This is a genomic window from Bifidobacterium asteroides (assembly GCF_019469425.1).
In the GTDB taxonomy this organism is placed as follows: Bacteria; Actinomycetota; Actinomycetes; order Actinomycetales; family Bifidobacteriaceae; genus Bombiscardovia; species Bombiscardovia asteroides_I.
Map to the genome: position 1 here is coordinate 1,266,797 of NZ_CP048272.1, position 461,373 is coordinate 1,728,169.

A 461,373-nucleotide genomic window follows, 5' to 3' on the forward strand; every position below is an offset into this window, starting at 1 on the left:
GGAAAATGCAGCAACCCGGCCTTCAAAGTCGACCTTTTGATATGTAGGGACACGCTAATGCCTTTTAAAACGATCAAAAGCACCGACATGACATCCGGAAACAAGAAGTGCCTTTGGCAATTATCATTACAGAGGAAACAGGACAGAGGACATGATTGCTGTCTGCACGCGAGCAAGGCCGGCCCGCAGCCGATGGCCTGTCCGCTCAGGGCGCGGCCTGTCAGCTTGATCACCCGTCGATCGGCTGAATCCGGCTGCATCGGCCTTCCGGTCAAGGGCAGTCAACGACCATATCAACAGAAAGAGCCAAGGAAATGAATGATTCATCCCCGCAGCAATCCAGCCAAAATCAATCCACCTGGGCATCCATCGCTACCTGGCGGATGGCCTATGAAGGTATGGTCAAGTCCAGTTCCGGTCTTGAAGAGGGTGGCCAGGCAGGCGACGCTGTCGAGACGTTGATTCAAGAGGTCGAAGCCAACCCCGATTACACTTCCGTCGGTTATGGCGCCTTGCCCAACCGGGAAGGCGAGATGGAGATGGATGCCGCTTTCATGGATGGAAACGACATGGCTCTGGGCGCTGTAGCTGGCATCCAGTATGCACTGCACCCCATATCAGTGGCCAGACGGTTGAGTCGACGCCATACCAGCAGCTTTCTAGTCGGACAAGGCGCTACTCGCTACGCCCTGATCAGCGGGTTCGAGATGCGCAACATGCTGACGGACAGGGCCAGAAGACGTTGGGAGTTGGAATCCGCAAAGGCCACAAGACCAGAGTCTGCCGGCCCCTATCGAGGCCACGATACGGTCGGGGCCATCTGCTTGGACTTGCAGGGGTCGATGGCTGCTGGCACATCAACATCGGGGCTCTTTATGAAGGAACCAGGCAGAGTAGGCGATTCACCCCTGCCCGGCTCGGGCTTCTACGTGGACAGCGCTGTCGGAGGGGCGGCCGCCACCGGACTGGGAGAAGACATCATGAAAGGATGCCTCTCCTATCGGATCGTCGCCCTGATGGGAAGAGGATTGACCCCGCAGGAAGCCTGCGACTCTGCAGTCTACGAATTTGACAGCCTCCTGAGGAAACGCTACGGCAAGGTCGGCGAGATCTCCCTGATCGCTCTCAACACAAGAGGGAAATGGGGGGTCGCCACCAACGTGGAATTCACCTTCTGCACAGCCAGGAAAGGCGAGCAGACACGCATACTCATGGCTAATCCGGACGGCAAGAGCGGAACACGAATCGAGCCAGTCGCCAAGGACTAGTTGCAGTAATATGAGCATCCGCTGAGGATGCCCGTTAAATGACCGCTTATCATTCTTGACTACTCAGTCAATTAATGGTATCTTGGCGGGCATGGGTCGTAAGAGAAATTTCAATGATGATGAGATCCTTGCCCGTGCAGGAGAAGTTTTCCTGGAACATGGCTATGAGGGTACGTCGATTGATGCGCTCGTTAAGGAAACGGGTCTGCTACGAGGCAGCCTCTACGGTGCGTTTGGCAGCAAGCGTGGCATGTTCGTGGCTGCGCTACGTGACGCAACGGATTCGGAGTCGCGCGATTCAGGAGTGCTCGATCTGGTATTGGTAGCACTCATGGAGTTGTCAGATCATGATCTCGAGGTTCGTGGGCTGGTCAGGGACTACCTTGTGAAGCTGTCCCGTTCGAGATCGTGCCATGCCAATGCTGCGAGCGTTGATGTCGCCAAGCTCCTTGGCGAGACGCTGCTGCAGCGTGCACATGTTCGGTTGCAGTCTGATGATGAAAGAGGCAAATCATGAACAACAAGGTGGCAATTGTCGGGCGGACCCTGGAGATTGAGCCGCAGGGTTTGGATAAGATGTGGTCGTTCAGGGGGAAACTGGTGGTGCCGCTCGAGCATGTTCTGGGCGCGAGCGAGGATCCGGGCATTCTTGACGATGCCAAAGGTCTGCGTGCACCCGGCCTGCATGTTCCCGGTAAATGGGCCGGTACATTTATTGAGCAAGGGGAGAAAACATTCTGGAATGTCACTAGACCGGAAAGCCCCATCGTCATCCAACTCAAGGGGGAGCACTATGACCGACTGGTGCTAGGGGTAGAGCATCCCCGCGAGCTGGTCAACCGGATCAACGCGGCCATCACAAAGCAGCAAACAATGAATTCCAACACCTGAGCTCTTCTATCGGCATCAAGTGGTGAAAGGTCAACCGAATGGGCCGGACAAGTCATATGACATATCGCCGTATGACTTGTCCGGCCCAGATACTTACTCCCACTCGATGGTTGCCGGAGGCTTCGAGGTGCAGTCCAGGACCACACGATTGATTCCCGGGCACTCGTTGGTAATGCGTGTGGAGATGGTGGCCAGCACGTCGTAGGGCAGACGTGTCCAGTCAGCAGTCATGGCGTCCTCGGAGGAGACCGGACGCAGCACAATCGGCGAACCATAGGTACGCTCGTCGCCCTGCACCCCTACTGAATGCACATTGGCCAGAAGCACCACCGGGCACTGCCAGATCTGTCGATCCAGCCCAGCCTTGGACAGCTCCTCGCGGACGATGGCGTCGGCCTCGCGCAGGGTCTCCAAGCGTTCCTGGGTAATCTCCCCGATGATGCGGATGCCTAGACCAGGGCCCGGGAAGGGCTGGCGCCAAACGATCTGATCGGGCAGGCCCAGTTCGGTGCCGATGGCCCGGACCTCGTCCTTGAAGAGGGTGCGCAGGGGCTCGATCAGCTGGAACTTGACATCTTTGGGCAGACCACCCACGTTGTGATGGGACTTGATATTGGCCGCTCCATCTCCACCGCCAGACTCGACAACGTCGGGGTAGAGCGTGCCCTGCACCAGGAACTTGACTTCCTTGCCGGTCTTGCCCGCCTCTTTAATCACCTGCCGCTGGGCCCTTTCAAAGGTGCGGATGAACTTCTCCCCGATGATCTTGCGCTTGCGCTCGGGTTCGGAAACGCCCTTGAGGGCGGTCAGGAAGTCCTGTGAAGCATCCACAGCGATTAGCTTGATGCCAGTGGCGGCTACGAAATCATGCCTGACCTGCTCGGCCTCCCCCTTGCGCAGCAGACCATGATCCACAAAGACGCAAGTCAGCTGGTCGCCGACGGCCCTGTGGACCAGAGCGGCCGCCACGGCTGAATCGACTCCGCCTGACAGGCCGCAGATAACCTGGTCGTCACCCACTGTGCGACGAATCTTCTCCACCTGCTGCTCGATGATGCCCGAAGCGTTCCAGTCCGACGGGAGTCCGGCGCACTGATGCAGGAAGCGGTCGATCAAGTCCTGCCCCAGAGGAGTGTTGGTCACCTCGGGATGCCACTGGACCCCGTACAGCCCCCGGGATGGATCCTGCATGGCCGCCACAGGAGCACCCTCGGTATGCGCCAGAACCTCAAAGCCTTCAGGCGCACGGTTGACGGCGACGCCATGGCTCATCCACACATCCTGCCGTGCGGGTGAATCCTGCAGTATTCCCCTGGCGCTGTCGATGAAGGCCTCGGTCTTGCCGTACTCCCCCAGGGCCGCCTTGTCCACTTCACCGCCCAGCTCATGTGCCATGACCTGGAAGCCGTAGCAGATGCCCAGCACAGGCACCCCTGCCTCGAAAATCCTCTTATTTATGGTAGGCGCCCCGTCCACGTAGACGGAGGCAGGCCCACCGGAGAGGATGACCGCCTTGGGATCCTTGGCCAGCATCTGGTCCAGGCTCATCGAATGGGGCACCAGCTCGGAGTAGACCCCCGCCTCCCTGACTCGACGAGCGATCAGCTGGGCGTACTGCGCACCAAAATCGACCACCAGGACGGGACCCTGTGCCATAAGACTCCTTATATATATGTATGCTGTATCTGCCATGGATGTCCGGGAGCGACGAGTTAACGCCCGCGGGCAAGTCCAGTATGGTTGCAGTTTTCGACAATGCTACCGCCATTGAGCCCTGATCGGCACCCCCGGCGAAAACTCCTGTCTGCAAGCAGACAATTCCCTCGCATTTTCTCACAAGAGCGAACACACACTGCAAGAAAACGTTCAGAAAAGTCTGCTCGTTCACGTACCATGTAGGCATTGGGTACGAACCCGACGGATGCCTGAAATGACACCGCACGAGCCCGTAACCGAAGTAAATAAACAATCGCACTAAAGTGCAGGAGTACACATGACGAATCCTGTTATCGGCACCCCTTGGGCGAAGCTGGAGACCCCAATCGCCGAGGAGACCCTCGAGGCCGTCGACAAGTATTGGCGAGCGGCCAACTATCTTTCCATCGGACAGATTTATCTTCGCAGCAACCCCCTGATGAAGGAGCCCTTCACTCGGGAGGACGTCAAGCATCGTCTGGTCGGCCACTGGGGCACCACCCCCGGCCTGAACTTCCTGCTGGGCCATATCAACCGTCTGATCGCCGACCATCAGCAGAACACCGTTATCATCATGGGCCCCGGCCACGGCGGCCCTGCCGGCACCTCGCAGTCCTACCTGGATGGCACTTACAGCGAGTACTACCCCAAGATCACCAACGATGAGGCTGGCCTGCAGAAGTTCTTCCGCCAGTTCTCCTACCCGGGCGGCATCCCCTCCCACTTCGCGCCTGAAACCCCCGGATCCATTCACGAGGGTGGCGAGTTGGGCTATGCACTCTCCCACGCCTACGGCGCAATCATGAACAACCCCAGCCTCTTCGTGCCCTGCATCGTGGGCGACGGCGAGGCCGAGACCGGCCCCCTGGCCACCGGCTGGCAGTCCAACAAGCTGGTCAACCCCCGCACTGACGGCATCGTCCTGCCTATCCTGCACCTGAACGGCTACAAGATCGCCAACCCGACCATCCTCTCGCGCATCTCCGACGAGGAGCTGCATGAGTACTTCCACGGCTTGGGTTATGAGCCCTTCGAGTTCGTCGCAGGCTTCGACGACGAGGATCATCTGTCCATCCACCGTCGCTTCGCCGACATGCTGGAGACCGTCTTCGACAAGATCTGCGACATCAAGGCCCGGGCCGAAACCGACGACATGACCCGTCCCTTCTACCCCATGATTATCTTCCGCACGCCTAAGGGCTGGACCTGCCCCAAGTTCATCGACGGCAAGAAGACCGAGGGATCCTGGCGTGCCCACCAGGTGCCGCTGACCTCCGCCCGCGACACCGATGCCCACTTCCAGGTCCTCAAGAACTGGCTGGCTTCCTACAAGCCCAAGGAGCTCTTCGACGAGAAGGGTGCCCTGCGCCCCGAGGTCACCAGCTTCATGCCCAAGGGCGACCTGCGCATCGGCGAGAACCCCAACGCCAATGGCGGGCGTCTGCTCAAGCCGCTGGAGCTGCCTGACATCCACGACTACGAGATCGACGTCAAGAAGCACGGACATGGCTGGGGCGCCACCGAGGCCACCCGTGTCCTGGGCTACTACACCCGCGACGTGCTAGCCAAGAACCCCACCGACTTCCGCATCTTCGGGCCCGATGAGACGGCTTCCAACCGTCTGGCTGCCGCTTATGAGGTGACCAATAAGCAGTGGGATGCCGACTACCTTTCGGAGCTGACCGACGAGCACATGGCCCACACCGGCCAGGTCATCGAGCAGCTCTCCGAGCACCAGATGGAAGGCTTCCTGGAGGGCTACCTGCTGACCGGACGCCATGGCATCTGGAGCTCCTACGAGTCCTTCGTGCACGTCATCGACTCCATGATCAACCAGCATGCCAAGTGGCTGGAGGCCACAGTCCGCGAGATTCCGTGGCGCAAGCCCATCGCCGGCCTGAACCTCCTGGTCACTTCGCACGTCTGGCGTCAGGACCACAACGGGTTCTCACACCAGGATCCCGGCTTCGTCGACATCCTGCTGAACAAGAACTTCAACAACGATCATGTAGTCAACATCTACTTCCCCGCTGATGCCAACATGCTGCTGAATGTGGGCGAGCGTTGCTACAAGTCGACCAACTGCATCAACGCCATCTTCGCCGGCAAGCAGCCCGCCGCCACCTACCAGAGCGTGGACGAGGCCGCCGCCGAGCTGGAGAAGGGGGCCGCCCGCTGGGATTGGGCTTCCAACGCCGAGGATGCCGAGGATGCTGATGTCGTCATCGCCACTGCGGGCGACATCCCCACCCAGGAGGCCCTGGCCGCCGACGATATGCTGCAGAAGCTGGGCCTCAAGGTCCAGTTCGTCAACGTGGTCGACCTGCTGAAGATCCAGGATGCCGAAGAGAACGATCAGGCCCTGTCCGACGAGGAGTTCACCGAGCTCTTCAGCAAGGACAAGCCGGTCCTATTCGCCTTCCACGCCTACCCCGGCTCCATCTACCGCCTGATCCACGGACGCCCCAACCACGACAACTTCTCCGTGCACGGTTACGAGGAGCAGGGCTCCACCACCACGCCGTTCGACATGGTGCGTGTCAACAACATGGACCGCTGGTGCCTGGCCGCCTCCGCCCTAAAGCTGGTGGATGCCGGCAAGTATGCCGACCAGATCGACAAGTGGACCAAGTTCCGCGATGAGGCCTTCCAGTTCGCCGTGGACAAGGGTTACGACCACCCCGATTACACCGACTGGGTCTGGCCCGATGCCAACCGCGCCGGCCAGGAGACCATCTCCGCCACCGCCGCGACCGCCGGAGACAACGAGTGATACTGCCGACCAGTTCTGTGGGCTGATCCTTCGATCCGGCCGTCGACAGGAATTCGAAATCCCCACCACTTTCATGTGGTGGGGATTTTTTCATATGCTGAACCTGTCCACATGGTCAATCGAGAGCAGCGCTCATCATCTGAGTCGATGGACACCCCATGGGAATTGACGGCTTCTCTGCCTGCGAGCCGGTGAAAACCATTCCATGGAAATCATAAAGCCCCCCTCCTGGAAAATTCTGGCAAGCCCGTCTACCCTGCCCCTCTTCTGCCAAGAATAGGAATTGATTGCCGTGGTCGTTCGGCACCAGGCATGCCGCTGGACGGAACGTGATCCTCGGCAATCGACTATCGCGAAGCGATTCCAAGCAATGACGCCAGGGAGGGCATTCATGAAAGCAAGCACCAAACTCATAGGCATGGACAACCATGGTGATTATCTGGATCTGATCACCAACGGGGCCAGATTCAGAATCTACCTGCTGGACCAGAACATCATCCGCATACGAAGCACCTTTGACGACGAGTTCAGACCCGAGCTCTCTTATGCCCTGGTCAAGACCGCCTGGGAGGACGGCACCGACCAGCTTATGGCCGATGAGCGCCAGCGCGTCGAACCCATCCGAATAAAGGTGATGGACGGGCCGGGCGCAGTCAAGACAATCACCAATGGTCGATACACCCTGACCATCACCGCAGAGCCCTTTGCCTTCACCATCAGAGACTGGAAAGGCAGGGTCCTCCACCAAGACCTGCCAGGCAGGGCCTTCGTCGAAGACAGCACAGGCCGCCCGATCCATTATTCCAGCATGGGCGACCATGACCACTTCTACGGGTTCGGCGAAAAATCCGGCGACCTCGACAAGCGCCGCCGCCGAATGCGGATGCATAACACGGATTCCCTGGGGTGGGATGCCACCCGGAGCGACCCCCTCTACAAGATGATCCCCTTCTACATCGACTTCAACGAGGATACCGGCCTGGCCTACGGCCTCTTCTACAACAACAGCGCCGACTCGGTCTTCGACATGGATGCCGAGCATAGCAATTACTGGCTTCGATACAGCTACTTCCAGGCGGAAGCCGGCGATATCGACCTCTTCTTCATCGGAGGACCCACTATTGCAGATGTCGTTCATCATTACACGGACCTGACTGGGAAGACCGCGATGATGCCCCTATCTTCCCTGGGATACATGGGATCGACCATGTTCTACACCGAACTCGACAAGGATTGTGACAAGGCCGTCGAAGATTTCATCGACACTTGCCGTCAGAACGATATACCCTGCGACGGGTTCTTCCTCTCCTCTGGATATACGAGCGGATCAGAGGGAAAGCGCTACGTCTTCACCTGGAACAAAAACCGCTTCCCCGACCCCAAGGGATTCGTAGATCATCTGAAGGAAAAGGGCGCACTCCTGGCACCCAATATCAAGCCCGGCATGCTGACCACACACCCATACACCGAGCGGATGGAGCAGGAGGAAGCCTTTGTCAAAACGCCTGACGGCGGAGGTTGGCAGGAAGACCGCTTCTGGGGCGGACCGGCCCACTTCGTTGACTTCACCAGCCCTGCCGGACGCCAAGCCTGGGTCAAGGAGATGCAAGAGCATCTGCTCACCCTGGGAATAACCAGCATCTGGAACGACAACAACGAGTATGAAATCAACGAGGACCAGGCCATGGTCGATGCCGAAGGCCAGCACCTTCCCATCAGCATGGTAAAGCCGATCATGTCGACCATGATGGCCAAGACGGCCCAGGAGGCCGTCAAGAGGTACGCCCCAGGAGCCCGACCCTACGTAATCAACCGAGCCGGTTTCGCAGGCATCCAGCGCTATGCCCAGACTTGGGCGGGAGACAACGGTACATCCTGGACCAATCTCAAGTACAACGTGCCGACCATCCTGGGCATGGGCCTGTCCGGAGTGGCCAATCAGGGATGCGACATCGGCGGCTTCGATGGCCCGGCCCCAGATCCCGAACTCTTTGTACGATGGGTTCAGAACGGCATCTTCCAACCCCGCTTCTCGATCCACTCCTGCAACACGGACAACACGGTCACCGAGCCCTGGATGTATCCTGCCTACACCAAGTACATCAGCAAGGCCATACAGCTCAGGTACAGCCTCGTCCCATATTTCTATGCCCTCCTTCACCAGGCTTCAGTGGACGGATCGCCCATCATGAGACCGCTGGTATACGAGTTCCAAAACGATCCCCGAACCTGCCAGGAGAGCTTCGAGTTCATGTTGGGGCCCTCCCTCCTGGTAGCCAACGTCCTGGACAGGGGCGTGGACCGCATCCAGGTCTATCTGCCCAAGGGTGCCGAATGGTTCGACCTGACTGCCAACCGATACATTCCGGGTGGCAGCGAAATCACAGTCCCCGTCGACCTAGGCAGCATTCCGCTCTTCCTGCGCGTCGGAAGCATCATACCCACCTGTCAAGGTCTGGCCAACCTCCACCTGGACCCCATCAACCATCTGGAGATCCTCATCGAACCCAATCGGAAAGCTTGCTTCGACCTCTATGAGGATGACGGGCTTTCCATGGATTACCTCAAGGGTGCCTACCGCCAGACCAGGATCAGCGCTCGCCCCGACGAACAGGGCGTGACCCTGGATCTGGAGAGCACCGGCGACTTCACAACCAGGGTCGAACGGATGACCCTGGCCGTGCTCTCCAGGACCATGGCCCCACTTGAGGTCGAGCTGGATGGCAGACCCCTGGATCGATATCTGAACATGGATCGCTTCCGCCGCGCCGCCAGCGGCTGGTTCTTTGACGGCCAGACCCGTCGTGCCTTGGTCAGGTTCCCCAACCCTGAAGGCGACCACCACCAGGTCAGGCTGGGTTTCACGGCCAAGGACCTTATCTCCATCTGAGCATGGCAACCGAGATTAGAGGAAAATATATGGATTCACACAAGACAGAGTCATCGGAGCAGGCCCTTAAAGCCTATGATGGCGAAATCAACGTCAAGAGTTTCAACCTGGCCCGCTGGGTCATCGGCTACCTGGCCTTCTGGATCATCATGTCCATTGGCTTCGCCATGGTCAGCCAGGTTCTGCTCCCGCAGCGCATCAAGGACATGGGAGCCTCAAACCCTACTGCCGTTCTAGGAACGATGACCTCAATCGGCTCCATCGTGGCTCTGGTGGCCAACATCGTCGTCGGCGCCCTGTCCGACTTGACCAAGTCCAGGTTCGGACGCCGTTCGCCCTGGCTCTTCTGGGGGGCCTGGTTCACCCTGGCCTTCTACCTGCTGATGGGCAATATCGGCATCATCACCGGCCTGGTGATCACGCTCTGGCTGTCCAAGCTCAGCTTCAACATGATGAACTCCCCCATCTACTCAACCGTTTCCGACAGGGTCCCCAAACGGTATCGGGGAACGATCTCATCCGCCATCGGCTTCGGCAACACCCTAGGCCTGGCCATCGGCGCCTGGGCAGGAGCCAGATTCATCGAGAGCGTGCGGCTGGGCTTCACCATCGCCGCCATCTGCATGTTCATCTCAGCCATGCTTTTCCTGATCATCATCCCCAAGGAACCCAGCAACAAGCAGGAAGAGACCGTTAACACCGGGCAGAGCGCCTGGAAACACATCGTCTACTCCTTCACCCCGCCCATGCACGCTCCTGATTTCTGGAAAGCCTTCTGCTGCCGGACCCTGCTCCTCCTGGCTATCCAGATGCTCTCAGGCTACTGGCTCTATATTTGTCAGGACTACATCGGTTTGCCCAAGGCATCAGCCGCTAAGGTCGTTTCCACCATCGCCATCTTCCAGATGGTGGCTTCCATCGTAGCCATGTTTGTCGGGCCCTTATCCGACCGCATCCACCGCCGCAAGCCCATGGTGGTTTTGTCGGCCATGCTGGCAATCATCGGATTCGTGTTCCCCCTGGCCTTGCACAACATCACCGGCATCTACATCGCCTCCGTCTTCGTGGCACTGGGACAGGGGATCTTCATGGCCATCGACCAGGCCCTGAATGTGGATGTCCTGCCCAGCAAGGAGAACGCCGGAAAGGATCTGGGCTTCATCAACGCGGCGACGACAGCTGGCCAGTCCGCCGGCATGGCCTTGACGTCCATCATTGTGTCGACGACAGGGACCTATACGTATATCTTCCCGATCGCCATCGTGATGTCCATCCTCTCCGTTCTCTTCGTACTCTCGATCCGCTCGGTCAAGTGAGCCAGGAGGCGAGCGGCAGGGTCTAGGCCTTGATATGGCTGGGGGCCCTGCTTGTGCTCGCCCGTTCTATCAATACGGTGGAGACGCTGCTTGCCGTCGAGCAATGATCTGCAAGGTGAAGAATCTCGTTGATGAGCATTTGGGCAGCCTGATAGCCCATTTCGGCATGAGGGATCTGAATGGTGGTCAGGGATGGTGCCATGAACCGACCGATCGGATTATCGTCAATGCCCACCACCGAAACCTTGCCAGGCACCGCAATTCCGCGTTCATGCAGAAACCGTATAAAACTAATGGCGATGTCGTCATTGAAAGCCAGTACGGCATCCGTCGGGCGTGTCATGAACGAATCATAAACTCCGGCTCTGTTTTCGTCACAGGGGTATGCGCATGGAAGCACTTTAAATTCAAGGCCTTGCCCTCGGGCGGATTTAGCAGCGGCACGCAGCCTGACGACATTCTGCCAGGAGTTCTCAGGGCCCTGCATATAGGATAAGGAACGGCATCCATTCATTCGCAGGCTTCTTACCGCCTGATCGATGCTGGCCGACTCGTCCACCCAGATCGAAGCGATCCCCGGCACCACTCTGTTGAGCGCGACAATTGGCTTATAGGCCGCGAAGTGGCGGATCTGGGCATCCGAAAGCCTGGAGGAACCAAGGATGAGTCCATCTACATGGCCGAGAGCGCCTCTGATGGTACCGGCTTCCTGCGCTACGCTTTCCTGTGTATCTAGTACAAACAGACCGAACTTGTGCAAATGGCAGGATGCCTCTATTCCCCTGGCAATCCTGGCCGAGACGATGTTCTCCAGATCAGTCACCACCGCAGCCAAGAACCCCTGGAGGCGGCTGACAGCCGGGGCATCCACAATCTGCTGATTGTAGCCCAGCCGTTTTGCTGTTTCCACCACATGGTTTCTGGTCTTCAGCGCAACCCTGCCAGGCCGGGAGAAGACCCTGGATGCGGTTGACAGGGAAACGCCTGCCGACTGGGCAACCTGTGTCAAGGTCACATCGGTCAACTCTTCCCTCGTTCCCTCCTTTGGAAGAGTCCCAGTACCGATGCGACGCATATACCAAATATAGGAATTCCACCTCATGTCCTCTTGGGCATTTCACTCAGTTGCATCGATCCTTGCAAACGCATGATTGCTGACTTCCAGACCCTGGTCTGGCTGCGCAGGCATCGCAGGTGTTGCATCAGACACCTATACTGGTAAAGGTTGTGAACGAAGCAGTCACACGAGACATATGAACAGGAGAGGCACAGTGAGCCCTGCAAGCATCACCATCATCAGTCCGGAGGCGGCCAAGGGCCGCAATGTCGTGGCCTACGGTCTGACCAAGGCCCTTTCATCCCGAATGAAGACAGCCATCCTACGTCCAGTGGCCTGCCGCAAGGAGATGCTGACTGATACCCTTATCGCTGCCAGCAGCTCCCCTGAGCTGAGCGCTGAGATCTGCCGCGGCACCTGCCCGTGCAAGGCCACCCAGGACGCGAGCCAAACCCGCGCGGATGCCCTGGTCATCCATGATCGAGTTGTCGCCCAGACCAGACCCGATATGCTCCTGGTCGTGGGCAGCGACCACTCAAAGGTCTTCGACCCGGAAATCATGGGCCTGAACGCTGACATCGCTGCCGATCTGCGCTCCCCCGTCCTCCTTGTAGTGTGCACCATCGGCCGTGAGCCCAGGCAGGTCATGAAGACCGTCCAGGCCTGCCGCAGGACCGTCGAGGCCAGTGGCACCGCCCTTGCCGGTGTGTTCGTCTCCGGTTGCGAAGACGGCCAGAAAGGGCCCTTGCAGGAAGCCTTTGGGAATTACGATCGCCCTGTATGGACAGTTTCCAAGATTGACTTCGATGCCGACCCCGCTGCCAAGCAGGTTCATGAAGAGGCCTACCGGGCCTTCATCAAGGATGTCGACTTGGACCAGGTGCTCAAGGCTGTAGAGGAGTCGAAGCCCCAAGTGACCACCCCGGCGGCCTTCCAGAACGACCTTCTGGCACGCGCCAAGAGCAGCAAGAAGACCATCGTTCTGCCCGAAGGCGGCGAGGACCGCATCATCAAGGCTGCCGACTATCTCTTGGCACGCGACATTGTCGACCTGATCATCGTAGGCGACAAGCAGGCCATCCTGGCACGAGGCCAGGAACTGGGACTGAACAACCTCGGCAAGGCCGCCTTCCAAGCCATGGACGATGAGAATGTCCTGAAGCCGATGACCGAACGACTCTGCGAACTTAGAGCCAAGAAAGGCATGACCCACGCCCAGGCCCGCAAGCAGCTAACTGATGCCTCCTACTTCGGGACCATGCTGGTCGTCTTGGGCAAGGCTGACGGTCTGGTCTCCGGCTCCATCAACTCTACGGCCAACACAGTGCGTCCGGCCCTCCAGGTCATCAAGACCAGGCCCGATGCCTCCTTGGTTTCCGGAGCCTTCCTGATGTGTTTCCACGACCATGTGGCAGTCTTCGCCGACTGCGCCATCAACCTGAACCCCAATGCGGAACAGCTTGCCGACATCGCCATCCAGTCGGCCCAGACGGCAAAGTCCTTCGGAATCGACCCCAAGGTGGGCATGCTCTCTTATTCCACGCTAGGTTCTGGCAAGGGCCCTGATGTGGACTTGGTCGAGGAGGCCACTCGCCTGGCCAAGAAGAAGGCCCCTGACCTGCCCATAGTCGGTTCCATCCAGTTTGACGCAGCCTGGTCGCCCACCGTGGCGGCCGCCAAGGCCAAGGACGATCCGGTTGCAGGAAAAGTCAATGTTTTCGTCTTCCCCGACCTGAGCGCAGGCAACATTTGTTACAAGGCCGTCCAGCGCACTTCGGGCGCCCTGGCGATCGGGCCGGTACTGCAGGGGCTGAACCGGCCCGTCAACGACCTGTCCCGCGGTGCCTTGGTGGCGGACATCATCAACACAGTGGCGCTGACTGCCATCGAAGCTCAGCAGAACTGATCCATAGCCGATCCGTCACCAAGGTCGTAGGGCCATGCATGAGAGGGCGCAATCCCCTGTGGATTGGGCCCTCTCATGCTGCTGCAGACGATCTGGTCCATCCGTAGGAAAAGCGCGGTTCCAAGCCTTTTGTAAGGGCCGATGAGTAATCTTGAAGACTGATTGAGGAGCGCAGGCTCTATACAAGCACATCAGGAGGATGCCCTAATGGCGAAAACCGTCCTAGTCATCAATTCGGGTTCAAGCTCGATCAAGTACCAGCTGGTCGATCTGGAGACCAGCCAGAGCCTGGCCTCGGGTCTGGTCGAGAAGATCGGCGAGCCCACCGACGGCCATTACAAGCACGAGGTCAACGGCGAGAAGCATGAGCTCGAAGAGCCCATCCACGACCATGAGACCGGACTCAAGCGAGTCCTGGGCTTCTTCAAGGAGTATGGTCCCGATCTGGACAAGGCGGGGATCATCGCCGTCGGCCACAGGGTCGTCCAGGGCGGAGCCATTTTCCCCAAGCCCGCGCTGCTGACCACGAAGACCCTGAGCCAGGTCAAGGATCTGGCCGTGCTGGCCCCCCTGCACAACGGCCCCGAGGCAGAGGGCGCCGAGGTCATGAGCCGACTGATGCCGCAGACCCCGCAGGTCTTCGTCTTCGACTCCTCCTTCTTCTTCGAACTGCCCAAGAAGGCCTCCACCTACGCCCTCAACAAGGACATCGCCAAGCAGTACCACATCCGTCGCTATGGCGCTCACGGAACCAGCCATCATTATGTGGGCCAGCTGGTTCCCGGCCTGCTGGGCAAGCCTGCGGAAGGCCTGCGCCAGATCGTCCTGCACATCGGCAACGGGGCCTCCGCTTCGGCGCAGGTCTCCGGGCATCCTGTCGAGACCTCCATGGGCCTGACTCCCCTGGAGGGCCTGGTCATGGGCGGTCGCACTGGCGACATCGACCCCGCCGTTGTCTTCCACCTGATCCGCAATGCCCACATGAGCGTGGACGAACTGGACACTCTCTTCAATAAGCGCTCCGGCATGACCGGCCTGACCGGTTACGGCGACATGCGCGAGGTCCACCGGCTGATTGCCGAGGGCGACGAGGATGCCAAACTGGCCCTGGACATCTACATCCACCGCATTGTCGGCTACATCGGCAACTACACGGCCCAGATGGGTGGCCTGGATGCCATCACCTTCACAGCTGGCGTGGGCGAAAACGATGAAATCGTGCGCCGCCGGGTTATCGAGCAGCTGGAGCCCTTCGGCGTGAAGCTGGACCAGGAGAAGAACGACCAGCGTTCCAAGGAGGCGCGGATCATTTCGACCCCCGACAGCACGGTCGCCGTCTGCGTCATCCCCACCAACGAGGAGCTCTCCATCGCCCGCCAGGCCGAGGTCGTCGCCAGCCAGGGCGATGCCTACGGCAACAAGTTTCAGGCCTGACCGCTGACCTGACCTGTCCTCTCAATCTGATTCTTGGTCGGTCAAATGATGGATGATTGAGATCCGGGTTTTGCCTTAAGAACCAAGAAGGCCGGTGACCACAACAATGTGCATGTGGTCACCGGCCTTCTTGTATATGTCAGTCGCCCAGAGCCTCCAGGGCCTCCTTGTGCAGAAGACCGTTGCTGGCAAGGCCATTGCCACCCCAGGGACCCGGGTTGCCTGCCAAGTCAGTGAAGCTGCCACCTGCTTCGGTCACGATGGGAACCAGCGCGCCCATGTCATAGAGGTCCAGTTCCGGCTCGGCCGCCAGGTCGATGGCACCCTGGGCCAATAGCATATACTGCCAGAAATCGCCGAATCCACGCAGCCGCCAAATCCGGTCAGTCAGGTCGAGAAGCCGCTCCTGGCGGCCTATGGCCTTCCAGCCGGTCAGTGATGACAAGGACATGGAGGCGTCTTCCATCCGGTCCACTTTTGATACGTGGATGACCTCGGGAGATCCACCCTGACGTGCCATATAGGCTCCCTGCCCCTGTGCGGCGTACCAGCGGGTGCCCAACATGGGGGCCGATACTGCACCGACCATCATCTGATGGTCTGCCTCCAAGCCGATCAGGGTCGCCCATACCGGGACCCCGCGCACATAGTTCTTGGTCCCGTCAATCGGATCGATGATCCACCGTCTGCCGTTGGATTTCTGCTTTCCCAGCTCCTCGGCATAAATGGTATCGTTCGGCCTGGCCAGGGCTAAAACGCGACGAATCACCGCCTCCGCCTCTTTGTCAGCCTGAGTGACCGGGGTGTTGTCCGCCTTGCGTTCCACCTGGAGATCCGGCGACTTGAAGTAGCCCATGGTGACCTGATCCGCCTGGTCGGCCATGGCGATGGCCAGATCCAAATCCTCCTGCCAGGTCTGCCTTTCAGCCTCAGCATTCATAACACGGCTCCTTTCGCTCGAATCGCTGCGGCTCAACCTTGGCCCTCGCCCTCCAGCATCCGCTTCCACATACCCGGGAAGTCGGGCATGGTCTTGGCTGTGGTGCCGATGTCGCGCACTCGGATGCCGGGTATCTTGAGCCCAATCATGGCGGCAAACGTGGCCATGCGATGGTCAGCATAGGTCTCCATGACAGCCCCGTGCATACGCTGAACAGGCACGGGCTCAATGGCCAGGCCATCGACAAGTTCGCTGGCTTGTCCGCCTATTCTGGTGATTTCCGTGGCTAGTGCCTTCAGCCGGTTGGTCTCATGACCGCGCAGGTGACCGATGCCGTGCAGGCGGCTAGGCCCATCGGCAAAAACCAGGATAGCCGCAAGAGAGGGCACTATCTCGCCCGCCAGGGAAAGGTCGAAGTCACCGAGTCCATGAATCGCTTCCTCGCCCATCACCTTGCAGGTGGTACTGTCCTGCCCGCCGGGAGCCATCTCTACCTGCGCGCCCATAGTCTCCAGATATCCGGGAAGCAACCCACCTGGCTGGGTGGTATGGTCTGGCCAGTTGGGCACACTGACTTGCCCGCCTCCTATCAGAGCCGCTCCCAGGAAGGGGGCCGCATTCGACAGATCAGGCTCCACCTGTACCTGATCGGGCAGCTGTGTCCCAGCAGATCCTCTGCCTTCAACGCTCCACCTGCAACTGTCAGGGTTGGCCTGGACCTGGACTCCGGCTTGACGCAGGTCCTCAACGGTCATAGCAATGTGTGGAAGACTGGGAAGATGCTGGCCGGAGTGGACGATGGTCATGGTGCCATCAGCCCTGGCAGCCAGAAGCAGGAGACCGGAAATAAACTGCGAGGACGCCGAAGAGTCTATGGCCACTTCCATGCCCGCCAAGCGATCCGGCGGCGTGAGCACAAAGGGCAGGTAGCCCTCATGGCCCAGGTACTCGATCCTGGCTCCCAGCTGGGTTAGCCCGTCCAGCAGGGGCCTCATGGGGCGGCGATACGCCTGTTTGTCCCCGTCAAAGCGGGTGGGACCATCAGCCAGCATGGCCAGGCCCGGCACGAACCTCATGACAGTTCCTGCCAGCCCGCAGTCCACCCGAGCGCCACCGCGGAAACATCCGCCTGCCGGTGGAACGACCGTCACATTCGTAGGGTCGTCCGAATCAACCCGACAGTCCACACCGAGGGCCTCCAGGGCCCGAATCATCAGGTTCGTATCACGCGACCTGAGCAGACCGGTCAGTCTGACGGTGCGGCTTCCCAGGGCTGCCAGAATCAGATATCTGTTCGAGAGGGACTTGCTTCCCGGTATGGTCACCGTTGCGTCCAAGGGGCCACCCGTCTGCGGCGCCGCCCATGTCTCTTCCACTGTCATAGTCACCATGGTAACCGCAGGCGCAGAGCTGTTCCCTTCCCCTGCTCACCCCTGCAGGATCGGCTGGGACCCGACCCTGTGCTATATTGATACATTGTGCCCGTACAGTGATATCTATGGGCGCCGGGCTATAGCGCAGCTTGGTAGCGCGCCTGCTTTGGGTGCAGGATGTCGCCGGTTCAAATCCGGCTAGCCCGACTTTGCATTTGTCCATGACGGGAGTAGGGTCCCTGGCGTTCATGCACAGCAATCCCACAAGGAAAATCACGAGAGCCAGAAAATCTGTCAGACTCGCATAAATGGACATGGTGATGGCGATGCCGACCAGATTGCCCAGCGTCAGAAATATCATCTGCCCCAGAGGCGCCCCGATCATCATGAGCACCACTCCCATAGTCGCGACCAGGTGGGCCTCATTCACCGCACTGATGAGCATGGTCATAAACGGCGGGTTGATTGTGCCGAGGAGATCGTTGATGGCCAGGAGCGGAATAAAGGGCAGGGCAGGAATGCGTAACCAGACTAGGTTGACCCCTACCACGGAAGCTGCGGCCATGACGCCGGTCAGCAGGTGGGCCAAGGGCAGCCGCCGGGGTTCAAGCGAACCCACAGGGCAGTCGACCAGCAACATGACAGCGAGGGTCATGGCCGCTCGGCCGCTCGTGCGGCCAATGGCCAGGAACAGGCCTCTCAGCGCCAAAGCTGAGGCCGCCTCCGCCAGCCCTCCGAGGATGCAGGGTCATAGCCTGCTCTTTTTTAGTTCCAGTTTCAGCAGCTTCTTCATATAGTCGCTCGGTGGCCTCCTGGCCCTTATTAACGAGCTCGGCACGCTGGCCTGCAGGCTGACCCTGCCGTCCGCAACGACCATCAAACGGTTAGCAGTGCGCAGCACCTCGTAGAGGAAGCGGCTTGAGCAGCCAGGCTTCACAGGCTGTCTCGCAGCTTTCCGATGGCTGCAGGGTCCAGTCCGTTGAGAGGTTCGTCCAGCAGGTAAAGGGTCATCATGTATCTGGCCAAGATCAGCCCCTGCCTCATGCCTATGGAATAATTGCGATGCTCTTCTGGATCCTTCGGCGTGCCCATGCGGTGCTTCTCTCCCCATCGGTGCATCAATGCCTGATAAGAGGCTATCTTGCCACTGGTATGTTTTGCCTATCTGCTCATAGCTCTTGCCGACTTGACCTCAACCTTCTGCAAACGACGGATAGCCTCATGCTGGATGGCCACCACAGCCTTGGCATCGGCGATTCCAGCCGCACAGAGCTCCTGCCAGGAGACCCAGGCCGACTGGATATGCTCGCCTGGGTCAAAGTCGGTGGATCCCTGATGCCAGCGACGCAGATGTAGGATCATGATGTGTCCGAGCTCGTCGCTCATGCCCAAGGATGAGTAGACATCGGGAGCGGCATCGATCCAGCCGTCCTCCGGATCCAAGTGGCTTTCAGAGCCCTGAGCACCCTCGGACCCGGGCACCAGACCAGTCTCCTCGCGAAGCTCGCGCAGGACGGCCTTGACCGGGCTCTCCCCTGGGTCGATGAAGCCGGCTGGCAGGCCGAATACGTAGCCCTGGGCGCCCACCCGGTACTCGCGGGTCAACAGATAGGCATCGGCAGCGCAGTCGTGCACCAGCATGACCACGCAGGGGGCGTGGCGGATGAGCTGTCTGTCGATGGTCTCCTTGGAACCGTCACGCCGGAACATGGCCACCTGCTGCTGGTCAATAACGAATATCGGGCCGCGGAAGACCTCCCTGTCATCCATCAGCTCGGGGGCGCGGGTCATATCAATGCCCTTGGGCCCCTGTCCATCCCGGTCCGCCAGTCTGGCAGCCAAACGTGCCTGCAGGGCCTGTGCTTTATCGCTCATGCAATCACTCTTCCTCAACCGTCAACCCTCAGCAGTCAGCGCACCACCATGGTCCAGGGATCGGTGACCTTGGATGAGACCTCCACCTGCGGACGAACACCGGTAGCCGTCTCCAGGGCCCTGGCAATGTCTCCCCTGGCGTAGCGGAACCAGAGGCTCTCGATGGCCGAGTGCGGGGTGTTGATCAGCATGGGCCTGGGCTGATTGGGCCGATCGGCCAGCCGAGCCTCATAAAGGGCCTGCTGGTAGGCGTCCGTGGCAGGATGATGGCGCAGATCGCTGGTGATATATACATCGGCTCCCGTGGACCGAACCAGGTCGAATTCGGAATCCCCCGAGCCGGGCAGCAAGGCGACCGTTGAGACCACGGCCTCGGACAGACCGACCGCCTGAAGACCCAGAGCCGTCCTGGGCAAGACGTCTGCCACTGCATGGACCAAATCCTCAAATGGCGTGGGCCCCGGAAGTCGGCCCCAACGACCCAGGCCCACCTGGATCCCCAGATCGGCGTGCAGATCACGTTTTGAGACCGGCTGAGGGGCCAGCGGTCTCGCCTCCTGCAGATCCAGGGCATCGGCAGCCGCATGTGCCACGCCACGGTAGGCGGCATCGGCATTGGTATGCCCCACCCAAAGCCCGCAACGGCCCTCAATAAGTCTGGTTACCATATCCCCGCGGAAGTCCAGGCCGGAAACCTGGTGAACCGACCTGAAGAAGAGCGGATGGTGGGTGATCAGCAGGTCGGCTCTGTGGTCCAGAGCCTCCTGTATCACATCGAGCCGAGGGTCCACAGCGCACCAGATCCGTCTGACTGGCCAGGACGGGTCCCCCGCCACCAAACCTGGATGGTCCCAGTCCTCCGCGTAGTCCAGAGGATAGAGCCTCTCCAGCAGATCCACCACCTTGCCCAGAGGCACCGAAGGCCTCTGAACCTCATCCTGTTCATCAGGCATGTCGATCCCTCCTCGGATCCTACCAGGCCCAGGCCACCCCATATCAGGTTAGTGAGCAGCCAGTTCCCAGTCCTGGCCGATGCCCGTGGACACGTCCAGAGGCACGGCCAATTCAACGGCATGTTCCATGGAATCCTTGACCAGCTTGGTGGCCTTGCCGGTCTCGCCGGGAGCTATCTCCACCAGCAGCTCATCGTGGATCTGCAGCGAGATGCGGCTCTTGAGCCCCTGGTCGGACAAAGCACGGCTGGCCTTGATCATGGCAATCTTCATGATGTCGGCGGCCGACCCCTGGATAGGCGCGTTCAGGGCAGCTCTTTCAGCGGCTTCTCGAATGGGACGCCGCTTGGATCGCAGCCCAGGGAAGTAGCGCCGCCGCCCGAACATGGTCTCGGTATAGCCCTTCTCCCGGGCATCGGCCACCAGGGATTCCAGGTACTCATGCACCTTGCCGAAAGTGGCGAAGTACTTGGCGCGCAACACGTCGGCAGCGGCCGGGCTGATCTTGAGCTGTTGGGCCAGGCCGTAGGTGCTCAGTCCATAGGCCAGGCCGTAGCTCATGGCCTTCACATGGGAGCGCTGGTCCCCGGTAACCTCCTCCATGGGGATGTCGTAGACCAGACTGGCCACATACCGGTGGAAGTCGGCACCCGACTTGAAAGCGTCAATCAGCGCCTTGTCACCGGAAAGATGGGCCATGATCCGCAGCTCCACCTGGGAGTAGTCCGAGGAGAGCAGCGCCTCATACCCGCTGCCGGGCACGAAGGCCGAGCGGATCTCGCGGCCCCGGGCATCCCGGTTGGGAATGTTCTGCAGGTTGGGATCGACCGAGCTCAGCCGGCCAGTGGCAGCCACGGTCTGCTCGTAGGTGGTGTGCAGCCGCCCATCCCGGGGATTGACCGCCTCGCGCAGAGTCTGCACAATCTGCTTGAGCTTATTGGTCTCTCTGTGCTTGAGCAGCGCACCCAGGAAGTCATTGGCCCGCTCATTGTTGACCGACTTGATGTACAGGTCCTGCAGGACCGAAACATTGGTCGAATAGGAGCCGGTCTTGGTCCTGTGGGTGGGCACCAGTCCCATGTCGTCAAAAAGCACCTTGCTCAGCTGTTTGGGGCTTTGCAGGTTGACACGGCTGCCAGCCTTATCCCAGGCGATTTCCTGAGCCTGGCGGGCCTCTGCGGCGAACCGGTCGTGCATCTCCTTCAGACGGGCATCGTCCACCTTAGCGCCCTCGGTCTCCATCTGCGCAAGGACTGCGGAGGTGGGCAGCTCTATGGTGCGCAGCAGGCCGTACTGATGGCGCTCGTCCATCAGCCCCTGCAGACGCTCGGAGACCATCATGACATACTGTGCCTGGCGAAGAATCCGAGTCCCCCGCCTACGCTCATCCTCATCCTCTCGCCCGTCCAGGGCCAGGGCCCCCTGTGTGGCTTGAGGCTCCTCCTCTACGGGGATGGCCAGGAAATGGGCGACAGCCTGTTCCAGATTGTCGGCATGGAAATCAGGCTCAGCCAGATAGCCTGCCAGCTTAGTGTCGAACAAGGGCAAGGACATGTGCAGCCCCTGGCTCTCCAAGAAGTGCAGATGCTCCTTGTAACCATGGACCACGCAGGTGCCGATCCGCTGGTCAATCAGCTCCTGTATAGCGGCACGCATGCCTTCGTCAATGTCTTTCGCCATGAGGACCAGACCGTGGCCGTCCATGGAGAGAATGACCAGCTCTTCCAGGCCGTAGTCGCCGTGCTTGGCCCAGCCGATGGCGTGAAGAACCCAGTGCTCCTTCATGGCCTCGCTGCAACGCATGGCATCCTGATCGGAGTCGCCGATGTCCTTGACATTGTCCAAGGAATCAGCCATGGCCTTGACATGGTCCGCCGAGCGTCGGCAAAGGGCCTTATTCGGCAGATGCTTCTCGCACCATTCCCGCAGCTGGTCGGCGGACTCCGCCTTATCGCGCTTGGGCTGGGAGAACTCCTCCTGCTTGTCGCTGACATCGACCAGTGCCGAGGCCGGAGAGTAATCATAATCAGCAACCGTATTGAATCCGCGCAGGATCTTCTTGCGGGTCTGCGGGCCGAACTGCAGCTGCTCGAAGATGGGCAGGACCTGATCCGTATGGATGGTGCCGAAACGCAGGTCCTCCACTTTCACGCCCAGATCCAAGTCGCGCACCAGGGCGTTGACCTTCCGGTTGAGCCGCACCTGGTCTGCGTTCTCCGCCAGGGCCTGGCCCTTCTTGCCACCGATTTCGTCAGCGTGGTCCAGAATGGAATCCAGCGATCCGTACTTGTTGATCCACTTGGCGGCATAACCGTCGCCGACGCCCGGTACGCCGGGGATGTTGTCGGCTCCCTCGCCGCGCATGGCGGCCAAATCCGGGTACTGCTCCGGGGTCACCTTGTAGCGGTCCATGATGGCCTGAGGCGTCATGTGCTTGAGGTTCTTGAAGTGGTGGCCCGGGTAGAGCACGGTGATGTCGTCGTCCACCAGCTGGAAGGCATCCCTGTCCCCGGACAGGACCAAGGTCTTGAATCCGGCCTGCTCCCCCATGGTGGCCAGCGTGCCGATGATGTCGTCGCCCTCATAGCCGGGCTTCTCGATATAGGTGATGCCCAGGCCTTTGAGCAGGTCCTGGATCAGGGGCAGCTGGCTCAGCAGCTCCTTGGGTGCGGCCTCACGGGTGCCTTTGTACTGGGGCAGCATCGCATTGCGGAAAGTACCCCCCTTGACGTCAAAGGCAACGCCCATATGAGTGGGCTTCTCCTTGGCCATGACATCCGCCAGCATGGTGGCAAATCCCCACACCGCGTTGGTGGGCTGTCCAGTCGAAGTGGTGAAACTCTCGACCGGAAGGGCATAGAAGGCCCGGAAGGCCAGCGAATGTCCATCGACGACCAGCAGAGTGCGGCCGTCCTTGTCCTGCTTCTTCGTCTGGTCTTCCATAAGAGGGCTAACGGTCGTTCTGGTTGGCCACGTTGTTGATGACCACGTCGGCCACCTCCTGCATGGTCAGCCTGCGGTCCATGGAGGTCTTCTGAATCCAGCGGAAGGCTTCAGACTCGGTCATCCCCATGCTCTCCATCAGCAGACCCTTGGCCCGGTCCACCCGCTTGCGGGCCTCAAAGCGGGCCTTCATGTCGGTGACCTCGTCCTTCAGGGCGTTTATCTGGTCAAAGCGGGAGATGGCCACCTCAAGGGCCGGCAGCAGCTTCTCAGGAGCGAAGGGCTTGACCACGTAGGCCATGGCTCCAGCATCAGCCGCCTTTTCGACCAGGCTCTGCTGGGAGAACGCCGTCAGCATAACCACCGGAGCCAGATTCTCCTTGCCGATCTCAGTGGCGGCGGTAATGCCGTCAGTGCCGGGCATCTTCACATCCATAACCACTACGTCGGGCCTCAGCTCACGGGTCAGATCAATGGCCTCCTGGCCGCTGGCCGCCTGGCCGACCACGTCATAGCCGGCATCCTCGAGAGCTTCGACGGTATCGAGCCTGATCAAAGCCTCATCCTCCGCCACAACCACGGTCCGCACTTCGGGGGAATCGCTGCGGTTCTTACTCTCTGAAGCCACTTTCAACCTCGTTTCCTGAAAGTCCACCCGAACTTCACCGTAAACCGATGAGGGACGGATGGGGTTCGCTTTATCGTGCCCCCGGTGAGACTCGAACTCACACTGCACGGATTTTGAGGCCGTTTCCTCTACCAATTGGGATACGGGGGCTTTTCATTACCACAGAGAATGTACCATACTTTGACGACGACGCAAGGCTATTCGTGTTGAATCTGCCTTAGAATGAAGACAGTTATGTACACAGGCACATCAGCAGTCGAAGGAGAGCATGATGACCACTCAAATCTATCGACGGTTCGATCCTTGGCGCACCTCCCCTGTCCAGGAGAAGGCCCGCAAGCAAATTATGGACAGCCACTATTTCAGCGTCGACAGGGTCACCTTTGAATCCAGCGACAATCAGATTTTCGATCGCAGCATCGTCAGCGAGAAGCATGGAGACACCATCGCCGTCCTGGCCATCACCGACGACGGAAGGATGCCACTGGTTGAGCAGTACCGTCTGCCCATCCACCGCTGGACTCTTGAGCTGCCAGCGGGACATCCGCTCAACGACAAGGAAGCTCCCATCGATGTAGCCACTAGACGACTGCGTGAGGAGGCCGGGTACAAGGCTGCCTCCCTTAACCAGTTCGCCAGGTTCATCAACACCCCCAGCTTCTCCACGCAGCACACCACCCTCTTCTATGCCCAGGGCCTGACCCCGGTCCAGCCGACTAGCCTGGCACCGGAGACCCCCCATCAGAATGTGCGACTCTTCACTGTTGATGAGGCCTACGACATGGTGATTGCAGGGACCATACTGGACGCCAAGACCACCATCGCCATCCTGCGGGCGAAGATCGGACTGTCCGATTTGCACTGAGGCAGGAACCACCGCATAGCGAACCGGCGGCCTCTCCCCTACCTGACGAGCGGGGGAAAGATCACCGGTTACTTGTTCTATCAGTGCCGAGTGAACCTGGCTGCCGCCTGCCTAGCCTGTTCAGTCGGCAGCCAGGCGGCGGGCCGGAGAATCATTCGTTGGCACCTACCGTGTGCACGTAGATGCAGTCGGTGTTTCCTGGCTCATACTCGCCCTGAGCGCTGCTGAGCACCACCAGGCAATCGCCGTCGGAGACCTTGCCCTCCTTCTTCAGGGTGGCATCCACGAAGGCCATGAGGCCTGCACGGTTGAAGTCGTGGTAGTCCTGTTCGCACATGAAGGCCTCGGTGCCCCAGCTCAGGGCCAGCCAATGATAGGTGTGCTCATTGGTGGTCAGCGCGTAGATGGGGGCAGCCGGACGCTCACGGGAGACGCGGTGCACGGTGTTGCCGGTCTGAGTGAAGGCCACGATGGCCTTGGCGTTGATCTTGTCAGCCAGGTCCACGGCAGCGGAGGAGACTGCACCGGAGTTGGACATATCCAGGTTGTGCATGGCCGGGATGCGGTCGAACCCATGGGTGGTGGCGTACTCGGAGATCCGGGCCATGGTGGAGACCGTAGTGTCAGGATAGTCACCCACGGCGGTCTCGTTGGAGGTCATGGTGGCGTCGGCGCCGTCCAGGACGGCGTTGGCGCAGTCTGAGGCCTCGGCGCGGCTGGGAATGGGCGAATGAACCATGGAGCCCAGGACCTCAGTGGCGACGATGACCGGCTTGGCATACTGACGGGCCAGCTCGATGCAACGCTTGGTCACCAGGGGGACCTGCTCGAAAGGCATCTCCACAGCCATATCGCCGCGGGCCACCATGATGCCGTCGAAGGCCTTCACGATCTCCTCCAGGTTCTCGACTGCCTGGGGCTTCTCGATCTTGGCCACGATGGGGATGCGACGACCCTCCTCATCCATAATTTCGTGAGCGCGGTCGATGTCGGTGGCGAAGCGGACGAATGACATGGCGATGATGTCGGCACCGGTGCGGATGCCCCAGCGCAGGTCCTCCTCATCCTTGGGGGTCAGTGCCGGCAGGCTCACGGCCACGCCGGGCAGATTGATGCCCTTGTGGGAAGAGACCGGACCAGCTACGACCACCTTGGTATGAACCTGGTTGCCCTCAACCTTGGTGACCTCCAGACGGACCTTGCCGTCATCGATCAGGATGGGATCGCCGGGATGGCAATCCCCGGGCAGCCCCTTGAAGGTGGTGGAGGTCATGTGCTCGTCACCCTCGACATCGTCGGTGGTGATGGTGAACTCCTGGCCCTCCTTCAGGATGACCTTGTCTTCACCCTGCTCGTTCTTCTTGAACCAGCCGCAACGAATCTTGGGGCCCTGCAGATCGACCAAGGCCGCAACGTTGCGTCCAGTCTCCTTGCTGGCCTGACGCACGTTGTTGTAAACCTTCAGATGATCTTCCGGGGTGCCGTGGGACCGGTTGAGCCTGGCCACATCCATGCCGGCCTTGACCAGCTTGGTGATGTTTTCCAGCGACTCCGAAGCCGGCCCGATGGTATCGACGATCTTGGCTTTGCGCATATGCTACCTGCCTGTTCTTTTTCTTGTTTACCGTTCTATTGTACAGACTCAGGCTGATAGGGACCAATAATTTCCGTTAGCGTTAACAACCCTTGTGGCTCAAGGCTTTACTTATTATTTCTCTCCCTGCGAGACTGCTTGAGAAGACTGATGGCGGCTTTTGAGCACTGAAGCCAAGGCCGCGATGCCTACGGCCAGGACGATGATCAGCAGGGATACCCAGGTAGGTATGTCCGGTACTGCTTCCAAGGGCTGCCCACCATTGATGAAAGGCAGCGTGTTGCCGTGTAGAGCCTCCATAATCAGCTTGACACCGATGAAAGCCAGGACCACAGCCAGCCCCAGGGGCAGATACTCCAGCTTGTCCAGCAGGGATCCCAACAGGAAGTAGAGCTGCTGAAGGCCCAGCAGGGCGAAGACATTGGAAGTGAAGACGATGAAGGGGTCCTTGGTCAGTCCAAAGATGGCCGGAATGGAGTCAAAGGCGAACATGACATCGGTGGTGCCGATGGCCAGGAAGACCACCAGCATGGGCGTGAAGCAGCGTTTGCCCTCAAAGGTGGTCCGCAGATGCTCACCGTCGTAATGACTGGTGATGGGAATGACCCGACGCAGGACCCTGATCAGCCCGTTCTCGTGGTACTCCTCCTGTTTGCCCCGGCTGGAGACCATGTTCCAGGCGGTATAGAGCAGGAAGAAGCCGAAGATGAAGAAGACCCAGGTAAAGCGGGTGATCAGCGCTGTCCCGGCCAGGATGAAGACGCCGCGCAGCAGCAGGGCGATGGCGATGCCGACGCTGAGCACATAGCGCTGAAGACGTAAAGGCACGGCGAAATTGCTCATAATAATGACGAAGACGAAAAGGTTGTCGATGCTGAGCGAGTACTCGGTCAGCCAGCCCGAGTAGAACTCGATAGCCGGCTTGGAACCGGCAACCTTCCAAATCAACGCCCCGAAAATCAGGGCCATGACCACGAAGAAGCCGATATGCCGCACGCATTCGCCAGTCGAAGGCACATGCGGCCGCCGCCCGATCACCAAAAGATCAACCACGAAGAAGATGGCCAGCACAACCAGGCTCACAACCATAAACGGCAGAGGTGTTTCGGACATATCACCAGACTCTAGCGGCAAGATACGACGTGCTCATCTCCCCCGCCCGTATGTCAGAACTCCTCACAGACGGCAGTCTGCAATCAGGGCTTGTGATGTCTTGTCCCACATCACAGTCCCACGACACAGTCGTGTAGGGACCACTGGCCGAAAGGCCAAACTTACTTTTTCGCCTCGGTCATCTGCCGCAGCTCTTTCTTCAGATCCTTGATCTCATCGCGCAGACGGGCTGCAAGCTCGAACTGCAGCTGTTGCGCAGCCGTGTGCATCTGGTCGCTCAGCTGACGGATCAGGTCGGCAAGGTCCTGAGCCGGCAGACCAGCCTGGAGAATCTCCTGATGCCGCTTGTCGGCCTCCTCCTTGTCGTAGAGGGGCACACCCAAATGGGAGTTGCCAGCCTTGTTGGCATTCCGGTAGCCACCCGCCAGCAGGGTCTGGGTGTCCACATCCTCCTTCGCCAGCATGTCATTGACGTCGCTGATCTTCTTGATCAGCGGCTTGGGGTCCACGCCGTGCTCCTTGTTGTAGGCAATCTGCTTGGCCCGGCGACGGTTGGTCTCGCTGATGGCCTTGTCCATGGAGTCGGTGACCTCGTCGGCATACATGATGACCTTGCCGGACACATTCCTGGCCGCACGGCCGATGGTCTGGATCAGTGAACGGTAGGAGCGAAGGAAGCCCTCCTTGTCCGCATCCAGAATAGCCACCAGGGAGACCTCGGGCAGGTCCAGCCCCTCACGCAGGAGGTTGATGCCCACAATGACGTCGATCTTGCCTTCGCGCAGCTCCCGCAGGAGCTCCACCCGCCGCAGGGTGTCCACGTCTGAGTGCAGGTACTCCACCTTGATGTCTCGCTCCAGCAGGTAGTCGGTCAGGTCCTCGGCCATCTTCTTGGTCAGCGTGGTCACCAGGACCCGCTCGTGACGGGCCACTCGGGCCTTGATCTCGTCCAGGAGGTCGTCCACCTGGCCCTTGACAGGCCTCACCTCCACCTCGGGATCCAGCAGACCGGTGGGCCGGATGACCTGCTCCACCACCCCGTCGGACAGACCCATCTCATAGTCGCCCGGCGTTGCCGACAAATAGACGGTCTGGCCAACCTTGTCCAGAAACTCAGGCCACTTCAGCGGACGGTTGTCCATGGCCGAAGGCAGCCGGAAGCCATGCTCGACCAGGGTCCGCTTGCGGCTGGCATCCCCCTCGTACATGGCTCCGATCTGGGGAACGGTCACATGGGATTCGTCGATGACCAGCAGGAAGTCATCAGGGAAGAAGTCCAGCAGAGTGTGGGGCGGCGTCCCGGGTTCGCGCCCGTCGAAGTGGCGGGAGTAGTTCTCGACCCCGGAACAGGTGCCGATCTGGGTGAGCATCTCCAGGTCGTAGGTGGTGCGCATGGTCAACCTCTGGGCCTCCAGCTCCTTGCCCTGCTTGCGCAGCTGGCCCACACGCCAGTCCAGCTCCTCCTTGATGGTCTTCAAGGCGCGCTCCATCCGCTCGGGACCTGCCACATAGTGGGAGGCGGGGAAGATATGCACGGAGGTCTCGTGGGCAATCTCGTCGCCGGTCAGCGGGTGCAGGGTGGAGATGCGGTCGATCTCGTCGCCGAAGAACTCGATGCGGACGGCCAGCTCCTCATAGACGGGGATGATCTCGACCGTGTCGCCGCGCACGCGGAAGGTGCCTCGGGTGAAGGCGATGTCGTTGCGCTTGTACTGCATGTCCACGAACTTGCGCAACAGGTCGTCCCGGTTGATCCTGTCCCCCTCGTGCAGGAAGAGCATGCGCCCGGCGTACTCCTCGGGCGTGCCCAAGCCGTAGATGCAGGAGACGGTGGCCACCACCACGCAGTCGCGCCTGGTCAGCAGGTTGGCCGTGGCGGCGTGCCGGAGCCGCTCCACGTCGTCGTTGATGTTGGAGTCCTTCTCGATATAGGTATCCGTCTGAGGGATGTAGGCCTCAGGCTGGTAGTAGTCGTAGTAGGAGACGAAGTAGGAGACCGCATTGTCGGGCATCAGCTCGCGGAACTCGGCGCAGAGCTGGGCGGCCAGGGTCTTGTTGGGTTCCAGAATCAGGGTAGGCCGCTGCAGACGCTCAATCAGCCAGGCCGTGGTCGCGGTCTTGCCGGTGCCGGTGGCGCCCATGAGCACCACGTCGTTCTCGCCGTTCTCGATCCGCGTGGCCAGTTCCTCGATGGCCTCTGGCTGGTCGCCGGAGGGCTTATAGGGAGACTTGACCACGAAGGGCTTGTCGGTCCGCTCAATATTGAACCCCATGAAACTCCCTTCCAGGATGCGTCATCCGCCTAAGGCCCCTCAGTCGCTGTGCGAGGACTCCTGGGCCAGGACCTGTAGCTCTTTATATATTCTATCAACAAACTCGAACATTTGTTCGATAGGCTGGGACCCGTCAACAAGCAGATCGGCCTGAGCGCGTCGCGAACTGCTGCTGCTCTGGGAACCGATGCGCTCAACAGCCTGGCTTGGCGTCATATGCCGCTGATTCACCATACGCGCAATCCTCACCTGGCTTGGAGCCTCCACCACCAAGACTCTGTCGAAATGAAAGGGAATGGTCGAGCCCACTTCTGTCAGCAGGGGCACCTCATGGACCACCACCTCGGAGCCGTCCAGCCAGGGCTGCTCGGCCTTGGCGGCCAAGTCATAGACCAGCGGATGGATGATGTCGTCCAAGTCCCGGCGATCCTGGTCGGCTGTCGGACCGCCGAAGACCCGTGCCGCCAAAGCCGACCTGTCCACTCCACCATGGCCGTCCCCGCATCCTAAACCGAACCTCTCCAGCACCGGCCTTACGCCGGGTCCGCCCGGAGCGATGACCTCGTGGGAGAGCCGATCGTAATCGATGACCCTGGCCCCGTCCTGAGCCAGCCGAGCCGCCACCGTGCTCTTGCCGGCCGCAATCCCGCCAGTCAATCCTACACGTATCATCACGACCTCCCGCTTATACCTTATGGCAGCACATACAAATGGAGGGGCCCGACCGAGGCCGGACCCCTCCATTTACCGCTTAACGCTCACTTCTTTTCCTTGAGCAGCTGCTCGCGCAGGGCGGCCAGCTGGTCGTCGGAGGCCAAAGTGCCCTCGGAGCTGGACTCCGAGCTGTAGTTGGTGGTCTCCTCGGAGTTCTGACGGCGGGAGCGGGAACCGGCGGCAGGCGTCTGGGAGGACCGGCTGTCCTCAGCAGCCGAAGCCTCGGCGTTCTCCAGCTCCTTGGCCACGAAGGCCTTGTGCTGCTCCCAGAGGTCGTGGGCGGCCGCATACTGGGACTCCCACTCCTCCCGCTGCTTCTCGTAGCCGGCGATCCACTCGTTGCTCTCGGGGTCGAAGCCCTCGGGGTACTTGTAGTTGCCGTCCTCGTCGTACTCGGCAGGCATGCCATAGATGGCCGGGTCGAAGTCCTCGGAGGTCGGGTCGACAGAGTCGTCGGCCTGCTTGAGGGACAGGGAGATGCGGCGGCGATCCAAGTCGACGTCGATGACCTTGACGAAGATCTCCTCGCCCTGCTTGACCACGGTCTCGGGGTTCTCCACGTGGCGGTTGGCCAGCTCGGAGATGTGGACCAGGCCCTCAATGCCGTCCTCGACGGAGACGAAGACACCGAACTGCACGATCTTGGTGACCTTGCCCTTGACGATCTGCCCGGGCACGTGGGTTCGTGCGAAGCGCTGCCAAGGATCTTCCTGGGTGGCCTTAAGGGACAGCGAGATGCGCTCGCGGTCCATATCGACATCCAGCACCTCGACGGTGACCTTGTCGCCCACCTTGACGACCTCGCTGGGGTGGTCGATGTGCTTCCAAGAGAGCTCGGAGACGTGGATCAGGCCGTCCACGCCGCCCAGGTCGACGAAGGCGCCGAAGTTGACGATGGAGCTGACCGTACCCTCGCGGATCTGGCCCTTCTTGAGCTGGGCCATGAAGGTCTCGCGCACCTCGGACTGAGTCTCCTCCAGGTACTGGCGGCGGGAGAGGACCACGTTGTTGCGGTTCTTGTCCAGCTCCAGGATCTTGGCCTTGATCTTCTGCCCGATGTAGGGGGACAGGTCGCGCACGCGGCGCATCTCGACCAGGGATGCGGGCAGGAAGCCACGCAGGCCGATGTCGACGATGAGCCCGCCCTTGACGGCCTCGATGACGGTGCCCTCAACGACGCCGTCAGCCTCCTTGATCTTCTCGATGTCGCCCCAGGCGCGCTCGTACTGGGCACGCTTCTTGGACAGGATCAGGCGGCCTTCCTTGTCCTCCTTGGTGACGACCAAAGCCTCGATGGTGTCACCGACCTGGACCACATCGTCGGGATCGACATCCTTCTTGATGGAAAGCTCGCGGGAGGGAATCACGCCCTCGGTCTTGTAACCGATGTCTAGCAGAACCTCGTCATGGTCGATCTTAACGACCGTCCCCTCGACCAGATCCCCATCGTCGAAGTTCTTGATGGTGGAATCGACTGCCTTGATGAAGTCTTCCTCGGACCCGATGTCATTGACCGCGACCTGGGGGACTTCCTTCTTGTTCTCTGCCATTAATTAAATTGTTTCTTGTATAGTTGGTGGATATTTTTCCGTATTGAGTTATGTGTTCCCGCCGGCAGGCGCGAACATTTTCCATGATAGGAGACACCACGGTCATTGTCGCCGGGAGACCTCGGGCGTGTCGCAGGCAGGGATCCCGGCGGCCCGCTCAGCGGATTCGACCACATTGGCCAGAAGCATGGCCCGGGTCATGGGCCCCACCCCGCCGGGATTGGGCGTGTAGGCGGCTGCAGGCAGCCTGGCTGCCGGATCGATGTCGCCCCTGACCCGCCAGCGCCCCTCCTGCTGATCCCAGATCCGGGAGACGCCTACATCCACCAGGACGGCACCCTGGCGAACCTGGTCGGGACCAACTAGCCCGGCTTGTCCTACGGCTGCGATGATCACGTCAGCCCTGCGCAGATGGGCGTCAATATCCCCGGTGCGGGTATGGCAGAGGGTCACGGTGGCATCAACCCCGCGGTTGGTCAGGAGCAGCCCGATAGTGCGGCCCACGGTCAATCCTCGGCCCAACACGCAGACCTCCTTGCCGGCCATGTCAATCCCGTAATGGTCCAGCAGATACAGGATCCCCCGCGGGGTGCAGGGCAGGGGGGTCCTCACCCGGCCGTCGGTATGCAGGACCAGCTGGCCCAAGTTGTATGGATGCATGCCGTCGGCGTCCTTGACTGGATCGATGCGATCGATGATTTCAGCGGGATCCACGCCCTTGGGCAGTGGCAGCTGGACGATGTAGCCGGTGCAGTCAGGATCCTGGTTGAGCTGATCCACCGCAGCAAGAATCCGCTCCTTGCCGGCCTCAGCGGGCAGATCAATCCTGATCGACCTGATGCCCACCTGATTGCAGTCCCGGTGCTTGCCCTCCACGTATTTAAGCGAGCCAGGGTCCTCCCCCACCAGGATGGTCCCCAGGCCGGGAGTGCGTCCCATGGCCGTCAACTTCGCCACGCGAGCGCGCAGGTCCTGCTTGAGTTCCGCAGCCGCCGCCTTTCCGTCCAGTTTCACTGCAGTCAAAACATCTCCATCATCCAAGCGGGCGCAAACCCTTGTCGAAATCGTATGAGCCAGCCTAGCGCAGATTCTTCCCCGACCGGAACCGCCGTCCAAGAGCCGGTTCGGAAAAACTCGACTACTGAAGTTGCGCGCTGTCCCCTCCCCAACGATAATGAGAATCATACTCAATAAGAGCAGAACCACTGACTGAAACCACTGCCGAGAGGGATGCCATGGATAAGGACAGGGATGGAACATCCACGCAGGCCTGCATCATCTTCGACCATGCTGCCATCCGGCGATCCGGACGGCTGATCTGGTCGGAGGGGACCTTCGCCATACCCTCGGGAACAGTGACCGCCATCGTGGGCACCAACGGCACCGGCAAGACCAGTATGATGCAGGCCGAGCTTGGTCTGCTCCCCCTGGATGCAGGCAGTCTGCAAGTCCTGGGGCAGACAGCCGGACAAGCCAACAACCGCATTGGCTACGTGCCTCAGAGCTACACCTCTGATATCGACTCCAACCTGACGGCCGAGCAGTCCGTCCTGCTGGGGCTGACCGGCACCCGCTTCGGCATTCACCCCGTTACCCGGCAGGACCGCGAGCGCGCCAGAAAGGCCATGCGCTTCGTCGGCGTGGAGGACCGGGCCCACCTACGCCTGTCCCAGCTCTCCGGCGGCCTGCGCCAGCGGGTGGCCATCGCCCAGGCCCTGGTCTGCGATCCTGATCTGCTCATGCTGGACGAGCCCCTGGCCAATCTGGACCTGGCCGGGCAGCGCGCCACCGTCCACCTGCTGGCACAGCTCAACAGCCGTCTGGGCATGACCATCCAGGTGGTGGCCCATGACCTGAACATGCTGCTTCCTGTGCTGACCGGGGCGGTCTACCTGCTGGACGGGCACCCCCACTACGCCCGCATGGACGACGTACTGGACTCGGACCTGCTTACCCACCTCTACGGCACCAAGGTGGAGGTGGTCACCACTCCCCAGGGGGACATGTTCGTGGCCCCCGATATGGACGAGCCGATCGGACCCGTCCACAATCGCTATCAACCCAGCCAGGTGGCCCGCCTGCACGGGGCTGACCGGGAAAGGACCTCATGACCACACCAGTCTTCGACCCCCATTGGATGGAGATCCTCGCCGCCCCCTTCATGCGCGACGCCATGGTGGCTGGCCTGTGCATCGCCGTAGCCGCCGGAGCCATGGGTTACTTCACCATCGCCAGACACTCCACCTTCGCCGCCCATGCCCTGGCCCACATCGGCCTGCCCGGCGCCACGGGGGCCGTCCTGCTGGGGCTGCCGGTCTCTGCCGGAATGGGCCTGTTCGCCCTGGGCGGGGCACTGGTCATCGGCGCCCTGGGCAAGCGGGCCTCCCAGCGGGAGATCGCCACGGGCACGGTTTTGGCCTTCGCCACCGGCCTAGGGCTCTTTTTCGCCAGGATGTCCAGCTCGGCCTCCCAGCAGATGCAGGCCATCCTCTTCGGATCCATCCTGACCATCACCCGAGGGCAGGTCGTCGGCTTCATAATCTTCGACGCAATCCTGCTGATCCTTCTGGCCCTGATCTACCGGCCCTTGCTTTTCAGCTCCCTGGATGAGCAGGTGGCCCAGGCCCGCGGCGTGCCCATCGGGCTGATGAACCTGACCTTCATGGCCATCATGGCCGGGGTCATCACCATCGCCGTACCTGCAGTGGGGACCCTGCTCATCTTCGCCCTGGTCGTCACCCCGGCGGCCACGGCCAACATTCTGGTAGCCTCTCCCCTGCGGGCCATGCTCCTGTCAGGATTGATCTGCCTGGCTTCCATCTGGGGAGGCCTGGTTATTTCGGCCATGGTGCCTGCTCCACCCAGCTTCATCATCGTGACCCTGTCCACCCTCTTCTGGGCTCTGGCCAAGGGATGGGCGGCCTTGCGCGCCTGATGCCGGTCAGTCCACCAGAGCGGTGGCCATGACGGCGATACCCTCGTCGTGACCGGTAAAGCCCATGCCATCAGTGGTGGTGGCGGTCAGCCGAACCGGAGCCCCGACAGCCTGACTCATGGCCTGCTGGGCCAGGCGACGACGGGAGGCAATTCTTGGGCGCTGGCCGACTATGACCAGGGAGGCGTTGAGCAGCCTGCGATCGTGTCCATGCAGGCAGCCCATGGTCTTCTCCAGCATGGCTGCCCCATGCATGCCCACACCAGGGGACTGCGATCCCAGGCCGAACAGGGTGCCGATGTCGCCCAGATCGGCGGCTGACAAGATGGCATCAATCAGGGCATGGGCGGCCGCATCGCCGTCAGAATCGCCCAGCAGGCCAGGGGTTCCGTCATTCCAGGACAGGCAGGCCAGCCAGAGGGGACGCCCGCCAGTCGGGTCGAAGCGGTGGGCATCAAAGCCCAGTCCAACGCTTGGATGGCCCATGACCGGATCCGGCCTCAGCGCTTGCCCTTGGTCTTGGTCTTGCCCTTGGTCTTGGCGGCCTCCTGAGCCACCCGTGCCAGGGTCTTGGAAGCCGGCTCCTTGGGGGACTTGGTATGGTGCTTGTCGTCGCCGGGCATGGGCTCCGCATAGCCCAGGTTGACATCCAGCAGACGCTGGGCCTCGTCCTCGCCCAGTTTCTCGGACAAGGCGATCTCGGAGGTCAGGATCTTCCGGGCCTTGATCAGCATCCGCTTCTCGCCCGCCGACAGCCCGTGCTCGTCCACGTCGCGCTGGGAGAGGTCGCGCACCACCTCGGCGATCTTGTTAACCTCGCCGGTGGCGATCTTCTCCACATTCAGCTTGTAGCGGCGGGACCAGTTCATCTCCTTCTCCTCGACCACTGGAGTGCGCAGGATCTCGAAGACCTTAGCCACCGCCTTGGCGTCGACGATGTCCCTGACGCCCACCTTGGCCGCGTTCTCGACGGGGACGTTGATGACCAGCCCGTCAGAGGAGAGCACGGACAACTGCAGGTACTTGCGGGTGACGCCCTTGACAGTCCGTTCGGTGATGGCATCCACCCTGGCGGCCCCATGACGCGGATAGACGACCATGTCACCGACCTTGTAACCCATATATCCTCCAGAACGAGTCGATAAAATACCATATAATAATGTCATTGCGCATGGACTTGCCGACGGGGCTCAAATACGACGCGGTTCTCTGCGAGCACACTTCCCCTGGAGGCTCTGAAGACTATTCTGGAAGAAATGACGGTGGTGGAACGAATGCCGGCAAGGCTCCACCCCGCATGACGAGCATCGTTTTGCGGATCAGTGATCGAAGACAGAGGTAGGCATGATCAAAAACAAAAGCCGCTACACTACACCCAGCACCATCCTGGTGGTTGAGGACGAACCCACCCTGGCCACCGCCATCGCCCAGCGCATCACCGCCGAAGGGTGGACGGCCCGGGTGGCCTCGGATGGCGCCAGCGCCGTGCAGGCCGCATCCCAGATCAAACCCGACCTGGTCATCATGGACATCATGTTGCCCGTCATGGACGGACTGGAGGCCACCAAGCGGATCGTGGCCGAGCGGCCGGTGCCGGTGCTGATTCTGACCGCCAGGGACGACGAGGCCGACAAGGTGACCGGTCTAGGCGCCGGGGCTGACGACTACATGACCAAGCCCTTCTCCATGCGCGAGCTGATCGCCCGTTGCAAGGCCCTTCTGCGCCGGGTGGAACGGGCCAAGGTCATCGCCAAGAACTCCGAGAACGAGAAGGTGCTGGACTTCGGATCCCTGGTCATCGACCCAGCCCAGCGCATCGTGACCCTGCGCGGAGAACAAATCCACCTGACCCCCACCGAATTCGACCTGCTGGCCACGCTGGCCCGTCGACCCAAGTCCGTGCTCACCCGCGAGAAGCTGCTGGAGGAGGTCTGGGACTGGGTGGATGCCTCGGGCACCAGAACGGTGGACTCCCACGTCAAGGCTCTGCGCCACAAACTGGGTTCGCAGATGATCCGCACCGTGCACGGTGTGGGCTACGCCTTCGAGCCGCCCGAGGATCAGGAACAGGGACAGCGGTAGCGGCCGCGGATGCACGCCATGAGCAAGGACGGCAGAAGCCGGCGCAAGGGGCCCAGTCTGAGTGCGCGGGTGGACCGCGAACGGCCCATCGGAACCTTCGCCTCACTGAAGGTGGAGCTGAGCGTCCTGATCATCATCTCCACAGCCATCGCCTTCGTCATGGCCTGGTTCCTGCTGAAGATGGGCTGGAGCGGCTGGATTGCCATGCCGCTGACCTTGGTTGTGGCCCTGGGGATCACCTACTTCTTCTCTCGGGGGCTCACCGCTCCCCTGCGGCAGATGCGGGATGCGGCCGAGGCCATGGCCGACGGGGACTATACGGTCCGGGTCCATGCCACGACGACCAGCCATGACGAGGTGGGGCTCCTGGCCCAGTCCTTCAACGAGATGGCCGAGGAGCTCCAGCATGCCGACCAGATGCGCCGGGACATGGTGGCCAATGTCAGCCACGAGCTGCGCACCCCCGTCTCGGCCCTGCAGGCCATGGTGGAAAACATGGCGGACGGGGTGACCGAGCCCACGCCAGCCAACCTGGAGGGGATACTGGAGCAGACCCACCGGCTGTCCGACCTGATCGCCTTCCTGCTGGACCTGTCGAGGATGGAGGCCGGGGCGGCCAGCCTGCAGATCGAGGACTTCGACTTCGGCGACTTCATCGACGAGACCCTCCAACCTCTGGCCGTAGCAGACGCCGGGCACGCCCACGACATCCAAGTTGATCTGGAGAAGGGCCTGAGGATGGAGGGCGACCAGGACCGGCTGCGCCAGCTCTTCACCAATGTCATCAGCAATGCCCTGAAGCACTCGGCCGATGGCACCACGGTGCTGATCCAGGCCCACGAGGACCGGCAGCAGGAGGCCATAGTCACCAATGTGGTCAACTTCGGCTCGCAGATACCCCCTGAGGCCCGCACCGATATCTTCCGGCGCTTCGTCAAGGGCAAGGCCGGGCCTGGCACGGAGTCTGGCGGCACCGGGCTGGGGCTGTCCATCGCCCGCTGGGCGGCCCAGCTGCATGGGGGTCAGGTGCAGGTGGTGGACGATCCGCGCGGGGCGGACTTCGAGATCACCCTGCCCAAATATCACCGCGACCCAGACGAGGACGAGGGGGCCGGGAACCGCTCCGGCGGGCCCGACGCGCCGCATTGACGAGGAGGCCCACCTCGGCTCATAATGAAATCGAACATTTGTTCGAATGCCATCGAGTTCGAGGTGTGCCATGGTCGCTACCATTCATGGGTCGCCAGATGCGGCCCTTGCTTCCCTGCGGGAGTGCCGGGTCGATGCCCTGAGCCTCTTCCGGGAACACCCCAGCCCTGTCCCCCAGGCCTTGGAGGCTGTCCACGCCGGCTTCCCCTCAGTAGCCCAGGACTACTTCAGCGGCGACTTCAGCTTCGACCAGAACGTCATCGTTCACCCCGACTCCACCTTCATCATCCATGTGGCCGGCGATTCCATGACCGGCGCCGGCATCTTCGATGGGGACCTGCTGGTGGTCGACCGGTCCCTGGAGCCGCGCGAGGGGGACATTGTCATCGCCATCCTGGACGACGAGCTGCTGGTCAAGCGGCTGGCCAGGCGCAGGGGACGGACCATGCTGCGGGCCGAAAACCCCGCCTACCCCGACTTCATACCCCAGGAGGGCGAGGAGCTGGTCATCTGGGGGGTGGTCATTGGCAACTACCACTGGCAGCGGGTGGACGCCAGGGGCGAGTCACGGAACGGCTCTCCCCTGCCTCAGGTCACCTATCCCGGACATACTCCGCACGGACCCGGACGCACGGGAAGTCGAGACCGGAAGCCCGTCTATCCCTCCACGGGCTGGGGGTCGGCATGAGCGCACAGAGACCGGCCGATCCTGCACCCGGGACGGCTCTGACCAGTCAGGTGGTCCTGGCCGACGCCAACTCTTTCTTTGCCTCCTGCGAGGCCGTCTTCGACCCCTCCCTGGCTGACCGCCCTGTGGTCGTGCTGTCCAACAACGACGGCTGCGTGGTGGCCCGCAACCGCCCGGCCAAGGCCCTAGGCATCACCAACGGCACACCCTGGTTCACCATTCGTGAACGGGCCCTGCAGGACGGGGTGGTGGCCCGCAGCTCCAACTATGAGCTCTACGCCAGCCTTTCCAGGCGCATGATGGCCATCATGACCCATTTTCTGCCCAACCAGGAGGTCTACTCCATCGACGAATGCTTCATGGACAGCATCTGGAGTGACAAGCGCACCGTCGAAATCTGCCGGGAGCTGCGCGCCGCGGTCCTGCGGTCGACCGGCATTCCCGTCAGCGTGGGTGTGGCGCCCACCAAGACCTTGGCCAAGGTAGCCAACCACTGGGCCAAGGACCGTCCCTCGACCGAGGGAATCACCCTCTGGAGCCAGGTGGAGGCCCAGTATGGCGACCAGGCCCTGGCATCGGTGCCCGTCGACCAGGTCTGGGGGGTGGGCCGACGTCTGACCGGCAGGCTCATGGGCATGGGCATCACCACTGCCCTGGATCTGCGCGATGCCGATCCCTCGCTGATCCGTCACCGGTTCTCCGTCATGCTGCAGCGCACCGTGCTGGAATTGAGGGGACGGCCCTGCATCGAACCCGAGGCGGATGCCGCCAGGGGCGTGCGCACCGATCAGATTCTGTGCTCGCGCATGTTCTCCCACCCCGTCGAGGGCTACGCCACCCTGGCCCAGGCGGTGAGCATCTACGCCCAAAAGGCCTGCCGCCGTCTGCGTCGGCAGCACGGCCTGTGCGGCAGGGTGCGGGTCTTCTGCTCCACCAGCCCCTATGCGCCCCAGCAGTTCTGCGCAGCCAGCCGGACCGTCGTCCTGGAGGACCCCAGCGACGATCCCCTGGTCATCGCCGGCGCAGCCAGCCGGGCGCTCAAGGGCCGGGTGGATCCGCACGCCCGCTGGATCCGCGCCGGGGTAGTTCTGCTGGACCTGACCGATGCCGGCCACTTCCACACTCTGGAAGGCTTGGAAGCAGCCCGGGACACCCATGGTCTGGGGGATGTCCTGGAAGATGCCACCCGTCGTTTCGGCCCCTTCCGGATAGGCATAGGCTACGGAGGCATCCGCGGCCAGGGCCGGGGCGACGAGGACACAGGGGCCGACTGGGCCATGAACCGGGGCATGCTCTCCCCTCGGTCCACCACCCGCTGGGACGAGATGGCCGTGGCCCAAGCCCGCTAGACATCCTCATGGCCTGGTGGGACGGCCGCCAGAGCCAAGGCAGCCAGGGGCAGAGCGCCTGCGGTCTCCAGGGCACGAGCGCACTGGCGGATTGTGGATCCCGTGGTGATGATGTCGTCCACCACCAGAACAGGATGACCGGCCAGCCGCGAGGGATCCGCAACCGCGATCCGGCCCGTCAGCCGACGTGAACGGTTCCGGCGGCCGCCCGCCTGGACAGACCTGGTTTTTACGGAGTTCATGATCAGCGCCGGTTCCACCCGGACGTCCAGGCCCTGCCGCTGCAGGGCCTGGACCAGAGACAAAAGGATCGGCTGCAGATGAGCCCTCCCCCGTCTTCGCAAGGAGGCGGCCGAGGAGGGGGCGGAAACCACCAGGATCGCCTTCGCAGGCTTGGACCGAAGCAGAGGATCGATCAGCCTGGACAGGGCCGGAGCAAGATCGGCCAGAGCCTGGCCCAAGGGTCCATCCAAGGGTCGGTTGTCATGGTCCTTCCAGGCCAGAATGATCCGCCGTACGGGTCCACGATATGGAGCGCAGGCTAGGGCCTGGCCTAGGGCATAGGCGGGCGCAGGCACCGACAGGGGTCGGAAGAGCAGGGATCTGCAAGTGGGGCAGAGCGAGAGATCAGGGCGGTCACAGCCGGCGCAGGCTCGAGGAGCCAGCAGGCCCATGGCCGAGCCCGCCAAGGCCGAGGCTACAGCACAAACGGCCTGTCGGAGTCGGCCGGATGGCAATGAATGGTTGCGCATATCGTCTAGCCAACCCTCAGACATTGAGAATAGGCAAGCAGAAGAAAGCCATGTGCATGAACAGGCTATCTGTTCACAGAATCACTGTTCACAGACTCGTCAGCGGACAGGTTCAGCAGGTTCAAGCCAGGTCAGCCTCCAGAACCCGGATCAAGTCCAGGGCATCGGCAGGATTGTGCACACGCAGAGCCATGGCCCCGGCCAGAGCCGCCGGATAGTCGTTGCCGTCCGGATCCATCCGGTCACCCACGAAGGCGATCTGGCCGACATCCATGCCCAGTATCTTGGCCAGGGAGGTCATGGCATAGGCCTTGTCGATGCCCTTGGCTGAGATGTCCACGCTGGTAGAGCCGCCGGAGCGCACCTGCAGGTGGGGCAGGTCGGCGGCCACGGCCCGGGCCAGGGCATCCTTGCGGCTGTTGTCCGGATCCCAGGCCTCCTTGGCTGCCACGGGGGCCTGCTGACCCAGGGCCGAGAAGGTTATCTGACTGCCACGATCCTCGATGCGCGGCCCCCAGACCTGCTCCTCCCAGTCGCCCAGCTGCTTGGCCCTTCGCTCCAGACTGGCCCCGGCGGCCTGCCGGTCCTGGGCGCTCAGGTCGTGGGTGTAGATGCAATTCCAGCTTCCGTCCTGCCAGCGGTAGTAGCGGGTGCCGCTGGTGGGCATCAGATGCAGCTGGTCGAAACGGGTGTCGTCGGGCAGGGCATCCAGCACTTGGTCGCGAAACTGGCTGAACCGTCCGCCCGAGACGATGGCCACGGGCCGGAGCTGGGTCAGGGCGGCGAAATGGACGGCCATGGTCTGGTCCATGCGGGTCTTGGACAGCGCCAGGGTATTGTCCAGATCAAAGGCCAGCACCCGGGCCCGTGCGCAGATGGAACTTATGTCTTGGCTGCCCCACCAGGCCACGCTCACCGCACCGTCCTCCGCCATGATTGCTCCCATCCGCTTGTCGATCATCGCTCCATGCTACAAGACACCCTGAATCGAAACCGCCACCGAGTTGAGGGGCTATGGTGAGTGTCATGATCAACGATCAGCCGCCTTGGTCCCGCAGCGTCTATCGGGACAGTCATGGCCGGGGGACTCGTCGACCCACCTTCGGCACCCGTCTGCCCCGCTATCGCACCAGATGCGGTATCTTCGACGATCTGACCGCAGCCCAGATCCGGCGGCTGGGCGCCGGCTGGCCCCAGCTGGTCAAGCCTGTCCAATTCGCCGTCGAGGATGTGCCGCCCTCCGACCCCACCCCCTGGGAGGACAGGTCGGACCTGTTCTCACGCAGTTTCCCGGCGGGCCGCGGCATTCCCGCCAGGATCGTCCTGTACCGGATGCCCATCCAGAACAAAACCCGAGACCGCACCGAGCTGGAACTGATCATCCGCGATGAGCTGGTCTTGCAGCTGGCTGACCTTTACGGGCGCGACCCCGAGGAGATCGACCCCATGTGGGGACGCTGAAGGCCTAATCTCAGGGCAGGGCAGTTGGGTCGGGGCCGGAACGGATCACGGTGGTGGTGGGCATGAGCCCGTCAGGAGCCATGACCGCCAGGCCGGCCAGACCAGCCTGGTTGACTGCGTCCACACTCAGGCGGGCGTTCCAGATCAGCCGGGATGAGCCATGCCCAGAGTCCTCGTTCATCCGCACAGCGGCCACCTGGTCGCCCAGATCATGGATTGAAAGCTCATTGGCCCGACCCGCTTCTACAGTCAGCGAGCGCCCTCCCAATTTGTTGCCCTTCTCGTCGAATCCAACCAGTTCAGCCTTGATCGGATTCGCCGATGGGTTGACCAAGGTCAGCACGGCCTGGGCTGGCTGGGATATGGCCAGCGCCGAGGAGGCGGCAGCAGTCCCTGCAGGAATCAGAGCCAGATCCGACTGCGACTGGTCCTGACTGCCCTGGTCGGTCACCTGCAGGACCGCGCGAACAGGCCGGTCGGCATGCACCTGCAGAGCCAGCTTGCCATCGGGCACGCCACCCAGGTCCACCGCCGTGGCCTGAGAGCCCTGCAGATCCACCCGCCGCAGGGATTGCTGACCGCCTTCATCCACCCAGGACAGTTCCACCGCCGTGGCATGGGAACCTTGCAGCAGCAGGGTGGCCTGGTCTGCACCTCGCAGGCCGGGAATGACCAGATCACGGCCGGGAGCCGCCAGGGCAGTCACCTGATCCGAGCCGCGCGGATCGAGTCCAGACATGACATTGACGGAGACCGACATGGCCACCGGGGCCTGGGAGCTGCGGGCCCGGACATAGATGGCCTGCTGGCCAGGAGCCGCCGCAGACAGGTCATATGAAGCATGGCCGCCAGGTGCCACGGTAATGGTTTTTCCTGTTTCAAGTGACAGATGGCCCGAGGAGTGCGAACCCTGGACCTCAAGGCTGATTACCGTGGCCTTGGATGACGGGTTGTAGGCCACCAGCCGCTGGGTGATCCCTCTGCTGGTGGCGGGCAGCAGGAAGTCCGCATTCATGGCGGCCCGTGGGCAGGCCAGCGCCTGGATCCCCCGCAGATCGCCCTTGGTGGCCCAAGAGACCATGCCGACAGCAGCCCCCGTGCCCGGCTGGGACTTGAGCATCCGAGAGTCGAAAGCAGTAGCCGAAGCGCCAGGGTCTAGCGAGGCGGCCATGGCCTTCTGCCCGTCCAAGAGATCGGGATCAGTCACCATGGTGCGTTGCCCGCCCCCCATTGGAGTCAGGCTGGAACTACCGATGGACCCGAAAGCTGCAGCTGTGACACGGGAGCTCAGATCGCCCTCCGATGCCTTGAACTGGTCATCGCCTACCTTGTCCTCGTCCTCTACCGCCATGCGAGCCGGGCAGTAGGCCGCCACCTCCCGCTGGCTGACCCGGCTGGCCATGACTGTCGAGCCTCTGGCTCCATCGGCCAAGGAGGCCGGAGGCGTCCAGATCAACAGAGCGGCAATCAGGACCGCCACCGAGGGCGCCGTGACCAGAGCGGCCACCAGGGATCCTTTGCTTCGTGCACTCATAGTTGCTCCCTTCCGAAGCAGCTCGGACGCGGCAGAGCCACCAGGCAGTATCCCAGCAGGATCAAGCACAGGGCCCACAGCCAGACCCTCCTCCAGGTGCTGGCCTCTGCCCGACGGACCCCGGTCATATCAACGCCCGTGTCCTCGCCGGACTGTGAACTCAAACGGAAATAGGTTCCCTGGGCGTTGGCCACAACCTGCTGGGCGCCGTCACTGGCCGTGATGTTGGAAACCAGGTCATCGTTGGGCGTGGACCCCAAGCCCGCTGCCCCGGAACGGTCGACAGGCACATAGATCCCCCCGAAGCCCAGGTCGGTCACAGCGGCTACCGCCTTGGAGTCAGCATTGGCCATCAGAGCCGCCACCGAATGCGAGAGGACGTCCTCGCCGGTCATCTGCCCGCCGTCCACCCGCTGGGCACGCAGAGCAGGCGAGGCATCGATCAGCTCTCCGCGTGAGGTGTGCAGACCGCTGTAGGCCACGCGGCCATGGGAGGGCGAGGTCAGCACCAGCACCCGATGGGATGGATCCTTGTCCAGGTAGTCCACCGCCACAGCCGGAAGCTGCCGGCCGTCAGCGGACAGGGGCCCGCCGACAGGCGCCGCCAAACCGGCCACTGCCACGCCCGCAGTTACCAAGCCCAGGACCAGGCCCAGCAGGAGCCTCAAAACCCGTCCGCCATCATCGACCGAAACTGTTGATGTTGGGAAGGACTGCGCAGGAGGCAAGGGCGGGCGATCCGCATTGCCGTCAGAGGCCTGATCATGCCCAGGAGCCAGGGGCGAGAAAGGACGGACTGCCCTGCCAGCCAGAAGGCCCAGACAGGTCAGCAGCCCCATAAAGGCCATCATCATGCCAGGCAGGACCGAACCAGCCACTGGGCCGGTCTGGTCCAGACCAGTGCAAACCGCCTGCGAAACCAGCGCCAGAACCAGGCCCAGCAGGACCGTGATCCAAAGAATCCTGGCCGCCTTGAGCGCCCGAGGCACAACCAGGGCAATAAAAGCCAGTAGGGCCACCGTCAGCAAACAGCAGGCCAGCGCGGCCGGACGCCAGAGTTCAGGTCGCCACCTGATGGGCCATAGGGCTGAAACATCCAGGCCCAGCAGGCGGGTCAGCAGTTCCCCCAAGCTTCCGGTTCTGGGTCGGCCGGTCAGGTCAGCCGAAGGAATCATCAGGTCAGAGAACAACTGCCTCCAAAGCCCTTGACTGGCATGATGCAGGGAGTTGACCAAGGTGGGCGCCAGGGCCAGCACCGAAGGCAGGGGCATCAGCAGCAGCATGATCCGGTGGGAGGACACCAGGCAGATCGCCACAATGAAGAGCGGAATCATGGCCAGCATGAGCTGGGGTTCGGCTGCCAGGACCGGCAGGAAGCAGATGGAGGCCAGAGCCGCCTGCTGCACCGAGGCCTTGGGGCGCACGGGGGCCTCGGTCTGATACAGCCCCACAGCCTTGGAAACGAAGGCAAAGGCGGCAGGCATAAAGGCCATGACCGTCAGCATGGGCAGCTGCAGACCATCGACCATGCCCAGGGCGAATGCCAGGCAATCCCAGAGCAGCCCCAGCAGGACGCGGATTGGATTGGATCTGGTGACCACGCCGGCCAGGGCCCAGAAGGACAGAGCGGCCAGTCCCGTCTCCGTCAAGAGCATAAGGGCCATGGCCTGAGCCATATGACCGCCGGTCAGCAGAGCGAAAGGCAGGAGGACCAGAAGGAAGGGGGCAGGAACTGCGGGCTGCCCCACACCCCCCGCCCAGGACCATGAGGTGGTGGCTGCCGCCAGCAGACTGGACCAGTCGGCTCCTGACGAAGGCAGAGAGGGCGCGTGGACGGCCCCTCCCGAAAAGATGGCACGACAGAGGGGCCAGTGGGTGGCCACCAGGGCCACCAAGACCGCTATGGTCATCCCTGAAGCCCAGGCTAGGCGACGTAGGAACTGCTTGCGCAGATGAGCCAATGCCAGATGGCTGAGCATGGGATGCTCCTGCTGGTCGTGGAAGGCCTGCCTGCGCTGCCGCCACTGCCGGATCTGCTGACCGCTGGCCTGAAGAACATCCAATCGACGGGGACTGCCATGGCAGGCGGAAGTCAGGCGGCGACGCATGGTCAGCAACGCTGCAGGACGGGCCAGGATCCGCCAGGGTGCGCACAGACGGCAGAGGGCCCTGTAGGGCCGCTTGCCGATAAGATCCAGGGCCATGAACCACAGTGCCGCCAAGATCCGCCAGAGCCAGACCAACAGCCACCAAGGCAGGGCAAAATCGGTCAGCAGGTAACGCTCCCGAGCCAGCATGGGGCCCATAGAGGCATCCAAGCGGTGGTCGGGCTGCACCGGCCGTCCACTCCTATCGCGCAATCCGCTCACCCGGGCGCTGGCATGGGCCATCCGAGCACTGGGCACCACCACCACCCGTCCTCCTGACAGGCAGATGCGGCGGCAGAGATCGTCGGCTTGGCCGAAAGTGCCAGCCCAGGAGCCTGGTCCGCCCAGGTCCTTGATAGTCTGCATGGGCACCAGGACGCCGGCCAGGCTCACCGCAAAGACATCCTGGCGCGCGTCATACTGCTCCTGGTCGGGCTCACTGTCCACTACCAGGCTCACTGTTCGGTGATGGTAGGCATACCGACCCACGTCCCGCAGTCCCTCGCCCTGCCAGTCATACTGCTTGGCGCCCAGCAGGGAGGCAGTGGGATTGCTGTGCCAGGTGTCCACCAGCTTGTCCAGGCAATGATCATCCAGGGGACGGCAGTCGTCATGCAGAAGCCAAAGAGCGCGGATCCGACCAGGCAGACGGGCATAGCCAAGCGCCTTGTTCACGGCATCGCCGAATGAGGAGGCGCCTCGGGCGCGAACCACCTGCACCTCCACCCGCGCTGGCCCGTCCACCGGGAACTGCGCATAGAGAGGCTCCACAGTGGATCCCGAACAGTCCGCGATGATCAGAAGGCGTGGCAAGAGGCTCTGTCGCAAGAGGGCGCGCAGGGTGTCAGGCAAGTAGGTCAGGTCATGCTCGACAGTGATCACCGCCGCCACTGCATCCTCTACTTGAGGGCTGGCGGCGGACGAACATTCGTTCATGACTGCAGAGAGGACCTGCCGAACATCCTGGGCTTGAGGCGCGACGAAACTCATGCGTTCCAGTCTACGCAATCCAGGTCACCGGGTGCCTCGCTCGGGCAACTGGGCGATTCAGGCCTGACGCTGCGCGCGCATCCTCTTCTTGTAGCGGCGGCGCTCCCGTTCGCTCATGCCGCCCCAGATGCCAAAGCGCTCGTCGTGCTCGACCGCCCAGTCCAGGCACTGCTTTCGGACGGTGCAGTCGGCGCAGACCCGTTTGGCCTCCTGGGTGGAGCCTCCCTTGCCCGGGAAGAATGCTTCCGGGTCGGTCTGTGCACAAAGCGCCTCGCTTCGCCAGGATGGTCCGATGTTGACCTCGAACCATTGCATCAACGGCGTCAGCCTGTTTTTAGTTGTACTGCTGTATCGAGTGTCTACAAAACCACTCATAGCGACCCCCCAGTCCCTAGTGTGTTTACACACTTTTATTACAGCTGCTGCTGGGGTCTTTTGTCAACCCCCAGATGACTGCAAGCGCAACTGAGCAACACTTTGAGGGATTTGTATCGCCCAAGAGGAGCTGCGGATGGGGGTCAGACTATACTGTGATTGGTTCAAGCACGCGTCACCGCCATCCTGGTTCTTTCCGCCGGAATGGCCCCTATAGCGACAGCCGATGAGGAAGGCATACCATTGACGTCCCCAACCAGAAAGATGGGTCTGCCCAACATCAAGGCGGGCAGGAACGGCAAGCCCCAGCACAGCGACGGGTTCCGCAGCAGCCACTCCCTGCGCACGGGCATCTGTCTGGCCCTCACCTTCGTTCTTTGCTTCCTGGCCTCGACGGTGGCCGCCTTCTGGACAGACATCAACGGGCACATGCACGTGCTCGAGCCCATCAACCTGACCCAAGCCCACAAGGCCCCGGAAGACATCTATAAGGGCAAAACCCTGAATGTCCTGGTGCTGGGCCAGGACACCCGTGACGGTAAGGGCAATTCGGACGTTGGCGGCAGCGGGGACGGCCTGGAGGAAAACCACCAGTCTGACACGGCCATGGTGGTCCAGATCGCCGCCGATCGCTCCTATGTGAACGTGGTCTCCATCCCCAGGGACTCCATCGTGAACGCCCCGGCCTGCGTCACCAGCAAAGGCGAAACCATCCCGGCCCGCCGCCAGGTCATGTTCAACTCCATCTTCGCTGAGGGCTACAACCAAGGCGGCGATGCGAATTCGGCCGCCAGCTGCACCCTGGCTGCGGTCCGCTCCTTGACCGGCCTGGACATCCAGCAGTTCGTGGTGGCCGACTTCAATGGATTCAAATCCATCATCGATGCCCTGGGCGGGGTCGACGTATGCATCCCCAAGGACACCAAGGACAGCTACACAGGCATTGACCTAAAGCGCGGTCTGCACCATCTGGACGGGACCCAGGCAACCGAGTACGCCCGCATGCGCCATGGCACCGGTGCCGACGGATCGGACATCATGCGCACCACCCGCCAGCAGTACCTGATCAAGAGCCTGGTCAACGAGGCCAAGACCGTCGATATTTATTCAGACCTGCCCAAGGCCTACCGTCTGGCCACCACTTCCATGTCTACCCTGCAGCTGAGCGAGGGTCTGGGCAGCTTCCAGACCCTGCTGGGCCTGGGTAATTCGCTCAAACACATAGACGCCACGCACATCTACGCTCGGACTATACCGGTCAAGGAATGGTCCCAGGACCGGTACCGTGTTGTATGGACCGAGCAGGCCGAAACCATTTGGCACCTGCTGCGCCAGGACAAGCCATTGACCCAGGCCAATGAAGAAGCCGAGGCGGCTTCCTTGTCGAGCGCCTCCTCGTCGGATACATCCTCGTCGGAAAATCAGATCCAAGGCATCCAAAGGGCGCAGGGCAAGGCTGAAACCCGGAGCAGGAGCTCTGAAACAGAGTCCTCCACCCAGACTCCCTCTGCATCTGCCAATACTCTGCCCGATCCGGATCCGCGTACGGGACTGATTACCATGCCCGATAAGACCCTGATTGATCCGAGCACAGGCGGGATCGTCGACCCGAATGACGGGACCATTAAGGACGCGAACACCGGACAGTACATCGGCATGGCTGACCGCTACCTGTTCGCCACAGTCTGTGCGGTTCCAGCACAGAGATAGCCGATTAACTCACGTGGGTCGTTCAGGCATGCTATTGCTTGCCTAGTCGGTCTAAGTTATGGAGGTTGAAGGCATGCGGACTGGTTCAGGCCAAGGCGGACAAGAGCAGGAGCCACCAAGCTTCATGCCCTCCAGGCCTCGTCGTCTTGAAACTGCTCCTAGCGCTCCCGCCACCTCAGCCAGGCACAGCCGCAGACAGCAGGAACCTCCCAGCTTCTCGCCCTCCTCCTGGACCAACACGCCCCGAACAGTCAGACGCACCAGCGGCTCTTCACGAACCACGCCCAGGCCAGCGGCCCAGGCAGCTCCCAGCGGAAACAGCTGGGGCAACGGCGGCGGTCGAGGCAATCGGGGCATGCGGTCCAGCACTGCTCTGGCACATAAGCATCCAGTACGCAAGTTCGTAGGCACACTGCTCCTGGTCATCCTGCTGGCCCTGGTCCTACTGGCGGGCGGCGGATGGTTTTGGATCAATGCCAGGCTCAACCGCGAGCAAATGCTGACGGACGCCCCAGGCTCTGGAGCCACTACCTGGCTGCTGCTGGGGTCGGACCAGCGTGACGGCTCCCCAGGGGCCGGCCAGGACACCAGCATCACCGGTTTCCGGACCGACACCATCCTGGTGCTGACCAAGCCCCGGCACGGAGCTGCTTCCCTGATTTCCGTCCCCCGTGACTCCCTGGCCAAAGACGACGGGAGGTACATGAAGATCAACGCCGTGGCCTACACCTCGGGCTACCGATCCCTGACCAGTCAGATTGAGGGCATCACCGGCCATAAGGTCGACCATGTGGCCCTGATCCGCTTCGGAGGCCTCAGCAAGGTAGTCGATGCCATGGGGGGCGTCAATCTCTGCTATGACGCCGATGTCAACGACCCCAGATCAGGCATGGTCTGGTCCAAGGGCTGTCATCAGGCCGATGGCGGCATGGCCCTGGCCTTCACCCGAATGCGCTACTCGGATCCCAGGGGTGACTTCGGACGTGCCGAGCGGCAGCGTCAAGCCATCTCAGCCATCACATCCAAGGCTCTGCAGCCTGCAGTCCTGCTCAATCCAGTCACGGCCGGCAAGGTCCTTTCGGCGGGCCTGGATTCCCTGGTGGTGGATGAGCAAGCCAACGCCATAGACCTGGTGCGCATGATCCTGGCCTTCCGCAGCGCCAGCGGCCCAAAGGGAGTCACCGGAAGTCTGTATTGGACCAATCCCAACTACTTCCTCAACAGGCGAGTCGGCTCCACCGTTCTGCTGGATCAGGCCCGCAACACCGAACTGTTCGACCAGCTGGTCCAGGGCAGTCACGACCCGGGCACCGTCGGCGGCAACTGACGGCACCATCCGGCAGGCGCCGTCCACATTCGACCACATGCCAGGTTCGCCCTGGCATTCAGGCACCGGTCCTTTCATGCTGGAGGCATGACCAAGGCCCACTCGTTAGCATCTGCGCTCCATTCACCGGCGGCCGGCCAAGAGACCTCTAACGAGGTCGAGAGCGACCATCCGCGCTCTGCTAGCAAGAGCAGAGTCCAGCTCATTCTGACCCTAATTGCCCAAACGGCTCCGGCCCTGGCCCAGGCGGGCATGATCTGGTATGTGGTCGGCCAGGGCCGCTGGATGCTGCTCCTCCTTTTGCTGCCCAGCCTGACCGGCACCCTGGCCATGGTGCTTTTGAGCCTGCTGCGAGCATATCGTCAGCCACCGCTTGCTCCCCGTGGCCGCGCGCAACTGGAGTACGGCACAGCATCGGAACGTGCATCACCGTCGGGAACGGCAGAGAACCAGATCCGGCAAGACCTGGCTCAACTGGTTTCCGGCCCGGGCCCTCAGCTGGAGTCCCGACTGTTAGGATCAAGGACTCCGGGAGCACATTGTCTGCTCTGGCAGAGCATCGTCCATGCCTGGCTCGCCGCATCAGGTCCTACAGCGCCGGCAGTCATCGGCATCCGCCCTGATTGCCGTCCGCTGGTCATCGACCTGCCGCGTGACGGACCTCACGCCCTGGTGGCAGGCACCACCGGATCAGGCAAATCGGTCTTTCTGCAGACCTGGTGTCTGGCCCTGGCCGTCAGCCAGCCGCCGGACCGGCTCAACCTGGTCCTGCTGGACTTCAAGGGCGGTGCCGGGTTCGGCCTGCTGGCCCGACTGCCGCACACCGTGGGCTGCGTGACCAATCTGGATCTGGACCGGGCCGTGCGCGCACTGAACGGCCTTCAGCGGGAGCTGGAACGCCGCCAGCGCCTGGTTGCCGGAGCCGGGGTCGAGGACACTGCCCTTATGTCCGATCCGCCGGCGCGCCTAGTGGTGGTCATCGACGAGTTCCAGGCCCTGCGCCAACTCCTGCCTAACTATCTGGACAAGCTGACCTCTCTGGCCTCCCAGGGCAGGTCCCTGGGCATGAACCTGGTGACCTGCACCCAGCAGACCATGGGGCAGGTCAGCGCCCAGATGCGAGCCAACATGAACCTGGGCATCTGCCTGCGAGTGCGGGACCCCCTGCAGTCCAGGGAGCTGCTGGGCTCCTCCTGCGCGACGGCGATCGACCCTGCCCATCCTAGTCTGGGTTTTCTGGAGCAGGGTCGGGGCCCGCAAGCCTTCCGCACCTGCCCAGCGTCTGATCCGCAGGCCCTGGTGGAACAGGTCATCAAGGCCGGCCGCTTCTGCGGCAGCCGACCGCCAGCGCCGCTCTTCTCCCCTCCCCTGCCAGAGCATGATCCGGCCTGCGGAAAGATCATCTGGCAGTCGGAACGGCCTCTGATACCCTTGGGGCGCACCGACGACGGGGTCCTGCTCCATCTCTATCGCCTGCCGCTCAAAGGCCATACGGCTCTGATCGGAACCCGAGGCCGTGGCAAGAGCACCCTGCTGGTCCTGCTGGCTCGTTCCCTACTCGCCCTGATGCAGCCGGGAGCTCGACCAGAACCCAACTTCGACCTGCGCATCACGCGCCGGACAGGCCACGACTACAGCAGCCGGGACTTCCCAGGCCCGGTGCCAACACCGCCTAGAGGTCGTCGTCACAATGGCAGCCGAGGATTGGTCTGGATCCTTGACGATGCCCAGGACCTGCTGGATCCGCTCTGTCAGGATCCTCTGGCCACTCTCCTGCAGGAGGCTCTGGAGCAGGAGGGAACCACACTGGTTCTGGCCGTGGAGACGGCCAGCGCCCTGCGCAGACCTGAGCGTTTCAGCCGTCGTCTGGTGTTCCCCTGTGGCGAACGAGGGGCCGACCTGGCTGCTGGCATCCCCGCCGATCAGCTGGCCACCCTATCCTCCCGGGCCAGCGCCATTCCTGGACGGTGCCTGGTCCTGGAGGCAGGTCTCGCCATTCCGCTACAGGTGTTCTCTTTAGCCGTAAAACAAACGGACCCTTGAAAAAAGTCACCCATCGTGCTTATCTTGCATAAGGTAATGATAAAACATTGATAAAAACTTCTTGGAGGCTTAGGTAGATGAGTAATGCGTTTGATTGGCGCGCTAAGGCTGCTTGCCGTGACAAGGACCCTGAGCTGTTCTTCCCCGTCGGCAACACAGGTGCAGCCTATCAGCAGATCGAGGAGGCCAAGGCCGTGTGCCGGACCTGCAAGGTCATTGACGCCTGTCTGAAGTGCGCGTTGGACACGAATCAGGATTACGGCGTCTGGGGCGGACTGAGCGAGGACGAACGCAGGGCTCTGAAGCGCCGGGCCATGCGTGCGCGCAGGTCCCAGGCCATGCAGATGCAGTCCTGAATCCTTCCCGATTGCGCCAAACAGCAGAGGGGCGATGGCTTGACGCCATCGCCCCTTTCTTTTTCTGAAAAGCACCCTTCGTTAGCAGGTCTCCGGGCTTACAAGGTGCTCGTCTCACACGTCCTGGGCCACGCGCAGCTTGATGTTGATGACCACTCGGGTGCCGCCATCCCGACGGGGCTCCCACTTGACCGTGCCGCCGAAGTCGTTGGTGACAAAGGTGTTGATGATCTGCGTGCCCAGACCGGACCCGGTGGAACGAGCCCGGCCCTGATCCGATTCGGTGCTGTAGCCGTTGCCGTCATCCTCGACCACCACATTGAGGTTGTTGCCGCCCCGGCCCACCGATATGGTGATGTGCCCCTCGTCACGGCCCTCGAAACCATGCTCGACCGCGTTGTTGACCAGCTCTGTCAGCACCAGGGACAGGGGCGTGGCATCCTGGGCAGGCATCATCCCGAACTTGCCCACGTAGGAGATGGTGATGTGCTGGTCGCTGGTGGTGGCCAGGTCCACGCTCATCTTCAGCAGGTTGGCGATCACCTTGTCGAAGTCGACAATCTCGTCAGCAGTCTGGCTGAGGCCCTCGTGGACCACGGCGATGGTCTGGACGCGGCGCTGGGCCTCCTCCAGCTCTTTGCGGACCTCATCGGACTTGGTGCGTCGGGCCTGCAGCCGCAGCAGGGCCGACACAGCCTGGAGGTTGTTCTTGACCCGGTGGTGAATCTCGGAGATGGTGGCATCCTTGGTCTGCAGCTCCTTCTCCCTACGGCGCAGCTCGGTCACGTCCCGGCAGAGCACGATAGCGCCCGTCCTGCCCTGCTTGCCGTACAGCGGCAGGGAACGCATGGAGACGGCCGATCCGTTGGCGTCCAGCTCCGAATCCACGGCCGCCTTGCCTGACAGGACCAGCGGCAGGGAGTCGGGCAGGGGATCGTTCTCCTTGAGCAGGGAGGTGCCGATCTCGCTCAGGTACTGGCCGATCATGGTCTCCACCGATCCCAGCCTGCGGAAGCAGCTGATGGCGTTGGGCGATGCGTAACGCACCACGCCGCTTGGCGTCAGCACAAAGAAGCCGTCGGCCACCCTGGCGTTGTGCCGCTGGTTGAGCACCGAATCCGCGTAGGGGAACTCGCCTCGGGTGATCATCTCGAAGAGCTCCTTGCCTGCGTTGATGCTCTCGCTCTCGTAGCGGCCGTTGGACTCGCGGGTGGCCATGTTGGTCTCACGCACCACCAGGCCCAGGGTTTTGCCCTGGTGACGGATAGGAGCGTAAACGTCGCATACTGTGGCGCGGCCGATGGTGCGCAGCTTGGTGGACCGCAGCACCCCCTTGGACCGCATGGCGGCCTCCAGCTCCTCACGTTGGTCCGACGGGAAGGGTTCCCCCACCACATCCTCGGTGCGCAGGGACATGACCGTAGAGGGCCGGCACTGCTCGGCCACGGTGAACTCCTCCTCGCCCGTGCGCAGCAGGAGCAGCAGGTCGGCAAAGCTCAGATCGGCGATGACCTGCCAGTCGGCCACCAGGTGGTGGAGCCACTCGCGGTCCTCCTCATTGCAGTCGTCGCATGATGCCAGAATCTCGGAAAAATCAGCCATGCACTCCATCATACAAAGGGCCCTCGGAAGCAGACAGGCGGGTCATGCCAAGGGCGATGGTGACATGCGCGTCCAATGCATAGGTCTGAGGTAGGGTGGTTCACGGATGTTTCGCCCCGGCAACCGGACACGACAGGCCCGGACCAGTCAAGGGGCCGAGGGAGGGCCATGGCAACCAGGACCAACGAGGACGACAGACCGCCCGAGGATCAGGGGGTCGATCCCGAACTCGAACGCCGCCGCCAGCAGCGCCGCCAGGAGCTGACCTACCTGCGCCGGGATGCGGAAGTGGCTCACGAGGCCCATCTGCAGGCCAGGGCAGACGCAGTGCGCGCCAAGGCCAAGGCCAAGGCTGCGAGGATCATGGCAAAAGCCGAGATCAAGGCCTCACGGATCGAGGGAATCCCCGACATGGAGATCGAGCGCAAGGTCCGTCTGGATGTGCACGGTCGCCCCAAGCCCCTGCTGCGCGGCTGGATCCACGCTGTGGCCGCCCCCCTGGCCCTGGCCGCCGGCATCGTACTGATCTGCCTGGCCCACGGCACTGGCCTCAAGCTGGCATGTGCAGTCTTCATGGTCGCCTCGCTGGCCCTCTTCGGCAACTCGGCTCTCTACCATCTGGGTGACTGGACCCCTGGGACCACGGACGTGCTGCGCCGCCTGGACCACGTCAACATCTTCCTGCTCATCGCCGGCACCTACACGCCTATTTCCTTCGCACTGGAACCCTTCTGGCGGCGGGTCATCATCCTGGGCATGTGGGGGGCCAGCCTGGTGGCCATGATTGTCCACGTCTTCTGGATCGATGCTCCCCGCTGGCTCTACACCCTGGTCTACGTGGTTTTCGGAGTCTCGGGGGTGGGCTTCCTGAAGCTCTTCTGGGACTCCCCCATGGCCGGTCCGCCTGTCGTTTGGCTGATTGTGGCGGGTGGCTTGGCCTACATTCTGGGTGCGATTGTCTACGGCCTGCGCCGGCCGGACCCTTGGCCCCGGGTATTCGGCTTCCATGAGATCTTCCACTGCGGCACGGTCATCGGCTACGCCTGCCACATCGTGGCCATCTACCTGGTGGTCTGCAACCTGCGCTGAGCAAGCTCGCCAGTCCGACTGCCTTACGAATCAAGCAGCTGCTTATAGATGAAGCCGCCCCCGTCGATCGTGGCGGGGAGCGGCTTCATTCAAGCCGGGCTGGGACGGTGAGGGGTTGTCCCGCTACTTGAGGGGCTGGGCATCCTTGACGGTGACCGAAATGTCCTTGCCATTGGGAGCCTCGTAGGTCACAGTCTGCCCCTTCTTGGCGCCCATCAGGGCCGCGCCGATGGGCGACTCGGGGCTGATGACGTCATATTCGGTGGCCACGGTCAGATCCCTGGAGCCCAGCACATAGACCATTTCGTTGCCGGCCATGGTCAGGGTCACCAGGGAGCCGTTGCCCACCGTGCCCGCCTTGGGGGCCTTGAGGATCTTGGCGTTGCGAAGCTTGACGATCAGCTCGTTGATCCGCCCCTCGTTCTTGCCCTGCTCCTCGCGGGCAGCCTGATAGCCGCCGTTCTCGCTCAGATCGCCCTCGGCCCGAGCCGCCGCAATGCGTTCGGTGATCTCGTCGCGGTACTCGCCCTGACGATGGTCAAGCTCCTCCTTCAACTTGTCGTAAGCGGCCTGTGTCAGCAGAATCGTCTTTTCCTCAGCCATGTGATTCCTCCTTATTTGATGCACTTGTCTCGTGGCCCGACCTGGACTGCAAAGTCAAGAGTATGAAAAAGGCGCCGGCCCTCACCGGCGCCTGGAGACCCTTGTCTACCGTGTCGATATGATGTCGATCACGAAGACCAGAGTATCGTTGCCGCCGATGCCCGCCTGGGGCATCCCCTGACGACCATATCCGTACTCCGGCGGAATGGAGACCACCAACCTGGACCCCACGTTATGACCGGGCACCGTCTGGTCCCAGCCACGAATGACCTGCCCGACGCCGATGCCGAAGCTGGCCGGCTGATGACGCTGAAAGCTCGAGTCGAAGACCTGGTCCGAACCCCAAACGACGCCGTGATAGTTGACGGTGACAGTATCGCCCTTGTGGACGACAGGCCCATCCCCCTCGACCAGTTCCACGGCGCGTAGCCCGCTGGGCGCAGGACCATGGAAGGTTATGGTCGGCGTGGCGCCGAATTCGGCGTTCACCTCGGGCATGGATCGGTCACTCATGACAACTCCTTTGGTTTTCTTGCGTACCAGAGTATCGGTTCGTCGGCCGGGTGACAAGTTGCAACACTGCCGTCCAAGCCGACGAGGCCTTGGTGCCCCGGGTGGGAATCGAACCCACAAGCCGGTGAAGGCGGCGGATTTTAAGTCCGATGCGTATACCATTTCGCCACCGGGGCCGTAACCCATAGCGCCTTATTATATCATTCGCGCAGGAGGGTCCGACCGTAGTCCAGGACCAGGCCATCCAAGAGGCCATGCTCGCTGGCCACATAGGTTCCAGAAGCCAGTGCACTCGGGCTGGCCTCGCCTAGTCGCTCCAGCAGACGGCTCCAGATCAGGGCGCCGCCGCCGATCACATCCACACGCCCGGGATGGATGGCTTTGAGCTCCCGACGCTCCTGACGGCTCATGTCCAGCACCTGGTTGTCAACCCTGCGGGCCGCATCGACCGAAATGGACTGGCCATCGACGGCATGGCGATCGTATACCGGGCATCCCAGGGCCAGGGCGCTCATGGTGGTGACCGTGCCGGAGACCCCGATCACACTGCCTACCCTGGCTACAGGGACCTGGCCGAAGGCCCGGTCGATCCAGCAGTCGACATCCTCAAGCGCCTGGTTGATCTGCTCCTGGGTGGGCGGATCGTCCAGCAGATGGCGCTCGGTCATCCGAACGGATCCGATGTTCATGGAGTAGGAGGCTCTGACTTGGTCAACAGGCAGATCTCTCCCGTCCCCGCCCAGGACCAGCTCGGTGGAGCCACCACCCAGATCGACCACCAAGTAGGGTGCAGGAGGCATGTCGGCGCTGACCCGCTGCTCCAGAACGCTGACCGCGCCCAGAAAACTTAGCGAGGCCTCCTGGGGGCCGCTGATAACCTCGGGCATAACTCCCAATATGGAACGCACCCCTTCCTCGAAACTATCGCGGTTATCGACATCCCTGGTGGCTGAAGTGGCCACAAAGCGCAGGCCATCCACCGGGTGCTCCTGCAGCTGCTGGGCGAAGATCCGACATGCCTCAAAGGTGCGCTCCAGGGCCTGGTCAGCGAAACGGCGGTTACGGTCCACGCCCTCCCCCAACCGGATGACCCGCATCAGCCTGGGAGCCACCGGATGGAGCCCCTGGCGGTCCACCTGGGCTATCAGCAGACGTATAGAGTTGGTGCCGCAGTCCACGCCCGCCACTGTCACCTGATCCATGGAAGCCCCTTTCATTGGTTTCCCTGCCAGTTCTCTTGCCCGGATGTCTCAGTCCAAGGCTGGGCACACCGGCAGACCTGCGGGTCGAATGCCTGACGCACCAGCCCCAGGACCCGGTCGCCCAGGGGATTGACCCCCGAACCCATAACCAGAGACTGGGCGGTCAGAGCATGCAGACACTTGACCCGCTTGGGCATGCCACCGGCCGAGACTCCGGCGATGTGCCCCTCGTCGTCGCCCAGCAGCTTGGCCAATGCAGAGCGGAAGACCAGATAGAGCTCGTGGGCCCTATGGTAGGCGCTGGCCAGATCCGGATCCGAACCCAGCTCGGCATTCCAGTCGGCCATGACGCCGTCAGCCTCCAGCCGGGAGACGGCCTTGACGGCCTCGGGGCTGGTCAGATAGCAGGTGGTCGGAAAGGGTGTGCCATCTTCCAGCTGGGGCCGAGTGACCACAGCCAGCGGATTCCCACAGACGCAACGGGCACCCACAGCCACCATGCCCCGCGGGTAGCGGCCGAGCTGGCTGTTCACGACGGCTATCTGATCCGGTGTGGCCGGGGTCGCCAGAAGCTCCTGGACGCGATTGCTGACCGCCACCAGGTCCCGGTCAGTAACCAGGTTGGAGAGTCTAGGCTCGGTCCGGAGCTTGACTGCGGCTCGAGATTCCACTGCTGCCTGGGGCCTTTCCTGGGCCTTGATCACGCTGTCCTCATCTTTCCTGATTGTTCCCTGCTGCTGAGTTCATTAACAGTTGGCACGACGAAATCCCAACCTTCGAAGTTCACTGCCCTCCCCCGTCCTCGGATGAGGAGGATCCCTCAGAGCCACCTGGACTGCTTGAACCAGACGGACTAGCAGATTCGTTCGGGCTGGTTCCGTCGCCATGTTGCTGGCCTGTGCTCCCCTTGCTCCCATTAGCAGCCGAGTTCTGGTCGGCCTTGGCAAAGGAGTACGCCATCTCCTGATACCAGGGCAGAGAATTCTTCCTCGGGGCCCGAACTCCCCTGCTTCCGGCCTGGTCCTTGTCCTTGCCTCCAGTGACTGCCTCCGGGTGCAGGACCCGGATAGCCTCCTCGTCGGGAAAGACGAATCCCAGACGGTCACGGGCCTGGGCAGTCACATAGGCCTTGTCGTCCCAGCGCCGGATTTGGTTCTCCAGGTCACGCTTGTGCTCGACAAGCTGGGCCTGCTGGTTGCGCAGGCCGTTGAGCTCGGAAAGATTGATGGCATAGGCATGGAAGGTGGAGACCAGCTGGATCAGTCCCAGGGCCACGATGATGATCGCCACAAAGAAGGTGATGGGTCCCGACGACCGCCTGCTCGTCCGCCGGTCGCCGCCGCCACGTTTGTTCTTGGCCATACCCATAAAAATACCCGCGGCAGCCGACGCGGACCGCCACGGGTGAAAGACTCTACAGTCGCGTCAAAACCTGCAAGAGGTCCGGCCCGACTGGCAAGGCCTTACTTAGTGTACTTCTTGCAGGCCTTGAAGGCGCTGTATCCGGCGTACTCAGCGGTGGAACCAAGCTCCTCCTCGATCTCCAGCAGCCGGTTGTACTTGGCGATGCGCTCGCCACGGGCCGGAGCACCGGTCTTGATCTGGCGGGTGTTCTTGGCCACAGCCAGGTCTGCAATGGTGGTGTCAGAGGTCTCGCCGGAACGGTGGGAAACCATGGAGGTGAACCCGTTTGCAGTGGCCAGCTCGATGGCGTCCAGGGTCTCGGTCACGGTGCCGATCTGGTTGAGCTTGACCAGCAGGGAGTTGGCGGCCTTCAGGTCGATGCCCTTCTGCAGCCTCTTAGGGTTGGTCACCAGCAGATCATCGCCCACGAACTGTAGGCGGTCGCCCATGGCGGCGGTGATCTTCTGCCAGGCGCCCCAGTCCTCCTCAGCGAAGGGATCCTCGATGGAGACCAGCGGGTACTTCTCGACCAGACCCTGGTAGTAGTCCAGCATGTAGTCGGCGTCGCGGTCCTCGCCGTCGAAGTGGTACTTGTCAGTGTCCTTGTTGTAGAACTCCGAGGAGGCCACGTCCAGGCAGAGGCCGATCTGCTTGCCGGGCTCGTAGCCGGCAGCCTGAATGGCGTCGACAATGTACTTCAAGGAGTCCTCGTTGGACTTCATCTTGGGGGCAAAGCCGCCCTCGTCGCCCAGGCCGGTCTCGTGTCCGTCCTTCTTCAGGATGCCTTTAAGGGTGTGGTAGACCTCGACGCCGGCGCGCAGGGCCTCCCGGTAGGATTCGAAGCCGTAGGGGGAGATCATGTACTCCTGGATGTCCGTGGCGAAGTCAGCGTGGGCGCCGCCGTTCATGATGTTCATGTTGGGCACAGGCAGAATATGGCCGTTGGTGCCGCCCAAGTAACGATAAAGAGGCAGCTCGGCGGACTCGGCAGCCGCATAAAGCGCAGCCAATGAGACGCCCAGAATGGCGTTGGCGCCCAGCTTGCCCTTGTTAGGGGTGCCGTCCAGATCAATCATGGTCTCGTCCAGAGCGCGCTGATCGGTGGCGTCCATACCGATGACATTGGGAGCGATGGTCTCATTGACCGCCTTGACGGCATCCAGGACACCTTTGCCCTGATAACGCTTCTTGTCGCCGTCCCGACGCTCCCAGGCCTCGGCCTCTCCGGTGGAAGCGCCGGAGGGAACCAGACCGCGCCCCTCGGCGCCGTCCTCGGTCTGCAGAACGACCTCGACGGTCGGGTTGCCACGGGAATCAAGAATTTCGCGCGCGAACACGCTTTCAATTGCTGCCACAACTGCTCCTTCAATAAGTTGTTGTGATGTCTCTTACAGGATACTAGTTTTGTTGGACCGGTGCGTTGCCCGTCGGCGTTCCCTGATCCGAGGACTTGGGCAGCCCCCAGGCCAGGTCGTCCAGAAGGGTGTCCACCCAGGCGGTCATGGCCGCCGAATCCATGGGGCCCGAACCCAGCGACCCCGCAAATGGCGCGGGAACCATCAGTGTCTGCGTCACCGGTCGATACTGGCTGCCCTTGTAGATGCGGGCAATCCTGGCCTGGAGGGAGTCGGGCATGGCCACAGGCCTGATCCGCACTCTGGAGCCCTGGGAGGCGATCTCCGCTATGCCCGTCGAACGAGCCTTGGCCCGAAGCCGGGCCACAGCGAAAAGGGTGTCGAACTGGGCCGGCGGACGCCCATACCGATCGGTCAGTTCCTCGTGCAGGTCGCGCAGATCCTGCTCGTTGCGGGCCGAGGCCAGCTTGCGGTAGGCCTCAAGACGCAACTTGTCCGAGTCTATGTAGTCCACTGGAATGGAGGCCTCCAGGGGCAGGTCGATGCTGACGGTGACAGGTTCGGTCCGTCCGGGTTCCTTGTACTCCTCCACCGCCTCGGAGACCATACGCACGTAAAGGTCGAAGCCGACCCCTTCGATGTGGCCGGACTGCTCGTCTCCCAGCAGGTTGCCGGTGCCGCGCAGCTCCAGGTCCTTCATGGCCACGTCGTAGCCAGAACCCAGCGCCGTGTTCTGGGCGATGGTGGCTAGCCGGTCGTGGGCGGTCTGGGTCATGGGCCTGCTGGGGTCATAGAGGAAGTAGGCGTAAGCCCGTTCCCGACCTCGTCCCACCCGGCCCCGCAGCTGGTGAAGCTGGGAGAGCCCGAAACGGTCGGCCCGGTCCACGATCAGCGTGTTGGCGTTGGGAATATCCAGGCCGGTCTCGACGATGGTGGTGCAGACCAGCACATCGATGTCCCGATGCCAGAAGTCGCGGATGACCCCGTCCAGCTGCTTCTCCCCCATCTTGCCGTGGGCCACGCCCACCTTGGCCTCGGGGACCAGGGTCTGCACCTTGGCCGAGACCTTGCCGATGTCCTCGACCCGGTTGTGTATGTAGAAGATCTGTCCCCCGCGCAGGAGTTCGCGGCGAATGGCCGCGGTCACCTGGGCGTCCTCGTAGGCACCCACATAGGTAAGCACCGGCAGACGGTCCTCGGGGGGCGTAGCAAGGGTGGACATCTCCCGGATGCCGGTCACCGCCATCTCCAGGGTGCGAGGGATTGGCGTAGCCGACAGGGACAGGACGTCCACATTGGTCCGCATAGCCTTGAGGGTCTCCTTGGCCTCCACGCCGAAGCGCTGCTCCTCGTCCACGATCATCAGACCCAGATCCTTGAAGCGGATGCGGGGGTTGAGCAGCTTGTGGGTGCCGATGACCACGTCCACGGCCCCACTGGCCAGGCCCTCCATGGTGGCCTGGTTCTCCTTGGCGGTCTGGAAGCGGCTCATGGCGGCCACGTCCACCGGGAAGCCCTCGAAGCGCTCGGTGAAGGTCTGGTAGTGCTGCTGAACCAGCAGGGTCGTGGGCACCAGAACCACCACCTGCTTGCCATCCTGAACAGCCTTGAAGGCGGCACGAATGGCTACCTCGGTCTTGCCGAAGCCCACATCCCCGCAGATCAGGCGGTCCATGGGCACTGGCTTCTCCATGTCAGCCTTGACATCGTCGATAGCGGTCAGCTGGTCGGGCGTCTCCTGGTAGGGGAAGGCATCCTCCAGCTCCTTCTGCCAGGGGGTGTCAGGACTGAAGGCGAAGCCCTTGGTGCGCTGCCGGGCCGAGTAGAGCTTGACCAGGCCTTGGGCGATCTTGTGAACATGCTTGCGGGCCTTGGCCTTGGTGGCCGACCAGTCGGATCCGCCCAGCTTGTTGAGCCTGGGAATTTCGGCGCCGATGTAGCGGCTGACCTGATCCAACTGGTCGGCCGGCACGAAGAGCTTGTCTGGCGGGGCGTTGCGCTTGGAGGGTGCGTACTCCAGGACCAGATACTCCCGGCTGCCCTTGCTGGGGCCTACGCCCACGCTGCGCTGGCGCATGCCCAGGAAGCGGCCGATGCCGTGCTGATCGTGGACCACGTAGTCGCCGGGCTTGAGCTCATCTAGGTCGATGGCCTTGCGCCGGCGGTTGGAGGTCTTGCTGCCGGCGGCCACACTGGTGCGCCCCGTCAGGTCGCGCTCGGTCAGCAGGGCCAGATGGGCGGACTGGTCCACGAAACCGTCCACAGCCAGGGAGCGGTGGTACTCCAAGCCGGTGATGCCTGTGGTCTGCACGGCCCGACGCAGACGACTCAGCGTCCCCTGGGCCGGAGCGGTGACCACGACCCGGTCGCCTCGTTCCAACAGGGAGGCGATGCCTGAGGCGGCCCGATCCTCGTCTCCGCGGTACTGGTCCGGTGCCAGGGCATCCAGACGCTCAGCCCCTTCCTGGTCCGGATCCACCGACAGGTCGGTCAGCTTCCAGACCTCCCCCTTGCGGTATTCCAGGGATGAGATGACCTCGTCGTAGTCCAGGAAGCTGGCACTGTCGAAGCTGATGGGCGCGCCCGAGCCCTGCCCGGAGGCTGCCACATGCCAGCTGGCGGCCAGGAACTCGTTGGCGGTCTTGACCAGGTCCTGGGCGGAGCGGGCCAGCAGCTGTGGTTCCGACAGCAGAACCAGAGCGCCCTCGGGCAGCATGGACCCTACCGGCACCAGATCGTCGACCAGGGCAGGCAGGAGGGATTCCATGCCCTCTACCGGAATGGCCTGGGCGATCGACTCCAGCATGTCGTCGGCGTTGGGGATGCTCCCGATCAGGGAGCGGGCACGGGTTCGGACCTGGTCAGTCAGCTGCAGCTCGCGGCAGGGCGGCGCCCAGATCCGGTCCAGCTCTGGGCCGTAGGTGCGCTGGTCGGAGGCGTGGAAGCTGCGGATAGTGTCCACCTCGTCTCCGAAGAACTCGATGCGCACCGGATGGGCCATAGTGGGGACGAAAACATCCAGAATGCCGCCTCGGACGGCGAACTGGCCGCGCTCCATGACCAGATCCACACGGGTGTAAGCGTTGCGGACCAAAGCTTCGACTGCCTGGTCCAAAGGCATGTCCTGGCCGCGCAGGAAGACCAGGGGCTCGACATCCTGCAGACCCTTGACCACCGGCTGCAGGAGGGAGCGCACAGGCATGACCAGGATGCGGATGGGGCCGAAATCAGGGTCATCCTCTACCGGGTGGACCAGCCGCCTGAAGACGGCCATCCGCGAGGCCACGGTGTCTGCCCGGGGTGAGAGCCGCTCGTGAGGCAGGGTCTCCCAGGAGCGCAGCAGGGCCACATCACGCGGGTCGCCCTCATACCAGGAGCGGATGGCGCCGGTCATCTCCTGGGCGTCACGCTCGGAGGGGACCACCAGGACGACCGGGCCACGTCCGGCCGCTGCGGCGACCAGGGCTGGTCTGATCCCCTGGGGAGCCTGGACCATGAGGGAGGTGTCGGTGTCAGCCGCAGGCTGGGAGTCTCCATGGACCAATCTATTGAAGGCAGCATCCGCCTGCAGGGCGTCCAGGAGGGGACGCAGGGACCCGTTCAGCGATTCCTGGGGCTCCGCATTCTTGCTGGCCCCCTGCCCTGTCTGGGTATGCTCATCGACCATTGAACTGCTCCTGAGCCTGGCTGAGGCCCTTGACGATCACGGTTTCCGCGGCATCCGCGCCGTCGGCCAGGAACTCGGGCAGACGCTTGCGCTGATCGCCGACAAAGGTGCCCAGAACCCAGTCCACAGTGCGGCGGTGGGCATCGGGACCTCTCCGGGCATGCCCTACGCCCATGCGGACCCGGGCGTAGGCATTGCTGCCCAGGGAGCGGTCTATGGAACGGATGCCGTTGTGCCCGCCAGAGGACCCGCCAGTCTTGACCTTGATCCGGCCGAATTCCAAGTCCATATCGTCATGGATGACCACGACCCGGCCAACTGGTATGTGGTAATAAGAGCAAATAGAGGCCAGGGCATCGCCGGAGTCGTTCATGAAGGTCAATGGCTTGGCCAGAAAGAAGGGTATGCGCCGTCCGTCAAGATCCAGGGTGCCCCTGCCCAGCTGGGCCAGACCCTTGTGGTCGCGCAGGTTGACCGACCATCGTTCAGCCAGCAGATCAGCGCACATGAAGCCCATGTTGTGCCTGGTGCCCTTATACTCGTCACCCGGGTTGCCCAGTCCGGCTATCAGCCAGAAATCGGATGCCATGTAGGTGATACCTCCTGCTCTCAAACGGGACGGTGAGATTCTACACAGTCTCCCCGACCCCGTTTCGCTCAAGGGACAGGCTCCAGTAGGAGACGTCATGCAGGACGAACCGGTCCCAGGCTGCCTGGGGCAGGAGGCCGAAGCAACTGAACCCAAACCGGTGCAGCAGGGCCTTGGAGGCCGAATTGTCATCGAAAATGATGGCCACAGCCAGACGCATGCCCTCCTGCTGGGCGCGCTCCAGCAGGGAATGGACCATCAGAGCTCCCAGGCCCCGTCCACGGCTGTCGCGATCCACGTAGTAGCTCAGCTCACAGGTCTCCTGGTAGCCGGGCCGATCGTAATAGGCTGACAGGGAGCCGAAAGCCAGCACCTTATCCTCCTGCTCCAGGACCAAGGCAGGATGGCCGTGGTCTGGATCATGGGCCAGTAACCATTCCAGACGCTGGTCCAGGTTGACCGGGGCCGTATCCGCAGTGGAGCCGCCATCCATGACCGCCTGGTTATAGATGGCGGTGACCGCCTCCAGGTCCCCGCGACGGCAGAACCGGATGCGCGGGGTGACGCTCACTTGTTGCCGCCCTCCTGGTCGGAGGCCTCCTTGAGGGCTTCGCGCAGACGGTTCTGCGCCTCGCCGTAGGCACTGAAGTCACCCTTCTTTAGGGCGGCATCGCCGTCGCTCATGGCCTGGTTGGCCTTGTCCAAGGCCTGTTTTAGGGCCTGTCCTGCTGTGGCCGATGCCCCGCCAGACCCGGCGGTCTTGTCCGGGGCCTTGCCGGATTGCTCGCTCTGGTCAGCATCGGAATTGGTCCGTCCCGTGTTGTCGGCATCACCGGCCGATGCACCCGAGTTGCCCTGGAAGGTCTTGTCGAGGGCCGCATCCAAGGTCGCTGAGGAAGAGACCTTGTCTCCGAATGCTACCAAAACCCGCTTGAGCAGGGGGAAGCTGGTGGCGCCACTGGACTGGACGTAGACCGGCTGGATGTAGATCAGCCCGCCGCCTATGGGCAGGGTCAGCAAGTTGCCGCGTTTGACCTTGGTAGATCCGGACTGGAGCAGGTTGAGCTCAGTCGAGACCGCAGCATCCGAGTTGAAGTTGTTCTGGGCCTGCCCAGGGCCTGGCACATTGGAATTCTTGGGCAGCTCCATCAGCCGGATGGTCCCGTAGTCCGGGCCTATCACCCCCTTGGTCGACCCGGCGTCGGAGTCCACAGACAGAAATCCAGTCAGGATCTCCCTGGTGGAGGTGCCGGCGGGAATGAAGGTGGAGGTCAGCGAGAAGGCGGGCTTGTCAGTCCCCGGGGTCTGCAGGGTCAGATAGTAGGGAGGCTGCTTGATCCCGGCCTTCTGCTCCTTGCTGGTGCCGGTCGGATCCACGGGGGTCTGCCAGAAGTCTTCGCCAGAGAAGAACTGGCTGGCTGAGTTGACGTGGTACTGGGACAGGAGCTGGCGCTGCACCTTGAACAGACTCTCTGGGTAGCGCATGTGACTCATCAGGTCACCCGAGATGGACGAGAGCGGCTTGAATTGGCCGGGGAAGACCTTCTGCCAGGCCTTGAGCACCGGATCCTTGGCATCCCAGGCATACAGATCCACCGAGCCGTCGTAGGCATCGACCGTAGCCTTGACGGAGTTGCGGATATAGTTGGCCTTCTGGGAGCCTAGGCCCTTGACGGCCTCGGAGCTCAGGGTGGTCGTGTCCTGGGTGATGGGACCCAGGTCCACCTTTTGGGAATAGGGGTATGCGTCAGAGGTGGTATAGCCGTCAACGATCCACTTGACCCTGCCATCTACCACAGCCGGATATACGCGTCCATCAAGAGTCAGATAGGGGGCGATCTGGGCCACGCGCTCCTTGGGTGAGCGGTTGTAGAGGATCTGCGAGTCGGGGGTGACGCGGTCCGAGAAGAGGATCTGGTCGGATCCGAAGCGGATGGCGTAGAGGACCCGGGCCAGGAAGTTGCCCACCGAGGGGCCGCCGTTGCCCTTGAAGGTGTTGGTGGCTCCCTTGGAACCGGTGGGATAGTCGAACTCCCAGCCCGATGAACCCTGTGGCGCGCCGACGATGGAGTACTCGGGCGCGTTGGGCGAGAAGTAGATTCGCGGCTCGTAGTGCTGGCTGTCGGTCAGCTTGCCCTTGGTGGGGATGTCCTGCTCGAAGAACTCGGGCTGCCCGTCAGGGGTGACCTTGTTGCCATAGGCGGCCACGATGCCGTAGCCGTGGGTGAAGACCGTGTGGTCATTGACCCAGTTGCGGTTGTCGTTGCCCTCCAGGTCCAGCTCGCGAGCGCCGATGACCGTATCCTGGCTGACTCCGTCGATGTCGTACTTGTCGACGGCCAGGGTGTCCTCGAAGGTGTAGTACTGCTTGGACTGCTGCAGCTGGCGGAAGGTGGGGGAAACCACCTGGGGGTCCAGCAGACGAATCTGTGCGGTGGTCTCCGCATCACGGGAGAGGGCGCCCGACTGGACCTCGGTGGTGGCGTCATAGGCCTCGGTCTTGAGCTTGTCCAGCCCATAGGCCTTGGTGGTGGCCGCAATGTTGCGCTGGATGTAGGCGGACTCCATCTCCTGGGCGTTGGGGTTGACCCGGAAGCGCTGGACCAGTGCCGGCCAGAAGACGGTCAGCAGCAGGGACAGGACGATGGTGACGGCCACAGCCATGACGGGCACCCGCCACTGCTTGACGGCCGAACCCAGCGACCCTGCATGGACACGGCCTGGTTCAAGGGTGTGTGAGCACAGAATCCATACGGCCAGGATGATGCCCAGCAGGGCCATGACCACGGACATGATCAGGGTGACGGGGATGGCCGCCTTGACCGAGGTGTAGGAGGCGCCGGTGATCCGATCGCCCTCCTCGGTCAGCCTGCCGAAGACGCCCAGGGCGGTGTCGCCGGCCCAGACCAGCATGAACAGGACCAGCCAGACGGCCACCTGGCGACGGGCGGGACGGGTCATCTCCAGAATGCCGCGTCCATGCACGGGCATGGTCAGCCGAATGCCACCCATGAGGAAGTTGGTGACCAGACTGAAGACCGTGGCCGCCAGCAGCATCATCAGCAGGGAGGAGACCAGCAGCTGCAGGCCGGGCAGGATAAAGACGTAGAAGCCGTTGTCCAGACCGAACTGGGGGTCACGCACCCCGAAGGACTGGGCGTTGAAGAGCAGGAGCACCTGCTTCCAGTCGGCGTTGAACTGGAAGCCGAAGAAGACACCGACGACCAGGGAGACCACCACGGCCACCTTGAGCGCCCTGCTTGAGGAGACCCCCTTGCCGACCTCAATCAGATCACCCTTGACCCTGATGGTGGACCCGTCGGGCGAATCGGGACGGCTACGGATGGCCAGTACGGCCGAGAGCAGGGTCACCGCGGCCAGCAGCAGGGCGTAGGCCAGCCATAGACCCACCTTGATGCCCAGCTGGGTCCAGACGATCTGCGCGGCTCCCAGCTGGGAGAACCACATGACATCGGTGATGAAACGGCTGAGCGCGAACAGGAGCAGCAAGACGACCAGGACGACGGCCACAACCACCGCCAGGATCCGCGAGCCCCGGGAAGGCCCGTCACTGCCCTTCCTGCGGGAAGTCAGCCGGGGATCACCTGGTCCGGGAAAGCGGAAACGAGGCGTACCGCCGCCCTCCTGGCCGGGACCCTCCCCATCGGTTTGCACGTGCAGGATGACCGGGTCGTCTTCATTGCGACGCCGGCCTGGTCCTCCTGGACCGCCCTCAGGGTCGAACATGGAACCGAAGAAATCGAAGAATGACATGTACCTAGCCTACATGAGACGGCGGTCTTGAATGGCTTGCCGGTAGACCTCCTCCACCTGATCGGCCACGGTGGTCACGTCGTAGCGGTCCAGGAGCGCAAGCTGGTCATGGCGCACGTTCCGCCTCCAGGAAGCGTCCCCCAGAGCCTGGGCAACTCGCCGGGACAGCAGTTCGGGGGTGTTGGGCGAGTCGACGGGCACCAGAGCCCGCTCATCGCCCATCAGGGTGGACCGGTAGCCGGGATTGTCCCCGGCCAGCACCGGAGCCGTGCCCGAGGCGATGGCCTCCAGCAGGACGATGCCGAAGGACTCACCCCCGGTGGAGGGAAAGACGGTCAGGTCTGAGGAGGCCAGCAGGGCGGGCTTGTCCTTCTCATCCACAAAGCCGGGGAAAGCCACCGGGGTGCGCAGGACAGCGGCCTTCCGACGGCAGTCCTCCAGCAGCGGCCCCTTGCCGGCCATGGTCACATGCAGGCCCTCAGGCAGAATGCCGTCCCGCTCCCCCGCCTGGAGGGCCGAAAGCAGGATCCCAGCCCCTTTGCGGGCCACGAACCGTCCCAGAAAGACCAGATGCGGCCCCTGGCCGTGCAGACGCGCCACCTCCTGGTCTCCGGCGGCCTGTCGGGCCCGGCGCAGGGCAGCCACATCCACGGGATTGGCCACCACCCTGCTGGGCACACCGGCAGTCCGCCGGGCATAGCCGGCCGCCACAGGCGAGACCGCGATGACCCTGTCGATGCGCCTATGGGTCCTGCGGTTGATCATCCCCAGCAACCGGCCGCCCAAGAGCTGCAGGTTTCCCGTGGGGGCGATGTGGTAGGTGGCCACCAGGGCCGTTGCCGGATCTGCGGCCCGGATGACACGCCCGGCCAGGAAGGGGCTGTAGGGTGCCTGAACATGCAGCAGGTCGAAGTGCCCGGCCTCCAGGACCCGGCGGATGGGCGCCTTGGGCGCAGGCAGCGGTATGCGCATCCTGTTGCCGTTGAAGGAGACCATGACGTTACGGGATAGGGAGTGAACCCCGTCAACCGGCGGATGGGCGGTCTGCCCGACCAGGTACTGGACCCTATGGCCCCGCCTGCCCAGCTCCCGTCCCAGGGTCAGAATGTGCTGCTGAACCCCGTCAAACACATCCAGGGTGTCATCGAAGACGAACCCGATGTTGAGCGTCACTGAGCGTCCTGGCCTGCTCCGGGCTCGGTCCCTGCAGCCAGCTGACGACCCTTCAAGGCCAAGGCCACCAGGTGCCGGTCGGCGGCCTCCCGCGCCTGCTGCTCGTCGTTGCCCGAGTCCAGCTTGTCCACATAGATGGTCTCCACCTGGGCGACCTGGCAGTACTTGAGGAAGGTCTGCCTGCGCAGCTGGTTGTCCAGGGCCTCACCGACGCCGCTGGACTGGTACCATTCCTTTTCCCCGCCGGTCAGCATGATCAGCTCCACCCGGCGCCCGGCCAGGGCCCCCGGGGTTCCATCAGCGTGGTAGGCGAAGCCCCGGCAGATGACCCGGTCGATGAAGCCCTTCATGATGGCCGGCATGCTGTACCAGTAGACGGGGAAGACCAGGGCCAGCACGTCCGCATCCTTGATGCGCTCCTGCATGGCCTGGGCATCCTCGGGCATGGGTCCCTGGCCCAGGTAGTGGGTCCTGTCCTCCATGCCGAAGACGGGATTGAACCCCTCGGCGCAAAGGTCGATCAACTCGGTGCGAGCCCCGCCCTCGGCCGCCCCGTCCAGCAGGGCATTGCCCGCCGCATCGGTCAGGCTCTTGGGTTCGGGGTTGGCCGTGACTGCCACGATCTTCATGGGGATTCGCTCCTTACATTCCATTTCACGCCTGCACCGACTGCGTGCAGACCCTTGTCATTGTCAGCCCTGGCAAGGACGGCAACACTGGTTCGGCAAATGCTTGACACTGCTCCTGGGCCCATCTATGTTATTGGGTGGTCGGTAGGTGAAGCTACCGCATGGACAAGGCATGCTGCCGCAAAGTGGTGGAGACACCCCGCGCAGGTCAACAGTCCCCGTCGGATCAAGGCAGGGACTAATGCAGGGCCAAATACCATGCGAAGCCGAAGCTTGAACGATGACAATGGTCGGCTCATGGCCGATCGCCACGCCGTCTTCGAGGCTGCCGACAGGGATGTTCCGCACCTTGGAGGGAGGCCATCGTGAATACTGTCGCACTGCCAGGAATGCTCCGTTCGCCACTGAACGACGACCGCAGCCAGGCATCGCGCTCCACCCGCATATGGACGGGTCTGGCCGTAGCCATAGGCGCCCTGGTCCTGCTGGGGGCCCTGGCCTATCTGCTGCCGGCCCTGGGCGCGCCCATCGGCCCGGCCGGGGTACCCTCGCACGTCTCCACCGACCCGGCCAACCTGCCCTACTACGCGCTGCGCTCCCTCTTCCGCATGTTCACGGCCCTGATTATCTCCCTGGTCTTCGCCTTCCTCTACGGGCTGGCCGCCGCGCGCTCCCGCCGCCTGGGCGCCGTGCTCATCCCCCTGCTGGACATTCTGCAGTCGGTGCCCGTCCTGGGCTTCCTGTCGGCCACCATCTCCATCTGGCTGGTCCTTTTCCCCGGGTCGATCATGGGCGTGGAGGCGGCCTCCATCTTCGCCATCTTCACCAGCCAGGCCTGGAACATGGCCTTCTCCTTCTATAACTCCCTGACCAGTGAGCCCGCCGACCTGGACGAGGCGGTGAGACTGATGCGCCTGACCCGCTGGCAGCGCTTCTGGAAGCTGGACGTGCCCAACTCCATGATCCCCCTGCTCTGGAACTGCATGATGAGCATGGGCGGCGGCTGGTTCTTCCTGACCGCCTCCGAGATGATCTCGGTCAACAACAGGACCCTGGCCCTGCCCGGCATCGGCTCCTTCGTGGAGGAGGCCACCGCCGAGCAGGACCTGGGCAAGGTGGGCCTGGCCATCCTGACCATGATTGTGGTGGTCCTATTGATTGACTTCCTGCTCTGGAAGCCGCTGACCGCCTGGGCCGAGAAGTTCCGCTACACCAGCAGCCAGTCCACCGAGCCCCGACGCAGCCTGGTGCTGACGGTCATCCGCCTGTCCGGGGTCAAGGACCTCTTGGGCCTGGTGGGCCACCCCCTGGCCGACCTGCTGGACCGGATCACCCGCCCCCTGGGCCGCACCGGGGCACGCTGGAGCCGTGGCGAAGTACACAGGAGGACAGGCGACCTGGTCTGGTGGGCCTGCCTGGCCCTGATCGGCCTGTGGGGACTCTGGCAGCTGGACCGTCTGGTCATCCGCCCGCTGGGTCTGGGCGAGGTCGGCCACGTCTTCCAGCTGGGCCTGCTGACCTTCCTGCGGGTGCTGATCCTGATGGTGGTCTGCACCATCGTCTGGGTGCCCATCGGCGCCCTAATCGGCATGAATCCGCGCATCTCCCGCTACCTGCAGCCCCTGGTGCAGATCCTGGCCTCCTTCCCGGCCAACTTCATCTTCCCCTTCGTCACCATGGTCTTCATCATCTGGCGGATCGACATCAACTGGGGCAGCATCCTGCTCATGGCCCTGGGCACCCAGTGGTACATCCTCTTCAACGTCATCGCCGGGGCCTCGGCCATCCCCGACGACCTGCTGGAGATGTCGCGCAGCCTCGGCCAGAACCGCTGGCAGCGATGGAAGACCCTGATCCTGCCGGCCCTGTTCGGCTCCTGGTGCACCGGCGGCATCACAGCGGCCGGCGGGGCCTGGAACGCCTCCATCGTCTCCGAGGTGGTCTCCTACGGCAAGACGGAGCTGACGGCCAAGGGCCTGGGTGCCTACATCGCCCAGGTGACCGCCACCGGAGACACCCCCCGCATCATCCTGGGGGTGGCCGTCATGAGCATCTTCGTGGTCCTGGCCGACCGGTTCTTCTGGTCTCCCCTGCAATCACTGGCACAACGGCGCTATTCCCTGACATGAGAAGTCTGAGAGGTTCGACAATGACCAAGATCAATTCCAACGGGATCATCACGGCCAAGCACGTGACCAAGACCTACCAGTCCGACAAGGGCGCGGAGCTGACCGTCCTGGACAGCATCGACTTCACCCTGCACGAGGGCGAGGTGGTGGCCATCCTGGGCCGCTCCGGCGCCGGCAAGTCCACCCTGCTGCGCATCCTGGCCGGCCTGGTCCCGGCCAGCAAGGGCAGCGTCGAATACCGGGGCAAGCAGCTGGACGGACCCAACCCCGGCGTGGCCCTGGTCTTCCAGAGCTTCGCCCTGATGCCCTGGCTGACCGTCAAGGACAACGTCGAGCTGGGTCTGCAGGCCCGGGGCGTGCCCAAGAAGGAGCGTGAGAAACTCTCCCTGGCCGCCATCGACGCCATCGGCCTTGACGGCTTCGAAAGCGCCTACCCCAAGGAGCTCTCCGGCGGCATGCGCCAGCGCGTGGGCATCGCCCGGGCCTTGGTCCTCAAGCCGGACGCCCTCTTCATGGACGAGCCCTTCTCGGCACTGGACGTGTTGACTGCCGAGAACCTTCGCCAGGAGGTCCTCAAGGTCTGGTCCGAGGAGGCGGGCAGCGTCAAGTCGGTCCTGATCGTCACCCACAACATCGAGGAGGCCGTGGAGATGGCCGACCGGGTCCTGGTCCTGGACTCGCATCCCGGCCGGGTCATCGCCGACGTGCCCATCAACCTGGACAGGCCTCGGGACAAGCAGTCCGACCTCTTCCAGTCCTGCGTGGACTACCTCTACTCCATCCTGACCGGCCAGCGTGACAGCGAGGACATCCGCCGCCGTCTGCAGACCAAGGTGCGCAACCGTCAGGCTGTGCGGGACTCGGTCCGGGACGAGGAGACCGCCGAGCGCAACCTGCCCGACGCCACCCCCGGCGGCCTGGCCGGTCTGGCCGATGTCATGGTCAACCAACCCAACGGCATGGACCTGGCCGACCTGGCCGCCAAGCTCTCCTTCGAGGTGGACGACCTCTTCCCCCTGATCGACGCCGGGCTCATGCTGGGCATCTTCCAGGCGGACAACGGGCACGTCAGGCTGACCGACCAGGGCCGGGCCTGGCATGACGCGGACATCCTGGAGAGCAAGGAGATGTTCTCACGCATGCTGATGGATCACGTTCCCCTGATCCGCATCATCGACCGGGCCCTGAAGAACAGCGACGACAAGAGCCTGCACGGCTCCCTGATCCTGGACCTGCTGCGGGCCCACCACTCGGACAAGGAGGCCGTCCAGCAGTTCGACACCGCCATCACCTGGGGCCGCTACGGCGAGCTCTTCGACTACGACGCCGACGACGACCGGCTGACCCTGGACCCGGAGAACCACACCGAGTGAGCAGCCACGACAGCTGTGGCAGCTGCGGTCCCCTTGCACTCCTAACATGAGCCTCGGGCGATGGAACCCGCCCGGGGCTTGAGCCCCGAACCGCAAACCGCTGACAGTCCCTGCACCATGATTCGACGACCCGTCTGCGGGCCGGGTGCAGGCGATGCCATCCAGCCCGACCCCGTGGACGCTGGTCCGTCGGGAACCGAGGCCTCCAATGACCAAACCCCCTACCGGACCTGACATGGCCACAGCCCTGGCGGTGATGCTGGGCGGAGCCCTGGGCACAGGCTGCCGGTACGCCCTGAGCCTGCTGCCGGGCCAGAGCGGTCCGCTGCATCCGGGAACCCTCCTGGCCAACCTGATCGCCTGCGCAGGCTACGCCCTGCTGACCGCCTTCCTGGCCGGGCTGCCCAAAAGCGCACACGCGCGCCGAAGGCAGCTGACCAACAAGGGCCTGGGCATGGGCCTGTGCGGAGGGCTGTCGACCATGTCCACGCTCTCGCTGGAACTGGTCCAAGAACTGTCGGGCGGTCAAGTCCGGGCAACCCTTGCCTACCTGCTGATCTCCTTTGCCGGAGGCCTGATGGTCTCCTGGTCCATGGCCGCGCTGGGAGCACGTCTGGCCGCACACATCCAGGCGGGTGTGCGATGACCATTGCATTTACATTGCTGATCTGCCTGTGCGGCGGCCTGGGTGCCGGACTGCGCTACCTGCTGGATGCCCTGGTCAAGGCCCGCTGGCAGGTGGACCTGCCCCTGTCGACCATGATCATCAACCTGCTGGCCGGCTTTGCTGCAGGACTGGTGGCCGCCCTGGCCGCCTTCCACGGACTGCCCGCCTGGGGACGGCTGCTGCTGGCCACAGGACTGCTGGGCGGCTTCTCCACCTTCTCGACAGCGGTCAACGAGGTGCTGGCCCTGACCCGGCAGAGACGGCATCTGGCGGCTCTTGGCTATCTGGCAGCCTCAATGCTCCTGCCGCCCCTGCTGACGGCCCTGGGCTTCCTGCTGGCCGGACCGGGCCTGTAGCAGATCCAGCCAGCAATCAAGGAGCTGCGGAACCTAGGCGCGAGCCGGCTCAGGACGACCCTGGGCGGAGTCTGCGGCAATCCCGAGCCGGTCGTCATGCCGACGCCACCAGGCGGACAGCACCGAGCCGGAGATGTTGTGCCAGACGCTGAAGAAGGTTGAGGGGATGGCCACAATCGGGTCGGCGGCGAATGCCTGCAGGGCCAGGGTCGCGCCCAGTCCGGAATCCTGCATGCCCACCTCGAAGGTGATGGCCTTCTGCTGGGCGTAGCGGAACCCCTTGGGATAGAGGCGGTACATGAGCCGGCTGAAGAGGAAGCCCAGCCCGTACCCGCACAGGTTGTGGAGCATGACCACCGGCAGGACCAGGGCGGTGGCGGCGGTGAAGAGCTTGGCATGGTTGACGGAAACGACCACACCGATGATGACCAGGATGGCGATCTGCGAGACGGCCGGCAGGGCCACGGTCACCTTCTGCACCTTCTCCTTGAAGATGGCGTGGACGGCCAGGCCCAGGGCGATGGGGATCAGCACCACCTCAAGGGCGGTCAGGAAGAGCTGCTTGGTGGGGATGGCCACATACTGGCTGGCCAGCAGGTTCATCAGCATGGGGATCATGAAGGGCGCACACAAGGTGGAAAGCAGTCCTATTGATACGTCCAGGGCCACATCGCCGCGCGACAGGTAGGACATGACGTTGGAGGAGGTCCCCGAGGGGCAGCAGCCCACCAGGATGACGCCCACAGCGATCATGCCGTCCAGCCGGAAGATGCGGCAGAGCAGCACGGCCAGCAGGGGCATGATCAGGTAATGGGCTATGGTGCCGACAATGACCATGAGCGGCATTTTGACGATTCGCTTGAAATCATCCAGGCTTAGGGTCAGTCCCATGCCGAAGAGAATAATGCTCAGGAAGTAGTTGGTGTAGCTGCGGGCCCAAATGCTAATCTGCGGGACAAAGAAGTTGATGGCGGCCCAAACCAGGACCACCAGGATGAACCACTTAGTCAACCAGTCACTGAACCGCTGCACCTTTTGCATGATTCCCGACCACTTCCTCTCGATAGTTCTCTTTGTGGTAGGGGCAAAGATAGGAAACCCAAGGCGGGCACGCAGGTGAATGGCCACATTTTGGACGCGGCTATCCCGGCTTACGAGAGGAATTCACTTGACCAGGACGGGCGTGCCGGTGGGCACGGACTGCATGATCCACCGAGCGTCGGGCACCGTCAGTCGGATGCAGCCGTGGGAGCCAGGGCGGATGCCCAGCATATCGGCCTCCTCCTTGATGTAGCTGTCCTTGGAATCTGTGGGGACCGAGTGGCAATAAGCCAATACTCTGGATTCCTTTTATACTTGATATAAGTTCCATATCCGTTGTTTTGGTGAGTACTCAGTCCCCCGTTTGACACAGGCTACAACCGGGAGAATTATCTAAAGCGGCGCAAACAAACTAATCATTAATAAACTAATCATTAATGTTAAGGACCTCGCTTGGGTCCGCTATTGTCTCATATTCAGGGAAACACAAATAATCTGCATTTTGCATATGAAACTGAGGAACATTCAAACCAAAGATCCTTGAAACAATAAGGTATGCAAGCAACTAGGGAAATCAAGTAACTACGGACATAGACAAGCTCACATAGGCTGCTTCTTTCGAACCACAGGAGCAATATTCAGTTCTACATTCATGCTGGCGAGTTCCTGGTCGTGTCTGACTAGATTTATTTTGGTGAATGTGAAAAGCGTACCGGCAGTTATCGGCCTATCATCCTTCGCTATAACAATAACGACACGACGAGGTTTCGTCTCATATTTCTGAAGGTCAACACCGCTTGGTGCGATTTCTTTAATCTTCTCTTGGAGAAGCTTCTGTGCTTCCTCGTTGGTTCGCAGTATTTCCGTTGAAACAAGAGCTTGAGCCAGAAGATGACTTGCCGGGGCAGAAGACGATACATTTTTAACATGGATGAAGACGCCATGAGGCATTAACACATCACAGGCTTCGATCCCTGAACCATGGTTTTCCGGTCGGATTAGCTGCTGGTCAAGACAAAGTCCTCCGAGTCTATTTGAGAGCTGCTTGTTGTAATTTAATTCAGCGTTTGCCTTCCTTTGAGCATTCCCATCTTCCGGTATTTCATATATAGGCCAATCGGGAAGGTTCTTAAAGTATGGCCCACGACCAAAGATTGTATTTACCTGTTTTTGAAGATTCGCAATGTAATCGCTGTCCATGACATACCAGCGATTGTTTTGCAAAAAATACCTCTTGTCGCCGATAGTCTTCTGGAATGTAAACCATTTTTTTAGAGGAATTTTTGGACTGCTAACATCTGAGTCGTCGGGACCCTTAAAAAGGACAATATATATCTTTTGAAGTCTGTTTAATCGCTCCTTCTCATCTACTTCTTGAAGCGGTATAAGAATATTGTTTAATGTAGGCAGATAATCATAATGCTGTCTATCTCCAGTACCAAAGATTCTGAAACTTTCGACTTGTCCGAAATCATCAATGATTTCATAGGGATATGAGAGGGCCACTTGGTCGCTCTTCTCTCCGATAGCTTTAATAAGACAACGATCGAGTTCGTTTTTCATCGCCTTGTTTTTAACCAATGAAAGATGCTCTAATGCAGCGAGTTCAGAACTCGCGGGTTTTCGGTCAAGCACCGCCTTGATCTGCTCCAAGTTCATTAATAATTTTTCCGGTGACTTGGAGAGAGGAATGCTTAACGAGTCTGCCCCTCTGAGTTTTATCGGTTTCTTAGAGTCACCAATGCCGTCTATGTGTGCTTCAGCGACGAGTTTTGTTGAAAAATCACCGAGTTCCTCAAATCCGAAACTTCTGAGTTCCGCACCCGCAGGTATCGTTGAACGAATCATTTCAGGTCTCTCATCGAGAGTTGTCTTGCTAAGAACATTTAAACCAGCAGGTTTTGCACACCTAATTGCTACACGTAACCCAAACCTAGGATCTACGTATTGCGGTTCAAGCATCTGAAAACCCATTCCAAAGGTTATTGCCCAAGCAGAAAAAGAAGTTGTTTTCTTACCGGTCTTAGCCGAATCATTGTCGTTGCTTGATTCAGTGCCCGATACCAACTCAGCTCCTGATACAGACTGAGTACTATCTGCATCTGGAATAATGAGAACTGCTGAGGCTGTAGCATTCCCCACTCTCAGTTCTTTTTTAGTAAGCCCTTTTACGGTATCAGTCCAATTAGCCTGATCATGATTAACGGTGCTCCAGTATAGATAAGCCTCTGTTTCCGCAACATGGACAACTTCTTCACTATTGTCATATTCATCATCATCTGACTGCTGATATCTAGCGCGTATCGCGGCATCATATGAGGGCAAGCCTATGAGGCGGTACAACGTCATACGAGTTTCTGTGCTGGGCTTCCTTGCCAATCTGTGTTCCCCCTTCAGTATCACCAAAGATTTGCTCTTAATTTATTAGGGCAGACAATTAAGTGAAAATTATCATGCTGCACCTACTATAAGGCTTAATTAGTAAATTTTGGTAACTAGGGAGACGGTAGATAGTCAGAATTAGTTTTAAAACAAGCTTCGCACTTATACGAGAATACGCGGCTATCCGGAAAACAAGAGTTACAAATACTGATATAGTAACTTATGGTGTTCACAATGACGGTAAATGTCGTGAACATAAAACATTCAACATCATCTAAACATAAAAAAGACGATATTTCAGAGAATAGGCAACGAAACAAGTTAAGCTCTAGTCGACTCTGATGTGAATTTGCTAAAAGTGACAAACGGTTGGTCAATAAAATGACATTGCAGGACGTATACTTGCTAGTCATTTTCTATTGTTCTCTTTTGGCAAATGCAAAATCAGAAACCCAAGGCACATGCGTCAGCACATAATCCCGTGTTGTTGCTGCGGACTGCACAGAGGGCTATGGAATTCACTTGATCAAGACGGGTGTGCCGGTGGGCACGGACTGCATGATCCACAGGGAATCGGGCACGGTCAGCCGGATGCAACCATGGGAGCTGGGACGGATGCCCAACAGGTCAGCTTCTTCCTTGATGTAGCTGCCGCTGGAATCAGTGGGGACCGAGTGGAAGAGGAAGACCCCGTGATTCAGAAAGCTAGTGTAGTAGCGGGCGCCCATCCCCTCCCTGGGGTTGTAGAAGCGGTCGCCGCGCTCAGACTGGATACGGAAGCTGCCTCTGGGCGTGGAGTCATCCATGCCCGTCGAGGCATACATGGTGTAGAGCAGTTGAGACCCGTCGCGCACATAGACCCGCTGATCCTGAAGGCTGACCTCCAGGGAGAGGCCAGGATGAGCCGCAGGATCCGGGTAATCGACCTGCTGCGAAGGCTTGAGCCAATCGACAGGCTGAGTGGAGGAGCTAGCAGAGTCTGCCTTCTTAGCCTTTGTCTGTTGCTTTTTCTGCCCCTTCGTCGCTGATGAAGAGGAGGAGGCGGATTTACTGTGATGATGCGCCTTGGGAAATTGCCTCGCTGAAACAGTGGCCGTGCTGGAGGCGCTTGCATCTGTCGATCGTTCCGCACGGGCCGCATCCACCGGCTGGATCAGGTTGACGATCAGGACTGTCAACAGCAGCGTCAGCAGAGCGGTTGTCACTACCACAGGCGTGCGGCGGACAGGGTCCAGCAGCCAACGGAGCATGGCAAGCACACGCCGCTTGAGGCGTGTGCTATCCAATCCCCAGACAGCCATGTCCTTCCCCTTCGTCGCCATCGAACGAACTTGTATGCACAGTTCATTTTAGCGGCAGAAGGAAACAGGGCGGACTCAGCCTTTCAGCACCTGCCTGGCCCAGTCCTCCAGCAGGTCGCAGACCAGGGCGGTCTGCTCGATCTGCACATTGTGGCCGGCCCGGTCCAGCACCGAGTAGGAGGCCCGGGGGAAGCGGCAGGCCAGGTCGAACTGGTCCAGGTAGCCAACACGGTCGTCCTGGCGGCCGCAGACGAAGAGCACAGGGGCTATGAACCCGTTCCAGGCTCGGTCGAAGTCCATATCCAGCTGGTAGTGGCCCTCCATTCGCGCCACCGTATCGGCGTCGGCCGAACGAACGCCGGGCATGATGGTGCGCTGGTAGGCCTCAAGATGCTCCCGGGACTCCACCACTGCCATCTGCCGGTAGGCATGCCTGGTGAACTCGTCCACCTCGGCCAATCCCTGGTCGTCCCGGACCAGCACCTGACGCGGAGGCAGGCGCCTGTGGGCGGTCACCGGGTCGACCACCGAGGAGAGCAGAGCCATCCCCCGGCAGCGGTCCAGTCGACCGGCGGCAGCATGGCGGCTGAGCAGCCCACCCAGGGAGTTGCCCACCAGGGCGAAGGGGCCGCCACCGCTGAAAATGTCCACCTGGTCATCCAGCCACCGGGCCAGACCGTCCAGGTCGAGGATGGACGGGTCGGGCGGCGTGCGGCCGAAGCCGGGCTGATCCAGGTAGATCCGTTCGAAGCCGCCCACCCGCTCGAAGGCGGGGTCCAGATCGTCGAAGATGTGGTGGTCCACACCTGACCCATGCACGAAGATCAGCGGCAGCCCATGACCCCGGCGAATGGCGAACCCGGGACGGGCGCTCACTTCTTGGAGCCGGAGGGGATGCCGGTCTTGAACTCCACGATGTCGCCGTCCTGCATGACGTAGTCCTTGCCCTCAAGGCGCATCTTGCCCTCCTCACGCACCTTGGCGTAGGACCCGTCGGCGGCCACGAAGTCGTCGTAGGAGACCACCTCGGCCTTGATGAAGCCCTTCTCGAAGTCGGTGTGGATGACCCCGGCGGCCTGGGGTGCGGTCCAGCCCTTGTGGATCTGCCAGGCGCGCACCTCCTTGACCCCGGCGGTCAGGAAGGTCTGCAGGCCGAGGATGTCGAAGCCCACCCGGGCCAGCTGGTCCAGGCCGGACTCCTTGAGCCCGGCATCGGTCAGCATCTCGCGGGCGTCGGCCTCGTCCAGCTCGGTCAGCTCGGACTCGAACTGGGCGTTGAGGAAGATGGCGGGCGCGGGAGCCACGGAGTCGGCCAGCTGCTTCTTCATGTCCTCGTTCTGCAGCTCGTCGTCGTCCACGTTGAAGACGTATATGAAGGGCTTGGCGGTCATCAGATGCAGGTCGTAGAGCTCGTCCTTGTCGATGTCCCCGGCCTGGGCCGCCTGGTCGATGGTCCGCCCCTGGCCCAGAATCTCCTTGGCCTTGCGGACGGTGTCCAGGTAGGCGGGCTTGATCTTGCCCCCGCGCTGGTCCTTCTCCAGCTTGGGCAGGGCCTTGTCGATGGTCTGCATGTCGGCCAGGATCAGCTCGGTGTTGATGGTGTCGATGTCGTCGGCCGGATCCACCTTGCCGTTGACGTGGACGATGTCGTCGTCATTGAAGGCGCGGACCACCTCGCAGATGGCGTCGGCCTCGCGGATGTTGGCCAGGAACTGGTTGCCCAGCCCCTCCCCCTCCGAGGCCCCCTTGACAATGCCGGCGATGTCCACAAAGGTGACCGTGGCGGGCACGATCTTGTCCGTGTGGACCAGCTTGGCCAGAACGGGCAGCCGGTCGTCGGGCAGGGGCACGATGCCGGTGTTGGGCTCGATGGTGGCGAAGGGGTAGTTCTCCGCCAGAACGTTGTTGCGGGTGAGGGCGTTGAAGAGTGTGGACTTGCCGACGTTGGGCAGCCCGACGATTCCTATGGTTAACGACATATCCACCAGTCTATTGCCCGGACTGCCCCGGCGTGGCTTCCCCTAGTCGCCGCGCTCCACCGCATCGATGGCCTCGATGACCGCTCCACGGAAGCCGTGCTTCTCCAGGGAGGCGACCCCCTTGATGGTGGTTCCGCCCGGCGAGCAGACCGCGTCCTTCATGGCCCCGGGGTTGGTGCCGGTGGCCAGGTAGAGGGCTCCGGTCCCCTGAACCATGCGCGCCGCCAGCCGGTAGGCCGCCTGCCTGGGCAGCCCGTGCTCCACCCCGGCGTCGGCCAGGGCCTCCATGTACATGGCCGTGTAGGCGGGCGCGCATCCGGCGATGGTCGTGCCCACCGAGACCAACTCCCGGGGCAGCCGTTCGATCATGGCCACCGGGTCGAAGACCTGGATGAAGAGCTCCCGCTGCTGGTCGGTCAGGGTGTCGTCCTCCTGGGTGACCAGAATGCCCTGCCCTACTGAAATGGGGGTGTTGGGGATGGCGCAGATCAGGTGGGTGCCCTCCTCCAGGATGTCGGCATAGTCCTCAAGGGTCATGCCGCCCACCACTGAGAGGACCATGCGGTCCGGGTCAGCCAGCTCATGGCGGATGGGCTCGCAGACCTGGGCCACCTGCCCAGGCTTGACGGCCAGAATCACCAGGTCGGCGGCCGCAGCCACCTCGGTGCCGGAGTGCATGGGACGCACCCCCAGATGGGCCGCCCGCTCCACCAGCCGGTCATAGTGGGCTGCGCAGGCCACAATCCGGCCGCCGGGCAGCACGCCCGCATCGACAAGCCCCTGGGCCATGGCCTGGGCCATGTTGCCGTATCCGATGAATCCGAGAGTCAATGAGTCCGTGTTCATGCCCTCAAGTCTAGCCGCGCGCCGGGAAGAGCCCCTCCAGATCGCCGCGCTCCAGGGCCAGCCGGTAGAGATGGGCGAAGACCCTGTCCCCGTGCAGGCCGTCGTGCTCGAACTCGTTGGTCACCCAGGCATGGGCGTGGCCCACGCGCGAGAGGGTGTCCAGCTGAAGCTCGGAGGGCACGTAGAGGTCGTCGGCATAGACTGCGGCCTGCAGGGGTACCTGATTGTCGGCCAGACGCTCGGGATCGTACAGGTGGCCCCAGGAGCCCTCCTCCATGAGCAGGCTGACCGCAGGGCCGAAGGGGCGCAGGGCCGCCTCCTGCTGGAACATCCAAGGGAAGATCGCCTCACCGGTGAACATGAGCGGACGGGCAGCAGTATCGAATTCAGGACGGGCATCGCGCACCCGCTGTGCAGCCCAGCGCAGGGGTTCGCAGTCTCCGTCGGCGTAGATGAACTCCTGCAGGGGCCAGTAGAGCGGTGTGACGGCAGTGGCCGACCGCACCCCCTCCAGAAAGGCCTGCGAGAGGGTGGCCCGGGAGCTGCTGGCACCGGAAGCGGGCAGGCTGCCATCCCCATCCAGGAAGGCTGTGTCCAGCAGCCAATGGAGACGCTCGAACCCGCCGCTCTTGCCCAGGTCGGCACCCAGGGTCTGCAGCCGCTCCACGCTCAGGGGGTCGCCGCCGGGCAGGACCACATCGCCCTGTGACAACCGGTCGGCAATGGCTGCCACACGGTCTTGGTCCCCTGGGTAGCGCTGGTAGAAGGCCTGGGACCGCTGGGCCATTTTGGCGAAGGTATGGGAGTAGAGCTCATAGGCATCAGCGGGGATGTGGGGCACGCCCCCGGTGGTAAAAGCCGCAGCCAGCCCCTGGGGGAAGTTCGACAGGTAGGCCATGGTCAGGAAGCCGCCGAAACTCTGCCCAAGGGTCACCCAGGGACGGCCGGCGAAGACCGTGCGACGCAGGTGCTCGAAGTCCCGGATGATGGAGTCGGCCAGAAAATGCTTCAGATAGTCGGCCTGGGCCCGGGGCTCTCCCAGGGAGGCCATGGTGGAGCCGTCGATGGCGTTGGACCGGCCCGTACCCCGCTGGTCGGGCAGGACAATGCGGAAGTGGCGCAAGGCCTCGGCCATCCACCCGTCGGCAGTGGCGTTCAATGGCCGTGGGGCGCCCGATCCTGGTCCGCCCTGCAGGTAGACCAGCAGCGGCAGGTCGTCGTGGATGTGCTCGGGAGCGCAGACCACGCGGTAGAAACAGCGGATAACCGCCTGGTCCGAATGATCTTCGGCTCGCCAGACGCCAGGTTCACTGCCCGCCCAGTCCAAGGGAACGGGGATGGACCCCTCCCGAACGTAGAGTCCCGGCAGATAGTATCCCTGGTTGGTCATACGCTGGCTCCTTTCTTCTAGGTCAGTCGGGTTCATTGTCGCCGGGCGGTTGGACCTGGCTTGTGTGCTGTTTTTCGGATAGCACGGTAGATGCAGTGATGTTGTGAAACTGAGCGGGTTCCGTTCCGACCTGTTTGGCTGTCGAAGCCAGCTCAGGCGGATGCTCCCGCGCTGACCTCCCCCAGGGGGATTCGACGCGCTCCTCGCGCCCACCGCACTTTTGCAAGTAGCCGCTTTCTGCTAAGTATTTAGCCTCGCTCACCTTCACTCACAGCCAAGCCTCGACGGGCCATGCTGTGAAAGTTGCGGTATCGTTACCGCACTGATATAACTGAAGGCTGTCAGAACCGTTCGCCTGCCCATGGCGGCGGTCAGGCAACCGCCGAGGTCGGCAGTCCGGCCCGGCGGCCGACCACTTCGACGAAAGGCCATGATGGCGTACGCGACGATCAGGGATGTGGCCCAACGGGCCGGTGTCTCCGTATCGACGGTCTCCCGAGCCCTCAACGACTCCGGGCGCATCTCCCCCGCCACACGACAGCGCATCAACCAGGTCATCCACGACCTGCACTATGTGCCGGACTCCCGGGCCCGGTCCATGCACTCCGCCCACTCGCGCACCATCGGCCTGCTCATCCCCGACATCCGCAACTCCTACTTCGCGGACCTGGCCTACCTGATCCAGGGCCAGCTGCTCAACCACGGCTTCCAGACCCTGATCTGCACCTCCACCCAGGGCGACCCCGGCGAGGACCGGGCCCAGGTGCGCAATCTGCTGGGCCAGCACATCGACGGAGCCATCATCGTGCCCGGGCCGCGTTCCTCGCACACCCTGGAGGAACTGACCCGACGCGGACTGCCCCTGGTCTGCGTGGACCGTGCCGCCGAGGGTGCCGCTGGACGCGACGGGCGGGCCATCCCCTGCGTGGACGCCGACCCCGAGCCCGGCCTGAGGCAGGCCCTTGAGGATCTGCACGCCCAGGGCCACCGACACATCACCCTGGTGCCCGGGCCCCTCAAGGAATCGGCCACCTTCCGGGAACGCCTGGACGTCTACCGGGACCTGCTGGCAGGCATCGAGGGCATGGACGACCCCCTGGCCGACCAGGTAGAGCCCGGCACCTTCGACCCCGACATGATCAACCTCTGGGCCCGGCAGGGCATCACCGGCGTGCTCTTCGGATCCTCCCTGGATGCCATACGCGCCATCAAAACGGCACAGTCCCGAGGAATCGGCATCGGCGAGGACCTGTCCATGATCACCTTCGACGACCTGCCCGTCTTCCGCATCCTGACCCCGGCCGTGTCGACCATCTCCCAGCAGATCGACACCATGGGAACCCGCTGCGTGGACATGCTCCTGGCTCTGATGGCAGGCTCGCCCGTGCGGTCGGTCCGGCTGCAGACCAGCTACCGCCACTGCGCCTCGGTGGGTCGCCCGCCCGCGCACACCGGCCAGGATCCCTGAACCTGTCACAGCGTGATCATCAAGGCGGACAAGCTCATCAAGGAACGGAGAAACATGATTCAAGATATGGCGGCAGAACCCGACCAGGTGCTCAAGGGACTGAATACCATCACGGGGTCCATCTCGGTGGTCGGGTCCATGAATGCGGACTACACCGTCAACACCGACCGGCTGCCCAAGCCCGGCGAGACCATCAACGGGGGTCCCCTGCAGGTGCTGCCCGGGGGCAAGTCGGCCAACCAGGCGGCGACCGCGGCCCGCATCGGCGCCCAGGTCAGGCTCTTCGGAGCCGTGGGATCCGATTCCAACGCCGACTTCCTGCTGGGACAGCTGGGCAACGCCGGGGTGGACGTCTCCCATGTGATGACCGTGCCGGGAGCCAGCGGAACCACAGTCATCACCGTGGACGCGCGCGGCGAGAACACCATCGTCTACTCCCCCGGCTCCAACGGCAAGGTGGACGTGGACTACGCCCACCGCTCCCGCCAAGCCCTGACCTCGGCCAAGGTGCTGGGACTGTGCCTGGAGAGCCCCATCGAGACGGTCACCGAGGCCGCGCGCATGGGCCACGAGGCCGGCATGACCGTGCTGCTCAACGACTCCCCCTTCCGCGCCGACCTGCCCGCCGACCTGATCGCCAACTCGGACCTGATCCTGGTCAACGAGCATGAGATGGCTCAGCTGCTGGGCATCGACGAGCCCGAGGACGGCGACTGGCTGGGGGCCGACTGGGACCGGATCAACCAGACCATGCAGGACTTCGGCTTCCACCGGGCCATCGTCACCTTGGGCGGCGAGGGATCCATGGTGCTGGACCAGGGCCAGACCTACCGGATTCACGCCGTGCATGTGGATGCCGTGGACACCACCGGCTGCGGGGACGCCTTCATGGGCACCGTGCTGGCCGGCCTGGCCTCCGACATGACCCTTGTGCAGGCCGCCCAGCTGGCCTCCTACGTCTCCGCCTACGCCGCCACCGGGCAAGGGGCGCAGGCCTCCTACGGCACGGCCGAGCAGATTAGGCTGCGTTTCTCCTGAGTTTGGACGTTCGGGACCGGAGCCATCAAGGTCGAGCCATCGGAATCCTGACCACCGGGATCTTGTAACCAGGGTCCGCTGGTCAGGGTCCACCGATTATACAAGTAGAGCGCTGCTGACCCCCTCCCTGCGTTGTCAGGCCGATGAACCGTTGCGGAATGCACCACGATTCGTCGGCCTGACTGGTATCTGTGCAATAGAGGCTGGATGGATGAATATAAGATGCATACTTGTTACCAGTTGAGTGCAAATGTGGAATTTATACTCATTTACCAACTGAGGGCAAGTCCGAAATCCGCTTTTATTGCCGTCTAAATCCAAGCACTGAATCTGTTCTTATCGCCAGTGTTAAATACATCTAAGGGTCGCGACGTGCATTGGAGAGTACGCGCGTGTCTTGGCCGTGCATGCTATGCAGAGAGCCATTCGATGCGAGAATGCGTAAACAGCACCACGGCAAGAAGTGGCAACAAGTCTCTCCAAGTGTTAGACAGCTAATTACCAATCGTCATATGCAAGGCCGCCATCTTTTGACTCACCACTAAGCGCCCATTCCCGATTACAACTACTCTGGCTCATCCACCTTGCGACAGCCTGGGACCGCGTTTGACCTCATCATCCCTCGGACTGATGGCACCTCCCGCTGTCCCCGAATATTGTTGATTCCATGAACACAGTCAGTCAAACAGCGCAGCGACCAATCACCAGGTCCAATAATCGAATGCTACTGACTGACGCTCTCTTCGCCATCCTTCTGTTTCTGCTGGTGAGCGGCTCCAGCGCCAATCTACGAGATGGGGCCCTGATCCCCTTGCAGGAAAACCTGATCCTGATGTGGACTGTCCTGCTCATAGCCCCTGTGGTTATCCGTCGCCGATTCCCGGATTTAGCAGCCGGGCTCTTCGTCGCTGTGGCTCTGGCTCAGCTCCTGTTGGGGCCTGCCATCATGCTCACCGATGCAGTCTGCCTGGTGATGGTCTATTCCTGTCTGCTCTACGGACGTCCATCCTGGCGCCGACTCTATCTGACTGTGGCTTGGGTCATGACGCCCCTATCCTGCCTTATCTTTACATTGGTCGATCTGGGGTTTCTGCCTCCGGGCAAGACGTGGCCGGACCACATCTCAATGTTGCCGACCTCATTCAAAGATCTGGCAGTCACCTTCCTATCGAATTTGCTGATCGAGGGGCTTCTGCTGCTCATAGCCATCGTTGCAGCCTACTGGACGCGGACCAGAAGGGATGCCATTGATGAGGCCCGGCGACGCAACCACGCCTTGGCCCTGCAGGCAGAACAAAGCGCGGCCCTGTCTGCCAGCGCTGAGCGGGCCCGCATAGCACGTGACATGCACGATGTCGTCGCCCACACTCTGTCCATCGTCATCGTGCAGGCAGATGCCGGCAGATACGCAGCCACAGCCGATACGAACCTTGCTCTCAAGATCATGCGCACCATTGATCAAGAGAGCCGCCGCGCCCTACGTGAGCTGAGCTCGCTTTTCGGCAAACTCAAGACTCCAACCAACCCGGCACCCGAAACCAGCCAAAAGACAGCGGATTCTCCTCCAGGCCAACACTCTTCTTCCCCACCACCAACGGACCCAGCCCATATCCAGCCGCTTGACCAATCTCAAACAACTGCCCAAACGAATTCCGCTAGTCAATCCGGGAACGCTCATAATCTGAATCCAGCCGGAACAGATTGCACTCAGCCGAGCCAAGCCAGCGGCCATCTTCACATAATCAAAGAGAGTCCAGCCACCAACACTGCCAAGGCCAACGTTGATACGGCCGACAATGCGCGTATCTGGCCTTCGGTTGCCACCTCTTCAAACAATCCGCCGACCAGCTATAAATCATGGTCAGACCTGATAGATGCCGCCCGACTTGCTCAGCCAGAATCCCAATTCAGCCGACGCATTGAAGGCCGACCCTGCCCAGAAAAGCTGGATCGCAGCCGCACCATAACTGCTTACCGGGTGCTGCAAGAAGCATTGACCAATGTTCGCAAGCATGCCGCTCCGGCTTCGGCTGTGCTAGTTGAAGAACAGTGGCTCACGGACGGTTTGTGTCTAACCATTGACGACCGCCCATTTGACCATGCCTCTACCAATTCAGATTCTCCGCCACAGATGGACCGACCTACGCATTCAGGTTTCGGTCTTATAGGGATGCGCGAACGACTGACTTCTCTTGGAGGCAACCTTCAAACTGGTCCCGAAACAGAAGGCGGGTACCACCTCCAAGCGTGGATTCCTTTTGCCACTCCGCCAAAGTCCGACCCTGAAGCGGGGATACGTGCCAATCGACAAGCTCAATGGTCCCTGCGCTCGATTGTCTCCACGCTCTTCGTCTGGTTTCAACGCCATCCATTGACGGCCGACCTGGGTTTGGTAATCGGACTCGTATTGGTAGAGAATCCAGGTCACGCTCTTGCTATAGCACCTGTCATGCGACAATATGATCCGGGCCGACCAGTAAAGGTCATCGCCACGCTAGGTATCGCTTTGCCTCTGATTGTGCGCAGGGTCCGTCCCGGCATTTGCGCCGCCATAGTGTCTGCAGTTGCCGCCCTGCTGCTGCTCTTCTCGCCCTGGCTGCCAGAAGCTGCAGTCTTATCCCCAGTCGCTGTATATTCAGCAATGGTTTACGGTAAATACACCACCCGACGGTGGGTTCCGTTGGCGGTCATCACGGATACGGTTTTATGGGCTGTCAGATGTGTAGCCAATAACCAAGGGTGTCCAACCATTCTGGCCTACATGACAGAAGGCCCGGCAAAATCATCTTTCTCTGTATCCCATTTAACACTTTTCATAGTGATGGCCGCACCGGCCTTGATCTGTCTGCTGACCATTCTGATTGCCTCACGCCGACGTACTCGTGGTTCGGTCCTGCTCCTCCAGCAGGAACGCGAGCGCGCGCTAAACCAGACCCTGCAGGAAAGCCAGGCTCTGGCAGCCAATCAAGAGCGCGAACTCATTGGCTCTACCATGCAGGTAGAAGTGGCTGCAACCCTGAATACAGTCATTGCATCCACTACCAAAGCCATCTCCGAGTTGAACCATTATCAAGTCAAGGGGGTGAACCCTTCCCCAGAGCAGGTAGCGCAAGCCTTCGGCGACATTGCAACTCAAGGACGCCAGGCCCTAGCTCGCATGCGACAACTGCTCACTATCCTGCGTCACAGTTCCAGCACCGATTTGCGTTCAAACATTGACACCGCCGATTCCCAAGACACGAGCCTCGATTCATGCAGGAACCAGATGGTCGAACCCACACACAAGACCATACCTTTGCCGGCTCTTCATCCAGCCAAACCCCTGCCAGTAGATCTCGATGATCAGCTCGACAACCATTCGCAACAATCACAACAGGATAAGGAGCCAGAGCATGCCCAATCGGACCAATCAGAGCAATCGAACTCCTGACATAGGCGTTCCTGATGAGGAGCACCTCCTAAGACGAACATACAGAAAAATGAGCACTCTATAAGTCATACACCCGAAGATTAGCCCACTACAGGCAACGATAGCTGACGAGCGCCACTCCACTATTTAACAGTCGCTCCGACGACAGTTGTTCAGTCAACATTTCAGTCAACATTTACTCAGTCAACAATCAACCAGGCAGCGATTACATTGATTAGAAATTGAAACCGGTCGTAATTCCCAGTCATAATTCCCAGCAACACTCAACTCAGATAAAATCGGATGGTGGCGCTGGCCATCATCTAGCGGAAAGAAGCAGGCTCTCATGGAACGGACCGAACCCATCAGCGTTGCCGTCGTGGACGACCAGGATCTGGTCCGAGCCGGTTTTGCCATGGTCATCGGCTCCCAGGATGACATGACCGTGGTTGGCCAAGGCGCGGACGGCGAGCAAGCAGTGGATCTGGCCTCACGCCTGCGTCCTGACGTGATCCTCATGGATGTCCGCATGCCCGGCATGGATGGTTTGACAGCCACCCGCCTGATCACTGCTTTGTCACCCGACGGTCCGGAGCCCAGGGTCATTGTGCTGACCACCTTTGATCTTGACGAATACGTCATGGCTGCCATAAAAGCCGGTGCATCAGGATTTCTGCTCAAGGATACCGAGCCTGAAACCCTCCTGTCCTCCATCCGTACAGTTCACCGGGGCAACGCGATCATCGCTCCTTCGGCTACAAAACGCCTGATCGAACACATGGCCCATGACGTGCCTGCGGCCGGGTCCATGCCATCGGGATCGACCTACCGCGATCCCGAAGTGGACCTGCTCACTGATCGCGAGCTGCAGGTCCTGATTCACATAGCCCAGGGCCTGAGCAACCAGGAGATAGCCGACAATCTGGGGATCTCACTGCCCACAGTGAAAACTCATGTCACTCACATTCTCCAGAAGATCAATGCCCGGGACCGCGTCCAGGCGGTGGTCTTCGCTTACGAAAACCATCTGGTATGAACCTGGACGTCATGCAGCATCAATCGTCACTAAGAGCCTCAATGGGTGAAACCTTGACTGCCTCCCTGGCTGGCAGCACACTGGCTGCCACCGCAGCCAGCAAGGCCACTGGCAGTATCAGCGCAAAAGTCGACCATGGCACGGTGAAGGTCACGGATCCTAAGGGCACAAAGACCTGGTAGGCTCCTATCCATCCGAAGAGCGTTCCTAGAACGATTCCAGCCAGACTGGCTCCCAGGGCTATCATGCAGGCCTCGACTCCCAAGGATCGACGAACCTGGACGCTGCTCATGCCGATTGCCCTGAGCGTGGCAGTCTCACGACGGCGTTCCAGCACCGACATCATCAAAGTGTTGGAAACCCCTATCAGGGCGATAATCACAGCAACGCCCAGCAATGCCACCATGATTGCCAACAAGGAATCGATTGTTTCGCTCCATGTCCTCATTTGCGTCAGCCCTCCGCTCATAGCCATGTCGTCATGCTCTCCTACAGCCTGACGTATGTCATCCAAGAGCAGTGCAGCATCGCGATCTCCCTGCGTCCTAATCCAGATTTCATGCGTCTTGGTGTCAATCCCAGCGACATTCCGGGAGTCCGTGATTGCATAGACGCCACTGTTATTCAGCCCTCCGAATCCGGCGAAGACCCCGGTCAATGTTCTTCTTGCATCTGCCTCCTTTTCACGTTCGTCGTCCGCCTGAGGATCAGCTATCGACAACTTCAGCTGACTTCCATCCCGGTAACCGGAATGCTTGGAAATCGTTCTGGTCGACACCAGTAGCGCATCCGACCTTTGCATACCTGGACCCAGATCGGCATGAAGCACTCGCCTGATCCGTGAAGCATCCAAGGCATAGACAGTCATGGAAGCTTGTGAGGGGCCTCCTGACTCGACCTTGGCATTAAATCGCTGCACCAGCTCTGCATCTGCAACACCTTCGACACGCTCAATGGCCCGCACATTTCTCTTGTTCAGCCCCTGACCAGATATTTCAATATCCACGGAATAACGCTGATCAATATCCTTGAACAAAGTACGTTTAGCGGTTACCGCACCCGTAGCCAAAGTGGAGACCAGAGTTACGCCAATCAGCAGAGCAACACCTGTGGCAGCGACTCGTGAGGGATTTCGAGCGATATTCGCCACTCCGACCCTGCAAGATGGTCCAATTTTGGACACAAGTCTACCCAGGCAACGCAGCAGAGCCGGAATCCATCGACGAGCCCCTATCAACGCACTCAGAAAAATCAGCAAAACACCCAATACTGCGAGACCTAGCAAGAGTTCCTGCTGATTACTGGTCTGGACTGTGTCGCCAGAGTTTGTCCGGACTAACTCCCCTACGCGCCAAGATGACCAGGTCACCAACGCCAGACCAATGACAGCCAGCAGGATACTGATTCGTAAACCGGTCCGATTCCTGCTGCCCTGCTCCTGATAATCCACTGGCTGCAGGGCTTCAAGCGGTCTGACTCTGATAGCCCTATGACTAGACCCAAAGGCAGCCACCAGGGTTGCCAAAACACCGAGCACAAACGGAACCAGGAGGGAGGCGGGTGTAAGCAGGAGTTCAAACTTCATGGTGCCCGAATGCAAACCAAGGCAACCGGCAAGGCCCATCAAGCCCATGGCCAGCAGGATGCCGATCAGGGACGATATGACGCCAAGAAGCAGGGCCTGCTGCAGCACGCCTACCCTGATTTGCCGTCGATCAGCACCAATAATCCTCAGCAGGGCCAGATACCTGCGCTGTCTGGCCACCATGATCTGGAAGGTGTTGGCAATCACCAAGGCAGCCACCACCATGGCCAGCAAACCAAAAGTCATGAGGAAAAGAGTTGTGATGTCCACACCATCGCCGGTCTGCTCTCTGAGCAGCCTGTCCTCCATGGTACGACGATCCTCCAGCTGGTATCCCTTGGGAACGTATCGCCTGATATTTTGCAGAGCCTTCTGAAGCTCCTTGCCTTGGCCATCAACCTGCAGATAGACATTATTCACAGGAAGGGACTCCGGTCCAACCATTCCCGCCATACTCAGCAGACGCTCAATCCGAGAATCCGTCAGCACCACAGCTCCACCGAAGTCATCGTACTGTCGACCACGGCTCTTGCTGATGCCTGAGACGGTCAAGTCCACGGTTCCTTGGTCAACAAGACGTTCTTTGCTTGAAGAATCCTGAGCACTATCGCTATCACTACCTGGCAGCGTCAAGGTGGACAGATGGAGGCGCACCTTATCACCCAGGCCCGCCTGGAGCCTGTCGGAGACGGGCTGCGGCAGCACAACCTGATCATCTGAATCCGGCCATTGCCCCCGAACCAGATCGATAGGCATAAGCTCCTGCCTGGCACCTACTATGGCCAGGATCTCCTTGCTGGACTGACCGTTTGCTTCTGCATCCACCAAGAGGCTGACATCAGGACGCAGACCACGAACCCCCTGCAAGTTCGACAGTCCTTTGCTGTCAAACTCGTCGAACAGGATTGGCTTGTCCTGATCCTCTCTGGAGGCCACAACATAGTTGGCTTGACCAGCATCCACGCTCATCTCGCGACGCATGGAGGCATTCGCCACGTTGCCAAAAAGGAGCGTCAGGCACATAAAGAGGGTGCCGATAACAATGGCCAGACCAGCCGGCATCATCATACGTGCATCGCGCTTCATCATCGTACGGGTTATCCGCCACACAGTGCACCCCCTAGTCCTGTACCTGGGAATCGCCAGCAGTGCCAGCCGAGACTTGTTCAGCCAGAAGGTCATTCATGGCTTTCACTGTCGGATTCTGTCGGTCCGCAACTATCCGTCCGTCGGCAAAGACCAGCGCACGGTCGGCATAGGATGCGGCATAGGCATCATGAGTGACCATGATGACGGTCTGCCCCAGCTCGCGGACCGAATCCCGAAGGAAGCTGAGCACCTCGGTCGAGGAAACCGTGTCCAGGTTTCCCGTAGGCTCGTCCGCAAAGACGATTGAAGGCTTGGTGATGAGGGCCCTGGCAATGGCCACACGCTGCTGCTGGCCACCCGAGAGCTCGCTGGGCCGATGGTCCAACCTCTCCGACAATCCCAGAGTCTCTACCAGCTGCTCCATCCACGAGGTGTCGGGCCGAACGTCGTCCAGTACCAGCGGCATGAGGATGTTCTGTTTGGCAGTGAACATTGGCAATAGGTTGAAGCTCTGGAAGATGAATCCCAGATGCCGCCTCCTGATCAGGGTCAGCTGACGGTCGTCCATTCTTGTCAGGTCGACTCGGCCGGCCTGGTCAATCGATGGATGGTGACGATCTCCGCTCTTCGGATGCAGAAGATCAGCGGCCATATAGACATGGCCTGAGGTGACAGTATCCAGACCAGCCAGAACGTGCATGAGCGTTGACTTGCCCGAACCTGAAGGTCCCATGATGGCCGTGAACCGGCCACGCTCGAAATTCACGTCGATTCCACGCAGGGCATGGACGGCGTTCGATCCTTGCCCATAATCCTTGGTCAGCTGTCTGGCACTGACAGCCGGCGGTCCCGCGACGCCTGGACCTGCTCTGTCGATCAACCCTTGTGAAGACGAAGTATCCGCTTTGTTCTGCATGGTGCTCCTTATCCGCGAGGAAACCTTTCTCCCGTCAGCTTCCGACCCTATGTGGCTATTAGCTGCCGCGATATGCTCCCTGGGAGCGATGAAGATAATCATCCTTACGGATGAGTGCGATGAAGAACTCCTCCTGTTAGGCTAACACCATCCAAACCAACGCGGGGCGGCGGGGATGGACATCTGCGGAGATGAGGAACATCTTGTTCAGCACAAAAGACACGAGTCACAAGACATGCAACCATCGGACCAAGGGATTGAAACAGTTGCCTGGATCCCCGTGATTGACTACAGGAACACCCGAGTAGCATCGAGGAAACCATCAACCGGCAGAATGAGTCATTCATTCCCGGCTTCAACCAAGATGCGCCTGGGTGAAGGCTGGCTTGTCGTCATTCCTCTGCTAGAGCCACGACCGGTGGAGTCCGGTTGACGCGTCTTGCAGGCAGGGCGCTTGCCAAGATCGCGGCTACGAGCGCCACCAGCAGAATCACTATGCCTATGGTCCAAGGAATGGGGAAAGCCACCGTACCCAGAGAGGAGAAAATCTCATAGGCTGCAGCCCAGCCGAAGAGCAGGCCCAGGATCATGCCAGACAAGGACGACACCAGAGCTATCAGCCCTGACTCCACAGCCAGGGACCGCCTGATCTGTTTCCGGGTCATCCCGATAGCCCGCAGGGTGGCGGACTCCCGTCGGCGTTCCAGCACCGAGAGGGAAAGCGTGTTGGCTACGCCAATCAGGGCGATGGCGACCGCCACCGCCAAGAGAGCCAGGATGATCATGAGCAGGCTGTCGATGGTCCGATCCCACTGCTGCTTTTCAGCCAACCCACCCTTGACGGCAACAGCCGAATAACCAGAAAGCGCGTCTTTCACCTTGTCGATGAATGCCGGGACTGTTGGTGAACCATCGACCTTGGCCCAGATCTGCACGGTCTGAGGCTGAACGCCATTTAGCGAGGATGAGTCAGTCAGACCATAGAAATTACTGGCATCAATCCCCTGGAAGGGCGCATAGACACTGGTCACGAAGAGTCTTTGAGCCACCGATGCGGATCCGCCATGAGCATCGCCTTGAATCGGGTTGAGAATATTGAGCCCCAGATTCCCGCCGTCGTGAAAATCCTTCTGTTTGTCCATGAGGCTTTCCGGGAGCAAAAGGGCATCCTGTCCGGAAAGATCCTTGCCGACCTTGGCGTTCAGGAGACGATCGATCTTGTGTGAATCCAGGGCGAAAATAGTCATTCCCGCACCGTTCTCACCGCCTGATTTGACCATGGCAGCATATTGGGGCACCAGCTCGGCCTGCGCGACCCCGTCGATTCGACGAATGGCATTCAGAGCCTTTTCATCCAGACCATCGGCGCTGATCTGCAGATCGACGGAGTAGTGCTCGTCCAGCATGTCGGCCATGGTCTGCTTGGCACTGGCGGCGCCCGTGGCCAGGGTGGCGACCAGTGTCACACCAATCAAGAGGGCGGTACCCGTAGCCGCCACACGGGAATGGTTCCGTGCGATGTTGGCCACGGCGATTGTGGACGAGGGCCCGATCCGAGAAACCAGGGACCCGACTTCCTTGAGGATGGAAGGAATCCAACGATTGGCACTGAACAGAATGCCCACGAAGGCAAGGACAATGCCGATGACAGCCATGGCAGCAACAATGTTCGGCCCGTCTCCGGATGTCTTGCTGGCCTTGTCTGCCGTGACACTGAGCCTGACCTGCCAGAGGGACCAGACCGTCATGGTGATGCCCAGCAGAATCATGACCACGCTGACAAACAGACGCATCCTGCTCGTCCGCTTGTTCTCCAGAAGATCGGCAGGCCTCAGCGCCTCCAAAGGACTGACCCTGGTGGCGGCCCATGAGGAGCCCAGGGAGGCCAGGACCGTAACAATGATGCCGAAAACAAGAGGCACCAGGAAGACTGCCGGAGTCAGCTTCAATTGGAAGTAGAGGGAACTCGTATGTGCCTTGGCTGCACCCAGAACAGCCATGATGCCGATGGCGACGCCAACCCCGATCAGGGATGCCACAGCGCCCAGGATGATTGAACGCATCAGAACACTGGCCCTGACCTGGCTCTTATTGGCGCCTATCGTCCTCAGGAGGGCCAAATAGCGACGTTGCCGAGCGACCATGACCTGGAAGGTGTTGGCGATGACGGTGGCAGCCACGAACATGGCCAGTGTGCCAAAGACCAGAAGGAAGGTGGTCACGGGGTTTTGGGAACCGCCTAGCGCGGTCTTGACCAGTCGGTCCTCCATGGTGTGACGGTCCTCTAGGGAATAGCCGGAAGGCATGAGCTTGCGCAGAGAGGCCAGAGTCCCATCGAGGTCGCTGCCCTGCCCGCCAACATTCAGGTAAACGTTCTGGGCATACAGGTTACCCATGTCGCCAAGGCCTGCTGTAGCCATAAAGGCATCTATGGTCTTGGGGGTCAGCACGATTGCACCGCCCGACTCGCCAAACTCGCCGCCTTCGTTGCCCCGGTTCGAACTGACGCCCGACAAGGTCAGGGGCTTCGATATGAACCTGCCCGCCACCTGGTCGGCACTGGCCTGATTTTTAGACCCATGGTCCTCGGATATGTACAGCATGTTAGGCGACAGGTTCAGATTCACCTTGTCGCCCAGAGAGAGCCTGAGCCTGGACACAGTCGGTCCTGGTAGGACCACTTGGTCATCGGCGCTGGGCCAGGATCCCTTGGCAAGACCGACCGGCATCAGCGATGAATCCGCCATAGGAATGGCGATTACACCCTCGCTCTTAATCTTGCCGGCGCGGACATCCGCCATGAGCTGGGTGTCTGATCTGACTGCGTGAACTCCTGGGACTTTTGCCAGCTCCTCGGTTTTGAAGTCCTTCACTCTCTTCTGATCGGGATGGCTGCCCTCCGCGGGGATGATGGCGTAGTTGGCCTGGGCAGCATCGGATGAGACCATCCGCCGCATGGAAACGTCCATGGTGTTGCCGAAGAGGAAGGTCATGGCAATAAACAGTGTTCCGACGACAATGGCGATGCCCGCGGGAACCATCATGCCCAGGTCATGCCGCATCATTTTTCTGGCGACGAACCACATGAGCATTCCCCTCAGCGATGAGCAGCTGAGCCAGCTGTAGCTGCGGAGGCCATGACTTCCTCGGAGAGCAGGGAGTTCATGGAATCCACAGTGGGTCTGTCCTGGTCTGCCACGATCCGCCCATCCGCAAATACCAGGGCACGGTCGGCAAATGAGGCCGCAAAGACATCATGAGTGACCATGATGATGGTCTGCCCCAGCTCGCGGACCGAATCCCGCAGGAAGCTGAGCACTTCGGTCGATGAGGCCGTGTCCAGGTTTCCCGTAGGCTCGTCCGCAAAGACGATTGAAGGCTTGGTGATGAGGGCCCTGGCGATGGCCACACGCTGCTGCTGACCGCCCGAAAGCTCGCTGGGCCGGTGGCTCAGCCTGTCCTCCAGGCCCAGGGTCTTGGCCAAAACCTCCAGCCAGGCTGTGTCTGGCTTGGCACCATCCAGAATCAGAGGCATGAGGATATTCTGCTTGGCCGTAAACATGGGCAGGAGGTTGAAGCTCTGGAAAATGAAGCCCAGGCTCTGGCGCCTCAAGAGGGTCAGCTGATTGTCATTGAGCTTGGTCAGGTCGACCACGCCCCTCCGCCCTCCTTGACGGTGGGCCCGCCTGCCCTTCACCCCGACGGCATCGGTCCCGTTCAGGTAGACATGTCCGGAGGTGACGGTGTCCAAGCCGGCCAAGGTATGCATGAGGGTGGACTTGCCCGACCCGGAGGGACCCATGATGACCGTAAACCTGCCCCGTTCGAATTCGACATCCACACCCCGCAGGGCATGGACCAGGTTCTCCCCACTCCCATAGTCCTTGGTCAGTCCCCGGGCCTTGATGGCCACCTGGGCAATCTGTCTCGGTTTCCCCGCACCGGACGAAGAATCGGAAGACGACCTCGTCTTTGCTCCATGTTTCATGCCCCCATCTTACCCACCGCAATATTTCCGCCTGACGGGTCAGGTGCTGTCTGCGACTGGAAAGGGGTGACGAGAGGACATATACAAAGGTGCCCGTCGAAACGTAATGAGGTTTCGACAGGCACCCTGTGCTTCTTCGCCTTATTGGTTATATATCACGCATATACGGGACCAGGAAGGAAGTATGATTGCCGGCTACTTGGCCAGACCGGACTCCTTCAATGCCTGGAAGGCACCCTTGAGGTCATCCAGAATGTCCTCGATGTTCTCCGTGCCGATGGAGAGCCTGATCGTACCTGGATGGATGGCCTGATCCTCCAGCTCCTCCGGCGTCTCCTGGGAGTGGGTGGTCGATGCCGGATGGATGGCCAGGGACTTCACATCAGCCACATTGGCCAGGAGGGAGAAGAGATGCAGGTTGTTGATGAAGACCCTGGCCGCATCCTTGCCGCCCTTCAGATCGAAGGTGAAGATGGAGCCGGCGCCGTTGGGGAAGTAGCGCTTGTAGAGTTCGTGGTCGGGGCGGCCCTCGATGGCCGGATGGCTGACCGACTCCACCTCCGGCACGGTCTGCAGGTAGTCCACCACCTTCAGGGCGTTCTCGACATGACGCTCAACCCTCAGCGAGAGCGTCTCGGTCCCCTGCAGGAGGAGGAAGGCTGCAAAGGGCGAGATGACGGCACCGGTGTCACGCAGGAGGATGGCGCGGATACGGGTGACGAAGGCCGCAGCCCCCAGATCCTGGTAGAAGCGCAGACCATGGTAGCTGGGGTCGGGTTCGGTCAAGGTGGGGAACTTGCCGGGCACTGCCGCCCAGTCGAACTTGCCGCCTTCCACGACGACCCCGCCCAAGGTGGTGCCATGGCCGCCGATGAACTTGGTGGCCGATTCCACGACAATGTCAGCACCGTGCTCCAGCGGACGGAACAGGTAAGGAGTGGCGAAGGTGTTGTCGACGATCACCGGCAGGTTGTGGTCATGGGCGATCTTGGAGATGGCCTCGAAGTCGGGCAGGTCCGCATTGGGGTTGCCGAAGGTCTCGAAGAAGACCAGCTTGGTGTTCTCCTGGATGGCCGCCTCGAAGTTGGACGGATCCGAAGGATCCACGAAGGTGGTCTCGACACCATCACGGGGCAGGGTGTGCTTGAGGAGGTTGAAGGTTCCTCCGTAGATGTTCTTGGATGACACGATATGGTCCCCGGTCTGGGTGATGTTCCGGAAGGCATACTCCACGGCTGCGGCTCCCGAGGCCACGGCCAAACCGGCGGTGCCGTTCTCCAGGGCGGCGATCCTGTCCTCGAAAACCCCCTGGGTGGAGTTGGTCAGACGTCCGTAGATGTTGCCAGGGTCCTTCAAGGCGAACCGGGCCTCGGCGTGGTCGAAGTCGTGGAAGACGTAGCTGGTGGTGGCGTAGATGGGCACGGCCCGGGAATCAGTGGCGGGGTCTGCCTGCTCCTGACCCACGTGGAGCTGAAGCGTCTCGAAATGGTACTTGTGCGGGTTCTGGTCGGTCATGTCGATTCCTATCTGTTGGTGACGTGCGTCCTCTTCCAAGTTCTTGAATGTGACCATAAGCGGCACAAGCCCCTCTGTTCAAGCCAGAATGGACTTTTCGGTATCGTCCTTTTTTATAACAGCTTCCAGAAGGTTGGAAGCAGGCCTTTTCCGTCTCGACATTGCACACGCGGAGGTACCCGTTTAACCCCTTCGCTGTAGAGTCGGGTAAGCAACGGAGAAGGCTCCGCTGCGAACAGCCTCAGCAGGCATGAAGGAGTTCAAAAGATGGCCGGACAGACGGACGATCAGAACAGGCTCTACCAGCGCGACAGCAAGTACATCCCCCGAGTCGCCGCTGTGCATGACATGTGCGGGTATGGCAAGTGCTCGCTGACGGCCGCCATCCCCATCCTTTCGGCTACCGGATGCGACGTTTGCCCGGTGCCCACGGCCCTGTTCAGCGCACACACCATGTTCAAGGAATACACCTTCCACGACACCACCGAGATGCTGCCGGGATACCTGGATGCCTGGCAGAAGGAGGGCGTCGAGCTGGACGGGATCTACAGCGGGTTCCTGGGCAGCGCCGAACAGGTCGACATCATTCAGCGCATGTATCGGGAATACCCCAAGGCCCTGCGGCTGGTCGACCCGGTCATGGGCGACGGCGGATCCATGTACCCCACCTACACCGAGGAGATGTGCCGGGCCGTGACCAACCTGGTCGATGGCGCCGACCTGCTCATGCCCAACCTGACCGAGGTCAGTCTGCTGACCGGCATCGACTACGAAGGCCAGGACCTCGACGACGCCCAGGTTGGCCAGCGTCTGGGCCGCCTGCTGGACATGGGCGCGAAAAACGTCATCATCAAAGGCATCGACCGGAAGGACGGCAAGCTGCGCAACTTCGTGGCCTCGGCAGATCATGGTGGAGTCGGCGAGCGCACCGAGCTGGTCCACGACAAGCTGCCCTTCATGATCCACGGAACCGGCGATGCCTTTGCATCCAGCCTCTGCGGGGCGCTCTTTGCGGGGCGAGGCCTGGCCGATGCCGCCCGGATCGCCGGCGAATTCGTCCGCTCCGCCATGCAGCACACACGCAATCAGCCCGACTATCAGCAGCGCGGGGTCAGCTTCGAGCTGGATCTGGGGCAGATGACCGCCCTGATGCAGGGGCAGTGAGCCCAAGGCCGGTGAAAGCGGTCTAGGAGTCAGGGAATTTGTCAAGAGGGGAGGACCAAGGTGGATGAGTGGAACCCAAACCACCTCAATGGCCGCATTCTTGCCGATCGGATACGCGTCTACAAGGTGATAAATCCGTCATAGAGCTATGCGGACCCAGCAGACCGGAGGGCGTTGCCAGCGAATTCGCCGGCGGTACCTTCCGGTCTCTGTTATCTCGTTGTTTCTGGTTCATTTAGCTGCTTGCTGTCTTGCTCCCCTTCGCTTATTTGCTTTACTTGGTGCCACTCGTTTCTGTTTCCTTGGTTTCTGTTTCCTTGGGTCAGCTTTGCTTGGTTTCCGTTTTCTTTCGTTTCTGTTTCAGCCCTTCTTGCCTCAGCCGCCTCTGCCTGATGCAGAGATGAGTGCAATCGATACAGCGTCAGCATCGTCAATCCACCCGTTCATCCACTTTCGTGCGTGCGCAGGTTCATTCGACCACATGCCTGGTTCGACTGGTCGCCGACTTCCTTCCAGTGGTCTCCTAGAAACATGGACACACAAGCACTGACTAGACCAACCAATCTCCGCACTGTTCTCAACGATAAGGATGACAGAACCGATGCCGACGCTATGTTCGCAGACCCATCGGTCACACAGCCCATAATCGCTCTCCCCGATTCCACAAGGTCCACCGACAATCCAGAAACCACGCGACCTTGGAGAACAAGGTTGGGCACAAGCAACGATGAGTCCATTGACACGAAGCTGGCAGATATTGAACGACAGATCAGAGTCAGTGGCATAAACAGCCGAGAGCTGGGACGATTGGGCGAAGATTACGCCTGCCAGTGGCTGCGAGAACGAAACTGGAGAATCCTGGCCCGGAATTGGAGAAGCAGGTTCGGCGAGCTGGACATCATCGCCCTGGATCCCGAGGCGACTTTGGTCTTCGTAGAGGTCAAGACCAGGCGCACCGGTCGGTTCGGATTCCCAGAACAGGCTGTCGGCCCGCGCAAGCAGACCCACCTGCGGCGCGCAGCAGTCCAATGGCTGATCAGCCACGACAGAGATCCCGGTGCACGACATCGCGGCACCCGTTTCGATGTCATCAGTCTGTCAGTCAAGTCCGACCCTGGCAGCAGCATGCATTCCGAGGGCGCTTATCCCCTGGCTTCCTATCAGACTTCCAGCAAGGCCGTCAGTAGTTCCAACCGTTCGGGCAGGGGCGGATGGAATCCGGGATCGGTCTTCCTCAGACACACCAGGGAGGCCTTCTGATGCGTCTTGGATCCGCTGAGTCCGTGGGACTGATGGGCCTCAAGGCCTTTCTCATCCACGTGCAGTCCTTCATCTCCCCAGGGCTGCCCTACTTCTCCATCATCGGTCTGCCGGATGCCTCCTTGTCGGAGTCACGGGAACGGGTCAAATCCGCCTGCTCGGCCTGCGGATTCCGGTGGCCGCAAACCAGGGTCACCGTCAACATGTCCCCTGCTTCAAAACCCAAACATGGCTCCTCGCATGATCTGGCCATAGCGACCAGCGTTCTGGAAGCTGGAGGAGCACTGCCGACGGAAGGCCTGGAGCATACGGTCATCCTGGGCGAGCTCAACCTGGACGGCACGATTCTACCCATCAACGGTCTGCTGCCCATTCTGACCCAGGCCAGAGCTCAGGGAATCACTCGAGCTTTCGTCCCGGCAGACAACCTTGCCGAGGCCCGTCTGGTTCCCGATATCGAGGTCGTGGGACTGCGCCACCTGGGCCAGCTCATCCAAGCCTTGGGCGGGCGAAGCAGAGTCGCCATCCCCGAAGCAGACACTCGCCAGACTTCTGACAAGCCGGCCACCATAGTGCGTGCACATCCCAGAACCGGCCAGCATGAAGACAACTCCCCCGCCAATGTCGATCCAACTCCACCCAAGCCGGACATGGCTGACGTGATCGGCCAGGAGGAGACCAAGTGGGCGATGATGGTGGCTGCAGCCGGCGGCCATCACATGCTCATGGTCGGTCCCCCGGGAGCCGGCAAGAGTATGCTTGCGGAACGGCTTCCCAGCATCATGCCCGCCCTGGATGCTGTCCAACAGCTGGAGGTGGCTTCCATCCGATCCCTGTGTGGCACGCTGAGCCAGTATGGGATCACCGATGTGCCGCCTTTCGAGGCTCCTCATCATACGATCTCCATGGCGGCCATGGTCGGGGGCGGCGCAGGACTGGCCACGCCTGGCGCCATCACCCGTGCCCATCGCGGAGTCCTCTTCATGGATGAAGCCCCGGAATTCTCACCAAGGGTGATCCAATCCCTGCGCGAGCCCCTGGAGATCGGGCGAATCTTCCTGTCCCGCGCCAAGGGCAGCACCACCTTCCCGGCTCGTTTCCAACTGGTCATGGCTGCCAACCCATGCCCCTGTGGATACGGATACGGCACAGGCGAGCGCTGCACCTGCACGCCCCGCGAGCGCCTCCGCTACTGGAACAGGCTGTCAGGACCCATCATGGACCGCATCGACATCCAGACCACAGTCCCCCCGGTGACCGACCCGGGATTCGACGACCACCGTCCACGCCAGCACAGCGCCCAGATCCGCAAGCGTGTGACCCGCGCCCGTCAGACAGCAAAAGAACGCTTCCGCAAGCAGGGCTGGACCTGCAATGCCCAGATCAGCGGCGAATGGCTGCGCCAGAACACATCAGCCAAGGCACGTTCGGTTGTGGACCAGGCCCTGCGCAAACAACGGATCAGTCTGCGAGGAGCCGACCGAACCATGCGCCTGGCATGGACTCTGGCGGACCTGGATGGACGGACCAGCCCCGATGCCGACGATGTGACCACCGGCATCCTGCTCAGAACGAGGGCTGTCTGAGATGTCCCGACCCTTGATGAAGACCATACCCGACAACCAACCGCGACCAATGACCACGGTTGAAAGCGACTGGCTTGCCAGAGCTGTCCTGACCATGGCTGCAGATGGCCCCGATGCCTTCATGATTGCCTGCCTGCTGGGCTCGGACCAGGCGGCCGACCTGTGCCGAAACCTGATCGAGTTGGGAGCGCCGAACCAGTCGGATGGCAACGACCCTCATGAAGCAGCACGCTCCAAACTGGACGAACGCTTTCTTAAGGGGACGGCTCGGTGGGGACGGCAAACGAGCCCTGAAGACCTCACCCGGTTCCACAAGACCAGCGACACCTGGCGAAGACGCCTGACTCCCTTGCTGGCCATGGACTCTGGCCAAGTACGGACCATGATGACTGGTGGAGGCCAATTCTGGGTGATGACCCCAGGCGACCCCTGCTGGCCAGGTCAGGTGGACGACCTGGCACGCCGCTCCGACTGGGCCCCTCCCCTCTGTCTGTGGGGACGAGGCAATCCTGAAGCATTGATCTGCTGTGACCACCCCTTGGCCGTTGTCGGATCCAGAGCCTGTGACGAGTATGGCCGGTCCATCGCCCATCAAATAGCCAGACAGGCTGCCGGCCAAGGCCACCTGCTCGTCTCCGGCGGGGCCATGGGCACGGATGCCGCCGCCCACTGGGGAGCCTTGGCCGCTGGCGGCGGACGCACGGTCGCCGTTTTTGCTGGAGGCCTGCTGCATATGGGTCCCAAACGCAACAGCCGTCTGTTCGAGAACATCGAGGCAGATGGCGGCGCGCTGATCAGTGAACTGCCGCCTGGCACCATCCCTGAGGCGCGTCGGTTCCTGCTGCGTAACCGAATCATCGCCGCCCTGGCCTCCGACATCGTGGTGGCACAGGCCCGTCACCGATCCGGCGCCCTGAACACCGCCAACTGGGGTGTGGAATTGGGCCGTCGCGTGCTGGCTGCCCCCGGCAGAATCGACCAGCCGGAAAACACCGGCTGCAACCGCCTCATCCATGAGGGCAAGGCGGAGTTGCTCCTGTCGGCATCCGACATCCAAGACATCTGCCATCCCGCCCATGCACCTATCCACCCTGGAAGGTCTGTTCAACAAGGAACCAGCGGCTTAGTCAAAACCACCGAAGATCATGAGCATCAAGGAAGTATGCAGCCCACGCAGCGCATAAGACCGCTTGACTCCGATCATCCGATCCAAACCACTCACGGCAATCAGCCGCTCCAGATCACACTCAAACAATCCGGCACTAATGGAGGTAGGCTTCCGACCCACTCTCAGCACAAAGAGCATCCTTCAACCCCGCCATCGAATCCAGGTAGGGACTGTGAATGTGAAAAAACTGACGACTTGCCTTTAACCAAGGAAGAGGCAACCGTGCTGGCGGCTATCCGTACCTGCCAGTGCCGGGGCGGTCCGCCCATGATGGGACAGCTTCGCGCTGAGCTGGCCAATCAGGGACATGAGCTCTCAGTCAGGCATCTGATGCAGCTGCTGGGTTCCCTGGAGATTTGTGGTCTGATCAGCCTGCAGAATGGATGCGTGGTAGCTGAAGACCAGAAGAATCAAGCCTTCCAGCGACAGCGATCCAAATCCACCACCCAGCCGTCCGCACCAGCCGATTCATCGCTGCGGGGAGGAACAAAATGAACGCCTTCATCCTCCAGCAGCTGACGCTGACGTTCAGGCCCACCAAAAGCGAATCCCGGGGCCAGAGAACCATCGCGGAAGACCACGCGATGACAGGGAATCACCCCAGGTTCAGGATTGTCATGAAGCGCATAACCCACGAACCTGGCGTTGCGCGGATGGCCAGTCAGAGAGGCGACCTGCCCGTAGGTGGCCACCTTCCCGCGAGGGATCCGCCTGACGACCTGATACACCTGCTGGGAGAAGGAAAGTTTGGTCATGAGACCCATTCTGCCCGCGCAAGCAGACATGGGCTGGAGGAGCCGCCGCTATCAATAGGTCGTGACAGTATCAATGGTATGAATCCGCAGAAGGTCAGAAACCGCTATGATGCCGTCATCGTCGGAGCCGGAGCGGCCGGGTTGTCGACGGCTCTGGGACTCTACAGAGCTCTGGAGAGCGACGGAAACAGGAACGGCTCGTCGCCAAAGGTCCTGGTCGTCTCCAAGCTGCAGCCCCTGCGATCCCACACCGGCTCAGCAGAGGGCGGCATTGCGGCCAGTCTGGGCAACCAGGAGAAGGACGACTGGCATTGGCACTACTACGACACCATCAAGGGCAGCGACTGGCTGGCTGACCAGGATGCCGTGCGGATTCTGGCCGAGCAGGCCCCGGGCATCGTCATCCAGCTGGAGCATGACGGAGTGGCCTTCTCAAGAACTGAAGACGGGCACATCGCCCAGCGGAAGTTCGGCGGCCATACCGCTGATTATGGCGGCCACCCAGTCAGGAGAGCAGCCTATGCAGCCGACCGTATCGGCCATCAGATCCTCCACGCCCTTTGGCAGCAGTGCCTGCGTCAGGGAGTCGAGTTCGCCGAGGAGTGGTATGTGACCGATTTGGTCGTCGACCCGCCTGCTAATGAGAAAACCGGCGGCCATGCCCGAGGACTGATCGTCCTGGACACCCATGCCGGCAAGCTGCAGGCCATCCAAGCCGACAATATCGTCCTGTGCACGGGCGGGGCCGGCCGGCTCTTCCATACGACCTCCAACTCCTGGGATCTGACCGGTGATGGCATGGCGCTCGCCCTGCAGGCCGGCCTGCAGCTGGAGGATATAGAGTTCATCCAATTCCATCCCACCGGCCTGGGCCATACCGGCATCCTTCTTTCAGAAGCCTCCCGCGCAGAAGGCGGCGTGCTCAGGAACAGTCAGGGCAAGGCTTTCATGCAGGACTACGCGCCGGGACACGGCGACCTGGCCGCCAGGGATGTGGTCAGCCGTTCCATTATGGCAGAGATTGATGCAGGTCGCGGAGTGGCCGATCCATCGGACCCTGACGGGCCTCATGATTGCGTCTGGCTGGACATGACCGGCATTGACGGCCAGCGCATGACCGCCCTGCTCCCCCAGGTCACCGAGACCATCCATCGCTACGCCCACCTGGATCCCACTGTGGACTTGGTTCCGGTCAAACCCACCGCCCACTACACCATGGGAGGCATCCCCATCACCGATCGCGGCCGCGTCTATCGTTGGCAGGATGGCCGCCGTCGAATAGTCGACGGACTGTTCGCCGCCGGGGAATGCTCCTGTGTCAGCGTTCATGGGGCCAACCGACTGGGCGGCAACTCCCTGCTGGATGCCTGCCTCTTCGGTACCCGAACAGGACGCACCATCGCCACCGCCATGTCCAATGCCGACAAGCCAAACGATATGACCGACACATCTCCGCTCACACAAGCCTTGCAAAAGCGTCAGGCCTTCATGGAAGAGTTGCTTTCTGGCGCAAGTAAAGCCAACACCTCGGAACCAGCATTGGCCGACAACGAAGATGACGAATCCGACCCCGATGACGATGCCAGCCTGAACAACCCATACGCACTGATGAATCGACTGGGACGGCTGATGGAGGAGGCCGTTGCCGTCCGATGCGATCAAAGCAGCATTGAAAAGGGTTTACGCGGCCTGGATCACCTGGATGCTGATGCGAGACAGCTACGGGCACACAGTGGTACGGCAGTGCTCAACCAGGAGGTGACTGCCATCATGGAGGTGGACAACCTGCTGACCCTGGCTCGGGCCGTCCTGAACGCCAGCCTGCAGCGTCGGGAGTCCCGCGGCGCCCTGTGCCGGAGCGATTATCCGCAGCGCGATGACGAACACTACCTGGCTCACACCATGATCGATGCCAAGGAAAACGTCTCCTGGCAGCCCGTTCATATCGTCGACATGCCTCCCAAGGGTCGCAACTACTGATGGACCCTGATGATGGACTCTGGGACCAATCTGTTCAGTCAGGTACCTGTTCGACACCTTCCCAGGTCAGGCAGGGATTAGGATGGAGTCCGCGCATATCAGTGGGCATCGGGCCGTTTCCCGAACAAGGACAGGAGCAACCGTGACATCACAGTCCACGGAATCAGACGGATTCAAGGCATCCGCATCGGACCGCGATCCCCGCCCGGTGACCTTCCGAATAGCCCGGTTTACCCCACGACCTCAATCAGAGCGTCCGGCGCGAACCAACCCATTCGCCAAAAGCAATCCTTTCGCCACGGCCGGTAACCGACGGGCCCGCGGCCGTCGTTGGACGCAGGAGTACACGATTCGTATCGCCCCACAGCGCACCGTTCTGGATGCCCTTCTGCAGATCAAGCGTGAGGTGGATCCCACACTGAACTTCCGGTACTCCTGTGGCCATGGCATGTGCGGATCGGATGCCGTGCTTATCAACGGCCGTCCGAATCTGCTCTGCACAGCCACCATCGCCGACTGCCTGTCTGTATCCAAGACCATACCGAACGCATACGCCTCCCCCGGTGTAGCCACTGGGAATCCGCGGGCTCAACAGCCTGCAGCCTTCCGTCGCACCGGCACAGCGACCCCCAAAAGGGCCGTATCCCCGTCGTCATCGCATTCGGATTCGGTCTCAGACTCAACCGCCACAAACTTCTCGGCCATAGTTCCTACGGAAACTGCAACCGCTGCAAAAGCTACAGGGCTCACAGACATCCCAAACCCTACAGAAACATCAGTCCATGTGGAATCTTCCGCAATAGAGATTCGCCCGCTTCCCGGCTTCACCCCTCTCAGAGACCTGATAGTGGAGACCGATGCCATGTTTGACCAGATTCGACGCTTCAAGCCTTATCTGCTCCGTAATGATCCCTCTGCTGATAGCAGCCAAGCGGGCCAGGCAAAGGCAGCCAACGCAGAACCAGTGTCAGAATACCGGCAAACTCCAGAAGAGCTGGCCCGGTATGAACTGCTCAGCACCTGCATCGCCTGCGGACTCTGCCAGGGTGCCTGTCCTATTTATGCGGGCGGTGAGGCATTTGCCGGCCCGGCGGCCATGATAGCAGCGGCTCGATTCATCAACGATTCCCGCGACAGTCATCGGCAGGAACGTCTTGAGGCCATTGACCAGGTGGACGGTATCCAGGCATGCCAGTCCATACGTGCCTGCACCCGACCCTGCCCCAGAGGGATTGACGTAGGCGAAGAGATGTGGAAGCTGGTCGAAGCCGTCAAGGAGTAGTCAGACTCATGCACACACAGGCCAGCGTGAGCATGCGACAGGCTTGTGCCCTCTAGTCGTTACCATGGTTAGCATGGACAAAACCTCGTACAACAACATCGCCAGAGGATGGGAATTCGCCGAGGCAAGCGCTCTGAACGTCGAATCCGACAAGTTGCAGGCCTTGCGAGACAAGGCTTCGGAGGCCGGATTCGCCCAGTGTTCCCGGTCTCAAGGCGCCTTTCTGCAGTTCTTGGCCGGCCGGAACGCTCCGGCATCCATCATTCTGGTGGGCAACGGCTCCGTGGTCGAAGCCCTGCGCCTGATGACGGGCCTGCACGGTCATGGTCAGTTCACTGCTGTTGACTCCACAGCCCAAGGCACCTCTCTAGTCAAAAAAATATTCGCGGGCATGGAGAAAGCCCATCCAGGCATGAGGCTGCGGGCGGTCAACGCGGCTGCCAGAACCTACTTCCCCAGGCTCAACCCCAGCGACTACGACCTTATCGTCGTCTCGGGCAATGGGGACAACTACCAACAGGTCATGGACCAGGCCCCGCGCCTGCTCAAGGACCGGGGACAGCTGATCTTTACGGATGCTTTCGATCTGCTGGAGGACCCGGATAAGGGCGGCGTGCTGAACCCGGCCAACAGAACCACCAAAACGACCACCTTACGGACCATCATGGATGCCATAAGCAAAGACAATGCCTGGGAATCCTGCCTACTGCCCATCGGTACGGGCATGATCATGGCCACCCGCGCCCGCTGACTACCATTCGCCTATTATTCAGGCACGGTGACGCAGGATGGTTTCGACAGCCTCATCAGGATCATCAGTGCGGATGACCAGATCGGGGTCCAGCTCAGAAATCATGCCCCGCTGCCTCACCGTGTCTGAGATCCAATCGAAGAGCCCCTGCCAGTAGGCCCTGTCGAAGAGGACGATGGGCATGCTGGGTGCCTTATGGGTTTGGACCAGGGTCAGCACCTCGAACATCTCATCCAGGGTGCCGAACCCACCAGGGCAGACGATGATGCCCGAGGAGTATTTCATGAACATCATCTTGCGCACGAAGAAGTAGCGGAAGGTGATGCCCAGATTCACCCAGCGGTTGAGTCCCTGCTCCATGGGCAATTCGATGCCCAGACCGACGGACTTGCCACCGACCTCAGCAGCGCCCTTGTTGGCCGCCTCCATGATGCCAGGCCCTCCCCCCGTGATGACCGCCATACCGGCCTTGGCCAGGTCGCCGCCCATCTTGCGCGCAGCCGCATAGGTGGAATCATCCCTGCCGGTCCGGGCTGACCCAAAGATAGCGGCTGCGGGCCCCAGCTCCGCCAATGCACCGAACCCGTCGACGAACTCGGCCTGGATGCGCAGCACCCGCCAGGGGTCCATATGCAGCCAGTCCGTGTCACCGCCCGACGAGAGCAACCCAGCATTGGCATCCGCCTCGGGAATCATGGGCCCGCGCATGATGACCGGACCGCTGTGGTAGGTCCGGCCCAGGTCCGGGCCTTCGTCGTCATTGTGATTGTCAACCATATCCGCCATGTATGCATTCCTTCATCGGGCCCCGATCAGAAGGACCCGCTCGATCCTGTTCCGGCTCTCATGATAGCGGCCCCCGCCGCCTGGCTGATGGCAAGATGGCATGGGAAAGCGACAGTGGGCGCAACAAACGATCTGTCTAGCACGGTCAAGACGAATGGCAAAGCCTTACAAACCCAATGAATATGCCTATAATCGCCCCTGTTGCTTTGATATCGCTCGACAAGGCAATCTCGAAATACGCGATTGCTTCCGAAAACGATTATTGGGCCTCACGATAGCCTATTGACTTTGTCGCCGTTTGCATTCTCAAAAGGCAACGATCAACGTTCCAGGGATATTTATTTGCCGATCTCCGCTCTCTGAGTTCAAATCAATAGCACCTCCCAGCTGAATTGAATCCAACCGACCTGCTTCATTGCCATTGGACTCAACGAGTAGCGAAAGACCTCCCTCTCCTTGAGGGACTATGAGCAAATCGCCGCGTCCTCCAGCGAATATCGTTCCTAGCAAACCGCCCAAAACCAATCGGCCCAGATTGGTGTGCTCCCCGAATGCAGTCACCTGCAGGCCCTGACCCTGTGCGGACTATCGTTGATCCGCATTGCTAAGCTTGCGCTAGAGCTGACTGAGGAACCTGTAGCCAGAGGCAGCTGCAGGGCGGGCAGGTTACAGGCAGCCGCTGGTCTTCGAAAATTGCCTAACCTGTACTCTTTCGAAGCGTCTTCAGATTCTGCGTGCGTAAATTCCAATCTGTAATGGGTTCGCCTACCAGTAGTTCAATGGTTCCAGTTGGCTCACCCAAGGTCTGCCCTGTTCTGATAGTCAACCGATTTGTTGCCCGTAGTGGCCCTAACCAAAGCGTCGACTCATAAGGGGTGATTGTTCCTATCTCACAGTCATTAAGTTCAACTTCGCACTTGCATTGGCAACCCTTGAAGTGCAAAGCCTCGACTGGCAACAAGCTCTCTTCATTCAGCCTTGGATCCAAAGATAAATTCTTAATTCTCGACTGAGACCTTGTACCAGCCTCTGCAAGATATAAAACCGACTAGCCTAGCAGGAATCGGGTATATGTCAATACACTGGGCCAATAAGACCCCGACCATCCCCCAGAGCCCATTCGAGGAACAGGATTTCGCCCGGAAGGACCACATCGGCCTTTTCATCTGGCGACGACCAGCGTTTAATCTCAGTTACCTGCTATCCTGAATTCAGAAGCAAGATGTTACGCACCGCCAGGACGCCAGATAAAACCCCGCCCGGCAGATAACCGAAGGGCTTGCAATCTCGCGTCATCGAAATTAGAGTGCACCCAAATGCCCCCCCCTTATGGACAAGAGCGGATTCCCATCATCAGTTCGCTGGATAGCTGAGCCGTCCAATGGCATCCAATAACCACCATCACCAGTTGCTACCCAAGGCATCACCAGATGCCCCAATTGCAGGTCAACCACATCAGCTGCCTGCCGTAGAACCATCCCATGAATTCCGTCGGGACTGCAACGCGTACTATGCAGACCGCTACCAGACCACAGCCCTCGCTCTTCCAACATAGGCAGCCTGCTGCCTGGAATCGATACAGACAGGGAAGACCATGCCTGGCCACATTAAGCCTTGCCAACTGATTCTAACCGAACGATGGGTGCATGCGGGGCCTGTATCCTCGTAACAGGCTGACCCAACTTCGCAGTGATTCATTTCCGGCCTTCTGGAGTAATCATCATTTGATAAAGGCAAACTCAACATTAACTAACGATATATATCCTCCCCCCGATTTTCGAGTCCTCAGTTGGCGCCAAAGGATATAATGCTGGTTACTGTTTTAGATTACTACCTGATATCACTGTAATCAAGACTGACACAGAAAACAGACCAACCCAAAAATCTCTCTAACTTAGAGGATGAGGTATTTTTTTGATATTTGCTGTACCTTCATTACCGATGTTGTTATAATACTCAAATGGTCGAGTCATATTTAAGATTCTTTGATTTGACCAGCCAAAATCCAATGGAGCAAGTCCTGGTGCAATAACTACCGATGATACCAGGTCTAATGCTCTTAACCAGTAAGGTGTAGTTTCACATACAACTACACTAACATTACGACTCTTCAGCGATTCTAACAAATTTTGAATATCTTCATCTAAAGAAAGCATTGAGATTTCATCATACTTACGAAAATCACAATAAGGCATATTCCAACCTAATATTTTACTCAAGCGATCTGTCCATTCAGGCAAGTGAAGCATTGCTGAATGGTCTTCAAGTGTTTTAATGCTCTCATAATTTTGAAGCTCTTTCCAGCGCTGATTATTTCTGCCGTTTTCAACACGGTCCGGGTAAAAAGCGACAGCTTCCTTCGCTGCTGCCAAAGAGGCATCCTCTATCGAAAAACGAGCAGAAGCACCGATAGAGACCCATTCGCGTCCCCTCACCGATGCTACAACGACATAAATGGGAAAATCCGTCGGAATAAGCGATAATGACAGTTCAGCCCGGCAAGCTAAAACCCTCGGCAACAACGCACACACTTTTTGCATAGAGGTATAGTCAATTTTGTAAGTATTCTGATCAGTGTACCAACAGCAAAGGAAAGCGTCTCGTTCAAGTACCTCCAACAAACCTGACAAACTTGCAGAACCTAGAGTTCTACCCACAGCACCACCAGATGATGAATTTCTTGACCAAACATGTTTTCCGCTTTCTCCAAAAAATACTAACTCTTCCGGTACCCAGCATTCTTTAAAATCTATGATGTCTATGGCTTTTATCCAATCTATTTCCTCTTGATTCTCAAAAGGCACAAACTGATAGGCAGAAGGAGAAAGATGGAACTTGCCAGCATCGTCAGGTCTTAGACAATCCTTATGGTTCTGAGCAGCAAAGTGAGCTATCTGTAGTTCGTTTGAAGGGATACAATTAGAATAACGTTCTAGTCCCTCGAGGATGCCTTTACGTTTGACCATATCTCTCGATAATTCTTGCCCTGACCATGAAACTTCAAAAGATCTGGTATTAGTTGAAATGTATGTGCTACCTAATAGCATTGGTAGTGAGGAATATTCTGGTTTTTCGTACCAATAATCAGTGAGTAGCCCTGTGGTCGGATTAATTAGAATATCATCCGGTAATCTTAAAGATTTAATAGGCAAATTGGTATCTGATAAATCTATTCTCTTCGAGATTTCCTGCTGCTTTTTGCTTTCACGGATAAATAAACCCTGGCTTATATTTCCAGAGAGCAAATCTACACTCCAAGCCCAACATGAATCGTTTTTGATAACTTCTCTAGCAGCGTGCTGTAATGCATCGCACAATCCAGCCCAGAGGAATGTATCATCTTCCATGTCAGAGACTGATTCCCATTGACTGAATGCAGGACCATCAACACGAAAGCGCGATCCTCGTTGGACCTTAGTGTATAATGCAGCTTCACTATCCGTTAATTGTACGCCCGCGATAACGAGAAGATTCAGAGCTCTACTATACGTCTTAGTGACAATAGAATAATCAGTGTCCATTTTGTGCCTGCAAGTAAAGTAACCGGTATTCAAAGAAAACACAGGTGTCCTGCTATTCAGGTTTGAATCAGCAGAACACCTGCAGACAAATAAATTCTTACTTATCTATGCTCTAACTGTTCACGAAGAAGATGATGAGCAGCAGGATGACGAACAGGACGATGTTGAAGAACACATGTTAAAGGTGAAATTCGCTACATCGTCATTAGGATCTATGAAATCCTCAACCTCAAAGCTTGACGCTTGAATATCGCGAAGGGCTTTTAAGGCCTGTCCTGATTGTTCTTGTAAACTTAACATAATTTACCTCACATATAGGGCTGTTTATACATATGGTTCAATAGTTTTTCACTTATCTAAGTCAAGTGCTCTAGGAAGAAGAAGACTTAGTGGAGTGAACCAACATACAATAACTAATCCTCCTTTCAAAAAAGTATTGGCATCTCCAATACCAAAAGTTAGATACTGCACACTGTCAACAAGAGCACGGAAAGGAGTATAAGGAGCAACCGAGTTAACCCAGGCAGGGAGGAAGGATGACGGAAAAAAAGTGCCAGAACAATACACGAACAATACAACAACAATACTTGAAATGGCGATTGCAGCAGGGATTGAGTGCACCCATATAGGAATAATAGAACCGAGTTCAAAGAATATTGAAACACCAAAACATATGGGCAGCAAGGTGAATATCCACGGACCTGCAGGTTTTATACTTACTACAGGAGTATATAAGACAGCAATTATTAAAAGATATTGTACAATCGATAGCAATAAAGATACACACAAAGCGGACAAAACTACTGACAAGCTCGATATAGGCGAATTCCTTAAAACTCGCATCATCCCATTTTCACGCCAAATAGTAAAATTCATCGTGGAATTGAACGCCCCGATAAAACAAGTGCTAAAGCAAATAACTACTGAAAACAATGAAGTTCGTATTATACCCTGGTTAGCCGAGTTAGGCACTTGGTGATCTAGAACTAATAACAGAACAAGTGGCAGAAACACGGAGATACATAGATTTATCCTATCTCGATAAAACGCCCTAAATAATGCTGGCGTAAGCGCTCGAAATGAGTTCATAAGTTCTCTCCAGATTTGGAATTCGATATTTTCACAAATGCATCTTGTAGTTCGGCAGGATGTGATACTAACCCAGTCAAATCGACTCCGTAAGAAGCGAGCTCTTGCAATGTTGCTCCTTCATTAACTGTGTATATCAACGCAAAACCGTTTTGCCGTGAAACTGTCTCGACGCTTTTACACTTGGTTATAAAGGCAAAGTCTGTTTCCCTATATGGTAATGACAATACTGTCTGACTTCTCGTTATTTCTATTAACTCCTTAGGTGTGCCTTCAAAGACAGTCGAACCATTTTGAATGATATTCACCATATTGCAAAGGTTTTGCGCTTCCTCTAGATAATGTGTCGTATATACGATAGTGGTATTCTCTTCTTGTAGCGATCGCAATTGCTGCAAAAAATCTATGCGCGCTTCGACATCAAGTGCAGCTGTGGGCTCATCTAAAAACAGAATTTTAGGATGATTAAGGACTGCCGCTGCTAAAGCAATTTTCTGCTGCTGACCACCCGAGAGCAAACGTGCCCTTTGATCTTGAACGTCTTTCAACCCCATACGATTAATTAGCATGTCTACGCGCTTTAAATCACAATTATAGATTCTTGCCAGAGTTTCCAAGTGCTCTCTAGCAGTAGCTCTGTATATGAAAGCGCCTCTTTGCTCTTGAATACCGATTTCCGCGAGTAACTTGCGGTTACGTGGAAAAGGTGACATGCCTAAAACTGATATTTTTCCTTTATCTGGTTTTAATGCGCCATATAGGCATTCAATCAAAGTGGTTTTACCAGCTCCATTTTTGCCTAGAATACCATAGAAATCACCTTTCTTAATAGAAAAAGACAAATCGGTCAAAACCGTCTTCGATTTATAACCTTTAGACAGAGATTTTACTCTGATTACTGTATCCTCTTCCATATTCTATATTATAAACCATTTTGTGCCAAATACTATTAACATCATCAATAATGTGTAATAACAAATGTTGAGACAATAAATAAGGGGATAAAGCCAAATAATTTTTTGCATTCTTTTTGAACCCCTAGCCCGAAGTAGTATCCTCAGCCTCTTCTGAGTCAAAATTGAAGGTATATTTTTAGTATCTGTATAGATTTCTATTATGCGCAAAGCATCAGATCCCTTACAGGGAATCGTATTCCACATCGATACATATATAGATGTAACTACACATATGGATATAAACCACTGCGGTGTGCTATTCAAAAAAAATCCCAAAATAATAAGAATGTCGTTCATACAGTAAAGACTCAATGGTCCTGCAGCATAAATCATGATTTGTTCTCCACGATCCAGCATTTTGATTGCTGGTAGCAGTGAATAAGGCTTAGGAAAAATGCTGATATGCCCTTCTACGTGCCTAAAGGATCGGACGCGAACAAAGAAATTATAAATAGTCAGATGCATACATTCATGTACAAGAAGTGTCAATAACAGCCATAAAAGGCAGAAGCCTGCTGTTATTGCAAGCTTAAGTCTAGTTAGCTTATTATAATACAGATTTATGTTTCGAGCCCAAAACAAAATCAATAATAACGAAAAAAAGACCATGCCAATCATTGCTGAGGCCAATACAATATAAGAAAATGGGTGTGTATTGTATTCAATCTTTTTACCAAACGACTTATTAGTGACCTTCGATATATCACTTCTTGATGAACTCTGAACAGTTGTAACAAGTCCCTTCTTTGCCAGACTCTGTATTATGATTCTTGACTGGCTCACCGGTTTTCCAAGGTACTTGGATATATCTTCGATCGATAATCCTTGTTTATTAAGCAATTCTAAAATTTTGTACTCAATCTCTGACACTCCGAGAAAAAAATTATCACATTGAATTTGATATATGAAACCGTCAGAAGAAAACAACTTATGTACGGTTTGATTCCTTTTGCAGAACCACTTTGTCCCCTCAGTCAAACTCATCATTTTATTGCTTCATACAAAACAAAGGACAAATATGCTTCTTCACGTATATCGACAAGCATACGATTATTTGTCATATGGAGATACGACCTTGCCAAAGTGGCAACAGCATTAACCCTTGATGATGGTAGCACGAGAGAACCATTCACCAAAAAACTCAAGCTTCCTCTATCTTGCAGCTGATAAATCTGCTCTTTAAGACCTTGACACTTAACAGCCAATTTTGATAGAAATCCTGGTAATTCATTTATTTCATTCTCAAGGCAAGCATCAACGTAAGGAACAATTTGATTTTTTACTTGTTCAACTGTTGGTTTTATACTCAGCCTCCCTGAACCAGATACGTACCCTGGCGTTAATTGAAACGAATGAACCCAGTGATTGTGATAGCTAAGCAGAAAATTAAGTACTTCTTGAAAGGATTCAAATAAACAAGACACGGTTACGGCCATAATCTGTGCACTAAGCCCTAGCCTTATAGATCTGGTCCCTAAATTACCAGTTTCGATTAATGATCTCACAAGACATGAGGAGTCATGAAAATGTTGCTCGGACATAGTCATACCTTCGATGCCACCATAACGTCCATATTCAGGTTCATAAGTATATTTGAATATAGAATTATCGGGACGAAATCGAGGTTTACCATTTTCATCAGTCCATTTGGCATACTCCTCAGGAGGATACTCATTGTTGAAGGCTTTTCGATAATATGCTGGATCGGCAAGTTCAGGAGTCGGGTGAAGAGAAGGATGTTGCTTCATAAAATTCGATATCTCACGAATTAGAAAATCGTGTATTTGATCGTCAAACTCCGGGTTTCTTGATTTCACCCTTAGTCTTACATGTGCACCTTCCAGCCAATAATTAATAAAAAACCAAGAAGAAATCATTTTTTTCTTGACTAAATCATCAATTAAATGGAACACACATTCTTTGAGAATATATCGAGCATCCATTCCATAAAAAATATGATATGCTAGCCACTCATTATTTTGTCTTATATTCATCTCAGACCTTTCTAAAAGTATGACTTATCCCAAAGATGAATTCTTCGATTCTAGAGTAATTTTGTTTACCAACATTCATTGAAAGAGACGGATATATTTCTTGCAATATCAAATATTCTGAGTCAGACTGCAGCGAACGCATCAAATAATCAACGGTATAAATACTATGCATCGTAACATAAATCGGCTTACCTGCCTCTCCTTGATGATTAACTACCTTAATAAAGAACGAGTCAGGTAATCCGTGTTTTGTCAGAAACTTAAATAAGGCAGAATAAGTACCCGTAAGATCGTCTTCTTCAAGAAAGTCATTAAAATAGATAAGCCAAGATTTTCTTGACAACGCGACATCTCCTATTGTTATACGTGGGATTTTTACTGCTTTTCCATGAACTGGTTTTAAATTCAAATATTGTATAAAATCCGTCTGAGCTGTATGAGGAGGTGCTATAAGATCAAGAATTCTTGTTGTTTCAGGACAGGCGGATAAAATCAAATACCCAGTGTAGCATGGGTACAATTCTTCATCCGAAGGTGTGACGAGAGAAATATGATTTTGCTCATGACTCCAACAAACTGATAGGGAACGCAAGTCTAATTGTCTGCCAACAGTGGATTCGTGCCCTTTTTCCCCCGGAAGGTAGATTCTATCAGGAAATATAGGGGAGTGAATGTTCAAGTTTGATACATTCGAACCTGAGGATAGCTCCACTAATGTAACATCATTTTTTTTAGCTAATTCGTACAATTGTTGTTTTTCTTCCATTAGATCGTGCTCAAAAAGGTGATCAAATCGGGACAGATCAAAACCAGGTGCGCCATAAATTCTATTAATTAGTAATCCTCGATCTTCACAATTGACCTTCTGCGCAAAAAATGATAAGTGAGAAAAACGATAGGTGGGTGGCTTATGACTTTCGTTAAATCTTTGCAGCAACAAAGCTATGTCTAGAACATCTCTATTTGAGCTGTTCAGAGATGCCTCTTTTACTTGATCGCAAAAACGTCTGGAATCTTTGACTCGCTGCCAAGCAGATCCAGGTTGTAACCACTGAGACTGAGCAAGTTGATTATCAGATATTGATCTAATATTAACTCGCAAAAATGGGTCATAATATTCAGTTTGAAAATCATGTATGAAGCTTGCTGCATTGACTAAGTTATCATTAGACATTTCTTTTAATACACCACCCATCACATCTCTTACGGGCTGAGTCGTATCCATAATGCGAACGAACTTTTCCAACAATTGACATTGATGTGAGCTTAATTTGGGAAGTGTTTTTTGAATCGAATGACCTTCACTGAATACTGCAACATCTTCATGCACAACAGAACGGGGCAGTTTGGCACCATGACACGCAGAAGTATATAGTTGCTCTACTTTTGAGGCAATTTCTTTCATACTCTTAAGCCTTTGTTGACCATGAACTTTGCTAAATTGATTCGCAATCTGCATATACTCGTTGAGCTGTTGGCCAAGCATTCGTGCGTTCTTCTGTGAGCTACACATTAAATATCTGATGGCCGGTAATCTGCCATATCCGTCAAAATTGCTGTAAACCATACCATCTAGCTCTAGCAAACCTAGGTGTAGGCAACGCAATAGGACATCCCTAGCAGTCTTGGAGTCCATCTGTGAGGATAATTTGTTCAAGAGCTCATGGACAGTCATCGATTGATCGTTTAGAATTAAATAAATTTGTCTCCTCATGGCAGAAAGCGGAAATTGCAATAAGGATTCTTCATTCAAAACTGAGTCGACTCGTTTTAACGAGTCAAAAAATCTCCAGCGAGATCTCCAAATCTGTAAATAACTACCCTCTGTAATATTAACACCATCAGCTAATCTAACAGGGAATGCATCGATAAAGTCCAGATTCTCCTTAATTGAGTCTAGAACACGAGCACATACGTACATATTTGGTTCGGAAATAGAACGATAGGTTTTTTTGAATCATTGCTCTTACCTTCATAAAACTCAACGAAACCGACGGGTGTAAGCCAAGAAAATGGGCTTGTTTTAGTAGCCGCCCTAACCAGATACTTGATTAAGTCACTGGATGCTCTTCTGTCCCTAGCTTTAAATTCAATACCGTTCACCATCTTTTGCTTTAGTCTTTCTACACCGTAATAAAGCGTAGGCGACGACATAATCACTGCATCGTATATGCTGGGGTATTTATCAAGTAATTTTATGGCCACTCTTTCTTCACGATGAGCTTCAGTATCAAACGCTGAGACAGCATTTTTTTCTTGATCTTTTGAAGCATTTATAGCTTCTAACAAGCTAACAACTTTTATTTGAGTAGATTTATTCAGAATACCAAGATTCTCAGTGAGTAGCTCTGTATGCTGGTGTCCGATGCCTTTATTGACTTGTCTTTTTAATTTTATTAATTGCTTTCGATGGTCACCTTTTGCAACTGAGATTTCTGCCTGTAAAGAGCATACGAGTTCTTCAGAAGCCTGTGAGACACGCTCATCCAGCTTAAGTTGCCTGTTCGATAGTAACGTTAGCTGGTCGCTTGACAGTTCATCAACAATGCTTATAGGTAAACCTCCGATGCGGATTTGGCCATTTTTTTCATAAATGAAGGACATATCATTCACCCATTCCTGTAAAATTAATGGCAGTAAATCTTCCCGTTTCCGCATCATGGCCCAACAGTATAATTATTATCGGTTCTTTGCCATCGTCAAGAGCTAAAATCGTTTTCAACTTTACTGCATTAAATCCTAGCAACGTTCCTGCTGAAATTCCTAAGTCTGTCGCCTTTGTATGGATAATTTGACTAAGCGCTGCGCATTGAATTGCTATCTCTCTAAAACCTTGAACTCCGTGATGCTTAGAATAATTTATGAGTGAGCTTGAGATTGTAATCATAGAATCAATCCGCTCCAAGTCATAATTCTGCCCCAGAAGTATATTAGACAGCTCATGATGGGAAATAGTACTGATTTCTGTGCAGTTAAATCGAGAATCTAATCGATACACACCTTTATCTAGACCATTAATATTCACTGATAAAATATGCATTTCCACAGGATTGGAGAAACCCATTTTTAATAATTTTTCCTGTCCGCGTACTGCTGAGGTCAATATTCCAATTAAGTCGTCATATTTCATACTTTCACCAGTAAAACGGCCGAAAGAAGTCTCGCGTTTTTTTAAAATCGCGGTTAGCTTGTTAGCCGAAAAATCAGAAATCCATGAAATCCCTGAAAACTCCAACGACTGTGTTAGTTTTTGTGTCTGCTTTTCTTCACAGACAGCTGCACGCTGCATCGCTTTTATTGTGTTAAATAGAACAGTCTTTTGGCCCCTTTGCCATGACTCAATTCGACACCAATTGGTCGGACAAAGCTTAGATTTTGAATCACTCTCCAAACCTATTCCAATTAGAGCATAGATGCCTTCTTCTAAAGGGTTAAGATGCAAAAGCTGAGCAATAGACCACTCGCTAACATTAAAAGCAATATGAAAAGGGCATCTTACAGCGTCCATGGAGTCGACAAAACTCGCGAGAAAAGTTCCGACATCCATGGTTGAAACGAGATAGCTAAAATCCACATACTTATACGAGGAAATCCAATAATTGATGGCAACGACCAATACATCATCGAATATTGGAAGTTTGTCTTCAATTTCTTGCATAATTACGAAGGAATAATCTCCCATGCCTAAACAACCCCAAGTATCCTGTCGAGGAAGGTATATATACAAACCGGCTGGAAGTTGCTTACTCCCGCGTGTGGCGCGATAGATTGTCAGGGGATATCTTCCCCCACCGGAGGCCATTCCACGTTCGTCAAGATATTGTGAAGCATATCTTAGATTATCCTTTGAACGGTATGGCACAATATCCAAATGGAACCCTTGAATTCCGATCGTGTTGTGTAAACTGTAATCTATACAGATTTCAGGATCTACACATCCAGATATATTGGTTAAATGATCTGTAGGCTGCAGGGGATATTGTTTGCACCCGATATAGTTCTTTTGATTTAATGGCGCGAGTAAACCCGATGGCATACTATACCCATTCTTGGGCATAGTTATCTCTGCGCGATGATATATTAATTTACTGTATTCCTCAGCTACCCTTTCATTTGGTAGTTCATCCCATTCGTGTGCCGTCAGTTGTTTAAACACCTTAATCACATTCTCTCTTCTGTCAACGGTGCTATAGCACAGGCTTTAATCCCAACCTTATTTAAGGAATATAAATTCAAATCAGCAGACATGAATACATTGCTAAGAGTATTATTAACTTTATTTTTTTGTATTTGAGTAGAAGCCTTACAATCACGTGGGATTACACCAGAATTGTATGCAATATAACGCTCTAGGCAATCTTCTAACGATTCGATTTTAGTTTGCCCTACACCGACAATTGTGTTGTTTATATTTAACAGTGAGCACCAAACTTGAGGCACCACTTCCTGCATATAGACTCTTTGAATTGATTTTTTATGCATTTTACAGTATTGTTCAAATACTGCTTTAAAGGGCTCCTCAAGTTCTATATTCATCGGAGCAAATTTAAAATCACTCATCTTAATAAGAGAACGAAAATACCTATAAAGAGCATCGCGAAAGGCATCTTTCTCAGTGTAACCCAGTCCGATTGTTAACTGTCTTTGGTTACTAGGAAACACGCCCCCAGAACGATAATGACCATCTACATCCCGACGACACATCGTATGTTGGTACGTTTCTTCATAAGGCTTCTCATGCAGTTTTAAGCTTAAAGCATTAAACGCAGCATTGGCTCTCGCCTCGGCTAGAGATTCTACACTCCACCCATATGCATAAGTGATTTGACCGTTTAACCGATATTTAACTTTGCTGATTTGTAAATAAGTCTGGTTTATATCGTCGTCGGAGAAAGATTGCAGCAGCCCGGAGAACGGATCCACAATACCAGTCACTCTTACGCTAAGTTCTTTCGCACGGTAGTGCAGTTGATCACTATCTTGCGTGCTGCGTATTAATAATTTTCCTTTTTCAGCATCATTCCCAGCGTGCGGGTCACAAATCCAAGCAATTTTGTGTCCAATAGCTTCACCAGTACTTGCATCTACCACAATAATACCGTCATTGGTTTCCGAAAGAGTGGGATCAACAAAGAGTTTGAATAAATCAAATGAGGCCACTATTCCAGCTATGTGCCATATTCCAGGCGGGATAGATTCGTCTTTATCTTCACGACTGGAGTCATTTATATATCTTGAAATCTCAGTGTTTTCTGTATTGTTGGCAACGCTGAGTATCGCATCTTTAAGGTGACATGAAGTTGAAGACCGCATTATAGGACCGATAATTATCTTGTCAATCAAAGTGAGTATTGGTATAACTAGAATCGTTTCGGGCAGTGCGTCTATAAACTCAGAAACCAAGCAAAGATTCTCTATCTTATATTGAAAAATATAAATACTAGTGTCTGAATCACCCTGACCTATGCAAGTCCTATCTGCGGGATTGCTTATACGCTTTACATACCCCAAAGATCCTATCCCATTTTGCACTAGCGACTTAGACACAAATTGTGCAAAAGGTGATTCACTATCTACTACAATACGCTGTCGTGTCAAGTTGTTAAAAACTCTATATGGCGTATCGCAAAAATGTGCTGCAAGCCGAATTTGATTTGCATAATTCTGACGAATACGCGATGGGATACTCTTTGTATTAAAATCCTTTATAAGAACGATGCAATCACGTTCTATAAGTGATGTCAGTAGTCGTAGAACTATACTTTGATTTTTTTGTTTACAAAACTAAGAATTGTGGAAATGTTATTATTTCCTCTCAAGAATGGCACTAAGGCGCGAAAAAGTTGGTATTGACCAATGCCTCTAATTTCAAACTTGGCTCGATTTTGACCAAGAACAAAGAGTACCCCTTTTTCAGTGCGAGAAAACATAACATCATCACGCAGCAGCAGTGTGTCTGATTGTGAAATTACCATGTAAAGTCCAATTCTTTTATACATCGAGTATCAACAAAACAGAACCCTTCCTGAATATAATAGCATAGTAAAAACAATAGTTGCATTTTCTCCCGTAAAGGTTGACGTGCAATTTTGATTTGTCAGATTCAGTCTCATACACAATCCAATGACAAAGCGTGAAAGACTCTGCACGTGGTAACAAGCAGTCTATCAGCAAGTTGTATTTCGATAATATTTAAATTATTAAAATTCTCCCTAGATGGGAGAAATGGGATCGACTTAGCCCTATATTGAACAGTTCATATGCTCTACTTAAGGTTTGTAAATGCCCAGCGAGCTGTAGCGCGATACAACAATTATACGGATTATTAGGTGCAATATGAGAATCTCTTCAACCACAATCGCTCCACTGGCACAGAGCAGATTAGTCAGACTTTAGACATACCAAAAAGAAAGACCTGGCTAGTCAGGAATAATAGACTGCCAAAATAGGAAAAGATGTACTTGCTATTTACATTCCTGAAGTGTAAGAGCATGAGCCGCTCATGCACGCTATCTTATGTCAATGACCTGAACCGCTATACCAGCCACTCACACTATATTTTAAAATAATAACATATATTGTTTTACGTTCATCTGATGTTCGACGGAGCATTAGATTCGTATTCATTGCATGCGACGAGTGCAAAAACCTTTGGGCAAAAAAATAGTTCTTGCAGCGTACTGATTGAGTATTTAGATAATTTCATGAAACGAGGGCGAAAGAGTAGGGAATTTGCAAGCAGTGTCACACGGACCTTAGCTACTTACGCAATCTACAGTTTTAGGCAGTTGCTCAGTGGACGCAGTCCGTGCTGATACCATTTGAGCCGTCCACATGATGCTTAGCTTGGCATTTGCCGTCTGCCCTGTCCATAACTCTGGCTCTAATCCGCTGCCAGTCGCGCAGCAATCGCTTGTGCTTGCCGGAACTCTGCAATTCTGCTGCATTCACTTGAATTGGCACTCAAAGGCAGATGTGGACGCGTGGCCTGACTCGTGTCTAAATGTTGAGCTTGTGATGCAGCCAGGCTGGGTTGAAAATACAACCAGGCTCAAATTATCTGCAAAGAACCTTTCAAGTCAATATATTATTTTTGCTTTGTTCGATCAGCGCACAATCAGTTTTGCGCTTATCTTAACAAAATTATCTTGCTCGTTGAGCAATGGGATAACATCGTTGATTCTCGCATGTGCTGGATACAAATTTCGCAATGCCATCAAAATACTTACAGCCACATGTACGCTTAAAAGCACGATTACAACGCTTCCAACTCGATGAATCCATGGCGATAGGTATGGTGACCCTGGCAGCTGAACAACCATTACTATCAGAGTTATTACTGAAACAAGAACAGCGCTATATGCCCCCGCGAGAATATGTGCTATAGAAGAATCAAACAACCACCTCTCAGTTGAAGTTCTCAATCCCTTATCCGCTTTAAAGATTTGTCTCCAGTTTGCAAGCTGACTGAACGTAGTGATCAGTGCACCTGCCAAAATCCCCATCACAGCAATCAAGGTATCGCAAAAATCAAAATGGAGTCTTAACAGATGCGCAGCTATTCCTGCCGACAGCGGCACTATATAGACAACAAATATCTTCAAAATAGAACGTCGTACCTTTATGGGCAAGTGTATTCTCTTCAGAATCGACTAACTTTCTTTAGGATCGGGAGTATAGAAATGTAGCGATTTCCACTGTCTGCGGTTTATCGACATTGGAACCATTGAAATTTCCATGGAACTCCTTCCTCAACGGAGCTATTTAATAACAACTTATTAGCGATAGACTTGTGTCGTAGAAAGATTACAATCGACATTAAAGGCAGGAAGATTATACTTGCCATCGTCGGCAGCAATCAACCTCGGGTTATTCCCGGCATCCTTTTATAAGTCTTTTTAGCCGACCCATCTGACATGGGATAAGTGAACAGCTAATCTACGGTTTCTGCAGTCACCGTCTTGATTTTGCCATTTTCCTCGTAAGTAATTCCACCGTTATTTATCATCTTCTTAGACAATTACAAGCTGTCCATAGGTATCATCGCAGCCACATCCTGAACGCCTTGCAGCCGACTGAGACTCAATTTTTTTGCACGGCTTTAATCCACTTTTGAGCACTTTATTGATTCATATTCGCCATGCTGCACTAACGCTAGACACGGTCAGCGTTAACTTCTAATTCTCTCGTGAGCCGAAACCAGACAACGAATGCATTCCAAGCTCGATTTTCTGAGGCTTAGCAGATGCCGAAATGCTATCGGACCTATTCCGATAAATAACCGGAGTGGTAGAAAATCTATACCATTCCCCGTTCGCTACTGTTTCAGAATGATCGTCTTTCGAAACTTTCGATATTGATAGGTGATATTTGTACGAGATATATTGTAAAAGGTTTTCACCCTGCGCAGATCTACCATTCACCGTGCAAGCCATGTAGCAAACATTTTTATCGGGCTCATTTTGTTTGGGTTCAGGGAAAGACATACGTACTTCATATAGACTCGACGCGGCTTTCTTACTTATATTTTCTGGCTCGCCGAATCTGTCGCGTATAACCAGTCCTTGTCGCCATAATGACCAAAAGTGATGCTGGCGACAAGTACCTTACCGATTTTCTGGCAAGCTTATACGCAAAAACAAGGAGTCCCTTTTAAATCCTCCTCGTCAGTTATCAGCTGCAAGTCTTCCGGGTTAATAAAAGCAGATGCTCTTCCCATTACTGTGTCATCAACTCAATTATCTATGCATATATGAAATCTTCCAGCTCTGTCCAGCAAGTTGACCTGTACACATGACCTTACCATTTTCCAGTCTCGACCTTATAAAGACAGTATAAAAGCAAATCACTCATGCGATAGGCTTCCTTCCTATCTAATTTGTGTCAACAAAGATTGACACCAACAAGAGCAATCACTGGCTCCAAGAATTTAGAATGGCCGGACATCTTTGCCGACTCCTAGACTAAAACTAACTGTATTCATAATACATGACCTAAGACCAGTAGGGGGGGGGGGGTCATGCCTACGAAATATGCAACATCGACTGTCAAATCTGCCCTAAAACTACATCTTTCGCAACTCAGTCATATATTGCTCTCGCTGCACCCGAAATTCAGTAACCTCTCGATTAGCTATACAGCTCTAGAATAGCTGGTAGCCGACCGATAATCACCAAAGACTCCTGAGAATAGAGACACAGGGGACCAATATGCTACACAGACAATACCGCGGTACACGAATAGACGTTGTCAGTCAAAGCGAACAAAGCGCGCTTCACAGTAAATCAGCATTAGCTCGGAAGACTGCCAACCCTGTGGTGAATGATCAGTATTCTAGGTCGAAAATTCACATTCCACTGGAATGTCTGCACGCTGCAAGATATCAGTCCAGGCGGTCTGGATGGTATATCGCCCTAAGCGTGCAACTCGCAGACGAATCCCTATCTAATAATGCCAAACTCTCGGAAAATAACCCCATACCCACCCTACAAAGCGTTTCGTCGAAACTTTCCATGCCTTGCTTTCCAGAACCCGAATCCTCTGCCCGAGCCGTCAAAAGTTGCACACCGTAAAAGCCGGAATTATGGATGAATTAAAAACTGATGAGGTTATCCCATAATCTCAGGCAAGGGCAGGACCTGGCTGGTGCTGTACGGCGGTCGAATAAACGACGAGGCCGTTGATAGACTGTTGTGTGGCGTTTACGCCTCTTTTCACGGTGCAGATAAGTCTAGGGGGGGGGGGGGGAGAGAGATGAACGCAACTCGTACCATGGCAGTGGAGGCTTACGTTGACGGCTAAGAAAATTGAGCCAGGCAATCATTCCGTTATCGTCGATGGCCTCGACTTCCAATGGTCTGTGCAGATAGACAATGCCTCTGTTTCAACATCAAGCAAATTTGTTACTGCAATCAACTCCATTGCCCGCCAGCATGTGGCTATGCATCCCAGGTTCCAGAGACTCAGGAGAGTGACGACACAGCTATATCATCAGTATTCGACCAGTTTGCCCATCTTGCAAGCCTCCACGAGTCAGGCGCCCTGGATGACGAAGAATACACAGATACAAAACACCGACTGCTAAACATCTGAGGAACCAGTCGTAGGGCCCCGGTTCAGCAGAGCTTTGCCCTGTGAATACCTTTGTCACTCAAATGAGACACAAAATCTTGCCTCAAGCAATTCCCAAAACTATAAAAACGCAGCAATTGCGGCTGTAAGGCTTTCGTGTGGTGCGCCAGACAGGATTCGAACCTGCAACCTGCTGATGTACTGAGAGCAAATACCCCATACTGTGCCGAACTACCTAAAGCTATATAGCAGAAGGGAAATTGAGCCGATCAATACAGATAAAGCTAGGCTGAAATTGGGAGAAAAACGACGTTCATCGTGTCTGAATCGTGTCTGGATGTTTCTTTCCTTGTCCCTGTGGGGTATGGCCGGCTTACGTCATCGACCTAAATTGAATCTAGGGGGTTGACCCTACCTCTGGGTTAGGGTCGGTGGATGGCTTATGGCTGTGGGCTGCGTTCTGCTGCCGTTGGGTTCTTTGCGTCGGGTTCACTTTTGCTTAGGCACTTATGCGCTTGATTACCTCGAAGAGGAAAGTAAGATCCGCGAGCCTGGCCGGGCTGTTTCGCCAGGCGTGGCCCGTGTAGGTCATGTACCGGCCTTGCGAGTAGGCTTCCGTGTCCATCAGGCCGCGCACCTTGACGCCCTTGCGTTCGGCGCACCTGCCCCAGATGTGCAGGCCCTGTCCGGAGGGGCTGATCTCGACCCAGGTCCTGCCGGCCACGGGCGCGAGCAGCATCTTGGCCCAGTCGGCCAGGTGCCCCCGGGAGTCGTAGCAGTGATCCAGATCGATGCAAGCGAACCCGCCGCCCAGGGCGAAGCCCAGGCCGTCCCCCGCCGTGGACTGTTCGGCCATGGGCAGGCTGGTCCAGGTTGCCGGGTCGGTGCTGGATGCCGGGGCTCCGTCGAAGCGGATCGGCCTCTTGCTGGTTCCGTCGCCTCTGTGGACCAGTTGCCAGCGCAGCCACCGGTCGGCCATGGCCATATCCGGGGACACCGGCATCGTCCTGCCCGCCCGGTGGGCCCGCTGACGGCAGGCGTCCGAGCAGAACCTGCGCCGGCGACCCCTCCCCACATGCTCAGGCAGGGGCTTGCCGCAGAACTCGCATCGTGTCATGCTTTAATTATATCGTGACATTACTCTGAAAACAAGAAAACTAAGCAATATCAGGCATTCAAGTTATTACGTGACAACGGTAAAAACATGGTTCCTGTCACGGAATGCAGAGCCTGGCACATTCCCAGGATGCCCCGCAAGCCACAGAAACAGGCCACAAAACGACGAACGCCAGATACTCGGAAGTCAGGAATTCTGGCGAAAAACGAACGGAAGGACGCACGCATAATCGGAGGTGCTATCCGGCAGTTAATCCACGGTTTCCGGGGAGGTACCCCCCACCTCGGGAGGGACCAATCCCGAATTTTTTTCGACGGGATGAAGACTGGTTTCACGATACTATGAATTGCGCGCCGCTGTCTCTCTTGCTGTCTTGGCTTTGTGGCAAGCGTTCGAAAGCCATTGCAAATTGTCCAGTCTGTTATCGTCGCCCGGGATGATGTGGTCGCAGTCGGTTCCGATGCCGTTGCAGCCTCTGGCATGATGCGTGGCTTGGCATCTGCCGTTCGCTCGGGCTTTGACTTCGGCTCTGATCAGCTGCCAGTCATGGGGCAGCCGGTCATGCCTGCGTGAGGTCTGCCATCTGCTGCGCTTGGTTGGCATGGCTGCTCCTTGGTGGGTAGGTTGGGTCGTATGAAGGGAGGTGATTATATGAACAAGGTCAAGGTGTCGCTGAATCAGCACAGCATAGACCAGATCGGCCAGGTCGCCACACAGGCTTACTCGAGTCAGCTTGGCGATCATTGTGTATTCTGCGGCAAGCCGGTCAAGCACAACCCTGATACCCCTGTCGGGTCGGCACCGGTATGCGCGGAGTGCGCTAAGGAGCACGGGCTTACACCTGATAAGTAGACGCAGGAAGGGCCTTGCCTGGCTCGCATCCAAAGGTTGGGATTGTGGCGTGGCCAGGCAAGGATGATGCCCGCAGTCGGGAAGAAAGGGGAAAACCTGCGGGCAAGTGCTATATCTTGTGCCATGAACATTAACTGGGATGCATGCAGCGCCATAGCCACTGCGGTTGCTACAGCGGTGGCTTTATTCTTGGCTGTTTACAATATCCGCCAAGGCGTAATAAATGAACGCAAGGCCATAGTCGACAAGGCTTTTGGAATCGCTTTACGGCTTGTGGATGTGGCCGGCGATTTCTACATGCCCAGCAACAACTTCTCTCCGTCCCTGGTTGCAATTAAGGGCCGATATCTGATCAGGCTACTTACCATATACGGGTATTCATGCGATGAAGACAAGGTTTTTAATTATGACCTGGAGGAATCTTTTAAGGAACTGGATCGACTCTTTGAACAAATCAAATACAAACAATAAAGGACCGGGCATCTCTGCCTGGCCCTTACTGTAAACCACTGTGTTACGGTGGCATTTGCCGCCTGCATTGGCTCTGACCTGTGCCCGGGGTTTGGGCGTGGTTGCTTGCTGATTCTTCTGTTTGGTGTGTTGTTTTACTGTTTGGCTGGTGTCTTGTTGACGGTGAGTCGGGCGAGCCGGTTGGGGCGGAGGACGCCGAATCCTAGGCGCATGGTGACGCGGATGGCCATGGAGTCGTTGGCGACGTATGCCTGATCGCTGGTGGCGACGGCGGCTTGGCTGGCGGCGCTGAGGACCCGGCTGCTGTCGTTGAGCAGGATGGTGTCTGCTGAGGTCTGCATGTTCAGGATGATGAGGATCCCGTAGATGGCTGGCGTGGGGCTGTTGGCCATGTCGGTGGCGATGAGGGGCCGGTCGTTCCTGTCGGTGAGCTTGAGCAGGCTGGCCCAGGTGCTGTAGCCCATGATGATGCCGGTGGGGCTGCCTCCGTTGTCGCCGACCTTGCCGATGGCGTTCAGGAGGGGGTTGAGCCCTGTGGCGGCGTTGATGTCTCCCGCGTCGATCATGTCGGGGGTCAGGGCCAGGCCTTTGATGCCGGCTTCGTCGCCCTGCAGGAGGAGCCTGTCAGCCTTGTCGGTGATGGCCTTGACCATGCCGGCCTGGATGAGGCTGGTGGTCTGCGTGTAGTCGGCGGCTTCGTTGCTGATGGGGTGAGGATGGCGATCTTGTGGGTGTGCACGTACATTTCGCTCAGGTCGGGGTCGGTTTCCGTGATCCTGGTGCCTTCGGCGACGATGGCCGCGTCCAGCCCGTCCTTGATGTAGGGGATGCGGGCCACGGGCCCGTCGCCGCTGATGGTGCCGCCGACGCTGGTCTGGCTGAAGATGAGCGCGTCGGGCGCGATGGTCTTGGCCGGGTAGAAGGTGGAGCCGGGCCACAGGCCTTCCTTGCCGGTGCCGGTGGTGATGATGTTGGCGTTGTCCGTCATGGTGGTGTTCCTGTTCCGCATGGCGCGTCGGGAACCTGTCCGGGTATGCGGCGGCCATGCTCATGCTGGTTGATGAGTCGATGTTCATGTTCCCGCGCCGGTCTCCCTGGACCCTGGCGCGGCTGGCATGGCCTGCACGCCGCTGAAATTATGTATAAGGTGAGGCATCCGCATGGCCTGCACACAGACACCTCGCCTTATACTCCTCGCGGCCGGCATGGCGCGGGCGCGTTCCACGAGTATGTGGTCGTAGACCATGGGCCGGCCGGGGTGCAGGCTGGTCACGCATTACTTTGCCGCGGTCTTCCTTGAACTCAGCCAAGCACCGGGCCAAGCGCAAACGTGCCGGAACGGTGGCGAACAAGCTTCTATGACAGGTGCCTCAGGTAGAAGGTCAATTAAGTACTCCCCCGACTCAAGCGGAACCAATATCAGTCGCAGCAAAGCATTCCTCAAGCTGGATATGACGGAATCATACAGAGATGCAGCCGGGCGGCGGGGGAAGGGGATCTTAGAGGCAGTAAGTACATACCGGACGCACTTAGACAACAGATTTTAGAGAGGTAGTTGAGGACTGCCAGAGTTTGAAATATGGGCTGAAAACATCAAGTATCAATTGATACCGTTCCGAACTAAAGACATATGTGCTTCCACGATGAGGCGACGTGCAACTGAACGCAATAACGGAGACGGACATAAATACCTGGAACGATGATTCCGACAAAGGCGAAGTACCTTGCAAGTTCAGGACAAACCGCAAATCCAAGCCACTGTCCTCTAGCATTCACAACATAGTGTAAGTTACTTTTGGTAGCTTGTTCCAATATGAGAGGTGGCTACTAAACACCTGTGGCTTACTATCGACCCACTGTCGGGAATCAAACTCCCACGCAAACAGATCACAGATGAAACGGTGTATCTGACATATGTAGAAGCTGAAGACCTGGCAGAGGAAGCAGACAAGATCGATCTACCTATGTCGGATACCTTGGTTCGATTCCTCGCATACGTAAGTCTGTGGATCTGCGAAGCAACAGCACTGAAAGACTCAGATCTAGACTTCAAGAAGCGGCGGGTCAGCGTTCTATGAACCTGAGTGGAAGACAACAAAGGCAGACAGGTCCTAGGATTCCAAAACATGGGGACGCAGGCGGGTAGCGATTCCCTTTTTCCTTGTTCAGGGCAGCCCCCGAAGCCTTCGTTTTCCGAACCAAACACGAAGAACACATCAACATAAAGAACTGGTATAACCGCATCTGGGTGAAAGCGGTGGCCGGGAGCGGACTTGAGATACCTGGGCTCACAATACATAGTCTCCGCCACACTTTCGCATCTCTATCCATCGCTGCAGGGGCAGACGTGAAAACGGTCCAGAACGCCTTGGGTCATGCGGACGCCAGCATAACCCTGAATGTGTATACGTCGCTCTGGCCTGACCATCTGGATGAAGTGGCCGAGATCATGGAACAGCAGCGAGACAGGCAACTGAACTAAAGCATTTTCGCCCGTCGTGTCTAATCGTGTCTGAAAGGGAGTGATCCTGATATTAAATAACCCTTGGAAGCTAATGTTTCCAAGGGTTTCTTGTGCGCCAGACAGGATTCGAACCTGCAACCTGCTGATCCGTAGTCAGCTGCTCTAATCCGTTGGGCTACTGGCGCAAGTCATCTTGACGAGGAACTCGTTTTTGACAACTCATTTATATTACCGCAGTTGTGGATTCTGTCCAGTCTGGTGTGTCGCGTGGAAAGCGGGAAGCCACAGCCTTCAGACCGACTGTGACCAAGACAGCCAGAGCAGATATTCCACATTGCCATGGGCTCCCGTTATGGGAGATGGCATGGTAGCACGGACAGCAAATCCATGCTCACGTGCACAGGCCAAGACCCGCTCCAACGCCTCCTGCCTGCGGTCCTCGTCAGTCACAATGCCATGATGGCCCAGCAGGCTGCGTCCCACCTCGAACTGGGGCTTGACCAGCAGCAGACAGTTGGCAGCAGGTGCCAGCAAGGCAGGTAGGACGGGAATGACATAGGTCAGCGAGATGAAAGACACATCCGAAACCACATATTCCGGATGATACGGCAGATCTCCCGGCTGGACTTCGCGTATGTTGACACCGCTCCTGTCAATCACCCTAGGATCAGCGGCAATCCGTTCCAGCAACTGTCCGTGGCCCACATCAAGGGCGATAACTCGCCTTGCCCCGTGCCTGAGCAGAACGTCAGTGAAACCGCCCGTGGAAGCCCCGATATCGAGACAGAGCCTGTCCTGCGGACCGGGCATCCCCTGCGCCGCAAAAGTCGTCAGGGCGCCCTCCAGTTTCAGCGCTCCCCGGGAGGCATAGTCATCGCCCGGATCCAGAAGAATCACATCGCCTGGCTGGACGCTCTGAGCAGGCTTTGATGCCAGATGATCGTTGACCGTAACCCGGCCCTGCCGAATCAACACCTGGGCTCTGGCACGTGAATCCGTCAGCCCCTGTGCAGACAGGATACGGTCAAGCCGGTCGCGGGTGTGAGCCACAGTCCTTCGACGACCGTCCGCAGCGCTGACGACCGTGTCCTCAACGTTCACTTGCCCTCCCGGTTCAGGTCGTGCTGGAGCCCGGCCAGCACCTTGCCGAGCAGCTCGACCTGTTGGGCATCGTCCAGATCGTCCAATTGAGCCAAATCAGGGAAACGCTCCAAAAGAGGTGCCATGGCCTGCTTATCCATGGGCTCTTCGGGTGCTGAGGCAGTCGTATCCTCATCATCCGCCTGAGAGGACCGTCCAGAACGCCCAGACTCTACAGGCTGCCCGGTCTGGCCAGACTGGGCAGGTGGCCCGTAGTGATTGGACTCCTGGGATGGTCCACTCGCTCCCGGCTGTCCGGAGTCGACCTCTTCCGACATGGCCGCTATGCCCCGACGACGAAGGCGGGCAGATCCAGCGCGTCCATGTCTCCGCCACGATCCTGGTACTCCCAGAGCGCACAGGCGCAGGCCCGCACAGCATCCAGATCGGACAGGGGGTCGCCGCCACCATCAAGAGCATGCAGAGTCACATGCCCGTCATCATCCACCTTTGCGGTTTGGCCGCCGCAGTGCCAGGTCTGGTCGGCCTCCTTACTGGGCTGGGGTTGTGGTGCAGTCAGGCCGCGCAGGTCTTCAGCCAGATAGGTAGGCCGCAACTTGGCCGGTGCAGTCAGAATGGCAGGTGTTCGGGCCACACCCGTCAGGACGAGCATTGAGTCGTACCCGCCCCGGTTGGCTGCCTCGATGTCGGTGTCCAGACGATCGCCCACAGGCAGGCACCGGCCGATGTCCAAGCTCTTCTCCTGGCTGTCGGTCAACAGCTGCCGTGCCTCGTCGTACATGGCCGATTCCGGCTTGCCGGCCGAGTCCTCCGGCTGCTTGCCAGTAGCCAGAATCACCGGTTGGAGCATAGCCCCATTCCCGGGCGCCATGCCACCTTCGCGGGGCAGGGTCTGATCCTTGTTGGTAGTGAAGTAGCGTGCACCGTTTTCGATGGCAAAGGCGGCCTGGGCCAGGTCCTGCCAGCTCAGCTCGGGATACCAGGCCTGAATGACGGCCTCTGGCTTATCTGCGGCCTTGTTTACCGGCACCATTCCGTTAAGGCGGATCTGATCACGTAGATGATCGGATCCAATGACGAGCACCCTGGCTCCCTCCTGCAGGTGTCGGCGTAGCATTCGTGCGGCGACTACGGCCGAGGTGATGACCTGGCCATCGTCCAGGGTCAGACCGAACCCGCGCAGCTGATCGGCCACTACATGGGGAAACCGGGATGCATTGTTGGTGGTGTAGGCCATGCGCATGCCGAGCGTCTGAGCGCGGTCGATGCCCTCGGCCGCATGCTCAACAGGGTCAGCACCCCGGTAGACCACCCCATCCAGGTCAAGCAGTGCCAGATGATAGGTCTTTGCCGGAGCGTCGCCAGTTCCTTTGAGGAATACGGTCACTATTCAGTCCTAGCTTCATCAGACGTATCGGACTCATTGACCTGCTCATCCTTGGCCTGTTCAGTTTCATGATCGATAGTGCCTGCCTCGGATCCTGCAGCCTGGACAGTCGCGTCACCGTTGTCAGCAGCAGATTTATCGGCGACAGCCACGTCAGCTTCGCTACCGTTCTGGTCACTTTGAGACCCATCGTCCGAAGTTTCTGCATCAAGGCGAGAGGACTCCCCCCCGGGTTGCTTCACAGTATCTGACGATTCCGGCACTTCAGATTCCGACACTTCAGATGAAGCAGTTGAGTCGGACGAACCAGTCGAATCAACCGCGTCGGATGTATCAGTCGAATCAGATGTATCAGTCGAATCGGATGAGTCACCAGTGTCAGTTGAGTCCGCTGAATCGTCCGAAGCAACTGATTCTGGAGATTCCTCAACCAGGCTGTCATCGGCACCCTGATCGGATGCATCAGTGACATCAGACTCAGCGGCCTCAGTCTCAACTTCAGCCTCATCCGAGTCATCCTCGCCGCCATCCGGGTCAATGGAGAGATCCTCCATCATGGCCGGATCCAGGTGCTCCAGGTCGTAGTCAATCAGGATTTCCTCGGACTGTCCGCCATTCTGGCCGTCCTCGTCCTCATCCTCGTCGGCATACTCCGCTTCCAGCCGATCCAGCAGGGGTTCCAGCTCCAGGGCCTCCTGGCTGCGTCCAGCCTGTTCGAGGAAGTTCTGCTCGGCCTGCACAGCGCGCATCCGATAATCGCCGCTGAGCCCACGGGCCTTGACCAGGGCCTGAACAGTCTCGATGGCCTTGTCCCACAGGCCCAAATCGCCCAAAGCTCCGGCATAGACCAGGAACATCTCCGCCTTGGACTCGCCCTGCAGCTGACTGCCCTCCTCGGAGGTGGCCTCCTCAATGGCCTTGCGGGGATTGCCCAGACCCCGCTCGCAGTCGGCGATGAAGGGCAGGTAATCAGAATAGCCGTTCATGCGGTGTGCGGTGCGGAACTCCTTCAAGGCCAGCTTGTAGTCGCCCTGACGGTAAGCCACCAGGGCCAGCGTCTCACGAGCAAGATCGATCCGCGAGGCCTGCCGGGCAGCCCACTTGGCATGAGCCAGAGCCCCCTGGGGATCGGTCTCCTCCAGCGCGTAGGCGGCCAGAATGTGCAGGCCGATGTTCTCCGCGTGCTCCTTGCTCAGTCCGCGCAGGCGCAGACGGTCATCCTTGGAGAGCATGGACCATTCCAGGCCCTTGGGCATCTTGGGCTCGCCAGGCCGACGATCCGTGTAGGGGTTCTGCGAGGGGTAGGAGATGGTGCCGTCTGAGTTGCGGCGACCGCGGTCATAGCCATTCTGACGGTCACGCTGATAGACTCCGCGGCGATCATCACGACGACGGTCATCGTGACCATGCTGGCCCTGGTACCTGTCGCCATGGGAACGGTCGCCCCGATAGCCGCCTTGACGATGGTCGTCACGGGAACGGTCGCCATAGGAGCGATTGCCATAGGAACGATTCCCACGCGAACGGTCCTGACGTGGACGGTCATCCCGGGAGCGGTTGTTCCATGGACGATCCCCGCCGGACCGCTCATCCTGTCGACGACCAAACCTACGGTCGTCACCCTGACGGCGGTCACCGTGGAAGCCCTGACCACGATCACGGTCACGGTCATGCCGCTGGTAGCCACGTCCGGAACGACGTTCGCCATATCCCGACCGACCGCGGTCGTTGTCATGATCACGATGCCCGTATCCGCCATGCCCATTGGCATGGAAGTCACGACGTGGACGGTCTCCATCCTGCCGACGGCCATGGCGATCCCGGTCGGAATCCCTGCGGAAGCCGCCGTGACCATCCTGACGGTCATGCCTGTATCCGCGATTGTCACGGTCGAACCGGTCGTGCCCTCGCCCGCGGAAGGGCCTCTGGCCATTCCTGTTCTCGGAACGACGCTCCTCGCCGCCTTCGCCGTCATGGTTGTGGAAGTTGCCGGAACGGTGACCTCCTGAACGATATCCTCCGGAGCGGTACCCGCCCGAGTGAGAACCGCCCTTGTGGAAGCCCGAAGAGCGATGGCCGCCCGACCGGAAGCCGCCTGGGCGCGAACCGCCCCGGCCCCGTCCGCGATCGCCCCGGGAATGATTGTGTTCTTCTGCCATCAGTATCCTTAATTCCTACGTTCCTACTTGCCGGCCCGGCGCTCAAGTGCGCCCAGGGCCTTCTTTCCTCTGCGAACCAGGGCGAAGCGCCCATGCAGAAAGTCCTTGTTCTCCAAAACCTGATCCGGATCCTCGACCCGCTGGTTATTCAGGTAGAAACCGCCCGAGGCCACAGTCTTACGAGCCTCGGAGACCGAACGGAAGAGCCCGGCCGCGACTCCGGCCTCAACCAGACGTTGACCCTCGCTGGCTGTAGGCAGGGCTCGTCCGCCTTGACCATCATCGACCTTGAGACCGTCCAGCGCGGAATCCATCACATCCTCGTCCAGCTCCTCCAGGGTCTTGCCACGACCGAAGAGGGCACCCGAGGCATCAATGGCCCCCTGGGCGGCATGCTCGCCGTGCACATAGGAGGTCACCTGCCAGGCCAGGACCTTCTGGGCCTCGCGAGCGCCAGGATCCTGGGCGGTCCGCTCCTCAAGACGCTCGATCTCGGCCTTGGGCAGGAAGGTGAAGGTCTTCAGCAACTTGACCACCTGGTCGTCAGGCTGGTTGAACCAGAACTGGTAGAAGCGGTAGGGGCTGAACATGGTGGGATCCAGCCAGACCGCGTTGCCCTCGGACTTGCCGAACTTCTTGCCCTGGGAGTCCGTGATCAACGGGCTGGTCATAACGTTGACAGAGGCATTGCGCACCTTGCGGATCAGGTCCAGACCGCTGGTCAGGTTCCCCCACTGGTCGCTGCCGCCCAGCTGCAGACTGCATCCGTAGCGGTCGAAGAGCTCCAGGAAGTCGTTGCCCTGGAGCACCTGGTAGCTGAACTCGGTAAAGGAGATGCCCTCGTCGGAATTCAGACGGCGGGCCACCGTGTCCTTGGCCAGCATGGTGCCCATGCGGAAGTTCTTGCCCACATCGCGCAGGAAGTCGATGGTGCTCATGGACCCGGTCCACTCATAATTATTGACGAACCGGACGGGGTTGTCCCCCTCGGTGTCCAGGAAGCGTCCGATCTGTCCACGCAGGCGCTCGGTCCATTCGGCCACGGTCTGCTTGGGATTCAGGGTGCGCTCACCCGACTGCCGAGGGTCGCCGATAAGCCCCGTGGCCCCGCCCACAACGGCGATGGGATGCAGACCGGCCGCCTGCAGGTGGCGCATGTTGAGCAACTGGACCAGATTGCCCACGTGCAGAGAGGGAGCTGTGGGGTCGAATCCGCAATAATAGGTCACCGAGGGGTCGGACAGCACCTTCCTGAGCTCGGACTCGTCCGTGCACTGGGCAATGAGACCGCGCCACTTGAGTTCGTCGAAAAGCGAGTCGAAACCCGCCTGCCTGAAATCGGTGACCTGCGACATGAGAGGCTACTCCCTATCGAATACTTGATGAATGTATGCTAAACCCTACTATTCTTGCAACAGATACCGACACGGCAGAGCCCCGGACCGCCGCAGACAAGGCCTCACCAAGCAGGAATCCCCAGGGGGCGAAACCGGATAATCACTGTGAATCGACCACTGCGGATTGGTGATTAACCGCTGGCCGCTTTTGCCAAGACGGGGCGGCCGGCTGAATCCTCTCAGCAAAACCACCGCGTCTAAGTCAGGAACGCGCAGACACAGACAACTGATTGATCAGGTCTTGAGGGATGTGGTCGACCACGCAGGCGGCCATGCGCCGGTAACCTTCAACCCCCGGATGAAAGTGATCGATGCCCCAGAAGTCGGGTCGATCGGTGCCGACATCGTCGCGGGTGGCATCCACGAAGGGCACCGAGGCATCTTGACAGACCTGACGACTGGTCTGAGTCTGGCGGGCTATCCTACGCTCCACCTCGGCCCTGAGTGCCCGGCCCAGGGCAGGATCCCGATAAAGTTGACCGGAGCTCAGGACCAGCACCTGGCGACCCTTGTTTTTGGCCAGCTCAATGCTGGCAGCTAGGTCATCCCGCCACTGCTCATCGGTGCGATTGGCCATGATGTCGTTGGATCCTGCACACAGGACCAGCAGATCGGGATGGTCCTGCAGGGCGGGCAGGAACCGGTAGCGCACCCTGCGGATGGTGGCCCCCAGCCGACCCTGGGTCGACCAGGATACCGGACGCCCCAGCCGGGTGGCCAGGCAGGCGGCTATGTCAGGAACAAAGCCCTGGCTCTGGTCCTTCACCCCGCAGCCGACCGCCATGGAGTCGCCCACCACCAGCATGGTCAGCGGCTCTAGGTCGCGGCCTTGGTCCGGAGGCGAGCACAGCCCCTGGCGGGAACCGGGGGGCTCCTTGGCCAGAGTGATGTGCTGTTTGGCCCACCAAGCCTGGACCAGTGCCACCGGATTCATGATCGCCGCCGCCTTTCGCTGTTTGCCGTTCACCTTGAGGGATTGCCGTTGGGCATTCTAGCGCGGCCATCGGTCCGACGCAGACCAGAAAGATCACCTGGGAGGACGGTAGGCAGGCCCATCAGACTGCGAGTCGGCGAAGGTCTTCAGTTCTTCCAGCGCACGTGCAGCCTGGTCCATCTGCTCCTTGACCCTCTCCGGTGCAGTGCCTCCCTGGCCCCGGCGAGCGCGCACGGCTCCCCCGGCGGTCAGGACCGAGCGAACCTCTGGAGCCCGATCTGCGGGCACCCAGTCAGCGAAGACCTTGACGAAATCGTCGTCATCCAGGTCAGCCAGCTCACAACCACGACCCTCGGCCAGCTTGACGCAGGCCCCGGAGAGTTCGTGGGCATGCCGGAAGGGCACACCCTGCCTGACCAGCCACTCGGCCAGGTCGGTGGCCAGGGCGAATCCTGTGGGGGCCTGCTCCTCCAGGCGGTCCTTGTTGAAGGTCAAGGTGGCGACCATGCCGGCAAAGGCGGGAAGCAGGACTTCCAGGGTGTCCACCTGGTCGAAGACCACCTCCTTGTCCTCCTGCAGATCGCGCGCATAGGCCGTCGGCAACCCCTTGAGGGTGGTCAGCAGGCCAGCCAGATCACCGACCAACCGACCGGCCTTGCCACGAGCCAGCTCAGCCACGTCCGGATTCTTCTTCTGAGGCATGATGGAGGAACCGGTCGAATAGCCGTCGTGCAGGCGAACGAAGGCGAACTCCTGGGTGTTCCAGATGATGATCTCCTCAGCCAGCCTGGACAGGTCCACGCCGATCATGGCAGCGACGAAGGCGAACTCGGCCACCACATCCCTGGCGGCGGTCCCGTCGATGGAGTTGGCGCAGACCCGGCTGAAGCCCAGATCCCGGGCCACCGGCAGGGGGTCCAGACCCAGGGTGGTGCCGGCGAGCGCGCCAGATCCATATGGGCTGGCATCGACACGCTTATCCCAGTCCCTCAGGCGTTCCAGGTCACGGACAAGAGGCCAGACATGGGCCATGAGTTGGTGGGCCAGCAGGACGGGTTGGGCGTGCTGCATATGGGTGCGGCCGGGCATGACCGTAGTTCCCGCAGCCTGAGCCTGATCCATCAGAGCCTGGGCCGTGCTCAGCAGGTCCTTGGCCAGCACCCGGGCGTGGCGACGAAGCCAGATCCGAATGAGGGTGGCGATCTGATCGTTGCGCGAGCGCCCGGCCCGCAGCTTGCCGCCCAGCTGGTCCCCCGCTATGTCAATGAGGCCGCGCTCCAGGGCCGTGGCCTCATCCTCGTCGCCAGGCTCAGGGGCGAAAGCGCCGGAGTCCACCTGGTCCTGGAGTTCATCCAGAGCCTGCTCCATACGTGCCAGCTCGCCATCATCCAGCAGTCCAGCACGGTTGAGGGCCCGTGCGTGGGCTCGGGAACCAGCCAGGTCGTCGTCGGCCAGCCGCCAGTCGAACTGGGTGGATCGGCTGAGCTCGACCAGGGCCGGCGAGGGCCCACTGCTGAAACGCCCGCCCCAGAGGGCCATGGGCTTGTCGCCGCTGCTCACTGCTCTTGTCCGTCCTGTTCTTGTCCGTCCTGTGCGATGCCGTTGCCGAAGCGCATGTCACGGGCGGCGGCCACCTTGTCTGCCAGGCCGTAGATGGCGATGAACCCGTTTGAGGCGTTCTGGTCGAAGCTGTCGCCGGACTCATAGGTGGCCAGGCTGTAGTCGTAGAGGGAACTGTCGGAGTGCCGGCCGGTGACCACGGCCCGTCCCCCGTGCATGACCATGCGGATGCGACCGGAGACATAGCGTTGGGTCTCTTCAATGAAGGCGTTCAGTGAACGGACGGCAGGCGAGTACCACTGGGCGTCGTAGACCAGCTCGCCCCAGCGCTTGTCGATGTCGCGCTTGATCCGGTGCTGTTCGCGCTCCAGGCAGCAATTCTCCAGCTCCTGGTGGGCGGTGATCAGAGCCACGGCCCCAGGTGCCTCATAGAGCTCGCGGGACTTGATGCCCACCAGCCTGTCCTCGATCAGATCCACACGTCCGATCCCCTGGGCCCCGGCCCGGCGGTTCATCTCCTCGATGGCCTCCAGAGGGGTGACGGCCCTGCCGTCGATGCGCACGGGGATGCCCTGTTCGAAGTCGATGGTCACCTCGTCCTCGACCGGTGGGAAGGCCGGATCATCGGTGTAGGAGTAGACATCCTTGGTGGGTCCATTCCAGGGATCCTCCAGGTACCCGGTCTCGATGGCCCGTCCCCAGACATTCTGGTCGATGGAATAGGGGCTCTCCTCGGTCTGTTCGATGGGCAGGTGGTGCTCCTTGGCGTAGGCGATCTCCACATCGCGCATCAATCCCAGGTCGCGGATGGGGCTGATGGCCTTCAGCGAGGGGTCGATGGACATGATGGAGACCTCGAAACGGACCTGGTCGTTGCCCTTGCCGGTGCAGCCGTGGGCTATGGTATCGGCACCGTACTGGTGGGCCGCCTGGACCAGATGCTTGGTGATCAGCGGCCTGGAGATGGCCGAGACCAGCGGGTAGACGCCCTCGTACATGGCATTGGCCTTGAGCGCCAGCATGCAATAATCCCTGGCGAACTCGTCCCGGGCATCCACCACGACGGACTCGACGGCCCCGCAGTCCAGGGCCCGCTGGCGGATGGTCTGCAGACGCTCGCCGCCCTGGCCCACATCCAGGGAGACGGCCACCACATCCTTGCCGGTGCGCTCCTTGAGGTAGGGAATGGACACCGAGGTGTCCAGGCCGCCCGAGTAGGCCAGCACGATGCGATTGTTTTCGGTCATGGCGATCCTCTTTCCTTCTAATTTCACATTTGCAGATATTCAGTTCGTGCCTTCTGCGATCATCGGGCCCTGGCATCCTCCTGGCCGGAGACGATGGTCATGAGCCAGTCGGCCCGGGATGATGCCGCCTCATCGTCGGCTGCGATGATCAGAATCGTGTCGTCCCCGGCTATGGTGCCCAGGATGCCCTTGATGGGCTGGCGGTCCAGGGCGGAAGCCGCATACTGGGCGGCGCCGGCCGGGGTTCTGACCACCAGCAGGTTGCGGGCACGGGCCACCGAGGTGATCAGCCCGGTCAGGATCTTGGCCAGGTAGGCATCGGTCTTGTTCTCCCCCTCGACCTCAGGCCCCTCGGCTGCAGCGGCCTCCATGGCCTGCTGATCGGTGGTGGCGGGAATCCAATAGGCCATGCTCCCGTCTGCATAACGCAGCTTGGTGGCGTGCAGGTCGTCCAGGTCCCGGCTCAGTGTGGCCTGGGTCACCTCGATGCCCTGCTCGGCCAAGAGGGACGACAGCTGCTGCTGGGAGTTGACCCGATGTCGGTTCAGGGCCTGGCGGATGGCGTCCAGCCGGGCCACCTTGGTCGTCGGCCGCATCAGCACACCCCCTGCAGGAGGGATTCGTCGCCCCGGGAGCGGGCCACCAGCCAGGTCATCAGTGCCTTCTGGGCATGCAACCGGTTTTCAGCCTCGTCCCAGACCACGGACTGGGGGCCATCGATGACCTCGGCCGTCACCTCCCGGCCCCTGTAGGCGGGCAGGCAGTGCTGGAAGAGGGCATCCGGGCGGGCATGGGCCATAAGTCGGGCGTTGACCTGATAGGGCAGGAAGGGACGGGAGCGGATGGCATACTGGTCCTCTTCGCCCATGGAGACCCAGGTGTCGGTGAAGACGCATTCAGCATCCTCCACGGCCTGGACCGGATCCGTGGTTACCAGAATGGATCCTCCGTTTTCAGCGGCCAGTGTCCGCGCCTGTTCCACCAGGCTCGGATCTGGCAGGAAGCCGTGGGGGCCGGCAATCCGCACGTTCATGCCGGCCACCGCCCCGCCCAGCAGATAGGAGTTGGCCATGTTGTTGGCTGCGTCGCCCAAATACGCGATGGTCATGCCAGCCAGGGCGTCGACCCCGCCACGGTGCTGGGCCAGGGTCAGGAAGTCGGCCAGGACCTGGCAGGGGTGGAAGGAGTCTGTCAGCGCGTTGATGACGGGCACATTGGCATGGGCGGCCATGGTCTCCACCCGATCCTGTCCGAAGGTGCGCCAGACTATGGCGGATGTCATCCGCGTCAGCACCTTGGCGGTGTCCGCCACGGGCTCGCCACGGCCCAGCTGCGAACCAGGACTGTCGATGACCATGGGGTAGCCGCCCAGCTGGGCCACGCCTACGCAGAAACTGGTTCTGGTGCGCGTGCTGGGCTTGTCGAAGATGATCGCCACGGCTTGAGGACCCTGGAACGGCCTGGACAAATAGGGATTGGCCCTGAAGGCCATGCCCAGCCGAAGCACCTCCAGCTGCTCCTCGTGGTTGAGGTCGTCGTCACGAAGCATGTGCCGCAAACCGCTGTTCATCTCTGCCTCCCTTACCGTGTCATCACGATTGTCTCTGAATGCTGCAAATCACCGATTACTCTGCGACGGATCCATGTCCCCGAGACGGATCGGGATCTTGGAGAGAATGTCGACAGCCAGATCGATCTGATCGGCCTGGATGATCAGCGGCGGCGCCAGGCGCAGGGCATCAGGGGCCACGGGATTGACTATCAGCCCATGGTCCAGGCACCAGGCAGCCACCTTGCTGGCACAGGGGGAGCTCAGCTGGACGGCATCCAGCAGACCCCTGCCTCTGACCGAAGTGAAGAGGGGGTTGCCGCAGGCGGCTATGCCATCGCGCAGCCTCTTGCCCATCTGCTCCGCCCGTTCCAACAGGCCCTCCTGCTGGATGGTCTCCAGGGTGGTCAGCGCCAGGGCCGATCCCAGGGGATTGCCGCCGAAGGTGGAACCGTGCGTGCCAGGGGTCAGCAGACCAGAGGGCCCGGAACCGAAGGTGATCATCCCGCCCATGGGAAAGCCGCCGGCCACCCCCTTGGCAAAGGTGAGCACATCAGGGCAGGCACCGCCGGACAGGCTCTGATCCTGGAAGGCGAACCAGTAGCCGGTTCTGCCCATGCCGGTCTGCACCTCGTCAAGAATCATCAATGCACCATGCCGGCTGCAGAGCTCACGCACCTTTTGCACATAGTCGGGCTCCAGCGGCAGCACGCCAGCCTCACCCTGGATGAGTTCCAGTATGACAGCGGCCACCGGCTGGTCGGAAGCCTCTTCTCCGGAGAAGGCCTCCTCCAGGGCTTCGGGGTCGCCGGAGGGCAGGAAGCCCATACCCGGCACCAGAGGCTGGAAGGGCTCGCGGATGGCAGGCTTCCAGGTCAGGCTCAGGGAGCCCATGCTGCGACCGTGAAAACTGTGGGTCAGGGCCAGGATCCGCCCGGGATGGCCGCCCATGCGAGTGCCATGCAGCCGGGCCAGCTTGATGGCCGCCTCATTGGCCTCGGTTCCGGAGTTGCAGAAGAAGACGCGTGAACCATCCGGGGCCTGGGCCAGCCCCAGCAGCCGCTCGGCCAGTTCAATCTGAGGCCGGGAGGCGAAGAAGTTGCTGATATGGGCCATCTTGCCGGCCTGCTGGGCCAGGGTCTTGTTCCAGGCCGGATGGGCATAGCCCAGGGCGTTGACCGCGATCCCTGCCAACATGTCCAGATAGCGGTTGCCGTCGATGTCCCATATCCATGCGCCTTGGCCGTGGTCCATGACCCTGCCCGGCCTTCCGAAGACCTGCATGTGGACATGGTCATAGCGATCGGCCCATTGGCGACTCCGGGGACCCTCTACCGTTTCGGCTGGCTCCGCGACGTTGGCGCAATGTTGATCAGCCTTGTTCATGGCTCCTCCTCATGACCATTTCATGACCCGGCACAACCACGGTGCCGATCCCGTTTTGGGTGAAGATTTCGGTGAGCATGGAGTGCGGCTGTCGCCCGTCAATGATGTGGGCCTGGCTGACTCCGGCACGCACAGCCTGCAGGCAGGCCTCCATCTTGGGACGCATCCCCGCCTTCATGTCTCCGAGCAGACCATCCAAACGATCCACGCCAATGCTGGAAACCAGGGAATCGGTCTGAGGCCAGTTGGCATAGAGTCCCTCGACATCGGTAAGAATGACCAGTTTTCTGGCGCCCAAGGCCGCAGCCAGGGCAGAGGCGGCGGCGTCGGCATTCACGTTGAGCACCTGGGTGGCGTCCTGCTCGTCCGGGGCCACAGAGGAGACCACAGGAATCCGCCCAGCATCAATCAGATCCTCCACGGCCGAAGCATCCACAGCCACGACTTCGCCCACCAGGCCCAAGTCCACCGGGTGACCATCCACCATAGCGGTACGACGGGCAGCGCTGAACAGACCGGCATCTTCTCCAGACAGACCGACGGCCATGGGACCATGGGCATTGATGGCACCGACCAAATCCCTGCCCACCTGACCGGTCAGGACCATGCGGACCACCTTCATGATTTCCGGCGTGGTCACCCGAAGACCACCGCGGAACACCGAGGGGATACCCAGGGCCTGAAGCATGTCAGAGATCTGGGGGCCTCCCCCATGGACAACCACCGGGTGCATGCCAACCTGCCGCAGGAAGACCATGTCCTGAGCAAAGCACTGGCGCAGGTGGTCATCAACCATGGCATGGCCGCCGTATTTGACCACGATCCGCTGACCTGCAAACTCCTCCAGCCAGGGCAGGGCCTCGATCAGCACTTGGGCTTTGCTGACATCGTCCAAGAACCGTTCTGCTTCTGCCTCCTGCTCGCCGTCTGCCATCCTTTTCCCTTTCCTCATTGCCGCTTCTGCCTCCGGTGCCTCACGCTCGTGCGCACATGCCGGATCAGGTGTGGTAGTCGGCGTTGATGGTCACATATTCGTGGGTCAAATCATCAGTCCAAACCGCGGCCTGGCGATCGCCTTGGCCAAGATCAATATCGATATGGACCTCAGAAACATGCAGGTCGACCAGGGAGGGGTCCTGGCCGGGACTGCCTCCTTGGCAGACTTTGACTCCATTGAAGCTGACATCCACACGGTCCGGGTCATAGGCCGCCGTCGAAGCCGGCACAGTGCCCAGGGATGCCACCACGCGACCCCAGTTGGGATCCTCGCCAGCCACGGCACACTTGAGCAGAGTGGAGCTGGAGACAGCCCGTGCACAGGCCAGGGCCGCGTCCTCGCTCTCGGCGCCGTCCACCTGGATGCGGATACGGTGGCGGCTGCCCTCGCCGTCGGCCACAATGCGGCGGGACAGCTCACCGCAGGCTTGGCTGAGCAACTCTTGGAACTGATTGGGATCAGGCCGAACGCCAGATGCGCCTGAGGCCATGAGCAGGACCGTGTCATTGGTGGACATGCAACCGTCCACATCAATCCGGTTGAAGCTGAGCCGGCAGGCTTCAGACAAAGCGCGGAGGGCCTGTTCAGGCTCCACAATGGCATCTGTGGTGATCAGACAGATCATGGTGGCCAGCTGCGGGGCGATCATCCCTGAGCCCTTGACCATGCCGCCCAGCCGCCAGCCGGACCCGTCCAAGGCCACGGTCTTGGTACAGGTGTCGGTGGTCAATATGGCCTTGGCTGCCGCTTCGCCAGCCTCCTGGCTGGTCGACAGCTCCTGGGCCGCCTGGTCGATGCCGGCCAGTATGGGATCCAGGTGCAGCAGGTGGCCGATAATCCCTGTGGAACAGACGGCAACCTGTTCGGCTGGCAGGCCCAGATTCTCGCCTGTTCGCTCAGCCATGGCCTTGGCCTGGTCCAGGCCCTCGGAACCCGTGCAGGCGTTGGCATTGCCCGAGTTGATGACCACGGCTCCTGCCCGACCCTCTTCCAAAATCTTGCTGGTCCAGATGACCGGAGCGGCCCGGAAACGGTTGGGGGTGAAGACGCCTACAGCAGTGTCCATGGGCCCCTTGTTGACAACCAAGGCCAAGTTGCGGCGGCGTGAGCCTCCCGGACGATGGGCGATGGCGGTGCCTGTCTGGAAGCCCGCAGCGTAGGTGATGCTCATGGTGCCACTCCTATGGTTGTCAGACCGGTTTCCTCGGGCAGCCCCAAGGCCAGGTTGACGGCCTGAAGGGACTGGCCGGCGGTGCCCCGGGTCAGGTTGTCGATGGCTGCGAAAGCATAGAGACGGTCGGCGCGCTCATCTGTGAGAACCTGGATCTGGGCCAGGTTCGAACCGTACACGTCAGCCGTGGAGGGGAGCCTGCCTTGGGGCAGCAGATCAACGAACGGCTCCTTGGCGTAGATCTTTTCCCAGACGGCACGAATGCCCTCCGTGCCTAAGGCACGTCCACGCGCATTCAGCTTGGCCGAAACCACGGCAAGGATCCCGCGTGACATGGGAACCAGGATGGGGGTCAGCCCCAAGCGAATCGGTTGATGATCTCCAACCAGATCCGGATTGGAAGCTTCTGCCTTGCGCAGGTTCTGCAGGATCTCGGGGATGTGCCTGTGGGTGCCGCCGACCGAATAGGGATGGGCTGAGTTGATGGCCTGGGCTGCGAGCAGGTCCAACCTGCCGCTGGAGCGACCGGCACCCGAGTAGGCCACAGCAAGGTCGGCCACCAGGTCATCGGTCTGCACCAATCCGGCGGCCAGGGCCGGCTGGAAAGCCAGGGTGACTGCGGTTACGTTGCAACCCGGACCAGCTATGCGGCGGGCATGCTTGAGCAGTTCACGCTGACGAACGCCTTCAGCCGTCAGCAGCTCCGGCATTCCGTAGGTCCAGGGAGAGAAAAAGTGTCCGCCGTAGTAGTCCTGCCAGTCGGCTGGATCGTCCAGCCGATGGTCGGCACCTAGATCGACCAGCATGGATTTCGGATCCAGCTGCTCTGCCAGAGGACCAGAGGCGCCATGGGGCAGAGCCAGCACCACCAGATCATGACCAGCCAGGGTCTTGGGATCCGTGGCCTGGATTTTTAGCGAGGCCAGCGAATTCGGAAGATTGGGCGAGAACTCCCCCAGCAGTCGACCCGCTGAACCGCGCCCAGTGACCGTGCATACCCGGAAGGCGGGGTGAGCGACCATGAGTCGGATCATTTCCGAACCGGCATACCCGGAGGCTCCCACCACGGCCACTGTATATTGGTGCATGAACGCTCCTTCCACCGGGTACCATCATAAATAGTCATGCGATAAAATGCATAATTATGCAATCCGGCGTGTCGTTATGCTTTCCTCCGCGCAAAGGGGTCGTAACCGGACTCACGGTTGCGGATGTATTCCATCTGGGTGCTGACCTTGTCCGCGGCCTCGGGCCCGCAAGTGTCTTCAACATAGTCCAAGGCCATATCGATGCCAGCCGAGATGCCCGAAGAGGTGCGGAACTTTCCATCGACCACCCAACGGGCCTCTTTGATCCAATCCACTCTCTCACCCGTGCCGACTACCCAGTCAAAAGCCAGATCGTTGGAGGTAGCCCGCCGACCATCCAGAGCACCGGCAGCAGCCAGCAGAGCCGAACCCGTGCAGACCGTCAGCACCTGTGAAGACTGCGCAACCAGCCTCCGCAGACTGCTTAGCCAGCGGCCATCCCCAACCAGGGCGCGCGTACCGGATCCGCCGGGTATAAGCAGAACCCCCTTGGGATCGATCTCCTCTGGCCCCAGGGCCTCGACCCTGGCGCCGCCCTCGCTGACTGTCGCGCCAGGGCCATCCAGGGAAAATATCCGCACGCCGACAGCATCTGTATGGGTGAAAACATCAAAGGGCCCGAAGACATCCAGTGGTTCGAATCCATCGAATACGACAATATTGACATCCCGTACCATTCGAATGAATCTCTCCCCACTGGCAGGCATGAATACTCATTGACGCCAATGCTTACTTCCAAGAAGTGGCATCACCACTTCAACCAATGGTACCGCCAGGCCTATAACCACCAGGTCCTTCCTGGCGCTCTTTCACAGCTTCTTGCTCATAGCCCGCAGGTCATGAACCTGCACAAGTGCCGAAACATCTGCTGACACTGGCGACACCCGCACCTTGAGAGTTCAGGCGCTGACGCCGTCTCCGCCAGAGCCGCCGCCACCCGTTGAGGGCGACGGCATCATCTGCTGGTAGAAGTCATTCAGGGAAATGCCGTTGGCCAACAGCCAGATCCAGGCCAGGGTGAAGAGCAGATTGATGATCAGGGCAGCCATGGCCAGCCCATAGCCCTTCATATGCAGGCGACGCGTCCGATACATGGAAATGCCGCCGAGCAGAGCTGGAATCACAGGCATGGGGAGGAACAGCGCCATGAAGAAGGCAATGATGGCGCAGGGATCCCAGTGGCCGTAGACCGGATTTTGGGAGGGATCGTTCAAATCGGGCATACCCTGGGCAGGCCATCCTGGCGTGCCGGGACGGGCCTGAGAACTCCCAGGATTCCTGCTGCGTCCGGGGGCCTGCTGCCCTACCATAGGTCTGTTGGCGGGGTTGCCTCGGAACGAATCTGATTCCTTGGCCTTGGGCTCAGGGTCTGGGCGACCGTATATATACGGATTCCATCCTGGATAACGATCGGCGCGCGCGCCGTACAAGGGCTGGTCGCCCCCTTCATGATCCTGGCGTTCAGGTCCACCGGCTGTGTCCTGTCCTTGAGAATCCGTCATATCCCTCGGTCCCCTTGATGCCGGGTCAGGCGCGCAGTACGGCGCCCAGACCCGCAGTCTTGTCAACGATGGCCTGGCGCAGGGATTCGCTGTCCTCGGACGTCAAAGTACGGTCCGGGGCGCGGAAAGTGACTGCGAAAGCCAGCGATTTTGCATGCTCACCGATCTGATCTCCAGTGAAAACGTCGAACAGCTCGATGGATTCAAGACTAGACCCAGCCGCTTCTCTGATGGCGGAAGTCAGGTCGGCGGCCGAGACCGTGTCCGGCACGGTGAAAGCCAGATCCTGACGGACCGGCGGGAAGGTCGAGACCGGCTTGGCCTGCAGGGGAGTGTAATCCAGATGGTCCAGCACCATGTCCAGACTCAGCTCGAAGGCGGCCGAGTGGACAGGGAAGCCCAGAGCCTGATCGACCCGAGGATGCAGCTCACCCACCATGCCAACAAGCGAGCCGTCGTTAAGGACCAGCCTGGCGGTACGTCCCGGATGCCACTGGTCGGGTACCTGCCCGGCCGGGGGCTGATCCAGCCGATAATGTGCCCCCAGCCTGTCCAGGACCCGACGAGCCGATTCGACTGCATCTGTCCAGTCCACATCCCTGCTGTCCTTGAGCCAGCCGTCCTCCTGGGCACGGCCGGTCAGCAGGGCCGCCACATGCAACCGCTGTTCCGGCAGACCCTGGTCCAGGCGGGCCAGATCCTCGTCGCTGGGCCGAACGCCGCCCGGAAGGGTGGGCACCGCAGGAGCCTCGGGGTCGCGGCGGAAGACATAGCCGATCTCGAAGAGGCGCACATCCGTGTTGCCGCGTCGCAGGTTGCGCTCCACGGTGTTGGCCAGCGGCAGCAGCAGGCTCTGCCTTAGATAGGGCCTGTCAGCGGCCATGGGGTTGGCCAGCTCCACGCTGTTGACATGGGCCCCGTCAAGGTCCATGCCGAAGGCCTTGAAATCATTGTCGCCGACGAACGGGTAGTCCAGAACCTCGGTCAGCCCATATTCGGCCAGGGTGTCGGCCACCCAACGGCGACGCTGCTGGCGATCGGTCAGGCCAACCGCCCCGGACACCTTGGGTGATGGCACGGTGACAGGGATGCGGTCGTAGCCCACCAAGCGGGCGACTTCCTCGACCAGATCGCAGCTCTCGCCCAGGTCGGGCCTCCAGGTTGGCGGAGTCACCGACAGCCGGTCTTGAGGATCGCCCTGGACCGTGCAGCCAATGTCGCGCAGAATGGCCACGATGCGTTGGGGCTCCACCTCCAGACCGGTCAGACGAGCCACCTCGCTGACGGCAAAGTCGATGACCGGCATGGGCTTGGTCTGGTCCATATCCAGCGGAGCATCCAGATCCCGGCCACCGGCAAGGCGATGCAACAGGTCGGCAGCCATGGCTGCAGCGGCCGGCTGCATCTGCGGATCAACCCCGCGCTCAAAGCGCTTGGAGGCCTCCGAAGGCAGCTTGTGGCGACGGGCGGTTCGGGCAATGGTCACTTGGTCGAAGTGGGCGGACTCGATCAGGATGTTCCGTGTCTTATCCGTCACCTCCCCATATAGACCGCCCATGACTCCGGCCAATCCCAGGATGCGGGATCCTTCTTGTCCCTCGGGCGAGTCGGTGATGAGCAGATCTTCGATGCTGAGCTCGCGGTCCTTGCCATCCAGAGTGGTCAGGTGCTCACCCTGCCTGGCCCTGCGGACGACGATGGGCCCACTGAGCTTATCCAGGTCGTAGGCGTGCAGAGGCTGGCCCAGATCCAACATGACGTAGTTGGTGATGTCCACCGGCAAGCTGATGGAACGCATGCCGGCTCGAACCAGCCGACGGCGCATCCAACTGGGAGTCGCCGCCTTGGGGTCGCATCCGGTCAGGGCCCGCAGATAATACCGGTCGCAACCGGGCTGACCATGAATGGGGTTGTCATCCTCAATATGCACGGCCAGTGGAGCCTGATCCTCCTGGGCTGCGGGGGCCGGCACGGTCTTGTTAAGCTCGATCACCGGATCCGTGTACTCAGCGCCCGTAGAGTGGTGGTATTCCCGGGCAACTCCCCGGTAGGAGAAGGCGTAGCCCCGGTCGGGGGTGATATTAATTTCCAGGACAGGCCTGTTCATATGCAATAGGGCCATGGCATCGTCCCCTGGCTTGAGCTGCTCGTACTGCTCGGGGGTGAACCCGTAGTTTCGCAGCAGGATGATGCCCTGATGGTCCGAACCCAGCCCCAGCTCGCGCTCTGAAGCGCACATGCCGTCAGAGATATGGCCATAGGTCTTGCGCGGTTCGATGTGGAAGTCTCCAGGCAGGACAGCCCCCGGCAGGGTCACCACCACCTTCTCGCCCGCAGCCATGTTGGGTGCCCCGCAGACGATGCCCCGGGGCACCTTGCGACCATGTTCATCCACGGCGTTGTACTGCTCGCCTACATCCACATGGCACCAGTTGATGGTCTTGCCGTTCTTCTGAGGCTCAGGCTCGGCATCCACCACATAGCCGACCACGATGGGGCCGGTCACCGTAGACTGGTGGATGTCCTCTTCCTCCAGACCGACCCGGACCAGGTCCTTGGCCAGCTGTTCATAGGTCAGATCCTCAGGGACCTGCACATGCTCCTTGAGCCAGTCGATATCTACCATTGGCATCTGACGGTCACTCCCCCATCTCGAACTGCTGGCTGAACCGCACGTCGCCTTCGACCAGGTCGTGCATGTCATTGATGTCGTGACGCAGGAGCAGGGTACGCTCCATGCCCACACCGAAGGCGAAGCCTGAGTAGCGCTGCGGGTCCAAGCCGGCCGACCTCAGAACGTTGGGGTTGACCATGCCGCAGCCTCCCCATTCGATCCATCCGGGGCCACCCTTCTTGTCTGGGAACCAGAGGTCCATCTCGGCGCTGGGCTCGGTGAAGGGGAAGTATGAGGGCCGCAGTCTGGTCCGGGCCTCGGGACCGAACATGGCCACAGCGAGCTTGTCCAGGGTCCCCTTGAGGTCGGCCATGGTCAAATGCTCGTCGACGGCGATGGCCTCACACTGGTGGAAAACCGGGGTGTGGGTGGCATCCAGATCGTCGGTGCGAAAGACCCTGCCCGTGCAGGCCACGTAGAGCGGCACACCACGGGTTATCAAAGAGCGGGCCTGATCGGGTGAGGTATGGGTGCGCATGACCATGTTGGACCCGACGAAACCGGCGGCATCCCTGGCCTGGCTGCCCTGGACGTAGAAGGTGTCCTGCATCTGACGGGCAGGATGGTCCGGGCCGAAGTTGAGGGCATCGAAGTTGTACCACTCGGCTTCCAGCTCGGGACCCTGGGCGATGCTCCAACCCATGGAGACGAAGAAATCCTCTACATCCTCCATGAGCTTGGACAGTGGATGCCGAGCGCCCTGGGGACGGCGGTTGACCGGCAGGGTCATATCCACCTGCTCGGCAGCCAGGCGGCGGGACTCCTCCTCCTGGCGCAGCTGCCTCTCCTTGAGCCCGTAGGCACGGCCGAAATCAGCCTTGAGCTTGCCCACCAGGCGGCCAGCGGTTTTCTTCTGACCTGCCGGCAGGGATCCGATGAGCCGGCCGGCCCCGGCCAGGGCTGAACCTGTCCCCGCATACCTGGCCTTAATCGCCTGAAGCCCCTCCAGATCGGAGGCCTCGCGAATCCTGCCGATGCCCTCGTTGACCTCGTCGGTCATCGCCGCGGGGTCGAATTCTACCTGTGCCACCATGGACCTTTCCACTGTTGCCAATGCCGTGTCCGGGCCGCAAATCAGCGGAAATCCCGGTCGTTGACGCCTTCACATTCTTTCAATACGACTCGACATGGCCATGGCATAGAGCAGCACCGCCGCCGAGGTAGCCAGATTGAGCGATTCAGCCCGCCCATATATAGGGATGCGGACGATCTGATCCATGGCCTGCAGCAGCTCATTGGGCAACCCGCGCGCCTCATTCCCGAAGAGCAGGGCCATGGGCTGACCCGCCGAGTCTGACTTGGCCATGGTGCCGCCCGCCATCAATTCAGTGAGGGAGCGGACAGGTTTGTCCGGTGTGCCATAGACATCGGCCGCCACCATGGCCCGGCCCTGCCGTCTGCACAGGGCCAGGAAGTCATCGGTGCCCATGGTCATCAGGGGTATGTGAAAGGCCGATCCGGCTGTGGATCGAATGACCTTGGGATTGGTAGTTTCTACGCACTGGTCCACAAGGATGACCGCCCTGCAACCGGCAGCATCGGCGGTGCGGATGACGGTTCCAGCGTTGCCTGGATCACGAATCTGCCAGAAGGCTGCCACCAGGTCGGGCCCCTCCCCCGTCCGGCTCAGGGAATTGTCAAGGTCCGTCGGCTGGACCAGAAATCCGTCCGTGCGCGCCTGGGCCAGAATTCCCTGGGTATTGCCGCTAATGGCACGCATGACCCGAGCGGAGACGAAGTGTCCGTAGCAGTCGGGCAGCTCCCTGGCCTGCTCCAGGATGGCGCCTACGGTCTCGTTGAGCGGCCGCGGATGACCGCCCTGAGCTGCAGAGGACTCATCCGCCTGAATATAGAGATCAGTCAGCAGGTCGGGACGCCAGCGGATCGCCTCGCGCACGCTCTGCGGCCCCTCTATCAGGAAGCGGCTATGACGCTGCCGGGCACGTCGATCCTGCAGTTCAGCCAAGCGGCGAATTCGTTGGGTACGGGGATTGTCAAGAAAGGAGTCATCAAAGGGCATGGGCACAACTCTAGCCCTGGCCAGTCGAAAGCACGGCAGTCGGAGCCTGATGGGCCTATGTCTGTGGGAAAGTTCACTGAAAGAAAAGCCCTTACCCCTTGTGCTCGCCGGACAAGGGGCTAGGGTGAAAGAACCGGTCCGGTCGGCCGCGTCCGTCGTTGGTATGGCGCAGACCGACCATCGCCCATCTGGCTTGGCCAGAATCATTGTGAGGAGACGATATGCCCGTATACACACTTCCCGATCTGCCCTACGACTACTCGGCGCTGGAGCCGTACGTGTCCGGCAAGATCATGGAGCTGCACCATGACAAGCACCATCAGGCTTATGTGAACGGTGCCAACAAGGCCCTGGAGCAGATCCACGACGCGGCCGAGTCCGGCGACGTTGCTCAGTCCAACCTGCTGGAGAAGAACCTGGCCTTCAACCTGGCCGGACACAAGAACCACTCCATCTTCTGGAAGAACATGGCCCCGGCAGATGGCCAGGAGCCCACTGGCGAGCTCAAGGCCGCCATCGAGGACCAGTTCGGGTCCTTCCAGGGCTTCCAGACCTACTTCGAGTCCATGTGCGCAGGCATCCAGGGCTCCGGCTGGGCCGTCCTGGCCTGGGATACCCTGGGCGAGCGCCTGGTCACCCTGCAGATGTACGACCACCAGGGCAACCTGCCCGTCACCATCTTCCCGTTGGTCCTGCTGGACCTCTGGGAGCACGCCTACTATTTGGAGTACCTGAACGACCGGGCCAGCTACGTCAAGGCTTGGTGGCACATCGTCAATTGGGAGGACGCCTCCAAGCGCTTCGACGAGGTGCGCAACATCAACACAACACTGGCCAGGTAAGAGGCCAGCGCTTCCAACCACAGGCGGACCCCGTTCCTTTCCTCTCTGCGGGAGGTGGAAGGACCCGGGGTCCCTCCATATCTGGGTCTGCTGCGTAAAAACCCTGATGGTCAGTTGCCGAAGAAGGCAATGGAGCCGGTCAGCGCAGCCACGGTCAAGGAAATGGCAGGCACAGCCAAGCAGATGAGCAGGAAGCCCACATCACATGGTCTGACCTGGGAGACCCGGGCATGGGTGCGTGGTGTGCTGCCGCCGAAGCCCCTGGCCTCCATGGCCGTGGCCAAGGTCGTCGAACGCCTGATGGACAGGACCAGCAGTGCGAAGGCTTGTGGCATAAAGGCCTTGAAGCGGTTCTCATCGCCCAGTCCACGGCTGCGGCGCGAGGCGGTCAGAGCCGACCAATCATCTTTGAGAACAGTGAAGAGCCGCATGCCGGCCAGCCCCCCGTAGACGAAGCGATCGGGCAAGTGGAGCACCTGGCTAAAGGCATCTGCCAGGTCGGTGGCGTCTATTCCCAGTACGGTGATGATGGCGGGGATCCCGATGGCCAGGATTCGCAGAGCAGTGGCCAGGGCCAAGTCAAGCGAGCGCTGGGTAATGTGGATCATCCCCCACTGCCAGAAGGTGGCGCCGCCGCTCTTGCCATAGAGGATGATCGCCAGGGCCGAACCTGGCGCCCCCAGGAAGATGGGCCAGGTGGATCTGACCACACGCAGGGGCGTGAAGCCTGCAGTACCCAGCAGCAGGAACTCCAGGATCAGGGCCGTCGTGGCCGAGACCGGGTCCAAGCTGATCAGCAGGGGCAGAGCCGCCAGAAAGGCCCCCATCAGACGGAAGGCAGGATTGATGGAGGCTATGTATGGCGACCGGCTGGCCGGCTTGACCGGTTCGTCCCGATGATCCATGGGCGTGACGGTCAACTTGGCTGCAATGGTCTTCTGATAAGTCTGCGATGACCCCACTGCAGGCCAGACGGCCTTCTGGGCTCCCGGAGGCATCATCTCCACAAGGCGGGCATCCAGGGCCTGAACCAGTTCCCGGTCGTGGGTGACTAGGATGATGCAGGCTCCCTGGTCGCGCATGTCTGCAATCAGCTGAGCCATGCTGACCCAGGTGTTCCTGTCCTGACCGAAGGTGGGCTCGTCAAGAATCAGCACCTGGGGTGCAGCGGCAAGGGCTGAGGCCACAGTGAGCCGCCGCTTTTCGCCGCCCGAGAGCGTGTAAGGGTTGGCACGCGCGTACTGCCTCAGCCTGAATCGGCCCAACAGTTCCTGGGCGCGGGCCTTGGCCCCGTCCTCGCTCATGCCGGTGCGGAGGGGGGCCAGTTTGACCTCATCCAGTACCGTGCCCCGGGCGAACTGATGTTCGGGATTCTGAAAAACATAGGCGATACGCGCCGCCAGCTGGGATGAGGTCCATCGAATGGGCTCGGGCTCAGCAGGCATCTGCCCCTGGGGTCCCCGAAGCAGGCGATCCTGGGCAAGGACCGAACCGGCCGCCGGCTTCAGCAGGCCAGCCAGGGTCATGGCCAGCGTGGACTTGCCGGCCCCGTTGGCCCCGACCAGAGCGGTGATCTGTCCGGCCCTGAATTCCAGATCGATATGCTCGGCCACTGCCTTCCCCTGACGGCCCACCGCCAGATCCTGGGCGGTCAGTAGGACGGGATGGCCATCCTGGCCGGGGCCAGATTGCCCTGACCGGGTCCGGGCCCGTCCAAGTTCGGGGAGCGAATCCCTGGCGCTCCTGTGGGCTTTGGGAACCCAGATGCCCAGGGAGGCCAGGTCCAGCGCAGGATCAGTGAAGACCTCCTGGGGGCTGCCGTCTGCCATGATCACAGTCTTGCGATAGACCGCAGCACCCGATCCGACGGTATTGTCTTCAACTTCGCCCAGCCCAAGCACGATGATCCGGTCGATCATATCCATCCAAGGCCCTGCCCGGTGCTCGACCAGAACCATGGTGGAGCCTTGCCGGTCCAGGACCCTCCTGACGGCATCGACAATCTGCTCGACACCGACCGGATCCAGGTTGGCCGTGGGCTCGTCTAACAGGAGCAGCCCAGGCTGCATGGCCAGAGCACCCGCCAGGGCCAGACGCTGCATCTGCCCTCCGCTCAGATGCATGGTGGACCGGGTCAGCTGCATGTCAGCCAAACCCACCTCGGCCATGGCCTTTCGCACCCGTGGCCAAATCTCCTCGCGGGGCAGCCCCATGTTCTCAGGTCCGAAGGCCACATTGTCGCCCAGCCGCTGAAAGATGGCCTGAGCATCCGGATCCTGCAGGACCAGGCCCACACGCCCCCGGCTGGAGACAGCGGGATTGCCGTCAATCAGGACCTGGCCCTGGGTCACTCCGCCCTCATCGTCCTCAACCTGGTCCTGGCCGCTCTGCGGGACATGATCGCCCAGCAACCCGGCCACACCCTCGAGGATGGTCGATTTGCCAATGCCGGAAGCTCCCAGCAGCAGCACGCGCTGACCTGCAGGAATGCTCAGGGACAGATCCCTGACGGCGAAGTGGTTCCGGTAGGCATGCCGATAACCCCAGCCGCGCAGTTCCAAAGCTGCTGGTCGGTAGGGATTGTCCTGGATGCTCTGGTCCACGCCCGGACCTCTACTTCCCGGCCGTGCGGATATCGCGGCCGGAGGCGAAGCGGTCCAGGGCCCCGGTTGCGGCGATGGCCTTGTAGAGGTACCAGACCAGCACTCCGGCGATCAGCGCGCCGGAAATCAGGGTGGCTATCAGATAAATCACCCCATAGGGGCCGGTCAGGTTGATGGCCTGCAGGTGCGTGCAGAAGGAGTACAGCCAGCAGCCGAAACCAGCGGCAGCGCCCGACAGTGCCACCGTGGACATGTTCCAACGCCGGTAACGCAGCAGCATGAAGACCAGCTCAGCCATGAAGCCCTGAAGCAGACCGATCAGTATGGTCTCCACAGGCACCCAAAGGCTGCCCAGCAGCGACTCCAGGATGGCGGCGACCAGCTCGGCATAGACGGCTGCACCTGGCTTGCGTACGATGACCGATGCCAAGGGCCCGGCGAATAGGTAGAGGCCGTTGAGAATACCGCCCAGACCAGGCACAACCCCGTCCAGGAAGGACCAGGGAATGGTAGTCACCATGGCGACCACCCAGTAGATGACGGCGGAAGCCACCCCGATGACCGAGGCAACAGCGATATCCACCACCCTCCACCGTCTGGAGGGGATCCTGACTTGGGAGGGAGTCCTGTCAGACTCCGGCTCCGGTCCGGAAACAGTATTGTTCATGAAATGACCATCAGTCATGATCTTGTGCCTTTCCTCGGGGCGCCCCCTATGAGCGCCATCCCGTTCAGGCACGGGTCCAGTGACATCCGTGCGCCGGCATTACCCGGTAAACGTTCGTCCGGTTGAGGCTGAGCCTCCTCTCAGCCGCACGCCCTTGAGCATACGGCCCCCGTGTCACTTGGCATTCTAGAACATACGATGGTCAAGGGAATCCAGCAGGAGGGCCTCGGTGATGATGTTGTCGACCAGCCCCTGCAGGGAAATGGACTCGTTCGGACTGTGCGCGTTGGACTGGGGATCCTCAGGGCCGGTCACCAGGACCTGGGCCTCAGGGAAGAGCCGCTTGAGCTCGGGGATGAAGGGGATGGATCCGCCCTCGCCCTTGTTGACCGGGTCACGCCCGAAGGCCTGCCGCATGGACTCCTCAGCCTGCCGAACCACCGGGCTGTCGGCATCCATGGCCCATCCCATGCCCATGTCGCTGGGGGCGACCTCTACCCTGGCCCCATGAGGGGCATGAGCAATCAAAAAATCGGCCAGGGCCTGCGCGGCCTGCTCAGGCCGCTGGGTGGGCGCGGTACGCAGCGAAATGCGGAAGCGGGTCTTGTCGGCCAACACGTTGAAGGAGCCTTTTACTGGATGGGCATCGAAGCCGATCACCGCCGCCGCCGGCTTGGTCCAGAGCCTGGAGGCCAGGGAGTCGGTTCCGGCCAGTCGGTAGGAGTCCACAACACCGGCATCCGCACGCAGCTGGGCCTGGTCCAGGTCACGCTGCAGACCGCCGATGGGCTGTCCGCCCTCCAGGCCGGGCACCGCCAGCTGACCCTGGTCGTCATACATGGAGGCAATCAGCATGGCAGCCAGGGTATTGGCATCTAGGATAGGCCCGCCGAACTGCCCGGAGTGGACTGGATGCTCCAGAACTGTGACCGTGACATCCAGGTCTGCATTCCCCCGCAGAGATGTGGTCAGGCTTGGAGTGTCTGCCGACCAGTTGCCCGAATCGGCCACGATGATCAGATCCGAGGCGAAGTCATCCCGATGAGCCTGGAGGAACGGAATAAAGCTGCGCGAGCCCATCTCCTCCTCCCCCTCGATGAAGACCTTGACATTGACGCGCAGGTCCTTGTCCAAGGCATGCAGAGCACCCGAGTGGATGGCAATGCCACCGCCGTCGTCGGCTGATCCGCGTCCGTAGAGCCGCCCCTCCTTTTCCACGCCGGTAAAGGGGTCAGTGGACCACTGGGAGGAATCGGGCACCGGCTGCACATCATGATGGGCGTAGAGCAGGACGGTCGGAGCCTTATCGTCCACCTGCCGGGATCCGATGACCTCAAAGGCGCCCGGAGTCCCGTCAGGGTTGGTGGCCTGAACTACGCGGGCATCCACACCCACCTGCCTAAGCTGTCCGGCCACATAGTCGGCCGAGCGCCGCATGTGATCCCCGGTGATTCCCTTGGCCGAAACCGAAGCCAAAGCGATCTTGCCCTTGAGCAGATCGACGATCCGGCTCCTATCGTCTTGCACACGGGTACGGATCGTCTCCAGGCCCAGTTCCGCCATCATTACCTCCTATAATTGCTTGTGAATCAGTGCTTGCGAGTCTAGGCGTCACCGTAACCTGTTCGCATGACATGGAACCCCTTCTCACGCAAGGATCGACGGGACAAAGAGGCGGAGGTGGACCAGACGGCCTCCGCTGAAGAGGTACGGGGCAAGGGACGCCCTACACCCAAGCGCAAGCAGGCCGAGGCCAGGAACCTGCGCCCGCTGGTCCCCAAGGACCGCAAGGCCTCGCGCAAGGCTGCCAAGGCCCGGATCCGAGCCCGTGAGGATGCTCAGTACGAGGCCATGAGGACCGGCGATATCAACCACATGCCCAAATCGGAGCGCCTGCCTTGGAGAATCTACATCCGCGACTATGTGGATGCCCGCTTCAATCTGCTGGAATGGATCTTCCCGGCCATCATTCTTATGTTCGTGGCCACCCTGATGGGCATGTTCGTGGGTCCGCAGCATTATGCTGCCTTCACCATGGTGGTGACCGTCCTTCTCTATGGCTACCTGATCGTGGCCCTGATCGACACCTGGCTGATGTGGCGCAAGCTCAAGGGCCTGCTGATCGGCAAGTTCGGCGAACGCTCGGTGGCCAAGGGTTCACGATCGGCCTCCTACGCCTGGCAACGGGCCATGATGGTCCGGCGCTGGCGGGTTCCCAAGCCTAAACAGAGCAAGCGGGGGCACTGGCCCGACTGACGAGCAATCGTCCTTGCACGCCGGCCGGCGGGTCGGTTAACCCGCCCGGTGCCCCTAGGGTTCCGGGCGGTCTCCGTATTCACTCCGCATTATGCCAATCGTCTTCATTCTCCCAGCCGGTACGGCTAGCATGTATTGTTATGCAGCAATCGATCAACCAACCCGCTACAAAGTCTCTTGACCCATGGGATGCCGACAGCCGCCAGTACGACACCATCATCATCGGATCCGGCCCAGGCGGCTATGCCACGGCCCTTCGCACGGCAGAGCTGGGCGGACGTGTGGCCTTGGTTGAGCAGGACCCTGTCGTTGGCGGCGTCTGCCTGAACCGCGGATGCATCCCTACCAAGGCCCTGCTGACAGCCACCCAGGTTCTGGAACAGGCTAGCCTTGGGGCAGCCATGGGGATCAATATCGAGTCGGCCAACATCGATTATCAGAAGCTTCAGGACTATCAGGACCGGATGGTCGATGCCATGACCGGCGGTCTGTCAAACCTGCTCAAGCAGCGTGGCATCACCGTGGTGCACGGCCACGGCACCATTGTCGGTGACGGCCTGGTGGAGGTGGCCGCTGCTGACGGCAATCGAACCCGCCTGACTACCTGCGACACGATCCTGGCCACTGGGTCTCATGCCAGAGCCCTGGAAGAACTCCCCTTCGATGATCTTGTCATCGACACCGACCGGGCTCTAGCACTCAAGCCCTTCCCCCACCGGGCGCTGATTATCGGTTCAGGTGCGGTGGCCCTGGAATTCGCCACTATCTGGAACCAAGCCGGCTGCCAGGTGACCCTGATGATCAGACATGACCGGGTGCTCTCCCACTGGGGTCGGCGAACAGGCCAGATCATGACCCGGGAGCTGGAGCGTCAGGGGATTCAGATCATCACCCATGCCCGCTGCTCGGGAGGGCACCGTCTGCCCGCAGACGGGGGCATTCAGGTCGACTACCAGCCGTCCGACGACAAGGGCCATGCGGGAGCGATCGAGACCGATCTGGTACTGGTGGCCATCGGCAGAGATCCCAATACCAGCCCCAAGCATATGAAAGAGCTGGGCATCGACCTGGACGAGCATGGCCAGGTTCTGACTGACTCCCAGGGGCGCACCAGCCGTGACCGTGTCTGGGCCCTGGGTGACATCACCCCAGGTCACCATCTGGCCCACAGGGCCTTCCAGCAGGGCATAACCCTGGCCGATGCCGCCTCTGGCCTGGATCCTGAACCCGTCAACGAGGCCACCATTCCCCGCGTGGTCTTCTCCTCCCCCCAGGCAGCAGCTGTGGGCTTCAGCCGCCAGGAGGCCGAGGAGGATCCATCGCTGAACCAGGTCAAGGAGACCATCTACCCCATGATGGCCAACTCGCGCATGCGCATGAGCGGCCTGCAGGGCACCCTCAGCCTGATCACGGCCTGCCAAGCCACTGATCTGGAGAAGCAGATGGTGGTCGGTCTGGAGGTGGTCTCCCCCCAGGCATCCGAGAACATCGCTGAAGCCCAGCAGCTGGTGGGCAACCAGATCCCCTTGCACCGGGCGGCCGGGCTTATTCACCCACATCCCACGTTCTCCGAAGCCATTGGAGAGGCCCTGCTTAAGGCTGATGGCAGACCTCTGAATATGCTGTAGGCATGCGGTAGACTGGTCAACCAGCGAACGTTTCCAAGTGAGGATGGCATGGCTACAGAGGACACCAAGGGCAAAAAAGCAAAAAAGAAGACCAGCACGATCAGCCAGATCGTCAAGATCTACCGATTCACTTACGAAGAGGACAAGGCCCTTCCCTGGCTGCTGGCCGCGGCCATTCTGGTGCCCACACTGATAGCAGTGGTGATCTGTCTGCTGGTTCACTTTGGCTGGCTGTCCTGGATTCTTACCGTGCTCCTGGGCATCATGGTCGGCCTGCTTCTGGCCACCATGACCCTGACAAGGCGCTCTGACCGGGTAGGCTACGCTAAGATGGAGGGCCGTCCTGGCGCTGCCGCCGCCGTGCTGAGCAGCATCTCCAAGGCAGGCTTCTCCTTCCCCCAGGAACCCGTCTGGATTGATGCCAAGACCAAGGATGCCGTCTGGAGGGGCACCGGCCGCACCGGGGTCTATCTGATAGCCGAGGGCGACTACAACCGCGTCAACAAGGCCATGAACCGCGAGGAGGAGAAGATCCGCCGCATCACCCGCGGGTCCGCCATCCCGATCTACCGGATCAGCGTGGGTCACGGCCCCGACCAGGTTCCGCTGAACAAGCTCCAGCGCACCGTGGTCAAAAAGAAGATCAAGCTGACCGCCACCGAGCTGGAGACCCTGAACGACAGGCTGGTCACCCTGCAAAAGCGGCAGAATGCACTGGGGATGCCCAAGGGCATCGATCCGACCAAGATACGCGTCAGCCGCAAGGCCATGCGTGGGCGCTGACTGTTGCGAAGGTCCCGGCATCTCCTCCAAGGAGGCGCTGGGACCTTCGCATGAAACACCCCTGTAACCTCAACGGCGCATTGCCGAAAAACCGGTCCCCTAGACTGGATGTTATGGTTTTCAGGAAAGGAGCAGTTCAGTGAAAGAACTGAAATCAAAGGCCGATTGCGAAGCTCTGATCAACCAGGAGGGCGTGGAATATGTCTCAGTCAGGTTCACGGACCTGATCGGGGTACAACAGCACTTCACCGTGCCCGCCAGTGAATTCCTGAAAGACGCTTTCACTGACGGCATGGCCTTCGACGGCTCCTCCGTCCAAGGATTCCAAGCCATCAACGAATCCGATATGAAGCTGATTCCAGACCCTGAAACAGCCTATCTGGATCCATTCCGCCGCCACCGCACTTTGAACGTGGCTTTCTCCATCGTGGACCCGGTGACCGACGAACCATACTCGCGCGACCCCCGGCAGATCGCCTCCAAGGCTGAGGCCTATCTTCGCTCCACCGGCATCGCCGACACGGCATCCTTTGCTCCTGAGGCTGAGTTCTTCATCTTCGACAAGGTCCGCTTCGAGAACAGCATGCAGCGCTCCTTCTACGAGGTCGACTCCATCGAGGCCCCTTGGAACTCGGGCGTGGATGTCGAGGAAGACGGCTCCGACAACATCGGTTTCAAGAACCGGGTCAAGAGGGGCTACTTCCCCGTGCCACCCATCGATCACTACCAGGACCTGCGCGACGACATGGTGGCCAACCTGCAGAAGGTGGGCCTGATCCTGGAGCGCTCCCATCACGAGGTGGGCGGCGCCGGCCAGCAGGAGATCAACTATCGCTTCAACACCCTGCTGCACGCTGGCGACGACCTGATGAAGTACAAGTACGTGGTTCACGAAACCGCTGCCCTGGCCGGCAAGGCGGCCACCTTCATGCCCAAGCCCATCGCCGGTGACAACGGGACTGGCATGCACTGCCATCAGTCCCTCTGGAAGGATGGCAAGCCCCTCTTCTATGACGAGAATGGCTATGGCGGACTCTCCGACATCGCCCGCTGGTACGTGGGCGGCCTGATCGAGCATGCCTCGTCCGTTCTGGCCTTCACCAACCCCTCCACCAACTCCTACAAGCGGCTGGTGCCCGGCTACGAGGCCCCGGTCAACCTGGTCTACTCGGCGCGGAACCGTTCGGCGGCCATCCGCATCCCTCTGGCCGGCACCTCGCCGGCTGCCAAGCGGATCGAGTTCCGCGCCCCCGACCCCTCCTGCAACCCCTTCCTGGCCTTCTCGGCCCAGTTGATGGCAGGACTGGACGGCATCCTCAACCACACCGAGCCTCCGGCCCCGATCGACAAGGACCTCTATGAGCTGCCTCCGGAGGAGCACGCCCAGATCAAGCAGGTGCCCGGCTCCCTGGAGGAGGCGCTGAATGCCTTGGAGGAGGACCATGACTTCCTCAGCGAGGGCGATGTCTTCACCGACGACCTTATCCAGACCTGGCTGGACTTGAAGCGCGGCGAGTTGGACCAGACCCGTCTGGCCCCCACCCCTCTGGAGTACGAGCTCTACTTCCACATCTGAGTTCTCATGCCGACTAAGGCTGGCTGACCAGCCAGGTCGCATAGGGCCTGATCCTTCCTGCTGAAAGGCCAGGCCTGTTTGTATTATCACGACCATCGGCATCCGCCAATCGATGGCAACACGCCAGCCCCGGCCTTCCGGCAGCGGTCAGGCCAGAATGAAAGGCAGGTATGAAAAACGGATCCGATGGAGGTGTAGACCGATGCGCTGGCTGCGTGAGTTCATGGAGTTGCCCGTATATCTGCGAGCCATGCTCATCGTGGACCTCATGTGCAACTTCGGCATCGGCCTGGTCATGCCCATCGAGCTGCTCTTTGCCACCCATTCCTTGGGCGCCACCATGAGCGAGGCCGCCCTCCTGGTAACTATCAGCTCGGTGGGATCCCTTATTTCCAATCCCATCATCGGATGGGTCTCTGATCGCCGCTCCTCCTGGCTGGCCATGCATACGGCCATGATCTTTTCGGTCATCGGCCCCCTGATCTTCACCGTGGCCCACAACTACCGGGCAGCAGTGGCGGGAGCCTTCGTCTCGGGCCTGGGGATGGGTATGCAGACCTCCTGGGCAAGCATTCTGACGCAGATCTCCACCCGGGAGCAACACCGGATCGTCTACGGAATAAACCAGGCCGAGCTCAACCTGGGCATCGGCCTTGGAGCGGCCGTGGGCGGACTGCTGGCCGCCGGCGGCCAGGACTTCCTTTACCGCATTGGCTTCGGCGGCAGGGCTCTGGGATTCGTCCTGCTCAGCCTGTCCCTGCTGGTCATCGAACGCCACTGGCGGCTGCGTCGGCTGACGGCTGAACTCAAGGCCAAGGCAGAGCGGGAGGCCGTCCAGGAATCCGCAGGGGCCACGGGCGCTCTGCAGGCTAAGCAGCCGGACAACAAAGAAAGCATGGCCATCAACGGCACCTTCGGAGGGCGAACTAGCTCACTGACCAGGGTGCTGGCCTCCATGGCCCTGCTGACCCTAGGCACCTTCTTCATGGACCTTTTCGGCTACTCTCAGTTTGACGCCGGTCTGGTCACCACCCTGATTTCGGATCCGCACATCCCCCGCTGGTCCCTTTCAGTGGTGGACGTGGTCAACACTTTCTCAGTGGTCATCATGAATATCGTGCTGCTGCCCCGGCTCAAGAACGCCAACCACGTGCGCCTGCTGCGCACCGTGCCGGTCTTCTGGGCTGCAGCCTGGGTGATCATCGTCCTTGGCCTGCGCCTGGATTCCACCCCCGGCGCCCTGAGCATAGCCTCCCTGGGCATCACCATTTTCGGACTGGGCGAGGTCATGATGGGCATCTCCCAGCCGGTGGTGGCCGCCGAGCTAGCCGGACCATCATTTAGCGGACGCATGTTCGGCCTGCTCAACACAGCTGCCTCCCTGGGCTACATCGTAGGACCCATGTTCGCCTCCTACATCCTGGCCGGACATGAGGTCATCCCCTTCCTGGCCATGTGTGCCATTGGCCTGGTCGTGCTGGCAGTGCCCTGGTTCCTGGCCATCCCATCGCGGCAGATCACCAGCCAGAAGAGCCCGGCCGCCATCTAATCTCAGGCAAGGCACGACGCCGGGCAAAACTTCGAAAGGGGCAGATTCGAAAGGCGTCCAAGAAGGCAGATCCGCAGTTGCCAGTCCTCATTTAAAGTCAGTCTTCGCCGGCAGCCCGACGGGCATCGCCAGGCTCCGAACCCGCCATCAAGGTCTTGGCCAGGTCCACAAACCGTTTGGTCAGCGGAGAGTCATCCAGGGATCCATCCGGTCTGAGTACAGCCGGTCGACCGGACTCTCCAGACTCGCGCAGGTCGGTCTGCAGGGGCAGCTGCTCCAGCAGGGGCACCTGATATCCCAGGTCACGGGTCAGCTGGTCGGCCACACGCTGGCCGCCTCCCTGACCGAAGATGCGAAGCCGTTCGCCATTGTGCTCGTACCAGGACATGTTTTCGATCACACCCTGGACTTTAGTGGGCAGCTGCAGGGCCACCAGACCTGAGCGAACAGCCACCTGCGAGGCCGATGGCTGGGGGGTGGTGACCACGATCAGCCGGCTGTTGGGCAGGGCCTGGGCCACGGACAGGGCCATGTCTCCGGTGCCTGGGGCTAGATCCAGCAGAAGCACATCGGGGTCGCCCCACCAGACATCAGAGAGGAACTGTTCCAGCGAGCGCTGCAGGCGCGGACCCCTCCAGAGGATGGCCCGGTCCGACCCGGCGAACATGCCGATGGAGATCAGCTTGACCCCCCAGGCGGTGACCGGCATCAACATGCCATGCAGATTGGTAGGCCGATTGCGCACGCCGAAGAGCCCAGGCAGGGAGAATCCGTAGATGTCCGCGTCAATAGCGGCCGTGTCATAGCCCAGGGCAGCCAAGGTGGCAGCAAGATTGACGGTCACCGAGGACTTGCCCACGCCGCCCTTGCCCGAGGCGATGGCAAAGATGCGGGTGCCCACGCCAGGCTTGGAAAAGGGATTGCTGCGCCGGGCCGCCTTGAGGTCGGCTACCAGGTTGCCCAGCTTCTCCCGGCTCATCGAGGAGACATCGATATGCGGGCGCAGCCGGGCTCGCGGATATGAGGTCACGGTTCCATTGATCTGGTTGGTAATAGTGGTCGACAACGGGCATCCCTTGATGGTCAGCTCCACCCGCACGGTCACCTCGTAGTCGGCTTGGGCATCCCTGGCTGGCTCGACAATGATGTCGGTGATCATGCCCAGATCAGTAATGGATCGGCCCAGTTCCGGATCGATGACCCGACTGAGCCGCTCATAGACCTCCCCCTTGATTCTTCGAGGCAGTTCCTCTAGATTCTGGGTCCCTTCCTTGCCATGCTCTGCTTGTTCCATGCCGTCACCATATCGCGCCCAGCCATCCGCTGCCAGGGCGCGGCTGGTCGGATATTGCGAATGTCACAATCAGCCTTGTGCTGGGTTGGGATCGCCGGTATCAAGCAAGCGATGGAAGCCCGCCTCGTCCAGGATCGGCAGGCCCAGACTCTCAGCCTTGTCAGCCTTGGAGCCCGGGTTGGCACCCACAACCACATAGGTGGTCCTTTTACTGACGGATCCGGAGGCCTTGCCGCCGCGCTCCACGATGGCCTCCTTGGCAGAGTCCCTGGAGAAGTCCTCCAGGCTGCCGGTGACCACCACGGTCATGCCTTTCAGGGTCTGCGGCTTGGTGCTGCGTTCGACGTGAGCACCCACCCCGGCGGCCTGCCAGGAATCCAGGATGCGCCCGCGCCAGTCGTTGGGCTGTCGGGCGCCCTGGAACCAGTCGTGGATGGAGTGCGCGATCTCGGGGCCCACGCCGTCCAGCTCGGACAAGTCCTCCACGCTGGCCTCCTCCACCGCCTCGAGAGACGGGAAGCGGGTGGCTATGGCCCGGGCCGAGGTCGGTCCCAGGTGCCGGATGGATAGGGCCACCAGAACCCTCCACAGGTCGGCATGCCTGGCCTTGTCGATCTCTTCGAGCATCTGCAGGGTGTTCCTGGAGGGTTGGGCATCAGCACTGCCCAGTGCAGCCTCCTGAGCCTGGGTCTCATGGCTGTTCATGGCCCGTTCGCCGTGGCCTGCCTGATCGCCTTTGGGCAGGTTGTAGAAGGCAGGCACACGGTACCACAGGCCGCTGCCGCCAGTCCGGCGCTTGATCGCAGCTCGTCCCTGCCGACCTTCGACTTCCGCCTGCTCCATCAGGGGGACCTCGCGCCAGACATAAACCTGGCGCAGATCCTCCGCCTTCAGGTCGAAGAGGCCTGCCTCGCTGGTCAGGACAGGATCCTGCCGAGGCGGAAGCTTCAGATCCGGATCCGGCTGGTAGGGGGCTGCCTGGCCGCCTTGGTCAACCAGAACCGCACGCAGGCCAGGAGCATAGACCTCAACGGAATCGGGCCGGTTCTCATCGGGATTGGTCAAGGCTATGGCGCTCTGCTCCCCCAGATGTTCGATATCCAGGGCTTTGCGCGAAGCCATGTGGATGATCCGCTCAGTCAGCTGGGCCGGGCAGGACTCCACATTGGGGCAGCGGATGTCCACATCGCCCTCCTTGGCCGGAGCCAGACGGGCGCCACAGCTGGGGCAGATCTCGGGCATGACGAAGGGTCTCAGGTCCTTCTCGCGCCCCTTCCTGGCCTCGACGACCGGTCCGACCAGCTCGGGAATCACATCGCCCGCCTTGCGGACCACGACCGTGTCCCCGATCAGAATGCCCTTGCGCTTGACCTCGGAAGCGTTGTGGAGGGTGGTCCTGGAGACCGTGGAACCGGCCACGGTGACCGGGGTGAGAACCGCCACCGGGGTAATCCGCCCGGTTCGGCCCACCTGGACGGTGATGTCCAGAAGCCGGGTATTGACCTCCTCCGGAGGGTACTTGTAGGCCACGGCCCAGCGGGGGGCACGGGAGGTGGCGCCCAGCCTGCGCTGAAGATCCCGGTCCTGCAGCTTGACCACGATGCCGTCCAAGGCGTGCTCGATGTCGTTGCGGTGCTGGCCGTAATAGTCGATCATGTCCAGGATCTGGTCGAAGGACGTGACGACCCGGTTGTGGGGGGAGACCGGAATCCCCCACTGCTTATAGAGGTCGTAGGCCTGGGACTGGTCGATGACCTCGTCATGAGTCCCCTTGGGATGGGCTGGCCCCCACCTCAGAGAGCCAAGGCCATGGGCGTAGAAGCTCAGACGGCGGCTGGCAGTGATGCGCGGATCCTTCTGCCTCAGGGATCCGGCGGCGGCGTTGCGGGGGTTGGCGAAGGGCGCCTTGCCCTCCTGCTCCTGTTGCTCGTTCAAGGCGTTGAAGTCGTCGAACCGCATGAAGACCTCGCCGCGGACCTCCACGAATTCGGGGATGTCGCGGGCCGGCCCGGACAGGTTCTGCGGAATGCTCGAAATAGTCCTGACGTTGAGGGTAATGTCCTCACCGGTCACCCCGTCCCCCCTGGTCAGGCCCTGCTCCAGGACCCCGTTGCGGTAGAGGAGGTTGAGGGCCAGGCCGTCGATCTTGACCTCGCTGGTCATGGGCAGGGCCTTGTCCTGCGGCCAGTCGAGCTCGCTGCGCAGCCCGTCATACCACTGGCGCAGCTCGGCGACGCTGAAGACGTCATCCAGGCTGAGCATCTGGGAGGGGTGGCGGACGGAGGCGAAGTCGTTGGAGAAAGTCCCTCCGACCCGGTGCGTCGGCGACTGGGGAGTGTCCAGGCTGGGGAAGCGGGACTCCAGCTCCTGCAGGCAGCGCATCCTGGCGTCATAGGCCGCGTCGGAGGAGACCGGCGCATTGTCTATATAGTAGGCGACCTGGTCGGACTCCACCCAGGCGGCCAGCCTAGACCAGAGGCGCTGGGCCTGCTGGGCTCCCAAGGATTCAAAGTCCAGCTCCCCCAGTCGCATGGCATCAGCATCGTCTGGTTGAAGAGAGGCTATCCATCGGTCAGTGCCCGGCCTGGGCCTGGAATCGGCATTCCCGCCCTCGTCACTGGATTGCTGGATATCTTCCCGAGCTGTTTTGTCATGCATTGAGCGACCTCATGAACTGTGCCTGTACCACATCAACACCTTCATTATCGTCGTCGTTCATCCTTGCGGCCGCCATTGACAATGTTCGGGCCGGGACGAAGAGCCCGCCGTCCACACAGATGCGTGCTGCCTGGCGAACTATCGAAGCCACCTCGGTGTGAGGCCAGACCGGCAGACCGTGTTCAGCCAGCACCCGGCGTGCCTGCCTGTGATCTTCGGGCAGGACCACGCATTGGGAGCGGGCCCTGGCCTGCAGCTCAGACAGTTCGTTCTTGAGGGCTGGTATCCGGTCGGGACTGATGTGCTCGCTCATCAGGTAGGCCGCTGCAGCTACGTCGAATTCGTCGCGCATCCATGAGGCATAAGCCAGGCGGTAGTAGGCGAAGGAGGCATCGTCCCGGTCCAGGGCCACCCGCAAGGCGTTCAGGGTGGCAGCCCGGGCCGAATCCCAGTCCTCGCGGTTGGCCAGCATGACCGCCAGCTTCAGGTGGGAGAGCGGGTAGGCGGGCGCATAGGCCACCATGGCGTTCAGATGCTTGAGGGCTGCCTGGTCCTCCTTGAGCTGTGCCAGCAAGTCGGCTATTTCCAGGTGGGCGTAGAAGAGGTTGTCAGGGATGAGCAGGGTCCGCTCCCCCGGTGTAGCGAAGAGGCGGTTATAGACCACCCGCTCGGCATAGGAATTGAAGTAGCGGGGCACCTGGTCCTCGGCCGCAAAGACGGCATCCAGATGGGCGATAGCGTCTTGCTCAACCTGTATGCCCTGGGCTGCGCCGCCGGAGAAGAGCAGATCGCGGGCCCTGACGCGCACCTTGTCCAGCTGGGAGGACAAGGAGAAGTCAAAGTCGGGAACAGGGGTGCCGTCGATCATGGCGCTGGCGACCTGTGGGGCCAGCTGTTCCAGCTCCGGGTCGCCAATACTCTGGATGATGCTTGTAGCCTCCTGGGCCTTGGCTGCTGATGTCATGGTCCGGTTTGAAGCCAGCTGGTGGAAGCCGCCTACAGCCCTCTGCAGCAGGTCGGCCCGTTGGATTGAAAGGTCCACGGCCTTATGCGCGCCCAGGGCTTTGGCGGACTTGTCGGCAAAGGTCACCTCGGAAAACTCGGGCTCCTCCTGGCTGCCATGCGGGCTGAAGCGGTCATCGCGCATGTCGAAGACAGCCTCAGTGGGCTTGAGCCCGCCTTGAGAATCCACCTGCATGGCCGCATCGAAGAAGCGGTAGATGGCACATGGATCCTTCAGACCCTGCGAACGGATGCGGGAGAGGAAGAGTTCCCTGCTGAAGACCACCGAGACCAGGTTTCGAATGGTCGGATTGCTCTGCAAGGCGCTGAGCGGATTCTGGGATCCGTCGTCAGTCTGATCAGCAGAGGCGTCTTCGCCCGAGACATCGTCGTTCGTTGTATCATCGGCGGTCGACTCATCCGAATCGGACCCATTGGTTGATGACGGCGCTGCAAAGGCGGCAGAGTCAAGGTCCACGCCCTGCATAAGATCCTTGAACTCTCGGTCTACGGATTCCTTTTCGCCCTGATCCTCGGCCTTGTCCTCTTCACTTCCCTCTTGTTGCTCAGGAGCCATCCGGGAGGCAATGGGCTTGGCGGGATCGCCATGCACATCGCCATCCTTGGGATCAGCCTTGGACCCAGTGGGGGCTACCTCGCCGGAACGCATGCGCTCAAAAGCCTCCAGGGCCTGTCCCATCATGGTCCTGATGGCCGAGTTTTGCTGGTCGACTGCCTCTTCCAGACCGATGGAGTCAATCTGAAGGCTGACCTCGCGCACGGACGGATCCACCCCAAAGGCCAGGGCAGCCATCATCAGCCCGACGCGCAGGTTGTAGTCAGCACTCATGGCGGAACGCTCACCGTCGTTCAGATCCCGCCAGGCCCTTGACTGGTCTTCATAACGGCTGGAGGGCATCATGGTGCGTCCTGCCGCGGTGAAGGCCAGGGCCACCTGTCCTTGGGCGAGGTTTGACCTGAACTCTACATCGAAACGGAAGGGCAGTCGGAGGGATCGCACCAGCATGGACAGCGTCTGCCGGTAAACCCACTCGGATCGCACCGGCTCCTGGCCCTGGCCGTCCGCTCGCACCGGCAGAGCCTGGGGAGCTTGTTGTCGGACCATGACGGCGGTGGCCGCAGCCTTATCAACCATGGCGTTGATAGCAGTCCGCCCGTCGTCCTCCAGGGGGTCGAAACGAATCGGATAGTCCCCCGGGCGCATCAGGGCGACAATGGCAGGATCATCCAAAAGGGCCTGGTCCAGCCGGGTTGCCTGGACACGGTTGACCGAGTCCTCAGTGGGCAGCGTTCCCAGCCGGGCATTGCGCTCCAGCCAGGCGCTGACAGCGGCAAACCTGTTGAGATTGCCCTCGATGCGCAGGGCCGCCAGAGCGGCAGTGAACTCCAGTCCGTTGTCCCAGCTCAGGAAGTAAGCCCCTGAATAAGAGGAGGCATACAGATGCAGGGGCTCGGCCCCATGAACGGCCTCAAGACCCGAGACGGGCGAGAGTGCCCCAGCCTCACGCATCAGGTCGGCGAACAGATCCTCCAGGCCGGAGACCCGCTGCCCGTGGGAGCGCGCCTGGATCATGTCGCCCACGCTGCGTCGGATGGCTCCCATGGGCGCCTCCCGGTTGAGCCGGTAGAAGATGTTACCCGAGCCGAACCCAGTGAAGGTTCCCTGGATGCGCGGCAGCAGGCAGGCGGCGAAGAAGGCAATGGCTACGGCATCCCGGTACTCCAGGTCCTGGCGCATCTCAGGAGGCAGGAGTGGACGCAGCTGCTCGAGTGAATAGCGGCCATCGGCTCGCAGCCAGGAGGCCAGCCAACGCATGTGGCCAGCATCGTCTCTGCCTGCTACAGCACCCTGCAGGGCGCGGACCGGCCCCGAATCCTGACCTAGATCACGGCCCAGCCGACGACCGTCGGCCAGGGTCACCTCCTCTTCCCGGCCCAGCAAGAAGGCAGGCTCCATGTTCTGCAAGTCCATCCGGCTCTGCTCGCCGATGAAAACCCGGCCATGATCGTCGGCCAGAGCGATCTGAGCAAAGTGACGACGATCGGTGAAGACTCCCAGCGCGAAGCCGCGGCCGGGCGCATCTGGCCACTGGACCCAGCCCAGCGTCAGTCCCTCGGGCACGCCCTGTAAGCGGGGGAAGAGCCGACGCTTGACAGCGACACCTAAAATACGGCTGTGGGAGGCCAGAAAAGCGCGCATCTGACGATCATCAGGATGACGCCCCGTCCGGTTGATCAGATTGATCATGTCGGCCGCCGAAGAATTCAGGGGATGATCTCCGCGACCCCCTGTGGTCGGCCGAGAGGAGCCTGCCAGTCCCTCCAGTGCGGAAAGAATGGAACGGCCCAGGCCGGACAGATCCCCGAACCCCCGGGACTTCTTCGCGTTCTTGGACATACTTTCGATTGTCCCAATCCAGCCCGACATGTCGCCGTTAGAATAAAACCGTGATGATTCTGCCAGTCCTGCGACGCCCCACCCCGGCCAGGGGCACGACCATCCGCCTCCTGGCAGCACTTGTCGTTGTGCTTGTCCTCGAACTGGGGGTATTCAATCTGGCTCATTGGCAGTCGCTGGCGGCTTCCTCCTCAAACTCTTCGGCAAGGACTACGGACAGCACTCAGTCCCGACCGGACCGGCTGGGACCAGGGCTGTCCACACTGCCGGGCGGAAGACTAAAGGTCACCGATCCATCCAGGGCCTGGATGGATGTCCCTGTCGCCGATGGACAGGCATCCTTCGTTCAGGCCCATCTGGCAGAAGACATCAAGGGTCCATCCCTGTCGCAGATCCATGTACGTCTTGACCTGCGCCTGGCCGGCGACAGGGGTTGGATCCAGGGCACCCGAGGGCTGATCTGCCCCGGTCAGACCCGCAGCCACTATCTGCGCGTCAGAGGGAATCCCAACGGCGCCCGGATCCAGGCCATGCGCCTATGGATACAGGAGCCCATCGGGTCCAGGCTGCAGCTGAGCGGAATGACCCCGGCAAAGGTGGTCCCCCTGGACCTCAACCCGGCGCGGATACTGATGCTGGCCTGTTTTGCGGCGCTGATCCTGGGCTACCTGCCCGGCTCGGTCCTCTGGCGGACCCGGCTGGATACAAGCTCAGCGAGTCAGCATCTGGCCCTGGCCATGATTCTGGCTCCGCTGGCAGCCTGGTCCTGCTGGAACATCCAGCACGATCTGTCCACCTTCACTCCCATGGCCTATCACCAGCCGAACGCCTACGTATACGACTTCAACCAGTACGACCACGTAGCTCAGGCCCTGCTGCATGGATGCCCCTGGCTGGATCTGGGCCAGGCGCCGGGTCTGGCCAAGGCAGCCAACCCCTTCGACATAGCCACCCGTAACGCGCTGCTGGCCCAGGACCAGCAACCCATATATTGGGACTACGTCTACCGGGGCGGCCACTGGTATTCCTACTTCGGTGTCCTGCCGGTGCTGCTGCTCTTCCTGCCCTACCGAGTGATAACCAGCCTGGTGCATCCGGGCGGCTATGCCCTGCCCACCAGTTCGGCTGCGGCCCTGCTGGTCGCGACGGCCACCGTCATGACGGCCCTAGCTACCATCCGCCTGCTGGCCCGCTGGTTCCCACGAGTCAATCTGGCCGTGGTCGGCATGGCCCTTATAACCATGCTGGGAGGATCCGGCATGGTCTACCTCTGGTGCCGCCGCAACTTCTATACGATCCCTTTCGATGCCTCCCTGCTGGCGGTCATGACCGGGCTCTGGCTCTGGATGGGGGCCAGACGGGTTCAGCGACAGGCTGCAAACGCCGGTGAGCGTTCGGGGCGTGGATCAACACGGATGTGGACCGTGGAGGACGGGGACCAACCCTGGCATCTGTCCAAATCTCGGCTCTTTCTGGGATCGCTGTCAGTGGCCGCCACCCTGGGCTGTCGGCCCACCTTCTTCGCTGCCGGCCTGCTGGCGCTGCCCCTGTTTGTCAAGGAGATAAGGACTGTCGTCAAGGCCCTGTTCACGCGTGGACGCCATCCGGCTGGCATGTCCCGGAGGCGGGCACTGTCCCTGCTGGCCTGCTGCCTCTTGCCGGTCCTCCTGGTCGCCGCCCCTCTGCTCTGGTACAACCGTTGGCGCTTCGGGTCCCTGCTGGATTTCGGCAACCGGTATCAGATGACCGTCCTGGACCTGACCAACTACCATCCCGGCATCCAGGGCCTGCTTCAGATCTTTGGCTACTACCTGCTGCAACCTTTGACCACCCTGCCGGTCTTCCCCTACTTGCAATTCTCCCCCGCTCCCATGCGGGTCTGGCACTTCACCGAGCCTGGCCTGGGCGGGCTCCTGGTCACCACCCCGTCACTCGCGCTGGCCCTTGCTCTTCTTGCTCTGCCCCGGGTGCGAAAAGAGCTACAGCGTCGGGGATGGATGCCCGCCTTGGTCTTGGCCCTGGCTCTGGCAGCCCTGGTCATGGCTGCAGACTCCTATCTGGGTGGATTTTCGGTGCGCTACACCATTGATTTCGCCTGGTTGGTCTGCCTGGTCGCCGTTGTGGCCATGGCCGCCGCATCCTCGACATATGAAGACGGCCGCCCCGCAGCGGAAGCGGCCGTCATGAGCCTGCTGACACTGGGGTGCCTGGCTGGTCTGGTCCTGGCCTTGGTCAACGCCATAGTCCTGCTGGAGCACTTCGACCCCAGTCAGGCCATGAACGTAGCCGTCTGGTTCCTAGCACCCTGAGCCCAGCCGACTACGGTATCAGGAGTCCAGACCCTGCTGCTTGAGGGCCTGGTGATACCGGTCGACCATGTCGGCCACGATGCCATTGCCATCACCGCCCGACAGGGTGATCACCGAGGCCAGGGGCATGGTGTCAAAGAGCTGGGCTGTATTGGGATCGTCGGGCAGAGGTATGCCATCCTGCTCGATACGATCGCGCAGGATGGGCCCGCCGATCGAATTCTCGCGCCACTCCGCCATGGTCGATTCAGCGTTCAACGGAATAAAGCGGCCGTCGCCATCCACCTGCAGGTCCTGCTCCGCAACCAGATCGCGACTGGAGGTGCCCACTTGGATGCGGTAAGTGCCCGCCTCCACATGCCAGCCATCCATGACCGTTGACCAGTAGGCGAAGTCGCGCTCAGTCAGGTCCATGCTCACTCGGCTGGACTGTCCGGCTTTCAGGAAGACCTTGGTGAAGGCCTTGAGCTCATGGCTGGGCCGATTCACCCGGCTGGAGCAGGGGGCCACATAGACCTGCACGGTCTGAGCGCCATCCGCCTGCGAGGTGTTGGTCACGGTCACCTCCACCCGAGCCGAGTTGGCTCCGGTCTTGGTCACCGCAATCTGTTTAAGTGCAAAGTCGGCATAGGACAGCCCGAATCCGAAGGGGAAGGCCACTGGTCGCTGGAAAGTATCGTAGTAGCGGTACCCCACGTAGACGCCCTCGCCATAGCGGGAGTGACCCTCCTCGCCAGGGAAGGAGGTAATGGTGGGGTTGTCCTCCAGCCGGACCGGAATGGTTTCAGGCAGATGACCCGAGGGGTTAGCGGCACCGGTCAGCACATCCACCACGGCGCGTCCGCCCTCCTGGCCCAGCAACCAGGTTTCCAGCAGACCCTTGGTATTGTCCATCCAATCGGCAACCGTCACCACTGCTCCGTTGGAAAGGACGGCAACCACCCGGTCGTTGACCTCGGACACGGCCCTGAGCAGAGCCACTTGCTTGTCGGGAAGATCCATACTGGTGCGGTCGAAGCCCTCGGACTCGGCGTATTCAGGCAATCCCAGGAAGAGCACCACGGTGTCGGCTCCGCGCGCTACCTCAAGCGCCTGCTGGGTCAGAGCAGGATCCTGTTCCTTCTCGTCCAACGTGAACCCGGGAGCAAAGTCCACATTTATGCCAGCCTCTTTGAAGCCACCCAGGACCGAGGAGACCTCGGTGGGTGTGATGTGCGAGGAGCCTCCGCCCTGGTAGCGCGGAGTCCGGGCGAACTCACCGATGACGGCGATCTTCTCCTTCGGGTCAAGGGGCAGGATCCGGTCCTCGTTGCGCAAGAGGACGATGGACTCCTGGGCCGCTCGACGAGCCATGTTGTTGTGTTCCTGGACGTCGTAGCGATAATCCTGTCGGGACATGGCCGGACGGGCCTTTTCGATCAGGTCCAGGACCCCCTGGGCCATGCGGTCCAGCTGTTCCTTGTCCAGCTTGCCAACCTGTACGGCCTGGACTACCTGGTCGTCAGTGCGGGAAGGCGGCATCTCCAGGTTGAGCCCGGCCTGCAAGGCATTGACCCTGTTGTGGACGGCACCCCAGTCGGACATGACCATGCCCTGGTAGCCCCACTCACCGCGCAGAACGTCCGTCAGCAGCCAGCGGTTCTCTGAGCTGAAGACCCCGTTGAGCTTGTTGTAGGCGCACATGATGGTCCATGGCTTGGCATTCCTGACCACATATTCGAAGGCCGGCAGATAGATCTCGCGCAGGGTGCGCATGTCCACGTCAGAGCTGACCCTGAGCCGGTCTGTTTCCTGGTTGTTGGCTGCAAAGTGCTTCAGAGAGGTTCCCACCCCCTTGGACTGGACCCCTTCGACCAAACCTGCGGCTTCATGCCCGGCCAGCACAGGATCCTCCGAGTAAAACTCGAAATTACGACCGCCCAGCGGGCTGCGCTTGATATTGATACCGGGTCCCAGGATTACGGCCACCTTCTCCTGGACGCACTCCTCGCCCATGGCCTGGCCCACCTGGTAGGTCAGATCAGGGTTCCAGGAGGAGGCCAGTCCCGCTGTCGGGGGGAAGCAGGTGGCCGGGACCGATCCGTAGACGTCGGAGCCAGTGGCCTTGCGCAGGCCATAGGGACCGTCGGTGATCATATAGCCTTCATAGCCCTTGTCGGTCAGTCCCTGCAGGTGCCAGGAGTCGGATCCCGAGGTCAGCGAGGCCTCCTCTTGCAGTTCCAAATCCTTGGCTTTGGTACGCGATTCTTCTGTCATGTCTTTTTTCCTTTCGGGTTTGGTTGGCCGGGCCGCTGCTCAGCACAGGTCCGGATTACAGGTTTTCAGACTCACTTGACCTTGCGAATCATCATGATGAATACGGTTCCCACCAGCAGGCAGGCGATGGCGACCGGGAAGATCATCCTGTAGCCGTCGAAGAGTCCAATGACCAGCGTGGTGCACCCGGGAGCGATCACCTGACCGATCGTATTGGCCAGGTTGAGGATGCCCAGATCCTTGCCTGCCTCCTTGGCGTTCGGCAGCACATCGACGTTCAGCGCCTGATCGACTGACATGTAGCAGCCATTGCCGATTCCAGCCAGGGCGGCATAAATGTACATACCCGTTGCAGTTGGCATCAGGAATGGGAAGAGTATGCCGATAGCGAGAATCAGACAGCTAGTGGCTACAATCACCTTTCTCCTGTGCAGAAAGTCCGAAAGCGGGCCCGAAACCACGGAGGCCAGGATGGTGGTCACCACTGAGATCAGGGCCATGATCTTGAGTGTGGATGCGGCCTGGGCATCGCTCAGGTGACAGTACTTTTGCAGTATGTAGAGCTGGTAGCCCTGGATCATGAAGCATCCGACGACGAAAGTGAACCTGCCCAGAAGCGCCAGGTAGAAGTCGCGGCAATTTTTGGTGGGCGGTATGAAGGACCGGCCGACATCTGCCCAGGTTCGTTCCACGACCGTGTTGGCAGCCGACTTCTCCCGGGGCCAGATCAACACAGTGAGGATACCAGAGAAGAGGAAGATGATCATGGCGACTACAAGGCCTGTATGGATGCTGGCTATGAAGGAGCTGCCGATGATGGTTCCCAGCTGCTGGCCGATGACCTGGCTGGCGCCATAGAGTGCCGAATAGGTTCCCCTGGTCGACTCAGGAATCCTGTCTGAAAGGACTGCCACGGCCGGGGCTATCAGGCAGTTGATGCCCACCTGCACAATGCACCAGCCGAGGATGATCATGGCAAGTGTATGGGACTGGATAACCAGCAGAAAACCAAGGGCGCCGATAATTCCGCCCAACACGATCCAAGGGGTGCGCTTGCCGACTCGGAACCTCGACATGTCTGAGAGAGCACCGAAAACAACGTTGGCCACTAAGGCGAACACGCAGCCGATCGAATTCATTGTCCCCAGAGCCGCTTCAGCGCTGACCCCATGCAGGGAATTGAAAATCTGCGGCAGGAGGACCCCGGATCCCATGGTAAAGGGCGCAGCCCAGAGCAGGGATACCAGGACGAAGCCAATGGCAAAGCGGACCTTCTCCGCATTGTTGAGCCTTCTGCCCGTGTCCGGAGCCAGGCTCGCGTCAATGCCCCGGTCCGCTGCGGCGCCTCCGGTCTCATCTGCGGAGGCCATGGCCTTGATGTCTTCCCCGACTCGAGCGCCAACCCCCTCAGCTGGATTTCTCCTTTGACCCTTATTTCCGTTCCCCATTATCGTCTTTCCTTCCTGTGCAACCCTGCAGTCAGTGGCTCATCATTGAGCCTAACCAATCTCCCCCTTCCATGATGAATGGTCACTTAGAACTTATTATCGGAGCAAACCAGCCAGCAAACGGGCCACAGTCACAATTGTTTTTCAATCGCTGACACGACTGAGTCAGCATTCCGCTGGAATTCCGAGGGTTCAGGCAGGAGCGACAGGGCCAGATACCCATTCCCTGGCATGTCGAAAAAGTATCCGGGCTGGCCAGTCAGCCCGTAGGACCCGATCAAGCGAAGGATCAGCTCCTCCTCGTCGATGACCTGAGGGAAGCGAAGAAGAACGTTCCAGCCAGCCTCAGGCCTGAGCAGAGAGAGGCAGGACTCCTTTAGAACCAGTGTCTGTCTCAGGATTTCGAAATTGCCCCTGACACGTTCACCCACTCGGCTGGTCTGGCCAGGAATATCCGAGAGCATGGCCTCCATATCCCTGGTGATCAGAAGACTCATGGGCAGGTAATCATCCGCAATCAGATCAAGATGGCGCTTGGCCTCGGCAACCTGGTCGGCCGGCCCGGAAACCTGGATCCAGCCCACCTTGGCATGGGGAGCTGCCAGGCTCTTCGAGAATCCGTCCAAGGCGAAGGTCAGCACCCGATCCTCACCAGCCAGCCGGGCACGACCCGGCAAGGGGTCCAGCGGGTAATCGAAGAAGACCTCATCCGCTATGATAGCCACCCCCTGCCGCTGGCAGAGTTCCAGCAGCGACCGGCGTTCTTCCGGGTGAATGTAGGAACCCGTGGGATTGTTGGGGTTGATAAGGACCAAAGCGCGGATACAATCGCCCTCAGGTCCTTCCAGAGCCTGTCTGACCGTGGCCAGGTCAAGGACCCATGATCCGTCGTAGGCCAGGCGGTATGGAATTGTCCGGACACATTCCAGACCGGCGATGGATTCGATCAGGGGATATCCAGGCCTGGGCTCCAGAATGGCATCACCCGGATCGCAGAGAAGCTTCATCAGCCAGGAATAAGCCTGGGATGTCGAGGAGAGCAGGTAGAGGTCATCAGGATCGACCGCCGCACCGTCCACGCTCTGATTCGCTTCCTGACGCCTGGTCAGAAACTCAGCCAGGGCCTGGCGGGCCACACGAGGTCCTCTCGGTTCGGCCTCATAGACTTGGGGCAGGAACGAGGGGGCCAGTCCGAAGCGGGTGGGGTTGGAATCATTCAGCCTGCCCAGCTTGAGCCCTTGGGAGCGTGCTCCTGACTCGGCCAGAGCAATGCGATTGAGGCGGTCAGACCCTGTACGGTGAGAAAAATGCACGATTCTTCAGCTCCTCATGCGATCCAGCAGTGGCCGGAACGTCCCAAACAAGTTGGTCGCAGAAAAGCCCTGCTTCACCCCAGACGCTTTTGCCGAAGGTCAGCCAGATAGGCGGCGCCGACAATGCCGGCCTGATTGCGCAGCTTGGCAGCCACGATGGGAGTCTTGATGTCAATGTGAGGCAGGAACTTCTCGCTCATCCGACTGACACCGCCGCCGACGACGAAGAAATCGGGATTGAAGTAGTGCTCAAGCAGTCGGTAGTATTTGGTCAGACGGTTGGCCCACTTCTTATAGCTCAGCTTCTTGCGGTCGCGCACCGAAGAGGCCGCGTACTTCTCTGCGTCCTTGCCGTCCAGCGTCAGGTGGCCCAACTCACTGTTGGGGATCAGAACACCGTTGTAGATCAGAGCCGTGCCGATGCCGGTACCCAGCGTAGTGGCGATGACCAGACCCCTCTGTCCCTTGGCCGCCCCGTACTGTACCTCGGCAAGGCCGGCCGCATCTGCGTCGTTGACAACGCTGACGGGCCTGCCGCAGGCCTTGGAAAGGACCTCCTGAACATTGGTTCCCACCCAGGCTTGATCCAGGTTGGCCATGAAATCAAGCGGCTTGTCAGGCTTAACAGGTGCCGGAAAAGCGATGCCCACAGGTACGTCCGAGGAAACTTCGAAGCGGTCCAGGAGCTCTTTGACCACGACTCCTACAGCCTCCGGCGTCGAGTGCTCCGGGGTCAGAATTTTCTTGCGCGGCTCTGCAAAATCGCCGATCGTCAGGTCAACAGGGGCAGCCTTGATGCCGGATCCACCAATATCCACTCCAAAAGCCTGCGCTGTTTCAATCATTGCTGCTCCTTAGCTGATCAAAGATGAGGGTCCGAACCGGCACGGTAGCGATTGTACCCCAAGCCATGTCTCTGCAACCCTCGGCAGCGGCACAAGCCGGACCAAGCGCAGACCATTCCGCCGGCCTTGTGCAACTACATGCAGTGAAAAGAATTGGGTGGAATAATGAGGTTATGACCGAACATACACAGCTTATTGACGCAGTCAACGTGCGAATCACCACCAGAGAATACGATCCCAAGCCCATCGATCCCGAACTAGCCAGGCAGCTGGGCAGCACTCTGAACGCTCTGAACACGCTGAGCGGCCTGGACATGCAGCTGGTTCTGGGCAAACCCGACGCCTTCGCGGCCGACAACGCTTCCGGCCACCTGGCCAATGCGGCCAACTACCTTGCCCTAGTCGGACCCAAAGATGATCAGAAGAGCCTGGAAAAAGCCGGCTTTTATGGCGAGCGCATAGTTCTTGCCGCCACCTTATACGGACTGGGGACAGGATGGGTGTCGGGCAGCTGGGACCGCCAGGCGGCCGAGCGCCACTGCCGGATCACCCCCGGCCAGTCGCTCTATCTAGTGGTCACCATCGGCTATCCGGCCGACCAGGTCGGCTACGGCAACCAGGACTTCGACAAGCTTTGCCGACGTCAGAGCGAGCATCGAACCTCCAAGAGCTACGAGGAGCTGACTTCATCCATGAGCGCGCAGGATCGCCAAGATGCTCCGGAATGGTTCAAGGCCGGCGTGGCTGCCGCCGCCAAGGCTCCTTCAGCCATGAATGGGCAGCCAGTGCTATTCGCTTGGGACAAGGGCTCAGGCGATGCGATCGCCACATTGGACCCCTCGGTCGCCTATGGTTCCGCCGTTGATCTGGGCATAGCCAAAATGAACTTTCAGATCGGAGCCGGAGGCGGCACATGGACCTGGGGCGACAAAGGCCGCTTTATCAGGTCCTGACCATGGCTGTACCCCGTGATCAGGCAAGGGGGCCGTGTAGGGTGATGACCTATGGACAATGGAGCATCATCACAGTCAGCCACTGAACCGAGCACTGAAGCAGGTTCGACCACCCTTTACCTGACCCGACACGGCAGAACAACGGCCAATGTCATGCACCTGATGCAGGGGTGGTCCGATTTCCCCCTGACCAGGCTAGGCCGCGAGGACGTGCGCCAGTTCGGCCGGGGTCTGCGGCCCATTCGTTTCCGGGCAGCCTGGAGCGGCAATCTGAGCAGACAATATGAAACGGCCCGTCTGGCCCTCGACATGTCCGGCAATGGGGACCTGCGCGTGGGCGTTGACCCTGACCTGCGCGAGGATAATTTCGGCAGTTTCGAGGGTCGGGACGAGCGTACCACTCTGGACCAGGTCTGCGCCGCCATGGGTTTCAAGGACTTCGCTACGGCCAAGGCGGCCTACGGCAGGAACATCTCCGTCCATATGCAGGACACCTTCCACCGGCTGGATGCCCAGGACGTCCTGTCTGCCGGACTGGAGGAACAGGATCGGGCTGAGGCCACGGCCCAGGTCCGCAGCAGGATGATCGCGGTGCTGACACGCATCGCCCAGTCCGCAATCGAAGAGGGCGGCGGACCTGTCCTGGTGGTCTCCTCGGGCATGTGCCTGCAACAGTTCCTGGTGGCCATCGACGACCACTGCCCCATTCCCGGCATGGACAACACGGCAGTCACCAAGGTGATTTATGGGCATGACGGATTCCGCCTGGCGGGCCCGGTCGGCTCCATGGAGTACTTCCGAGCAGGAAGTCAGGACGAGTAGCAGGCAGAACTGTCAGGCGCATTGCACTTCTCTGACTGTTAGATTTTTAGCGGCTCTATTTCCTTCCTGACGTGTCTTAAAAATGCACCAGCGGCGAGAGGGAATTGACCATTCCAAAGAGCACAGCTATATTGAAATCATCAGTTTCAGGGAAGGTGAAAGTCCTTACTGGCGGTATCCGGCTGAATACCGGGAGCCCGCGACCCGCGCAAGCGGTGGATATCGGTCGAAGTCCGAAGCCAACGGTTACAGTCCGGATGGAAGAAACGAGGCCCTCTATGCGCATGCCCAATTCTCATACACACACCGTTGCAAACAAGGACACGCGCTTCAATGATGTCCACTCCACAGGAGCGGGCGGTTCAGGACGCTGGTCTACCAAGCGGATCGCAGTCTACGCGCTCTTCGTAGCCCTGGCCATGGTTCTAAGCTTCTTCTCCTTCCCGATCTTTCCTGCGGCCCCCTGGCTCAAATACGACCCCTCGGGCATCGTCGTCCTGGTGTGTGGCTTCGCCTTCGGACCAGCGGCTGCCGCCATCATCTCCATCCTGGGATTCGTTCCTCACCTGTTCACCAACCCCTTCGGCGCTCTGATCTCGATGATCGTGGCCTTGGCCCTGAGCGTGCCGGCAGCCTTGATCTACCGCAGGTTGCACAGCCGTAAGGGAGCGGTCATCGGGATCGTCTCCGGCGCTATTCTGGGCGTGATCGCAGCCATCCTGTGCAACGTGGTAATCACACCCTTCTACGCACACATGTCCATGGCCAAGGTGGTCGCCATGATCGTGCCGATCCTCCTGCCCTTCAACCTGATGAAGTTCGCCATCCACGGCGTGGTCACCTTCCTGCTCTACAAGCCCATCTCCACACTGATCAACAAGTAGGCCACGGCGGTTCGGAACGTCATGGCGGCATCCATGGACCAATCCCCAGTCCCGGATTCAGCGGATTCGAAGGCGACCGTCGCCCGGCTCAGCCAGGTCTCTTTCTCCTATGACGGAGGCCGGACCTGGGCCTTGGACCACCTGTCCATGGAAGTGCGTGCAGGCGAACATCTGTGCATCCTGGGAGCAAATGGTTCCGGCAAATCCACTCTGGGAAGCATCCTCTCGGGTGCGACGGCACCTGACCACGGCCAGGTCGAGCTTATGGGCCGATCCGTCTGCTCCGATACGCCGGGTCAGGGCCGACATATCGATACTGAGGCCTACCGACAGGCACGGCGGAGCATCGGCATGGTCTTTCAGAACCCTGAAGACCAGATCGTAACCACCGTTGCCCAGGACGATGTGGCTTTTGGACCCGAAAATCTGGGCATGCCCCGCCAAAAGATGCTTTCCTGTGTCCCAGCGGCCCTGAAGCAGGTAGATCTGCAGACGCGGATGAATGATAATCCCACCCGCATGTCTGGCGGGCAGCAGCAACGACTGGCCCTGGCCGGCAGCCTGGCCATGAATCCAAACATGATGGTGCTGGACGAACCTGGCGCCATGCTCGACGCGGCCGGTCGACAGGAGATCCAATCAATTCTGCGTCGGCTGACGGCCCAGGGCACAGCTGTCGTCCACATCACCCACCTGCTCGAGCAGGCCAGGCATGCTGATCGGGTCCTCGTGCTTGACCATGGGCACATCCTGGCTTCAGGAAACCCGGTCCGGATTCTGGACGGACAAAACCTGCCTGTCCTTGCCCGCGAAGATGCCCAGCAGGCAGGCAGCGAACCGGATCGGAATAGATCAAGCCAGAGCGCGACGATACATGCGGATACGAAATCTACGGTCGGCGATCGGGCTGATACTATGGTCAAACTCTCGGGCGTCTCCTACAGCTTTCCCGATGCCGACGGCCAAGCGCTCAGCCATGTGAGTCTGGAGTTGGCGGCAGGACAGACCCTGGCCATCATCGGGCGTAACGGATCCGGCAAGTCCACACTGGCCAGGCTCATCTGCGCCCTGGCCACTCCCGACAGCGGGTCCATCCAGGTGGCCGGCCTGCCCCTGGCCGGACCCGACCGGCCCAAGGCCAGGCATCTGCGGCGCCAGAATCTGAAGCTGCTGCGCCAACGGGTCGGCTATGTCATGCAATACCCCGAACATCAGCTTTTTGCGGATTCTGTTGCCCAGGACATCGCCTATGGTCCACACAACCTGGGCTACGGGCCCGAACAGGTGCAGCATCGGGTGGATGAAGTCATGAAGCTCTTGGGCATCAGTGATCTGGCCGACCGCTCCCCCTTCGACCTCTCGGGGGGCCAGCGGCGCCTGGTGGCCATCGCCGGAGTCGTGGCCTGCAGCCCGCAACTGCTGGTTTTGGACGAGGCCACTGCCAGTCTCGACCCCCAGGCCTGCGCACGCATCATGACACTGCTTCGAGTGCTCCATCGGCGCGGTGTCACCATCGTCATGAGCACGCACGCCGATCGTGAGGCCCTGGGCCTGGCCGACCAGACCCTGCTCCTGGAGCATGGAGAAACACTGGCCTATGGGCCTGCTGCTGAAGTCGTGAAGCGCTACCATCAACTGCTGGCAACAGAAGCAGCGGAGAAGGAAACCAATCGCACTCAGACCGACCAGAAACCCCTGTCCTTGCTGGCAAGACTTGACCCGCGAGCCAAGCTGGCAACCTTCCTCCTAGCCATGTTCACCGCCTTCGCTATCTCCACGCCAAGGCAGCTTGTTCTGGCGCTGGTGGTCACTGTGGGTCTCTTTGCCGCCGCCCGGGCCCCACTGCGTTCCATCATGAACTCGGTCAAAGGCTTTCTGGCCCTCATGCTTCTGCTGGCCCTGTTCAATCTTTTGGTCACGCAAACCGGCCGGAAATTGGCTGCCTGGGGCCCATTCGTGCTGACCACTGGCGGCATCTGGGTGGCCGTACTCTATGCCTGCCGCTTTATGCTGATTATCTTTCTGGGAGCGCTCCTAGTGGAGACCACCACGCCGACGCAGATGACCGATGCCTGTGAATCCCTGCTGAGCCCACTGTCAAAGCTGGGCATACACACCAATGAGATTGCTCTGGTCCTTTCATTGGCCCTGCGTTTCATCCCCACCTTGGGACGTGAAGTTCAGGCCATCGTTGAGGCCCAGGCCGCCCGCGGCGGATCCATCGAGTCCGGCTCGCTCTCGCAACGCCTGCATGCAGCCATAGCCATCACAGTCCCCGTCTTCGCCGGAGCCCTGCGCCACGCTGATAACCTGAGCCGGGCATTGGACGCCCGGTGCTATGAGGGCAGCCGTCAAGAACGCACCCACTACCGATTGCTGCGACTGGGCAGGATGGACATCCTGTTCATCGCTCTCATGTCCCTCTACCTTCTGGCCCTGCTGCTACATCCCCTGTTCTGAGCAGTCAGGGCCGCGTCAAGCACTTAGTCCATGCCTGGCTTAAGTGCTCCATCCCGCAACCATCTGAGTCCTTGACTACTTAAGCAAACGAGCCGTTGTGAATGGAAGGCTGACCTGGGAACGCTGGGGTCAGTCGCTGTCAACTTCATCGCTGCCTCGAAGCTGATATAAGAAAACGATCGAGCCCTTCGACGGACTCGTAAGGCAAGGCGAATGCGGAGCTCACTCTGCCAACAGACACTATATATTTCAAGCGATGCTTCACGAACGATATTGCAGAGATCAGCACCGATCCTCGGCAGCATCAAATAAGCGGGGCTGGAGCACTATCCAAGTGCTCCAGCCCCACTTCAGTCAGCCGCGTCAGGCATTAACCATGTATCTCAGTCACCAGCAGGCGAACTCTGGCCAGACTGCTCAGGACCCTGGCCATCCTGGCTCTGGCCGTCAGCCTCGCCTACTGGCGGAACATCAGCCTCGGAAGAACCGACCGAAGCTCCAACCAGTTCGGGCTTCTGGTCCTGTCCATCAGCGGAGCTGGCCGCATGCCTGGGTCCCTCAAAGGGCTTGCCGGTGAAGGTGAACTCGCCCAGGATGCCCTCGCCTTCGGCATCAACCTGAACGGACTCATTGTCTGTAAGCTCACCCATGAGGATCTTCTCGGAGACGGCATCCTCAATGTCCCGCTGTATGACGCGGCGCAGAGGCCGGGCACCCAGAAGCGGATCGAAGCCCTTTTCAGCCAACAGGTCCTTGGCCTTGTCGGTCAGGTCCAGGGACATGTGACGCTCGAAGAGACGATCGTTGAGCTGGGTGATGTCCAGATCGACGATCTGACGAACCTGGGGTTCAGTCAGCTGCTGGAAGACGATGATGTCATCCAGGCGGTTCAGGAACTCGGGCCTGAACTGCTGCTTGAGCTCGCTGGTCACCTGGTCCTTCATCCGCTGATAGGAGGTCTCGGTGTTGCCGCTCACGTTGAAGCCGGTGTTGGCCGCCTTGGCGATGTCGCGGGTTCCCAGGTTGGTGGTCAGGATAATGATGGTGTTCTTGAAGTCCACCATACGACCCTGTCCATCAGTCAGATGACCGTCGTCCAGCACCTGCAGAAGGGTGTTGAAGATGTCCGGATGAGCCTTCTCGATCTCGTCGAAAAGGACCACGGAGAACGGCTTGCGCCTGACCTTCTCGGTCAGCTCGCCACCCTCTTCGTATCCCACGTACCCTGGAGGTGCGCCGAAGAGACGAGAAGTGGAGTATTTCTCCGAGAACTCGGACATATCCACCCGGATCAGGGCATCCTCATCATCAAAGAGGAACTGGGCCAGCGCCTTGGCCAGCTCGGTCTTGCCCACGCCGGTGGGGCCAGCGAAGATGAAGGAACCTGCGGGACGCTTGGGATCCTTGAGACCCACTCGGGTGCGACGGATGGAGCGGGACAGGGCGGAGACAGCCTCATCCTGGCCGATAATCCGCTTGTGCAGCTCCTTCTCCATACCCAGGAGCTTCTTGGACTCGGCCTGAGTCAGCTTGAAGACCGGGATGCCGGTGGTTGAGGAGACCACCTCAGCGATTACATCCTCGTCGACAACCATCTTGACGTCGGACTCGCCCTCGTGCCAGGCCTGCTCCTTCTCCTTGCGCTCGGCCTCCAGCTTCTCCTGGCTGTCGCGCAGCTGAGCGGCCTTCTCGAAGTCTTGGTCCTTGATGGCCTGGTCCTTCTGAGCGGAGATACGATCCACCTTGGCGTCCAGCTCCTTGAGCTCCGGCGGTGCAGTCAGCCGCTTGATGCGCAGACGAGCGCCGGCCTCATCGATCAGGTCAATAGCCTTGTCAGGCAGGTTCCTGTCCTGAATATAGCGCGCAGAGAGCTCGGCCGCCGACTGCAGAGCCTTGTCAGTGATAGTGACGTGGTGATGATGCTCATAGCGGCCGCGCAGGCCCTTGAGGATCTCGATGGTCTGGGCGATAGTGGGCTCAGAAACCTGGATCGGCTGGAAACGCCGCTCCAGGGCTGCATCCTTTTCGATGTACTTGCGGTACTCGTCGGTAGTGGTTGCTCCGATTGTCTGCAGTTCGCCGCGGGCCAGCAGAGGCTTGAGCATGTCAGAGGCTCCCAGAGCCCCGTCAGCCGAACCTGCGCCGACGATGGTATGGATCTCATCGATGAAGAGAATGATGTCGCCCCGGGTCTTGATCTCCTTGAGCACCTTCTTCAGGCGCTCCTCGAAGTCGCCCCGGTAGCGTGAACCGGCCACCATGGAGCCCAGATCCAGCGAGTAGACCTGCTTGCCCTTGAGTGTCTCGGGCACATCGCCTTCGTGGATCTTCTGCGCCAGACCCTCGACCACGGCGGTCTTACCTACACCGGGCTCTCCGATCAGCACAGGGTTGTTCTTGGTCCTCCTGGACAGAACGACCATGACCCGCTCAATCTCGTTGGCTCGGCCGATGACCGGGTCCAGCTTGCCTTCAGCGGCTTCCTGGGTCAGGTTCCTGCCGAACTGGTCCAGGATGGCTGAACCGGTCTGTCCGCTCTTGTTGGAAACGCCACCGGCGTTGGCCAGATCGCCCTTGCCGGCATCGCCCCCCTCGTGGCTGCCGCGAATCATGTCAATAGTGGCGGTCCGCAGATCGCCCAGGTCCACGCCCATCTTGATCAGCACCTGGGTGCCGACACCTTCACCCTCGCGGATGAGTCCTAGCAGAATGTGCTCAGTGCCAATGTAAGAGTGTCCCAGCTGAAGCGCCTCACGCAACGACAGCTCCAGGACCTGACGGGCGTGCGGCGTAAATGGGATGTGCCCATTGGGAACCGCATTGCCCTTACCGATCATCTCCTCTACCTGTTTGCGGGTGGCATCCAGTTCCACGCCCTTGGAGGCCAGGGCCTTGGCGGCGACACCGTCACCTTCCCTGATCAGGCCCAGGAGGAGGTGCTCGGTGCCGATGTAATTGTGCTGCAGAGTGCGGGCCTCTTCCTGCGCCAGCACAATCACCCGCCGCGCACGGTCGGTAAACCGTTCGAACATACTTGTCCTTCCCTTTGATCCGTAATTCACTCTACAGATTTACGGTGACGTTTATTCTCGGCCCACCGGGGATTGCGCTCTGAACGCAACGAGGCCTTGGAATCACTCCTCTGAGCCGTCTTCCGACTGCATCTGCTCCATGAGTTCCACCTCAGGGCGCTCCTCGCGAGGCTTCTGCCTGACCACATCAATATGAAGATCGTCATAGGCCGGCTGGGACTGGACCCAGAGATGGGACTCCTCCTGGGGCTCGATCTCGGAATGCTCCCCGCAGCCATGATCCAGGGAGACCACACGCCCATCGTCCGGGCTCCAACGATTGGCACAGACGCCGAACATGGACCCCAGATCACCTGCCAGGGGAATCATGAAGCCGCAGGTCTCGCAGGCCTTGCCCTTGGCCGTTCGGGTCGACAGGGACTTGGGACCGTGCTGCCCCTCGTACCAGCGCTTGGCTGTGGCGGACCTGGCCTCGGCGGTCATCAAGTGCCGACGAGTCAGAGCGAAGCGGTCGACGGCCTCATCCAGGTCGTCGGAAGATGTCTGTGCACCGAAGGAAACCTGACCATCCGGTTCCTGCTCGCGAACGTCTTTTTCGTCACCTGAGCGGTCTGCCAGGCGGAAGACCGCACCGTCAGCATCAACCGGGGCAGATGCTTTCTGACCCTCTTCATTGTCCTCTGAGGTCGGCTGCACTTCAGAATTCTGAGGCCTAGCCTGCGCAGGCTTGTAGCCGGCCGTCAGTCTGGGGTCGGCGGGGTCGGTTCCCATGGCATCGGTCACGCTCAGATCCGAGGGCAGCAGGCGATCCTTCCAGGGAACCCAAGCCGGGGGCTGCAGGGCCGCATCGGTGGGCACCAGAGACGATTCATCCACAGTCCAGGTACCGGCATCCTCATCACGGTAAAGGGTGACCGACCACTGCCAGCCCTCGTAGCCCTTGATAGCCGAGGCGAACCGGTAGTCCCAGACTCCATCCCCGATCAGGGTGCGGTCGACCAGCCCACCAACCTCATCGCTGTCGGCAGCCACGCTTAGAGCTACCCGCCTGGCCAGTTCCTCAGGATCCAAGTCCTCTTGAACCATCTATCACACCTTCATCATCAGTGGGACCGGATCAACCGATCCTTGTCGGATTCTTCTCGCCGTCCACTCAGTCCGGCACGTCAAAGTCATCGGCCACAGCCCTCAGGAGGGTAGCCAGCTTGGCGGATTCGGCCCGACCTGGATAGTGGTGCCGACGCAGGCCATTGCCAGCCGAATCCAGCAGCTTGATCAGATCCTCCACGATGGCAGCCATATCGTCCGGATCAGGTCGCTTGGCACGCAGAATGGAGGGGGTCGGCCCCACCAGCTTCAGATCCAGGGCCTGGGGGCCCTTGCGTCCCTCAGCCACCGAGAACTCCACCCTGGATCCTTTGCGTATGGTGGATACCCCAGCAGGCAGGGCTGATGATGGCAGGAAGACATCCCCACCCTGTTCATCCGTGATGAACCCGAACCCCCGCTTGGCGTCATACCACCGTACTCTCCCGCTGGGCATGCTCTGCCACTTCCTTACGTTGCTTCTTGAACAGGTATATACGGAATCAGTCTACCTGACCTGGACAGTCAGGACGACCCATCTTGTCATAGGCGTACGGGACGGTTGGCGGCAGGATTAGCCTGATCCTCAACGCCTCCCTGATCCCGCCTGACGCCCTGGGGTATGACGATGGTGAAGGTCAAGCCGCCCCCCGGGGTCTGCGAGGCGCAGATGAACCCCTGATGGGCCTTGACAATGGATTGCACAATGGCCAGACCCAGCCCCGTGCCGCCCTTCTCCCGAGCCCTGGATGGGTCGGCAGTATAGAAGCGCTCGAAGAGCCTGGACCTGGATTCCTCCGGGACGCCCGGCCCGTGGTCGACCACGCGAATGACGGCATAGTCGGTGCCCACATGGCTGTTCTCTGCCACCTGGATCGCCTCAGTCAATCGTCCCAGAGAGGATTCAGCGGCCTCCAACCTTGTCAGATCCGCTGGAGCGATGGTCGCCTTGACCAGGCCCAATCCCACTCGAACCGGCGAATCAGATGGGGTGTAGCGGTGGATATTGCCCACGATATTGGTAATCACCTGACGCAGACGACTAGGATCGCCAGTCACCTGCACCGGGGGCAAGGGGCCCTCCTGAATGTCCAGGCTGACAGATGGACCCAGGTGCCCGCCCACGGTGATTTTCTCCTTGCTGCGCCCTTTGAGGCCTGGCAGACCCTTGTTGGCTGCGACCGGGACCTCCTGGGGGGCTGGCTGATCCTCGGTATGCAGGCATACCTTTCCTGTAGCCATTTGCCTGCCGGGGTCCAGTGCATGCAGGTCGTCCACCCCGTCTCGCACCAGTCCAGTCAAATCGACCGCCAGGGTCGGGTCGATTCCCCTGCCCTCATCCAGGCGGGCAAGCGAAAGCAGATCCGTGACCAGGACCGTCATCCTGGTGGAAGAGTCCTCGATGTGCTGAATGGACTTGTCAGCCCGCTCCAAAGCCCCTGGACAGTCGCGCTGCATCCTGTAAAGCTCTGCGTAGCCGTGGATGGCGGCCAGTGGGGTGCGCAGCTCATGGCTGGCATCTGAAACGAACTGTTTCATCTTCTCAGTGGTCTGGCGCTGCTCGTCGAAGGAATGCTCGATTCGCGTCAGCATGGCATTCAGGGATGCTGCCAGGGAACCCACCTCGGTATTCTCCGGGAAGCTGGGAATGCGTTGGGAAAGGTCGCCAGCCGCTATTTTTGCAGCACTCTTCTCGATGCGCTTGAGGGGAACCAGGGTGGACTGGATCAGCAGGACCGAGATGACGCCGCCCAGAAGGACCACCACGACGGAGATGATCATGCAGAAAGCCGTCAGATCATGCACAGCTTCGTCCTGGTCGCTCATGGACAGGCCGATGAAGAGCACGCCGCTGATTTCAGAATCGTCCAGTTCGTTATGCAGCTTCCACTGCATGGCCACCACCCGCCAAGGGGCCCGCGCTCGCTTCATGGTGTCCCGGTCGGGCGAGGCCTGCTGAGGGACGCGCACATAGGCCGGCACCGTGGTCGGCTGGCCCATGGGTATCGAGCCCATGCCGCCGTCGGCTGGCAGCCGTGGGCGGGAGATGACCCCGTTGACCTGCATGGGATTCAGATCGTCCGAAATGATGTGCAGATCGTTGTCTCGTATCTGCAGGAAGTAATCGGTTGGGCCCAGGCCGTTCTTGCTCAGATCCTCCTGGCGGAGAAGCGTGGCGTTGCGAATGCCCAGGTTGGCCTGGCGGATCAATTGCGAGTCTGTGCGTTTCATCAGATAGTCGTCGGCCATCTGGCAGATGGCTACAGAAACGCCCACCGTGCCCACGATGAGCAGGATGAGCATGCTGGCCACAAGTTTGGTGCTTAGGGGGATAGCAGCCAGAGGCGACCTAGGCATGGAGCGACCCCTCGGTTTGCTGGAGCCGGATGCCTTGCCAGAGCCCGAACCCATGAAGACCTTGGACCTGTCAGCCGCCCTCGGGTCGGGAGCGGCCGATGGTTCTGCCTTGAGGGTCGGATCCTGGGGACTAGTCGCCATCGCCGCCATCCGATGCATTCTGCCTGGGTGCCCGAATCATGTAGCCGATGCCCCGCTTGGTCTCGATCAGCGGAGTGACCTTGCGCTCACCACCGTGTCCGTCACCGACGGTGATGCCATCCACCTTCTTGCGCAGGTAGGAGATGTAGGATTCAACAATGGCCGCATCGCCGCCCCAGTCGTACTGCCAGACATGGTCCAGGATCTGGGCCTTGCTGAGCACACGACCCTCGTTGTCCATCAGGTAGCGCAGCAGCTTGTATTCGGTCGGGCTCAGGTCGATGGGTCGGCCGGCCCTGGTGACGTCGTGGGAATCCTCGTTGATCTCCAGATCGCCCACGCGAATGATCGGATCGTCCTCCTGGTGCTCGCGGGTCCTGCGCAGTATGGCCTTGATCCTGGCCACAACCTCCTCCAGGCTAAAAGGCTTGGTCACGTAATCGTCGCCGCCCACAGTCAGCCCCATGACCTTGTCCTGAGTGTCATCCCTGGCGGTCAGGAAGAGCACCGGCGCATCGATTCCCTCCTGACGGATGCGTGAGGTGACCGTGAACCCATCGATGTCAGGCAGCATGACATCCAGGACAATCAGATCTGGCTGGATGCGCTCAATGACCTGAATGGCCTCGGAGCCGGATGCCGCGGTCTCGACAGCAAATCCCGCGAAGTGCAGGGATGCCACCAGCAGATCCCTGATGGACGGTTCGTCGTCAACCACGACCAGTTGTGCTTGCGTCGGTTTGCTCATAGCTTCAGCTTGCCGCCTCATTCTGGGTATTGTCTGAAAGTTCCCTGACCGTCTTTGCCGGTTTTGGTCCTTTCTTCGCTGAGCCGGACTTGCGATGATGAGCCCCGGTTCGGCTGCTGCGACGCCACCAGATCGCCACGGCCACGACCAGAATGACCAGGACCACAGCCGTCACCGAAAGAGCGACGATCATGATTCGGTGATGCCGTTGGTTTTGCTTCAGGGTCTCTACCTGAGTCATCATAGCCTTGGCCGAGCCTACCCAGTCAGGATTCCGGCCCTTGGTGACCGGCTCCAGAGCAGCCTGCGAGAGCTGATCCACACTGGATTGATCCCTGAGCCAGGCCTGCGAGTTGCTGGAGACCGCCACGACCAATTTGCCGTCCTGAGAGGCCACGGCCAGCATAACGGTGTCGTGGGCGGGCTTCATCGATTCGAGCACTCGGGATGCCCATGTCTCCGGCTTAACGCCCGCATAGAAATGCGGCAGGTAGAGCAGTCGGACCGATACTCCAGTTTGCTGTGAAGTCTCCTCGATTGCATCCTTGACGGAGCCTACATCAGAACCCAGCAGATTCTGCGGATCGGTGATGGTGTCGGTCATGGTCCCGGCCCCTGTCTGAGGTTCATCGGCAAAAGCCCTGGTCGGTCCAAGGATTCCGACCGTCAAAACCATCAAGAGCAGGAGGGCCAGAACCCGCTTCACGGCCGGGAGACTGAACGGACCCGCCTTGTGGAGGGGAGCTCGTTCGACCACATGGGTCTGCGCGCGGGGCGACTGCATGAACACTGTCATAGTGTCCACAGTAGCGGTTGACGGCGTCGGACTCCCCCACCATCACCGCCATTCACGGAAAGGACAACCATGACACGGTTCCAAGTTGATTCGGATCAGATACAGACAGCCTCCGGCGCAGTCAGCGGCTCGATAGGGGCCATCAGAGATGCCGTGGCGGGAATGTACACCAATCTGGACAATCTCCAAAGCGTCTGGCAGGGCTCGGCAGCCAGCCAATTCGCCACGGTGGCCCAGCAGTGGCGCGCCTCGCAGGCCCAGATGGAGCAGGCGCTTGAAGGAATCCAGGCAGCCCTGACCCAGGCCTCGGCGCTCTACGCGGACACTGAGGCCCAGGCCACCCGCCTCTTCGCCGGAGCCTGAATGCCTGGCTAAGATACATGCAGGCAGCTCGATGCTGTTCGACCAAGGCATATTCATTGCTTACCGAGTCCAGAGCCGACAATCATATGGAAAGGCCGAATATGACAGAGACAGGGGCCTGCGCACCATTGTCCGGTGCGCAGGCCCCTGTCCTTGGCGATCACCCGGTTCAGCCGAAAGTCCGGCCGAACCTCAAGGGATCAGTAGCCCATATCACCCTGAGGCTGAGCGGCAGCAGGTGCCGGAGGCTCAGGCTTGTTGGCCACGACAGCCTCGGTGGTCAGGAAGAGCCCAGCGATGGAGGCAGCGTTCTGCAGGGCAGAACGGGTGACCTTGACGGGATCGGCCACGCCGGCCTCCAGCAGGTCCTGGTACTCGTTGTTGGCTGCGTTGAAGCCCTGGCCTGTAGGCAGTGAACGAACCTTGTTGATGACCACGTCACCGGAGACGCCACTGTTCTCGGCAATCTGCTTGATGGGGGCCTCAATGGCGCGGAAGACAATGGAGGCGCCGGTGGATTCGTCGCCGTCCAGCTTGACATCCTTCTCGGCCTTGGCAGCAGCCTGAACCAGGGCCACGCCGCCTCCAGGCAGCAGACCCTCTTCGATGGCGGCCTTAGCGTTACGGACAGCATCCTCGATGCGGTGCTTGCGCTCCTTTGCCTCGACCTCGGTGGCTGCGCCGACCTTGATGACGGCCACGCCGCCGGCCAGCTTGGCCAGCCGCTCCTGCAGCTTCTCACGGTCGTAGTCAGAATCGGTGTTCTCAATCTCGGTACGAATCTGGCCCACGCGGGCGGATACCTCGTCCTTGGAACCGCCACCGGAGACGATGGTGGTCTCATCCTTGGAGACGATGACCTTCTTGGCAGTGCCCAGCACGCTCATGTCGATGGAGTCCAGCTTGAGGCCGAGCTCATCGGAGACAACCTGTGCGCCGGTCAGAATGGCCATATCCTGCAGCATGGCCTTGCGGCGATCGCCGAAACCGGGAGCCTTGACGGCGCAGGAGTTGAAGGTGCCGCGGATCTTGTTGAGGATCAGAGTGGGCAGCGCCTCGCCGTCCACATCCTCGGCCACGATCAGCAGGGGCTTGCCGGTCTTCATGACCAGCTCGGCGATGTGGACCACGTCCTGCTGGCTGGAGACCTTGCCCGAGGTCAGCAGAATGTAAGGATCATCCAGAACAGCGGTCTGGTCATCATTGTTGGTGACGAAGTAGGGAGCGATGTAGCCCTTGTCGAAACGCATGCCTTCGGTGAACTCCAGGTCCAGTCCGAAGCGGTTGTTGTCCTCGACGGTGACCACGCCGTCCTGGCCGACCTTGTCCAGAGCCTCGGCGATCTCATTGCCGATCTCGGGGTCGCCTGCAGAGATGGTGGCGGTGGCGGCAATCTGGTCCTTGGTCTCGACTTCCTTGGACTGAGCCACGAGCTCCTTGACGATGGCGTCGGCAGCCTTCTCGATGCCGCGGCGCAGGGCGATGGGGTTGGACCCGGCAGCCACGTTCTTCAGACCCTCATGCACCAGGGCCTGGGCCAGCACGGTGGCGGTGGTGGTGCCGTCTCCGGCGACGTCATCAGTCTTCTTGGCGACTTCCTTGACCAGCTCGGCGCCGATGCGTTCGTAAGGATCCTCCAGATCGATCTCCTTGGCGATGGAGACGCCATCATTGGTGATGGTCGGCGCGCCATAGGACTTGTCCAGCACGACATTGCGGCCCTTGGGGCCCAGCGTGACCTTAACTGTGTCGGCCAGCTTGTCCAAGCCGGCAAGCATGCCCTGACGAGCTTCCTCGTCATACTCGATAATTTTTGCCATTGTTGCTTCCTCCGTCATGGCTTGAGGTTTCATGACCCACCGTCAGCGTGGAACGGAACCCGACCGTCAGCTGTCGCGTTATCACTCCCACACCTCGAGTGCTAATTCAGCAGATTAGCACTCGATGGGGCCGAGTGCCAACCCACGGGGAAAATACGCTGCAGGCTGTACGTCATATTTGCCCTGGCATATCGGTTGCGCCGACAGATAATCCACACCCTGCACGGTCCTGGCTCAGTATCTGGGTATAGGCGACGTGCCAAAAAAGCCATAAAAAAGGACCCCGAAATGACCGGGGTCCACCATGACGAATACAGAAGACGACAATCAGAGTTTGGTGACCTTGGTTGCCTGCAGACCCTTGGGGCCCTGCTCCACCTGATATTCGACCTTATCTCCCTCATCAAGGGTCTTAAAGCCATCGGACTGAATGGCCGAGTAGTGCACGAACACGTCCTCGCCGCCATCGTCGGGATTGATGAATCCGTAACCCTTGCCAGCGCTGAAGAATTTCACAGTGCCTTGTGCCATAACTAACTTCCTTAACATAGGTGCCGCGTCACAACAGATACGAGACTGACCGCATCTGCCTGGTCGGCAAGGTCAGTTTAGGCCTACTTATGGGGCAATTGCAAAACGCCGAGCCAAAATTCGCGATGTTTTGCCGTCATATTGCTTCCGCTGCCCGGTTGCCGAACCTCACTGCATGAGGATGGCTTCCACCGGAGTGGAGGCCACAGAGGACTGCTCCACCTGGGTGATGCCCATCAGCCTGGCAACCTCCTGAGCGGTGGCCTTGTCGGCCTCGTCACGGTAACGGACCATGCTTACGCCAGGCAGGGAACCCTGGGGGTTGGACGCTGTGACCGCAGTATAACCGGCATTGACCAAAACTTGGCGCTTCTTGCCGGCATAGCCGGTGACCCTGGTTCCATTGATGACGGTGACCCGCGTGCCCCGGTTGACCACAGGAGCCGGGCTGCTGCTGGAAGCGCTTGCTGAAGGCGACTGGGAGGAAGGCTCGGAAGTTTGTTCCTGTGAGGCTTGATCGGTAGCGGTAGTGTTGCTTGAAGCCGAAGAGGAGGCTGAACGCTTCGGCAGATGGCTGCTGATGACCCTGGAGGCTTCAGTGTGCGTCTGCTGCCAGGGCAGGGAGCCGCTGACCGCAGCCCATACACCTAGACCGCACAGCACTGCCAAGACAACTACCAGCAGGTAGGGCAGAGCCCTGACCGACAGGGAACGAGGCCCGCGATGCACGCCGACCGGCCCCTTGGGAGGGTTGTCGAACGCATCATGAACCTGAGGGCGCGCCTGCGTCCCATTGTCGCGCGTGCTAGCCATGAACTCTCCTCTGCTCCACAGGATCCTGAACCATTATAAGTAATGCGTCGCCGGGTCAACAATCAACTGACCATTCGACGTCCTCCGCCAACCTGGAATAACCAAGGCAGTCCTGACCAGCCCATATTGCCAAGCGATATAGTGACCTTATGAACAGCAGCCAGCCAATTGCCACAACCTCCCCTGAGCCGACGAACCGAACCGGTACCAACCCTCCGACCATAGCAGGAGGCCAGGGCCGAACCCAGCGCAAACCTTTGAGCGCTCTGGTGGACCCCGGCTGGGCCCGTGCTCTGGCACCCGTCGAGCCCAACATTCACCGAATGGGCGACTTCCTCAGATCCGAGCTGGCCCAGGGTCACCGCTATCTGCCTGCCAGCAAGAACATTCTGCGCGCCTTCACCATCCCCTTCGACTCCATCAAGGTCCTGATCGTGGGCCAGGATCCCTATCCGACTCCCGGCCATCCGGTGGGCCTGAGCTTCTGCGTGGACCCTGCAGTCAGCCCCATCCCCGGCTCCCTGCGCAATATCTACGCCGAGCTGAGCACCGACCTGGGCCTTCCCACGCCCTCCAACGGTGATCTGACACCTTGGACCAGGCGAGGGGTCATGCTGCTCAACCGCTGCCTGACTGTGCGGGTAGGCAAGCCGGCCAGCCACCGGAACAAGGGCTGGGAGGAGATAACCGACGCCGCCATACGAGCTCTGAACGACAGACGCGACCAGGAGGGCAAGGTTCGGCCCCTGGTGGCTATTCTTTGGGGAAGACAGGCGCAGAGCCTCGAGCCCCTGTTGACCAACGCTGCCATCATCAAATCCCCGCATCCCAGCCCCTTGTCGGCCCGGTACGGCTTCTTCGGCTCCCGTCCATTCTCCAAGGCCAACCAAGCGCTGGAGGCTATGGGCGCCGAGCCGGTGGACTGGTCGCTGACCTGAGCCCTGCTGGCTGAATCGTCAGGAAATGCCGTTACCATGTCTGCTATGGCATTATTCCCACCTCGACCCAGTCAGTCCCCATCTGTTCAACCCAGTCAGGATCGGCAGGTTCCTCCAATCAGCCAGGACGACCTGCAACGTTGCCGTCAGTTGGCCGACCGGATCCGGACCCGCTTTTCAAGGACTCTGGTAGGCCAGGAGAAACTGCGCGAGGCCCTGATCCTGACGCTGGTGGCCTCGGGACACATCCTGATCGAATCTGTGCCCGGCCTGGCCAAGACCACTGCCGCCCAGACCCTGGCCACCTCGGTCTCCGGCAGCTTCAAGCGGATCCAGTGCACGCCCGATCTGATGCCCTCGGATCTGGTAGGCACCCAGGTCTACGACTTCTCCACACAGCGCTTTTCAACACAGCTGGGCCCCATCCACGCCAACTTCGTCCTCCTGGACGAGATCAACCGCTCCAACGCTAAGACGCAGTCAGCCATGCTGGAGGCCATGGCCGAGGGTGCCACCACAATCGGCGGCGAGCGCATAGCCCTGCCCCGGCCCTTCATGGTGATCGCCACCCAGAACCCCATTGAGGAAGAGGGCACATACAACCTGCCCGAGGCCCAGATGGACCGGTTCATGCTCAAGGCCGTCATGACCTATCCTGATGCCGACCAGGAGACACGAATGCTGCAGATGCTGACCAGCCGCGGCACCGATATGCCCGGCAAGGACGATCGTGATGCGCTGACCATCCCCGATGTGGACTTCCTGAGGCAGAAGGCCCGGCAGGTTCACGTGGCGCAGCCCATCATGCGATATGCGGTCGATCTGGCAGCCACCAGCAGGGGGGCTGGATCGCGACCCATCCAAGGGCTGGCAGAGCAGGTCAGGCTGGGAGCCAGTCCGCGCGCCTCCATCGCCCTGGTGCGCATCGGCCAGGCCAGAGCCCTGCTGACAGGCAGGGATTACGTCATTCCCGAGGATTTGAAGGCTTGGGCCCATTCGGTGCTCCGCCATCGGATCCTGCTGACTTTCGAGGCCCAGGCCGACGGCGTCAGCAGCGACGACATCATTGACCAGATCGTCGATACGGTGCCGGTGCCATGAGCCGTCGACGCTCGGATCAAGACCCAGTCCGCAGGCGGATCGAGTCCTTGGACACCAGCCTGCGGCTTCCCACGGTGCGCAGGGCCCTGGGTCTGCTGGAGGGCGAGCACTCCTCTGGCCGTCGCGGCGGCGGGGACGAGCGAGCCGACCTACGCGCCTACGAGTTCGGCGACGAAACCCGCATGATCGACTGGCACGCCAGCGCTCGGATGGGCCGCCCCATGGTGGTGGAGCGCGAGCGGCTGGCCACCAGCAGGGTCTGGCTGCTGCTGGATGTCGGCCGCGAGATGTCGGGAACATGCCCTGACGGAGAGCGGGCCATCCAGGTGGCGGCCAACGCCCTGTGCATGTTCGCCTCCCTCTGCCTGCGCCGCAGCGATGAAGTGGATCTGGTCCTGGTCGATTCTTCCGCCATCCGCCGCATACCCTGCCAGGGCGGCTTCGCCCGATTCGAGCAGACCCTGGACCAGGCTCTGGAGTCACCGCTGGATCAGCCGCGCAACCTTGAAGCCCTGCTGGGCTACGCCGCCGGCATACGGGACCGGCAGGCCATGCTGGTCATCGCCACCGACCAGTCGGCATTAAACGTTGACCTGATGCCGACCATCCGACGGTTGGCCGCCACCCACCCCTTGAACCTCATCGGAGTGGAGACCATGAATCCCCTGCGCCAGAAGCCGGCTATGGGCTCGGTAACTGATGCGCCCAGCGGACGGAAGGTCCCGGCCTTCCTGCGCACTGTGAACGGAACGCGGGCTGTGGACCTGCACAGACGCTACCAAATCGAGGCCTTCAGCCGGGAACTGTCCAGAGTCGGAGCCTCGCTGATCCGGGCCGACTCCAGCACAGCCATGTTCAACAGGTTCATCCACCTGCTTTCAGCCGGACGACCAGGCATCCCCATGCGACGGACGGTGATGGCGGCATGAGTGCTGTCGTCCTGATTCGCCTTGCATTCGGCCATAGTCGGATCAAGGTCATGCCCGCCATGACCCAGCCCACCTGGCTGCTGGCCCTGACGACGACTGCCATCATACTGACCCTGGCCCTGGCTGCTGCGGCCCTTCTCCTGCCCAAGTTCCGCCGTCAGCAGGAAGAGCGCCCAGCCCAAGCGGGCTCCGACTCCCGCGAAGTATGGCTTCAGCAAATCGATCGGGTGGTGGCCCAGCACGACAACGGCCATCTGGACCGCGACCAGGCCATGACGGCACTGGCCGCCATCGCTCGTGGATTTGCCTCTCGCTCTTGGAACAGCGACATGAAGTCCAAGACTTTGGCCGAAATCCAGGCCCAGCCCCGTACGCCGAATACACGGAAGGGCCTGGACCTGCTTCGACAGACCATAGACGCCCTCTATCCGCCTGAATTCGCCCTTCCCCGGGACAGCGCGGGAACCGACGCCACGGTGGCTCAGGCAGCTGACTGGGTACGGGATTTGATTGGACGGTGGCCGCGATGAGCATAGGCAATCTGTCCTGGAGGTGGCCCTGGCTGCCGGTTCTGGCGCTGGTTCTGGCCCTGGCATTCGGCCTGCTGGCCTACCGTAAGACCCGTCATGGCAAGTCGGATCATGAACCGGCAGCCCTGGTCTGGACCTTGAACAGCGACTTGGACACCGAGGAGGGCCATGAGGCCCTGCGACGCTGGCGGCGATTGAACCGTTGCGCCGCAATTCTGCTCTCTCTGGCTCTGCTGTTGGCTCTGAGCCTGGCCGCAAGGCCTGCCCGTGTCGATCGGACATTGGAGCAAGGGCATAACCGCGATATTGTCCTATGTCTGGATGTATCCGGTTCTACCCTGCCATACGATCGGCAGGTAATTGCCTCCTACCTTGACTTGGTTCGCAACTTCCGGGGCGAGCGCATGGCCCTGAGCATCTTTAACTCCACCTCGCGTACCGTCTTCCCCCTGACCGACGACTACGACATGATCACCGCAGAACTGAGCAAGGCGCGGCGGATCCTGGACGGGGTGCAGTCCCAGGACCGCATCGATGCCATGAGCGGACGGCAGTACCAGGACATCAGCGACTGGCTGGAGGGCACGCAGAACCGCCGGGACACCACTTCACTCATCGGCGACGGGCTGGTGGGCTGCGCCGCGCTCCTTCCGCAATTCGCTCCCAAGGACCAGAGCGGACGGGCGATGGTCGGCCAACGGTCCAGCTCACTAGTCCTGGCCACCGATAACGTGGTCTCCGGCAAACCCACGTACACCTTGGAGGAGGCGCTTAAGCTCACTTCGGCCGCAGGCATCGCAGTGGACGGGCTCTATTCGGGACCGGACCAGGGCACCGAGGATGAGAGCACCCGGCAGATGCATCGGCTGATCGAAGCCCATGGCGGTATCTTCCTGCGACGTCAGGATGGGAATTCCATCAATGCACTGGTCCGCCGGATAGAGCATCGCCACGGAGCCGACCCCCACCAGCAGGAGCAGTCCAGCCTGGTGGATGCACCCGGCTGGTGGACCCTGGCCCTGGCTCTAGCGCTGTCGGGATATCTGCTCCTGGCCTGGAGGCTGAAGCGATGAACATAATCAAGCCCCTGACCTTTGAGCCTGCCCTGGGCTGGGTTGTCGGCGGCCTTCTGGCCGGTCTGCTGCTGCTCCTGGCCCTTGCGCTGGTCATCCATGGACTGCGCAAGGACCAGGATACGGATGCCGATCACTGGGCCCTGACACGACGCACTGCCATGGTCCTGATCCTGGCCCTCATGGTCCTGACCCCCAGCACGGTTAGCAAGACCACCAACAAAGCGGTCAACGCCACTGATGTCTTCATTGCGGTTGACGTGACCGGATCCATGGCGGTCAAGGATGCCGGATATGGCGATCAGGAAGGAATGAGCCGGCTGGAAGTGGCTCGGGCGGCCGTCCACGACCTGACTCGCATCTATCCCGATGCCTCCTTCTCGGCCTTGAGCTTCGGCGCCTCGACCAGCGTCGATCTGCCCCTGACACCCGACGTGCGGGCTGTGGATAGCTGGGCCAGGGGGCTGGCTGCAGAGCCCACATCCCGATCCTCCGGCTCCAGCCTGGATGCTCCGCTGGATCGCCTGAGCCTGGTTTTGAAGCAGACCAGGGATCGGCATCCCGATGACCGAATTCTGCTCTACCTGATCAGCGACGGCGAACAGACCGGACCTGATGAACGGCGATCCTTCAGCGTTCTCAGGGAGGGATTGGACGATGCCTTTGTGCTGGGAACCGGCTCAGCCAAGGGCGGCATGGTGCCTGTGAGCTCCGATGCAGGCGGAAGCGATACCGACGGCTGGGTGACGGACCCCAAGACCGGGCAGCCGGGCATCTCCGCCATGGACCCGAAAACCCTCAAGGCCATGGCGGACGAGATGAGCGGCCACTACCAGGCCCTGGCCAAGGGAGCCACGGTACGCGAAGGGGCTGCTGCTGCGGCTTCCAAGCGCTACCGAGTGACCAAGGTCGACCAGGTCCGCCAGCATGTCACCCCGCTGGTCTGGCCGCTGGCTCTGGTGGAGCTGGTCCTGATCCTGATTGAAACGGGGCTCTGGATCCGCACTTCGAGGAGGCTGCTATGAGAAGGAAGTTCCAGCAGGGAGCAAGAAGCGGACGTGACTTGCGAGTGCGTTTGATCTTGGCTGGCTTAGCCTTGGTTGCAGCCTTGGCAGGAGCTTGGGGCCTGATCAACGTCAGGGCCATCGCCATCTACAACGAGGGCACGCACACGTTGAGCGCCAACGTCCGACAGGCTCAAAACCCCCAGGCCGATCCGGCATCCATCAAGGCTTTGCAGGACCAGGCCGAGCATCTCTTCGCCCAGGTCGAACGACCGGGGCTTCTGATTCTGCCACAGACCAGGCAGGCTGCCCAGGCCAACCGCGCCGCCAACGCTGCGCTGACCAGCAGCACGGAGCGTCTGTTCAAGAAGCAGAAGGCCGATAAGGCCCGGGACGGGCAGAACGGATCAGGCAAGGGCTCCTCCTCAGGGCTGACTGAGCGGCAGGAGGCCGAGGTGGAGGATCTGCTCAAACGCAGCCAGCAGCAGAGCGAACCGTCCGCCTCACCCACGCCAACGGGCAAGGCGAGCGACAACAAGGGTCAGGGGCAGAACGTCAAACCCTGGTGACCAGCCGCACAGCCTTTCGTATGAGTCATCCAAACGAATTGTTTTCCAGCAGATCAATTCCCGCGCAGACGAGCGTCTCCCGGCTATCAGACCGGCAGAATTAGCGGCAGATCAGTCCACAGCAGGATGAATCGGACCTCATTCGACCACATGGCCCTTTGGGGGTCATTTCAGGATGATTACCATGTTGTAGTAGAGACATGTCTAGGTCATCCTCATCACTGCCCGCCCTGAGTCCTTTCCTGGACCAGCCATCCTATCTGGCTGATCCAGAGGCGGCCCAAACCTGCCCCTGTCATGGACGGGCAGCCTGCTGTCGTGCCATGCTGTCCGACATGGCACGACAGTCGCGAACCACTCTGGTCCATCTGAGTGAATTAGCCGACCAGGCTCTGAGGATCGACTGGCAAGGGCGGGCCGCTGAAGCCTATCGGGCCCAGGTGCGGGCCATGGATGCCCTCTGCCAGGATCAGCGTATCCAGGCAGGGCGCACCCTGAATCTGATCGATCAAGAGAGCCGACCATGAAGCGGACGATCACCGCTGCTCCCGATGCCAATGGCTATACGCGCACCGAGCTGGACCATCTGCTCGGCATGGCGGACCGGCTCAACCAGGCAGGTGGCGCTCTGGCCACCATGCAGTCCCAATGGGTTTTGACCAATCAGGCTATCCGCAGAACCATGCCGGGAATGCCGGCCCTTCCTTGCGCCCGGGCTGCCGTGCCGCCGCCGGGCCACGCCCATCTGCCCCTGGATCTGATGGTGTCCTTCTGCAGTGACCAGGCCCAGGCCTGCGAAGACCTACGCACCCGCCTTCAGTCCGTAGCCGACAGGCTGACCAAGGCCTACGGGCTGTACTCGCAGGCTGAATCATTTATGGACCGGCTGATGAACTCCCTGATGTCCAAGGCCTTGACCGTCTTTCAGCGCATTGCCCCGTTCATGCTGGGATCCATCGGTTTGGGCCTGGGAATAGCCAAATTGACCGACCACCTGGACGCATCGCAATTCCAGGAATTGCTGGAAACCACTGCCAGCATCCAACAGCCCCTGCTGACCGCGGTCGCATCCAGCCTGTCCTCGGACCATCGCGATCCCATTGGCGGATTGGTCACCGGCCCCGGCCTGCTGATGCCTTTGATACTCGCTCATTTCCAGGGAGACCGAATCGCGATGGAACCTGTTCATCCGCAGAGCAAAGGACTGGGCGAGGCCCATGACATCGCCGGTGCTCTACACAACCTGGAGACTTTGGGATCCTGCCGGGACGGCATTCCATACGCCACAGTTGCCGTACAGCGTTATCGAAAGGCCGGCGGCAAAGACCACTGGCTGGTCTACATACCCGGCACCAGCTCCCATCTGGACTCCCCCATCGGATGGGCCCAGAACATCCAGCTCATGAGCGACAAGGCTTCAGTGCGCGACAGGGCGGCTTCTCTGCGCTTAGTTGACCAAGCCATGCGGGATGCGGGAGTGCGTCCGGACGATCCGGTCAGCCTGGTGGGCCATTCCCAGGGTGGCATCGTGGCCGCCACCATGGCTTCGGATCTTTCGGACCACTACAGTTTCGATCACATCGTGACCGTCGGCTCGCCCATCGCCCATCGCAAAATAGAGCCTGACACCTGGGTCACCAGCGTGGAGATGCGCGAAGAGCTGGTCTCCAGCCTTGATGGAGCCGACAATCCCTCCCGACCCAATCAGCTGACAGTCAGGGGAAAAGCGGGTGGACCTCCCCCTCCAGACGGGACACAGACCGGCCGGACAGTGACCACCGCTGGACCCGGCAAGGAATCCACCCACGGTATGGCCTACCAGCAGGCGGCCTGGGCTGATGCCCGAGATCAGAACTCACCAGCAGTACGACGACAGGACGACCACTTCACCCATGCCATCGAGGGCGATCTGCAGGAGACCCTCTACTATCGCGGCAGGCTACGGCGATGAGCGGGACACGCGGGCCCCCAGGAGCGCCCATGCCGGTTCCCGCTGGTTGACCCGGTCGTCTAGGCTGGAGGCATGAACCTGAGCCGAATCACCCCAGTCATCCCCCTTAATCCCTTGGACGGACGTTACCGCAGACAGACCGTCGATCTGGTGGACTATCTGAGCGAACCTGCCTTGAACCGCGAGCGCATGCGGGTCGAGGTCGAATGGATGATCATGCTGGCAAACGGCTACCAGGGCAACGGCCAGCACCCGGTCTTGCCAGGCGTAGAACCTCTGACCGAGGTGGAACAGGCCTATCTACGAGCCATACCCGAGGATTTCGATGCCGACGGCATCACCGAACTGGCAGGCATCGAAGCGCAGACCCACCACGATGTCAAAGCCGTGGAATACTACATCGACCGCCGTCTGGAGACTGCAGCCACAGCACTTGGCTCCGAGTCCCAACTTCCAAGGCTGATGCCCATGGTCCACTTCGCCTGCACCAGCGAGGACATCAACAACCTAGCCTATGCCCGCTGCATCCGAGGCGGGGTCGAGCAGGTCTGGCTCCCCAAGGCCACCCGGATCGAGGAGCATCTGGCAACCATGGCGGAGCATTACCGGGATCTGCCCATGCTCGCCCTGACCCACGGCCAGCCGGCCACACCCACAACCCTGGGCAAGGAGATGGCGGTCTACGTCCACCGATTGCACCGGCAGCTGGACCGGATCCACAATCAGGACTACATGGGCAAGATGAATGGCGCCACTGGAACCTTTGGCGCCCATCTGGCCGCCCTGCCGCAGGTGGACTGGATTGATCTGACCCGGACCTTCGTCGTGCAGCGGATGGGTCTGGTCTGGAACCCACTGACGATCCAGATCGAGTCACACGACTGGCAGGCCGAGCTCTTCAGCAACATCGCCCACCTAGGCCGGATCCTGCACAACCTGGCCGTGGATATTTGGATGTACATCTCCCGCGGCGTCTTCGCCCAGGAGCCCGTCAAAGGCGCGACAGGGTCCAGCACCATGCCCCACAAGGTCAACCCCATACGATTCGAGAACGCCGAAGCCAATCTGGAGATCTCAGGAGCCCTGCTGGACACCCTGGCCACCACCCTGACCGAAACCCGCTGGCAGCGAGACCTGACTGACTCCACCACCCAGCGCAACATTGGTTCGGCTCTGGGCTACAGCCTGCTGGCTCTGGACAACCTGGACGGCGGTCTGCAGACCATCCACCCCGACAAGGCACTGATGGCCCGCGAGCTGGACAGCAACTGGGAGGTCCTGGGCGAGCCCATACAAACGGCCATGCGGACCGCTGGACTGGCTGGACGCTCAGGCATGGATCATCCCTATGAGCAGGTCAAGGAGCTGATGCGGGGCAAGAGGATCGGCCGGGAGGATGTCGGACACTTCATCGATGGCCTCGACCTGGACCAGGACACGGCCAGTCGGCTCAAGGCCTTGACGCCGGCGACCTACACCGGCGCAGCCGAAACCTTGGTGGACTTCGATCGCGACTGACCATGACCCCGTCCCAGTCGACCATTACCCCCGAGGACACTGATTCCGCCGATCCCGTTAAGCCAGATCAGGTCGTCATCAGGGATACCCCGCCACAACGAGTCCACGACGCCGAGGACCTGCTTCGAGCCCTGGCGGCTCTGATCCTAGGGATCCTGGTCACCCTGGCAGCTGTCTATCTGAAGGGCATAGCAGCCGGGGTCGAGTCGGACATGCGTCAGGCCGGAAATGCCATGGACTGGCTCATGGACGTACCTACCGCCTTCCTTCAGCAGGCAGTGACCGTGACCGTGGTCCTGGCCGTGATTGTCCACCTGCTAATCAACAGAGAATGGATCCAGGCCATCACCGCCCCCCTAGCCATGTTCTTAGGGTTCGGGTTGGTCATGCTGACCTCCAACCTGATTCTGAAGGCGGGCAACCCGACCTTGATTGCCTCATTCAGCTCCCAGAACGCCATAGGGTCGCCCGTCCTTCTGCCTGACTTCTATGCCGGTCTGGCTGCCTTCCTGAGCGCAGCAGGACCCCGTCGCTTGCGCAGCTCGGTTAAATGGGGATGGAACGCTCTCTACATTGTGGCCGTCATCATGGTCGCCATATCCTCCAATTCGGCCAGCGGGGTTCTGGTCTCGCTGATCCTGGGACGGATCATGGGCATGGTTGTCCGATACCTGGCGGGCACGCAGAACAAGGGCGCCTGGGGACAGGGAGTGGTACAGGCCATAGCCTCCATCGGCATCCACGCCGCCAGCCTGGAACGTCAGGATCCGACTCTGGACGCCGATGGCCAGCCCCTGCCCGCCCTCGCCGACGACCTCATCGAAGCATCCCGCATCTACAGGGCCCGCGACAGGGATGGCCACACTTACACGGTGTCAGTCATGGACGGCCAGTTGCACACTGTGGGCTATCTGATGCAGCTCTGGCAGTGGATCAAACTGTCCGGAGTGTCCATGCGCAGAGACAGGTCAGTCAGAAACTCCATGCAACATCACATGGCCATGTTGGCTGAATTGCGGGATCTCGGGCTGACTGCCCTGCACCCCTATGGCTTGGCGGAGAGCGCGGAATCCTCAATTCTGGTCTTGGAGGATGACGTCCACCTTCGGTCCCTGGAACCTGGGAGTCTGAACACGGACAGGGCCAAGCAGCTGATGGACTACCTTCGCCAGGCCAACGAGCGCGGCTTCACGCATCGCCGCATCCGCCCGGAGACCCTAGCCGTAGACCAGTCAGGCTCCCTGGTCATCGCCGGTTGGGAGAATGGCGACAGCGCCAGTTCCCAGGCCAACATCGCCCTGGACCGAATCCAGCTTCTCGCCCTTATTGCCACGATGATTGGTGTAGATCAAGCCATCGAGGCCGCCCGTGCCTCCTGGGGTGTCCAGACCCTGGCTGGACTGTCGCCCTTCTGCCAGATGGTAGCCATTCCCTCACAAACCCAGGCCCTGGCTGGTTGGGATCGGCAGATTCTAACCGACTTGCGCAAACAGCTGCGGGCCATGGCTCCACCTGAGTCGGTGGCAGAGACTGGCCAGGTGACCCTTTCCCGATTCAGTCTGCGCAGCTTCATGGCCCTTGCCCTTTTGGTGGTGGCTGTGGCGGTCATCATCACCCAGTTCAACCTGCCCCAGGTCATCAGCGCCGTCCGCAACGCCAACCCTTGGATGGCCGGACTCTCCTTCCTGCTGGGGTCGCTGTCCTGGGTGGGCTGCGCCATCACCCTGGGGGTCTTCATCGACCCGTCCAAGCGCAACTTCAAGGGCATTTTCCTATCCCAGGTCGCATCCTCGTTCACCTCGGTCTCTATGCCCGCCGGGGTGGGGCCGGCCTTCGTCAACCTGCAGTTCCTACGGCGGGACGGTTATGACAACACCATGGCCACGGCCATCATGAGCGCCGTTGTTGCCGTCCAGTTCGCGACCACTTTCTGCCTGCTGATCGTCATTGGCCTGTTCACTGGACGCAACACCCTATCCGGGATGATCCCCACCAACACCCTGGTCATCGTCATCGGAACGGTGGCCATTGTCGCAGCCCTGATCATGGCCGTGCCTTACACACGGCGACTGGTTATGGAACGGCTAATGCCCATCGTGACCTCCTACGCGCGCCACCTTGTAGAGATTCTGACCCAGCCCAGGCAACTGGTGGTGGCCGTGCTTGGGGCCGTGCTGCAGTCAGCCGCCCTGGGCATGAGTTTCTGGGCCGCCCTGATGGCCTTCGGTTGTCGAACCAACGTCTTCGAGACCACCTTCGTCTTCCTCCTGGCCAACACTCTAGGCTCTGCTGTCCCCACCCCCGGTGGCCTGGGGGCCATAGAGGCGGTACTTTTCTCTGCCTTCCGCCTGGCTGGCGTTCCCTCGGGCGTGGCCATCTCAGCGACTCTGGTCTTCCGGGTGGCCACCTACTGGCTGCGCATTCCTCTGGGAGCCCTGGCAATGCACTGGCTGAGCAACCACAACCGCATCTGAAGAGCCCTTTGGGCAGCCCCAATCCCGAGAACCTCAAAAAACGCTTGATGAAATGTCGGAAACCCCCGGAAAATGCGGTGTTTGAGCCAAATCTGCGGTAATATCATTCATTGACCGTTGGGTTTTCCCAAAATCAAGCAATGGGAGGCCCCCGAAAGAAGGATGTTCTATGGCATACAACAAGTCTGATCTCGTTTCGAAGATTGCGCAGAAGTCCAACCTGACCAAGGCTCAGGCGGAAGCTGCCGTCAACGCCTTCCAGGATGTCTTCGTCGAGGCCATGAAGTCCGGTGAGGGTCTGAAGCTGACCGGTCTGTTCTCGGCCGAGCGTGTCAAGCGTGCCGCCCGCACCGGACGCAACCCCCGCACCGGTGAGACTATCAAGATCCCGGCCAGCTATGGCGTGCGCATCTCAGCCGGCTCGCTGCTGAAGAAGGCCGTCACCAACAAGAAGTGAAACCAGCCTTTTACAAGGGCCCCTGCATCCATCTACGGATGCCGGGGCTCTTTTTTTATAGTGAGATCTTACGGATGATCAGCAGTGCAAACCGGTCTTAGGCACTTGGCTTTGTGACACCACTCAGAAAGTCCATCAGAGATTGGTATCGGGGTGAGCCCAAATGGTCGAAGGGGTCAGGCAGGGTCACCTCGACCCGGTGAGAACCGCCCAGGACCAGATGGCTCCAGTCGCATAACCATGTGCGCGTTCCCCGGTCCGCCACACGGACAAAGTCGCCACGCAGACGGGCCCTGGTATCCTCTGGAGCTTGGTCCATAGCGCGCTGCACCTCGGAGTCGTCGACCGGCGAGCGCATGAGCCCATGCCTGACCAGACCGGGGAAGGATCTCCCCGCGCTCAGGTCGTGATAGTCCAGGTCCAGCGCCTCTTCCAGATCCCGTCCGGCGCCTCGTCGGCTCAGGCCCTGGAGAAGGCGCAGCTTGGCAGCCCAGTCCACCCAGTCAGCCAGATCCTGCCAACGCCCAGCATCCAGGGCATCCAAGGCCGCCCTCCAAAGCTGCAGGACACGCAAAGCCTGTGACCGGTCGATGCCTATATCCTCCTGCTGGTCGATTAAGGCCTCGCATGCCAGCCAATAGGCATTTTGCAGGCCCAGAGCGCTGATGCCGCCAGCCTTCATGGAATCCTGCAGTTCCAGGGTGACCCGGCCGGTCCGATCTCGGCTGACGGCTCGGACGGCTGCACCGGGATCAGCCAGGGCCCAGTCAGCCAGGTCTGGCCGTCGGCCCTGGCGGCAGGCTTGCTCAATCAGGTTCAGGACCAGGTGGGTGCTGGTCATCTTGAACCAAGTGGCCAGCGGCGACCGGTTGGTATCGCCTACAATTACATGCAGACGCCGCCATCGTTCGGGATCGGCCAGAGGCTCGTCACGGGTGTTGACCATGGGACGGGCACGGGTGGTGGCCGAGGAGACCGCCTCATCCAGAAAATCGGCCCGCTGGCTGAGCTGGAACCCATCGGGACTCAGACGACCTGCCCCGGTGATCAGCTGCCGGGTGACCAAGAAGGGGACCAGGCAGGCGCCAACCATGTCCAAGGGGACTCGCCGGTCAAGCAGATAGTTTTCATGACAGCCGAAGGCATGCCCCTGGGCATCCACATTGTTGGCAAAGACGTGAACCTTCACGGGCCTGTCCAGATTCCCCGCCAAGAACCTCCCGGCGCGATCCGCAAGGGCGATCATGATCTGCTCCCCGGCCAGCACCTGTGTCAGGGCTGTCAGCGGGTCACGGGCTTCCGCAGTGGCATACTCCGGGTGGGAGCCCACATCCAGGTAGAGTCGGGCGCCATTGGACAGATAGATGTTGGTTGACCCATGCCTCTCAATGAGAGGGCGGAACATAGCCATGGCCACCCTGCCGGCGGCGTAGGGGGCACTGGCGCCGGTCAGGCTCAGTCCATACTCGGTCTCGATGCCGAATATTCTGTGAAAGTCCGAGTCAGCCCCCTGCCCTTCCGCCATGGATCACTGGCCGCCCTTCTGGACGAAGCCCCGCACATACTCCTTGGCGTTGGTCTCCAAGGTGGTCTCGATGTCATCCAGGACGGCATCCAGATCGGACCCTGCCATCTGGTTCTGCTCTCGTGCCCCAGTCTGCGGCAGATCCTCTTCCTGCTCCTGCTGCCGCCCAGCTGCCACGCGCCGTCCCTGCTGGTGGGATGCCTCAGCCATCTTCGCTCTCCTTCCCGGCGCGGATCAGCGCCCGCTCAGATACGTGTTCAAATCCTTGGCGATGAGTCCGTTGGTGGCCACCACGTCGTTGCTGCCCTCCCAGCGCACGTGTCCGCCGTCCCAGCGCCAGAGGGTGCCCTTGGCCTCCCGGACCACGACAGCCGCCGCAGAGACGGCAGGGATGTCCCAGGAGTGCAGGGCCGGTTCGAAGTAGGCGTCGTAGCTGCCGTCCGCCACCCGGCACAGGTCCAGCGAGACCGGACCGACGCGCTTGATGTCGGCAGGCTTGCCAGCCATGCGCGAGACGATCTGCAGGACCTTTTCGGACTCGTTGGGGAAGTAAGACATGCCGAAGCTGATCACTGATCCGGTCAGGGTGGCCATCGTGGAAGGTATGATCTTCTCTCGCTTGTCACCCACGATGGTCCGTCGGATCCTGATGGCACCCTGGCCTTTGGCGGCAAGATAGGTCAGGCCCAGGACCGGGGCATGCACGATGCCCAGGACAGGTGAAGCGTGGCCCTTCTCGTCCACGGCGAACAAGGAGATGGTCAGCGTCCATTCGGCCATGTTGCGCACATAGTTGACCGGACCGTCAATGTGGCCCAGGCACCAGTAGCGGCCGCCCGGACGACGGTTGCCGGCCTCCTCCTCCCAGAAGCCATCCATGGGGTCCAAGGCAGCGATCTTGGTCCGGCAGTAGCGGATCAGGCGCGTGTCAATGCCCGGCGAGAACTGGGTACCCTGGCCGATGGTTGAGGTGGAGCGGGGATCGTGGGGATTGATCTGGTCCTGAAGGGCATGACGGCCGGCCTCCACAGCAATGGTGGCGACCTGCATGGCCAAATCGCGCAATTCCATACTTCTCTTCTCTTTTCAAACGGGTGGTCAAGGCATTGCGACCGTGGCCCACCGGTGGTCATTTGGTCGGATACCGGACTGTTTCTGCGCTATCAGCAGTATATGCCGCGGCCATCCCGGCAGGAAGACCGTGTGTGACTCAGCGGATCGGACAGATCCACAACTTTGGTCTCGGACTCTCCCTCCGGCCCCTGCCCCTCAAGAATGACACGACTCCAGGAAACAGCCCTGACCGCATCAGGACAACGGTGAAGCAGCTGGGAACGGCACCAGGCCCGAGTCTGCTCCGGCCCTTGGTCCATAGCCCTGACAACCTGGTCCGAGTTGGCCAGCCGCAGAACGGATCCACTGAGTCGCCAGAGCAGGTCGCGGCCAGGATCCACCCGTGCCCAGGCCAGATCCAGGGCCGCCAGACGGGGATCCGACCAGTCGGATATGAACCGTCGACGGCGCAGACGCTCCAAGAGCTGCCACTTGAGAAGCCATTCCAACCTGCCTGCCTGGTCATGCATGGCCAGACGGGCATCGTTGTCGCCCGAACGCACCAGAGCCAGATCCTCGAGCACCTGATCCCAGAGGTTTAGAACCCGGTCGTCGGCACAACCTGGCCGGTCGGCATCCCGTCTGGCCTGTCTGGTCGCATCCAGCAGTGCCTTTTGAATGGTCAGTGCATCGGCAAATCCTCCGTTTGCCAGGGCCAGAGGCTTGGTCAGAGTTACATCACGGGAAACCGTGTGCAGGGCCGACACTGGATCATCCAGCGTCCAGCGATCCAGCAGTTCATCGACCAGACTGGTCGAATCGCCCTCGGACTCCAAGAGCGTCAGCAGCAGATCGGTCGACCCCAGTTTGAGGACCAAGGGCGTATCCAACCGGTTGGCATCGCCCACAATCACATGGAGGCGGCGGCTGCCTGGCCCAGCATGGGACTCGTCCCGGGTATTGATAATAGGCCGCCCGAAGGTGGTCTGCAGTCCGATCCGGCTGGTCAGATAGTCAGCGCGCTGGCTGAGCTGGAAGCCGGCCTGCTCGCTCCTAGGCCCCAGACCCACTCTGCCCGAACCGGTATAGATCTGCCGGGTGACGAAATGAATGGTCATCAGGGCCGCCACCCTGGCGAAGGGCACCGCCCTGTCCATCAGATAGTTCTCATGGGATCCCCAGGCGGCACCCTTGCCATCCACATTGTTTTTATAGAGAGCCAGGCCTCCGGCCCTTTCTGCGGCCTGGGCCATCATCCGATCGCCCGCGCGATCCTGGACCAGTGCATCGAAGGCATTCGCCGTTTCCGCCGAGGCATACTCAGGATGGGCATGATCCACATAAATCCGAGCGCCATTGGGAGCTGCAACATCGATCAGTCGGGCGCCAGGCGCATCAGTGAGCATGCTCGGAACGGCAGCGGAACGCGGCAGCCGACCTCCCCTTGCATCATTGACCGGGTCCTCACCCCCGTAGTCCCAGCGGATGTGCGCCAAGTCCGGCCGGGCAGCGGCCCTTACCAGGCGCAGGGCCAAAGTACGTGGATCAGCGCCGGGATCCTGTGGATCGGCAACGGCGTACTCCGTCTCGGTGCCCATAACCCGCCCGGCACTCATGACCGCTTCCTTGGCCCGTCTACAGGGTAAACCTCCTGGACCTGCCCTGGGCGGAGTCCGGCCAGATCGGCCCAGCGGTCCGGATCCTGGCCGCGGAGCTCCTCTAGAGTGTCCTCATACTGCCCACGGACGGCCCTCATGCAGAGCCCGCGGCCAAGCCCCACCTGTCGACCCTGTTCGATGGAGGCCTTGACCGCCATGGTCTTGACCCGATCAACCAGGTTATGCAGCATGGCGCCAGAGACTACAGACTCCAGGTAGAGGGGCTGCCAGCGGCCCGTGGCATCCACGATCTTGCCCAGCAGGTGGTCATCATCCCGAGCGAAGAGTCCGTCGACCAGTATCTGAATCAGCTTCTCCGGCCCGGCGTCCTCCTCCATGGGCATGTCGGAGCCCAGATACTTGCCCAGGATGGCGGCCGACCTGATCCTGTCGGGCCGGTCGATGCGGATCTTGACATCCAGCCGACCAGGACGCAGAACCGCCGGGTCGATCATGTCAATGCGGTTGGAGGCACCGATAACCATGACCTGGTCCAGGGACTCGACACCGTCCAGCTCGGTCAGGAACTGAGGGACGATGGTGGTTTCAACATCTGACGAGATGCCCGATCCTCGGGTTCGCAACAGGGAATCCATCTCGTCGATGAAGACCACCACCGGTCCACCCTGGCCTGCCAGGCTGCGGGCCCTGGCGAACAGGCGGCGGACCAGCCGCTCCGACTCGCCCACGAACTTGTTGAGTACCTCGGGGCCCTTGACCGACAGGAAGACCCCGTGGCCGTCACTCTCCTGGGCCAGGGCACGGGCCAGGGCCTTGGCGATCATGGTCTTGCCATTGCCGGGCGGCCCGTAGAGCAGGACGCCCTTGGGGGCTTGAAGCCCGTAGCGGCGCATCAGATCAGCATGCTGGAAGGGCAGCTGGACTGCATCCCGGATGCGCTCGATCTGCCTGTCTAAACCGCCAATATCCGAGAAGTCCACATCAGGAGTTTCTTCCAAGAGCATGTCGGCCTGGTCCGACTCAGGCAGGACAGCCAGGGCCATTGAACAGCTTTCGTCCATGAGCAAGGCGCTGCCCGCCTCGATGGGCTGGTCCTGCAGAGAACCCGCACGAGCAGCGACGCTGGTCTGTCCGGAGGGGTCTTCCACCAGCAGGGCACCGGATCCCAAGGTCTCCCGCAGCGTACGGACCTGTCCGGTCACCGGCTGATCGCCCACACGCACCACCACCATGTCGGCGTTGAGCAGAACCTCCTGGCCGGCCCGGATCCGCTCAGCGTGGATGTCTGGCGCCAGAGGCACCACCATCCGCCTGGAACCGTTCAGAATCAGCAGACGAGCCTGCTGCACCCCCTGGCTGTCATAGGCGACGGAATCCACGCCCAAGGCCAGAGCGACGGTCAAGGGCGGTTGACCCAGCTGAGCCAACTGGCTCTTGGCCTTGGATAGTTCCTTGGCAGCCCTGGTCAGCGCCGCAGCCAAGGCCCGGTTGCGCCGATCCCCGGCCCGGTCCTGGTCATTTGCATCGTCAGATTGCTCAACATCATCGAACTGCATGGCTCCCTTTTCCCTCCTTCGTTCACCTCCAGAATCCGCGCATGGCCTGGACAGCCAGCGGGCGGAGGGCTCAGCTGCAGCGGGCGCCGTCTTGCAACCGAGCGCCACGGGCCCAGTCCATAGCCTTCATGGCGCGCTTGCCAGCAGCCTTGACCATCTGCAGTTCCAAAGGCAGGGTCTTGGTGCCTACCCAGAGGTGACGACGGTCCATGGCCAGCCGACCCGGCTCCAGATGCGGGGGAAGACCGGGCTCATCTCCTCGGGCTGGCGCCGCCCTGAGCACGGTCAGCCCTGTCTGCTTGTCCTGCTGATCATCGCCCTGCCGATACAGACACCAAGCTCCCGGTTCCGGACTGCAGGCCCGGACCTGTCGGTCCAAGGCAAAAACGGGCACATCGAAACGCATGTGGGCATCCTGGTGGGTGATCTTGGCGGCCACCTGGTAAGCGCCCTGCATCTGCTCCTTGGGTCGAATCCGACCTTCCGCAAGGGCCTCCAGACTGGCAGCCAACAGGCGGGATCCATCCTCAGCCAGGCGATCCAGCAGCTCGCCCGAGGTTTCGTGCGGCCCGATCTCGACCGTGGACTGGGCCAGGATAGGGCCTTCATCCATGCCGGCCGTCAGCCGGAAGACCGTGGCGCCGGTAATGGTATCCCCGGCCCAGATGGCTCGTTGCACTGGAGCCGCACCCCGCCACTGCGGCAGCAGGGAAAAGTGCAGGTTGTACCAGCCACCCTCAAAGGCGTCCAGGACCGGCTGACGCAGAATCCGCCCGTAGGCCACCACAGCTGCGCAGCTGGCTCCTGTATCCTGCAGCCGCGCTGGAAAATCCGGATCGGATGGGTTGTTCTCAAGAACGGGAATCCCCAGCTTCAGAGCCTCAGCCTTGACTGGACTGGGCTGCAGATGCCTTCCGCGCCCCTGGGGAGCGTCGGGTCTGGTGAGCACGGCAGCAACCCGGAAATGCTCCTGATCGGCCATCAGCAATCTCAGAGATGGCAGGGCGACCTGAGGCGTGCCCGCAAACAGCAATGTCATGACCATATCGGCAATCTCCTTTTCATCTGACGGCTGTGGACCTCTGCACTTTCACTGCACCTGAGGGATGTTCACCCCTGCATTGATCAGGGCGGTGCGCAGTCCGTAGGGGTCGCTGAATCGCAGGCTGCGGATGCCAGCCTTGTTGGCGCCGACTACATTCATACCTTTGTCATCCACAAAGAGGGTCCTGCCAGCCCGGATTCCGAACCGATCCAGGGCATAACGGTAAATGGCCGGGTCTGGCTTGCGCATATGGACGGGTCCGGAAACCACCACTCCGTCCAACCTATGCAGGAAGGAGTCGCCGTCCCAGGCGTGATGGAAGAGCTCAGCACCCCAGTTGGTCAACCCCCAGACGCCTAAGCCTGCCGCCTTCAGGTCCTCCACCAGCATGCGGGCACCAGGTACCGGGCCGGTCAGCGAATCGACAAAGTGGTCACAGTAATAGGCGAACATAGCGTCCCAAGGGGACCCGCAGTTGTCGGCTACCCAGTCACGGGCCTGGGCGCAGGTGGCTCCACCGTCCATCATGTTGTTGGCCCGGTAGAAGCCGGAACGGCTGTCATCCAGCATGGCCTCAATGCTCCTGCGTCCGTATCGGGCCACCATGGCCATCTCGGGCTTCCAGCCGATCAGGACGTTGCCGAAGTCGAAGATGACCTGCTCGATGGGCTGACCCTGAACCTGTGCCGCCGCTTGCTCGGCCTGGATCACATCTGCCTCAACCCGGATCTCCCCTGGCCATCCCTTCATGACTCTCCGCCTTTCCTGAATCCGTCCATATGCGTCTCTGCCTGCGCCCCCTCATGAAACCACGCTGCATAGACCCCGTGCATAGACAGCAGAGCGGCAATCAGGTCAGGTCCTTGGGATCCATCCGGAAACGCAGCTCTCCTCGCCCGCGACCGGCCACGTACCTGGCCTGAGCCTGCTTGAGATCGTCAGCCAGCTTGTCCCGCTGGCTGGTGGGCACCCGAACCAAGGCTCGGACTCTATCCTGGGTTCCCTCCAGATAGCCACCCTTTAATGTGGAGGGCGCGGGTATGGGCACAGGCCCAAGCAGGGCAGGAACAGGCTCGGTACCAGCATCTGTCGCAGCTTCCTGGCCCGGCGTAATTCCGACGGCGTCCAGCATCCAAGTGATAGCCTCCCTTTCGCCCCAGATTGCAGCCATGCCGACCGCAGGTGGCATGGCTGTCAGCCGACGGTCCTGCAGATCGGCGGCGGCCAGCACCGGCCCCTGCCAGGTCATCAGCGCCTGGGCCAGCTGGGGATCGCACTCCCCCAGCAAGAGCACCTGACCTCCCTGGGCCCGGGAGCGACAGAAGGAGGCCACACGCATCCAGGCTCCCAGGGTGTCCATGCGCGCATCGACACCAGGGGCATACAGACTGGTCCAGGCGTCCAGAATGGCCACGGCACGGTATCCTCGCGACAGCCGGGGCAGATCCGAATCGCTGGTGTCCTTATTGTCGTCATCCACGCTCGAAGCGACCACCCTGGGCTCGGCACCTGGGGTGGCGATGACAAGACTGGGACGATCCTGTACACGCTCGACCACACCTCGGGGCTGGCTGGGCGAAGAGATGACGATGGGCACATTTCTGAAGAGCATGCGCAGCTCCTGGGCCGTCCCAGCGGCGCCTACCCTGACCACCTGAAGCCGTGAACCCCCACAATCCGGGCAAGACCAGTCCGTAGCTGCAGCCCCGCACCAGGCGCATCGTGGCGCGCCAGGCCGCCTTGCCCGCAGGGGCCCGGTGCAGCGCGGGCAACGAGCCTGATGGTGGCAACGAGCGCAACTCAGACTTTCGAAGATGCCGTCCTGCGGGATGGACAGCAGAACCGGACCACGCTCCAAGGCTTTGTTTATAACAGCGACGGCGGTATGAGGAACCCGAGCTCCCATGGTCGGGTCGGCCAGATGGCTCAGCTCCTCCCGGTTCAGCCAGCGGATCCAGGGCAGCAGGGCCGTCACCGCAGACCGGCCTATCGTCAAGGCGGTGCCTGGACCAGTCACACCAGAATCCGCCTCGGTGGACTCGGGCAGACTCTCCCAGTGGGAACGCACGCTTCTGGCACGGGCCATGGCCAGGAAGACGCCGCCGTGGGCACGCGCCCGCAACCTCAGCACTCCGCGGGCGTTGGCATAGGGCATCATCCCGTCGGCATACTGATAGCTGGCATCGTCCATCAGGGCGAAGAGGGCAGGACCTTCCACCGGGGCGTACATGGCAGCCCGCAGCCCGATGGCGCAGCGGACCTGACCAGAGGCCAGCGCAAGGTAGGCTCTGTAGCGCTCGGCAGGAGCCATGCCGCTGTCCAGAATGGCGAAATCACCAGACCAGCCGCGGGCCTCCTGTTGGCCAGGACCTGCAACCACAGAAGGGCCAAAAGGATGCAACCCCAACTGCTGGAGGACTGCCGACAGGTGCGCCACCTGACGGGCGCCCGGCAGCACCATAACCGCCGCCCGTCCGGCCAGCAGGGCTCCTATCAGCACCCTGGCAGCCAGCAGTGCGGCCTGGTCCATACCGGGCAGAATGTCAGTCAGATAGGCAGCGAAAGCATCCTCTTCCAGCGACTGATCCAGTTTCTCCAACCCCTGGTAACCCGGATCAAGCCCCTGCTTCAGCTTCTGCTGCCGCTGGGCCAGCCTAGCCACCCAGGCGGGGTCAGACGCCAAACGAGGCTGACCGGGAACCAGTTGCTGCTCCTTGTCGATGCGGGCTACGCGAGGGGGCAGGGCCAGCCGCAGAATGTTGGCCTCAGTGCCCCCATAGGCTCTGGCGATAGCAGTGATGTCCGCGCGCAGGGAAGATGAAATCAGGCTATGATCCAGCACCACCCGTTCCAGGTAGCGCAAGGAGGCACGGGGAACCTGGCTGTCTGCCACGCGCTCCCAGATGATGCCGTTGACCCTGCGCGCCCCGAACCGGACGCGAACCAGACATCCCAGCTGTGCATGATCGTCCTGGTCGGCATCCACCAAGTAATCGAAGGTCCCGCCCAGGTGAGTCGCCTGCACGTCCAGCACCACCCGTGCCACAGGGAGTTCATCGGCCGGTCGGCGCGGAGGTTTCTTCCGACTGCTGCCCGACCGACGGCGCGGAGCAAGACCGTCCAGGGCGGGCTGACTGACGTCCTGCGAATCCATGGCTCCTCCCCTCGTTTTCACCATTGAGAGAGCCACGGCGGATTCCCCAGTCAATGACCCGGGAAACCCGCCGTGGCTCTTGATGAACAGCTACTACCTGGTCATGCCGATGGCGGCCTTGAGCTCGCCAACCTTGTCCACCTGCTCCCAAGTGAAATCGGGATCCTCCCGACCGAAGTGCCCATAGGCCGCGGTCTTGGCGTAAATGGGCCTCAACAGATCCAGCTCATCGATGATAGCTGCAGGCCGCAGATCGAAGACCACGCGCACAGCCTCCTGGATCTGCTCCCGGCTGACCCCCTGCTCGGTGCCGTAGGTCTCCACGTTGACGCTGACCGGTTCGGCCACGCCAATGGCGTAAGCCACCTGGACCTCGACCTTGTGTGCCAGTCCGGCGGCCACGATGTTCTTGGCTACCCAGCGCGCAGCGTAAGCCGCGGACCGGTCGACCTTGCTGGGATCCTTGCCAGAGAAAGCACCGCCTCCATGATGTGCCGCACCTCCGTAGGTGTCCACAATGATCTTGCGACCGGTCAGTCCTGCGTCAGCCGCAGGACCGCCAAGGACAAAGGAACCGGTCGGATTGACCAGCACACGGTAGCCCTGGTGCTCCACAGCCTGACCGCAGACACGATCCAGCACGGGCGTGATGACATGCTCCGTCAACTGCTCCTGCAGCCAGTCATGCCCAACCTCTGGATCGTGCTGGGTGGAGATGAGGACCGTATCCACCCGGCGGGGCCGGTCATCTTGATCGTATTCGATGGTGACCTGGGTCTTCCCATCGGGCCGCAGGTGGGGGATGATCCCCTCCTTGCGCACCTGAGCCAGCCGGAAGGCCAGCTGGTGGGCCAGATAAATGGGCAGGGGCATGAGTGAATCGGTCTCATCGCAGGCGTACCCGAACATGACCCCCTGGTCGCCGGCCCCCTGGGACTGGTAACGCTCCTCGCGGGTGGCGGCGCTCTCCTGGCTGGCCGACAGCCGTTCCACACCCTGGTTGATTTCCTTGCTCTGCTCGCTCAGGGCCACGGTCACGCCGCAAGAATCCGCGTCCAGTCCAATTTCAGACGATGTGTAGCCGATCCTCCGCAGCACCGACCGGACCTGGGACTGGATGTCCGTGTAGCCCTGGGACGACACCTCTCCGAAAACGAAGAAGAGTCCAGTGGCCGCCGAGGTCTCCACAGCCACATGCGAGTGCGGATCCTGGGCGATCAGATCGTCCAGGATGGCATCGGAAATCTGGTCGCAAACCTTGTCTGGATGCCCCTCGGTCACCGATTCAGCCGAAATCAGCCGTCGCTCTGTCATTTCATTCACCTTTGTCTAGAAACCGTCACCGCTCGGGGACCTTGCACCGGGAGTCGAAGACTCAGTTGCCTTCGCTCAGATCGTCCTCGCCCAGGGTCTCCTCAAGCAGGCCCTCGTTGATTTCACGGAAGGCTATGGACAGAGGCTTCTCCTGGTTCTGGTACTCGACCAGCGGGCCGACGTTCTGCAACAGACCCTCATTGAGTTGCGTGAAATAGGAATTGATCTGACGGGCCCGCTTGGCTGCGAATATAGAGAGCGCATACTTCGAATCGGCGTGCTTCATGAGGTCGTCGATGGGAGGATTCGCAAATCCCTGCGGATGGGGCTCGGTACCGAATGCCATAAGATGTTTCTCCAATTCAACTGGATGAACCATTCATTCAATCTGTATAATTTTACCGCCCGGGCTCGATTTTATCCTGGGATGCTTCTCTGCCGGGAAAAGCAGTGCAAACAAGCCGGAAATTCCAACATGTGGTCATGTTCAAACCGTTGATGCCCGTGATCACTTGAATAAAACTATGCAGATGCGATCAGCCAAGTTGATGAAGGAACGAGAGTTCGCAGGCGCCCGTGCTCTCTATCGTGCCGCCGGCGTCAAGGGCGAAGACTTCGGTAAGCCCATCGTGGCCATCGCCAATTCCTTCTCTGAATTCGTACCCGGCCACGTCCATCTGAATAAGGTGGGGCGCCTGGTCTCCAAGGCTGTCAAGGAAGCGGGCGGCATCCCCCGCGAGTTCAACACCATCGCCGTAGACGACGGCATCGCCATGGGCCATACGGGCATGCTCTATTCCCTGCCCAGCCGTGACCTGATAGCGGACGCTGTGGAGTACTCGGTCAACGCCCACTGCGCTGATGCCCTGATCTGCATTTCCAACTGTGACAAGATCACCCCCGGCATGCTCATGGCAGCCCTGCGTCTGAACATTCCCACGGTCTTCGTCTCCGGCGGCCCCATGGAGGCTGGGCGTACAGTCATGCCCGATGGAACAGTCCATGAAAGCACCGATCTGATCGACGTCATGTATGCTTCGGCGGACGACAACATCGACGATGCAAGTCTGCTGGCACTGGAGAAGACGGTCTGCCCCACCTGCGGATCCTGCGCCGGCATGTTCACCGCCAACTCCATGAACTGCCTGACTGAGGCCATGGGGCTGGCCCTGCCCGGCAACGGCACCACCCTGGCCTCGCACACAGCTCGAAAGATGCTCTTCGAGCGAGCCGGCAAGCTGGTCGTCGAGATTGCCAACCGGTACTACCGGGATGACGACGACTCGGTCCTGCCACGGTCCATCGCCACCAAGAAGGCCTTCGAAAACGCCATGACCATGGATGTGGCCATGGGCGGGTCAACCAACACCGTCCTGCATATCCTTGCTGCCGCGCAGTCGGCGGATGTGGGTTTCACCCTGGACGACATCGAGCGCATCTCCCACACGGTTCCCTGCATCTGCAAGGCCTCTCCCTCCGGAGACTGGGAGATATCCGACGTCCACCGGGCCGGTGGCATCTGCGGCATCCTGGGCGAGCTGGACCGCGGCGGGGTCCTTCACCAGGATACGCATTCCATCGATTACCCGGACCTTGAGTCCAAGCTCAACGACTGGGACATCATGCGTCCCACCTGCTTGGACCAGGCCAAGGAGCTCTACCACGCAGCGCCCGGGCGCATCACCTCCCCCGAGCCCTTCAACCAGTCCAAGGAGTGGGAGGACCTGGACACCGACCGTGTCAACGGCGCCATCCACGACCTGGATCATCCTGCTGTCTCCGAAGGCGGCCTGGCCATACTTCGCGGCAATCTGGCCCCCGATGGCTGCGTTGTCAAGACCGCAGGCGTGCCCAAGGAAATCTGGAACTTCCGCGGACCGGCCCTGGTGGTCGAATCGCAGGAGCAGGCCGTGGAGGTCATCCTCAACGGCACTCTGCACAAGGGTCAGGCCCTGGTCATCCGTTACGAGGGACCCAAGGGTGGCCCTGGCATGCAGGAGATGCTCTACCCTACTTCATTCGTCAAGGGCAAGGGCATCGGCAAGGACGTGGCCCTGCTGACCGACGGCCGCTATTCAGGCGGCTCATCGGGCCTGGCAATCGGCCATATCGCTCCTGAAGCAGCCAACAAGGGCCCCATCGCTCTGATACGCAACGGCGACATGATCTGCATCGACATCCCCAACCGGCGTGTAGACGTTGAACTGAGCGATCAGGAACTCGCCCGGCGACGCGCAGAACTGGAGGCCGGCGAGGGATACATGGCTCACAGGGACCGCAAGGTCTCTCTGGCGCTGAAGGCCTACGCCGCCTTCGCCCGCTCGGCAGACAAGGGCGCCACCCGCGACCCGGATCTAATCAACCGACTGTCGGGTCTGGACCGATAGAGGCTGAGCCCAGCAGCAAGACTGACCATAATGCCCGGTCATCGAATCACCAATCGATGCCCGGGCATTCATTATAAAGAGATGCATCACTCAGACGAGTACGGTCGTCTTGGCAGGCACAGTTTCCGAAACTTCGGATGAAGACGGTTCCGCCTCCACAGTTTCTTCTAGATTGTCGACTCGGAATTTAAGCACCATAGTCAGGAGGAAGGCCACGAGCATACCTGCCAGGCAGGCGCCCAAGTAGACAACGAACCCATGACCGAAGAATATGGGCAAGGCAGCCAGACTGGGAAAGGCGAAAGCCGTGGCCTGTACGCCGGAAAGTCCTGCGATGACGCCGCCTATGCCCCCGCCGACGCAGACGGCCAAGAGTGGCCTCTTTCTGGGCAGATTGACTCCAAACATAGACGGTTCCGTGATACCGAATAGGGCCGAAACCGTAGCTGACAGACAGGTTGATTTGAATGCCTTGTCATGGCTCTTGAACATCACGGCCAGCGCAGCTCCTGCCTGCGCGAAGACCGCCGGACCCATCATGGCTAGAACGGTATCATGACCGCTGACGGCAATGTTGTTCATGGCTATGAGAATCAGACTCCAGTGGAATCCGAAAATGACCATGGGCTGGACAGTGGCCCCCAGCAAAAGTCCAGCAATGACCGGTGAGAGTGCGTACACCCATTCATAGCCAGCTGCCAGTCCGTCACCAATGATCTTGCCTATGGGACCAAAGGCAAAGAGGGTGAGGAGCCCTATGACCAAGATGCAGACCAGAGGCGTCAGGAATCCCCTAATCACTTCGGGCAACACCCTATCCAGCCATCGTTCCAAATAGACCAAGACGCCAACGGCCAGAATGATGGGTATCACGCTGGAGGCATACTTGACACCCAGGATCGGAATGCCGAGAAACCTGATGGTCTTGCCGACCTCCTGTACCGCAACCAGATTGGGATAGAGCAGCATGCCGGCGATAACCACAGCGATGAATGGATCAGCACCGAACTTCTTGGCTGACGTGTAGGCCAAGAGCATGGGCAGGAAGGTAAACAAACTGGAGGCCATGGCATCCAGCACAAGATAGGTCTGGTCGCTGGTGCTCAGCACATGGGTCGTCGTCAGAATGACGAGGACACCTTTCATGATGCCGACGGTCGACAGCAGATTGACTATTGGAAGAAAGATGCCCGATATTCCATCAATGACGATATCAAAAAGTTCTTTGGCGGACCGCCCTTTCATAATACGCCGCCGAAATCGTTGACCAGAGCCGGCTCAGTGCTCTCCATCACTTCTCCGTTGGCACTCATCTGGGGATTCTTTCCGAAGTACTCCACTTCGTCGGCATCCTCCAGATAGCATTGGAGCGCTCCTACCAGATTCGCATCATTCTGGAATTTGCAGGCTGCCACCTCGGCACGTGAGACGTGATAGGGACAGGTGGCATAGAGTCGGTCCAGATTGCTTCGGATGGCTTCTATTAGAGCCGGCTGGGCCGATATACCACCGCCAATGGCAAAACGTTGAGGATCGCAAATGTTCTGAATGTTGTATATCTGTACCGCCACATCGTGCGCATAGGAATCAAGGCATTCCAAGGCCGTCTGGTCTTGCTCGTCGACCGCCTTGAAGAAGGCGACACCGTCTACATCCGAAAGATCAAGGTTCTTGCGCTCGGCATAGGTCTTGCACAAACCGGTGGCACTGCATTGGTTTCCCCACACGCCATCCTGGGTCGGTGGATCCTGGGAAGAAGTCATAATATAGCTGACCTCCCCGGCGGAAAAATGGCGTCCGGGGTAGAGCTGGTGATTGACGATGAAGCCACCACCGATCATTGTGCCGAGAATAATGACGAAGCCATCCTGCACATCCTGCAGGCTGCCGACTCGGGATTCGGCCATGGCTGCGCATTTGGCATCGTTCTGAATGACGATGCGCACAGGACAATTGCGGAAGAGAGCGTGCCTTATATAGAAGTCGTCGTTGTATCTCAAGGCACCGCCCATGGCGCAGTAGCCTTTTTTGCTGTCGATAATTCCGGGCATGGATATGGCGATCCCCTGCACACCCGGCTCTTGTTCGAACAACTGGGTCAGAGCCCCAATCAGTTCGTCACGCCCACGCTGAGGCGTAGGCATGGAGTTACGAGAAACGATTGAGGTGTCTTCCAGCATGTAGGCATATTTGATGGTGGTGCCACCAATGTCTACGGTAAGAATTTTCATGATGCATCCTTGCATAACGAACTTCGCATATCAGACAAGTACTTCGTATCATCCTCGCCCCGGTTATCCAACCATTCAGGAGGAGAATACGCAGACGGGGGCATGAATACCGCTAATGCCATGCCCCAGAAGAAAATGACCGCTCCACTCGGTCATCGCTAGCAGTCGGCCATGGTCCTTCCGGCACCAACCAAGCCTTGGAAGTCAGCGTTGAAGACTTCTACTGCAGCTGAGATCGCTTGGTTCTTCACGAGGCCATCGATTATGGACGAGCTAAGCGTAGCCGCTCCGATGCCGTACTGGGCCAGCTCCAGAACCTGCTGCGAATTCTTGAAGCTGGCGGCTAGGACCTCACAGTCAAGATCATTAGTACGGAAAATGTCATGAATGGTCTTGGCGGCCTGAACGCCGTTGTAGCCCATGTTGTCAATCCTGTTGATGTATGGGGCTGCATAGGAGGCTCCGGCCTTGGCGGCCAGAAAACCTTGCAGAGGCGTGTAAATAGCCGTCGCAGTCACCTTCACACCTTCGGCTACAAGGGTCTTCATAGCTTTGAATCCCTGGGGTACGCTGGGAACCTTGGGGAAGGTGTTGGGCCCGAGCTCTTCGACGATCCTGTGCGCATCAGCCACCATGCCGGCACTGTCGGTAGCGACCACCTGTGCATGCAGTTCCAAATCCGAACCAATGATGGAGCGTATCTCTTTCAGAACCTCGAAGGGAAGTCTGCCCGCTTTGGCCAGAATGCTGGGATTGGTGGTGACCCCGTCAATAGGGTAGATGTCAATCAGCCTTCTGATGGCTTGCGTATCGGCATCATCGATGATCAGTTTCATACTAGTGTCCTTCACTTATCTAGATGGACTTTGTTTATGTAGGGCCTGCCGGGAATGACTTCCCGGCAGGCTAAATGGTGTTCAGAACGTCTGCTCAGTCCGCTCGATGATGTCGTCCTGTGTAGCCTTGGATAGCACCGTAAAGAAGGCGCTGTATCCGGCTACCCTGACAATCAAGTCCCTGTGCTTGTCAGGGTGAGCCTGAGCATCCAGCAGGGTGTCGCGGGAGACCACGTTGTACTGCACGTGGTAACCGTGCAACTGGTCGAAGAAGGCGCGGGTGACCTGGGAGAGCTTTACCCGGTTCTCCGGCTTGGCCAGCACCTGCGGCGTCATCTTCTGGTTGAGCAGGACCCCGCCAGTAATGTCCTCAGTCGGCAGCTTGGACACTGATTTAAAGACAGCCGTAGGACCATGCTTGTCTGCCAAGTGAGAGGGACTGCAGCCTTCGGCCAATGGCTCGCCGTTCTTGCGGCCATCGGGGGTGGCCAGAGTCCCTGCACCCTGGGGAACGTTGGCTGAGATGGAGCTTGTGCCGGCGCTGTAGGTGCCGCCGATGGGACCACGGCCGTACCGTGTGTTGTGGTACTTCTTCATTTCGTCGATATACACGTCGTAGGCCTTGCGGATCAGGCTGTCGACGTAGTCGTCGTCGTTGCCGTACTTGGGAGCCCTCTGCATGAGTCGGCGAATACGCTCATTCTCCTCGCCTTCCCAGTTCTCCTGCATGGCCTGCCAAAGCCTGGCAGGTGTGACCTTGTGCTCCTCGAAGACCATCTTCTTCACGGCAGCCAAGGAATCGGCCAGGTTGGCTATACCCACCTGCAGGTCGGAGATGAAGTCATAGTGCGCTCCGCCCTCCTTCATATTCAGTCCACGCTCGATGCAATCATCGGTCAACGCGGAGCAGAGAATATCAGCGGTGTCATGTTCGAGAACCATGTCGCATGTGGCGTCAATGATGACACACTGCCTGCACATCTCGCGAATGACCTTGTCCCAGCAGGCTTCGACCTGATCGAAACTGGTGAAGTTTGTAAAGTGACCGACCCCTTCGACTAGCTTGGTACCGCTAGCCGGGTCCACGCCGTCATTCATGGCGATCAGCAGAGCCTTGGGGAAGTTGAGGAAGCTCATACCCGTGCATCGGTATCCCCACTTACCAGGAACAGCGGTCTCTACGCATCCTATGGCCGAATACTCGTAAGCATCCTCGCGGCTAACACCCTTGTCGATGAAGCTAGGGATGATGATCTCATCATCGTTGAAGGCCGGCATGCCGAAACCGCAACGAACCACCTCAATGCACTCTGACATGAAGTCATCGGGCAGGTTCTCGTGATAACGAACCGTGAGGTTGGGCTGTGTCAGATGGCTCTGAGCAACGGACTTGAGAATGAGCCAGCTCATGGGATTGGTGGCATCCTGGGGCTGACCGTTCACCAGCTTCTGGCCGCCCACTGTTACATTCTGATACAGGGGTGAACCAGCAGAGAATTGCGTGTGGCTCCATGGACGGATCTTGTTGATGGTGTAGGTCTTCAGCCAAAGGTTGGTCATCAGTTCGACAGCCTGGGGCTCATCAATGAGCCCGGCCTTCAGATCCTTCTCATAGAAGGGATCCAGGTATTGATCCATGCGCCCATAGGAGAGCGAGTGACCGTTGGATTCGATCTGCAGGGCCAGATGCACCAGCCAGACCGACTGAACGGCTTCACGCAGATTCCTGGCGGGCTCATAGGGCACGTGCTCCAAGGCTTCCGCCATTCCACGCAGCTCCTCGGCACGCTTGTCATTGCCCTCGTCAGCTGCCTGCCTGGCCTGCTTCAGCGCCAGCTCAGCGTAGCGGTGAGCAAAAGTCTTCATGGCGTCAATCACGATGATGATGGCCCTGTAGAAGTAGCTCTTGTGAATGTTCCGGTAATCGGTCAGATCGAGCTCATCCAGCTTTTCCTGAGCCCGACGGCTGAAGTCCTTGAGGCCATGGCTGAGAACGACAGCGTAGTTGACGGCGCAGTGTGCATCGCCAGAGGTGATGTTGCCCTCAGACTTGATGATTCCCAAATCATAAAAGAGCTTGGAGTGAGGAGGGAAGGCTGCCAGTCCACGATCCTGAAGCGTGTTATGCTCCCAGAAGGGTGCAATGGAACGCAGCCTCTCCTTGTTTTCTTCGGTGATGGTGAAGACGTCGCCGTCACGCTTGTCGAATTGGTCCAGCTCATCAATGACCCAGCCCATAGCATATTCGGGATAGATGGGTGCAGCTCGGTTGGCCGAGGCCTGATTGCCAACAATGAGAGTTTCCGGCTCGATGTAAATAGACATCGATTCCAAAACCCGCTTGAGCATGATGGCTCTCTTTATGGCCAGCGGCTGATCCTGACATTTTTTATATACCTCAGTGGTGATCATCGCACGCTCGACGTCGACCTTCGGGGTCACCGAGAGGAGCTGATCACGGAAGGACTCCATCCGGGGTGTCAGCTTGCCGAAATGTTCTTCGTTCATTTTTCTTCCTTCCAGAACACCGCGATTCGGGTCTTTCTGTAAACCGCTAGATCCACACCACAGTGTGCTCCAAATCACATTTCACTAGAAAACTATCATACGTTAGCAATAAATGCAATTTTGAAACGTATATTTCTTTTATTCGTAAGAGACAAATAGATCATATGATACACAGGTATGGTTTGCACATTGATAATGGACACTGATGAATCTCATTCGGTCTTCGCTGCGCGACTCACAGCGAAGACCGTCAATCAGCCACTCGCGCAGGAAAGAAAGAAAAAGGCGAGCGGTGCAGTAGATGCCCAAGAAGGGCACTCAATACATGGTTTATACCGTCTCAGTAGATTCTCGTGTCAGACTGTCTCCAGATCGATGCCATGATCCAACAGCTGTTTCGATGCTTCTGCGGTAATGTTGTTATCGGTGATAACCATGGTGCTTTTTTGAGGAAGATTCAGCGAGACCGTGCTGCCATGGCCAAACTTCTCGCTCTCCGTAAGAATCACAATGCGCATGGCGTGCATGGCCATGTCACGGACAGCCTGAGCCCGCATCTGATCACGGTTGGCGAACCCGGTATCAGGGTCAAACCCATCAGCCCCGATGAACATCACATCCACCTGTATGCCAGTAAGACACAAGGGAACCATGGGACCCACCAGAACTTGGGCGCTGTGCTGATAGATACCGCCAATCAGAATAATCTGGCAGTTGCCGGCATCACCGGTATAGTGAGCCACGAAGGCACTGTTAGTGATGATGGTCAGGTCCTTTTTGGTACGCGCCAGCTCAACCGCCAGCAGAGCGCAGCAGCTGCCATTCTCCACGATGACCGTGCCGCCGTCAGGCACACAGGCGACAGCCCTACGCGCAATCCTCAGCTTCTGCTCATAGTGACGAGCCAAGCGACCTTCGACATTGTCTGTGCTTTTGATGGCAGCATACCCATGCTCTCTGGTGATGAGACCACGACTCTCCAGCTCGTTCAAATATTTACGTACGGTCACCTGAGAGACGCCCATACCCTTGGCGATCTCGCTGACCTCCATTCGCTCTCTGTCGATGAGCATCTCAAGGATGCCGTTGGCACGATTGTCCACCTGAACCCGTCCTTAGTCGAGAGGTCACCCGCCCCGTCATGAACATTCTAGAATGCCGAAAGCCGTCGTGAAAGTCAAGCGAGCTTCAGAAGAAGGCGTGCACACCTTCCTGCTCATAGACCTGTCGGTAGTCTTCCAGATCTTCCTGATGAGTGTTGGGTACATTACTGTACTTGTAATCGTCGCGCTGCAGAAGATCATATTTGGACTCACCGAAATTATGGAAAGGCAGAAGCTGAACCCTATCCGCGCCCAGCTTCAGCAGGCGCAACGCCATCTGCCGGGCATCATTCATCTTATCGTTATAGTCAGGAATCACCGGGGTTCGAACCAGGACATCCTTGCCGCTATGCAGGGCGTAACTGGTGTTGCGCTCAATCAGACTCAGACCAACCCCAGTCCCCTCCTTATGAACCTGTTCGTCCCAATGTTTCATATCGATGAAGACGTGATCCAGGTGATCCAGGGCGCTTCTGAAGACTGATTCCGGTACATGTCCTGTGGTTTCGATGTTGGTGTCAATGCCCCGATCCTGCAAGGCCGACAGCAGGGCCACACAGAAGTGCCCCCACACCAAGGGTTCGCCGCCTGAAAGCGTTACCCCTCCACCGCTCTGACGATAGAAAGGCAGATCTTTCATACACTGATCGACAACTTCATCCAGATCGCGCGTCCTCCCAACCAGACTCAGTCCCTTGCACTCGCGTGTGGCCTCCAGAGCAGCGGAATCGTCATATCGCAGTGCATGCACGTCCACAGCTCTGCTCCGGTCGGTCTTGACGAATCCCGGGGACGCAGGCAGAGCATTGCAAGCAAAACACCCCGAACACGATTTGGGATCCCACTCGAATTGAGGCGTGCGGATCTGGCTCTCCGGGTTGGAGCACCAGCCGCACCTCATAGGACAACCCTTGAGGAAGACCACCGTACGGATGCCGGGCCCGTCATTCAAACTAAACTGCTGGATGTTAAATACAGTGGCGGATACCATGGTCGCCTCCATTGCGCAAGACCCGAACAACTATTCTTTCTTCTGAAGCAATCATACATTACATATGAAAGCAATACAAGTCATATTGATTCGCGGAAGAGACCTAATATTTAAAATTCGTATTCCTTGGCGATTACCTCCCAGAGCGCCTGGGCTGCTTTATCCACGCTGTCGTTGACTATGACCTGGTCGAACTGATCCTCGGAGGCCAGCTCCACCTTGGCGGTCTCCAGCCTGCGGGCACGCTGCTCTTCATTTTCGGTTCCCCTCATGTTCAGCCTGGTGACCAGGTCATGAAATGAGGGCGGCGCCAAGAAGACGTAGAACACTTCCAGGCCCAGCTCCCCCGCCCGTTGGCGGACACGGTGCGCCCCCTGCAGGTCGATCTCCAGAATCGTGGGCACCCCTGCTGCCAGATGGTCCAGGACCGGCTGCAACGGGGTGCCATAGTGGGACATGCCATGGACCAGGGCGGTTTCCAGAAAGTCCCCGGCGGCCTCCCTGCGGGCAAATTCCTGCTCATCCATGAACCAGTAAGTGACGCCGTCCTTCTCGCCCGGACGCGGCGCCCGGGTGGTGGCCGAGACGGAGACCCAGACCTCTGGGTGGGCATGACGCAGGGCCGCCTCCACAGTGCCCTTGCCTACGGCCGTGGGCCCTGTGAGCACGATCAGCCGGCCGCCAGTCTTCCCCGCCCCTCCGGTCTGCGCTTCCGAAGAGTCCTGTATCGACATGTCGGCACCGTTGATTGCTGACACGGCCACTTCCTTTCCTAAAGATCATCCTCCGGCATATCTGGACCGGAACATGGGTTAATCATATAGCCAGTACCTACCTGGCCTTCTCCAGCTCCAGCAGTCGGGCCGCGTGCTCCTGAATGCTCATGACCTCGTAGTCGTCTTTTTTGACCACGTCAATTGCCATCAGGGCGGCTGAGAATTCGGTGATGGTGGTGAACTGCGGCAGATCGGCAGCTATGGCGGCCACCCGGATCAGATAGCCGTCAGAACGGGAACCCCTGGAGCTGGGCGTGTTGAGAATCATGTCGATGGCCCCATCCTCAATAAGCTGAACAGGATTCCGGCCCATGTGCCTGACCCCATCCGAATCCGTGAAAGCCCGACCCTGCTCTTCGCCATCGCTAATCTTGTCGACAACGGCCACGTCGAAGCCGTACCGACGCAGGACGGAGGCTGTGCCACGAGTGGCACAGATGCTGAAGCCCTGCTCCAGCAGACGGGCCGCCAGCATGGGCAGCTGGCGCTTGTCCTCGTCATTGACCGACAGGAAGGCGACCCCACCGGTGGGCAATCCTCCTTGGTAGGCGGCCAGCTGGCTCTTGGCAAAAGCGTGGGGGAAGTCCCGATCGAAGCCCATGACCTCTCCGGTGGAACGCATCTCCGGGCCCAGCAGAATGTCCACAGTCCGGCCCACCGGAGTGCGGAAGCGCTTAAAGGGCAGGACGGACTCCTTGACCGCCACGGGCTGTCCGACACGGACCATGCCGCCGTCACCGACAGGCAGCAGCAGACCACTGGCCCGTTGTTGATCGATGGATTCCCCCACCATGATCCGCGCTGCAGCCTTGGCCAGTGCCGTACCCGTGGCCTTGGAGGCAAAGGGAACAGTCCGGGAGGCGCGGGGATTGGCCTCGATCACGTAGAGGGTGTTGGACATGAAGGCATATTGAACGTTGATCAGCCCCTGGACCCTGCAACCCTGGGCTATGGCCAGGGTGGCCTGGCGCAACCGATGGATCTGGTCGTCAGAGAGCGTGGAGGGCGGCAGGGTGCAGGCGGCATCGCCGGAGTGGACCCCGGCCTCCTCCACATGCTCCATGATCCCGCCGACGTAAAGCTCCTGCCCGTCATAGAGGGCATCCACGTCGATCTCTATGGCATCCTGAAGGAACTTGTCAATCAGCAGAGGCGAGGGCAGCCGTCCAGAGACCACCGTATCGGCCTTGGCCTCCTCCAGGGCCCGGTCCACGTAGGTGCCCAGCTGGTCATCGTCATAGACGATCTCCATGCCTCGGCCGCCCAGCACGTAGGAGGGCCTGACCAGAACCGGGTAGCCGATGGCATGGGCTGCCTCCTTGGCCTCATCGAGGGAAAGAGCGGTGCCGTACCGCGGTGCGTTCAAATGCTCCTTGGCGAGCACCTGGCCGAAGAGTTCACGGTTCTCGGCCAGGTCGATGGACTCGGGACTGGTTCCCAGGATGGGCACCCCGGCCGCCTTGAGCCTGGCCGCCAGGGACAGGGGCGTCTGACCGCCCAGCTGAACAATGACACCCTTGACCGGCCCCATGGCCTTCTCGGCCCGGTAGATCTCCAGAACGTCCTCGAAGGTCAGCGGTTCGAAATAGAGCCTGTCCGACATGTCGTAATCGGTGGAGACCGTCTCAGGGTTGCAGTTGACCATGATGGTGTCATAGTCCTTGCCCAGCTCCTGGACGGCATGCACGCAGGTGTAGTCGAACTCGACACCCTGGCCGATCCGGTTGGGTCCCGAGCCCAGGATGATGACCGCCTCGCGTTGACGGGGGCGCAGCTCGGACTCATCGGCGTAGCAGGAGTAGTAGTAGGGGGTGGCCGCATCGAACTCGGCTGCGCAAGTATCCACAGTCTTATAGACCGGGTGAAGACCGAAGGCCCAGCGCAGTTCTCTGACGACCGCCTCACCCTGGTCGCCCATGCCGCGCAGGTGGGCGATTTGCAGGTCGCTTAGTCCTGATTGCTTGGCTCGGCGCAGCAGGTCCTCGTCCAGGACCTCGGACTGGCGCACCTGAAAGGCCAGCCCGTTGATCATGCTGATCTGCTCCAGGAACCAGGGGTCGATCCTGGTAGCCTGGTGGACCTGCTCCACGGTGGCTCCGGCCCAGAAAGCCCGTTGGATCTGCAGGTAGCGGTGCTCGGTGGGAGTGCGCATGGCCTTCAGCAGCTGGTCGGCCTCGGCCTGGTCGGGCCGGGGACCATCCCAGGAGAAGGTCATGTGCCGCTTGTCGACGGAGCGCATAGCCTTGCCCAGGGATTCGCGGAAGTTGCCGGCCAGGGCCATGGCCTCGCCCACGGACTTCATCGAGGTGGTCAGGGTCGTGTCCGCCCCGGGGAACTTCTCGAAGGTGAAGCGCGGAATCTTGGTGACCACGTAGTCGATGGTCGGTTCGAAGGATGCGGGGGTTGAGCGGGTGATGTCGTTCTCGATTTCATCCAAGGTGTATCCCAGGGCCAGCTTGACCGCAATCTTGGCGATGGGAAAGCCTGTGGCCTTGGAAGCCAGAGCCGAGGACCGCGAAACACGCGGATTCATTTCGATGACGATGATCCGGCCGTTCTCGGGGTTGACGGCGAACTGGATATTGCAACCGCCCGTGTCCACCCCCACGCCGCGGATGATGGCGATGCCGATGTCGCGCATGCGCTGATACTCCCGGTCGGTCAGGGTGAAGACCGGAGCCACGGTGATGGAGTCGCCGGTGTGCACGCCGACCGGGTCCACATTCTCGATAGGGCAGACCACAACCACATTGTCCAAGCGGTCGCGCATGAGCTCCAGCTCATACTCCTTCCAACCCTCGATGCCCTCCTCCAGAAGAATCTCGTCGGTGGGCGAATAGTGGATGCCAGCACCGGCGATCCGCCGCAGCTCCTCGCGATCATGGGCGATGCCCGAGCCCAAGCCACCCATGGTGAAAGAAGGACGAACCACTAGGGGGTAGCCCAGTTCGGCAGCTACTGCCTCGGCCTCATCCAGGCTGTGAGCGATGCGGGACTTGGCCGACTCAGCGCCAGCCTGGTCCACTACCTGCTTGAAGAGCTCGCGGTCCTCTCCCCTGTCGATAGCCTCCAGCGAAGCGCCGATGAGCTCCACCCCGTAGCGCTCCAGCACGCCAGCCTTGCCCAGCTCCACGGCAGCGTTCAGAGCGGTCTGGCCGCCCAGGGTGGGCAATAGAGCATCCGGCCGCTCTTTGGCAATGATCCGCTCCAGGAAAGGCAGAGCGATGGGCTCGATGTAGGTGGCATCGGCCATCTCCGGGTCCGTCATGATGGTGGCGGGATTGGAGTTGACCAGGATGACGCGAATCCCCTCTTCGCGCAGCACCCGGCAGGCCTGGGTCCCCGAATAGTCGAATTCAGCCGCCTGTCCGATGACAATAGGCCCCGAGCCGATGACCATGACCGAATGGATGTCCTGTCGCTTAGGCATGTGCCTTCCCCTCCTTGGCGTCCTGCATCAAAGTGACGAACCTGTCAAACAGATAGGAGGCATCGTGCGGACCAGCCGCCGCCTCCGGATGGTATTGAACGGAGAAGGCCGGAATATCCAGACACTCCAGACCCTCGACCACTTCGTCGTTGAGATCGACATGAGAGACCCGGACACGACCATATCGGCCCTCACCATAGGGCGAGGGCACAGGGTCCCCCTTGGGAGCCTTGACTGCGAATCCGTGATTGTGGGCGGTGATCTCAACCTTGCCAGTGCTTAAATCCATTACCGGCTGATTGATGCCACGATGGCCGAATTTGAGTTTGTAGGTTTCGAAGCCCAGGGCACGGCCCAGAAGCTGGTTGCCCAGGCAGATGCCAAAGAAGGGCAGCCTTGCATCAAGCACCTGGCGCAGGAGGGCCACCTCCTGGTCGGCCGTAGAGGGGTCGCCGGGACCGTTGGAGAAAAAAACACCATCTGGATTGAGCAAGCGAATAGACTCCAAAGTGGTGCCCACGGGCAGCAGGTGGACCCGGCATCCGCGCTCGGCCAGCCGATGAGGAGTCATGGCCTTGATGCCCAAATCGACAGCAGCCACCGTGCAAAGCGGCTCTCTATCCAGGTATTTGCCACAGGGCTCCACCGTGTAAGCATGGTTGGTGCTAACCTCGCCGGTCAGGTGGGAGCCACCCATGGTCGGCGCCTGTCTGACTTGATCCAAGAGACCTTGAATGCTGGCATCGTCCAGGGCCGATCCAGAAAAAACACCGGCCCGCATGACGCCCGCTGAACGCAGGTGCCGCACGAGCCGGCGAGTGTCTATGCCGCTGATCCCGACGATGCCTTGATCTATCATCTCCCCTTGGAGACCGCCTGTAGCCCGCCAATTGCTAAAAGCAGGACTGGGTTCCCGGACCACATATCCGGACACCCATATGCGTGACGACTCGCCGTCCTCCCCGTTGACACCGGTATTGCCGATGTGCGGAAATGTCTGGACCACAATCTGTCTATCATAGCTGGGATCGGTCAGGGTCTCCTGGTATCCGGTCATCCCTGTGGCGAATACGACCTCACCGATAGTGCTGCCCAGTGCCCCGAAGGCCTTTCCCTCATACACCTGGCCGTCCTCCAGCAGAAGGATGGCGGAATCGGAGAAACGACGATTGGAGATGGTGGCGTTGGTGTCCTTCAGGTTCACCGAACCCCCTTGTTTGCTGTGAATATTCGCACCCATATTAATGACCCCCATGGATCATGCCGAACGGATTGTTCAGAGAATGGTTGAGCAAAGCTTGCCGCAAGCCCAGCTGATCTCCCGGCTTGAATATGGCAAAAGGCCGACCCGATGCCCTTACAGCCAGCTGACATCGTTCGGCCTTTATCCGGATCATTGCTCAGTCGCCTGACGGGCGATCCGCATCCGGTGTCAGTTCTTCTGGCAGGGTCAGTTTGAGCTGGTCCAAGCTGGGGGCCGACTGGCCGACCGCATGGTCAAGAACCTGGTTGGAATCCCCTCTTTCCGGTGTAGCTGTTGCCGATTCCGACTCGTTGTCAGCATGGTCATCCTCAGAGGAGACCGGCTCGGTGGATGCGACCCCTGCTTTTGCCTTACCAGATTCATCATCCGAAAAATCCGCATCAGCCTCGGCATCTGCCAGGGCAGCGATCCGATCGGCTTGATCACGACGAGACTGATGCTCATCCTTCTCCTGCTCCAGGGCGCTCAGAAGCCCATGGATGAAGGAAGGGGCGTCAGCATCCGAGAGGGTCTTGGCCAGGGACAGGGCCTCATCGATGGCCACCTTGTCGGGAACGTCAGGGTTGTAGAGTATCTCCCAGGCGGCAATACGCAGAATGTTGCGGTCGATGGCGTGCATGCGGCTCAGCGGCCACCGGGTGGAATGGGTTTGCAGGGCCTCATCAATATCCCGACGATGCCCTGCCACACCCTCAACGAGGGTCACAGCATAGGCAGGCAGAGGTGTCTGCGCCCCCGGCCGAACCTTGCGCTCCTCCAGCAGGGAGAGGAAATCCTGGCTCTTCTCATCGGCCTCATACAGAGTGTTCAAGGCCCGCTTGCGGGCTGTGGAACGTGCCATGGATACGTGGTTTCCAGACTTGCTCAGTTCTCGCGGCCCAGGTAGGAACCGTCGCGGGTGTCCACCTTGACCTTCTCGCCCTCACCCACGAAGAGGGGCACCTGAATCTCTGCTCCGGTCTCCACAGTGGCGGGCTTGGTGCCGGCGTTGGAGCGGTTGCCCTGGACGCCAGGCTCAGTTGCGGTCACAGTCAGCACCACGGATGCAGGCAGTTCTACGGACAGCGGGTTGCCGTCATGGAAGCTGATGATGCAGTCGGTGCCCTCAAGCAGGAAGCGCTCCTGATCGCCGACCAGGGTTTCGGGGATGTTGACCTGTTCGTAGGTGTTCATATCCATGAAGACGAATGAGTCGCCATCCCGGTAGGAGTACTGCATGGTCCTATTGTCGACGGTCTCGAAGTCCATCTTCATGCCCGCGTTGAAGGTGCGGTCCACGATCTTGCCCGAAAGGACGTCCTTGATGGTCGTGCGCACAAAGGCCGGCCCTTTGCCTGGCTTGACATGCTGGAACTTGATGACGGTCCAAAGCTTGCCGTCCAGGTTGATGACCGATCCGTTCTTGATGTCGTTGGAAGTCTGTGCCATCTTGATACCACCTCATTCTTATGAACGTTCCTTCGGAGGGCTCCTGGCCATCTGCCGAAAGCACCGGGCCACACAGGATCCAGCCCGCTCACGATAAATCCTCGCCTATTATGCCACGGCGCATGAACACCGGGGCTGGCCCGACGGCGAGGCCTGCCGGATATGGGCGGGGCCCGGAATCACAGAAAGGATTCCGGGCCCCGTCATCGGATTGTGTCGATAAGCGACAGGCAATCCTACTCGATGACCTTGGTGACTCGGCCTGAGCCAACCGTGTGGCCGCCTTCACGAACAGCGAAGGTCAGGCCCTCTTCCATGGCGACGGGCTGGATCAGTTCGACAGAGAAGGTGGCGTGATCGCCGGGCTGAACCATCTCCACGCCTTCGGGCAGGGTGATGACGCCGGTGACGTCGGTGGTCCGGAAGTAGAACTGCGGACGGTAGTTGGAGAAGAACGGCGAGTGGCGTCCACCCTCGTCCTTGGTCAGCACGTAGACCTCGCCCTCGAACTTGTGGTGAGGGGTGACGGTGCCGGGAGCAGCCACAACCTGGCCGCGCTCAACGTCCTCACGGCCGATGCCGCGCAGCAGCAGGCCGGTGTTGTCGCCAGCCTCAGCCTCGTCCATCTGCTTGTGGAAGGTCTCAATGGAGGTGACGGTGGTGGACTGGGTCTCACGCAGACCGACGATCTCCACGTTGGTGTTCACGGGCAGCTTGCCACGCTCGACACGGCCGGTCACCACGGTGCCACGGCCGGAGATGGTGAAGACATCCTCGATGGGCATCAGGAAGGGCTTGTCCAGGTCGTGGACCGGAGTGGGGATGTAGTCGTCGACGGCATCCATGAGGTCCTTGATGGTCTGAACCCACTTGTCGTGGTCAGGGGCATCGTCATGCAGGGCGCCATAGGCGGAGGTGCGGATGACAGGGCAGTCGCGATCGAAGCCGTTCTCGTCCAGCAGATCGCGGACTTCTTCCTCGACCAGCTCGATCAGCTCTTCGTCGTCGACCATGTCGCACTTGTTCAGGGCGACCAGGATCTTCGGCACGCCGACCTGGCGGGCCAGCAGCACGTGCTCGCGAGTCTGGGCCATGGGGCCGTCAGTGGCGGCGACCACCAGGATGGCGCCATCCATCTGAGCAGCGCCGGTGATCATGTTCTTGACGAAGTCGGCGTGTCCGGGGCAGTCCACGTGGGCGTAATGGCGCTTGGCAGTCTGGTACTCGATGTGTGCGATGTTGATGGTGATGCCGCGCTCCTTCTCCTCAGGAGCAGCATCAATCTGAGCGAAATCGTACTCGGGGTTGACGTCCGGGTACTCCTCGTGCAGCACCTTGGAGATGGCCGCGGTCAGGGTGGTCTTGCCGTGATCGACGTGGCCGATGGTGCCAATGTTAACGTGCGGCTTGTTCCGCTCGTACTTTTCCTTTGCCATTGTGTTTTGTCCTCCTGGACGTCTCGTAGGTTGCCTGCACGAACCACGCACAGAGCACTCGCTACATATTACTGGGTTATCGGGTTCTTTGCCACTTTTGCCCTCCGCCCAGTCAGCGCTACAAGAGTGTAGCGCCGACTTGTGACAGAAGAGCCTTTTTGCGGCGGCCCGCAGTAGCGGCGGACCGGACCGGCATTACTCGCCCCGCTGGGCCTTGATGATCTCGTCGCTGACGGCCTTGGGGACCTCAGCGTAGGAGTCCATCTGCATGGTGAACATGGCGCGCCCCTGGGTCTTGGACCTGAGGTCGCCAATATAGCCGAACATCTCCGACAGGGGCACCTTGGCGTCGATGACCTTGACACCGGTGGCGTCGGTCATGGACTGGATGGAGCCACGCCGGGAGTTGATGTCGCCCATGACGTCGCCCATGTACTCCTCGGGAGTACGGACCTCCACAGCCATAATAGGCTCGAGGATGACGGGCTTGGCCTTGGGAGCAGCCTCCTTGAAGCACATGGAGCCTGCAATCTTGAAGGCCATCTCCGAAGAGTCGACCTCGTGGATCTGGCCGTCGGTCAGGGTCGCCTTAACGCCCACGACCGGGAAGCCTGCCAGCACGCCGGACTCCATGGCCTCCTGCACACCAGCATCGACCGAGGGGATGAACTCCTTGGTGATGTGGCCGCCGGTGACCTTGTTCTCGAAGATGTAGGATTCGCCCTCAGAAGTATCCAAGGGCTCGAAGTTCATGAGCACCTTGGCGAACTGGCCGGAACCGCCGGTCTGCTTCTTGTGGGTGTATTCCTGGTTCATGACGGGCTTGCGGATGGTCTCGCGGTAGGCCACCTGGGGCTTGCCCACGTTGCACTCCACATGGAACTCGCGACGCATGCGGTCCACCAGGATGTCCAGCTGGAGCTCGCCCATGCCGGAGATCAGGGTCTGGCCGGACTCTTCGTCGGTCTTGACCTGGAAGGTGGGATCCTCCTCGGAGAGCTTCTGCAGGGCGATGCCCATCTTCTCCTGGTCGGCCTTGGTCTTAGGCTCCACGGCCACCTCGATCACAGGATCGGGGAAGGTCATGGATTCCAGCACCAGCGGCGCCTTTTCGTCGCACAGGGTATCACCAGTGGTGACGTTCTTGAGCCCGACGAAAGCGTAGATGTTGCCGGCGATGGCCTCATCGACCGGATTCTCCTTGTTGGAGTGCATCTGGAAGAGCTTGCCGACGCGCTCCTTCTTGTCCTTGGTGGAGTCCAGGACCGTTTCGCCCTGAGCCACCTTGCCGGAGTAGACGCGCACGTAGATCAGCTTGCCGTAGAAGGGGTGGGTGGCCACCTTGAATGCAAGGGCTGAGAAAGGTTCGTCCACGGTGGGCTTGCGATCGATCTCGACGGACTCGTCGCCGATCTTGTAGCCCTTGATGGCCGGCACGTCCTCGGGGCTGGGCAGGTAGTCCACGACCGCGTCCAACATGGGCTGCACGCCCTTGTCCTTGAAAGCGGATCCGCAGAAGACCGGGAAGGCTGACTGCTCGATGGTCATCTTGCGCACAGCGGTGCGGATCTCCTGCTGGGAGATCTCTTCGCCGCCCAGGTACTTCTCAAGCAGGTCCTCGTCCGACTCGGCCACGGCCTCGAGCAGCTCGGTGTGGTACTGCTCGGCCTTGTCCTTGAGATCATCGGGGATGTCGATGGTCTCATACTTGGCGCCTAGGTCGGCCTCGTCCTTCCAGTAGTAGGCCACCATGCGAACCAGGTCGACCACGCCGTGGAAGTCGCTCTCAGCGCCGATGGGCAGCTGCATGACCAGCGGCTTGACGCCCAACTTGTCCTTGATGGTGTCCACCGAGTAGTAGAAGTCGGCGCCCAGCTTGTCCATCTTGTTGATGAAGCAGATGCGGGGCACGCCATACTTGTCAGCCTGACGCCAGACGGTCTCGGACTGGGGTTCCACGCCCTCCTTGCCGTCGAACACCGCCACAGCTCCATCGAGCACGCGCAGGGAGCGCTCCACCTCGGCGGTGAAGTCCACGTGGCCGGGAGTGTCGATGATGTTGATCTGGTAGCGGTCCTCAGGATCGTGAGACTGACGGTTCCAGAAGGCCGTGATGGCGGCGGAGGTAATCGTGATGCCACGTTCCTTCTCCTGATCCATCCAGTCCATAGTGGAGGCGCCATCGTGGGTCTCGCCGATCTTGTAATTGACGCCGGTGTAGTAGAGGATACGCTCGGTCGTCGTTGTCTTGCCGGCATCAATGTGGGCCATGATGCCGATGTTGCGGACCTTGGTCAGGTCCGTGAGCACGTCTTGTGCCATAATTCCTTGTTCTCGCTCTCTTGGGATTACCAGCGATAGTGGGCGAACGCCTTGTTGGCCTCGGCCATCTTGTGGGTGTCCTCGCGGCGCTTGACCGCAGCACCCAGGCCGTTGGAGGCATCAAGAATCTCGTTGGCCAGCCGCTCCGACATGGTCTTCTCACGACGGGCGCGGCTGTAATCGGTCAGCCACCGCAACGAGAGCGTATTGGCGCGGTTCGGCTTGACCTCGACGGGGACCTGGTAGGTGGCGCCGCCGACACGACGGCTGCGGACCTCCAGGCTGGGACGAATGTTGTCCAAGGCGCGCTTGAGCACGGCCACAGGCTCCTGGTCGGTCTTCTCCTTGACCTGCTCCAGAGCGGTGTAGACGATGTTCTCGGCGATGGACTTTTTGCCGTCCAGCAGGATCTTGTTGATCAGCTGGGCCACCACGGTGGAACCGTAGATGGGATCGGGCAGGAGCTGGTGCTTTTTAGCTGGTCCTTTGCGTGACATGTGTTACTTGGCCTTCTTTGCTCCGTACAGGGAACGGCCCTGCTTGCGATCCTTGACTCCCTGGGTATCCAACGCACCGCGCACGATGTGGTAGCGCACGCCGGGCAGATCCTTGACACGTCCGCCGCGCACCAACACGATGGAGTGCTCCTGCAGGTTGTGGCCCTCGCCGGGGATGTAGGCGGAAACCTCAATGCCGGAGCTCAGACGGACACGGGCAACCTTCCGCAGAGCCGAATTCGGCTTCTTGGGGGTGGTGGTGTAAACACGGGTGCATACGCCGCGACGCAACGGGCTGCCCTTAAGCGCCAAAGTCTTCGACTTGCGAGGCTTGGCCTTACGCCCTTTGCGGACGAGCTGTTCAATTGTTGGCAACTGACTCTCTCCGATTCCTTCGATGAACTTGTCTTCGTTTGCACTGCGAGACCGCCGCACCGCAGCCGCAGTCGCTCCCAAAAGGAGAGATCAGCCACTGTCCACCGGCCCGATGGCCCCTGATCCTCCTGCTGGGCATTGCTGTCCGCACTCTTCGGATCCGGGGATACCCCGACGAGCCCACCTGTAACATAAGGCATGCTGTCGGCACACACGTTGAAAAGTATATCATCGGGGCAGACATGTCCATGTCTCGCACTTGGAAGTATGCTCTAGGCTGTGCTCGCTGCAATGCCGCACTGAAACCGTTAATGGGAGATCCTTGCACATGCCTTATATTTACAGATACCTATAATGAGGTACCCGTCTATGGCAGATTCCTACTATACACATATATAGGTATCCATATATAGGTATCGGAAAAACATATCTGGATCGGTAAATATAGTCACCAGAAACATCAATGCCAGCGTCTGGAAATGCTCTGACATTTGTGAATGGTCAGCGTCTACTTATCTTCCTTGTCAAGAGCCTGGCGGACGTAGTCACGCAGGATCAGGGCATGGTTGACGGCTGGGTCCTTGGCTGCATAAACCAGTGTTGTCCGATCATGTTCACGCGCGATGCTCAGCAGATCCTCTAGGGCGGGATTGTCATCCAGCTCAATGCAGTAGCGGCGTGCAAAGTCCTCGAAGCGGTCCGGATCATGGTGCCACCAGCGCCGCAGATCCGGACTGGGCGCAACATCCTTGAGCCAGCCGGACAGGGCTGCCCGCTCCTTGCTGACGCCGCGCGGCCAGAGCCTGTCGACCAGGATGCGGACCCCGTCCTCGTCAGCGGCCTGCTCGTATATGCGTTTAATATCCACCTGACCCATCATCCGCCTCCTGAAACCAGGGACCCGTATGATCCCCATGACTCCTTCGACCATGATATTGACTGAGTCTGCATTACGGAAGAGGCGGCGACAGCCATACCGGGGCGTAGGCTGATGAGTATGCTTACAGACGCAGAAAGGGTCAAGGCAGCCGGATCAAACGGCAGCAGACCGAGCCCTCGAGCCTGCAAATCAGCAAAACCGACCGGATCAGGGTCCAAGGGTCGACAGTGGCGTCGTTTATGGATACCCGACCAGATAGGCGGCTGGGCCATGGCCTTGATGCCGGGCCTGGCTGGGCTGCTGGTCGGAGGCCCAACCTGGAGGAGCCTGCTGCTCATGGTCGCTTGGGCTTTCTGCTACTGCTTTGAGTTCACGGGCTCGCGGTGGATGGTTTCGCACCGAGCTGCCAGATTCGCGCCACCGGCTTTGGGATACGCTCTGCTCACGGCTGTGACCGGGCTGATCCTGTTGGTCGGCACCCCTGGGCTCCTGCGATGGGCCCCGCTCTACCTGGTGCTGGGCGTGCTGAACTTTGCCGCCGCCTGGATGCGCACGGAGCGCTCTTGGTGGAACGATGCCGTAGCCGTGATTGCAGCCTGCATGCTCTGTCTGATCGTCGTTTCCTTAGGGTCACGATTCCAGAAGCCGGAATCGGGTCTGACAGGTGCCAACGCCGGCTACTCTGGATGCCAACCGAATCCTGCAGTGGACTGCTTTGCCAGCGGATTCCTGCCAAGCGCCTCCCTGCCATCGATCGGAGTGGTCAGTGCAGCGGTCTTCGCTGTGACCCAGTTCGGGTCGGTCATCTTCGTCAAAACCATGATCCGCGAGCGCGGCAAGACCTGGTGCTACCTGCTTTCGCTGACTTGGAACCTGTTCCTCTGCCTGATCGGGGTCGCCATGGTGCACACCGCAGGATGGTGGCCTCTGCTGACCGGCCTGGTTTTGCTGGTGCGTGCGGCCCTGCTGCCTGCCATCTCCCGTCGGCGCCGCATTCCCATCTTGTATGTGGGCCTGGTTGAATGTGCAGCCAGTCTGCTGGTCTTCATTCTGGTGGTCGCTCAGGCTGATGTGATGACCGCGTCTCTGACTAGTCTGCTCGGCGCATGACCGCAGGTTCATCCACACATGTCACCCACGTCACCCACGGGTTCGGGCCTGTCTGGAATGACCAGTCCCGTGTGCTGATCCTTGGATCCATACCCAGCCCAAGTTCTCGCGAGGCTGGCTTCTACTACATGTTTCCGCGCAACCGCTTCTGGCCTGTACTGGCCGCACTCTTCGACCAGCCTGTTCCGGAGCCCGATCCAGCTGTCCGCGCTCGGTTCGCCCTCAATCACCGCATAGCGCTCTGGGATGTCGTTCAGGAATGCGACATCTGCGGCGCCTCCGATGCCTCCATCACCGGGGTGGTGCCGACCGACATCGCCGATCTGCTGGATGGTGCGCCGATCGGCACCATTTTCACTACAGGACGCAAGGCCGGTCAGCTTTACCGTCGCTACTGCCTGCCGGATCTGGAAGAGAAAGGGCATCGACCGACGATGATCAATCTGCCGTCCACCAGCCCTGCCAACGCCGCTATGAGTCTGGCTGATCTGATCAAGGCCTACCAGCCCGTAAGAAAAGCGCTCGACAACGAAGAGCCTAAAAGGCAAGACAATCGCATCGACTATGTCAAATAAACAAGTACCGACTATAGAAGCCCAAGATGTTAGGAATCTACCCAAGGATGAATTCGTCTTCCCTGGTCCAGAACGTGACCGCCTGGTGGAGGCTATTCTGGACGGGCGCAAAACTGCTACGACCAGTCTTATGGCAGAGTTCATCCATGATCATGAACCACTTCCCTCCTCCGGCCGACGAACAGTTTTAGTGGACTCAGATGAGCAACCGGTTGCCGTCCTCAGATATGCCTCGGTGAGCGTGACCCGACTGGGCGTGGTCGCGCTGCAGCATGTTCTGAACGAAGGAGAAGGCCATAAAAGTCTGGCGGAGTGGCGAGAGTCTCATGAGTCCTTCTGGACCTCAGAGAACATGCGACAGGCACTGGATGATCCCGACTTCGCCGCCGACGACAAGACCCTGGTGGTGCTGGAAACTGTTTATGTAGAGGCCGTGGTCGTGAATTGAGCATGCATGCAATATACCAAGACAAAACCTGGCTTTTATCGCATGGGTCACACCTCACCGGCGTGCCATGTCGCGCCATCGTGTATAGTTTCATCTGTTGCATTGATCCGCATCGCGGGTCGATTCACCATGGTGGCTATAGCTCAGTTGGTAGAGCACCTGATTGTGGTTCAGGAGGTCGCGCGTTCGAGCCGCGTTAGCCACCCCACCACAAACCATTACTCCCAGTTAGCAAATCACAGGTTTTATACACTCTCAGAATTCATTCCGAAACCAAATGTGTGACCCATAATTGGCAAAAACAAGAATCAGCGGCGAGTCTTATATCTGCGCTCCAGGTCCCTTACTGTCTTCTCTGTGGCTCCATACCTGATGGCGGCCATGTCGGTCCTGATCTGCTGATGGAGTCCTGCGAGCCTCTGTTTCTCCTGCGGGCTGATGCCCGGCTGCTGCTCCTGGTCGATGACCTGGTCGAGCCTCTTATGCACGAGGATGGTGAGGCGCTCACGACGGTCTTCCGGTACGGGGATGTAGCTCGGGTGGTTGTCGGGTATCTGGCTGATGTCATCGGGGATATAGGGCATAAGTGGGTGATAGGACACTCTATACCGGTTATCCGGCCGTGAAACATCATATGCCCTATGTCGTGTACCAAAAGTAAACAAACAGATTGTACGCTGATTCCCATGAACAATCTACGCAAATATAAAATACTAATAACAAACAAAGGGATAAGCCTGAACATCATAGAGATTGTATGTATCTCTGCCCTCTTAGGTGCCATAGCATGGGGTGGATGCTGGGTCTTATTTTGTTTGTTTCAATCGATAAATGACCGTGCGTTTGTCTTTCCTCGTATACCTGGTTGGACTATAATTTTCTTTATTATTTTTGGTGGAGTTTATTTTGCATGGTTTGCTCTTGCACTTAGTGAGCCCCATAAGCTGAAATCTAAAACTGATGTCTTGTCGGCCTCTCTTGCAGCAGTACCAAATTCTATGTACCTTATCCTTGCTCTTATCGCTGTTTTCGGGATAAAAGGGAAACTAGATTACTATGCTTTCCCACTATGGTTAATGATAATTGCGACTGCTATCGTCATTATAGTTTCCTTTTATGATACTGCTAACGGACGTGATCTCCATTGGTTTGTGCGTACTAGTCTGTACTCAATAACCGGTTCTGTCTTCATGGCTTTTTTGTTGCGAAATGGATTTGCTATAGATGAACTCCCCAAAAATCCTGTTCTGGATTCCTTCATTACGAGTCTATTTTCTTTGTTAACCTATGAATACATGAAGCAAGTCATCAACGAGAGGATCTGCCCGGCAACACCTACAACTTTGAATGAAGAACAAGTTCCCGATAAGCAATAGATGGGTTATGGTTTTTATTCAATATAGAACCAGATGTTGCTAGAAATCTACACGCGCCTCCCAACTACATGGGTATCCTAAATCGGACTCAAATCAAGAGGCTCCGCCGAGAGGGCTTCCATGAAGTTAATATCTTATCATTTTTAAGCGCAAAAAATCGCCCCCATCCCGGTCTCCCGGAACAGGGGCGAAATGATATACAGCTTACTTTCTTAACTATCGTACTGGGTTACAGACAACTCCGAAGCCAACGGCGAAGAACACAACTGACGGGGTCCCTCGTGCCGCCCTGTCAGGAGTCAACAGGGCGGCACGAGGGACAGAAGCACACACCGGACCTACAGATGCGAATGGCACTACCCCGACGACTGATTACGCTGGGAGGTGTCATGCCGTGTCAGATCAGTCCGGCAGGAAACGAGGCTTAAAACTTATCGACCTGTTAGACGGCACAAGTCTGGTGCGCATATGCGTATCTTTCAAATGTCGACTGCACCTTGTACAAGCTCATTTTCTGGTTGTGGGTGGATTTGCTGCAACGTCCGCTTCGTGCTCAACACATCTCCCATGTCATTGGTCTTTTCCTCTTTTGAAACAGATAATCTGAATTTTGTCTGCCCGTCAACTGCATAAGTCGATACCGTCTGTATCAGAGATTCTTCAGTGACTTTAATCGCGAGAGAATTCCTTGATTTGATTGACTTTCTTATATACAACATTCTATCTGAACGTCGATATCCATCAATAAAACCGGTTATCACCTCATGCTCAACTGGCTCCGGCTCTGATTTTAGTGTGCCCCCTAGCAGAATCGCACCCTTGTTTGAGAGTCTGATCTTTTTTTTACCACCAGTAAACGTAGAAACATCACCGTATATATCCCAATTTGCCTTATCTGCCGTTTCAGCAATCCCCTTCAGGGCTCTCTTGACACCAATCGGCATTTTCCCAAGTTCCGCTTTCACCTGCTCCCCATCCCCTCCAGAAGCAACGGTCCATATGCTGACAACATCATTCAACGCAGAGAGGTCGGCTGACTCGACAATTCGCATACCTTGTAAAGTCTCATCCTGTTTATCACTCTTGTCCAACTGAGCAGGAAGCTCGAAAACCACGTCAAGGGATCCCGGTTGGATTGCTGTAACCAACAATCTCGAAGATCTCCTCTGGTTATTCGACAATGCTCTTGCTTGTGATTTGACCGCTTCCGCGAACCGCTCAATGAACTCAGCAAGAAACAAGGCGTCAGCCGTATGACTACGAAATGCGGATTGCTCTGCGATATGGACATGTGCAGTCGCTTCGGCAGGAGATGTCACCTGGACAAAAATCTGCTCCATCTCTTGATCGCCCTGTGCAGACATTTGCAATGAGACTAAAAGCGCTTCTCGTATATCGGCATTTTCCTCTTTCATAGCTGATTGTATGGCAGCGATATAAGAAGCTCTTAACTCGTTATCAATCCCGCTCATTGCCATTTCACCTCCAGATAGCGCTTCTTATGGATGCTTTCAGACACATACTGCTTTTTTGTGTTCACGCTCGACCAAAAGTTGTCCCAATACTCTAACAACTCAAGGCTATCCTCTGTCACCATGTATGCGTCCACCAACCCGTCACAAGGTCTATAAAAGCCTCCAGGAACTTTATGGCCGAAAAGCGGCTGAATCGCGTCGGCCGCCGTACATCTTGCTTGCTCATAGACATCTGGTGCCACAACCACTACGACATCAATGTCGTGAGGATTCTCCTTGGCAGTGATGAAACTACCATCAAGCCAGAATCTAACAGGGTGCAATTGGCTAGTTACTGCAGACCGCCAAGTCAAGTAACTCTCCCATATAATCCTGCGCCGTTGCGAGAACAGGAAGACACTCTCAATCTCCTGCTCTGTACAAACTAAAGGATTCCTCTTACCAGCATACTGCAGAACTTCCTGTTCTTTGAGTTCCTTCGTTGTCAGTAGACTCATAGCAATGAGTTTACACAAGATTAGAGAAAGACGCCCCCGCTCCGGTCTCCCGGAACAGGGGCGAAATGCTACATGTGAATGCTGTCTACTTGCCTGCCAGTCGTACGGGGTTGTAGGCGACGCCGAACCCGGCTGTGACGGCTCCCGCAGCCGTACTGATGAACCCGCCGATCCCGGGACGGCCGAAGCACATGAAACCCAGCCCCACCACCGAGGCAAGAAGGCCAAGCACATAGACGGCCGTGCGCACCGCGTCAGAAAAGACCGGCGTGTAGCCAGGCCGGCCCGACGCATGCTCCGGCATAGGATCGCTGCCTGTCATGGTCGTCTCCTTTCAGAAGGTCCTTGGTTGAGCCGGGCCTGAAGGGCCCTGACGGTCGCAGGGCCGAAACTGCCGTCCTGCGCCACCCCCAGATGCGCCTGGATGGCACGGATGGTGGCAGGCCCGAGCAGCCCGTCCCGGGCCAGCCCCAGCCTGGCCTGCACCGCCTTGATGAGCAGACTGCCGCCCTTGCCGTAGCTGCAGGACTTGAGCACAGGCCTCGCATAGGACTTGCCGTCAGGCATGACCCGCCCCGAGACCACCCCATCCACCCGGGTGCCCATGACCTGCTGCCACCACCTGACCGTCGCCGGCCGCAGGAGCCGTCCACCGTTATCTGGGGGACCGCGGGCTTCACGTCATGCGCAGGCCTGCCGGCAGGCAGACCCTTGGCTATGCGGTCGATGCGGGCCAGGTCGTACGTGCCCGGACAGGCGGTGTTGAACCAGTGCTTGTGCGGGTAGAGGGGCAGATCGCCGTAAACCGCGCGCAGATTACTGACCAGCTCCGCGACCGTCTGATAGTCGCCGTCACTCTGACGGGGGTTGCACTCGATCGAGATTGACTTGTCGTTGCCGCCTTCGCCCTCGCCCCCGGATACTGCACCCCCCTCACACCCGTCCAGCTCGCACCGGACAAGCCAGGCAGCACAGACATTGAAAGCAAGGCCGCCGACAGCCAGCACCAGACGCGGGCATCCTACACCGTAACCTTTAAAAGTGACGGCAAAACAATCTTCAGCCAACAAACCCTCACCATACGGATCAACTCCCGCCTGATGCGGGAATCCCTGGGGCATGAGGACGACGGCATCCTGGTCCGGGACGAATACGCTGCCTTGCGCTCAGGCCACATAAACAACCCTAACGAGCAAGCATTCGTCTAAGGTTGTGACCGTCTAGTATGGCACTTTCCTATGTATTGATACAGCAGCAACAATCCCTGATATTAAGACAAGGGCGCTCACACTGGAGTCTTCAGGTGCAGGCGCCCTTGCCGTATCGGCTCAGCGGACCTCAGTCACTGTGTATAAGATTTCCCATGCAAACGTGTGGCCTCCTCAGGCGTATCCACATCAAGAATGAGCGGCCCTCCCATATCCATGGCCCTGATGTCATGCATATCGTCATCATCAAGACTGAAATCTGCAATATTGTGGTTCTCGCGAATCCGTTCCTCATGCACGGACTTCGGGATGGCGCATATCCCCTGCTGGGTCAGCCAGCGCAATACCACCTGGGCCGGGGTCTTGCCATAACGCTGGCCAATACGCCTGAGGACAGGATTGTCGAAAATGTCCTGACGGCCTTCAGCCAGAGGCGCCCAGGCCATTGGGGCAACCCCTTGCTCAGCCATGACCTTTCGGAGTGCAATCTGCTGGGTGAAAGGATGCAGCTCAATCTGGTTGACCATGGGCGCAATTCGGCTGGAAAGAATCAAATCAATCAGCCGGTCAGGCAGGAAATTGCAGACCCCGATGGCACGGACCCGGCCTTGCTCGTACAGGTCTTCCATAGCCCTCCAAGACCCCTGATAATCGCCATAGGGCATATGGATGAGGACAGATCCAGGTAGTCGGTCTGCATCAACGTCTTTTCAAAGGACTGCATCGTCCCCTCGTAACCATTTTGCTGAATCCAGACCTTTGAGGAGAGGCTCACTTCCTCTCGAGGAATGGCTGCTTCACTCAGAGCATCCCCTACTGCTCTCCCGTTGCCATAGCAAGCGGCAGTATCGATAAGGCGGTAGCCGTCATCGAGGGCCGACGCCACCCCACGTTTGCATTCACTCAAATCATCTATCTGGTAGACTCCGTATCCTAATATGGGCAGTTCGAAGCCATTGCTCAACTGCAGTTTTGCATACTCTATCCCCTCCATGGTGATGTCCTCCTGCAATCTAACAAAGCATGGGAAGACAGTACAATACCTGCTGCATATGGCTACCGATTCATCTTCTGCATGAGTAGCGCACCAAACCTTCAGCCCCCCTGCCAGTGGTGCTACAGTATCTTGCGGAAGCTTCCCTTCCCCGGACGAGACGCGCCGTACCCGGATTGACGACGACGCTCATCAGGTCACTCGCGGAAGGATGTGGTTGGTTTGCTCACACTGGTTCAACTTATTGGATTTTTGCTGCTACTCATGGCCTTTGCTTCGAGGCAACTGCTAAGCCTGTCCAGCAGCAGTCGAGTCAACCTTGCTCTAAACCTTGTCGGCGCAAGCTTGCTGGCCGTCGATGCCCTGGCTAACCGGCAGTGGGCCTTTTTTGCCCTCGAATGCGGATGGGCCCTGGTTGCGCTATACGCCATCATTCGTTCCCACTTAAAAAGCAAGTCACTCACAACCAAGGATTGCAGCTCAGCGACAAGGCAGGGGCGGGGCATCTGCATCCAGCCCATAGAGGCGAACCTGGCCGTTTGCAAGGTTGCTGATTATACAGAGGTAGATCTGAACTCACCTTACGTTTTTACAGGACGAACCGACCAAGAGGCTTCATTGGTCTGTCCAGCCGAGATGGTTCACAGCCAGACTCTGGAACGCAGCGACGGATGGCGGGCCTTACGCATTCAAGGCATTCTTGATTTTTCGCTAATCGGCATCCTGGCGCCGATTGCCACCATCCTGGCAGACAGGGGCATAGGCATTTCGCTGTCTCGACCTACAACACGGACTATGTCCTTACCAAGGCCGAGGACTTCCCTGCCGCCCTGGATGCCCTTGACAAGTCAGGATATACAATCATCTGACTGATCACAGCAATAGCAGCGCTGTCCAAGAGTCAAAAGTTCAGATCATGACCGCCGATGCAGACCATGAATAAACAAACACCCTCCGTCGTTGAATATATTGCAACGAATTCAGCGCTTTTGCAGGCCCCCTTCGTCTAACTCTCTGTGCTTCACCTGCACTTGGTCAATATCGAAATGATGCCGATCTAGCGCCGGTCAATGTCACTTTTACGAGAAAAGGACACATACACTGGCCTCAACGGAGGTTGCTTCCTGAAAATAGGTAGGCTGCCAGATGACCTGCCACAAGTGACGCGGAAGCACAAGCCTGGAGGATCAGATGAGCAACAATCGAAACGAACATGCAAATAAGAACCAAGGCAGGTATGAGGGCAAATCCTCACGGAGCGACAGCACACGTGAAAGTTCTCAGCAAACATCCATGAACGACAAGAACCGCATGCCAAAACCATTGGAAACTGCTAATGCCGGAAAAGAAAGCCAAACAGCAAATGCACCCGAGGCGAAGCATGCATCAGAGCAAACAGGCGAGAAGGAAGGCAGGAATCCGTCCAACAAGGATTCTGATCATGGCGGACCTAAAGCACTAAATAAGCAGGAACGGGCCCTAGCCCCCGAGCGCGCACAGTCCGGACACGTAGACAGAGAGCATGATGGCCCCTCTCATGACAACGAGCCGAGCCAAACCAATAAGACTGCCGAGAAGCCATCTCAGCTGACTAAGGAAAGCAAGCCAGCCAAACCGCCCAAGGCGAAAAACCATGATTCCTTCTATCTAGGCCTGGCCTCGGCAGTCTTGGTCGCAGCTCTGGGCCTCAGCCTGAGCACCATGCCGATCTTCTTCTCGTTGCCTCTTGCTGCCGTCTTATTCGGAATCGGCATCTGGCTCCTCTCCTATGCCAGCTTCAAGTCTCCCGGCAAGCCAGAGGAAGAGGGAACGGAGGCTGACAGGCATACCAGGACGGTCGTTGTGGCGACGGTCCTTCTGGTTCTACAAACCTTCATCATGGATGTGTTCATCTTCACCCGCATGGGAACGATCAACAAGCATCAGAACGCCATCGTCATAGCTTGGATCATCGCCAGCATGATTGAAACTCTGGCTGCCTTCGCCCTTATCTACCATCACGATCCATTGCATTCCAAATCCAAGGAACCGATTGCCGATGGGAACCACGACAAAGGGGCATGAGACAATAACGGAATTACTACAGTATCCACCTGAGTCCTATCCTCAACTTGGATACTGTGAACAATCGAAATGTGAGAGAATCTCAGAACAAGAGCCTATAAAGAAAACTGTCCGATAAAGGCAATCGAATCAAATCAGATCAACCATTCTAAAGAAGGGAATATCAGCCTTGGAGCAGGGCGCAGAACGAGACTGCTCCGCGGCTGATGTTCCCGCAGTCTGCTCCCTGATACGCCTAATTTCAGCATATGATGTCAAAGGTGACAAGATGGCCGGTTGTAGGCTCCAGTCGGGCAATCTGCCATATTCGATCGTCTGGAAATCGACTAGAATAAAGACGGATAGTTGTCCAAAAGTAACGGACGAAACCTATATTCTATATCGAAATTATTCACACATCGTTGTGGAAGAAAAGGAAGGGTATGAGCGGACCAGAACAATCTCAGATAACTTTCGGGGTCCTGAATGAAACCAGCCATGATGAGTCGCGCGTGGCCTTGACGCCAGACATCGTGACCCGTCTGGCGAGGCAGGGCATCACCTGTCTGATGGAGTCATGCGCTGGAATCCGAGCCGGCTTCAGGGACGAGGATTATCAGCGAGCAGGAGCTGCAGTCACCGACAGGAATACAGTCCTGTCCAAATCCCAAGTCCTGGGATTTGTCAATAGGCCAGACACATCCTTGCTGAGCCGGATACAAAACAAGACCTGGATCATCGGCATGCTGGGATCTTTCTCAGATCAGGATTACATCAAAGCCCTGGACGAGGCCGGACTGACGGGTATCGCCATGGAACGACTCCCCCGTCAGCTCAGCTCTGCTCAGTCCATGGATGAAATGACCTCGCAGAACTCAGTCATGGGATACAAGGCAGCTCTGGTGGCTGCCGATGCCTACGGATCCTTCTTCCCCATGATGACCACTGCCGCAGGAACCATCCGGCCAGCCAAGGTTCTGGTTCTGGGCGCCGGCATTGCAGGACTGCAAGCCATCGGAACCGCCAAACGTCTGGGAGCCGTAGTCACCGCCTACGATGTCAGACCCGCCTCCAGGCAGGAGGTGGAATCCCTGGGAGCCAAGTTCCTTGACCTGGGACTGGATTTCTCCAAAGGTCAGGGCGAGGGCGGCTATGCGCGCCAGCTGAACAGCCAGGAGCAGGCTCAGCAGCAGGCAGCGGTGGATGCCAAGGCGGCAGGTTTCGATGTGGTCATCACCACAGCCAAGGTCCCAGGAGGGAAGCCGCCCAGGCTCCTGAGTGCCAAGGGAGTGGCCAATCTACACCCCGGAGCCGTGGTGGTGGACTGCGCAGCCAGCGATCTTGGCGGCAACGTTGAGGGGTCGCAGGTAGGAACCACGACCACGCATGAGGGAGTCATCATGATAGGTGCGCCATACTTGGCCAGCGGTGTGGCCACGACGGCCTCCAGCCTGCTGGCCAGGAATGTGGCGGACGTGTTGGTTCATTTTGTCCGCAATGGAGCGCTGAGCATCAAGGCAGATGATGGAATAGATCAGGCGCTGGTCGTAACAGGAACAGCAGAGTCTGGCGCGCGCGGAAGCACAGACGCGGCAAGCAGTGAGAAGAAAGGCCACCAGCAATGAATTCCTTGGTCATAGCAATTACACTCTTTATCTTGGCTCTGCTGATCGGCGTTGAAGTGATCGGCAAGGTTCCGGCCACCCTTCATACGCCTCTGATGTCCGGAGCAAACTCAATCCATGGCATTGTGATCGTCGGCGTGGTCATCATTGCAGCGGAGGCGCACTCCCCGCTTTCCTACGTCCTCATTTTCCTGGCGGCCATACTTGGTGCCATGAATGTGGTGGGCGGCTATGTAGTGACGGACAGAATGCTGGAGATGTTCAAATCATCGAAATCCGGCAGGAAAAAGAACAAAGACGACCAGAACCACCAGGCTTCGGCCGTCCCGGTAGCGAATGCTGAGGACGGGGGAGCCGACAAGTGAACACCCTCGACATCATCACCTGGTTCGTCTACCTCCTCTCCTCGGTCATGTTCGTCATGGGTCTGCACTGCATGAACTCCCCCAAAACGGCCCGCACAGGCAATAGGATTTCTGCAGCAGGCATGATCATCGCCGTAGCCATGGCCTTCATCCACCTGTTCGCCACCGGTTTCGCCTCCTCCCTGGCCATCGTTCTGCTCGTGCTCGGCATCCTGATCGGATCCGCAGCAGGGGTCTACTCGGCCAGGAAGGTCAAAATGACGGACATGCCTCAGCTGGTTTCCGTCTTCAACACGGTCGGCGGCGGCGCAGCAGCCCTGGTCGCCTTGAATGACATACTCACTTCCGAAGGTACCCCGACTCTGGTGGTGCTGATCACCGCCGGGCTCGGTGTGGTCATCGGTTCCGTCACCTTCACCGGTTCCCTGATAGCTGCCGGCAAGCTTCAGGGCGTCAGCCTGATCAAAAACCTGAAGCTGCCGGCCAAGGCTGTCTGGAATCTGCTCTTCGCCCTGCTGACGGTGCTCTGCCTGGTCATGCTCTGCCTGAATCCAGACACTCGGACCCCATGGGCCCTCCTCACGGCCATATTCGCCCTAGGCTACGGACTGGTCTTCGTCATCCCCATCGGCGGCGCTGACATGCCCGTGGTCATTTCTGTTCTGAACGCCTGCACTGGCACAGCTGTGGCCATGAACGGCCTGGCCATCGACAACGTCGCCTTGATCGTGGCTGGCGCACTGGTCGGTGCCGCTGGAGCGACCCTGTCCGTCCTGATGGCACAGGCCATGAACAGGCCTCTCCTGAGCGTTCTAGCTGGAGGGTTTGGCGGTTCCTCTGTCAGCGCCAGCCAGGATCAGGGTGCCCAGGGGACTATGAAGGAGACCACACCCGACGATGTGGCTGTCCAGCTGGTCTACGCAGACAAGGTCATCTTTGTCCCCGGCTTTGGTCTGGCTCAGGCTCAAGCCCAGCGCGAACTGGCCGACTTGGGCGAGCTGCTCAAGGGTCGTGGCGTTGAGGTCTCTTACGCCATCCATCCGGTGGCTGGCCGCATGCCCGGACATATGAATGTCCTCTTGGCCGAGGCCAACGTCCCCTATGAGGAATTGATCGACCTCGACGACATCAATCCCCAGTTCCCATCAGCCAACGTCGCCTTGGTGGTTGGCGCCAATGACGTGACCAACCCCGCGGCCCGCCGACCAGGGACCGCAGTATCCGGCATGCCCATCCTGGACGTTGACAAGGCCCAGCATGTTGTCGTTCTCAAACGAGGTCGCGGCAAGGGCTATGCAGGCATCGAAAACGAGCTCTACTTCAATCCGAATACGCAGATGCTCTTCAACGATGCCAAGGTCAGCCTTCAGGCGATCATTGCATCGGTCAAGGAACTTATCGCCTGAGCATCTGCTGGACGACCTGTCGCATATGCTGTAGTCAGAACCATGGCTCCAGATCGGTTTGGCTGATCCGGGGCCGATTATCGTCGAACAGGAAGGACCCGCATGCTGTCATTCGTCAACGACTATTCCGAGGGCGCCCACCCCGCAGTCCTGCAACGGCTAATCGACACCAACATGGAGCACCTTCCCGGCTACGGCAAGGATCGGTACAGCTTTTCCGCCGCACAGAAGATCGCTCAAGCCTGTGACTGTCCCCAGGCCCAGGTTTATTTCATGGCCGGAGGGACTCAGACCAATCAGGTCGTCACCTCCTGCCTGCTGAAGTCCTACCAGGGGGTGGTCGCTGCGGATACTGGCCATGTCAACGTCCACGAGGCCGGTGCCATTGAAGCCATAGGCCACAAAGTCCTCACCATCCCCAGCAAATAGGGCAAAATTCGCGCAGGAGATCTTAACGCCTTCCTTGATGGCTTCTACGCCGACGGAAACCATGAGCAGATGGTCTTCCCCGGCATGGTTTACATCTCCCATCCCACCGAGTATGGGACCCTCTACAGCCGCCAGGAGCTGGAAGATCTCTCGCAGACCTGTCGGAAATACAAGATCCCGCTCTACCTGGACGGGGCCAGGCTGGGATATGGACTAGTGGCCCCAGGAATCGATGTCGATCTGGCGGACATAGCCCGTCTCTGCGATATCTTCTACATCGGAGGAACCAAGGTGGGCGCGCTCTGCGGCGAAGCGGTGATCTTCCCCAGGGGGAATGCTCCCGAACATTTCAGCACCATGATCAAAAGAAGGGGGGCCCTTCTGGCCAAGGGAAGGCTCTTGGGAGTGCAGTTCGACGCTCTTTTCACCGATGACCTCTACCTGCGCATCAGTCGAAGCGCCATCCAGACAGCAGCGATGATCAAAGAGGCCCTGCGTGAGAAGGGGTATCAGATTGTTATGGATTCCCCAACCAACCAAACCTTCATCTGTCTGGACAATGAGCGCATGGAGGAGCTGTCCAAGCAGGTCGCCTTCGACTTCTGGGAACGCAGCGATGCAACCCACACCGTGATCCGACTGGCCACCTCCTGGGCGACGACAGTCGAGGACACCCAGGCTCTGACCAATCTGCTGTAAAAGCCGCTCAAGCTAAATCAGAGCAAACCAAGGCCATCCCGCCACCCCTTCCCTGCCGGTCATCCTCAGGGGAGGGATACTCATATATACGTGAACTTTTTCATCCGCTCTGTAGACACGAACAATCCCACATTGTTGGACATATCACACTCTTTCGGGATGAGTGAAAGCTGGCGTTCAGCAGGATTTTTATTGCAACGATGCTGATGCGCACACTCCCCGCCCTGAGCATAGGAACGGAAATGCTTCAATGATGAAAGGGAGCTTATGAAAGCCATTGTTTTCGAACAATTCAACACCTTCCCCACCCGCAAGGAAGTGCCGGAGCCGACCCCTGGGAGCGGCGGGGTTCTGCTCAAGGTTGCTGGGGCAGGTTGCTGCCATTCCGATGTATCCGTCGTCCAGGACTGCACGCCGGAAACCTGGAGCCGCACCAAACCGCCGATTATTCTGTGGCATGAGACCACCGGCTGGGTCGAAAAGGCGGTCCCCCGATGTCACGGGCTTTAAGAAGGGTGATCCGGATGCGGCCACTACCCTGACTGCTTGGCCGGCCAAGAGAGCTAATGCTCCAGCTCCGTAACCAATAAATCCCAGGCCTTGGGTCTGGGTCGCGACGGCGGCATGGCAGAATACATGACCGTCCTGGCCCGCAACCTGGCGCCGCTGGGCAATACGGATCTAATTGGCCCCCCCTCCTAGCTGACGCTGCCCTGACCCCCTACCACGATCCGGGCTGCCATGCCTCATCTGAACGACGGCGGAAAGCACGCTCTGGTCATTGGCCTGGGCGGACCGGTCCAGAGCGCCATTCAGATTCTTCACGCCCTGCCAACATGTATCGCAACAGCCAGATCGAGGCTGAGATCGAAACCTATGCGCTGGACAACGCCCTCAATGCCCGCCACAAGCTGGTCGACAACAAGCTCTCTGCCAGGGCTGTTGTAGTCCCGCACACCAACACCTGATCTTCCCTAGCGCGTAGGTGAGAAAGCGGATCGCCTGTCGGTCGGATTCAAGCATGGTCAGATTTGTGTCCTGACACCATTTTCCGCCTGCCTGCACTTGATGGCCTGTCATGGTCTTTTCACAAGGACCGTAACAGGGCATAGCATCCAACCGAGGGGATCAAACCCGCATTGTTTACAGTTCGTTCGATTGCGAAGCATCACTCAACAGCAAGTGGATCGAGAAAATACCGTTGGCGGATTCCAGCCTTATTGAACCGCCGAGCGAATCCACCAGGGAATCAACGATGCTCAGACCCAGACCTGTGCTTCTGATCTTGGTCCGTGATTGGTCCTCGGTCTGGAACCGTTCCATCAGCCTGTCTACATCGACGGCTCCGTCCCTGGTTTTGTTGCCGAAGTCCAGATGAACCCGCCCATCTTCGCCCTGGTGCAGGTCCACCCAGGCTGATTCCTCCGCATACTTGAGCCAGTTGCCAATCAGATTCTGGATTACCCGACTCATCATGGTCTGGTCCGTCGTTATTTCCACACCAGCTTGGATCCTGAGCTCCACCGTGACCGACTGTGCGGTCAAAGAATCGAAGGCGTTGAAGAGCTCCTGCTGAACCAGGGCCGACAGGTTCACCCTACTCAAATCCAGACTCACGCTCTTCTCTTGAATCAGATTGAAATCCATCAGGTAATGCAGATAGTGATCCACTGACTGCAGGTTGTTGAGAATCTTGTCCAGCTGCTCCTGGTCGTCCGATTCCTCTTTGAGCAGTTGGGCGTATCCCCTAGCCACGATCAGAGGGGTCTTGATGTCATGGGTCAGATTGGTCAGCATCTGTCGGACCTGTTTATTCTGCTCAGCCTGGGTGATCTGCAGCCGCTTGTTTTTGTTCAGAATGGCGTTGATCCTATTCGCCAGAGTGCGGATGAGTCCGATATTGGCCCCAGTTGTTACTAGGGCATTGGAGTCCGCATGGTTGATGAAATCCAGATCACTGCTGATTCGTTTGAGGTCGACAATCAGCAGTATCAGTTTAATCGCCAATGCTAGGGCGACAAGACCCAGAACAAGTGCAACCACCTTCACGGATTCACCTCCGATGACCCCTTATTCGTCGTCATTCATCGTCCTGATTTCCACCCGAATTCAGACCAGGTGAACGCCGATACCCCAGACCGACACGATGTAGCGCTGGCTTCCAGCATATTTGTTAAGACTGGTCCGCAAGGTGCTCAGGTGCACATTGAGAGTATTCTCGGCATTGATGTATGGCTGGTTCCAAACCTGCCTGTAGAGGTCCTCCTTCTCGAAAACCCGATGCGGATGGTCCATCAGAAGCTCAAGGATGGCGAATTCTTTGCGAGCCAGATCGACCCTGTGCCCATCAACGCTGACCGTGTGCTCCATCCGGTCCAGCTCGATCCCCTCGAAACAAATCCTGGCGTCAGATTCACCTGCTGTATCCGCATCCGCTTTCAGTGCCACGGATTGGCGCAGCTGAACCCGGACGCGAGCGCGAAGCTCGTCGATGTCGAAAGGCTTGGTCACATAATCATTGGCGCCCTGCTCCAAGAGGCTGACGGTCCTGGTCTTATCCTGGATGGCCGTAAGGATGATGAACGGCACCGAAGACATGCGTCGAATGGCCTTGAGGACGCTGTCCCCGGTGATTACAGGAAGCATCATATCCAGAAGGATCAGGTCGGGTTCCTCCTGCTGGAAGCGAGCAAAGCCTCGCCGCCTGTGGTCACCTGGATGATCCGATAGATCTCGCCCAGCACATCCTTGAGCAGGGACTGGATGTCCTCCTGATCCTCCACGACCAGAACCGTAGGCATGCTTTCTTCCTTTCACGGGTCACACTCATGTTACTGAAGCCGTCTCACAATGCCAGTCTCGTCCAATCGGATTTATGTAATTCTTAATGATTTCTTTGCCAAGCACTTAAGAAAGGCATTTTAGATTCTCTAATAGCGACACAAGAAAGGAACTCCATGGACGATACCATTCTGGATATTAGCCATGTCAGCAAACGGTTCGGCCGCTTCCAGGCACTAGAGGATCTCAGCCTTTCCATAAACAGGGGTGAGATCTACGGGTTGATCGGCGAGAACGGTGCTGGCAAAACCACCCTGATGCGTCTGATAACTGGACTCTCCCCCATGCAGAAGGGAACCATAAGGCTGATGGGGCGCACAATTGGCAAGAACAGGCGCATTCTGAGCAGAATAGGCTCAATCATTGAGGCTCCGGCCGCCTTCAAAAAACTGACCGTCAGCCAGAACAAGAAACTGACAGCCATCCAGCACGGGCTGGCCGACGACAAGGCCATCTCCCAGGCCATCGACTTCGTTGGTCTGGGCGAGAAGGCCAAGACTCGGGCCGCTCACCTCTCTCTTGGTCAGCGTCAGCGCCTTGGGTTGGCCATGGCCATCCCCACCCGGCCCGATTTCCTGATCCTGGACGAGCCCATCAACGGCCTGGACCCGGCAGGAATCATCGAATTCAGGACACTTCTGGGAAAGCTCAATAAGGAGCGCCAGACGACCATTCTCATCTCCAGCCACATTCTGAGCGAACTCTACCTGGTCTCCTCCCGGTTCGGGTTCATCAGCCACGGCCGCCTGATCAAGGAGGCAGACAAGGACGAACTGGATCGGATCAATCAGAATGGACTGTTGATCGACGTGGACCAGAGCTCCAAAACCGCCACGATCATGGATCGCCAGGGAATCGGCTCCCTTCAAGTCCTTGATGACCATCAGATTCTGATCAGGCAAGGGAATCTGGAACCGGGCCCCATCAACAGTCTTCTGGTTCAGAAAGGCATCCTGGTCAATCAAATCAGCCAGCAGAAGGGATCGTTAGAGGGATATTTCGCAGATCTGCTGAATAAGGACCCTCAAGAGTCGAGGAGGCAACAATGATTAACCAGATCAGGGCCGACTTTTATAGGCAGCGACACTCCATCGGCATGCTGCTTCTGCTGATTGCCACTGTGGCCCTCGGCATCGGGACCACCTGGAGCAAGAACACTGTGGGCATCAGCACGGGCGGGGAAGAATACGCTCATAAACTTTCGGAAATCCAAGGCCAGAGCTGGACCATCAGGACAGGCCTGCAAGCTGGTGTCGCCTCCGCCACGTCCCTGATCTACTTTTATATCGCAGTCTTCGTTATCGTCATTGGTTCGGAGTACAGCCAGCACACCCTGAAGAACACATTGACCTCGGGCATCTCGCGCATGCAATTCATCTTAGGCAAGTACACGACCATCCTGATTGACATCATCCTGCTGACCGGACTGGCCCTTGGAAGGAAGCCCGGAGTCGGCTGGGGCATCTTGTACAAGGATGTGGCCGTCATGACCCTATCGGTCAGCTTCTGCATCTCCGTCATCATCAGCCTGGGCATCGTCCTGTTCATCCTTACCCAATCCATAGTCATTCCAGCGGTGGTGATCGTGATATGGCCCGTGCTAATCGGCCTCATAGAGTTCACGGCGAAATGGAAATGGCTGCGATACTTCGACTTCGTCGGGTTCGGCCAACAGATTGTTCTGGACACTCTGAAGGCAGATCAGGTTTGGATCTATGTCGGCGTATCCGTGGGCGTGGTCCTGGTGGCCATCATCGGGTCGGCTCTGATCATATCCAAGAAGGAGATCTAAGCCAGATCAGGCTTGGCGACCTGCATGACCATCTTGGCAAAGGCTCTGACGGAAGCATCCAGGGAATAATGCTCCTTGGCATGTTCGGCGTAGCGTCTGGACCAGACCGCAAGTGCATCAGGATGGTCTATCCACCAGTCAACTTGCGCAGCCAGTGCCTGGGCCTTGCCGACCGGGAAGAGCGAGTGCTCAACCAGAGCGAAATGGCCGGCGGCGCTCAGGTCGGATTGTGCTATTACCGGGACTGCGCCGCAGGCCATCCCCTCTAGGACGCTGACCGATTCCAGGTCCGCGATGGAGGGATGGACCAGTAGATCGGCCTGTCTGAGCAGATCAGGCATGGTCGTGTTGTGATGGAATCCAATCGAGACCTGCGTGCCGTTCAGCTGCCTGGCGGCCTCCGCCTTCAGGCGGCGCTCCATGGGACCTGTGCCAGCTATGGTCAGGCTGATTCTGCGTCTGTTCCTGCACAGGGCCAGAGCACGGATCAGAGTCAGATGGTCCTTTTCCCGGGCCAGCCTGCCAGAGGCCACGACTTGGATCAGCCGGTCGGGTCGCTGCCGCTCGTATCGGCCCCGCTCATATCGGTCACCGGGGTTGAACCTGGGCTGGTAGCCGTTGGATATGACATGCAGGTGGGCCTTGTACCCATGCGAGCGCAAGAGGTCAGCCGTCAGCTGGGTAGGAACGTGGATGTGCCTGACGTGATCGTAGAGCCAGAATCGAAAGAGCCGGTAGATGGCCGCATCCACCCCGGGCAGGTAGCGCAATGGACCAGCTGAATAGGTGATGTTCTCAGGCTGAATGTGAAACCCGGCAGTCACCGGTATGCCCATGGACCTGGCCTGTGCCAGGGCGGCACGGCCGAAGGCGAAGGGTTCGTAAATATGGACCAGATCCACACCGGCAAAGGCCCTTCGGAAAAGTGCCGGATCAGCACGAGCGAAGCTCATCTGCTGTCTGGCCGCCACATGAGAGACTAGAGGAATTCGATGCACCCGCGCCGGATAGTCGGTCGAGCCTACCCCCACCAGACGGACCTGGTGCCCCAGCGCTTCCAGACCCTGGGCGTATTGGATGGCGGAGTTGGAGGTCCCATTGCCCCTGTTGCCGAAGGAATCCAGGACCAGGGCCAGCGTCAGGCGATCATGATCCCTCATCAACGTTCCCTCCGCTGTTCAACTGTTGCAGACTTGGGTCGAACCAGGACAGGGCGACCACCCGATTGCACCCACTATTAGTAGGAGAAGGCCGGGACGGCCGCCCCACGGTAGTAGCGGTTGATGGCATCAGCCACATAGCGACTATGGTAGGCGGAGACCAGAGCCTTGTAGTCGGGGTCATTTTTGTCAGCCTGTCTGGCCACGATGATGTTGACATAGGGATGATTGGCTGGCGATTTGAGATCGCCGGGCACCTGGTAGATGGCATCCTGGATCTTCATGCCAGCATCCAGGATGAAATTGGTGTTGGTGATTCCAGCCGCATAGTCGGGCAGGACCTTGACGATCCCCGGTGGATCGACCTGATCCAGGACCAGCCCACGCGGGTTGTCTACGATATCTTCGGGAACCGGCGTGGTGGCCTTGGGGTCTCGCAGACCGATCAGCCCGGCGCTGGCAAGCACCTTCAGGGAGCGGCCCAAGTCGATAGGATCGCTGGGTATTGCCAAACGGTCACCATAGCCTATCTGGTCAACGCTCCGGTACTTCTTTGAGTAGAGGTTGAGGGGTGAGATGTAGGTGTCGCCAATGGCTGCGAACCGGTACCCGTGCTGCTTGGACTCCTGCTCCAGAAAGGCATAGTGCTGGAAGGCATTCAGGTCAATCTCCCCGTTGGACAGTGCCTGATTGGCGTAACGCCCATATTGGAAGGAGCGGAGCTTGATTTTTATGCCGACCCGGCGCTGGTCCAGTTGGTGCTGAACGGCCTTCCAGATCTCCTCATCAGCATCGCCCACCAGGCCGATGCTGATCTCCCGCTGGCCGCGATCGGGCTGGTTGACCCTGACATAGGCCACTCCCATCAGGACGGCGACCACCAGGATGACGACCGAGACAGCTGCCAGCTCTCGCTTGGCCCTGGTTCTTCTGGTGCTCATATCCGTCCTCCTTCATTTGTTGAACCTATCGCATCAGGAAACCTTGAAAGCCGGCAGGCAGGCGCCCTTGTAGACATGGACGATGGTGTCGGCCACGGGCTTGGAATGGTAGGCTCGCACCACTGCGGCGTAGGTGGGGTTATTCCGCTGATCCTTGGTGGTGACGATGATGTTGACGTAAGGCTTGTTGGCCGGGTTCTGGAGATCGTAGGGAACCTCGTGGATGGCATCATGCACACTGCGACCTGCATCGACCACGAAGTTGGCGTTGGTGACCCCGCCCGCATAGTCGGGCAGCAGGTTGAGGATGCCAGCCGGATCCACCTGCTCGATGCGTAGATGCTTGGGGTTGTCCACTACGTCCTCGGGCAACGGGTTGGTGGCCTTGGGGTCGCGCAGACCGATCAGCTTGGCGTCGGCCAGGACCTTCAAGGCCCGGCCCATATTGGTGGCGTTGTTGGGAATGGCCACCCGGTCGCCGTCTTGGAACTGCGAAGGCTTGGCATAGCGCTGCGAGTAGAGGTTCATGGGCGAGATGTAGGTATTGCCAAGCACAGCCAGCTGGTAGTGGTTGGTTTTCACATCGTCCTCCAGGTAGGCGTAATGCTGGGCGGCGTTGAAGTCCACCTCGCGGTTGGCTGTGGCCTGGTTGACATAGATGGCGTCCTGGAAAGGCTTGAGCTCGATCCTGATGCGTTCACCCCGCCGATCCAGCTCTGCCTGGACAGCCTTCCAAATCTGATCGTCCGAACTGCCAATGACGCCGACCTTGACGACCTTGACATCGGCACCCACCTGGTTCAGACGGACATCGGTACCGACCACCAGCGCTAGCAGGAGGACGATGACCAGGCTGAGCGCCGCCAGCTGGACCTTGGCTCGGTTCTTTTTGCCGACGCGATTACGACCGACCACAATAATCTGACCTTTCCCGGGTTGCTCAGTGTTCGACGACCTCGGCCAGAAGCCGGCCGAACAGTTCGATCAGGGCGATGAAGATGACCAGCACAATGATGGTGGCGATGGTCACGTCGTTCATGGACCGCTGGTAGCCCAGACGGATGGCGAAGTCGCCCAACCCGCCACCACCCACAATGCCCACGGTGGCGGTCTCGCCCACCAGGCTGACGATGGTAATGGTGGTCACCCGGATGATGGAGGGGATGCCCTCACGCAGGTAGACGTGCCAGATGATCTGCCAGGTGGTCATGCCCATGGACTCCGCCGCCTCGACATACCCAGGGTCCAAACCGGCCAGGGCCGACTCGATCTGCCGGGAGAAGAAAGGCGTGATGCCCACGACCAGCGGGAAAATTGCCCCTTTAGGCCCGATGGCCGTACCCATGAGCATTCTGGTCACCGGCACCAGAGCGGCCGCCAGAATAATGAAGGGAATGGAGCGGAAGAGGTCAATCAGCTTGTCCAGAATGGTGAACACCAGGCCGTTGTGACGGATGCCATCACGTCGGCTGATGATCAGCCCCACCCCGATGACCAGAGCCAGCAGGAAGGAGATCACCCCTGAGACGCCGACCATGACCAAGGTCTGAACCATGCTGCTGAAGAACTCAGGCAATCGGCTCATGACGTTGGGGAACCAGGTGGTGAGCAGGGACGTCATGATTTGAGGACCTCGATTCCGATGTTGCGCGAGCGCAGGTATCCCATGGCCCGACGGATATTTTCCGGTTCGCCGCCCATCCTGACCACCAGACCCCCCAGGGGTGCTCCCTCCACCACATCGATGTCGCCGAAGATGATGTTGACGTCCAGGTTGTAGCGACGGCTGATGGTGGAGACCAAAGCCTCGGAGACCTCCTTGGAGACATAGGACATGCGCATGAGGATCTGCCCGGGCTCCAGGGCCACCAGGGGCGAATCGGCGGCCATCAGATCCTTGACCTTTTCCAGGTTGGATGTGGTGGCCACGAAAGACTTGGTCAGCTGGGCCTTGGGATCTGCAAAGACGTCGAAGACCCGGCCCTGCTCCACAATGACGCCCTGATCGATGACTGCCACCCGGTTGCAGATCTGCCGGATAACCGACATCTCGTGGGTGATCATGACCACGGTGATGCCCAGCTGGTCGTGCAGATCACGGAGCAGCTGAAGAATGGAGCGCGTGGTGGTCGGATCCAGTGCGCTGGTGGCCTCATCGCTGAGCAGGATATCCGGCTCGTTGGCCAGTGCTCGGGCGATGGCCACGCGCTGCTGCTGGCCACCGGAGAGTTCGGCGGGATAGTGGTCGGCCAGCTCAGTCAGCCCTACCAATTCCAGAAGCTCGGATACCCGGGCCCGTCGAGATGCACGGTCGCGGCTGCTCCCCCGCAGAGGAAGGCCCACATTATCGGCCACCGTCCTGGATGGCATCAGGTTGAAGTGCTGGAAGATCATGCCCGTACGACGCCTCAAGTCCCTGAGCTCGGCCGGAGCCAGATACTTGACCTCGCGACCCCGGACCTTGACGCTGCCCGAGTCATAATCCTCCAGCCCGTTGATGCAGCGGACCAGGGTGGACTTGCCAGCCCCGCTCAGTCCGATGATGCCAAAAATATCTCCAGTCTCGACAGTCAGATCGATGTCGGCCAGTGCCGTCTTGTCTTCGTCGTCGTCGCTGTGATAGGTCTTGGTCAGGTGCTCCATCCGCACCGCCGGTATCCGCTCGCTCACGTTCCCGCCTTCCCTGGTCGACTGCCTGACATGGTAATCGTCCCGGCGGCCAGTGGACAAGAAGGCCTCTATAGATGTCGTTTATAGGCATGTATCGATAGTCGGTGACAGAATATGAGTATGCGCGCATCCGGTCAGCAACGGATTATCAACACTATCGATCCAGGGAAGCGGTCGTTCGGCTCTCCTCTGGGGCCAAGACCCACACGAGTCCTTCTCCTAGGGGCCGGCGAACTCGGCCGCGAGATCGCCATGAGCCTGATGCGACTGGGGGCCTGGGTAGGTGCGGCGGACTCCTACCCTGGCGCACCGGCCACCCAGGTGGCCCATGTCGGCTACCAGGTGAGGATGAGTGACCCCCAGGCTCTTGAGGACCTGATCGAAATGGTCAAGCCCGATCTGATCGTGCCAGAAGTCGAGGCCATCGCCACTGACCGTCTGGCCGGCGCCGCAGCCCGGGGCATCCAGGTAGTGCCTGCCGCACCCCTGGCGGCCATGTGCATGGACCGCAGGGCCCTGCGCGTCTTCGCCCACGAGCAGGTAGGTCTGCCCACTACCCCCTATCAGTTCGCCAGCTCCCCCGAAGAGCTGGCCAGGGCGGCGGACCAAGTGGGCTACCCCTGCATGGTCAAACCTCTGATGAGCTCCTCCGGACACGGACAGACCCTGGTGCGAAGCAGGGAAGGTTTGTCTCAAGCCTGGAATTCGGCACTGACCCAGGGCCGGGCAGCCATCAGGCATCAGGGCGAGGCCGAGATCATTGTGGAGGCTCTGGCCCCCCTAGCGCATGAGCTGACCGTTCTGACCGTGGCTTCCTCCGCCGGCGTGGCCACCTGCACGCCCATCGGCCAGCGGCAGGAGAACGGCGACTACCGGCTCTCCTGGCAACCGGCGGAGCTGAATCCTGACATCTTGCAGCAGGCCCGGAGCATGGCCACCAGGCTGGTTCATGCCATGACCTCCCTGGCATGTCAAAGCGGGGAGACCGGGTGGGGGGTCTACGGAGTGGAGATTTTCGTTCTGCGCGATGGCTCGCTGCTCTTCAACGAGGTGGCCCCGCGCCCCCATGACACCGGCATGGTGACTATGATCTCCCAACGCCTGACCGAGTTCGACCTTCACGCCCGGGCCATCCTGGGCATTCCCGTCCATCAGGAGGATCTGGCCCTGAGTCTGCAGGAGGGCGCCTACGCGGTCAGCCGACCCATCCTGGTCAGGGGCCAGGGACCTGTCAGTTTCCAAGGTCTGCCGCAGGCCCTGGACCACCCAGGCACCGATCTGCGCATCTTCTCCAAACCAGAAGTGCTTGGTCTGCGCCGCATGGGCGTGGCCCTGGCCCAGGGTCCTGACCTGCAGACTGCCCAAGAACGGGCCGAAGCCGTGGCCGGCGATCTGAAACCTCAGGTGGGCTCGGAGATGTAACTCGGGCTTGCTATGGTGGTCATGTCCCAAGAAGTGCAGATGTTTCCAATTCGCAACAAACTCGAGGAAGGCGAACCGTGGAAAAGTTGGGGATGCGCTATCAAGGCAAGGCCAAAAAACTGTACGAAACGGATGATCCGAACATGCTCTGGGTTGAGTACACCGATCAGGCCACGGCGGGGAACGGAGCCAAGAAGGCCAATATCGAAGGCAAGGCCAGACTGAACAACAGGATCACCACGGTGATATTCTCCCTGCTGGCACGCCGGGGCATCCCCAGCCACTTCGTACGCAGCATCTCGGATACCGAACAACTCAATCGCCGGCTGGACATGTTCCCCTTGGAGGTCGTCATGCGCAACCGGGCCGCAGGCTCTTTCGCCCAGCGGTACGGGGTTGCGGAAGGCACCGCCTTGAAGCAGCCGGTGCTGGAGTTCTTCTACAAGTCCGATCCCCTGGATGATCCATTTATCAACCGGGATGACATTCTGGCCCTGGGGCTGGCTACCGAGCAGGACCTGGACATCGTCGCCGCAAAGACCAGGGAGATCAACGGGGCGCTGACCGACATCTTCCACGCCATCAACGTAGAGCTGGTGGATTTCAAGATCGAAATGGGCAAGACCGAATCGGGCATCATCCTTCTCGGCGACGAGATCACCCCCGACACCTGTCGGCTCTGGGCAATCGGCAATAATCAGAACGGCCAGGTCACCCACCTGGACAAGGACATCTTCCGCAGGGACCTGGGCAGCATCATTCCTGCTTATCAAACCATTTTGGATGGGCTGACCGAATTGGAGGAGCGCGAAAGCCAATCGAACGGCTGAATCGATCGACCCGGAAGCGAGCTTATCGCCTCCGGGTTTTTCATTGGTCCCTAACCAATCCATCACGAAAGGATCCATCGTGCTCTTCCGTGTCTATACCGAGAAAAAACGGGGCTTCGACCAGGCCGCCGAGAGGCTTGCCGAACAGCTTCGCACCCTGCCGGGCGTGCAAGGGCTAACCGGCCTGCGCGTGATCAACCGTTACGATCTGGAGGGAATTGACGAAGACCTCTTCAAGCGCTGCCTGCCCACGGTCTTCGCCCAGCCCCAGACCGATCTGGTGACCACCCGGCTGAAGCAGGCCCTGCGCATGAAGGGCTACGCGGACATGCCGCCGCTGGACTCCCCTATGCTCTTTGCCGTGGCTCCCCTGCCCGGTCAGTTCGATCAGCGAGCCGACTCTGCAGCCCAGTGTGTTCAGCTGGTCGGCCAGGGCGCCCGCCCCCTGGTGGCCACGGCCACCGTCTACCTGCTCCAGGGCGATTTGAATGCCGAGCAGATCGAGGCCATCCGCAATTACCTGGTCAACCCGGTCGACTCACGGTTGGTAAGTCTGGAGCAGCCCAAGACCCTGGCCATGCCGGATGAGGATCCGGATCCAGTGCCCGCATTGGACGGGTTCCGCGATCTGGATGATCCTGAACTTGAAGCGCTGATTGACAAGCTGGACCTGGCCATGGATCTGCCGGACGCCCGTTTCTGCCGGGACCACTACCGCCAAGAAAAGCGCGACCCCACCCTGACCGAGCTCAAGGTGATAGACACCTACTGGTCGGACCACTGCCGGCACACCACCTTCAATACCAGGCTGGAGCGGATCGAGGCGGACAACCCACGAGTACGGACCACGCTGGAACGATATCGGATAATGCGAGGAGAGCTGGGCCGTCAGAACCGACCTGAATGCCTGATGGACATGGCCACCATCGGAGCCAAGTACCTGCAGAAGCATGGCATCCTGAGCGACGTGGACCAGTCCGAAGAGGTCAACGCCTGCACTATCCGGACCAAGGTCGACGTGGATGGCCAGGATCAAGATTGGCTCTTCCTCTTCAAAAACGAAACCCATAACCATCCCACCGAGATCGAGCCCTTCGGCGGTGCCGCCACCTGCATCGGCGGAGCCATCCGTGATCCCCTGTCCGCAAGAGGCTACGTCTATCAGGCCATGAGAGTCAGTGGGGCGGCGGATCCTCGTCAGCCCCTGAATCAAACCCTGCCGGGCAAGCTGCCTCAGAGCCGGATCGTCCGTCAGGCTGCCGATGGTTACTCCTCCTATGGCAACCAGATAGGGCTGGCCACCGGGCAGGTTCGAGAAATCTATCACCCAGGCTATGCGGCCAAGCGGATGGAGGTGGGCGCTGTGGTGGCCGCCACCCCGGCCGACCACGTGATCCGTCGTCGGCCCGCACCCGGTGATCTGATCATTCTGGTGGGCGGCAGGACCGGCCGTGATGGGATCGGCGGCGCCACCGGAGCTTCCAAGTCCCAGAATGAAGAGAGCCTGGAACGTTGCGGAGCCGAGGTGCAGAAGGGAGATGCACCTGAGGAACGCAAACTCCAGCGCCTTTTCCGCCGCCCGGAGGCAGCCAGGCTGATTGAGCGCTGCAACGACTTTGGAGCCGGCGGTGTAGCCGTGGCCGTGGGCGAGCTGGCGGACGGGCTGAATGTGGACCTGGACCGGGTGCCGCTCAAGTACCAGGGGTTGGACGGGACCGAAATCGCCATTTCCGAGAGCCAGGAGCGCATGGCCGTGGCCCTGGCTGCAGAAGACGCGCCCGCCTTCATCAACTGCGCCCGGCAGGAGGACCTCGAGGCCACTGTCATCGCCGAAGTCACCGAGGAACCCCGGCTGCGGATGACCTGGCGATCAGAGACCATCGTGGACATCCCCCGGTCCTTCCTGGCCTCCAACGGCGCCCCTCATACGGCCGATGCCCAGGTAGCGGTTCCAGCTCCCTACCATGCCCCCTTTGAGGTCCAGGGCAGCCTGGACGCGCGCATGAGGTCCCTCCTTGCTGACATCAATGTCTGCTCCCAGCAGGGTTTGGCCGAGCAGTTCGACTCCACAATCGGCGCAGGCACCGTTCTCATGCCCTTCGGCGGAGCCCGACAGCTGACACCGGCCCAGGCCATGGTGGCCAAGCTGCCGGTGGATGGGCACACCACCACCGTCTCGGCCATGGCCTGGGGATTCAACCCCTGGATCAGCAGCCAGGACCCTTACACCGGTGCCTACCTGGCCGTGGTCGAGAGCCTGGGCAAGCTGGTGGCCTCTGGCTTCAGCCGTTCCCGGTCCCACCTGAGCCTGCAGGAGTACTACCCCAAGCCCGGCGACGACCCCCGGCGCTGGGGTCTGCCGGCAGCCGGCGTCCTGGGAGCTCTCCAGGCCCAGCTGGATCTTTCCGTGGGTGCCATAGGCGGCAAGGACTCCATGTCCGGCAGCTTCGAGGGCCTGGATGTGCCGCCCACCCTGATCAGCTTTGCTGTAGCCCTGGGACGAGCCAAGGATGCGGTCTCCCCCGAATTCAAGGCAACGGACCGTCAGGTCTATCTCTTGGCGCCCGACTACCAGGAGGACGGATTGCTGCCCGATCCGGAGAGCCTGCGGACCGTCATGGACCAGGCGGAGGCGCTGATCAGCCAGGACCTGGTGGATGCCGCAGCCACTCCGGGCTACGGATGCATCGCCCAGTCCCTGATGGAGATGTGCCTAGGCAACAGAATCGGGCTGGACCTGGCGTCAGGCACTGCTTTATCGGCGCTCTTCCGCCCCGCCTATGGAAGCTTCATTCTGGAGGCCTCTGGTCCGGAGCCCCTGTTCATTCAGAATTCCCGCCTGCATTTGCACCTGCTAGGGCACACCTGCGAGGACTATCGCCTTCGCTGCGGCAGCGAGGATCTGGACCTGTCCAAGCTTGAGGAGATCCGTGCCGAAGGTTTGGAAACCATCTTCCCATACCGCGGCCAAGGCGATCCGGTGCCAACCATCGGCCGCACCGACCGTGAGCCCGGCAGGCCTGCAGCGCGCAGGACCAAGGGAACTTCCAAGACCGCCCGACCCAGGGTGGTCATGCCCGTCTTCCCCGGCACCAACTGCGAGTTCGACTCTGCGCGGGCCTTCCGGGATGCTGGAGCCCAGGTGGATACCGTGGTCATCCGCAACCTGAACGCCGAGGACGTAGCCGAGAGCTCCCGCCGCCTGGCCCAGGCCATCCGCAACAGCCAGATACTGATGCTGCCCGGAGGCTTCTCCGGCGGCGACGAACCCGACGGTTCGGCCAAACTGGTGGCATGCTTCCTGCGCTCGAACCAGGTTGCCGATGCCCTCCAGGAGCTTTTGCAGGACCGGGACGGGCTGATTCTGGGCGTCTGCAACGGATTCCAGGCGCTGATCAAGCTGGGCATGGTCCCCTATGGAAAAATCGTCACCGGCTCGCCTGAGGATCCCACCCTGGCTGTCAACGCCATCGGCCGTCATCAGAGCCGTCTGGTCCACACCCGGATCAGCTCCACACGCTCCCCCTGGCTGAGCGCCTGCCGGGTGGGCGATATCCACACCATGCCCGTCAGCCACGGCGAAGGGCGATTCGTAGCCGAGCCTGGCCTCCTGCGCGCCCTGATCGACCGAGGACAGGTGGCCGCCCAGTATGTAGATGAGCAGGGCCGCCCCTCCATGGATCCGCTGGTCAACCCCAATGGATCCGACATGGCCGTCGAGGCCATCACCAGTCCGGACGGCCGGGTGCTAGGCAAGATGGGCCACACGGAACGCAGCGGCCCCGACCTGTATCTCAACGTGCCCGAAAACCGCACGCAGCCACTCTTCCAGTCGGGAGTGGACTACTTTGCCGCCTAGGGGAAAGGACATGGACCATGTCGTTGGAGCTTGAAGGCATCCACGAGGAGTGCGGGATTTTCGGGGTCTGGGGACAACCCGATGCCGCCCGGCTGACCTACTTCGGCCTGCACGCCCTGCAGCACCGCGGCCAGGAGGGTGCCGGCATCGTTTCCAACGACCAGGGGCACCTGATCGGAAGACGGGGCCTGGGCCTGCTCACTCAGATATTCCCGGACGACTCCAGCCTGACGCCGCTGACCGGGGACAGGGCCATCGGCCATGTCCGCTACGCCACGACTGGTTCAGGGTCCATCGAGAACATCCAGCCCTTCGTCTTCCGCTTCCATGACGGGGATATAGCACTGGCTCACAACGGCAACCTGACCAACTGCAACAGCCTCAAGGCGCAACTAGAGGATCAGGGGGCCATCTTCCACTCCAACTCCGACACCGAGGTGCTCATGCACCTGATCCGCCGCAGCCCCGAAAAGGACTTCATGGCGGCGCTCAAGCAGGCTCTGCGCCAAGTCCATGGCGGCTTCGCCTACCTGCTCATGACCGAGGACGCCATGATCGGAGCCATGGATCCCAACGGCTTCCGCCCCCTCTCCCTGGGCCGGCTGCCGGGAGGGGCCTACGTCCTGGCCTCCGAGACCTGCGCCCTGGACCTGGTCGGCGCCAGGCTGGTGCGGGACATCGGCCCCGGCGAAATTGTCCGTGTGGATGGTTCGGGCTACAGCATCGAACGCTATACCGATCAGACCTGCCTGTCCATCTGCTCCATGGAGTTCATCTACTTCGCCAGACCTGACTCCAATATTTATGGGGTCAACGTCCACTCGGCCCGCAAGAGGATGGGGGCCAGACTGGCCCGCGAGGCCCCGGTGGACGCCGACATGGTCATCGGGGTGCCCAACTCCTCCCTGTCCGCAGCCTCCGGCTATGCCGAGGCGGCCGGACTGCCCAACGAGATGGGGCTGATCAAGAACCAGTATGTGGCACGCACCTTCATCCAGCCCAGCCAGACCATGCGCGAACAGGGTGTCAGAATGAAGCTGGCCGCTGTGCGCGGCGTCGTAGCCGGCAAGCGGGTGGTGGTCATCGACGATTCCATCGTCCGGGGCACAACCTCGCGCAGAATCGTCCGCCTGCTCCGGGAGGCCGGGGCGAGCGAGGTGCATATGCGCATCGCCTCCCCGCCCCTGCGCTACCCCTGCTACTACGGCATTGACATCCAACGGACGTCCGAACTGATCGCCGCCAAGAAGTCCGTGGAGCAAATCAGGGAAGCCATTGAGGCCGATTCCCTGGCCTACCTGAGTCTGGACGGTCTGGTGGATTCCATCGGCCTGGGGCGTGATGCACCCTACCAGGGGCTCTGCGTGGCCTACTTCAACGGAGACTATCCCACCCGGCTTGACGACTACGAGCAGGGCTTCCTGGCCTCGTTGACCCAGGAGGACCGGGCCCGGCTGGAAGCGTCTAAGGGATCCTACGGGCTCGACATGCCCGCAAGGTCTAGGCAGGAAGCCAACCAATGAACACCAGCGAAGAGCAGGACAGACCGAGCAGAGAAAGGGGCATGCATGCCGAAGGCATATGAGCAGGCTGGAGTATCGGTAGAGGCCGGATACCAGCTGATTGACAGAATCCGCTCGCACACGGCCAGGACCCATAGGCCGGGCGCCGGTGACATTGGCGGCTTCGGCGGCGACTTCGACCTGTCTGCGCTCAATTACCGCCACCCGGTCCTGGTCTCAGGCACTGACGGCGTAGGCACCAAGCTGATGGTGGCCCGGGAAGCCGGCCGCCATGACACCATCGGCCAGGACTGCGTGGCCATGTGCGTCAATGACATCATCGCCCAGGGGGCCGAGCCTCTGATCTTCCTAGATTACATCGCCTGCGGACACAATGACCCGGCTCTGCTGGAGCAGGTGGTCAAGGGCGTGGCCGACGGCTGCGTCCAAGCCGGGGCCGCCCTGGTAGGCGGGGAGACCGCTGAGATGCCCGACATGTACCAGCCTGACGAGTACGACCTGGCCGGATTCACCGTGGGTGTGGTCGAACGGGAGTCCCTGGTTGACGGTTCGACCATCAAAGAGGGCGACCAGCTGATCGGCCTGCCCTCCTCGGGCGTCCACTCCAACGGATTCTCCCTGATTCGTCAGGTCTTACTGGACCAGGGGGGCATGAAGCTGGAGGATCGTCCCTATCAGCTTGGCGGACGGTCCCTGGGAGAGGAACTGCTGACGCCCACCCGCATCTATGTCAAGGCCCTACGCCCGCTCTTCGCCTCCGGCCTGCTCAGAGGCGCGGCACACATCACCGGAGGCGGCTTCGTGGAGAAGGTGCCCCGGATTTTGCCAGAGGGTCTGGCTGCCAGCTTCAACCTTGAGGCCTGGAAGGTGCCGCCCATCTTCACGATGATTGAAGAAATGGGCAGGGTCGACCATTTGGAGATGTACAACATCTTCAACATGGGCATTGGGATGGTTCTGGTCGTTTCCCCTGATCAGCTGGACCAGGCACGCACAATCTTGGACGAGGAGCAGGAGCCCTGCACCCTGATCGGACAGGTGACGGGCGCTCAAGACGGCCAGCAGGTCATCCTTAACGAAAACGGCCGTCAGCAATAGCGAGAGGAGCCCATCATGGCGGACAAGGTACTGGTCATCGGGTCAGGAGCCAGGGAACACGTTATCGCCACCACCCTGTTGTCCGGGGCAGGAGTGGATCGGGTCTGGTGCGCCCCGGGCAATCCGGGCATGGAGCCGGACGGCATCAGCCTGTTGCAAGAGGATTCCTCGCAACCTGAAAAACTGGTCGCTGCTATACACGAGCTGGGAATCGACTGGGTCTTCATTGGACCCGAGGCTCCTCTGACGGCTGGATTGGTTGACGAACTGCAGGCTGCCGGCATCCCCGCCTTTGGACCCGGCAAGGCTGCGGCCCGAATCGAAGGATCCAAGGGCTTTGCCAAGGACCTGATGCGCAGGCATGGAATCCCGACCGCTGATTATGCAGTCTTCCATGACCTTGAGTCGGCCAGGACCTATGTGCGCTCGCACGGCGCACCAGTGGTCATCAAGGCTGACGGGCTGGCATCCGGCAAGGGGGTGACGGTGGCGGCCGATCTTGACCAGGCCATGCAGGCCCTGGATGCCATCTTCATCGATCATAAGTTCGGGCAGGCCGGAGCCCAGGTGGTCATCGAGAATCAGCTGGTGGGTCAGGAGTGCTCGCTCATGTGTTTCGTCCGGGGTGATCAGTTCTGGCCCATGCCACTGTCTCAGGACCACAAGCCCGCATATGACGGGGATCGGGGTCCCAACACCGGCGGCATGGGGGCCTACTCCCCTCTTCCGCAGTTCGGCCCGGAACTGACCCAAAAGGCCCTGGATACCATCGTCGCGCCCACCGTCCGTGCACTGGCGCAGGAAGGCAGTCCATTCACCGGTGTTCTGTACACGGGATTGATGGTCACTGACAAGGGCCCTGAAGTCATCGAATTCAATGCGCGACTGGGGGACCCGGAAACCGAAGTAGTGCTGCCTGCCTTGACCAGCGACCTGGGCACAGCCATCCGCACACTGCTGGAGGGCGGGGAGCCGCAATTCACCTGGGATGACTCCCACAGCCGCTTAGGGGTGGTCCTGGCAGCACAGGGCTATCCCGGCAATCCCAAGACCGGGGTGCCCGTGCCCTTGATCGCTCCGGAGCAGAACCTCAGAGCCTACTACGCCGGAGTGTCCGGCTCGGCTTCAACCGGTCTGACATCCTCCTCGGGAAGGGCCGCCTTGGTCGTGGCCCAAGGCGACGACTTGGCCCAGGCAACCCGTCGGGTCTATGAACGTCTGGACGGATTGTCGATGCCAGGCCTCTTCTATCGGCACGACATCGGCCACCGCGGCCTGGAAGCCTAATTGGCCGAGCTGGTAGAGTTCTCGCTGTCCTTATCCTGGCTTTGCTCCTTGGCCTGCTTGGCCTGACGCTCCATTTCAGCCTTCTGCCGGGCGGCATCCGAACGGCGGGTGGGAGTGGCGTTGAAGCCGGTTCCCTGCAGGTAGCGTTTGCCTGCCATGATGTCGTACTGGATCAGTTTGTAGTCATTCAGGAGCTGCCGGGTGGCCCGGTCGAAGTCACGGGCGTTCATGGGCTGGCCCTGGGCATCCAGATAGTTGGTCTGCCCCGCAGGGATCCTGTTCCAGTCCTGGATCTGGTTGGCCACCGGAGGCTCAATGGCGCTGATCTTTTCGTGGAGCTCGGTCAGGAAGGCCGTGAAGGGCGAGACCTTGGCGCCCATGTGCTCGGCCGCCTGGGCCTGGAAGAAGTTGGGCGAAGAATAGGCGCTGTTGCTGACCTGCGATCCCGAGGAGTCCGAGGCCTTGTTGGACCAGATGAAGTAGTCGGTCAGATGCAGGGCCAGGGAGTTGCGCTCGTCCCAGCTGGCCGTGCCATAGATGCCGGGCAGGTGGTCCCCGTAGAAGACCACGGTTACCGGCTTGCTCTGGGAATCCAGGCTGTTCAGGTAATCAGCAGTGGCCTGATCGGTCAGACTGACCCCCTTGGCATAGGTGCGAATGGATTGCATCTCATCGTCGCCAAGAGGCATGTTGGGGTTGGAGGAGCTGACCGAGAAGCTGTTGTCGTCATACCAGTCGTTGTAGGGCATATGGTTCTGCATGGTGATGACCTCGACGAACTGGTTGCCCTTCTCGTCGCCCATCTGCTCTAGGGCGGAGTCGTAAGCGGAGCGATCACTCACATACTGGCTGCGGTCGATGCGGTCCTGGTGGGCTATCTGATCTGGGCCTGTCAGCGAGTAGAAGTGCGAGAAGCCGAACTTCTTGTAGTTCTCGGCCCTGGAGTACATGGAGGACTCATAGGGGTGGAAGGCCAGGGACTTGGATGGCGACCCCCAGGCCTGATTGACCGTGGGTATCCAATTCAGATGAGGGATGACCTGCTGGTAGGGGGAGGTCAGCGAGGGATCAAAGTTGGCCATGGACAGACCGGTCATGGCCTGGAACTCCAGATTGGCCGTACCCCCGCCGTAGCCGGAGGAGAGCATGAGCCCGCTGGTGGTACCCTCCTTGATGGATCTGATATGGGGCATGGGATCCTGGTTGAGCGCGACGCCCGGCACCCGCGTGGGATCCGAGAATGACTCGGAGAGGATGTAGACCAGGCTCGACTCATTCATATAGGATTTGCGGTCACGGTTGATGCGGTCCGCCGAAAGCTGGTAACGGTGTGCCAGAGACTGCATGGTGGCACGGCTGTAGCCAGCTGGCTGGTCCATGACCTTGGGTCGCAGCTGCCGGGAAAAGGACACGAAGACTCCGTTGCGCTGGGCATCATAGACCGAGTCCCACATGGAGGGCTTGTCGCCCATGAACTGCGAGAAGCGGTAGGCGAGGCTGCCGTAAGTGCCCACAGTGGACATGAAGAGCGCCACCACTAGGACGGGGACCAGGACACCTGCCGTACGCAGTCCAGCGCCTAGAGGCTTGTTGCCTGTGGCTATCGGGCGGCCACGACGGGCATCCATCCGTGTCGCCACCCAGCAGATCAATCCGAGAACAATCAAGGCAACAACCCCCAGCCCGATCATGATCAGGGACCGGGCCGGCAGGAAGGAGACTAGGTTGGCCGCATCGGCATGAAGGAAATCCAGATCAGAGGGCAGGACGGCCTCGTAGCGGGCGCGCACCTTGAAACGCTCGATGGTCGCAATGACCGCGCAGATGGCCAGGATCAACCCTGATGCCACCCAGAAGCGATTGGTCAAATAAGCCAGAGCCAGGTAGACCAGGCCTACAGCCAGCATATTGAGCAACAGGACGAACCGACGCTGGGTCCACATGGCCGAGATGAAGCCCCAGAAGCCGATCAGCGGGTTGGACAGCTCTACGCGGGAGCTGTTCAGGGAGACCCCCCACTGCAGGATGCCCACTGACAGGAAGTCAATCAGGATGAAGGCGAGGAGGTAGACCCACCCACGCACCTGAAGACGTCCGGTCATGTTCTGCATCCAGAATGTCCACCGGCCGGGCTGACGCTTACGATCCTTCACCGCTTGCTCCTGACTTTGGCGACTGGGCCCTGTGGGCCTTTACCGATACCTGTGCCATTGTTCCCATCAAGGACGACAAGGCCCGTGAAAACACCCCTTAGCGAACATGAAGAGCGAGCAGGCCATCAGGCCTTGGCGCCCGGCACCTGCTGGACCAGAGCGCTGATCCAGTCCTCCAGGTTCCCGTACTTCTCGGGGCGCTGCTCACTGACCTCGAAGACCGGCACATGCGCCTTCCGGGCCTCAGCGGCCAGCTCCTTGGAGGTTCGATTGACTTCCTGAACGTTGAGCACCAGCATGTCCAACTGCCCGGATGTCAGCAGATGGCGAAAGGCCACCAAGTCCTCGGGCGAGGGCTCGCTCTCGTTGGCGGCCGCCCGCAGGTACCCCTCGGGTGTCAGATCCTCCATGCCCAGATCATGACAGAGATAGTAGGCAGCCGATTCCGTGGCCGCATAGTGACGACCTTGGGTCTGCTTGCGCGCATCCGCAATCAGATCGTCCAGCCGGGTCTGCCGACCCTGCCAGTCCTGGTAGGCCTTGTCAAAATTGGCTTCGCGACCTGGGCGTAACTGCCGGTATGCCTCATGCACGGCCTTGGCGGCTGCTCTCCTGCCCTGGGAGGAGAACCAGAGGTGGGGGTTGTCGCCAGTCTTGCGCCCCGATGCCTCGGATACGTCGACCAACTTGGCCCGTCCGGTTTCAGCGGCCTTGGCCGCCCAGTCATCGATGCCGGCCCCGTTGACTATGACCAGATCGGCACGGCTGATTCGGGCGATGTCGGCCGTTGTCGGCTCATAGTCATGGGCATCAGTAGAGGTGTTGCTCAGAATGGTGTCCACCCGGGCCTGGTCGCCACCCAGATCCTCGGCCAGGGACTGCCACTGATTGATGCTGGCCACCACCTGCAGAGGGCCGGATCCAGAAGCGGATGGGGTCGGTTCGCTTCTTCCGCAGCCTGTAAGACTGGTCAGCAGGGTCAGTCCGGCCAGGAGGGCGACGACCAGGGTGCGGGTCCGGCGAAGGCGTGGGCTGCTGGCATGCATGGATGAGGGTTCCTTCCTGGCGACGGTCTGCGGCCTCTTAACGACCCTAGAACCGTTACTGAGATTGATTATCAATAAATCTACCATAGAACAACCAATGGCCAGAAAGGTCGCCTATACAAATGGCAGCCACCCGCCTGGACAATCCCTATACTGAACTGCGGATACGTTTTATCTGGAAGGAATTGCATGGGTACATGGCTGGCAAAGATCCATCTGACCCAAGGATGGTTGCCCGTGACGCTGTTCACCCTGGCGGCCCTGGCCCTGGTTCTGCTGGTGTTGACCGGACTGACCCATGGACGCTGGCGGACCCTGTTGAAACAGATCGCCATAGCAGTTGGCATAGGAGCCCTGGGATTGCTGGCCACATGGCTGGTCTCCGACGTCTTCATGCTCTTCGGAGTTTCCCTGGGCTGGATGGTCATCATCACCGTAGCCTTGGGCTTCCTAGCTGTGGGGTTCGCCGTATGCATCCTCATTACTGCACATGGATGGCGACGGCTTTTGGCAGCCCTGAGCGTCCTGCTCTGTCTGCTGTCCACCGGGTTGCGGGTGGATATCATCTATGGGGAGTTCACCACACTGGGATCCCTGTTCAGCGTCACCCTTTATCCTGACTATGGGAGCCACCAGGCAGCCAGACCGGCCATGAGTGTGGCCCAGTGGCGCGCCCGGGCCTCCCGGGGCGATCTGCCGGCCTATCCCCGCACCGGCCGCTCCTACAGCGTGCACATTCCCAATGACAGCTCCCGCTTCCTGGCCCGACCGGCCGATATTTACCTGCCGCCCGCTGCGTTGAGCAAAAAGCCTCCGGCCCTGCCTGTCTTCGTCCTACTGGCCGGCCAGCCTGGCAGCCCCGACCGGCTCTTCACCGCCGGATCCATCCCTGCCATGATGGATGCTTACGCCGCCAAACATGATGGACTGGCTCCAGTGGTGGTCTCTCCGGACCAGAACGGTTCCTCCTTCCACAACAGCCTGTGCGTAGATTCACCTGTCTATGGAAAGGCTGAAACCTATTTGAGCCGTGACGTGCCCGCCTGGATCCGGGCCAACCTGCCGGTCGACAGCAAACCCCAGCTCTGGGCCATCGGAGGATTTTCCCAGGGCGGAACCTGTTCCACTCAGCTGGGAGCCCGGCATCCCAACATCTACGGGAACATGCTCCCAGCCGACGGGGAGCTGGAGCCGACCCAGGGTCGACAGGACCAGATGATCCACGACTACTTCGGCGGCGACCGAAAACGCTTCCTGGCACAGGTTCCTGCCAAAGCCATCATGGAGCGGGCGCCATCGAACCAGCGGCTATTCACTGCCGCTGGTTCCAACGACAAGGAGTCCCAACACAATATGATGGTCATCGCCAAGGCCGCCGACCAGGCAGGCATGAGTGTGGAGGCCGTCGTAACCCAAGGGTCGGGCCATGACTGGCACACGGTCAAGACCGCCTGGAAGCCCGGACTGGAATGGCTGGGCGAATCCATGGGTCTTGGACCAATGTCCCAACCAGTCCAGGACTTTCCGGATATTGTTGAGATGAACATCAGCTGAAGCGCCGATACAGCAGATCAATAAAGATCATCAGCAGAAAGAGCCGCCGCAATCATGCAGACAACGAATAAGGGATCCAGACTGATGGAACCTTCAGCCAAGAGCGTCTTGCTGACAGACTTGGCACGATGGGCCAGACGCCACGCCCTTGCGCTGGCCTTCAGCTTCGGACTGATCCTGCTCAATCTGATCAGCTGGCTGCTGATCTGGCTGCTGCACATCCCTGGCAGAAACCGTCTAGGCATGCCTCTGTCCGATCTGATCATCCAAGAAGCGCACCGGCCCTTCCATGGACATGGCCAATTCTCTCTCCTGGTCCAGTTCGCACGCCTGTTGGTATCCCTTGTCATCACTCCTGGTCCTCTGGAACTCGTGATAGATGTGGCCTTGGTCCTGGTCATGCTGTGCATCGCCGAGACCCGGCTGGGACGCAGACGCACCGTGTTGGCCGCAGTCATCAGCGCCATAGGCGGCACGACGATCGGGTTGATTATCTGCACACTGATCAATGCTCTCCAGGATCATTGGACCTGGTTCATCCGTGTGCCCATGTCGCTCAGCCCCATCATCCTGGTGGTCGGTGCCCTGATGGCCTCCATACCCTTCAGCGACTTTCTCTGGCGCCGCAGGATTGCCACCATCGGTTACACCGCCCTGATCCTGGTCGTGCTCTACACCGGCAACCCTGGCTACTACTGCGCCCTGGCGGCAGCCCTGATCGGGCACTTGACCGGACACCTCTGGCACGGACCGGTCAAGGATGCCAATCCGCATGGCCACAGCGGCTCCTACGAGACCCGCCACTTGCTGGGAGCCGTCTCCACAGTCCTGGCACTTGGCCCCCTGGTCACAGTCTCCTCTCGAATCCGCGCAGGCTTCTTCACCCCCTTAGGCACGTTCCTGGGCTCAAACAGAGGTGGAAGCGCCACACTGTCCCGTTGCCTTGCTGAAAACAACCAGGCCAGCTGCTATGCCCAGTACGGTCTGGTGGCCGGCCATGGCCCCAGTGGCGTCTCGTCCCTGATCATGCCCACCCTGGTCCTGCTGGTAGTGGCCTGGGGAATCTATCACGGCCGCCGAGTCGCAGCGGTCACCGGTCTGGTCTTGAATGCCCTGACCATCGTCCTGGCCCTGCTCTATTTCCTGGTTTTCCCACTGACAATCAGCGAAGGCCTGCCCCAGGCCATCCGTCACGGCGCCCTGCCCTCACTGCTGATCATCACCCTGCCGCCGCTTATTTTCAGCTGGTTCCTGGTGCGCAACCTGGACATCTTCCTGGTGCGGACCAAGACTTCCCGTCTGCAACTGGGCTGGGCGGCCATCGTTCTGGCCTTCCTGGCCACCGCCATGGGTTATATGGCTTTCACCGCCATCAGTCCCGGCTCCTTCAGCCCCTGGCCCACCACGGGCAGAGCACTCTCCCAGCTGCCTGAGCTCTACCTGCCCAATGGAGTAGCTTCACGCTTCCTTCCGACCCTAGTGCCGCGCACCCCCACAGGCAGAATAGTCAGCCACGGGATAGGACTGATCTTCTGGCTGGTGGTCCTGGTGGTTCTGCTCTCCTGGATGCGCAGCTCGGTCATCCAGAACGGCAGCGAACGCCAGGAGGCTGACAGGCTGGTCGAGTACGGCGGCGAAAGCATGTCCTTCATGACCACCTGGGAGGGCAACAGCTACTGGTTCTCCCCTAGCGGCCGCTCTGGCATCGCCTACCGGCTTTTGCACGGCATAGCCCTGACCACCACTGGCCCATTCGGAGACCCTGACGAGTATGCGGATGATCTGGACGAATTCACACATTTCTGCAACACCCACTCCTGGTCACCGGTCTTCTACAGCGTTCACAAGCCACAGCGCGATCTGCTTGTCTCCCGCGGCTGGTCCACCCTGACAGTCGGCTCGGAGATGGTGGTCACGCCCAGCCTTTGGCAGACCAAGGGCAGGAAGTGGCAGGATATTCGCACAGCCATCAACAAGGCCAGGCGCGACAAGATCACCGATGTGCTGACCACATTCAACGATGCCTCCTGGGATGTCCAGTCGCAGATCGTGGACATCTCCGAACAGTGGGCTGAACTCAAGGCGCTGCCTGAGATGAAGTTCACCCTAGGTGGCCTGGATGAGCTGAGGGACCCGCGCATGGCCGTCCTCTACGCCGTGGACGGCCAGGGCAAGGTGTTGGCCGTGACCAGCTGGATGCCCACCTACCGCCAGGGCCAGGTGATCGGCTGGACCCTGGACTTCATGCGGCACCGGACCGATAGCCCCAATGGAATCATGGAGTTCCTGATAGCGCGAATGGCTGAACGTCTGCGCGACCAAGGCACGGCGGAATTCATGAGCCTATCGGCCGCTCCCCTGGCCGGCATGGACAGCAGCGAAGACGATGATCAGGGCGAAGATCGGACCGCTTTCCTGCAGCACGCACTTCATCTGGTGGCCGACCTGATGGAACCAGCCTATGGCTTCCGCTCGCTCTTCTTCTTCAAGAAGAAATTCCAGCCCAGCGAGCACCCGGTCTATATCTGCTATCCCGATCCGGCTCAGCTCGCTCAGATCGGTCTGGCTGTAGTTCAGGCCTATCTGCCCAATCTCAAGGCTTCACAGGCCTGGGATGCCATCAAGTCCATTATGCCCAAGGGCCGGGAGGATCACTGACGTCTGTCTGACCGGAACGGCCCCGACAGCTGCTGCACAGCCCGTAGACCTCCAGGGTGTGCGAGGAGACTGTAAAGCCGTATTCAGCCGCCATGGCCTTCAACCAGCCATCGTCGGGCGGGCTGATTTCGACGGTCCTGCCGCAGCGTTCACAGACCAAATGGTGATGGTGCTTCCGCTGGGCCAAGCAGACTCGGTAGAGGCGGATGCCTCCATGCTCAATGCAGTCCAGGCTGCCGGACATATGCAGGAAACCCAGCTGACGATAGACCGTGGCCAAGCCGATTCGCTGGCCTGAATCGTGCAGAAGCCTGTGCAGCTCCTTGGCTGAGACGAAGTCGTTCTGGGCCTGAAGAACCTTCCAGATGGCGTTCTTCTGCCGCGTCCGGCGACCGACGGATGAGCCAGCGTTCATGATGAGACACACTCCTTGGGCTCCACCAAGCCTACATCCGGATTGCCAGGACAGATGTGAGGATTCGGTTCATTCCAGGTCGGACCAGCAGCCTGTGGCCTCCAGGCCGTGGGCTGTCTGCTCCGGATCGTCGGTCAGCACCGTCAGGTGCCCCATCTTGCGGTCAGTGCGCACTTCGGCCTTGCCGTAATCATGCAGGAACCATTCGGGGTGCTCACCCAGCAGCCCCCTTACTGGAGCCACATGCTGACCCAGAACGTTGACCATGACAGCCGGGCTGAGCAGGCGAGGATTGGGCAGGGGCCATCCGGCGATGCCCCGGACGTGGGCATCGAACTGGTCCATGGAGCATGCCTCAATGGTGTAATGACCGGAGTTATGGGGCCGTGGGGCCAACTCGTTGACCACCAGACCGCCGTCGGGCATCACGAAGAGTTCAAGGGCCAAAGTCCCCGATAGCTCGAAGCCGTCGGCGAGAGTCAAGGCCATGTCACGCGCCCGATTGGCCACCTCAGGCTCGACCTGGGCCGGCGCCAGAGTCATGTGCAGGATGTTGTGACGGTGCTCGTTACGCACCATGGGGAAGGTCACGTAATCCTTTCCGTTGCCTGAGACCAGTATGGAGGCCTCGAAGGCGAAGTCCACGAACCCCTCCAGCACAGAAGGCGGAAAATCTCGGCCCTTCATCCGCGCTTTCAGGGCCTGCAGATCCTCCTTTGTCTGCAGAACTGCCTGGCCATGGCCGTCATACCCACCAGTGCGAGTCTTGAGCACAGCGGGCATTCCCAGTTCTTTCAAAGCCGCGTCCAGCTGGTCAAGACTGTCAATCTGCCTCCAAGGGGCTGTATCGATACCATGGCGGTTGATGAAGGTCTTCTCGTGGACGCGGTCCTGGGTGACCCTGAGCAGATCGGTCCCCTGGGGAATGGCCACATGGTCCCTCACCTGATCCAGTGCGTCAGCATCCACATTCTCGAATTCGTAGGTGAGTACATCGCTGCGTTCGGCAAGCCGCTTGAGGGCATCAAGGTCGCCATAGTCGGCCGTCTCCTGAAAGTCGGCCACTTGGGCCGCTGGAGCATCGGGCGTGGGATCCAGCACACCGATGCGGAATCCATGGTAGCGGGCGCTCAGGGCCATCATCCGTCCCAGCTGGCCGCCGCCCACGATTCCGATGACGGACCCCGGCTCCAAATGATCGATTTTCCCCCTGGTCTCCTCAGACAAGCTTGGCATTGGATGCCTCCACGGATCGGGCCAGCTCGGCACGGTAGTCGTCCAGGGCCTGAGCCAGTTCGGAATCGTTGATGGAGAGGATCGAAGCCGCCAGCAGGCCGGCATTGGTAGCCCCGGATGCCCCTATGGCCGTGGTCGCTACAGGAATTCCGGCAGGCATCTGCACGATGGACAGGAGTGAATCAACCCCGCTCAGTGCATGGGACTTTACTGGCACCCCGATGACCGGCAGCGTGGTCTGGGCCGCCACCATCCCAGGCAGATGGGCTGCTCCTCCGGCCCCGGCGATGATGACCCTTAAGCCCTGGCTCCGGGCCTGATGCGCGAACTCCGCCATGCGCCCAGGTGTGCGATGGGCGGAGATAACCTCCTTGGTATAGACGATAGCGAACCGGTCAAGCACCTGACAGGCTTCCTTCATCGTCTCCCAGTCGCTTGATGATCCCATGATCACCGCCACGCATGCCCCTTCATGTATATTGTCAGCCATCGGCCCTCCAATGTTCATGCACATTCGATACTACGCAAGGCCGGAGAGAAGCCGGCCAATCGTGACGGTCCTATGGATGTAAAGGCCGGGCCTGGTGAACATCGAGTTCTCAGAGGCTTCGGGCAGCCGACTTAGACCTAGAATCATCTGATTATTACCGAAACAGACAGGAGGGCTATGGGCAAGCTTCTGGACAGCATCGACTCCCCAAAGGATCTGAAGGTCCTCTCCCTGGAAGAGCTGAATCGTCTAGCCGATGAAATCCGTCAGCTGCTGATCCGCTACTGTCGGCGCCATGGCGGCCACCTGGGTTCCAACCTGGCCACCATCGAGCCCATCATCGCCCTGCACTACGTCTTCAATATGCCTCATGATCATCTGATCTTTGACGTCTCTCACCAGGCCTACACCCACAAGATTCTGACCGGTCGGCGCCAGGCCTACACGAACCCCGAGCATCAGAAGGATTTGTCCGGATTCACCTCGCCCAAGGAGAGCCCCTACGACGACTTCATGCTGGGGCACACCGGCACCTCTATAGGCCTGGCCTGCGGGATGGCCGCCCAGCGGGATGCGACCGGCGGCAGGGCCAACATCATCGCTTTCATCGGCGACGGCTCCCTGAGCAGCGGGCCAGCCTTCGAAGGGCTGGACTGGGCGGCTGAGCAGGGCGGCAACCTGATTATTGTGGTCAATGACAATGAGATGTCCATCGCCGAAAACCATGGGGGACTCTACAAGAGCCTGGCGGCCCTGCGTGCCAGCGGTGGGCGGAGCTCGGACAATCCCTTCCGAGCCCTGGGGCTGGACTACCGCTACATTAAGGAAGGCAACCGGATCAAGGACCTGATCGAGGTGTTCCGCCAGGTCAAGGATGCCGATCATCCGGTGGTGGTCCATATCCACACCCGCAAAGGCCTTGGGCTGGGGCAGGGCAGCCAAGGGCAGATCGGCCTGGCTTCCATGAATGAGAGCATTGGCGAAAAAGCCCACATGACTCCCCTGCCTGATTTGCCTGCCGAGGGACCGGTCGAGGCCAACCATTGGCAGGATGGCTTGGACTCCCTGGGCCGTCTGCCCAACTCACGAAAAACCTATGGAAGAATGGCCATGCAGGCTTTGGAGGCCAGGTTCCCGAAGGAGCCGGGCCTGGTGGTCATCTCACCTGCAACGCCGCTGTCCAACGGCATCGATCCCGACTTCCGCCAGCGTGCCGGAAACCATTACCGGGACGTGGGCATAGCCGAATCACACGCGGTGGCCTATGCCGCCGGCATCGCCAAGGCCGGAGGTACGCCTGTCGTCGCCACCTCGGCCACTTTCTTCCAGAGGGCCTACGACCAGATCGAACAGGAGATGGCCTTGAATGGCAGCGCGGTGACACTGCTGGTTTTCTCCACCGGTGTGGCTAGAACCGATGCCACGCATTCAGGCGTGACCGACATGGTCATGATGCGAGGCATCCCAGGACTGACCTGTCTGGCTCCGACCAGCGGGGCCGAGTTCCTGAACATGCTGGCCTGGGCCACTGGCCCGGCTCGACAGCCGGCGGTCATCAGGGTGCCCGGCGAGCGCACGCTGGCAACGGAACGGGCAGGCAAGCCAATAGCGGCGGCAACCTTCGATCCCACGACCGGAGACCAGCCATGGGATCGCTATCGTATCCTGCGGCAAGGCAGGACAGTGGCCCTGCTGGCTCTCGGCGACGCCCTGCCCCTGGCTCGTGACCTGGCTGATTCTTTGGAAGAATCCCTAGGGCTGCAGCCCACACTGGTGGACCCACATCGCTATGACCGCTTGGATGAGCAGACCCTGGATGTCCTGTCCGACACCCACTCCCTGGTGGTCACCATTGAGGACGGTCAGCTGGACGGCGGCTGGGGCCAAGCTGTCGCTGCCTACTACGGGCCTAGTCAGGTTCGTACCCTGGCCTTCGGAGCGGCTAAGGAATTCAACGACCGGGTTCCCAAGGCCACCCTGTTGGAAAGGTATGGCATGACCGTTCCTGCAATGGCTCAAGCCATATCGGATGCCCTTGTCGACCAGGCTTCATAGATCTGACCCGCCGGCGGATTCAGACAGTTATAATGAAAGAGTTTGGCCCCGTAGCTCAGCTGGATAGAGCAACTGACTTCTAATCTGTAGGTCGAGAGTTCGAATCTCTCCGGGGTCACCAGGCAAAAGCCCTACTCCTTATTGAGGAGTAGGGCTATTCTATTAACTTGATTCAGCAGCAGAAAACCCTCATGTGTGACCCATGTGTGACCCATAATTGGCAAAAACAAAAATCAGCGGCGAGTCTTATATCTGCGCTCCAGGTCCCCGACTGTCTTCTCTGTGGCTCCATAACGGATAGCGGCCATGTCGGTCCTGATCTGCTGGTGGAGACCTTTGAATCTCCGCCCCTCCTGCCTGCTGATGCCTGGCTGCCTCTCCTGGTCGATGATCTGGTCGAGCCGCTGGTGCAGGAGGATGGTCAAGCGCATTCGGCGATCCTCCGGGGCCGGCACATAGCCGGGGTGGTTGTCGGGCATCTGGCTGGCATCATCGGGAATGCACATGCCTTCGGATGACAGAGGCCTGCGCGCCTCCAGGAGGGATCCCCCCGCCGCCGTGTCCCACGGCTGCCAGAAGCACGCGCACACCAATCACACCCGCACCACGGCCGGCCCCAACCCCCAAGAACCGCTCATGCGGACACGCCGCTCAGGGGGGGGGGGGAGCCCCGAACACAAAGGGACCAGGGAATCAGGCATCCCTCATATCCCACTGGTAGACCGTCGCCTCGGGGCGCGGGCCCATGTCCATCAGCTGCTGCGAAGTGTACATCGAACCCTTCGCGGACCCATTCAACGCCACCCACCGGGAGGAAGCCACAACCTGCGACGACCCCGGCACAAGGCTGCCCGCAACCGGCACATCCGGCAGACCGGAATTCGCCATCCAGTGGTAGGCATCACGCGGCAGCACCAGCGTATGAAGCGACGTTGTCCCCGCGAACATGTCCTCAGAATGGACATGCGTGTAAGGAGGATTCTCCTCCGGGGAGGCGCTGCTTAATGCCGAAAGGTCAAGAAAGGACAGGGATGAAGCCCCGTCGAACATATGCTCCAACCTCGTCTCATGCTCATCCCCAGCTGGCGTGAATCTCACACTTATGCAAGAACCGCGGAAATTGACGTCGGTCAGGGATCTATCCCCCGCGAACATGTAATCCGCACGCGTGACTTCCCCAATGCTGGTATGGCTCATATTCACCGATACCAGGGCGGGATCATTGGCGAACATGTGCCCGATATACTTCACGGCGGAATACTCACTATAGCTCATGTCCACGCTCACCAGCGAGGGGTCATCGGCGAACATGTACACCATGGAGTCAAAACCGCCGTTGTAGGCGGCGATGTGATCGAGGTTGATGTATTTCAGTCTCCCGCAATCCCTGAACATATAGGCCGTCTCCTGATTGCTCAACAGGCTCCAGCCGCTTGTGTCCAGGTTATCCAGCATGGCATCATGCTCGAACATATGAGCGGTGTAGGAGAGGGTCTTCGTGTTCCAATCCCTGACATCCAGATACTGCAACGAGGTGTCGCCCCTGAACATCCCGGCCGCGTCAACCAGTTTTCCCACATCCCACCGGCCGACGTCCAGGAAGGTCAGCATCGAATCGTTCTCGAACATCCCCTGCGTTTCATGCATCGGGTCAGCCTCGTTGTACTGGACATCGCCACGGTCATACTGGTCCTCACCGCCCCATCCCGTCTGAGAGACTTTGCTCGTATTCCAGTTGCCCACGTCCAGGCTCCTGAGCGACCGACAGTTCTTGAACATCGCTGCCGCGTTAGTCACGTTGCTCATGTCCCAGCCGCCCACGTCGACGCTCTGCAAAGCCACGTCATCCTCGAACATCCGATACGTCGACGTGACCTTGCTGACATCAAGGTTCCCGCCGCCCTCGATCCTCAACAGCGAGGGAAGCCCAGCGAACAGGTGTTCACCATATGCGGCTGCCACGCCGGGGTCGATGCGGATCACGGACAGGCCCGACCCCTTGTCCGGCAGCATGTCAGCAACCGAATCCCCGGAGTACCAATCGCCCGGGGAATAAGTCTTGCCTATGGTTCCGGCATGCAGGGTCAGCACCCGTTGACCGTTCTCCACCCGGTACTCCCAGGGGCTGGACCCCCACATGCCCGACCCCACCAGCCCGTCAGGCTCCGCCGACCGAGCGGCCGCAGGCGCCACAGGCTCCACCACCGGCCTGGCCGCCTTCGCAGCCGCAGCCAGCCGGGCCGGATCCTTCCTCGCCTTGGCCTCACGGACAGCACGGGCAGCCGCAGGCGGCAACGAGCCGCCGCCCCCGTCCGCACGAGCCGGCGCCACCGGACCCAACGCCGCCAGCATCCCCACACAAGCCACAGCACCCACAGCAAGAGCCGGGAGCCTTGTCAACAATCCCCTTCGAACACCAGACATATCCACCCCCACTAACAATCGACCCGCAGACACCGCGGCATCACATCGTTTTCACAATACCACCACAAGCCAGCCATACACGGACCCCACCCCGGGAATAATAAAAACGCCCTCGCTCCGGTCTCCCGAAACAAGGGCGTCTTGTTGCATGTGAATGGTGCCTACTTGTCTGCCAGTCGTACGGGGTTGTAGGCGACGCCGAACCCGGCTGTGACGGCTCCCGCGGCCGTCGAGATGAACCCGCCGATCCCGGGGCGGCCGAAGCACATGAAACCCAGCCCCACCACCGAGGCAAGAAGGCCAAGCACATAGACGGCCGTGCGCACCGCGTCAGAAAAGACCGGCGTGTAGCCAGGCCGGCCCGACGCATGCTCCGGCATAGGATCGCTGCCTGTCACGGCTGTCCTCCTTTCAGAAGGTCCTTGGTTGAGCCGAGCCTGGAGGGCCCTGACGGTCGCAGGGCCGAAACTGCCGTCCCGGGCCAACCCCAGCCTGGCCTGCACCGCACGGACCAGCTGGCTCCCATACCCCCCATACGTGCAGGAGACAAGGCTCGGCCAGGCATAAGCGCGCCCGTCAGGCTTCACCTGGCCGGAAACCACCCCGTCCACCGGAGTGCCCATAACCTGCTGCCACCGTCTGACCGTGGCCGGCCCGCAGGAGCCGTCCACCGCAATCCGAGGCACAACAGGATCCGGAGCCAGCCCAGGCTTGCCCGCAGGCAAGACGCGCGCCAAACGATCGATGCGCGCCAGGTCATACGCGCCCGGACAAGCCGTGTCACATTGGGTTACACCCTGATATGCCAACAGCAGCGGCCAATGGCTACCCTAACGCGGATCGGTCTTGGCAAACTTCAAACGCCTCAGGAGGACCACAGAATCTCTGCGACCAAACCGCGTATGCACCTCCAATCCAACGGCGCCAGCGGACCGGCCCAAATTCACCCTTGGCAACTTCTGGCCCAGTATGTCAGCAGGCCGGGCATGTCTAACAAATCGAAGTCACGGCGGCCATCCTGACTTCTTCCTAGGCGGCTTCGGCATACACAACTGTCATCTGGGCAAGAAACGGGCGTGGGGTTGCGCAACTGCTGATCACCATCTTCGTTCTCTTCATCGGCCCTCTCACCTCTTCAATCTGGGCCATCGTTGAAGGTGCGCAGATTCTTGGCTCACATCCAGGCTCGCCTTGCCGCATGGACCGCAAAGGACTCCAGCTGCAGGATTGAAAACGACAGACAATCAGCAGAGCACGGCACAGATGTCGCTTGATTACATCATGACACCCGCAGGATGCCATGCGCGCCTTTTTCGGCCAGACTCATGACGTGGTTGACTATGGAGTAGTCGCCGGGCTGATCGACCTTGAGCTCTACAAAGCCGCCTTGAGCAGGCAGCAGGGGCAGGACCTGCGCTCCGGCCGATGAAGGACCGGCGGAATTCGCACCTGCGCTTCCGCCAATCAGGTAGCGGCCCTCAGTCCAGACCGTATCGAACTGGGTTCCCACGATATGGAAGGACAGCGGCTGGTTGGGGCCGGCATCCAGAACCCAGATGCGGACCCTTTGCCCCTTCTCCAGCTTGAGAGGGTGGGCGTCATATTGAAAGGCCCGACCGTTGAAAGTCATGATATCCGGGTTCATGGCCGCAACCTTTTCAGCATCGGCAGTCCCTCCATCGGACCCCAGATAGATCTCGGACTGGACCAGAACATATTCAGCAGCCACTGGCGGCAGGGTGCCGTCATCCACGACCAGGACCCCGTACATGCCGTTGGCTATATGGTTTGACATGGGGTCGCTGTTGCAGTGATACATCCAGATGCCAGCCCGACCAGCAGTGAAGGTGTACAGGAGCTCCTTGCCTGGCTCTATGTTGCGCATCATGGTCTGGGGGACGGCCGGGCCGGCATGAAAGTCAATGGAATGGCTCATGCTTCCCTTGTTTCTGATGGTTACTTCAAAGGTGTCTCCCACCCGGCCTCTGAGCACTGGACCTTGAGCCAGGGGCCGCGAACCCTTATCGCGTGGATCACTCGCATCGTCGAAGCTCCAGACCGTCCGCTCAATCCCTGCTGCCACCGGCTCCTTGCGCTCCTTGACGTCCAGCGTGTACTTTCTGATTCCAGCCTTCCCCTGATTGTCCAGCGGCGGAAGGGCGGCGTGGGCAGGGTCGCTCTTCTCTGCCTGCGACTTGAGCTTGGCGGCTGATGGGACATGGCTTAGGGCTGCCTTCCCTGCGGAGGACTGACCTTGCTCGGCAACAGCTCCACCTTTTGTTCTGATCTTGAGTTCCATGCCCATCTGGCGGTGTCCTGCCAACGAGCACCAGCCCAGTGTGTCGCCCCCCAGGACCCCCACGTCGACCGAGGCGCTCTGGCCTACCGGAACTGACCCTGTGCTCTTGCCATTGGCAAAAACCAAGTCGTGCCGCTGATCTCCGGTGTTTTGAAAATCCACAACCAGCCGGTCGCCTGCCTTGACGGTGATGACATCCGGCACAAAAGCCATCCCCTTTACCTTGATTGAGGCTCTGCTGGTGTGACCCGTCGGCGGGACGCTCTTTGACGATGCCCCCTGGACGCCTACGGCGCTAGGTGCTGCCTCGACCGAGACGGCCAGCGTCGGCCGCAGGGCCATCAAAGCCACGGCGGCCACGAGGATCAGCACAGTAGCCGAGGTGGCAATCAGGTCCATCCTCAGTGCCAGGGTCCCCATCCGTTCGTTTTGCGAGCCCTCGGGCTGGCGCCGACGGTAGCGCTTGGATGCCAGGACCTGCTTGCCACGGGCAGCCAGGTACACCACAATCAGCATCATGGAGAGGATTCCCAGCACATTCAGCAGGTTCCCGGCCTTCCATAAGGGCGTGTAGAGCCGGATGGCTCCGAGGAGCCTGATCAGCAAACCAACCTGCATAAGCGCCCAGGCACCCCAAAGGAGCGGATGGAAGGGCAGAGGCCTGCGGATGACCGAGGGAACGATCATGCAGACATGGGCGATGACCATGGTCATGATGAATCCCACAGCCAGCGCGTGCAGTGCCATGTCGCCCCAGTAAGTGCCGGAATCCACGGGTGCCGCCATCCAGATGAGGGCAGCCAGAAGTCCCCAGGCGTAAGCCGACAGCATGCAGGTGCCCATGAATCCTGGCAGGCCGCCGTGACGGAAGGTGCCCTTGGCCACATCATGACTGGCCATGATCAGGAGGAGCAGGCCCAGCGACAGCCCCAGAAGCGGATAGCCGACCGAAGGCGCCATGGCTTGAACCGGCAGGACCAGGACGGTTAACAAACTTAGACCCAGAATCCCCGATTCAAGACGGATATCCGAAAAGACCGCCCTGGCCAGCTCCACCCGCTCACCGACGATGGTCAGAACCAGAAAGAAGAGCCAGGTTGGAGCCAGAACCGAGGCGTCCAATCCTGCAACCCATCCAAAAGCTCCGACCAGCCCCACCAGGGATCCGAGAACCTGTATGAGCACCTCTGCGGAAGGCTGTCGATGCCAGATGGCCAAGTACATGGCTGTCATAATCAACATGGATAAAGTCCACGGAATGCCGCCAAAAAGCTCCACCCTGACCCATGCCGGGGCAGCAGCGCGGCTTGATACTGTCAGCGACAGCAGGCAGAGCAGAGACCCCAGCAAGCCCAAGGCGGGAGCAAGAAATCCCCAGGAGGGCTTCTTGGATCCACCGCTGCGATAGGCCACCGCCCTCTCCAGACCAATGGCAGCGCCCAAAAACCCATAGACCATGAGCCCGCCATGCAGATCTGCCAGGGGCACCCTGTCTGAGGGATGGATCAGATCCGCGCGGATCAGCGCTGCAACAAGGCCAAGCAGTGCAGCCAGGCCAGCGCCGATAAGGAGGACCATCCTGGATCTGGGCAAGGCCGTTCCGCCACCGGACTTGCGCATCTTCTGGTCGTTCTGCATTGGTCTGTCCGCCTTGTCCCAGGTTGATAATTAATTTGATAGTTATACAATTTAATCTATGAGTCAGGAAATTCAAGCCCGTAAACAATGGGACCAAGCCGGCAAGCGCAGAACCGGAGAGAAGATCCGCTCTGCAATCTTGGATTACCTGCATACGGCTGTCGAACATACTGGTACAGGTCTAACTGCACACCAGATCGGAGAAGCCTTCGGCATCCATCCGACGACCGCTCGTTTCCATCTTGAACATCTGGTCGAACAGGGCGAGGCGGTCCGCCAAAGAAACGGCAATGATGGTCAACCAGCCAGTCGAGGCAGACCAGCTGTCATCTACTCCCCCACATCCACCAACCACGCCCAGGAGGGTATGATCTCTTCGCTCTGCACGGCTCTGGAAACCACCTGCCCCGATATTGGCAGCAGGGGCAGGGCTGCACTGAAAGCAGGTCAGGTCTGGGGCCGTACTCTGGTCAGACGAAGCAGGGGAAATACAGAAAAGGGCGTGTCATCAAGCATGACTCAGGCCCTGTCGAGCACTCTGGCCACCCTGGGTTTTGCTCCGGTTACGGCAGAACCGGATTCAGCCAGCCTATATCTGACCTCATGCCCCTTCTTGGACAGCGTCAACGCCCACCCCATTATCTGCACAATCCATCTGGGCATGGTCCAAGGAATCATGGAGGGCAGCTGCAAGGCGGCCAAGGTTAAAAAAGCCAGTGTGTCGCTGAAACCTCTGTCCTCGCCAAAGGGATGCTTCCTGAAAGTAGCGAAAGCGGACAGCCAATCAAAAAGGAGAGCAAAGCAATGACCTACGTAATCGCCCAGCCCTGCGTGGACGTCAAAGACAAGGCCTGCGTGGATGAGTGCCCGGTGGATTGCATCTACGAGGGCCCTAGGAATCTATACATCAATCCCAACGAATGCATCGACTGCGGTGCCTGTGAGCCAGTCTGCCCTGTGGAAGCGATCTTCTACGAAGAAGACCTGCCGGAGGAATGGACTTGGTTCAAGGATGCCTCTGAAGACTTCTTTGCCCAGGTCGGCGATGCAGGCGGCGCCCAGGCCCAGGGACCCTACGATCACGACCATCCAAAGGTCGCCGCGCTGCCACACCAGGATAATTTCGTCTGCATTCAGCCGGAATCACGCAGCCAGCGCGCGGTCTGGGTCCGCAAGGACCAAACGGAATGAAGGCCCGTTCAAGCCAAGACGATCACCTGGTCTTCCCTGACTTTTTGGACCGCCCTGTGGAGGAGGCAGCCCGGATGCTTCTGGGCTGCTTTATCATTCGCGATTATGAGTCGGAAGGTGAGCAGGCCAGGGTTCGGATCGTGGAAACCGAAGCCTACGATCAAAATGATCCGGCCAGCCACGCCTACCAAGGGCGAACGGCCCGCAACGCTGCCCTCTTCGGCCCCAGCGGGCATATGTATGTCTACTTCACTTATGGAATGCACTATTGCATGAATATCTCCTGCCAGGAGGACGGGTTCGGCGCTGGGGTGCTGATTCGAGCCTGTCAGCCAACGCAGGGTCTGGACCTTCTGCGCAGCCATAGGCACGGCCGTCACTCGGACCGGGATTTGGCCAACGGGCCCGCCAAGCTCTGCCAGGCCTTGGACATCGACAAGCGCAACTATGGCCATGATCTCAGAAAACCACCCATCCGCCTGGCAATGGCGGGACTGGACCAGGACGAGACCATCACGGCAACACCGCGGATAGGCATATCGCACGCCAAAAAGACTCTACGGAGATTCGTCATCACCGGCAATCCCTGCCTGTCGCGATGAGCGGGCGAAAACCTGCGCTTCTGGCTTATACAGCCTAGAGGATAACTTATCGCTTGATGAAGCGGGACTCGACACAGCTCTGGAAGCGAACAAGCGAGAGCATGACAGCAGCCAACAGAGCAATGATCAGCATGCCTATGAAACTGCCTGTCACCGGATCCAGTCCAAACATTTTCGAGAAAGTCTTGAAGGCCCAGGTAGATGCCGTAAAACCGAGGCTGGTGGTGGCCGAAAAGACCCCCATAACCAGCGGATAGCGTCTGTCCGGAGTGAGGTTGGACAGGAGGAAAGGGCAGGTGGCCATATTGATTGCACTGCCTGACCCAATCAGAAATGCTGATAGACAGACTATCGGGAAGGAGCGGGTGGTCAGGAAGAGCAGGGCCCCCAGGGCCATCAGAAGGAAGGCGAATGGAATGGTCCATTGTCGGCAAACCCGTTTGATGCCGTTGATGCTAAGACCAATCACGACCGAGGAACCCGTGTTGAACATCAGGGCCACCCCGGCTGCACTGGTGCCGCCCAAACTGTACTTGGCTATGTAGACCGCGAGTTTGTTGTACAGGACCGCGACCAGGAAAATGCTCAGAAAACCGATAAGAATGCAGGAAAGAGTGGCCCACCAGCATTGCACGCCCTTTTGTGAGGACGATGCCTCAGATCCTACCGCCTGTGAATCCTCCTCGACGGCACCGACCCCGGGAACCATGAAGATGACCAAGACCAGGGCAGGCAGGGCTAGGAAATAGAGCCAATAGTTGTGCAGCCACCCTCCCTTGGCCAGAACACCGCCCAGGGCAAGGACCAGCATGGAAGAGCCATCCTGAACAGCCAAGACCAGCCCCATCAGCGCCGCCAACCGCTTCCCGCGGAAGAACCTAGCCGACAGGCTGGGCAGGACTGTGGTGGCGATGCCCACGCCGAACCCGACGACCAAAGCGAACAAGAGCAGCTGGCCTACACTGCTGTGCACAAAAAGGGGCATCAAGCCGCCCAGCGCGACACACAGACAGCTGATGCAGCCAGCGGTTCTGAAACTCATTCTGGTCAAGAGGTGACCGAATAAAAGGGCGGAAACTATAGCAGCCGAAGAGCCGATGGAAACCACAGACTCAACGGTTGAAGGATCAGTGCGAGGAAAGGATGCCTGTATGGCCGCCACGGAGGGAGAAATGATGGAGTCAAACCGCGACATGATGGCCAAGGCCATGATTCCAACCAGAATTCCAAGATTCTGCCTGGACAATATCCCTGTGTCATTGGACTTAGACGCGCACGGGTCCGGTTCCACCGTCGCTGCCTCCCTCTCAATGTCAGCGGCACCATTCCTGGTTGATGGGGGTAGTCTACTCCAGCAGCAGGGCCATGCCAAGCAACACGACGAGGAAGAGCAGATTAAAAACGGTGTAGATTTTCAGGTACTCGCCTTTCTTGCCCGGATACTGCTTGACTACGGCCTTGTAGGAAATCAGCGAGGCCATCGAAGCGACCAAGGTTCCGAGCCCGCCCAGGTTGGTGCCAAGAATGATCGGGTGCCAGGCTGTCGAAAAACCTGAGACTAGAAGGGCTGTGGGCACATTGCTGATGACCTGGCTGCACAGGACCGAGGTAATCAGAGGATGGATATTGACCAGGCCGCTGACCAGGTTATAAAACTGGGGAATCCTCCTCGCATTGCCGATGAAAACGAAGAAAGCCACGAAGGTCAGCAGGAGTCCCCAATCTACATGCAGAAAGACCCCCCTATCGCAGATCAAGAAGGTCACCGCTACCACCAGGACCATAACCCATTGGGATATCAGTTTGGCCACGCCCAGCAGGCAGACAAGAAAGAGAAGGAGGTAGATGGCGATGCGCCAGCCGCTGGACTGCTGCATCTCTTTCACCTGAGGCTGTATCTCATCCTCCCTGGGCGCTAGTACGCTGCGGCGAATCTCCTGCGGATCCATGCCCTCGAACTTGTTAAGATGCCGATTCCTGAAAGCAAACCAGCAGCACAGGAAGAGCATCAGGGCAGCGACCAGGGCATAAGGCACCATAAGGAAGAGGAACTCACCAGTAGGCATCTCGGAGCGAGCCTTGAGATATAAGTTGTGGGCGTTGCCGATGGGCGTTAGCATGCTGCCCACATTGGCGCCCAACGTCATCAGGGTGACGATCAGCAGAGCATGGCTTTCCAAACCAGCCATGATGAGAACAGCAATGGCGAAGGGCACAAAGGTAACCAGGGCTACATCGTTCGTGATGAACATGCTGGAGAAGAAAGGCAGGGAAACCAGGACCAAAGCCAGGCCCCGCACCGAGCGGACACGACTCAGCAGGCCGGCGCCAATGGCATGGAAGACCCCGATGCGCTGGAAGCCGCAGACCACCATCATCAGAGAACCCAGCTGGGTGAGGGTATTGACGTGGATGTAGCCCAGATACTGCCTGTCGGGAGGAATGAGGATGCAGGATATGAGAGCGATGACTGCCGCGACGACCAGAACGGTCTCGTTTTTCAGCAGCCCGATCACCCGATGTTGCATGGTCACCTCCGGCGAACGAATTCCTCACTTAGTTTACGCGCCTGACAGAGGCTTACAGGACCCCTCATGGCGCTATTTTCCGCTGCTGTGCCCACGGTCGGAAGACTCGCGAGCTACTGGCCGCTAGCCTGTCTGGCCCCGACTTTTGACCTTTGTCGGATAGGCATAGAGTCAGATGCTCATGAAACATGAATAGGGGTCCCGCGAATAGGTTGCATTCGCAGAACCCCTATCAGATGGCAATATTACTAGTCATCCATTCGTTCCGGATCGGGAATCAGGTAGGACAGGGCCAGGGCAATCAGCACCAGCACGCCGCCGCCGACCATGGCGGCAACATATCCATTGCGGGCTCCCCCGGACGCCGCCAGACCGTTCATGAATGCGTAAAGGACTGCATAGCTCAGGCCTGAGCCCAGGTTGAAAGCTCCGGCGTTGAGTCCCGGCAAATACCCGGTATTGTCCGCAGGAGACAGGACCACGCCCAACCCGTTGAGCATGATGTTGGCCGTCCCCGCATAGGAGACACCCAGGATTAGGGAAAGCACCACCAGACTCCAGATGCTGGGGACCAGACAGACGTAAATGCCGAAGACCAGTCCCAGCACGCTGACCAACTGACCCACCCTCAGAACCCTGAGGTAGCCGAAGCGCGATGCCAGCATCCCGGCGACCGGGCCAAAGACCAGACCGACCAGGGCATAGGGGGTCAGCGTCGCGAAGGAGACGATGCTGGCCTTCAAACCGACGCCGACCTCCCCATCCTGAGCCAGGGCCGGAACGATCCCGTTCATAATGGCGAAGACACCGACCATGGTGGTGAGAGTCGTCAGCAGAAGGCCCCAGGTGCGCCGTTGCCTCAAATAGGTGGTGGTGACCATGGGTGCCGACGTGGTGCTCTCAACTTTCCAGAAGATCATGAAGAAGACCGCAGCAACCAGAATCTCGACAACCACTAGGATCCAGCGCGCCTGGGCCAGCTTCTCGACCTCATTGATAGCCAGATATGCGGCCAGGAAGGCAATGCACAGGAAGACCACGCCGGTCCAGTCCATGCGGGGACGATTTTCTGCATAGCTCTCGCGGGCGAATAGGGTCACCAGGAGTACGGCGATCACGGCAATGGCCACCATAAACCAGAAGACCGATCGGAAGCCGAAAGTGCCAGCCAGCCAACCGCCTAGGATGGCATCCACGCCGCCGATGCCGCCATTGACCGCCGTGAGAACAGCCATGAGTTTGGCGTAGCGGGCTTCATCGGTCACCTCGGCGTGCAACATGATCAGGGTCATGGGCACGACCGGACCGGCCACTCCCTGAATGACACGACCAATCATGAGCACCGTCACATTGGGCGCCAGAGCGGAGACCACGCATCCCAGCGCCGTCAGGCTCAACATGCCCAGCAGCACCTTCTTGCGGCCGGCCAGATCGCCCAACCGAGGCAGGAAGAGTGAGAAGACCGCACAGGAGGTGAAGAACACCGTCTGGGTCAGACCGATGCTGGAGCTGCTGGCGTTGAGCTCGGTCCCCATGGTTGTCAGGGCCGGCGAGAGCATGGAGGCGTTGAGCTGGAAAGCGAAGACAGCGGCCATAAGGGCCGTCATCAGAGCGACGATCGAAGAACCTGAGCCGCCAGCGGTCGTGGCAGCAGGCTTGTCGGTCTGGGATGCAGCTGTGTTCGAAGTCTTCATCGATCTCATCCAATCGCAGTGATGGCCTTGACCACCAGGTCCCAGAATCCCTGGAAGTCCAGCTTGACAGCCACCTGGGTGTGGCAGTCTTCGGCAGAGGGCTCCGGACCGCGCAGGTCGGCCACGGTCATCCCGCAAGTCAGATCCCCGCGCAGCTCCACATCAACCGGGCAACGACGGGTGCTCACAATAGAGGGGTCGATCAGATAGGCCACAGTGCAGGGATCATGCACCGGCGGATCCACGAAGTCCTGATTGTCCTGGTAGGACTTGCGGAAGAAGTCCATCAGCCCGCTGACGAAGTGGGCCAGATTGGTGCCGATGCCCTCGATGCGCTGCTGAACTTCCGGGGTGCACAAGGCCTGATGGGTCAGATCCAGCCCTACCATGGTGACAGGCCAAGGCTCGTTGAAGACGATATGAGCGGCCTCGGGATCCACCTTGATGTTGAATTCAGCGACAGCGCTCCAATTGCCCACATGGCAGCCGCCGCCCATGAGCACAACCTCTTGGACGCGATCGACGATGCGGGGTTCCTTGCGGACAGCCATGGCGATGTTGGTCAGGGGTCCAGTGGGAACCAGAGTCACTGTGCCCGGCTCCTCGCGCATGATAGTCTCAATGATCCAATCGACTGCATGGCCAGGATCCAGGGGCCGGGCAGGTTCAGGCAGCTCGACGCCGTCCAGACCGGTCTGGCCATGGATGGAGGCGGCCACCTCCTGAGGACGCACCAACGGCCTATCGCATCCGGCATGGACCGGCACCTGGCGCGCATGAGCCTTTTCCAGCACAGCCCTCGCATTGTAGGTAACCTTGTCCAGACTCTGGTTGCCGCCAACCGTAGTCACTCCGATCAGATCGATCCGCGGATCGCCTACTGCCAGAAGGATAGCCACCGCATCGTCATGACCGGGATCACAGTCCAGGATGATCTTGCGCGTCGTCATATACTCGCCTGCACCTTTCTCATAAATATGCCCTGGGCCATAGCCCAAAACATAATACCGCTGATTGGCATTCAATCGATGCAGGCGCGTTAAGCTGGTCAGCCCCGGACCTGGGCGAACCCACCCACTGCCCAGGCCAGTCGATCCCGAAGCTCGGAATCCACTGCGAATAGCCCCAATCCGTGCACCCCTCGTTTGAGCAACACATTGAACTCATGCCGAAGATTGTCCACAGGATCCATATCCGGCTCCGACCGCTGATTAGTCGCCAATGTGTTGCAACTAAGCTTCGGTTCGAATTTGACCTTTCCATTCCTGTAGGTGACCGAGGGTCCGAGGATGACCCCCGCGTAGTTGAGGTCAAAACCCTGAATGGTAAATATGGAGCCCACCTCATCGATGGTGAAGGGCAACTCGGCCCATGCAATCCGATGATTTGCAGCAGAGTTTCCCTGAGCCTCATATAGTTCGTAATTCCAAGGCATTGCGAATTCGCCATCCCCGTCTTGACCGTCTTCGGCCCACACCCACTGGCCTGAGTCCTCTTGGCGTAATACAACCTGCCAGTGACGAGAGGAATCCTGTGGATCCGGGTGTTTCTTGCTGCTATAAGGCCAGTCATAGGTGGATAAGAGTCGGCAAAGGCCCAAAGAGCCCTTAACTCTTTGTTCCTGGTCCTTTTGACGAATGAACTTCCTCAAATCCTTTGGCGAATCAAAAACCTTGATCTCGTAAGGATGCTCCCAAGGATCCGGATGCAGTGGACCAATCACGCCATCCTTGGCTGTCATCCGATCCAACCATGCGCATGTTGCAGGGTCAGCCTGAATGCGCATCTGTCGACCCAAATGTACATGACTGACCTGGAAGGTATCCTCGCGTACATACTGACCATCCCGTGACTTTTCACGGATGAGCACGGGCCGGGAGAATGACTTGTCCTGTTCAGAACCCGTCAATCCCAGAAGCCGACTTTCCTGAGCATCGACGAACTGGGACCCACGCAACACTTGTTCCGGGTCGAAGACCACGATGGCTACTTTTGCCCGCCGCAAAATGTCGTAGAGCTGGTTGCTTCCGGAGTAGCTCTGCGATCCTTGTGTCAACAATAGGTGCGCCTCGTCAATCAGCACCACATCTGCCTGGGCGTCGACGCTATTCATGGGGTTCGCTGCCCTGCCTGTGGACCGGCCATTTCGATTGGTGTGCTTGCTGAACCGATTGATGAACTGGACAGCACCAACCACGCACTGGCCGCGTTTCTTTTGCAGTCCCAGCTTCAGAGCCATTTGGTTGTAGACATTAGCCTGTTCGGTCTGGTTGACAATGATGTAGGAACGCTGCCTGGCATTTGCCGAACGAGTATCGCCCTTTCCGCCCAAGTCACCATAGATGCCATAACTGGCACATATTTGATAAAAGAGATGGCTGAGCAAAACGGTCTTCCCTGTCCCTGACATGCCCTGAACGACAATAACTTGGGTATGGCCTTCATTGTTGATCTGAACCGGGCCTATCGATTCTGTCATCGAGTGGAAGCCCTCGTTACGGTTTTGAATAATGACCGACTCCAATACATGCAGAACAGCCTCTTCTGCTCGCCGTTGTTCGTCGGTGAGTTTGCGGAAAGGCGAAGCCTTAAACAGGGCAGAGTCCAGAATCGCCTTTTCTTCCGGGAACAGATCGGGCTCCATTTCATGCAGAGTCCGCCAAGCCTTGGAAAAGATGCTGTCGAATTCATCGCTGGTGTAATACCTGTCCTGAGCGTTAGTTCTACGGTTCATAACCAGCTTGACCGCGTCGACGCTCTGCATATACCCCATCAGCCGATTTTCCATATCCAGGGTCAGAGACTTATTAAAGTGGCGATCACCAATGATGTACTGGCAGACCCTGTCCTGATGATCGTGCATGAATCGCACTAAGCGTTCCCAATCCGTCCGAGTCCGTGGATCCAGCTCAATATGCTGCCTAGTTCGAGAACGGATGTCGTTGGTTTCTCCGACGTAAACCACATAAGGGGGCCCACCGCCTTGCTTTTTGCTGCTATCTCTTTCGTCGGCAGAGACGATATACACAGTGGGATAGCGTAGGAACAGCTCCTCAAGCAGCTTCCCCTCCAAATTACTGCCCTGACTGCCAACAGCTTTCGCCTGCTTGTACTCTGCAATGGCCTTGGAAAAATCCTCATCTCTATAATTGCCATAGGGCAGAGTCAACACCACAGGCTTCGGCGCACTTAACGAATCCATGGTTTTCACTATGTCACAAACCCACACCAATATGATGGCAGGATAGCCGGCTGATAGGCTCGAAATCATGATCAGCAAGGAAACAGAAACAGCAGTGATGGATTTTGTGCACGAGCGCGACTGGGATCAATTTCACACGCCTGCAAACCTAGCCAAATCCATCTGCATCGAAGCTGCCGAGCTCCTGGAATGCTATCAATGGGGGGATGATCCCAGGGACGGAGATGAAGGCCACGTGACCGACGAACTGGCTGACGTGCTCACCTATTGCATCCAGCTGGCGGATCGACTGGATCTGGACATGGACCGAATCATCATGGACAAACTGCAAAGGACTGCCGACAGATATCCGGTGGCCACTTCGCGCGGTTCCAGCCGAAAATACCGGCCCCTGCAGTAGGCGGATCGATTCAGCAAGTCTGCGTAGCCGGCGACCCCGATCGTCCGAGTCGCTCGACAATCAGAGCAGACAAATCATCCAAGGTTACTCCAACATATCTATTCAAGGAAGCGAACTGGGGGCCTGATGAGGTGTCGACCGGGTTGGTGCCGGTATAAGCCACAGTAGTAGCTCCTGAGGCCACAGCCGAGGTGATGCCGGTCAGGGTATCCTCGAAAGCCAGGCAGAAGGCCATCAAATCAGGGCTGTTGATGCCCACCAGACTGGCCGCATGCAGATAGGGAGCAGGATCGGGCTTCTGCGCCAGCCCATCATCCCCGCAGACATAGTCGGCAAAAGCTCCCTCGGGTGCCTTAGCGACCACAGCCTGAGCCATGCGGCGTGGCGAAGTAGTGACCAGAATCGAGGGGACGCCAACCTCAACAAGGTCTGTCAGGATGGCACGAACCCCTTCAATCCATGGCATGTGACGCTCCTCCATGGCGATTACTCCATCAATCAGCAGATCTGGGATCTGATCCTCAGGAAGGTCAAGACCACGCTCCCGCATCACCCTTGCCACTTTGGTCAGAGGCTTGCCGGAAACCTGCCACCCCAAGTCGGCATTCCAGTCTCCTCCATGCTCACGCACTAGATCGACCTCCGCCTGATGCCAGTAAGGCTCTGAATCGATCAGGGTTCCGTCCATGTCCCAGAAGACTGCAAGCGGCCGGCGTCCCACAGCAGACCGGGCTTTATTATCCTTTTGATGCTCCATGTTCATGCATTCACCCTATCGGCAGGGCCTGTCTTGAGAATGGCGCTGCTGCACATTACTTAGCATGAAGATCCGGCCATGGATCAGGCAGCAGCTCATCCAGACTCACATTGAGCACTTGAGCAACTGCCATTATGTTGATCAAACTGGGATTGGCTGGACTCCCGGGTCGCGACTGACCATGCTCCAACTGCTGATATGCGAACCGGGAAAGGTTGGCATTATAGGCGACGAACTCTTGACTGTAGCGCAAAGCCGTCCTTCTGCGTTGTATGTTCATGCCCATTATTACGGCGTATTCCGCCCATCCACTCGGTACTTGAGAATGTGCCACAGAGCCAAAATAGGTACAAGAAACAGGTTGTCATGCCTTACCGGTAATACTATATCAGTAAGGCATCACCGGTTATCTAACGGGGATCGATTACTGTGCTCTGTCTTGCACCAAACTAGGTCACTCGTAGGCGTTGCTGGTTTCAGCACCTACATACGCGATGAACAACGAGGATCATCAATGCAAGCAACAATCCTGGAAGACTACGCGAACAGCACAAAAAGGACGAATCCATGAAAAAAACCGCACTCATTCACAATTCAGCCATCGGCCTGACCATTTCCCTCATTCTCTGTCTGACGTGTGGACTTATGTCCAATCTGGCTCAAACCGATGGGGGACACGTTACCAAGGAGACGCTGCAAATTGAATCGCCGTCAGGCCACCGATTGAGCATGGACATGCTCCAGCCGAAAACAGCTTCCCCCAAGCACCCGGCACCTGCCATTGTCTTTGCTCACGGAGGCAACACCAACAAGGAGAAAAGCGATGACTTCCAGATTGAGTGGGCCCGCAGAGGTTTCGTCGTGGTATCTTTCGACCTCTATGGCCATGGCGAATCTGAAATCCTCAATGACCAGGAATGGCTGGTGAACGGGCGCGGACTGTATGACACAGTGGAGTACCTCACCTCTCTCCCCTTTGTCGACGCTGATCGGATAGGGGTTTCAGGGCATTCAAGAGGCGGGAACACCATACACGAATCCATCCTGATCGATAACAAGCGCCGGCATCCACTGATCAAGACCGTGCTCTATGTCAGCCGAGACCCGGTCTATAGGGACAACGAGACGGCTGCTTTCGGATATGTACCCGGCAAGACCAACGTCGTCGAAGCAGCCAGGAAGAACACCAACGGCAAGTATTTCAACTACTACCGTGAGCGCACCGTAGGAGTACTCGCCGGCAAATACGACGACTATTCTTTCAAGGAAAAAGATACGTCAACTGGCAAAATCAAGCCCAACCCACAGTACCTCAAATCAAATAACGCACGATCCTTCCTCAACTTCGGCATCACACCCACCGATCAGACCCCTGCAGGAATCAGCGGCCGGTGGTACCACAAGCAGATCAATGGCCATCAAGCTTCGCACGTCATATACATGGAGAATGGGACGCATGGAACGGTGCTCTTCCTATCCCGACCCTGCACTGACGCTGTTCAATTCATGGTGCAGGCTTTCAACTTGAAAACAGGCCTTGCCGACGGCGACCATATCTATCCTGTTAAAATGATCGGAGGGCTTCTTGGACTGATTGGCCTCATGCTCTTCATGGTCTATGGAACACTCTGTCTAGTCAGAACCAACCTCTTCAAAAAGGCCGGATCAGAGGAACCGGCACGCATGCGTCAAGCTGATGCCAATAAGGGAGGTTCAGTATGGCTTTGGGTCTGCCTGCTGTCAGCCACTGCCTTCTCAGTTGCCAGTGCCTTGACATTGTTCGGGCTGAAAGTCGACAAGCATATCGGCAACTTCTTTCGACAAGGCATGCCCTTGTTCTACGGTGTTTGGGGCTGTCTGAATGCCGTATTCATGATTGGACTGACGATTCTGTGGTACCGCATGTATGCGCGAAAGAGGGGCATTAAAGTCTCGGATCTTGATCTGCCCATCAGTGGGGGAAGACTTTGGCAGACAATAAAGCTTGCACTGACAGTGAGTCTTCTGGCTATATTGCTGATCTTCACCTGCAAGTTCCTCTTCAACTCCGATTTCCGGTTCTGGTACTGGGCCGCCAGACCATTCACCGCCGACAAGATTCCTGAGATGCTCAAGCTACTGCCCTTCTTCCTTGTAGCCTACGGAACCACATCGGTCTTCATCAATAGCCTGAATTACTCCACCTCATTCGGGAGGAGCCCAGCAGCCAACATAGGTCTGCTGGCATTCTTCGACATGCTGCCGGCCCTGCTTATAGCAGTAGCTGGATATGGGTATTTCTTCGCCACTGGAGTCAACGGTCTTTTTGGCAACAGCACACAGATACCGGACTGGATGCTGACACCCTTGGTTCCACTGGCCGTCATGCCTCTGGTGACCCGGGCGATCTACCGTCACACCCGAAATCCCTATCTGGGCGGCATCATTACCGCAATCATCGTCACGATAATGACCTGCATCAACTCGCAGATATCCTTCCCCGCCTGACAGGGAACCATTTAGCCCAAATCCTCCCCGTCCCTGTCCGGGAAAATCGACAAGGACGGGAAGATAGATTTAGCCGGCCGCCGGTTCACTCGGCGTTGCCGAAGACCTGGTTGCGCAATTCGTTGCGCTGGGTCTCGTACTGGGTGAGCTGACCAAGAAGGTTGAACTTCTCCTGACCGTCGGGCAACTGATTCATCCGGTGCCTGGCCGAAGCGATCAAACGCATGTAGGTGGCGTCCAACAGTCTTGCCAGCAGCTCGGAGGCGTACTGACGCTCCTCCGGGCTAGGCTGCTTCAGCTGGACATCCGTGTCCGCATCTTCGGAGCCCGCGCCCTGATCGTCCCCCTCATTGCCTTTCTCGGAACCTGGGCCTGAGCCTCGCTGCTTATCCTCCTGCTTATCCAAATTCAGCGGCAAGGGCATGACGGCTAGCTCATTGATGGCCGACTCCAGCATGGGCCCGCCCGCCTTGGTTAGATTATGCATCCACAGTCCCTGTGGCGTCTTCCTGTCGGGCAGCCCTCCGGCGGCCTGCACAGCCCGATAGAGCGAGCGGAAAATCGGAACCTCGAAACTGTCCGGACTGAGCTGGCCGAAGGCATCCGACCCAACCGCCCTGGGAATCTGAATGAGCACGCCCATGAACTGCTGCTCGCAGATGAAGACAGAATCATCGATGTGGTGGTAGCCCTGTCGAAGGGCATCCTCGCGCTGTATACTGCGGCGTCGCATGGCATCGTCACTGCCATGGCCCGCACGACCCTCCGATTCACCTGCACCACGGTGAGAAGTGCGGACCGCATAGGCATCCTGGTCCTTCACATGCAGCTTGCGACGTGCCCTGTTGACCTCCTGACGCAGCAGATCCAGATCCACGCCGATTCTTCTGGCGGTCTTGCGGGTATAGGCCCCCACCAGAGAGCGATCCCTGATCTGGGCCAGAATGGGCGCTACGGCCTTGACCGCCCCCATCTGCCCGGTGGTGTACTGGGTGTCGAACATGGCCACGGCAGTGTCGATGACAAAGTCGTACAGCGGTCGGGCATGCTCAACCAAGGATCGCACAGCCTCATCGCCGTACTGGATGCGCAGATCGCATGGATCCAGATTCTCCCGAGCCACCGCCACGAAGGTCTGCGTCAGAAAGCTCCCGTCAAGGCCGAAGGCATGCAGGGCGGCCTTCTGCCCGGCCGCATCCCCATCGAAGGTGAAGACCACTCGGGATCCCTGGACCGGCCCCACCAGCTGGATGGCCCCCAGGGCATCGTCGGAGATGAGCCGGCGGACGATCTTGGCATGGTCCTCGCCGAAGGCAGTGCCGCAGGTGGCTACAGCCGTATCGACGCCGGCAAGGTGGCAGGCCATGACGTCGGTGTAGCCTTCCACAATGACCACCTGCCGCTTTTTGACAATGGCGTCCTTGGCCAGATCGATGCCGTAGAGCACCTGGTTCTTGCGGTAGAGCTGGGTGTCCGGCGTGTTGATGTACTTGGCGCTGATGCCGTCGTCCTCGTAGAGCTTGCGAGCGCCGAAGCCCAAGGTGCGTCCTGTGGAATCCCTGATGGGCCAGGTGACCCTGCCCCGGAAGTAGTCGTAAACCCCACGTTGCCCCTGTCTGGCCAGCCCGGCGTCCAGCATCTCCTGCTGGGTGAAACCCTTGGTGGACAGATGGCGAACCAGGTTGTCCCATCCGCGTGGGGCGTACCCGCAGCCGAAGCGTGCGCTGTCAGCCTGGGAAAAGGTCCTGCCCGCCAAGAGCTTGCGCCCCGCCAGCGCCTCCTTGCTCATGATCTGCGAGACGAAGAAACGCTGAGCCTCCTCGTTGGCCTCCAGCAACCGGGAACGTTTGGACCCGCGACGCGTGTCCTGGCGGGAGTTTTCGTAATGCAGCTCGATCTGGTACTTGTCTGCCAGGATTTCGACGGCATCGCCGAACTCGACGTTCTCCTCCTGTTCCACGTAGGTGAAGACATCGCCGCCCAGGCCGCAGCCGAAGCAGTGCCAGACCCCCATGGAGGGACGCACTGAAAAGGAGGGGGACTTCTCGTCGTGGAAGGGGCACAAGCCCATGTAGGTGCCGGAACCGGAAGGCTTCAGGGTCACACTTTCAGATACGATCTCATACAGATCGGCCTTGGCCCTGACCTTCTCAATGTCTTCCTTCTTGATCATTCCGGACATGACATCCAGCCTACCGGCCCAGGGGGATGTGTCGCGCCTGGCATAAATGCCGCAGGCCTATGGGCAGACCAGGGAATGCAGGGCCAGCGCCGAACCGTCGGTCAGGGAGGCCACCTGGTCGATGGCCACCCGCAGACGCTCCGCATCCGAACCTGCCTGGCGCCAATCCTCCAGGAAGACATCCTCCAAGGCATCAGAGGGGGCTGGCGAATCGGCCATCATCACCTCAACCAGGTCGGTCACGATTTTCAGCTGCTCTGCGTGGAAGGGCTCCTTCTCGCGGGGAGCCATGACGAAGTAGACGGCAATCCCTTTCAAGGCCACAATCTCATAGGAGGTCCGGGAAGGAATGACCAGTCCCGCCGAGTACCTGGTCAGCGGACCATGGCCGTGGCGGCTTCGAGTGGCCGCCTCCACGGAGTCGGCAAAGCGGCCGATCAGATAGCTGGTGGTGTTCTTTAAAGTAGCCAGGGCCCGGCGTGAACCATCGAAGCCTGTCGGCAGCATGCCACGGACGGTCTCCAGGGCTCGGACCAACTGGTCGGCATCCCAGCGGTCGCCATACCAGGATTGGGCGGCCTGAACCACGCCATCGATGATTCGAGGCTCAGCCAGTCGTTCAGGTAGGAAGGAACCAACCACGATGGCATCCTCCACGTCGTGGACGCTGTAAGCGATGTCATCAGCCAGATCCATGACCTGGCATTCCATAGGCGTGCTGGCCCGCGGCGCCCCTTGCTTGAGCCAATGGAAGACCTCCTGATCGTCCGGATAGACGCAGAACTTGGCGGTCCTCTCCCCCTTAGGATGAGCCGAGGCCTCAGCCAGGGTCCAGGGGTATTTGACCGCAGCATCCAGAGCAGCCCTGGTCAGGTTAACCCCTGCTGAACGTCCGTCCGAGTGGAAGACCTTGGGCTCCAGTCTGGTCAGCAGACGGAGGGTCTGCGCATTGCCCTCAAATCCCCCTATATCCGAGGCCAGCGAGGACAGGGCGCGTTCGCCGTTGTGGCCGAAGGGCGGATGACCCAGGTCATGGGCCAGACAGGCACAGTCCACCACGTCGGGGTCACAGCCCAGCATGGTCCCAATCTGCCGTCCGATCTGAGCCACCTCCAGGGTGTGGGTCAACCGCGTGCGGGCAAAGTCATCAGTGCCAGCGACCAGGATCTGCGTCTTGGCCCCCAACCGACGCAACGCCGAAGAATGGACCAGGCGCGCCCGATCACGTTCGAAGGGAGTCCTGCCGCTGGTCTTTGGAGGCTCTGGAGCCCACCGTTCCTGATCCCGGGCGGAGTAGCCCTCGGCCAGCAGGCGGGATCCGCCCTCCTCGTCAGTGCCCATCAGGCGCGTCCGCTCAGTTCAGTCCAGATCGTCCACGACCACCACTTCAGTGGGCACATTGCCCGCCGTGGCCTTGGAATAGGGGCAAAGCTCCTGGGTGCGCTCCACCAGGCGGGTGGCCAGATCACGATCGACGCCGGGCAGGCAAACCTCGATCAGAGCCTTGATGCCAAAGGACTCGCCCTGGTCACCGAGGGAGATATGGGTGCGCACCCTGCTTTGGGCAAGCTTGGTGGCCGACACGCGCAACTCCTTGCCGGCCAGTCCCATGGCTCCCTGGAAGCAGGCGCCCCAGCCGATGGCGAAGAGCTGCTCGGGGTTGGTGCCCTGGCCCTTGCCCCCCATGGCCTTGGGCGTGTCCAGGTCCAAGGAGAGATCGGGCTCGTGGCTGTCCGCATGGCCCTCGCGGCCACCGGTGATGCCAGCTACAGCTGTGTACGATATATTGCTTGGTTCATTTCCTGTATATGTAGCCATAACCTCATCTCACCACTAATAATGCCCCTTGACAAGGCTCCAAGCCTATGTTCGACCTGTGATTGTGGTCTCAAATTACAGATTCAGGGGCAATCAGGTGCAGGTCGGCAGGGTCGACCACCTCATGCACACCCAGATAGAGCCGCGGAATCCGGCTACGCAGGCAGGTGAAAATCTCATAGCTGATGGTGTCGGCGGCCCGGGCCCAGTCATCAGCGGTTGGCTCAGCCCGATCCTCCCCCCGACCTGGCCCGAAGAGAACAACGGTATCGCCCTCGTTCACTCCCAATTCGGAAGCCATGCCCTTGAGATCAAGAACGCACTGGTCCATACAGACCCTGCCAGCGACGCGAACCAACTTGGGTCCTTGACGAGTCATCAAACGGACGGGGCCGCCCAAGCGCTCCCGGCCCATAGCGCCCTCACGGTCGAAGCCCGAGGCAGACCGGTGAATCCCGTCGCCGTATCCCAGAGGCAAGATGGCCGTGCTTGTCGGCTTCTCCGTCAAATAAGTGCGTCCGTAGGAGACGCCGTGGCCGGCCGGCATATCCTTGACGGTGCCCAGCTGAGCCTGGAGGGTCATTGCCGGGCGTAGGCCATAATCAGTCGAAACCCCCATGGAGGGATCCGGCTCGTATCCGTACAGGCCGATGCCAGGACGGGTCAGGTCATAACGTATCCCAGGACGGGTGAGTGTGGCGGCGGTGTTGGCCAGATGCCGGATTGCGGGCTTCATGCCGGCGGCCGCCATCCTGTCAGAGAACTCCTCGAAGAGGGCGATCTGCTCGCCAGTGGACGACACGAACTCGTCCACGCCAGGCATGTCGGCCACTGCCAGATGGCTGAAAAGCCCCACAGGCTCCAACAGACCCTGGGCGGCCAGGGTGGAGAGCTCGTGCAGGGCATCCCCGAAGGCTTCAGGAGTAAAGCCGTTGCGTCCGAAGCCGGTGTCCACCTTGATGTGGACACGGGCAGGCCTGCCAACCTGATCTGCAGCCTTAGCCACCATGTCCATGGTCTTCAGGGAACCGACGCCCAGGTCGATGTCAGCCTGAATCAGCTGACCGAAGGGGGCGCAGTCCCCGTTGAACATCCAGGACAGAATCCGGCAACGGTCGGAGCCTATGCCTGCACGACGCAGACGCAGGGCCTCGCTGGGCTGGGCCGTGCCCAGCCAGGTGGCCCCGCCGGCCAAGGCCGCCAGGGCGGCGGGGATGAGCCCATGGCCGTAGGCATCGGCCTTGACCACGCCCATGACTGCAGCACCGGGGTTCGTGGAATGAACCAGTTTCACCAGGGTGACCATATTGGCCTTCAAGGTCCGCAAGTCCACGATGATCTGCCCAGGATAGGCCCGAAGAGCTTCCTCGTAATGTCTCTGGCCCTCGGGCCCGGAGAACCGCCATGCCGGTGCTGCATTCAAAGTCATGGCTCCATTGTGCGACGGCGCTGCGACGGTCTCAGACAGTGACCAAGCGCTTGGCCTCCCTTTCGCGCTCAGCCAGGTCAAGGGGACGGCCGTGCCACTGATAGGCCACTCGCACGTTCTCGATCTCCTTGTTCTCAGGCATGATGATGTTGCCGCAGCGGGTGAAACCATGGGTCTCCAGGATGTGCTGCATGGCATAGTTCTTCAGTCCCGTATCAGCGCGGATGTTCTCGTATCGGCGCATGCTCCAGTCAAGCAGGTCCCCGGCCGCGTGGCGCCCCAGTCCTGAGGCGGCCACCCGATGGATGGTGGTATAGGGGCGGTCGTCCAGCCAACTGCCATCGATGACCCGATAATCCGGCTCCGGATCATGGAAGAGGGCAAAGACGCCGACGATGCGCTCGTGGCTGCCCTTGTGCTCGTCCAGCTCAGGTTCAGGGTAGACGGGATCCTCAGGCATCTGATCCATGCCAGCTGCATCGTCAACCAAGAGCATGGTGTGGCCCCCGGCGATATCTTCGCGGATGCGTTCGGGCAGGGGGTACTTGTCCCCCCACTGACGGGGGTTGCCGGTCTCGGCCATCCGCTTCCTGGCGTAGGCGTAGACAGGCATGATCGCCTCAAAGTCGTCCATGGTGGCATGACGGATCCAACGTGCAGTTTCCATCGCGTACCTGCTCACTGTGGCTACCTCTTTCTCGACCGATGCGGGAGGGGCCAGGCCCGCCCCCGCGATTGCCGAAGTACGAGTGTATCCATCAGGAAGCTGCTACGAAGTGAGTACGCATTGAGCGAATCAGGGAATAGTTTGGGCTATTGCGCGGCCTCTTGATTCCGACTTTTCGAGCGCAAACGACGGACACGGGTCAGGTTGACCACACTGTGTCGGCTGACCAGACGGGTTGGCATGACCACATGTCGCTGGAACTCCTTGCCCTGGCGTGCATCGAGGATCATTCCCACCGCCATCCTGGCCATCAGATCAAATGGCTGGTCCACCGTGGTAAGGGATGGCATCAAATACGAGGATGGATAGACGTTGTCGAATCCGACAACAGACAAGTCCTGCCCGGGCTCCAGTCCACGTTCGCGCGCCGCTCTATAGATATTGACGGCTGTCAAGTCGTTGCAGGCCAGGATAGCAGTCGGACGATGAGCACGGTCCAGCAGATCACAAGCAGCCTGGTACCCTCTGTCAGGCAAATAGTCTCCCTGCTGAACCATAGTCGAGGGCAGGCTGGCACCGATGGCTGCCAATGCTGCCCGGTATCCAGCCAGTCTGGCTTGCGCGGATTGCACATTCGCCGGTCCGGCGATAACTCCAATACACCGGTGGCCGGCGTCCAAAAGGCATTTGGCCGCCTGGTACCCTCCAGTCCAATTATCAAGCGTTATGCTCATGTCCTCATCGCTGACCAAGTCCACTGGATCGACCGCAACCAAGGGAATGCCCCGTGCTTTGAGCACATTCTTGCCCTCCTGGTCTATGGAGGACATTTGGGTGATCACACCCAGCGGGTTGCGATCAATGATCCCCCTCAGACATTCCTCGGCGCGCCGCTGGTGGTCAGTCTGTGTCACCGTCAGAGCCAGACCGGCATCCAAAGCCCATTTTGAGGCATAACGTATCATCTCGATGGTGCCATTGTTGGCAATATAATCCACCACCAGCTCAATGGTTTGGGCGATCTTGGTACTGACAAGCGGATGCGCATAGCCCTGGTCAGCCAGAGCCTTTTCGACCCTGCGACGGGTTTTTGCCGCCACGCCCGGTCGACCGTTGATCACCTTGGATACGGTCGAAGCCGAGATGCCGAGCTGCTCGGCTATTGCGCCCACGTGCGGATTGCCGGGTTCCTGTCTGGCCATGTGCATCCTTTCCATTACCCAACAATCGTAACCAATGAAGAAGCGATAGCATCCATGTCGGGTTTAGAATTTTTACATTTCCGATTTTCAAATTTCTATTCATACGCCTATACTGAGGTATACGTTCACAAGATTGGCAAAGGAGCCACGATGAGTACTATCACTGCAGTGAAAACGTATGACTTTCGTTTTCCCACTTCTCTGACCCTCTCAGGGTCGGATGCCATGAACAAAGACCCCGACTATTCGGCCGCCTATGTGGAAATACACACCTCGGCTGAGGACGGCATCAAGGGCTGCGGACTGGTCTTCACCATCGGACGAGGCAACGATGTTGTATGCAGAGCCATAGATTCCATAGGAGATACTCTGCGTGGCCTGGAGGTTGAACGTCTGCTGGACAGCATGGGTTTAGCCTGGGACCTATTGGTCCATGACTCACAGTTACGCTGGCTGGGACCCGAAAAGGGGGTTGAGCACATGGCCATTGGCGCGCTGCTGAGCGCCCTTTGGGACATGAAAGCCAAAAAAGCAAGAAAACCTTTGTGGCTGCTGCTGGCTGAAATGGATCCCGAAGACCTGGTCAGCACCTTGGACTTTCGATATCTGTCCGATGCCCTGCGCCCCGAGGAGGCCATAGACATCCTCAAGGATGGGCAATCTGGTAAGCAGGAGCGCATTGAGGACATTCGCCAACACGGATATCCTGGCTATTCGACAGCACCCGGCTGGCTTGGCTACAGCGACGAAAAAATGGTGGAGATCGCCAAACGGGAGACCCGGGAAAAGGGCTTCAAACAAATCAAGCTCAAGGTTGGCCAGAACCTTGATGATGACATACGCCGCCTGGGACTGGCCAGGGATGCCATCGGCCCCGACATCCGCCTGGCCGTCGACGCCAATCAGGTTTGGGACGTCCCACAAGCCATTGACTGGATCAACCATTTCCATGACTTCGACCTGGCCTGGGTCGAAGAGCCTACCAGCCCCGACGACATTATCGGCCACGCAACCATTGCCAGAGCCATCAATCCCATCCCAGTGGCAACCGGCGAACAGATGCAGAACCGCATTATGTTCAAGCAGTTCCTGCAGGCCAACGCCTTCGGCATCATGCAGGTCGACGCCACAAGAGTGGCGGGCCCCCAAGAGATAGTTCTGGAATACCTATTGGCTCGCAAGTTCCACAAAATAGTCTGCCCACACGCCGGCGGGGTCGGACTGTGCGAGATGGTCTGCCACTTCGCCATGTTCGATTATGCAGCCGTCTCCTGCACCACGCAGGGTCGAATGATCGAATATGTGGACAACCAGCACGAATACTTTGTGAACCCCGTGCGTATCAGCCAAGGCATGTATCAAGCACAGACAAATCCCGGCAATGGGGCTGAAATGACCCTGGAGACTGCAAAGCGCTACCTCCACCAAGAGTGACTTCGAGCCACCTCAATCACAATTCGGTCCAACCCTGGACCCTTAACGAATCATCAATCCATACAGACAAAGGAGTTCTCATGGATCTGCATCTCAAGAACAAGGTATTCATCATCACCGGTGGCTTCAAGGGCATCGGCAGGGGCATCACCCTGCAACTGGCCCAGGAGGGCGCCATAACAGCAGTCATAGACCGTGACGAGTCAGCCAAGAGCCAATTCTGCAAAGACATCGAAGCCTATACCGATACCTATCGGACCTTCATTTTGAATCTGAATGACACCGACGGCATAGCCCCCATTGTGGAGCAGGTACACAAGGAATTCGGCCATATTGATGGCATAGTCAACAACGCTGGGGTCAACGACAACAAGGACTTGGAAACCACCGACTGGCGGGAGTTCGAACATTCCGTGCACGGTAATCTCACTCACTACTACGAACTCATGCATGCCTCTTGTGCCTATCTCAAGGAAAGCCACGGATCCGTCATAAATATCACCTCCAAAACAGCCGTGACCGGTCAAGGCAAGACCAGCGCCTATGCGGCGGCTAAGGGCGGAATTCTGGGCCTGACCAGAGAATGGGCTGCGGCCTTGGTGCACGATGAGGTACGAGTGAACGCCATCGTGGTCTCGGAATGCTGGACCCCGCTCTATGCCGACTGGATTAAGACCTTTGGCGATGAAAAGGCCCAGCAGGCCCGTCTGTCGGTCATCACAGACAAGATTCCTCTGGAGCATCGCATGACCACACCCGAGGAGATCGGGAACACCGCCACTTTCCTGCTCTCCGATCGCGCATCGCACACCACCGGCCAATGGGTATTCGTCGATGGCGGATACGTCCACCTGGACCGGGCACTGAATTGAGCTCTGCCATGGAAAATACAAATACACGAAACAAAGGCGGGTCCAAGGCCACCATCGCCATAGCCCTGGTCATCGGCCTCTTCTTCATCTGGGGATTGACCATGAACCTGGTCAACGCTCTCAACAGCCCGTTCAGCAACTATATGGAGCTGAATAGCACCCAGGCATCACTGCTGCAGGTGGCCTACTATGGAGCCTACTTCGTTATGGCCATCCCAGCCGGAATCATCTCCAAGCGCTTCGGCTACAAGGGCGGTGTCATTTCCGGACTGATACTGTTCGCGGCTGGAGCATTCATCGTGGTGCCAGCCACAAATATGGCCAGCTACGGACTCTTCCTATTCGCCATGTTCGTGATAGCGCTGGGAGCCTCCTCACTGGAGACCAATTGCAACCCTTACGTGACCAAGCTGGGCGACGAAAAAGGCGAATCCTTCAGACTCAATCTGGCACAGAGCTTCAACGGAGTCGGCAACGTAGTGGGGCCTCTGATTTTGGGTGCAGTCCTGTCCAAAACCCTGACCCCAAAACAGCCAGGTTTTGAGCAAGCCAAGGTCAAGTTCCTGTCTGATACCAGGATGATCTATATTGTCATCGGCATCGTCCTGCTGCTGGTGTTGGCTGTCTTCATCGTCTTCAAACTGCCAACACCACCTGGCGATGACGAGCAGGAAGGGAAAACCGGCACCGGCTCTGGCATTTCAAGCCTGCCAAAACGCCCCTACTTCGTATTGGGCGTGATAGCCGAGTTCATCTTTATCGGCTTGCAGGTGGCAGGCATGGCCATGTTCTCCGCTTATGCTCTCCGACACTGGGGCGACGGCATAACCGCCGGTCTGGCTGCCACACTGTTGGCATTGCTGTCAGTGCTGTTCACCCTTGGCCGGTTTCTGACCACTCCGTTGATGACCAAATTCGATGCCAGCAAGATACTGGGCATCTACATGTGCATCACAGCCATGTTGATGATTCTGGTATCCCTGGGTATGGGACGATTCTCGGTCATCTGCTTCCTGATCGCCTATCTGTTCATATCGATCGGCTACCCCACGATCTTCTCGCTGACGCTCAAAGGCATCAGGGGCAACGACGCCAAGACCGGCTCTTCGGCGCTGGTCATGAGTATCGTCGGAGCGGCCCTGATCCCACTGCTGCTGGGCGCCATCCAGGACGCCATGGGCATCGAAATCGCAATGCTGGTGACTGTGCCCGGATTCCTCTACATCGCCTGGTACGCCTTCCGTGGGTGTCGCATAGGTCTTGAGCAGGGAGCCTGACATGACACAACAACTGCAGGTCATCGATGCCCACTTCCATATGTGGAATCTTGAGCGGCAACATCTGCCTTGGCTGGACGGGATTCCCTCACTGAACCGGAGTTTTTCCCTTCATGAATTGGAAAGCGAGTACGAGCAGCTAGGAGTGGAGTTTCTGGGCGGAGTCTATGTGGAAGTAGACTCGGACGACCCCCTATTAGAGGACCGCTTGGTCTATGAGAGCAATAACCCCAAAATTCTTGCCCGAATGCTCCGAGCCCAAGTAGGGCCCTATATGAGGGTGCCCATCAATGCTACGGGCATCAGAGAGCCGCTGCATACTGACTCTGCCCCTCGCGGCCGTTGCATGGAACCCTCCTTCATCGCTGGGCTCCGCGCCATGGCCGATAAGGGCCTGCCCTTTGAGCTATGCAACAGGGGGGCGGAACTGCCGGATATGGCTCAGACATTCTCTCAGGTTCCTTCCCTGACTGTCATCATGGACCACCTGGGCAATATGCCTGACTTGTCGCCGGCCTGTAAAAAAGCCGTACAGACCATGGCAGCCCTGCCGCACTGCTATATCAAGGTGTCAGGCGACCTGCCGGTCGATCACGACATCGTCGCCTTTGTCAGGGACACATTTGCCCCGGACAGGATTCTCTATGCCTCCAACTGGCCGGTAGTCACCGTCCACTCCTCATTACGGGAACACTGGCAACTGATGCTGGACATCTTTGGCCCGGATGAGGACTTCTTCAGGCACAATGCCATGAGGGCCTATGGAATTGATGCCGATATACATGCTGTGAAAGGGTGAATATGCGCACATCATCAGCCAAATTCGAGGGAATATTCTGCCCGTCAATAACCGTCAGCGACGATCAAGGAGTCATAGACACCGCCCTTTGGGGACGACATCTGGACCATCTGATTCAGGCTGGCATCAACGGAGTGCTCCTGTTCGGAAGCATCGGCGAGTTTTATGCATATGATCTCCAAGAGAAGCGCTCAGCCCTGCAATTCGCCATCGACCATATACGAGGACGCGTGAAGGTATTCGTCGGGATAGGCGATACGAACATGGACCGGGTGATGGATCTGACCGCATTTGCCGGACAAATCGGCGCCGATGCCGTGGTTGCTGTCAGCCCCTATTATTTTGGTCCTTCGGAACCGACTGCTTACAGATATTTCAGCAGCATCGCCCATGCCTCGGTTGTACCGGTGATTCTCTATAACTTCCCGGCTCGTACAGGCAACGACTGCTCCCCCGAGTTGGTCGCGAGACTGGCCCGGAAATGTCCGAATATCGTGGGCATCAAAGACACTGTAGACACGATCAGCCACACACGTCGGATCGTATCCGCAGTCAGGGGTGTCAGCAGTGAGTTCTCGGTGTTCTCAGGGTTCGACGAATACTATTTGGCCAACCGTATCTGCGGAGGCAACGGCGTTTTGTCAGGTCTGACGAACGTGGAGCCAGAGACCTTCGTTGCCATGCATCAGGCCTATCAAAAGGGCGATTACCAAACCGCGCTAGACAAGGCCCGACGCATTAACCATTTGATGGCGATTTACGACACTGCGGATTTGTTCGTGTCGGCCATTAAGGGAGCTGTGCGACTGCAGGGTCTGCCCATCAGCACACGCATCCGCGAACCGGCTACGCAGATTGATGACTACCAGATGCGACAGATCGAGACCATACTGCGTAGTTGAGCTTTCATCTATTGCATCGAACAGGGCCTGAGAAAAACCTACCTTTCCTCAGGCCCTGTTGTTCGTCTGTCAGCGTTCAGACCAGCTTGCGCTCGTAAGGATCGGAGCTGATGCCAGCGGCCACAATGTCGCGGCTCCACTGCTTGGCCGAGAAGAGCGAATGGTCGCGGTAGTTGCCGCAGGAGGTGATCTCGGTGCCGGGCACGTCATCCCAGGTGGCCTTTCCGGCGATGAACTCCAACGACTCCTTCAGAGCCTTGGCCACATCCTCGGTCGAATGACGGCCCCAGGCAAGCAGATGGAAGCCCGTCCGGCAACCGAAGGGCGAGCAGTCGATGTAGCCGGGAATGCGCTCGCGCAGGAGCACGGCGATGGTGTGCTCAATGGTGTGCAGCCCAGCAGTTGGAATGGCGTTCTGGTTGGGCTGGACCAGGCGCAGATCATAGTTAGAGATGATGCCCTTGTGCTCGTCCAGCTCAGGTTCAGGGTAGACGGGATCCTCAGGCATCTGATCCATGCCAGCTGCATCGTCAACCAAGAGCATGGTGTGGCCCCCGGCGATATCTTCGCGGATGCGTTCGGGCAGGGGGTACTTGTCCCCCCACTGACGGGGGTTGCCGGTCTCGGCCATCCGCTTCCTGGCGTAGGCGTAGACAGGCATGATCGCCTCAAAGTCGTCCATGGTGGCATGACGGATCCAACGTGCAGTTTCCATCGCGTACCTGCTCACTGTGGCTACCTCTTTCTCGACCGATGCGGGAGGGGCCAGGCCCGCCCCCGCGATTGCCGAAGTACGAGTGTATCCATCAGGAAGCTGCTACGAAGTGAGTACGCATTGAGCGAATCAGGGAATAGTTTGGGCTATTGCGCGCCTCTCATAAAAGTCGGAACCTTTCTTTATCAGCTCCTTAACCAGACTTTCATGCTTCCCGTCTCCCGATTGGCCCAAGCATAGTAAGGAACCAACTTCATGTTTACAGATCGCTCATGCTTATCCGACAGGGGGATATAGAGAGGATCATCAGGGCTATCCTCGGAATCAAGCATGGCTGGTACGGTCAGCATGTCGACGCCGCCAAGCAGATCCTGGTGGAATTCAGATGTCACTTTCTGAGGATCAACAAGGACCCGGTACTGCCAAAGCTTCCCCGGGTTATCAGTCGACTCTGCGCAATAGACCAGAGGGCCCCGCATAAGCGCAACAGATCCGGCATCCGACGAAACCCGCGAGTTGGCTCTCATGAGCTTAACGGCCATATCCATTTCCAGGTGAACATGGCTCTTTTGGCCTGGAGCCAGATCCACATAAATGAATCCGCGCTCAAGCTCCGTCGATTCTTCGAATCCGTCATGGGTCATCTTGTACGAATCTGCCGTCCAACTGGGCACTCTGATGCCGAAACGAACTGGTCCGGAAGCATCCGCAGACAGTTCCAAGTCGTAGTCGACAAGTCCACTCCATGGGTAATTCGTTGACTCCACAACTTCAAGGCCATTGTCAAAGCCGGCCTGATTGGCGATGAACTGATGGCTGAGCACCGTGAAGTCATCAGGCCTTGCATAAATATATCTATCCACGGAGGCGATCAGTCTGGCGATGTTGGCGGGACAGCAGGCGCAGCCAAACCAGTCCACTCTATGTGCCAGAACGTGATGACGATCCGGATTGTCTATACCCTCGGGATCGACTTGGAGGGGATTGACATAGAAGTACTGACGTCCATCCAGACTGATGCCTGCCAAGGCACCGTTGAAAAGCTCACGCTCGAGTATGTCGCCATATTCGCCATCGGCATCCAGCGCAAGCATTCTCTCGGCCAGCATGGTAGCTCCGACCGACGCACAAGTTTCCCCGTACATAGTGTCATTAGGCAGATCGTAATCGTAGGTGAGGGACTCACCGACGTGAGTGGATCCGACATTCCCGGTGATATACATGCGTTTGTCGACCAAGTTGCGCCACAGTCGGCGTACCGTGCGTTCCAAGTCTGCATCTTGGGTAATGGCAGCCAGGTGAGCCATGCCCGTACATAGATACATCAACCTCACTGCATGGCCATGAGCTGTTTGTTGCTGACGAACCGGGCGATCAGCCTGAAAGTACTCCAGAGGATAATCGGCCATATCCGGCGCAATTTGCTCACCTGGCGCGCTCTCTTGTTGCTTGGCGTAGAAACGTGGATCCTGCCCACGAATATTGATGAGATAGGCAGCCAATTGCTTATACCGCTCTTCACCAGTAGCCTCAAAGAGCTTGCAGAGAGCAAGCTCGATTTCAGGATGACCATCGGCTCCGTGGATTTTCCCCTCTTCGGGTCCAATATGCGAATCAATGCAATCAGCCATCCGACGAGCTATATCCAAGGCCTGCCTATTGCCGGTGACTTGGTAATACGCCAGTCCCGCTTCTATGTAGTGACCCATGCTGTAGGTTTCATGGGATTGCTGCAACTGCGAGAAGGGCCTGCGATCCGCCCAAGGACCCGTCCCGATCTGAAATGGTGTGACCAGGTACCCGTCTGGAGTCTGAGCCCTGGAAATAAGGTCCACGGTTCTGTCACAGACCGCTTGCAGGTGGGAATTTGGATGATACTCCAGCACATAGGCGGCTTCCTCCAGCCACTTGTAGAGATCGGAATCCTGAAAGACCATACCTTTGAATTCTCCAGCCTGCTCACCAGCGGCAATGCGCAGATTGCTGACAGCATGACTAAGTGGGTCAGAACCCTGGTTGCCGGCTGGATCATCAGGCACATTTACATTGGCTTGATCATTGAGAACCTGCCACTGATAGGGCAAAACCACACGTGCAATCTGCTCCCGCCGATGTTGCCAAAAAGTTGATGTAATCCTAACTTGTGGTTCACTAGGCAGTGGCTTCCAGCGCAACTGTGTTTTTCTCATTCGTTCTCCTTCTGTCCACAATCGTCAACGCGGACCGTCAGCCCTTGACTGCGCCTGCCATGAATCCCTTGACGTAATACTTCTGAAGCGTCAGGAAGAGGATCGCTGCAGGCAGAAGCAAAACAACCACGCCGGCCTCTGTAGCTCCATAATCAATAACGCCCATGGTCTGCTGACGCATGTTGACCAAGGCCAAAGGCAGGGGGGCGTGCGAGGACCCGACAAGGTAGAGGGGAATCATGAAATTATTCCATGCTTCAAGGAAGGCCAGCAGCCCCACGGTCACCATGGAAGGTTTGACTACGGGCATCAGGATCTTGACCAGTGCCTGCAGGCTATTGCATCCGTCTACCATGGCGGCCTCCTCCATATCCTTGGGAATGGCATCAAAAGCTATCCGCATAATGAAGGTGCTCATGGGAAGTTGGAAAAGAGTCAGGACAAGGCCGACGCCAACCAGGGAATCGTTCAGACCGATGTCCTTGCACCAAACCATAAGCGGTATCAGCAGGGATGCATACGGCACCATGAGAATGGACAGCGTTACCATAAATCCCAGATCATGCCCTGGATATTCAAATCTGGAGAAGGAGTACCCAGCCATAGTGCAGACAATTACGGAAAGCACCACCGTAACCAGAGTGATTACCACCGAATTGGCCAAGTAGGTAGGCAACCCGTCCTGGTAGTGCAACAAGGTCAGATAATTGCCCGGTCCCCAGCCGTCCGTCTGGGCAGATCCTGTCTGCGGACTGAAGGAGCAGATGACCACCCATATCAGGGGAGCAATGAAGACCAGGGCCAACAGGGCCTGAAGAATCCTGCTTATGCAGCGTTTCCACAAGGGCGTAGTCATGATTCCCCTCACTTGGTATTGTCGCGCAGACCGCGCATTTGAATGGAATTGATGACGACCAGGGCCAGCAGCACAATCAGGGAGAGCGCTGCAGCCATGCCCAGGTCCTTCTTGGAGTCGAAGGCAAAGTTGTAAATGAGCTCGACTACGGTCATGGTCGCGTTGTTCGGCCCACCCTTGGTCAGAATGAAGAACTGATCGAAAGCGAGAATGGACCCGGTTACACTATAGACCAAGCACATAATGATGGTCGGCCGCATCAAAGGAAGGGTGATTGACTTGAAAATCCGCCAAGTACCCGCCCCATCCATGCGCGCAGCTTCGTAAAGATCACCCGGAATGGATTGCAGACCTATCATCATGAGCAGCATGTAGTACCCCGAGAACCGCCAGACAATGACAATAATGGTGGCCCAAAGGGCACTCTGCCCGGTGGCCAGCACAGAACCATTGGCATGCATGAGTCCCAGATGAGCCAGGATTTCCGTGACCGGTCCCACCTGAGGCGAATACAGGGCATAGAAGAGCAACGATGCTGAAGCCAGTCCAGTGGCGCTAGGCAGCAGGAAGCAGGTCCTAAGCACGTTGTTCCATGCACTGGACTCTTGCACAAGCAAGGCCAATCCCAGTCCGAGGACCAGGAGAATAACGGTTACTATGACGGTGTACTCCAACGTGAACCCGATGGCATGGCCAAGCAGCTCATTGTGCAGAACCTTGATGAAATTCGTCGGAAAATTCCAACCCCGGTTACCGCCCATCAAGGTCCAGCGAGAACCTGCCATGACGATCAGCAGGACGATGGGAACGACGAAAAGGACGATAATGAACAGCCAATCCGGGAGAGCATAAATCATCCCTCGGCGCATTCTTCTTCCGCCTACCATGCTTCGTCTTCGTGTTACTGCTTGCCCACTGCTACCTGACATATTGCACCCCTTCGTTGGTCATACCGATCGTCGGCGATCGTCAGAGAGGCTCCTCCGCAACCTTTCTGACGAAACCGATGGATCCTTATTTACGGCCATTCACTCCTTGGACAGGACCTTGCTGACCGCCTGATTGTCGGCTTGCAAATTACCCTTGCCCCAGACGGCATTCTGTATCAGTAACTGCCAGGGCGACCCGGCGGCATTGAAGGCCTCGTTGAAGGCCGGAGACTTTGGGGTCTGACCATGGCCGTCGACAATGACAGAATTGATGGTCTGTACCCGCGGATCAGCATCGGTATAAGCGGTCTTCAGGGTACGGATGTTCGATGCGGTGTCACCCTTGTCAGCAAACACCTGCTTCTGGCTATCCGCTTGCATCAGCCAGGAAAGGAAGTTCCAAGCCTGAGCGACATGCTTGCTGTCCTTGGAGATTCCCATGGCATCCCCGCCAAGGAAAGTGGCGGTCTTGCCCTCCTCAGTGCCGGGTATAGGAGCCACGCCAACCTTGAATCCGCCCTTCTTCTCCGCTTCAATGACTGCGGTCACCGAAGTGTTGGGGTAGGGCATCACACCGACCTTTCCATTGGCGAATGGGGCTGTCCAAGTAGCGCCCGTCTCCTCCTTGGAGCCTGCTCCTAGGCCATTGGAGGTCTCAGCAAGCTGATGGTAAGCGTCCAGAGTGGCCTTCATAGAGGGGTTGTCCAGAGAAGCCTTGCTACCGTCGTCGTTCATCACTTCATGACCATCAGCCCACGAGGACGGGAAAAGATCAAATGCCAGCGCCCCGCCTGACTGACCAGCCAGATATGATCCTGAGACCCCGTCCTTGTTCAAACCGGCAATCTTCTTGGCCTGACTTGCGAATTCCTCTATGCTGGCTGGGCCTTTCTCCGGGTCCAGACCGGCCTGCTGGTAAAGGTCTTTGTTCCAGACCATGATCGAAACATCGGTGATGAAGGGCAGCGTGTATTTCTTGCCATCCACTGTTCCAGCCTTGATATGGCCCTGTTGAAGATCAGCTTTATTCGACAGGGCATCGATCTGCTTGGTGATGTCCTTGAAGATGCCCTCAGAAGCCCAATAGGGAATGCGGACTACATCACCCGCCAGAATATCCGGCAGCGAACCAGTCTGGGAGGCTCCGCCTACCTTGCCTTCCATATCGTCGTTGGGGATAATCTCCAACTTGACCTTGTTCTTGTGGGACTTGTTGTACACAGCGACCACGTTTTTTGCCTGCCGCTCCAGTGGCGATCTGGTCCACAGGGTGATTTGCTCCCCATCGTCCGTCCCCTTGGCCGGTATCTTGTCGGAAACCGCGCCGGGCTGCGATCCTCCTCCACATGCGGCCAATGGCAGGAGCATGGCGACAGCGGCTATGGCTGTCGTCGTACGTACGATGCTCTTCATCGAGATCATATCTGCTTCTTTCTCTACGTTCCCGCTCATCGTTGAGAGCTGGCTGCGGAAACTCCGCTTAGCATTCGACGAGTCTCATTTGAATCCAACCGAATGATCCACGCCAAAAGCCCTTTCATCATATGTGATATCAGCGAAAATGCAAAATCGCTTTCTCACAGTGTTGCAAATCTATTGATTATTCATAGATGAAGTATTTTCCTCTACTTTTTTGTCGTCTATGCGAAAATGAAGGTTTTGAGTTTTCGCAACTGCCGAAATCCTCGCAAGACCGCACTAGCATATGGATTAACACACGATGCAATCAACTGCTCGGAAAATTCACGAACTGGAGTCGGACATGGAGAAGACAACACGGACTGTCAGGCTGTCGGATGTGGCACGAATGGCCCAGGTGTCGCTATCGACGGCTTCTAAAGCGCTTCATGACCAGCCCAGGGTGAGTCCAGCGACCAGAAAAAAGGTTCGGGCAGCGGCAGAACGTCTGCACTACAGTCCAAACAAGATGGCTCAATCGCTGGCCAGCGGCAAGAGCGGCATCATCGGTCTGGTCACCTCAGACCTGACCGGCCGTTTTTCAACCCCTATCCTAATTGGGGCCGAAAACGAGTTGCGCGCTGGCTCCGTATCTGTTTTGCTGGCGAACGCCCGAGGTGATGAAGCCTTGGAACGCAGCCATGTTGAAAAACTACTCTCGTTGAATGTGGACGGCCTGCTCATCGTGCAGAGGGAAACCAATCCCCGTTCCAGCCTGGGAAACGTAGGTGTCCCTTTGGTCTATGCATATGGACCGTCAACCAATCCCAATGATGCTTCTGTCACCTGCGACAATGTCGATGCCGGACGAATCGCAGTCAATTCGCTCATCTCCTGCGGACGCAACAAAATAGCCATCATTGGAGGCGACGAAACTTTTACAGCAGCCACAGATCGGACCAAGGGATCACTTGAGGCGCTGGCAGAATTCGGCCTTGAACCTGCTGGGCCAATCCGATACGGCCGTTGGAATGAGAATTGGGGACGCGCAGCTACCAGACTATTGCTTGACCAAGGCGTCGATTTTGATGCAGTCGTCTGTCAAAGTGACCAACTGGCAAGGGGCTGCATCGATGCACTGAAGCAACAGGGGCTGTCGATTCCTGATGACGTGGCGGTGGTAGGCCACGACAACTGGGATGTGCTGGTCAACGCCTCCAGGCCTTCATTGACTAGCATCGACAACAACACCGAGCTGATTGGCCGCATTGCCGCTCGGCAGCTCATGGATGCCATCAAAGGACAGCCGCACCATGGGATTGACTATGTACCCTGCCGTCTGATTCAACGCGAGTCAACGGTACCCATGGATTAAAGCAAGATAGAGGCCCAGGCTGAGCTTTCATCTTCAGCCTGGGCCTCTTAGTCAGCGTTCAGACCAGCTTGCGCTCGTAAGGATCGGAGCTGATGCCAGCGGCCACAATGTCGCGGCTCCACTGCTTGGCCGAGAAGAGCGAATGGTCGCGGTAGTTGCCGCAGGAGGTGATCTCGGTGCCGGGCACGTCATCCCAGGTGGCCTTTTCGGCGATGAACTCCAACGACTCCTTCAGAGCCTTGGCCACATCCTCGGTCGAATGACGGCCCCAGGCAAGCAGATGGAAGCCCGTCCGGCAACCGAAGGGCGAGCAGTCGATGTAGCCGGGAATGCGTTCGCGCAGGAGCACGGCGATGGTGTGCTCAATGGTGTGCAGCCCAGCAGTTGGAATGGCGTTCTGGTTGGGCTGGACCAGGCGCAGATCATAGTTAGAGATGATGTCTCCCTGCGGGCCCTTCTCTTCGTCGATCAGACGAACGTAGGGCGCCTTGACCTTGGTGTGGTCCAGTTGGAAGCTCTCTACGATAGGTTTGTCAGCCATTGTAATTTCCTTTCCTGTCGGGCGCCCATACGAAAGGCAGCCGCGGTGAAGTCATGCATACCTCATGGTAGGCCGACCCGCCTATCAGACCCTGCCGTGCCCATGGCCATATTCACCCTCTTCCGGCCGAGAACTCGGAAATGACCCCCATGAACTGGGGCCCATATTGCTCCAGTTTGTGCTGTCCCACCCCGTTGACGGTCAGGAAGGTCGCATCGTCGACGGGCCGAAGGCGGCACATATCGCGCAGCGCCTTGTCGGAGAAGACGATGTAGGGAGGCTTGCCGATCTCGCGGGCTATGCTGGTCCGCAGATCGCGCAGCTTCTGGAAGAGTTCCTCATCCTCTGGGCTGGCATCGCTTGCGCCGGCCTGATCGAGACCGTCATCGCCGACTGTCGAAGAAGACCCGCCGCCGAAGACCTTGCCTGAAATACTCGGGCGTTCCGTCCGCTTGATTTCGTAATGGAAGTCCGGTCTGACCGTCTGTACAGCCTTGGGTCCGAAGTGGACCATGGGCAGCCGCCCTTCGGTGATATGCAGATACCCGTCCGAGGCCATCTGGTTAAGCACGTCGCGAATTCGCGCCTCTGGAACCTGGGCCAGAGCGCCATAGCTGGGGCACCGATCCAGCCTTCGCTGAAGAAGGTCCTGCGAGCGCGAACCCCGGAGGATCTGAGCGATCTTGCCGGAGCCGAATCGCTGGTTCACATCATGCACGCACCTGCTGATGGCACGGGCCACATCGCTGACGTCGATAGTCGTGAAGGTGCTCAGACAGTTGGAACAGTTCTGGCAGCCGACGCTGCCCGTGTCGGGATGCCCTGCTGTGACGGATTTGCCCTTGTCGGCCTCGGCGGGCGAAAGACCTGCAGCAGCCTGGTCCACCTCCTCGCCGAAGTACCGCAACATGTACTGGTGAAGGCAGCCAGTGGTTCGACAGTAGCCGATCATGACATTGAGCAGACGCCGGTGTTCGGCCCTGACCGCTTCAGTCTGTTCACCGGTCAGTCTGTCGTTGCCATTGTCCATGTCCAAGAGCCGCCTGCGGGTGACGATGTCGCTCTCGTTCCACAGCAGCGAGCATCGGGCGGGCTCGCCGTCGCGTCCCGCCCTGCCGGCCTCCTGGTAGTAGGCCTCGATACTCTCAGGCATATTGTGATGAACGACATAGCGCACGTTGGACTTGTCGATGCCCATGCCGAAAGCATTGGTGGCCACGACCACCTGCACCTTGTCGTCAACGAAGTCCCGTTGTGCCTGCACCCTGTCCTGGGTATCCATGCCAGCGTGGTAGCTGACAGCGCTGACACCAGCCTTGGTCAGATCATCGGCAAGGGCTTCGGTCTCCTTGCGGGTGGCGCAGTAGACGATGCCCGAATCGTCCTGATGCTTCAGGGCGTACTGGACCACCCAGCGATTCTTGTATTTACTCTCCAGCTTGATCACGTCGAAGAAGAGGTTTGGCCTGTCGAATCCTGTCACCGCTACATAGGGGTCGTTCAAGCCCAGCATGTATACGATGTCGCGCCGAACCTTCTCGGTCGCCGTAGCAGTGAAGGCTGCCACCGTGGGCCGGTTAGGCAGGGATCTGATGAAATCGCCGATGCCCAGGTAGGCAGGGCGAAAGTCCTGACCCCACTGGGATACGCAGTGGGCCTCATCCACAGCCAGCAGGGAGATCCTCGTACGCTGGGCGAATTCCCTGAATCTGGGGGCATCCAGCCGCTCGGGAGCCACATAGAGGATCTTGCTGCGTCCCTGGGCAGCTTCCGCCAGGGCCAAAGACTGCTCATCCATAGCTTGGGTGGAATTGACGAACGAGGCCTGGATGCCGGCATCCTCCAGCCCGTCCACCTGGTCCTTCATCAGGGAAACCAAGGGGGAGATGACGATGGTCAACCCGTCCAGCAGGGTGGCAGGAATCTGATAGCAGATGGACTTGCCAGCCCCGGTCGGCATCACACCCAGGCAGTCCTGCCCACCCAGAATCGCCTTGACCAGATCTTCCTGACCCGGGCGAAAAGACTCATATCCGAAATACCGCTTCAGCGCCTGCCCTGCATCCTGGATGTCCACCATGATTCCCCAGTCTATTGCCACGGCAGGAGTCAAGCAGTGGGCGAACGACCATGTGGTCAATCGTGGGACATAGACGGAAACCTACAGGGTCGCGGCTGCCAGCAACTGTCTGGTATAGGACTGCTTGGGATGATTGAGGATTGCTTCCACCGGCCCCTCCTCCACCGCCTTTCCCTGGCTGAGCACCATGACCCTGTCTGCGATGTGCTGGACCACGCCCAGATCATGGGAGATGATGATCATGGACATGCCATTTGACGGATCACTCTGCTGTTTGGACTGGGCCATGATGGATTGAAGGGTATGGAGAATCCCGACGCGTGCTGAGACATCGATGGCGCTCATGGGCTCATCGGCCAGGAGTATCCGGGGCTTCACGATCAGAGCCCGGGCTATGGCCGCCCGCTGGGCCTGGCCTCCGGACAGATCCGAAGGATAAGCCGTCATGATCCTGCCGGGGTCAAGCTGAACCTCCGACAAGACCTTGGCCACCTGATCAGCAGGGCCCGTCCTGTTCTGACGACGATGCCATAGGTGTCCACCCCCCCTGCGCCTGGCAGCCAGAAGAGGTTCGGCGACCGATCGGCCGATGGTCCACCGGGGGTCGAGAGAGGCGAAGGGATTCTGAAAGACCAGAGCAGAGTCTCGCGCAAGCGACTTGGCGGCCGGGGAACCGTGGAGAACCGATCTGCCCAAATATGCCACCTGCCCGGCATCAGCCCTCAACTGACCCAGGAGCAGACGGGAAAGCGTGGTTTTCCCTGAACCTGACTCCCCTATGATCGCCAGGCACTCCCCCGGCAGGAGGGAGACATCGATTCCGTCAACCGCAGCCTTTCGAACCATGCCGCTGCCATTGGAGGCATAGGCCTTGGTCAGGCCCCTCCCGATCAGGATCGGATCGGCATGTGCACCGTCAGTCGCCATCATGCTTGTCTCCATCTGCGCTCAGCGTCAACTCTCTGGCCGCTCTCACCAAGGTCCTGCCCTGTGGACTGGATGGGCTGCGCAGAATGCTGCGAGTCTGCCCGCTTTCCACCACTCGGCCTGCGTCAAGGATGTAGCAGTAATCAGCAACCCGAGCCAGTACGGAGAAGTCATGGGTGATGAACAGCAAGGAGGCCCCGCTTTGGTCAACCAAGGAGACCAACAGATCCACGACCTGCCGCTGGGTGATGGCATCCAGGGCCGTGGTCGGCTCGTCCGCCAAGATCAGTCTGGGCTTGGTGACTAGGGCTGCAGCTATAGCCGCCCGCTGCTGCTGGCCTCCGGACAGCTCATGCGGATAGGAGCCAGCCAGTCCCACATCCAACCCGACCTGTTCCAATATTTCCATGACCCGTCTACGCCTTTCCTGGGCGCTCAGGCGGTAGTGGCGGCGAAGAGGGAGCTCCACCTGGCTGTAGACCTTCTTGACAGGGTTCAGGGCCATGGAAGGATTCTGAAAGATCATGCCCATCCGGGAACCGCGCAGGTCCGCCAGAGACTGGTCATCAGAACCGAGAATCTGGAGCCCGTCCACCAGAATGGATCCAGACAGGGAGGCCATCAGTGGTGCTGTGCCCAGAACGCTGCGGGCGATCATCGACTTTCCGGAGCCTGAGGAGCCGATCAGGCCGACCCGTTGGCCGTCCCCCACCTTGAGGTCCACCTGGTCGAGAATGGTGCGGCCATTGATGGACAGACTCAGGCCGTCAATACTCAGCGACATGGCTGACCTCCCTCGCCGGCATGGATCTCACTTTCGATATGATGATCGGAGTCATCTGATTGCGCAGACGTTTCCTGGCGCTTCTCAGACCGGAGAGCGGACCAACCCGCGGTAGCCACGGCGGCCCTGAGACAGGGGTTGGAAACCGGATCAATGGCATCGCGCAGGGCATCACCGAACAGGTTCAGCGCCACCACCACCATGGTGACCACCAAGCCGGGCCAGAGCACGGTCAGCGGAAAGACATTAATGAACTTGACCGAGGTGGTCAGCGAATGACCCCAGGAGGGCAGGCCAGAGGGAACACCCACCCCCAGATAGGTCAACCCTGCCTCAGCTAGAACGGAGGTCCCCGCCGACATGGAGAGCTGCACACACAGGACCGGAATGATATTGGGCACCAGGTGGGTACAGAAGATTCTGAAGGACCCAACTCCACTGTGCCGGGCGGATTGCACGTAGTCCGACTCTTCCGCCAGGAGCGCCTGGGGCCGCACGATCCGGGCCAGGTTGAGTCCGTAGCCGAAACCACAGGCCACGACAACCACGGCAATGCTGGGTCCCAGGGGGACGGCCAGGACCAGAGCCAGCAGGACTGTGGGCAAGGAAATCAGGGCATCGATCAGCACCACGACCGTCTGCGATACTGCAGAACGTCGGGAGACCATGGCCATGACCAGAAGGAGCCCCAATACGCCTGACAGGATGACCGTCAGAAGGCAGATGGCCAGGTTGGTGGCCGACCCCGCCATCAGCCAGGAGAGAATGTCTGCTCCGGTGCCGTCCGTTCCCAACAGATGGTCGCGGCTGGGAGCCTGCCAGATCCGGTACCCGTCAGTGTCCCAAATAGGAACCGGGGTCCAGAACCTGGAGACCAGGGAGACCAGGATCCAAATGGCCAGAACAATCAGCGAGTATCGCCCAGAGGGCTTGCGCCACATGCTGGCCAGCACCAAACGCGTCCGCCCGAAAAATCCCAGTCGGCCGGGGAAAGCGGCCCTCGATCCCAGGCGGGGCCTGTCTGTATGCCCCCAGCCCATCAGTCAGCCACCTCCTTCCTGACTGCACCTCGAAAACGCGGATCGATCAGTCTATGGATAACGTCCACCAGCAGTCCCAGGAAGAGGAAGAAGGCCGCCAGAAGAAGCAGCTCGGACTGAACGGCCGGAAGATCCCGGTTGCCCACATCGGTGATCAGCATGGAGCCAAGCCCCGGCAGGGCGAACAGGTTCTCGCTGACCATGACCCCGGTGATCATCTCGGCCATGGTCAGCCCCACCACCGAAACCAACTGGGGAGAAGCCAGCCGCAGACCGATGCGCAGGGCGGCCTGGGTTCGGGTCATCCCGCAGGCCATGCCCATGTCCACATACCCCGAAGAGAGCATGTCGCCCAGAAGGGAACGAGTGTACCGCATGATGCCGGCGCCCACGATGATGCCGGTGGACAGGGCAGGCAGAATCAATGACGACAGGGCCTGCCCCGGACGAGCCCAGCCGAGAGCAGGAAAGCCCTGGGAGGGCAGCAGACCGATCAGGCCACTTCCCCTGGCGAAGAGCATGATCAACAGCAGTCCTGACCAGAGGGCCGGTACGGATCCGCCCACGATGGCTGCCATGTGGCTGAAAGACTGCATCCGTGGCGAGCGAGCCAGAGCGGCGGCGCAACCCAGGGGGACGCCCAGCAGCAGGGCCACGCCCAGCCCCAAAAGAATCAGAGGGAAGGTGATCTGGGCTCGTATGCCCACCTGGGAGGCAATGGAACGGTTGGTCAGAGTGGACTTGCCTAGGTCCCCTTTCAGAAAGTCGCTGATCCAATCCAGATACTGCCGTGAGTAGGAGCGGTCCAGGCCCATCTGCCGACGCAGCCTGTCGACACGCTCAGGTGGGGCATCCAGTCCGGCCATGACCGCGGCCACGTCACCGGGCAGGATGCGTAGGGCCAGGAAGATCAGCAGGGAGATGCCCATCAGCGCCAAGACGAAGAGCACCAGGCGCCGCATCAGGAATCTGACCATGGTCATCCCCGCCTATAAATCACGTCGGACAGGGGCATGAGGGACTGGTTCAGATCGACCGGGAAGCCCTCCAACCCCGTCCTCCAGGCCGTGGTCACCCGGTAGTTGAAGAGCCAGTCCGCCGCCGCATCGCTGCTGACAATCCGGGCGGCCTGGGCCAAGAGTCTGTCGGAGTCATCGGCGGAGGTCGTGGCCATGGCCTTCTGGTAGAGCTCCTGGACCTGACGATTGTCGTAGTTGTAGTAGTAGCCGGGGTTGGCCCACTGATGGAAGTCGTGGCTCTCGCCATGATCCACCAGGGACAGGTCGTAGTCCTTGTTGGCATGCACGTCCTGCAGCCAAACTGAAAACTCCACCACCCGCACATCCAGGTCGATGCCCACCTGACGCAGTTGCGAGCGCAGCTGATCGCCCAATTCGCTGCCGTAGGTGTTGGCATATGTCAGCCGCAGCTTAAGCGGGTGGTCGGGACCATACCCGGTCTGGGCCAGAAGCCTCCGCGCCTGCTCCGGATCGTGGGGGTAGAGCCCGGTCAGATCCCGATAGCCTGGATCCAGGGAGGGTATTGGACCGCCCAAGACCCTGTCCGATCCGCCCCGGGATGCGATCAGCTGCCGATGATCAATGGCATGGCGGATGGCCTGACGCACCCGTGGATCGGATGTGGCGGCACCCTTGCCGTTCATGGCCAGGACGTACTTGTCGGTGTCGTCGCCCGCCTTGACCTGGAAGTCGGGATTGTTGCGGAATGGGCTGGCCAGGTTCTCGGTGACTGGAGCCAGCACCTGCACATCCCCGCTGCGCAGGGCGTTGACGGCGGCGTTGTCATCATTGAGGTAGCGGATAACGATGGTTGGCGTCTTAGGCTTGTCGCTGCCCCAGTAATGCGGATCGGCCTTGAGGGTGACCGAATCGTTTGGACGGAAGCTCTCCAGGAGGTATGGACCGGAGCCCACGGCCTGGGTCTTCATGTCGTAATGGGCTCGCCGGTCAAAGACCAGACCAGCCCTGCCACTCAGCTGCCAGAGTAGATCCTGGTAGGGTCTGGACAGCGTCAGACGGACAGTCAGCGGATTTGCGGCATCAACGCTCTGGAAACCCTCCAGCATCTCGCTGCCCTGATAATGACCTGTCATGAGCCCGCGTATGGAGTCGACCACGTCTTGGGCCCGAAGAGCATGGCCATTGGAGAAGCGGATGCCCTCATGCAGATGGAAGGTGTAGACCAGCCCGCTTTCAGAGACATTCCAGGTCCTGGCCAGACCCGGGCGCACCCGGTTCCGGGAATCCCGTGACACCAGGCCCTGATAGACGTTGCCGATCAGAAGCTGATCCAGCGCCGTGCCCGACTGGCTGCGAATGTCCAGATTGGTGGGGGCCAGCTTGAGTCCAACCGTGACCGTTTCCGCCACGGTTCCGCCCTCGGCCTGACCAGCGGCTCCACGATGCCCGGTCCACAGGGAGAGGGCCAAGGCCAGGGCCAGCAGGAGACTGAGCAACTTCCAAGGCAGGCTGTTGCCACCTGACCTCATGGGCCTGATCCTGGCATTGAGTTCGGGATCAGTGCTGGGGCCTGACTCCTGTACCGCGCCTGTATCTGTTGCGGTCACACTGCTATGGGCATGCGCGCCGTCTCGATCTGCATTCATTGACGAATCCTTATGCTGCGGTTGACCGCCATTCTGGTCGATCACCGCCCACCAGCATACTCCCCGAAGCCACCACCCAGGCTTATGCGCTTAGGATGGGCTCGGAAAGCGCCACGCGCCCGGACGACGGCAGGGAGGAAAAGACATGCTGCTGGCCATCGACATCGGCAACACCAACATCGAGGTCGGATTCATGGAGGGCGGCCAGGTCGCCGCCTCCTACAGGCTGACCACAAGAATTGACCACACAGCCGATGAGTTCGGGCTTCTGCTGGGGCAGCTCATGGCCTTGGCCGGCTACAAGACTGCGGATGTGCAGGACGCCATTATTTCTTCAGTGGCTCCTGCGGTCATGCATGCCGTCAGATCCTGCCTGATCCGCTTCTTTTCCATTGACCCAATGGTGGTGGGCCCCGGGGTGAAGACGGGCATGAACATCCGTCTGGACGACCCGCGTTCCCTGGGCGCCGACTGCCTGGCTGACTGTGTGGGCGCCTTCCACCGCTACGGAGGGCCGGTATTGGTCATCGACTTCGGCACGGCCACCACCTTCAACTATGTGGATGAAAGGGGCGCCATTCGCTCGGGCCTGATCGTACCGGGCATCCGTTCCGGGGCCCAGGCCCTTGCCGGTCAGACCGCCCAGCTGCCCCAGGTGGAGATCACCCGCCCTCAGACCATCATGGCCACGGACACCAGGACGGCCATGCAGGCCGGGCTCTACTACAACTTCCTTGGCGGTCTGGAGCGGATCATCCGCCAGTACCGCAGCGAGATAGGCCGGGACTTCCATGTGGTGGCCACGGGCGGCATGGGTCGTACCTTCTCAGAGGACACTGACCTGATCGAGGTCTACGATCCCGAGCTGATCTTCGCCGGCATGTACAGGATTCACCAGCTCAATGCCGATGGCCGACTACACGCTGCACAAGCGCGCCATTGACCTGCAGACTGGCCTGCTTGCCATCCCCGGCGATGCTGGTCAGCGAGCCCACTAGAACCTGGCCTTCCAGCTGAACCCGCACCGGATGCCTGGTCCGATTGAACAGAAAGACGAAGCGCGTCCGATCATCCCTGCTGACTCGCTCAATTCTCAACAGATCGGCATCGCCTTGGGCTGACCTCATGTCAGCGACATCCAAGGCCTTCAACAGGGCAGGAAGGACCTTGGCCAGATTCTGGGCGTCCAGACGGCAGCCCAGGTAGGCGGCCTTGCCATGACCCCAGTCATGGACGGTCATGGCCGGCATGCCATCCAACCCCGTCCAGGGATCTGCCCGGTAGCTTGCCAGGACCTTGGTGCCCTTGTCCAGGCTGCCGATGACATCGGCCCAGTCGTATGCGGTAACCCCGTCGGTCAGGTCCAGACGGTCCATCAGACCTGACGTGCCGGGAGCCATGGGCGCGAATTCCTCGACCGACAGACCCAACAGGTCCCGAAGCGGCCCCGGGTACCCGCCGGTCCAGACGCGGTCCTGCCCATCAGCGATACCGCTGCCCCATGTAACGATCAGCCGCCCTCCACTACGTACGTACTTGTGCAGCCGTTTGGAAAGATCGGCGTCAATCAGATAGAGGGCTGGCAGGACCACGAGCGGATACTCCTCCCAGGTGGCCCTGACCGGCAGGACATCAGGCCGGATGGCGTTGTCCAGGAACGCCCTGTACCAGACCGGAGGCTCCTGGCCATGCTCGACCCGGTCGCTGGGGGATGCCGCATGGGAGCTGGCCCATTGGCTTGCGTAGTCGAAGACCAGGGCCACCGGGGCCTTGACCAGCCTGCTGCCGACCAGACCGGCCTGCGAGAGCCCCTGCAGATCCCCTCCCAGCTGGCAGACGTCGCGGAAGACAGCCGTGCCCTCGCCTGCATGAGGCAACATGGCCGAGTGGAACTTTTCCGCACCGACCCGGGACTGCCTCCACTGGAAGTAGCAGATGGCATCAGCACCGAGTGCCAGGTGAGCCAAGGAGTCACGCTCCAGTTGTCCGGGCTCCTTGCGGGGGTTGACCGGCCGCCAGTTGACCGCCGATGTGGACTGCTCCATAAGCCACCAGGGACGTCGGCGGGCGATGGCATCCACCAGGCTGGAGGAGTAGGCCAGCTCCTCCAGATGATCCCTGCCCGGCATCGCATAGTGATCGTTGGACACAAAGTCCACCTGGCCGCCCCAGTCATCGTAGTCCAGAGCGAATCCGCCGGCGCTGACCATGAAGTTGGTAGTCAGAGGAATGTCCGGGGTGATCTCAGCCAAGGTGTCACGCTCGGCCATGTAGAAATCCTTGAGAGCATCGGAGCTGAAGCGCTCGAAGTCCAGCATGCGTCCCGGATTCTGGAAATTCCCCTGGCCGATGAAACGCGGCGGCAGAATCTGCGAGAAGTCGCTCAGCCTCTGTGACCAGAAATCCGTGCCCCAGGCGCGGTTGACGGCCTCAATGTCCTTGTAACGGCTACGGCACCAACGCTGGAAGGCCCGCATGGCATCGTCGGAATAGTCGAAGCGATTATGGCAGCCATACTCATTGCCCACATGCCAGGCCACCAGAAAGGGGTTGTCCCGATAGTGCTCGGCCATGGCTCGGCAGAGTTTCAAGGCGTAGGAACGGAAGACCGGCGAGGTAGGCCGCCAGTGCTGCCGAGCTCCAGGCCAAACCGTGTCGCCACGCTCGTCCCTGAGCAGAACCTCAGGATGGGCCTGGGTCAGCCACAGCGGCGGCGAAGCCGTGGCCGAGGCCAAGTTGACTCCGATGCCGGCCCGACCAAGCTTGTCAATGATCCGGTCCAGCCAGTCAAAGTCGAACACACCCTGGGTGGGCTCTATACGCGACCAGGAGAAGACCGCCAAGGCCACCACGTTGACCCCTGCCTTGGTCATCAGCCTAATGTCCTCATCCCATATATCCTCGGGCCACTGGTCGGGGTTGTAGTCGCATCCGTACCAGAGGGACTGCTGACCCTTGAGATGCTTGGGCCATCGATAGGCCCGCCTTGTCGGTTTGCTCATGGGTAGAACCTCCTGGTCCGTCTCGATTCTCGGACGGGGATGCCTGCCGCGTCCACGTCGTCCCGCGGCTCCGGGATCCCCTGACCATTATGTCCCACTAGGCTGACTGTTCTGACTCCTCATCAAGCATCCAAAGGAATAGAAGAGTTGAAAGCGCGATTAACCCCGGTGAAGGGGTCCGTGAATTCCAGGCGACGGGCCACCAATTGCAATGGTCTGGAGAAGTCGTCATAGGCCCGGGTCTGGATTCTGGGGTAGAGATCGTCACCCACTATAGGCAGCCCCAGAGCATTCATGTGCACACGAAGCTGGTGGGTCTTGCCGGTTTCCGGGTAGAGGGTGTAGGTGGCCAAACATCCATGGCCCGCTGTCAGCTCGACCCGAGTAACGGCATTGACAGGCCCGCGCTCCTCCCAGGCCTGGAGAACCCCACGGCGCTTGATCACCCTGGAGCGGCGCTCTAGCGGAAAAATACAGGGTGGATTCAGGTATCGCACGGTACCAGTCTGCGGACGCGCTATAGGTCGTACCTGTGCCAGGCACTGGTAGACCTTGTGCACGCGATGCTTCTGGAAGAGCATCTGATAGGCCCGCCTGGCAGCAGGATCGCGTACCAGGACCAGCACGCCCGCAGTGGCCCTATCAAGCCTGTGGGCAGGGATGATGTCGGGCTCCCCGTAGAGTCGTCGCACTTTGATCAACACGGTGCCGGCATACCACATCCCCCTGGGCATGGTAGCCAGAAAGTGAGGCTTGTCGACCACGATGATGCGCCGGTCTTCATAGATGACTCTGGGTTCGAAGGGGATCTGCGGCTCCTCCAAGACCATCCTGTGCCCCCGCTGCCCGGACCCGACGACCACGGACAGCCTCTATTCCACCGTGACTGACTTGGCTAGATTGCGGGGCTTATCCACATCCAGACCCTTGAGTCGGGCCATGTCCAGGGCGAACAGTTGCAGGGGGACCACATCCACCAGGGGGCTGAGCAGGGTCGGACAGGGCGGCCGCCAAAAGACCACGTCAGCATAGCGGTCGGCATCCGGATCGCCCTCTTCGGCCACAACGATGGTGAAGGCACCCCGTGCCTTGACCTCCTCGATGGCCGAGATGACCTTGTCATGCAGCACATTGCGACCCCGGGCGCTGGGGACGATGACCACCACCGGCTCACCCGGCTCCACCAGGGCGATAGGCCCGTGCTTAAGCTCGCCGGCGGCAAACCCCTCGGTGAAGATGTAGGCGATTTCCTTGAGCTTGAGCGCCCCCTCCAGGGCCACCGGATAGCCCACATGCCGTCCCAAAAAGAGGAAGGAGCGAGCCTTGGACATGCGCTGAGCCGTCTGCCTGATGACCTCGGCCTGTCCGTCCAGCACTTTCTGGATCTTGGCTGGCATGGCCTTAAGATTGTCGATGGTCTGGTGAATCTCGTCTCGATACATGGTTCCCTTGACCTGGGCCAAGTAGAGCCCCAGCAAGTAGGCCGCCACGATCTGGGCCAGGAAGGCCTTGGTGGAGGCCACAGCCACTTCGGGGCCAGCGTGCGTGTAGAGCACGGCATCGGACTCCCTGGGGATGGTGGACCCCTGGGTGTTGCAAATGGCCAGAACCCGTGAACCCTGCTCCCGTGCATGCCGAAGCGCCATCAGCGTGTCCATGGTCTCCCCGGACTGTGAAATGGCCACGACCAGGGTGCGCGGGGTCAGAATGGGATCACGGTAGCGGAACTCATGGGCCAGCTCTACCTCCACCGGAATGCGGACCCAGTGCTCGATGGCATACTTGGCCACCAGTCCAGCATAGGAGGCCGTCCCGCAGGCCACGACGATGATCTTGTCGATCTGGCGGAAAACCTCCTCATCGATGTGGACCTCGTCCAAATCCAGGCCGCCCGACTCGTCGTACCGGCCCAGCAGAGTGTTGGAGACCGCTGCAGGGTCCTCGTGGATCTCCTTGTCCATGAAGGAATCCCATCCGCCCTTTTCGGCGGCTGAGGCATCCCAGTCGATGGTGTAACGGCGGGGATGCTCCACCGGGTGCCCTTGGAAGTCGGTGACCTTGACCTGGTCGGCGCTGATGCAGACGGCCTGATCCTGACCCAGCTCCATGGCCTGGCGGGTATAGGCCACAAAGGCGGCCACATCGGAGCCCAGGTAATTCTCTCCGTCTCCCAGACCGACCACCAGCGGCGAATCGTGCCGGATGCCCACCACCAGATCGGGCTGCCTTGAATCCACTGCCAAAATGGTGAAGGCTCCCTTGAGCATGCGGGCCAGCCGCCTGATGGCCTCGAAGATATCGGGCTGGCCGGTGGCATCGATAATCTCCTGGGCAATCTTGCCCAGGAGCTTGGCCGCTACCTCGGTGTCCGTGGAGGATACGAAGGTGTATCCCTCGGTCTCCAGGTCCAGCCGCAGCCTTGAGGCGTTCTCGATGATCCCGTTGTGAATCAGCGCGACCTTGCCGTCACGGCTGATGTGGGGATGGGCGTTGACATCGGTAGGTTCGCCATTGGTGGCCCAACGGGTGTGGCCGATGCCCACAGTGGCCTCAGGCATGGGCTTGGCCTTCAAATCGGCGACCAGATTACCCAAGCGCCCGGCCTTCTTGCGCACGGCTACCTGCGTCATCCGCGGGGCAGCCAGGGCTACTCCGGCCGAGTCATAACCTCGGTACTCCAAGCGTTCCAGACCCTTGAGACAGACCTCCAAGGGCCTGCCGCAGGCCGTCCGTACTGATCCCGCATAACCGACGATTCCACACATGGGCCCCAGTCTAGCCACGGGAGTTCAGCCGCCGCGCGCCCGGAAAGCTTCTTGCCGGAATTTCTACAACCCGGCAGAGCCCGAGCCTAAAGCACGGTATGCAGGAATTCGGCGAACCTCTCCGTGCGTGGATGGTCGATGATGTCAGGGCCTCCCTGCTCCACCACGACTCCCTGGTCCATGAAGACGATCTGCTCGGCGACCTCGCGGGCGAAGCCCATCTCATGGGTGACCACCACCATGGTCATGCCCTGTTGGGCAACCTGCCTCATGACTCCTAAAACATCTCCCACCAGCTCCGGATCCAGGGCTGAGGTGGGCTCGTCGAAGAGCATGATGTCAGGATGCATGGCCAGGGCTCTCGCGATGGCCACACGCTGCTGCTGGCCACCGGAGAGCTGGGCGGGATAGTAGTCCATCCTGTCCTCAAGCCCTACACGTTCCAGCTGGGCCTGAGCCTCTTGGCGGGCATTGGCCTTGGGAACCCGGCCCACATGGACCGGCGCCTCCATGACGTTCTCCAAGGCTGTCATATGGGGAAAGAGATTGAAGCGCTGAAAGACCATGCCAATCTTGGAACGCTGTCTGGCAATGGCCTTGTCATCCAAGGTCTGCAGCACAGGGCCCTTGCCGGTATCGATCTTCCGGTATCCAGTCAGCTCGCCGTCCACATAGATTTCTCCAGCTGTGCGGGTCTCCAGCTGGTTGATCAGCCGCAGCAGTGTTGACTTGCCTGAGCCGGAAGGCCCCAGGACGGCCGTTACCGTGCCGGGCATGACCTCCAGGTTGATTCCCCGCAGCACATGCTGATCGCCGAATACCTTGTGCACATTCCTGATGACGATGGCCGGATCCTCGCCGCCTTGACCATCTTTCTTGGTCTGCCTGTCCTCGCCCATGATTCTCCTCCTGCACTCAGGCGTTCAGCCCGGCCATCATGACCTTGTTGACCTTGTCAGTCTCCTGACGGGTCTGAAGGTCCTTGCCATCCTTGCCGTCCTTGGTCCCCGACCCGGCCAGGGGCCGCGAATCGAAGCCCTTGCCGTAGTGCTTCTCCAGCTGGGCCTGGATGACCATCAGGACGGAGGTGATGACCAGGTACCAGATGCAGGCCACGATCAGGAGCGGGATGGTCTTGTAGATGCGGTTGGCGATGGCGTTGGTGGCGAACTGGAGCTCCAAGGTGAAAGGCACGGCAAGAGCCAGAGATGTTGTCTTGAGCATGCCGATAGTCTCATTGCCGGTAGGCGGCACGATGATGCGCATGGCCTGAGGCAGCACGATCCGCCGCATGATCATGGAGGGTGGCATGCCCAGGGCCTTGGCGGCCTCCTCCTGGCCTGGGTCCACAGCCTCGATGCCGGCACGGACGATTTCAGAAAGGTAGGCAGCCTCGTTAAGTCCCAGGCCCAGAACCGTGGCCACGGTGGCATTGAGCACAGTCTTGGTGTCGACGCTCCAGAACTCGGGCCCGAAGGGGATGCCGATGGCCAGCTTTGGTATCAGCACGGAAAGCAGGCCCCAGAAGACCAGCTGTGTATATACAGGAGTGCCGCGGAAGAACCAGATGAAGAACCAGCTGACCCACCGCAGGACCGGATTTGAAGACTTGCGCATGACAGCCAGGATGATGGCCAGGATTGTGGCCAGGACCATGGCGTAGACGGTCAGCAAGAGGGTCCACTTGATGCCGTCCAGGACGTGCTCATTGAAGAGGTACTTCCAGACAGTGGGCCAATCAAAGTTGGGGTTGGTCACCATGCCGTGAATCAGCATGGCCACGAAGATGGCCACGATGACGGCAGCCACAATCGGCCCCGGCTTGCGCACCGGCCTGGCATGTATTCTGCCGGGGATCTGAATCTGGTCCGTCCCCTTCTTGGTATGCATCTCCTGCTTCCTTCCACAACGCTGTACTGTTCAGGCCTGATCTATTGGCCGAACCGCCCGCTTAGGCGCGGGTCGCCCGATATGACACGACCCGCGCCCGGCCTTGCTCAGTCAGAGACCGCAGGGTTGATCTCAGCCTTTTCGACCGCACCGCTCTGGACGCCCCAGTTCTTGAGAATCTTGGCGTAGACGCCGTCGTCAATCAGCTTCTGAAGAGCCGCCTGCGTGGCCTCGGCCATGCCGCTGCCCTTCTTGAGAGCGGCACCTTGCAGGACGATATCAGCATCCTTGCCGAGCTTCTCCAGCCGTCCATCGGTCTGCTTTATGGCATACCCGGTCACTTGGGAGTCTGCGTAGAGGACGTCGATCTTGCCGTTGACCACTGCCGTGGCAGCGTCGGTCTGCTGCTTGTAGGACTGCACATCCACCGGCTTCTTGCCCTTGGCCTTGCACTCGGCCGAGATCTTGTCGGCTGCCTGCTGCTCTTCGATGGTCCCGGTCTGCACGCCGACCTTGACGCCGCAGATGTCGTCAGGATTGATCCTGGAGGGGTTGCCCTTCTTGACGGCAAAGGCCGTGCCCGCCTTGAAAGTGGTGACGAAGTCTACCGACTGCATCCGCTCTTTGGTGATGGTGAAGCTGGAGATGCCCGCGTCATACTTGTTGCCGATGGCCGGAATGATGGCGTCGAAGGAGGCGCTGACCATCTCCCCATCGAGCCCCATGACCTTGGCAATCGCGTTCGACAGGTCCACATCATAGCCAATGGGAGTCTTTCCATCCTCATTCATGAACTCGCCAGGCGCATATGAGGTCTCCATACCCACGGTCAGCTTGCCGTCCTTGGAAACCGACTCGGGCACCTTGGCCGCGATGGCCGGATCCTTCTTGATTCCGCTGACGTCAAAAGCCGCTGGATGGGAGCTGGTGGTGGCCTTGCCCGAAGCGCTGCTGGTGTCCGCCTCGTCGGTGGTTCCACAGGCTCCGATGGAGGCCAGCAGGGTGATACTCAGAGCCGCCGCCAACACCGCCTTGATCTTGCCCATGTCTTCTCCTCTTCCGGACCGCCCCGAAGCGACCCCTCATTGCTCCTGATTGACATGCACTATTATGCACACATTTGTATTTTTATGCATGCAGATGAAGGTTAAAGGTAGCCTACAGACTGCTTACCCGGGTATTTTTTGGCTCAATAGCAGGCCAAAGGCGCTATTGAACACTGCTGATTGCCCTCAGCTCCGGGCGTGTCGATCCTGCATAGAGCATGAAGACTTCAACAGGCGGTTGTCGGCTTGTAGGAGAATTAGAAACATATCTGAGAGTTCAGCCACGCCGGTTGCGGTAGCGCATAGCCCTTTGGGCCTCGCGGCGGTCCTGCTCCTCCCGTAGAGACTGGCGCTTGTCATACTCGCGCTTTCCTCGGGCCACAGCAATCTCGACCTTGACCTTGCCGTCCTTGAAATAAAGACTCAAAGGAACGATGGTATAGCCCTTGGCCTGAATCCGCCGCTCCAAGCGAAGGATCTGCTGGGCGTGGAGGAGCAGCTTGCGCTTACGCTTGGGGGCATGGTTGTTCCAGGTGCCATTGAGGTATTCAGGGATATTGGCGTTCTCCAGCCAGACCTCGTGCCGCCGGTCAATGCTGACGAATGACTCCGCTAGGGAGGCACGCCCCTCGCGCAGAGACTTGACCTCAGTCCCGGTCAGCGCGATGCCGGCCTCGTACCGATCCTCAATCTGGTAATCATGACGGGCCCTGCGGTTCTGGGCGATCATCGACGTGCCGGTTTCCTTAGCCATATTATCCTCCTCCTGATCGCGCCAAGGAGGCTATCTGGCACTCCGGACAGCGATAATACCGTTCCAAGCGGCGAACCCGGCCCACACAAGCATCAGTAATGGATGTATTGGTAGTTGCCGGCCCCATAGACCGTTTCATAGGTAGGGAAGGAGGCGAAGCCGGTGCCCCCTTCGGAGATGAGCACCGATCCATCCGAATTGACCCGCTCGACCACAGCCACGTGGCCATAGCTCCAGTTGGCGTTCCAATGAGTGACCCGCTGGCCACGGGCGAAGACCATGACCGCACCGACATGAGGGGTGTTGTTGACTAAATAGCCCAGGCTACGTGCCGTGCCTGCCCAATCAGCACCATTGCCCATATAAGAGCCCACAGGCAGAGCCAGCTGCGAACGGCGTATATAGGCCCAAAGCGTGCACTGCCGCGCAGGGTAAGCGCTGCCGCCCACTGAGTTGCCAGTCTTATGGCCATAGCAGAATCCAGAACCTGAGGGGCAACTGCCTGGTACTGCATAATTCATGCCGGAGGCGCCGCCACCTCCGTTGCCTCTACCATTATTACCACCGCCGCCATTGTTGCTGGGCGGGGTGGGCCGTGGAGCCGGTGACGGCCGGAAGCCACCACCGCCATTGCTGATCTGCTGGGCTCCTCCGGCATGCGGGTCGGCGCTGCCGCCCGGATTGCCTTTGTTCAGAGAGTCGATCATGGATTCGGTAGCCACGATATCTGCGGCTTCACGGGCCGACTGTGTGGTCAGGGCAGCCTTTTGACTTTCCAGCTGCTTGCGGGCTGCGGTCCCCTGGTCACGCAGGGCCTGCAGGTGGTCCTGCTTGGCCTGAGCCGCCGCTACAGCCTGCTGGGCTACCGCCTGCTGCTGATCAGCCTTGGCCTTCAGCGTGCTGATCTGCTCCTCGATGGCCTCCAGACGCTGCTTCCGGTTCATGGAGGAGTTGAGGGTGTTGGCTGCATCGTTGGCCGTATTTGCTTCGGACCTGGTTACAGCCGCATCGGACTGCATCTTGTCCACGAAGTCCTGAGTGCTTGAAGACTTGGTCACCACGTCCATGATCTGAGAAGTCTCAGACCCGTGAAAGCTCTTTCTGGCCATCTGAGCCACGCCAGCCTTGGCATCGTCATAATCGAGGCCGGTCTGACGTATCTTGGCCTCCAGGTCGGCACGATCCATGCGGGCAGCCTCCAGGCGGTCATTGGTGGCCTGTACCAGGCCATCGGCCTGCTCGGCCTGCTCCTGGGCATCGATGGCACTCTGCTGTGCAGCCGGAATCTGATTGGAAGTCAGATCATCCAGGCTCAATATCTGGTTGGCAAGCTGTGCACTGACACCAGCCAGCTTGCTCTTCAGGGCCGCGTGGCTCTGGACTTTCTGTTGGTAGCTGCTCCAGTCGGCACGCGCCGGTTCAGGCGCTACGGACAGTCCGAGGATTCCGCCGCCCAGCATCATGGCCAACGATCCGACGAGGCCGCAGATGGCCTCCCACCGTTTGGTACGATTCATGGTCAAATCCCTCACTATCAATATCCATGCTAGTCATCATTATGACAGAGATTGCGCCCCCGATCGGTTAGCCAGTCGCTGCAAATCAGGTCCGCAAATAACGCCGCAGGGAGATGGAAGACGCCAGCGCGGACAAGAGCATGGCCCCCAGAATCAAGGCTGGAGCCATGAGCAGAACCGTGGACTGGTCCACGTAGGGCATCCACTGGACCGTGCGAGCCAGCCAGTCGGTAATGAAGAGTTTGACGATAGCGCTCAGGGCTCCGACAGCCAGAAGCGAACCCAGCAGGGAGGCCACCACGCCCTCCAGAATGAACGGCAGCCGAATGGTCCAATTAGAGGCTCCCACCAGTCTCATGATCTCCGTCTCGTTTCGACGGGAAGCGGCGCTCATTCTGATGGTGGTGCCGGTCAGCAGAATGGCCACAATGACCATGACCACGGCCAGGACCAGAGTGACCGCCGTGGCTCTGTTGAGGATCTTGAAGACCGGGTCGAATATCTGACGCTGGTCGGAGACCTCCTCCACCCCATCACGCCCGGACAGCACCTCTGAGACCACCTGGTACTTGGTGGGATCCTTGAGCTTGAGCCGCAGGGAAGCCTGCATGTCCGCTGCGGTCATGGTCCTTCCCTCGTAGGTGCCGTCAGGGTACTGCTTGAGGAAGGTGTTCTTGAAGAAGTCTTCGCGGCTCTGGTAGGTGATCTTGGCCACGGAGTCATGCAGCTCGGTGTTAATAGTGTTCTCCAGCTTGACGATTTCGTCATTGGTGGGCGCCTTGCCGGTAGCGCATGAGGCCGCCTGACTAGTGCCGTCCGGGCAGAGCCAGACCACCACCTCCACCTGGTCGTACCAGTCCCCCTTGGCCTTGCTGATCTGAGCCTGCATGAGGCCCGAGGCGCCTATGAACAGGAAGGAGATGAAGGTGACCAGCATGACCGAGAGGATCATGGACCCATTGCGGCGCAGATTGTCCCAAGTGCTGGAAAGGATGAACCGCAGTCTCATCGTGCCGCCTTCTTCTCGTCATCATGCTCATCCCGAGCCTGTGTGTCGTTCTTTCCTTGCGACTTCCTGGTCGTCTTGGGCGCTTCCGGTGGAGCAGGAGGGGCCGGCGGAGCCCCCATAGACTCGCCATCGCGATGGTTGTCGCTCATTGAGACCTTTTCATTGGCCCTGGAGTTGTCGGAGAACTGCTTTGAGGATTGCGCGACGTCCCGCTTCTTCTGGCCTGCAGACCGACTGGCTTCGCCGGTCGGTTCTCCTGGGCTGGAGTCATCGGACCCCGAAGGCTGATCGGACCCCTTGAGGCGCTGTTCAGGGTCAGAAGCCTTTGCTGAGGAGTTCTTCATCGATCGGCGGTCTTTGGCCTTGCCACCTTTCTTGGGCGCTTTTTGACCACGATCACGATTGCGATCCTCATGCGCATGACCCTTGCGGTCACTGCCAGGTTTCCTGTCCTGCCTTCGACTGCCTGAATCTTCAGCTTGCCGATCCTGGGACCTGCTTTCAGCAGTTGCTTTGGGCCGAGCAGCATTCGAACCGGGGGTGGCCTCCCGAGATTTTCGGGAGGCTGTACGTTCTGCCAGGCCGTGGTCGGCGGATTCATCGCGATCAGTTCCTGCCTTGTCGCGGTCTCTGTCGCTGGAACCGGTACTCGGCTGACCTGATCGATCCTGGCTGCCCTGAGCCACAGGCCTGCGGAACCGCTCGTCCGGGTCAGAGTCAGTCTTCCGATCGGACTGCCCTGCAGCCGCGTCTTCGTGCTGATTGGAATCTTCCTGTGCGGACTCAAGGCTGCCCAGACCCTTGCCCCAGGTCAGGGTCTCCTCCACTGGGGTGAAGACCTGTCCATAACGTCCGGTTCTCCCCGAATGCATGGACTTGGCCAGCCGTGCGATTCCCTCATCGCCGTACTGGCCCTGGTTGACGGCCTGTGCAACCGCCTGGACCACCTGCTTGGCCCCCTTGGTTCCATCCGCGATGGGCTCGGTAACCGAACCGCTCCCATCCTGCACGACAACCTGAACCGGTCGGCGCCCACCAACTCCAGACTCGTGTGCACGGTCCAGAGCATCGCCGTCATTGGGATCCCCGATGGCGTGATGAGAACGCGCCGCAACCTCGGCGTCCGGGAAGAAGCGTGAAGAATCATAGGAGCCGTGGGCCTCGTCACGCATGATCCGACCTGTATGCAGCTCCACCACCCGCTTGCGCATGGAGTTGACAATCTCCTCGTTGTGGGTGGCCATGACCACTGTGGTGCCAGTCCTGTTGATGGCATCCAGGACCTCCATGATGCCCAGGGAGGTGGTGGGGTCAAGATTGCCTGTGGGCTCATCTGCCAGCAGAATTTCCGGATTGTTGACGTAGGCCCGGGCCAGAGCCACACGCTGGGCCTCGCCGCCGGAAAGCTCGTGGGGGTAGTTGTGCTCCTTGCCGGTCAGCCCCACAGTCTTGAGCACCTGAGGCACCAGGGTCTTGATGGTGGACCGACGCGCGCCGATGACCTCCAGCGTGAAGGCCACGTTCTGCCATACGGTCTTGTTGTTAAGTAGTTTGTAATCCTGGAATACGAAACCAATGGAACGCCTATATCCGGGGATCTCGCGGTTGCGCAGACGTCGCAGGTCGTTGCCGGCCACCCGGATCTCCCCCTCGGTGGCCTCCTCTTCGCGCAAGAGCAGGCGCAGCAGAGTGGTCTTGCCCGACCCGCTGGCGCCCACCAGAAAGACGAAATCCCCGCGATTGACGTCCAGGCTGATGTTATCCAAGGCTGGGCGGGACCCCTTGGGGTAAATCTTGGTCACGCCCTTGAGCGAAATCAACGCCATTTACACTCCGTTCCTCGGTATTCCCATACAGAGGCTATCAAGAAGACCGACACTACTCACTCATGAAACACCGACCAAGCCGCGGCCGGACGAAGCTCTACTTGCTGGCTTCCTCCTCGCGGGCCTGGACCCGCTGCTGATGCCGCCAGCGAATGCCAGCCTCGATGAAGGCATCAATGTCGCCGTCGAAGACCCCCTGCGTATCAGAGGTCTCGTATCCGGTGCGCAGATCCTTGACCATCTGGTAGGGATGCAGCACGTAGGAACGCATCTGATCCCCCCAGCTGGCCTTGATGTCGCCGGCAAGCTCCTTTTTCTTCTTGGCCTCCTCTTCATGCCGCAGAACCAACAGCCGGGACTGCAGAACAGCCATGGCAGCCGCACGGTTCTGAATCTGGCTGCGCTCATCCTGCATGGTGACCACGATGTTTGTCGGCAGATGGGTAATGCGCACGGCCGAATAGGTGGTGTTGACACCCTGGCCGCCGGGGCCTGAGGAGCAGTAAGTGTCCACTCGGATGTCCGAGTCGGGGATGTCAATGTGGTCGGTTGGTTCCACTAGGGGAATGACTTCGACGGCAGCGAAAGAAGTCTGCCGCCTGCCCTGATTGTCAAAGGGCGAGATCCGCACCAGACGATGGGTGCCGCCCTCCACCGACAGACGGCCGTAAGCGTAGGGGGCGTCCACCTGGAAGGTGGCCGACTTGATGCCAGCCTCCTCCGCATAGGAGGTGTCCATGACCTTGGTTGAGAAGCCGTGCCGCTCAGCCCAACGCATGTACATGCGCAGTAGCATCTGCGCCCAGTCGGCCGCGTCCACACCGCCGGCGCCCGAGCGAATGGTGACCACGGCAGGGCGCTCGTCATACTCCCCGTCCAACAGGGTCTGAATCTCCATGTCAGCCAGGTCGGACCTCAAAGAGTCGATCTCCTTGCGGGCTTCCACCAGGGTGTCCTGATCATGCTCCTCCTGACCCAGCTCCTCCAGTGCCTGGACATCGTCCAGCCGGGAGGATGCGGACTCCAGATGCTTGAGCTGGGATTGCAGGGCCGAGAGCCTGCTGGTCACCTTCTGGGCGTTCTCCTGGTCATCCCAGAGTCCGGGCGCGCTGGCCTGACGCTCCAGATCAGCAATGCGCGAGCGCAAACCCTCCGGATCCAGCGCCTTGGAAATCATCTCGTACTTGGCCTTGGCCTGCTCCAATGCTTGAGCAAAATCCATCTCTGCCATACCGTCTCACCGCTTTCCAGACCGGCTCCACCGAGTCGGCCGCCGTCTTCATTCCCATTTGTCTCTTGCCTGTGGCGGCCGGATTCCCGCCGACCGGACGGACCGGGTCAAAGGCCGCTGAAGATGGCAGGGATGACAAGACTGGCCAGCAAAGCCACGGCAATGACCAGGCAGACCGCCCTGGCTGTATTGCGGCGCCGGCGCTCCCGACGCTCACGCTCATGACTGTAGGCACTCATAGTTGATAATTTTACCTATCGGTTGGGACCTGGCTGGCGACCGTCCAGACCTGGCTAGCGGACGGACCGCCTGTGTTTGAGCATCGACCGGTTTATCCTGTAAGACAGCTTGATGTCGACAGGACTGCACCATCTGAAGGAGGAACGATGAGCACAGCACGCACCGCATGGGGTTGGGGCCTGGCCAGCCTGGATGAGCAGGGCCGGACCCTGGATGTCTGGTACCCCAAGGCCGAGATCTCGACGCCGCCGACCCCGGCGAACCGCCCCAGCCACGACTTCGGTGACCAGGTCCACATCCAGCCCGACGTCCGTGGCATCCGAAGGGTGCCTATCTTCACCGTGGCCGATCTGAACGGCCCGGTAGCCGATGCCGCCGACGCCTATCTGCGACTCCATCTGCTCAGCATGCGTCTGACTCCGCCTAACAGCATGAACCTTGATGGAATCTTCGAACAACTGACCACAGTGGTCTGGACCAACTACGGACCCTTCGCTGTGGAGGACTTCGCCCTGCGCAGATCAGATGTCATGACTGCAGTCAGCCGGTCCATGCCGGGTATCCCGGTGACGCAGGTAACGGTGCTGAGCGTGGACAAGTTCCCCCGCATGGTGGACTACGTGGTTCCCCATGGAGTCCGCATCGGCAACGCCGACCGGATTCGGCTCGGAGCCCACCTTGCACCAGGAACGACGGTCATGCATGAAGGTTTCGTCAACTTCAACGCCGGAACCCTGGGCCATTCCATGGTCGAAGGCCGGATCTCCCAGGGTGTCGTGGTCGGCGACGGTTCGGACATCGGCGGCGGTGCCTCCATCATGGGCACCCTGTCAGGCGGAGGCCGCCATCGGGTCTCCATCGGCCAGCACTCATTGCTTGGAGCCAACGCCGGCATCGGCATCTCCCTGGGCGACGACTGCGTGGTCGAAGCCGGCCTCTATGTCACTGCCGGAACCAAGATCAGCCTGGGCGACCAGGTGGTCAAGGGGGCGGAGCTCAACGGACGGGATCATCTGCTCTTCATCCGCGATTCCCGCACCGGCCAGGTCAGGGCCCTGCCCCGCAAGAAGGGGATCGAGCTGAACGAACGGCTGCACGCCAACTGAGCCCAGGCGGCCATCGGGCTCAGCGCTGTTCCATGGGCAGGTAATCACGCGGGCCCTGACCGGTATAGACCTGCCTGGGACGACCGATTTTCGTGTCAGGATCGTCCATCATCTCGCGGTACTGGGCCATCCATCCGGGGATGCGCCCTAATGCGAAGAGTGTGGTGAACATCTCCGGGTCGAAGCCGATGGCACGGTAGATGAGCCCGGTGTAGAAGTCCACGTTGGGATAGAGGTGGCGCTCGACGAAGTAATCATCGTGCAGTGCCAGGTCCTCCAGCTCCAAGGCCACGTCGAAGAGTCCCGTATCCTCAGCATTTTCATCCTGATCGGGTTCATCCATGAGCTTGTAGAGCCACTGCTTGGCTATGGCCGCGCGCGGATCATAAGATTTATAGACCCGATGGCCCAGACCCGCGATTTTCCGACCCTCGCTCTTTGCCTGGTCCACATACCCCCGCACGCTCAGACCGGAATCCCGTATGCTCTTCAACTGGCGCAGCACCGCCTCGTTGGCCCCGCCGTGCAGGGGGCCTGACAGGGTATTGATGCCGGCGGCTACTGCCGAATACAGGTTGGCCTGGGCTGATCCGGCAATCCGGACCACCGAGGTGGAACAGTTCTGCTCATGGTCGGCATGGATGATCAGAAGCTTGTCCAGGGCCTGTACCTTGAGAGGGTCGGCCTGATAGGGCTGGTAGGGCACGGCGAAGCTCATCCGCAGGAAGTCCTCCACGTAGCCCCAGGTCCTGTCCGGGTAGAGCAGAGGCTGGTCGCGACGACGACGGTGGATCAGGGAGACGATGGTGCGCACCTTGGCCATGATGATGGCGCTGGCCTCATCCAGTTGGTCGGGATCGTCAACATCACAGGTATCCGGGTGGAAGCCAGCCAGAGCATTGACCGCCGCAGCCAGCACACTCATGGGATGAGCCTGGCGCGGGAAGGACGAGAACAGATGGCGGAAGTCCTCCCCTACGACCGTGTACCCCAGGACGTGGCTGCGGAACCGCTGGTACTGTTCGGCATCAGGCAATTCACCGTGGGACAGCAGCCAGGCCACTTCGAGGAAATTGGACTGGGCACATAGGTCCTCTATGGCATAGCCCCTGTAGCGCAATATGGACCGTTTGCCGTCAATGAAAGTGATTCCCGAGACGCACTGGGCTGTGGTCTGGAAGCCGGGATCCAGCGTGACCCAGCCGTCGTTGCGCAGGGAGGAGACCAGAATGCCGTCGGGCCCTTCAGTGGCGCGAACCAGGGGAAGATCAACCTGTTCGGAATCGATGGACAACCGTGCTGTAGACACCACGCACCTCCTGTCAATCAACCAGTGAGGTGCCAGTAGGGAGTCGACGGCCATGCCGGATCAGGCTACCGGCACCTGTACCGGCGTAGAATTGCCGACATGCTAGCAGAAACAACCATGACTTCGATTACCGGCTTGTAACCACAAGCGTGAATTGTCACCCCCCCCAGCCACAACGCGCAGGTCCAAGCCGGTGCCGTCTTCGCTCTAGCACCAGCTTGCGGGCACAAGGCCAGGAAAGGAAGGGCCGACATCAAACAGGACCGGTATCAAAGAGGGGCCCAGGAACATCCACATTGTGGACATTCCTGGGTCCCTTATAGCCCTAATTCGGCCTCGTGCAGTCCTCGACTCAGTCCCTGGTCGTCAGGATGACAGGCCCCTGCTCGGTGATGGCAATGGTGTGCTCGCTGTGGGCGCCGCGCGATCCGTCTGCAGAACGCAGGGTCCACCCGTCCTTGGGATCCTGGTAAATCTGATCAGTGGTCGCCAGGAACCAGGGCTCAATGGCGATGACCAGGCCCGGGCGCAGCTTGTAACCGTGATGAGGCGTACCGTCGTTGGGCACATGGGGATCGCCGTGCATAATCCGTCCTACGCCGTGTCCGCCGAACTCCAGGTTGACGCTGTATCCGTTTTCATGGGCAACCTGACCGACTGCGGCGGAGATGTCACCCAGGCGGTTGCCGGGCTGAGCCTGGGCGATGCCCGCCTTCAGGGCCTCTTCGGTGGTCCGAATCAGCCGCAGATCCTCTGGATCGGCATGCTCACCCACTACGAAGCTGATGGCCGAGTCGCCCACCCAGCCGTCGACGTTGATGGCCAGATCCAGGGAGAGCAGGTCGCCGTCCTTGAGGTTGTAATCATACGGCACCCCGTGCAGGACGGCATCGTTGACAGATAGGCAGATGTAGTGGGCGAAGGGGCCTGTGCCAAAATCAGGCGCGTAGTCCACATAGCAGGAGGTGGCTCCCCTGCGGGAGTTGATCCTGTCCTTGACGTAGTCGTCCAGCTCCAGCAGGTTAACCCCAGGTTTGCTCCTGGCTTTGAGCTCCTTGAGGATGCTGCCGACGAACCTGCCTGCCGGCTTCATCTGTTCGATCTCCTGCTTGGTTTTGAGCTCGATCATCCTCTGCGTCCTTTCAGAATTGGTGCCTGCGGGTGCCACCCCTCAGGGTCCTGCCCAAGTACTACCTCTCAGTATTATCGGGTCAGTCGGACGAGTCCGGCTCTCAGCTCCGGCCGAAAGTGAATGCCCTGATGATGGAGACGACTCCCAGCACCAGAAGAGCGCACCCGCTGAAAATAACCAGGAAGATGACGGAGCTCAGCGGGTAGATCATGACGATGATTCCGGCGATGATGGAGACGATGCCCGAGAAGATGGCCCATCCTGAATGCGGGAGTCCCCAGGAGGCGGCCAGACTCATCACGCCCTCCATGATCCAGCTGATGCCCACAATGATAGTGACCAGCAAAGTCAACGCTGAAGCGGACAAGGCCGTGTTCCTGACGATGACAATGCCGCCGACAGCGATTAGAGCGCCAAAGAGGACGCCTAGCACACGCCAACCGCCGGGAAGTCCCTTGGTCACGATGGAGGTGGCCAGACGGACCACGCCGGAGATGATGAAGTAGATGCCCAACACCACGGTCACGGCAATCAGGGTCTTGTCCGGCCTGAGCAGCAGGGCCAGGCCCAGGATGACGCCAATAACACCCATGACGCCCATTATGATGCGAATGGCCCGCAGGGTTCTGAATCCCAGATCCTCAGCGATCATGGAAAATGGATCCATCCGTGGCGAGCGCCCCTGGTAGCCGGGGTATTGCCCATACTGACCATAGTTATTCTGGTATTGGCCGTTATTCTGCGAAGAATCCTGACCACCGTACTGGTTGGGCTGACCGCCCTGCATGGGATCCGTCATACCGTCCTCTTTCACTCGCTCAGGGCGACCGAGCGGCCGTCCTGTTACCGTCTTCCAAGTTTAAATCACCAAGGGGGCAATCGCGGCTTTTCCTTCGACGGATGATTCACCAGTCCGCTGATTCCCCGCTACCTCAGGGCATGGCATGTCACCAAAGATGGCTAGGCTTGTGGCATGGCACAATCTACAGAACCCACGACCTCCTCCGGACTCGATCCGGCCTCTTTCTCTTCGGTCATTCGCCCCCAGGACGACCTGTTCCGCTTCGTCAACGGCCCCTGGATCGACACCTACAGCCTGCCCGAGGACCGCTCCCGGTTTGGCTCCTTCGACAAGCTTGCTGAGGATGCCGAGGCGCAGATCCATGAAATTCTTGAAGACCCTGAATCCCCGGCTGTCAAGTCAGCCCTGCTCTATCGCAGTTTCCTGGACACCGAGTCCATCGAAGCCGCGGGAATGGAACCCATCCGCCCCGACCTGCAGGCCATTGATGCCGTGCCTGACAAGAAGGCACTGACCAGCCTGCTGGGACGACTCAATCCCACTGGTGGCCCCGATCTTTTCGGCATTGCCATCTATGGTGATCCAGGCAAGGCCGGCATCAACGTGGCCCATATGGAGCAGGCTGGGCTAGGGCTTCCGGACGAGGCCTACTACCGGGAGAAGAGCTATGCCTCAGTCCGCCAGGCCTACACCGACATGGTCGCCTCCCTGCTCAGACTCTCCGGCTACGCCGACGACCAGGAGGATGCCCACAGGCAGGCGGAGTCCTTCCTCGAGATCGAGACGCGCATAGCGGCACGCCACTGGGACAACGTGTCCACCAGAGATGAGGATCGTACATATAACCCCACCACCTTGGCCGATCTGGAGTCAACACTCGCCGATTTCGATCTGCACACCTGGATCGAGTCCTGGCAGAAAGCATATGCAGCCAGCCCTGTCGCCAGTCTGCAACCAGTCGATCTGAGCACAGCTCTGTCCAGGACCATCGTGCACGAGCCCTCCTTCCTGCAGGGCTTGAATGAGCTCTGGAAGACCAGCGACCTGAAGGATCTCAAGCTCTGGGCCCGCGTGCACACTCTGATAGAGTGGGCAGGCCTGCTTAGCAGCGACTTCGATCAGGCCAGGTTCGACTTCTATGGCAAGGTCCTTTCAGGCACGACCAAGATGCGTGACCGCTGGAAGCGAGCCGTTTCCCTGGTCAACGGCATTTGCGGCGAGGAGGTCGGACGCGAATATGTGCGCCGGCACTTCCCTGCCTCCAGCAAAGCCCGCATGGAGGCACTGGTCTCGGACCTGATCGACGCCTACCGGGTCTCCATCACCTCCAGCGACTGGCTGGGCGAACAGACCAAGGTCAAGGCTCTGGCCAAGCTGGACAAATTCTCGCCCAAGATCGGCTACACCGAGCACTGGCGCGACTATACGGCGCTGGCAGTGGACGAAAAGCTGGGTCTGGTCGACAACGTGCGACGGGCCAACCTCTACGAGTCCGGCTACCAATTTGACAAGGCCGGTCAGCCTGTGGACAAAGAAGAGTGGCTGATGAACCCTCAGACGGTCAACGCCTACTACGAGCCCACCCTGAACGTGATCGTCTTCCCAGCAGCCATCCTGCAGCCGCCCTTCTTCGATCCTGAAGCCGATGACGCCGTCAACTACGGAGGCATCGGATCGGTCATCGGCCACGAGATCGGCCACGGATTCGACGACCAGGGCTCTAAGTACGACGGCGACGGACGTCTGCAAGACTGGTGGACCCCGCAGGACCGCGAAAACTTCGAGCAGCGGACCAAGGCACTCATTGAGCAGTACAACGGGTTTGTCCCCCAACAACTTGCCGAGAAGTACGCCGACAAGCCCGAGCAAGCACCTCATGTCAATGGAGCGCTGACCATTGGCGAGAACATCGGGGATCTGGGAGGCGTCAACATCGCCATCAAGGCCTATGCCCTCTCCTTGCAGAAAAAAGAGGAGGGCGCAGCCGGGACAGACGATACAGCCATGGACCAGGCACTGGCCTCGGCTCCAGTCATGGACGGCTACACTGGCCTGCAGCGGTTCTTTCTGTCCTATGCCTCCATCTGGAGGACCAAGAACAGAGATCAGCTGGCCGAACAGTATCTGCGGATCGATCCCCACTCTCCTGCTGAATTCCGCACCAACGGCATCGTCAGGAATGTAGATCGCTTCTATCAGGCCTTCGAGGTCACAGCCGACGACGGCATGTGGCTGGAACCCGAAGCACGGGTCAAGATCTGGTAAACCGGTTCGTTTGAGATCGTTGGTTGCCGGTTTTAATGAGCCTGCTGATTAAGGTGGGAGGGCGACGGGAATCAGTCGGCCTTCCACCGTCGTCTTGTTCTGCCGAAGCAACCGTTGCTCATGCATTGGAATCCTTCACCGATGTCCGCTCAGCCGCGGATGACGCAGATGGTGCAGAGGCGGATGCCGTTTCGGACGGTGAAGATGATAGCGGCGTGTTCCAAGGATCCGGACCGTCCGCCCCCTCATCAACAGGCACAGCACCCGATCGGATTCTGGTGAAGGTATCCTGTCCACGGGCCAGGTCGTGGCCGATGCCATCCGCCACCAAGACCAGGCTGCTATGTTGCTGACCTTCACTGGTCCACTCCTCCGTCACCAAGGATCCCGTCACCATGACCGGATCGCCCTTGTGCAGACAGGCCAGGGCATTGATCGCCAAAGTCCTGAAGGCCTTGACCGTCAGCCAGGTGGTGGATTTTCGTTTCCATACCCCGGCTGCTGCGTCGTAATAGGCCGGCGTAGAGCCCAGTCTGAAAGAACAGACCGGTGCGGTCCCCGGCTGTCCCAGACGCGCTGGCCGGGTCCCCATGAAGCCGAAGACGGTCGTTTTTATTTCGTTGATGGACATACCGGCACCTTTCTGTAGATGTTATGAGTACGACTCTGCAAATCTGCCGGCCGATTCCTGTTCGTGCGGCAGTGAGGCCGTTCGACGGAGGATCCCTGACCAGAGCGCGGATAATCGGAGCGGGGGAAGGTACTGGCCCTGGCCAGGAACCCTCCATCGAACGGTGAATCCATCCTGCCTCCACCCATGTCTGCGCACCTGACCCGCAGACCATTGTGGCCGAACAGGCTCGGCTCACTCACATTGTGGACAAACAATCTTTCTTCAGTAAGAAACATGAAATAGGTCTTTTGCTACGTAGACCTATTCATTCGGTAAAGCGAAGTGGATTTACCCATAATTATGAAAAGTCGAGAACAGAGGGAAAATATGATGACGAAAATTGGATGGCTTGGATGCTGGTAAACGTCAATGGCGATAATGCTTCAATGACTCATAATCGGGAATTATTCAAGCAGAGAGGTGGGCACAACGTAATTGTAGAAGCGATTGCAGGCGTAGTGTCGATAGCGGGATGCGCAGCAGGGATAGCGACAGCCGACATACTGGTTACATTGTTGAGCCGATACTTCAGGAAGAACAGAACACAGCATACATAAATCCAGACAATGGCTCATGGGCGGCCCTTGCTTTTAATTCCTATGGCTTAATCACCGATGATGGGTGGCGGCCTGCGCTATAGGACAAGCCGCCACCAATTATGTTGATCCGATTACCTCATGAACACTTCATATGGACAGCCGTAACCAGTCGCTATCCGTCAGAAAACATACGGCTGCGCAAGACACAGGCAACTCCTTTCCGAACTGGAGAAGGTCGCAGCATCCTCGAACAGTCGCTGAGCGTGAATCATTCTGGTAGAGGCTAATGCGTTGACGTGAAAGCAAGACCGCAAGATCGACGAGAGAAACCAGGTGAGCAGCATTCGAAGATGGCATTCACTCGGCGTATCTCGATGGAGGCCTGATTTACCGATGTCTCCTGTGCAAATGCCAAAATACATCAACCAAACCCATAACCGGATTCGGAATGTCCCCTTCACTGCCTAGGGCCATCGAGCATTGGTCCTGGGCTAAACTGTGAGAGCAGATACATCGGCACGGTTTGGAAGGACCCGCAGTCATGGTTCACACGCTGGTCAGTTGGAATATCGATTCACTCAACGCCGCCCTGCTGGGCAAGAGCAGCCGCAGCGCCCTCTCCCTGAAAGTGGTGGAAACCATCCGGGACCTGGACCCCGATGTCGTAGCCATCCAGGAGACCAAACTCAACGGTGACCAGAAGAAATCCGCGGGCATCCTTAAGGCGCTCATGCGCTACTTCCCCGATTACCATGAGGCGGACCGTCGCTCCGAGGCTCCGGCCCGCACAGGCTACGCAGGCACGCTCATGCTCTACCGCAAGAGCCTGCCAGAACCTACCGTGACCCGCCCCCGCATCGGAGCTCCAGACACCATGGACGACGAGGGCCGCATGCTCACCCTGGAGTTCCCGGACTGCTTCGTCACCACGGTCTACACTCCCAATTCCGGATCGGGACTGGTCAGGCTCAAGCCGCGCGGCATCTGGGACGATTGCTATCGTCGCTACCTGAAGGAACTGGATGCCCGCAAGCCGGTCCTGGCCTGTGGCGACTTCAATGTGGCCCACGAGGAGATCGACATCGCCAACCCGGCCTCCAACCACCATTCCGCCGGCTTCACCGACCAGGAGCGCGAGAAGTTCGGCCTTCTGCTGGATGCAGGCTTCACCGACACCTTCCGTAAGATTCATGGCGATGCCGCAGGCTTCTACAACGACCACCGCAGCGTCTACACCTGGTTCGCCCAGCGGGCCCCGAAGAGCAAGATCAATAACTCCGGCTGGCGCATCGACTACTGGCTGACCTCCAACCGGATCGCTGACCAGGTCAGTACCAGCGAACCCGTGGACACCGGCGAGCGCCAGGATCACCTGCCCATTCTGCTCCGCATCTGACCGGATAGATTCCTGACCCCAAAGCAATACAACCAAGAGGTGGAGCCTTGGTCACATCATGGTGTGACCAAGGCTCCACCTCTCTATAGTGCACTATGAGTGCGGCATGCATACCCTACTGCAGGGCTGCAATCCGATCCACGATCGTCTGAGCGGCATCATCAGCAGGAACAGCTTGCGCATCCGAGCCGTCGCGGTTGCGGATCTCAATAGTGCCGTTGGCGATGGTGTCGCGACCGGCAATAGCGACCAAGGGCACCCCAATCAGCTCTGCATCCTTGAACTTGACCCCCGGAGACACCTTGGGCCGGTCATCGTAGAGAACTTCAACGCCACGGTCCTCCAGGCCGGCAACCAGCTTCTCAGCAGCATCGAAGGCCTCCTGCTTCTTGCCGGTGGCCACCACATGAACCGCGGCAGGAGCCACAGCCTTGGGCCAGGCCAGACCTTTATCGTCGTGATGCATCTCGGCGATGCAGGCCAGCACGCGGGAGATGCCGATGCCGTAGCAGCCCATCCAGACCGGCACCGCTTTGCCGTTGCGGTCCAGGACCTTCAACCCCAGCGCGTCAGAGTATTTCAGTCCGAGCTGGAAGACCTGGCCTATCTCCACGCCACGCTCGAAGCTGAGCGGCCCTGATCCGTCAGGGCTCATGTCCCCGTGACGGACCTCGGCTGCCTCCACCACTCCGTCAGCTCGGAAGTCGCGCCCATAGACCGCATTGGCCAGATGCACGCCTTGGGCATCAGCCCCGGTCACCCAGGCTGAGCCAGGGGCCACATGGGCGTCGAGGAAGTAGCGGATATGGGCTGCGGACTCGGTGTCCGAACGCTGAGGGCCCAGAACACGGGGACCAATGTATCCCTTGACCAGCTCGTGGTGAGCAGCCAGGTCAGCCTCACTGGCTTCCTCGATCTCGGCCGGGGCGAACTGGGCCTCCAGCCGCTTCATATCCACCTGACGGTCGCCCGGCAGGCCAACGGCCACCAGCTCCCGCCAGCCATCGGGATGGTCATCATCCGCAGGGTGATTGACGGCCACAATCAGGTTCTTCAGAGTATCGGCAGCGGTCCAGTCACGGCCGTCCTCACGAGGATGCAGCTGGTTGAACCGCTCCACCAGAGTGTCGATAGTAGTCGAGTCGGGAGTTTCCAGCTCCTGCATAACCGGGGTCTCAGCGTAGTCGACGGAATCGGGACGCGGTGTGGTCAGCGCCTCCACGTTCCATGCCTTCCCCGAGGGCGCCAGAGCAAAGGTGTCCTCGCCTATGGGCAGCGGAGCCAGGAATTCCTCGGACTCGGATCCCCCCATGGGCCCGGAAACCGCGTGAACGATCACGTAATTGACTCCCAGACGCTTGAAAATTCGCTCATAGGCGCCGCGCTCATCCTGGTAGGCCTTCTTCAGCCCCTCCTCGTCCACGGTGAAGGAATAAGCGTCCTTCATGATGAACTCGCGACCCCTGATCAGCCCGGCGCGGGGACGGAACTCGTCGCGGTACTTGGTCTGGATCTGGTAGAGAACAACCGGTAGGTCCTTGTATGAGGAGTACATGTCCTTGACCAAAAGGGTGAACATTTCCTCGTGGGTGGGAGCCAGCAAATAATCAGCGCCGTGCCTGTCCTGGAGGCGGAAGAGATTCTCACCGTACTCCTCCCAGCGGTGGGTGGCCTCGTAGGGCTCGCGAGGCAGCAGGGCCGGGAAGTGGACTTCCTGGGCGCCAATGCCATTAATCTCCTCCCGGACCACAGCCTGGACCTTGTCAAGGACCTTCAGACCCAAGGGCAGCCAGGTGAAAATGCCAGGGGCCACCTTGCGGACGTATCCGGCCCGCTGCAGGAGTTTGGCCGAGTCCACATCGGCATCAGCCGGATCCTCCCTGAGGGTCCGCAGAAAGAGGGTTGACATGCGCATGGCTTTGGTTCTCATACCTCCCAAAGATATGCGCGCAAAGGGACAAGCAGCCATTGAGGATGGCCTATAATTATTCTCTTAAAGCGAGCCCAGAACCCTGCGGTTATGGGCGCTCTCACAGAGACGCACGCTATCGTTGCATACGACTACCCAACGATGTTGAGAGAAAATCATCCCCAAAAAACAATGCTTGCCCAGACGCAATCGTAAAGATGAAGCCATGAAATACGCAGCATTGACCGATTGCGGATAGGACTCGTTGGAATCGGTATTATCAATCACGCCAATTACACATAGCCATGGTGGCCACAGCCCAGAGGACGATCGGGGCCGATCATGACACCCGCGGATCTGGGAAGGCGCGCAGCGAAAGCCGGATTTGACTCGTATAATAATTTATTTTAAACTCAATTATTAAGAGAATTCTCTCTTGGAGAATGGGCTCAATAGGAAGGAACAATGAAGTTCTTCAAAACAATGAGACAACTTCTCGCTGCTGTTGCTGCGCTTGGTATGTTTGCAGCAGTTCCAGCAGTAGTATATGCTGATGAGGCGGTGACGTTTTCGGGGATGAGGGTATCTGTCCCGTGCCGAGCTGCTCGACATAACAACCAAGCCAAAAATACTTGTAAGAACTCGCCTCGATATGCCAGGGCAAAGATTGCCTGTAGATTATGGCCCGATCAATACACCGGTTGGATCAAGAACGGCACCAGCTATTCGGGTGGGTGTCCATTAGGTGTTAACGATGTTCCAAGCGGTAACCCTGTGAGTTTGGAGGTAGGAAACCCGTAAGACTACTCGGTTGGTTAAGCGGTTCTTTGCAGAAGAAGGACCGCTTCTCTTTTTTTACAGTTTGGTTCAATAGTGACTTATAAAGTGTGCGTTTCCCTGTCGCATGTTTGTTTCTCATACGGACATAGACAGGTGCTATCCGATGTATCGTTGAGCTTCAACAATGGCGTATACGGCCTGCTGGGTCCGAACGGTGCCGGCAAGACGACCCTTCTGAATATTGTAACCACCTTATCGCGACCTTCGACGGGCGATGTGAAGATTGCCGGGGCGCATGTGCTGACCAGCTCTGGACGACGTCGGGCCAGGAGCCGGATTGGCTATTTGCCGCAATCCTTCGAGCTGATGGATGCCTCCAGCCTCATGCGCAACGTGCGGTATGCCGCATGGGCGCGTGGTTTGTCCTGGAGTGCTTCCTGCGATGCAGCAGTGTGGGCCATGGAGCAGGTGGGATTGTCCGGGGAATCCCACCGCCCAGTGCGCAGCCTGTCCGGCGGCATGCGTCAACGGGTGGGCATCGCTTGTGCGATTGTTGCCCGTCCCGACGTGCTCGTCTTGGATGAGCCGACCGTTGGCCTCGACCCGGTGCAGCGCATTGAGGTACGTAGATTCCTCGACGCCTATGCGGACAGTCACACGGTGCTGGTAAGTACGCATTTGGTTGAGGATCTGGCCGCAATTGCCGACCGTGTGCTGGTGCTCAATCATGGGCATCTGCTCCTGGACGGACACATGGATGATCTCGCAGCCTTGGCCAGTCCTGAGGACTCAATGGCATCGCCTTGGGAGTCTGGTTATCGACAGCTTCTGACGGGGACTGGACACCTGCCATCCGACCAGGAAGGGGTCTCATGATGGTCCGGCTACTCAATCCCCTATCGCCGATAAGCTCGCTGGTGTTCTTTCTGTCAATGATGGCATATCCGGCTGCATTATCGGTGCGCAACTACGGCGTCGGCCGACCAGACGCGTCCCTGCGGGTGTTGCCAAACGCCGCCTTGCAGCTTGACCTGACCTGGATGCATCTAGTGACGGATGTGATTGCCTGCATGTTTGGTGCGTGGAGTGCCTGGAAAGCATGCTCCCCGCGGTCCATGATTGCGCCGCCCTGGATCGGGGGGTCGGCCGTCCGCAGATACAGCGCACCTGTCCTCAAGGGCGCTGCATTGTGCTCCCTGGCCTATGTGGCGGGCTGTCTTCCCGCCATTGTCCAGACTCTGCAATCCACGGGCGGATCAGTTCCCTTGGGGGCCTTGCTCATGGGCATGGCAGTGCCGGCGGCAATGTTCGCCCTCGGTTATGCGCTCGGCGCCATCATGGGCAGCCGCTGGTCCATGGTGCCGGCCACACTCTTGCCTGCGATCCTGTGTTGGGGCAGCGTGGTACTGCTCATACCGCGCGTACCCAAGGGGGACGTGTTTCCCCGAATGTGGGGGTCGGCTCTATCCGTGGTGATGCCGGTGATGGACACGGGCATCGGTGCTGAGCCGGGGCTCAGGATTAATCCGTCAGCTGTGGCAATGCGCTGGATTTTAGTCGCGGTAGTGCTGGCCGCATCCACTGGGGCATGCATACTGACGGCACACCGGTGGCGGCGCAGCCTGTCATGGATAGTCGCCCCATTGGTGGTGCTTCTGCTTGTTCCGACTGCTGCCGGGGGCCTGGTCGCCATGTCCAGCCTGGCAGAATGGCGCCGATCCGTTCCGTTCACCCCTGTGTGCAAAAGCATAGACGGTGTGCCGCTGTCAGTGTGCGCCCACCCGGATGATGATGCCCAGCTGAGACGCTACATGCGGTATATGCAGTCGGTCGCCTCATGGTTCCCCAAGGACAGCGTGGAGGGCAGATCGGGTCTTGTGCTTTTGCTGGGCAACGCCTTTACGCCCACAACCCACGGCCAGGCATGGAATCTTACCGGCCAAGGCCTGGCCGAACTGCGACAGTTGGGCGGCAAGAAGATACAGGTGATGACCGACACAGTCACCGAACGCACTGGACGATACAGCGACCTAGCTGATGTCACGAAGGCCATCGTGAAGGAATTCATTCATGCCGACTGCGCGGCTACGGCACTTAAAAACGTGTATAAACAACGGACGTTGGATGGCGGTGCCAGCGTGTCCGCCTTCGTGCTGGAGCAGCTGCCCCAGCGCATGAGAGAGACCGCCTACGAGTCCCTGGGCGGGGGAAGCGCAATCTCTGGGTTGGGAAGCGCCCGAGGCCCTGCCGCCGATCTGCTCAACGACGCTACGAATGAAGACTTCCATGCCTATGTGCGTCGTAACCTCTCTGACATCGAACGCTGCACCGTCACGCCGTCCGATGTCATCGATGGTCTGGGGAAGAACCACTGATGGGTGGCCGGCATCGACATGGTTCCATGAAAGGCGGAATCTCGGTCGGATGGTTGGCTGGGCGCCGCCCATGGGCGGCCTTGGCATTCGTCGTGCTGGCTGCGGCCGTGCCCTTCCTGCTTGCTTCTGCCTCCACGTCAGCTACCGGCGGGAAGATCTATGCCCGGCCAGCCTATTACGGATACGTCTGCGTTCCCGATCCACATGCAGCGGTATTCAACGGCGCCGTGCACACCCAATGCCCACAAGGCAAAAGCGCCGTACCCAGTATCGTACCCATGGCCGAGCTGGCCTACGCGGCGTTCAGCGCATGCGCCTTGGTCATGCTTGCCCCGCTTATGCCCACATGGGAGCGCCTGAACCTGGCGCGCGTCCGTTGGCGAGCCCTGGCCGCCGGGACAGGCGTGCTGATGCTGCCGTTTCTTCTCAACCTCCTCCTTACCATACCCAGTTCCCGCGGCGACTCGGCCAGTGCACAGTCGCTGCTCAGGCTGGCTGTCTGCAACGGCCTAGTCGACGCATCTTCGGTCATGCTCGGCATCGCATTACTGGGTTGTTTCTACGGGCTTGGACTGGGCGCAGGGCTGGCAGTGATTAATATCGCCAGCCAAGGTATGCAAGTAGGCATGGGAATGTCGCTCCGTCTATACCCCGAGGACGTTAGACCACCCGTTCCTGGACAGGGTACTTGGCCGGCGATTGCCACGGTCTTGACGGTCTTCGCCGTCATACTCTGGACGGTCACCGGAGGCCGGGGAATGATTATGGACAAGAAATAAAGAGTCGGCACGACTCCTTGTGAGAGGTGTGAGATCCTGAGGGCCTTAACAGCGCAGGAGCTTGTCCGGATCCACCCAGCAGTCAACCGGACCTGCGTATATGACCCGCATAACCGAAACAAAAGCCAGACAGCGCATACAGGAAAGGTCGGTAAATCCGCAGCCTGACATCTGGCATCTATCTAGCTATCCCTCCTCCATAAGGACAGCCAAGATATGATAGTTGTACGAACAGGTTTTCTGATTTGCTAGGATAAGGCGGGCACCTATGTCTTCAGAGCCGGGTGTGACCATCCAGACCTTTACCAACCTCGACGCAGAGCACTTGACGCTCCTCCTGGAGGCCGATCCCTCAGAACGGATAATTCGTGACGTTTTCACCCATTCCCGCGCCTATGAAATCCGTACGGGACAAGCTCTGACCGGTGTCATGCTGCTTGTCAGACCAAAAACGGATACCGTGGAAATTGCCGATATCAGTGTGGACCGCGCTTATCGCAGACAGGGGCTTGGAAGTAGATTAATAGACCGAGCCAAGATGGAGACTGTCAGGCTGGGCCTGAGAAGACTGGAAGTCGGCACCGGATCCACCAGTTTTGGGGCCCTTTGCTTCTACCAGACATGCGGGTTTCGCATGGACCGCATCGAACGGAATTATTTTGTAAATCGCTACGCGCATCCCATTGTCGAGAACGGAATCACCCTTAGAGACATGGTTCGCCTGTCATGGCGTCTCGAACTACCCAAATAACCATACCGGGCCAAGACCAATAAGGACGACCCTTCAGAAAAGCTGGTCCTGGCTGAATTCGTCTTCTGGTTCCTGGCCGACGGCCCGCTTGGTGAAAGACTCAGAACCCTCATCCTTCAGACGGGCACAAGCCGCCTTGGACTCGGCCCTCAAACCAGTATCCAGAACGACGGCATCGGAAGAGACCAGGAAGGCGTGCTCATTGATGCCCGTCAGGTAGAGCCCATCCAGACTTTCCACACGGGAGAGAGCCACGTAGCCCATCCCTGGCGCGAAGGTCCGTCTCAGGTCCATGACTGCCCTGTCCAAGGTCATCCCCTGGGACTTGTGGATAGTGATCCCCCATGCGCAGCGAAGGGGAACCTGATTGACGGCGGCCAAGACCGTGTCCCCATCCATAGTCTCCCAGGCGGCCGGCTTCATAGTGACCAGATTGCCATTCTGGAAGGAGACAATCGGCCATCCCCCCTTGGCCGAGCTGGTGAATCCGCTGACTGTGCCTATGGAGCCGTTGACATATTGATGATCCTGGTCGTTGCGCAGAGCCATGACCGCCGCTCCGGTCTTCAGGGCCAGATCCTCGGGGGCCAGCATGTTCTTCTTCAGCCGCTCAACCAGCCTTGTCTCGCCCCGGGATGTGGCCTGGTAATGGTGGGCCTCTTCGTCGATGGAGGCCAGGCGCTGGTCATTCAGCGTGTCGGCCTGCTTGTTGACCGGGAAGAGGTGGACTGCGACCTGTCCAGGAGCAGGCACTGCGCCGACTCGGGCAGCCAGGACCTCATGGTCCTCCTGGGTGACGCCGCCCTCCCTGATATCAGTCAGGACGGTCAACAGCTGACCATCGTCCTGGCGATGCTGCTCAGTCAGATAACAGATGACGGGGTCCAGTTCCCGCCAGACCAGTGATTCGGTAACGAACCCGTCCGGATCCTTGCCAACCTGAGCATAGCGTTCCCGGGCAGCCTGGAATTCAGGGCTGGGCAGTATCCCTGCAGCTCGATTGGACCGGGTCACCGGCGGCAGCTGGAAGAAATCCCCGGAAAGGACCACTTGGATCCCTCCGAAAGGCTCGGGGCTGTGGCGAACAGCCCGGCAGGCCTGGTCCACCATGTCGAAGAGCCAGGCGTGCATCATGGAGACCTCGTCGATGACCAGGATGTCGGTGCCTTCAATCTGCCTGCGACGACGGGTCTTGATCCGCTTCAAGAGCGATTCCGTCATACAGGTGGCGATTCCCACACCGCTCCAGGAGTGGATAGTCTGGCCGTTGATGTGCGTAGCGGCAATTCCGGTCGAGGCTGTCACCGCCACAACCGCTCCGGCCTGCCGGGCCTGGTGGACGAACTCGTTGAGCACAAAAGTCTTGCCTGACCCTGGGGCACCTGTGATGAAGGCATTGGCCCCCGCACTCAATATGGTCAAGGCTTCGGATTGCTGCATGCCTCCATGGTGCCACGTCAGAGGTACATGGCCACGCCTGTCAGTAGTCGGTCTTCTCAGGCTTATTGGCATCCTCGACAGGATTGCCGGACTCTTCGTAATGGCGCAGAAGACTGGTCTGCTCGATCTGTTCCGCTCCGGCCTTGGACTGGGCCTGATCAGGTCCGGGGGCAGGAACAAAGAACATGGAGCGGTAGTAGCGCAGTTCGTCCATGGACTCGATGATGTCGGCCAGGGCCCTGTGACCGCCATGCTTGGCCGGCTTGTTCTTGTAGACGTCCGGGTACCAGCGGCGCGACAGCTCCTTGAGGGTGCTCACGTCAATGACCCGGTAGTGCAGAAGATTCATCAAGTCGGGCATGTACCTGTCAAGGAACTTCTTATCAGAACCCACCGAGTTGCCTGCCAGATGAGCCTTGCCGTTCTTGGGCAAGAAGGGCTTGACGTACTCGATCACCTGACGCTGGGCATCCTCCAGGTCAAGGCCGGTCTTCATCTCCTCGATCAGGCCGGAGGAGGTATGCATCTTCCTGACGAAATCCCCCATATGGTCCAGGGCCGCCTGGGAGGGCTTGATGACCAGATCGATGCCCTTGTCCAGGACCTTCATGTTGAAGTCGGTGGGAACCACGGAGACCTCGCACAGCTCGTCATGGAAGATATCCAGACCGGTCATCTCGCAGTCTATCCAGATCATGCGGGATTCCTCCGCAGTGAAGGTCAGTTCATTCTTATCGCTCATCTGTATGCCTTTCAGATCCGGGTTGCTGCCCGGGTCGATCCTTCCGCCGCCTTGTGCGGAACGTTACAAAATACCGCCAGCACGTGACCGGCGGAGTGTTCGCCAGCACAACCGACCGGACCATGACTGACTTGAGATAAGCAATCGGCGCAGGTCATGATGAGACCCTGCGCCGATCACCTGCCTATGTAGACTCAGTTGTGGAAACCTGAGTAGTTGGGGGCCTCCTTGGTCATGACGATGTCATGGGGATGTGATTCACGCAGACCAGCATCGGTGATCCGAATGAACCTGCCCTTGCGCTGCAGCTCGGGGATGGTGCGGGCACCGGTGTAGAACATGGTCTGATGCAGTCCGCCGACCAGCTCGTAGAGCACATAGTTGAGCGGACCGCGATAGGGCACCTCGCCCTCGACACCCTCTGGCACCACCTTGTCGGAGCTTGTCACGTCGGCCTGGAAGTAGCGGTCCTTGGAGTAGCTCTTCTTGCCGCGCGGGGCCATAGCGCCGAGCGATCCCATACCCCGATAGACCTTGTACTGCTTGCCATGCAGGAGGACCTTCTCGCCAGGGGCTTCCTCGGTGCCTGCCAGCAGACCCCCCAGCATGACCGAATCGGCTCCCGCCACGACGGCCTTGGCAATGTCTCCCGAGTAATGGATTCCGCCATCGGCCACCAGAGGGATGCCGGCAGGACGGCAGGCCAGCGCGGCATCGTAGACGGCAGTCAGCTGGGGCACGCCCACGCCAGCAACCACGCGAGTGGTGCAGATGGAGCCGGGGCCCACGCCGACCTTGACCGCGTCAACACCAGCATCGATCAGAGCCTGGGCACCTTCGCGGGTGGCCACGTTGCCGCCGATCACATCCACATGGTCGAAGGCATGATCAGCCTTGATCCTGCGAATCATGTCCAGCATGAGCTTGGCATGACCATGCGCGGTGTCCACGACCAGAACGTCAACCCCGGCATCGGCCAGAGCGGTGATGCGCTGCCAGGCATCACCGAAGAAACCGACGGCCGCAGCCACACGCAACCGGCCACGCTCGTCCTTGGTCGCCTCGGGGTACTGCTCGGTCTTGACGAAGTCCTTGACGGTGATCAGCCCGGTCAGCTTGCCCTCGTCATCAACCAGGGGAAGCTTCTCCACCTTGTACTTGGCCAGAAGCTGGTGGGCATCTTCCTTGGTGATGTCGGACGGACCGGTGATCAGATGGTCCTTGGTCATAATGTCGCTGACCTTAAGCCGGTCGAAGTCAGCAGGATTGACAAAACGCATATCACGGTTGGTGATGATGCCCACCAGCCGCTGCCGACGATCCACCACGGGCAGACCGGAGACCTTGTAGGTGGAGCAAAGCTTGTCCAGGTCGGTCAGTGTGGCATCTGGTGTGACGGTCAGGGGGTCGGAGATCATGCCGGACTCGGACCGCTTGACGATGTCGACCTGATTGGCCTGATCTTCGATGCTGAGATTGCGGTGGAGGACGCCGATGCCGCCGTTGCGGGCCATAGCCACGGCCATGGTAGCCTCGGTGACCGTGTCCATGGCAGCCGAGAGGACCGGGGACTTCATGGTGATGTTCCGAGTCAGCCGGGTGGTGGTATCCACCTCGGAGGGAATGACATCGGATTCGTTGGGCAGCAGGAGGACGTCATCATAGGCCAGACCAATTTTCTGGAAGGCGTCGGGCAGTTGAGTGTAGGAGGAGGGTTCGCTTTGTGGGTTTTCCTTAGCCATAGCACCATGCTACAAGTGCTTCTTGACCGCTAACGGTACCGTGTTCGTACTATTTCATCCAGTGAATTAATCGCCCTCATTTTTATCATGGCGGCTCTTGCGATGCCAGGGCGGTCTGGCCGCATGCTGCGAGCCTTGGGCAGCGAGAAGTGCGTTCTCGCGCCTGATTTCGGGAAGTCGACGACGGTAGTAAGGGTAGAGGGTGGCGAAGGTCAGCAGTATGGCGGCCAGGACCAGACCAATCAGGACATATCGCAGACGGAAGAATAGAATAAAGAGCGAGCCGAAGGCGATTAGTGCGGCCCAGCCCCAGAGAATAAGGACCGCGGAACGAACCGTGTGACCTATGCGCAACATACGATGGTGCAGGTGCATGCGGTCGGGGTGCATGGGTGATTGCCCGTGGCTGAGCCTTCGGATGATGGCCAGGCACATGTCCAGAACAGGCAGGAAAAGCACCAGGATGGGCAGAAGAATGGGCATGAATGCCGGCAGATAGATGCTGGCATGAATAGTTGCCGGATCCAGTCGGCCGGTGACCACGATGGAGGCGCAGGTAATCAGGTATCCCAGCAGCATGGATCCTGAGTCTCCCATGAAAAGCTTGGCTGGATGCCAGTTGTGCAGGAGGAATCCCACGCAAATGCCCACCATGGCCACGTCGATCAGGGTGGCCAAAGAGGCGTAGTCGGGCGAGATGCGGGCGATGATATAGGAGTAGATGGCGAAGGCGATGCCCCCGATGGCCACGATGCCTGCAGCCAGGCCGTCCAGTCCATCCACAAAGTTGACCGCATTGATGGAGGCCACGATCAGGAATGCCGTTATGGCCATGGACAGGCTGGGCGATGCCGCCACCAAGGATCCCAGAGGGAGGGAGATGATCTGGATACCGCCCCAGGAGACGAAGACCGAAATCAGCAGCTGGCCAGCCAGCTTAAGCATCCAGTCCAGGTCCCAAAGATCGTCGGCTATGCCCAGCAGGCAGATGGCTACGGCCCCGGCCAGGATGACCCAAGCCTGATGCCCGGACTGGAAGAGGCCCGTGATGAATGGGATGCGGGAGGCAAAGCACATAGCTACGGCAAATCCGATCAGCATGCCCAAGCCGCCCATCCGAGGGGTGGGCACTTTATGTACGTCGCGAGCGCGGACCACGCCTACGGCGCCAACCCGGATGGCGAGATGACGAATCATGGGCATGACCAGCCAGGTGGCCCCGCCAGCGATGGCAGCAATGAACAAATATACCCTCACTGGCCCTCCCCTCCGCTGGACCGGCCCGACAGAAGAGCACGGACCCGGGCCTCGCCGATTACGCCCTGCCGCAACACATGCATCCCATCAGGATCAGTTTTGTCGGCTTCCACCACTGTGCTGGCCACTGAGCCAGGGGTCGGTCCCCCGTCCAGGTAAAGGTCGACACTATCACCAAGCTCGGCTCTGGCCTGCTGCACGGTCTCCACGCTGGGATTCCCCGATCGGTTGGCGCTAGAAGCGGCCAAAGGTCCAGTCACCTGCAGGAGCGCCCGACAGATGGGAGAATCGGGTACTCTGACGGCCTGGGTAGAGCCATCGGGCTCCATTCGAGGGGTGCGCAGAGGGCAGGATTGCCCCACTTGGGCAATAGGCGAAAAAGGACCCGGCAACAAGGCGTCAGCCAGGCGATCAAGAGGGGCAGGCAGGCTAAGATCCAACCGGTCCATGGCCTCGACCCCATCCAGCAACACCTGAATGGACTTGGTTCTGGGACGGTGCTTGGCCTGGAAGAGCCTATCGATGGCCGCATCATTGCATGGATCACAGACGATGCCATAGACCGTGTCGGTAGGAATGACCGCCAGCCCTCCGGCAGCCACCACCTGGGCCAGCAACTGCGGCGACCGGCTGTCATAGGTCATCACCCGGCTCATACCCTGCATCACGACCTCTCGGTTCGACATGTTCATGTGACCAGCTACTAATCTATCCCAGGACCAAGGCAGGTCGCCAGGATGCATGGACTGGCCGTCGGGCTGTCAGGTAGCGGTCTCGACCAGCCAGATCCTGATGAGTGCGTGCCTGAACAAATCCCCGCTCCAGTGCAGCAGCAACCATGGCCGGCCCCTGGGAGGCATCATGCTCCATGACCAGCAGACCACCGGGGGCCAGCAAAACCATGGCCTTGTCCAGAATGCGGCAGGGCAAAAGACACCCGTCAGGTGAACCACCATAGAGGGCCGGGTCAGGATCCCAGTCACGCACCTCGGGTTGGCTAGGAATCGCATCCATGGGGACGTAGGGAGGGTTGCTGATGACCAGATCCACCTTGGCATCCAGATCAGACAGGGTGGCGGGGTCCGTGGCATCAGCCAGCAACAGCTGATAATCGGACCCAGACTCCCGGATGGCAGCCTCCTGATCGGTGGCGTTCAGCGCACCCCACCGATATGCTTCCTTGTCCACTTCCACGGCCTTGACCTGCGATCCTGGAACCTCGATAGCCAAGGACAGGCCGATGGCCCCGCTGCCAGAACACAGGTCCACTGCCAGTGGATGATTCACTCCGGTCAAGGCCTCCACTCCCGCCTGGACCACCGTTTCGGTCTCAGGACGTGGGATAAAGACCCCCGGCCCCAGGCGAAGATCCAAATAACGGAAGTAGGCGTGGCCAAGAATGTACTGCAGGGGTTCACGTCCGGCTCGCCGCTGCAGATAGGACTGATAACGGTCCAGGGTCGCCCTCCGAAAACCATCAGCCTGTCTGCGCCCGCCTTCATCCGTCAGCAGTTCCTCAGCAGTCCGTTTCAAAAGCAGAGCCTGATCCAGCTGGTGCAGATCGCACCCAAGGGCATCGGCCAGCAGCAGCCTGGCATCATTGAGCGGGGTAGGCACACCGGCCTGGGCCAGCAGGCGATGGCCGCTATCAACCAGCCCAGCCAGACTGGTCCCATGCCTCTGTTGATTCACCCCTGCGAAGCCATTCTGCGGGCCTCGTCGGCCTGAATATCAGAGTCGATAACGGCCTGCAGGTCGCCGTCCAACACCTGTTCCAGGTTATAGGCCTTGTAGCCGGTGCGGTGATCCACGATCCGGCTCTCGGGGAAATTGTAGGTCCTGATACGCTCAGACCGATCCAGAGAACGGACCTGGGAATGACGCATGTCGGCGGCTTGGGCGGCCTCCTCCTCATGCTTCATGGCCAGCAGACGCGACTTGAGCACCCGTAGGGCAGCCTGACGATTCTGTATCTGGGATTTCTCATCCTGCATGGAGACCACAATGCCGGTGGGAATATGGGTCATGCGCACAGCGGAGTATGTGGTGTTGACGGACTGTCCTCCTGGTCCGGAGCTCATGAAGATGTCAATCTTGAGGTCCTTGGGGTCAATCTCGATCTCATCGTCGTCTTCGTCAGCCTCGGGAAAGACAATGACTCCAGCGGCTGAAGTCTGAATGCGACCCTGAGACTCAGTGACGGGGATGCGTTGGACCCGATGAACGCCGCCCTCATACTTGAGCGAGGCCCAGACGCCGTCTGCAGGAGCCACCTGACCGCGAGCACGAATGGCCATCTGGGCATCCTTGACCCCGCCCAGCTGAGTTCGGTTCTCACTCATGATTTCGATGGTCCAACCGCGTTTTTCGGCATAACGCACATACATGCGCATCAGATCGCCAGCGAAGAGGGCCGCCTCCTCGCCGCCGCTGCCAGCCTTGATCTCCATGATCGTATCGCGGCCGTCATCTGGGTCACGCGGAATAAGAGCGGTGCGCAGGGTCTGCTCCAGATCCGGTATGCGGTCTGCCACAGCCTTAGCCTCTTCGGCAAAGCCAGGATCCTCCCGTGCCATCTGTTCGGCCGCCTGGCTGTCTTCCAAGGCGCCTTGATAAGCCTGGTAGGCAGCAACAATGGGAGCGAGCTCGGCGTGTCTGCGGCCCAATTTGCGGATCTGCACCGGGTCTGAAGCCGTTTCGGGCTGACTCATCTGCTTTTCCAGGCGACCGTACTCCTCGACGGCAGCCACCGCCGCCGGAAACTGCTCCTCGCTCATCTGCACTCTTCCCGTTCGCTCATCCGCATGGTTCAAGTCATAAAAAACGCCAGTCCCCACCGGGCATAGCAGAGCGACCCGGAAGGGACTGGCGTTGGAAGTGCTACTTGGTCCTCTTGCCGTAACGGGCTTCGAACCGAGCCACGCGACCACCGGTGTCCAGAATCTTCTGCTTGCCGGTGTAGAAGGGGTGGCAGTGCGAGCAGACATCAACCGTCATATGATCGCCGGGAGCGGTCGAACGGGTGATGAAGGTATTGCCGCACGAGCACGTGACCTCAACGGGATGATAATCGGGATGAATTCCCTGCTTCATGGTTACTCCTAGATCCAAGGGCCCCGGGTCGACCGCCCCTGTGGCGGACGTGAACCGGCAACCGCGTAATAGTCTAGCGCATCCCCGGGAGAACGCGATCCCCTTGCGCCACACGCCGAATCCGCCAACCGGGGTGGCCGGTCGGGCTTCCTTTAGAATCGAACAGTCGGACCGAACGGCCCGGCAAGCCAACACAGGAGGGCAGCAATGCAGCAGGAAGTGGCGTTCGTTACAGGGGCGGCTCAGGGGATCGGCGAGGCCATTGCCCGCCGTCTGGCCAAGGACGGGTTCGCCGTGGCTGTAGCGGATATGAATACAGACAAGGCCCAGTCAGTGGCCGACTCCATCAACCAATCAGACGGACGGGCCGTGGCCGTCACCCTGGACGTGACCGACCGTGTCCAGGTGCGTTCCGCCGTTGAGAAGACCGCAACCACGTTGGGCGACTTCAACGTGATCGTCAACAACGCTGGTCTCGGACCGACCACCCCCATCGAGTCCATCACTCCAGAGCTGTTTGACAAGGTCTACCACGTCAACGTGGCAGGAACCATCTGGGGGATGCAGGCCGCCGTTCAGGCCTTCCGCGACCGGGGCCACGGGGGCAAAATCATCAACGCCACCAGCCAGGCAGGCGTGGTGGGCAACCCCAACCTGATGCTCTATTCCTCCACCAAGTTCGCCATCCGCGGCCTGACTCAGGTGGCGGCGCGTGATCTGGCCAAGGAGGGCATCACCGCCAACGCCTATGCCCCCGGCATTGTCAAGACGCCCATGATGATGGACATCGCTCATCAGGTGGGGGTCAACGCCGGCAAGGATGACGAGTGGGGCATGTCCACCTTCTCGGACGGCATCGCCTTGGGACGGCTTTCCGAGCCGGAGGACGTGGCCAATGCCGTAGCCTTCCTGGCCGGGCACGACTCTGACTACATCACCGGCCAGACCCTGATCGTGGACGGCGGTATGCAATTCCAGTGAGCCTCCCGCCAGGATTCGCCCACATATGATGGACCCTCGCTGATCGGTTCTGCCCGACGGCGAGAGTCCATGATCATTCAGGCGTTGAAGACGTACTTGTCCAGACGATCCATGGCCTCCTGGACACGGCTCAAAGGCAGGGCCAGGTTCATGCGGATGGCGCAGGGAGCCTTGAACTGCCGCCCGTCCTGGACGGCCACGCCTACATCCCAGGCACGCTTCAGCAGCCGATCCAGGCTCAGACCATGATTCTTGCACCATTGCGTGCAATCAAGGAAGAGCATGTAGGTGCCTTGGGGCTTGGAGAGCTCGACTCCCTTGAAATGCTGCCGGATGTAATCGAAGGCATAGTCCACATTCCCGGTCAGGACCTGTCGGAGTTCGTCCACCCACTCCTGGCCCTGGGGCTTGTAGGCCCCGATCAGGGCATGCATGGACAGAACGTTCATGTCGTTGTAGTGGGCCTTGGACCCCTTGGCCACAATCCTGTCGCGCAGATACTTGTTGTAGATGATGTGGTAGGAGCCGACCAGCCCGGCCAGGTTGAAGGTCTTGCTGGGCGCATAGAAGGCTGCCGTCCTGTTGCGGGCATCCTCGCTGACCGACTGGGTGGGAATGTGCTTGTGGCCCGACAGGGTCAGGTCTGACCAGATTTCGTCGGAGATGACCACGCAGTCGTTGTCCTTATATACTTCCATGGCCTTCTCGATCTCCCACTTCTCCCAGACGCGGCCACAGGGGTTGTGTGGGCTGCAGAAGACCGCCACATGGATGTTGTTCTCCTTGAGCTTGCGGTCCATGTCCTCGAAGTCCATCCGCCAGACGCCCTGCTCGTCCTTCTTCAGCGGGCTGTGCACGATGTGGTAGCCGTTGTTCTCGATGCAGGACGTGAAGCCGACATAGGTCGGGCTGTGGAGCAATACTGCATCGCCAGGCGCAGCAAAAGCGGTCAACGTGGAGACCACTCCGCCCAGGACCCCGTTCTCATAGCCGATGTCCTCGGCCATCAGGCCCTCCACGCCATTGCGGGTGCGCTGCCAGTTGATGATGGCATTGTAGTACTCCTCAGTAGGGCTGAAGTAGCCAAATGCCGGGTGCTTGGCGCGCTCGATGATGGCCTCGGGGATAGTAGGTGCCGTCGGGAAGTTCATATCCGCCACCCACATGGGGATGACATCGAAGCCTTCCTTGGGAGGTTCGGGGGCGAATCCAGGCTCGGCACCCAGCCCGTCAACCGCAATGGCGTCCCTGCCGTGCCTATCCATAATGCTGGTGAAATCGTATGCCATAGTCAACCTCTCATCCCGTGCAGACGCGCTCGCAGCGACCTTCCGTCAGTCTACAGCTGTGGGCTGGATCCGAGTGTCCGCGGCCAATAGCAAAGCAACGATGGTACTATCTGCCTTGAACCAGCTGATGGGGGTGACCAGAATGGGAGATTCAAAGCCCGTTTCGCCGGCCCTGCGTCCTTTCATCCCGCTAGTGGACTTCCTAGGTGAGATTCTTGGGCCCAACACGGAAGTGGTTCTTCAAAGCGTCAAGGATTTCTCGCATTCGGTTGTGGCCATCGCCAACGGCCACTTGAGCGGACGCACCATAGGCAGCCCCGCCACCGACCTAGTCCTGCGCATCTGGCAGAACCACGAATACGAACAGCGCGACTACCTGACCCATTACACCGGCTATACCATCCAGGGACACCCCATGGTCTCTTCTACTTTCTTTCTGCGAGATGCGAGAGGACGGGTGATCGGCTTTCTCTGCATCAACTTTGACAATTCCGCCTTCCGGCAGGCCAGTCAGCAGCTCAGACAGGCAAGCGCTTATCTGGATGCCCTGGGGCTGACCGGTCCTGCCGCGGAGCTGAAGGACAGGGGGGCCGCGTCAGAGAAATCGGATGCTCAAGTTGGCCGCGCCCAGCCGACTTCGGGCGCTGTCCGACTGAACGACAAAACCGTGGGCGACCAATCGACCCGTGAGGTGCTCTCGGTGAATACAAACGAACTGGTAACGCATAATATCGCCGACTTCGCCGCTGAGCTGGAAGTCCCTCCGGCGAGGATGAACCGGCAGGAACGACTGCAGCTGATCACACGGCTTGAAGGCTCGGGGGTCTTTTTGATCAAGGGCGCAGTGGACACGGTTGCCCAGGCTCTCGAGGTTTCCTCCGCCAGCATCTACCGTTATTTGCATACCATACGCAATGCTGGCGCAGGCCCCGATCAGAGCAGATCGGCGCGCCAGGTCCAGCGTTGACACACCCCTGTCAGGGTGTATCATTAGGAGCAGATATACGGGGGACGTATACACGAGAGATCTACAGGGGCTGAGTTGATTGCAGCTCCAGAGGAGATGTATATGCGTATAGTTTCCTGGCATATGTTGACGGCTCCAACTCGAGCGCGTCCCGTACTCTTTTCTATTCTCTATTCACATACTTAGCGGTTCTGCGGAATCGTTTCCGGATCAGTGCGACACGCTTAAGCCCAGGTTGTGTATGCATATCAGCCTGCTGGCACTGAAGGATGGATGTCCATTCACAAGTGCTCCATGATCCGATTTGAAAACGCGCCTAGCTCTTTTCCCCCGGCTTTCATGTGAAGCCGTACTATTGCATCGGTGAATCATGGATGCTAGAGCTAGGCGACGAGAGGACGGCCCCGACAAGATTCGGGGCTTGTCCTTCTCCTAAGACTATCAAGAAAGTTCGGGATACAAAACCCTCGAGCTGCAAAGACAAGCATCTGAAGACACCATCCGGCACCGAGCTGAGCCACCAGATTGTCATTGGACGAAGAAAAACGTCATGGCCTGGATTCGGCCGTTGACGCAACCCCCTGGAACCCGACCGGTTTCAGGGGGTTGCTTGGTGGTGGGGCCTCAGGGGCTTGAACCCTGGACCGAACGATTATGAGTCGTTTGCTCTAACCGACTGAGCTAAGGCCCCAAGCCGACAAGCAGCTGTTCCATCCTAGCAAATGCCAGGACTCATACCGCCTCCCGGTTGTGTCGGACTGCGACTGCGCCAGCCCTCAGATACCTGATCGGGCGACATGCAAATCATGCCCGGAAGCCAGGCGATCCAAGGCTCCGGTCCTGACAATAGCCTTGAAGAGCAGCCAGCTGACCAGTCCAGCGAAGAACAGACCGCTGATGATCTCGCATGCCGTGCCGACCAGCCCGCGGGGGCTGAGGAAGGCGACGCCCTGGTAATAGAAGGCCAAGAGGAAGGCGTTGTAGACCAGAGCGATCAGCAGTCCGCCCAACAGAGTGGTTCCCAGGCTCCAGCGCCGATAGCGAAAGATACCGAAAGCAAGCTCGGCGCAAAGGGCCTCCAAGAGGGCCTGCACGAAAATCATGGGCCCAGTGTAGGCGTTGCCTGGCAGGATCTCCACCAGTACGCTGATGATCCCCACGTAGACCGCGGCCCCGGGTTTGCGGATTATCAGCAGAGACAGCGTGCAAGGAAAGTAGAAAATGCCGTGCAAAAGGGCTGCCATGCCCGGCAGAAGAGCGGTCATCAGCGGAAATATCCAGGAGGCCAGCAGACTGGCGGCCCAGTAGATCAGTCCGGCAACCGCGCCCAGACCAGCGCCAACAGCGATATCCAGCGGCTTCCAAGCAAGGGCATGGCCCGCACGCTGTGCTCTTTTGTCTCCAACGCCTATTCGCGTCGTCATAGTCAACTCCGTTCCGCCGGCACATCGACCGGTCTTCCTGATTCATGCACACAGCAAAACGCCCGGTCGTGCTGCAGACAGGCCGGATCGCAGCGTTCCTTGACCTGCGCATGCCGGGCGGGAACGTCCACTCAAGGCTACCCCGACTGTGAGCGCGGGACCAGGGTCTGGCCATAGATCCTGCCTATAGGCGGCCATACGTCTGCCTGGCCCTGCCTATCAGCCCGGCGCATAAGTCAGAAGTTCCCACTACCATGAATACAGTTTGCATTGGCTTTTCATGGTTCTGTGAGGTAGCTTCTTGGCCGAATTCATTTATCAGATGATCAAGGCGCGCAAGTCCTTCGGCGACCGCGTCATCCTCGACGACGTGACCCTGAGTTTCCTGCCCGGCGCCAAGATTGGCGTGGTGGGCCCCAACGGCATGGGCAAGTCCACCCTGCTGCGGATCATGGCCGGCCTGGACACGGTCAGCAACGGCGAGGCTCAGCTCACCCCCGGCTATACGGTAGGCATCCTGCAGCAGGAACCGCCTCTGGACGAGAACAAGACCGTGGGCGAGAACATTCGCATGGCCTTCGGCGACATCATGAGCAAGGTGGACCGCTTCAACCAGATCGGCGAGCAGATGGCCGACCCCAACGCTGATTACGACGCTCTCATGACCGAGATGGGCCAGCTTCAGGAGCAAATTGATGCCGCCAACGGCTGGGACCTTGACTCCCAGCTGGACCAGGCCATGGATGCTCTGCAGTGCCCCGACCCGGACACCCCGGTCTCGGTCATCTCGGGAGGCGAACGCCGCCGGGTGGCTTTATGTCGGCTGTTGCTGGAAGCCCCCGATCTACTGCTGCTCGACGAGCCCACCAACCACTTGGACGCCGAGTCCATCCTCTGGCTGGAACAGTATCTGCACACCTACAAGGGCGCCGTCCTAGCCGTGACCCACGACCGGTACTTCCTTGACAATGTGGCCGAATGGATCTGCGAGGTGGACCGTGGCCACCTCTACCCTTACCAGGGCAACTACTCCACCTATTTGGAGACCAAAGCCAAGCGTCTAGAAGTCCAAGGACAGAAGGATGCCAAGCTGGCCAAGCGGCTCAATACCGAACTGGAGTGGGTCCGCTCCTCCCCCAAAGCCCGGCAGGCCAAGAACAAAGCCCGCCTGGAGCGCTACGAGCAGATGGAGAACGAGGCCCGGAACAACAAGAAGCTGGACTTCTCCGAGATCCAGATTCCGCCGGGTCCTCGTCTGGGCTCCAAGGTGCTGGAGGCTGAGCACATCCACAAGGCCTTTGGCGACCGTGTCCTGATCGACGATCTGAGCTTCACTCTGCCTCGAAACGGCATTGTGGGCGTCATCGGCCCCAATGGAGTGGGCAAGTCCACGCTCTTCAAGACCATCGTGGGACTGGAGCCGCTGACATCGGGCTCCTTGGAGGTCGGCGACACGGTCAAGATTTCCTACGTGGATCAGAACCGCGAGGGCATCGACCCCAACAAGAACCTCTGGGAGGTAGTCTCCGGGGGGCTGGACTTCATCGAGGTCGGAGGCGTTGAGGTGCCCACCCGCGCCTACGTAGCCTCCTTCGGCTTCAAGGGCTCGGATCAGCAGAAGCCGGCCGGAGTCCTTTCCGGCGGAGAGCGCAACAGGCTGAATCTGGCACTCACCCTCAAGCAGGGCGGCAACCTTCTCCTGCTGGACGAGCCCACCAACGATCTGGACGTGGAGACCCTGGAAAGTCTGGAAAACGCCCTGCTGGCCTTTCCCGGCTGCGCTGTGGTCATCTCCCACGACCGCTGGTTCTTGGACCGTATCGCCACCCATATCCTGGCCTGGGAGGGCACGGACGAGAATCCGGCCTCCTGGTATTGGTTCGAGGGCAACTTCCAGGCCTACCAGGAGAACAAGGTCAAGCGTCTGGGCGAGGAGGCCTCCAGGCCCCACCGCATCCACCGCAAGCTGACTCGCTGAACGAAATACGCCACTGGGAATCGAAGGCCAAGGAGAAGCATGAGCACCGAGGATGAAGCACTGGCCCAGGCCATCGCTGGGCTGAACCTGCAGAAGCAGCAGCCCGCCGAAGGCCGTTCCCGTTTCCTTGGAAAATCGTTGGACTTTCCCACGGGACGCCTCTATGGGGGCCAGCTGCTGGGTCAGGCCATCATGGCCGGCGGGCGGACCGCGCCCCAGGGCCGACTACCTCACTCGATGCACGCCTATTACCTGCGCACCGGACTCCTGAATCAGGACGTTCAGGCGGAAGTGGAGACCATCCGTGACGGCCGTTCCTTCTCCTCCCGACGAGTTGACCTGCACCAGGGGGAACGGACCCTCCTAAACGCCCTGCTCTCCTATCAGCAGGTCGGCCAGGAGGGCGTCCGCTATGACGACCCCATGCCGACGGGGCTGCCAGATCCGGAGGACCTGCCTGGTTCACGAGAGCTGATGGAACCCTATGCCGACAAGTCCCCCTTCGCGGACTACTACGCCCATCGGAGCCCCTTCGACATGCGTCATGTTGGCGGCACGGTCCTGTTGGATGATGCAGATGACGCAGTACCCGGGGATTCCAAGAACGACGACAGGGGTCGTCAGGCCGTTTGGAGCCGCACCCAGGGAAGAGCCGACTTGGACCCGCTGATGCGCCGAGCACTGCTGGCCATGGAATGCGATCAGATCATGATGGAGCCGGCCCTGCGCCGTGCCGGGCTGAGCATGACTACCCCAGGGATTTCCTTCGCCTCCATCGACCATGCCATGTGGTGGTATCAGGACCTGAATCCCTGCGACTGGCACTGCTTTATTCAGGAGTCCCCAGTAGCCGACCACGGACGCAACCTATGCATGGCCAAGGTCTACAACCGCCAGGGTGACCTAGCTGCCTTCATGGTTCAGGAGGCCATGATCAGGGTGCCTAAAGACTGAACGGCCACCAGGTCATCGCGTATTTTTCAAAAAGCACAGGGTTAGCAGCATGGTCGGCAGCGACCGACCGCCTTCAGGTATTTCTTGGCGACGGCCTTGGACGCTGATCAGCATGATTCTCACTGGCATCGGCCTTTGTCTCCGCCCTGTCAACAGTATCGGCTGCATCGGCCATGGGTCTTTGTGAGGACTTTCGCCGGTCGGTATTCTCAGGTCCGTCATTCGGCGGCAGTTGACAGAGCCACTCCCCCACGGCCCCGGCTACCACATCGATAAGACAGACCAGGGATGCTACCAGGCACTCCTGCATGACCCGTGTGTAATAGGGCGCGCCTGCATGGCCCATGCTGATCAGAGCCTGACTGCCGTACCAGCCCAACAGAGCAGCACAGGCAACGCCCAAGGCCTTGCTCATGATCAGCACATTGACCGCGAAACGCAAATCCATCTCCTTGCGGTCTCCCCTGGCGTAGCGATGCACCTGGAAGGCCATGATCAGGATGGCCACCCCAAGCAGGAAGAGCAATACGCTGACCAGCCAGGGAACCCCCATGAGGTCCGTCCTGGTGGACATGCCCAGTTCCGAGATGCCGGCACCTCCAATCAGCCCAAGGATCAGGGCGACCAGGTAGTGCACGAGCGGTGTGCGGCGGGCCCTCATGACAGACCGTCCAGAATCCAGTCCTCCGAGACCAGGCTGATGCGATCACGGTCAGGAGCACGGTTGGCCAGGCTGGCCAGACAGGATCCGCCAGCACCAAGCAGGCAGTGTTCAGGCTCCAAATAGGCCCAGGGAATCAAAACGCGCGCTGGAGCATCAGCGGTCAGCAGAGGCGGACGGTCCTGGGAAGACAGAACAGAACCATCCAGAGTCTCCACCTCCACCACATCGGCATCCAAGCCGCCCATCTGCCTGATAGGAGCGGCCACCATGTCTAGAGCCGACTGCAGCTCCTCCAGATTCAGCGGCGTCTGCAGGATAACCACAGCCGACAGACGCTGATCCCCCTGATCATCCCGGTAGGCATATAGAGGCGAGATGCCGACCAACTGACTGCCGGGGATCCCGTCCAGAGCTGCGAGAGCACGAAGCATGGCCAACCGATCTGTTCCCGATGCTCCCTCCAGCGCAATTACATCACGCATCGGAAGGCCCTGCGGCTTGGCTCTTTCAACAGTCGGTCGGCTGAAAGCTTCGTTATCATTCTCCGGACCCGAGGACAGACTGTTCTCTGTAGAGGAGGTCAAGGGGTGACGCAGCCGGGCCTGCGCCGCATGGCCAGAATCGGCCTGACCAGACAGCAGGAATGAGGGATGCCCTAGAGCTGCATTCCCCCCGCCGCTAACTCGTCCAGATTCCATGCTGGCCGGGTTGCCTTCCACCTGATCGTCGGCCGCACGCTCCAAGGTGACGCCCACCTGAAAATCGACCCCTGTTCCCTGGTCAGCGCCCAGACGGGTGACCGTAACCCGGGTGCGGCGTATCTGGTGGGAGAGCAGGATGGCATCAGCCACCTTGGCAGTCAGGGATTCCAGAATCTCATCAGACGACTCGTTTTGGATCAGGTTGACGATCCGACGGACAATCTGCACATAGTCCACTGTTTGAGTGCCGTCGTTGAGCCTGCCTGCCTCACTCAAATCCAGATAGAGGACGGCATCGACCTGGTAGCCGAACCCAGGCTTCTGCTGACCATGCAGGGGTGCGACTTTGATGGAGCTCAAACGGATGGAATCCATGATGTATGCTCCTCCCTTGCCTTAGAACATTTACCGCCGCACGCCCTCGGGACCATATGCAGGACACCGAGCCGATCCAGAATTCAGTGCTGGTCCGTTGCGGACGGACCATTCACGCTGCGCCTGAGCTCCTCAGGAATCTCCACGGGTGGCTGCTCAGAGTCCGGCCGATCCGGCGCAGACAGCCAGAGCTGACGCTCCGGAGCCTTGCGCAAGCCAGCGAAGACCGCAGCCAGTTCGTCCTTGTTCAGGGTCTCTTTGACCAGCAGCTGTCGAACGAGCTCGTCCAGCACGTCACGGTTCTCGGTGATGATCTGCCAGGCCTCTTGGTGGGCCGTCTCGATGAGATTGTGAACTTCCTGATCGATGGCCTCTGCGGTTTTCTCCGAATAGTTGTGGGGCTTCAGGGCATCAAGCCCGGAATCCTGGTCATTCTCGTCAGCCCACTTGATGGCTCCCAACTTGGATGAGAACCCATACTGCAGGACCATCTGCCGGGCGATGCTGGTGGCCTTTTCGATGTCGTTGGAAGCGCCTGTGGTCGGGTCGTGGAAGACCACCTCCTCTGCCACGCGACCGCCCATAGCGTAGGCCATCTGGTCCAGCAGTTCGTTGCGGGACTGCGAGTAGCGGTCTGTGGTAGGCATGACCGCAGTGTAGCCCAAGGCCCGTCCACGCGGCAGAATGGTCACCTTGGTGACCGGATCGGTGTGGTGCAGGGCCGCAGCAACCATAGCGTGGCCGCCCTCGTGATAGGCGGTGTTGCGCATTTCGGCCAGGGCCATGCCCTTGGTCCGCCGCCGAGGTCCGCTCAGCACACGGTCAATGGCCTCGTCGATGGCCCGGTTGTCAATCAGCTGGGCGTTGGAACGCGCAGTCAGCAGAGCCGCCTCATTGAGCACGTTGGCCAGGTCGGCGCCGGTGAAGCCGGGCGTGCGCACGGCCACAGTGTGCAGGTCCACATCCGGCACAAAGGGCTTGCCCTTGGCGTGGACCTTGAGGATGGCCTCGCGGCCTTCCAGGTCTGGGGCCTCCACGGCCACCTGACGATCGAACCGGCCGGGCCTGAGCAAGGCCGGATCCAGGATGTCTGGACGGTTGGTGGCTGCAATGATGATCAGGTTCGTATCGTTGTCGAAGCCGTCCATCTCGACCAGCAGCTGATTCAGAGTCTGCTCACGCTCATCGTGACCGCCGCTCATGCCGGAGCCGCGCTTGCCGCCCACTGCATCGATCTCATCGATGAAGATGATGGCCGGCGCATTCTTCTTGGCCTCGTCGAACAGGTCACGCACTCGGGAGGCGCCCAGACCGACGAACATCTCGACGAAGTCGGAGCCTGCCATGGAGTAGAAGGGTACGCTGGCCTCGCCGGCGATGGCCCTGGCCAGCAGGGTCTTGCCGGTTCCAGGGGGACCATAGAGCAGGACGCCACGGGGTATGCGGGCACCCAGGGCCTTGTACTTGGAGGGATCCTTGAGGAACTCCTTGATCTCCTCCACCTCCTGGACAGCGGCCTCCTCGCCGGCCACATCCGAGAACTTGGTCTTAGGGGTCTGCCCGTCGTTGAGCCGGGCGGAGTTCTTCTTGCCGCCCATGCCGAACATGCCGCCGCCTGCCGCCGAGGACATGCGTGAGAGCAGGAACCAGAAGACCCCCAGAATGATCAGCATGGGCAGGATGGAAGAGATCAGGTAGCTCATCATGCTGGTCTGCGGCACCACTGAGTTGTACCCCTCGGCGGGCTTGGCCTTCTCGACGGCTTTGACCACCTGCTCCCCCTGGGCCTCCACATAGTAGAACTGCACGTCCTTGCCGAAGTTCTTGGAGCTGCGGTTGCCGCGGAAGCCGGGTACATCCTTGACGAAGTCGCTGTTGAGCTTGAGCTCGACGACCTGCATCTTCTCGGTGATCTCGGCCTTCTTGACCATGCTGCTGCGGTCGTTCAGCAGCTCTAGGCCATCCTGGGTGTCGATGGTCTGGGCGCCGTTCTGGCTGCTGAAGAAGCCGAAGATGGCCAGGATGATGACCACGGCCAAAATCCCCCAGAGCCAGGGGGAACGCCAGAAGGAACGGTTGCCCCCGTTGGGGCCGGATCCGTTGTTGCCCAAGTTGAAGTTGAAGGGGTTGTTGCCCTTGTCCCCGTTATCCCTGCCTCTATTGGGCGGACCCTGCTGCGGTCCCTGCGAGTAGCTCATGACTGCTCCCCCTGATCCTGATGATCCTGTTCCTGGGTCGGGTCCATGTATTCCTCGGACCTGAGTACGGCTATCGAGTCAAGATTACGGTACTGCTCGTCGTAATCCAGTCCGAAGCCCACAACGAATTCGTCGGGTATGGCGAATCCTGGATACTTGACATCCACCTCGACCTCGTGCCGCGAGGTCTTGTCCAGCAGGGTGAAGATCTCCACCGATGCAGCTCCTCGCTCCTTGAGATGCTCAACCAGCCAGTGCAAGGTGTAGCCGGAATCGATAATATCCTCAACGATCAGAATATGCCGTCCGCGCACATCGCAATCCAGATCCATCCTGATGTCCAGGTCCCCCTTGGAAACGCTGGTCTTGCCGGCCGGATAGCTGGAAATGCTCATGAACTCGATCTGCACCGGTATGGTGACGGCCTGTGAGAGGGCGGCAAGCGTATTGAAAGCCCCCTTGAGCACGGCCAGCATGATCGGGTTCTTACCCTGGTAATCCCGGCTGATCTGCTCGGCCGTCCGGTTGATCAGCTCCTCTATCCGTTCCTTGGACACCAGTTCATGGTCGATATGGGATTGAATATCAGCGATGCGCATGGTCTCCATCATTGCATATGAGAATGACTTGACCCTTACGGATTGCTGTATGGGAGCTGGGAAAGCGAGGGCCCTGCTGGCCGTGCCATCGGCAGACCAGATCATCCAGGGCCCGGACCTGCACGGCCGTGAACCGTATGCGCAGCTTGGTCAGCACCTGGGCCAGCAGGCGGGTGCGCAGAGCCGGGTGACAGTCGGCCAATCCGTGGGCATCCAAGCAGGCCAGCACCCCCTTGGCTCTCTGGTCCAAGTCAGGGCGGGCGACTAGCCGCTGGCACAGCCCATCCACCTGGGTGTCCAAGTAATCCTGATCAAGACGGGCCATATCCGCGCCCAGTGCCAGACGGCGAACCATGTCCCGGCCAGCGAAGCGATTCAAGGCTGGCAGCAGGTCATGGCGGATCCGCGAGCGCAGCGGCAGCGTCTCGGGAAGCGTGGAGCCGTCCGGCTGATCATCACCGTTGGTGGGGTCGTCCCACCAGTGAATCCCTTTCTGGCGGCAAATGGCCGTAGTGTCCTTTCGGTCCAGGTCCAGGAATGGGCGCAAGTAGCGCATTCCTCCACGCTCTACACGCCGGGCCATGCCGGTGATGGCCTCCAACCCCTGGGAGCGAATCAGGCCAATCAGCACCGTTTCGGCCTGATCGTCACGGGTGTGCGCCAGAAGGACGGCCCTGGCGCCAAACTTGAGGGCCTGCCCAGAGAGGGCCCGGTAGCGGGCTGCACGGGCGTCAGCCTCAAGACCAGCCGTAGTAACAGGCACATCCACTCTGGTGACGCGGACCGGATCCAATCCCAGCTCCCGGCAGGTTCCAGCCGCGCGTTCGGCGATCCGATCCGAATCAGGCACCAGACCATGATCGATCAGCAGGGCGCCGCACCGCAGCCCGGTCATATCAGCCACCAGGTGGGCCACATAGGCCAGGGCTAAGGAATCTCGGCCTCCCGAGCAGGCCACCAGAATCAGTGGGGCATCCGGATCGGGCCTGTGCACCCCGTGATGGGCGAACCGCCTATCCTGCAGGCCCAGGCCCTCCCGGTCCAGGGTTGAACGCAGGAGCCCCACCGCTTTTTTCATCTCTGCCGAATAGACCATGGTCCTGGCTGCTTCCCGCTCAGAGCCGATCCAGGGATCCGACCAGGGTGTCCACAGCATGCCGGGCAGCAGCCACATCCTCGGGATCGTTGACGACCACGGCAAAGACCAAAACACCGCCTGAGCGTCGAATCACATTGCCCGCCAATGAAGTCACATGGTCCAGGGTGCCGGTCTTGACCCGGATCAGCCCGTCAGCCTGATTGTCTATTTTGCGCCTGGCTGCCGTGCCGGTCAGCCCCACCACTGACAGACCCTTGACCAGAGGGGTCAGCCCCTTCTCGGACAGGGCCAGCTGCTGAACGTCCGCCAAGGTACCCACCTTTAGACTGGAGCCAGGGGTCAGCCCCGAGCAGTCGGCCATGTTGAGGCCTGCGGTATCTACGCCCAGCTTGTTCAGCGTGCTGGTCACGGCTTTCACAGCTCCGGCCGGGCTGTTGGGCATGTCCAGGGACAAGGCGGTCAGACGGCCGAAAAGCTCGGCCAAACTGTTGTCGGAGTTGCGCAGCATCAGCGACATGATTTCGCTGAGCCGTGCCGAGCGGATACTGGCCAGAACCTTGCCTTGGGCATGGTCGGTCCGATCTGGCCCCTGAGCATTGTCCACCTGGATCCCGGACTCCATCAGGCGACTGGCAAAAACTGCTGCGGCAGCACCCGCCGGGTTTTGGACCCTGGGCAGATAGACCCCGCCCGCGTCCGGATGGGAGACAGGCTCAGTCCGTCCCTGCCTGGCCTCATCCACGGCCATAGCGACGGGCTCCTGGAAGTAGATTCCATCAGCATTGTTCGCTTCGATCCCCTTCGGCGCCCGATCGTCGCCGAAGAGCGTGTCCTGGTAGGCCAGGGTCACCCGGCCAATCCCCTGCTGGTGCAGAGCCTGAGCCGTCTTCTCGGCCAGGGTCCCCAGGCCGGCTCGGCCATTGACGTGCAGGGGATCGTCCTTGCCGATCCCCAGAAGCATATCGCCGTGACCGCGCAGGGTCAGCGTCGCCTGCGAAGAGGCAGAGGGATTCAGAACCGCCTCAGTGTCCAGTTGGGAGGACATATCCAGAACGGAGGCGGCTGCAGCTGCAGTCAAGGTCTTCATGGTGGAGGCCGGCTGACGCGCCTGATCGGCGTTCTTCTGGGCAAGCACCCGTCCATCAGCCTGTCGCACGACCAACGAGTATGCAGTGCCCAGACCCGGTGTGCCGGCGAAAGTGTTGACTAATTGCTGGACCTGGCCGGCATCCACTGCGGACCCAGGCTTGTCTGCGACCAGGGGCGGTTCGCCCATCATGACCGCAGGAGAAACCGAAGAATGACTGGTCTTGGCCAAGGTCAGCGGTCCGGGTACCAGGTCGGCCAAGTCCATGGATGCATAGCCGACGACGAGCACGACAGCCACAAGCATGGCCAGGACCACCCGCCAGCGTCGCTTGATCCGACGACGGCGTGTTATGCGCAGCTGATGTCTGTCACCCAATTGCTCACTCCCGGACTTGTGTTCGCCAACCGAGTTCGGCTCGGTCGGCATCATCCAACTAGCCTAGTACTGGTCCTGTCGCTGTCTCAGGACTGCAGAGCGGCATATCGATCCAGAGTCAGCAGAATGGCCGACTGTCGGCGATCGAAGATCCGGGACCCTAAAGCGACCCCTATGGCAAGCACAATCAGACCGTTCGCCAGTGCGACCGGCACGGGCAGCCAGAGCGGAAGAATCCCGCCCCTGGTCATGACCGGCAATGCCACCAAGAAGGTGGGCAGCATGATCACCAGGCTAGCCAGCAACTGAAGCATCGGCAGGAAGCCTTGGGCGACAGCACGTCCCTGCGGTGAGGTAAAGGGCCGGTCCATAGCGGGTACCGGATAAATCAGCAGGGCCGAGAAGACCTGGGCAACTCCCAACCCTGACAGGAGTAATCCTAAGGTCGCAACAAACAGATCCAGGGAGATGATCAGATCTCGGCCGCCCTTCATCGCCCCGGACAATACCAAAGTCACCAGCCCAAGCAGGAGCATGCAGGGCATAGCCACGCTCAAATGGCTGCGGACACGGGACAACCGGTCCTCGTGACCCTTCACTCCCGCCGCTATCTCCATGTGCAGGGCGAGCCCATCGTAGGCCAAGGCGTTGCCCTCGGGAATCTCCAGCACCAGGGCGCCCAAAGCCGGTCCCAACCATAGCATCATGGGCATCTGGCGGAAGATCACCGCGTACAGAATCACCACAACCAGCAGAATCGGATAGCTAACAAGCTTGCGGGGGTCCTGACGAAGATAGATCAGCAATCGCGCGGCCATGGCATCCACAACGTCCCGGGACCGGCCCAGCATCCCCAGCCCCCTGGGGGCAGCCGACCGTTCGGCACTCGCCCCAGCATGCAAACGGTCATGACGCAGGCACAGCATGCCGATCATGAAGCAGAGAGCCAGGGTGGCCAGCTCCATGCACAGACGTCCGACCAGAGCCCACCATGATCCCGAGAGGAAATCCTCCGGCAGGCGGACAGCGGCGCCTAGTGGCGTCCAGGCCAGTATGTCGGCCACGGACTTCAGGGAATCAATGTCGACCGCCGTGCCATCCATTATCCCGCTGCCCAGCAGAGAGGGCAGCGTGCACAAAAGCATGCTTATCATGGTGACCAGCAGATAGAGCCCGGATCGGGTGCGCCGGGAGGCTATCAGGGTACCGACCAGGTCCAAAACGGCCCGGGCCAAGGCCAGCATCACCATGACAGCCAGCAGGGCTGCGATCAAAGCCACGATCGCGGCTCCGACACCCATGCGGACATAGATGGCCGTCAGAGCCAGGAAGCAGATAATACCAGTCAATCCCGCAGGCCCGGTCAGCCCGGCCAGGTAGAGCCCCACCTGCAGCTGGACGTCAGGAATCCCGTAAAGAACGAATCGCGAAGGGCTCAGGATCGACCCCTGGCCCAGAAAAGCCAGTTGAATCAGGATTACACCCAGAGTCAGCCCGACCAGGAACAAGACCAATACGGTTCCCATACGCCGCTGGTCGTCCAGACCGGCACTGAGCATCCAGCCTCCCAACGACAGCGCAGCCTGCCACGAGGCCAGGCAGATGCCTATGATCATGAGCAGGCTGATGATGGCGCCTACCATCTGCCAGGAGGAGTGCTTGATGGTTCCCCAGGTAATGGACCAGCGCATGGCGATGATGGTGAATGCCGCGTTCATTCCGTCTTCTGGCCCTCCTCGGACCCGGAGCCGTTCAGCCAGGCGATTCTTTTAGCCTGGTGACGGCCGCCGACAAGCTCCAGGAAGCGATCCTCCAGATCCTCGCCGGCAGCGACCTGGCCCACCGTGCCGTCTGCCCGAACCAGACCATGGTTGATGATGGCCACATGGGTGCACATCCGCTCCACCAGGGCCATGACATGCGAGGAAATGACCACTGTTCCTCCGGTATCGACATACTCGGCAAGGATGTCTTTGAGATTGGCGCTAGAGACCGGGTCAACTGATTCGAAGGGCTCATCCAGCACCAGAAGCCTAGGGGAATGAATCATGGCTGTTGCCAGGCAGATCTTCTTGAGCATGCCCGACGAATAATCACAGACCCGCTTGCCGCCAGCATCAGTCAGATCGAAGGCGTCAAGCAGGTCCCTGGACCGGCCCAGCGCCTCACCGCGCGGCATCCGTCGAAGCATGCCCGAGTAAACCAGCAGTTGCAGACCCGTCAGCCTGTCGAAGATCTGATCGCTCTGGGGCATGACGCCGATGATGCGCTTGGCCGTGTCCACGTCCGACCATACGTCCCTGCCCAGGATCATCACATTGCCGGAGTCGGGCACCAGAAGTCCGGTCATCATGTTCAGCGTTGTGGTCTTCCCTGCACCATTGGGGCCGACTATCCCGTAAAAGGACCCCTTGGGAATGTCCAGAGAGAGGGCGTTGACAGCAGGCCGACCCCGATAGCATTTGACCAAGGCGCGGATAGAAACCGCTGCCTGCGGATCTGGCGGAGGGACCACTGCCGTCTGGGCGATCATGCTAGTTGCTTGCGCTTCGTCGGACATGGCCTTAAGTCTAGCCTATCCCCATTTCGCTGTCGATTAATGGACTACTGTCCTTAATGCCCTGAATGCTCGATGGGCTTCCATCCCGGATTGGCAAAAATGGCCTGGAAGGAGATAGGCACGTAGCTGAGCATGAAGATGGGGAAGCTCAGGCAGTAAGCAAAAAGCTCCTTGTTGGATGCGCCGATCTTGTCCCGCTCGGCCAGCACGGTCAGGGCAGCCAGGCCCATCATGGCCAGGACGCCCAGAATCCCAGCCGCTATGCCATCGATCAGGCTGGTCACCTGACTGGTCCAGGTCACGAAGCCCAGAGCCGGGAAGAGCAGGCCGAAGAAGCATCGGACCAGGCCCAAGACCGTCAGAGGACAGATCAGGATGGTCAGATCCACGGCAGAGAAGTCGCGTTCACGAAAGGCCCGGGAGATCAAGGCAGGCCCGTAGTAGCGGAAGACCTGAAGGAAGCCCTTGCTCCAGCGCAGCCGCTGCCGCCAGCTCTGCTTGAAGGTGACCGGCTGCTCGTCATAGAGGATAGCGGTTCCGCAATAGCCGATGCGCTCGCCGTGCAGAACCGAATCCATGGTGAACTCCAGGTCCTCGGTCAGCAGGTGGAACTTCCAGCCGTTATTGCGCTCCATAACCTCCCTGGAGAACATGAACCCGGTGCCGCCAACATGGCAACTGGAGCCGATGACCATCCTTGAGGTGTTGAGGAAGCGCGATTCGCGTATGAACCACAGGGCCGAGCCTGAGGAGACCCAGTTGTCCGAGAAGTTGACCGAGTTTCGGTAGCTGGTCAGTATGCGGAAGCCGGACTGGAAGGCTTTGTTCATCTCTTCTATGTAATGGCAGTCCAGGATGTTGTCCGCATCGAAGACGAAATAGGCATCATAGCGGGAATCAAGACCCCGATCGAGTATCTGCTCCAGCAGGAAGGTCAGGGCGTAGCCCTTGCCCACCCGGGCCGGGTCCTGCCGCTCGACCACATGGCAGCCCAGGGATCTGGCCAGCCCAGCGGTGTTGTCAGTGCAGTTGTCAGCTACCAGCCATATGTCGACCATGGAGAATGGATAGGTCTGCTCCTTGATGGAGTTGATCAGATGACCAACCACCTGCTCCTCGTTGCGAGCGGAAATAAGGACGGCGAACCGCTTGTCGAAGGGAGCATCGGGAAAGACCACCGGCTTGGAGACGAAAGAGATGACGATGCAGATGGCCTGGTAGACGATGCCCACCCCGCCCAGCAGCACCATCAGTACGTCCAATACTTTGAGCAGAGCCATCAGCGCCACTCCTTGCGGGGGTTGTCCTCCCCCTCGGGGGCATCGTCCCCGGTCTCGGTACCCCTGAGCGGCCTGTGCCTTACTGGGGCCGAGGCGGACTTGGGTATGGGCACCGTGGCTGACTCGTCCAGGTCCTTGGCCGTCGGTGAGGATGTCGGGTAGAGCTGGCTGGCAATGGTCATGACAGGGTCGTCCACTCGAACCCTGGCACTGGTCCCCTTGGCGGACCGGCTGCCCACGTGGCTGGCCACCGGCTGGACCACGTGCTCGTTGAAGGCCTCGACGCCCTCAACCACCTTGGACTTGCCGACAGGCTTGGGATCCTGCATGAGCGGGGAGTCAATCAGCTCGTAATGCTTGACCGAAGCCGAGAAGATGGCCTGGAAGCTGGCCGCCAGAGGCAGAGCCAGGAAAGCGCCAAGGGCGCCGAAGACCGCGCCCAGTGCCAGTACGGACAGGAAGGCGATGGCCGGGTTGAGGTCCATGGTCCGCTGTGAGATCTTGGGGGCCAGGATCATGTTTTCGATCTGCTGGTAGATGATGATGTAGACCAGCACAATAACAGCCACCAGCAGTCCGCGGCTCCCCCAGGCCACCACAATGGGAACGGCCCCGCCTATGTAGGTGCCGATAGTGGGCACGAACTGGGACACCAGCCCGCAGAAGAGGGCCAACGGCAGCCAATAGGGCACTTTGAGGATGACCAGGAAGACCGACATGCAGGCTGCAGAGATAAGCGCCAGGATGGTCCTGCTGAACAGGAAGCTGGAGATTTGGTCCTGGGCGATAGTCCAGACGAAGAGGAAGCGGCGCTGGCTCCTGGGGGCCAGCCACTGGCAGAGGCTGCGGCGCAGCTTGGGGCCTGCAGCGGAGATGTAGTAGATGACCAGCAGAACGGTCATGATATTGATGAAGGACCCCGCCAGCCCCACGGTGGTGGTCAAGGCCTGCCCAGCGAAGTCGGTCACCCAGGATGTCTGAATGTTCTTGACGATCTCCCCGCCCAGATCCTGCATGGCCGGCAGGTGCCAGGGGGTGCGGCTGGCGATGAATTCCGCCACCTGCTCATAGAGGGCCGGCAAGCTGTTGGCCATGCCGATGACCTGCTGGACCAGCAGATTGCCGAACATGCCCAGGAGGACGATCACAATAATGATCAGGCCTATCAGGGTGACCGCCGAGGCCGCTCCCCGCCGCCAGCCATGCCTGACCAGCCTGAGCACCAGGGGCTCCATGGCCAGGGAAACGAAGATGGCGATCACCACATCCAGCACCAGGAATTCGATCTTCCACCAGGAGGAGTATGCGAACCAGGCCAGGAAGACGGCTATGACCACGTAGAGAAGGGCGCGGCCGAACCATTCCGGAGGTCGGCGCGGATCCCCCTTGGGCGGGAAGACCGTCGCGAAATCGAAGCGCTGCTTTTGCTCGTTGGCCATATGTTCCATTATCCCAAGATGGCTGACATGGCAGGCTATGGGACGCAGGTTGAGCCGACGGTGTATCCGGGCACACGTATCCTGAGAGGTATGTTGACCGTTTCCATAGTCATACCCGCCTGGAATGAGGAAGAACGCATTGAAGACTGCCTCCTGAACGCCACCAGGCAGAGCCAGGCACCCAAGGAGGTGCTGGTAGTCGACAACCGCTCCACGGACGCAACGGCCTCCATCGTCGAAAAATTCATCGATCAGCACCCTGACCAGCATGTCAAGCTCCTCCGCCAGGACAGCGAGCAGGGGTTGATCCCCACCCGCAATTACGGACTTGACCGGGCCACCGGCGACGTGTTGGGCCGGATTGATGCCGACTGCATGCTTCGTCCCAACTGGGTCGAAGTGGTCTCAGGCATCTTCACCCGGGACCCCAAGGCCATGGGCGCCACCGGGCCAGTGGCTTATTACGACATGCCGGGCAAGCGGATCGGGCTCAAGGGCGACAACACCATTCGCCGGGCCATCTACCGGGCGGACGACGGGCAATACCTGCTATACGGTTCCAATATGGCCCTGCGCGCCACGGCCTGGCGGGCCATACGCAACCAGGTCTGCAGGGACAAGGAGGACATCATGCACGAAGATGTCGATATCTCTTTGCATTTGATCGACCAGGGGTTCAAGACGGTCTATTGCAAGGACATGAATGTGGGCATCAGCGCCCGCCGGATGGACACCTCTTTCACATCCTTCCGCCACTACATGCAGCGCTTCAAAAACACCTTCGACGCCCACCCTCAGCACACCCGGGAGCAGAAGCCCGAGCACACCCTCTACGCCATCTACCCGATCCTGCGAGCCTTCTACCCCGTCTACCAGAAGTACCTGGAATCCGCCGACATCAACCCTGCGGAACGTGTCTGGATCCGCGAACAGATGGAGCTCTTCCACCGGCGCGACCAGGAGTTGGACCAGGAGGACCACTGACCAGCGGACGGCACACCAGGCTTGCCTGGTCCATAGGGTGCGGGTATCATGGGCATGTTCGCCCCCGTCGTCTAACGGTTAGGACACCAGACTTTCAATCTGACAGCGAGAGTTCGACTCTCTCCGGGGGTACAAGTCACAGGGTTGAAAAATGCCGGATACCGCCGCTCAGCAGATTCGGACAAGATTCAGCGCAAAAACAGAATCGGGCTGTTTCTGGTCATATCAGGCTAAGATAGCGCGTACTCATAGTACACGCTTATAAATAATCGGCTCCGACAGAAATTCCCTATCAAAACGACGACTTGCTTGTTTGAATTTCTGCAGCTTTGCGTGGTGCAGTCTACGAGCATGCATAAGCAACCAAACCTGTTGCCATCATTAGGCCAGCCCGAATCGTCCTGGCCAGCCATGAGCGATGACTGCAACTGATGGGCGCTTACCGGAGGGAATCCAAAACCGGATATAACCGTCGGAACCGGTTGTAACCGTCATCATACACATGGCGGTTTGCGTCATCGGGTGCATAGACCCGTCCAACAAGGTTCGCTTCCACCATCTTTTCCAAGGCCTGCAGATCGGGCCGGGAAGACGAGCCTGTCTGTTTGCCGACAGAGACCAGCTCAGCCAAGGCCGCTGCTGGCATGAGGTGGGCATTATCAAGCACCCGAATGGGCGCGTCAAGGATATCCGCCAGCATCCGGCACCACAGGGGCTCATGGGTGCCGCCACCAATCAGGGTGACACGTTCGATAGGCGTGCCCAGCAGGTCAAGCCCCTGGCGAATCGAATAGGACACGCCCTCCAGCGCCGCTCGGGCAAGGTCGCTTGCCGCAGTCTCGGAAGAAATGCCGACATAAGCTCCACGAATCGAAGGATTCATCATCGGGAAGCGCTCCCCCACCAGATAGGGCAGGCAAATCACACCGCGCGCTCCTGCTGGACTGGATTCCAGCAAGTGCCCCATGCGCCGATAGTGGTCGTCGTCGGCCTCGGTCGGGCTGCCCCCTGCAAAGACCCCGGCAGCCCAAGCATGCACATTGCCGGCATTGAGGAAAGGCACCGTATTGATGATGCTGTCAGTGTTCAGATAGGCCAGATTGACCATTCCAGGGCGGTCAGCTACAGCCCGGTCTGTCACTGTGGCGATCCACCCGGATGTGCCCAGGTTGATATTGAACTGACCAGGATGGAATACCCCGCCGACCAAGGTGGATGCCCCAGCATCCCCCATTCCCGCATAGACTGTGGTTCCCGGAGCAAACCCCGTGGCAGCGGATGCGCCCGGCCTACTGGCGCCAACGCTCTCCCATGGCCAATAGAGCTCCGGGAAGATTGCGGCATCCACGCCCGATGCATCCAGGATGTCCCTTCTCCACGTCCGCGAGCGCAGATCCATGGCACCTGCCGTCGAACAGGCCGTCACATCGCCGCAGTAGACACCGGTCAACCACCAAATCAGATAATCCTTGACATCGATGAGCACATGGCGAACCTGCGTATACCGGTCTGGCTGATGTCTGGACATCCATATCAGCTTGGCTACAGGCAGGGACCCATCGCACGGGTTCCCCACTCGAGCGCGGAAGGACTCAGCCCCGTAAGCTTCAGCCAGCTCGGCAGACTCTTCCTCGGCTCTGCCGTCCGCGTATAGGATTGCTGGCCCGACGGGTTGTCCCTGCGCATCCAGAGCAATCAGGTCCTGCATCTGCCCGCTCATGATGATACCGGTTATCTGGTCGCTCTTGAAGTGCTCGATGCTCCGACCGGCTCTGGCCAAAAGGTCACGTGACACCTCGATAAAGACCTGCAGCCAATCCTCAGGATTCTGTTCGATACGCCCGTCACCCGCGTCAATCGGCAGAAGGCCGCTGGACGCGCACACCCTGGCGGAACCCTGGTCATCCACAAGAACGGCCTTGACCTGCGTGGTCCCCACGTCAAATGCGGCTGTATAGGTCATACCGGTCATCCTAGGCTTTCCCAGCCGCCCAGATGCCGACATGATCTCGTATGTGGACTGACGCAGTCACCCCTGGACCCCTGACCAGTCCACCACTGCTTCGACATTGTTCCCGTCCGGATCCAAGACGAAGGCCGAATAGTACTTGGCATGATAATCCCGCAGCCCTGGAGCACCATTGTCGCGGCCACCGGCAGCGAGCGCCTCCCTGTAGAAGGCATCCACAGTTGCAGCATCAGCGGCCCTGAAGGCTATGTGGGTCACCGGCGAGCCAGTCTTGTCCCCGCGCGGCGTCAGATAAAAGTCCGAGTGGGCCCCATCATCCTCTGCACCGAATCCAATGGTGGGCTCATGGTGGGCCTTGGCCACGTACCCCAACGGAGCCAGGGCTTTGCTATAGAAATCGATGGAGGCCTGGATGTCCCGAACCTTCAGCGTCAGATGATCAATCATGTCCGTAATTCTATGTGGATCATCAACCAACAATGGCAGATCGCCCAGAATGATCTTTCCCCTACCGCTCGATGCCGGGGATGGTCAAGCGCAAATCTCAAAGCTGTGTTTCAGCTGTACTGGCCGCCGGGCAAATGCATGAAGTCCTCCACCTTGTTCCATTTGACCGGGTATCCTGCTCCGTGGGCGCAGAAGACCGAATCAGCGGTGTTCTCCAGGTCGGACTCGGGATCGTACCCGATGGAATCCACAACGGCATCCTGGTCCCGGCAGGTACGATACCCGTTGAAGAAACAGGCCAAATGTCCACGTCCATGAGTGTAGGTGCTGACTTCGATGGCATAATCACGCATCTGTGATACCGGAGCATCCCCCTCCAGTTCGACAATATCCCCGTCTGTCTGCGGACCCGAGAAGCTGCCCTTCATCCGGTAGATGTCCGACATGGCCCTGCCCAGATTCTCCTGTGGAAGGGCGAGCCTGAAATGGTACCAGGGCTCCAGCAGGATATTGCTGGCTTTCATCAGCCCCTGTCGGACGGCCCGGTAGGTGGCCTGGCGGAAGTCCCCGCCTTCGGTGTGCTTGATATGCCCGCGGCCGTCCAGCAGGGTGATGCGCATATCAGTGATGGGCGATCCCGTCAGAACCCCCAGATGCTCCTTCTCGGCCAGATGGGTCATGATGAGCCGCTGCCAGTTCCCGTCGAGGCGGTCCAGGCTGCAGGTCGACGCAAAACTGAGACCGCTGCCCGGCTCCGTGGGCTCCATGAGCAGGTGCACTTCGGCATAATGTCGGAGGGGCTCAAAATGCCCAACCCCTTCAATTGGTGCCGCGATGGTCTCCCTGTATAAGATCCCGCCCTGGCTGAAGGAGACCTGCATGCCGAACCGTCGATCCAGCTCCCCCTGAATCACCTCCAACTGAACCTGGCCCATGATACGCAGGTGGATCTCCTGGAGCCGTTCCTGCCAAGCCACATGCAGGAGGGGATCTTCATCCTCCAGAATGCGCAAGGCGCTCAGCAAGTGGTGCGGGTCCGCCCCCTCAGCCTCCACTGCATAGGACAGCACCGGCTCCAGCACAGGAGTCAGGTCCTTCTGCTCGAACCCAAGCCCCTGACCCGGACGTGTCAGGTCAAGACCTGTCGCCGCCACTATCCTTCCGGCCTGGGCGCAGTCCGTCAACGTATAGGAAGCTCCCGAATAGACACGAAGCTGATCAACCGTCTCCAGGGTCTCAACGTGCCCGTTCTTCCTCAGGTCGGCGGCTGCCCCATACGTCTCCTCAATAGGACCCGATTGTTTGCAGCCTTCATCTCCATGGCTGAGTTCGGTGGCCAAAGAAGATTTGACCGGCAGATCGCCACCAGTCACCTTCAGCCAGGTCAACCTGGCACCCTTGTCATCATGCGATACCTTAAACACTCTTGCGCCGAACTTTTTGCCGTACACAGGGGAAAGGGTGTACCGTTCCAGCCCCTCCAGGAGGGCGTCGACCCCGTCCAGGCGCAGGGCAGACCCTAGGAAACAGGGGAAGAGACGGCGGTCGGCGACCAGCCGTGCCAGGCTCTCATCCGATATGCCCTCGGTCTTGAGGTACTCATCCATAACATCCTCGTCGAGCAGGGCCACATCCTCCATATCGCCATGCTCGAGTCCACTGCTCAAATCGAAGCAGCCCGGGGACCAGCGCTGCTTGCAGCTTTCAAGGATGCGTGTGGCATCAGATCCAGGGGCATCCAACTTGTTGACGAAAATGAAGGTGGGTACCCCATAGCGTGCCAGAAGCCGCCAGAGCGTATCGACATACCCTTCCAACCCAGCAGTTGCATCGACGACCAGAAGGGCATAATCCAAGACTGACAGAACCCGCTCCATCTCGGCTGAGAAATCCACATGGCCGGGTGTATCGATGAGGGTCAGATCAACATCGCGATAGGCCAGCCGGGCTGGTTTGGAGAAGATGGTGATGCCCCGCTGCCGCTCCAATTCGTAGGTGTCCAGATAGGCATCGCCATGGTCCACCCTGCCCAGACGGCGAATTCCCCCTCCCCGATAGAGCATGGCCTCCGAGAGCGTGGTCTTGCCGGCATCGACATGTGCCAGCATTCCCGCCACTATCCTCTTGACCATCGGGGCCTCCCTCGCTTCATACCTCCAAGGACCAGACACATATCCTATTTGTGCGCGACTCTATAGTCAGCCTGCCGAAACCTGATAAGTCATGTCGTGAATGACCCGGCCGGCCTGGATCCCCTTGCGCTCGAAGTTGGTTATGATTCTGCCGTCGAACCGCCCCGACTCCATGAACATGGCATGAGGCAGGGATTCGGCCTGATCAGCCGTCCCCTTGCCGACATGCTGGGTGGGCAGACTGACTCGCAGAGTGCCCAGGTTTCTGAATTTTGGATTGCCATCCATCACCTCATGCACGTGCAGGGCGTAATCCTCGATGTCGGTTGCGATTCGCCAGATGCCGCCTGGCACCAAGCACTTCGCCAGATCGCCAGCCAGAGCCGGCTGGACCAGACGACGCTTGTGGTGCTTCATTTTGGGCCAGGGGTCGGGAAAGAAGGTCCAGACTTCCTTGATCAGCCCAGGATCCATCCGGGCCAGAAGGTCCGGTGCGTTGACCTGGGCAAGACGCAGATTATCCAGGTCGAATTTACCAGCCATCAGCATGGTATGGGCCAACCCCGGCTGATAGACCTCCAGGGCCAGGTAATTCCGATCGGGGTGCTCCTGGGCGCTGGCCACGATGTTCTCCCCCTGGCCGGATCCGATCTCGACGATCAGCGGCGCATCCCGTCCCCAGACCGACCTGAGCATTGCTGCGTCACAACGCAGATCCTCTGCAACCGTCAACGAACCCTCAGCCTGGCCCAAATCAAGCAGGTATCTGGAGGAATACTGAGCCCAAGCCCTCGCCAGCCGGTCGTTCAGCTTCTCGGACCGCCTCACATAGGAGACAATGGACCTCATAGGGGCTTTGCTCTGTCTTTCTGCACTCATCACAGCTCATATATATCCTAGAAAGCGGATACAAGCGGGCACAACAGTTACATGTGCCCGTGATATACTCAATCTAGAACAAAAAACAACAAAAGATTGCAAAACCGAACAAACTCTTATGTCCGGTTTCGACAGGAAAGGCATGCAGATGTCAGTTTTGGTTACAGGTGGCTGCGGATACATCGGCGCCCATGTGGTCCACGCCCTGCAGGAGGCCGGCAAGGAGGTCGTCGTGGTCGATGACCTCAGCTATGGCAAGCCCAGCCGGATCGGCGATGCCCGTCTCTACGGCGCCGACGTGGCCGCACCGGGAGCCGACCGGCGTCTGGCTGAAATCATCAAGGAAAACAAGGTTGACTCGGTCATCCACTTCGCCGCCCGCAAGCAGGTGGGCGAATCAGTGGAGAAGCCCATCTGGTACTACCAGCAGAACCTGAACGGCATGATCAACGTCCTGTCCGCCATGGCCAAGACCGACGCCAAGAAGCTGGTCTTCTCCAGCTCGGCCGCAACCTATGGCGAGCCTCCGGTCGACGTGGTCCCCGAAGACGTGCAGCCCATGGTCCCCATCAACCCCTATGGCCAGACCAAGCTGGTCGGCGAGTGGATGGCTCGGGCCTGCGAAGAGCCTTACGGCATCCGCTTCTGCGCCCTTCGCTACTTCAACGTGGCGGGCTGCGGACCAGTCAGTCTGGAAGACCCGGCTGTCCTGAACCTGATCCCCATGCTCTTCGACAGGCTGCGGCAGGGCAAGGCACCCGCCATTTTCGGCGACGACTACCCCACCCCCGACGGTACCTGCGTGCGCGACTACATCCACGTCTCCGATCTGGCGGATGCCCACATAGCCGCCCTGGACTACCTGGATCGCGACCAGCGCCGCTACGATGCCTTTAACGTGGGCACTGGCCAGGGCACATCCGTTCGCCAGATCGTGGACGAAGTCAAGAAAGTGACGGGTCTGCCCTTCACTGAGGCCATCAAGCCCCGTCGCGCCGGCGACCCGCCGCACCTGATCGGCGACCCCACCCGGATCAACACCGAAATGGGCTGGCATGCCAGGTACGGCGTCGAGGAGATCGTCGAATCAGCCTGGCAGGCTTGGCAGGCCAACCCTGCGCACCACATCGACACCGATAGCTGGCAACAACAGGACTAGACAGCGACGCGCCGGGGCTTGCATTCCTCCGGCGCTCATGTAAACTTTCCTTTTGGCTGTTCGAGCAGCCTCGGCTCCGTAGCTCAGTTGGTTAGAGCGCCGCCCTGTCACGGCGGAGGTCACCGGTTCAAGTCCGGCCGGAGTCGCTGGGAATGGTCTGGCCCGGTTTGTCCGGGTCTTTTCGACTGTTCATGGCTCTGTAGCTCAGTTGGTAGAGCGAGCGACTGAAAATCGCTAGGTCAACGGTTCGATCCCGCTCGGAGCCACCAGCCATTAAGTCCCTGGGATTCATGAGGAATCCAGGGACTTAATTGATATTTGCCTTCATCTATCGATCAGGACAGCTGACTGACCACCCAGTCGACGATGTAAGGCGCGGTGTGCACAATCTGATCGATGGCCACCTCGAACTCGTGCGGGCCTCCGTACCAGGGATCCACCAGGTCGATTTGGCTCTCCCGGCCCGGCGCTGGCTTGGGCAGCGCCGGGTCGAAGCTGCGGTACAGGTGAACGGCGGATCGCTTGCCTGAGGGCAGCAGACGCAGCAGGGCGCGCATATGGTCGGTCGTCATGGGCAGCAGGAGGTCCGCGTCTTCGGCCTCCTCCCGGGTGATCCGGTGGGCGAAGTGGTCGGTCGGCACCTCATAACCACGTTCGCGCAGAACCTTCTGGGCACGCCGATCTATAGGGTTGCCGAACTCCTCGTCGCTGACCCCGCTGGATTCCACTCTGACCCGGTCCTCATCCAGTCCGCGATCTTGGAAGAACTTTCGCAGGATGACCTCAGCCATGGGTGACCGGCAGATATTGCCGGTGCAGACAGTCATGACGTTGTAGGGACCCTGCGAGGCCTTCCCTTCAGAATTCTGGCCCATTAACGCACCTTCCCATAGGTGATGTACCGGAACCTCCGGATGGCCGCCGCCTGGTCTGGTTTGGCAGGGGTCATCCACTGGGTCTTGTCGCGCACCTGCCAGAACCGCTTGCTGATCAGCTCCTCCATATCGGGCACAAAGACGTCAGCTGGAGTCCGCAGATCCAGGTCGGTCACGTAGGCCGCATCTGCCATCGGAAAGAAGGTGCTGAAGACCCCCGCGCCGCCGATGATCCAGATTTCACTGCGATCCATCCCATCGTCGGGAATGGCTTCCTGCCTGGCCAGCTCCAGAGCATCGTCGGCCGCAGATACCACGGTGGCACCTGGTGCATGGAACCCTGGATCACTGGACAGAATGATGTTGTCCCTCTTGGGCAGGGGCCGCTCCCCCATGGAGGTCCAGGTCCGCCGTCCCATGATGACCGGATGGGATACGGTCAGCTCCTTGAAGTGCCTCATGTCCTCGCTCAGATGCCAAGGCAGCGCATTGTGATAGCCGATGGCACCGCGCCTGCCGTCAGTGGCCCGCGCCTGCGCCCAGATCATATTGACCGATGAGCGGTGGCCTATCTCCTCTTCCTGATGCCGCCATTCCTCATCGCCTAGAAGCCCGGCCTGACCGGGCTCGGGTTCGTGATAGCCGCTTCGACTATTGTCATGCTCCATCTGTTGCGTTCACTCCTCATAGTGAGTAGATATACGAGTACATTCTAATCTTCGGATCCGACGGTGCTCGTATTCGGCTCAGCGCGCCATCAGACCGCCACTGGGGCCTTGATGGCGGGGTGGCATTGATAATCCACCACTTCGAAGTCCTCGTACTGATAGGAGAAGATGGAATCGGCCTTGCGGATGCGCATGGTCGGATAGGGATAGGGCTTGCGCGACAGCTGCTCCAGAACCTGCTCCACATGGTTGTCGTAGATGTGGCAGTCGCCGCCGGTCCAGACGAACTCCCCAGGCTCAAGACCTGCCTGCTGAGCCATCATTAGGGTCAGCAGGGCGTAGGAGGCGATGTTGAAAGGCACGCCTAGGAACATGTCGCAGGAGCGCTGGTAGAGCTGGCAGCTCAGCCTGCCATCGGCCACATAGAACTGGAAGAGCGCATGGCAGGGAGGCAGGGCCATGCTGTCAACCTGGGCTGGATTCCAAGCAGTGACGATCATTCGGCGGGAGTCCGGGTGAGCGCGGATCAGATCCAGCACCTTGGCGATCTGGTCAATGGTGCGATGGGGGTCCTCGGGCGTCGGGGCAGGCCAGCTGCGCCACTGGACCCCATAGACCGGGCCCAGATCACCGGTTTCCGGATCGGCCCATTCGTCCCAGATATGCACGCGGTTCTCCTGCAACCAGCGCACGTTCTGCGACCCCTTGAGGAACCAAAGCAACTCGTAAGCGATGCCCCGGAAGTAGACCTTCTTGGTGGTGATCAGCGGGAAGGAACGGGACAGATCGAATCGCATCTGCCGCCCGAACAGGGATATGGTCCCGGTGCCCGTCCTGTCGGACTTCAGGGTGCCCTCCCGCAGGACAGTGCGCATCAGGTCCTCATAAGGGGTGGGGATGTCCGAGACGGGACGCTCGGGGATGCGTGTACGAATATGCTGCAGTTCTTCGGAAGTCAAGGCCATGCGGCCATACTATCAAGTCCTCGGTCAGCTGAGCGTGCCCCAGTGACGAAACACACAGTCTGGGTTAGATTGGAGGAGCAGGTCCGGCCACAGGCTCGGATCAGGATGACGCACCCGGCCGGGTGCCGGACAAGGAGGAACAGATGGGCAAAAGACTTTGGGTCGAACGCGACAAGGACGGCACCTGGAACGCCTATGGCGACAATGGGGCCCACATCACCTTCGGCAAGGGCGAGGGCCAATTCAACCCGGGCGACCTAATGAAGATCGCTCTGGCCGCCTGCGGAGCCCTTTCCAGCCAATTTGCTGTGGAGAGCGCCCTGGGCAAGGACAAGGGGGCGAAAATCGTGGTGGACGGCACCTATGACGCCGACGATGACGCCTACCTGAGCTTCGACGAGCAGGTGGACGTCGATGCCACTTCGGCCAAGCTGGCCCAGGATGATGCGGACAAGCTGGAGGAGCGAGTCCGCCGCCATATCGCCAAGTCCTGCACGGTGGCGCACACCTATCAGCGGGAGACCCCGGTCAGGATCTCCGTGAAGGTTCGCCACTGATCCGACAAGACAAGAGTAGAGGAGCGGGGGCCCCTAGGTTCATGGAACTTCTGGTGTCTCCGCTCCTCGTCGTTGCTTTTGCCGGATTGGCCTGCCCTTACTCCTCGTGTTCGGGGTCGATGGTCGACTCCAGGTCGGCTAGCTGCTCCGGTCTGGCCGAATCCACAGAGACCTGCTCCACGCCGGTGATCTCAGCCACATCGGTAGTTTCAGCAGCATCGGCTGCAGCCTTGAGTCCGGACTCCTCGGCCTCCACGTACTTGCGCGGCACCACGTAGACGGGACTGACGGCATGCTGCAGGAGCCCCTGGCTGGTCGATCCCAGCAGAAGCCCGGTGAAGCCGCCGCGACCACGCGAGCCGACCACAACTACGTCGTGTGTCTTGCTGGCCTGGGTCAGAGCCTCCACAGCCGATCCCGGCACCACGGTCTTGTTGATGCGCAGATCGGGATAGGCCTTCATGAGCGGAGTGATTCGGGTATTGAGATCATCCATATAAGAGTCCATGACGCTGCGCTCCTCGGCCGAACCCGTTCCGGTCAATCCGGAGATATTGGGCACTGCCGACATGACGTCCAGTTCGGCATTCCAGCTGTCGGCGAAGGCAGCGGCGATCTGCAGGGCCTTAAGACCCCACTTGGACTCGTCGGAACCCACGGCAACCCGCTTGATGTCGTTGCTCAAGTGCATCAGGTTGCCGTCGTCGTCGGTGTAAGGAACGACCACGATTGGGCAGTAGGCATAGGCAGGCAGGCTGGAACTGGTGGTGCCCAGCAGGCGCTCAGCCAAGCCGCCCTTGCCCCGGTTTCCGATGACAATCAGCCGGTAGTTGCGGCTCAACTCCACGAAGACCGATGAAGGATCCCCTGTCACAATCAGCGTGGCTGCACCGACACCCTGCTCATCGGCGATGGCCTTGGCCTTGGAGAGAATCTCCTGAGCGTCGTTGTGAGCCGCTACGTCGTCCCCCATGGTGGTGTATGTCGCATCGAAGGATACAGCCGCATACGAGGGAAGAGAATATGCGCAGACGATTTGCAGGGTCAGCCCCGCATGCTTAGCGTAATTGGCGGCCCACCACGCCGCCTTGTAGCTGGCGTCCGAGCCATCGACGCCTACTAGAACAGCCTTGTCGTTGCTCATCCGACGACCTCCTTTGGACTTGGCGATGACAAACCGACACCGCTCTTTCTGCCAGAATATCTCATGCAGACCTCTTCAATAAGTCGGCAGGGGCCGACACGCGAGGAACTTCGACTCTGAATATGCAAAACGCCCCCGTAGGGGCGTCGAGCCTGCACAAAAATATGGCCTTAGACCAGACGACGGTAGTTGAAGGTCTGATAGACCGCCTGAACCTTGACACTCTTGCCAGGGGACGGGGCGTGAATCATTCGTCCGCCGCCAACGTAAATGCCCACATGGCTACCATCAGGGGCAACCATCAGGTCGCCAGGCGCCGGATCGGTGACCGGCACGCCAGCCGAACCCTGGGCAGCGGCTATGCGGGGCAGGCTGATGCCGAAGTGGGCGAACACATACTGGGTGAATCCAGAGCAGTCGAAGCCCGTAGCTGGATCGGTCCCGCCAAACACATAAGGAATCCCCTGGAACTGAAGGGCGTAGTTGACCACATCAGTACCCGTGCCGGAGACGGGTGCATCGATACCTGTGCTGGTAGTGCTGGTGGTGCTGGTACGAGCAGCCGAACGACTGACCTGTTGCGAGGACTGGCGCCGACTTGCTGCAGCCTGGGCCTGCTCTTGAGCCTGCTGGGCCCTGACTTCGGCATCCTTCTCGGCCTGAGACTTGGTGGCAGGAACATTCAAAGACTCAATGCCACCCCAGCTGCTGTCCTTTTCGACAGTGGTGGCCGTCGACTCGGTCAACAGGTCGGCACGCACCTTGCTGCCGGGAGTGAATGAACGCGACGAAGTAACTACGGCTTCACTGCCGTCGCTGGCCTGAGCCACGGCGGGTATACCGATGGAAAGCATGCCGCAGATTGCGACAGCTGCCATCATACTCACAGACTTGTGTGTTTTTTTCATCGGGCACAATTCTATCACGTATTGGGAACAAGGACTAACTATACGAGGATACGATCTGCACAGCCAAGAATCAATAGTGGATATAGCTCAGAGCATGCACATTCGACAAGGTGCGAGAGTATGTCTTTCCGTTCATGACGGCACCACACTCAGAGGTGACGATGGAACCGTCGGGGTTGATCTTCTCGACGATGGCCACATGACCATAGGTGGGATCCGAACCTTCCTGACCGGCCTGGAAGACCACGATGTCACCGACATTGCGCGGCGTATTGTCCACCCAATAGCCCAAGGAGCTGGCAGAGCCGGACCAGTCCTTAGCATTGCCCATGTGCGAACCCACCGGCAGTCCCAGCTGGTGACGACGGACGTAGGCCCACCAGGTGCACTGGCTGAACTCGTAGACATTGCCCGCATCACCAGTGGCATGGTTGGGATTGAACCCTGCCGGCAGGACTGATCGGTTGGCATCCATCAGCACAGCCACGACCGGATTGTTGGCCAGTGATTTGGACATCTGTCCGGCATCAAGTTCGGATTCGCCCAGCTCCCAGCTGCCCTCGTTGCGCTGTGAGGCCGTCGGCAGGGGCTGACGGTAATCAGATCGGGAGACTCTTGCGCCACCATTTGCGCTGGAGGAGCCAGCAGAGGATGAGGGGGTGACCAAATTGATGGCTACGCTGTCGGCCAAAGGCAGGGACCAGTCGCCCCGAGCCTGACTGACGGCCATGGAGGAGGCGGCAGCACCGACCAAAACAGTCAGGGCCGAGCCGGTCATGATATGGGAGCGACGGGCTGAGGCCTTGGCCGCCAGACGAATGGAGCGACGGGTTCGAGGGGCCACCTCGTTGAGCTTGGCAGTCAGGGCATCATCAAGACCCTCAGTGCCCGCTGCCTGGGTTACGCCTGACGATCGGCCGGTCGACCAACTGCCGACACCTGCGCCTCGCCTGGCCGAAGCCCTGTGCGCAGCATGCTTCATCTAGAATCACTCCCGTTTATGTTCCGACGCGACTTTCGTGCCGTATCACGAGCCATCACAAGGGAACACCATAACGCAAACGAGAACCCAGGCCAAATAACCTGAATTGTCCATACTGGTGTACTCAAGCATGGCTTCGGTGGTCGCTCATCTTCGACAACCACGGAATACGCTAGGATTATACGGACATGAGGCGGACATGAGCAAACCCAAATGCGTGCCGTCTGTCACGGCGTGTCCATCGGTTGTGAACCCTGCTTGGTCCACCCTGAGCGAACCAGGCTCATACGAGGTCAGACCGGGGTCGAAGCCAGAAGGAAGGACCCGCCGACATCGTCGGAATTTTCAGGCATGGCGATGTCGACACGGCCATCTTCGGAGGGAATGAAGAGGGCCTGTCCCTGATTCAGCACACATGATTGGTCAGCGACTGCGCAACGGATCCGCCCATCTGTGCAGACGATGATGCGCGGTCCCCTTCGGGGAATCACCAGGCGGCGAGGCCCCAGACGCTCTATCAGATCCCCGTAGCGCTGCTGAAGCCTGTTAAGCAGAGGCCAGCTGGCGCCACCCTCCTCCACATGTCCGTAAACCAGCATGTACTCGTTGATTTTTGGCCGGTAGGTCACCATATTATGCATGATCAAGGTGGCGATCATGGAGCTGGACGGATCGATGGGAGCTGAAGGCTGGCAGTCTAGGCTGTGCAGGAGGTTGGGAATGTCCCGATGCTTGGGGGTCATGCCGGCTCTGAGCACATTGTCGGAGTTGGTCATAATCTCTGCCGCAGTGCCATGGATGTATGCGTGAGGCGTCCCTGCGGGGATATAGACCGAATCGCCTTCCTCCAGGTCCACGGGGTTGAGCATGAGCAGACAGAGAACGGCGGGATCATCCGGAAAGGCCCGGGCGGCACACAGGGCATGGTCCAGCACAGCTCCCGCCCGTCTGGACCGCAGCCGCCCGACGGCAGTCTCCAAGGCTTCCTCCAGGCCTCGGGCCGCCTCTGGTTCGGCAGTCACGGCGGCATGGAAGGCCCGGAAGATACGTCGGCGGGAGTCCGGCCAGATCAAGGAGGAGACCGGCATCATGGCATCAGCCGAAGCGAAGCGGGCCGGAGGAACCCCCAAGTGGAAGGTGCGGGCGGTCAGAGCCTCGGTCATGAGCTCGGCCAGAGGGTGATCCACGGCGCGCAGGAGAGTCAGCTGCGTGGCGATGGTCGCGAAGCCTACACAGGCCTGAAAGGGCTCCAGGGCTACCACCATCTCGTTCTTGGCCAGCCTGTCGTGAAAGGAGCGGCTGGGATCGTCGTCAGGCACCCCCAGTGCATTCTCACGGTTGAAGCCGGCACGAGCCTCGAAATCGAGCGGATGCACCTGCAGGGATAGAGGGATGCGAGCTGAGATGATCTTGAACAGGTAGGGCAGGGTGGGACCGAAAAGGCGGGAGTCGCGCTCTCCCAGCATGGCCATGGGACTGTGGCGAATAGCCTCAGTCAACGGAATGAGCGAGCCATCGGGCAGGGTCAGGGTCGAGGGGGATTCGGTGTGCCCGCTGAACCACATTTCCGCCAAGGCATCCCCCTGGCGTTCGTCTGAATCATGCAGATGGAACATGCGCTGCAGTCGATCATGCGAGCCCCAGGCGTAGTGCTTCTCCACAGCTTGGATCGGATACACGCACTCCCCTTTCCACGGGAAATCCCTCCATGGGCCGGTGCATACGAACCCACCAATCCCCGTCATGATAAGACAAGGGCCGAGGCCTGGGCAAGGCGAGGGGGTCGCCGCATGTCATTGCGAACGATACAGTGGGAGTATGAAGTTGGCTCCCATTTTCGACCCGGATGCCCGCAGGCCATCGCCGCGGCCCGTGCAGGTGGACCTGCGGCGCATCTTCCTGCTCGGCACTGGCGCTTGGATTCTGGCCCTGGCCGTGGTAGGCATTCTGGCCCTGACCGGAATGACGGTCGCCAAGCCTCTGATTGTCTGCTTGGCCGGAATTGGCGTGGGCATTCTGCTGATGATCTGGGAGCATTTCAATCGCTGGGATTATCGTCGTCTTGCCCAGCAACCGGATCCTGAGCCAGAGGAAGCATCAGCGTAAATGTGCTCCCCTCTCCCGGCGCACTCCACACAGTGACCGAGCCATGGTGGGTCAGCGCCACATGCTTGACGATGGCCAGCCCCAGGCCGATGCCCACGGCAGTCTCTTCGTTCTGATTGTCGGCGCGGTAGAAGCGCTCAAAGATCCTGCCTTGGTCGGTCTTGGATATACCTCGGCCACGATCGACCACTCTGATGATTCCGTAGTGCCCATCCTTGGAGGCCTGTGCCACCAGGGAGACGGTTGAGCCTGAAGGCGAATACGAGATAGCATTCTCCACCAGCTTGGCCAGGGCCACTCTGATCTGCTGCCCGTCGCCATGAATCGTCAGTGGCTGGTCGCATCGCCAGCGCAGGGTCACATGGGCCTGGTCGGCTCTATCCTGCTCGTCCTGCACCACCGCACTCATCTGCTCAGCCACATCAAGCACGTTCTCCCTGCTGGGTTTGATCCGTTCCTGAGCCCGGATCAGCAGAAGGAGATCCTTGAGCACGAGCCCCAGATATGCGCTGTAGCGCTGGACCGAGGAGGCATCCTTGGAGACGCTGCGCAGATGGCTGCGAAGCAGGTCTGGGTCATCACCCTCCAGATGAGAAGTGGTTTTCAGCTGCGCCGCCAACTCCTCCAAGGCCTGGACCGGCTTAAGCATCTGCTCGGATACATTGGTCATAAAGGCATCCCTGGTCCGAACGAACCTGACCGAATCGCTCACATCATCGATAAGCACCACCACCAAGGACTGGTCGATGCGACCCAGGGTGATCTTGAGCCAGTTCCTTCTGGACACCGCCTGGGCCTGAACACGGGTCGCATCCCCAGGATTCTCGGCCTCGTCAATCTCCCAATCATCGGATTCCGTGCTCTCAGCTGCAGCATCCAGAGCGAATTCAGTGGGCGTTCGCGTAATCAGATTAAGGCTGCGTCGGCCGCCCGAAAGCCGTACTTGCGCAATGGCTTCGATGATCTTCGGATTGGAGATCTCGTCATTGCTGACGATTCCCAGCCTGTAGGCATCCGGGCTGGAGCGAACGACTTCGTCATCGCCATCAACCACAACCGTGGCGGCGGGGATAAGCGCCAGCAAGGCCTGGGTCGAGCCCTCCAAAGCCTCGCCATCGGCCTGTTCACCATCCTTGCGCCGGTTGCCTATAAGGCTGCGTAGGCGGTCCATGAACCGTCTCATAAGGACTTCCCTCCAGTCCGGCGCCGACCCCGGACGCTGCGACATCAACCAAGTCTCATCGGCAGTTCCGGCTTTATTCTCGCATATCCGATTATTAATTGCCGCTTCAATGGCCCGACATTCTTCGGTTCTTGCTTTTTCTTGCCATCCCGGTCACATAGACTGGACTTATATCGTTGACCGATGCCGAAAGGGAATAACAATGCGCGTGATTTTCAACGAAGAGCTGGGGCTGGTGGCCGACGATCTCGATCGGATGGCCGCCAAGGTCCGCGATGCCATCAAAAAAGCCGGGCGCTCCCTGATGGACAGCGACGTAGAGACGGCCCAGCAAGTCATCGACGGGGATGCCGATATAGACAACCTCCAGTCCAGCATCATCGATCAATGCATCAGGCTCCTGGCCAAGCAGAGCCCAGTGGCCACTGATCTGCGGGTGGTGGTCTCTACGCTGAGCCTGTCAGCCACCTTTGAACGCATGGGAGACCTAGCCAGGCACATCGCCGAGACGGCAAGGCGCTCCTACCCCGAACCGACCCTGCCCGACGAGGTCATCCCCCTGTTCAAGCAGATGCAGGACTTTCTGGACGTCATGGCCGACCGTCTGGTCGAGATGCTCTCCGACAGGGACACGACCATAGCCGAGCAGATCATCGTCAGCGATGACAGGATGGACAAGCTCCACCAGCAGACATTCGGCTATGCCCTCTCAGACGACTGGAAGGGGACCAGGCAGCAGCTGATCGACCTGGTTCTGGTGGCACGGTTTATGGAGCGTCTGGGAGACCATGGCGTCTCGGCGGCCCGGCGCGTGGTCTACATCGTCTCGGGTTTCGACCCCTCCAAGGACCCCAAGGACCTCGACCTCGATCTGGACTGAACAGACAGCAACTGTGCGGCCTGTCACCTGACAGTTAATCAGGTGACAGGCCGTTTTTACTTCCCCAACCGCCAGGAATGAATACGAAAGGCGGTGCCTTCCACAAAGGGAGAGGGCACCGCCCAATCAGCTTGGATGCTCTGCATTCAAAGTCCGACTCACATCATCGGATAAATCTATCTAAAAGATCTCACTTCTGGCCCTGGGCCGCCACAGCAGCAGCACCGGCGGCGGCGGCCTCCGGATCCAGGTACTCGCCGCGAGGCTTGATGGGCTTGAAGTTCTCGTCCAGCTCGTAGACCAGGGGGATGGCCGTGGGAATGTTGACCTTGGCGATCTCGTCCTCAGTTAGGTTGTCGAGCATCTTGACGATGGCCCTCAGGGAATTGCCGTGGGCAGCGATCAGGACGGTCTTGCCGGTCTTGAGTTCCGGGACAATGTCACTCTCCCAGTAGGGGGTGACGCGCTTGACCACGTTGGCCAGCGCCTCGGCGCGAGGTACAGGCGCTCCAGCATACCGTGGGTCATGGGACTGCGAGTATTCGTCGTCAGGGTCGATCTCGGGCGGCGGGGTGGCATAGGAGCGACGCCAGAGCATGAACTTCTCGTCGCCGTACTTCTCGCGGATCTCGGTCTTGTTCTTACCCTGCAATGCTCCGTAGTGACGCTCGTTCAGCCTCCAGTCGCGCTTGACTGGGATCCAAAGGCGGTCTGCCTCGTCCAAGGCGATGTTGGCGGTGTTGATGGCGCGGCGCAGCAGTGAGGTGAAGACGATGTCGGGCAGAACACCCTTATCCTTGAGCAGCTTGCCGCCCTTACGAGCCTCCTGCTCGCCCTGCTCGGTCAGCGGGACGTCCACCCAGCCGGTGAATTGATTGGTGTTGTTCCATGCGCTCTGGCCATGCCTGAGCAATACTAGTTTGTAGGTCATACTAAGAATTCTAAGACCTAAGAGGGACTGTTTGGAGACCTACAGCTTCCCTTGCAGAGCGACCACTTAAAGCAGGCATACACCCAGCCAGCAGAACCCTGTCAGCAGATCAGTATAGCCCGACAGCGCGAACGCCCTGCTGAAGCGGTTCCGGCAGCTGGCCACTGCGGTGGCAATGGCTAGGATCAGGATAGGCAGCAGGCAGAGCAGGCGGGGCCAGGCCTCTGCAAGAGGGCCGTCAGACAGGGACCATGACTCGAACACACCCAGGATCACAGCCAGGGCATAGCAGGACCCCATCAGAATCAGCGTGCCTTTGGCTCCGATGAATGAAGACAGCGTGTACTTGCCGGCCAGAGGGTCCGCGTCAATGTCCCGATAGTTGTTGATCTCCAGAACGGGGATGCAGACAAGACCGCCGACCAAGGCACCGATGAACCCGTGAGGGTCGATGCCGCCGGTCTCCAGGTATTGGGTGGCCAGCACGCCCACCAGGCCGAAGAAGATCATGATGCTCAGTTCGCCCATGGCCCTATAGCCGTAGGGGTGTTTGCCTCCCGTGTAAAACCAGGCTCCCAGCAGACAGAAGATGCCGACCAGGATCATCCACCAGTGGCCAGTCACCCAGCAGAGAATCAGACCGGACAGGCAGGCCATAAGGATGTTGAGGTAGGCAGACAGCAGGACCTTGCGAGGCTCCACGCCACCAGCCACCCCTCTTCTGGGCAGATCGGGCACCGAGCCGTCAGCGCCTGCGGCCGAAAGGCTGCTCCGGCCCTCGTCAGTACCTCTGATGCCGTCGAAATAGTCATTGGCCAGATTGCAGGTGCTATGAATGAATACAGCAGTAAGACAGCATAAGAGGACGATCAGCCAGAAGCGCGCATCCGGCACCAGCCCTTGGTTGAACAGCTGCCGCAGTGCCACCGCCGTGCCGATCAGAACCGGCGTGGGCGAGCAGAGCAATGCCGAGGGCCGCAGTGCGTCCTTGTATTCATGAAGTGTGATAAACATGATTGCCTGATTATGCACTTAATCGCTCGAATGTCGGGCTACTCTCCTACGAGAGGGCCAAGATTTCACAGCTGCAGGAGCAGTCCCGCCGACCAGCATAGGGCTGAGACCAGGGTACCCTTGCCTGCCATGCCGAAGGCCTTGGGCACCTGGCCACGGGCAAAGGCTCGGCAGATCAGCAGGAAGACAGCGGCCACTGGCAGGAGGACCAGCACAAGAGGAAAGCCGGGCAGGCCACGTCGCATGACAGCCGGAACGAACTGGATTAGGCCCAGAACCAAGCTCAAGATGTAGACCAAGTAAATGGAAACAGCCGCTGCGCGCGCTCCCACCAGAACCGCGTATGTGTGCTTGCCGGCACGACAGTCGTCATCCAGGTCCCGGTAATTGTTGAGCATGAGCAGGCCCACGGCATTGAGTCCGCAGGCGCAGGCGCCCAGGATGCCGGCGACATCAACCCTATTTATGAGAAAGTACTCAGTGCCCAGGGTGGCCACCAGACCGAAGAAGATGAAGACGCTGACCTCACCCAGCCCGTGGTAGCCGTATGGATGCGGGCCGCCCACGTAACACCAGCCGGCGACCAGGCAGCAGATCCCAACCAGAATCATCCACCAGTGACCGGTCAGCGCCATGACTGCCAGACCCATCAGACAGGTGAAGGCCGCCGAGATCATGGTGGCGTAAAGCACCTTCCTGGGCGGCACGCCGGCGGCCACCAAACGCCTCGGTCTGCCGGAGACGACCTCTTCGCCGCCACGACCGGAATCAGTGCCGCGAACACCATCGGCATAATCATTGGCAAAGTTGGCTGCAATCTGCATAGACAGGGCGAGCAGGACCAACAAGATAACGATCAAGGCCAACCGTCCCGGTGTGGCCGCCTTCAGGGCGGGGTCGACAGGCGTGGGCGAGCATGAGCTGGTGCACTGTTCCAGAAGCCGTGACCGCTCCAAGAGTGCAGCCGAAGCGCCCACGCAGACAGGCGCCACCGAGGCAGGCAGCGTTCTGGGACGCATACCATCCACCCACAGCCTGATATTCATGACCGTCCCTCTCCTGCTATCATCTCAGGCTGACTCAGATCAGCGGCTTGACCAGGGGGAAGGTGATGGTCTCGCGGATGGATGCGCCGGTAAGGGCGATCAGCAGACGATCAATGCCCATGCCCATGCCACCAGCGGGAGGCATGCCTACGCCCAGGGCCTCCAGGAAGTCCTCGTCAATGTCCATGGCCTCGACATCGCCGCGGCTGGCCATCTTGGCCTGCTCGACGAACCGCTGCCGCTGGACCACCGGATCGTTCAGCTCGGAGTAGCCCGTTGCTAGCTCGAACCCGCGAACATAAAGGTCCCACTTCTCAACGACACCCCGCTTGGTGCGGTGGGCCTTGACCAGGGGCGAGGTCTCGACAGGAAAATCACGCACGAAGGTCGGCTCGTACAGCTTGTCCTGCCAGAAGTGCTCCCAGAGGTGTTCGACAAGCTTGCCGTGGTTTTCAGCCGGCTCCTCCTCCAGGCCCAGTCTGTCAGCGATGGTCCGCAGATGGTCCACGCTGGTCTGCGGGGTGATCTCCTCGCCCAGGGACTCGGAAAGGGACTCATACATGCTGATCTGGCGCCAGTCCCCGCCGAAGTCGTACTGGCTGCCATCCTGCAGGGTCACCTTCAGCGATCCTGCCGTAGCCATGGCCGCCTTCTGGATCAGCTCCTTGGTCAGTTCTCCGATGGTGTCGTAGGTACCGTAGGCCTGATAGGCCTCCAACATGGTGAACTCCGGGGCATGGGTGGCATCCACGCCCTCATTGCGGAAGTCACGGTTAATCTCGAAGACCCGCTCAATGCCACCAACCAAGCAGCGCTTGAGGAAGAGTTCAGGGGCGATGCGCAGGTAGAGGTCGATGTCGAAGGCGTTCATATGGGTGGTGAATGGCCGGGCCGCAGCGCCGCCATGCACAGTCTGAAGCATGGGGGTCTCGACCTCCATGAAGTCGTGGTCCTCAAAGGTACGCCTCAGGGAGGAGACGGCCTTGGAACGGCGGCGGACCATGGCCCGCACATCCTCATCGGCGATCATGGCCAGGTAGGGCTTGCGGGTACGCTGCTCCTCGGTCAGTTCCTTGTGAAGAGCAGGCAGTGGCTGCAGTGCCTTGGCTGCAATGTTCCACTCGGTGGCGAAGACGGAGAGCTCGCCGGTCTTGGAGGCGACCACGCGGCCGCGCAGGTATAGGTGATCGCCGAGGTCGACCAGCTGCTTGAACCGCTTCAGAGAATCAGCGCCAATCTCACGCTTGGAGATCATGCCTTGGATGCGGGTGCCGTCGCCCGCCGCCAGCTGAACGAAGCAGAGGCCGCCGCCGTTGCGCAGGAAGAGTACCCTGCCGGCGATGCCAACCACATCCTCGGTCTCCTGGCCTGGCTCCAGGCGGTCCTGATACTTGCGGCGCACATCCTCGATGCGATCGGTTACATCCAGATGGACCGGGTAGGGTTCGAGGCCCTCCTTGAGCATGAGCGCCCTCTTGGCCACGCGCATGCGCACCTGTTCGGGATGGCCTTCAGCACCGTCCGTCAAATTGTCGGGATCGATGGCGTCATCCAGCTGGGCGCCCTGATCGATCTTCTCCGTGATGGCCATATCCTGATCCAGCAGCACCTGAGCGCGTTCGACCGTCGTCAAACGAGGAGTTTCTTCCGATGAGTCATTCATAAGCCGCTATTTTACGCATGAGCCAGTACTTGGCCCAGGTACCGACGAAGGACAAGCGGTTGCACGGTCGCGCCGCGCAGGCAATGGCGTTTGGCCGACGGTACGTGTACTATATAGAACGTTGTCACGGGGTATAGCGCAGCTTGGTAGCGCGCTTCGTTCGGGACGAAGAGGCCGGGGGTTCAAATCCCCCTACCCCGACAATTTATTCCGGTCCTCATGGGTGGGGCCGGTATTTCTGCGTTCGTAACTTTTATATCCGGGTGTATGCACGAATATAAGCTTTGCCTATTTCTTCCTCTTTTTCAAGAAACAAAAGCGACTCTCTTTTTTGCACTTTTTATAAGTTCGTGATCACGACCCCAACAATCCTGAAAAAATCTACCGCATCAGTATTTAGCTTCATCGACGCATAAAAAAAACCAATCATCAGCATCCAGATGTAGTATATAAACAAATATTCTGTTCAAAGGAGCATAATGCGGATCTTAGCCTTTGACCTCAAAGGACTTCGCCTATACGACAAGGGCACACTACGCATGATCCTGTTCGCTGAGGATAGGATTACCAACGGCAGCTTCACCTATCGCCTTCAAGGCACCACCTCACCGCTTGGCATCGTCACAGCCATTGGCATCTCCGGCATCAATGCCTCCGGCAAAACCACTGATCTACGCCTGCTTTCTCTAATCATCAACATTGCCAGAGGCACTTCTTTGGGAACTCAACGCTTTACCATCGATCCGCTGATGGACATTCTTGAGCCCACGATTACAGCACGCATTATCTTCGAGGAAAGCGGCGAAGCTTGGCTGCTCGATGCCACCCTCCGGCGCGCAGACCAAAACGAGACCACCGCCGACTCCCCCTTGGTTTTCGAAAGGGAACGGCTGTGCCACTATACGGGCAAGAGCCTGAGCAAGATTCGTTTGAAAAGAACAATTGATGGTAACGAGGAATCTTGGCTGACTGTAGCGACTCGAGGAGTGAATAAGTCCGGCGACGAAAAGGAGTTGGCTGATGATGTCAAGAGATTTTTACCCCCCGACCGCTCTCTGACGACCGGAATTCTGCGCACCAAGAAGACCATGGTCACCATCTGTCTGCAAAATCCGCCGCAAATGTCGATTCCTGTCACTCCCCCACCGCAAGTGGTACGTCTATTCGATCCGACCATCGAACACTTGGAAGTAAGCGATCACCAGTTCCATATCAAGTTCCGCAATGAAAAGGTTGAGCGTGACTGTGATCCCTCTCAAGCTATGGCCATGATATCGGCGGGAACATTCCGTGGAACCTCCTTAGCGCAACATGCTATCGAAACACTTGCGCAAGGAGGCTACCTACTATTCGACGAAATCGAAAACAGCATAAACAAGCAGTTGGTCTTCGCCATCATCGACTTGTTCTCCTCTCCTGCTACTAACCCAAATGGGGCGGTGCTCGTTTTTTCTACGCACTATCCTGAGTTGCTGGATCATTTCACCAGAAAGGACAACATTTGGTTCGCGGTCAGGCATGATAACACCGGATTCCAACTGGTCCGATACAACGAGTTGGTGACCCGAGGTGAGCTCAAGAAGAGCGTTCAGTTCATGTCAGGGGCCCTGCAAGGAACAGCACCTTCTGCTGCTTCCATCCGCGCCTTGCGAAGCTACGTCAGGGAAAAGGTAAGAGTTCATGGATAATCAAGCGATATTCAAGGAACCTACATTGGTTGTCTGCGAAGGAGCCGCCGAAAGTGTCATCTTTGAACTCCTACTGGCAAGAGGGAAACTGATCATACCTGCAGATTCCCTTATTGAAGATCCACAGACTGGCCGGCTTTACACTCGCTGCCGTAAAAATAGGGAGATTGAGGAACGGTTCCTTTCCGTTACCTATGATTCTCCATGTGTAAATATCATCCGTATTATTGACTCTGCAAATGAACGCTTTCAATTGTCGCCTCTGTACCAGTCTAAAGCCCGTGTATTCACGCTGACTACCCGTCCGGAGATTGAGATTTTGGCAATCATCAAAGAGGGCGCTTATAGGGATTGGGCACATGTCAATAACATGAAACCCAGTGAATTCTGCAAGGAGCGGCTGGGACTGCACAAGATCAAGCAGTACGCTTTCTTACGCCAATATTGGAATGATGCAGACGAACTCTGTCATGTCATTGACCAGTACCGAAGTTACCATCACTTCCAAAACCGTGAGCGATGTTTGGCAGAAATACTCATTGCTCATTCGAGCAGAGGCACCGATCAGGTGTGACCTAGACGACGTAACCGACCGAGGTTCACCAAAGACCATCAGTCTAGACTGGTAGGTAGAAGCAACTAGGGCGCTGGGGCTCCATGAGGAATCCGCACCTTCAGATACCCTGACAGTAAGGGAGCCAAATGAGCCAGGACCAGACACCGATCACAGGCAGCAAGCAGAAAGAGCCCCAACCGTCCTACATGCAACCGGACGGCAGCTTCGACACCCAGGCCTTCCTGGACGGACTGGATGTCATCTTCAACGCCGGCAAGGCCCGCGATCAGGCCGGACCCTACCTGCAGCAGGCGCTGGTGGATGCGGAGAATGCGGGCGATGACACCGGACTGCTGACCGTGCTGAACGAAACCATGGGCTTCTACCGGTCCCAGGGTCGCCACCAGGAGAACATGTGGATAATCCAGCGCACCATCGAGCTGGCCACACGCATGCGCATCGAAGGGTCCGAGGCCTGGACGACCACCCTGATCAATGCAGCCACAGGTCTGCGGGCAGCCAAGAAGTACGACCAAGCTGAAGACCTCTACCGGCAGGCGCTTGCCTCCGCAGCCAAAACTCTTGGGCCCAGGGACCGACGGCTGGCCGCCCTGCACAACAACCTGTCCATGCTCTACAGCGAAACCAAGCGGCCCGACAAGGCCGAGCAGGAGCTGCGCCGGGCCATGGGCATCCTGGAGAATTCCAGTACTGATCCTTCCCGGGATCTGGATCTGGCCTCCACCCACACCAATCTTGCCCTCCTGCTCATGCAGAGCAAGGACAATCCGCAGGCTCTGCAAGAGGCTTGGAACCAGGCCCGCACCGCCCTTAGCATCTATCGAACCGGCCACCTGGAGAACAGCGCACACTATGCCTCGGCCCTGGCAGGCTTCGCCCAGGTCTGCTACATGACCGGTCGTTTCAGCCAGTCGGCAGACACCTACCGCAAGGCCCTAGCCATCATTGAGGACCGGTACGGCAAGGGCAGCGATTACTACCAGGTCACAAAGGCCAATCTGGACCAGGCCCAGTACGCAGCCGAAGAGGCCGGGGACAAAGATCTATCCGATCAGACTGGCGAAGCAGCATCCAGCCAGCCGAAGACCAGGTACCAGAACGATGACAACGATCGGCATGACTCCCGCCCGGATATTCAAGGGCTGGATCTGGCCAAGGCCTACTGGGAGCAGGTGGGTCGCCCCATGCTGGAGGAACGCTACCCTCAATATCGCGGCAGGATTGCCGTGGGCTTGATGGGCCATGGCTCGGACTGCTATGGGTTTGACGATGCCATCTCCCGAGACCATGATTTCGGCCCGGGCTTCTGTCTGTGGCTGACCAGCGAGGATTACCAGGCCATTGGCGACCAGCTGCAGAAGGACTATGAGACCCTGCCCGCTGAGTTCATGGGGTTCGGTGCGCGGACCGACAGCGTCAGAGCAAAAGGAAGCAACCGGCGCGTAGGCGTCTTCGAGATCGGCGCCTTCTTCGAATCCCTGACCGGCTACCGGCAGGCGCCCCCGGAAGATCACTCCCACGAGTGGCTGCTCCTGGACGAGGCGACGCTGGCGGCGGCCACCAACGGCAGGATTTTCGCAGATCCTCTAGGACAGATGCTGGCCACCCGGCAGGGGTTCAAGGCGATGCCCGACGATGTGCGATTCTGCCTAATCTCCCGTCGGCTGGGCATGATCGCCCAGGCAGGCCAGTACAACCTGCCGCGGAGTCTGCAACGGGGCGACGGGGCTGCAGCCATGCTGTCAATCAACGAATTCGTGCAGGCCTGTGCCTCCCTGATCTTCCTGATCAACAATCCGTTGACAGTCGGGTATCTGCCCTACTACAAGTGGACCTTCGCGGCCCTGCGGCGACTGAGCGGACGAATGGCCACCAGGCTGTCCGATCTGACCGAGCAACTGGAAGACATCCTGCGCCTGGCTTCGGCTGCCTGCTACGGGGGGCAAGGCTTTGGCGAAGGCGGCAAGGGATCCCGACCGGCCGCCGAACGCGTCACCAAACTTGTAGAGTCCATCTGCGCAAGAATCGTAGAAGAGTTGCAAGCCGAAGGCTTGACCAACAGCCCGGAAACCTTCCTGGAATGGCAGCGCCCCTATGTCGAAGCCCACATCTCTAGCGAGGATCCGATTCTGCACAGCATCTGAAAGGAGCCGAGGATGGCAAACGACGAGCAATGCCAGGATGAGGGATTTCTGCGCGAGCGGATCGTCCACCACGAATGGGAACAGTTCCAGCAGGTCAACAATGAGGGAGGTCCGGCCAACTGTCAGGGCAACTGGCCCATGTTCCACCAGATGCGCCTGAGCCAGTTTCTGACCTGGCCGCATCCCCTGCTGTCCAGCTATGCGGACGACCTGGACCAGGCCGACAAAGAGGGGCGCAACCTGTTGACCGAGAAGTACGGTCGGATGATGGAATCCACAGCCCCGGACCAGTACCACGACACCATCGCCCCCTACCTGCCCAGGCTGGGCCTGGATCGCCAGGAGCAGCAGGAGCGCATCATCAACAAGCAGGTGGCCTGGGCCAAAAGCTTCAGCGAGCGTTACCCCCGCTTAGGTCAGGAGATGCGGGTCCTGCGCACCAGCGAAGACACGCCGGAGACCACCTCCTTCGAAACATACCTGCGTGGCGAACTCGGCACCTACTCGGCCCGAACACTGGACCTCTACCAGTCCATGGTGGCCCAGATCGAGGCCCGGGGCGGCAATCTCACCGAGGAAACCATTTTGGCCACGGTGCAGATGAACGGCTTTGAGACCCTGGACGAGGCCGAACAGGCCCAGGACCGACTACCTGAACCACGATCATAAGGTCCATCTCTGCAACCAGTCGAGCAGTCGGGTAGAGTTGACGGGTGCAAAAGCTGAAAAGGGCGGGCTTAACTGCCGCCTCCTTTGTGGTCATCCTGCTGGTCGTGCTTCTTTTGGGCCAAGCCATGACGCCGGACTGGCAGGTGGAACCCTACCGCGACCATCTGCATGTCTCGACCCGCTCCACTGCCGTCGCATCGAGTTTGGGCCCCACTACCCCTGAGGGCACCCACCCAGTCAGGGAACGGAAGATCAGGATCACTCTGGATGGAGGAGTTCGTGTCCAAGCCATCGTCAGAGAGCCAAGCGACCGAAAGGGCACCGGACCAGCCTGTCTGTTCATCCATGGTGCCGGAACAGGCAAATCCTCCGAGGTGTATGGCGACCTGGCTTCAGCCATGGCCTCAGCCGGCATCACCACCCTGGTGCCCGACAAGCGCTTGGACACCTATACCGCTTTCCACCGTGATTATCAGGCCATGGCCGCAGACTACGGGCGTTCCCTTAGCCATCTGCGCTCTTGGCCAGGCGTAGATCCGACCAAAGTGGGCCTGTACGCCGAGTCCGAGGGCACTTGGATATCGACCATCATGACCGCCAAGGATCCCAGCATCGCCTTTTCCATCCTGACCTCGCCTCCCGTCTACCCGGGGCGGCGGCAGATGGCCATGGCGGCCACCAGCTACTTGGACCTGATTGACGCACCCAAGGGGATCCGCAACGTGATACCTAGGCTCATGGGCATGGACCTGTCCCTTCTGGGCCTGGAATACGCCGACTTCCCCTCCCTGCCCTATCTGGATAAGCTGCATATGCCGGTCATGATCAACTTCGGCACTATGGATGTCTCCATGCCGGTCGAGCAGGGGGCGCGCGAGATCATCCGCAGAACCCATGCAAGCGGCAACGACAACGTAACCCTGCGCTACTACCCCACCAACCATCAGATCCGCACCGGCAGCAGGCTGGCCAAGGCCGGGTTGCCCCTGGAACCTCGATATACCCATAATCTGGAAGACTGGATCAATGCTGTAGCACAGGGCACCCAGGCCGACCAGTGGTCCACTCCCATGATTGCCGGCAGCCAGCCCCGCCAGCTCAATCGGGTACCTGATCGCACCGACGCCGGGCTCCTTTCCTCATTGACTGCCCTGTTGATGTTGATGGCCAGCGGCCCCTGTCTGCTGGCTGCCGCCCTGGTGTCTGCTCTAATCGGAGCTTTGAACTCACATCTGCGAGCGCGGCAGAATGACCGAGAACGGCCCGGTTTCAGCAAAGGCCTGACGGGACGGCTCTGGTCACTGGCCCTGCTCGCCGCAGGACTGATGACGGCCCTGCTGGCCTATGCCCTTACTACGGTCCGTCAGGCACTCGGCCTGGTTCATCTGTCCTCAGTAATGACATCCTGCTGGCCCTTCTTATCGGTCCTCTGCCTGGTGCTCACCATGCTCTTGGCGAGCACCATGACTTCTATCGTCAGCCGATCCGACAAAGAGCCAGCTGTGGCCGGGGCTGGCCACTGGCTGACACTGGCTCTGACCCTGCTGGGGTCACTGGCCATCCTTGGCAGCTTGATCTTCTGGAACGTCCTGGCGGTTTGAATCCTGGCGGGTACGCTTTGATGATGCCAACCAGCACAATATGGCCACGCCAATCAGAACCACGCCCAGTCCGATCAGAATGAAAGGCAGAATCCGCTGCCAGGGTATGGTCATGGTCAGGTACGGACCGTAACGCAGAAAGACTAATCCCAAGGCCAGCATAGCCAGAGCCAGAAGTCCGACCAGGACACCCAAAATGATAGTGGGAACGCTGGGGCCGCTCGGACGGACCGGTTCCGGCGGCTGCATCCGGACTTGGTATATCGGCGGGGGCGTCTGCGTGTCATGCGCCTGTCCCGACTGGGAAGCGGTCGGCATGGCCGTGGTGTTCCGACCCTGAGGATCCAGCGGCTGGCTTTCTCCTAATTGTTGCTTGTCAGTCATCTTCCTGATCCTCCTCCTGCCACCAGGCGTGGTAGCCGTAATCCCAATATTCGCTGATTGGTCCGTTGTCGGCATGCGCCCGCTCCGGCTGGGTGACGCTCCCGCGGGCTTGTACAGTTACCCGGCCACCCTTCAATAGACTGGCGTCGACGATCAACTCAGGCTGGTCAGGCATATGCTGCTGATCCTCCTGGGTGGCTCGCAGGTCTTCCTCCCAATCGCGTCGTTCAGCTGATGGCAACGAATCGCCCCACCACATCCAGCTTCCCCGATCAGTCTGGGTTATCCAGTCGCCCACGCCTGACCCAAAGACCCTGTAGAGGTCGGAATGCTCCCGGTAGAACAGGCTGCATCCTTTAGGAATGAGTAGACGGACATCAGCATAGACCACCGCCAGTCGGACGGTGCCGGTCGGGCAGCCTGAGACCGTACTCGCCGCATCAGCCATCACCTGGACCCGGTGGGTGCCGTGTTCGTGCTCGTAGCCAGTAAGGTCGATGACGGCGCTTCCCTGATCGTGCGGGTCGCCGACCAGCTTGATGCCACGGTGGTAACGCCTCATGTCGCTGCTACTTGCTCCCAGCGTGCGCCCATGATTGCCTCCGTTGACTCGAATAGCGGCATAGTCGGCCATGACCCTGCGGTTCTGTCTCTGCTCAATGCCTGCCACGGCCGAACCGATGCCCAGACTGATGACGACCAGGCATGCCACCAGAGCAATTGGTGTCAGCCCTCCCGCCCTGCGACCCATCAAGCCCAGGATCAGGATGACTACTCCCAGGATCAGCGTGACGCCTCCAGCCCATATCAGGGCATAGATCAAGGCCGCATTCACCCCGCGATAGGGATTCGTGGCCATCAACCAGACTGCCGCTCCAGAGACCAGGATCAGCCCCGACAACAAACTGACCAGCACAGGTCCGGCAGGGCGGCGCCGCACCCTGGGCGGAACTGACGGACCATTACCGACCATTCCTGGCCCAGCCGAGAATGATCCAGCTGCGCCATAGCCCGGCCAGGCGCCGAATCCGTCCGGCTGAATCATGTCCCCGGCGCGTTCTGCAGAACCGTCTGTCTCCATACAGCCTCCGGAAGGTGCACCGGCAATGGGATTCTCCCCACCCTGCGCATTATTCGAATCGCTGCCAGTGTTTGCCGAATCCTCTGTTCCGAAAAAAGGTCCAGAAGAGGTCACATCCCCTTGTTGTCCCCAAGTTCCATACGAATCGGAATGCTCTGGCTGGTCCTTGTATCCTTCCGAACCCGGATTGCTCGCTGACTGTGTATTGCTTTGTGTGCCTGTGTAATCCTGGTATCCCTCATACCCCGAAAAGCTCGGATACTCAGGCTGACTCGAATGCCATCGCGGATCCGCACCGCGCGGGCGTTGCGAATACTGCGGTCCCATCATCCAAGGATCACCCGAAACCGGTCTGTCTGCATTCGGCCCACTCCCGTAATCTCTTTGATGCTGCAGGGCCTTATTGCGGCTCCACCGGATAAGAAGAAACAGGATCAGCGCGCCCAAAGCCAAGGAAAAAAGTCCGACTCCAGGAATCAGAATGGCCAGCAGCCAATAAATAATGATACCCACCATGGAAGCGTGCCAAATCCCGTGAATCAGCTCTTGGGCGATGATGACCCCACGCCGGTCCGGCAAGACGAACCAGGCAAAACCGTAAAAGGCGGCACCGGCGCCGAAGAGAAAGACCGCCAGAATCATCAGCGCTCTGACCAGGGTCACGCTCCAGCCCAGCCGACGGGCCAAGGCTACGCAGACACCGCCGATCCATCCTTGGTCGCGGATCAGATAGGACTCTCTACAGGCGCGGAAGAACCTGTCGGACTTCCACTGCCAACCATTATCGGGGCCATTGCCGTTCATCTCGCTACTCATATCTTCATTACAGCACCCAGCGAGCGCAAATCTTATGGGGGAACACCCTGATTGGACCCTGATTCCTTCCGCTTATTGCCCTATCGGTACCCTCGGGAAACAATAATGGAGGCATGAACGCACCCATGCAGGAAGAACAAATGTTGAGGGAACCACCTCCTCTGCACCCTGCACGCATGCCCCTGATGAGGCCGCATAAGGGCAGGATTCTATGCGGAGTCTGCAAGGGCATCAGCCTGCACCTGGGTATTCCCGTCTTCTGGATCCGCCTGCTCATGGTGCTCCTGGCTCCCAAAATGATCACCTGCGTGGTTTACTGCTTTCTTTGGCTGACGCTGCCCCAGGGCGATCCCACCCAGGCAATCCAGTCGAATGACCCGCGGTCGGCCCCGCTGGCGCCCAGCATCCTGACTGAACAGTCAGGTCAAAAGGAGAATCGCAGCATCACCCCCGGGCGGATAACCAGATTGTTGGCAGGCCTGGGCATCATCCTCCTCCTGTCTGCGGTCATTCTGCTCAAGAGCGGCATGCGTCCCGCCTTGGTCGTCCCCTGCTTGCTTTTCTGTGCCGGACTGGTCCTGGCCTGGCTGAGGCCGGAAAACCAAGGAGCCGGCTACCACTTGTCGGCCCTGATCGGCAGCCTGGCTCTGATCCTGTCGGCAGCAGTGATCTTCCTGCTATCCACACAGGAATTGTCTTGGGCTCTGACCCTGATAGTCCTGGCCGGCCTGCTTCTTGTGGGCGTGACCGCAGTGGTCGTGCCCTGGATCGGCTCAATCCTCAGTCAGCTGGGCGACGAGCGCGCCATGAAGGAGCGCGAGGAGGAGCGGGCCGATATGGCAGCCCACCTGCACGATGGCGTTCTGCAGACCCTGGCCCTGATTCAGCTGCATGCCGACGACCCGCATACCGTCTTCACCCTGGCTCGATCCCAGGAGCGCGATCTGCGCAACTGGCTCTATCAGGAACGCACTCCCTCGGATCGGTCAGTCAGCACAGGGCTGAGCCAGATAGCCGCGCAGGTGGAGGACGAATCCGGCAAGCCGATCGAGGTGGTCACCGTGGGCGATGCCATGCCCTGCGCCCAGACCGATGCCCTGCTTAACGCGGCCCGGCAGGCCCTGGTCAATGCCGTCACCCACGGCGGTGAACCCATCTCCGTGTATTGCGAGGCGCGCAGGAATCAGGTCGAAGTCTACGTGCGCGACCACGGTTCGGGCTTTGATATGGATGCGATTCCAGCTGATCGCCTGGGAATCCGAGAGTCCATCATCGGCCGGATTCGTCGGCGGGGCGGCAGGGTCGAGATCGTCTCCCGTCCTGGTTGGGGCACCGAGGTCAGGATGCACATGCCGCTGTCCGAAGCCAGCCAGCACCAGGAGGGCAAGGTTGGTCGAGCTGAAAAAGGGACTGATGCCGAGCAATGATAGGATGCATGGTGAACCATTCATTCACAGACGCATGCCGGTCCGATCCCACCCGTACTTGAGGACCCGCGTCGGGGAAAGGCGGGCTGAATCACGCCCATGACCACGACTGCCGCAGAGCCCCATCAAGCCGAGGATGGGTCCGCAAACATTCGCGTAGCCGTCGTCGACGACCATGAGATGTTCCGTACCGGCGTCATCACCACCCTGCAGCCGCATTTTCACATCGTGGGTCAGGCGGCAGACGTGGAATCCTCCATCCTTATGGTCAGGCAGACCCGCCCCGATGTGGTTCTGCTGGATGTGCATGTGCCCGGTGGCCAGGGCGGCGGAGGCGCCGAAATCTTAAGCCGCTCCCACCCCCTCTCCCCGCAGTCGGTCTTTCTGGCACTTTCCGTATCCGACTCACCCAGGGACGTCGGCTCGGTCATCCGCGCCGGAGCCCGTGGTTACGTGACCAAGACAATCTCCGCCAAGGATCTGGTTTCTTCAATCCGCCAGGTGCACGAAGGATACGCTGTCTTCTCGCCCAAGCTGGCTGGATTCGTGCTCTCCGCCTTCCAGGAGGACGAGGCCGCAGATACCGGCCTGGCAGAAGACGACGAACTGGACCGGCTCTCCGCGCGCGAGCAGGAGGTCATGCGTCTTATCGCCCGGGGCTACACCTACCGCGAGGTGGCTTCAGAGCTTTTCATCTCCATCAAGACGGTTGAGACCCACGTCTCCAACGTCCTGCGCAAACTCCAGCTATCCAACCGAACCGAACTGACCCGCTGGGCTGCAGACCGCCGTATCGTCTGAAAGTCCGCTCAACAGGCCACGCCGTGCTGGCGAAGAAGCTGACGCAGACTGCTGATGTCACGGGCAACAATCCCTTCCATGCCCAGCCGGTCAGCCACAGCAACATGCACAGGGTCTGCATCAACGAAGATCGTATGCCCCGGGCTGATGGCGAAACGGCGCAGGGCTAGACGATAGAGGACCGAATCGGAGAGGTCCAGATGCTCCTGGGATGAGATCAGGACACCTTTCAAGGCAGAGAGCGGTGAAAGCAGCTCGGATACCGACTCGATCAGCTGACCAGTGGATGCCGCCAGGCCCCAAAGGGCCAGGCCAGCTCGCCGCAGATCCTCCAGCAGCTCCGACGCTCCGGGAAGCAGGCCCTTCACTGCCAGGGCGTAGTTTTCCAGACAGACGCGAACCACCCAGGCGACTGCAGGCCCGTGAGTGGTTTCATAGTCGGCCAGTGCTTGCTGCGGGTCCACGCCCAGATTGATCTGTCTGCTGACACAGGCGAAGCCCCAAGGGTCCTTCGGGTCCAGCACCATATCGATCACACTGTCAGGGTACTGCCCGACCAGGGCCCGACGCGGATCCCAATCCACTAAGGTCCCGGGCAATGCGAAGAGGATGCTCCCGCCTGGGGCCGCTGGATCGAAGCGGTCATCGCTGGATGTATCCTCACCTGGCAGGTCGCCCGATACGCCTTGACCAGATCCCTGCTGGAATTCCTGATGCTGCCTTGCCATGTCCCCAGAGTAGACATCTGGACCTACAGGGCCTAGGGCAGATTCCAGTCGACATGTTGTCAATCACTCAGCGGAGGCCATTGCATGGATATATTGGGTTCAGCAATAATCGGATTTCACGCTTTGCCACCTGTCCAGGGCGGAAGTCCCGCCTGGTACGAAAGGAGCCGTCATGCGTCGGCTGCTGCTCACATCCTCGTTCCCCGCTACCGCTGACAGGTTGCCCACCTTCCTCGAGAGCTCCCCCAAGAACCATACGGTGGCCTTCATCCCAACGGCCAACCTTCCACAGCGTTCGGATGGTTACGTCCAGGAAGCTCGCAAGGCATTCACCGATATGGGATGCCGGATCGACGATCTGGAAGTCTCGACCGCCGATCCTGAGGCCATACGCCGGAGCCTGGAGGAGGATGATCTCATCTACCTGTCGGGCGGCAACACCTTCTTTCTGCTGCAGGAGCTGCGTCGCTCGGGAGCTGCTGACCTGATCAGGCAACAGGTGGATCAGGGCAAGCCCTACATCGGCGAATCGGCCGGCGCGGTCGTGGCCGGTCCCGATATCGGCTATCTGGATGCCATGGATCCACGCTCGGCCGCCCCGGATCTGGACTCCACGGCCGGCTTGGGGCTGGTGGACTTCCGCCTCCTCCCCCACCTGGATTCCGAGCCTTTCGCCGACGTGACCGGTCGCATTCTGAATCGCTACTGCGACGATCAACCTATGGTGGCCATCAGCAACACCCAGGCCGTGGCAATCCGCGGGCGATGCCTGACCATTCTTTAGGGAGAAGACCGCTCAGCGACAGAGGCCTTCCATGACCTGGCGGGCCTGATCCAGTCGATCGCCCGGACAGAGCAGGATGACGTCATCCCCAGCAAGCAGCCGCAGATCACCTGCAGGAATCAGCCTATGCTCGCCCCTGCGCAGACCGACGACGGCGCATCCGTTCGGCCAGGGGACCTGCCCCAGCAGACGACCAGCCGCCGGACTGCCATGCTCTATGGGAAACTCCACGGTGATCCTGTCAGGGACCTGGGCATCGGGAGCATGCCCTCGGCGGTAACGCTCCAACAGAGCCTCGTAAATAGGCTGGACACCCAGCAGATCAGACACCATCAGGGCTGTGAAGGCGCACAGAGCCACGGGGAGCATATGGACCAGAGAGCCGGACATCTCCACTGTCAGCAGGATGGAGGTTATTGGGGCCTTGACCGAGGCCGTCAGAGTGCCTGCCATGGCGCAGACCGCACAGACCGGAATGATCCGGACAGGCATTCCCAAGGCTGCCGCGCCCATCCCGCATAGGGATCCAGCCAGCGTACCGACTGCCAGGATGGGCATGAAGATGCCGCCAGGGACGCCGCTGCCGAAGGAAGTGGCTGTAAAGAGCATCTTGACCAGCAGCAGAACCAGCAGGTTGATGGCCACCGACCAGGCCACCTCACGAACGCCTTCCGCCTTGCCGATCAAGTCCTCGCCACCACCCAGAATAGCAGGCAGCAGCAATCCGACCGGAAGGGCAAGGAAGAGGGAGATCACCGGTCCCAGCTTTGAGGGCAGATGGCTGTATAGGCTCTGCGCAACCAACAGCAGACGGTTCATGGCAACCCCCACCAGGCCGGCCATCAGCCCCAGGGGAATCATCAGCAGATACTGGGCGATGGTCAGCTGGGGCAACGCAGTGAAGTCCAGGACAGGACGCAGGCCGAAACGGTTCTTGGCGATAAAATCGGCGCTCAGGCAGGCCATGGCCGCCGACAGAAGGATCATGGGAGAGAAGGACCGGTGGATCTCCTCCAGAGCGAAGACCATTCCCGACAGCGGCGCATTGAATGCTGCAGACAGACCGGCAGCCGCGCCGGAGGTCACCAGGCAGGTCTCCTCCACACGATCTCGGCGCAATCCTCGGGAAACCAGCTGGGAACCAGCCGCGCCGATCTGCACCGATGGGCCCTCGCGGCCCAGGGACAGGCCGAACATGCCGCAGGCCAGACCACCCAGAAATCGTATGCCCAGCACAGGCAGGGCGGGCATGCGCATGCCGCGGATGACCACCCCCTCCACCTGCGGAATGCCGGAGCCGGAGGCCATGGGAACCCGACCGACCATCCAGGCCAGGGCAAGACCTACCGCCAGGACGGCCAGCAGCCATGGAAGAATCATCAGAGGCTGGTCACGCATCTGCGAGTAGGCCCATCGAGCGAACCTGGTGCCATAGCCGATGCCCTGCCGGTAGAGCACCACCAGCACTCCCACCAACAGTCCGCAACAGGCCGCCCTGAACGCCACAAGCCACCGGCCTGCCCGACCTGGTCTGGTCACCCGCATCGGTCGGTGACGACAATCCTGATCCTCATTATCTGCCGACTTCCTTCTCCAAGGCAGATTCCGCCTCACCGGCCTGCTCCCTTCCTTCCCGCGTGCACGACAGCTTCCAGCTTCCTCCGGGGCGGAGACCCGAGGATGATTTCAGTCGACGACATCATTCATGGGGAGTATGAACACCCGAGAGACCAGCTTGCGGGCAAGGTCCGGCAGGCAGGAGCCAGGCAGGCAGATAGACACATCATCAGAGCCCAGCGGCAGCGCGGTCTGTTCATCAGTCGCCGTCAGATCACCGTCCAGGACGACGGTGTCCACCTGGCCTTGATGACCCACAAGATCCAGCAGCGAGACACGGCCCGGCATTGTATCCAGACATTTGCGCAAGGTGGCAGCCGAGGCCATGTGCAGCCTCCGGCATCCGACAAGTTCCCGCACCTGCCGCAGATCAGGACGCCTTATGCCCTTGGCCACCATGAGCATCAGCAGCCCTCCGGCATCCTCCAGCAACAGGAACTTGGACAGGTTATCGGCAGACAGTCCCAGTATGTCGGCAATGCCCAGAGCCAAGCCCTGGTCAATGGTGTCCAAAGGGGGATGCTGAGCAAGGCGCCAACTCGCCCCTGAATCATCCAGAAGGGTTCGCACGTCCGCTGGCACAAGCTTTTCATTCAGATGAGCAACGCCGGGTTCGGGGGCTGACCATGATCCGCGGCCTCCCGTTTTCACAGACGCCGTGTCATTCATCGATCACCTCCGAATCAGGCTTCAGCTCCTTTTCCTTCCGTCCGATGCGCTTCCGGTTGATGCGGTAATAGGCGTTGAACAGACCGCCGGCGGTCAGCGCAACAACCAGGAGGATCAGTAACCAAATGTTCTTTTCTATGTCAACGGTTTCAAGCAGTTCATAAGCAGATGAGATCATCTTCAGCCAGCCTGCAACTGACACGTAGTACCAGGCGGTCGCCTGATCAAGGAAGCTCAGGGCGCGTCGACGCTCGGACCTGGTTCTGGTAGCCTGGCGAAGAATTTCATACCCGCGTTGACGCTCCTGCTTGATCTTGACACTGGGGACTAGCCACCACCAGGGCGAGATTTTGCTCCAATTCTTGCTGATCTGGTCGAAGCCATCCAAAAGCTCCCGATATTCCTGCAGCTCCATCAGTCCTTGGAAAAGTGGGAAGCTGAAAAGCAACCAATCTCCGAGCAGCGAAACGATGGCGATGAATAGATGCACAGCCTGGCCTTTCCTCGCAAAGACGACGCACAACAGTCGGTTCCCATGACTGATCACGGGCCCTTTTATCATTGTAGACGCCAAAGTTCAGTCCGGACCGTCACCATGCCCATGCTTCTGCCCTGATGCCATGACAAATCGCAGCCATGGATGCGAGAATGCCCCGAGATCACTCTCAGGGCACTGATCAGGCGGACAGGGCGGGATTCGAACCCGCGGTGACTTGCGCCACAACGGTTTTCAAGACCGTCTCTTTCGACCGCTCAGACACCTGTCCATTAGGCGTGCCGATTAGGCACGCCATTTATCATACGGCATCAGACTCCATCAGACCACCGCCGGAATGTCGGCGAATCCTGACACAACGACTCAGCCCTCCCAGGCCCTGGGCTCAATGACCTCCTTGCCGCCCACATAGGAGCGCATGGCCTCAGGCACGACGATGGAGCCGTCGGCGTTCTGGTGGTTCTCCAGGATGGCGACCAGCCATCGGGTGGTGGCCAGGGTCCCATTGAGCGTGCTGACAGGACGAGTGGAACCGTCCTCCAGCCGCTCACGCTCATTGAGGCGACGGGCCTGGAACTCGGTGCAGTTGGAGGTTGATGTCAGCTCACGATACCGACCCTGGGTGGGCACCCAGGCCTCGCAATCGAACTTGCGGGCTGCCGAGGATCCAAGGTCTCCTGCGGCAGTGTCGATGATCCTGTAGGGCACGTCCACCTTGGCCAGCATCTCCTGCTCCATGGCCAGCAGCTGCTTGTGCTGGTCGCGGGAGTCCTCCTGCTTGCAGTAAACGAACATCTCCACCTTGTCGAACTGGTGGACGCGGATGATGCCCATGGTGTCCTTGCCGGCGGAACCAGCCTCGCGCCGGTAGCAGCTGGACCAGCCGCAGTAGCGCAGCGGGCCCTTGCTCAGATCCAGGATCTCATCCTCATGCATGCCTGCCAGGGAGACTTCAGAGGTGCCTACCAGATACTGGTCGTCAGGCTCGCGCAGACGGTAGATCTCGTCAGCATGGGAATCGAGGAATCCGGTGCCGGCCATGATTTCGGGACGGACCAGAGTGGGTGTGATCGTAGGAATGAAGTTATGCTCCATGGCCTGATCCACGGCCATGGTCAGCATGGCTATCTCCAGCCGTGCCACATCGCCACGCAGGAAGTAGAAGCGGGAACCTGAGATCTTGACGCCCCTGCGCATGTCGATTCCAGCGACGCCCTCGCCCAGCTCCAGATGGTTCTTGGGCTGGAAGCCCTCCTTGGCGAAGTCACGTGGAGTGCCGACCTTCTTGACAACCACGTAGTCATCTTCGCCGCCCTCGGGAGCTTCGGGTTCTACCAGGTTGCTGAACTTCCACATGAGGTCGGTGTACTTGGCGTTGGCCTCATCAGAGGCTGACTTGCTGGCGTTCACCTTGTCCGACAGGCTCTTGGTCTGTGCCAACAGCTCGGCCTTGTCATCTGGGGAGGCCGACGCCACGCGCTTGCCAAGCGACTTCTGCTCGGCTCTGGAGCTCTCATAATCCTGGAGTGCGACTCTGCGCTCTTCGTCCGCCTTGAGCACCTCGTCGACGAGTTCGACGGATTCGCCACGCTTGCGCTGTGATTCACGGACCACATCCGGATGTTCCTGAATGAATCTAATATCTAACATATCTGAATTGTATTCCTTTCAAAGGACACGGGATCCGTCCGGACCCTTCCGGATCCTGCAACGCATCGAGAAAGCGGACGGATCCCGCAGCGCCTCACAACCTCACTCAGACGAACAAGTGAACAATATTGTAGAAGATTGCACTGACTGCGATCAAACCAATGACCACAATGAAGACGTTGCTGGCCTTGCCTGAATATTTCTTGAGCGAAGGCACTGTATGGATGGCATACATGGGCATGAGGAAGAGAACGAAGGCGATAATAGGGCCGATCATGGTTTCGATCATGTTCATGACTGAGAAGTTGGCCCAGGCCACCAGCCAAGCCACCAGAAGGATGAAGCCCTCCACCATGAACTGCATGGTCTTTTCAGGCACTCGACGGTCAGCCTTCTTGGCTACCTTCCTGATGATGCCGCTCAATCCCTCGCTGGTGCCCAGATAATGGCCCAGGAAGGATTTCGCGATGGCGACGAAGGCTATGAAGGGCGCTACATAGTTGATGATGGGATTGTTGAAGTGGTTGGCGATATAAGTCAGGATCGACACATTCTGAGCCTTTGCCTGGGCAAGGTCCGCCGGCGACAGCGAAAGCACGCAGCTGAAGACGAAGAACATGACCACGCTGACCATGAGCAGTTCAGCACGCTTGAGAATGCTGGTCACCTTGCCGTCGACATACTTGTCGCCGTATTCCTCTCGCTCGGCGACCGAGAAGGAGGAGATGATAGGCGAATGATTGAATGCGAAGACCATGACGGGAATGAGCAGCCAAAGGCTTTCCAGCAGGCCGGAAATGCTGAAACCACCTGCGCTGTTGCGAGGGAAGCTGGAGAAGATGGCGGTGTTCCAGTGAGGAATCAAATAGAGGGAGAAGAGCACCAACACGGCAACGAAGGGATAGACAAGGATGCTCATCACCTTGGTGGTGACTGCGGTGCCCAGGCGGACAATAGCCATGAGCACGACGACAAGCACCAGGGATAGAAGCCACCGCGGAGGAGCCGACATGTGCATCTGGTTGACGATGAAACTTTCAGCCGTGTTGGTGATGGAAATGCCGTAGACCAGCAGGATCGGGAAAATCGACAGGAAATATATGATCGTGAAGATCAAGCCAAAACCGTAGCCGTAGTGCTCCTCCACCACGTCAGTGATGTCATCGCCTGGCTTATCGGCTGAGAGCACGAACCTGCTCATGGCTCTATGGGCGAAGAAAGTAGTCGGGAAGGCAATAATCAGCATGAAGATCAGCCCGATGATGCCGCCGCTGCCCGCATCGATAGGCAAGAAGAGCACTCCGGCTCCGATGGCGGTGCCGAACAGGCTCAGCATCCATACCGTATCGCCCTTATGCCATTTGGCAGCATATTCCTTGGTCCCCTTTGCCGCTTCAACGCGGGCAGTCGGGTTTTCCGCATTCGTCATACCGGAACCTTTCTTCTTTCTTCTTCAAACCTCTTCGTTACTTGTCAAACACGGTCCTGCGGAACCGCTTGCCGGTAGGGGTGCCCGCCAAACCGCCAATGCCCGTTTCCCGCAATGAGGAGGGCATGCTCTCGCCGATGGACTTCATTGCTCCAATAACCTCATCAGCCGGAATCCTGCTCACGCCGCCCGAGAGCGCAATATCGGCAGCTACAAGAGCGTTGGCAGTACCTATGGCATTGCGCTTGACACAGGGGATCTCCACCAAACCAGCGACAGGATCACAGACCAGACCCAGCAGGTTGCTCAATGCGATGGCGAAGGCCTGGGCACATGTGGAGGAATCCCCCCCGGCCCCCTCTACCGCCGCTGCGGCCGCCATGCCGGAAGCGCTGCCCACCTCGGCCTGGCAGCCGCCTGTGGCCCCGGCGATCATGGCCTGGTTGGCTGTGACAAGCCCAAAGGCACCGGCAGTGAACAGACAACGAATCAGTTTATCATCATCTAATCCCAACCGGTTCTTGAGAACGGTGATCACACCAGGCAACGTGCCCGAAGAACCCGCGGTAGGGGTCGCGCAGATGATCCCCATGGCAGCATTGACCTCGTTTGTCGCCATTGCAGCCACGACGGCTTCCAGCATGGCATCGCCGCTCAGGCTGGTCCGCGTCTTCCTGTAATGCTCCAGCAGGGCTGCCTCGCCACCGGTCAAGCCGGTCTTGGAGAACACGCCCTTGCCTTGGGAGCCCCTGTCCACGGCTGATTTCATCGTTTGCAGATTCTTGGACATCTTCGCCCAAACTTCCTCGCGGGTCTCATGATATCGACGCATCTCCTCGTCAATCGCTATATCCGATATCGACAGGCCGCGATCTTGGGCCATACCCACCAATTCGGCGATCGAGCTGAACATTTCCATGCCTCCTAGTCGATGTAGATCATCCGGGACGAGTGACCGGCGATCTCTTGCTGCATCTGTGCCGACAATGGGTTGTCCAGATCGAAGTCATAGAGCGTCATGCCAGGCCGATCCCCGGACTCGTACCGGGTCTGTTTCGTCACGCCTGCTTCATGGAGCCGGTCCTGCATCTGCTCCAACCAACCGTCTCCGTCATTTTCAGACTGATCGCGTTCCACCAAAAGAATGGGCAGAAGCCCGGAGGGGGTGATTGCGCATCCGTCCAGTCTGATGCGACGCACCTCAATGGTCCCGCCCCCGATGGAACAGGCCGCATAAGTCACCCGGCCGCCGTCACCAAGCAGGTCAACAACTGCAGTATTGGGGTGGCCAATGGGACTGGACCCTTCTTCCTCGTGAAAAGCCAGCGTCATACCCTGTTTTTGGGCGATCTCGACAGCTTCGGGAACACGGGTGTCGTCAGGCGCAAAACCGAGCAAACCGCCAACTATGGCGTAGTCAGTGCCGTGCCCCTTGTGGGTTTGCGCGAAGGAATCATAATAGTGGATATCGGCTCGACGCGGCGCCCCTCCTATAAGGATATGGCCGACCCGTCCGATAGCCACCGCTCCAGCCGTATGCGAACTTGAAGGACCTATCATAATGGGGCCGATGATGTCAAATACGCTTTTGTATTTACCCATGCCTACTTCCTCTTCCCGTTCCGCCAGGCGTTGAAGTTTCATGCTTTGCGATTACCGCTGCTGCACCACACTGACGGGTCCGAGCGGACCACATTCATCCTACATTTGCAATTTTCATATCACAAATCAAAAAATTTATCATGAGTCTCAGGAGTGTTACATCAGCGGATGTTGCCCCCCCCCCCGCATACGTAGAGGGTTCGTTCACGTCGGACACGCCCAAGGGCTTCGGGTCGGCACCGCGCGCACAATGGAATCATGCCAATTCCAGCGATCGTCATCCTCGGCATCCTGGCGGTGGCGGCCATTGTCGTCACGGCGGTGGTGCTGGTTTTTCGCGTCCAAAGGCGGCATAGGTTCGCCATGCAGATCCTGGCCCGGGACGACGACCAGCTCAGCTACGCCTTCGTCATCAACCCCTCCAAGCCACAGGCGGCTGCCGCCCGCGAGCGCATCCAGCAATACTGCCGCGACAAGGGCATCCGCGAATTCAGCTTCATCGAAACCCGGCTGGATCGGGACGGGAGGACCTGCGCCCGCATGGCACTGGACTGCGGAGCCAATGTAGTCGTGGCCGTGGGCGGGGACGGAACCGTACGCACCGTGGCCAGCGCCATGGCATCCAGCGATCATGTCATGGGCATCATCCCTATCGGGACCGGCAACCTCTTTGCTCGGAACATGGGCATTCCCGTAGGCGATCTGGATGCCGCCCTGGCCGTGGCTACCTCGCACGGATCCACCCAGGTCGACGTAGGGCGCATGGCTCTGCTGGACCAGGAGGATCAGGAGCGACGACGGGGCCATGCCTTCCTGATCATCGCCGGCATCGGATTTGATGCCTTGATGATCGACGACACCGACCCCAATCTGAAGAAGACGGTCAGCTGGCTGGCATACTTCATCAGCGGCGCTAAGCATCTGTTCGCACCCAAGTACACGGCCGACATCGCCATCACACGACCCGACCAGGTCACGCAGACCAATACCTCGGTTACCTTCCGCACCTTCATGGCTGGCAACTGCGGGGAGATTCCCGGATTCTCCCTCATGCCCGCCGCCTCCTATGAGGACGGCATCCTGGACTTCGAGATCATCGACACCTCAGCTGGCCTGATCGGCTGGGCCAACCTCTTTGGAGATGTCATGCATCAGACCATCACCCGCAAAGCCAGCCAGAGCCCCCTATCCACCAACTCCACCATCGTCCAGCTGCAAGGATCCAAGGCCGAGATCCGCCTGGAGAAGCCCGCTTTGGCCCAAGTGGACGGCGACATTCTGGGCGAGACACGCCATATTGCGCTCAGCGTGGAGCACCGGGCCCTGAACGTGCGGGTGCCCCGGTCCGACTGAGACTGGGAGAGCCTGTTGCCCCTCTGTCCGCTTTCTCATGCCGGGGTGGCATGATGGGAGCCATGACAGCACAGAACGCAGGCAGGCCTGCCAGCCCAGAAGATCTGATCAACGTCGACGATCTGATTGGCAGGTACTACGATCTCATCCCCGACCCTTCCATCCCCTCCCAGCGCGTGTCCTTCGGCACCTCCGGGCATCGTGGCTCCGCCCTGACAACCTCCTTCAACGAGGCCCACATCGTGGCCATCAGCCAGGCCATAGCCGAACAGCGAGCCAAGGACGGGGCCACCGGACCGCTCTACCTGGGCCGCGACACCCACGCCCTCTCCCTGCCCGCCTGGAAGACGGCCATCGAGGTCCTGACAGCAAACAGGGTACGGGTGCGCATTGACGCCAATGATGACTACACGCCCACACCCACCGTCTCCCAGGCCATCCTGACGCACAACCGGGCGGCCGACGGCACCCAACGCTTCTCCGGCAAGGATTTGGCTGACGGCATCGTGGTCACCCCCTCTCATAACCCACCCACTGACGGCGGATTCAAGTATGACCCGCCCACAGGCGGTCCGGCTTCGGCCGAAACCACAAACGCCATAGCGCAACGGGCCAATGAGCTTCTGGGCGACTACAAGCGGGTCAAGCGGATTCCCTTTGAGGATGCCATTAAATCCGACCTCGTGGAGCGCTTCGACTACCGGGAACACTACGTGGCTGACCTGGGCAATGTCATCGACTTTGATCTGCTCAGATCTTCCGGGGTACGTCTGGGCATCGATCCGCTGGGCGGCGCCTCGGTCAACTACTGGCCGCTGATCAATGAAAAGTACGGCCTGAACATCGGCATCGTCAACCCAGAAGTGGATCCGACCTGGCGGTTCATGACCATTGACCACGATGGGAAAATCCGCATGGATCCCAGCTCACCTTATGCCATGAAGGGTCTGGTTGATCGCCTCAACGCCGGGGCCTGGGACTCCTACGACCTGGTGGGCGGCACCGATCCGGATGCCGATCGGCATGGCATCGTCTGTCCAGGAACCGGCGTTATGAACCCCAACCACTACATCGCCGTCTGCGCGGAATACCTCTTCTCGGGCAACCGACCCGGATGGCCCCAAGGTGCCGGCATCGGCAAAACCCTGGTCTCCTCCTCCCTGATCGACCGCGTGGCTGCCTCCATCGGCGCCAGGCTGATCGAGGTGCCTGTAGGCTTCAAGTGGTTTGTCAACCCCCTCTTCAAGGGCGAGGTGGCCTTCGGCGGCGAGGAGAGCTCCGGGATGAGCTTCCTGCGCCGGGACGGCCGTGTCTGGACAACGGACAAGGACGGGCTGATCCCTGACCTCTTGGCTGCCGAAATCACAGCCAAGACCGGAAAGAATCCGGCTCAGCTCCACCAGGAGCAGGTGGAACGCTTCGGCCAAAGCTGGTACAAGCGAGTGGACACCCCTGCCACGTTGGAGCAGAAGCAGAAGTTCGCTCAGTTGAACGGCGACGATGTGACGGCTTCCACCCTGGCGGGCGAGCCCATCACTGCCAAGCTGACCGAGGCCCCGGGCAATGGGGCCAAAATCGGAGGCATCAAGGTAACCACCGAGAACAACTGGTTCGCCGCCCGCCCCTCCGGCACCGAGAACATCTACAAGGTCTACGCCGAATCCTTCGTTTCCCCTGAGACCCTGGATCAGGTTCTGGACGATGCCGACCAGGTGGTCACCAAGGCTCTGGGCTGAGCTTCAGACAAGACCCCTGCCCTCCTCCGCGACAGTCATCGCTGGGGCGGGGGTTCTCTATTTTCCTGTTTAAACTGAAACTATGACCAATGACAAGAATCTGGTCGTCTCCACCGACGGCAGTGCACTGAGCAATCCCAATGGCCCCATGGGTTGGGCTTGGGCCGATCACCAGGGCGGCGACGCAGATGCAGGCGGCGCCAGCAACGGCACCAATCAGATTGGCGAACTGTGCGCCGTGCTGCAGGCCCTGCGCGCCCACCCAGGCGAGCGCCCGCTGGTCATCGAAACCGACTCCCAATACGCCATCAACTGCTCCACCACCTGGGTGCCCGGGTGGAGGAAGAAAGGGTGGAAGAACTCCCAGGGCAAGCCGGTCAAGAACCGCCCGCTTATTGAAGCCATCGACCAGGCGATCCAGGCACGGGCGGGATCGGTCAGGTTTGTCTGGGTCAAGGGCCACGCCGGCAACACATTCAACGAAAAAGTGGACACCCTGGCCCGCGGCTACGCCACAGCTGCAGGCAAGGGCGACCGGGAAGGCTGTCTTCCTATCGAAGGCTGGCGTTCGCTGCTGGCCTCCCCCTATGCCAAAGGCACGCAGGTACCGCCCGCAGTCAAGGAGGAGCTGGACGCAGGACCCCGAGTTCTGGACGAGCTGGGCCGCAAGAAGGTTCGCCTGGACCAGGAAGAGCAGAAAGATCTAGCCGAAACCGCCGTCGAGTCCCAGGCTGTGAATCCCGAGCAGGCCGAATCTGTAGAAGCAACAGCTGATGCAGACGATGATGCGAAGCCCGAGGCCATCAATGGCATGCCCGACCCCGACTTAACCGATGGTCAGGAAGACGAACTCGGGCCGGCTTTCAAGGGCACCTCGGACGCCGATGCAGCTGACCAGGAGACCAAGGACTCCGGGGCCCGGGGACTGAGAGCCAGCGGTCGCATCCGCATCACGCCGCCTCCTTCCGGCAGCAGCATGTTCACGGGACAGGACCTGCATATCGTCGGCAGCATCGATATAGATGCGGACATTGACCCTGACGGCTTCGTGACCATCCAGGAGGCGCCTTTCCGCCTGCATGCCATCGAAGTGGAGGATTAAGCGGCTTCTGGACCGTCAGGGGCCATCGTCTAAACTGGAGTGAACCTGAACCAACAAGACCCGCAGACATCAGCTGTTAAGCGCATGCGGGCATGAAGGAGCGTGTATGGACAAGACCGAGCAGGACAGACTGAAGAAGGCCGCCGGCATCGAAGCAGCCAAGCTGGTCGAGAACGGCATGACCGCCGGGCTGGGCACCGGATCCACGGTTCGGTTCTTCGTGGATGAACTGGGACGGCGCGTCAAGGAAGAGGGTTTGGAGTTCACCGGCGTGACCACCTCCCGGCGGACCAAGGAACAGGCTGAAGGCTATGGAATCCGCATCGTCGACATCGACCAGGTGGATCACATCGATGTCACCATCGACGGGGCCGACGAGGTCGACAGGGACTTCAACGGCATCAAGGGCGGCGGCGCAGCCCTGCTCTGGGAGAAAATCGTGGCCGTCAACTCTCGACGGATCGTCTGGATCGTGGACGAGTCCAAGGTGGTCGACACCATCGGCCGCTTCCCCCTGCCCGTGGAGGTCATCCCCTTCGGCGAGCGCCACGTCCTGGATCGCTTTAAGGAACGCGGCTATAACCCTGTCCTGCGGATGGACGGCCAAGGGCAGCCGGTTCTGACAGACGAGCACAACCACATCATTGATCTGCATCTGAAGCGGATTGATCACCCACAGGATCTGGCCCAAGACCTGATCACCACCGTGGGAGTCGTGGAACACGGCCTCTTCCTCAACATGGTCGACACGGTCATCGTGGGCGATCCCAACGGGCCCCGGGTCATGACCAACGCCAACAAGTGAGCATCAGCTATCATCCCGCATCCTGGCTGGAAGTATCCGGCTGGCCACGATGACCGGCGATGATATGCATGAAGCCCCCTGCGTCCATTCGATGCGGGGGGCTTCGTCGGCCCTGAGGGCCAAAGTCATAAAGCTACTTGCGCTGGTGACGAGTCTTGCGCAGCAGTTTGCGGTGCTTCTTCTTGCTCATCCGCTTGCGGCGCTTCTTGATGACAGAACCCATCCGAGCCTCCGATCCTTAGTTACCTGGAAGTGTCCAACTTGCTTATCCTACACCGCTTACGGGACGACTAGAGCGGGAAGGCCTTGTAGAAAGCCTCCAGTGCAGCCCGCTGGCCCTGAGCGCGGAAGACCACCGTATCATTCTGCCAGATGACCAATGCCTTGTGCTCGTCGCTGCCATCCGCCTTCTCCAGGTAGGATCCGGTGACCGTGCCGCCGCTGCGAACATTGCCCGAGGCCAGCTCCTTGCCGGACATGCCCGTGGACTGGCTGTCATAGAGCGCCTTGGCATCTTCGCTCCTGGACCACTGAGCCAGGTGGAGGCTCACATCCCCGCCCGACCTGCCGGTGGAGTAGACCAGGTTGTACTCCTCGATAGGCGTACGGGTGCTCCATTCGCTGTCAGAATCCGCTTTGACGCGGGCGAACTCGCCCACCGTATCAGGCATGGCCTTGAGCAACTCGGAAGCCGAATCAGGAAGGGGCGCCGCCGTGGCCTTGGGGCTGCTGGCTTGCGGGGGTTGAGAGGAAGCGGAAGCCGAGTCCTGGGCGACGGACTCTTGGCTGCGCACCGCCCAGTGAGGCCAGACGAAGGCCGATAGAAGCACTAGGACGACCACCGCTGCAAGGGCGATGACCAGACCGATCCGTCGACGGCGCTGCCTGGCATGCGCGGAGGAGTCAGAGGAAGAGGACACGGATGCAGAAGGATTGTCAGCCATGTCTCCATTCTCTCATGGGCAGGGTGTCGGCACTGCGAAGATGCCGTAAAAGCCCAGCTCATCGTCCCTGAATCCCGATAGCGTGCAGGTATGGCCAAGACGACGACGCAATATGTGTGCACGGAGTGCGGATGGACCGGCGGCAAATGGTTCGGACGCTGCCCGGAATGCGGCCAGTGGGGAACGATCGAGGAATTCCATGAAGCCCGTCTCGTAGGTGCGGGCGGGGGTCTGTCCACCTCCGGCGGCAGCCATACGGCACCTGCGCCCCCGAAGAACGGCCTGGCCCGGCCCATCACCCGGGTAGGCACGGACCTGGTAAAGCGCATTCCCACAGGATTCGAGGAATTCGACCGGGTCCTGGGCGGAGGCATCGTGCCCGGGTCAGTCATCCTCTTGGCCGGCGAGCCGGGCATAGGCAAGTCCACCCTCCTGCTGGAGACCGCCGGCCGCGTGGCCGACCGGGGAGGCGGAAAAGGCAAGGTGCTCTATCTGTCAGGCGAGGAGTCCCAGGCCCAGGTGCGGATGCGGGCCAGTCGGGTGGGAGCGCTCAAGGACCCACTATTGCTGGCTTCGACGACCGACCTTGCCACGGTGCTTGGGCTGATCGAGCGCGAGAAGCCGACACTGGCCATTGTGGACTCCGCCCAGACCATCGTCTCCAGCCAGGTTGACGGCATCTCCGGGGGCTCCACCCAGGTACGCGAGGTGGCCATCAGCCTGATCGACATGGCCAAATCGCACGACATCCCCATCCTCCTGGTTGGCCACGTGACCAAGGACGGCTCCATCGCCGGGCCGCGGACCCTGGAGCATCTGGTCGATGTGGTCTGCCAGTTCGAGGGCGATTCCCAGACCGCGTTACGCCTGTTGAGAGCCGTCAAGAACCGTTTCGGCCCCACCGACGAGGTTGGCTGCTTCGACATGGGCGAGCAGGGCATTGAGGAGGTCAGCGATCCCACTGGGCTCTTCCTGTCCACGACCGGGCAAGAGGTTGAGGGCACCTGTGTGACCTTCACCTTGGACGGCCACCGCAGCCTGCCCATCGAGATCCAGGCCTTGGTTACTTCGTCTGTCCTGCCCACGCCCAGGCGCAACACCAACGGGATCGACGCCAACCGTCTGGCCATGCTAGCTGCGGTGCTCTACCGCCACGGTCGCGTCAACCTGCTGACACGGGACCTGTATGTGTCCACCATCGCCGGCGGGCTGGCCAAGGAACCCGGATGTGATCTGGCCATCGTGGCCGCCCTGGCCAGTGCAGCCAAGTCCCGACCCATCCAGCGCACGACCTGTGCCATGGGCGAGATATCGCTGACCGGGCAGGTCAGGCCAGTGCCTCAACTCAATCACCGGCTGCAGGAGGCCACTCGACTGGGATTCACCCGGGCACTGGTCCCGCCCGACCGGCATTCAGGAGCCCGAAAGCCCATCCAGGGACTGGAAGTGGTCGAGGTCAACTATCTGGCCGAGGCACTGGACGCCCTGGGGCTGGTCTGAGCCCGGTGGCCGCAGGGCCCTATCGCACCCTATGGCGCTCACCTGCCGACTCGTTAACCTGCCAGACTAGGATGGAGTCGCTGGAAGACCGACACCCATCATCACGAGGAGCAGATCAGCATGACCATCTTCACCAGGAAAACCTTACGCAGGCTGACGACGGCCGTACTCACGACAGTCACGCTCATGGTCGGCGCGGCCTGCGGCTCCTCGTCGAGCAGCAGTGGACAGTCAGCGGCTAAGCAGGACATCACCCAGCAAACCATCAAACCTGGCACCCTGACCATTGCCACTGGAGACCCGGCCTACGCCCCCTACGTGCAGGACAACAAGCCCGAATCCGGCAAGGGCTACGAGGCAGCCGTTGCCTATGCAGTAGCAGAGAAAATGGGATTCGACAAGGCGCACGTCACCTGGACCAGGACCACCTTCGATGCCGCCATCGCCCCGGGAAGCAAGGACTACGACCTGAACATCCAGCAGTTCTCCATCACCCCGGAACGTCGACAGGCTGTGGACTTCACTCCCAGCTATTACAACTCCACCCAGTCGCTGGTGGTCAGAAACGACTCCTCATACGCTTCCGCCACCTCCCTCGCCCAAATCAAGGACGCCAAGATAGGAGCCATGGTCGGCTCCACCTCCTATGAGATGGCCCACAAGCTTGTCAAGCCTGACATCGATACCTTCAACGACGATGTGGCCTCGTCCCAGGCCTTGGACACCAACCAGATCGACGCGCTTGTCGTGGACACCCCCTCAGCTGTGACCATGGTCGATTCCGGGCAGGTCAAGAACGCCAAGATCCTCGGGCAGATCAAGGGTTCGCAGGACCCGGAGGGCATGGGCATGGTCCTGCCCAAAGGCTCCACACTGACCCCGGTTGCTTCCAAGGCTGTCACCACCCTGAAGAAGGATGGAACCTTGGACAAGCTGCAGAACCAGTGGCTGCATGTCTACACCTCCCTGCCTACCCTGGGCTGAGAGAAGAAAGGAAACCTAGTCGTTCATGGCCACCTCGGCACAAGACGCGGTCAGCGATATTCAACGGGAACGGGAACGCTACGGTCGTCGGCAGAATCTGCGCTCAGTGGCGGTCAGCATCGCCAGCACGCTTGTACTGGCCCTGCTGATTGCTCTGGGGCTGCACGCCTCACCTGGCTGGCCCCGGGTCAAGCAGTCGTTTTTCTCCGGCGCTTACTTCGCCCAAGCCTTCCCCAAGGTCCTTCGGGGACTCTGGCTCAATCTGGAGGTCCTCTTCTTCGCGGTCATCGGCGTGGCCTTGCTGGGCACCCTGCTGGCCATGATCCGCACCAGCCGGAACCCGCTGCTCTTCCCCCTACGGGTGCTGGCCCAGGTCTACACCACGATCATGAGGGGGATCCCCATGATCGTGGTCCTCTACCTGATCGGCTTCGGCATCCCTGGTCTGGCCATCTTCAACCGGATCCCGGCAGCCCTGCTGGGCACCGTGGCGATCATCCTCTCCTATTCGGCCTACATCGCCGAGGTCCTGAGGGCCGGCTTCCAGGACGTCGGCCCCTCCCAGAGGGCCTCGGCGCGTTCACTGGGCTTGACCTCGGGACAGACCATGCGTCTGGTAGTCATCCCCCAGGCCCTGCGCAAGGTGGCTCCGGCACTGATGAACGACTTCATCTCCATGCAGAAGGACGTGGGGCTGATTTCAGTTCTAGGAGCGGTCGACGCGGTCAGGGCGGCCCAGATCATCGTGGCCACCTCCTACAACTTCACCCCCTACGTGGTGGCCTCGGTGCTCTTCATCGCCACCTCGGTCCCCTTCATTCTTCTCAATGACTGGTATTCCAACCGGCTGCGCAAGCGCGAACAGAGCGGAGGCATGGTATGAGCGAACAGGCAGGCGCCGATCAGGACCAGCCAGTGCTCCGTTTGGAGGATGTACGTAAGACCTACCCTGGGGGCAACAAGGTTCTGCGCGGCATCTCCATGACCATCATGCCTCATGAGACCGTGGCCCTGCTGGGCCCCTCGGGGTCAGGCAAGTCCACTCTGATGAAGTGCATCAACCTGCTGGAGACCGTCAACGACGGCAGGATCTGGCTGGGCGGCACCGACATCACCGATCCCAGGATCGACCAAGATGCCTGCCGTGCCAGAATCGGCGTGGTCTTCCAGCAATTCAACCTCTTCCCCCACATGAACGTCCTGAAAAATGTGACTCTGGGAGCCGTCAAGGTCCACGGCATGCCCAAGGACCAGGCCAGGGAGCGGGCCCTAGAACTGCTGGACCGGATCGGCATGAGGAAGAAGGCCGGAGCATACCCCGACCAGCTCTCCGGCGGCCAGCAGCAGCGGGTGGCCATCGTCCGGGCCCTGATGACCGATCCGGAACTGCTCCTGCTGGATGAGATCACCTCAGCCTTGGACCCCATGCTGGTGGGCGAGGTCCTGGCCATGGTCTCGGAGCTGACCGCCGGTGGCACCACCATACTCATGGCCACCCACGAAATGAGTTTCGCCCATCACGCAGCCAACCGAGTGGTTCTGCTGCTGGACGGTGTCATCGCTGAGAACGGAACGCCGCAAGAGGTGATGGACGAGTCGGAGAATCCGCGCACCAGGGAGTTCTTCAGCCACTTCCGAGGGCTGTGAGTTCCCGAGTACCTTCAGCTTTCAATTGGCGGAAAACACCTTTCCTGAAGCCTTGGTCAGCTCCAGGGTGCGATCGGCGTCCAAGACCAGCTGTCGTTTGAGCGGCTCCTCGCCCGCATACCGTCTCTGACCGCGCAGACGGCTGAGGAACTCCACTCGTACCCGGTGACCGTACAGGTCCACCCAATCCGGCCGGACGGCATTGGCCTCCAGGATTCTCGGCATCTGCTCGCCTGGGGCCAGGAAGGTCTCCTTGGTGCCGATGGAGATGGCGGCGGGCATCCGCCAAGGCGAGCCCTGAGCCAGCCGACCCTCCCGGCACTCCGAGGTCGCCATGGGATCCGTAGGCAGACCCAGGTCGACCAACCAGCCTGCATAGACTCCATCTGCGGGCATCATCCCCTGGCTGTCGGGAGCAAGGTTGGCAGTCGGGAAGCCCAAGCGGCGACCACGCTGCTCCCCATGGACCACCGTGCCTTGGACCATGTGCGGCCGGCCCAGAATATCCAGGGCCGCATCCACATCGCCGTCAAGGATCAACTGCCGAAGGTGGGAGCTGCTCCAGGCTCTTGCCCGATGTCGCTCCAGGCTGTCAGCGTTAGGCAGGGTGCAGTCGCCTGGACCCTGGTCGTCCACGACTTCCAAATCGAACAGTCCTGTGTCCGCCAGGTCGCCAATGGCCTTGATATCGCCGATTCGTCCTGCGCCCATCTGCGCATCGCGGCCCAGGACCAACGTGCGCATGGCCAGCTGTTCGGTAAGCTGCTTGAGGAAGAACCGATAGGATTTGGCAGCGAAGGCCAGCGTGTACCGCACCACCACAGCCTGTTCCAGCCCCAGCTGGGCCATCAGCCGCAAGCGCTCATCTAGCGGCATGATCTGGTCAGGGTCATGGTGAACCAGGCTTAGAGATGGTTCAGTCATGTCATGGCTGTCAGCATAGCTGTGGACCAGTTTGGGACTGGGGTCGAAGACCAGAGCCATAGGCCAATCCTGGCCCTTGGCAGCGAACTCTACCACCCGGCGCAGGAGGGCCTGATGACCCCGATGCATGCCATCGAAGACACCAATAGTGACCACGCTGGGCCGGGTCCCCAAGGTTCCCGGCCACCTGACGATCCCCGACTCATCCGGGCTGACCTGGCTGACCTTCATCCGCTTCCCATCACTTAGTCATGGCGGCCCCCGAACCCGGGCACCGATAATTCCTTAAGCACTGTATTCCCGCCGTCGCGCCCTGACAAGACCCTTGGGCTAAATCCGAGCCTGCACACTCAGGCCTCGGGGTGGAAGACCGCATCCGGCTTGGCCCCGCCTCGTGAACTGGGCGCTAGGATGGCAGCCAAGCGTTGCCTGCCCTCAGGTCCGGCCAGGGCGGCCGTGGGCCCGGCGACAGGCAGATCCAAAAATCCTCCGTTAGCCACCCTGGCTGCCTGATTGGCATCCAGGTTCAGGACAGGCATGCTCATGCGTGCCGCCTGCGCCAGACTTAGAGAGCCATCCAACATCCCCTGCCGGTCGCGGTCCGGAACCATACGACTGCGAACAACCGTCTGACCTTGTCGGTTCCGGTAGGTGTGAGGGACCACCTGACCGCCCAAAACCCTGGACGCCAGGTCGGGATCCTCCAAGTCGAACGGGCCCACACGAACCCTTCTTAGGGCGATCAGGTAGCCGCCCAGATCCAGCCGCTCGCCCAGGTCACGAGCCAGGGCCCTGATGTAGGTGCCACTGGAGCAGGTCACCTCCACATCCGCATCGACCACCCTGGCGCCCTGGTCGGGCAGATCTACACGGCGAAAACCAAGCAGACGGAAGGATACGATCCGAATGCGGCGGGGCTCCAGCCTGACCTCCTGGCCTGCGCGAGCCAGGTCATAGGCCCGTCTGCCCTTGACCTTGATGGCGGAGAAGGCATCTGGCACCTGGTCGATCCAGCCGGTGAAGCAATGGTCAATCAAATCCTGCAGACCCTGGGCTGTCAGTTCGTCGACCTTCTGCGCAGCTCCAGGACGCGCCGGCAGCAAATCCCCGTCCGCATCGTCCGTGTTGGTGCCCAGTCCCAGGCGCATGGTGGCACGGTAGGTTTTGTCATGGCCGACGATGACCGTCAGCAGCCGCGTAGCCTGGCCGAACCCTACGATCAGGAGGCCAGTAGCCATAGGATCCAAGGTCCCGGCATGGCCCACGCGACGCATGCCAAGGCCAGAGCGGACGGCTGCCACCACATCATGGCTGGTTACACCGCTCGGCTTGTCAACAAGGATGATGCCCGAGGTCGGTTCATCATGGCCAGAATCCATCACGTCCGATGACTCAGCGGTCGGCTTCATCCGCATCCCCTGCCGCAGGTTCGTCAGGGACGGAGCCTGACTCATCGGTCTTTTCTTCATCGTCATGCCTATATGGATCGGGGTCGCCGGCATAGCTGGCATTGACTCGCGCCTTGGCCATGGCCTCGTCCCGATGACGGGCCGCGGTCAGCACATCCTCAATCTCGGTAGCCTCGGCAGGCACCTCATCGTAGATGAAGCGCAAGGTAGGCGTCAGCCGCAGACCGGCCCGAGCACCGACAAGGGTGCGCAGCCTGCCGGAGGCCTGCCTCAGGGCCTGCTGGGCACGCTTGCGTTCCCCGGCCTCGTGTCCGGACCGGCCCAGCTGAGTCCAGTAGATCTTGGCTATCTGCAGATCGTTGGTGACCCGAACCTCAGTGACGGTGACCCCTGCCAGGCGCTTGTCGTGCATCTGGGACTCCAGCGCAGAGGCCACAACCCGTTGTATCAGGGCTGCTATGCGTACAGCGCGGGGATTTCCAGCCATCATGATTCCTTTCTCGAACCGTCCATGACCAATCTTTGCATTCATGGACATCCGCCCCGGCCGGGGAGTACCCGGACCGGGGCGGATCGCCATGGACCCTCCGACATGTGGTCGGATGGTCAACAGGTCCTACTTACGTTCCACTTCCTGCATCTCGTAGGTCTCGATGATGTCGCCCACCTCGATGTCGTTGAAGGAGCCCAGGTTGATACCAGCCTCGTAGCCTTCGGACACCTCGTTGACGTCGTCCTTGAACCGACGCAGGGAGGAGATCTCCAAGTCGTTGATGGTGACCACCCCGTTGCGGGCAATGCGAGCCTTGGTGCCCCGCTTGACGGTGCCGTCCTGGACCATGACGCCCGCGATGTTGCCGAACTTGGAGGAGCGGAAGATCTCGCGGATCTCGGAGTGGGAGGTGGTGACCTCCTCGTACTCCGGCTTGAGCATGCCCTTGAGCGCAGCCTCGATGTCTTCGATGGCATTGTAGATGACCGAGTAGTACTTGATCTCCACACCCTCGCGGTCGGCCAGGTCCTGGACCTGCCTGTTGGGCCGGACGTTGAAGCCGATGATGACGGCCTTGTCGACCGTAGCCAGGTTGACATCGTTCTGGGTGATAGCGCCCACGCCCCGGTGGATGACCTGGATCCCGACCTCGTCGGAGACCTCGATCTTCATCAGGGAGTCTTCCAGGGCCTCGACCGAGCCGGAGGAGTCGCCCTTGATGACAATGTTGAGCATGTCCACCTCGGACTTGGCGAACTGCTCCTTCAGGCTCTCCAGAGAGACCACCTTGCGGCGCTTGGCGAGCTGGGCGGCACGGGCCGAAGCCTCACGCTTCTCGGCAATCTGACGAGCAGTGCGGTCGTCGGGAGCGACCAGGAAGAGGTCGCCGGCGGTAGGCACCGAGGTAAGACCCAGCACCTGGACGGGCGTGGAAGGACCGGCAGCATCCATCTGCCGGCCGTTCTCGTCCAGCATGGCGCGCACACGGCCATAGGCCGATCCAGCCACAATGGCATCGCCCACATGCAAGGTCCCCTGCTGGACCAGCACAGTGGCCACAGCTCCACGTCCCTTGTCCAGACGGGCCTCGACCGTGGCGCCGCGAGCGTCCATGTCAGGGTTGGCCCGAAGGTCAAGGTCTGCATCGGCAGTCAGCAGGACGGCCTCCAGGAGCTTGTCCACATTGGTGCCCAGCTTGGCAGAGATGTCGACGAACATGGTGTCGCCACCGTACTCTTCGGATACCAGCCCGAACTCAGTCAGCTGGCCACGCACCTTCTGGGGGTTGGCCCCCTCGACATCAATCTTGTTGACAGCCACCACGATGGGTACATGGGCGGCCTGTGCATGGTTGATGGCCTCCACGGTCTGCGGCATAACGCCGTCGTCCGCAGCCACCACCAGGATAGCCACATCGGTCAGCTCAGCACCACGGGCACGCATGGCCGTAAAGGCCTCGTGGCCAGGGGTGTCCAGGAAGGTGATCTTGCGATCCTCCCCGTCCAGGGTGACTGTGGCCTGGTAGGCCCCGATGCGCTGGGTGATGCCCCCAGCCTCCTTGGTGGTCGTGTTGGTCTTGCGAATGGTGTCCAGCAGCCGGGTCTTGCCGTGGTCGACATGGCCCATGACCGTGACCACCGGGGGCCTGGGCTGCAGGTTCTTGTCATCCTGGTCCTCACGTTCTTCGTCCAGGTTGATGTCGAACTGCTGAAGGAGCTCCTTGTCCTCCTCCTCGGCGGAGACGATGCGGATCTTCCACCCGATCTCGTCGCCCAGAATCTGGAATGTGGCCTCATCCAGGGACTGGGTGGCCGTAGCCATCTCGCCCAGGTGGAAGAGCACCGTGACCAAGGCAGCAGGGTTGACATTGATCTTGTCGGCCAGGTCAGCCAAGGTCGCGCCCTGACGAAGTTTGACGGTACGTCCATTGCCCGCGGGGATGCGCACACCGCCGATGACGGGTGCCTTCATCTCCTGGAATTCATGCCTCTTGGCCATCCGATTCTTGCGGGCCTTGGAGGACTTGCCTCCCTGGCGACCGAATGCTCCAGCAGCGCCGCCGCGACCGCGACCACCACGGCCTGAACCGCCGCGGAAGCCGCCTGAGGGCGCCGACGAAGCGCCGCCGAAACGACCGCCGCCGCCCTGATGTGTCTGCTGACCTGGACGGCTATGGCCCCACTGCCCTGGACGGGCACCCTGTCCGGATCGGCCACCACGACCGTTGCGGAATCCACCCCGGCCCCTGCGGGAGTCGTTGACGGTTGGCCTGGCCATAGGATGCGGCCTGGGAATGTCCGAAGGCATAGGGGCCTTCATCCCCTGTTTGCGGCTGAAAGGATTGTTGCCTGGACGAGGCGTGGATGCCCCCGGCCTTGCGCCATGCCGCATCGCCGCAGCGTTGGAACCGCCGGAACGGCCGTTGTTGCGCGAGCCTTGGGGGCCGGGCCTGCCCATGGCTGAAGGCTTGGGCCCACGGGACTGGTTGCGCCGCTCATGCTCGTTGCGGCTGCCCTGGGAGGCACCGGGCTTGGGGAAGCGGCCACCAGGACGCTGCTGACCCCGTGGCGCCTCGCCGTCGTCCGAGGGCCGGTGGTTCTGTCCGGGCTTGGGCCCAGGTGTGGACTGCTGGGTGCCGCCGGACTGCGAACGGCCATGCAGACCCTGGCCGCCTCCATGATCAGGGCTGCCGGGGCGGGCATTTCGTGCAGCGGCCTGACCAGCGTCGCCCTGTCCCTTTTGAGGGAAAGCGTTCTTGAGTCGACGAACCACAGGGGCCTCGACAGTAGAGGATGCGGACTTGACGAACTCGCCCATGTCCTTCAATTTCGCCAGAACAGTCTTGCTGTCTACGCCAAATTCCTTGGCCAGCTCATACACGCGTGCTTTGGGCACTTACTTTCTCCTTACCGGACCGCGCGTATGACCGGCGCGATCACTCTTTGATGACGGCGAACATATCCTGTCTCATCGTGCGACCATGATCGTGTTACCTCGTCTCTGTGCCGGGGCCGACGGCATGAACCACCGGACTCGGAATACTGGGTCCAGCATACTCGCGTCGTCGGATGTTTGCTCTCAGGCGTCTTCTCCAGCAGCCGAAGCCGTTTGCGCCTGCAGCTCACGCAATTTTTGCTGGTGGGCCTCCTCGGACTCGATGCCAATCTTCCAGCCGGTCAGCTTGGCGGCCAGACGGGCATTCTGGCCCTCTTTGCCAATGGCCAGGGAGAGCTGGGCGTCCTTGATGAAGGCAATGGCCGTGCGGTTGGACTCGCTGACGATCTGCACCTGGCGGACCACAGCCGGAGACAAGGCCGCAGCCACAAACTCGGCAGGATCCTTGGACCAGTCCACAATGTCGATCTTCTCAGGTCCAAGATTCTCCATGACGGCACGGACGCGAGCGCCCGCCGGGCCGATCAGCGCGCCCTTGGGATTGACCCCCTTGGTGTTGGCACGGACCGCGATCTTGGTTCTGGCCCCGGCTTCACGAGCAATGGCCATGATGGAGACCGCACCGGAGACCAGCTCAGGCACCTCCCGCTCAAAGAGGCGGCGAACCAGCTCCGGGTGGGAACGCGACACGATGATTTCCGGCCCCTTGAGCCCACGGGAGACATTGACCACGTAGACGCGAATCCGCTGGCCGTGCCGGTAATGCTCTCCAGGCACCTGCTCGCGGCGGGGCAGAATGGCCTCGACATTATCTACAGCCACATGCACATTGCCAGGATCGCTGGCATCCTGCTGCACGACTCCGGTGATCAGATGGCCCTTCTGACCCGAGAAAGCCCCGAAGACCCGCTCGTCATCGGCCTGGCGGAAGAGCTGGCGGATGACCTGGCGGGCTGTGGAAGCCGCCAGCCGATCGAAGTCCTTCGGTGTGTCGTCGTATTCCTCGCCCAGATCATATCCTGGTTCGGACTCTTCGGGGGTGGCCTCACGAGGAATTTCATCCTGTGCCCAGATGGTAAAAGTACCCGCACGTTCGTCCAGCTCCACCCGTGCATGTTTGGCTGCGTGAGGCGACTTCTGGTAGGCCAGAAGAAGAGCCTCGCTCAGTGCTTGATCCAAGGTCTCGGCATCAATCCCTTGTTCGTGTGCCAGCTGATGAATTTCAGCCAGGTCCAGTTCCATGTCAAGACCTCCTATGAAGTTATTCAGGCCGCGCTTCTTTTAGTCTGCAATGTCTACTATTCTAGCCTTTCATGCAGACACAGCCGGTTCCTGAATACCAAGGGTGGGCGAGTCGTAGGCCAGCGATCCTGGCGCGACGGATGAGAGCCGGCATCACAGTGCTTCTGCTGGCTGTCACAATCTCAGGATGCACACCCTCAGCCGTGCACGTCAGTCAGCACGATCCCAATAATCTCCGTCCTACTGCCTGCGAACAGGCATGGACGCAAGCCAAGCAGCCAGAACGACTTCAAAAGAACAAGGCCGACAACCGAGCCCAGGCCTGGATCAAAGCGGCCCGCGAGTGCCCTGCCAGGCTGGATGAAGCCACAGTGCACGCAGCCCAGGCTTTGACGGCATCCCAAGGCGGGCAGGCCAATCGTCAAACGGCTATGCTCAGACTGGTCCAGGCTGCACAACGGTTGGATCCGCTGTCCAAGGCGCTGCCCGTCGAATTGGCCGATCAGGCCATCACAGGCGAAGACCGTTCCGGATTCGAACTTTCGGTCCTCGCGGCCCGTAAGACGGATGCCGCATGGATGCTCACCCTAGCCGATGCGCACACTGCGGCCGCGCAGATTCTGGTCGGCCACACCAAGCACGATCCTCGACAGGGGGTGTATCCCACCACTGATCTGCTGGCTCACCCTGACGAGTCCATCGACCCCGCCAACGGAATACAGACACCTACCCCTGCCCTGATCGAGATGGATACGGCCCGGACCCTTCTGGCCGTGGGGAGGAAACTGAACGGCTCCTCAGGCACCATACGGACTGATGCCAGCCAGAACGCGAAAAGCCGCCAGCAGTCCACATCGGCCCTGGTCGATATGATCGTAGCCCACTTGTTCATGGCCATGAACCTCGGCTACCCGGCTACTTCGTCAGCCCTCCTGCAGGCACCAAAACACTGACTTCTAGGACAGGCCGGCCCACCCATGGGTTGCGCTGATCGCACTCGCAAGCTTTCTCATCTGTATATACGAGCAACCCTGGCAAGTCATGCCCAAACCTGTCCAATGGCGAAGATCGACCATCCAACAGAACTAATTCACTATCGCTTACTGCAGATTTCACAAACTGTACGGGTGACGTCAAAGGCTCGGGTGGTGATATTATAGAACGTGTTCTATAGGAGCATTCCTTAGGAACGCGGGGGGTATAAACCCGTGCAATGTAGGAGGCGACTGGTGCTGACTACCATATCGCCTTCTGCATTGGACGGTCTTTTATTTGCTCAGCATCAAAGCTCATGGCCATGCCAGACTGCCTGCGGTATTACGTCGCGTGGCCAGCCACATTGCATGTCCGGCAACCGCTACAACATTGCCGGAAATGCATCGCTAATTATGCCAGGCACCCGACTCAGCCGGCAAACCGGCATCGAGCTGAAAAGATGCGGCCGTCCTTGTTCAATCTGCTGACAGAACCAGACGCCCGTTCCAGGAAGGCTTCCACTCGCCCACCCCCAGGCAGCCAGTGAATTCCCGCCCGTCCGAGGAAGTGATAGTTACTGCACTTCCCGAGCGTTCCGCCTGAAAAACAAGGCTGCTTCCATCTTCCTCGCTTACCGTCGCAGTGGCTCTTCCGTCGTGAGCAAGGAAAACTGAGACCTGGGAATCGGTTCCATATGCATATTCGGTCGATTCCTGTCCCTGGCGAGTGACCAAAACAGTGCCATCACGCACCCAGAGCGGAACCGTGTCGAAGCCATGCTTTTCATGCATCCACTGGCCGGACTGTCGGCAGTCCACCTGGCGGCCGGTGAACCAATCCGTCCATACCCCCTGGGGCAGGTAGTATTCCACATCACCCGTGTACGAGAAGACCGGCGCCACCAAAAGCGATGGCCCCAGCATATACTGTCGGTCGCAATCCAGCGCCGTCCTGTCGTCAGGGAACTCCATGAACATGGAACGCATGACCGGGACGCCGTGCTCGTGTGCACCAAGTCCGACCTGGTACAGGTACGGCATCATGGATATCTTCAACCTGGTGAACTTTCTCAGCACGTTCACTGCGGTCTGCTCAGGGGGATTGACTACTCCCCTGCGCTCATCCTCCTCATCGAAGAGCCAAGGGACTCTGTAGACGGTAGAGCCGTGCAGCCTGGAGTGAGAGGAGAGCAGGCCGAAAGCTATCCACCGTTTATAAACAGCAGGGTCAGGCCTCGCTCCTTCAAAACCGCCGATATCGTGGCTCCAGAAACCAAAACCGGAACTTGCCAGCGACAGGCCAGCCCGCAAAGTCTGTGCCATGCCATTGAAGGTGGACTCACAGTCACCACCCCAATGAACGGGTTGCTGTTGGCCTCCCACCGTGGCAGATCGGGCATACAGGCAGGCCTGCCCCTTTCCGTACACCTCTTCGATGGCCTGGAAGACGGTCTGATTATATAGTTGCGTATACCAGTTATGCATGCTGGCAGGATCCGAACCATCAGACCAGACCACATCAGCAGGAATGCGTTCACCGAAATCAGTCTTGATGGCATCTACGCCTTGCTTGAGCAGATGCTTGACTTTCTCTTTGAACCACTTGCAGGCGTCTGGATTGGTGAAATCCACCAACCCCATGCCGGCTTGCCAAAGATCGGTCTGCCATATGTCCCCGTTGGGCTTGCGAACCAGGTAGCCCTTGTCTGCGGCCTGATCAAAGAGGGCGCTTTCCTGCCCGATGTATGGATTGATCCAGACACAAACATGCAGCCCCTTCTCGCGATGGAGACGTCCCAGTGTCCCCTCTATATCAGGGAAGAAGCGTCGATCCCATTGGAGGTCGGTCCAGTGGAATTCCCTCATCCAATAGCAGTCGTAGTGAAATACGCTCAGGGGAATATGCCGCTGAGCCATGCCGTCAATCATGGATGTGACGGTCTTCTCGTCATATTTTGTGGTGAAGGATGTGGTCAGCCAGAGTCCATATGACCAGGCAGGGACCATGGCCGGACAACCCACCAAGGCCGTGTATCGTTCCAGGATTCGTTCGGGATTCGGCCCAGCAATCAGATAGAAGTCCAGAGCCTCGCCGGGCACGCTAAACTGCACGGTCTCCGTGTTCTCCGTGGCCACTTCGAAGGAGACATGTCCGCGGTTGTTGACCAGAACACCATAACCTTTGCTGGTCATGTAGAAGGGAATGTCCTTGTAGCCTTGTCCGCTGGCTGTGCCCCCATCTTCATTCCAGATGTCTATACTCTGCCCGTTCTTCAGATATGGGCCAAACCTTTCGCCAAAGCCGTAGACTCTTTCCCCGACCGACAGTCCAAGCTGAATGGCAGTGAAAACCGGAGATTCATCATAGGCCCTGGCCGTGGGCGCTACGCCGAACTCCCCCGCCGGTTGCGTACTTACGGCAGCGTCGGGAGCCAAAGCGAACCTTGCCAGAGACTTGCCCCTGGCATGGGTGAGCTCCTTGCCCTCACATGCAAAAGCCATATCGAAGACAGGTCCCTTGGTCATGGTCAGACTCAGATTGCTTGAAGCCAGAGTCACCGAAGCCCCATCTTCTCCGACCTCCCCGTCGCCAGCGCCTTGGGCACTAGCCTTCACGAATCCGGAACTCGAATCCTGTTCGTGAACAGGGAAGCCCGGACAGGTCCTGGTCCCCTTCCAATGGGTTGCCTGCACTCGGATAATTCCTTCAGCAGGCGAAGTGGCATGGATTCTGAAGGTCGGCAGGTTCAAAGTGTCGGCCCGGCCGGCCACAACCCTCGTCGCAGCCAGGACATCGA

General features: G+C 59.7%; 374 protein-coding genes, 12 tRNA genes, 6 pseudogenes and 4 riboswitches (1 of these 396 running past the window's edge). Of the genes and pseudogenes, 140 read left to right on the forward strand and 252 right to left on the reverse strand.

From position 1 onward, the window contains the following. Positions 1-314: 314 nt before the first annotated feature. From GYM67_RS05205 to GYM67_RS05215, 3 genes are all read left to right on the forward strand, one after another. Positions 315-1,268, forward strand: coding sequence for a glycosylasparaginase (locus GYM67_RS05205; RefSeq protein ID WP_220235931.1), 954 nt, complete (start codon positions 315-317; stop codon positions 1,266-1,268). A 91-nt stretch (positions 1,269-1,359) separates the two neighbouring features. After that, positions 1,360-1,785: a TetR/AcrR family transcriptional regulator gene (locus GYM67_RS05210; protein WP_220235932.1), complete on the forward strand. Its 426-nt coding sequence runs from the start codon at positions 1,360-1,362 to the stop codon at positions 1,783-1,785. Continuing rightward, positions 1,782-2,159 carry a PH domain-containing protein gene (locus GYM67_RS05215; protein WP_220235933.1) on the forward strand — a complete coding sequence of 126 codons (378 nt, stop codon included), beginning with the start codon at positions 1,782-1,784 and terminating at the stop codon, positions 2,157-2,159. Before GYM67_RS05210 ends, GYM67_RS05215 begins: the two co-directional genes overlap by 4 nt. Positions 2,160-2,252: 93 nt before the next feature. On the opposite strand, the gene guaA is transcribed toward GYM67_RS05215, so the two are convergent. Further along, a complete protein-coding gene (guaA, locus tag GYM67_RS05220; protein ID WP_220235934.1) occupies positions 2,253-3,815 on the reverse strand; it encodes a glutamine-hydrolyzing GMP synthase in 1,563 nt (520 codons plus the stop codon). Between the two features lie 337 nt (positions 3,816-4,152). On the opposite strand from guaA, the gene GYM67_RS05225 reads away from it, so the two are divergent. The 3 genes from GYM67_RS05225 (at position 4,153) to GYM67_RS05235 (ending at position 10,833) form a co-directional block, all read left to right on the forward strand. Then, positions 4,153-6,627 carry a phosphoketolase gene (locus GYM67_RS05225; protein WP_220235935.1) on the forward strand — a complete coding sequence of 825 codons (2,475 nt, stop codon included), beginning with the start codon at positions 4,153-4,155 and terminating at the stop codon, positions 6,625-6,627. A 391-nt stretch (positions 6,628-7,018) separates the two neighbouring features. After that, positions 7,019-9,517, forward strand: coding sequence for a glycoside hydrolase family 31 protein (locus tag GYM67_RS05230; protein WP_220235936.1), 2,499 nt, complete (start codon positions 7,019-7,021; stop codon positions 9,515-9,517). 29 nt (positions 9,518-9,546) lie between these two features. After that, positions 9,547-10,833, forward strand: coding sequence for an MFS transporter (locus GYM67_RS05235; RefSeq protein ID WP_220235937.1), 1,287 nt, complete (start codon positions 9,547-9,549; stop codon positions 10,831-10,833). A gap of 22 nt (positions 10,834-10,855) precedes the next feature. Here GYM67_RS05235 and GYM67_RS05240 read toward each other — a convergent pair whose 3' ends face one another. Further along, on the reverse strand, positions 10,856-11,848 hold the full coding sequence (locus tag GYM67_RS05240) for a LacI family DNA-binding transcriptional regulator (protein WP_220235938.1): 993 nt from the start codon (positions 11,846-11,848) through the stop codon (positions 10,856-10,858). A gap of 238 nt (positions 11,849-12,086) precedes the next feature. Between GYM67_RS05240 and pta the strand changes: the two genes are divergently transcribed. Together pta and GYM67_RS05250 are read left to right on the forward strand one after the other, a co-directional pair. Beyond that, entirely contained in the window at positions 12,087-13,796 is a 1,710-nt protein-coding gene (gene pta, locus GYM67_RS05245; RefSeq protein ID WP_220235939.1) for a phosphate acetyltransferase, read from the forward strand. Positions 13,797-14,003: 207 nt separating this feature from the next. After that, entirely contained in the window at positions 14,004-15,230 is a 1,227-nt protein-coding gene (locus GYM67_RS05250; protein WP_220235940.1) for an acetate/propionate family kinase, read from the forward strand. A 139-nt stretch (positions 15,231-15,369) separates the two neighbouring features. Here the strand turns inward: GYM67_RS05250 and hisN are convergent, their stop codons facing one another. Next, the gene (gene hisN / locus GYM67_RS05255) at positions 15,370-16,170 is read right to left on the reverse strand and encodes a histidinol-phosphatase (protein ID WP_220235941.1); all 801 of its coding nucleotides are present in this window, start codon (positions 16,168-16,170) and stop codon (positions 15,370-15,372) included. 32 nt (positions 16,171-16,202) lie between these two features. Then, on the reverse strand, positions 16,203-17,558 hold the full coding sequence (gene aroA, locus GYM67_RS05260; RefSeq protein WP_396020005.1) for a 3-phosphoshikimate 1-carboxyvinyltransferase: 1,356 nt from the start codon (positions 17,556-17,558) through the stop codon (positions 16,203-16,205). Positions 17,559-17,676: 118 nt separating this feature from the next. On the opposite strand from aroA, the gene GYM67_RS05265 reads away from it, so the two are divergent. Next, positions 17,677-17,750: transfer RNA gene (locus GYM67_RS05265), tRNA-Pro, on the forward strand. A 726-nt stretch (positions 17,751-18,476) separates the two neighbouring features. On the opposite strand, the gene GYM67_RS05270 is transcribed toward GYM67_RS05265, so the two are convergent. From GYM67_RS05270 to GYM67_RS05295, 6 genes are all read right to left on the reverse strand, one after another. Continuing rightward, complete coding sequence (locus tag GYM67_RS05270; protein ID WP_220235943.1) at positions 18,477-18,635, reverse strand: hypothetical protein; 159 nt, start codon at positions 18,633-18,635, stop codon at positions 18,477-18,479. 69 nt (positions 18,636-18,704) lie between these two features. After that, a complete protein-coding gene (locus tag GYM67_RS05275) occupies positions 18,705-19,418 on the reverse strand; it encodes an NUDIX hydrolase (RefSeq protein ID WP_220235944.1) in 714 nt (237 codons plus the stop codon). Positions 19,419-19,453: 35 nt separating this feature from the next. Beyond that, positions 19,454-20,371, reverse strand: a complete 918-nt coding sequence (locus GYM67_RS05280; RefSeq protein WP_220235945.1) for a Nif3-like dinuclear metal center hexameric protein — start codon at positions 20,369-20,371, stop codon at positions 19,454-19,456. Between the two features lie 48 nt (positions 20,372-20,419). Continuing rightward, positions 20,420-23,314 (reverse strand): DNA polymerase I, encoded by a 2,895-nt coding sequence (gene polA, locus GYM67_RS05285; RefSeq protein WP_220235946.1) that lies wholly within the window; start codon positions 23,312-23,314, stop codon positions 20,420-20,422. A gap of 7 nt (positions 23,315-23,321) precedes the next feature. Further along, positions 23,322-23,969, reverse strand: a complete 648-nt coding sequence (locus GYM67_RS05290; protein WP_396019981.1) for an ANTAR domain-containing response regulator — start codon at positions 23,967-23,969, stop codon at positions 23,322-23,324. A 49-nt stretch (positions 23,970-24,018) separates the two neighbouring features. Then, a tRNA-Leu gene (locus GYM67_RS05295) sits at positions 24,019-24,092 on the reverse strand. A 121-nt stretch (positions 24,093-24,213) separates the two neighbouring features. Here GYM67_RS05295 and GYM67_RS05300 point away from each other — a divergent pair. Then, entirely contained in the window at positions 24,214-24,807 is a 594-nt protein-coding gene (locus GYM67_RS05300) for an NUDIX domain-containing protein (RefSeq protein WP_220237420.1), read from the forward strand. Between the two features lie 151 nt (positions 24,808-24,958). Here GYM67_RS05300 and pyk read toward each other — a convergent pair whose 3' ends face one another. From pyk to GYM67_RS05330, 6 genes are all read right to left on the reverse strand, one after another. Then, a complete protein-coding gene (gene pyk / locus GYM67_RS05305; RefSeq protein WP_220235948.1) occupies positions 24,959-26,401 on the reverse strand; it encodes a pyruvate kinase in 1,443 nt (480 codons plus the stop codon). Positions 26,402-26,515: 114 nt separating this feature from the next. Beyond that, entirely contained in the window at positions 26,516-27,514 is a 999-nt protein-coding gene (locus GYM67_RS05310) for a TerC family protein (protein ID WP_220235949.1), read from the reverse strand. 161 nt (positions 27,515-27,675) lie between these two features. Then, positions 27,676-29,787 (reverse strand): excinuclease ABC subunit UvrB, encoded by a 2,112-nt coding sequence (uvrB, locus tag GYM67_RS05315; protein ID WP_220235950.1) that lies wholly within the window; start codon positions 29,785-29,787, stop codon positions 27,676-27,678. A gap of 39 nt (positions 29,788-29,826) precedes the next feature. Then, positions 29,827-30,459, reverse strand: a complete 633-nt coding sequence (gene coaE / locus GYM67_RS05320) for a dephospho-CoA kinase (protein ID WP_258561600.1) — start codon at positions 30,457-30,459, stop codon at positions 29,827-29,829. An 86-nt stretch (positions 30,460-30,545) separates the two neighbouring features. Then, positions 30,546-32,051: a 30S ribosomal protein S1 gene (gene rpsA, locus GYM67_RS05325; RefSeq protein ID WP_220235952.1), complete on the reverse strand. Its 1,506-nt coding sequence runs from the start codon at positions 32,049-32,051 to the stop codon at positions 30,546-30,548. A 102-nt stretch (positions 32,052-32,153) separates the two neighbouring features. After that, positions 32,154-33,074: a bifunctional methylenetetrahydrofolate dehydrogenase/methenyltetrahydrofolate cyclohydrolase gene (locus tag GYM67_RS05330; protein WP_220235953.1), complete on the reverse strand. Its 921-nt coding sequence runs from the start codon at positions 33,072-33,074 to the stop codon at positions 32,154-32,156. A gap of 212 nt (positions 33,075-33,286) precedes the next feature. Here GYM67_RS05330 and GYM67_RS05335 point away from each other — a divergent pair, with 212 nt between their 5' ends. Together GYM67_RS05335 and GYM67_RS05340 are read left to right on the forward strand one after the other, a co-directional pair. Then, positions 33,287-34,162: an ABC transporter ATP-binding protein gene (locus tag GYM67_RS05335; protein WP_220235954.1), complete on the forward strand. Its 876-nt coding sequence runs from the start codon at positions 33,287-33,289 to the stop codon at positions 34,160-34,162. Then, positions 34,159-34,986 (forward strand): metal ABC transporter permease, encoded by an 828-nt coding sequence (locus tag GYM67_RS05340; RefSeq protein ID WP_220235955.1) that lies wholly within the window; start codon positions 34,159-34,161, stop codon positions 34,984-34,986. The genes GYM67_RS05335 and GYM67_RS05340 overlap by 4 nt, the downstream gene beginning before the upstream one ends. Positions 34,987-34,992: 6 nt before the next feature. On the opposite strand, the gene GYM67_RS05345 is transcribed toward GYM67_RS05340, so the two are convergent. Together GYM67_RS05345 and GYM67_RS05350 are read right to left on the reverse strand one after the other, a co-directional pair. Continuing rightward, a complete protein-coding gene (locus GYM67_RS05345) occupies positions 34,993-35,472 on the reverse strand; it encodes a 2-C-methyl-D-erythritol 2,4-cyclodiphosphate synthase (RefSeq protein WP_220235956.1) in 480 nt (159 codons plus the stop codon). Between the two features lie 14 nt (positions 35,473-35,486). Next, the gene (locus GYM67_RS05350) at positions 35,487-36,107 is read right to left on the reverse strand and encodes a CarD family transcriptional regulator (protein WP_220235957.1); all 621 of its coding nucleotides are present in this window, start codon (positions 36,105-36,107) and stop codon (positions 35,487-35,489) included. Between the two features lie 223 nt (positions 36,108-36,330). Here GYM67_RS05350 and GYM67_RS05355 point away from each other — a divergent pair, with 223 nt between their 5' ends. The 4 genes from GYM67_RS05355 to GYM67_RS05370 all read left to right on the forward strand — a co-directional run bounded on the left by GYM67_RS05355 (position 36,331) and on the right by GYM67_RS05370 (position 40,254). Then, positions 36,331-37,068 carry a response regulator transcription factor gene (locus tag GYM67_RS05355; RefSeq protein ID WP_220235958.1) on the forward strand — a complete coding sequence of 246 codons (738 nt, stop codon included), beginning with the start codon at positions 36,331-36,333 and terminating at the stop codon, positions 37,066-37,068. Positions 37,069-37,086: 18 nt separating this feature from the next. Further along, positions 37,087-38,217, forward strand: coding sequence for a sensor histidine kinase (locus tag GYM67_RS05360; RefSeq protein WP_220237421.1), 1,131 nt, complete (start codon positions 37,087-37,089; stop codon positions 38,215-38,217). Positions 38,218-38,287: 70 nt separating this feature from the next. Further along, positions 38,288-38,905 (forward strand): LexA family protein, encoded by a 618-nt coding sequence (locus tag GYM67_RS05365; protein WP_220235959.1) that lies wholly within the window; start codon positions 38,288-38,290, stop codon positions 38,903-38,905. Then, complete coding sequence (locus GYM67_RS05370) at positions 38,902-40,254, forward strand: Y-family DNA polymerase (protein WP_220235960.1); 1,353 nt, start codon at positions 38,902-38,904, stop codon at positions 40,252-40,254. The genes GYM67_RS05365 and GYM67_RS05370 overlap by 4 nt, the downstream gene beginning before the upstream one ends. Here GYM67_RS05370 and GYM67_RS05375 read toward each other — a convergent pair. Beyond that, the gene (locus GYM67_RS05375; RefSeq protein WP_220235961.1) at positions 40,251-41,030 is read right to left on the reverse strand and encodes a ComF family protein; all 780 of its coding nucleotides are present in this window, start codon (positions 41,028-41,030) and stop codon (positions 40,251-40,253) included. The two genes, GYM67_RS05370 and GYM67_RS05375, sit on opposite strands and share 4 nt — an antisense overlap. Positions 41,031-41,127: 97 nt before the next feature. Continuing rightward, entirely contained in the window at positions 41,128-41,967 is an 840-nt protein-coding gene (locus GYM67_RS05380) for an HAD-IIB family hydrolase (protein WP_396019982.1), read from the reverse strand. A gap of 65 nt (positions 41,968-42,032) precedes the next feature. On the opposite strand from GYM67_RS05380, the gene GYM67_RS05385 reads away from it, so the two are divergent. After that, positions 42,033-42,467 carry a metallopeptidase family protein gene (locus GYM67_RS05385; protein ID WP_220235962.1) on the forward strand — a complete coding sequence of 145 codons (435 nt, stop codon included), beginning with the start codon at positions 42,033-42,035 and terminating at the stop codon, positions 42,465-42,467. A 10-nt stretch (positions 42,468-42,477) separates the two neighbouring features. Here GYM67_RS05385 and GYM67_RS05390 read toward each other — a convergent pair whose 3' ends face one another. From GYM67_RS05390 to GYM67_RS05400, 3 genes are read right to left on the reverse strand one after another with little or no spacing between them, the layout of a single operon-like run. Next, positions 42,478-44,001 carry a DUF5719 family protein gene (locus GYM67_RS05390; protein ID WP_220235963.1) on the reverse strand — a complete coding sequence of 508 codons (1,524 nt, stop codon included), beginning with the start codon at positions 43,999-44,001 and terminating at the stop codon, positions 42,478-42,480. Next, the gene (locus GYM67_RS05395; protein ID WP_220235964.1) at positions 43,998-47,138 is read right to left on the reverse strand and encodes a glycosyltransferase; all 3,141 of its coding nucleotides are present in this window, start codon (positions 47,136-47,138) and stop codon (positions 43,998-44,000) included. The genes GYM67_RS05390 and GYM67_RS05395 overlap by 4 nt, the downstream gene beginning before the upstream one ends. A 57-nt stretch (positions 47,139-47,195) precedes the next feature. Beyond that, entirely contained in the window at positions 47,196-47,453 is a 258-nt protein-coding gene (locus tag GYM67_RS05400; protein WP_220237423.1) for a WhiB family transcriptional regulator, read from the reverse strand. A 219-nt stretch (positions 47,454-47,672) separates the two neighbouring features. Here GYM67_RS05400 and GYM67_RS05405 point away from each other — a divergent pair, with 219 nt between their 5' ends. The 4 genes from GYM67_RS05405 to GYM67_RS05420 all read left to right on the forward strand — a co-directional run bounded on the left by GYM67_RS05405 (position 47,673) and on the right by GYM67_RS05420 (position 52,949). Further along, positions 47,673-49,223, forward strand: a complete 1,551-nt coding sequence (locus tag GYM67_RS05405) for an LCP family protein (protein ID WP_258561447.1) — start codon at positions 47,673-47,675, stop codon at positions 49,221-49,223. Positions 49,224-49,296: 73 nt separating this feature from the next. Beyond that, positions 49,297-50,550, forward strand: coding sequence for an LCP family protein (locus GYM67_RS05410; protein WP_258561448.1), 1,254 nt, complete (start codon positions 49,297-49,299; stop codon positions 50,548-50,550). A gap of 87 nt (positions 50,551-50,637) precedes the next feature. After that, positions 50,638-52,593: an FtsK/SpoIIIE domain-containing protein gene (locus GYM67_RS05415; protein WP_220235965.1), complete on the forward strand. Its 1,956-nt coding sequence runs from the start codon at positions 50,638-50,640 to the stop codon at positions 52,591-52,593. Positions 52,594-52,670: 77 nt separating this feature from the next. Next, complete coding sequence (locus GYM67_RS05420; protein ID WP_015021978.1) at positions 52,671-52,949, forward strand: WhiB family transcriptional regulator; 279 nt, start codon at positions 52,671-52,673, stop codon at positions 52,947-52,949. A 114-nt stretch (positions 52,950-53,063) separates the two neighbouring features. Here GYM67_RS05420 and GYM67_RS05425 read toward each other — a convergent pair whose 3' ends face one another. Continuing rightward, the gene (locus tag GYM67_RS05425) at positions 53,064-54,551 is read right to left on the reverse strand and encodes a sensor histidine kinase (protein WP_220235966.1); all 1,488 of its coding nucleotides are present in this window, start codon (positions 54,549-54,551) and stop codon (positions 53,064-53,066) included. Positions 54,552-54,719: 168 nt separating this feature from the next. Between GYM67_RS05425 and trhA the strand changes: the two genes are divergently transcribed. Beyond that, complete coding sequence (gene trhA, locus GYM67_RS05430) at positions 54,720-55,640, forward strand: PAQR family membrane homeostasis protein TrhA (protein WP_220235967.1); 921 nt, start codon at positions 54,720-54,722, stop codon at positions 55,638-55,640. Positions 55,641-55,763: 123 nt separating this feature from the next. On the opposite strand, the gene GYM67_RS05435 is transcribed toward trhA, so the two are convergent. From GYM67_RS05435 to GYM67_RS05495, 13 genes are all read right to left on the reverse strand, one after another. Then, complete coding sequence (locus GYM67_RS05435; RefSeq protein WP_220235968.1) at positions 55,764-56,243, reverse strand: GreA/GreB family elongation factor; 480 nt, start codon at positions 56,241-56,243, stop codon at positions 55,764-55,766. Between the two features lie 105 nt (positions 56,244-56,348). Next, positions 56,349-56,756: an FKBP-type peptidyl-prolyl cis-trans isomerase gene (locus tag GYM67_RS05440; protein ID WP_220235969.1), complete on the reverse strand. Its 408-nt coding sequence runs from the start codon at positions 56,754-56,756 to the stop codon at positions 56,349-56,351. Between the two features lie 90 nt (positions 56,757-56,846). After that, positions 56,847-56,932 (reverse strand) — tRNA-Leu (locus GYM67_RS05445). A 24-nt stretch (positions 56,933-56,956) separates the two neighbouring features. Beyond that, the gene (locus GYM67_RS05450) at positions 56,957-57,958 is read right to left on the reverse strand and encodes a Ppx/GppA phosphatase family protein (protein ID WP_220235970.1); all 1,002 of its coding nucleotides are present in this window, start codon (positions 57,956-57,958) and stop codon (positions 56,957-56,959) included. 11 nt (positions 57,959-57,969) lie between these two features. Further along, positions 57,970-58,560 (reverse strand): DUF501 domain-containing protein, encoded by a 591-nt coding sequence (locus GYM67_RS05455; protein ID WP_258561601.1) that lies wholly within the window; start codon positions 58,558-58,560, stop codon positions 57,970-57,972. A 181-nt stretch (positions 58,561-58,741) separates the two neighbouring features. Then, positions 58,742-59,326, reverse strand: a complete 585-nt coding sequence (locus GYM67_RS05460) for an FtsB family cell division protein (protein WP_220235972.1) — start codon at positions 59,324-59,326, stop codon at positions 58,742-58,744. 95 nt (positions 59,327-59,421) lie between these two features. Continuing rightward, positions 59,422-60,717 (reverse strand): phosphopyruvate hydratase, encoded by a 1,296-nt coding sequence (eno, locus tag GYM67_RS05465; RefSeq protein WP_220235973.1) that lies wholly within the window; start codon positions 60,715-60,717, stop codon positions 59,422-59,424. A 43-nt stretch (positions 60,718-60,760) separates the two neighbouring features. Beyond that, on the reverse strand, positions 60,761-64,384 hold the full coding sequence (gene mfd, locus GYM67_RS05470; protein WP_220235974.1) for a transcription-repair coupling factor: 3,624 nt from the start codon (positions 64,382-64,384) through the stop codon (positions 60,761-60,763). Next, positions 64,374-64,973, reverse strand: coding sequence for an aminoacyl-tRNA hydrolase (gene pth / locus GYM67_RS05475; protein WP_220235975.1), 600 nt, complete (start codon positions 64,971-64,973; stop codon positions 64,374-64,376). Before pth ends, mfd begins: the two co-directional genes overlap by 11 nt. Positions 64,974-65,013: 40 nt before the next feature. Beyond that, the gene (locus GYM67_RS05480; protein ID WP_220235976.1) at positions 65,014-65,544 is read right to left on the reverse strand and encodes a GNAT family N-acetyltransferase; all 531 of its coding nucleotides are present in this window, start codon (positions 65,542-65,544) and stop codon (positions 65,014-65,016) included. Beyond that, positions 65,541-68,747 (reverse strand): UPF0182 family membrane protein, encoded by a 3,207-nt coding sequence (locus GYM67_RS05485; protein ID WP_220235977.1) that lies wholly within the window; start codon positions 68,745-68,747, stop codon positions 65,541-65,543. Before GYM67_RS05485 ends, GYM67_RS05480 begins: the two co-directional genes overlap by 4 nt. 9 nt (positions 68,748-68,756) lie before the next feature. Then, positions 68,757-69,920, reverse strand: coding sequence for a glycosyltransferase family 4 protein (locus tag GYM67_RS05490; protein WP_220235978.1), 1,164 nt, complete (start codon positions 69,918-69,920; stop codon positions 68,757-68,759). After that, entirely contained in the window at positions 69,917-70,549 is a 633-nt protein-coding gene (locus GYM67_RS05495; protein WP_045935486.1) for an NAD(P)H-dependent oxidoreductase, read from the reverse strand. The genes GYM67_RS05490 and GYM67_RS05495 overlap by 4 nt, the downstream gene beginning before the upstream one ends. Positions 70,550-70,682: 133 nt before the next feature. Beyond that, a riboswitch (M-box (ykoK) riboswitch) is annotated at positions 70,683-70,841 on the forward strand. A gap of 97 nt (positions 70,842-70,938) precedes the next feature. Here GYM67_RS05495 and GYM67_RS05500 point away from each other — a divergent pair. The 4 genes from GYM67_RS05500 (at position 70,939) to GYM67_RS05515 (ending at position 75,074) form a co-directional block, all read left to right on the forward strand. Next, positions 70,939-72,678 (forward strand): ABC transporter permease, encoded by a 1,740-nt coding sequence (locus GYM67_RS05500; protein WP_220237426.1) that lies wholly within the window; start codon positions 70,939-70,941, stop codon positions 72,676-72,678. A 20-nt stretch (positions 72,679-72,698) separates the two neighbouring features. Further along, positions 72,699-74,051, forward strand: coding sequence for an ABC transporter ATP-binding protein (locus tag GYM67_RS05505; protein ID WP_220235979.1), 1,353 nt, complete (start codon positions 72,699-72,701; stop codon positions 74,049-74,051). A 208-nt stretch (positions 74,052-74,259) separates the two neighbouring features. After that, positions 74,260-74,697, forward strand: a complete 438-nt coding sequence (locus GYM67_RS05510; protein WP_220235980.1) for a FluC/FEX family fluoride channel — start codon at positions 74,260-74,262, stop codon at positions 74,695-74,697. Further along, entirely contained in the window at positions 74,694-75,074 is a 381-nt protein-coding gene (locus GYM67_RS05515) for a fluoride efflux transporter FluC (protein ID WP_198184375.1), read from the forward strand. Before GYM67_RS05510 ends, GYM67_RS05515 begins: the two co-directional genes overlap by 4 nt. A 33-nt stretch (positions 75,075-75,107) precedes the next feature. On the opposite strand, the gene GYM67_RS05520 is transcribed toward GYM67_RS05515, so the two are convergent. The 8 genes from GYM67_RS05520 to GYM67_RS05555 form a co-directional block, all read right to left on the reverse strand. Continuing rightward, positions 75,108-76,115: a bile acid:sodium symporter family protein gene (locus tag GYM67_RS05520; RefSeq protein WP_220235981.1), complete on the reverse strand. Its 1,008-nt coding sequence runs from the start codon at positions 76,113-76,115 to the stop codon at positions 75,108-75,110. Positions 76,116-76,238: 123 nt separating this feature from the next. Then, entirely contained in the window at positions 76,239-76,409 is a 171-nt protein-coding gene (locus GYM67_RS05525; protein ID WP_220235982.1) for a L,D-transpeptidase, read from the reverse strand. 306 nt (positions 76,410-76,715) lie between these two features. Beyond that, complete coding sequence (locus GYM67_RS05530; RefSeq protein WP_220235983.1) at positions 76,716-78,464, reverse strand: DUF6119 family protein; 1,749 nt, start codon at positions 78,462-78,464, stop codon at positions 76,716-76,718. A 551-nt stretch (positions 78,465-79,015) separates the two neighbouring features. After that, on the reverse strand, positions 79,016-79,819 hold the full coding sequence (locus GYM67_RS05535; RefSeq protein ID WP_220235984.1) for a L,D-transpeptidase: 804 nt from the start codon (positions 79,817-79,819) through the stop codon (positions 79,016-79,018). Between the two features lie 54 nt (positions 79,820-79,873). After that, complete coding sequence (locus tag GYM67_RS05540) at positions 79,874-80,674, reverse strand: alpha/beta fold hydrolase (RefSeq protein WP_220235985.1); 801 nt, start codon at positions 80,672-80,674, stop codon at positions 79,874-79,876. Further along, positions 80,671-81,777, reverse strand: coding sequence for a redox-regulated ATPase YchF (gene ychF, locus GYM67_RS05545; protein ID WP_029678472.1), 1,107 nt, complete (start codon positions 81,775-81,777; stop codon positions 80,671-80,673). The genes GYM67_RS05540 and ychF overlap by 4 nt, the downstream gene beginning before the upstream one ends. Positions 81,778-81,819: 42 nt before the next feature. Then, complete coding sequence (gene proC / locus GYM67_RS05550) at positions 81,820-82,623, reverse strand: pyrroline-5-carboxylate reductase (RefSeq protein WP_220235986.1); 804 nt, start codon at positions 82,621-82,623, stop codon at positions 81,820-81,822. A gap of 10 nt (positions 82,624-82,633) precedes the next feature. Next, a complete protein-coding gene (locus GYM67_RS05555; protein WP_220235987.1) occupies positions 82,634-84,013 on the reverse strand; it encodes an alpha/beta fold hydrolase in 1,380 nt (459 codons plus the stop codon). Positions 84,014-84,443: 430 nt separating this feature from the next. Between GYM67_RS05555 and GYM67_RS05560 the strand changes: the two genes are divergently transcribed. The 4 genes from GYM67_RS05560 (at position 84,444) to GYM67_RS05575 (ending at position 90,964) form a co-directional block, all read left to right on the forward strand. Further along, entirely contained in the window at positions 84,444-85,481 is a 1,038-nt protein-coding gene (locus GYM67_RS05560; RefSeq protein ID WP_220235988.1) for a LacI family DNA-binding transcriptional regulator, read from the forward strand. A gap of 54 nt (positions 85,482-85,535) precedes the next feature. After that, a complete protein-coding gene (locus GYM67_RS05565; protein WP_220235989.1) occupies positions 85,536-86,519 on the forward strand; it encodes a ribokinase in 984 nt (327 codons plus the stop codon). A 721-nt stretch (positions 86,520-87,240) separates the two neighbouring features. Then, positions 87,241-89,949, forward strand: a complete 2,709-nt coding sequence (locus GYM67_RS05570; protein WP_472841090.1) for a sensor histidine kinase — start codon at positions 87,241-87,243, stop codon at positions 89,947-89,949. 325 nt (positions 89,950-90,274) lie between these two features. Continuing rightward, positions 90,275-90,964 (forward strand): response regulator, encoded by a 690-nt coding sequence (locus GYM67_RS05575; RefSeq protein WP_220235991.1) that lies wholly within the window; start codon positions 90,275-90,277, stop codon positions 90,962-90,964. 19 nt (positions 90,965-90,983) lie between these two features. Here GYM67_RS05575 and GYM67_RS05580 read toward each other — a convergent pair whose 3' ends face one another. From GYM67_RS05580 to GYM67_RS05600, 5 genes are all read right to left on the reverse strand, one after another. Next, positions 90,984-93,638, reverse strand: coding sequence for an ABC transporter permease (locus tag GYM67_RS05580; protein WP_220235992.1), 2,655 nt, complete (start codon positions 93,636-93,638; stop codon positions 90,984-90,986). A 31-nt stretch (positions 93,639-93,669) separates the two neighbouring features. Continuing rightward, positions 93,670-94,554 carry an ABC transporter ATP-binding protein gene (locus GYM67_RS05585; protein ID WP_220235993.1) on the reverse strand — a complete coding sequence of 295 codons (885 nt, stop codon included), beginning with the start codon at positions 94,552-94,554 and terminating at the stop codon, positions 93,670-93,672. Between the two features lie 392 nt (positions 94,555-94,946). After that, positions 94,947-97,598, reverse strand: a complete 2,652-nt coding sequence (locus GYM67_RS05590; RefSeq protein ID WP_220235994.1) for an ABC transporter permease — start codon at positions 97,596-97,598, stop codon at positions 94,947-94,949. 53 nt (positions 97,599-97,651) lie between these two features. Further along, a complete protein-coding gene (locus tag GYM67_RS05595; RefSeq protein ID WP_258561449.1) occupies positions 97,652-98,542 on the reverse strand; it encodes an ABC transporter ATP-binding protein in 891 nt (296 codons plus the stop codon). 195 nt (positions 98,543-98,737) lie between these two features. Next, positions 98,738-100,057, reverse strand: a complete 1,320-nt coding sequence (locus GYM67_RS05600; protein WP_220237428.1) for an O-acetylhomoserine aminocarboxypropyltransferase/cysteine synthase family protein — start codon at positions 100,055-100,057, stop codon at positions 98,738-98,740. 267 nt (positions 100,058-100,324) lie between these two features. Between GYM67_RS05600 and GYM67_RS05605 the strand changes: the two genes are divergently transcribed. The 4 genes from GYM67_RS05605 to GYM67_RS05620 all read left to right on the forward strand — a co-directional run bounded on the left by GYM67_RS05605 (position 100,325) and on the right by GYM67_RS05620 (position 105,730). Further along, positions 100,325-101,221 carry a pyridoxamine kinase gene (locus GYM67_RS05605; RefSeq protein WP_220235995.1) on the forward strand — a complete coding sequence of 299 codons (897 nt, stop codon included), beginning with the start codon at positions 100,325-100,327 and terminating at the stop codon, positions 101,219-101,221. Positions 101,222-101,752: 531 nt separating this feature from the next. Next, complete coding sequence (locus tag GYM67_RS05610) at positions 101,753-102,481, forward strand: YraN family protein (RefSeq protein ID WP_258561450.1); 729 nt, start codon at positions 101,753-101,755, stop codon at positions 102,479-102,481. Then, a complete protein-coding gene (locus tag GYM67_RS05615) occupies positions 102,481-104,067 on the forward strand; it encodes a YifB family Mg chelatase-like AAA ATPase (RefSeq protein ID WP_220235996.1) in 1,587 nt (528 codons plus the stop codon). The genes GYM67_RS05610 and GYM67_RS05615 overlap by 1 nt, the downstream gene beginning before the upstream one ends. A gap of 49 nt (positions 104,068-104,116) precedes the next feature. Continuing rightward, a complete protein-coding gene (locus GYM67_RS05620) occupies positions 104,117-105,730 on the forward strand; it encodes a DNA-processing protein DprA (protein WP_220235997.1) in 1,614 nt (537 codons plus the stop codon). On the opposite strand, the gene GYM67_RS05625 is transcribed toward GYM67_RS05620, so the two are convergent. Next, a complete protein-coding gene (locus GYM67_RS05625) occupies positions 105,646-105,990 on the reverse strand; it encodes an MGMT family protein (RefSeq protein ID WP_198179915.1) in 345 nt (114 codons plus the stop codon). The genes GYM67_RS05620 and GYM67_RS05625 overlap by 85 nt on opposite strands. 78 nt (positions 105,991-106,068) lie before the next feature. Here GYM67_RS05625 and GYM67_RS05630 point away from each other — a divergent pair, with 78 nt between their 5' ends. From GYM67_RS05630 to GYM67_RS05640, 3 genes are all read left to right on the forward strand, one after another. After that, complete coding sequence (locus GYM67_RS05630; RefSeq protein ID WP_220235998.1) at positions 106,069-107,970, forward strand: FAD-dependent oxidoreductase; 1,902 nt, start codon at positions 106,069-106,071, stop codon at positions 107,968-107,970. 142 nt (positions 107,971-108,112) lie between these two features. Then, the gene (locus GYM67_RS05635; RefSeq protein WP_396019983.1) at positions 108,113-109,252 is read left to right on the forward strand and encodes a succinate dehydrogenase/fumarate reductase iron-sulfur subunit; all 1,140 of its coding nucleotides are present in this window, start codon (positions 108,113-108,115) and stop codon (positions 109,250-109,252) included. A 73-nt stretch (positions 109,253-109,325) separates the two neighbouring features. Further along, positions 109,326-110,003 (forward strand): O-methyltransferase, encoded by a 678-nt coding sequence (locus tag GYM67_RS05640; RefSeq protein WP_220236000.1) that lies wholly within the window; start codon positions 109,326-109,328, stop codon positions 110,001-110,003. A gap of 18 nt (positions 110,004-110,021) precedes the next feature. On the opposite strand, the gene GYM67_RS05645 is transcribed toward GYM67_RS05640, so the two are convergent. From GYM67_RS05645 to GYM67_RS05700, 12 genes are all read right to left on the reverse strand, one after another. Next, a complete protein-coding gene (locus GYM67_RS05645; RefSeq protein ID WP_220236001.1) occupies positions 110,022-110,789 on the reverse strand; it encodes an LOG family protein in 768 nt (255 codons plus the stop codon). 1,889 nt (positions 110,790-112,678) lie between these two features. Then, complete coding sequence (locus tag GYM67_RS05650) at positions 112,679-114,136, reverse strand: YcaO-like family protein (protein WP_220236002.1); 1,458 nt, start codon at positions 114,134-114,136, stop codon at positions 112,679-112,681. A gap of 522 nt (positions 114,137-114,658) precedes the next feature. After that, positions 114,659-115,399, reverse strand: a complete 741-nt coding sequence (locus GYM67_RS09405; protein ID WP_220236003.1) for an ABC transporter permease — start codon at positions 115,397-115,399, stop codon at positions 114,659-114,661. After that, complete coding sequence (locus GYM67_RS05660) at positions 115,396-116,313, reverse strand: ABC transporter ATP-binding protein (protein WP_220236004.1); 918 nt, start codon at positions 116,311-116,313, stop codon at positions 115,396-115,398. Before GYM67_RS05660 ends, GYM67_RS09405 begins: the two co-directional genes overlap by 4 nt. Before the next feature lie 1,025 nt (positions 116,314-117,338). Beyond that, a complete protein-coding gene (locus GYM67_RS05665) occupies positions 117,339-118,349 on the reverse strand; it encodes a lantibiotic dehydratase C-terminal domain-containing protein (protein WP_220236005.1) in 1,011 nt (336 codons plus the stop codon). A gap of 1 nt (position 118,350) precedes the next feature. Next, positions 118,351-119,916, reverse strand: coding sequence for a hypothetical protein (locus GYM67_RS05670; RefSeq protein ID WP_220236006.1), 1,566 nt, complete (start codon positions 119,914-119,916; stop codon positions 118,351-118,353). Between the two features lie 329 nt (positions 119,917-120,245). Continuing rightward, positions 120,246-121,010, reverse strand: a complete 765-nt coding sequence (locus GYM67_RS05675) for a lantibiotic dehydratase (RefSeq protein ID WP_220236007.1) — start codon at positions 121,008-121,010, stop codon at positions 120,246-120,248. Further along, the gene (locus GYM67_RS05680; RefSeq protein WP_220236008.1) at positions 120,955-122,514 is read right to left on the reverse strand and encodes a nitroreductase family protein; all 1,560 of its coding nucleotides are present in this window, start codon (positions 122,512-122,514) and stop codon (positions 120,955-120,957) included. The genes GYM67_RS05675 and GYM67_RS05680 overlap by 56 nt, the downstream gene beginning before the upstream one ends. Further along, complete coding sequence (locus tag GYM67_RS05685) at positions 122,511-123,947, reverse strand: hypothetical protein (RefSeq protein WP_220236009.1); 1,437 nt, start codon at positions 123,945-123,947, stop codon at positions 122,511-122,513. Before GYM67_RS05685 ends, GYM67_RS05680 begins: the two co-directional genes overlap by 4 nt. 158 nt (positions 123,948-124,105) lie before the next feature. Then, positions 124,106-124,324 (reverse strand): hypothetical protein, encoded by a 219-nt coding sequence (locus GYM67_RS05690; protein WP_220236010.1) that lies wholly within the window; start codon positions 124,322-124,324, stop codon positions 124,106-124,108. Positions 124,325-125,455: 1,131 nt separating this feature from the next. Further along, on the reverse strand, positions 125,456-125,953 hold the full coding sequence (locus tag GYM67_RS05695; protein WP_220236011.1) for a hypothetical protein: 498 nt from the start codon (positions 125,951-125,953) through the stop codon (positions 125,456-125,458). Between the two features lie 2,966 nt (positions 125,954-128,919). After that, complete coding sequence (locus GYM67_RS05700; protein WP_220236012.1) at positions 128,920-129,537, reverse strand: hypothetical protein; 618 nt, start codon at positions 129,535-129,537, stop codon at positions 128,920-128,922. 651 nt (positions 129,538-130,188) lie between these two features. Here GYM67_RS05700 and GYM67_RS05705 point away from each other — a divergent pair. Further along, on the forward strand, positions 130,189-130,389 hold the full coding sequence (locus GYM67_RS05705) for a hypothetical protein (protein WP_220236013.1): 201 nt from the start codon (positions 130,189-130,191) through the stop codon (positions 130,387-130,389). A gap of 36 nt (positions 130,390-130,425) precedes the next feature. Then, the gene (locus GYM67_RS05710; RefSeq protein ID WP_220236014.1) at positions 130,426-130,860 is read left to right on the forward strand and encodes a hypothetical protein; all 435 of its coding nucleotides are present in this window, start codon (positions 130,426-130,428) and stop codon (positions 130,858-130,860) included. Between the two features lie 134 nt (positions 130,861-130,994). Here GYM67_RS05710 and GYM67_RS09260 read toward each other — a convergent pair whose 3' ends face one another. Next, a complete protein-coding gene (locus GYM67_RS09260) occupies positions 130,995-131,513 on the reverse strand; it encodes a phage major capsid protein (protein ID WP_258561452.1) in 519 nt (172 codons plus the stop codon). Further along, positions 131,435-131,848, reverse strand: coding sequence for a hypothetical protein (locus GYM67_RS09265; protein ID WP_258561453.1), 414 nt, complete (start codon positions 131,846-131,848; stop codon positions 131,435-131,437). Before GYM67_RS09265 ends, GYM67_RS09260 begins: the two co-directional genes overlap by 79 nt. 832 nt (positions 131,849-132,680) lie before the next feature. Between GYM67_RS09265 and GYM67_RS05720 the strand changes: the two genes are divergently transcribed. Next, a complete protein-coding gene (locus GYM67_RS05720) occupies positions 132,681-132,938 on the forward strand; it encodes a hypothetical protein (protein ID WP_220236016.1) in 258 nt (85 codons plus the stop codon). Between the two features lie 83 nt (positions 132,939-133,021). Then, positions 133,022-133,342, forward strand: a complete 321-nt coding sequence (locus GYM67_RS05725) for a tyrosine-type recombinase/integrase (protein WP_220236017.1) — start codon at positions 133,022-133,024, stop codon at positions 133,340-133,342. 93 nt (positions 133,343-133,435) lie between these two features. On the opposite strand, the gene GYM67_RS05730 is transcribed toward GYM67_RS05725, so the two are convergent. The 20 genes from GYM67_RS05730 to GYM67_RS05825 form a co-directional block, all read right to left on the reverse strand. Then, positions 133,436-133,509 (reverse strand) — tRNA-Arg (locus GYM67_RS05730). 106 nt (positions 133,510-133,615) lie between these two features. Continuing rightward, positions 133,616-134,374 carry a TlyA family RNA methyltransferase gene (locus GYM67_RS05735; protein ID WP_220237430.1) on the reverse strand — a complete coding sequence of 253 codons (759 nt, stop codon included), beginning with the start codon at positions 134,372-134,374 and terminating at the stop codon, positions 133,616-133,618. Between the two features lie 47 nt (positions 134,375-134,421). Next, complete coding sequence (locus GYM67_RS05740) at positions 134,422-134,742, reverse strand: hypothetical protein (RefSeq protein WP_220236018.1); 321 nt, start codon at positions 134,740-134,742, stop codon at positions 134,422-134,424. 5 nt (positions 134,743-134,747) lie between these two features. Continuing rightward, positions 134,748-135,812 (reverse strand): HAD-IIA family hydrolase, encoded by a 1,065-nt coding sequence (locus GYM67_RS05745; RefSeq protein WP_220236019.1) that lies wholly within the window; start codon positions 135,810-135,812, stop codon positions 134,748-134,750. After that, positions 135,812-137,971: a helicase gene (locus GYM67_RS05750; protein ID WP_309485621.1), complete on the reverse strand. Its 2,160-nt coding sequence runs from the start codon at positions 137,969-137,971 to the stop codon at positions 135,812-135,814. The genes GYM67_RS05745 and GYM67_RS05750 overlap by 1 nt, the downstream gene beginning before the upstream one ends. Positions 137,972-137,994: 23 nt before the next feature. Further along, entirely contained in the window at positions 137,995-139,326 is a 1,332-nt protein-coding gene (gene tyrS, locus GYM67_RS05755) for a tyrosine--tRNA ligase (RefSeq protein ID WP_220236020.1), read from the reverse strand. 244 nt (positions 139,327-139,570) lie between these two features. Then, positions 139,571-140,302, reverse strand: a complete 732-nt coding sequence (locus GYM67_RS05760) for an SGNH/GDSL hydrolase family protein (protein ID WP_198187273.1) — start codon at positions 140,300-140,302, stop codon at positions 139,571-139,573. A gap of 93 nt (positions 140,303-140,395) precedes the next feature. Next, positions 140,396-141,862, reverse strand: a complete 1,467-nt coding sequence (gene argH, locus GYM67_RS05765; protein WP_220236021.1) for an argininosuccinate lyase — start codon at positions 141,860-141,862, stop codon at positions 140,396-140,398. Continuing rightward, positions 141,859-143,109, reverse strand: coding sequence for an argininosuccinate synthase (locus tag GYM67_RS05770; protein ID WP_198182566.1), 1,251 nt, complete (start codon positions 143,107-143,109; stop codon positions 141,859-141,861). Before GYM67_RS05770 ends, argH begins: the two co-directional genes overlap by 4 nt. Before the next feature lie 59 nt (positions 143,110-143,168). Then, a complete protein-coding gene (locus GYM67_RS05775; RefSeq protein WP_220236022.1) occupies positions 143,169-143,705 on the reverse strand; it encodes an arginine repressor in 537 nt (178 codons plus the stop codon). After that, entirely contained in the window at positions 143,705-144,679 is a 975-nt protein-coding gene (argF, locus tag GYM67_RS05780) for an ornithine carbamoyltransferase (RefSeq protein ID WP_220236023.1), read from the reverse strand. Before argF ends, GYM67_RS05775 begins: the two co-directional genes overlap by 1 nt. Before the next feature lie 48 nt (positions 144,680-144,727). Continuing rightward, the gene (locus GYM67_RS05785; protein WP_220236024.1) at positions 144,728-146,044 is read right to left on the reverse strand and encodes an acetylornithine transaminase; all 1,317 of its coding nucleotides are present in this window, start codon (positions 146,042-146,044) and stop codon (positions 144,728-144,730) included. Next, positions 146,031-146,978: an acetylglutamate kinase gene (gene argB / locus GYM67_RS05790; RefSeq protein WP_220236025.1), complete on the reverse strand. Its 948-nt coding sequence runs from the start codon at positions 146,976-146,978 to the stop codon at positions 146,031-146,033. Before argB ends, GYM67_RS05785 begins: the two co-directional genes overlap by 14 nt. A 64-nt stretch (positions 146,979-147,042) precedes the next feature. After that, positions 147,043-148,212: a bifunctional glutamate N-acetyltransferase/amino-acid acetyltransferase ArgJ gene (argJ, locus tag GYM67_RS05795; protein ID WP_220236026.1), complete on the reverse strand. Its 1,170-nt coding sequence runs from the start codon at positions 148,210-148,212 to the stop codon at positions 147,043-147,045. Continuing rightward, positions 148,209-149,300: an N-acetyl-gamma-glutamyl-phosphate reductase gene (gene argC, locus GYM67_RS05800; protein ID WP_220236027.1), complete on the reverse strand. Its 1,092-nt coding sequence runs from the start codon at positions 149,298-149,300 to the stop codon at positions 148,209-148,211. The genes argJ and argC overlap by 4 nt, the downstream gene beginning before the upstream one ends. Positions 149,301-149,374: 74 nt before the next feature. Beyond that, positions 149,375-149,977 (reverse strand): DJ-1/PfpI family protein, encoded by a 603-nt coding sequence (locus GYM67_RS05805; protein WP_220236028.1) that lies wholly within the window; start codon positions 149,975-149,977, stop codon positions 149,375-149,377. A gap of 222 nt (positions 149,978-150,199) precedes the next feature. Then, complete coding sequence (locus GYM67_RS05810) at positions 150,200-150,802, reverse strand: DUF4190 domain-containing protein (protein WP_220236029.1); 603 nt, start codon at positions 150,800-150,802, stop codon at positions 150,200-150,202. Between the two features lie 25 nt (positions 150,803-150,827). Further along, positions 150,828-153,434: a phenylalanine--tRNA ligase subunit beta gene (gene pheT, locus GYM67_RS05815; protein ID WP_220236030.1), complete on the reverse strand. Its 2,607-nt coding sequence runs from the start codon at positions 153,432-153,434 to the stop codon at positions 150,828-150,830. Positions 153,435-153,441: 7 nt separating this feature from the next. Beyond that, positions 153,442-154,509, reverse strand: coding sequence for a phenylalanine--tRNA ligase subunit alpha (gene pheS / locus GYM67_RS05820; RefSeq protein WP_220236031.1), 1,068 nt, complete (start codon positions 154,507-154,509; stop codon positions 153,442-153,444). A 69-nt stretch (positions 154,510-154,578) separates the two neighbouring features. Further along, a complete protein-coding gene (locus GYM67_RS05825; protein ID WP_220236032.1) occupies positions 154,579-155,496 on the reverse strand; it encodes a TrmH family RNA methyltransferase in 918 nt (305 codons plus the stop codon). A 221-nt stretch (positions 155,497-155,717) separates the two neighbouring features. Here GYM67_RS05825 and GYM67_RS05830 point away from each other — a divergent pair, with 221 nt between their 5' ends. Continuing rightward, the gene (locus GYM67_RS05830; RefSeq protein ID WP_220236033.1) at positions 155,718-156,338 is read left to right on the forward strand and encodes a superoxide dismutase; all 621 of its coding nucleotides are present in this window, start codon (positions 155,718-155,720) and stop codon (positions 156,336-156,338) included. A gap of 110 nt (positions 156,339-156,448) precedes the next feature. Here the strand turns inward: GYM67_RS05830 and GYM67_RS09410 are convergent, their stop codons facing one another. The 5 genes and pseudogenes from GYM67_RS09410 to GYM67_RS05845 form a co-directional block, all read right to left on the reverse strand. After that, positions 156,449-157,441, reverse strand: coding sequence for an energy-coupling factor transporter transmembrane component T family protein (locus tag GYM67_RS09410; RefSeq protein ID WP_396020006.1), 993 nt, complete (start codon positions 157,439-157,441; stop codon positions 156,449-156,451). Between the two features lie 42 nt (positions 157,442-157,483). Continuing rightward, positions 157,484-158,407, reverse strand: a pseudogene (locus GYM67_RS09510) (ATP-binding cassette domain-containing protein); the annotation flags it as partial. After that, a pseudogene (locus GYM67_RS09420) lies at positions 158,381-158,941 on the reverse strand (energy-coupling factor ABC transporter ATP-binding protein); the annotation flags it as partial. The pseudogenes GYM67_RS09420 and GYM67_RS09510, both read right to left, overlap by 27 nt. Positions 158,942-158,951: 10 nt before the next feature. Continuing rightward, positions 158,952-159,626 (reverse strand): ECF transporter S component, encoded by a 675-nt coding sequence (locus GYM67_RS05840; RefSeq protein WP_258561454.1) that lies wholly within the window; start codon positions 159,624-159,626, stop codon positions 158,952-158,954. A 49-nt stretch (positions 159,627-159,675) separates the two neighbouring features. Next, a riboswitch (TPP riboswitch) is annotated at positions 159,676-159,791 on the reverse strand. Positions 159,792-159,794: 3 nt separating this feature from the next. After that, on the reverse strand, positions 159,795-161,171 hold the full coding sequence (locus GYM67_RS05845; protein ID WP_220237432.1) for a dipeptidase: 1,377 nt from the start codon (positions 161,169-161,171) through the stop codon (positions 159,795-159,797). Between the two features lie 66 nt (positions 161,172-161,237). On the opposite strand from GYM67_RS05845, the gene GYM67_RS05850 reads away from it, so the two are divergent. The 5 genes from GYM67_RS05850 to GYM67_RS05870 all read left to right on the forward strand — a co-directional run bounded on the left by GYM67_RS05850 (position 161,238) and on the right by GYM67_RS05870 (position 167,400). After that, complete coding sequence (locus tag GYM67_RS05850) at positions 161,238-161,864, forward strand: DUF3043 domain-containing protein (protein WP_220236035.1); 627 nt, start codon at positions 161,238-161,240, stop codon at positions 161,862-161,864. Between the two features lie 140 nt (positions 161,865-162,004). Next, the gene (locus tag GYM67_RS05855) at positions 162,005-163,492 is read left to right on the forward strand and encodes a dihydrolipoyl dehydrogenase family protein (protein ID WP_220236036.1); all 1,488 of its coding nucleotides are present in this window, start codon (positions 162,005-162,007) and stop codon (positions 163,490-163,492) included. Between the two features lie 48 nt (positions 163,493-163,540). Continuing rightward, positions 163,541-164,275 (forward strand): DUF4191 domain-containing protein, encoded by a 735-nt coding sequence (locus GYM67_RS05860; RefSeq protein WP_220236037.1) that lies wholly within the window; start codon positions 163,541-163,543, stop codon positions 164,273-164,275. Between the two features lie 139 nt (positions 164,276-164,414). Further along, positions 164,415-165,851, forward strand: coding sequence for a type I glutamate--ammonia ligase (gene glnA / locus GYM67_RS05865; RefSeq protein ID WP_220236038.1), 1,437 nt, complete (start codon positions 164,415-164,417; stop codon positions 165,849-165,851). Positions 165,852-166,053: 202 nt separating this feature from the next. After that, positions 166,054-167,400, forward strand: coding sequence for an MFS transporter (locus GYM67_RS05870; RefSeq protein WP_220236039.1), 1,347 nt, complete (start codon positions 166,054-166,056; stop codon positions 167,398-167,400). A 97-nt stretch (positions 167,401-167,497) separates the two neighbouring features. Here the strand turns inward: GYM67_RS05870 and GYM67_RS05875 are convergent, their stop codons facing one another. The 3 genes from GYM67_RS05875 to GYM67_RS05885 form a co-directional block, all read right to left on the reverse strand. Further along, positions 167,498-168,694 (reverse strand): Mrp/NBP35 family ATP-binding protein, encoded by a 1,197-nt coding sequence (locus tag GYM67_RS05875; RefSeq protein WP_220236040.1) that lies wholly within the window; start codon positions 168,692-168,694, stop codon positions 167,498-167,500. 69 nt (positions 168,695-168,763) lie between these two features. After that, entirely contained in the window at positions 168,764-171,352 is a 2,589-nt protein-coding gene (gene ligA, locus GYM67_RS05880) for an NAD-dependent DNA ligase LigA (protein WP_220236041.1), read from the reverse strand. Beyond that, a complete protein-coding gene (locus tag GYM67_RS05885) occupies positions 171,345-174,623 on the reverse strand; it encodes a tetratricopeptide repeat protein (protein ID WP_472841095.1) in 3,279 nt (1,092 codons plus the stop codon). Before GYM67_RS05885 ends, ligA begins: the two co-directional genes overlap by 8 nt. A 200-nt stretch (positions 174,624-174,823) precedes the next feature. Here GYM67_RS05885 and GYM67_RS05890 point away from each other — a divergent pair, with 200 nt between their 5' ends. Continuing rightward, positions 174,824-177,082, forward strand: a complete 2,259-nt coding sequence (locus GYM67_RS05890) for a hypothetical protein (protein WP_220236042.1) — start codon at positions 174,824-174,826, stop codon at positions 177,080-177,082. Between the two features lie 18 nt (positions 177,083-177,100). Here the strand turns inward: GYM67_RS05890 and GYM67_RS05895 are convergent, their stop codons facing one another. The 4 genes from GYM67_RS05895 to ppgK form a co-directional block, all read right to left on the reverse strand. Beyond that, positions 177,101-179,338, reverse strand: coding sequence for a glycoside hydrolase family 3 C-terminal domain-containing protein (locus tag GYM67_RS05895; RefSeq protein WP_220236043.1), 2,238 nt, complete (start codon positions 179,336-179,338; stop codon positions 177,101-177,103). 71 nt (positions 179,339-179,409) lie between these two features. After that, positions 179,410-180,786, reverse strand: a complete 1,377-nt coding sequence (locus GYM67_RS05900; protein WP_258561456.1) for an MFS transporter — start codon at positions 180,784-180,786, stop codon at positions 179,410-179,412. 131 nt (positions 180,787-180,917) lie between these two features. Further along, entirely contained in the window at positions 180,918-182,099 is a 1,182-nt protein-coding gene (locus GYM67_RS05905) for a pyridoxal phosphate-dependent aminotransferase (protein ID WP_220236044.1), read from the reverse strand. Positions 182,100-182,173: 74 nt separating this feature from the next. Further along, positions 182,174-182,944, reverse strand: coding sequence for a polyphosphate--glucose phosphotransferase (gene ppgK, locus GYM67_RS05910; RefSeq protein WP_220236045.1), 771 nt, complete (start codon positions 182,942-182,944; stop codon positions 182,174-182,176). Positions 182,945-183,117: 173 nt separating this feature from the next. Here ppgK and GYM67_RS05915 point away from each other — a divergent pair, with 173 nt between their 5' ends. From GYM67_RS05915 to GYM67_RS05930, 4 genes are all read left to right on the forward strand, one after another. Further along, positions 183,118-183,897: a nitroreductase family protein gene (locus GYM67_RS05915; protein ID WP_220236046.1), complete on the forward strand. Its 780-nt coding sequence runs from the start codon at positions 183,118-183,120 to the stop codon at positions 183,895-183,897. Positions 183,898-183,948: 51 nt separating this feature from the next. Then, positions 183,949-184,719, forward strand: a complete 771-nt coding sequence (locus GYM67_RS05920; protein ID WP_220236047.1) for a histidine phosphatase family protein — start codon at positions 183,949-183,951, stop codon at positions 184,717-184,719. A gap of 138 nt (positions 184,720-184,857) precedes the next feature. Further along, positions 184,858-184,992: riboswitch (FMN riboswitch) on the forward strand. Between the two features lie 5 nt (positions 184,993-184,997). Next, on the forward strand, positions 184,998-185,603 hold the full coding sequence (locus tag GYM67_RS05925; protein WP_258561604.1) for an ECF transporter S component: 606 nt from the start codon (positions 184,998-185,000) through the stop codon (positions 185,601-185,603). Between the two features lie 33 nt (positions 185,604-185,636). Then, entirely contained in the window at positions 185,637-188,063 is a 2,427-nt protein-coding gene (locus GYM67_RS05930) for an energy-coupling factor transporter ATPase (RefSeq protein WP_220236049.1), read from the forward strand. Between the two features lie 383 nt (positions 188,064-188,446). Here the strand turns inward: GYM67_RS05930 and GYM67_RS05935 are convergent, their stop codons facing one another. From GYM67_RS05935 to GYM67_RS05960, 6 genes and pseudogenes are all read right to left on the reverse strand, one after another. Next, complete coding sequence (locus GYM67_RS05935; RefSeq protein WP_220236050.1) at positions 188,447-191,095, reverse strand: ATP-dependent Clp protease ATP-binding subunit; 2,649 nt, start codon at positions 191,093-191,095, stop codon at positions 188,447-188,449. 132 nt (positions 191,096-191,227) lie between these two features. After that, positions 191,228-192,181, reverse strand: a pseudogene (locus GYM67_RS05940) (DUF3027 domain-containing protein); the annotation flags it as partial. A 67-nt stretch (positions 192,182-192,248) separates the two neighbouring features. Beyond that, the gene (locus GYM67_RS05945) at positions 192,249-192,638 is read right to left on the reverse strand and encodes a cold-shock protein (protein ID WP_015022102.1); all 390 of its coding nucleotides are present in this window, start codon (positions 192,636-192,638) and stop codon (positions 192,249-192,251) included. Between the two features lie 86 nt (positions 192,639-192,724). Further along, a complete protein-coding gene (locus GYM67_RS09345; RefSeq protein WP_309485622.1) occupies positions 192,725-194,689 on the reverse strand; it encodes a sensor histidine kinase in 1,965 nt (654 codons plus the stop codon). Next, complete coding sequence (locus GYM67_RS05955; protein ID WP_220236052.1) at positions 194,670-195,428, reverse strand: response regulator transcription factor; 759 nt, start codon at positions 195,426-195,428, stop codon at positions 194,670-194,672. Before GYM67_RS05955 ends, GYM67_RS09345 begins: the two co-directional genes overlap by 20 nt. Before the next feature lie 4 nt (positions 195,429-195,432). Further along, entirely contained in the window at positions 195,433-196,224 is a 792-nt protein-coding gene (locus tag GYM67_RS05960) for a TPM domain-containing protein (RefSeq protein ID WP_220236053.1), read from the reverse strand. Positions 196,225-196,293: 69 nt separating this feature from the next. Here GYM67_RS05960 and GYM67_RS05965 point away from each other — a divergent pair, with 69 nt between their 5' ends. Further along, the gene (locus tag GYM67_RS05965) at positions 196,294-196,587 is read left to right on the forward strand and encodes a WXG100 family type VII secretion target (RefSeq protein ID WP_015022106.1); all 294 of its coding nucleotides are present in this window, start codon (positions 196,294-196,296) and stop codon (positions 196,585-196,587) included. 200 nt (positions 196,588-196,787) lie between these two features. Here the strand turns inward: GYM67_RS05965 and groL are convergent, their stop codons facing one another. The 3 genes from groL to GYM67_RS05980 all read right to left on the reverse strand — a co-directional run bounded on the left by groL (position 196,788) and on the right by GYM67_RS05980 (position 199,751). Beyond that, the gene (gene groL, locus GYM67_RS05970; RefSeq protein ID WP_220236054.1) at positions 196,788-198,407 is read right to left on the reverse strand and encodes a chaperonin GroEL; all 1,620 of its coding nucleotides are present in this window, start codon (positions 198,405-198,407) and stop codon (positions 196,788-196,790) included. Positions 198,408-198,734: 327 nt separating this feature from the next. Continuing rightward, entirely contained in the window at positions 198,735-198,938 is a 204-nt protein-coding gene (locus tag GYM67_RS05975; RefSeq protein WP_015022108.1) for a cold-shock protein, read from the reverse strand. Between the two features lie 168 nt (positions 198,939-199,106). Then, a complete protein-coding gene (locus GYM67_RS05980) occupies positions 199,107-199,751 on the reverse strand; it encodes a LytR C-terminal domain-containing protein (protein WP_220236055.1) in 645 nt (214 codons plus the stop codon). A gap of 149 nt (positions 199,752-199,900) precedes the next feature. On the opposite strand from GYM67_RS05980, the gene GYM67_RS05985 reads away from it, so the two are divergent. From GYM67_RS05985 to GYM67_RS06040, 12 genes are all read left to right on the forward strand, one after another. Further along, a complete protein-coding gene (locus tag GYM67_RS05985; protein ID WP_258561457.1) occupies positions 199,901-200,689 on the forward strand; it encodes a uracil-DNA glycosylase in 789 nt (262 codons plus the stop codon). 45 nt (positions 200,690-200,734) lie between these two features. Continuing rightward, on the forward strand, positions 200,735-201,790 hold the full coding sequence (locus GYM67_RS05990) for an AAA family ATPase (RefSeq protein ID WP_396019984.1): 1,056 nt from the start codon (positions 200,735-200,737) through the stop codon (positions 201,788-201,790). Beyond that, complete coding sequence (locus GYM67_RS05995) at positions 201,787-202,719, forward strand: DUF58 domain-containing protein (protein WP_220236057.1); 933 nt, start codon at positions 201,787-201,789, stop codon at positions 202,717-202,719. Before GYM67_RS05990 ends, GYM67_RS05995 begins: the two co-directional genes overlap by 4 nt. Next, a complete protein-coding gene (locus GYM67_RS06000) occupies positions 202,716-203,249 on the forward strand; it encodes a hypothetical protein (protein ID WP_220236058.1) in 534 nt (177 codons plus the stop codon). The genes GYM67_RS05995 and GYM67_RS06000 overlap by 4 nt, the downstream gene beginning before the upstream one ends. After that, complete coding sequence (locus GYM67_RS06005; RefSeq protein WP_220236059.1) at positions 203,246-204,322, forward strand: vWA domain-containing protein; 1,077 nt, start codon at positions 203,246-203,248, stop codon at positions 204,320-204,322. The genes GYM67_RS06000 and GYM67_RS06005 overlap by 4 nt, the downstream gene beginning before the upstream one ends. After that, complete coding sequence (locus tag GYM67_RS06010; RefSeq protein WP_396019985.1) at positions 204,319-205,347, forward strand: vWA domain-containing protein; 1,029 nt, start codon at positions 204,319-204,321, stop codon at positions 205,345-205,347. Before GYM67_RS06005 ends, GYM67_RS06010 begins: the two co-directional genes overlap by 4 nt. Continuing rightward, positions 205,344-205,895, forward strand: a complete 552-nt coding sequence (locus GYM67_RS06015; protein WP_220236060.1) for a DUF6466 family protein — start codon at positions 205,344-205,346, stop codon at positions 205,893-205,895. The genes GYM67_RS06010 and GYM67_RS06015 overlap by 4 nt, the downstream gene beginning before the upstream one ends. A gap of 200 nt (positions 205,896-206,095) precedes the next feature. Further along, positions 206,096-206,422, forward strand: a complete 327-nt coding sequence (locus GYM67_RS06020; RefSeq protein ID WP_220236061.1) for a hypothetical protein — start codon at positions 206,096-206,098, stop codon at positions 206,420-206,422. Continuing rightward, positions 206,419-207,846, forward strand: a complete 1,428-nt coding sequence (locus tag GYM67_RS06025; RefSeq protein ID WP_220236062.1) for a PGAP1-like alpha/beta domain-containing protein — start codon at positions 206,419-206,421, stop codon at positions 207,844-207,846. The genes GYM67_RS06020 and GYM67_RS06025 overlap by 4 nt, the downstream gene beginning before the upstream one ends. Before the next feature lie 72 nt (positions 207,847-207,918). Continuing rightward, positions 207,919-209,364 carry an adenylosuccinate lyase gene (gene purB / locus GYM67_RS06030; RefSeq protein ID WP_220236063.1) on the forward strand — a complete coding sequence of 482 codons (1,446 nt, stop codon included), beginning with the start codon at positions 207,919-207,921 and terminating at the stop codon, positions 209,362-209,364. A gap of 2 nt (positions 209,365-209,366) precedes the next feature. After that, entirely contained in the window at positions 209,367-211,838 is a 2,472-nt protein-coding gene (locus GYM67_RS06035) for a lysylphosphatidylglycerol synthase transmembrane domain-containing protein (protein ID WP_220236064.1), read from the forward strand. Positions 211,839-212,007: 169 nt separating this feature from the next. Next, on the forward strand, positions 212,008-212,295 hold the full coding sequence (locus tag GYM67_RS06040; RefSeq protein ID WP_015022121.1) for an HU family DNA-binding protein: 288 nt from the start codon (positions 212,008-212,010) through the stop codon (positions 212,293-212,295). A 97-nt stretch (positions 212,296-212,392) separates the two neighbouring features. Here GYM67_RS06040 and GYM67_RS06045 read toward each other — a convergent pair whose 3' ends face one another. The 10 genes from GYM67_RS06045 to rpoZ all read right to left on the reverse strand — a co-directional run bounded on the left by GYM67_RS06045 (position 212,393) and on the right by rpoZ (position 223,907). After that, positions 212,393-213,820 (reverse strand): proteasome accessory factor PafA2 family protein, encoded by a 1,428-nt coding sequence (locus GYM67_RS06045; protein WP_220236065.1) that lies wholly within the window; start codon positions 213,818-213,820, stop codon positions 212,393-212,395. 3 nt (positions 213,821-213,823) lie between these two features. Next, entirely contained in the window at positions 213,824-214,030 is a 207-nt protein-coding gene (locus tag GYM67_RS06050; RefSeq protein WP_220236066.1) for a ubiquitin-like protein Pup, read from the reverse strand. A gap of 24 nt (positions 214,031-214,054) precedes the next feature. Continuing rightward, the gene (locus GYM67_RS06055) at positions 214,055-214,891 is read right to left on the reverse strand and encodes an inositol monophosphatase family protein (protein WP_220236067.1); all 837 of its coding nucleotides are present in this window, start codon (positions 214,889-214,891) and stop codon (positions 214,055-214,057) included. 92 nt (positions 214,892-214,983) lie between these two features. After that, entirely contained in the window at positions 214,984-216,489 is a 1,506-nt protein-coding gene (gene dop, locus GYM67_RS06060) for a depupylase/deamidase Dop (protein ID WP_220236068.1), read from the reverse strand. Continuing rightward, the gene (gene arc, locus GYM67_RS06065) at positions 216,486-218,048 is read right to left on the reverse strand and encodes a proteasome ATPase (RefSeq protein WP_220236069.1); all 1,563 of its coding nucleotides are present in this window, start codon (positions 218,046-218,048) and stop codon (positions 216,486-216,488) included. The genes dop and arc overlap by 4 nt, the downstream gene beginning before the upstream one ends. A 70-nt stretch (positions 218,049-218,118) precedes the next feature. Beyond that, the gene (fmt, locus tag GYM67_RS06070; RefSeq protein ID WP_220236070.1) at positions 218,119-219,093 is read right to left on the reverse strand and encodes a methionyl-tRNA formyltransferase; all 975 of its coding nucleotides are present in this window, start codon (positions 219,091-219,093) and stop codon (positions 218,119-218,121) included. Positions 219,094-219,138: 45 nt separating this feature from the next. Beyond that, positions 219,139-219,843, reverse strand: a complete 705-nt coding sequence (locus GYM67_RS06075; RefSeq protein ID WP_220236071.1) for an HAD family hydrolase — start codon at positions 219,841-219,843, stop codon at positions 219,139-219,141. A gap of 100 nt (positions 219,844-219,943) precedes the next feature. Then, on the reverse strand, positions 219,944-222,247 hold the full coding sequence (locus tag GYM67_RS06080) for a primosomal protein N' family DNA-binding protein (RefSeq protein WP_220236072.1): 2,304 nt from the start codon (positions 222,245-222,247) through the stop codon (positions 219,944-219,946). Positions 222,248-222,340: 93 nt separating this feature from the next. After that, entirely contained in the window at positions 222,341-223,561 is a 1,221-nt protein-coding gene (metK, locus tag GYM67_RS06085; protein ID WP_220236073.1) for a methionine adenosyltransferase, read from the reverse strand. Positions 223,562-223,622: 61 nt separating this feature from the next. Then, a complete protein-coding gene (rpoZ, locus tag GYM67_RS06090; RefSeq protein WP_015022131.1) occupies positions 223,623-223,907 on the reverse strand; it encodes a DNA-directed RNA polymerase subunit omega in 285 nt (94 codons plus the stop codon). Positions 223,908-224,085: 178 nt separating this feature from the next. On the opposite strand from rpoZ, the gene ilvD reads away from it, so the two are divergent. Further along, on the forward strand, positions 224,086-225,948 hold the full coding sequence (gene ilvD, locus GYM67_RS06095; RefSeq protein WP_220236074.1) for a dihydroxy-acid dehydratase: 1,863 nt from the start codon (positions 224,086-224,088) through the stop codon (positions 225,946-225,948). Between the two features lie 90 nt (positions 225,949-226,038). Here ilvD and GYM67_RS06100 read toward each other — a convergent pair whose 3' ends face one another. From GYM67_RS06100 to GYM67_RS06175, 16 genes are all read right to left on the reverse strand, one after another. Next, positions 226,039-227,193: a PTS transporter subunit EIIC gene (locus GYM67_RS06100; protein WP_220236075.1), complete on the reverse strand. Its 1,155-nt coding sequence runs from the start codon at positions 227,191-227,193 to the stop codon at positions 226,039-226,041. Continuing rightward, on the reverse strand, positions 227,190-228,179 hold the full coding sequence (locus GYM67_RS06105; protein ID WP_220236076.1) for an ROK family protein: 990 nt from the start codon (positions 228,177-228,179) through the stop codon (positions 227,190-227,192). The genes GYM67_RS06100 and GYM67_RS06105 overlap by 4 nt, the downstream gene beginning before the upstream one ends. Positions 228,180-228,337: 158 nt before the next feature. Beyond that, positions 228,338-229,015 carry a transaldolase family protein gene (locus GYM67_RS06110; RefSeq protein WP_220236077.1) on the reverse strand — a complete coding sequence of 226 codons (678 nt, stop codon included), beginning with the start codon at positions 229,013-229,015 and terminating at the stop codon, positions 228,338-228,340. An 81-nt stretch (positions 229,016-229,096) separates the two neighbouring features. Further along, positions 229,097-231,523 (reverse strand): glycyl radical protein, encoded by a 2,427-nt coding sequence (locus GYM67_RS06115; protein ID WP_220236078.1) that lies wholly within the window; start codon positions 231,521-231,523, stop codon positions 229,097-229,099. Between the two features lie 356 nt (positions 231,524-231,879). Then, the gene (locus tag GYM67_RS06120) at positions 231,880-232,626 is read right to left on the reverse strand and encodes a DeoR/GlpR family DNA-binding transcription regulator (RefSeq protein ID WP_220236079.1); all 747 of its coding nucleotides are present in this window, start codon (positions 232,624-232,626) and stop codon (positions 231,880-231,882) included. An 85-nt stretch (positions 232,627-232,711) separates the two neighbouring features. After that, on the reverse strand, positions 232,712-233,617 hold the full coding sequence (locus tag GYM67_RS06125) for a glycyl-radical enzyme activating protein (protein WP_220236080.1): 906 nt from the start codon (positions 233,615-233,617) through the stop codon (positions 232,712-232,714). 110 nt (positions 233,618-233,727) lie between these two features. Then, positions 233,728-234,351 carry a guanylate kinase gene (gene gmk, locus GYM67_RS06130; protein ID WP_220237437.1) on the reverse strand — a complete coding sequence of 208 codons (624 nt, stop codon included), beginning with the start codon at positions 234,349-234,351 and terminating at the stop codon, positions 233,728-233,730. Between the two features lie 97 nt (positions 234,352-234,448). Then, a complete protein-coding gene (gene carB, locus GYM67_RS06135) occupies positions 234,449-237,823 on the reverse strand; it encodes a carbamoyl-phosphate synthase large subunit (RefSeq protein ID WP_220236081.1) in 3,375 nt (1,124 codons plus the stop codon). Next, positions 237,816-239,027, reverse strand: a complete 1,212-nt coding sequence (gene carA / locus GYM67_RS06140; RefSeq protein WP_258561458.1) for a glutamine-hydrolyzing carbamoyl-phosphate synthase small subunit — start codon at positions 239,025-239,027, stop codon at positions 237,816-237,818. The genes carB and carA overlap by 8 nt, the downstream gene beginning before the upstream one ends. A 196-nt stretch (positions 239,028-239,223) precedes the next feature. Beyond that, on the reverse strand, positions 239,224-239,928 hold the full coding sequence (gene nusB, locus GYM67_RS06145) for a transcription antitermination factor NusB (protein ID WP_220236083.1): 705 nt from the start codon (positions 239,926-239,928) through the stop codon (positions 239,224-239,226). A 23-nt stretch (positions 239,929-239,951) separates the two neighbouring features. Continuing rightward, a complete protein-coding gene (gene efp / locus GYM67_RS06150; protein ID WP_045924655.1) occupies positions 239,952-240,515 on the reverse strand; it encodes an elongation factor P in 564 nt (187 codons plus the stop codon). Positions 240,516-240,751: 236 nt separating this feature from the next. After that, positions 240,752-241,951, reverse strand: a complete 1,200-nt coding sequence (gene tuf / locus GYM67_RS06155) for an elongation factor Tu (protein WP_220236084.1) — start codon at positions 241,949-241,951, stop codon at positions 240,752-240,754. A gap of 195 nt (positions 241,952-242,146) precedes the next feature. After that, positions 242,147-244,273 (reverse strand): elongation factor G, encoded by a 2,127-nt coding sequence (gene fusA, locus GYM67_RS06160; RefSeq protein WP_045924656.1) that lies wholly within the window; start codon positions 244,271-244,273, stop codon positions 242,147-242,149. 26 nt (positions 244,274-244,299) lie between these two features. Next, positions 244,300-244,770 (reverse strand): 30S ribosomal protein S7, encoded by a 471-nt coding sequence (gene rpsG, locus GYM67_RS06165; protein ID WP_015022140.1) that lies wholly within the window; start codon positions 244,768-244,770, stop codon positions 244,300-244,302. A gap of 3 nt (positions 244,771-244,773) precedes the next feature. Further along, positions 244,774-245,145, reverse strand: a complete 372-nt coding sequence (rpsL, locus tag GYM67_RS06170) for a 30S ribosomal protein S12 (protein WP_015022141.1) — start codon at positions 245,143-245,145, stop codon at positions 244,774-244,776. Between the two features lie 508 nt (positions 245,146-245,653). Next, positions 245,654-246,061 (reverse strand): DUF488 domain-containing protein, encoded by a 408-nt coding sequence (locus tag GYM67_RS06175; RefSeq protein ID WP_396019986.1) that lies wholly within the window; start codon positions 246,059-246,061, stop codon positions 245,654-245,656. 75 nt (positions 246,062-246,136) lie between these two features. Here GYM67_RS06175 and GYM67_RS06180 point away from each other — a divergent pair, with 75 nt between their 5' ends. The 4 genes from GYM67_RS06180 (at position 246,137) to GYM67_RS06195 (ending at position 248,366) form a co-directional block, all read left to right on the forward strand. Then, positions 246,137-247,135 (forward strand): YwiC-like family protein, encoded by a 999-nt coding sequence (locus GYM67_RS06180; RefSeq protein WP_220236085.1) that lies wholly within the window; start codon positions 246,137-246,139, stop codon positions 247,133-247,135. Continuing rightward, a complete protein-coding gene (locus GYM67_RS06185) occupies positions 247,132-247,710 on the forward strand; it encodes a DNA-deoxyinosine glycosylase (RefSeq protein WP_220236086.1) in 579 nt (192 codons plus the stop codon). Before GYM67_RS06180 ends, GYM67_RS06185 begins: the two co-directional genes overlap by 4 nt. Next, on the forward strand, positions 247,700-248,158 hold the full coding sequence (locus GYM67_RS06190; protein ID WP_220236087.1) for an ASCH domain-containing protein: 459 nt from the start codon (positions 247,700-247,702) through the stop codon (positions 248,156-248,158). The genes GYM67_RS06185 and GYM67_RS06190 overlap by 11 nt, the downstream gene beginning before the upstream one ends. Positions 248,159-248,290: 132 nt before the next feature. Next, positions 248,291-248,366: transfer RNA gene (locus tag GYM67_RS06195), tRNA-His, on the forward strand. Between the two features lie 100 nt (positions 248,367-248,466). Here the strand turns inward: GYM67_RS06195 and GYM67_RS06200 are convergent. Further along, the gene (locus tag GYM67_RS06200; RefSeq protein ID WP_220236088.1) at positions 248,467-248,742 is read right to left on the reverse strand and encodes a hypothetical protein; all 276 of its coding nucleotides are present in this window, start codon (positions 248,740-248,742) and stop codon (positions 248,467-248,469) included. A 102-nt stretch (positions 248,743-248,844) separates the two neighbouring features. Between GYM67_RS06200 and GYM67_RS06205 the strand changes: the two genes are divergently transcribed. Further along, positions 248,845-249,534, forward strand: coding sequence for a hypothetical protein (locus tag GYM67_RS06205; RefSeq protein ID WP_220236089.1), 690 nt, complete (start codon positions 248,845-248,847; stop codon positions 249,532-249,534). Positions 249,535-250,013: 479 nt separating this feature from the next. Here the strand turns inward: GYM67_RS06205 and GYM67_RS06210 are convergent, their stop codons facing one another. From GYM67_RS06210 to GYM67_RS09275, 5 genes and pseudogenes are all read right to left on the reverse strand, one after another. Beyond that, positions 250,014-251,006, reverse strand: a complete 993-nt coding sequence (locus GYM67_RS06210) for a hypothetical protein (protein WP_220236090.1) — start codon at positions 251,004-251,006, stop codon at positions 250,014-250,016. Continuing rightward, on the reverse strand, positions 251,003-251,506 hold the full coding sequence (locus tag GYM67_RS06215) for a DUF6932 family protein (RefSeq protein ID WP_220236091.1): 504 nt from the start codon (positions 251,504-251,506) through the stop codon (positions 251,003-251,005). Before GYM67_RS06215 ends, GYM67_RS06210 begins: the two co-directional genes overlap by 4 nt. A gap of 85 nt (positions 251,507-251,591) precedes the next feature. After that, positions 251,592-251,828 (reverse strand): hypothetical protein, encoded by a 237-nt coding sequence (locus GYM67_RS06220; RefSeq protein ID WP_220236092.1) that lies wholly within the window; start codon positions 251,826-251,828, stop codon positions 251,592-251,594. After that, complete coding sequence (locus tag GYM67_RS06225) at positions 251,825-252,112, reverse strand: peptidoglycan-binding domain-containing protein (RefSeq protein ID WP_220236093.1); 288 nt, start codon at positions 252,110-252,112, stop codon at positions 251,825-251,827. The genes GYM67_RS06220 and GYM67_RS06225 overlap by 4 nt, the downstream gene beginning before the upstream one ends. A 736-nt stretch (positions 252,113-252,848) precedes the next feature. Beyond that, positions 252,849-253,708, reverse strand: a pseudogene (locus GYM67_RS09275) (aldo/keto reductase). Positions 253,709-253,839: 131 nt separating this feature from the next. Beyond that, a riboswitch (guanidine-III (ykkC-III) riboswitch) is annotated at positions 253,840-253,900 on the forward strand. Positions 253,901-253,921: 21 nt separating this feature from the next. Between GYM67_RS09275 and GYM67_RS09515 the strand changes: the two are divergent. The 8 genes and pseudogenes from GYM67_RS09515 (at position 253,922) to GYM67_RS09280 (ending at position 261,243) form a co-directional block, all read left to right on the forward strand. Then, positions 253,922-254,581 (forward strand): CBU_0592 family membrane protein, encoded by a 660-nt coding sequence (locus GYM67_RS09515; RefSeq protein WP_472841091.1) that lies wholly within the window; start codon positions 253,922-253,924, stop codon positions 254,579-254,581. Between the two features lie 420 nt (positions 254,582-255,001). Then, positions 255,002-255,772 carry a hypothetical protein gene (locus GYM67_RS06240; RefSeq protein ID WP_220236096.1) on the forward strand — a complete coding sequence of 257 codons (771 nt, stop codon included), beginning with the start codon at positions 255,002-255,004 and terminating at the stop codon, positions 255,770-255,772. Between the two features lie 422 nt (positions 255,773-256,194). Next, complete coding sequence (locus GYM67_RS06245; protein ID WP_220236097.1) at positions 256,195-257,376, forward strand: NAD(P) transhydrogenase subunit alpha; 1,182 nt, start codon at positions 256,195-256,197, stop codon at positions 257,374-257,376. Next, complete coding sequence (locus GYM67_RS06250; protein ID WP_220236098.1) at positions 257,373-257,741, forward strand: NAD(P) transhydrogenase subunit alpha part 2; 369 nt, start codon at positions 257,373-257,375, stop codon at positions 257,739-257,741. Before GYM67_RS06245 ends, GYM67_RS06250 begins: the two co-directional genes overlap by 4 nt. Next, positions 257,738-259,147, forward strand: a complete 1,410-nt coding sequence (locus GYM67_RS06255) for an NAD(P)(+) transhydrogenase (Re/Si-specific) subunit beta (RefSeq protein WP_220236099.1) — start codon at positions 257,738-257,740, stop codon at positions 259,145-259,147. The genes GYM67_RS06250 and GYM67_RS06255 overlap by 4 nt, the downstream gene beginning before the upstream one ends. A 102-nt stretch (positions 259,148-259,249) precedes the next feature. Next, a pseudogene (locus GYM67_RS06260) lies at positions 259,250-260,275 on the forward strand (threonine aldolase family protein). Between the two features lie 267 nt (positions 260,276-260,542). After that, a complete protein-coding gene (locus GYM67_RS06265; protein WP_220236100.1) occupies positions 260,543-260,785 on the forward strand; it encodes an alcohol dehydrogenase catalytic domain-containing protein in 243 nt (80 codons plus the stop codon). Between the two features lie 326 nt (positions 260,786-261,111). Next, positions 261,112-261,243 carry a hypothetical protein gene (locus tag GYM67_RS09280; RefSeq protein ID WP_258561459.1) on the forward strand — a complete coding sequence of 44 codons (132 nt, stop codon included), beginning with the start codon at positions 261,112-261,114 and terminating at the stop codon, positions 261,241-261,243. A gap of 175 nt (positions 261,244-261,418) precedes the next feature. On the opposite strand, the gene GYM67_RS06270 is transcribed toward GYM67_RS09280, so the two are convergent. The 3 genes from GYM67_RS06270 to GYM67_RS06280 are packed head-to-tail and all read right to left on the reverse strand — an operon-like array spanning position 261,419 to position 263,076. Further along, entirely contained in the window at positions 261,419-262,324 is a 906-nt protein-coding gene (locus tag GYM67_RS06270) for a sensor histidine kinase (RefSeq protein ID WP_220236101.1), read from the reverse strand. A 60-nt stretch (positions 262,325-262,384) separates the two neighbouring features. Beyond that, positions 262,385-262,924, reverse strand: coding sequence for a response regulator transcription factor (locus GYM67_RS06275; protein WP_220236102.1), 540 nt, complete (start codon positions 262,922-262,924; stop codon positions 262,385-262,387). A gap of 11 nt (positions 262,925-262,935) precedes the next feature. Next, entirely contained in the window at positions 262,936-263,076 is a 141-nt protein-coding gene (locus tag GYM67_RS06280) for a hypothetical protein (RefSeq protein WP_220236103.1), read from the reverse strand. Positions 263,077-263,232: 156 nt separating this feature from the next. On the opposite strand from GYM67_RS06280, the gene GYM67_RS06285 reads away from it, so the two are divergent. Both GYM67_RS06285 and GYM67_RS06290 read left to right on the forward strand, forming a co-directional pair. After that, positions 263,233-264,165: an ABC transporter ATP-binding protein gene (locus GYM67_RS06285; protein ID WP_220236104.1), complete on the forward strand. Its 933-nt coding sequence runs from the start codon at positions 263,233-263,235 to the stop codon at positions 264,163-264,165. Beyond that, positions 264,162-264,908, forward strand: a complete 747-nt coding sequence (locus tag GYM67_RS06290) for an ABC transporter permease (protein ID WP_220236105.1) — start codon at positions 264,162-264,164, stop codon at positions 264,906-264,908. Before GYM67_RS06285 ends, GYM67_RS06290 begins: the two co-directional genes overlap by 4 nt. Here the strand turns inward: GYM67_RS06290 and GYM67_RS06295 are convergent. The 5 genes from GYM67_RS06295 to GYM67_RS06315 form a co-directional block, all read right to left on the reverse strand. Continuing rightward, the gene (locus GYM67_RS06295; RefSeq protein WP_220236106.1) at positions 264,905-266,068 is read right to left on the reverse strand and encodes a glycosyltransferase; all 1,164 of its coding nucleotides are present in this window, start codon (positions 266,066-266,068) and stop codon (positions 264,905-264,907) included. The two genes, GYM67_RS06290 and GYM67_RS06295, sit on opposite strands and share 4 nt — an antisense overlap. Before the next feature lie 77 nt (positions 266,069-266,145). Next, complete coding sequence (locus tag GYM67_RS06300; RefSeq protein ID WP_220236107.1) at positions 266,146-267,009, reverse strand: MetQ/NlpA family ABC transporter substrate-binding protein; 864 nt, start codon at positions 267,007-267,009, stop codon at positions 266,146-266,148. A 33-nt stretch (positions 267,010-267,042) separates the two neighbouring features. After that, the gene (locus GYM67_RS06305) at positions 267,043-267,924 is read right to left on the reverse strand and encodes a MetQ/NlpA family ABC transporter substrate-binding protein (protein WP_220236108.1); all 882 of its coding nucleotides are present in this window, start codon (positions 267,922-267,924) and stop codon (positions 267,043-267,045) included. Positions 267,925-267,949: 25 nt separating this feature from the next. Then, positions 267,950-268,630, reverse strand: a complete 681-nt coding sequence (locus GYM67_RS06310) for a methionine ABC transporter permease (RefSeq protein ID WP_144085182.1) — start codon at positions 268,628-268,630, stop codon at positions 267,950-267,952. After that, a complete protein-coding gene (locus tag GYM67_RS06315; protein ID WP_220236109.1) occupies positions 268,627-269,679 on the reverse strand; it encodes a methionine ABC transporter ATP-binding protein in 1,053 nt (350 codons plus the stop codon). Before GYM67_RS06315 ends, GYM67_RS06310 begins: the two co-directional genes overlap by 4 nt. 114 nt (positions 269,680-269,793) lie before the next feature. Between GYM67_RS06315 and purT the strand changes: the two genes are divergently transcribed. The 6 genes from purT to purD all read left to right on the forward strand — a co-directional run bounded on the left by purT (position 269,794) and on the right by purD (position 279,698). Then, on the forward strand, positions 269,794-271,101 hold the full coding sequence (gene purT, locus GYM67_RS06320; protein ID WP_220236110.1) for a formate-dependent phosphoribosylglycinamide formyltransferase: 1,308 nt from the start codon (positions 269,794-269,796) through the stop codon (positions 271,099-271,101). A gap of 77 nt (positions 271,102-271,178) precedes the next feature. After that, positions 271,179-271,931, forward strand: coding sequence for a phosphoribosylaminoimidazolesuccinocarboxamide synthase (gene purC, locus GYM67_RS06325; RefSeq protein WP_220236111.1), 753 nt, complete (start codon positions 271,179-271,181; stop codon positions 271,929-271,931). A 79-nt stretch (positions 271,932-272,010) separates the two neighbouring features. Beyond that, on the forward strand, positions 272,011-275,790 hold the full coding sequence (locus tag GYM67_RS06330; protein WP_220236112.1) for a phosphoribosylformylglycinamidine synthase: 3,780 nt from the start codon (positions 272,011-272,013) through the stop codon (positions 275,788-275,790). 17 nt (positions 275,791-275,807) lie between these two features. Beyond that, positions 275,808-277,313, forward strand: a complete 1,506-nt coding sequence (gene purF / locus GYM67_RS06335; RefSeq protein ID WP_220236113.1) for an amidophosphoribosyltransferase — start codon at positions 275,808-275,810, stop codon at positions 277,311-277,313. A 45-nt stretch (positions 277,314-277,358) separates the two neighbouring features. Continuing rightward, positions 277,359-278,411 (forward strand): phosphoribosylformylglycinamidine cyclo-ligase, encoded by a 1,053-nt coding sequence (gene purM / locus GYM67_RS06340; RefSeq protein ID WP_220236114.1) that lies wholly within the window; start codon positions 277,359-277,361, stop codon positions 278,409-278,411. A 15-nt stretch (positions 278,412-278,426) separates the two neighbouring features. Further along, positions 278,427-279,698 carry a phosphoribosylamine--glycine ligase gene (gene purD, locus GYM67_RS06345; protein ID WP_220236115.1) on the forward strand — a complete coding sequence of 424 codons (1,272 nt, stop codon included), beginning with the start codon at positions 278,427-278,429 and terminating at the stop codon, positions 279,696-279,698. Here the strand turns inward: purD and GYM67_RS06350 are convergent. Further along, positions 279,695-281,851, reverse strand: a complete 2,157-nt coding sequence (locus GYM67_RS06350) for an LTA synthase family protein (protein WP_220236116.1) — start codon at positions 281,849-281,851, stop codon at positions 279,695-279,697. The genes purD and GYM67_RS06350 overlap by 4 nt on opposite strands. 125 nt (positions 281,852-281,976) lie before the next feature. Beyond that, positions 281,977-282,897: a metal ABC transporter solute-binding protein, Zn/Mn family gene (locus GYM67_RS06355; protein ID WP_220236117.1), complete on the reverse strand. Its 921-nt coding sequence runs from the start codon at positions 282,895-282,897 to the stop codon at positions 281,977-281,979. A gap of 189 nt (positions 282,898-283,086) precedes the next feature. On the opposite strand from GYM67_RS06355, the gene GYM67_RS06360 reads away from it, so the two are divergent. Both GYM67_RS06360 and GYM67_RS06365 read left to right on the forward strand, forming a co-directional pair. After that, the gene (locus tag GYM67_RS06360) at positions 283,087-284,451 is read left to right on the forward strand and encodes an alpha/beta hydrolase (RefSeq protein WP_220236118.1); all 1,365 of its coding nucleotides are present in this window, start codon (positions 283,087-283,089) and stop codon (positions 284,449-284,451) included. A gap of 54 nt (positions 284,452-284,505) precedes the next feature. Next, entirely contained in the window at positions 284,506-287,109 is a 2,604-nt protein-coding gene (locus GYM67_RS06365) for a bifunctional lysylphosphatidylglycerol flippase/synthetase MprF (RefSeq protein WP_220236119.1), read from the forward strand. Here the strand turns inward: GYM67_RS06365 and GYM67_RS06370 are convergent. From GYM67_RS06370 to purE, 3 genes are all read right to left on the reverse strand, one after another. After that, positions 287,081-287,524 (reverse strand): Fur family transcriptional regulator, encoded by a 444-nt coding sequence (locus tag GYM67_RS06370; protein ID WP_220236120.1) that lies wholly within the window; start codon positions 287,522-287,524, stop codon positions 287,081-287,083. The two genes, GYM67_RS06365 and GYM67_RS06370, sit on opposite strands and share 29 nt — an antisense overlap. 69 nt (positions 287,525-287,593) lie before the next feature. Further along, positions 287,594-288,760: a 5-(carboxyamino)imidazole ribonucleotide synthase gene (gene purK, locus GYM67_RS06375; protein ID WP_220236121.1), complete on the reverse strand. Its 1,167-nt coding sequence runs from the start codon at positions 288,758-288,760 to the stop codon at positions 287,594-287,596. Next, a complete protein-coding gene (gene purE / locus GYM67_RS06380; protein WP_220236122.1) occupies positions 288,744-289,250 on the reverse strand; it encodes a 5-(carboxyamino)imidazole ribonucleotide mutase in 507 nt (168 codons plus the stop codon). The genes purK and purE overlap by 17 nt, the downstream gene beginning before the upstream one ends. Positions 289,251-289,427: 177 nt before the next feature. Between purE and GYM67_RS06385 the strand changes: the two genes are divergently transcribed. Continuing rightward, entirely contained in the window at positions 289,428-291,305 is a 1,878-nt protein-coding gene (locus GYM67_RS06385; RefSeq protein WP_220236123.1) for a 1-deoxy-D-xylulose-5-phosphate synthase, read from the forward strand. A 44-nt stretch (positions 291,306-291,349) separates the two neighbouring features. After that, positions 291,350-291,426: transfer RNA gene (locus tag GYM67_RS06390), tRNA-Arg, on the forward strand. A gap of 112 nt (positions 291,427-291,538) precedes the next feature. On the opposite strand, the gene GYM67_RS06395 is transcribed toward GYM67_RS06390, so the two are convergent. The 4 genes from GYM67_RS06395 to GYM67_RS06410 form a co-directional block, all read right to left on the reverse strand. Then, positions 291,539-291,811 (reverse strand): hypothetical protein, encoded by a 273-nt coding sequence (locus GYM67_RS06395; protein ID WP_220236124.1) that lies wholly within the window; start codon positions 291,809-291,811, stop codon positions 291,539-291,541. Positions 291,812-291,998: 187 nt separating this feature from the next. Further along, positions 291,999-293,705, reverse strand: a complete 1,707-nt coding sequence (locus tag GYM67_RS06400) for a BspA family leucine-rich repeat surface protein (protein ID WP_220236125.1) — start codon at positions 293,703-293,705, stop codon at positions 291,999-292,001. Between the two features lie 185 nt (positions 293,706-293,890). Beyond that, positions 293,891-294,466 (reverse strand): hypothetical protein, encoded by a 576-nt coding sequence (locus GYM67_RS09285; RefSeq protein ID WP_258561461.1) that lies wholly within the window; start codon positions 294,464-294,466, stop codon positions 293,891-293,893. A gap of 542 nt (positions 294,467-295,008) precedes the next feature. After that, a complete protein-coding gene (locus GYM67_RS06410) occupies positions 295,009-297,666 on the reverse strand; it encodes a multicopper oxidase domain-containing protein (protein ID WP_258561462.1) in 2,658 nt (885 codons plus the stop codon). A gap of 58 nt (positions 297,667-297,724) precedes the next feature. On the opposite strand from GYM67_RS06410, the gene GYM67_RS06415 reads away from it, so the two are divergent. From GYM67_RS06415 to GYM67_RS06425, 3 genes are read left to right on the forward strand one after another with little or no spacing between them, the layout of a single operon-like run. Further along, positions 297,725-298,474, forward strand: a complete 750-nt coding sequence (locus GYM67_RS06415; RefSeq protein ID WP_220236126.1) for a helix-turn-helix transcriptional regulator — start codon at positions 297,725-297,727, stop codon at positions 298,472-298,474. Continuing rightward, entirely contained in the window at positions 298,471-298,857 is a 387-nt protein-coding gene (gene fdxA, locus GYM67_RS06420; RefSeq protein ID WP_220236127.1) for a ferredoxin, read from the forward strand. Before GYM67_RS06415 ends, fdxA begins: the two co-directional genes overlap by 4 nt. After that, positions 298,854-299,459 carry a DNA-3-methyladenine glycosylase gene (locus tag GYM67_RS06425; RefSeq protein WP_220236128.1) on the forward strand — a complete coding sequence of 202 codons (606 nt, stop codon included), beginning with the start codon at positions 298,854-298,856 and terminating at the stop codon, positions 299,457-299,459. Before fdxA ends, GYM67_RS06425 begins: the two co-directional genes overlap by 4 nt. Positions 299,460-299,505: 46 nt before the next feature. Here the strand turns inward: GYM67_RS06425 and GYM67_RS06430 are convergent, their stop codons facing one another. The 5 genes from GYM67_RS06430 to GYM67_RS06450 all read right to left on the reverse strand — a co-directional run bounded on the left by GYM67_RS06430 (position 299,506) and on the right by GYM67_RS06450 (position 306,952). After that, complete coding sequence (locus tag GYM67_RS06430) at positions 299,506-300,669, reverse strand: MFS transporter (RefSeq protein ID WP_309485623.1); 1,164 nt, start codon at positions 300,667-300,669, stop codon at positions 299,506-299,508. 136 nt (positions 300,670-300,805) lie between these two features. Further along, complete coding sequence (locus tag GYM67_RS06435) at positions 300,806-301,987, reverse strand: SLC13 family permease (RefSeq protein WP_220237441.1); 1,182 nt, start codon at positions 301,985-301,987, stop codon at positions 300,806-300,808. A 248-nt stretch (positions 301,988-302,235) separates the two neighbouring features. Then, entirely contained in the window at positions 302,236-303,681 is a 1,446-nt protein-coding gene (gene uriT / locus GYM67_RS06440; protein WP_396019987.1) for a uridine transporter UriT, read from the reverse strand. Between the two features lie 5 nt (positions 303,682-303,686). Then, entirely contained in the window at positions 303,687-304,631 is a 945-nt protein-coding gene (uriH, locus tag GYM67_RS06445; protein ID WP_220236130.1) for a uridine-preferring nucleoside hydrolase UriH, read from the reverse strand. 98 nt (positions 304,632-304,729) lie between these two features. Next, positions 304,730-306,952 (reverse strand): DUF2075 domain-containing protein, encoded by a 2,223-nt coding sequence (locus tag GYM67_RS06450; RefSeq protein WP_220236131.1) that lies wholly within the window; start codon positions 306,950-306,952, stop codon positions 304,730-304,732. Between GYM67_RS06450 and GYM67_RS06455 the strand changes: the two genes are divergently transcribed. Further along, positions 306,951-307,283 (forward strand): nucleotide pyrophosphohydrolase, encoded by a 333-nt coding sequence (locus tag GYM67_RS06455; RefSeq protein ID WP_198215887.1) that lies wholly within the window; start codon positions 306,951-306,953, stop codon positions 307,281-307,283. The genes GYM67_RS06450 and GYM67_RS06455 overlap by 2 nt on opposite strands. Before the next feature lie 10 nt (positions 307,284-307,293). Here GYM67_RS06455 and GYM67_RS06460 read toward each other — a convergent pair whose 3' ends face one another. Next, on the reverse strand, positions 307,294-308,046 hold the full coding sequence (locus GYM67_RS06460; protein ID WP_220236132.1) for an HAD family hydrolase: 753 nt from the start codon (positions 308,044-308,046) through the stop codon (positions 307,294-307,296). Positions 308,047-308,607: 561 nt separating this feature from the next. Between GYM67_RS06460 and GYM67_RS06470 the strand changes: the two genes are divergently transcribed. Next, a complete protein-coding gene (locus GYM67_RS06470; RefSeq protein ID WP_220236133.1) occupies positions 308,608-310,527 on the forward strand; it encodes an alpha/beta hydrolase in 1,920 nt (639 codons plus the stop codon). 85 nt (positions 310,528-310,612) lie between these two features. On the opposite strand, the gene dnaG is transcribed toward GYM67_RS06470, so the two are convergent. The 6 genes from dnaG to GYM67_RS06500 form a co-directional block, all read right to left on the reverse strand. Continuing rightward, positions 310,613-312,709, reverse strand: a complete 2,097-nt coding sequence (dnaG, locus tag GYM67_RS06475; protein ID WP_220236134.1) for a DNA primase — start codon at positions 312,707-312,709, stop codon at positions 310,613-310,615. Positions 312,710-312,766: 57 nt separating this feature from the next. Next, positions 312,767-314,050, reverse strand: a complete 1,284-nt coding sequence (locus tag GYM67_RS06480) for a deoxyguanosinetriphosphate triphosphohydrolase (RefSeq protein WP_220236135.1) — start codon at positions 314,048-314,050, stop codon at positions 312,767-312,769. Between the two features lie 18 nt (positions 314,051-314,068). Beyond that, complete coding sequence (locus GYM67_RS06485) at positions 314,069-314,527, reverse strand: Ohr family peroxiredoxin (RefSeq protein WP_220236136.1); 459 nt, start codon at positions 314,525-314,527, stop codon at positions 314,069-314,071. A 70-nt stretch (positions 314,528-314,597) separates the two neighbouring features. Continuing rightward, positions 314,598-315,956 carry an alanine racemase gene (alr, locus tag GYM67_RS06490; RefSeq protein WP_220236137.1) on the reverse strand — a complete coding sequence of 453 codons (1,359 nt, stop codon included), beginning with the start codon at positions 315,954-315,956 and terminating at the stop codon, positions 314,598-314,600. Positions 315,957-315,987: 31 nt separating this feature from the next. After that, positions 315,988-316,623: an N-acetyltransferase gene (locus GYM67_RS06495; protein WP_220236138.1), complete on the reverse strand. Its 636-nt coding sequence runs from the start codon at positions 316,621-316,623 to the stop codon at positions 315,988-315,990. 146 nt (positions 316,624-316,769) lie between these two features. Further along, positions 316,770-317,825 carry a LacI family DNA-binding transcriptional regulator gene (locus GYM67_RS06500; protein WP_220236139.1) on the reverse strand — a complete coding sequence of 352 codons (1,056 nt, stop codon included), beginning with the start codon at positions 317,823-317,825 and terminating at the stop codon, positions 316,770-316,772. A 150-nt stretch (positions 317,826-317,975) separates the two neighbouring features. On the opposite strand from GYM67_RS06500, the gene GYM67_RS06505 reads away from it, so the two are divergent. The 5 genes from GYM67_RS06505 (at position 317,976) to GYM67_RS06525 (ending at position 323,109) form a co-directional block, all read left to right on the forward strand. Beyond that, positions 317,976-319,259, forward strand: coding sequence for an enolase C-terminal domain-like protein (locus GYM67_RS06505; protein WP_220236140.1), 1,284 nt, complete (start codon positions 317,976-317,978; stop codon positions 319,257-319,259). Between the two features lie 80 nt (positions 319,260-319,339). Then, positions 319,340-320,131 (forward strand): SDR family oxidoreductase, encoded by a 792-nt coding sequence (locus GYM67_RS06510; protein ID WP_220236141.1) that lies wholly within the window; start codon positions 319,340-319,342, stop codon positions 320,129-320,131. Positions 320,132-320,139: 8 nt separating this feature from the next. Beyond that, a complete protein-coding gene (locus tag GYM67_RS06515; RefSeq protein ID WP_220236142.1) occupies positions 320,140-321,408 on the forward strand; it encodes an MFS transporter in 1,269 nt (422 codons plus the stop codon). A gap of 1 nt (position 321,409) precedes the next feature. Next, positions 321,410-322,207 (forward strand): amidohydrolase family protein, encoded by a 798-nt coding sequence (locus tag GYM67_RS06520; protein ID WP_220236143.1) that lies wholly within the window; start codon positions 321,410-321,412, stop codon positions 322,205-322,207. 2 nt (positions 322,208-322,209) lie between these two features. Further along, entirely contained in the window at positions 322,210-323,109 is a 900-nt protein-coding gene (locus GYM67_RS06525; protein ID WP_220236144.1) for a dihydrodipicolinate synthase family protein, read from the forward strand. A gap of 76 nt (positions 323,110-323,185) precedes the next feature. On the opposite strand, the gene GYM67_RS09290 is transcribed toward GYM67_RS06525, so the two are convergent. The 5 genes from GYM67_RS09290 to GYM67_RS06550 form a co-directional block, all read right to left on the reverse strand. Continuing rightward, a complete protein-coding gene (locus tag GYM67_RS09290) occupies positions 323,186-323,626 on the reverse strand; it encodes an S-ribosylhomocysteine lyase (protein WP_309485629.1) in 441 nt (146 codons plus the stop codon). 383 nt (positions 323,627-324,009) lie between these two features. Next, the gene (locus GYM67_RS06535) at positions 324,010-326,013 is read right to left on the reverse strand and encodes a glycoside hydrolase family 127 protein (protein ID WP_220236145.1); all 2,004 of its coding nucleotides are present in this window, start codon (positions 326,011-326,013) and stop codon (positions 324,010-324,012) included. Positions 326,014-326,050: 37 nt separating this feature from the next. Beyond that, the gene (locus GYM67_RS06540) at positions 326,051-326,869 is read right to left on the reverse strand and encodes a carbohydrate ABC transporter permease (RefSeq protein ID WP_220236146.1); all 819 of its coding nucleotides are present in this window, start codon (positions 326,867-326,869) and stop codon (positions 326,051-326,053) included. An 8-nt stretch (positions 326,870-326,877) separates the two neighbouring features. After that, a complete protein-coding gene (locus tag GYM67_RS06545) occupies positions 326,878-327,756 on the reverse strand; it encodes a carbohydrate ABC transporter permease (RefSeq protein WP_309485624.1) in 879 nt (292 codons plus the stop codon). Between the two features lie 141 nt (positions 327,757-327,897). Then, positions 327,898-329,220, reverse strand: a complete 1,323-nt coding sequence (locus tag GYM67_RS06550) for an ABC transporter substrate-binding protein (RefSeq protein ID WP_220236148.1) — start codon at positions 329,218-329,220, stop codon at positions 327,898-327,900. 340 nt (positions 329,221-329,560) lie between these two features. On the opposite strand from GYM67_RS06550, the gene GYM67_RS06555 reads away from it, so the two are divergent. Beyond that, on the forward strand, positions 329,561-330,571 hold the full coding sequence (locus GYM67_RS06555) for a LacI family DNA-binding transcriptional regulator (RefSeq protein WP_220236149.1): 1,011 nt from the start codon (positions 329,561-329,563) through the stop codon (positions 330,569-330,571). A gap of 58 nt (positions 330,572-330,629) precedes the next feature. Here the strand turns inward: GYM67_RS06555 and GYM67_RS06560 are convergent, their stop codons facing one another. The 7 genes from GYM67_RS06560 to GYM67_RS06590 all read right to left on the reverse strand — a co-directional run bounded on the left by GYM67_RS06560 (position 330,630) and on the right by GYM67_RS06590 (position 338,569). Further along, a complete protein-coding gene (locus GYM67_RS06560; protein ID WP_029678668.1) occupies positions 330,630-331,112 on the reverse strand; it encodes an S-ribosylhomocysteine lyase in 483 nt (160 codons plus the stop codon). A 112-nt stretch (positions 331,113-331,224) separates the two neighbouring features. Beyond that, positions 331,225-333,192: a RecQ family ATP-dependent DNA helicase gene (locus GYM67_RS06565; RefSeq protein ID WP_220237444.1), complete on the reverse strand. Its 1,968-nt coding sequence runs from the start codon at positions 333,190-333,192 to the stop codon at positions 331,225-331,227. An 81-nt stretch (positions 333,193-333,273) separates the two neighbouring features. After that, a complete protein-coding gene (locus GYM67_RS06570; protein WP_258561467.1) occupies positions 333,274-334,122 on the reverse strand; it encodes an ATP-binding cassette domain-containing protein in 849 nt (282 codons plus the stop codon). Then, positions 334,109-334,903: an ATP-binding cassette domain-containing protein gene (locus GYM67_RS06575; RefSeq protein WP_220236150.1), complete on the reverse strand. Its 795-nt coding sequence runs from the start codon at positions 334,901-334,903 to the stop codon at positions 334,109-334,111. Before GYM67_RS06575 ends, GYM67_RS06570 begins: the two co-directional genes overlap by 14 nt. Then, the gene (locus GYM67_RS06580; protein WP_396019988.1) at positions 334,894-335,943 is read right to left on the reverse strand and encodes an ABC transporter permease; all 1,050 of its coding nucleotides are present in this window, start codon (positions 335,941-335,943) and stop codon (positions 334,894-334,896) included. Before GYM67_RS06580 ends, GYM67_RS06575 begins: the two co-directional genes overlap by 10 nt. Next, entirely contained in the window at positions 335,943-336,920 is a 978-nt protein-coding gene (locus GYM67_RS06585; RefSeq protein WP_220236151.1) for an ABC transporter permease, read from the reverse strand. The genes GYM67_RS06580 and GYM67_RS06585 overlap by 1 nt, the downstream gene beginning before the upstream one ends. Positions 336,921-336,922: 2 nt before the next feature. Next, on the reverse strand, positions 336,923-338,569 hold the full coding sequence (locus GYM67_RS06590) for an ABC transporter substrate-binding protein (RefSeq protein WP_220236152.1): 1,647 nt from the start codon (positions 338,567-338,569) through the stop codon (positions 336,923-336,925). A gap of 145 nt (positions 338,570-338,714) precedes the next feature. Here GYM67_RS06590 and GYM67_RS06595 point away from each other — a divergent pair, with 145 nt between their 5' ends. Next, complete coding sequence (locus GYM67_RS06595) at positions 338,715-339,512, forward strand: type III pantothenate kinase (protein ID WP_220236153.1); 798 nt, start codon at positions 338,715-338,717, stop codon at positions 339,510-339,512. On the opposite strand, the gene GYM67_RS06600 is transcribed toward GYM67_RS06595, so the two are convergent. The 12 genes and pseudogenes from GYM67_RS06600 to GYM67_RS09295 form a co-directional block, all read right to left on the reverse strand. Next, complete coding sequence (locus GYM67_RS06600; protein WP_220236154.1) at positions 339,469-341,571, reverse strand: beta-galactosidase; 2,103 nt, start codon at positions 341,569-341,571, stop codon at positions 339,469-339,471. The genes GYM67_RS06595 and GYM67_RS06600 overlap by 44 nt on opposite strands. Before the next feature lie 122 nt (positions 341,572-341,693). Then, a complete protein-coding gene (locus GYM67_RS06605; RefSeq protein WP_220236155.1) occupies positions 341,694-342,401 on the reverse strand; it encodes a pseudouridine synthase in 708 nt (235 codons plus the stop codon). 42 nt (positions 342,402-342,443) lie between these two features. After that, on the reverse strand, positions 342,444-344,336 hold the full coding sequence (gene glmS / locus GYM67_RS06610) for a glutamine--fructose-6-phosphate transaminase (isomerizing) (protein WP_220236156.1): 1,893 nt from the start codon (positions 344,334-344,336) through the stop codon (positions 342,444-342,446). Between the two features lie 86 nt (positions 344,337-344,422). Continuing rightward, the gene (locus GYM67_RS06615; RefSeq protein WP_220236157.1) at positions 344,423-345,235 is read right to left on the reverse strand and encodes an amino acid ABC transporter ATP-binding protein; all 813 of its coding nucleotides are present in this window, start codon (positions 345,233-345,235) and stop codon (positions 344,423-344,425) included. A 16-nt stretch (positions 345,236-345,251) separates the two neighbouring features. Beyond that, the gene (locus tag GYM67_RS06620; protein ID WP_220236158.1) at positions 345,252-346,226 is read right to left on the reverse strand and encodes an amino acid ABC transporter permease; all 975 of its coding nucleotides are present in this window, start codon (positions 346,224-346,226) and stop codon (positions 345,252-345,254) included. Positions 346,227-346,333: 107 nt separating this feature from the next. After that, complete coding sequence (locus GYM67_RS06625) at positions 346,334-347,272, reverse strand: ABC transporter substrate-binding protein (protein ID WP_220236159.1); 939 nt, start codon at positions 347,270-347,272, stop codon at positions 346,334-346,336. A gap of 277 nt (positions 347,273-347,549) precedes the next feature. Further along, positions 347,550-348,026 (reverse strand): SsrA-binding protein SmpB, encoded by a 477-nt coding sequence (gene smpB / locus GYM67_RS06630; protein WP_220236160.1) that lies wholly within the window; start codon positions 348,024-348,026, stop codon positions 347,550-347,552. Positions 348,027-348,118: 92 nt separating this feature from the next. Next, positions 348,119-349,543, reverse strand: a complete 1,425-nt coding sequence (locus GYM67_RS06635) for a CHAP domain-containing protein (RefSeq protein ID WP_220236161.1) — start codon at positions 349,541-349,543, stop codon at positions 348,119-348,121. A gap of 85 nt (positions 349,544-349,628) precedes the next feature. Beyond that, positions 349,629-350,552, reverse strand: coding sequence for a permease-like cell division protein FtsX (gene ftsX / locus GYM67_RS06640; protein ID WP_220236162.1), 924 nt, complete (start codon positions 350,550-350,552; stop codon positions 349,629-349,631). Positions 350,553-351,346: 794 nt separating this feature from the next. Then, a pseudogene (gene ftsE, locus GYM67_RS06645) lies at positions 351,347-352,378 on the reverse strand (cell division ATP-binding protein FtsE); the annotation flags it as partial. Positions 352,379-352,475: 97 nt separating this feature from the next. Further along, positions 352,476-353,609: a peptide chain release factor 2 gene (gene prfB, locus GYM67_RS06650; RefSeq protein WP_220236163.1), complete on the reverse strand. Its 1,134-nt coding sequence runs from the start codon at positions 353,607-353,609 to the stop codon at positions 352,476-352,478. A 107-nt stretch (positions 353,610-353,716) separates the two neighbouring features. Beyond that, the gene (locus GYM67_RS09295) at positions 353,717-353,848 is read right to left on the reverse strand and encodes a hypothetical protein (protein ID WP_255297770.1); all 132 of its coding nucleotides are present in this window, start codon (positions 353,846-353,848) and stop codon (positions 353,717-353,719) included. 147 nt (positions 353,849-353,995) lie between these two features. Between GYM67_RS09295 and dapD the strand changes: the two genes are divergently transcribed. Continuing rightward, positions 353,996-354,955 (forward strand): 2,3,4,5-tetrahydropyridine-2,6-dicarboxylate N-succinyltransferase, encoded by a 960-nt coding sequence (gene dapD / locus GYM67_RS06655; protein ID WP_220236164.1) that lies wholly within the window; start codon positions 353,996-353,998, stop codon positions 354,953-354,955. A 19-nt stretch (positions 354,956-354,974) separates the two neighbouring features. On the opposite strand, the gene GYM67_RS06660 is transcribed toward dapD, so the two are convergent. The 3 genes from GYM67_RS06660 to GYM67_RS06670 form a co-directional block, all read right to left on the reverse strand. After that, positions 354,975-356,264 carry a citrate synthase gene (locus tag GYM67_RS06660; RefSeq protein WP_220236165.1) on the reverse strand — a complete coding sequence of 430 codons (1,290 nt, stop codon included), beginning with the start codon at positions 356,262-356,264 and terminating at the stop codon, positions 354,975-354,977. A 352-nt stretch (positions 356,265-356,616) separates the two neighbouring features. Beyond that, entirely contained in the window at positions 356,617-357,393 is a 777-nt protein-coding gene (gene map / locus GYM67_RS06665) for a type I methionyl aminopeptidase (RefSeq protein WP_220236166.1), read from the reverse strand. Positions 357,394-357,496: 103 nt separating this feature from the next. Next, positions 357,497-358,195 carry an HdeD family acid-resistance protein gene (locus GYM67_RS06670; protein WP_220236167.1) on the reverse strand — a complete coding sequence of 233 codons (699 nt, stop codon included), beginning with the start codon at positions 358,193-358,195 and terminating at the stop codon, positions 357,497-357,499. A gap of 174 nt (positions 358,196-358,369) precedes the next feature. On the opposite strand from GYM67_RS06670, the gene GYM67_RS06675 reads away from it, so the two are divergent. After that, on the forward strand, positions 358,370-360,463 hold the full coding sequence (locus tag GYM67_RS06675; RefSeq protein WP_220236168.1) for a M13 family metallopeptidase: 2,094 nt from the start codon (positions 358,370-358,372) through the stop codon (positions 360,461-360,463). 118 nt (positions 360,464-360,581) lie between these two features. On the opposite strand, the gene GYM67_RS06680 is transcribed toward GYM67_RS06675, so the two are convergent. After that, a complete protein-coding gene (locus tag GYM67_RS06680) occupies positions 360,582-361,094 on the reverse strand; it encodes a single-stranded DNA-binding protein (protein WP_220236169.1) in 513 nt (170 codons plus the stop codon). 1,122 nt (positions 361,095-362,216) lie between these two features. On the opposite strand from GYM67_RS06680, the gene GYM67_RS06685 reads away from it, so the two are divergent. After that, positions 362,217-363,071, forward strand: coding sequence for an exodeoxyribonuclease III (locus tag GYM67_RS06685; RefSeq protein WP_220236170.1), 855 nt, complete (start codon positions 362,217-362,219; stop codon positions 363,069-363,071). Positions 363,072-363,186: 115 nt separating this feature from the next. On the opposite strand, the gene GYM67_RS06690 is transcribed toward GYM67_RS06685, so the two are convergent. After that, positions 363,187-365,001, reverse strand: a complete 1,815-nt coding sequence (locus tag GYM67_RS06690) for a proline--tRNA ligase (protein ID WP_220236171.1) — start codon at positions 364,999-365,001, stop codon at positions 363,187-363,189. 849 nt (positions 365,002-365,850) lie between these two features. Between GYM67_RS06690 and GYM67_RS06695 the strand changes: the two genes are divergently transcribed. The 4 genes from GYM67_RS06695 (at position 365,851) to GYM67_RS06710 (ending at position 369,665) form a co-directional block, all read left to right on the forward strand. Continuing rightward, positions 365,851-366,636 carry an ABC transporter ATP-binding protein gene (locus GYM67_RS06695; RefSeq protein ID WP_220237447.1) on the forward strand — a complete coding sequence of 262 codons (786 nt, stop codon included), beginning with the start codon at positions 365,851-365,853 and terminating at the stop codon, positions 366,634-366,636. 239 nt (positions 366,637-366,875) lie between these two features. Further along, positions 366,876-368,135, forward strand: coding sequence for a hypothetical protein (locus GYM67_RS06700; RefSeq protein ID WP_220236172.1), 1,260 nt, complete (start codon positions 366,876-366,878; stop codon positions 368,133-368,135). 26 nt (positions 368,136-368,161) lie between these two features. Continuing rightward, positions 368,162-368,914: a hypothetical protein gene (locus GYM67_RS06705; protein WP_220236173.1), complete on the forward strand. Its 753-nt coding sequence runs from the start codon at positions 368,162-368,164 to the stop codon at positions 368,912-368,914. Positions 368,915-369,182: 268 nt separating this feature from the next. Beyond that, positions 369,183-369,665 (forward strand): GNAT family N-acetyltransferase, encoded by a 483-nt coding sequence (locus GYM67_RS06710; RefSeq protein ID WP_220236174.1) that lies wholly within the window; start codon positions 369,183-369,185, stop codon positions 369,663-369,665. Positions 369,666-369,698: 33 nt separating this feature from the next. Here the strand turns inward: GYM67_RS06710 and GYM67_RS06715 are convergent, their stop codons facing one another. The 8 genes from GYM67_RS06715 to rpmE form a co-directional block, all read right to left on the reverse strand. Then, positions 369,699-371,105 carry a PIF1 family DEAD/DEAH box helicase gene (locus GYM67_RS06715; protein ID WP_220236175.1) on the reverse strand — a complete coding sequence of 469 codons (1,407 nt, stop codon included), beginning with the start codon at positions 371,103-371,105 and terminating at the stop codon, positions 369,699-369,701. Positions 371,106-371,145: 40 nt separating this feature from the next. Next, positions 371,146-371,847, reverse strand: a complete 702-nt coding sequence (gene orn, locus GYM67_RS06720) for an oligoribonuclease (RefSeq protein WP_220236176.1) — start codon at positions 371,845-371,847, stop codon at positions 371,146-371,148. Positions 371,848-372,041: 194 nt separating this feature from the next. Further along, positions 372,042-373,589: an IMP dehydrogenase gene (gene guaB, locus GYM67_RS06725; protein ID WP_220236177.1), complete on the reverse strand. Its 1,548-nt coding sequence runs from the start codon at positions 373,587-373,589 to the stop codon at positions 372,042-372,044. Positions 373,590-373,655: 66 nt separating this feature from the next. After that, a complete protein-coding gene (locus tag GYM67_RS06730; RefSeq protein WP_220236178.1) occupies positions 373,656-374,846 on the reverse strand; it encodes an MraY family glycosyltransferase in 1,191 nt (396 codons plus the stop codon). Continuing rightward, complete coding sequence (locus tag GYM67_RS06735) at positions 374,843-375,502, reverse strand: L-threonylcarbamoyladenylate synthase (protein WP_220237448.1); 660 nt, start codon at positions 375,500-375,502, stop codon at positions 374,843-374,845. The genes GYM67_RS06730 and GYM67_RS06735 overlap by 4 nt, the downstream gene beginning before the upstream one ends. Positions 375,503-375,554: 52 nt before the next feature. Further along, positions 375,555-376,538, reverse strand: coding sequence for a peptide chain release factor N(5)-glutamine methyltransferase (gene prmC / locus GYM67_RS06740; RefSeq protein ID WP_220236179.1), 984 nt, complete (start codon positions 376,536-376,538; stop codon positions 375,555-375,557). Next, positions 376,535-377,623 carry a peptide chain release factor 1 gene (gene prfA, locus GYM67_RS06745; protein WP_220236180.1) on the reverse strand — a complete coding sequence of 363 codons (1,089 nt, stop codon included), beginning with the start codon at positions 377,621-377,623 and terminating at the stop codon, positions 376,535-376,537. The genes prmC and prfA overlap by 4 nt, the downstream gene beginning before the upstream one ends. Before the next feature lie 103 nt (positions 377,624-377,726). Beyond that, a complete protein-coding gene (gene rpmE, locus GYM67_RS06750) occupies positions 377,727-377,939 on the reverse strand; it encodes a 50S ribosomal protein L31 (RefSeq protein WP_015022244.1) in 213 nt (70 codons plus the stop codon). A gap of 207 nt (positions 377,940-378,146) precedes the next feature. Here rpmE and GYM67_RS06755 point away from each other — a divergent pair, with 207 nt between their 5' ends. Beyond that, on the forward strand, positions 378,147-378,920 hold the full coding sequence (locus GYM67_RS06755) for a (S)-acetoin forming diacetyl reductase (RefSeq protein WP_220236181.1): 774 nt from the start codon (positions 378,147-378,149) through the stop codon (positions 378,918-378,920). A 77-nt stretch (positions 378,921-378,997) separates the two neighbouring features. On the opposite strand, the gene GYM67_RS06760 is transcribed toward GYM67_RS06755, so the two are convergent. Beyond that, a complete protein-coding gene (locus GYM67_RS06760) occupies positions 378,998-380,209 on the reverse strand; it encodes a MalY/PatB family protein (RefSeq protein ID WP_220236182.1) in 1,212 nt (403 codons plus the stop codon). A gap of 142 nt (positions 380,210-380,351) precedes the next feature. Here GYM67_RS06760 and GYM67_RS06765 point away from each other — a divergent pair, with 142 nt between their 5' ends. Further along, positions 380,352-381,176, forward strand: coding sequence for a helix-turn-helix transcriptional regulator (locus GYM67_RS06765; RefSeq protein WP_220236183.1), 825 nt, complete (start codon positions 380,352-380,354; stop codon positions 381,174-381,176). A 614-nt stretch (positions 381,177-381,790) separates the two neighbouring features. On the opposite strand, the gene GYM67_RS06770 is transcribed toward GYM67_RS06765, so the two are convergent. Both GYM67_RS06770 and GYM67_RS06775 read right to left on the reverse strand, forming a co-directional pair. Next, positions 381,791-381,867 (reverse strand) — tRNA-Ile (locus GYM67_RS06770). A gap of 85 nt (positions 381,868-381,952) precedes the next feature. Then, complete coding sequence (locus GYM67_RS06775) at positions 381,953-382,600, reverse strand: ECF transporter S component (protein WP_220236184.1); 648 nt, start codon at positions 382,598-382,600, stop codon at positions 381,953-381,955. A gap of 301 nt (positions 382,601-382,901) precedes the next feature. On the opposite strand from GYM67_RS06775, the gene ettA reads away from it, so the two are divergent. Further along, positions 382,902-384,578, forward strand: coding sequence for an energy-dependent translational throttle protein EttA (gene ettA / locus GYM67_RS06780; protein ID WP_220236185.1), 1,677 nt, complete (start codon positions 382,902-382,904; stop codon positions 384,576-384,578). A 39-nt stretch (positions 384,579-384,617) separates the two neighbouring features. After that, positions 384,618-385,532 carry an acyl-CoA thioesterase gene (locus GYM67_RS06785; protein WP_220236186.1) on the forward strand — a complete coding sequence of 305 codons (915 nt, stop codon included), beginning with the start codon at positions 384,618-384,620 and terminating at the stop codon, positions 385,530-385,532. 73 nt (positions 385,533-385,605) lie between these two features. Here GYM67_RS06785 and GYM67_RS06790 read toward each other — a convergent pair whose 3' ends face one another. The 10 genes from GYM67_RS06790 to GYM67_RS06835 all read right to left on the reverse strand — a co-directional run bounded on the left by GYM67_RS06790 (position 385,606) and on the right by GYM67_RS06835 (position 397,912). Further along, on the reverse strand, positions 385,606-386,193 hold the full coding sequence (locus GYM67_RS06790) for a DUF3180 domain-containing protein (RefSeq protein WP_220236187.1): 588 nt from the start codon (positions 386,191-386,193) through the stop codon (positions 385,606-385,608). Beyond that, positions 386,190-387,272: a dihydroneopterin aldolase gene (locus GYM67_RS06795; RefSeq protein ID WP_220236188.1), complete on the reverse strand. Its 1,083-nt coding sequence runs from the start codon at positions 387,270-387,272 to the stop codon at positions 386,190-386,192. Before GYM67_RS06795 ends, GYM67_RS06790 begins: the two co-directional genes overlap by 4 nt. Positions 387,273-387,355: 83 nt before the next feature. Next, complete coding sequence (gene ftsH, locus GYM67_RS06800) at positions 387,356-389,470, reverse strand: ATP-dependent zinc metalloprotease FtsH (protein ID WP_220236189.1); 2,115 nt, start codon at positions 389,468-389,470, stop codon at positions 387,356-387,358. Beyond that, positions 389,467-390,069 carry a hypoxanthine phosphoribosyltransferase gene (gene hpt, locus GYM67_RS06805; RefSeq protein ID WP_110425672.1) on the reverse strand — a complete coding sequence of 201 codons (603 nt, stop codon included), beginning with the start codon at positions 390,067-390,069 and terminating at the stop codon, positions 389,467-389,469. Before hpt ends, ftsH begins: the two co-directional genes overlap by 4 nt. Further along, positions 390,056-391,165 carry a tRNA lysidine(34) synthetase TilS gene (gene tilS, locus GYM67_RS06810; protein ID WP_220236190.1) on the reverse strand — a complete coding sequence of 370 codons (1,110 nt, stop codon included), beginning with the start codon at positions 391,163-391,165 and terminating at the stop codon, positions 390,056-390,058. The genes hpt and tilS overlap by 14 nt, the downstream gene beginning before the upstream one ends. 19 nt (positions 391,166-391,184) lie before the next feature. Continuing rightward, positions 391,185-392,633: a D-alanyl-D-alanine carboxypeptidase/D-alanyl-D-alanine endopeptidase gene (dacB, locus tag GYM67_RS06815; protein WP_220236191.1), complete on the reverse strand. Its 1,449-nt coding sequence runs from the start codon at positions 392,631-392,633 to the stop codon at positions 391,185-391,187. An 86-nt stretch (positions 392,634-392,719) separates the two neighbouring features. Further along, positions 392,720-394,351, reverse strand: a complete 1,632-nt coding sequence (locus GYM67_RS06820; RefSeq protein WP_220236192.1) for a hypothetical protein — start codon at positions 394,349-394,351, stop codon at positions 392,720-392,722. Continuing rightward, positions 394,348-395,193: an ABC transporter ATP-binding protein gene (locus tag GYM67_RS06825; protein ID WP_220236193.1), complete on the reverse strand. Its 846-nt coding sequence runs from the start codon at positions 395,191-395,193 to the stop codon at positions 394,348-394,350. Before GYM67_RS06825 ends, GYM67_RS06820 begins: the two co-directional genes overlap by 4 nt. Before the next feature lie 53 nt (positions 395,194-395,246). Then, entirely contained in the window at positions 395,247-396,473 is a 1,227-nt protein-coding gene (locus GYM67_RS06830) for a glycosyltransferase family 2 protein (protein ID WP_220236194.1), read from the reverse strand. Continuing rightward, positions 396,473-397,912, reverse strand: a complete 1,440-nt coding sequence (locus GYM67_RS06835) for an AI-2E family transporter (protein WP_220236195.1) — start codon at positions 397,910-397,912, stop codon at positions 396,473-396,475. The genes GYM67_RS06830 and GYM67_RS06835 overlap by 1 nt, the downstream gene beginning before the upstream one ends. A 90-nt stretch (positions 397,913-398,002) precedes the next feature. On the opposite strand from GYM67_RS06835, the gene GYM67_RS06840 reads away from it, so the two are divergent. Continuing rightward, positions 398,003-398,896 carry a glycosyltransferase family 2 protein gene (locus GYM67_RS06840; protein ID WP_220236196.1) on the forward strand — a complete coding sequence of 298 codons (894 nt, stop codon included), beginning with the start codon at positions 398,003-398,005 and terminating at the stop codon, positions 398,894-398,896. Positions 398,897-398,956: 60 nt separating this feature from the next. Next, a tRNA-Glu gene (locus GYM67_RS06845) sits at positions 398,957-399,028 on the forward strand. A 307-nt stretch (positions 399,029-399,335) separates the two neighbouring features. Here the strand turns inward: GYM67_RS06845 and GYM67_RS06850 are convergent. The 4 genes from GYM67_RS06850 to trmB all read right to left on the reverse strand — a co-directional run bounded on the left by GYM67_RS06850 (position 399,336) and on the right by trmB (position 404,323). After that, the gene (locus tag GYM67_RS06850; RefSeq protein WP_472841092.1) at positions 399,336-400,859 is read right to left on the reverse strand and encodes a xylulokinase; all 1,524 of its coding nucleotides are present in this window, start codon (positions 400,857-400,859) and stop codon (positions 399,336-399,338) included. A gap of 66 nt (positions 400,860-400,925) precedes the next feature. Beyond that, positions 400,926-401,312, reverse strand: a complete 387-nt coding sequence (locus GYM67_RS06855) for a VOC family protein (RefSeq protein ID WP_220236198.1) — start codon at positions 401,310-401,312, stop codon at positions 400,926-400,928. 110 nt (positions 401,313-401,422) lie between these two features. Further along, complete coding sequence (locus GYM67_RS06860) at positions 401,423-403,444, reverse strand: elongation factor G (protein ID WP_220236199.1); 2,022 nt, start codon at positions 403,442-403,444, stop codon at positions 401,423-401,425. A gap of 66 nt (positions 403,445-403,510) precedes the next feature. Then, on the reverse strand, positions 403,511-404,323 hold the full coding sequence (gene trmB, locus GYM67_RS06865; protein ID WP_220236200.1) for a tRNA (guanosine(46)-N7)-methyltransferase TrmB: 813 nt from the start codon (positions 404,321-404,323) through the stop codon (positions 403,511-403,513). 148 nt (positions 404,324-404,471) lie between these two features. On the opposite strand from trmB, the gene galE reads away from it, so the two are divergent. The 3 genes from galE (at position 404,472) to GYM67_RS06880 (ending at position 405,751) form a co-directional block, all read left to right on the forward strand. Continuing rightward, positions 404,472-405,482 (forward strand): UDP-glucose 4-epimerase GalE, encoded by a 1,011-nt coding sequence (gene galE / locus GYM67_RS06870; RefSeq protein WP_220237449.1) that lies wholly within the window; start codon positions 404,472-404,474, stop codon positions 405,480-405,482. Between the two features lie 72 nt (positions 405,483-405,554). Next, positions 405,555-405,628: transfer RNA gene (locus GYM67_RS06875), tRNA-Asp, on the forward strand. Between the two features lie 47 nt (positions 405,629-405,675). Then, positions 405,676-405,751 (forward strand) — tRNA-Phe (locus GYM67_RS06880). A 66-nt stretch (positions 405,752-405,817) separates the two neighbouring features. Here GYM67_RS06880 and GYM67_RS06885 read toward each other — a convergent pair. From GYM67_RS06885 to GYM67_RS06895, 3 genes are all read right to left on the reverse strand, one after another. Next, positions 405,818-406,357 (reverse strand): low molecular weight protein-tyrosine-phosphatase, encoded by a 540-nt coding sequence (locus GYM67_RS06885; RefSeq protein WP_220236201.1) that lies wholly within the window; start codon positions 406,355-406,357, stop codon positions 405,818-405,820. Next, positions 406,357-407,025, reverse strand: a complete 669-nt coding sequence (locus GYM67_RS06890; RefSeq protein WP_220236202.1) for a dihydrofolate reductase — start codon at positions 407,023-407,025, stop codon at positions 406,357-406,359. Before GYM67_RS06890 ends, GYM67_RS06885 begins: the two co-directional genes overlap by 1 nt. An 89-nt stretch (positions 407,026-407,114) precedes the next feature. Continuing rightward, the gene (locus GYM67_RS06895; protein ID WP_220236203.1) at positions 407,115-407,990 is read right to left on the reverse strand and encodes a thymidylate synthase; all 876 of its coding nucleotides are present in this window, start codon (positions 407,988-407,990) and stop codon (positions 407,115-407,117) included. Between the two features lie 143 nt (positions 407,991-408,133). On the opposite strand from GYM67_RS06895, the gene GYM67_RS06900 reads away from it, so the two are divergent. Continuing rightward, on the forward strand, positions 408,134-408,547 hold the full coding sequence (locus GYM67_RS06900) for an OsmC family protein (protein ID WP_220236204.1): 414 nt from the start codon (positions 408,134-408,136) through the stop codon (positions 408,545-408,547). A gap of 97 nt (positions 408,548-408,644) precedes the next feature. Here GYM67_RS06900 and GYM67_RS06905 read toward each other — a convergent pair whose 3' ends face one another. The 4 genes from GYM67_RS06905 to manA form a co-directional block, all read right to left on the reverse strand. After that, positions 408,645-409,691 carry a universal stress protein gene (locus GYM67_RS06905; RefSeq protein WP_220236205.1) on the reverse strand — a complete coding sequence of 349 codons (1,047 nt, stop codon included), beginning with the start codon at positions 409,689-409,691 and terminating at the stop codon, positions 408,645-408,647. A 170-nt stretch (positions 409,692-409,861) separates the two neighbouring features. Then, complete coding sequence (locus GYM67_RS06910; protein ID WP_258561468.1) at positions 409,862-410,572, reverse strand: C40 family peptidase; 711 nt, start codon at positions 410,570-410,572, stop codon at positions 409,862-409,864. 97 nt (positions 410,573-410,669) lie between these two features. After that, positions 410,670-411,581 carry a CHAP domain-containing protein gene (locus tag GYM67_RS06915; RefSeq protein WP_220236207.1) on the reverse strand — a complete coding sequence of 304 codons (912 nt, stop codon included), beginning with the start codon at positions 411,579-411,581 and terminating at the stop codon, positions 410,670-410,672. A 293-nt stretch (positions 411,582-411,874) separates the two neighbouring features. Further along, positions 411,875-413,260: a mannose-6-phosphate isomerase, class I gene (manA, locus tag GYM67_RS06920; RefSeq protein ID WP_220236208.1), complete on the reverse strand. Its 1,386-nt coding sequence runs from the start codon at positions 413,258-413,260 to the stop codon at positions 411,875-411,877. 139 nt (positions 413,261-413,399) lie between these two features. On the opposite strand from manA, the gene GYM67_RS06925 reads away from it, so the two are divergent. Next, positions 413,400-413,687: a DUF2530 domain-containing protein gene (locus GYM67_RS06925; RefSeq protein ID WP_220236209.1), complete on the forward strand. Its 288-nt coding sequence runs from the start codon at positions 413,400-413,402 to the stop codon at positions 413,685-413,687. Here GYM67_RS06925 and GYM67_RS06930 read toward each other — a convergent pair. After that, positions 413,620-414,870 (reverse strand): sensor histidine kinase, encoded by a 1,251-nt coding sequence (locus GYM67_RS06930; protein ID WP_258561469.1) that lies wholly within the window; start codon positions 414,868-414,870, stop codon positions 413,620-413,622. The genes GYM67_RS06925 and GYM67_RS06930 overlap by 68 nt on opposite strands. A 202-nt stretch (positions 414,871-415,072) precedes the next feature. Here GYM67_RS06930 and phoU point away from each other — a divergent pair, with 202 nt between their 5' ends. Beyond that, positions 415,073-415,750 (forward strand): phosphate signaling complex protein PhoU, encoded by a 678-nt coding sequence (gene phoU, locus GYM67_RS06935; RefSeq protein WP_220236210.1) that lies wholly within the window; start codon positions 415,073-415,075, stop codon positions 415,748-415,750. Between the two features lie 190 nt (positions 415,751-415,940). Here the strand turns inward: phoU and GYM67_RS06940 are convergent, their stop codons facing one another. The 4 genes from GYM67_RS06940 to lysS form a co-directional block, all read right to left on the reverse strand. Continuing rightward, a complete protein-coding gene (locus GYM67_RS06940; protein ID WP_024626731.1) occupies positions 415,941-416,681 on the reverse strand; it encodes a phosphoglyceromutase in 741 nt (246 codons plus the stop codon). Positions 416,682-416,747: 66 nt separating this feature from the next. Further along, positions 416,748-417,695: a 1,4-dihydroxy-2-naphthoate octaprenyltransferase gene (gene menA, locus GYM67_RS06945; RefSeq protein WP_220236211.1), complete on the reverse strand. Its 948-nt coding sequence runs from the start codon at positions 417,693-417,695 to the stop codon at positions 416,748-416,750. Between the two features lie 65 nt (positions 417,696-417,760). Beyond that, positions 417,761-418,741 (reverse strand): 1,4-dihydroxy-2-naphthoate octaprenyltransferase, encoded by a 981-nt coding sequence (gene menA, locus GYM67_RS06950; RefSeq protein WP_220236212.1) that lies wholly within the window; start codon positions 418,739-418,741, stop codon positions 417,761-417,763. Positions 418,742-418,775: 34 nt separating this feature from the next. After that, the gene (gene lysS / locus GYM67_RS06955; RefSeq protein ID WP_220236213.1) at positions 418,776-420,404 is read right to left on the reverse strand and encodes a lysine--tRNA ligase; all 1,629 of its coding nucleotides are present in this window, start codon (positions 420,402-420,404) and stop codon (positions 418,776-418,778) included. A 127-nt stretch (positions 420,405-420,531) separates the two neighbouring features. Between lysS and GYM67_RS06960 the strand changes: the two genes are divergently transcribed. The 6 genes from GYM67_RS06960 (at position 420,532) to GYM67_RS06985 (ending at position 427,083) form a co-directional block, all read left to right on the forward strand. Further along, positions 420,532-420,605 (forward strand) — tRNA-Pro (locus tag GYM67_RS06960). A 278-nt stretch (positions 420,606-420,883) separates the two neighbouring features. Further along, positions 420,884-422,092: an AAA family ATPase gene (locus tag GYM67_RS06965; RefSeq protein ID WP_220236214.1), complete on the forward strand. Its 1,209-nt coding sequence runs from the start codon at positions 420,884-420,886 to the stop codon at positions 422,090-422,092. Further along, positions 422,085-422,666 carry a hypothetical protein gene (locus tag GYM67_RS06970; RefSeq protein ID WP_220236215.1) on the forward strand — a complete coding sequence of 194 codons (582 nt, stop codon included), beginning with the start codon at positions 422,085-422,087 and terminating at the stop codon, positions 422,664-422,666. The genes GYM67_RS06965 and GYM67_RS06970 overlap by 8 nt, the downstream gene beginning before the upstream one ends. Positions 422,667-422,794: 128 nt before the next feature. Beyond that, complete coding sequence (locus tag GYM67_RS06975) at positions 422,795-424,813, forward strand: DUF4037 domain-containing protein (RefSeq protein ID WP_220236216.1); 2,019 nt, start codon at positions 422,795-422,797, stop codon at positions 424,811-424,813. A 12-nt stretch (positions 424,814-424,825) separates the two neighbouring features. Further along, positions 424,826-425,482 carry a DUF4125 family protein gene (locus GYM67_RS06980; RefSeq protein WP_220236217.1) on the forward strand — a complete coding sequence of 219 codons (657 nt, stop codon included), beginning with the start codon at positions 424,826-424,828 and terminating at the stop codon, positions 425,480-425,482. A gap of 44 nt (positions 425,483-425,526) precedes the next feature. After that, positions 425,527-427,083 (forward strand): alpha/beta hydrolase family protein, encoded by a 1,557-nt coding sequence (locus GYM67_RS06985; protein ID WP_220236218.1) that lies wholly within the window; start codon positions 425,527-425,529, stop codon positions 427,081-427,083. On the opposite strand, the gene GYM67_RS06990 is transcribed toward GYM67_RS06985, so the two are convergent. Beyond that, positions 427,033-427,467 (reverse strand): hypothetical protein, encoded by a 435-nt coding sequence (locus GYM67_RS06990; protein ID WP_220236219.1) that lies wholly within the window; start codon positions 427,465-427,467, stop codon positions 427,033-427,035. The genes GYM67_RS06985 and GYM67_RS06990 overlap by 51 nt on opposite strands. Next, positions 427,460-429,364: a PspC domain-containing protein gene (locus GYM67_RS06995; protein ID WP_220236220.1), complete on the reverse strand. Its 1,905-nt coding sequence runs from the start codon at positions 429,362-429,364 to the stop codon at positions 427,460-427,462. Before GYM67_RS06995 ends, GYM67_RS06990 begins: the two co-directional genes overlap by 8 nt. Positions 429,365-429,504: 140 nt before the next feature. Here GYM67_RS06995 and GYM67_RS07000 point away from each other — a divergent pair, with 140 nt between their 5' ends. Continuing rightward, positions 429,505-430,791 carry an ATP-binding protein gene (locus tag GYM67_RS07000; protein ID WP_220237451.1) on the forward strand — a complete coding sequence of 429 codons (1,287 nt, stop codon included), beginning with the start codon at positions 429,505-429,507 and terminating at the stop codon, positions 430,789-430,791. Between the two features lie 99 nt (positions 430,792-430,890). After that, complete coding sequence (locus GYM67_RS07005; protein WP_220236221.1) at positions 430,891-431,592, forward strand: LuxR C-terminal-related transcriptional regulator; 702 nt, start codon at positions 430,891-430,893, stop codon at positions 431,590-431,592. An 8-nt stretch (positions 431,593-431,600) separates the two neighbouring features. On the opposite strand, the gene GYM67_RS07010 is transcribed toward GYM67_RS07005, so the two are convergent. Then, positions 431,601-432,320 (reverse strand): HAD family hydrolase, encoded by a 720-nt coding sequence (locus GYM67_RS07010; RefSeq protein ID WP_220236222.1) that lies wholly within the window; start codon positions 432,318-432,320, stop codon positions 431,601-431,603. Positions 432,321-432,492: 172 nt separating this feature from the next. Here GYM67_RS07010 and GYM67_RS07015 point away from each other — a divergent pair, with 172 nt between their 5' ends. Then, positions 432,493-433,104, forward strand: coding sequence for a Type 1 glutamine amidotransferase-like domain-containing protein (locus GYM67_RS07015; protein ID WP_220236223.1), 612 nt, complete (start codon positions 432,493-432,495; stop codon positions 433,102-433,104). 12 nt (positions 433,105-433,116) lie between these two features. Here the strand turns inward: GYM67_RS07015 and GYM67_RS07020 are convergent, their stop codons facing one another. The 8 genes from GYM67_RS07020 to GYM67_RS07055 all read right to left on the reverse strand — a co-directional run bounded on the left by GYM67_RS07020 (position 433,117) and on the right by GYM67_RS07055 (position 440,567). Further along, complete coding sequence (locus tag GYM67_RS07020; RefSeq protein ID WP_396019989.1) at positions 433,117-434,649, reverse strand: ClC family H(+)/Cl(-) exchange transporter; 1,533 nt, start codon at positions 434,647-434,649, stop codon at positions 433,117-433,119. A 141-nt stretch (positions 434,650-434,790) separates the two neighbouring features. Further along, positions 434,791-435,234: a YbaK/EbsC family protein gene (locus tag GYM67_RS07025; RefSeq protein ID WP_220236225.1), complete on the reverse strand. Its 444-nt coding sequence runs from the start codon at positions 435,232-435,234 to the stop codon at positions 434,791-434,793. Between the two features lie 148 nt (positions 435,235-435,382). Beyond that, positions 435,383-435,805, reverse strand: coding sequence for a hypothetical protein (locus tag GYM67_RS07030; protein WP_220236226.1), 423 nt, complete (start codon positions 435,803-435,805; stop codon positions 435,383-435,385). 267 nt (positions 435,806-436,072) lie between these two features. Next, a tRNA-Ser gene (locus tag GYM67_RS07035) sits at positions 436,073-436,157 on the reverse strand. A 92-nt stretch (positions 436,158-436,249) separates the two neighbouring features. Further along, complete coding sequence (serS, locus tag GYM67_RS07040; RefSeq protein ID WP_220236227.1) at positions 436,250-437,536, reverse strand: serine--tRNA ligase; 1,287 nt, start codon at positions 437,534-437,536, stop codon at positions 436,250-436,252. Between the two features lie 106 nt (positions 437,537-437,642). Further along, complete coding sequence (locus GYM67_RS07045; protein WP_220236228.1) at positions 437,643-438,965, reverse strand: aromatic amino acid transport family protein; 1,323 nt, start codon at positions 438,963-438,965, stop codon at positions 437,643-437,645. A 37-nt stretch (positions 438,966-439,002) separates the two neighbouring features. Further along, entirely contained in the window at positions 439,003-439,884 is an 882-nt protein-coding gene (gene sdaAA, locus GYM67_RS07050; RefSeq protein WP_258561472.1) for an L-serine ammonia-lyase, iron-sulfur-dependent, subunit alpha, read from the reverse strand. Positions 439,885-439,889: 5 nt separating this feature from the next. Continuing rightward, the gene (locus GYM67_RS07055; protein ID WP_220236229.1) at positions 439,890-440,567 is read right to left on the reverse strand and encodes a serine dehydratase beta chain; all 678 of its coding nucleotides are present in this window, start codon (positions 440,565-440,567) and stop codon (positions 439,890-439,892) included. Positions 440,568-440,825: 258 nt separating this feature from the next. On the opposite strand from GYM67_RS07055, the gene GYM67_RS07060 reads away from it, so the two are divergent. The 4 genes from GYM67_RS07060 to rpiA all read left to right on the forward strand — a co-directional run bounded on the left by GYM67_RS07060 (position 440,826) and on the right by rpiA (position 445,563). Continuing rightward, positions 440,826-441,920, forward strand: coding sequence for a diacylglycerol/lipid kinase family protein (locus tag GYM67_RS07060; RefSeq protein WP_220236230.1), 1,095 nt, complete (start codon positions 440,826-440,828; stop codon positions 441,918-441,920). 62 nt (positions 441,921-441,982) lie between these two features. After that, on the forward strand, positions 441,983-443,656 hold the full coding sequence (pgm, locus tag GYM67_RS07065; protein ID WP_220236231.1) for a phosphoglucomutase (alpha-D-glucose-1,6-bisphosphate-dependent): 1,674 nt from the start codon (positions 441,983-441,985) through the stop codon (positions 443,654-443,656). Between the two features lie 82 nt (positions 443,657-443,738). Next, a complete protein-coding gene (locus GYM67_RS07070; protein WP_220236232.1) occupies positions 443,739-444,758 on the forward strand; it encodes a ribonuclease H family protein in 1,020 nt (339 codons plus the stop codon). 106 nt (positions 444,759-444,864) lie between these two features. Beyond that, entirely contained in the window at positions 444,865-445,563 is a 699-nt protein-coding gene (rpiA, locus tag GYM67_RS07075) for a ribose-5-phosphate isomerase RpiA (protein ID WP_220236233.1), read from the forward strand. Positions 445,564-445,696: 133 nt separating this feature from the next. On the opposite strand, the gene GYM67_RS07080 is transcribed toward rpiA, so the two are convergent. After that, the gene (locus GYM67_RS07080; RefSeq protein ID WP_004268639.1) at positions 445,697-445,786 is read right to left on the reverse strand and encodes a 30S ribosomal protein bS22; all 90 of its coding nucleotides are present in this window, start codon (positions 445,784-445,786) and stop codon (positions 445,697-445,699) included. A gap of 67 nt (positions 445,787-445,853) precedes the next feature. Then, positions 445,854-446,507 carry a hypothetical protein gene (locus GYM67_RS07085; protein WP_220236234.1) on the reverse strand — a complete coding sequence of 218 codons (654 nt, stop codon included), beginning with the start codon at positions 446,505-446,507 and terminating at the stop codon, positions 445,854-445,856. Between the two features lie 90 nt (positions 446,508-446,597). On the opposite strand from GYM67_RS07085, the gene radA reads away from it, so the two are divergent. From radA to GYM67_RS07105, 4 genes are all read left to right on the forward strand, one after another. Further along, positions 446,598-448,007, forward strand: a complete 1,410-nt coding sequence (gene radA / locus GYM67_RS07090; RefSeq protein ID WP_220236235.1) for a DNA repair protein RadA — start codon at positions 446,598-446,600, stop codon at positions 448,005-448,007. 120 nt (positions 448,008-448,127) lie between these two features. After that, positions 448,128-448,991 (forward strand): ABC transporter substrate-binding protein, encoded by an 864-nt coding sequence (locus tag GYM67_RS07095; protein ID WP_220236236.1) that lies wholly within the window; start codon positions 448,128-448,130, stop codon positions 448,989-448,991. A 25-nt stretch (positions 448,992-449,016) separates the two neighbouring features. Beyond that, positions 449,017-449,874, forward strand: a complete 858-nt coding sequence (locus GYM67_RS07100; RefSeq protein ID WP_220236237.1) for an amino acid ABC transporter permease — start codon at positions 449,017-449,019, stop codon at positions 449,872-449,874. Continuing rightward, positions 449,871-450,638 carry an amino acid ABC transporter ATP-binding protein gene (locus GYM67_RS07105; RefSeq protein WP_220236238.1) on the forward strand — a complete coding sequence of 256 codons (768 nt, stop codon included), beginning with the start codon at positions 449,871-449,873 and terminating at the stop codon, positions 450,636-450,638. The genes GYM67_RS07100 and GYM67_RS07105 overlap by 4 nt, the downstream gene beginning before the upstream one ends. A gap of 21 nt (positions 450,639-450,659) precedes the next feature. Here GYM67_RS07105 and ribF read toward each other — a convergent pair whose 3' ends face one another. The 5 genes from ribF to nusA all read right to left on the reverse strand — a co-directional run bounded on the left by ribF (position 450,660) and on the right by nusA (position 457,601). Beyond that, on the reverse strand, positions 450,660-451,793 hold the full coding sequence (gene ribF, locus GYM67_RS07110; protein WP_220236239.1) for a bifunctional riboflavin kinase/FMN adenylyltransferase: 1,134 nt from the start codon (positions 451,791-451,793) through the stop codon (positions 450,660-450,662). Between the two features lie 119 nt (positions 451,794-451,912). Next, positions 451,913-452,941, reverse strand: a complete 1,029-nt coding sequence (truB, locus tag GYM67_RS07115; RefSeq protein WP_220237453.1) for a tRNA pseudouridine(55) synthase TruB — start codon at positions 452,939-452,941, stop codon at positions 451,913-451,915. A 13-nt stretch (positions 452,942-452,954) separates the two neighbouring features. After that, on the reverse strand, positions 452,955-453,458 hold the full coding sequence (gene rbfA / locus GYM67_RS07120; RefSeq protein ID WP_220237454.1) for a 30S ribosome-binding factor RbfA: 504 nt from the start codon (positions 453,456-453,458) through the stop codon (positions 452,955-452,957). Between the two features lie 129 nt (positions 453,459-453,587). Then, positions 453,588-456,359, reverse strand: coding sequence for a translation initiation factor IF-2 (gene infB, locus GYM67_RS07125; protein ID WP_220236240.1), 2,772 nt, complete (start codon positions 456,357-456,359; stop codon positions 453,588-453,590). A 183-nt stretch (positions 456,360-456,542) separates the two neighbouring features. Next, the gene (gene nusA / locus GYM67_RS07130) at positions 456,543-457,601 is read right to left on the reverse strand and encodes a transcription termination factor NusA (protein WP_220236241.1); all 1,059 of its coding nucleotides are present in this window, start codon (positions 457,599-457,601) and stop codon (positions 456,543-456,545) included. A gap of 140 nt (positions 457,602-457,741) precedes the next feature. On the opposite strand from nusA, the gene GYM67_RS07135 reads away from it, so the two are divergent. Beyond that, positions 457,742-458,554: a hypothetical protein gene (locus GYM67_RS07135; protein WP_220236242.1), complete on the forward strand. Its 813-nt coding sequence runs from the start codon at positions 457,742-457,744 to the stop codon at positions 458,552-458,554. A 498-nt stretch (positions 458,555-459,052) separates the two neighbouring features. Here GYM67_RS07135 and yicI read toward each other — a convergent pair whose 3' ends face one another. Then, on the reverse strand, positions 459,053-461,373 hold the 3' portion of the coding sequence (yicI, locus tag GYM67_RS07140) for an alpha-xylosidase (RefSeq protein WP_220236243.1). Its footprint extends 100 nt past the window's final position; only the last 2,321 of its 2,421 coding nucleotides appear in the window; its start codon lies off the right edge, out of view; its stop codon occupies positions 459,053-459,055.

What these genes read in the sequence shown, in the direction of transcription:
- GYM67_RS05535 (WP_220235984.1), bottom strand. Translation starts at nt 79,819, where the DNA reads ATGGCGACGAAGGGGAAGGACATGGCTGTCTGGGGATTGGATAGCACA.
- GYM67_RS05915 (WP_220236046.1), top strand. Translation starts at nt 183,118, where the DNA reads ATGACCGAACATACACAGCTTATTGACGCAGTCAACGTGCGAATCACC.
- GYM67_RS06310 (WP_144085182.1), bottom strand. Translation starts at nt 268,630, where the DNA reads ATGACGTCCCTGCTCACCACCTGGTTCCCCAACGTCATGAGCCGATTG.
- GYM67_RS06050 (WP_220236066.1), bottom strand. Translation starts at nt 214,030, where the DNA reads ATGGCTGAGGCATCCCACCAGCAGGGACGGCGCGTGGCAGCTGGGCGG.
- GYM67_RS05435 (WP_220235968.1), bottom strand. Translation starts at nt 56,243, where the DNA reads ATGGCTGAGGAAAAGACGATTCTGCTGACACAGGCCGCTTACGACAAG.
- GYM67_RS06975 (WP_220236216.1), top strand. Translation starts at nt 422,795, where the DNA reads ATGAGCCAGGACCAGACACCGATCACAGGCAGCAAGCAGAAAGAGCCC.
- GYM67_RS06760 (WP_220236182.1), bottom strand. Translation starts at nt 380,209, where the DNA reads ATGGCATACGATTTCACCAGCATTATGGATAGGCACGGCAGGGACGCC.
- GYM67_RS05640 (WP_220236000.1), top strand. Translation starts at nt 109,326, where the DNA reads ATGGACAAAACCTCGTACAACAACATCGCCAGAGGATGGGAATTCGCC.
- GYM67_RS05420 (WP_015021978.1), top strand. Translation starts at nt 52,671, where the DNA reads ATGAGTAATGCGTTTGATTGGCGCGCTAAGGCTGCTTGCCGTGACAAG.
- GYM67_RS05385 (WP_220235962.1), top strand. Translation starts at nt 42,033, where the DNA reads ATGATCAACGATCAGCCGCCTTGGTCCCGCAGCGTCTATCGGGACAGT.
- GYM67_RS05375 (WP_220235961.1), bottom strand. Translation starts at nt 41,030, where the DNA reads ATGTCTGAGGGTTGGCTAGACGATATGCGCAACCATTCATTGCCATCC.
- GYM67_RS06500 (WP_220236139.1), bottom strand. Translation starts at nt 317,825, where the DNA reads ATGGCCAGACAGGAACCCGGCAATCCGCACGTGGGCGCAATAGCCGAG.
- GYM67_RS05370 (WP_220235960.1), top strand. Translation starts at nt 38,902, where the DNA reads ATGAGCGCACAGAGACCGGCCGATCCTGCACCCGGGACGGCTCTGACC.
- dnaG (WP_220236134.1), bottom strand. Translation starts at nt 312,709, where the DNA reads ATGTCCGGAATGATCAAGAAGGAAGACATTGAGAAGGTCAGGGCCAAG.
- GYM67_RS05600 (WP_220237428.1), bottom strand. Translation starts at nt 100,057, where the DNA reads ATGACCGACCAGAACCCGCACAAGTACCATTTCGAGACGCTTCAGCTC.
- GYM67_RS05935 (WP_220236050.1), bottom strand. Translation starts at nt 191,095, where the DNA reads ATGTTCGAACGGTTTACCGACCGTGCGCGGCGGGTGATTGTGCTGGCG.
- GYM67_RS05605 (WP_220235995.1), top strand. Translation starts at nt 100,325, where the DNA reads ATGGCCGGACAGACGGACGATCAGAACAGGCTCTACCAGCGCGACAGC.
- GYM67_RS06300 (WP_220236107.1), bottom strand. Translation starts at nt 267,009, where the DNA reads ATGAGCACCAGAAGAACCAGGGCCAAGCGAGAGCTGGCAGCTGTCTCG.
- GYM67_RS05805 (WP_220236028.1), bottom strand. Translation starts at nt 149,977, where the DNA reads ATGGTACGGGATGTCAATATTGTCGTATTCGATGGATTCGAACCACTG.
- galE (WP_220237449.1), top strand. Translation starts at nt 404,472, where the DNA reads ATGTCAGTTTTGGTTACAGGTGGCTGCGGATACATCGGCGCCCATGTG.
- GYM67_RS05350 (WP_220235957.1), bottom strand. Translation starts at nt 36,107, where the DNA reads ATGGGTTACAAGGTCGGTGACATGGTCGTCTATCCGCGTCATGGGGCC.
- GYM67_RS05975 (WP_015022108.1), bottom strand. Translation starts at nt 198,938, where the DNA reads ATGGCACAAGGCACTGTGAAATTCTTCAGCGCTGGCAAGGGTTACGGA.
- GYM67_RS05610 (WP_258561450.1), top strand. Translation starts at nt 101,753, where the DNA reads ATGGACACACAAGCACTGACTAGACCAACCAATCTCCGCACTGTTCTC.
- argJ (WP_220236026.1), bottom strand. Translation starts at nt 148,212, where the DNA reads ATGAGCATCACCTACGCTGCGGGCTTCCAGACAGGCACCGCCATCGCC.
- GYM67_RS06535 (WP_220236145.1), bottom strand. Translation starts at nt 326,013, where the DNA reads ATGAGAAAAACACAGTTGCGCTGGAAGCCACTGCCTAGTGAACCACAA.
- GYM67_RS06385 (WP_220236123.1), top strand. Translation starts at nt 289,428, where the DNA reads ATGGGCAAGCTTCTGGACAGCATCGACTCCCCAAAGGATCTGAAGGTC.
- GYM67_RS05280 (WP_220235945.1), bottom strand. Translation starts at nt 20,371, where the DNA reads ATGCCTGATGAACAGGATGAGGTTCAGAGGCCTTCGGTGCCTCTGGGC.
- GYM67_RS06625 (WP_220236159.1), bottom strand. Translation starts at nt 347,272, where the DNA reads ATGGGCAAGATCAAGGCGGTGTTGGCGGCGGCTCTGAGTATCACCCTG.
- GYM67_RS05660 (WP_220236004.1), bottom strand. Translation starts at nt 116,313, where the DNA reads ATGGAAGAGGATACAGTAATCAGAGTAAAATCTCTGTCTAAAGGTTAT.
- GYM67_RS05340 (WP_220235955.1), top strand. Translation starts at nt 34,159, where the DNA reads ATGACCACACCAGTCTTCGACCCCCATTGGATGGAGATCCTCGCCGCC.
- GYM67_RS05620 (WP_220235997.1), top strand. Translation starts at nt 104,117, where the DNA reads ATGACCACGGTTGAAAGCGACTGGCTTGCCAGAGCTGTCCTGACCATG.
- GYM67_RS05500 (WP_220237426.1), top strand. Translation starts at nt 70,939, where the DNA reads ATGCTCCGTTCGCCACTGAACGACGACCGCAGCCAGGCATCGCGCTCC.
- GYM67_RS06430 (WP_309485623.1), bottom strand. Translation starts at nt 300,669, where the DNA reads ATGGCCTTGGCCATCATGTCGCGGTTTGACTCCATCATTTCTCCCTCC.
- GYM67_RS06925 (WP_220236209.1), top strand. Translation starts at nt 413,400, where the DNA reads ATGAAGTTGGCTCCCATTTTCGACCCGGATGCCCGCAGGCCATCGCCG.
- GYM67_RS06615 (WP_220236157.1), bottom strand. Translation starts at nt 345,235, where the DNA reads ATGGGCGAGGACAGGCAGACCAAGAAAGATGGTCAAGGCGGCGAGGAT.
- GYM67_RS06045 (WP_220236065.1), bottom strand. Translation starts at nt 213,820, where the DNA reads ATGGCGGAAGGGCAGGGGGCTGACTCGGACTTTCACAGAATATTCGGC.
- GYM67_RS05810 (WP_220236029.1), bottom strand. Translation starts at nt 150,802, where the DNA reads ATGACGGATTCTCAAGGACAGGACACAGCCGGTGGACCTGAACGCCAG.
- tyrS (WP_220236020.1), bottom strand. Translation starts at nt 139,326, where the DNA reads ATGTCGCAGGTCACCGATTTCAGGCAGGCGGGTTTCGACTCGCTTTTC.
- GYM67_RS05225 (WP_220235935.1), top strand. Translation starts at nt 4,153, where the DNA reads ATGACGAATCCTGTTATCGGCACCCCTTGGGCGAAGCTGGAGACCCCA.
- GYM67_RS05845 (WP_220237432.1), bottom strand. Translation starts at nt 161,171, where the DNA reads ATGGCGGAACTGGGCCTGGAGACGATCCGTACCCGTGTGCAAGACGAT.
- GYM67_RS06700 (WP_220236172.1), top strand. Translation starts at nt 366,876, where the DNA reads ATGATTGCGCCGCCCTGGATCGGGGGGTCGGCCGTCCGCAGATACAGC.
- GYM67_RS07100 (WP_220236237.1), top strand. Translation starts at nt 449,017, where the DNA reads ATGGCCACCTCGGCACAAGACGCGGTCAGCGATATTCAACGGGAACGG.
- ilvD (WP_220236074.1), top strand. Translation starts at nt 224,086, where the DNA reads ATGCAGATGCGATCAGCCAAGTTGATGAAGGAACGAGAGTTCGCAGGC.
- GYM67_RS06850 (WP_472841092.1), bottom strand. Translation starts at nt 400,859, where the DNA reads ATGACCTATACAGCCGCATTTGACGTGGGGACCACGCAGGTCAAGGCC.
- GYM67_RS06185 (WP_220236086.1), top strand. Translation starts at nt 247,132, where the DNA reads ATGACCGCAGGTTCATCCACACATGTCACCCACGTCACCCACGGGTTC.
- ftsX (WP_220236162.1), bottom strand. Translation starts at nt 350,552, where the DNA reads ATGAGACTGCGGTTCATCCTTTCCAGCACTTGGGACAATCTGCGCCGC.
- GYM67_RS05855 (WP_220236036.1), top strand. Translation starts at nt 162,005, where the DNA reads ATGCAGCAATCGATCAACCAACCCGCTACAAAGTCTCTTGACCCATGG.
- GYM67_RS05740 (WP_220236018.1), bottom strand. Translation starts at nt 134,742, where the DNA reads ATGTCGGAAGAGGTCGACTCCGGACAGCCGGGAGCGAGTGGACCATCC.
- GYM67_RS06580 (WP_396019988.1), bottom strand. Translation starts at nt 335,943, where the DNA reads ATGGGCTGGGGGCATACAGACAGGCCCCGCCTGGGATCGAGGGCCGCT.
- GYM67_RS05505 (WP_220235979.1), top strand. Translation starts at nt 72,699, where the DNA reads ATGACCAAGATCAATTCCAACGGGATCATCACGGCCAAGCACGTGACC.
- GYM67_RS06990 (WP_220236219.1), bottom strand. Translation starts at nt 427,467, where the DNA reads ATGACTGACAAGCAACAATTAGGAGAAAGCCAGCCGCTGGATCCTCAG.
- GYM67_RS06025 (WP_220236062.1), top strand. Translation starts at nt 206,419, where the DNA reads ATGAAGCGGACGATCACCGCTGCTCCCGATGCCAATGGCTATACGCGC.
- GYM67_RS06435 (WP_220237441.1), bottom strand. Translation starts at nt 301,987, where the DNA reads ATGCAACATCGGGTGATCGGGCTGCTGAAAAACGAGACCGTTCTGGTC.
- GYM67_RS05645 (WP_220236001.1), bottom strand. Translation starts at nt 110,789, where the DNA reads ATGGCGGATATGGTTGACAATCACAATGACGACGAAGGCCCGGACCTG.
- polA (WP_220235946.1), bottom strand. Translation starts at nt 23,314, where the DNA reads ATGGAAGACCAGACGAAGAAGCAGGACAAGGACGGCCGCACTCTGCTG.
- GYM67_RS06250 (WP_220236098.1), top strand. Translation starts at nt 257,373, where the DNA reads ATGAATTCCTTGGTCATAGCAATTACACTCTTTATCTTGGCTCTGCTG.
- purB (WP_220236063.1), top strand. Translation starts at nt 207,919, where the DNA reads ATGAACCTGAGCCGAATCACCCCAGTCATCCCCCTTAATCCCTTGGAC.
- GYM67_RS06795 (WP_220236188.1), bottom strand. Translation starts at nt 387,272, where the DNA reads ATGGATTCCATCCGTTTGAGCTCCATCAAAGTCGCACCCCTGCATGGT.
- GYM67_RS06755 (WP_220236181.1), top strand. Translation starts at nt 378,147, where the DNA reads ATGCAGCAGGAAGTGGCGTTCGTTACAGGGGCGGCTCAGGGGATCGGC.
- GYM67_RS06410 (WP_258561462.1), bottom strand. Translation starts at nt 297,666, where the DNA reads ATGCAGAACGACCAGAAGATGCGCAAGTCCGGTGGCGGAACGGCCTTG.
- GYM67_RS06830 (WP_220236194.1), bottom strand. Translation starts at nt 396,473, where the DNA reads ATGGCTCTGCTCAAAGTATTGGACGTACTGATGGTGCTGCTGGGCGGG.
- GYM67_RS06175 (WP_396019986.1), bottom strand. Translation starts at nt 246,061, where the DNA reads ATGGGGATCATACGGGTCCCTGGTTTCAGGAGGCGGATGATGGGTCAG.
- phoU (WP_220236210.1), top strand. Translation starts at nt 415,073, where the DNA reads ATGCGCGTGATTTTCAACGAAGAGCTGGGGCTGGTGGCCGACGATCTC.
- GYM67_RS05555 (WP_220235987.1), bottom strand. Translation starts at nt 84,013, where the DNA reads ATGACCAACCAGGGATACTATCTGCCGGGACTCTACGTTCGGGAGGGG.
- GYM67_RS05310 (WP_220235949.1), bottom strand. Translation starts at nt 27,514, where the DNA reads ATGTCCGAAACACCTCTGCCGTTTATGGTTGTGAGCCTGGTTGTGCTG.
- GYM67_RS05495 (WP_045935486.1), bottom strand. Translation starts at nt 70,549, where the DNA reads ATGAAGATCGTGGCAGTCACGGCCAACCCCGAACCCAAGAGCCTGACC.
- sdaAA (WP_258561472.1), bottom strand. Translation starts at nt 439,884, where the DNA reads ATGGAAATGTTCAGCTCGATCGCCGAATTGGTGGGTATGGCCCAAGAT.
- GYM67_RS06540 (WP_220236146.1), bottom strand. Translation starts at nt 326,869, where the DNA reads ATGACTACGCCCTTGTGGAAACGCTGCATAAGCAGGATTCTTCAGGCC.
- GYM67_RS05210 (WP_220235932.1), top strand. Translation starts at nt 1,360, where the DNA reads ATGGGTCGTAAGAGAAATTTCAATGATGATGAGATCCTTGCCCGTGCA.
- GYM67_RS05750 (WP_309485621.1), bottom strand. Translation starts at nt 137,971, where the DNA reads ATGGCAGAAGAACACAATCATTCCCGGGGCGATCGCGGACGGGGCCGG.
- GYM67_RS05345 (WP_220235956.1), bottom strand. Translation starts at nt 35,472, where the DNA reads ATGGGCCATCCAAGCGTTGGACTGGGCTTTGATGCCCACCGCTTCGAC.
- GYM67_RS06940 (WP_024626731.1), bottom strand. Translation starts at nt 416,681, where the DNA reads ATGACCTACAAACTAGTATTGCTCAGGCATGGCCAGAGCGCATGGAAC.
- GYM67_RS06585 (WP_220236151.1), bottom strand. Translation starts at nt 336,920, where the DNA reads ATGGTCAGATTCCTGATGCGGCGCCTGGTGCTCTTCGTCTTGGCGCTG.
- uriH (WP_220236130.1), bottom strand. Translation starts at nt 304,631, where the DNA reads ATGACGACGCGCAAGATCATCCTGGACTGTGATCCCGGTCATGACGAT.
- GYM67_RS05440 (WP_220235969.1), bottom strand. Translation starts at nt 56,756, where the DNA reads ATGAGTGACCGATCCATGCCCGAGGTGAACGCCGAATTCGGCGCCACG.
- GYM67_RS06080 (WP_220236072.1), bottom strand. Translation starts at nt 222,247, where the DNA reads ATGGATTCGCAGGACGTCAGTCAGCCCGCCCTGGACGGTCTTGCTCCG.
- GYM67_RS06355 (WP_220236117.1), bottom strand. Translation starts at nt 282,897, where the DNA reads ATGCATGCCAGCAGCCCACGCCTTCGCCGGACCCGCACCCTGGTCGTC.
- GYM67_RS05425 (WP_220235966.1), bottom strand. Translation starts at nt 54,551, where the DNA reads ATGGCTGATTTTTCCGAGATTCTGGCATCATGCGACGACTGCAATGAG.
- GYM67_RS06275 (WP_220236102.1), bottom strand. Translation starts at nt 262,924, where the DNA reads ATGATGCTTCCTGTAATCACCGGGGACAGCGTCCTCAAGGCCATTCGA.
- GYM67_RS05460 (WP_220235972.1), bottom strand. Translation starts at nt 59,326, where the DNA reads ATGGGTATGGCCAAGAACAAACGTGGCGGCGGCGACCGGCGGACGAGC.
- guaB (WP_220236177.1), bottom strand. Translation starts at nt 373,589, where the DNA reads ATGGCTAAGGAAAACCCACAAAGCGAACCCTCCTCCTACACTCAACTG.
- ligA (WP_220236041.1), bottom strand. Translation starts at nt 171,352, where the DNA reads ATGCATGACAAAACAGCTCGGGAAGATATCCAGCAATCCAGTGACGAG.
- GYM67_RS05830 (WP_220236033.1), top strand. Translation starts at nt 155,718, where the DNA reads ATGCCCGTATACACACTTCCCGATCTGCCCTACGACTACTCGGCGCTG.
- GYM67_RS06855 (WP_220236198.1), bottom strand. Translation starts at nt 401,312, where the DNA reads ATGATTGATCATCTGACGCTGAAGGTTCGGGACATCCAGGCCTCCATC.
- GYM67_RS06965 (WP_220236214.1), top strand. Translation starts at nt 420,884, where the DNA reads ATGCGGATCTTAGCCTTTGACCTCAAAGGACTTCGCCTATACGACAAG.
- GYM67_RS06765 (WP_220236183.1), top strand. Translation starts at nt 380,352, where the DNA reads ATGGGAGATTCAAAGCCCGTTTCGCCGGCCCTGCGTCCTTTCATCCCG.
- GYM67_RS05900 (WP_258561456.1), bottom strand. Translation starts at nt 180,786, where the DNA reads ATGGGGAACGGAAATAAGGGTCAAAGGAGAAATCCAGCTGAGGGGGTT.
- GYM67_RS06715 (WP_220236175.1), bottom strand. Translation starts at nt 371,105, where the DNA reads ATGCAGCAATCCGAAGCCTTGACCATATTGAGTGCGGGGGCCAATGCC.
- GYM67_RS05570 (WP_472841090.1), top strand. Translation starts at nt 87,241, where the DNA reads ATGCTACTGACTGACGCTCTCTTCGCCATCCTTCTGTTTCTGCTGGTG.
- GYM67_RS06280 (WP_220236103.1), bottom strand. Translation starts at nt 263,076, where the DNA reads ATGCCTACGGTTCTGGTCGTGGAGGATCAGGAGGACATCCAGTCCCTG.
- hpt (WP_110425672.1), bottom strand. Translation starts at nt 390,069, where the DNA reads ATGCGCATCGCTGATATTCAATCCCATATCGACCATGAACTGGTGTCC.
- GYM67_RS05400 (WP_220237423.1), bottom strand. Translation starts at nt 47,453, where the DNA reads ATGCAATGGTTCGAGGTCAACATCGGACCATCCTGGCGAAGCGAGGCG.
- GYM67_RS05215 (WP_220235933.1), top strand. Translation starts at nt 1,782, where the DNA reads ATGAACAACAAGGTGGCAATTGTCGGGCGGACCCTGGAGATTGAGCCG.
- GYM67_RS06915 (WP_220236207.1), bottom strand. Translation starts at nt 411,581, where the DNA reads ATGAAGCATGCTGCGCACAGGGCTTCGGCCAGGCGAGGCGCAGGTGTC.
- GYM67_RS06710 (WP_220236174.1), top strand. Translation starts at nt 369,183, where the DNA reads ATGTCTTCAGAGCCGGGTGTGACCATCCAGACCTTTACCAACCTCGAC.
- menA (WP_220236212.1), bottom strand. Translation starts at nt 418,741, where the DNA reads ATGAATATCAGGCTGTGGGTGGATGGTATGCGTCCCAGAACGCTGCCT.
- GYM67_RS06000 (WP_220236058.1), top strand. Translation starts at nt 202,716, where the DNA reads ATGAGTGCTGTCGTCCTGATTCGCCTTGCATTCGGCCATAGTCGGATC.
- mfd (WP_220235974.1), bottom strand. Translation starts at nt 64,384, where the DNA reads ATGGTCGATGAGCATACCCAGACAGGGCAGGGGGCCAGCAAGAATGCG.
- ychF (WP_029678472.1), bottom strand. Translation starts at nt 81,777, where the DNA reads ATGTCGTTAACCATAGGAATCGTCGGGCTGCCCAACGTCGGCAAGTCC.
- GYM67_RS06995 (WP_220236220.1), bottom strand. Translation starts at nt 429,364, where the DNA reads ATGAGTAGCGAGATGAACGGCAATGGCCCCGATAATGGTTGGCAGTGG.
- GYM67_RS05395 (WP_220235964.1), bottom strand. Translation starts at nt 47,138, where the DNA reads ATGAGTTTCGTCGCGCCTCAAGCCCAGGATGTTCGGCAGGTCCTCTCT.
- GYM67_RS07020 (WP_396019989.1), bottom strand. Translation starts at nt 434,649, where the DNA reads ATGCGGGTGACCAGACCAGGTCGGGCAGGCCGGTGGCTTGTGGCGTTC.
- GYM67_RS06190 (WP_220236087.1), top strand. Translation starts at nt 247,700, where the DNA reads ATGTCAAATAAACAAGTACCGACTATAGAAGCCCAAGATGTTAGGAAT.
- GYM67_RS05515 (WP_198184375.1), top strand. Translation starts at nt 74,694, where the DNA reads ATGACCATTGCATTTACATTGCTGATCTGCCTGTGCGGCGGCCTGGGT.
- nusB (WP_220236083.1), bottom strand. Translation starts at nt 239,928, where the DNA reads ATGGCACGTTCCACAGCCCGCAAGCGGGCCTTGAACACTCTGTATGAG.
- GYM67_RS06200 (WP_220236088.1), bottom strand. Translation starts at nt 248,742, where the DNA reads ATGCCCTATATCCCCGATGACATCAGCCAGATACCCGACAACCACCCG.
- GYM67_RS05580 (WP_220235992.1), bottom strand. Translation starts at nt 93,638, where the DNA reads ATGATGAAGCGCGATGCACGTATGATGATGCCGGCTGGTCTGGCCATT.
- GYM67_RS09280 (WP_258561459.1), top strand. Translation starts at nt 261,112, where the DNA reads ATGTATCGCAACAGCCAGATCGAGGCTGAGATCGAAACCTATGCGCTG.
- GYM67_RS05825 (WP_220236032.1), bottom strand. Translation starts at nt 155,496, where the DNA reads ATGCCCTTTGATGACTCCTTTCTTGACAATCCCCGTACCCAACGAATT.
- GYM67_RS05700 (WP_220236012.1), bottom strand. Translation starts at nt 129,537, where the DNA reads ATGACACGATGCGAGTTCTGCGGCAAGCCCCTGCCTGAGCATGTGGGG.
- purT (WP_220236110.1), top strand. Translation starts at nt 269,794, where the DNA reads ATGAGTATGCGCGCATCCGGTCAGCAACGGATTATCAACACTATCGAT.
- GYM67_RS05785 (WP_220236024.1), bottom strand. Translation starts at nt 146,044, where the DNA reads ATGAACAAGGCTGATCAACATTGCGCCAACGTCGCGGAGCCAGCCGAA.
- GYM67_RS05705 (WP_220236013.1), top strand. Translation starts at nt 130,189, where the DNA reads ATGAACAAGGTCAAGGTGTCGCTGAATCAGCACAGCATAGACCAGATC.
- GYM67_RS06565 (WP_220237444.1), bottom strand. Translation starts at nt 333,192, where the DNA reads ATGGTGGACATCCAGGATGCAGGGCAGGCGCTGAAGCGGTATTTCGGA.
- argB (WP_220236025.1), bottom strand. Translation starts at nt 146,978, where the DNA reads ATGGCAGACGGCGAGCAGGAGGCAGAAGCAGAACGGTTCTTGGACGAT.
- GYM67_RS05590 (WP_220235994.1), bottom strand. Translation starts at nt 97,598, where the DNA reads ATGATGGTTCCCGCGGGCATCGCCATTGTCGTCGGAACACTGTTTATT.
- GYM67_RS06840 (WP_220236196.1), top strand. Translation starts at nt 398,003, where the DNA reads ATGTTGACCGTTTCCATAGTCATACCCGCCTGGAATGAGGAAGAACGC.
- GYM67_RS06210 (WP_220236090.1), bottom strand. Translation starts at nt 251,006, where the DNA reads ATGAGCGGGATTGATAACGAGTTAAGAGCTTCTTATATCGCTGCCATA.
- GYM67_RS05665 (WP_220236005.1), bottom strand. Translation starts at nt 118,349, where the DNA reads ATGAATATAAGACAAAATAATGAGTGGCTAGCATATCATATTTTTTAT.
- uvrB (WP_220235950.1), bottom strand. Translation starts at nt 29,787, where the DNA reads ATGGGGTTCAATATTGAGCGGACCGACAAGCCCTTCGTGGTCAAGTCT.
- fdxA (WP_220236127.1), top strand. Translation starts at nt 298,471, where the DNA reads ATGACCTACGTAATCGCCCAGCCCTGCGTGGACGTCAAAGACAAGGCC.
- GYM67_RS06455 (WP_198215887.1), top strand. Translation starts at nt 306,951, where the DNA reads ATGATCAGCAAGGAAACAGAAACAGCAGTGATGGATTTTGTGCACGAG.
- GYM67_RS05390 (WP_220235963.1), bottom strand. Translation starts at nt 44,001, where the DNA reads ATGAGTGCACGAAGCAAAGGATCCCTGGTGGCCGCTCTGGTCACGGCG.
- GYM67_RS05355 (WP_220235958.1), top strand. Translation starts at nt 36,331, where the DNA reads ATGATCAAAAACAAAAGCCGCTACACTACACCCAGCACCATCCTGGTG.
- purK (WP_220236121.1), bottom strand. Translation starts at nt 288,760, where the DNA reads ATGCCAAGCTTGTCTGAGGAGACCAGGGGGAAAATCGATCATTTGGAG.
- GYM67_RS06560 (WP_029678668.1), bottom strand. Translation starts at nt 331,112, where the DNA reads ATGGCTGACAAACCTATCGTAGAGAGCTTCCAACTGGACCACACCAAG.
- GYM67_RS06395 (WP_220236124.1), bottom strand. Translation starts at nt 291,811, where the DNA reads ATGTGCATTCCCGATGATGCCAGCCAGATGCCCGACAACCACCCCGGC.
- GYM67_RS06910 (WP_258561468.1), bottom strand. Translation starts at nt 410,572, where the DNA reads ATGATGGCAGCTGTCGCAATCTGCGGCATGCTTTCCATCGGTATACCC.
- tuf (WP_220236084.1), bottom strand. Translation starts at nt 241,951, where the DNA reads ATGGCAAAGGAAAAGTACGAGCGGAACAAGCCGCACGTTAACATTGGC.
- efp (WP_045924655.1), bottom strand. Translation starts at nt 240,515, where the DNA reads ATGGCACAGACTTCCAACGACATCAAGAACGGATCGGTCATCAACCTG.
- GYM67_RS06470 (WP_220236133.1), top strand. Translation starts at nt 308,608, where the DNA reads ATGAAAAAAACCGCACTCATTCACAATTCAGCCATCGGCCTGACCATT.
- gmk (WP_220237437.1), bottom strand. Translation starts at nt 234,351, where the DNA reads ATGTCGATACAGGACTCTTCGGAAGCGCAGACCGGAGGGGCGGGGAAG.
- GYM67_RS05450 (WP_220235970.1), bottom strand. Translation starts at nt 57,958, where the DNA reads ATGGATCAGGTGACAGTGGCGGGCGTGGACTGCGGCACCAACTCTATA.
- GYM67_RS05995 (WP_220236057.1), top strand. Translation starts at nt 201,787, where the DNA reads ATGAGCCGTCGACGCTCGGATCAAGACCCAGTCCGCAGGCGGATCGAG.
- GYM67_RS09260 (WP_258561452.1), bottom strand. Translation starts at nt 131,513, where the DNA reads ATGGTCAAGGCCATCACCGACAAGGCTGACAGGCTCCTCCTGCAGGGC.
- GYM67_RS05565 (WP_220235989.1), top strand. Translation starts at nt 85,536, where the DNA reads ATGATTCAAGATATGGCGGCAGAACCCGACCAGGTGCTCAAGGGACTG.
- GYM67_RS05560 (WP_220235988.1), top strand. Translation starts at nt 84,444, where the DNA reads ATGATGGCGTACGCGACGATCAGGGATGTGGCCCAACGGGCCGGTGTC.
- GYM67_RS06480 (WP_220236135.1), bottom strand. Translation starts at nt 314,050, where the DNA reads ATGGGCACTGACGAGGAGGGCGGATCCCGCCTGCTGGCCGAGGGCTAC.
- GYM67_RS05250 (WP_220235940.1), top strand. Translation starts at nt 14,004, where the DNA reads ATGGCGAAAACCGTCCTAGTCATCAATTCGGGTTCAAGCTCGATCAAG.
- rpmE (WP_015022244.1), bottom strand. Translation starts at nt 377,939, where the DNA reads ATGAAGCAGGGAATTCATCCCGATTATCATCCCGTTGAGGTCACGTGC.
- GYM67_RS05625 (WP_198179915.1), bottom strand. Translation starts at nt 105,990, where the DNA reads ATGACCAAACTTTCCTTCTCCCAGCAGGTGTATCAGGTCGTCAGGCGG.
- GYM67_RS06495 (WP_220236138.1), bottom strand. Translation starts at nt 316,623, where the DNA reads ATGGAAACTGCACGTTGGATCCGTCATGCCACCATGGACGACTTTGAG.
- GYM67_RS05990 (WP_396019984.1), top strand. Translation starts at nt 200,735, where the DNA reads ATGGCATTATTCCCACCTCGACCCAGTCAGTCCCCATCTGTTCAACCC.
- GYM67_RS07085 (WP_220236234.1), bottom strand. Translation starts at nt 446,507, where the DNA reads ATGGCTGACAATCCTTCTGCATCCGTGTCCTCTTCCTCTGACTCCTCC.
- GYM67_RS05205 (WP_220235931.1), top strand. Translation starts at nt 315, where the DNA reads ATGAATGATTCATCCCCGCAGCAATCCAGCCAAAATCAATCCACCTGG.
- smpB (WP_220236160.1), bottom strand. Translation starts at nt 348,026, where the DNA reads ATGGCTAAGGAAACCGGCACGTCGATGATCGCCCAGAACCGCAGGGCC.
- pta (WP_220235939.1), top strand. Translation starts at nt 12,087, where the DNA reads ATGAACAGGAGAGGCACAGTGAGCCCTGCAAGCATCACCATCATCAGT.
- serS (WP_220236227.1), bottom strand. Translation starts at nt 437,536, where the DNA reads ATGTTAGATATTAGATTCATTCAGGAACATCCGGATGTGGTCCGTGAA.
- GYM67_RS05850 (WP_220236035.1), top strand. Translation starts at nt 161,238, where the DNA reads ATGACATGGAACCCCTTCTCACGCAAGGATCGACGGGACAAAGAGGCG.
- GYM67_RS06515 (WP_220236142.1), top strand. Translation starts at nt 320,140, where the DNA reads ATGGAAAATACAAATACACGAAACAAAGGCGGGTCCAAGGCCACCATC.
- proC (WP_220235986.1), bottom strand. Translation starts at nt 82,623, where the DNA reads ATGAACACGGACTCATTGACTCTCGGATTCATCGGATACGGCAACATG.
- GYM67_RS06825 (WP_220236193.1), bottom strand. Translation starts at nt 395,193, where the DNA reads ATGTCCGACGAAGCGCAAGCAACTAGCATGATCGCCCAGACGGCAGTG.
- GYM67_RS05335 (WP_220235954.1), top strand. Translation starts at nt 33,287, where the DNA reads ATGGATAAGGACAGGGATGGAACATCCACGCAGGCCTGCATCATCTTC.
- menA (WP_220236211.1), bottom strand. Translation starts at nt 417,695, where the DNA reads ATGTTTATCACACTTCATGAATACAAGGACGCACTGCGGCCCTCGGCA.
- GYM67_RS05885 (WP_472841095.1), bottom strand. Translation starts at nt 174,623, where the DNA reads ATGATCAATCTGATCAACCGGACGGGGCGTCATCCTGATGATCGTCAG.
- GYM67_RS06905 (WP_220236205.1), bottom strand. Translation starts at nt 409,691, where the DNA reads ATGAGCAACGACAAGGCTGTTCTAGTAGGCGTCGATGGCTCGGACGCC.
- GYM67_RS06570 (WP_258561467.1), bottom strand. Translation starts at nt 334,122, where the DNA reads ATGATGGCGACTGACGGTGCACATGCCGATCCGATCCTGATCGGGAGG.
- GYM67_RS06670 (WP_220236167.1), bottom strand. Translation starts at nt 358,195, where the DNA reads ATGACGGATCCCATGCAGGGCGGTCAGCCCAACCAGTACGGTGGTCAG.
- GYM67_RS05230 (WP_220235936.1), top strand. Translation starts at nt 7,019, where the DNA reads ATGAAAGCAAGCACCAAACTCATAGGCATGGACAACCATGGTGATTAT.
- pgm (WP_220236231.1), top strand. Translation starts at nt 441,983, where the DNA reads ATGACAGCACAGAACGCAGGCAGGCCTGCCAGCCCAGAAGATCTGATC.
- GYM67_RS06010 (WP_396019985.1), top strand. Translation starts at nt 204,319, where the DNA reads ATGAACATAATCAAGCCCCTGACCTTTGAGCCTGCCCTGGGCTGGGTT.
- GYM67_RS06265 (WP_220236100.1), top strand. Translation starts at nt 260,543, where the DNA reads ATGAAAGCCATTGTTTTCGAACAATTCAACACCTTCCCCACCCGCAAG.
- GYM67_RS06980 (WP_220236217.1), top strand. Translation starts at nt 424,826, where the DNA reads ATGGCAAACGACGAGCAATGCCAGGATGAGGGATTTCTGCGCGAGCGG.
- GYM67_RS07055 (WP_220236229.1), bottom strand. Translation starts at nt 440,567, where the DNA reads ATGGGTAAATACAAAAGCGTATTTGACATCATCGGCCCCATTATGATA.
- GYM67_RS07060 (WP_220236230.1), top strand. Translation starts at nt 440,826, where the DNA reads ATGCCAATTCCAGCGATCGTCATCCTCGGCATCCTGGCGGTGGCGGCC.
- tilS (WP_220236190.1), bottom strand. Translation starts at nt 391,165, where the DNA reads ATGGTCTATTCGGCAGAGATGAAAAAAGCGGTGGGGCTCCTGCGTTCA.
- GYM67_RS06595 (WP_220236153.1), top strand. Translation starts at nt 338,715, where the DNA reads ATGCTGCTGGCCATCGACATCGGCAACACCAACATCGAGGTCGGATTC.
- GYM67_RS06180 (WP_220236085.1), top strand. Translation starts at nt 246,137, where the DNA reads ATGAGTATGCTTACAGACGCAGAAAGGGTCAAGGCAGCCGGATCAAAC.
- GYM67_RS06520 (WP_220236143.1), top strand. Translation starts at nt 321,410, where the DNA reads ATGACACAACAACTGCAGGTCATCGATGCCCACTTCCATATGTGGAAT.
- GYM67_RS07010 (WP_220236222.1), bottom strand. Translation starts at nt 432,320, where the DNA reads ATGGCAAGGCAGCATCAGGAATTCCAGCAGGGATCTGGTCAAGGCGTA.
- GYM67_RS05955 (WP_220236052.1), bottom strand. Translation starts at nt 195,428, where the DNA reads ATGAGCAAACCGACGCAAGCACAACTGGTCGTGGTTGACGACGAACCG.
- nusA (WP_220236241.1), bottom strand. Translation starts at nt 457,601, where the DNA reads ATGGAACTGGACCTGGCTGAAATTCATCAGCTGGCACACGAACAAGGG.
- GYM67_RS05360 (WP_220237421.1), top strand. Translation starts at nt 37,087, where the DNA reads ATGAGCAAGGACGGCAGAAGCCGGCGCAAGGGGCCCAGTCTGAGTGCG.
- GYM67_RS06285 (WP_220236104.1), top strand. Translation starts at nt 263,233, where the DNA reads ATGGACGATACCATTCTGGATATTAGCCATGTCAGCAAACGGTTCGGC.
- purD (WP_220236115.1), top strand. Translation starts at nt 278,427, where the DNA reads ATGGCGGACAAGGTACTGGTCATCGGGTCAGGAGCCAGGGAACACGTT.
- GYM67_RS06005 (WP_220236059.1), top strand. Translation starts at nt 203,246, where the DNA reads ATGAGCATAGGCAATCTGTCCTGGAGGTGGCCCTGGCTGCCGGTTCTG.
- GYM67_RS06105 (WP_220236076.1), bottom strand. Translation starts at nt 228,179, where the DNA reads ATGAAAATTCTTACCGTAGACATTGGTGGCACCACCATCAAATATGCC.
- GYM67_RS05870 (WP_220236039.1), top strand. Translation starts at nt 166,054, where the DNA reads ATGCGCTGGCTGCGTGAGTTCATGGAGTTGCCCGTATATCTGCGAGCC.
- GYM67_RS05860 (WP_220236037.1), top strand. Translation starts at nt 163,541, where the DNA reads ATGGCTACAGAGGACACCAAGGGCAAAAAAGCAAAAAAGAAGACCAGC.
- GYM67_RS05945 (WP_015022102.1), bottom strand. Translation starts at nt 192,638, where the DNA reads ATGCCCAGCGGGAGAGTACGGTGGTATGACGCCAAGCGGGGGTTCGGG.
- GYM67_RS06685 (WP_220236170.1), top strand. Translation starts at nt 362,217, where the DNA reads ATGGTTCACACGCTGGTCAGTTGGAATATCGATTCACTCAACGCCGCC.
- GYM67_RS05930 (WP_220236049.1), top strand. Translation starts at nt 185,637, where the DNA reads ATGGACCAATCCCCAGTCCCGGATTCAGCGGATTCGAAGGCGACCGTC.
- glmS (WP_220236156.1), bottom strand. Translation starts at nt 344,336, where the DNA reads ATGTGTGGAATCGTCGGTTATGCGGGATCAGTACGGACGGCCTGCGGC.
- rpsA (WP_220235952.1), bottom strand. Translation starts at nt 32,051, where the DNA reads ATGGCAGAGAACAAGAAGGAAGTCCCCCAGGTCGCGGTCAATGACATC.
- GYM67_RS05270 (WP_220235943.1), bottom strand. Translation starts at nt 18,635, where the DNA reads ATGGGCACGCCGAAGGATCCAGAAGAGCATCGCAATTATTCCATAGGC.
- GYM67_RS06020 (WP_220236061.1), top strand. Translation starts at nt 206,096, where the DNA reads ATGTCTAGGTCATCCTCATCACTGCCCGCCCTGAGTCCTTTCCTGGAC.
- GYM67_RS07000 (WP_220237451.1), top strand. Translation starts at nt 429,505, where the DNA reads ATGTTGAGGGAACCACCTCCTCTGCACCCTGCACGCATGCCCCTGATG.
- GYM67_RS07005 (WP_220236221.1), top strand. Translation starts at nt 430,891, where the DNA reads ATGACCACGACTGCCGCAGAGCCCCATCAAGCCGAGGATGGGTCCGCA.
- hisN (WP_220235941.1), bottom strand. Translation starts at nt 16,170, where the DNA reads ATGAATGCTGAGGCTGAAAGGCAGACCTGGCAGGAGGATTTGGATCTG.
- GYM67_RS09410 (WP_396020006.1), bottom strand. Translation starts at nt 157,441, where the DNA reads ATGGCTCAGCTGATTGCAGACATGCGCGACCAGGGAGCCTGCATCATC.
- GYM67_RS06820 (WP_220236192.1), bottom strand. Translation starts at nt 394,351, where the DNA reads ATGAACGCGGCATTCACCATCATCGCCATGCGCTGGTCCATTACCTGG.
- GYM67_RS06970 (WP_220236215.1), top strand. Translation starts at nt 422,085, where the DNA reads ATGGATAATCAAGCGATATTCAAGGAACCTACATTGGTTGTCTGCGAA.
- GYM67_RS05920 (WP_220236047.1), top strand. Translation starts at nt 183,949, where the DNA reads ATGGACAATGGAGCATCATCACAGTCAGCCACTGAACCGAGCACTGAA.
- trhA (WP_220235967.1), top strand. Translation starts at nt 54,720, where the DNA reads ATGGCAACCAGGACCAACGAGGACGACAGACCGCCCGAGGATCAGGGG.
- GYM67_RS05300 (WP_220237420.1), top strand. Translation starts at nt 24,214, where the DNA reads ATGACCACTCAAATCTATCGACGGTTCGATCCTTGGCGCACCTCCCCT.
- uriT (WP_396019987.1), bottom strand. Translation starts at nt 303,681, where the DNA reads ATGAAGACTTCGAACACAGCTGCATCCCAGACCGACAAGCCTGCTGCC.
- metK (WP_220236073.1), bottom strand. Translation starts at nt 223,561, where the DNA reads ATGACAGAGCGACGGCTGATTTCGGCTGAATCGGTGACCGAGGGGCAT.
- GYM67_RS07135 (WP_220236242.1), top strand. Translation starts at nt 457,742, where the DNA reads ATGAGAGCCGGCATCACAGTGCTTCTGCTGGCTGTCACAATCTCAGGA.
- GYM67_RS05520 (WP_220235981.1), bottom strand. Translation starts at nt 76,115, where the DNA reads ATGCAAAAGGTGCAGCGGTTCAGTGACTGGTTGACTAAGTGGTTCATC.
- GYM67_RS06675 (WP_220236168.1), top strand. Translation starts at nt 358,370, where the DNA reads ATGGCACAATCTACAGAACCCACGACCTCCTCCGGACTCGATCCGGCC.
- carB (WP_220236081.1), bottom strand. Translation starts at nt 237,823, where the DNA reads ATGCCTAAGCGACAGGACATCCATTCGGTCATGGTCATCGGCTCGGGG.
- arc (WP_220236069.1), bottom strand. Translation starts at nt 218,048, where the DNA reads ATGCAGTTCGATGATGTTGAGCAATCTGACGATGCAAATGACCAGGAC.
- GYM67_RS05690 (WP_220236010.1), bottom strand. Translation starts at nt 124,324, where the DNA reads ATGGTAATTTCACAATCAGACACACTGCTGCTGCGTGATGATGTTATG.
- GYM67_RS07045 (WP_220236228.1), bottom strand. Translation starts at nt 438,965, where the DNA reads ATGACGAATGCGGAAAACCCGACTGCCCGCGTTGAAGCGGCAAAGGGG.
- GYM67_RS05675 (WP_220236007.1), bottom strand. Translation starts at nt 121,010, where the DNA reads ATGATGCGGAAACGGGAAGATTTACTGCCATTAATTTTACAGGAATGG.
- GYM67_RS05630 (WP_220235998.1), top strand. Translation starts at nt 106,069, where the DNA reads ATGAATCCGCAGAAGGTCAGAAACCGCTATGATGCCGTCATCGTCGGA.
- GYM67_RS07070 (WP_220236232.1), top strand. Translation starts at nt 443,739, where the DNA reads ATGACCAATGACAAGAATCTGGTCGTCTCCACCGACGGCAGTGCACTG.
- GYM67_RS06885 (WP_220236201.1), bottom strand. Translation starts at nt 406,357, where the DNA reads ATGGGCCAGAATTCTGAAGGGAAGGCCTCGCAGGGTCCCTACAACGTC.
- GYM67_RS05875 (WP_220236040.1), bottom strand. Translation starts at nt 168,694, where the DNA reads ATGGAACAAGCAGAGCATGGCAAGGAAGGGACCCAGAATCTAGAGGAA.
- dop (WP_220236068.1), bottom strand. Translation starts at nt 216,489, where the DNA reads ATGAGTGCCGGGCGGGTTATGGGCACCGAGACGGAGTACGCCGTTGCC.
- GYM67_RS05615 (WP_220235996.1), top strand. Translation starts at nt 102,481, where the DNA reads ATGCGTCTTGGATCCGCTGAGTCCGTGGGACTGATGGGCCTCAAGGCC.
- GYM67_RS06895 (WP_220236203.1), bottom strand. Translation starts at nt 407,990, where the DNA reads ATGGCCTTGACTTCCGAAGAACTGCAGCATATTCGTACACGCATCCCC.
- GYM67_RS06785 (WP_220236186.1), top strand. Translation starts at nt 384,618, where the DNA reads ATGAGCACCGAGGATGAAGCACTGGCCCAGGCCATCGCTGGGCTGAAC.
- GYM67_RS06075 (WP_220236071.1), bottom strand. Translation starts at nt 219,843, where the DNA reads ATGAAGGGATGGCCAGGGGAGATCCGGGTTGAGGCAGATGTGATCCAG.
- rpiA (WP_220236233.1), top strand. Translation starts at nt 444,865, where the DNA reads ATGGACAAGACCGAGCAGGACAGACTGAAGAAGGCCGCCGGCATCGAA.
- purM (WP_220236114.1), top strand. Translation starts at nt 277,359, where the DNA reads ATGCCGAAGGCATATGAGCAGGCTGGAGTATCGGTAGAGGCCGGATAC.
- GYM67_RS09265 (WP_258561453.1), bottom strand. Translation starts at nt 131,848, where the DNA reads ATGACGGACAACGCCAACATCATCACCACCGGCACCGGCAAGGAAGGC.
- GYM67_RS06240 (WP_220236096.1), top strand. Translation starts at nt 255,002, where the DNA reads ATGAACGACAAGAACCGCATGCCAAAACCATTGGAAACTGCTAATGCC.
- GYM67_RS06635 (WP_220236161.1), bottom strand. Translation starts at nt 349,543, where the DNA reads ATGAATCGTACCAAACGGTGGGAGGCCATCTGCGGCCTCGTCGGATCG.
- GYM67_RS05275 (WP_220235944.1), bottom strand. Translation starts at nt 19,418, where the DNA reads ATGAGCGATAAAGCACAGGCCCTGCAGGCACGTTTGGCTGCCAGACTG.
- GYM67_RS09345 (WP_309485622.1), bottom strand. Translation starts at nt 194,689, where the DNA reads ATGGCGGCGATGGCGACTAGTCCCCAGGATCCGACCCTCAAGGCAGAA.
- GYM67_RS05925 (WP_258561604.1), top strand. Translation starts at nt 184,998, where the DNA reads ATGCGCATGCCCAATTCTCATACACACACCGTTGCAAACAAGGACACG.
- GYM67_RS09295 (WP_255297770.1), bottom strand. Translation starts at nt 353,848, where the DNA reads ATGAGTGCCTACAGTCATGAGCGTGAGCGTCGGGAGCGCCGGCGCCGC.
- pth (WP_220235975.1), bottom strand. Translation starts at nt 64,973, where the DNA reads ATGGCATCCGATTTCTGGCTGATAGCCGGACTGGGCAACCCGGGTGAC.
- prfB (WP_220236163.1), bottom strand. Translation starts at nt 353,609, where the DNA reads ATGGCAGAGATGGATTTTGCTCAAGCATTGGAGCAGGCCAAGGCCAAG.
- GYM67_RS07095 (WP_220236236.1), top strand. Translation starts at nt 448,128, where the DNA reads ATGACCATCTTCACCAGGAAAACCTTACGCAGGCTGACGACGGCCGTA.
- GYM67_RS06525 (WP_220236144.1), top strand. Translation starts at nt 322,210, where the DNA reads ATGCGCACATCATCAGCCAAATTCGAGGGAATATTCTGCCCGTCAATA.
- GYM67_RS06450 (WP_220236131.1), bottom strand. Translation starts at nt 306,952, where the DNA reads ATGATTTCGAGCCTATCAGCCGGCTATCCTGCCATCATATTGGTGTGG.
- GYM67_RS06605 (WP_220236155.1), bottom strand. Translation starts at nt 342,401, where the DNA reads ATGGTCTTGGAGGAGCCGCAGATCCCCTTCGAACCCAGAGTCATCTAT.
- rbfA (WP_220237454.1), bottom strand. Translation starts at nt 453,458, where the DNA reads ATGGCTGGAAATCCCCGCGCTGTACGCATAGCAGCCCTGATACAACGG.
- GYM67_RS05415 (WP_220235965.1), top strand. Translation starts at nt 50,638, where the DNA reads ATGACCAAGGCCCACTCGTTAGCATCTGCGCTCCATTCACCGGCGGCC.
- GYM67_RS06890 (WP_220236202.1), bottom strand. Translation starts at nt 407,025, where the DNA reads ATGGAGCATGACAATAGTCGAAGCGGCTATCACGAACCCGAGCCCGGT.
- argF (WP_220236023.1), bottom strand. Translation starts at nt 144,679, where the DNA reads ATGAACAGCGGTTTGCGGCACATGCTTCGTGACGACGACCTCAACCAC.
- GYM67_RS06425 (WP_220236128.1), top strand. Translation starts at nt 298,854, where the DNA reads ATGAAGGCCCGTTCAAGCCAAGACGATCACCTGGTCTTCCCTGACTTT.
- radA (WP_220236235.1), top strand. Translation starts at nt 446,598, where the DNA reads ATGGCCAAGACGACGACGCAATATGTGTGCACGGAGTGCGGATGGACC.
- prfA (WP_220236180.1), bottom strand. Translation starts at nt 377,623, where the DNA reads ATGAGCGAGGAGCAGTTTCCGGCGGCGGTGGCTGCCGTCGAGGAGTAC.
- fmt (WP_220236070.1), bottom strand. Translation starts at nt 219,093, where the DNA reads ATGGTCATGACATTGCTGTTTGCGGGCACGCCTCAGGTCGCCCTGCCA.
- GYM67_RS06015 (WP_220236060.1), top strand. Translation starts at nt 205,344, where the DNA reads ATGAGAAGGAAGTTCCAGCAGGGAGCAAGAAGCGGACGTGACTTGCGA.
- GYM67_RS05365 (WP_220235959.1), top strand. Translation starts at nt 38,288, where the DNA reads ATGGTCGCTACCATTCATGGGTCGCCAGATGCGGCCCTTGCTTCCCTG.
- rpsG (WP_015022140.1), bottom strand. Translation starts at nt 244,770, where the DNA reads ATGTCACGCAAAGGACCAGCTAAAAAGCACCAGCTCCTGCCCGATCCC.
- GYM67_RS05840 (WP_258561454.1), bottom strand. Translation starts at nt 159,626, where the DNA reads ATGACTGATGGTCATTTCATGAACAATACTGTTTCCGGACCGGAGCCG.
- GYM67_RS06245 (WP_220236097.1), top strand. Translation starts at nt 256,195, where the DNA reads ATGAGCGGACCAGAACAATCTCAGATAACTTTCGGGGTCCTGAATGAA.
- GYM67_RS07080 (WP_004268639.1), bottom strand. Translation starts at nt 445,786, where the DNA reads ATGGGTTCTGTCATCAAGAAGCGCCGCAAGCGGATGAGCAAGAAGAAG.
- GYM67_RS06545 (WP_309485624.1), bottom strand. Translation starts at nt 327,756, where the DNA reads ATGGTAGGCGGAAGAAGAATGCGCCGAGGGATGATTTATGCTCTCCCG.
- GYM67_RS05510 (WP_220235980.1), top strand. Translation starts at nt 74,260, where the DNA reads ATGACCAAACCCCCTACCGGACCTGACATGGCCACAGCCCTGGCGGTG.
- GYM67_RS05575 (WP_220235991.1), top strand. Translation starts at nt 90,275, where the DNA reads ATGGAACGGACCGAACCCATCAGCGTTGCCGTCGTGGACGACCAGGAT.
- GYM67_RS06035 (WP_220236064.1), top strand. Translation starts at nt 209,367, where the DNA reads ATGACCCCGTCCCAGTCGACCATTACCCCCGAGGACACTGATTCCGCC.
- GYM67_RS05985 (WP_258561457.1), top strand. Translation starts at nt 199,901, where the DNA reads ATGAACAGCAGCCAGCCAATTGCCACAACCTCCCCTGAGCCGACGAAC.
- GYM67_RS07030 (WP_220236226.1), bottom strand. Translation starts at nt 435,805, where the DNA reads ATGGAGCTGCAGGAATATCGGGAGCTTTTGGATGGCTTCGACCAGATC.
- ftsH (WP_220236189.1), bottom strand. Translation starts at nt 389,470, where the DNA reads ATGAGCTACTCGCAGGGACCGCAGCAGGGTCCGCCCAATAGAGGCAGG.
- argC (WP_220236027.1), bottom strand. Translation starts at nt 149,300, where the DNA reads ATGCACCAATATACAGTGGCCGTGGTGGGAGCCTCCGGGTATGCCGGT.
- GYM67_RS06215 (WP_220236091.1), bottom strand. Translation starts at nt 251,506, where the DNA reads ATGAGTCTACTGACAACGAAGGAACTCAAAGAACAGGAAGTTCTGCAG.
- GYM67_RS06600 (WP_220236154.1), bottom strand. Translation starts at nt 341,571, where the DNA reads ATGAGCAAACCGACAAGGCGGGCCTATCGATGGCCCAAGCATCTCAAG.
- dapD (WP_220236164.1), top strand. Translation starts at nt 353,996, where the DNA reads ATGAGCACAGCACGCACCGCATGGGGTTGGGGCCTGGCCAGCCTGGAT.
- ribF (WP_220236239.1), bottom strand. Translation starts at nt 451,793, where the DNA reads ATGAAGGTCAGCCAGGTCAGCCCGGATGAGTCGGGGATCGTCAGGTGG.
- GYM67_RS06590 (WP_220236152.1), bottom strand. Translation starts at nt 338,569, where the DNA reads ATGAATGCAGATCGAGACGGCGCGCATGCCCATAGCAGTGTGACCGCA.
- GYM67_RS06415 (WP_220236126.1), top strand. Translation starts at nt 297,725, where the DNA reads ATGAGTCAGGAAATTCAAGCCCGTAAACAATGGGACCAAGCCGGCAAG.
- pyk (WP_220235948.1), bottom strand. Translation starts at nt 26,401, where the DNA reads ATGCGCAAAGCCAAGATCGTCGATACCATCGGGCCGGCTTCGGAGTCG.
- GYM67_RS06115 (WP_220236078.1), bottom strand. Translation starts at nt 231,523, where the DNA reads ATGAACGAAGAACATTTCGGCAAGCTGACACCCCGGATGGAGTCCTTC.
- GYM67_RS06205 (WP_220236089.1), top strand. Translation starts at nt 248,845, where the DNA reads ATGAACAATCTACGCAAATATAAAATACTAATAACAAACAAAGGGATA.
- map (WP_220236166.1), bottom strand. Translation starts at nt 357,393, where the DNA reads ATGATCGAGCTCAAAACCAAGCAGGAGATCGAACAGATGAAGCCGGCA.
- GYM67_RS06705 (WP_220236173.1), top strand. Translation starts at nt 368,162, where the DNA reads ATGAAAGGCGGAATCTCGGTCGGATGGTTGGCTGGGCGCCGCCCATGG.
- GYM67_RS06555 (WP_220236149.1), top strand. Translation starts at nt 329,561, where the DNA reads ATGGAGAAGACAACACGGACTGTCAGGCTGTCGGATGTGGCACGAATG.
- GYM67_RS06100 (WP_220236075.1), bottom strand. Translation starts at nt 227,193, where the DNA reads ATGAAAGGGCGGTCCGCCAAAGAACTTTTTGATATCGTCATTGATGGA.
- GYM67_RS06505 (WP_220236140.1), top strand. Translation starts at nt 317,976, where the DNA reads ATGAGTACTATCACTGCAGTGAAAACGTATGACTTTCGTTTTCCCACT.
- GYM67_RS05960 (WP_220236053.1), bottom strand. Translation starts at nt 196,224, where the DNA reads ATGACAGTGTTCATGCAGTCGCCCCGCGCGCAGACCCATGTGGTCGAA.
- rpoZ (WP_015022131.1), bottom strand. Translation starts at nt 223,907, where the DNA reads ATGGCATTCGGTACCGAGCCCCATCCGCAGGGATTTGCGAATCCTCCC.
- GYM67_RS06775 (WP_220236184.1), bottom strand. Translation starts at nt 382,600, where the DNA reads ATGACGACGCGAATAGGCGTTGGAGACAAAAGAGCACAGCGTGCGGGC.
- GYM67_RS06460 (WP_220236132.1), bottom strand. Translation starts at nt 308,046, where the DNA reads ATGAACATGGAGCATCAAAAGGATAATAAAGCCCGGTCTGCTGTGGGA.
- GYM67_RS05980 (WP_220236055.1), bottom strand. Translation starts at nt 199,751, where the DNA reads ATGGCTAGCACGCGCGACAATGGGACGCAGGCGCGCCCTCAGGTTCAT.
- GYM67_RS06510 (WP_220236141.1), top strand. Translation starts at nt 319,340, where the DNA reads ATGGATCTGCATCTCAAGAACAAGGTATTCATCATCACCGGTGGCTTC.
- GYM67_RS06690 (WP_220236171.1), bottom strand. Translation starts at nt 365,001, where the DNA reads ATGAGAACCAAAGCCATGCGCATGTCAACCCTCTTTCTGCGGACCCTC.
- GYM67_RS07105 (WP_220236238.1), top strand. Translation starts at nt 449,871, where the DNA reads ATGAGCGAACAGGCAGGCGCCGATCAGGACCAGCCAGTGCTCCGTTTG.
- GYM67_RS07015 (WP_220236223.1), top strand. Translation starts at nt 432,493, where the DNA reads ATGCGTCGGCTGCTGCTCACATCCTCGTTCCCCGCTACCGCTGACAGG.
- GYM67_RS06835 (WP_220236195.1), bottom strand. Translation starts at nt 397,912, where the DNA reads ATGGCCAACGAGCAAAAGCAGCGCTTCGATTTCGCGACGGTCTTCCCG.
- truB (WP_220237453.1), bottom strand. Translation starts at nt 452,941, where the DNA reads ATGGATTCTGGCCATGATGAACCGACCTCGGGCATCATCCTTGTTGAC.
- GYM67_RS06055 (WP_220236067.1), bottom strand. Translation starts at nt 214,891, where the DNA reads ATGGAATTGCGCGATTTGGCCATGCAGGTCGCCACCATTGCTGTGGAG.
- GYM67_RS05670 (WP_220236006.1), bottom strand. Translation starts at nt 119,916, where the DNA reads ATGGTTTACAGCAATTTTGACGGATATGGCAGATTACCGGCCATCAGA.
- coaE (WP_258561600.1), bottom strand. Translation starts at nt 30,459, where the DNA reads ATGATACGTGTAGGATTGACTGGCGGGATTGCGGCCGGCAAGAGCACG.
- ppgK (WP_220236045.1), bottom strand. Translation starts at nt 182,944, where the DNA reads ATGATTGAAACAGCGCAGGCTTTTGGAGTGGATATTGGTGGATCCGGC.
- GYM67_RS05770 (WP_198182566.1), bottom strand. Translation starts at nt 143,109, where the DNA reads ATGACCGAAAACAATCGCATCGTGCTGGCCTACTCGGGCGGCCTGGAC.
- GYM67_RS05485 (WP_220235977.1), bottom strand. Translation starts at nt 68,747, where the DNA reads ATGTCATTCTTCGATTTCTTCGGTTCCATGTTCGACCCTGAGGGCGGT.
- purF (WP_220236113.1), top strand. Translation starts at nt 275,808, where the DNA reads ATGTCGTTGGAGCTTGAAGGCATCCACGAGGAGTGCGGGATTTTCGGG.
- GYM67_RS05410 (WP_258561448.1), top strand. Translation starts at nt 49,297, where the DNA reads ATGCGGACTGGTTCAGGCCAAGGCGGACAAGAGCAGGAGCCACCAAGC.
- GYM67_RS06370 (WP_220236120.1), bottom strand. Translation starts at nt 287,524, where the DNA reads ATGAACGCTGGCTCATCCGTCGGTCGCCGGACGCGGCAGAAGAACGCC.
- GYM67_RS06930 (WP_258561469.1), bottom strand. Translation starts at nt 414,870, where the DNA reads ATGAGACGGTTCATGGACCGCCTACGCAGCCTTATAGGCAACCGGCGC.
- trmB (WP_220236200.1), bottom strand. Translation starts at nt 404,323, where the DNA reads ATGAGTGCAGAAAGACAGAGCAAAGCCCCTATGAGGTCCATTGTCTCC.
- GYM67_RS05235 (WP_220235937.1), top strand. Translation starts at nt 9,547, where the DNA reads ATGGATTCACACAAGACAGAGTCATCGGAGCAGGCCCTTAAAGCCTAT.
- GYM67_RS05530 (WP_220235983.1), bottom strand. Translation starts at nt 78,464, where the DNA reads ATGACGTTGTACCGCCTCATAGGCTTGCCCTCATATGATGCCGCGATA.
- GYM67_RS06790 (WP_220236187.1), bottom strand. Translation starts at nt 386,193, where the DNA reads ATGAGGGCCCGCCGCACACCGCTCGTGCACTACCTGGTCGCCCTGATC.
- alr (WP_220236137.1), bottom strand. Translation starts at nt 315,956, where the DNA reads ATGACTTTGAATGCAGCACCGGCATGGCGGTTCTCCGGGCCCGAGGGC.
- GYM67_RS06295 (WP_220236106.1), bottom strand. Translation starts at nt 266,068, where the DNA reads ATGAGGGATCATGATCGCCTGACGCTGGCCCTGGTCCTGGATTCCTTC.
- GYM67_RS06290 (WP_220236105.1), top strand. Translation starts at nt 264,162, where the DNA reads ATGATTAACCAGATCAGGGCCGACTTTTATAGGCAGCGACACTCCATC.
- groL (WP_220236054.1), bottom strand. Translation starts at nt 198,407, where the DNA reads ATGGCAAAAATTATCGAGTATGACGAGGAAGCTCGTCAGGGCATGCTT.
- GYM67_RS06125 (WP_220236080.1), bottom strand. Translation starts at nt 233,617, where the DNA reads ATGGTATCCGCCACTGTATTTAACATCCAGCAGTTTAGTTTGAATGAC.
- GYM67_RS06900 (WP_220236204.1), top strand. Translation starts at nt 408,134, where the DNA reads ATGGGCAAAAGACTTTGGGTCGAACGCGACAAGGACGGCACCTGGAAC.
- GYM67_RS09405 (WP_220236003.1), bottom strand. Translation starts at nt 115,399, where the DNA reads ATGAACTCATTTCGAGCGCTTACGCCAGCATTATTTAGGGCGTTTTAT.
- GYM67_RS05380 (WP_396019982.1), bottom strand. Translation starts at nt 41,967, where the DNA reads ATGATCGACAAGCGGATGGGAGCAATCATGGCGGAGGACGGTGCGGTG.
- GYM67_RS05775 (WP_220236022.1), bottom strand. Translation starts at nt 143,705, where the DNA reads ATGCGGCCGACGACCAAGGTGGCCCGGCTGGACGCCATCCGCCAGGCC.
- purE (WP_220236122.1), bottom strand. Translation starts at nt 289,250, where the DNA reads ATGGCTGACAATATACATGAAGGGGCATGCGTGGCGGTGATCATGGGA.
- fusA (WP_045924656.1), bottom strand. Translation starts at nt 244,273, where the DNA reads ATGGCACAAGACGTGCTCACGGACCTGACCAAGGTCCGCAACATCGGC.
- GYM67_RS06860 (WP_220236199.1), bottom strand. Translation starts at nt 403,444, where the DNA reads ATGGTCAAGAGGATAGTGGCGGGAATGCTGGCACATGTCGATGCCGGC.
- GYM67_RS06220 (WP_220236092.1), bottom strand. Translation starts at nt 251,828, where the DNA reads ATGACAGGCAGCGATCCTATGCCGGAGCATGCGTCGGGCCGGCCTGGC.
- GYM67_RS06225 (WP_220236093.1), bottom strand. Translation starts at nt 252,112, where the DNA reads ATGGGCACCCGGGTGGATGGGGTGGTCTCGGGGCGGGTCATGCCTGAC.
- lysS (WP_220236213.1), bottom strand. Translation starts at nt 420,404, where the DNA reads ATGAATGACTCATCGGAAGAAACTCCTCGTTTGACGACGGTCGAACGC.
- GYM67_RS06620 (WP_220236158.1), bottom strand. Translation starts at nt 346,226, where the DNA reads ATGCATACCAAGAAGGGGACGGACCAGATTCAGATCCCCGGCAGAATA.
- GYM67_RS05760 (WP_198187273.1), bottom strand. Translation starts at nt 140,302, where the DNA reads ATGAATCCGGTGGCACTGGTCCAGGCTTGGTGGGCCAAACAGCACATC.
- GYM67_RS06575 (WP_220236150.1), bottom strand. Translation starts at nt 334,903, where the DNA reads ATGTCGCTGAGTATTGACGGCCTGAGTCTGTCCATCAATGGCCGCACC.
- pheS (WP_220236031.1), bottom strand. Translation starts at nt 154,509, where the DNA reads ATGGTGGCACAGGTAGAATTCGACCCCGCGGCGATGACCGACGAGGTC.
- GYM67_RS06550 (WP_220236148.1), bottom strand. Translation starts at nt 329,220, where the DNA reads ATGATCTCGATGAAGAGCATCGTACGTACGACGACAGCCATAGCCGCT.
- GYM67_RS06735 (WP_220237448.1), bottom strand. Translation starts at nt 375,502, where the DNA reads ATGAGCCGGGTGATGACCTATGACAGCCGGTCGCCGCAGTTGCTGGCC.
- guaA (WP_220235934.1), bottom strand. Translation starts at nt 3,815, where the DNA reads ATGGCACAGGGTCCCGTCCTGGTGGTCGATTTTGGTGCGCAGTACGCC.
- GYM67_RS06110 (WP_220236077.1), bottom strand. Translation starts at nt 229,015, where the DNA reads ATGAAACTGATCATCGATGATGCCGATACGCAAGCCATCAGAAGGCTG.
- GYM67_RS06485 (WP_220236136.1), bottom strand. Translation starts at nt 314,527, where the DNA reads ATGGCTACATATACAGGAAATGAACCAAGCAATATATCGTACACAGCT.
- GYM67_RS06680 (WP_220236169.1), bottom strand. Translation starts at nt 361,094, where the DNA reads ATGTCCATCAACGAAATAAAAACGACCGTCTTCGGCTTCATGGGGACC.
- pheT (WP_220236030.1), bottom strand. Translation starts at nt 153,434, where the DNA reads ATGCCAATGGTAGATATCGACTGGCTCAAGGAGCATGTGCAGGTCCCT.
- GYM67_RS05965 (WP_015022106.1), top strand. Translation starts at nt 196,294, where the DNA reads ATGACACGGTTCCAAGTTGATTCGGATCAGATACAGACAGCCTCCGGC.
- GYM67_RS05895 (WP_220236043.1), bottom strand. Translation starts at nt 179,338, where the DNA reads ATGACAGAAGAATCGCGTACCAAAGCCAAGGATTTGGAACTGCAAGAG.
- GYM67_RS06040 (WP_015022121.1), top strand. Translation starts at nt 212,008, where the DNA reads ATGGCATACAACAAGTCTGATCTCGTTTCGAAGATTGCGCAGAAGTCC.
- GYM67_RS06365 (WP_220236119.1), top strand. Translation starts at nt 284,506, where the DNA reads ATGCAGACAACGAATAAGGGATCCAGACTGATGGAACCTTCAGCCAAG.
- GYM67_RS05585 (WP_220235993.1), bottom strand. Translation starts at nt 94,554, where the DNA reads ATGCAGAACAAAGCGGATACTTCGTCTTCACAAGGGTTGATCGACAGA.
- GYM67_RS05650 (WP_220236002.1), bottom strand. Translation starts at nt 114,136, where the DNA reads ATGGAAGATGATACATTCCTCTGGGCTGGATTGTGCGATGCATTACAG.
- GYM67_RS05595 (WP_258561449.1), bottom strand. Translation starts at nt 98,542, where the DNA reads ATGAAACATGGAGCAAAGACGAGGTCGTCTTCCGATTCTTCGTCCGGT.
- GYM67_RS09290 (WP_309485629.1), bottom strand. Translation starts at nt 323,626, where the DNA reads ATGGATCAGATGCCTGAGGATCCCGTCTACCCTGAACCTGAGCTGGAC.
- GYM67_RS06360 (WP_220236118.1), top strand. Translation starts at nt 283,087, where the DNA reads ATGGGTACATGGCTGGCAAAGATCCATCTGACCCAAGGATGGTTGCCC.
- orn (WP_220236176.1), bottom strand. Translation starts at nt 371,847, where the DNA reads ATGAGCGATAAGAATGAACTGACCTTCACTGCGGAGGAATCCCGCATG.